Annotated in this window: 438 protein-coding genes, 18 tRNA genes and 6 pseudogenes (1 of these 462 cut by a window edge); 280 read left to right on the top strand and 182 right to left on the bottom strand. The window is 35.9% G+C overall.

The genetic code is table 11. The features are described from left to right. Positions 1-138 precede the first annotated feature (138 nt). Entirely contained in the window at positions 139-615 is a 477-nt protein-coding gene (gene ruvC / locus CDOMC_RS09870) for a crossover junction endodeoxyribonuclease RuvC (RefSeq protein ID WP_172129602.1), read from the top strand. Between the two features lie 16 nt (positions 616-631). Then, entirely contained in the window at positions 632-1,225 is a 594-nt protein-coding gene (locus tag CDOMC_RS09865; RefSeq protein ID WP_170019573.1) for a hypothetical protein, read from the top strand. A 35-nt stretch (positions 1,226-1,260) separates the two neighbouring features. Here CDOMC_RS09865 and thyX read toward each other — a convergent pair whose 3' ends face one another. The 3 genes from thyX to CDOMC_RS09850 form a co-directional block, all read right to left on the bottom strand. Continuing rightward, positions 1,261-1,887 carry an FAD-dependent thymidylate synthase gene (gene thyX, locus CDOMC_RS09860; RefSeq protein WP_172129601.1) on the bottom strand — a complete coding sequence of 209 codons (627 nt, stop codon included), beginning with the start codon at positions 1,885-1,887 and terminating at the stop codon, positions 1,261-1,263. 104 nt (positions 1,888-1,991) lie between these two features. Continuing rightward, positions 1,992-4,376 carry a flagellar hook protein FlgE gene (gene flgE, locus CDOMC_RS09855; protein WP_172129600.1) on the bottom strand — a complete coding sequence of 795 codons (2,385 nt, stop codon included), beginning with the start codon at positions 4,374-4,376 and terminating at the stop codon, positions 1,992-1,994. A 131-nt stretch (positions 4,377-4,507) separates the two neighbouring features. Beyond that, positions 4,508-5,848 carry a Na+/H+ antiporter NhaC family protein gene (locus CDOMC_RS09850; RefSeq protein WP_172129599.1) on the bottom strand — a complete coding sequence of 447 codons (1,341 nt, stop codon included), beginning with the start codon at positions 5,846-5,848 and terminating at the stop codon, positions 4,508-4,510. A 200-nt stretch (positions 5,849-6,048) separates the two neighbouring features. Here CDOMC_RS09850 and ilvD point away from each other — a divergent pair, with 200 nt between their 5' ends. Next, positions 6,049-7,722: a dihydroxy-acid dehydratase gene (gene ilvD / locus CDOMC_RS09845; protein ID WP_172129598.1), complete on the top strand. Its 1,674-nt coding sequence runs from the start codon at positions 6,049-6,051 to the stop codon at positions 7,720-7,722. A gap of 15 nt (positions 7,723-7,737) precedes the next feature. Next, a complete protein-coding gene (locus tag CDOMC_RS09840) occupies positions 7,738-8,553 on the top strand; it encodes a tetratricopeptide repeat protein (protein WP_172129597.1) in 816 nt (271 codons plus the stop codon). 69 nt (positions 8,554-8,622) lie between these two features. Here the strand turns inward: CDOMC_RS09840 and CDOMC_RS09835 are convergent, their stop codons facing one another. The 4 genes from CDOMC_RS09835 to CDOMC_RS09820 are packed head-to-tail and all read right to left on the bottom strand — an operon-like array spanning position 8,623 to position 11,639. Beyond that, positions 8,623-8,766 carry a hypothetical protein gene (locus CDOMC_RS09835; protein WP_169975185.1) on the bottom strand — a complete coding sequence of 48 codons (144 nt, stop codon included), beginning with the start codon at positions 8,764-8,766 and terminating at the stop codon, positions 8,623-8,625. Between the two features lie 9 nt (positions 8,767-8,775). Continuing rightward, entirely contained in the window at positions 8,776-9,900 is a 1,125-nt protein-coding gene (locus CDOMC_RS09830; protein WP_172129596.1) for a cytochrome d ubiquinol oxidase subunit II, read from the bottom strand. Then, on the bottom strand, positions 9,893-11,422 hold the full coding sequence (locus CDOMC_RS09825; protein WP_172129595.1) for a cytochrome ubiquinol oxidase subunit I: 1,530 nt from the start codon (positions 11,420-11,422) through the stop codon (positions 9,893-9,895). The genes CDOMC_RS09830 and CDOMC_RS09825 overlap by 8 nt, the downstream gene beginning before the upstream one ends. Position 11,423: 1 nt before the next feature. Further along, entirely contained in the window at positions 11,424-11,639 is a 216-nt protein-coding gene (locus CDOMC_RS09820) for a DUF4492 domain-containing protein (RefSeq protein ID WP_172129594.1), read from the bottom strand. A 137-nt stretch (positions 11,640-11,776) separates the two neighbouring features. On the opposite strand from CDOMC_RS09820, the gene CDOMC_RS09815 reads away from it, so the two are divergent. The 3 genes from CDOMC_RS09815 to CDOMC_RS09805 all read left to right on the top strand — a co-directional run bounded on the left by CDOMC_RS09815 (position 11,777) and on the right by CDOMC_RS09805 (position 15,423). After that, positions 11,777-13,435 carry a CTP synthase gene (locus CDOMC_RS09815; RefSeq protein ID WP_172129593.1) on the top strand — a complete coding sequence of 553 codons (1,659 nt, stop codon included), beginning with the start codon at positions 11,777-11,779 and terminating at the stop codon, positions 13,433-13,435. After that, entirely contained in the window at positions 13,425-14,996 is a 1,572-nt protein-coding gene (gene recJ, locus CDOMC_RS09810) for a single-stranded-DNA-specific exonuclease RecJ (RefSeq protein ID WP_172129592.1), read from the top strand. Before CDOMC_RS09815 ends, recJ begins: the two co-directional genes overlap by 11 nt. Before the next feature lie 106 nt (positions 14,997-15,102). Then, positions 15,103-15,423, top strand: a complete 321-nt coding sequence (locus tag CDOMC_RS09805; protein ID WP_172129591.1) for a hypothetical protein — start codon at positions 15,103-15,105, stop codon at positions 15,421-15,423. A 140-nt stretch (positions 15,424-15,563) separates the two neighbouring features. Here CDOMC_RS09805 and CDOMC_RS09800 read toward each other — a convergent pair whose 3' ends face one another. From CDOMC_RS09800 to fliK, 7 genes are all read right to left on the bottom strand, one after another. After that, positions 15,564-16,376 carry an LLM class flavin-dependent oxidoreductase gene (locus CDOMC_RS09800; RefSeq protein ID WP_236861384.1) on the bottom strand — a complete coding sequence of 271 codons (813 nt, stop codon included), beginning with the start codon at positions 16,374-16,376 and terminating at the stop codon, positions 15,564-15,566. Positions 16,377-16,474: 98 nt separating this feature from the next. Next, a complete protein-coding gene (locus tag CDOMC_RS09795; RefSeq protein WP_172129590.1) occupies positions 16,475-17,107 on the bottom strand; it encodes a protein-L-isoaspartate(D-aspartate) O-methyltransferase in 633 nt (210 codons plus the stop codon). A gap of 3 nt (positions 17,108-17,110) precedes the next feature. Next, complete coding sequence (locus tag CDOMC_RS09790; RefSeq protein WP_236861320.1) at positions 17,111-17,827, bottom strand: carbon-nitrogen hydrolase family protein; 717 nt, start codon at positions 17,825-17,827, stop codon at positions 17,111-17,113. Continuing rightward, on the bottom strand, positions 17,814-18,836 hold the full coding sequence (locus CDOMC_RS09785; RefSeq protein WP_172129589.1) for a ribonucleotide-diphosphate reductase subunit beta: 1,023 nt from the start codon (positions 18,834-18,836) through the stop codon (positions 17,814-17,816). Before CDOMC_RS09785 ends, CDOMC_RS09790 begins: the two co-directional genes overlap by 14 nt. 82 nt (positions 18,837-18,918) lie before the next feature. Then, entirely contained in the window at positions 18,919-20,544 is a 1,626-nt protein-coding gene (locus CDOMC_RS09780; RefSeq protein ID WP_172129588.1) for a flagellar hook protein FlgE, read from the bottom strand. A 3-nt stretch (positions 20,545-20,547) separates the two neighbouring features. Next, positions 20,548-21,273, bottom strand: coding sequence for a flagellar basal body rod modification protein (locus CDOMC_RS09775; RefSeq protein WP_172129587.1), 726 nt, complete (start codon positions 21,271-21,273; stop codon positions 20,548-20,550). Positions 21,274-21,283: 10 nt separating this feature from the next. Then, positions 21,284-22,678 carry a flagellar hook-length control protein FliK gene (fliK, locus tag CDOMC_RS09770; protein ID WP_172129586.1) on the bottom strand — a complete coding sequence of 465 codons (1,395 nt, stop codon included), beginning with the start codon at positions 22,676-22,678 and terminating at the stop codon, positions 21,284-21,286. A gap of 221 nt (positions 22,679-22,899) precedes the next feature. On the opposite strand from fliK, the gene typA reads away from it, so the two are divergent. After that, positions 22,900-24,708, top strand: a complete 1,809-nt coding sequence (gene typA, locus CDOMC_RS09765; protein ID WP_172129585.1) for a translational GTPase TypA — start codon at positions 22,900-22,902, stop codon at positions 24,706-24,708. Between the two features lie 190 nt (positions 24,709-24,898). After that, positions 24,899-25,465 (top strand): LemA family protein, encoded by a 567-nt coding sequence (locus CDOMC_RS09760; RefSeq protein WP_172129584.1) that lies wholly within the window; start codon positions 24,899-24,901, stop codon positions 25,463-25,465. A gap of 82 nt (positions 25,466-25,547) precedes the next feature. Here CDOMC_RS09760 and CDOMC_RS09755 read toward each other — a convergent pair whose 3' ends face one another. From CDOMC_RS09755 to moaC, 3 genes are read right to left on the bottom strand one after another with little or no spacing between them, the layout of a single operon-like run. Continuing rightward, a complete protein-coding gene (locus CDOMC_RS09755; protein ID WP_172129583.1) occupies positions 25,548-26,834 on the bottom strand; it encodes a hypothetical protein in 1,287 nt (428 codons plus the stop codon). An 8-nt stretch (positions 26,835-26,842) separates the two neighbouring features. Continuing rightward, the gene (locus tag CDOMC_RS09750; RefSeq protein WP_169975143.1) at positions 26,843-27,106 is read right to left on the bottom strand and encodes an HP0495 family protein; all 264 of its coding nucleotides are present in this window, start codon (positions 27,104-27,106) and stop codon (positions 26,843-26,845) included. Then, positions 27,081-27,554, bottom strand: coding sequence for a cyclic pyranopterin monophosphate synthase MoaC (moaC, locus tag CDOMC_RS09745; RefSeq protein ID WP_170001002.1), 474 nt, complete (start codon positions 27,552-27,554; stop codon positions 27,081-27,083). The genes CDOMC_RS09750 and moaC overlap by 26 nt, the downstream gene beginning before the upstream one ends. Before the next feature lie 229 nt (positions 27,555-27,783). On the opposite strand from moaC, the gene CDOMC_RS09740 reads away from it, so the two are divergent. From CDOMC_RS09740 to cas1, 9 genes are all read left to right on the top strand, one after another. Beyond that, a complete protein-coding gene (locus CDOMC_RS09740; protein ID WP_172129582.1) occupies positions 27,784-28,476 on the top strand; it encodes a CRISPR-associated endoribonuclease Cas6 in 693 nt (230 codons plus the stop codon). A gap of 169 nt (positions 28,477-28,645) precedes the next feature. Beyond that, on the top strand, positions 28,646-30,067 hold the full coding sequence (locus CDOMC_RS09735) for a TM1802 family CRISPR-associated protein (protein ID WP_172129581.1): 1,422 nt from the start codon (positions 28,646-28,648) through the stop codon (positions 30,065-30,067). Further along, complete coding sequence (locus tag CDOMC_RS09730) at positions 30,051-30,464, top strand: hypothetical protein (protein WP_172129580.1); 414 nt, start codon at positions 30,051-30,053, stop codon at positions 30,462-30,464. Before CDOMC_RS09735 ends, CDOMC_RS09730 begins: the two co-directional genes overlap by 17 nt. 1 nt (position 30,465) lies before the next feature. After that, positions 30,466-31,341 carry a type I-B CRISPR-associated protein Cas7/Csh2 gene (gene cas7b, locus CDOMC_RS09725; protein WP_172129579.1) on the top strand — a complete coding sequence of 292 codons (876 nt, stop codon included), beginning with the start codon at positions 30,466-30,468 and terminating at the stop codon, positions 31,339-31,341. Then, positions 31,341-32,081, top strand: coding sequence for a CRISPR-associated protein Cas5 (cas5, locus tag CDOMC_RS09720; RefSeq protein ID WP_172129578.1), 741 nt, complete (start codon positions 31,341-31,343; stop codon positions 32,079-32,081). Before cas7b ends, cas5 begins: the two co-directional genes overlap by 1 nt. After that, a complete protein-coding gene (gene cas3 / locus CDOMC_RS09715; RefSeq protein ID WP_172129577.1) occupies positions 32,081-34,336 on the top strand; it encodes a CRISPR-associated helicase Cas3' in 2,256 nt (751 codons plus the stop codon). Before cas5 ends, cas3 begins: the two co-directional genes overlap by 1 nt. Further along, positions 34,336-34,833: a CRISPR-associated protein Cas4 gene (gene cas4 / locus CDOMC_RS09710; protein WP_172129576.1), complete on the top strand. Its 498-nt coding sequence runs from the start codon at positions 34,336-34,338 to the stop codon at positions 34,831-34,833. The genes cas3 and cas4 overlap by 1 nt, the downstream gene beginning before the upstream one ends. Before the next feature lie 8 nt (positions 34,834-34,841). Next, positions 34,842-35,120, top strand: coding sequence for a CRISPR-associated endonuclease Cas2 (gene cas2, locus CDOMC_RS09705; protein WP_170019628.1), 279 nt, complete (start codon positions 34,842-34,844; stop codon positions 35,118-35,120). A gap of 8 nt (positions 35,121-35,128) precedes the next feature. Then, positions 35,129-36,127: a CRISPR-associated endonuclease Cas1 gene (gene cas1, locus CDOMC_RS09700; protein ID WP_172129575.1), complete on the top strand. Its 999-nt coding sequence runs from the start codon at positions 35,129-35,131 to the stop codon at positions 36,125-36,127. Between the two features lie 490 nt (positions 36,128-36,617). Here cas1 and CDOMC_RS09695 read toward each other — a convergent pair whose 3' ends face one another. The 6 genes from CDOMC_RS09695 to CDOMC_RS09670 all read right to left on the bottom strand — a co-directional run bounded on the left by CDOMC_RS09695 (position 36,618) and on the right by CDOMC_RS09670 (position 38,885). Beyond that, positions 36,618-37,256 carry a hypothetical protein gene (locus CDOMC_RS09695; RefSeq protein ID WP_172129574.1) on the bottom strand — a complete coding sequence of 213 codons (639 nt, stop codon included), beginning with the start codon at positions 37,254-37,256 and terminating at the stop codon, positions 36,618-36,620. 1,051 nt (positions 37,257-38,307) lie between these two features. Continuing rightward, positions 38,308-38,397 (bottom strand) — tRNA-Ser (locus CDOMC_RS09690). 45 nt (positions 38,398-38,442) lie between these two features. Further along, positions 38,443-38,598, bottom strand: coding sequence for a hypothetical protein (locus CDOMC_RS09685; protein ID WP_172129573.1), 156 nt, complete (start codon positions 38,596-38,598; stop codon positions 38,443-38,445). A 21-nt stretch (positions 38,599-38,619) separates the two neighbouring features. Continuing rightward, positions 38,620-38,693, bottom strand: a tRNA-Cys gene (locus tag CDOMC_RS09680). Between the two features lie 10 nt (positions 38,694-38,703). Then, positions 38,704-38,790: transfer RNA gene (locus tag CDOMC_RS09675), tRNA-Leu, on the bottom strand. 20 nt (positions 38,791-38,810) lie between these two features. Then, positions 38,811-38,885, bottom strand: a tRNA-Gly gene (locus CDOMC_RS09670). Between the two features lie 111 nt (positions 38,886-38,996). Between CDOMC_RS09670 and CDOMC_RS09665 the strand changes: the two genes are divergently transcribed. From CDOMC_RS09665 to CDOMC_RS09590, 16 genes are all read left to right on the top strand, one after another. Further along, a tRNA-Ala gene (locus tag CDOMC_RS09665) sits at positions 38,997-39,072 on the top strand. Between the two features lie 181 nt (positions 39,073-39,253). Continuing rightward, the gene (locus CDOMC_RS09660) at positions 39,254-40,477 is read left to right on the top strand and encodes a tyrosine-type recombinase/integrase (protein ID WP_172129572.1); all 1,224 of its coding nucleotides are present in this window, start codon (positions 39,254-39,256) and stop codon (positions 40,475-40,477) included. Positions 40,478-40,479: 2 nt separating this feature from the next. After that, on the top strand, positions 40,480-41,181 hold the full coding sequence (locus CDOMC_RS09655) for a hypothetical protein (protein WP_172129571.1): 702 nt from the start codon (positions 40,480-40,482) through the stop codon (positions 41,179-41,181). A gap of 217 nt (positions 41,182-41,398) precedes the next feature. After that, positions 41,399-41,596, top strand: coding sequence for a helix-turn-helix transcriptional regulator (locus tag CDOMC_RS09650; protein WP_172129570.1), 198 nt, complete (start codon positions 41,399-41,401; stop codon positions 41,594-41,596). Then, a complete protein-coding gene (locus CDOMC_RS09645) occupies positions 41,597-41,833 on the top strand; it encodes a hypothetical protein (RefSeq protein WP_172129569.1) in 237 nt (78 codons plus the stop codon). A 96-nt stretch (positions 41,834-41,929) separates the two neighbouring features. After that, on the top strand, positions 41,930-42,163 hold the full coding sequence (locus CDOMC_RS09640; RefSeq protein ID WP_172129568.1) for a hypothetical protein: 234 nt from the start codon (positions 41,930-41,932) through the stop codon (positions 42,161-42,163). Beyond that, entirely contained in the window at positions 42,160-42,312 is a 153-nt protein-coding gene (locus tag CDOMC_RS09635) for a hypothetical protein (RefSeq protein WP_172129567.1), read from the top strand. The genes CDOMC_RS09640 and CDOMC_RS09635 overlap by 4 nt, the downstream gene beginning before the upstream one ends. Then, on the top strand, positions 42,309-42,575 hold the full coding sequence (locus tag CDOMC_RS09630; RefSeq protein ID WP_172129566.1) for a hypothetical protein: 267 nt from the start codon (positions 42,309-42,311) through the stop codon (positions 42,573-42,575). Before CDOMC_RS09635 ends, CDOMC_RS09630 begins: the two co-directional genes overlap by 4 nt. Further along, positions 42,575-43,381 carry a hypothetical protein gene (locus tag CDOMC_RS09625; RefSeq protein ID WP_172129565.1) on the top strand — a complete coding sequence of 269 codons (807 nt, stop codon included), beginning with the start codon at positions 42,575-42,577 and terminating at the stop codon, positions 43,379-43,381. The genes CDOMC_RS09630 and CDOMC_RS09625 overlap by 1 nt, the downstream gene beginning before the upstream one ends. 2 nt (positions 43,382-43,383) lie before the next feature. Further along, the gene (locus CDOMC_RS09620; protein ID WP_172129564.1) at positions 43,384-43,665 is read left to right on the top strand and encodes a hypothetical protein; all 282 of its coding nucleotides are present in this window, start codon (positions 43,384-43,386) and stop codon (positions 43,663-43,665) included. 42 nt (positions 43,666-43,707) lie between these two features. Then, positions 43,708-44,676, top strand: a complete 969-nt coding sequence (locus tag CDOMC_RS09615) for an AAA family ATPase (RefSeq protein WP_172129563.1) — start codon at positions 43,708-43,710, stop codon at positions 44,674-44,676. 643 nt (positions 44,677-45,319) lie between these two features. Next, positions 45,320-45,649, top strand: coding sequence for a hypothetical protein (locus CDOMC_RS10220; RefSeq protein WP_236861319.1), 330 nt, complete (start codon positions 45,320-45,322; stop codon positions 45,647-45,649). A gap of 258 nt (positions 45,650-45,907) precedes the next feature. Then, positions 45,908-46,132: a hypothetical protein gene (locus CDOMC_RS09605; protein WP_169975333.1), complete on the top strand. Its 225-nt coding sequence runs from the start codon at positions 45,908-45,910 to the stop codon at positions 46,130-46,132. Beyond that, positions 46,126-46,392: a type II toxin-antitoxin system RelE/ParE family toxin gene (locus CDOMC_RS09600; RefSeq protein WP_172129562.1), complete on the top strand. Its 267-nt coding sequence runs from the start codon at positions 46,126-46,128 to the stop codon at positions 46,390-46,392. Before CDOMC_RS09605 ends, CDOMC_RS09600 begins: the two co-directional genes overlap by 7 nt. Continuing rightward, positions 46,389-46,892: a hypothetical protein gene (locus tag CDOMC_RS09595; RefSeq protein WP_172129561.1), complete on the top strand. Its 504-nt coding sequence runs from the start codon at positions 46,389-46,391 to the stop codon at positions 46,890-46,892. Before CDOMC_RS09600 ends, CDOMC_RS09595 begins: the two co-directional genes overlap by 4 nt. Positions 46,893-47,415: 523 nt before the next feature. After that, entirely contained in the window at positions 47,416-47,940 is a 525-nt protein-coding gene (locus CDOMC_RS09590) for an ATPase (RefSeq protein WP_172129560.1), read from the top strand. 638 nt (positions 47,941-48,578) lie between these two features. Here the strand turns inward: CDOMC_RS09590 and CDOMC_RS09585 are convergent. Further along, the gene (locus CDOMC_RS09585; RefSeq protein WP_172127348.1) at positions 48,579-48,782 is read right to left on the bottom strand and encodes an XRE family transcriptional regulator; all 204 of its coding nucleotides are present in this window, start codon (positions 48,780-48,782) and stop codon (positions 48,579-48,581) included. Positions 48,783-48,922: 140 nt separating this feature from the next. On the opposite strand from CDOMC_RS09585, the gene CDOMC_RS09580 reads away from it, so the two are divergent. The 5 genes from CDOMC_RS09580 to CDOMC_RS09560 all read left to right on the top strand — a co-directional run bounded on the left by CDOMC_RS09580 (position 48,923) and on the right by CDOMC_RS09560 (position 52,236). After that, complete coding sequence (locus CDOMC_RS09580) at positions 48,923-49,096, top strand: hypothetical protein (protein WP_172127347.1); 174 nt, start codon at positions 48,923-48,925, stop codon at positions 49,094-49,096. A gap of 29 nt (positions 49,097-49,125) precedes the next feature. Further along, entirely contained in the window at positions 49,126-49,362 is a 237-nt protein-coding gene (locus CDOMC_RS09575) for a hypothetical protein (protein WP_172127346.1), read from the top strand. A gap of 148 nt (positions 49,363-49,510) precedes the next feature. After that, complete coding sequence (locus tag CDOMC_RS09570; protein WP_172127343.1) at positions 49,511-49,891, top strand: hypothetical protein; 381 nt, start codon at positions 49,511-49,513, stop codon at positions 49,889-49,891. Then, a complete protein-coding gene (locus CDOMC_RS09565; protein ID WP_172127342.1) occupies positions 49,866-50,147 on the top strand; it encodes a DNA/RNA nuclease SfsA in 282 nt (93 codons plus the stop codon). Before CDOMC_RS09570 ends, CDOMC_RS09565 begins: the two co-directional genes overlap by 26 nt. 967 nt (positions 50,148-51,114) lie before the next feature. Beyond that, positions 51,115-52,236, top strand: coding sequence for a Fic family protein (locus CDOMC_RS09560; protein ID WP_236861318.1), 1,122 nt, complete (start codon positions 51,115-51,117; stop codon positions 52,234-52,236). A 371-nt stretch (positions 52,237-52,607) separates the two neighbouring features. On the opposite strand, the gene CDOMC_RS09555 is transcribed toward CDOMC_RS09560, so the two are convergent. The 7 genes from CDOMC_RS09555 to rsmA all read right to left on the bottom strand — a co-directional run bounded on the left by CDOMC_RS09555 (position 52,608) and on the right by rsmA (position 60,525). Beyond that, positions 52,608-54,725: a heavy metal translocating P-type ATPase gene (locus CDOMC_RS09555; protein ID WP_172129559.1), complete on the bottom strand. Its 2,118-nt coding sequence runs from the start codon at positions 54,723-54,725 to the stop codon at positions 52,608-52,610. A 1-nt stretch (position 54,726) separates the two neighbouring features. Beyond that, positions 54,727-55,104, bottom strand: coding sequence for an ArsR/SmtB family transcription factor (locus CDOMC_RS09550; protein ID WP_169941681.1), 378 nt, complete (start codon positions 55,102-55,104; stop codon positions 54,727-54,729). A gap of 154 nt (positions 55,105-55,258) precedes the next feature. Continuing rightward, positions 55,259-55,702, bottom strand: coding sequence for a DUF417 family protein (locus CDOMC_RS09545; RefSeq protein ID WP_172129558.1), 444 nt, complete (start codon positions 55,700-55,702; stop codon positions 55,259-55,261). A gap of 93 nt (positions 55,703-55,795) precedes the next feature. Next, complete coding sequence (locus CDOMC_RS09540) at positions 55,796-56,560, bottom strand: pseudouridine synthase (RefSeq protein WP_172129698.1); 765 nt, start codon at positions 56,558-56,560, stop codon at positions 55,796-55,798. Positions 56,561-56,574: 14 nt separating this feature from the next. Then, positions 56,575-57,537, bottom strand: a complete 963-nt coding sequence (locus CDOMC_RS09535; RefSeq protein WP_172129557.1) for a KpsF/GutQ family sugar-phosphate isomerase — start codon at positions 57,535-57,537, stop codon at positions 56,575-56,577. 8 nt (positions 57,538-57,545) lie between these two features. Beyond that, positions 57,546-59,717: a ribonuclease J gene (locus tag CDOMC_RS09530; RefSeq protein ID WP_172129556.1), complete on the bottom strand. Its 2,172-nt coding sequence runs from the start codon at positions 59,715-59,717 to the stop codon at positions 57,546-57,548. Beyond that, entirely contained in the window at positions 59,674-60,525 is an 852-nt protein-coding gene (gene rsmA / locus CDOMC_RS09525; RefSeq protein WP_172129555.1) for a 16S rRNA (adenine(1518)-N(6)/adenine(1519)-N(6))-dimethyltransferase RsmA, read from the bottom strand. Before rsmA ends, CDOMC_RS09530 begins: the two co-directional genes overlap by 44 nt. Positions 60,526-60,719: 194 nt before the next feature. On the opposite strand from rsmA, the gene CDOMC_RS09520 reads away from it, so the two are divergent. The 5 genes from CDOMC_RS09520 (at position 60,720) to rlmN (ending at position 65,749) form a co-directional block, all read left to right on the top strand. Further along, a complete protein-coding gene (locus CDOMC_RS09520) occupies positions 60,720-61,553 on the top strand; it encodes an ABC transporter ATP-binding protein (protein WP_172129554.1) in 834 nt (277 codons plus the stop codon). A 10-nt stretch (positions 61,554-61,563) separates the two neighbouring features. Continuing rightward, positions 61,564-63,159, top strand: a complete 1,596-nt coding sequence (locus CDOMC_RS09515) for a DUF4857 domain-containing protein (protein ID WP_172129553.1) — start codon at positions 61,564-61,566, stop codon at positions 63,157-63,159. 130 nt (positions 63,160-63,289) lie between these two features. Further along, positions 63,290-64,045: an imidazole glycerol phosphate synthase subunit HisF gene (gene hisF, locus CDOMC_RS09510; protein WP_172129552.1), complete on the top strand. Its 756-nt coding sequence runs from the start codon at positions 63,290-63,292 to the stop codon at positions 64,043-64,045. 79 nt (positions 64,046-64,124) lie between these two features. Beyond that, positions 64,125-64,691 carry a phosphorylase family protein gene (locus CDOMC_RS09505; protein WP_172129551.1) on the top strand — a complete coding sequence of 189 codons (567 nt, stop codon included), beginning with the start codon at positions 64,125-64,127 and terminating at the stop codon, positions 64,689-64,691. Then, positions 64,688-65,749, top strand: a complete 1,062-nt coding sequence (gene rlmN / locus CDOMC_RS09500; RefSeq protein WP_172129550.1) for a 23S rRNA (adenine(2503)-C(2))-methyltransferase RlmN — start codon at positions 64,688-64,690, stop codon at positions 65,747-65,749. Before CDOMC_RS09505 ends, rlmN begins: the two co-directional genes overlap by 4 nt. Before the next feature lie 128 nt (positions 65,750-65,877). On the opposite strand, the gene CDOMC_RS09495 is transcribed toward rlmN, so the two are convergent. Continuing rightward, entirely contained in the window at positions 65,878-66,798 is a 921-nt protein-coding gene (locus tag CDOMC_RS09495) for a pseudouridine synthase family protein (protein ID WP_172129549.1), read from the bottom strand. Between the two features lie 147 nt (positions 66,799-66,945). Between CDOMC_RS09495 and purB the strand changes: the two genes are divergently transcribed. Both purB and CDOMC_RS09485 read left to right on the top strand, forming a co-directional pair. After that, positions 66,946-68,277, top strand: coding sequence for an adenylosuccinate lyase (purB, locus tag CDOMC_RS09490; protein WP_172129548.1), 1,332 nt, complete (start codon positions 66,946-66,948; stop codon positions 68,275-68,277). Positions 68,278-68,307: 30 nt separating this feature from the next. Next, positions 68,308-70,680 (top strand): ribonucleoside-diphosphate reductase subunit alpha, encoded by a 2,373-nt coding sequence (locus tag CDOMC_RS09485; RefSeq protein ID WP_172129547.1) that lies wholly within the window; start codon positions 68,308-68,310, stop codon positions 70,678-70,680. A gap of 71 nt (positions 70,681-70,751) precedes the next feature. Here CDOMC_RS09485 and CDOMC_RS09480 read toward each other — a convergent pair whose 3' ends face one another. The 6 genes from CDOMC_RS09480 to CDOMC_RS09455 form a co-directional block, all read right to left on the bottom strand. Next, positions 70,752-71,201, bottom strand: a complete 450-nt coding sequence (locus CDOMC_RS09480; protein ID WP_172129546.1) for a hypothetical protein — start codon at positions 71,199-71,201, stop codon at positions 70,752-70,754. Beyond that, complete coding sequence (locus tag CDOMC_RS09475; RefSeq protein WP_172129545.1) at positions 71,185-71,409, bottom strand: hypothetical protein; 225 nt, start codon at positions 71,407-71,409, stop codon at positions 71,185-71,187. The genes CDOMC_RS09480 and CDOMC_RS09475 overlap by 17 nt, the downstream gene beginning before the upstream one ends. Before the next feature lie 393 nt (positions 71,410-71,802). Next, positions 71,803-72,876, bottom strand: coding sequence for a chorismate synthase (gene aroC / locus CDOMC_RS09470; protein WP_172129544.1), 1,074 nt, complete (start codon positions 72,874-72,876; stop codon positions 71,803-71,805). Further along, positions 72,873-73,550 (bottom strand): ribonuclease III, encoded by a 678-nt coding sequence (rnc, locus tag CDOMC_RS09465; RefSeq protein WP_172129543.1) that lies wholly within the window; start codon positions 73,548-73,550, stop codon positions 72,873-72,875. The genes aroC and rnc overlap by 4 nt, the downstream gene beginning before the upstream one ends. Positions 73,551-73,552: 2 nt before the next feature. Continuing rightward, positions 73,553-73,987: a ribonuclease HI gene (gene rnhA, locus CDOMC_RS09460; RefSeq protein ID WP_172129542.1), complete on the bottom strand. Its 435-nt coding sequence runs from the start codon at positions 73,985-73,987 to the stop codon at positions 73,553-73,555. Then, positions 73,965-74,990, bottom strand: a complete 1,026-nt coding sequence (locus CDOMC_RS09455) for a CDC27 family protein (protein WP_236861317.1) — start codon at positions 74,988-74,990, stop codon at positions 73,965-73,967. Before CDOMC_RS09455 ends, rnhA begins: the two co-directional genes overlap by 23 nt. A gap of 172 nt (positions 74,991-75,162) precedes the next feature. Between CDOMC_RS09455 and dnaG the strand changes: the two genes are divergently transcribed. Genes dnaG through CDOMC_RS10210 form a run of 4 tightly spaced genes read left to right on the top strand, consistent with a single transcriptional unit; the run spans position 75,163 to position 78,709 of the window. Continuing rightward, the gene (dnaG, locus tag CDOMC_RS09450) at positions 75,163-76,806 is read left to right on the top strand and encodes a DNA primase (RefSeq protein ID WP_172129541.1); all 1,644 of its coding nucleotides are present in this window, start codon (positions 75,163-75,165) and stop codon (positions 76,804-76,806) included. After that, the gene (locus CDOMC_RS09445; RefSeq protein ID WP_172129540.1) at positions 76,803-77,789 is read left to right on the top strand and encodes an argininosuccinate synthase domain-containing protein; all 987 of its coding nucleotides are present in this window, start codon (positions 76,803-76,805) and stop codon (positions 77,787-77,789) included. Before dnaG ends, CDOMC_RS09445 begins: the two co-directional genes overlap by 4 nt. Before the next feature lie 12 nt (positions 77,790-77,801). Then, entirely contained in the window at positions 77,802-78,251 is a 450-nt protein-coding gene (locus CDOMC_RS10215) for a winged helix-turn-helix domain-containing protein (RefSeq protein WP_236861316.1), read from the top strand. 56 nt (positions 78,252-78,307) lie between these two features. Beyond that, positions 78,308-78,709: a restriction endonuclease gene (locus CDOMC_RS10210; RefSeq protein ID WP_236861315.1), complete on the top strand. Its 402-nt coding sequence runs from the start codon at positions 78,308-78,310 to the stop codon at positions 78,707-78,709. Here the strand turns inward: CDOMC_RS10210 and CDOMC_RS09435 are convergent, their stop codons facing one another. From CDOMC_RS09435 to CDOMC_RS09425, 3 genes are all read right to left on the bottom strand, one after another. Next, positions 78,710-79,264: a flavin reductase family protein gene (locus CDOMC_RS09435; protein ID WP_172129539.1), complete on the bottom strand. Its 555-nt coding sequence runs from the start codon at positions 79,262-79,264 to the stop codon at positions 78,710-78,712. Between the two features lie 44 nt (positions 79,265-79,308). Next, entirely contained in the window at positions 79,309-80,454 is a 1,146-nt protein-coding gene (locus CDOMC_RS09430) for an iron-containing alcohol dehydrogenase (protein WP_172129538.1), read from the bottom strand. A gap of 70 nt (positions 80,455-80,524) precedes the next feature. Beyond that, positions 80,525-81,082, bottom strand: a complete 558-nt coding sequence (locus CDOMC_RS09425) for a YbaK/EbsC family protein (protein WP_172129537.1) — start codon at positions 81,080-81,082, stop codon at positions 80,525-80,527. 120 nt (positions 81,083-81,202) lie between these two features. Between CDOMC_RS09425 and ung the strand changes: the two genes are divergently transcribed. The 5 genes and pseudogenes from ung to CDOMC_RS09400 all read left to right on the top strand — a co-directional run bounded on the left by ung (position 81,203) and on the right by CDOMC_RS09400 (position 86,777). Further along, on the top strand, positions 81,203-81,916 hold the full coding sequence (gene ung, locus CDOMC_RS09420) for a uracil-DNA glycosylase (RefSeq protein WP_172129536.1): 714 nt from the start codon (positions 81,203-81,205) through the stop codon (positions 81,914-81,916). After that, positions 81,909-83,405, top strand: a complete 1,497-nt coding sequence (locus CDOMC_RS09415) for a hypothetical protein (protein WP_172129535.1) — start codon at positions 81,909-81,911, stop codon at positions 83,403-83,405. The genes ung and CDOMC_RS09415 overlap by 8 nt, the downstream gene beginning before the upstream one ends. Beyond that, positions 83,402-83,913: pseudogene (locus CDOMC_RS09410) on the top strand (pyridoxamine 5'-phosphate oxidase family protein). The gene CDOMC_RS09415 and the pseudogene CDOMC_RS09410 overlap by 4 nt, the downstream one beginning before the upstream one ends. Before the next feature lie 143 nt (positions 83,914-84,056). Further along, a complete protein-coding gene (locus CDOMC_RS09405; protein ID WP_172129534.1) occupies positions 84,057-85,244 on the top strand; it encodes a replication-associated recombination protein A in 1,188 nt (395 codons plus the stop codon). A 129-nt stretch (positions 85,245-85,373) separates the two neighbouring features. Beyond that, positions 85,374-86,777, top strand: coding sequence for an alanine/glycine:cation symporter family protein (locus tag CDOMC_RS09400; protein WP_172129533.1), 1,404 nt, complete (start codon positions 85,374-85,376; stop codon positions 86,775-86,777). 28 nt (positions 86,778-86,805) lie between these two features. Here CDOMC_RS09400 and purM read toward each other — a convergent pair whose 3' ends face one another. After that, entirely contained in the window at positions 86,806-87,789 is a 984-nt protein-coding gene (gene purM / locus CDOMC_RS09395) for a phosphoribosylformylglycinamidine cyclo-ligase (protein ID WP_172129532.1), read from the bottom strand. Positions 87,790-87,862: 73 nt separating this feature from the next. Here purM and coaE point away from each other — a divergent pair, with 73 nt between their 5' ends. Next, positions 87,863-88,474, top strand: coding sequence for a dephospho-CoA kinase (gene coaE / locus CDOMC_RS09390; protein ID WP_172129531.1), 612 nt, complete (start codon positions 87,863-87,865; stop codon positions 88,472-88,474). Next, on the top strand, positions 88,455-89,198 hold the full coding sequence (gene dapF / locus CDOMC_RS09385; protein WP_172129530.1) for a diaminopimelate epimerase: 744 nt from the start codon (positions 88,455-88,457) through the stop codon (positions 89,196-89,198). The genes coaE and dapF overlap by 20 nt, the downstream gene beginning before the upstream one ends. A gap of 340 nt (positions 89,199-89,538) precedes the next feature. On the opposite strand, the gene rplT is transcribed toward dapF, so the two are convergent. Together rplT and rpmI are read right to left on the bottom strand one after the other, a co-directional pair. After that, positions 89,539-89,895 carry a 50S ribosomal protein L20 gene (gene rplT, locus CDOMC_RS09380; protein ID WP_169975410.1) on the bottom strand — a complete coding sequence of 119 codons (357 nt, stop codon included), beginning with the start codon at positions 89,893-89,895 and terminating at the stop codon, positions 89,539-89,541. Between the two features lie 91 nt (positions 89,896-89,986). Beyond that, positions 89,987-90,178 carry a 50S ribosomal protein L35 gene (gene rpmI / locus CDOMC_RS09375; protein ID WP_169975412.1) on the bottom strand — a complete coding sequence of 64 codons (192 nt, stop codon included), beginning with the start codon at positions 90,176-90,178 and terminating at the stop codon, positions 89,987-89,989. Positions 90,179-90,368: 190 nt separating this feature from the next. On the opposite strand from rpmI, the gene CDOMC_RS09370 reads away from it, so the two are divergent. After that, on the top strand, positions 90,369-90,899 hold the full coding sequence (locus tag CDOMC_RS09370) for an isoprenylcysteine carboxyl methyltransferase family protein (protein WP_172129529.1): 531 nt from the start codon (positions 90,369-90,371) through the stop codon (positions 90,897-90,899). A gap of 92 nt (positions 90,900-90,991) precedes the next feature. Here CDOMC_RS09370 and infC read toward each other — a convergent pair whose 3' ends face one another. From infC to nhaA, 8 genes are all read right to left on the bottom strand, one after another. After that, a complete protein-coding gene (gene infC, locus CDOMC_RS09365; RefSeq protein ID WP_172129528.1) occupies positions 90,992-91,507 on the bottom strand; it encodes a translation initiation factor IF-3 in 516 nt (171 codons plus the stop codon). Then, a complete protein-coding gene (gene thrS / locus CDOMC_RS09360) occupies positions 91,504-93,324 on the bottom strand; it encodes a threonine--tRNA ligase (protein WP_172129527.1) in 1,821 nt (606 codons plus the stop codon). Before thrS ends, infC begins: the two co-directional genes overlap by 4 nt. A gap of 471 nt (positions 93,325-93,795) precedes the next feature. Further along, a tRNA-Val gene (locus CDOMC_RS09355) sits at positions 93,796-93,871 on the bottom strand. Between the two features lie 198 nt (positions 93,872-94,069). Continuing rightward, positions 94,070-94,531 carry a DUF523 domain-containing protein gene (locus tag CDOMC_RS09350; protein WP_172129526.1) on the bottom strand — a complete coding sequence of 154 codons (462 nt, stop codon included), beginning with the start codon at positions 94,529-94,531 and terminating at the stop codon, positions 94,070-94,072. Positions 94,532-94,579: 48 nt separating this feature from the next. Continuing rightward, positions 94,580-95,353: an ABC transporter ATP-binding protein gene (locus CDOMC_RS09345; protein WP_172129525.1), complete on the bottom strand. Its 774-nt coding sequence runs from the start codon at positions 95,351-95,353 to the stop codon at positions 94,580-94,582. After that, a complete protein-coding gene (locus CDOMC_RS09340; RefSeq protein WP_172129524.1) occupies positions 95,350-96,390 on the bottom strand; it encodes a FecCD family ABC transporter permease in 1,041 nt (346 codons plus the stop codon). The genes CDOMC_RS09345 and CDOMC_RS09340 overlap by 4 nt, the downstream gene beginning before the upstream one ends. Further along, positions 96,380-97,534, bottom strand: a complete 1,155-nt coding sequence (locus CDOMC_RS09335; protein WP_172129523.1) for an ABC transporter substrate-binding protein — start codon at positions 97,532-97,534, stop codon at positions 96,380-96,382. Before CDOMC_RS09335 ends, CDOMC_RS09340 begins: the two co-directional genes overlap by 11 nt. A 148-nt stretch (positions 97,535-97,682) precedes the next feature. Further along, positions 97,683-98,873, bottom strand: coding sequence for a Na+/H+ antiporter NhaA (gene nhaA, locus CDOMC_RS09330; protein WP_172129522.1), 1,191 nt, complete (start codon positions 98,871-98,873; stop codon positions 97,683-97,685). A gap of 95 nt (positions 98,874-98,968) precedes the next feature. Here nhaA and proB point away from each other — a divergent pair, with 95 nt between their 5' ends. Genes proB through proC form a run of 3 tightly spaced genes read left to right on the top strand, consistent with a single transcriptional unit; the run spans position 98,969 to position 102,167 of the window. Next, positions 98,969-100,087 carry a glutamate 5-kinase gene (proB, locus tag CDOMC_RS09325; protein ID WP_172129521.1) on the top strand — a complete coding sequence of 373 codons (1,119 nt, stop codon included), beginning with the start codon at positions 98,969-98,971 and terminating at the stop codon, positions 100,085-100,087. A gap of 9 nt (positions 100,088-100,096) precedes the next feature. Then, entirely contained in the window at positions 100,097-101,344 is a 1,248-nt protein-coding gene (locus CDOMC_RS09320) for a glutamate-5-semialdehyde dehydrogenase (protein WP_172129520.1), read from the top strand. Positions 101,345-101,384: 40 nt separating this feature from the next. Continuing rightward, complete coding sequence (gene proC, locus CDOMC_RS09315) at positions 101,385-102,167, top strand: pyrroline-5-carboxylate reductase (RefSeq protein ID WP_172129519.1); 783 nt, start codon at positions 101,385-101,387, stop codon at positions 102,165-102,167. Between the two features lie 34 nt (positions 102,168-102,201). Here proC and CDOMC_RS09310 read toward each other — a convergent pair whose 3' ends face one another. From CDOMC_RS09310 to glmM, 4 genes are read right to left on the bottom strand one after another with little or no spacing between them, the layout of a single operon-like run. Then, on the bottom strand, positions 102,202-102,636 hold the full coding sequence (locus CDOMC_RS09310; RefSeq protein WP_172129518.1) for a CopD family protein: 435 nt from the start codon (positions 102,634-102,636) through the stop codon (positions 102,202-102,204). Positions 102,637-102,645: 9 nt separating this feature from the next. Continuing rightward, positions 102,646-103,008 (bottom strand): NINE protein, encoded by a 363-nt coding sequence (locus tag CDOMC_RS09305; protein WP_172129517.1) that lies wholly within the window; start codon positions 103,006-103,008, stop codon positions 102,646-102,648. 48 nt (positions 103,009-103,056) lie between these two features. Continuing rightward, entirely contained in the window at positions 103,057-103,524 is a 468-nt protein-coding gene (lspA, locus tag CDOMC_RS09300) for a signal peptidase II (RefSeq protein ID WP_172129516.1), read from the bottom strand. Continuing rightward, complete coding sequence (gene glmM, locus CDOMC_RS09295; RefSeq protein ID WP_172129515.1) at positions 103,517-104,860, bottom strand: phosphoglucosamine mutase; 1,344 nt, start codon at positions 104,858-104,860, stop codon at positions 103,517-103,519. The genes lspA and glmM overlap by 8 nt, the downstream gene beginning before the upstream one ends. Positions 104,861-105,041: 181 nt before the next feature. On the opposite strand from glmM, the gene rpsT reads away from it, so the two are divergent. Both rpsT and prfA read left to right on the top strand, forming a co-directional pair. Next, on the top strand, positions 105,042-105,314 hold the full coding sequence (rpsT, locus tag CDOMC_RS09290) for a 30S ribosomal protein S20 (protein WP_172129514.1): 273 nt from the start codon (positions 105,042-105,044) through the stop codon (positions 105,312-105,314). A gap of 14 nt (positions 105,315-105,328) precedes the next feature. Continuing rightward, entirely contained in the window at positions 105,329-106,396 is a 1,068-nt protein-coding gene (gene prfA, locus CDOMC_RS09285; protein WP_172129513.1) for a peptide chain release factor 1, read from the top strand. A 212-nt stretch (positions 106,397-106,608) separates the two neighbouring features. On the opposite strand, the gene CDOMC_RS09280 is transcribed toward prfA, so the two are convergent. After that, positions 106,609-106,860, bottom strand: coding sequence for a replication/maintenance protein RepL (locus CDOMC_RS09280; protein ID WP_172129512.1), 252 nt, complete (start codon positions 106,858-106,860; stop codon positions 106,609-106,611). Further along, complete coding sequence (locus tag CDOMC_RS09275; protein ID WP_169976463.1) at positions 106,857-107,216, bottom strand: diacylglycerol kinase; 360 nt, start codon at positions 107,214-107,216, stop codon at positions 106,857-106,859. Before CDOMC_RS09275 ends, CDOMC_RS09280 begins: the two co-directional genes overlap by 4 nt. Positions 107,217-107,306: 90 nt before the next feature. On the opposite strand from CDOMC_RS09275, the gene CDOMC_RS09270 reads away from it, so the two are divergent. Beyond that, positions 107,307-108,065 (top strand): exodeoxyribonuclease III, encoded by a 759-nt coding sequence (locus tag CDOMC_RS09270; RefSeq protein ID WP_172129511.1) that lies wholly within the window; start codon positions 107,307-107,309, stop codon positions 108,063-108,065. 753 nt (positions 108,066-108,818) lie between these two features. Then, a complete protein-coding gene (locus CDOMC_RS09265; RefSeq protein WP_172129510.1) occupies positions 108,819-109,691 on the top strand; it encodes a pirin family protein in 873 nt (290 codons plus the stop codon). 43 nt (positions 109,692-109,734) lie between these two features. Here CDOMC_RS09265 and CDOMC_RS09260 read toward each other — a convergent pair whose 3' ends face one another. Next, on the bottom strand, positions 109,735-110,313 hold the full coding sequence (locus CDOMC_RS09260; protein WP_172129509.1) for a manganese efflux pump MntP: 579 nt from the start codon (positions 110,311-110,313) through the stop codon (positions 109,735-109,737). A 215-nt stretch (positions 110,314-110,528) separates the two neighbouring features. Between CDOMC_RS09260 and CDOMC_RS09255 the strand changes: the two genes are divergently transcribed. Further along, positions 110,529-111,275: a DUF4197 domain-containing protein gene (locus tag CDOMC_RS09255; RefSeq protein WP_172129508.1), complete on the top strand. Its 747-nt coding sequence runs from the start codon at positions 110,529-110,531 to the stop codon at positions 111,273-111,275. 26 nt (positions 111,276-111,301) lie between these two features. Further along, on the top strand, positions 111,302-112,183 hold the full coding sequence (locus CDOMC_RS09250) for a DMT family transporter (RefSeq protein ID WP_172129507.1): 882 nt from the start codon (positions 111,302-111,304) through the stop codon (positions 112,181-112,183). Positions 112,184-112,185: 2 nt separating this feature from the next. Here CDOMC_RS09250 and CDOMC_RS09245 read toward each other — a convergent pair whose 3' ends face one another. Genes CDOMC_RS09245 through CDOMC_RS09230 form a run of 4 tightly spaced genes read right to left on the bottom strand, consistent with a single transcriptional unit; the run spans position 112,186 to position 116,085 of the window. Continuing rightward, positions 112,186-112,983: a metal ABC transporter permease gene (locus CDOMC_RS09245; protein ID WP_172129695.1), complete on the bottom strand. Its 798-nt coding sequence runs from the start codon at positions 112,981-112,983 to the stop codon at positions 112,186-112,188. Further along, positions 112,977-113,753, bottom strand: a complete 777-nt coding sequence (locus tag CDOMC_RS09240; protein ID WP_172129506.1) for a metal ABC transporter ATP-binding protein — start codon at positions 113,751-113,753, stop codon at positions 112,977-112,979. The genes CDOMC_RS09245 and CDOMC_RS09240 overlap by 7 nt, the downstream gene beginning before the upstream one ends. Continuing rightward, positions 113,750-115,192, bottom strand: a complete 1,443-nt coding sequence (locus tag CDOMC_RS09235) for a HoxN/HupN/NixA family nickel/cobalt transporter (RefSeq protein WP_218975677.1) — start codon at positions 115,190-115,192, stop codon at positions 113,750-113,752. Before CDOMC_RS09235 ends, CDOMC_RS09240 begins: the two co-directional genes overlap by 4 nt. A gap of 2 nt (positions 115,193-115,194) precedes the next feature. Then, a complete protein-coding gene (locus CDOMC_RS09230; RefSeq protein ID WP_172129504.1) occupies positions 115,195-116,085 on the bottom strand; it encodes a metal ABC transporter solute-binding protein, Zn/Mn family in 891 nt (296 codons plus the stop codon). Between the two features lie 116 nt (positions 116,086-116,201). On the opposite strand from CDOMC_RS09230, the gene CDOMC_RS09225 reads away from it, so the two are divergent. Then, on the top strand, positions 116,202-116,552 hold the full coding sequence (locus CDOMC_RS09225) for a Fur family transcriptional regulator (RefSeq protein ID WP_172129694.1): 351 nt from the start codon (positions 116,202-116,204) through the stop codon (positions 116,550-116,552). On the opposite strand, the gene CDOMC_RS09220 is transcribed toward CDOMC_RS09225, so the two are convergent. Beyond that, complete coding sequence (locus CDOMC_RS09220; protein ID WP_172129503.1) at positions 116,549-116,956, bottom strand: acyl-CoA thioesterase; 408 nt, start codon at positions 116,954-116,956, stop codon at positions 116,549-116,551. The two genes, CDOMC_RS09225 and CDOMC_RS09220, sit on opposite strands and share 4 nt — an antisense overlap. A gap of 54 nt (positions 116,957-117,010) precedes the next feature. Here CDOMC_RS09220 and CDOMC_RS09215 point away from each other — a divergent pair, with 54 nt between their 5' ends. From CDOMC_RS09215 to CDOMC_RS09205, 3 genes are all read left to right on the top strand, one after another. Then, positions 117,011-117,730, top strand: coding sequence for a class I SAM-dependent methyltransferase (locus CDOMC_RS09215; protein ID WP_172129502.1), 720 nt, complete (start codon positions 117,011-117,013; stop codon positions 117,728-117,730). A 76-nt stretch (positions 117,731-117,806) separates the two neighbouring features. Then, positions 117,807-118,649: a cytochrome-c peroxidase gene (locus CDOMC_RS09210; protein ID WP_236861313.1), complete on the top strand. Its 843-nt coding sequence runs from the start codon at positions 117,807-117,809 to the stop codon at positions 118,647-118,649. Between the two features lie 50 nt (positions 118,650-118,699). Then, a complete protein-coding gene (locus tag CDOMC_RS09205) occupies positions 118,700-121,099 on the top strand; it encodes a bifunctional diguanylate cyclase/phosphodiesterase (protein WP_218975676.1) in 2,400 nt (799 codons plus the stop codon). Here CDOMC_RS09205 and CDOMC_RS09200 read toward each other — a convergent pair. Further along, the gene (locus tag CDOMC_RS09200; protein ID WP_172129499.1) at positions 121,094-121,645 is read right to left on the bottom strand and encodes a DUF1523 family protein; all 552 of its coding nucleotides are present in this window, start codon (positions 121,643-121,645) and stop codon (positions 121,094-121,096) included. The genes CDOMC_RS09205 and CDOMC_RS09200 overlap by 6 nt on opposite strands. 133 nt (positions 121,646-121,778) lie before the next feature. Here CDOMC_RS09200 and CDOMC_RS09195 point away from each other — a divergent pair, with 133 nt between their 5' ends. The 4 genes from CDOMC_RS09195 (at position 121,779) to CDOMC_RS09180 (ending at position 123,989) form a co-directional block, all read left to right on the top strand. Beyond that, positions 121,779-122,510: a hypothetical protein gene (locus CDOMC_RS09195; protein WP_172129498.1), complete on the top strand. Its 732-nt coding sequence runs from the start codon at positions 121,779-121,781 to the stop codon at positions 122,508-122,510. Continuing rightward, positions 122,510-122,719, top strand: coding sequence for a molybdopterin biosynthesis protein MoeB (locus CDOMC_RS09190; RefSeq protein ID WP_172129497.1), 210 nt, complete (start codon positions 122,510-122,512; stop codon positions 122,717-122,719). The genes CDOMC_RS09195 and CDOMC_RS09190 overlap by 1 nt, the downstream gene beginning before the upstream one ends. Further along, positions 122,701-123,201: a chemotaxis protein gene (locus CDOMC_RS09185; RefSeq protein WP_172129496.1), complete on the top strand. Its 501-nt coding sequence runs from the start codon at positions 122,701-122,703 to the stop codon at positions 123,199-123,201. The genes CDOMC_RS09190 and CDOMC_RS09185 overlap by 19 nt, the downstream gene beginning before the upstream one ends. Before the next feature lie 167 nt (positions 123,202-123,368). Then, positions 123,369-123,989 carry a TonB-dependent receptor plug domain-containing protein gene (locus CDOMC_RS09180; RefSeq protein ID WP_172129495.1) on the top strand — a complete coding sequence of 207 codons (621 nt, stop codon included), beginning with the start codon at positions 123,369-123,371 and terminating at the stop codon, positions 123,987-123,989. A 3-nt stretch (positions 123,990-123,992) separates the two neighbouring features. Here the strand turns inward: CDOMC_RS09180 and CDOMC_RS09175 are convergent, their stop codons facing one another. From CDOMC_RS09175 to folE, 5 genes are all read right to left on the bottom strand, one after another. After that, complete coding sequence (locus CDOMC_RS09175; RefSeq protein ID WP_172129494.1) at positions 123,993-124,415, bottom strand: TOBE domain-containing protein; 423 nt, start codon at positions 124,413-124,415, stop codon at positions 123,993-123,995. Positions 124,416-124,776: 361 nt separating this feature from the next. Next, the gene (locus tag CDOMC_RS09170; RefSeq protein ID WP_172129493.1) at positions 124,777-125,769 is read right to left on the bottom strand and encodes an iron-sulfur cluster assembly scaffold protein; all 993 of its coding nucleotides are present in this window, start codon (positions 125,767-125,769) and stop codon (positions 124,777-124,779) included. A 72-nt stretch (positions 125,770-125,841) separates the two neighbouring features. Then, positions 125,842-127,032 (bottom strand): NifS family cysteine desulfurase, encoded by a 1,191-nt coding sequence (locus CDOMC_RS09165; protein ID WP_172129492.1) that lies wholly within the window; start codon positions 127,030-127,032, stop codon positions 125,842-125,844. 329 nt (positions 127,033-127,361) lie between these two features. Then, positions 127,362-128,666: a flagellar protein export ATPase FliI gene (gene fliI / locus CDOMC_RS09160; protein WP_172129491.1), complete on the bottom strand. Its 1,305-nt coding sequence runs from the start codon at positions 128,664-128,666 to the stop codon at positions 127,362-127,364. After that, on the bottom strand, positions 128,666-129,253 hold the full coding sequence (folE, locus tag CDOMC_RS09155) for a GTP cyclohydrolase I FolE (protein WP_172129490.1): 588 nt from the start codon (positions 129,251-129,253) through the stop codon (positions 128,666-128,668). Before folE ends, fliI begins: the two co-directional genes overlap by 1 nt. 133 nt (positions 129,254-129,386) lie before the next feature. On the opposite strand from folE, the gene tig reads away from it, so the two are divergent. From tig to purN, 7 genes are read left to right on the top strand one after another with little or no spacing between them, the layout of a single operon-like run. Continuing rightward, the gene (gene tig, locus CDOMC_RS09150) at positions 129,387-130,766 is read left to right on the top strand and encodes a trigger factor (RefSeq protein WP_172129489.1); all 1,380 of its coding nucleotides are present in this window, start codon (positions 129,387-129,389) and stop codon (positions 130,764-130,766) included. Next, positions 130,763-131,353 carry an ATP-dependent Clp endopeptidase proteolytic subunit ClpP gene (gene clpP / locus CDOMC_RS09145; protein WP_172129488.1) on the top strand — a complete coding sequence of 197 codons (591 nt, stop codon included), beginning with the start codon at positions 130,763-130,765 and terminating at the stop codon, positions 131,351-131,353. Before tig ends, clpP begins: the two co-directional genes overlap by 4 nt. Before the next feature lie 13 nt (positions 131,354-131,366). After that, positions 131,367-132,386: a GGDEF domain-containing protein gene (locus CDOMC_RS09140; RefSeq protein ID WP_172129487.1), complete on the top strand. Its 1,020-nt coding sequence runs from the start codon at positions 131,367-131,369 to the stop codon at positions 132,384-132,386. Positions 132,387-132,393: 7 nt separating this feature from the next. Continuing rightward, on the top strand, positions 132,394-132,912 hold the full coding sequence (def, locus tag CDOMC_RS09135; protein ID WP_172129486.1) for a peptide deformylase: 519 nt from the start codon (positions 132,394-132,396) through the stop codon (positions 132,910-132,912). Beyond that, the gene (locus CDOMC_RS09130; RefSeq protein WP_172129485.1) at positions 132,909-134,435 is read left to right on the top strand and encodes a YifB family Mg chelatase-like AAA ATPase; all 1,527 of its coding nucleotides are present in this window, start codon (positions 132,909-132,911) and stop codon (positions 134,433-134,435) included. The genes def and CDOMC_RS09130 overlap by 4 nt, the downstream gene beginning before the upstream one ends. Beyond that, positions 134,432-135,841, top strand: coding sequence for an NAD(P)H-hydrate dehydratase (locus CDOMC_RS09125; protein WP_172129484.1), 1,410 nt, complete (start codon positions 134,432-134,434; stop codon positions 135,839-135,841). Before CDOMC_RS09130 ends, CDOMC_RS09125 begins: the two co-directional genes overlap by 4 nt. Beyond that, positions 135,823-136,398 carry a phosphoribosylglycinamide formyltransferase gene (gene purN / locus CDOMC_RS09120; protein ID WP_172129483.1) on the top strand — a complete coding sequence of 192 codons (576 nt, stop codon included), beginning with the start codon at positions 135,823-135,825 and terminating at the stop codon, positions 136,396-136,398. The genes CDOMC_RS09125 and purN overlap by 19 nt, the downstream gene beginning before the upstream one ends. A 43-nt stretch (positions 136,399-136,441) precedes the next feature. On the opposite strand, the gene CDOMC_RS09115 is transcribed toward purN, so the two are convergent. The 5 genes from CDOMC_RS09115 to ccoG all read right to left on the bottom strand — a co-directional run bounded on the left by CDOMC_RS09115 (position 136,442) and on the right by ccoG (position 144,272). Further along, complete coding sequence (locus CDOMC_RS09115; RefSeq protein ID WP_172129482.1) at positions 136,442-137,827, bottom strand: efflux transporter outer membrane subunit; 1,386 nt, start codon at positions 137,825-137,827, stop codon at positions 136,442-136,444. Continuing rightward, entirely contained in the window at positions 137,820-140,954 is a 3,135-nt protein-coding gene (locus CDOMC_RS09110) for an efflux RND transporter permease subunit (RefSeq protein WP_172129481.1), read from the bottom strand. Before CDOMC_RS09110 ends, CDOMC_RS09115 begins: the two co-directional genes overlap by 8 nt. Then, positions 140,955-142,076: an efflux RND transporter periplasmic adaptor subunit gene (locus CDOMC_RS09105; protein WP_172129480.1), complete on the bottom strand. Its 1,122-nt coding sequence runs from the start codon at positions 142,074-142,076 to the stop codon at positions 140,955-140,957. Between the two features lie 103 nt (positions 142,077-142,179). Further along, on the bottom strand, positions 142,180-142,809 hold the full coding sequence (locus CDOMC_RS09100; protein WP_172129479.1) for a TetR/AcrR family transcriptional regulator: 630 nt from the start codon (positions 142,807-142,809) through the stop codon (positions 142,180-142,182). 119 nt (positions 142,810-142,928) lie between these two features. Next, a complete protein-coding gene (gene ccoG, locus CDOMC_RS09095; protein WP_172129478.1) occupies positions 142,929-144,272 on the bottom strand; it encodes a cytochrome c oxidase accessory protein CcoG in 1,344 nt (447 codons plus the stop codon). 158 nt (positions 144,273-144,430) lie between these two features. On the opposite strand from ccoG, the gene rpsU reads away from it, so the two are divergent. The 7 genes from rpsU (at position 144,431) to CDOMC_RS09060 (ending at position 150,106) form a co-directional block, all read left to right on the top strand. Further along, complete coding sequence (gene rpsU, locus CDOMC_RS09090) at positions 144,431-144,643, top strand: 30S ribosomal protein S21 (RefSeq protein ID WP_169976385.1); 213 nt, start codon at positions 144,431-144,433, stop codon at positions 144,641-144,643. Positions 144,644-144,739: 96 nt separating this feature from the next. Then, positions 144,740-145,468: a DNA-binding protein gene (locus CDOMC_RS09085; protein WP_172129477.1), complete on the top strand. Its 729-nt coding sequence runs from the start codon at positions 144,740-144,742 to the stop codon at positions 145,466-145,468. Continuing rightward, positions 145,465-146,067 carry a UPF0323 family lipoprotein gene (locus CDOMC_RS09080; protein ID WP_169976381.1) on the top strand — a complete coding sequence of 201 codons (603 nt, stop codon included), beginning with the start codon at positions 145,465-145,467 and terminating at the stop codon, positions 146,065-146,067. The genes CDOMC_RS09085 and CDOMC_RS09080 overlap by 4 nt, the downstream gene beginning before the upstream one ends. Beyond that, on the top strand, positions 146,067-147,248 hold the full coding sequence (locus CDOMC_RS09075; protein ID WP_172129476.1) for a glutathionylspermidine synthase family protein: 1,182 nt from the start codon (positions 146,067-146,069) through the stop codon (positions 147,246-147,248). Before CDOMC_RS09080 ends, CDOMC_RS09075 begins: the two co-directional genes overlap by 1 nt. Positions 147,249-147,250: 2 nt before the next feature. Further along, positions 147,251-148,183, top strand: coding sequence for a D-2-hydroxyacid dehydrogenase (locus CDOMC_RS09070; protein ID WP_172129475.1), 933 nt, complete (start codon positions 147,251-147,253; stop codon positions 148,181-148,183). Then, positions 148,184-148,681: a YajQ family cyclic di-GMP-binding protein gene (locus CDOMC_RS09065; RefSeq protein ID WP_172129474.1), complete on the top strand. Its 498-nt coding sequence runs from the start codon at positions 148,184-148,186 to the stop codon at positions 148,679-148,681. A 69-nt stretch (positions 148,682-148,750) separates the two neighbouring features. Further along, entirely contained in the window at positions 148,751-150,106 is a 1,356-nt protein-coding gene (locus tag CDOMC_RS09060) for a coproporphyrinogen III oxidase family protein (protein WP_172129473.1), read from the top strand. 65 nt (positions 150,107-150,171) lie between these two features. Here the strand turns inward: CDOMC_RS09060 and CDOMC_RS09055 are convergent, their stop codons facing one another. The 5 genes from CDOMC_RS09055 to CDOMC_RS09035 are packed head-to-tail and all read right to left on the bottom strand — an operon-like array spanning position 150,172 to position 155,955. Further along, positions 150,172-151,896 (bottom strand): ATP-binding protein, encoded by a 1,725-nt coding sequence (locus CDOMC_RS09055; RefSeq protein ID WP_172129472.1) that lies wholly within the window; start codon positions 151,894-151,896, stop codon positions 150,172-150,174. Continuing rightward, a complete protein-coding gene (locus CDOMC_RS09050; protein ID WP_172129471.1) occupies positions 151,893-153,440 on the bottom strand; it encodes a fatty acid--CoA ligase in 1,548 nt (515 codons plus the stop codon). Before CDOMC_RS09050 ends, CDOMC_RS09055 begins: the two co-directional genes overlap by 4 nt. 8 nt (positions 153,441-153,448) lie before the next feature. Beyond that, a complete protein-coding gene (locus CDOMC_RS09045; RefSeq protein WP_172129470.1) occupies positions 153,449-154,699 on the bottom strand; it encodes an OmpP1/FadL family transporter in 1,251 nt (416 codons plus the stop codon). A gap of 9 nt (positions 154,700-154,708) precedes the next feature. Then, positions 154,709-155,545: a deoxyribonuclease IV gene (nfo, locus tag CDOMC_RS09040; RefSeq protein WP_172129469.1), complete on the bottom strand. Its 837-nt coding sequence runs from the start codon at positions 155,543-155,545 to the stop codon at positions 154,709-154,711. Continuing rightward, positions 155,542-155,955, bottom strand: coding sequence for a hypothetical protein (locus tag CDOMC_RS09035; protein WP_236861312.1), 414 nt, complete (start codon positions 155,953-155,955; stop codon positions 155,542-155,544). Before CDOMC_RS09035 ends, nfo begins: the two co-directional genes overlap by 4 nt. A 133-nt stretch (positions 155,956-156,088) precedes the next feature. Between CDOMC_RS09035 and CDOMC_RS09030 the strand changes: the two genes are divergently transcribed. The 4 genes and pseudogenes from CDOMC_RS09030 to CDOMC_RS09015 form a co-directional block, all read left to right on the top strand. After that, a tRNA-Glu gene (locus tag CDOMC_RS09030) sits at positions 156,089-156,163 on the top strand. 359 nt (positions 156,164-156,522) lie between these two features. Next, complete coding sequence (locus tag CDOMC_RS09025) at positions 156,523-156,876, top strand: hypothetical protein (protein WP_172127824.1); 354 nt, start codon at positions 156,523-156,525, stop codon at positions 156,874-156,876. A 255-nt stretch (positions 156,877-157,131) separates the two neighbouring features. After that, complete coding sequence (locus CDOMC_RS09020; protein ID WP_185768463.1) at positions 157,132-157,290, top strand: hypothetical protein; 159 nt, start codon at positions 157,132-157,134, stop codon at positions 157,288-157,290. 5 nt (positions 157,291-157,295) lie between these two features. Next, a pseudogene (locus CDOMC_RS09015) lies at positions 157,296-157,434 on the top strand (IS1595 family transposase); the annotation flags it as partial. Positions 157,435-157,530: 96 nt separating this feature from the next. Here CDOMC_RS09015 and CDOMC_RS09010 read toward each other — a convergent pair. Genes CDOMC_RS09010 through CDOMC_RS09000 form a run of 3 tightly spaced genes read right to left on the bottom strand, consistent with a single transcriptional unit; the run spans position 157,531 to position 160,368 of the window. Then, positions 157,531-158,154 (bottom strand): restriction endonuclease, encoded by a 624-nt coding sequence (locus tag CDOMC_RS09010; RefSeq protein WP_172129466.1) that lies wholly within the window; start codon positions 158,152-158,154, stop codon positions 157,531-157,533. Next, complete coding sequence (locus tag CDOMC_RS09005) at positions 158,126-159,331, bottom strand: Eco57I restriction-modification methylase domain-containing protein (RefSeq protein WP_172129465.1); 1,206 nt, start codon at positions 159,329-159,331, stop codon at positions 158,126-158,128. Before CDOMC_RS09005 ends, CDOMC_RS09010 begins: the two co-directional genes overlap by 29 nt. Before the next feature lie 14 nt (positions 159,332-159,345). Beyond that, positions 159,346-160,368, bottom strand: a complete 1,023-nt coding sequence (locus tag CDOMC_RS09000; RefSeq protein WP_172129464.1) for an IS1595 family transposase — start codon at positions 160,366-160,368, stop codon at positions 159,346-159,348. 448 nt (positions 160,369-160,816) lie between these two features. Between CDOMC_RS09000 and CDOMC_RS08995 the strand changes: the two genes are divergently transcribed. From CDOMC_RS08995 to CDOMC_RS08930, 14 genes are all read left to right on the top strand, one after another. Next, complete coding sequence (locus CDOMC_RS08995; protein ID WP_172129463.1) at positions 160,817-161,881, top strand: glycosyltransferase; 1,065 nt, start codon at positions 160,817-160,819, stop codon at positions 161,879-161,881. Beyond that, positions 161,856-162,236 carry a hypothetical protein gene (locus CDOMC_RS08990; RefSeq protein ID WP_172129462.1) on the top strand — a complete coding sequence of 127 codons (381 nt, stop codon included), beginning with the start codon at positions 161,856-161,858 and terminating at the stop codon, positions 162,234-162,236. Before CDOMC_RS08995 ends, CDOMC_RS08990 begins: the two co-directional genes overlap by 26 nt. A gap of 238 nt (positions 162,237-162,474) precedes the next feature. Beyond that, entirely contained in the window at positions 162,475-162,927 is a 453-nt protein-coding gene (locus CDOMC_RS10365) for a glycosyltransferase family protein (protein ID WP_442861623.1), read from the top strand. Next, positions 162,917-163,945 (top strand): glycosyltransferase family 2 protein, encoded by a 1,029-nt coding sequence (locus CDOMC_RS08980; RefSeq protein WP_172129460.1) that lies wholly within the window; start codon positions 162,917-162,919, stop codon positions 163,943-163,945. The genes CDOMC_RS10365 and CDOMC_RS08980 overlap by 11 nt, the downstream gene beginning before the upstream one ends. 265 nt (positions 163,946-164,210) lie before the next feature. Next, a complete protein-coding gene (locus CDOMC_RS08975) occupies positions 164,211-164,816 on the top strand; it encodes a transposase (protein WP_172129459.1) in 606 nt (201 codons plus the stop codon). Positions 164,817-165,578: 762 nt separating this feature from the next. Continuing rightward, positions 165,579-166,613: a threonine aldolase family protein gene (locus CDOMC_RS08970; RefSeq protein WP_172129458.1), complete on the top strand. Its 1,035-nt coding sequence runs from the start codon at positions 165,579-165,581 to the stop codon at positions 166,611-166,613. Positions 166,614-166,680: 67 nt separating this feature from the next. After that, complete coding sequence (locus CDOMC_RS08965) at positions 166,681-167,403, top strand: TerC family protein (protein WP_172129457.1); 723 nt, start codon at positions 166,681-166,683, stop codon at positions 167,401-167,403. 102 nt (positions 167,404-167,505) lie between these two features. After that, positions 167,506-168,846: an MATE family efflux transporter gene (locus CDOMC_RS08960; RefSeq protein ID WP_172129456.1), complete on the top strand. Its 1,341-nt coding sequence runs from the start codon at positions 167,506-167,508 to the stop codon at positions 168,844-168,846. Further along, complete coding sequence (locus CDOMC_RS08955; protein WP_172129455.1) at positions 168,836-169,504, top strand: DNA alkylation repair protein; 669 nt, start codon at positions 168,836-168,838, stop codon at positions 169,502-169,504. The genes CDOMC_RS08960 and CDOMC_RS08955 overlap by 11 nt, the downstream gene beginning before the upstream one ends. A gap of 143 nt (positions 169,505-169,647) precedes the next feature. Next, positions 169,648-169,725: transfer RNA gene (locus CDOMC_RS08950), tRNA-Pro, on the top strand. 8 nt (positions 169,726-169,733) lie between these two features. Next, positions 169,734-169,810: transfer RNA gene (locus tag CDOMC_RS08945), tRNA-His, on the top strand. A gap of 5 nt (positions 169,811-169,815) precedes the next feature. Beyond that, positions 169,816-169,892 (top strand) — tRNA-Arg (locus CDOMC_RS08940). 11 nt (positions 169,893-169,903) lie between these two features. Then, positions 169,904-169,980: transfer RNA gene (locus tag CDOMC_RS08935), tRNA-Arg, on the top strand. Between the two features lie 49 nt (positions 169,981-170,029). Continuing rightward, positions 170,030-170,114: transfer RNA gene (locus CDOMC_RS08930), tRNA-Leu, on the top strand. A gap of 293 nt (positions 170,115-170,407) precedes the next feature. Here the strand turns inward: CDOMC_RS08930 and CDOMC_RS08925 are convergent. The 4 genes from CDOMC_RS08925 to CDOMC_RS08910 all read right to left on the bottom strand — a co-directional run bounded on the left by CDOMC_RS08925 (position 170,408) and on the right by CDOMC_RS08910 (position 172,017). Continuing rightward, positions 170,408-170,542 (bottom strand): hypothetical protein, encoded by a 135-nt coding sequence (locus tag CDOMC_RS08925; protein ID WP_218975675.1) that lies wholly within the window; start codon positions 170,540-170,542, stop codon positions 170,408-170,410. Further along, complete coding sequence (locus CDOMC_RS08920; RefSeq protein WP_236861311.1) at positions 170,539-170,976, bottom strand: 4Fe-4S binding protein; 438 nt, start codon at positions 170,974-170,976, stop codon at positions 170,539-170,541. The genes CDOMC_RS08925 and CDOMC_RS08920 overlap by 4 nt, the downstream gene beginning before the upstream one ends. A 313-nt stretch (positions 170,977-171,289) precedes the next feature. After that, positions 171,290-171,820, bottom strand: a complete 531-nt coding sequence (bcp, locus tag CDOMC_RS08915; protein ID WP_172129454.1) for a thioredoxin-dependent thiol peroxidase — start codon at positions 171,818-171,820, stop codon at positions 171,290-171,292. After that, a complete protein-coding gene (locus tag CDOMC_RS08910) occupies positions 171,817-172,017 on the bottom strand; it encodes a tautomerase family protein (protein WP_172129453.1) in 201 nt (66 codons plus the stop codon). Before CDOMC_RS08910 ends, bcp begins: the two co-directional genes overlap by 4 nt. Before the next feature lie 247 nt (positions 172,018-172,264). Between CDOMC_RS08910 and CDOMC_RS08905 the strand changes: the two genes are divergently transcribed. The 10 genes from CDOMC_RS08905 (at position 172,265) to CDOMC_RS08860 (ending at position 182,305) form a co-directional block, all read left to right on the top strand. Further along, positions 172,265-174,043 carry an aryl-sulfate sulfotransferase gene (locus CDOMC_RS08905; protein WP_172129452.1) on the top strand — a complete coding sequence of 593 codons (1,779 nt, stop codon included), beginning with the start codon at positions 172,265-172,267 and terminating at the stop codon, positions 174,041-174,043. Positions 174,044-174,129: 86 nt separating this feature from the next. Next, entirely contained in the window at positions 174,130-175,068 is a 939-nt protein-coding gene (locus CDOMC_RS08900; RefSeq protein ID WP_172129451.1) for a DUF3137 domain-containing protein, read from the top strand. 102 nt (positions 175,069-175,170) lie between these two features. After that, positions 175,171-175,815: a DsbA family protein gene (locus tag CDOMC_RS08895; RefSeq protein ID WP_172129450.1), complete on the top strand. Its 645-nt coding sequence runs from the start codon at positions 175,171-175,173 to the stop codon at positions 175,813-175,815. 3 nt (positions 175,816-175,818) lie between these two features. Beyond that, positions 175,819-176,319, top strand: a complete 501-nt coding sequence (locus CDOMC_RS08890; RefSeq protein ID WP_172129449.1) for a disulfide bond formation protein B — start codon at positions 175,819-175,821, stop codon at positions 176,317-176,319. A 374-nt stretch (positions 176,320-176,693) separates the two neighbouring features. Beyond that, positions 176,694-178,391 carry a phosphoethanolamine transferase gene (locus CDOMC_RS08885; RefSeq protein WP_172129448.1) on the top strand — a complete coding sequence of 566 codons (1,698 nt, stop codon included), beginning with the start codon at positions 176,694-176,696 and terminating at the stop codon, positions 178,389-178,391. An 89-nt stretch (positions 178,392-178,480) separates the two neighbouring features. Further along, positions 178,481-179,395, top strand: a complete 915-nt coding sequence (locus CDOMC_RS08880) for a branched-chain amino acid transaminase (protein WP_172129447.1) — start codon at positions 178,481-178,483, stop codon at positions 179,393-179,395. Positions 179,396-179,415: 20 nt separating this feature from the next. Then, the gene (locus CDOMC_RS08875; protein WP_169976321.1) at positions 179,416-180,504 is read left to right on the top strand and encodes a prohibitin family protein; all 1,089 of its coding nucleotides are present in this window, start codon (positions 179,416-179,418) and stop codon (positions 180,502-180,504) included. A 22-nt stretch (positions 180,505-180,526) separates the two neighbouring features. Continuing rightward, positions 180,527-181,240 (top strand): bifunctional phosphoribosyl-AMP cyclohydrolase/phosphoribosyl-ATP diphosphatase HisIE, encoded by a 714-nt coding sequence (gene hisIE / locus CDOMC_RS08870; protein ID WP_172129446.1) that lies wholly within the window; start codon positions 180,527-180,529, stop codon positions 181,238-181,240. Further along, positions 181,230-181,757, top strand: a complete 528-nt coding sequence (locus tag CDOMC_RS08865; RefSeq protein WP_185768461.1) for a DUF2393 family protein — start codon at positions 181,230-181,232, stop codon at positions 181,755-181,757. The genes hisIE and CDOMC_RS08865 overlap by 11 nt, the downstream gene beginning before the upstream one ends. Beyond that, entirely contained in the window at positions 181,757-182,305 is a 549-nt protein-coding gene (locus tag CDOMC_RS08860) for a DUF2393 family protein (protein ID WP_236861310.1), read from the top strand. Before CDOMC_RS08865 ends, CDOMC_RS08860 begins: the two co-directional genes overlap by 1 nt. Here the strand turns inward: CDOMC_RS08860 and purF are convergent, their stop codons facing one another. The 22 genes from purF to mqnP all read right to left on the bottom strand — a co-directional run bounded on the left by purF (position 182,306) and on the right by mqnP (position 198,509). Continuing rightward, positions 182,306-183,643, bottom strand: a complete 1,338-nt coding sequence (gene purF, locus CDOMC_RS08855; protein WP_172129443.1) for an amidophosphoribosyltransferase — start codon at positions 183,641-183,643, stop codon at positions 182,306-182,308. It lies immediately after the preceding gene. Between the two features lie 104 nt (positions 183,644-183,747). Continuing rightward, positions 183,748-184,509 carry a 4-hydroxy-tetrahydrodipicolinate reductase gene (gene dapB, locus CDOMC_RS08850; RefSeq protein ID WP_172129442.1) on the bottom strand — a complete coding sequence of 254 codons (762 nt, stop codon included), beginning with the start codon at positions 184,507-184,509 and terminating at the stop codon, positions 183,748-183,750. A gap of 142 nt (positions 184,510-184,651) precedes the next feature. Then, positions 184,652-185,590 (bottom strand): thioredoxin-disulfide reductase, encoded by a 939-nt coding sequence (gene trxB, locus CDOMC_RS08845; RefSeq protein WP_172129441.1) that lies wholly within the window; start codon positions 185,588-185,590, stop codon positions 184,652-184,654. A 12-nt stretch (positions 185,591-185,602) separates the two neighbouring features. Then, entirely contained in the window at positions 185,603-186,052 is a 450-nt protein-coding gene (locus CDOMC_RS08840; protein ID WP_172129440.1) for a hypothetical protein, read from the bottom strand. Continuing rightward, positions 186,052-186,366 carry a thioredoxin gene (gene trxA, locus CDOMC_RS08835; RefSeq protein WP_169976305.1) on the bottom strand — a complete coding sequence of 105 codons (315 nt, stop codon included), beginning with the start codon at positions 186,364-186,366 and terminating at the stop codon, positions 186,052-186,054. Before trxA ends, CDOMC_RS08840 begins: the two co-directional genes overlap by 1 nt. Before the next feature lie 70 nt (positions 186,367-186,436). Continuing rightward, positions 186,437-186,775, bottom strand: coding sequence for a YraN family protein (locus tag CDOMC_RS08830; protein WP_172129439.1), 339 nt, complete (start codon positions 186,773-186,775; stop codon positions 186,437-186,439). Further along, on the bottom strand, positions 186,776-188,050 hold the full coding sequence (locus CDOMC_RS08825) for a homoserine dehydrogenase (protein WP_172129438.1): 1,275 nt from the start codon (positions 188,048-188,050) through the stop codon (positions 186,776-186,778). Beyond that, entirely contained in the window at positions 188,050-189,255 is a 1,206-nt protein-coding gene (locus CDOMC_RS08820) for an LL-diaminopimelate aminotransferase (RefSeq protein WP_172129437.1), read from the bottom strand. The genes CDOMC_RS08825 and CDOMC_RS08820 overlap by 1 nt, the downstream gene beginning before the upstream one ends. A gap of 13 nt (positions 189,256-189,268) precedes the next feature. Continuing rightward, complete coding sequence (locus CDOMC_RS08815) at positions 189,269-190,066, bottom strand: hypothetical protein (protein WP_172129436.1); 798 nt, start codon at positions 190,064-190,066, stop codon at positions 189,269-189,271. Further along, positions 190,060-191,064, bottom strand: a complete 1,005-nt coding sequence (locus tag CDOMC_RS08810; protein WP_172129435.1) for a phosphatidylglycerophosphate synthase — start codon at positions 191,062-191,064, stop codon at positions 190,060-190,062. The genes CDOMC_RS08815 and CDOMC_RS08810 overlap by 7 nt, the downstream gene beginning before the upstream one ends. After that, positions 191,057-191,737 (bottom strand): 23S rRNA (guanosine(2251)-2'-O)-methyltransferase RlmB, encoded by a 681-nt coding sequence (gene rlmB / locus CDOMC_RS08805; RefSeq protein ID WP_172129434.1) that lies wholly within the window; start codon positions 191,735-191,737, stop codon positions 191,057-191,059. The genes CDOMC_RS08810 and rlmB overlap by 8 nt, the downstream gene beginning before the upstream one ends. Before the next feature lie 35 nt (positions 191,738-191,772). Continuing rightward, the gene (gene rsmI, locus CDOMC_RS08800; RefSeq protein ID WP_172129433.1) at positions 191,773-192,585 is read right to left on the bottom strand and encodes a 16S rRNA (cytidine(1402)-2'-O)-methyltransferase; all 813 of its coding nucleotides are present in this window, start codon (positions 192,583-192,585) and stop codon (positions 191,773-191,775) included. A 4-nt stretch (positions 192,586-192,589) separates the two neighbouring features. Beyond that, the gene (gene rpmE / locus CDOMC_RS08795) at positions 192,590-192,790 is read right to left on the bottom strand and encodes a 50S ribosomal protein L31 (protein ID WP_172129432.1); all 201 of its coding nucleotides are present in this window, start codon (positions 192,788-192,790) and stop codon (positions 192,590-192,592) included. An 88-nt stretch (positions 192,791-192,878) separates the two neighbouring features. Beyond that, the gene (locus CDOMC_RS08790) at positions 192,879-193,535 is read right to left on the bottom strand and encodes a 16S rRNA (uracil(1498)-N(3))-methyltransferase (RefSeq protein ID WP_172129431.1); all 657 of its coding nucleotides are present in this window, start codon (positions 193,533-193,535) and stop codon (positions 192,879-192,881) included. Then, positions 193,532-193,945, bottom strand: a complete 414-nt coding sequence (locus CDOMC_RS08785; RefSeq protein ID WP_172129430.1) for a hypothetical protein — start codon at positions 193,943-193,945, stop codon at positions 193,532-193,534. Before CDOMC_RS08785 ends, CDOMC_RS08790 begins: the two co-directional genes overlap by 4 nt. After that, entirely contained in the window at positions 193,945-194,133 is a 189-nt protein-coding gene (locus CDOMC_RS08780) for a hypothetical protein (RefSeq protein ID WP_172129428.1), read from the bottom strand. Before CDOMC_RS08780 ends, CDOMC_RS08785 begins: the two co-directional genes overlap by 1 nt. After that, on the bottom strand, positions 194,133-194,714 hold the full coding sequence (locus tag CDOMC_RS08775; protein ID WP_172129426.1) for a 6-pyruvoyl trahydropterin synthase family protein: 582 nt from the start codon (positions 194,712-194,714) through the stop codon (positions 194,133-194,135). The genes CDOMC_RS08780 and CDOMC_RS08775 overlap by 1 nt, the downstream gene beginning before the upstream one ends. After that, the gene (locus CDOMC_RS08770; protein WP_172129424.1) at positions 194,715-195,476 is read right to left on the bottom strand and encodes a 7-carboxy-7-deazaguanine synthase QueE; all 762 of its coding nucleotides are present in this window, start codon (positions 195,474-195,476) and stop codon (positions 194,715-194,717) included. Between the two features lie 37 nt (positions 195,477-195,513). Further along, positions 195,514-196,482 (bottom strand): GTP 3',8-cyclase MoaA, encoded by a 969-nt coding sequence (moaA, locus tag CDOMC_RS08765; RefSeq protein ID WP_172129422.1) that lies wholly within the window; start codon positions 196,480-196,482, stop codon positions 195,514-195,516. Between the two features lie 143 nt (positions 196,483-196,625). After that, a complete protein-coding gene (locus CDOMC_RS08760; RefSeq protein ID WP_172129421.1) occupies positions 196,626-197,138 on the bottom strand; it encodes a DUF6115 domain-containing protein in 513 nt (170 codons plus the stop codon). Continuing rightward, a complete protein-coding gene (locus tag CDOMC_RS08755; protein WP_172129419.1) occupies positions 197,128-197,646 on the bottom strand; it encodes a hypothetical protein in 519 nt (172 codons plus the stop codon). The genes CDOMC_RS08760 and CDOMC_RS08755 overlap by 11 nt, the downstream gene beginning before the upstream one ends. After that, positions 197,643-198,509 carry a menaquinone biosynthesis prenyltransferase MqnP gene (mqnP, locus tag CDOMC_RS08750; RefSeq protein ID WP_172129417.1) on the bottom strand — a complete coding sequence of 289 codons (867 nt, stop codon included), beginning with the start codon at positions 198,507-198,509 and terminating at the stop codon, positions 197,643-197,645. Before mqnP ends, CDOMC_RS08755 begins: the two co-directional genes overlap by 4 nt. 97 nt (positions 198,510-198,606) lie before the next feature. Between mqnP and CDOMC_RS08745 the strand changes: the two genes are divergently transcribed. From CDOMC_RS08745 to CDOMC_RS08735, 3 genes are read left to right on the top strand one after another with little or no spacing between them, the layout of a single operon-like run. After that, positions 198,607-199,812, top strand: coding sequence for an NAD(P)/FAD-dependent oxidoreductase (locus CDOMC_RS08745; RefSeq protein WP_172129415.1), 1,206 nt, complete (start codon positions 198,607-198,609; stop codon positions 199,810-199,812). Next, entirely contained in the window at positions 199,809-200,765 is a 957-nt protein-coding gene (locus CDOMC_RS08740) for a tRNA (adenosine(37)-N6)-dimethylallyltransferase (RefSeq protein ID WP_172129413.1), read from the top strand. The genes CDOMC_RS08745 and CDOMC_RS08740 overlap by 4 nt, the downstream gene beginning before the upstream one ends. A gap of 52 nt (positions 200,766-200,817) precedes the next feature. Further along, the gene (locus CDOMC_RS08735; RefSeq protein ID WP_172129411.1) at positions 200,818-201,894 is read left to right on the top strand and encodes an epoxyqueuosine reductase QueH; all 1,077 of its coding nucleotides are present in this window, start codon (positions 200,818-200,820) and stop codon (positions 201,892-201,894) included. Between the two features lie 315 nt (positions 201,895-202,209). On the opposite strand, the gene CDOMC_RS08730 is transcribed toward CDOMC_RS08735, so the two are convergent. The 3 genes from CDOMC_RS08730 to rfaQ are packed head-to-tail and all read right to left on the bottom strand — an operon-like array spanning position 202,210 to position 205,161. After that, positions 202,210-203,007 (bottom strand): polysaccharide deacetylase family protein, encoded by a 798-nt coding sequence (locus CDOMC_RS08730; RefSeq protein WP_172129410.1) that lies wholly within the window; start codon positions 203,005-203,007, stop codon positions 202,210-202,212. Continuing rightward, positions 203,004-204,080, bottom strand: coding sequence for a glycosyltransferase family 4 protein (locus CDOMC_RS08725; RefSeq protein WP_172129408.1), 1,077 nt, complete (start codon positions 204,078-204,080; stop codon positions 203,004-203,006). The genes CDOMC_RS08730 and CDOMC_RS08725 overlap by 4 nt, the downstream gene beginning before the upstream one ends. Continuing rightward, entirely contained in the window at positions 204,049-205,161 is a 1,113-nt protein-coding gene (gene rfaQ, locus CDOMC_RS08720; protein ID WP_172129406.1) for a putative lipopolysaccharide heptosyltransferase III, read from the bottom strand. The genes CDOMC_RS08725 and rfaQ overlap by 32 nt, the downstream gene beginning before the upstream one ends. A 551-nt stretch (positions 205,162-205,712) precedes the next feature. On the opposite strand from rfaQ, the gene fabZ reads away from it, so the two are divergent. From fabZ to CDOMC_RS10205, 9 genes are read left to right on the top strand one after another with little or no spacing between them, the layout of a single operon-like run. Continuing rightward, a complete protein-coding gene (gene fabZ, locus CDOMC_RS08715) occupies positions 205,713-206,159 on the top strand; it encodes a 3-hydroxyacyl-ACP dehydratase FabZ (protein WP_172129404.1) in 447 nt (148 codons plus the stop codon). 27 nt (positions 206,160-206,186) lie between these two features. Continuing rightward, a complete protein-coding gene (gene lpxA, locus CDOMC_RS08710) occupies positions 206,187-206,975 on the top strand; it encodes an acyl-ACP--UDP-N-acetylglucosamine O-acyltransferase (RefSeq protein ID WP_172129402.1) in 789 nt (262 codons plus the stop codon). After that, positions 206,975-208,207: an ATP-dependent Clp protease ATP-binding subunit ClpX gene (clpX, locus tag CDOMC_RS08705; protein ID WP_172129400.1), complete on the top strand. Its 1,233-nt coding sequence runs from the start codon at positions 206,975-206,977 to the stop codon at positions 208,205-208,207. The genes lpxA and clpX overlap by 1 nt, the downstream gene beginning before the upstream one ends. 15 nt (positions 208,208-208,222) lie before the next feature. Next, complete coding sequence (locus CDOMC_RS08700; RefSeq protein WP_172129398.1) at positions 208,223-209,260, top strand: rod shape-determining protein; 1,038 nt, start codon at positions 208,223-208,225, stop codon at positions 209,258-209,260. Beyond that, on the top strand, positions 209,250-210,005 hold the full coding sequence (mreC, locus tag CDOMC_RS08695; protein WP_172129396.1) for a rod shape-determining protein MreC: 756 nt from the start codon (positions 209,250-209,252) through the stop codon (positions 210,003-210,005). Before CDOMC_RS08700 ends, mreC begins: the two co-directional genes overlap by 11 nt. Next, positions 210,005-213,262, top strand: coding sequence for a carbamoyl-phosphate synthase large subunit (carB, locus tag CDOMC_RS08690; protein WP_172129394.1), 3,258 nt, complete (start codon positions 210,005-210,007; stop codon positions 213,260-213,262). Before mreC ends, carB begins: the two co-directional genes overlap by 1 nt. Positions 213,263-213,267: 5 nt before the next feature. After that, positions 213,268-213,972, top strand: a complete 705-nt coding sequence (locus CDOMC_RS08685) for a hypothetical protein (protein ID WP_172129391.1) — start codon at positions 213,268-213,270, stop codon at positions 213,970-213,972. After that, positions 213,962-214,144 (top strand): DpnD/PcfM family protein, encoded by a 183-nt coding sequence (locus tag CDOMC_RS08680; protein ID WP_172129389.1) that lies wholly within the window; start codon positions 213,962-213,964, stop codon positions 214,142-214,144. Before CDOMC_RS08685 ends, CDOMC_RS08680 begins: the two co-directional genes overlap by 11 nt. A 14-nt stretch (positions 214,145-214,158) precedes the next feature. After that, positions 214,159-214,353 (top strand): DpnII family type II restriction endonuclease, encoded by a 195-nt coding sequence (locus CDOMC_RS10205; protein WP_172129387.1) that lies wholly within the window; start codon positions 214,159-214,161, stop codon positions 214,351-214,353. Here the strand turns inward: CDOMC_RS10205 and CDOMC_RS10200 are convergent. Then, positions 214,330-214,654 (bottom strand): annotated as a pseudogene (locus CDOMC_RS10200) (DpnII family type II restriction endonuclease); the annotation flags it as partial. The gene CDOMC_RS10205 and the pseudogene CDOMC_RS10200 sit on opposite strands and share 24 nt — an antisense overlap. On the opposite strand from CDOMC_RS10200, the gene CDOMC_RS08670 reads away from it, so the two are divergent. The 6 genes from CDOMC_RS08670 (at position 214,604) to CDOMC_RS08645 (ending at position 219,291) form a co-directional block, all read left to right on the top strand. Next, positions 214,604-214,978, top strand: coding sequence for a DpnII family type II restriction endonuclease (locus CDOMC_RS08670; RefSeq protein WP_336244381.1), 375 nt, complete (start codon positions 214,604-214,606; stop codon positions 214,976-214,978). The pseudogene CDOMC_RS10200 and the gene CDOMC_RS08670 overlap by 51 nt on opposite strands. Continuing rightward, positions 214,971-215,789, top strand: a complete 819-nt coding sequence (locus tag CDOMC_RS08665; RefSeq protein WP_172129385.1) for a DNA-methyltransferase — start codon at positions 214,971-214,973, stop codon at positions 215,787-215,789. Before CDOMC_RS08670 ends, CDOMC_RS08665 begins: the two co-directional genes overlap by 8 nt. An 84-nt stretch (positions 215,790-215,873) precedes the next feature. Then, the gene (locus CDOMC_RS08660; protein WP_172129383.1) at positions 215,874-216,776 is read left to right on the top strand and encodes a DMT family transporter; all 903 of its coding nucleotides are present in this window, start codon (positions 215,874-215,876) and stop codon (positions 216,774-216,776) included. Continuing rightward, positions 216,773-217,195 (top strand): Sua5/YciO/YrdC/YwlC family protein, encoded by a 423-nt coding sequence (locus CDOMC_RS08655; RefSeq protein WP_172129381.1) that lies wholly within the window; start codon positions 216,773-216,775, stop codon positions 217,193-217,195. The genes CDOMC_RS08660 and CDOMC_RS08655 overlap by 4 nt, the downstream gene beginning before the upstream one ends. 218 nt (positions 217,196-217,413) lie before the next feature. Further along, complete coding sequence (gdhA, locus tag CDOMC_RS08650; protein ID WP_172129379.1) at positions 217,414-218,772, top strand: NADP-specific glutamate dehydrogenase; 1,359 nt, start codon at positions 217,414-217,416, stop codon at positions 218,770-218,772. Positions 218,773-218,853: 81 nt separating this feature from the next. After that, positions 218,854-219,291: an isoleucyl-tRNA synthetase gene (locus CDOMC_RS08645; RefSeq protein WP_172129377.1), complete on the top strand. Its 438-nt coding sequence runs from the start codon at positions 218,854-218,856 to the stop codon at positions 219,289-219,291. Here CDOMC_RS08645 and CDOMC_RS08640 read toward each other — a convergent pair. Then, the gene (locus CDOMC_RS08640) at positions 219,288-219,938 is read right to left on the bottom strand and encodes a tRNA threonylcarbamoyladenosine dehydratase (protein ID WP_172129375.1); all 651 of its coding nucleotides are present in this window, start codon (positions 219,936-219,938) and stop codon (positions 219,288-219,290) included. The genes CDOMC_RS08645 and CDOMC_RS08640 overlap by 4 nt on opposite strands. After that, entirely contained in the window at positions 219,935-220,705 is a 771-nt protein-coding gene (surE, locus tag CDOMC_RS08635; RefSeq protein ID WP_172129373.1) for a 5'/3'-nucleotidase SurE, read from the bottom strand. Before surE ends, CDOMC_RS08640 begins: the two co-directional genes overlap by 4 nt. A gap of 131 nt (positions 220,706-220,836) precedes the next feature. On the opposite strand from surE, the gene lpxB reads away from it, so the two are divergent. The 22 genes from lpxB to CDOMC_RS08525 all read left to right on the top strand — a co-directional run bounded on the left by lpxB (position 220,837) and on the right by CDOMC_RS08525 (position 243,067). Next, a complete protein-coding gene (gene lpxB, locus CDOMC_RS08630; protein WP_172129371.1) occupies positions 220,837-221,868 on the top strand; it encodes a lipid-A-disaccharide synthase in 1,032 nt (343 codons plus the stop codon). Between the two features lies 1 nt (position 221,869). Next, the gene (gene greA, locus CDOMC_RS08625; protein WP_169973506.1) at positions 221,870-222,358 is read left to right on the top strand and encodes a transcription elongation factor GreA; all 489 of its coding nucleotides are present in this window, start codon (positions 221,870-221,872) and stop codon (positions 222,356-222,358) included. Positions 222,359-222,360: 2 nt separating this feature from the next. Then, positions 222,361-223,362, top strand: coding sequence for an N-acetyl-gamma-glutamyl-phosphate reductase (gene argC / locus CDOMC_RS08620; RefSeq protein WP_172129369.1), 1,002 nt, complete (start codon positions 222,361-222,363; stop codon positions 223,360-223,362). Between the two features lies 1 nt (position 223,363). After that, positions 223,364-224,092: a UDP-2,3-diacylglucosamine diphosphatase gene (locus tag CDOMC_RS08615; protein WP_172129367.1), complete on the top strand. Its 729-nt coding sequence runs from the start codon at positions 223,364-223,366 to the stop codon at positions 224,090-224,092. Then, positions 224,085-225,032 carry a chemotaxis protein gene (locus tag CDOMC_RS08610; RefSeq protein WP_169973501.1) on the top strand — a complete coding sequence of 316 codons (948 nt, stop codon included), beginning with the start codon at positions 224,085-224,087 and terminating at the stop codon, positions 225,030-225,032. The genes CDOMC_RS08615 and CDOMC_RS08610 overlap by 8 nt, the downstream gene beginning before the upstream one ends. A gap of 9 nt (positions 225,033-225,041) precedes the next feature. Further along, positions 225,042-227,387, top strand: coding sequence for a hybrid sensor histidine kinase/response regulator (locus CDOMC_RS08605; protein ID WP_172129365.1), 2,346 nt, complete (start codon positions 225,042-225,044; stop codon positions 227,385-227,387). A gap of 3 nt (positions 227,388-227,390) precedes the next feature. Then, positions 227,391-227,888 carry a chemotaxis protein CheW gene (locus CDOMC_RS08600; RefSeq protein ID WP_172129364.1) on the top strand — a complete coding sequence of 166 codons (498 nt, stop codon included), beginning with the start codon at positions 227,391-227,393 and terminating at the stop codon, positions 227,886-227,888. A gap of 11 nt (positions 227,889-227,899) precedes the next feature. Further along, positions 227,900-228,523, top strand: a complete 624-nt coding sequence (serB, locus tag CDOMC_RS08595) for a phosphoserine phosphatase SerB (protein WP_172129362.1) — start codon at positions 227,900-227,902, stop codon at positions 228,521-228,523. 9 nt (positions 228,524-228,532) lie between these two features. Then, complete coding sequence (locus CDOMC_RS08590; RefSeq protein ID WP_172129360.1) at positions 228,533-229,537, top strand: transaldolase; 1,005 nt, start codon at positions 228,533-228,535, stop codon at positions 229,535-229,537. Between the two features lie 15 nt (positions 229,538-229,552). Then, entirely contained in the window at positions 229,553-230,746 is a 1,194-nt protein-coding gene (locus CDOMC_RS08585) for a type IV pilus twitching motility protein PilT (RefSeq protein WP_172129358.1), read from the top strand. Positions 230,747-230,836: 90 nt separating this feature from the next. Next, entirely contained in the window at positions 230,837-231,373 is a 537-nt protein-coding gene (locus tag CDOMC_RS08580; protein WP_172129356.1) for a 50S ribosomal protein L25/general stress protein Ctc, read from the top strand. Positions 231,374-231,386: 13 nt separating this feature from the next. Continuing rightward, positions 231,387-231,941 carry an aminoacyl-tRNA hydrolase gene (gene pth / locus CDOMC_RS08575; protein ID WP_172129354.1) on the top strand — a complete coding sequence of 185 codons (555 nt, stop codon included), beginning with the start codon at positions 231,387-231,389 and terminating at the stop codon, positions 231,939-231,941. Then, positions 231,938-232,999 (top strand): LptF/LptG family permease, encoded by a 1,062-nt coding sequence (locus CDOMC_RS08570; RefSeq protein WP_172129352.1) that lies wholly within the window; start codon positions 231,938-231,940, stop codon positions 232,997-232,999. The genes pth and CDOMC_RS08570 overlap by 4 nt, the downstream gene beginning before the upstream one ends. 56 nt (positions 233,000-233,055) lie before the next feature. After that, the gene (gene lysA, locus CDOMC_RS08565) at positions 233,056-234,255 is read left to right on the top strand and encodes a diaminopimelate decarboxylase (protein WP_172129350.1); all 1,200 of its coding nucleotides are present in this window, start codon (positions 233,056-233,058) and stop codon (positions 234,253-234,255) included. Further along, complete coding sequence (locus CDOMC_RS08560) at positions 234,252-235,037, top strand: HAD-IIA family hydrolase (protein ID WP_172129348.1); 786 nt, start codon at positions 234,252-234,254, stop codon at positions 235,035-235,037. Before lysA ends, CDOMC_RS08560 begins: the two co-directional genes overlap by 4 nt. Then, positions 235,021-236,100, top strand: coding sequence for a prephenate dehydratase (gene pheA / locus CDOMC_RS08555; protein WP_172129346.1), 1,080 nt, complete (start codon positions 235,021-235,023; stop codon positions 236,098-236,100). The genes CDOMC_RS08560 and pheA overlap by 17 nt, the downstream gene beginning before the upstream one ends. Continuing rightward, entirely contained in the window at positions 236,097-237,197 is a 1,101-nt protein-coding gene (hisC, locus tag CDOMC_RS08550) for a histidinol-phosphate transaminase (protein WP_172129344.1), read from the top strand. The genes pheA and hisC overlap by 4 nt, the downstream gene beginning before the upstream one ends. Before the next feature lie 3 nt (positions 237,198-237,200). Beyond that, positions 237,201-238,895 carry a flagellar basal-body MS-ring/collar protein FliF gene (fliF, locus tag CDOMC_RS08545; RefSeq protein WP_172129342.1) on the top strand — a complete coding sequence of 565 codons (1,695 nt, stop codon included), beginning with the start codon at positions 237,201-237,203 and terminating at the stop codon, positions 238,893-238,895. Further along, positions 238,895-239,926, top strand: a complete 1,032-nt coding sequence (gene fliG / locus CDOMC_RS08540; protein ID WP_172129340.1) for a flagellar motor switch protein FliG — start codon at positions 238,895-238,897, stop codon at positions 239,924-239,926. Before fliF ends, fliG begins: the two co-directional genes overlap by 1 nt. Then, positions 239,923-240,747, top strand: a complete 825-nt coding sequence (gene fliH, locus CDOMC_RS08535) for a flagellar assembly protein FliH (protein WP_172129338.1) — start codon at positions 239,923-239,925, stop codon at positions 240,745-240,747. Before fliG ends, fliH begins: the two co-directional genes overlap by 4 nt. A 12-nt stretch (positions 240,748-240,759) precedes the next feature. Then, on the top strand, positions 240,760-242,589 hold the full coding sequence (dxs, locus tag CDOMC_RS08530) for a 1-deoxy-D-xylulose-5-phosphate synthase (protein WP_172129691.1): 1,830 nt from the start codon (positions 240,760-240,762) through the stop codon (positions 242,587-242,589). Between the two features lie 64 nt (positions 242,590-242,653). Further along, entirely contained in the window at positions 242,654-243,067 is a 414-nt protein-coding gene (locus CDOMC_RS08525) for a Fur family transcriptional regulator (protein ID WP_172129336.1), read from the top strand. An 83-nt stretch (positions 243,068-243,150) separates the two neighbouring features. Here the strand turns inward: CDOMC_RS08525 and xseA are convergent, their stop codons facing one another. Genes xseA through CDOMC_RS08510 form a run of 3 tightly spaced genes read right to left on the bottom strand, consistent with a single transcriptional unit; the run spans position 243,151 to position 246,461 of the window. After that, positions 243,151-244,314: an exodeoxyribonuclease VII large subunit gene (xseA, locus tag CDOMC_RS08520; protein WP_172129335.1), complete on the bottom strand. Its 1,164-nt coding sequence runs from the start codon at positions 244,312-244,314 to the stop codon at positions 243,151-243,153. Further along, the gene (gene ubiE, locus CDOMC_RS08515; RefSeq protein WP_172129333.1) at positions 244,308-245,024 is read right to left on the bottom strand and encodes a bifunctional demethylmenaquinone methyltransferase/2-methoxy-6-polyprenyl-1,4-benzoquinol methylase UbiE; all 717 of its coding nucleotides are present in this window, start codon (positions 245,022-245,024) and stop codon (positions 244,308-244,310) included. Before ubiE ends, xseA begins: the two co-directional genes overlap by 7 nt. 9 nt (positions 245,025-245,033) lie before the next feature. After that, positions 245,034-246,461 (bottom strand): CYTH and CHAD domain-containing protein, encoded by a 1,428-nt coding sequence (locus CDOMC_RS08510; RefSeq protein ID WP_172129331.1) that lies wholly within the window; start codon positions 246,459-246,461, stop codon positions 245,034-245,036. A 130-nt stretch (positions 246,462-246,591) separates the two neighbouring features. Between CDOMC_RS08510 and serC the strand changes: the two genes are divergently transcribed. Both serC and CDOMC_RS08500 read left to right on the top strand, forming a co-directional pair. After that, positions 246,592-247,674 (top strand): phosphoserine transaminase, encoded by a 1,083-nt coding sequence (gene serC, locus CDOMC_RS08505; RefSeq protein WP_172129329.1) that lies wholly within the window; start codon positions 246,592-246,594, stop codon positions 247,672-247,674. Between the two features lie 113 nt (positions 247,675-247,787). Continuing rightward, positions 247,788-248,426: a Crp/Fnr family transcriptional regulator gene (locus CDOMC_RS08500; RefSeq protein ID WP_172129327.1), complete on the top strand. Its 639-nt coding sequence runs from the start codon at positions 247,788-247,790 to the stop codon at positions 248,424-248,426. Positions 248,427-248,460: 34 nt separating this feature from the next. Here CDOMC_RS08500 and CDOMC_RS08495 read toward each other — a convergent pair whose 3' ends face one another. From CDOMC_RS08495 to CDOMC_RS08470, 6 genes are all read right to left on the bottom strand, one after another. Then, complete coding sequence (locus tag CDOMC_RS08495) at positions 248,461-249,447, bottom strand: beta-ketoacyl-ACP synthase III (RefSeq protein ID WP_172129325.1); 987 nt, start codon at positions 249,445-249,447, stop codon at positions 248,461-248,463. Positions 249,448-249,450: 3 nt separating this feature from the next. Further along, positions 249,451-250,440: a phosphate acyltransferase PlsX gene (plsX, locus tag CDOMC_RS08490; protein ID WP_172129324.1), complete on the bottom strand. Its 990-nt coding sequence runs from the start codon at positions 250,438-250,440 to the stop codon at positions 249,451-249,453. 5 nt (positions 250,441-250,445) lie between these two features. Beyond that, the gene (gene rpmF / locus CDOMC_RS08485) at positions 250,446-250,592 is read right to left on the bottom strand and encodes a 50S ribosomal protein L32 (RefSeq protein ID WP_172129322.1); all 147 of its coding nucleotides are present in this window, start codon (positions 250,590-250,592) and stop codon (positions 250,446-250,448) included. 11 nt (positions 250,593-250,603) lie between these two features. Then, positions 250,604-250,960, bottom strand: a complete 357-nt coding sequence (locus CDOMC_RS08480; protein WP_172129320.1) for a hypothetical protein — start codon at positions 250,958-250,960, stop codon at positions 250,604-250,606. 8 nt (positions 250,961-250,968) lie between these two features. Next, positions 250,969-251,382 carry a nucleoside-diphosphate kinase gene (gene ndk, locus CDOMC_RS08475; protein ID WP_172129318.1) on the bottom strand — a complete coding sequence of 138 codons (414 nt, stop codon included), beginning with the start codon at positions 251,380-251,382 and terminating at the stop codon, positions 250,969-250,971. A gap of 102 nt (positions 251,383-251,484) precedes the next feature. After that, entirely contained in the window at positions 251,485-251,769 is a 285-nt protein-coding gene (locus tag CDOMC_RS08470) for a DUF362 domain-containing protein (protein WP_172129316.1), read from the bottom strand. A 175-nt stretch (positions 251,770-251,944) separates the two neighbouring features. On the opposite strand from CDOMC_RS08470, the gene CDOMC_RS08465 reads away from it, so the two are divergent. The 9 genes from CDOMC_RS08465 to CDOMC_RS08425 all read left to right on the top strand — a co-directional run bounded on the left by CDOMC_RS08465 (position 251,945) and on the right by CDOMC_RS08425 (position 261,056). Next, positions 251,945-252,544, top strand: coding sequence for a peroxiredoxin (locus tag CDOMC_RS08465; protein WP_169973459.1), 600 nt, complete (start codon positions 251,945-251,947; stop codon positions 252,542-252,544). Between the two features lie 203 nt (positions 252,545-252,747). Further along, the gene (locus CDOMC_RS08460; RefSeq protein WP_172129314.1) at positions 252,748-253,473 is read left to right on the top strand and encodes a PilZ domain-containing protein; all 726 of its coding nucleotides are present in this window, start codon (positions 252,748-252,750) and stop codon (positions 253,471-253,473) included. A gap of 3 nt (positions 253,474-253,476) precedes the next feature. Continuing rightward, positions 253,477-255,765 (top strand): helicase HerA domain-containing protein, encoded by a 2,289-nt coding sequence (locus CDOMC_RS08455; RefSeq protein WP_172129312.1) that lies wholly within the window; start codon positions 253,477-253,479, stop codon positions 255,763-255,765. Between the two features lie 82 nt (positions 255,766-255,847). Beyond that, positions 255,848-256,528, top strand: a complete 681-nt coding sequence (locus tag CDOMC_RS08450) for a hypothetical protein (protein WP_172129310.1) — start codon at positions 255,848-255,850, stop codon at positions 256,526-256,528. Positions 256,529-256,637: 109 nt separating this feature from the next. After that, positions 256,638-257,252 (top strand): glycerol-3-phosphate 1-O-acyltransferase PlsY, encoded by a 615-nt coding sequence (plsY, locus tag CDOMC_RS08445; RefSeq protein ID WP_172129308.1) that lies wholly within the window; start codon positions 256,638-256,640, stop codon positions 257,250-257,252. Continuing rightward, positions 257,249-257,566, top strand: a complete 318-nt coding sequence (locus CDOMC_RS08440) for a dihydroneopterin aldolase (protein WP_236861308.1) — start codon at positions 257,249-257,251, stop codon at positions 257,564-257,566. Before plsY ends, CDOMC_RS08440 begins: the two co-directional genes overlap by 4 nt. An 80-nt stretch (positions 257,567-257,646) precedes the next feature. Beyond that, on the top strand, positions 257,647-258,318 hold the full coding sequence (gene hsrA, locus CDOMC_RS08435; protein ID WP_169973454.1) for a homeostatic response regulator transcription factor HsrA: 672 nt from the start codon (positions 257,647-257,649) through the stop codon (positions 258,316-258,318). A gap of 38 nt (positions 258,319-258,356) precedes the next feature. Next, complete coding sequence (locus CDOMC_RS08430; protein WP_172129306.1) at positions 258,357-259,589, top strand: HAMP domain-containing sensor histidine kinase; 1,233 nt, start codon at positions 258,357-258,359, stop codon at positions 259,587-259,589. A gap of 15 nt (positions 259,590-259,604) precedes the next feature. Further along, on the top strand, positions 259,605-261,056 hold the full coding sequence (locus CDOMC_RS08425) for a Ppx/GppA phosphatase family protein (RefSeq protein ID WP_172129304.1): 1,452 nt from the start codon (positions 259,605-259,607) through the stop codon (positions 261,054-261,056). Here CDOMC_RS08425 and CDOMC_RS08420 read toward each other — a convergent pair. The 8 genes from CDOMC_RS08420 to CDOMC_RS08385 form a co-directional block, all read right to left on the bottom strand. Then, positions 261,049-261,903, bottom strand: coding sequence for an excinuclease ABC subunit A (locus CDOMC_RS08420; RefSeq protein ID WP_169973450.1), 855 nt, complete (start codon positions 261,901-261,903; stop codon positions 261,049-261,051). The two genes, CDOMC_RS08425 and CDOMC_RS08420, sit on opposite strands and share 8 nt — an antisense overlap. Continuing rightward, a complete protein-coding gene (gene fliN / locus CDOMC_RS08415) occupies positions 261,900-262,151 on the bottom strand; it encodes a flagellar motor switch protein FliN (RefSeq protein WP_442861622.1) in 252 nt (83 codons plus the stop codon). The genes CDOMC_RS08420 and fliN overlap by 4 nt, the downstream gene beginning before the upstream one ends. Positions 262,152-262,210: 59 nt before the next feature. Next, positions 262,211-262,630 (bottom strand): restriction endonuclease, encoded by a 420-nt coding sequence (locus tag CDOMC_RS08410; protein ID WP_172129300.1) that lies wholly within the window; start codon positions 262,628-262,630, stop codon positions 262,211-262,213. A 62-nt stretch (positions 262,631-262,692) separates the two neighbouring features. Beyond that, a complete protein-coding gene (trpA, locus tag CDOMC_RS08405; RefSeq protein WP_172129298.1) occupies positions 262,693-263,442 on the bottom strand; it encodes a tryptophan synthase subunit alpha in 750 nt (249 codons plus the stop codon). Further along, a complete protein-coding gene (gene trpB / locus CDOMC_RS08400; protein WP_172129296.1) occupies positions 263,435-264,616 on the bottom strand; it encodes a tryptophan synthase subunit beta in 1,182 nt (393 codons plus the stop codon). The genes trpA and trpB overlap by 8 nt, the downstream gene beginning before the upstream one ends. Continuing rightward, complete coding sequence (locus CDOMC_RS08395) at positions 264,606-265,259, bottom strand: phosphoribosylanthranilate isomerase (RefSeq protein ID WP_172129295.1); 654 nt, start codon at positions 265,257-265,259, stop codon at positions 264,606-264,608. Before CDOMC_RS08395 ends, trpB begins: the two co-directional genes overlap by 11 nt. Then, a complete protein-coding gene (trpD, locus tag CDOMC_RS08390; RefSeq protein WP_172129293.1) occupies positions 265,256-266,860 on the bottom strand; it encodes an anthranilate phosphoribosyltransferase in 1,605 nt (534 codons plus the stop codon). The genes CDOMC_RS08395 and trpD overlap by 4 nt, the downstream gene beginning before the upstream one ends. Further along, a complete protein-coding gene (locus CDOMC_RS08385) occupies positions 266,857-268,125 on the bottom strand; it encodes an anthranilate synthase component I family protein (RefSeq protein ID WP_172129291.1) in 1,269 nt (422 codons plus the stop codon). Before CDOMC_RS08385 ends, trpD begins: the two co-directional genes overlap by 4 nt. A gap of 131 nt (positions 268,126-268,256) precedes the next feature. Between CDOMC_RS08385 and CDOMC_RS08380 the strand changes: the two genes are divergently transcribed. Further along, positions 268,257-268,994, top strand: a complete 738-nt coding sequence (locus tag CDOMC_RS08380; protein ID WP_172129289.1) for a sulfite exporter TauE/SafE family protein — start codon at positions 268,257-268,259, stop codon at positions 268,992-268,994. Here CDOMC_RS08380 and CDOMC_RS08375 read toward each other — a convergent pair. Then, a complete protein-coding gene (locus tag CDOMC_RS08375) occupies positions 268,991-270,586 on the bottom strand; it encodes a class I SAM-dependent methyltransferase (RefSeq protein ID WP_172129287.1) in 1,596 nt (531 codons plus the stop codon). The two genes, CDOMC_RS08380 and CDOMC_RS08375, sit on opposite strands and share 4 nt — an antisense overlap. A gap of 109 nt (positions 270,587-270,695) precedes the next feature. Between CDOMC_RS08375 and uvrA the strand changes: the two genes are divergently transcribed. From uvrA to CDOMC_RS08355, 4 genes are read left to right on the top strand one after another with little or no spacing between them, the layout of a single operon-like run. After that, positions 270,696-273,563 carry an excinuclease ABC subunit UvrA gene (uvrA, locus tag CDOMC_RS08370; protein WP_172129285.1) on the top strand — a complete coding sequence of 956 codons (2,868 nt, stop codon included), beginning with the start codon at positions 270,696-270,698 and terminating at the stop codon, positions 273,561-273,563. Continuing rightward, the gene (locus CDOMC_RS08365; RefSeq protein ID WP_172129283.1) at positions 273,523-274,461 is read left to right on the top strand and encodes a hypothetical protein; all 939 of its coding nucleotides are present in this window, start codon (positions 273,523-273,525) and stop codon (positions 274,459-274,461) included. Before uvrA ends, CDOMC_RS08365 begins: the two co-directional genes overlap by 41 nt. Beyond that, positions 274,458-274,898: a pyrimidine dimer DNA glycosylase/endonuclease V gene (locus CDOMC_RS08360; protein ID WP_172129281.1), complete on the top strand. Its 441-nt coding sequence runs from the start codon at positions 274,458-274,460 to the stop codon at positions 274,896-274,898. The genes CDOMC_RS08365 and CDOMC_RS08360 overlap by 4 nt, the downstream gene beginning before the upstream one ends. Continuing rightward, positions 274,877-275,449 (top strand): hypothetical protein, encoded by a 573-nt coding sequence (locus CDOMC_RS08355; protein WP_218975674.1) that lies wholly within the window; start codon positions 274,877-274,879, stop codon positions 275,447-275,449. The genes CDOMC_RS08360 and CDOMC_RS08355 overlap by 22 nt, the downstream gene beginning before the upstream one ends. A gap of 315 nt (positions 275,450-275,764) precedes the next feature. Here CDOMC_RS08355 and CDOMC_RS08350 read toward each other — a convergent pair. Further along, positions 275,765-277,379: pseudogene (locus CDOMC_RS08350) on the bottom strand (formate--tetrahydrofolate ligase). Positions 277,380-277,485: 106 nt separating this feature from the next. Here CDOMC_RS08350 and CDOMC_RS08345 point away from each other — a divergent pair. The 4 genes from CDOMC_RS08345 (at position 277,486) to CDOMC_RS08330 (ending at position 283,114) form a co-directional block, all read left to right on the top strand. After that, a complete protein-coding gene (locus CDOMC_RS08345) occupies positions 277,486-278,073 on the top strand; it encodes a DJ-1/PfpI family protein (protein ID WP_172129280.1) in 588 nt (195 codons plus the stop codon). 70 nt (positions 278,074-278,143) lie between these two features. Next, positions 278,144-280,792, top strand: a complete 2,649-nt coding sequence (gene polA, locus CDOMC_RS08340) for a DNA polymerase I (RefSeq protein ID WP_172129279.1) — start codon at positions 278,144-278,146, stop codon at positions 280,790-280,792. Between the two features lie 226 nt (positions 280,793-281,018). Beyond that, positions 281,019-282,689 (top strand): anaerobic C4-dicarboxylate transporter, encoded by a 1,671-nt coding sequence (locus CDOMC_RS08335; RefSeq protein WP_172129278.1) that lies wholly within the window; start codon positions 281,019-281,021, stop codon positions 282,687-282,689. Between the two features lie 206 nt (positions 282,690-282,895). Continuing rightward, positions 282,896-283,114: a hypothetical protein gene (locus tag CDOMC_RS08330; RefSeq protein WP_172129277.1), complete on the top strand. Its 219-nt coding sequence runs from the start codon at positions 282,896-282,898 to the stop codon at positions 283,112-283,114. 10 nt (positions 283,115-283,124) lie between these two features. Here CDOMC_RS08330 and flhB read toward each other — a convergent pair whose 3' ends face one another. Continuing rightward, on the bottom strand, positions 283,125-284,207 hold the full coding sequence (gene flhB / locus CDOMC_RS08325) for a flagellar biosynthesis protein FlhB (protein ID WP_172129276.1): 1,083 nt from the start codon (positions 284,205-284,207) through the stop codon (positions 283,125-283,127). 282 nt (positions 284,208-284,489) lie between these two features. Between flhB and CDOMC_RS08320 the strand changes: the two genes are divergently transcribed. The 25 genes from CDOMC_RS08320 to CDOMC_RS08200 all read left to right on the top strand — a co-directional run bounded on the left by CDOMC_RS08320 (position 284,490) and on the right by CDOMC_RS08200 (position 304,149). After that, on the top strand, positions 284,490-285,524 hold the full coding sequence (locus CDOMC_RS08320) for a cytochrome-c peroxidase (RefSeq protein ID WP_172129275.1): 1,035 nt from the start codon (positions 284,490-284,492) through the stop codon (positions 285,522-285,524). 147 nt (positions 285,525-285,671) lie between these two features. Continuing rightward, positions 285,672-285,986 carry a 50S ribosomal protein L21 gene (gene rplU, locus CDOMC_RS08315; RefSeq protein WP_172129274.1) on the top strand — a complete coding sequence of 105 codons (315 nt, stop codon included), beginning with the start codon at positions 285,672-285,674 and terminating at the stop codon, positions 285,984-285,986. A 12-nt stretch (positions 285,987-285,998) separates the two neighbouring features. Next, complete coding sequence (gene rpmA, locus CDOMC_RS08310) at positions 285,999-286,256, top strand: 50S ribosomal protein L27 (protein WP_172129273.1); 258 nt, start codon at positions 285,999-286,001, stop codon at positions 286,254-286,256. A 191-nt stretch (positions 286,257-286,447) separates the two neighbouring features. Then, entirely contained in the window at positions 286,448-287,494 is a 1,047-nt protein-coding gene (gene obgE / locus CDOMC_RS08305) for a GTPase ObgE (protein ID WP_172129271.1), read from the top strand. Positions 287,495-287,519: 25 nt separating this feature from the next. Further along, the gene (fmt, locus tag CDOMC_RS08300) at positions 287,520-288,440 is read left to right on the top strand and encodes a methionyl-tRNA formyltransferase (RefSeq protein ID WP_442861610.1); all 921 of its coding nucleotides are present in this window, start codon (positions 287,520-287,522) and stop codon (positions 288,438-288,440) included. Between the two features lie 6 nt (positions 288,441-288,446). Further along, on the top strand, positions 288,447-289,088 hold the full coding sequence (locus tag CDOMC_RS08295) for a biotin--[acetyl-CoA-carboxylase] ligase (protein WP_172129268.1): 642 nt from the start codon (positions 288,447-288,449) through the stop codon (positions 289,086-289,088). Continuing rightward, positions 289,085-289,867: a ParA family protein gene (locus CDOMC_RS08290; protein ID WP_172129267.1), complete on the top strand. Its 783-nt coding sequence runs from the start codon at positions 289,085-289,087 to the stop codon at positions 289,865-289,867. Before CDOMC_RS08295 ends, CDOMC_RS08290 begins: the two co-directional genes overlap by 4 nt. A 3-nt stretch (positions 289,868-289,870) precedes the next feature. After that, complete coding sequence (locus tag CDOMC_RS08285) at positions 289,871-290,731, top strand: ParB/RepB/Spo0J family partition protein (protein WP_172129266.1); 861 nt, start codon at positions 289,871-289,873, stop codon at positions 290,729-290,731. Positions 290,732-290,830: 99 nt separating this feature from the next. Next, entirely contained in the window at positions 290,831-291,253 is a 423-nt protein-coding gene (locus tag CDOMC_RS08280) for a FoF1 ATP synthase subunit B' (RefSeq protein WP_172129265.1), read from the top strand. Between the two features lie 9 nt (positions 291,254-291,262). Beyond that, complete coding sequence (locus CDOMC_RS08275) at positions 291,263-291,772, top strand: F0F1 ATP synthase subunit B (protein WP_172129264.1); 510 nt, start codon at positions 291,263-291,265, stop codon at positions 291,770-291,772. After that, entirely contained in the window at positions 291,772-292,302 is a 531-nt protein-coding gene (locus CDOMC_RS08270; RefSeq protein ID WP_170018900.1) for a F0F1 ATP synthase subunit delta, read from the top strand. Before CDOMC_RS08275 ends, CDOMC_RS08270 begins: the two co-directional genes overlap by 1 nt. 13 nt (positions 292,303-292,315) lie before the next feature. Further along, complete coding sequence (gene atpA, locus CDOMC_RS08265) at positions 292,316-293,836, top strand: F0F1 ATP synthase subunit alpha (protein ID WP_442861609.1); 1,521 nt, start codon at positions 292,316-292,318, stop codon at positions 293,834-293,836. A gap of 9 nt (positions 293,837-293,845) precedes the next feature. Continuing rightward, on the top strand, positions 293,846-294,733 hold the full coding sequence (gene atpG, locus CDOMC_RS08260; RefSeq protein WP_172129263.1) for an ATP synthase F1 subunit gamma: 888 nt from the start codon (positions 293,846-293,848) through the stop codon (positions 294,731-294,733). 12 nt (positions 294,734-294,745) lie between these two features. After that, a complete protein-coding gene (gene atpD / locus CDOMC_RS08255; RefSeq protein ID WP_172129262.1) occupies positions 294,746-296,143 on the top strand; it encodes a F0F1 ATP synthase subunit beta in 1,398 nt (465 codons plus the stop codon). A gap of 19 nt (positions 296,144-296,162) precedes the next feature. Beyond that, positions 296,163-296,552, top strand: a complete 390-nt coding sequence (atpC, locus tag CDOMC_RS08250) for an ATP synthase F1 subunit epsilon (protein ID WP_172129260.1) — start codon at positions 296,163-296,165, stop codon at positions 296,550-296,552. Then, positions 296,552-297,127, top strand: a complete 576-nt coding sequence (locus CDOMC_RS08245; protein WP_172129257.1) for a MotA/TolQ/ExbB proton channel family protein — start codon at positions 296,552-296,554, stop codon at positions 297,125-297,127. Before atpC ends, CDOMC_RS08245 begins: the two co-directional genes overlap by 1 nt. A 4-nt stretch (positions 297,128-297,131) precedes the next feature. Continuing rightward, entirely contained in the window at positions 297,132-297,524 is a 393-nt protein-coding gene (locus CDOMC_RS08240) for a biopolymer transporter ExbD (protein ID WP_172129256.1), read from the top strand. Between the two features lie 67 nt (positions 297,525-297,591). Next, positions 297,592-298,341, top strand: coding sequence for a TonB C-terminal domain-containing protein (locus CDOMC_RS08235; protein ID WP_236861307.1), 750 nt, complete (start codon positions 297,592-297,594; stop codon positions 298,339-298,341). 10 nt (positions 298,342-298,351) lie between these two features. Next, on the top strand, positions 298,352-299,626 hold the full coding sequence (tolB, locus tag CDOMC_RS08230) for a Tol-Pal system protein TolB (RefSeq protein WP_172129254.1): 1,275 nt from the start codon (positions 298,352-298,354) through the stop codon (positions 299,624-299,626). 51 nt (positions 299,627-299,677) lie between these two features. After that, positions 299,678-300,199 carry an OmpA family protein gene (locus CDOMC_RS08225; RefSeq protein WP_172129253.1) on the top strand — a complete coding sequence of 174 codons (522 nt, stop codon included), beginning with the start codon at positions 299,678-299,680 and terminating at the stop codon, positions 300,197-300,199. Positions 300,200-300,205: 6 nt separating this feature from the next. After that, positions 300,206-301,078 carry a tetratricopeptide repeat protein gene (locus CDOMC_RS08220; protein ID WP_172129252.1) on the top strand — a complete coding sequence of 291 codons (873 nt, stop codon included), beginning with the start codon at positions 300,206-300,208 and terminating at the stop codon, positions 301,076-301,078. Between the two features lie 79 nt (positions 301,079-301,157). After that, positions 301,158-301,787, top strand: a complete 630-nt coding sequence (locus CDOMC_RS08215; protein ID WP_172129687.1) for an FKBP-type peptidyl-prolyl cis-trans isomerase — start codon at positions 301,158-301,160, stop codon at positions 301,785-301,787. A 9-nt stretch (positions 301,788-301,796) separates the two neighbouring features. Then, the gene (fabD, locus tag CDOMC_RS08210; protein WP_172129251.1) at positions 301,797-302,723 is read left to right on the top strand and encodes an ACP S-malonyltransferase; all 927 of its coding nucleotides are present in this window, start codon (positions 301,797-301,799) and stop codon (positions 302,721-302,723) included. Further along, a complete protein-coding gene (locus CDOMC_RS08205) occupies positions 302,720-303,403 on the top strand; it encodes a 5'-methylthioadenosine/adenosylhomocysteine nucleosidase (RefSeq protein ID WP_172129250.1) in 684 nt (227 codons plus the stop codon). The genes fabD and CDOMC_RS08205 overlap by 4 nt, the downstream gene beginning before the upstream one ends. Continuing rightward, the gene (locus tag CDOMC_RS08200) at positions 303,400-304,149 is read left to right on the top strand and encodes a tRNA 2-thiocytidine biosynthesis TtcA family protein (RefSeq protein ID WP_172129248.1); all 750 of its coding nucleotides are present in this window, start codon (positions 303,400-303,402) and stop codon (positions 304,147-304,149) included. Before CDOMC_RS08205 ends, CDOMC_RS08200 begins: the two co-directional genes overlap by 4 nt. On the opposite strand, the gene recO is transcribed toward CDOMC_RS08200, so the two are convergent. The 15 genes from recO to CDOMC_RS08125 form a co-directional block, all read right to left on the bottom strand. Next, a complete protein-coding gene (gene recO, locus CDOMC_RS08195; RefSeq protein ID WP_172129246.1) occupies positions 304,150-304,764 on the bottom strand; it encodes a recombination protein RecO in 615 nt (204 codons plus the stop codon). Continuing rightward, positions 304,765-305,691 (bottom strand): tRNA dihydrouridine synthase, encoded by a 927-nt coding sequence (locus tag CDOMC_RS08190; RefSeq protein ID WP_172129244.1) that lies wholly within the window; start codon positions 305,689-305,691, stop codon positions 304,765-304,767. It lies immediately after the preceding gene. Then, positions 305,688-306,689, bottom strand: a complete 1,002-nt coding sequence (locus CDOMC_RS08185; protein ID WP_172129242.1) for a LapA family protein — start codon at positions 306,687-306,689, stop codon at positions 305,688-305,690. The genes CDOMC_RS08190 and CDOMC_RS08185 overlap by 4 nt, the downstream gene beginning before the upstream one ends. A 9-nt stretch (positions 306,690-306,698) precedes the next feature. Next, positions 306,699-307,055 carry an RNA polymerase-binding protein DksA gene (dksA, locus tag CDOMC_RS08180; protein ID WP_169973360.1) on the bottom strand — a complete coding sequence of 119 codons (357 nt, stop codon included), beginning with the start codon at positions 307,053-307,055 and terminating at the stop codon, positions 306,699-306,701. A gap of 9 nt (positions 307,056-307,064) precedes the next feature. Further along, positions 307,065-307,520 carry a 23S rRNA (pseudouridine(1915)-N(3))-methyltransferase RlmH gene (locus CDOMC_RS08175; RefSeq protein ID WP_172129240.1) on the bottom strand — a complete coding sequence of 152 codons (456 nt, stop codon included), beginning with the start codon at positions 307,518-307,520 and terminating at the stop codon, positions 307,065-307,067. Positions 307,521-307,523: 3 nt separating this feature from the next. Continuing rightward, a complete protein-coding gene (gene accD, locus CDOMC_RS08170; RefSeq protein ID WP_172129238.1) occupies positions 307,524-308,429 on the bottom strand; it encodes an acetyl-CoA carboxylase, carboxyltransferase subunit beta in 906 nt (301 codons plus the stop codon). A gap of 127 nt (positions 308,430-308,556) precedes the next feature. Then, complete coding sequence (rimP, locus tag CDOMC_RS08165; protein ID WP_172129237.1) at positions 308,557-308,985, bottom strand: ribosome maturation factor RimP; 429 nt, start codon at positions 308,983-308,985, stop codon at positions 308,557-308,559. Continuing rightward, positions 308,972-309,343, bottom strand: a complete 372-nt coding sequence (rbfA, locus tag CDOMC_RS08160) for a 30S ribosome-binding factor RbfA (protein ID WP_169973353.1) — start codon at positions 309,341-309,343, stop codon at positions 308,972-308,974. The genes rimP and rbfA overlap by 14 nt, the downstream gene beginning before the upstream one ends. Then, the gene (gene infB / locus CDOMC_RS08155; protein ID WP_172129236.1) at positions 309,340-312,042 is read right to left on the bottom strand and encodes a translation initiation factor IF-2; all 2,703 of its coding nucleotides are present in this window, start codon (positions 312,040-312,042) and stop codon (positions 309,340-309,342) included. The genes rbfA and infB overlap by 4 nt, the downstream gene beginning before the upstream one ends. After that, positions 312,008-312,265 carry a DUF448 domain-containing protein gene (locus CDOMC_RS08150; protein WP_236861380.1) on the bottom strand — a complete coding sequence of 86 codons (258 nt, stop codon included), beginning with the start codon at positions 312,263-312,265 and terminating at the stop codon, positions 312,008-312,010. The genes infB and CDOMC_RS08150 overlap by 35 nt, the downstream gene beginning before the upstream one ends. Positions 312,266-312,318: 53 nt before the next feature. Continuing rightward, a complete protein-coding gene (gene thrB / locus CDOMC_RS08145; RefSeq protein ID WP_172129234.1) occupies positions 312,319-313,203 on the bottom strand; it encodes a homoserine kinase in 885 nt (294 codons plus the stop codon). A gap of 8 nt (positions 313,204-313,211) precedes the next feature. Continuing rightward, positions 313,212-313,529 (bottom strand): glycoprotease, encoded by a 318-nt coding sequence (locus CDOMC_RS08140; RefSeq protein WP_236861379.1) that lies wholly within the window; start codon positions 313,527-313,529, stop codon positions 313,212-313,214. Positions 313,530-313,663: 134 nt separating this feature from the next. Further along, positions 313,664-314,548, bottom strand: a complete 885-nt coding sequence (lpxC, locus tag CDOMC_RS08135) for a UDP-3-O-acyl-N-acetylglucosamine deacetylase (RefSeq protein WP_172129233.1) — start codon at positions 314,546-314,548, stop codon at positions 313,664-313,666. A gap of 64 nt (positions 314,549-314,612) precedes the next feature. Continuing rightward, complete coding sequence (locus CDOMC_RS08130; RefSeq protein WP_172129232.1) at positions 314,613-315,983, bottom strand: M23 family metallopeptidase; 1,371 nt, start codon at positions 315,981-315,983, stop codon at positions 314,613-314,615. 65 nt (positions 315,984-316,048) lie between these two features. Next, the gene (locus tag CDOMC_RS08125) at positions 316,049-316,879 is read right to left on the bottom strand and encodes a prephenate dehydrogenase (protein ID WP_172129231.1); all 831 of its coding nucleotides are present in this window, start codon (positions 316,877-316,879) and stop codon (positions 316,049-316,051) included. An 81-nt stretch (positions 316,880-316,960) separates the two neighbouring features. Here CDOMC_RS08125 and bamA point away from each other — a divergent pair, with 81 nt between their 5' ends. Further along, positions 316,961-319,183 (top strand): outer membrane protein assembly factor BamA, encoded by a 2,223-nt coding sequence (gene bamA, locus CDOMC_RS08120; RefSeq protein WP_172129230.1) that lies wholly within the window; start codon positions 316,961-316,963, stop codon positions 319,181-319,183. A 77-nt stretch (positions 319,184-319,260) separates the two neighbouring features. Further along, positions 319,261-320,262 carry a bifunctional diaminohydroxyphosphoribosylaminopyrimidine deaminase/5-amino-6-(5-phosphoribosylamino)uracil reductase RibD gene (ribD, locus tag CDOMC_RS08115; protein WP_442861608.1) on the top strand — a complete coding sequence of 334 codons (1,002 nt, stop codon included), beginning with the start codon at positions 319,261-319,263 and terminating at the stop codon, positions 320,260-320,262. 2 nt (positions 320,263-320,264) lie between these two features. Here ribD and sppA read toward each other — a convergent pair whose 3' ends face one another. Beyond that, the gene (gene sppA / locus CDOMC_RS08110) at positions 320,265-321,134 is read right to left on the bottom strand and encodes a signal peptide peptidase SppA (RefSeq protein WP_172129228.1); all 870 of its coding nucleotides are present in this window, start codon (positions 321,132-321,134) and stop codon (positions 320,265-320,267) included. A 12-nt stretch (positions 321,135-321,146) separates the two neighbouring features. Continuing rightward, a complete protein-coding gene (gene mqnF, locus CDOMC_RS08105; protein WP_172129226.1) occupies positions 321,147-322,370 on the bottom strand; it encodes an aminofutalosine deaminase family hydrolase in 1,224 nt (407 codons plus the stop codon). 179 nt (positions 322,371-322,549) lie between these two features. Between mqnF and aroQ the strand changes: the two genes are divergently transcribed. The 18 genes from aroQ (at position 322,550) to CDOMC_RS08015 (ending at position 336,500) form a co-directional block, all read left to right on the top strand. Next, the gene (gene aroQ, locus CDOMC_RS08100; protein ID WP_172129225.1) at positions 322,550-323,032 is read left to right on the top strand and encodes a type II 3-dehydroquinate dehydratase; all 483 of its coding nucleotides are present in this window, start codon (positions 322,550-322,552) and stop codon (positions 323,030-323,032) included. Positions 323,033-323,042: 10 nt separating this feature from the next. Next, positions 323,043-324,068, top strand: coding sequence for a M24 family metallopeptidase (locus CDOMC_RS08095; RefSeq protein ID WP_172129223.1), 1,026 nt, complete (start codon positions 323,043-323,045; stop codon positions 324,066-324,068). After that, positions 324,065-324,568 (top strand): 2-amino-4-hydroxy-6-hydroxymethyldihydropteridine diphosphokinase, encoded by a 504-nt coding sequence (gene folK, locus CDOMC_RS08090; protein ID WP_172129221.1) that lies wholly within the window; start codon positions 324,065-324,067, stop codon positions 324,566-324,568. Before CDOMC_RS08095 ends, folK begins: the two co-directional genes overlap by 4 nt. After that, positions 324,558-325,913, top strand: a complete 1,356-nt coding sequence (flhF, locus tag CDOMC_RS08085; RefSeq protein ID WP_172129219.1) for a flagellar biosynthesis protein FlhF — start codon at positions 324,558-324,560, stop codon at positions 325,911-325,913. Before folK ends, flhF begins: the two co-directional genes overlap by 11 nt. Further along, positions 325,906-326,772, top strand: coding sequence for a P-loop NTPase (locus CDOMC_RS08080; protein ID WP_172129217.1), 867 nt, complete (start codon positions 325,906-325,908; stop codon positions 326,770-326,772). The genes flhF and CDOMC_RS08080 overlap by 8 nt, the downstream gene beginning before the upstream one ends. Positions 326,773-326,786: 14 nt before the next feature. Continuing rightward, on the top strand, positions 326,787-327,143 hold the full coding sequence (locus CDOMC_RS08075; RefSeq protein ID WP_172129215.1) for a hypothetical protein: 357 nt from the start codon (positions 326,787-326,789) through the stop codon (positions 327,141-327,143). Further along, positions 327,115-327,822: an RNA polymerase sigma factor FliA gene (locus CDOMC_RS08070; RefSeq protein WP_172129213.1), complete on the top strand. Its 708-nt coding sequence runs from the start codon at positions 327,115-327,117 to the stop codon at positions 327,820-327,822. Before CDOMC_RS08075 ends, CDOMC_RS08070 begins: the two co-directional genes overlap by 29 nt. Further along, entirely contained in the window at positions 327,822-328,934 is a 1,113-nt protein-coding gene (gene fliM, locus CDOMC_RS08065; RefSeq protein ID WP_172129212.1) for a flagellar motor switch protein FliM, read from the top strand. The genes CDOMC_RS08070 and fliM overlap by 1 nt, the downstream gene beginning before the upstream one ends. Further along, positions 328,924-329,769, top strand: coding sequence for a flagellar motor switch protein FliY (fliY, locus tag CDOMC_RS08060; RefSeq protein ID WP_172129684.1), 846 nt, complete (start codon positions 328,924-328,926; stop codon positions 329,767-329,769). Before fliM ends, fliY begins: the two co-directional genes overlap by 11 nt. A 47-nt stretch (positions 329,770-329,816) precedes the next feature. Beyond that, positions 329,817-330,407, top strand: a complete 591-nt coding sequence (locus CDOMC_RS08055; RefSeq protein ID WP_172129210.1) for a TIGR00730 family Rossman fold protein — start codon at positions 329,817-329,819, stop codon at positions 330,405-330,407. Between the two features lie 52 nt (positions 330,408-330,459). Then, positions 330,460-331,473, top strand: coding sequence for a tRNA 2-thiouridine(34) synthase MnmA (gene mnmA / locus CDOMC_RS08050; protein WP_172129208.1), 1,014 nt, complete (start codon positions 330,460-330,462; stop codon positions 331,471-331,473). 78 nt (positions 331,474-331,551) lie between these two features. Continuing rightward, positions 331,552-332,346, top strand: coding sequence for an energy transducer TonB (locus tag CDOMC_RS08045; protein WP_172129206.1), 795 nt, complete (start codon positions 331,552-331,554; stop codon positions 332,344-332,346). A 65-nt stretch (positions 332,347-332,411) separates the two neighbouring features. Beyond that, entirely contained in the window at positions 332,412-333,341 is a 930-nt protein-coding gene (locus tag CDOMC_RS08040) for a ribose-phosphate pyrophosphokinase (protein WP_172129204.1), read from the top strand. Positions 333,342-333,500: 159 nt separating this feature from the next. Next, positions 333,501-334,217, top strand: a complete 717-nt coding sequence (locus CDOMC_RS08035; RefSeq protein WP_172129202.1) for a DUF4198 domain-containing protein — start codon at positions 333,501-333,503, stop codon at positions 334,215-334,217. Beyond that, on the top strand, positions 334,217-334,639 hold the full coding sequence (locus tag CDOMC_RS08030; RefSeq protein WP_172129200.1) for a hypothetical protein: 423 nt from the start codon (positions 334,217-334,219) through the stop codon (positions 334,637-334,639). The genes CDOMC_RS08035 and CDOMC_RS08030 overlap by 1 nt, the downstream gene beginning before the upstream one ends. Before the next feature lie 3 nt (positions 334,640-334,642). Then, a complete protein-coding gene (gene cbiM / locus CDOMC_RS08025; RefSeq protein WP_172129198.1) occupies positions 334,643-335,224 on the top strand; it encodes a cobalt transporter CbiM in 582 nt (193 codons plus the stop codon). Further along, entirely contained in the window at positions 335,221-335,874 is a 654-nt protein-coding gene (locus tag CDOMC_RS08020; protein ID WP_218975673.1) for an energy-coupling factor transporter transmembrane component T, read from the top strand. The genes cbiM and CDOMC_RS08020 overlap by 4 nt, the downstream gene beginning before the upstream one ends. 2 nt (positions 335,875-335,876) lie before the next feature. Continuing rightward, complete coding sequence (locus CDOMC_RS08015) at positions 335,877-336,500, top strand: energy-coupling factor ABC transporter ATP-binding protein (RefSeq protein WP_172129194.1); 624 nt, start codon at positions 335,877-335,879, stop codon at positions 336,498-336,500. Positions 336,501-336,512: 12 nt separating this feature from the next. Here CDOMC_RS08015 and CDOMC_RS08010 read toward each other — a convergent pair whose 3' ends face one another. The 10 genes from CDOMC_RS08010 to lepA form a co-directional block, all read right to left on the bottom strand. Continuing rightward, a complete protein-coding gene (locus CDOMC_RS08010; RefSeq protein WP_169973317.1) occupies positions 336,513-337,019 on the bottom strand; it encodes a YqhA family protein in 507 nt (168 codons plus the stop codon). A gap of 135 nt (positions 337,020-337,154) precedes the next feature. Then, positions 337,155-338,180: an aspartate-semialdehyde dehydrogenase gene (locus CDOMC_RS08005; RefSeq protein ID WP_172129192.1), complete on the bottom strand. Its 1,026-nt coding sequence runs from the start codon at positions 338,178-338,180 to the stop codon at positions 337,155-337,157. After that, entirely contained in the window at positions 338,177-339,481 is a 1,305-nt protein-coding gene (locus CDOMC_RS08000) for a sigma-54-dependent transcriptional regulator (RefSeq protein ID WP_172129191.1), read from the bottom strand. Before CDOMC_RS08000 ends, CDOMC_RS08005 begins: the two co-directional genes overlap by 4 nt. 2 nt (positions 339,482-339,483) lie before the next feature. Beyond that, on the bottom strand, positions 339,484-339,897 hold the full coding sequence (locus CDOMC_RS07995) for a hypothetical protein (protein WP_172129189.1): 414 nt from the start codon (positions 339,895-339,897) through the stop codon (positions 339,484-339,486). After that, a complete protein-coding gene (locus tag CDOMC_RS07990; protein WP_172129187.1) occupies positions 339,873-340,367 on the bottom strand; it encodes an LPP20 family lipoprotein in 495 nt (164 codons plus the stop codon). The genes CDOMC_RS07995 and CDOMC_RS07990 overlap by 25 nt, the downstream gene beginning before the upstream one ends. Positions 340,368-340,412: 45 nt before the next feature. Continuing rightward, the gene (gene gyrA / locus CDOMC_RS07985; protein WP_172129185.1) at positions 340,413-343,040 is read right to left on the bottom strand and encodes a DNA gyrase subunit A; all 2,628 of its coding nucleotides are present in this window, start codon (positions 343,038-343,040) and stop codon (positions 340,413-340,415) included. A gap of 60 nt (positions 343,041-343,100) precedes the next feature. Continuing rightward, complete coding sequence (locus CDOMC_RS07980; RefSeq protein ID WP_172129183.1) at positions 343,101-343,673, bottom strand: ComF family protein; 573 nt, start codon at positions 343,671-343,673, stop codon at positions 343,101-343,103. After that, positions 343,674-344,225, bottom strand: coding sequence for a YajG family lipoprotein (locus CDOMC_RS07975; RefSeq protein ID WP_172129182.1), 552 nt, complete (start codon positions 344,223-344,225; stop codon positions 343,674-343,676). It abuts the gene before it with no gap. A 9-nt stretch (positions 344,226-344,234) separates the two neighbouring features. After that, entirely contained in the window at positions 344,235-344,951 is a 717-nt protein-coding gene (locus CDOMC_RS07970) for a hypothetical protein (protein WP_172129181.1), read from the bottom strand. 74 nt (positions 344,952-345,025) lie between these two features. Continuing rightward, positions 345,026-346,816: a translation elongation factor 4 gene (gene lepA / locus CDOMC_RS07965; RefSeq protein ID WP_172129180.1), complete on the bottom strand. Its 1,791-nt coding sequence runs from the start codon at positions 346,814-346,816 to the stop codon at positions 345,026-345,028. 183 nt (positions 346,817-346,999) lie between these two features. Between lepA and CDOMC_RS07960 the strand changes: the two genes are divergently transcribed. The 6 genes and pseudogenes from CDOMC_RS07960 (at position 347,000) to CDOMC_RS07940 (ending at position 351,661) form a co-directional block, all read left to right on the top strand. Beyond that, positions 347,000-347,311, top strand: coding sequence for a monooxygenase (locus CDOMC_RS07960; RefSeq protein WP_172129179.1), 312 nt, complete (start codon positions 347,000-347,002; stop codon positions 347,309-347,311). 177 nt (positions 347,312-347,488) lie between these two features. Next, a complete protein-coding gene (gene hemE, locus CDOMC_RS07955; protein WP_172129178.1) occupies positions 347,489-348,511 on the top strand; it encodes a uroporphyrinogen decarboxylase in 1,023 nt (340 codons plus the stop codon). A gap of 29 nt (positions 348,512-348,540) precedes the next feature. After that, positions 348,541-349,311 (top strand): annotated as a pseudogene (locus CDOMC_RS10360) (cache domain-containing protein); the annotation flags it as partial. 819 nt (positions 349,312-350,130) lie between these two features. After that, a pseudogene (locus tag CDOMC_RS10355) lies at positions 350,131-350,532 on the top strand (methyl-accepting chemotaxis protein); the annotation flags it as partial. After that, on the top strand, positions 350,532-351,446 hold the full coding sequence (locus CDOMC_RS07945) for a radical SAM protein (RefSeq protein WP_172129176.1): 915 nt from the start codon (positions 350,532-350,534) through the stop codon (positions 351,444-351,446). The pseudogene CDOMC_RS10355 and the gene CDOMC_RS07945, both read left to right, overlap by 1 nt. 140 nt (positions 351,447-351,586) lie before the next feature. Beyond that, a tRNA-Asn gene (locus tag CDOMC_RS07940) sits at positions 351,587-351,661 on the top strand. Positions 351,662-352,108: 447 nt separating this feature from the next. Here the strand turns inward: CDOMC_RS07940 and CDOMC_RS10095 are convergent. Continuing rightward, positions 352,109-352,606 (bottom strand): CPCC family cysteine-rich protein, encoded by a 498-nt coding sequence (locus CDOMC_RS10095; RefSeq protein WP_218975672.1) that lies wholly within the window; start codon positions 352,604-352,606, stop codon positions 352,109-352,111. A 679-nt stretch (positions 352,607-353,285) separates the two neighbouring features. Here CDOMC_RS10095 and CDOMC_RS07930 point away from each other — a divergent pair. The 3 genes from CDOMC_RS07930 to CDOMC_RS07925 all read left to right on the top strand — a co-directional run bounded on the left by CDOMC_RS07930 (position 353,286) and on the right by CDOMC_RS07925 (position 354,272). Further along, positions 353,286-353,648 (top strand): Cj0814 family flagellar-dependent secreted protein, encoded by a 363-nt coding sequence (locus CDOMC_RS07930; protein WP_172129174.1) that lies wholly within the window; start codon positions 353,286-353,288, stop codon positions 353,646-353,648. Between the two features lie 233 nt (positions 353,649-353,881). Beyond that, a complete protein-coding gene (locus tag CDOMC_RS10270) occupies positions 353,882-354,016 on the top strand; it encodes a hypothetical protein (protein ID WP_257793001.1) in 135 nt (44 codons plus the stop codon). After that, on the top strand, positions 353,967-354,272 hold the full coding sequence (locus CDOMC_RS07925; protein ID WP_172129172.1) for a hypothetical protein: 306 nt from the start codon (positions 353,967-353,969) through the stop codon (positions 354,270-354,272). The genes CDOMC_RS10270 and CDOMC_RS07925 overlap by 50 nt, the downstream gene beginning before the upstream one ends. Before the next feature lie 80 nt (positions 354,273-354,352). Here CDOMC_RS07925 and CDOMC_RS07920 read toward each other — a convergent pair whose 3' ends face one another. Then, the gene (locus tag CDOMC_RS07920; protein WP_172129171.1) at positions 354,353-355,195 is read right to left on the bottom strand and encodes a hypothetical protein; all 843 of its coding nucleotides are present in this window, start codon (positions 355,193-355,195) and stop codon (positions 354,353-354,355) included. A gap of 182 nt (positions 355,196-355,377) precedes the next feature. Between CDOMC_RS07920 and CDOMC_RS07915 the strand changes: the two genes are divergently transcribed. The 6 genes from CDOMC_RS07915 to CDOMC_RS07890 all read left to right on the top strand — a co-directional run bounded on the left by CDOMC_RS07915 (position 355,378) and on the right by CDOMC_RS07890 (position 360,705). Next, positions 355,378-357,222 (top strand): response regulator, encoded by a 1,845-nt coding sequence (locus tag CDOMC_RS07915; RefSeq protein ID WP_236861305.1) that lies wholly within the window; start codon positions 355,378-355,380, stop codon positions 357,220-357,222. Between the two features lie 156 nt (positions 357,223-357,378). Then, positions 357,379-357,609 (top strand): type II toxin-antitoxin system RelB family antitoxin, encoded by a 231-nt coding sequence (gene relB / locus CDOMC_RS07910; protein WP_169943208.1) that lies wholly within the window; start codon positions 357,379-357,381, stop codon positions 357,607-357,609. Further along, complete coding sequence (locus CDOMC_RS07905) at positions 357,606-357,881, top strand: type II toxin-antitoxin system RelE family toxin (RefSeq protein WP_172129169.1); 276 nt, start codon at positions 357,606-357,608, stop codon at positions 357,879-357,881. The genes relB and CDOMC_RS07905 overlap by 4 nt, the downstream gene beginning before the upstream one ends. A gap of 911 nt (positions 357,882-358,792) precedes the next feature. Then, complete coding sequence (locus CDOMC_RS07900) at positions 358,793-359,062, top strand: helix-turn-helix transcriptional regulator (RefSeq protein ID WP_172129167.1); 270 nt, start codon at positions 358,793-358,795, stop codon at positions 359,060-359,062. A 6-nt stretch (positions 359,063-359,068) separates the two neighbouring features. Then, the gene (locus CDOMC_RS07895) at positions 359,069-360,430 is read left to right on the top strand and encodes a hypothetical protein (RefSeq protein WP_172129165.1); all 1,362 of its coding nucleotides are present in this window, start codon (positions 359,069-359,071) and stop codon (positions 360,428-360,430) included. 80 nt (positions 360,431-360,510) lie between these two features. Then, positions 360,511-360,705: a hypothetical protein gene (locus CDOMC_RS07890; RefSeq protein WP_172129163.1), complete on the top strand. Its 195-nt coding sequence runs from the start codon at positions 360,511-360,513 to the stop codon at positions 360,703-360,705. A gap of 584 nt (positions 360,706-361,289) precedes the next feature. Here CDOMC_RS07890 and CDOMC_RS07885 read toward each other — a convergent pair. Next, complete coding sequence (locus CDOMC_RS07885; protein ID WP_172129161.1) at positions 361,290-362,180, bottom strand: calcineurin phosphoesterase; 891 nt, start codon at positions 362,178-362,180, stop codon at positions 361,290-361,292. Positions 362,181-362,369: 189 nt separating this feature from the next. On the opposite strand from CDOMC_RS07885, the gene CDOMC_RS07880 reads away from it, so the two are divergent. The 12 genes from CDOMC_RS07880 to CDOMC_RS07825 all read left to right on the top strand — a co-directional run bounded on the left by CDOMC_RS07880 (position 362,370) and on the right by CDOMC_RS07825 (position 373,766). After that, a complete protein-coding gene (locus tag CDOMC_RS07880) occupies positions 362,370-363,080 on the top strand; it encodes a rhodanese-like domain-containing protein (protein WP_169943202.1) in 711 nt (236 codons plus the stop codon). Positions 363,081-363,132: 52 nt separating this feature from the next. Beyond that, positions 363,133-364,032 (top strand): arsenosugar biosynthesis radical SAM (seleno)protein ArsS, encoded by a 900-nt coding sequence (gene arsS, locus CDOMC_RS07875; RefSeq protein ID WP_169943201.1) that lies wholly within the window; start codon positions 363,133-363,135, stop codon positions 364,030-364,032. Between the two features lie 244 nt (positions 364,033-364,276). Beyond that, the gene (locus tag CDOMC_RS07870; protein ID WP_236861304.1) at positions 364,277-364,813 is read left to right on the top strand and encodes a YdjY domain-containing protein; all 537 of its coding nucleotides are present in this window, start codon (positions 364,277-364,279) and stop codon (positions 364,811-364,813) included. Beyond that, positions 364,813-365,187, top strand: a complete 375-nt coding sequence (locus CDOMC_RS07865) for a hypothetical protein (RefSeq protein WP_169943199.1) — start codon at positions 364,813-364,815, stop codon at positions 365,185-365,187. Before CDOMC_RS07870 ends, CDOMC_RS07865 begins: the two co-directional genes overlap by 1 nt. Further along, positions 365,184-366,704 carry a TIGR04282 family arsenosugar biosynthesis glycosyltransferase gene (locus CDOMC_RS07860; RefSeq protein WP_172129159.1) on the top strand — a complete coding sequence of 507 codons (1,521 nt, stop codon included), beginning with the start codon at positions 365,184-365,186 and terminating at the stop codon, positions 366,702-366,704. Before CDOMC_RS07865 ends, CDOMC_RS07860 begins: the two co-directional genes overlap by 4 nt. Further along, positions 366,701-367,408 (top strand): TVP38/TMEM64 family protein, encoded by a 708-nt coding sequence (locus CDOMC_RS07855; protein ID WP_172129157.1) that lies wholly within the window; start codon positions 366,701-366,703, stop codon positions 367,406-367,408. Before CDOMC_RS07860 ends, CDOMC_RS07855 begins: the two co-directional genes overlap by 4 nt. Further along, the gene (locus CDOMC_RS07850) at positions 367,389-368,051 is read left to right on the top strand and encodes a TVP38/TMEM64 family protein (protein ID WP_169943196.1); all 663 of its coding nucleotides are present in this window, start codon (positions 367,389-367,391) and stop codon (positions 368,049-368,051) included. Before CDOMC_RS07855 ends, CDOMC_RS07850 begins: the two co-directional genes overlap by 20 nt. Beyond that, complete coding sequence (locus tag CDOMC_RS07845) at positions 368,023-368,676, top strand: TIGR04283 family arsenosugar biosynthesis glycosyltransferase (protein WP_169943195.1); 654 nt, start codon at positions 368,023-368,025, stop codon at positions 368,674-368,676. The genes CDOMC_RS07850 and CDOMC_RS07845 overlap by 29 nt, the downstream gene beginning before the upstream one ends. After that, the gene (locus CDOMC_RS07840; RefSeq protein WP_172129156.1) at positions 368,654-369,616 is read left to right on the top strand and encodes a heterodisulfide reductase-related iron-sulfur binding cluster; all 963 of its coding nucleotides are present in this window, start codon (positions 368,654-368,656) and stop codon (positions 369,614-369,616) included. The genes CDOMC_RS07845 and CDOMC_RS07840 overlap by 23 nt, the downstream gene beginning before the upstream one ends. Continuing rightward, positions 369,613-370,038, top strand: a complete 426-nt coding sequence (locus CDOMC_RS07835) for a C-GCAxxG-C-C family protein (protein ID WP_172129154.1) — start codon at positions 369,613-369,615, stop codon at positions 370,036-370,038. Before CDOMC_RS07840 ends, CDOMC_RS07835 begins: the two co-directional genes overlap by 4 nt. A 20-nt stretch (positions 370,039-370,058) precedes the next feature. Continuing rightward, a complete protein-coding gene (locus CDOMC_RS07830; protein ID WP_172129152.1) occupies positions 370,059-371,441 on the top strand; it encodes a sodium:solute symporter in 1,383 nt (460 codons plus the stop codon). A 741-nt stretch (positions 371,442-372,182) separates the two neighbouring features. After that, positions 372,183-373,766 (top strand): type II toxin-antitoxin system HipA family toxin, encoded by a 1,584-nt coding sequence (locus CDOMC_RS07825; RefSeq protein ID WP_172129150.1) that lies wholly within the window; start codon positions 372,183-372,185, stop codon positions 373,764-373,766. Positions 373,767-373,930: 164 nt separating this feature from the next. Here the strand turns inward: CDOMC_RS07825 and CDOMC_RS07820 are convergent, their stop codons facing one another. From CDOMC_RS07820 to CDOMC_RS07765, 12 genes are all read right to left on the bottom strand, one after another. Continuing rightward, positions 373,931-374,203, bottom strand: coding sequence for a helix-turn-helix domain-containing protein (locus CDOMC_RS07820; protein ID WP_172129148.1), 273 nt, complete (start codon positions 374,201-374,203; stop codon positions 373,931-373,933). Beyond that, positions 374,190-374,519, bottom strand: coding sequence for a type II toxin-antitoxin system RelE/ParE family toxin (locus CDOMC_RS07815; RefSeq protein ID WP_172129146.1), 330 nt, complete (start codon positions 374,517-374,519; stop codon positions 374,190-374,192). Before CDOMC_RS07815 ends, CDOMC_RS07820 begins: the two co-directional genes overlap by 14 nt. Before the next feature lie 101 nt (positions 374,520-374,620). Further along, positions 374,621-375,778 carry a tyrosine-type recombinase/integrase gene (locus tag CDOMC_RS07810; RefSeq protein WP_172129144.1) on the bottom strand — a complete coding sequence of 386 codons (1,158 nt, stop codon included), beginning with the start codon at positions 375,776-375,778 and terminating at the stop codon, positions 374,621-374,623. 655 nt (positions 375,779-376,433) lie between these two features. Further along, positions 376,434-376,610 (bottom strand): hypothetical protein, encoded by a 177-nt coding sequence (locus tag CDOMC_RS07805; RefSeq protein ID WP_172129142.1) that lies wholly within the window; start codon positions 376,608-376,610, stop codon positions 376,434-376,436. Positions 376,611-376,835: 225 nt separating this feature from the next. Next, a complete protein-coding gene (locus CDOMC_RS07800) occupies positions 376,836-377,780 on the bottom strand; it encodes a GGDEF domain-containing protein (protein WP_218975671.1) in 945 nt (314 codons plus the stop codon). Positions 377,781-378,151: 371 nt separating this feature from the next. After that, entirely contained in the window at positions 378,152-378,616 is a 465-nt protein-coding gene (locus CDOMC_RS07795) for a YjiG family protein (RefSeq protein ID WP_172129138.1), read from the bottom strand. Next, entirely contained in the window at positions 378,613-379,251 is a 639-nt protein-coding gene (locus tag CDOMC_RS07790; protein ID WP_172129136.1) for a hypothetical protein, read from the bottom strand. The genes CDOMC_RS07795 and CDOMC_RS07790 overlap by 4 nt, the downstream gene beginning before the upstream one ends. Positions 379,252-379,354: 103 nt before the next feature. Next, positions 379,355-381,109 (bottom strand): M3 family metallopeptidase, encoded by a 1,755-nt coding sequence (locus tag CDOMC_RS07785; protein WP_172129134.1) that lies wholly within the window; start codon positions 381,107-381,109, stop codon positions 379,355-379,357. Positions 381,110-381,118: 9 nt separating this feature from the next. Continuing rightward, a complete protein-coding gene (dcuC, locus tag CDOMC_RS07780; RefSeq protein ID WP_172129132.1) occupies positions 381,119-382,507 on the bottom strand; it encodes a C4-dicarboxylate transporter DcuC in 1,389 nt (462 codons plus the stop codon). Between the two features lie 499 nt (positions 382,508-383,006). Then, a complete protein-coding gene (locus CDOMC_RS07775; protein ID WP_172129130.1) occupies positions 383,007-383,543 on the bottom strand; it encodes an SCO family protein in 537 nt (178 codons plus the stop codon). A 9-nt stretch (positions 383,544-383,552) separates the two neighbouring features. Next, the gene (locus CDOMC_RS07770; protein ID WP_172129128.1) at positions 383,553-383,918 is read right to left on the bottom strand and encodes a hypothetical protein; all 366 of its coding nucleotides are present in this window, start codon (positions 383,916-383,918) and stop codon (positions 383,553-383,555) included. Positions 383,919-384,025: 107 nt separating this feature from the next. Then, positions 384,026-384,472: a copper chaperone PCu(A)C gene (locus tag CDOMC_RS07765; RefSeq protein ID WP_172129126.1), complete on the bottom strand. Its 447-nt coding sequence runs from the start codon at positions 384,470-384,472 to the stop codon at positions 384,026-384,028. A gap of 118 nt (positions 384,473-384,590) precedes the next feature. Between CDOMC_RS07765 and CDOMC_RS07760 the strand changes: the two genes are divergently transcribed. From CDOMC_RS07760 to CDOMC_RS07745, 4 genes are all read left to right on the top strand, one after another. Continuing rightward, complete coding sequence (locus tag CDOMC_RS07760; RefSeq protein WP_172129124.1) at positions 384,591-385,499, top strand: L,D-transpeptidase family protein; 909 nt, start codon at positions 384,591-384,593, stop codon at positions 385,497-385,499. A gap of 1 nt (position 385,500) precedes the next feature. Beyond that, on the top strand, positions 385,501-385,743 hold the full coding sequence (gene cmeU, locus CDOMC_RS07755; protein ID WP_172129122.1) for a CmeU family protein: 243 nt from the start codon (positions 385,501-385,503) through the stop codon (positions 385,741-385,743). After that, a complete protein-coding gene (locus CDOMC_RS07750) occupies positions 385,736-386,746 on the top strand; it encodes an alanine racemase (RefSeq protein ID WP_172129120.1) in 1,011 nt (336 codons plus the stop codon). The genes cmeU and CDOMC_RS07750 overlap by 8 nt, the downstream gene beginning before the upstream one ends. 115 nt (positions 386,747-386,861) lie before the next feature. Further along, positions 386,862-387,284: a hypothetical protein gene (locus CDOMC_RS07745; protein ID WP_172129119.1), complete on the top strand. Its 423-nt coding sequence runs from the start codon at positions 386,862-386,864 to the stop codon at positions 387,282-387,284. Between the two features lie 26 nt (positions 387,285-387,310). On the opposite strand, the gene htpX is transcribed toward CDOMC_RS07745, so the two are convergent. From htpX to ribA, 5 genes are read right to left on the bottom strand one after another with little or no spacing between them, the layout of a single operon-like run. Continuing rightward, positions 387,311-388,162 (bottom strand): zinc metalloprotease HtpX, encoded by an 852-nt coding sequence (htpX, locus tag CDOMC_RS07740; protein WP_172129118.1) that lies wholly within the window; start codon positions 388,160-388,162, stop codon positions 387,311-387,313. Next, positions 388,149-388,523: a hypothetical protein gene (locus CDOMC_RS07735; protein ID WP_172129117.1), complete on the bottom strand. Its 375-nt coding sequence runs from the start codon at positions 388,521-388,523 to the stop codon at positions 388,149-388,151. Before CDOMC_RS07735 ends, htpX begins: the two co-directional genes overlap by 14 nt. Further along, on the bottom strand, positions 388,520-388,729 hold the full coding sequence (locus CDOMC_RS07730) for a PP0621 family protein (protein ID WP_172129116.1): 210 nt from the start codon (positions 388,727-388,729) through the stop codon (positions 388,520-388,522). Before CDOMC_RS07730 ends, CDOMC_RS07735 begins: the two co-directional genes overlap by 4 nt. Then, complete coding sequence (rsmG, locus tag CDOMC_RS07725) at positions 388,722-389,270, bottom strand: 16S rRNA (guanine(527)-N(7))-methyltransferase RsmG (RefSeq protein WP_172129115.1); 549 nt, start codon at positions 389,268-389,270, stop codon at positions 388,722-388,724. The genes CDOMC_RS07730 and rsmG overlap by 8 nt, the downstream gene beginning before the upstream one ends. Next, positions 389,260-389,832 carry a GTP cyclohydrolase II gene (ribA, locus tag CDOMC_RS07720; protein ID WP_172129114.1) on the bottom strand — a complete coding sequence of 191 codons (573 nt, stop codon included), beginning with the start codon at positions 389,830-389,832 and terminating at the stop codon, positions 389,260-389,262. Before ribA ends, rsmG begins: the two co-directional genes overlap by 11 nt. Before the next feature lie 64 nt (positions 389,833-389,896). Between ribA and hemB the strand changes: the two genes are divergently transcribed. The 27 genes from hemB to rpoC form a co-directional block, all read left to right on the top strand. Next, positions 389,897-390,874, top strand: a complete 978-nt coding sequence (gene hemB / locus CDOMC_RS07715; protein WP_172129113.1) for a porphobilinogen synthase — start codon at positions 389,897-389,899, stop codon at positions 390,872-390,874. Further along, positions 390,875-391,795, top strand: a complete 921-nt coding sequence (argF, locus tag CDOMC_RS07710) for an ornithine carbamoyltransferase (RefSeq protein WP_172129111.1) — start codon at positions 390,875-390,877, stop codon at positions 391,793-391,795. Further along, the gene (locus CDOMC_RS07705; protein ID WP_169974428.1) at positions 391,795-392,292 is read left to right on the top strand and encodes a DUF2603 domain-containing protein; all 498 of its coding nucleotides are present in this window, start codon (positions 391,795-391,797) and stop codon (positions 392,290-392,292) included. The genes argF and CDOMC_RS07705 overlap by 1 nt, the downstream gene beginning before the upstream one ends. Next, positions 392,285-393,646: an oxygen-independent coproporphyrinogen III oxidase gene (gene hemN, locus CDOMC_RS07700; protein WP_172129109.1), complete on the top strand. Its 1,362-nt coding sequence runs from the start codon at positions 392,285-392,287 to the stop codon at positions 393,644-393,646. Before CDOMC_RS07705 ends, hemN begins: the two co-directional genes overlap by 8 nt. Then, positions 393,646-394,896 (top strand): (Fe-S)-binding protein, encoded by a 1,251-nt coding sequence (locus CDOMC_RS07695; RefSeq protein ID WP_172129107.1) that lies wholly within the window; start codon positions 393,646-393,648, stop codon positions 394,894-394,896. The genes hemN and CDOMC_RS07695 overlap by 1 nt, the downstream gene beginning before the upstream one ends. A gap of 122 nt (positions 394,897-395,018) precedes the next feature. Next, positions 395,019-396,812 carry a TolC family protein gene (locus CDOMC_RS07690; protein ID WP_172129105.1) on the top strand — a complete coding sequence of 598 codons (1,794 nt, stop codon included), beginning with the start codon at positions 395,019-395,021 and terminating at the stop codon, positions 396,810-396,812. An 8-nt stretch (positions 396,813-396,820) separates the two neighbouring features. After that, positions 396,821-397,489: a transglutaminase-like cysteine peptidase gene (locus CDOMC_RS07685; RefSeq protein WP_236861303.1), complete on the top strand. Its 669-nt coding sequence runs from the start codon at positions 396,821-396,823 to the stop codon at positions 397,487-397,489. Further along, complete coding sequence (locus CDOMC_RS07680; RefSeq protein WP_172129103.1) at positions 397,489-399,420, top strand: bifunctional diguanylate cyclase/phosphodiesterase; 1,932 nt, start codon at positions 397,489-397,491, stop codon at positions 399,418-399,420. Before CDOMC_RS07685 ends, CDOMC_RS07680 begins: the two co-directional genes overlap by 1 nt. Positions 399,421-399,424: 4 nt before the next feature. Next, entirely contained in the window at positions 399,425-401,557 is a 2,133-nt protein-coding gene (locus tag CDOMC_RS07675; protein WP_172129101.1) for a type I secretion system permease/ATPase, read from the top strand. An 8-nt stretch (positions 401,558-401,565) separates the two neighbouring features. After that, positions 401,566-402,984: an HlyD family type I secretion periplasmic adaptor subunit gene (locus CDOMC_RS07670; protein WP_172129099.1), complete on the top strand. Its 1,419-nt coding sequence runs from the start codon at positions 401,566-401,568 to the stop codon at positions 402,982-402,984. Continuing rightward, entirely contained in the window at positions 402,984-403,652 is a 669-nt protein-coding gene (locus tag CDOMC_RS07665) for a DUF5416 family protein (RefSeq protein WP_172129097.1), read from the top strand. Before CDOMC_RS07670 ends, CDOMC_RS07665 begins: the two co-directional genes overlap by 1 nt. 12 nt (positions 403,653-403,664) lie before the next feature. Continuing rightward, the gene (locus CDOMC_RS07660) at positions 403,665-404,276 is read left to right on the top strand and encodes a transcriptional regulator (RefSeq protein WP_172129095.1); all 612 of its coding nucleotides are present in this window, start codon (positions 403,665-403,667) and stop codon (positions 404,274-404,276) included. Between the two features lie 82 nt (positions 404,277-404,358). Continuing rightward, positions 404,359-404,434: transfer RNA gene (locus tag CDOMC_RS07655), tRNA-Thr, on the top strand. Between the two features lie 55 nt (positions 404,435-404,489). Next, positions 404,490-404,574: transfer RNA gene (locus CDOMC_RS07650), tRNA-Tyr, on the top strand. A gap of 8 nt (positions 404,575-404,582) precedes the next feature. Continuing rightward, positions 404,583-404,659: transfer RNA gene (locus tag CDOMC_RS07645), tRNA-Gly, on the top strand. A 135-nt stretch (positions 404,660-404,794) separates the two neighbouring features. Continuing rightward, positions 404,795-404,869: transfer RNA gene (locus tag CDOMC_RS07640), tRNA-Thr, on the top strand. A gap of 85 nt (positions 404,870-404,954) precedes the next feature. Then, positions 404,955-406,154 carry an elongation factor Tu gene (gene tuf, locus CDOMC_RS07635; protein WP_169974409.1) on the top strand — a complete coding sequence of 400 codons (1,200 nt, stop codon included), beginning with the start codon at positions 404,955-404,957 and terminating at the stop codon, positions 406,152-406,154. Between the two features lie 53 nt (positions 406,155-406,207). After that, positions 406,208-406,381 carry a 50S ribosomal protein L33 gene (gene rpmG / locus CDOMC_RS07630; RefSeq protein WP_169974407.1) on the top strand — a complete coding sequence of 58 codons (174 nt, stop codon included), beginning with the start codon at positions 406,208-406,210 and terminating at the stop codon, positions 406,379-406,381. Between the two features lie 18 nt (positions 406,382-406,399). After that, a tRNA-Trp gene (locus tag CDOMC_RS07625) sits at positions 406,400-406,475 on the top strand. 13 nt (positions 406,476-406,488) lie between these two features. Next, entirely contained in the window at positions 406,489-406,668 is a 180-nt protein-coding gene (gene secE / locus CDOMC_RS07620) for a preprotein translocase subunit SecE (RefSeq protein ID WP_169974405.1), read from the top strand. Positions 406,669-406,683: 15 nt separating this feature from the next. After that, entirely contained in the window at positions 406,684-407,214 is a 531-nt protein-coding gene (gene nusG / locus CDOMC_RS07615) for a transcription termination/antitermination protein NusG (RefSeq protein ID WP_172129094.1), read from the top strand. Positions 407,215-407,224: 10 nt separating this feature from the next. Continuing rightward, the gene (gene rplK, locus CDOMC_RS07610; protein WP_172129092.1) at positions 407,225-407,650 is read left to right on the top strand and encodes a 50S ribosomal protein L11; all 426 of its coding nucleotides are present in this window, start codon (positions 407,225-407,227) and stop codon (positions 407,648-407,650) included. A 62-nt stretch (positions 407,651-407,712) separates the two neighbouring features. Beyond that, positions 407,713-408,417 carry a 50S ribosomal protein L1 gene (gene rplA / locus CDOMC_RS07605; RefSeq protein WP_172129090.1) on the top strand — a complete coding sequence of 235 codons (705 nt, stop codon included), beginning with the start codon at positions 407,713-407,715 and terminating at the stop codon, positions 408,415-408,417. A 104-nt stretch (positions 408,418-408,521) separates the two neighbouring features. Next, positions 408,522-409,004, top strand: a complete 483-nt coding sequence (rplJ, locus tag CDOMC_RS07600) for a 50S ribosomal protein L10 (protein WP_172129088.1) — start codon at positions 408,522-408,524, stop codon at positions 409,002-409,004. Between the two features lie 20 nt (positions 409,005-409,024). Further along, positions 409,025-409,399, top strand: coding sequence for a 50S ribosomal protein L7/L12 (gene rplL, locus CDOMC_RS07595; RefSeq protein WP_172129086.1), 375 nt, complete (start codon positions 409,025-409,027; stop codon positions 409,397-409,399). A 103-nt stretch (positions 409,400-409,502) separates the two neighbouring features. Beyond that, complete coding sequence (gene rpoB / locus CDOMC_RS07590) at positions 409,503-413,642, top strand: DNA-directed RNA polymerase subunit beta (RefSeq protein WP_172129084.1); 4,140 nt, start codon at positions 409,503-409,505, stop codon at positions 413,640-413,642. Continuing rightward, positions 413,635-417,734, top strand: partial view of a DNA-directed RNA polymerase subunit beta' gene (gene rpoC / locus CDOMC_RS07585; RefSeq protein ID WP_172129082.1) — the 5' portion only. 409 nt of this gene lie beyond the right edge of the window; 4,100 of the gene's 4,509 nt are visible here — the first part of the coding sequence; the start codon lies at positions 413,635-413,637; its stop codon lies beyond the right edge, outside the window. Before rpoB ends, rpoC begins: the two co-directional genes overlap by 8 nt.

Below are 417,734 nucleotides of genomic sequence, written 5' to 3'. Positions count from 1 at the left end.
ATTTATCCCTTTTTATTATAGTAGTTTATCATTTTATCTTAAATTTCATAAAATCTTTGTTAAAATGCCTCTAATAGATGTTTTTCACAGCGTGAAAAAAACGTGAAAAACTTTTTTATTTGGCAAATTAAGGATGTGATGAAAATTTTAGGAATTGATCCCGGAAGTAGGAATTGCGGTTATGCAATCATCGAAAAAACTGCGTTAAAAACGAGTTTGATAGAAGCCGGACTTATAAAAATTAAGCCCGATTTACTTCAGTATCAGATAACGCAGCTTTGCGAGGGACTTGATCTTATCTTTAAAAATCATAAATTCGATGAAGTTGCGATTGAGGATATATTTTTTGCGTATAATCCAAAAACGGTTTTAAAGATGGCTCAGTTTCGCGGTGCGTTAAGTCTTAAAATTCTTCAAATTCACGGAGAATTCGCAGAATACACCCCGCTTCAGGTGAAAAAAGCGGTAACAGGCAAGGCAAAAGCGGATAAGGAGCAAGTTGCCTTTATGGTGAAGAAAATTTTAGGAATTACTAAAGATATAAAACCGCTTGATATAACCGATGCTATTGCGGTTGCATTAACACATGCAAATAATTTGCGGATAAAAAAATAAATTTAAAGGATATAAAATGAGGAAAATTTTAGTTGTTTTAGCTGTTTTTGCATCGATAAATTTATTTGCAAATGAAGTTTCAAAAGATAATGAAATCATCTGTAATTACTCAAATTTAGGCATAGAAACAAAGAAAACTACAAAAGCAAAACAGATTATGGTTAAAGATGTATTGTTTAGCGGTTCAAATTCGCAAAATTTTGGAGTTAAAAAGGACTTAAGACAAACTTGTGAAGTTTTAAACTGCGTGATGGATGATAGCGTAGAAAATAAGCAAGCATTTTTCAAAAATGCAACACTTACGATATTAAATGGCGATGATGAGATATCCAATATGGCGGTTGATTATTTTAGTTCTCGTGAATTTGATTTTGCTAAAAAATTAAGACATGATGCTTTACTTTTAAAATTTGGTTGCGACTATGAACTTATACCTATTGAAACAAGAAATGGCGTGAATAAAGTATTTGTAAAAGCTATCGTCATGTCAAGAGGAAAAGAGATTGGTAAAATAGAAATAAACGGCAGAGTCCTTGCTATAAGAGGTAAATTTGGCATGGTGCAAGACATGCAGGTTTATAATCTAAAATTAAAAGAGATAAAAGAGTAAAATTTAGTCGCGTGACATCAAAACCACGCGAATTTTTAATGTTCACTGTTTGCGATGTGATTTTCAAAAATAAATCTATGCTCATCGGGCAATGCGCCGTAAATTTTATGAGCGAGATCTCGGATCTCCCAAAGAGCGGATTTTGAGCTTCTAAGCGAGAGGAAATTTTGAAGGCTTCTAGCGTTTACGCTCCAAGTAAGTTCGGTTTTATAGCACTCAGGCAGGCAGTATTTAACTATATCAAGGCTCGTTGTAGTCGTAGCTAAAATTTCGCGCAGATTATCAAGCGCTTTTATGCTTGTGTTATCAATTAGCTCGTTACCCGTTAGTATGATGTATCTGCTTGCGTTTTCAAAGTCGCCTAACTCAAATTTCGCCTCGTTTCTAAGCTCTTTTAGTGTGTAACGGGTTGATTTTACGCTTAAGCTTGCTATGCGGTGACGAGCTAGTTCTTGAAGCAGTGCGCGCGAAATTCCTTGGATGTAAAAGTTATAATAAAGATGCTCAAGCGTGCTTGCGTGCTTGTATTTGTTGCCCACTCGATCAATCAGCTCGATATCTTTTTCACCTCCATTATCACCCTTGTCAAAGCTTTGCCAACACGTGCGAATCGCGTGCGAGCAGATATTAAGAGGAGTGAAATTTAGAAGTGTTACTTGCATTTTAGCTCTTTATTTATGAAATTTAATCTCGTAAATTTAGCTAAAATTTTTATGAAATTCAAGTCAGATCAGGGGCGTTGTATAGCCCCTATAATAGTAGATAATTAATTTTTAAGTTGCAAGAGTGTATTTAGCATCTCGTTGCTTGTAGTTATTGTCTTTGAGTTAGCTTGAAATCCGCGTTGAACGACGATTAGCTGAGTTAGCGAGCGACTTAGATCGACGTTACTCATCTCTAGGCTTGAGGCTGAAATTTTACCGCGTCCAGAGGTATTAGCAGCACCTATTATCGGATCTCCAGAGTTTGCAGTCATTGCAAATAAGTTACCGCCTTCGCTTGTTAGACCTTCATTGTTTGTAAATTTAGCTACCGCAACTTGCGCAAGTCCCAAGCTTCTACCGTTTGTAAAAGTGCCTACAAGCGTGCCTGACTCATCTATTCTAAGTCCGTTTAGTTCGCCACCTGTATAACCGTCTTGGCTGATATTTGCAGTTGCTGAGTCGTTATCATAGCTTGTCATTCCGGTAAAGCCCATTGTATCGCCTAAATTTAGCTCTATATGCTGACCTGCTGAAGAGCCGTTAGCCGCACCAAATGTAATGCTAGCAGGGCTATATGTGCCAAGCGAACCGTCAGCGTTAAATCTAATGTATCCTGTTATTACATTTTCAGGTTTGCCGTCGAAATTTATCTTATTTGGCTCTGCAACTTGGATTATCATCGTCCATTCTGTTCCGTTATTTTCAGTGTAAGCACGTTTCGTAAAATCAATCTTTACGTTGTGTTTAGCACCTAAACTATCGAATACATCTATGCTTGAGCTGTGGCTTGCCATATGCAGGCTATCTGTTACACGCTTTGATTCACCTGTGCTTAGTGAGCCTGCCAAAACGGCCATAGAGGCTTTAAATTTAACGTTTTCAGTTATATTATTCTTAGCATTGCTTAAGCCTGTAATAGTTAGATACATATGGTGGTCGTTGTCGGCATTATCATTATTTGCAGCAACTGCTGGCGGAACTGGTGGTGCAGGTGGTGCTGGCTGAGGTGGAGTGGTTGTGTCCACAGTATCTCCGTCATCACTATTAAAAGCATCGCCTTTTGGATTTTTTATCTGAAATTGACCGTATTCGTTTACGGTTACTTCTACACCGTCATTTTTATTTTGAGCTCTTGCGGCCAAAAATGCGGCTTCATTCGGCACTCCTGCAGCGCCGTTTCCTACGACTGTTCCGGTGTAGTTTATCCAAAGTCTTGCATCTTTTTGCATAGCTTCGCGCAGATCTTCAGTGCTTGTTACTTTTCTTTCGGTAGCGTCATTATAAGTGTGTGCCGCACTTGTTCTAGTCTTGCTATATGTGTATTGATAGGCTGTAATGATATTCGTTGTAACAAAATCATTTCCTATTGTGTTCCCACCATTTACAGTCATTTTTATATTTTTATTATCTGCTGACGTACCAAGATTATTTCTATTGGTTAATACAAGTTGGTTTCCGTTGGTTACACTTGCCTCTACGCCTGTTTTATTATATTTTTCATTGATTGCAGCTGCAAGTTGGCTTATGTTTAAAATATTTCCCAGTCTAATGTTTTCACCATTTAGCTTAATATCTAAGGTTCTAGCCGCAGGAAAATTGCCAAGCGGGTCAGCACCTACATTTAAAGCCTTTGTTTTGGCGTCTGCATAGCTTACCCAAACTCCTTGACCTTCTCTTAAATTATAAGCATCACCATCATTATTAAATAAAACTCCAAGATCAGCTCCACGCTCTTTTAATCTTTGTTCTCCATTTTTAGTCGTAAAAAACTGATTTTCGCCGATGTTATTTTCATCATGAATTTCATCGTCTGTTTTAGTTCCGTTAAACGGAGCTTTTTCAACCCAGCGACTGTATTGATCAAGTTGGTAGATAGGAATTTTTTTCGTCCCTACGTCATCGCCGCTATCAAGGTTAGCTTTTAATGCTATTTCGGTAGTAGCGCGAGCAGGAGTAGTAAGTCCCGGTGGAATGATTATATTTTCTATAGGTCTTGTTGGATCTATCTCCCCTGTTGTTTCATCTCTCATCCAGCCTTGAACTATGTGTCCGCCGTTATCTACGAAATTTCCTACACTATCACGAGAAAAATCGCCGTTTCTAGTATAAAGACGAGTTTTTCCACTATCTGGGCTAACTATAAAAAATCCATCGCCTTGAAGGGCAATATCGGTCTGTTTATCTGTAGTTTGAAGCGAGCCTTGCTTGAAAATTTTTGTAGTAGTATTAACCTGTGTTCCAAGGCCTACTTGCATAGAGTTTAAGCCACCGTGTTTATTTTGAGGAGCGGTAGATACGCGAGAAGTTTGATATATAAGATCATCAAAATTTGCTCTACTATATTTAAAACCTATGGTGTTTACGTTTGCTATGTTATTACCTTCGACATCCATTGCTATTTGGTGAGCCTGAAGTCCCGTAACTCCAGACCAAAGAGATCTCATCATAATCTTATCCTTTTATGCAATTTTTAAAAGATAAAAGCAAAAGATGTTCCAAAATATATAAATCAAGTAGAGAATAGTAATTAAATTTATAGCCTACCAGTCAAGTATAGCAGGCTATAAAATTATAGGGATTATAATATCATTGCTCCTATAATACCACCTATTATAAGTGGAATATTAAAGAAAATAAATGTCGGCACGCAAGTATCGTAGATATGGTTGTGCTGTCCGTCGGCATTTAGACCTGCTGTTGGTCCGAGTGTGCTATCACTTGCAGGGCTTCCAGCATCCCCAAGTGCCGCAGCAATACCAACTAAAAGAATAATAGCCGGAAATGAAAATCCTAAAGATATAGAAAGCGGAACATAGATCGCAGCTATAATAGGTATGGTGCCAAAGCTAGTTCCTATGCCCATAGTTACAAGTAGTCCTATGGTTAGCATCATTATAGCTCCTCCGATTTTACCGCCTGCGATACTGCTAGCAAAATTTACAAGCTGTTCGATACCGCCACTCTCTCTTAAAACAGATCCAAAACCAGCCGCAACAAGCATAATAAATGCGATAAAGCCCATCATAGCTAAACCACTATCCATAACTTTGTCTATCTTGTTATACTCTATGCCACCAAAAGCCACCATAACAAGAAGTCCCAAAAGTGCTCCAAGAGGCATACTTGATGTGTAAATTTGCACTATAAATGCCACTACAGCGCCTCCTAAGACAGCCCACTCTTTCTTTGTCATTTTTAGGCTTTTAGCTAATTCCGCTTCTTGCATCTCTAAATTTTCAAAGTTTGTATGCTTATATTCTCTTTTTTTAGAATAAAAGATAGAGATTGCCAAAAATAGGCCTACTAACATTGAAAATCCGCCTATCCACATTACACTTTGAATATCTGAAATTTCTACATTTACGCCATTATTTGCAAGTTCTTTTTTTATAATACCGTGAAAAATAAGTCCAAAACCTACGCTAAGACTTACATAAGGTGCTTTTAAACCAAATGTCAGAGCTGTTGCTATAGCGCGTCTATCTATATTTAATTTATTCATAAGAGGTAAAAGTGGTGGAATAAGTATAGGTATAAATGCTATGTGAACCGGGATTAAATTTTGAGAAAAACACGCTATTGCAGCAATTATTAATGAAAAATATGCACGAGTGCTGCTTAAAATTTTAGTTATACTGTTTATTAAAATTGCCGTTAAATTCGTATTTGCGATAGCAGCTGCAAGAGCTCCTAGTAAAATATAGCTAAGAGAAGTTTCCAAATTTCCTTTCATGCCGGTAATGAGAGTAGAGGTAGTAGCCGTAAGGGCATCAAAAAATGCACTAAAGCTAGCAAATCCATTATGATACATTAAACCTGCGACAAGCGCTGAAACCAGAATTGATAATAATACATTAAAACGAAGTAAACAAAGCACAGTCATAATAATGATGCTTATAACAACGGGATTAGAAAGCATAAAATTTCCTTATTATTGATGGATAATCAGGTATTATACCTCTATTTATCTTAAATTTATAAATTATTAAGCTTGATTTTGAAATAAATTTGAACAATAATTTATGTAAAAAAACATATTTCAAGCAAGGCAATATTATTTTATACCTAATATAATAAAATAATTGATAAAATCTCTAAAATTTTATTAAAAGGAAAGACATGAGAAGCGATATCATAAAAAAGGGATACACAAGAGCGCCTCATCGCTCGCTTTTACGCGCTACAGGGCTTAAAGACGAGGACTTTGATAAGCCGTTTATCGGCATCGCAAACAGCTTTATCGAGATAATTCCCGGGCATTTTTTCCTAAATCGCTACTCTGAAATTTTAAAAGACGAAATTCGTAAAAACGGCTGTGTGCCGTTTGAATTTAACTGCATAGGCGTAGATGACGGTATCGCGATGGGGCATGGCGGTATGCTTTATAGCTTGCCAAGCCGCGAGATCATAGCAAATTCGGTTGAAACGGTTATGAATGCGCACGCACTTGACGCACTTGTTTGTATGCCAAACTGCGACAAGATCGTGCCGGGGATGGTTATGGGCGCACTTAGAGTAAATGTGCCGACCGTCTTTGTAAGCGGCGGTCCGATGAAAAAGGGCTATACAAAAGACGGTAGGCCGATTGATCTTGCTACGGCGTTTGAAGCTGTAGGTAAATTTGAAACCAAAGAGATAAGCGAAGCCGAGCTAAAAGATATCGAGTGCAACGCCTGTCCAAGCGGGGGAAGTTGCTCGGGAATGTTTACTGCAAATTCGATGAATACGCTTTGCGAGGCGATGGGCATAGCTCTAAGCGGCAACGGCACGATACTAGCACTTACACCTGAACGTGAGGAACTTGTGAGAAAAGCGGCGCGTAGAATTTGCGAGATCGCGCTTGATGAGAGATTTAAGATACGCAATATCCTAAACGCAAAGGCCGTTAGAAACGCACTTGTAGTTGATATGGCGATGGGCGGAAGCAGCAATACCGTGCTTCATATGCTAGCTATCGCGCGTGAGGCGGGAGTGGATCTGCAAATTTCAGAGTTAAATGAAATAAGCTCAAACATCGCTCACATAGCCAAGATAAGCCCAAGTTTGCCAAACGTGCACATGGAAGATATCGGGCGAGCGGGCGGAATGAACGCGGTTATAAAAGAAATTTCACGCCGCGATAACGGAATGCTTCATTTAGAAAATTTAACCGTTTCGGGTGAAACTCTGGGCGAACGAGTCGGTGCTAGCGAGATAAAAGATGAAAGCGTGATCCATAAAGTCGAAAATGCTTATTCGCAGGTTGGCGGACTGGCGATTTTGTTTGGAAATTTAGCCGAGCAAGGATGTGTCATCAAGACTGCAGGCATCGTGGGAGAGCGTAAATTTAGCGGTAAAGCGGTCTGCTTTAACTCTCAAGATGAGGCGATAGAGGGAATTTCAAGCGGCAAGGTAAACAAGGGCGACGTGGTAGTTATCCGCTATGAAGGTCCGCGCGGAGGTCCCGGAATGCAAGAGATGCTAAGCCCTACTAGCCTAATCATGGGTCGCGGACTTGGTGCGGATGTGGCGCTGATAACTGACGGACGCTTTAGCGGTGCGACAAGAGGATTAAGTATCGGACACGTAAGCCCCGAAGCGGCTGAAGGCGGTATGATAGGACTGCTTGAAGATGGCGACATAATCGATATAGATGTCGATACTTATAGTATAAATGTGCGCTTAGATGAGGCTGAAATTTCAGCTCGCAAGGCGAAATTTACGCCGCTTGAAAAGGAGCTAAATTCTCGCTGGCTAAGACAATATCGCAAGCTTGTGACAAATGCGAGCAGTGGCGCGATTTTGGAAGCTTAAATTTCGGAGTTATATATGAAAAAAATCATAGTATTTTTAAGCTTTTTAGCAGTTCTTTTAGCAGATGAATGTATTGATGCAAATAGTTGTTTTGAAGAGGGTAGCAAGGCGGCATTTACCGGAGATTATATGCTGTCTAATAAATTTTATAAAAAAGCTTGCGAAATGGGGCATCAGGGTGCTTGCGAAAGAATGAAAGAGTATGATGACAAAAAAGAGGCGATAAATATGCAAGTCTCTGCTGAGCAGTTTAATATAGTTAAAAAATCCTGTGAAGGCGGAGATGTAAAACAGTGTGAGAGTCTGGCTACATTTTATATGTCTGGGAAAGGAACAAAACAAGATTATAAATCTGCTTACGAGATAGCTAAGAGTTGGTGCGATAAGGGAGAGACGAAATTTTGTACTCTTGCAGGAATGCTTAATGATGATGGAGTTCTTGGTGAGGCTAATTATCAAGAGGCTATGAAGTATTATGAAAAGGCTTGTGAAAAGCTAGATGCTCAAGCTTGTACAAATTTAGGTCTTATTTATATCTCTGGGCGTGGTGTGAGCGCCGATATGAATCTTGGAGTATCTTATGTCAACAAAGGCTGCGAGAATGGCGATGTAAATGGCTGTGTGGTGCTTGGGGAATTTTACTTCAAAAATAAAGATTATGAAAAAGCCAAGCCGTATCTAAAGGCTACTTGCGAGAATGGAAACGGCGTTTCTTGCATGTATATGGGCATAGCCTTGATGCCAAAGGATTTTAGGGGTCAAATAAGCGTAGAGGCCGCTGCATACTTCGATAGAGCTTGTAAGCTAGGTATTAAAGAGGGGTGTTTGTAAATTAGCATTTGTTAGTTAAAATTTATAGGCGAAACTTAACGCCTATAAATTTGATTATAAGATATTATTTTAATTGCTCTTCTTTTCTTCTTCTAAATTTTCAAAGTATCTTTCAGGGTATTTTTCAACCTGATTTACATTTAAAAGTACGAATTTGTAGCTCAAAAAAAGAGCAAGTATCCAAAGAAAAAAGAAAATAATTGCAGTTGTCATATTTGTTCCTTAGTATGCGTGGTGATCGTTTTTGATCTCATCTTGAGTGATTTTGCGACTATCTATAGCTCTCCAAACCACAAAGATATATGCCAATACAAATGGCACAATAAGACTTACGTAAGCCATCACTCCAAGAGTGTAGTGGCTAGAGCTTGCATTCTTTATAGTTAGCGAGCTTTGCAAATTTGAAAAAGACGGATAAAAGGCCGTATTATTTAACCCCGCTATCAAAAATAGCCCCATTACTACAAAAACGACTCCGACTCCGTAAGGAACTACTCCGTAAGTGCTTTTAGTAAATGCACCTTTGTAAATTCCATACAGCACAAGTCCAAGCCCGACTAATATTATAAGAGTAACGATTGGCATTTTTACTAAATTTAGCGCATATTTAAAGCCTACCAAACTTACTACTCCCTCTGCATCATATTCAAAGCCTGTTTTTGTAAATATCCAGATTATAAACATTAAGAAAAATGGTAGGAACAAAATAGTATTTTTTAGAACAGCTTTTCTGGCTTTTGCTCTAAAATTTTCATCCGAGATATTATTGATTAGATATAAAGCCCCGCCTACGCGAGATAGGAAAAACATCGCAATTCCAAGGGGATAGAGTAGGGGATTGGCAAGTGCCTCAAGACCTCTATATGGAGTTTTCCACTCCACGAAGTTATGCTCGCCTAGTGCAAAGTCGCTTCCTGAAAAAAATGTACTAACGGCCATTCCTATTAAAATAACTCCAAGCGAGCCGTTTATATAAAGAAAAATTTCATAAGTTTTTTGACCTAAAAAATTGTCCGGTTTTTTTCTATACTCGTAACTAACGGCTTGCAAAATAAAGCAAAATAAAATTGCCAGCCACACCCAATACGCCCCACCAAAGCTAGTAGCATAAAAAAGTGGAAATGCAGCAAAGCATGCTCCTCCGAACATGACAAGGGTAGTAAATGTAAGCTCCCATTTGCGACCCACGGAATTTATTATCATGTCTTTTTCTATTTCGCTCTTTGGTAATCCAAATATAAGTGTTTGCCCGCCCTGAACAAACATCATAAACACCAAAAGCCCGCCTAGCAAGCTAACTATAACCCACCAATAAATTTGAAGTATTTCGTGTGATAAACTAAGCATGGCTTTCAAATCCTATCTTTATTTGTTTTAACATTATTTTTATCTCGGCTATCAATAGTGCCGTGAAAAGTATCGCAAATAGCGTAAATGAGATTTTGACATTTACACTACCTAAATTTGTAGCACCTACGCCTACCGTCATCAGATCTTGTATAGCCCACGGTTGACGCCCGACTTCGGCTACTATCCATCCAGCTTCTGCTGCGATATACCCAAGAGGAATAGTCCACACGCATATCCAAAGGAGCTTTTTAAAGCTTTCGATATTATTTGCCATGCATAGATACATAACTACGAAAAATAGAGCTATGAAATATGTTCCAAGCATAACCATAATTCTAAAGCTGTAAAAGGTCAATGCCACAGGAGGCACAGCGTCTGTCGGTTTTTCTAGATATCCGTAACCTAAGAAATTCATATTGGTTTCAAGAAGATTTTGCGCTTTCGCCATAGCTTCTTTATCACCTGTCTTTTTAGCCTCTTGATATGTTCTTAGTGCGTCTACGGCGATCTTACCCTTTGCCATCTTGCTACTTACGCTCTCTATATTACGCTTTTCATTTCCAAAAACTAAGTCGTCAATACCGGGAATAAAAGCGTTTATATCTCTTTTCCCTATAAGTGAGAGCAGATAAGGTATCTCTATATCAAACATAAAAGAACCTTGTCCATCTCCATGCTTTTTATCCGGTTTAAGTACGCCAAACATCACAAGTCCTTGTCTGCTATCTCCCTCGTAAAGTCCTTCCATGGCCGCAAGCTTCATCGGTTGAGTTCTGGTTACTTGAAATCCGCTCTCGTCACCGCTAAATAGCAAGAATAAAGAAGTTACAAGGCCAAAGCTCGCTGCTACTATCATGCTTTTTTTAGCCATTATAATATGTCTTCCTTTTAGGATAAACCAGGCTGAAATTCCTATCACAAATAGAGCCGAGATAACATATCCGCTTGTTACTGTGTGTAAAAATTTAATAATTCCAACAGGACTTAATGCCACTTCAAAGAAGTTTTGCATCTCCATTCTTGCGGTGTCCGGATTAAATTTCATACCTATTGGATACTGCATCCAGCCGTTTGCTATCAAAATCCAAAGTGCGCTTAAATTTGATCCTATAGCCACAAGCCATGTTGAGATTAGGTGAAATTTTTTGCTAACTTTATCCCAGCCAAAGAACATAACCGCAAAAAATGTACTTTCAAGGAAGAATGCCAAAAGTCCTTCTATAGCAAGCGGTGCACCGAATATATCGCCTACGAACCAGCTATAGTTCGCCCAGTTTGTACCGAATTCAAACTCCATGATGATACCAGTCGCAACACCTATTGCAAAATTTATTGCAAAAAGTTTAAGCCAAAATTTAGTTATATGTTTCCACTGCTCATTTCCGGTTTTGACATAAATACTCTCCATAATAGCTATGATAAAGCTAAGTCCTAATGTCAGAGGAACGAACAGGAAGTGATAGATAGCGGTTAATGCAAACTGCGCTCTAGACCAATCGACAGATGCTAATTCGGACATTTTATTCCTTTGTTAAATTTAATATAACGAAGTCAGCCTTTTCTTCGTTTGTATTAAATTTTGTATTTAAATTTTCATCAAAGATAAAGACTTTAAGTATCCCAAACATTATTACAAGTTTTATCGCTATAAGAAGCCATAAACTCTTGCCAAGCCTCATATTCCTAAAGCCTTCTATATATAGTTCGGATATGTTTTTAAGGTATTTTTTAATCATAATATTAGATTCTATAATAAATTAACTTAAAAAATAATTTTAAATTTTAATTCAAAATCAAATTATAAGCTCTCAACCAATTATAAATTTTAAAAAGCTATAATTTGTCATTAAAATAAAAATTTAGAGGAAATTTAATGGATGAGGTAAATAAAAAAGCTCAAGATTCTCAAACCAAGTATATTTTTATAACTGGTGGCGTTTTGAGTTCTCTTGGAAAGGGTATTGCGGCGGCAAGTATTGCAACCTTGCTTAAAAATACGGGATTAAAAGTAAGTATGCTCAAAGCGGATCCTTATATCAACGTAGATCCCGGCACTATGAGCCCTCTTGAGCATGGAGAGGTTTTCGTAACTGATGACGGTGCAGAGACCGATCTTGATCTGGGCCATTATGAGAGATTTTTGGATAAGAGTCTTAGTCAGGATAATAGCTTTACTACCGGTAGAGTATATAGCTCGGTTATCGAAAAAGAGCGCAGAGGCGATTATAAGGGCAAAACTATTCAAGTCATCCCTCATATCGTGGGTGAAATTGTAGAACGTATCAAAAAGGCTGGCAGAGGACAAGATATCTTAATAGTAGAGATCGGCGGAACCGTAGGAGATATAGAAGGACTACCTTTTTTAGAGGCGATTCGAGCTCTACGTATAGAAGCGGGCAGAAAGAATGCGATGAATATTCATCTAACTCTTGTGCCTTTTATTAAAGTTGCGGGAGAGCTTAAAACCAAACCTACTCAGCATAGCGTAGGAGAGCTAAGGCGTATAGGAATAAGTCCTGATATGATAATTTGCAGAAGCGAGCAGCCTTTAAATCGTGATCTTAAAGACAAAATTGCTTCAAGCTGCGGGGTCGAGAGAAATTGTGTCATAGAAAGTCTTGATGCGCTTAGTATATATCAGGTACCATTAGCGTTTTTAAAGCAAGATATTTTAACTCCGATTGCCGAACTTTTAGAGCTTGGAGACCTAAGAGTCAATATGGAGACATGGGATAGTTTGGTAAAGCGAATAATAGCACCTACCAAAGAGACTACTATAGCCTTTGTGGGCAAATATGTAGATCTTAAAGAGAGTTATAAGAGTCTTACCGAGAGCATTATCCATGCGGGTGCAAATTTAGACACTAGAGTAAATTTAAAATGGATAGATAGCGAAAAAATAGAGTCTGAAAATGTCGATGAGCTATTAAGGGATGTCGATGGAGTATTGGTTGCCGGAGGATTTGGCGAACGCGGTATAAGCGGCAAGATAGAGGCTATTAAATTTGCTCGCGAGCATAAAATTCCATACCTTGGAATTTGCCTTGGCATGCAGCTTGCAATGATAGAATTTGCTAAAAACGTGCTTCATTTAGAAGATGCAAATTCGGTCGAATTTAATCAAGAGTGTACAAATCCTATAATCTACCTTATCGATAGCTTTATCGATGCAAATGGAGAAAAGCAGATTAGGACCTATCAGACCCCAATAGGCGGCACTATGAGGCTTGGGGCTTATACTTGCGATATTAAGCCAAATTCGCTTTTGAGTAAAATTTATTCAGGCTCAAAACAAGTAAAAGAGCGTCATCGACATCGCTACGAGGCAAATCCTAAATATAGGGCGGAGTTTGAAGGTGCTGGAATGATAGTAAGTGGTGAGAGCGAGGGGCTAATAGAGGCTATAGAACTAAACTCGCATCCATGGTTTTTAGGCGTACAGTTTCACCCGGAGTTTACATCTCGCCTTGTAAAACCAAATCCCGTGATTTTAAGTTTTATTGATGCGTCAATAAAAAATCATGTTGAGTAAGAGTGATATTAGGGAATTACTGAATCAAAGATTTAGCAAGGATTTGCACAAAAGGCTTTCAGAAATTCCCATGCCCTGCATGCTTAAAGATATTTACAAGGGCGCAAATCGCATAAAAGAGGCGATTGAAAATAGAGAGAAAATTGTCATAGTGGGTGACTATGATGTGGATGGTGTAGTTTCTAGTGTAATAATGGCCGAGTTTTTCGATGATTTAGGAGTAAGCGATTATTTTGTGCGTATTCCAAATCGATTTAGCGACGGATATGGATTAAACGGTCAAATTGTCGAAGAACTAAAAGACGTAAATCTTATTATTACAGTAGATAACGGAATATCGGCAAATGAAGCTGCTGAAATTTGTAAAAAACGTGGAATCGATCTTATTATAACAGATCATCATATGCCGCCTGAGGTTTTACCTGAGGCTTATGCGATAATTAATCCAAAGCAGAAGGATTGCACCTTCCCTAATATAGAAATTTGCGGTGCGCAAGTGGCTTGGTATATGGTAGGTGCGCTAAAAGATGTGTTAAAAATAGAGTATGATATGGCCAAATTTTTAGATCTTTTAGCTATCGCGATAATTGCTGATATGATGGAGCTTAGGGATATGAACCGTATGCTTGTGCGTCTTGGAGTTAATAAATTAAATAGCTCTGATCGTGCCGCATTTACCGCTATTAAGCAATTTTACGGGAAAGAGAAATTTGAGTGCGATGATATAAGTTTTTTAATAGCTCCGCTTATAAATGCATCAGGTAGAATGGATGATGCGATAAATTCTTTTAATTTTTTGCATACAAAAAACATAGATAAGGCAAATGATTATCTTGACATGATAGTTGAATTTAATAATTCTAGAAAAGAGGAGGAGCGCACACTCTATGAGAGTTCTCTAAAGGATGTTAGCCATGAGGACCGCATCATAGTAACATGGGGTAAGGATTGGCATGAGGGTGTTATAGGTATCGTCGCAAGTCGTCTTGCTAAGCACTTTAAAAGACCTGCTATAGTATTTAGCATAGATGAAAATCGTGCAAAGGGTAGTGCAAGAAGTGTCGGAAAGCTCGATATTTTATCTTTAATAGCTCAGCACGAGAACTTGCTTGACGGATATGGCGGTCACAAAGGTGCAGCAGGTATCGTTATAGATCCAAATAATCTAGAAGCTTTTAAAATGGCTATAAATCAAACTTGTTTTTTGATGGATATACATGAATTTATAAATTCTGATGAACTTTTAGGTGAGATAGATGCAAACGAGATTGATTTCGAGTTGCTTGAAATTTTAGAGTATTTTGAGCCTTACGGACAAAAAAATCCTCGTCCTTTATTTAGACTAAATGGAGTTTTAGTAAAAAATCATAAGCTAATAGGTAGAGAGCAAAATCACCTTAAGCTTATATTGCAAAAAGATAACAAATGTCTTGAGGCATTGTTTTTTAACTTTACCAGACACCCCCATATAGGTGATAATATCGATATAGTGGTATCCATATCCAAAAATTCTTTTAGAGGGCTTGTGACACCTCAGCTTTTAGTAAAAGAGATTGTTTAGATTAAGTAAATTTAATAAAGGATAAGAGATTAAAAAATATATTTTTGTTTTATCTGCTATATTTTTGAGTATTTCCAATTTATTTGCATCTTGCGAAAGTGGACAGATGAAAGAGCTTATAAAGATATTAAATAAAAATACTCCTCAAAAAATAGATCATCTAACCACTTTTACTCGCGCTATTTGCGAGAGCGGGAATATTGTTTTTATTAATGAATTAAACAATACAGAGGGAATTAAGTTTGATAAATTTGATAAAACCCAAATTCCTATTTTTAAAAATATTCAACATAGAGTGCTTAAGAGTCTTTATTGTGATTCATTAGCGGAGCTTCATGAGCTTACAAGCAGTATAATTTGGAGATATAATTTAGCCGATAAAAAATTCACAGAATTTGAGTTTAAGAAATCTGATTGTAAAAGGTAAAATTTAAAAATTTTACCTTTTTGTTTATATATTTTCGTTATCTACTTGAGCGCGTATTTTATTTACAAATTCATCTGGTTGTCTTATATTTTCGGCCTCACTTGCTCCTAGCGGTTTAAGTGCTATATGGACATTTTTTATTATTTTTTAATCTCAAGAGATTTTTTTATGCAGGTTTGCGGATCTCCTATTATCCCATTTTTAAAGAATTTTTCTCCGTCAAAGAAGTAATCTCTCTCCTTGATAACATCTTCGTATTTTGATCTGTCGAAATTAGGGGATTTATTAAAAGAAGATGCTGCACGCATAGATTTTACAAAATGATCTATCGCAGGAATCGCTCTTTTATTAGCTTCCTCGTCGGTGTCAGCTGTATAAAATGTCCTAAGTAACACAACCTCAGGATCAAATCCTGCAATCTCTTTATATCTATTCACTACGCTTTGACACTCATCAAGATCTATTCCTTGAGATAGCATTAGTCCCCATCCTCTATTAGCTGCAAAATAAATTGTTTCTTTTGAGGCAAAAGTAGCTATATAGGTTGGAATTTTATTTTGTAATGGTTTTGGCTCTATATCCACCTCCGAAAAATTTATGAAATCACCGTTAAAGCTAGCCGGACCCTTTGAATTTAAAAGCAAATTTACAGCCTCGGCACACTCTATTAGTTTTGGTCTTAGATTTTCAGTGATTGTTTTAAAATGCTTAGAATCAGGTGCAAAAGCTCCTTTGGCAAGACCTAAATTTATCCGACCCTCGCTTAAAATATCTAGAGTTGCCACCTCCTCGCTAAGCCTTATGGTATCATAAAATGGTGCCAAGAAACCAGCCATGCCCAGGCGAATTTTAGTTGTCTGAGCAATAGCGTTAGCAAGCAGTAGTGATGGTGAAGGGCATAGACTAAAGTCATTAAAATGATGCTCTGCGAACCAAGCCTCATCTAGACCTATTTTTTCAGCATGTTTGACTAAATTTATCTGCTCTGAAATTGCCTTTTGATAGTTTTTTCAAAATTTTCAAATAGACAAAATATTCCCCATTTCATATCTTACTCCCTACCGCTTAAAAGCGGAACAAATAGACACTCGTCAAATACGCTCTCTTTGATATTTCCGTTTGTATCTTTTTGAAATTTTACTATATACTGTTTGCCGTTTTTCTTTACCGGCGCTACCAAAATACCACCATTTTTTAGCTGATTAAATAAATTTTGTGGCACCTCGTCGGTTGCTGCCGAGAGCATTATCCTATCATATGGCGCGTAACTCTTCCAGCCGTTATTTCCGTCATCATATCTGACATGGATATTGCGAATTTTAATCTTTTCAAAGCGTGCCTTTGCCTCCAGTGCAAGCTTTTCTATGCGCTCTACGCTAAAAACTCTATGGGCTAGATGGGCCAATATGGCTGCTTGATATCCGCTTCCACAACCTACCTCTAGTACATTATCGGCATTTTCTACTTCAAGCGCTAGAGTCATTTTAGCTACCGTAAGCGGAGAGCTTATCCATTGATTACCGCTTATTGGTTGTGCATCCAGCCTGTATGCGTGCGTTCTAACAGGAGCAAATATCTCGCGCGGAGTTTCGCAAATAGCCTTGTATAGTTTTGGAGAAAGATTGACATTATCGGCAATTTCGTCTGCCATATTAGTACATTTTGATTTTTCTAAAGGTGTCATTTTCTATAAAATTCCTAAATTTTCTTTTATTTTTACGATTAAATTTCTATCAAATTTTGCTTTGCTTTTTAATTTTCCATTTGGCATAAAAACGCCAGCAAATTTAAGATCAAGCGAGCTTGAGGCTACCACAAAGCAGTTATTTGCAATAGCAAGTGCTTTGCAAAGGCTTATGTAAGCATCTTTGCGCTCTTTGCCCCACATTGCTGGCACGAATATTATCTCGCACCCTTTTAGCTTAGCCCATAATTCGCTAAATCTAAGTTCAAAGCATATTAATGCGCCAAATTTTATGCCCTGAAAATTAAAAGACTCTATAGTCCTTTCATTTCCTTTGTCAAATTTTTTATCCTCTAAATTTGGTTTAAAAAGCTTGCACTTAGGCTGAGTATAAATAATTTCATCTTGGCTTAAAAAAGTAAATTGATTGTATAGTTTTTGATTTAAATCGCCTGAAATTTTGTCTTCGTTGGCTAGATATGTAAAAGTAAGAAATTTATTTTTCCCAAGTGCTTTTTGCAAATCTTTGATCAAATTTTCATTAAAATTTTTATCAAGTTCTTTAACATCATAGCCACTTATACAAAGTTCACTTGATGATATTACCGAGTTATCAGGAGCGTCTTTTATAAAATTTAGCAGTTCTTCTATGCGCTCCTTGATATTTTTTGTTTGTAGAGATACCGGAAGTAAATTTAAGCCTTCGTTAGAAATCGTCAAAGCTTAAGCTTCCTTTTGAGTAGTTTGTGACTTTACTTTCGAAGAAATTCGCCTTTTGATCATTAAATTGAGCAAAGTCATCGACCCATTTTATAGGGTGTTTGGCATTGTATATTCTATTTAGACCTATAGCCACAAGGCGCTGGTCTATAAGATAGTGGATATATTCTTCAATGATATCGTCTGTAAAGCCCATGATCTGATTTTGAGTGATGTATTTTCCCCATTTTATCTCAAGCTCGCCGGCCTTTTTGAACATTTCATAAATTTTAGTTTCTATTTCAGCAGTAAATAGATCGGGCCTCTCTTTTCTAACAGAATTTATCATATTTTGAAATAGTAAAAGGTGAGTTATCTCATCTCTTTGAATGAAGCGTATCATCTGAGCAGAGCCTAGCATCTTACCCGCTCTTGCTAGAGCATAGATTGCCGTAAATCCGCTATAAAAATAAATTCCCTCTAAAATTTGATTTGCCACCATTGCAAGTAGAAGTTTTTCATCTGTAACTTCTCCTGCAAGCTCTTCATAAACGCTTGAGATATAGTCGTTTTTCTCGCGTAAAACGTCGTCATATTTTTCCATTTCGTAGATGAGATCCGTGTTATCGCAAATTGCCTCTACCATAACCGCATAACTTTTAGAGTGATTCGCCTCCTCGTAAGCTTGGCGAGCTAAGCAAGCGTTAATTTCAGGTGCTGTTATATACGGGTTTATATTATCGGCTAAGTTATTTGTCTGAAAGCTGTCCATAGAGATGAGCTGACTCCATACTAGATCATACATTCTCTTTTCAGCCTGCGTTAGATTGTGTGCATAGTCGCGTACATCGTCTGTCGTATCGACTTCTTTTGGAAACCATGTGTTCGCTTCCATCAGATCCCAAAGCTTAAGCGCCCATTGGTATTTTGCCTTTGTAAAGTTTAAAATACCGTGCGGATTTCCGTTAAATACGCGTCTATCTGTCAATGTTTCATTGGAATTTGGATTATAAATTCTTTTTCTATTCATAAATTTTGCCTTAAATATATAATAATTGAGTATAAATGAATTTTATCTAAAAGTTTTTAAAACCTACTTTATTAATATTATATTATCGTTTTAAATTTATCGCAGTTTTTATTAACTCATCGCTTGTGGTTATGCTTTTTGCGTTTGCATCATAGGCTTTTTGTATGGCTATTATCTCTGTTAGGGCTTGACCTAGATTGACATTTGACATTTCAAGCATGTTGCTTGCTATTTTTGAGCCGTAAGTTGTCTTTCCTTCAGCATCTTTATAAAATATAGCATCTCCAGAGTTCGCGCTTTTTGCATAGACATTATCTCCTAGTTTAGTAAGCCCTTGATCGTTTTGGAAGTGATATAAGGCTAGTTTGGCTACTGAAAATGCTTTACCATTGTTAAAGTTTGCTAGAATATTTCCACTGCTATTTGTGTAATACTCTTTTATAATTCCCTCCATTGTGCCATCTTTTGTTACTGATATGGTTTTTGGGTTTGGAGTGCTTGTGAATCCTAAATATCCCGCAGGAGTTTGTGAGCCAAAGTCTATTTTTAGAGGTGTTTGTCCATTTTGTATTTCACCCAGTGTATTTTCTATTAAAGTTCCTTTGTCGCCAAAGGTTAATTTGCCTTTAGAGCTTGAAATCACACTCTTATCAGGCGCTGTTACTGTAGCTACTGCATCCCATATAGTTGAATTCCCGGTTACTGGAAGTCGTTTTGTAAAATCTATCGTAAGGATATTTTTATCTCCATTTTCAGCATATAGTTCTGTTACAAATTTCTCTTTATTTGCCTTTTCTTGTATTGTAGTAAGAGTGGCCGATATGTTAAGTGGTTTAGTTAGATCAAAAGTTGATGGCAAAAGCTCATCTATCTTCCAGTTTCCGTCTTTGTCAATCGCGCTTATTAGCGTTGTTTTAACTCCGTTTGCATCAGTTAAATTTACTCTTACCATATTTCCTTCTTTTGGTTCAAATATGGTTTCATTTGGAGTTATTTGTCCGCTTAAATTTATTCTTTTATTAGCTTCATCTAAATTGCTTGTATAGCTTTTTTCATCTATTGCGACCTCTACTTGCTCTTTTATACTTTCTGAATTCAGATTTCCTTTATAGGATACGCTTGTAGTGGCTTTAGCTGGCAGGTATAAGAAGTCAGGAAGCTTTATCCTGCCTTGAGAGCTTACATCTCCTAAATCAAGATCTCCAAGTTCACTTAAGGTGTAGGCGTCAAGATATGGTGTTACTGAATTTGTCTTACCGAAAATTTGTAGAGCGTTTTTGCTTGGAGTGGCTTTTGAGAGGGTATTTTGAGTACCCATTACATATCTTCCCTCGTTATCTACCAAATATCCCTCTTTGTCTACGCCGAACGAACCGGCTCTTGTGTAGTATGTCTCTCCATTGCTATCCAAAACCCCGAAAAATCCTTCACCTTGTATAGCCATATCAAGTTTATTATCCGTAGGCATCATTGAGCCTTGTTTGTAAAAGCTAAGAGCCGTCGTAGCGCCTGTAGAACCAAGTCCCACCTGATCTGTTGTTGGATTATTTCCTGCATTGGCGACACTTTGATAAAATATGCTTTTAAACTCCGGAATAGAAGCAGTAAAACCTACGTTATTTATATTAGAGATATTGGTTGCCCATACGTCCATGCCAAAGCTATGAGTTTTAACTCCGCTTACCCCGTTATAAAAACCTCTTATCATGACTTATCCCTCTTTTTTAGTTGGCTCTGTAAATTCTCTAATCTTATCCATTGCTACATATAGGCCGCCGACCTTTATCTGAGCCTCTCCGTTCACAAATTTTATTCCCTCTACAGGATACTTTCCTATGCTAGAATTGTGTTCTTTGCCATTTTTATCCTGATAACTTATCTCCACTCCATAAACTCCGGCTTTTACTTCGTTGCCGGATTGATCCTTACCGTCCCATTCAAACTCCATAATACCAGCTTTGGCATTGCCAAATTCTATCTTTCTGATGATTTGTCCGTCTGTGTTTTTTATTTTTATAGTTCCTGTTTTTCCGTCTGCTTCTAAAAAAGCCATTGAAGTTATAGTAGACATGCCATCTTCTTTGATGATAGAGCTTTCTCCTAAAGTAGCCATCTTGCCAAGAGCTGAAACCGCATACATACTGGTGCTAGCCTTTAGCTGCTCGGCTAGCTTTTTCATCATCTGGTTTGTATTCTCTTGTGTTTCAAGAGTGGCAAGTTGCGATGTTTGAGTTAGCATCTTTTCACTATCCATTGGACTTGTAGGGTCTTGGTATTGAAGTTCGGTTAATAAAAGTTTCATAAAAGCATCCTTATCAAGCTGTGCTCCAGGATTTGTGCCATCAGCTTTGGCTAGAGCCTCAGCCTCTTTTTTCGCCTTTAGTTTATCAACGGTAAATTCGTTTGTAGGTATCTTATTATTTGTGTTTATAGCCATTTTCTATCCTTTATATATATCTTGGCAATACGATTTCAAGCAAAGGCTGTTCCGATATTTCCATATCTTCGTTGCTGTCAAAATTTGACCCTTTGTATGCTCTATTGCCTTGCTCTTTTTTATGGTTTTGATCGCTGAAATTCATCTCAAGCTCCGTAAAGCCCATATTAACTAGACTAGCTTTAAATTCCGCCTGATTTTGCAAAAATAGATTCATAGTCTGGGTTGTAGAGTTAAAGTTTATATGCAGATTGTTTCCGCGATTTACCATCGTTATCTCAACCTCGCCTAAATTTAGTGGATTAAGTGTGATATTAAACCTCATAAACGGTGATTTATAGGCCTCTACCTGCTCTTTTAGAGTGGTATTAAAGTTATCAAAGGTCTGCCTTACAAGCTGTAGATTTTTACTCTGACTTCTGGCATTTTGCATGATCTCGCGCACCATGGAATTTAGCTCGCTTTCGCTATTTGAGCTGCCTTGCTCGCCGCTAGTATCACTCTGCTCTTTTTCAGGATAGAGCAGGGTTTGTAAATTTATCTTGCTTGAGTTTAAATTTTTCTCATCTACTTTTAAATTTTCATTTTTAATAAAATCTGTTTTTACAAGCTCTTTTTGGACATTTTGAGAGACCGCCTCTTTTATAGTTTCATTTGAGGCTACGTTTTTAGCCAAATTTTCATTTGAAGTTTGATTTTGTGGCTGAACACTTTTGTTTATATCTTTAGAAATATCTTGCAACAATTTATTTAGTTTTATCGGTTCATCAATATTTTTTGTAAGCTCAATTGTATCCTCTACTTTTGCTTTTAGCTCCGCATTGAATAGTTGCTTTTGAGGAATTATCGGAGTAAAAAAGCTGTTTTTTGCCAAATTTGGAAATTTTGCATTTAATTCGTTAACCTGTTCTTTTGTGACAGTTATCTTTTCAAGCCCTAAATTTAGCTTTTTGGCTATATGTATAAGCTCTTTTATATTTTTAGCGTTTTTTAGCTCATTTATATTGCTTTCGACAGATAAAACCTTTGCAAGCTGAGTGCTAAAATTTGGAAATTTACTTATTTTTTCTCCACCATTTAACATCTCAAGTATTTGCAAAAGTTGCATAAAAGTAGCGTTTTCAAAAAGCTCTGAAGCCGTATCTTCTCCTAAAATTTCTTTTGCGTTTATAATCTCTTTATTCTGTTTGGTTTGAGTCTTTTTTTGAACGGACATATTTACAGAATTTGCTATATCCTTTAGGTCTTTTTCGCTTAAATTTTCGCCCTTATTGGCCGCAGCCTCAAGAACCATAGATAAAAATTCACCATTGTCTTCGCTATTTTGGCTAGCGTTTGTTTGTTGCTTGATGCCTCCCTTTATACTAGCGTCAAAGGATAGGATATTATTTCCTGCTGCTTGCATAATTATTCCCTTTAGATTTTAACTTCTAAAACATATGCAAAATTTATTCCAAAATTGATTTTAGTATTGTAAAGAATAGTCATAGCGTATGTTTTTATGCTATAAGTTTGGTCTAGCCTTGTATCAATTTAGAATTGATATCTAAGGCAATAAAACAAAATTTTAGTATTTTTTAGATAAAATTGACTCTTATTAGATGAAAACAGATTGGAGATTAGGCTTTGGAAAATATACGAAATATCGCTGTTATAGCTCACGTTGATCACGGCAAAACAACTATGGTGGATGAGCTTTTAAAGCAGTCTGGTACGTTTGGTGAGCATCAAAGTGTAGGCGAGCGTGTGATGGATAGTAATGATATTGAAAGAGAGCGTGGAATTACAATACTTTCAAAAAATACAGCCATAAGATATAAAGGCTCTAAGATAAATATTATCGACACTCCGGGTCACGCTGACTTTGGAGGAGAAGTTGAGCGTGTACTAAAGATGGTTGATGGTGTGCTTTTGCTCGTAGATGCGCAAGAAGGCGTTATGCCTCAGACTAAATTTGTGGTAAAAAAGGCCTTGTCTCTAGGGCTTAGACCGATAGTTGTAGTAAATAAGATAGATAAGCCTGCAGGCGATCCAGACCGCGTAGTAAATGAAATTTTTGATCTTTTTGTAGCGCTTGAAGCAAATGATGAGCAGCTTGAATTTCCTGTAGTGTATGCTGCTGCTAGAAGCGGATATGCAAAGTTAAATTTAAGCGATGAAAATATTAATATGGAGCCGCTTTTTGAAACTATTTTATCTCACGTTCCAGCCCCGACAGGCGATATAAAAAATCCTCTTCAACTCCAAGTTTTTACACTTGATTACGACAACTATGTCGGCAAAATAGGCATTGCGCGTATATTTAACGGCAAAATTTCTAAAAATCAAAATGTTATGCTGGTTAAGGCTGACGGCACAAAATCTACCGGCAGGATTTCAAAGTTAATAGGATTTTTAGGACTTGAAAGACGCGATACAGACGAGGCTCAAGTGGGCGATATCGTAGCTATCGCAGGATTTGACGCTCTTGACGTGGGAGATAGTGTAGTGGATCCAAATTCTCCTATGCCACTTGATCCGCTTCGCATAGAAGAGCCTACTTTAAGCGTGGTATTTAGCGTAAACGATAGTCCTCTAGCAGGCACTGAGGGCAAACACGTAACTTCTAATAAGATTGACGAGAGACTATCTAGCGAGATGAAAACAAATATCGCAATGAAATACGAAAATCAAGGCGAGGGTAAATTCAAAGTTAGTGGACGTGGCGAGCTTCAGATAACGATTTTGGCTGAAAATATGCGTCGTGAAGGATTTGAATTTTGTCTTGGCAGACCCGAAGTTATCGTAAAAGAAATTAACGGCATAAGATGTGAGCCGTTTGAGCTACTTGTGATAGATGTGCCTGATGAATTTAGTGGAACAGTTATCGAAAAACTCGGACGCAGAAAGGCCGAGATGGTCTCTATGCACCCAACGGGCGACGGACAAACCAGAATCGAATTTGAAATCCCTGCACGTGGACTAATCGGCTTTAGAAGTCAATTTTTGACTGACACTAAAGGCGAAGGCATTATGAATCATAGCTTTTTGGAATTCCGTCCGCTAAGTGGAAGTGTGGAGCAAAGAAGCAATGGCGCACTAGTTTCTATGGAAAATGGAGTAACATTGGCTTACAGTCTTTGGAATTTACAAGATAGGGGCGTGATGTTTGTAGATCCTCAAACAAAGGTTTATGTTGGAATGATAATTGGAGAGCACAGTCGTCCAAACGATCTTGATGTAAACCCTATCAAAGGCAAAAATTTAACTAACGTGCGTGCAAGCGGAAGCGATGATGCCATAAAGCTTGTGCCTCCTAGAAAACTAAGCCTTGAGCGTGCGCTTGAGTGGATTGAAGAGGATGAGCTTGTTGAGGTAACTCCTATTAATATCCGTGTACGCAAACGCTATCTTGATCCGACTGTAAGGCGAAGAATGGCAAAATCCAAAGAGTAAAAATTGAAATTTATGCGTCTTAGATTGTGTTTTTAGCCTTTCTTTGACGCATGTTTTTGGCTTTTAAAATAAAACATATTAAAATTCAAAGATTAGAATATATTAAATATATTTTTATTATTTTTTATTACTTTATGAAATATAAGTATTTTTTGTTATAATTTAAATTAGATATTCTAAAGGATGTATAATGGAAATTGTCATAGGGTTCTTAATACTTATCGCACTTTTGGTATTTTATGTAATAAGTATTTACAACTCATTGGTTGCTAAACGAAATCAAGTAGCAAATATCGAAGCCGGTGTTGATACTCAGCTAAAGCGTAGATATGATCTACTTCCAAATTTAGTAGCCGCTGCAAATCAATATTTGATTCATGAAAGAGAGCTTCTGGAAAAGATTACCGAGCTTAGATCTAGGGCTAAAAATGCCACGACACAAAAAGAAAAATTTGATTTAAACGCTAAAATTTCAAATTTACTGCCAAGCGTTAAGCTTATGTTTGAAGCATATCCTGAGCTAAAAGCAAATGAAAATGTGCTCTATTTACAAGAGAGTTTAAATGATGTAGAAGAGCAAATTTCAGCTGCTAGACGTGCGTATAATTCGGCAGTTGAGATATATAATAATGCAGTTGAGATGTTTCCTTCGAATTTAATTGCAAATTCTATGAGCTTTCAAAAAGCTAAATTTTTTGATATTCCTCAGATTGAATCCAAAAATCACAATGTAAGTGAACTGTTTAAACACAGTTAGTAGCCAAACGACTTCGTAATACCATAAATTTTGTTTTTTACTTTGCTTCCGCAGAATTATAATATCTAAAGACATGGGCTAATTAATTTAGCCCATTCTTGTCATCATCTTTAATGCCTATTTTTTCTTTTGTATTTTTTATGAAATTTTCAGCAGCTTTATAGAATTTCTCTCCAAGTTCTTTTGACTTGCTTTTTAAATTTTCTCCTAAATCGCTACTTAAATTTTCCATCTTTTCGCCAGCCTTTTTCTCAAATTCATCTATCTCTTTTTTAAGTGATTCAAGCTTTTTGTTGGCATCAAAATTCTCTTTTAATTTCTCGCTTTTTTCATCAAGCTCGCGTTTTAGCTCTTCAAATTTCATAGTCGCTGTTTTGACAAATTTATTGATATTTTCATTTGTCTTAAGCTCTTCCAGTCTAATATTTAGCTGTTCACTTAGCTCATTTTGAACACGTTTAAATTTCGCATAGTAGCTATCAAGAGAGTCTTCTAAAATATCGTTTATTATGCTTGCTGACGGCTCTTGCGTCTGCGCCATGAGGTCTTTTAGCATCTGGATAAAGTCCTCTTCTATTCCTATTAAATCCTTAACTGAATTTACTAAATTTTGGCTATCCGGAGCAAATTTCATATCGTCTTTAAATTTTTCAATAGATTTTGTAATTCCGTCTTTTGAACCAACTATAGCCCCATATATCAGATCTTTGGCAAACAGATGATCCTCGTTTGCTATTACTGTTGCCGTCTCTATAACGCTTCCTGAAATTTCCAAAAATCTTTGTTTAGTAAAATTTCCCTCATTAATTGCACCGTAAACGATATTTTTAGCTATCTCTGTGCTCGTATCTCTTACATCTTCGCCTTTTTCTATTGTTGTTAAAAAGGCTGTTTCTGTGGTTTCTTTAAGTATTTCAAGCATTTGAAAATCAAGAAACATCGCATCATTTATCTTGTCTATTATTTCGTTTTTGTTTTCAAAATCGCTGTCTTGGATATAGTCCTCGACTGCTTCAAGAGAGCTTTTTATACTATCTTTAATGTCATTTTTTTGATTTAAAATTTGTTTTTCTACCTGCTCTTTTTCGTAAATAAGCCTATATAAAAATTGCTCTTTTGATTCGGTAGAAGCGTCTATGAGTCCATCTATAAGGTTTGATATGCTTTTTGGATTTAGTAAATTTTCACTTTTTAATATTTGGCACATATCTGAAAATGTATGCAAAAGCTCTTGATTTAGCTCCTTTTGACATTTGATATCTTTGAATTTTTTCTTGCCAAGATCGAAAGCAAGCTCTCTAATTAAAACTAAAATTTGAGGATTGTCTTTGTTTTCCGCAATTGTATGTAAAAAAATTTTATTTTGCATAATATCTCCTATAATACGTATTTTGAAACATGCCTTAAGGCCGAAAATAGCTCCAAGCGCTCCTCGTTGGAATTGACCATAACACTTAGATTGTAGCTTTTATATTTGCCCTCTTTGCTTGATTTTGAGACAACCAGCTTATGCTCTCTGTCACCTACAATATCAAGCACGATTTTATGCGCATTTTGATCTTTTTCAAAAATTACTTTATACTCCCAAAAATTTGGATATTCTATCTTTGGCTCTTTATTTAGCTCGCAAATATTCGCCACTTTTACCTCCGCTTTTACTTTCAAGCATTATGTCTGTTATCTGCATGGTTTTATCTATAGCCTTTATCATGTCGTAAATAGTTAAAAGGCCTATGCTAACTCCGGTTAGCGCTTCCATCTCCACGCCTGTTTTGCCGTCTATCTTGACGCTTACTATGAGTTTGAATGCGGTAATTTCCGGGATTTCTACTATATCGCAATCTATACCGCTGATTAGTAGAGGATGGCACATCGGGATTAGTTCGCTTGTCTTTTTTGCTCCTGTTATTGCCGCTACTACTGCTGTTTGCAATACAGGACCCTTTTTGCCGGTATTTTCTTTGATAGCATTGAATGCAGCTTCGCTCATTTTGATTATTCCACTTGCTACAGCTATTCTCGTAGTTATCGATTTTTCACTTACATCTACCATTTTTGGACGATTTTTTTCATCTATATGTGTTAGCATTTATTTCCTTTAATGTTTTAAAAGATTATATCAGAAAAAGTTTAAGGAGAAAAAATACGCTCCTTATTTTAGGGGCGTATTTGAGTTGTTACAAAAAGGAGGTTTTTCTTGTCGGACAATGAAATGATATCTAAGGGGGTTAAATTTTAACTCAACTTAAAGTTAATGATTTAAAAATTTATCTAATATAATCTATAATTTATAGCGTTAAAAATTTAAAAGGCCAAGCATGCTTATTATAAATTCTAAACTTTCCACTACAAATATTAAAGTTGCAAAAATTTTGCCAGAGCTTATACAAGGCTTCATATATCACAACTTGCCAGAAAGCGAGCATATCGGATATAGACATAAAAAGACAGGCAAAATATTTAAGAAAACAAATTTTGATTTTAGTTTGAGAGGTTTAAATTTGCAGATAAGATTTACTTCGCATGAGCCAAAATTTGAAGAGCTTATTGCCATGGAAATTTTAAAAAACGGTCTTAAGCTAGGTGAAATTTATCTGCTGGACACTAACATATCAATATCATCTCATAGAGTTAATGAGCTAGAAAGTAATAGTGTTTTGTTAAAAGGTTATGTAGCTTGCGCTATACAAGGGCTTTTGGGATATAAAATCTATCTTGAGCCTCAGGATTCAAGGCATCTTGAAATGATGAAAACTAATGCATCGCAGAGATTTGATACTATAAAAGGATATGAATATGACGGCGAATTTGAGCTTAATTTAAAATGGCAAAACCTTTCTAAGCCTGTTTTATTTTATTATGGTAATAATAATGCGCCAATGCGTGCATGGCAGGCTATATGGGAAATAAAGGCTGGTAGCGAGATGATAAATTTGATACTTGATACAGGTGTCGGAAGCGGATGCATGAGCGTGGGAACGGGATTTTTGGAGGTTGTAAAAGAAAATTAATTCAGCAAATTATATATTAATAGTTTCAAACTCTAAAAGAGTAAATTTTCTTTTACATTCGTAATAATATCATATTTTATAATATCTTTTGAAATTATATATTAATATAAGATATTTTTAATATATAAAGATGTAAAATTATTTTAAAATATTTCAGGATAATGAATTTATGGGACTGGCGCATAAACTTTATAAAATCGGTATTTTAATAGATGATGACAAAACCAAGGATATGGTTGAAAATCATAATTTTAAAGAGAGCGAATATACAACCTTGGTTGTTGATTTTAAAATACAAGATGATAAATTAATAGACAAACCGATTATTTCTAAGTCATCTTTAGATAATCTAAAAACATTTTTTACTAAAAAAATCGGAGGTACTAGTAATTCATATTATCTATATCCAAATTACGAGTATCAGAAAGAAAGCGACTTATATAAAAAATTTCAAGCTATCTCTCATACTATAAAAAATTCTATTATGGTTTATGCGAATGATAAAAATATTTCTTTAGCAAAAATTGTATTTGACTATATAGATAACTACAAAGTTGATGAGCTTAATTTAAAGTCATATCAAAAAAATGATTATTTTCTTGTTTTATTAATAAATGGCAAGACTTTTTATGAGCTTATGCCTGAGGTTTTAAAAAACTATATAGATGAGTTTGTAGAGCCTCACATAAAAGATAAAAATGATAAACCTTTTTTAAAAGAGCAGATAGATATTATCAGTGGGAAAAAAGAACTATGCGGGTACAGCCCAAATATAAAATTTTTTACTATGGATAATTATGATGATATTTTTAAAGTGCAAATGATAGACAAAATGCCTATGTCAAAAGATACTGCAAAAGCCATAAAAAAAGGTTGGATGTTTGCTGTAAATAATCTCAAATTTTACTATAAAGGGCTGGAGTATATAATAATTCCATCAATGTTAAATTTTGACGAAGAAGTTTTCAATGATATGTTATATTCTTTGAAAGAATCTAAAAATAACTTAGAAAGCTTTGCTTCTAGAGAAGAGAGTTTTATCTGGTCACTTGAAGATCAAGTAGAAAAAGTGATAAATATAGATAGCCTAACACTTGATATACTGTTTACTAAAGTTAATACTACAAATTTATCTGTTCAGATATTTTCTACACTAGAAGACATAATACCTAGCAGAATAAGACAAGTGGCAAATTTAATGAAAGATAATTATATAAGTGATAGTTTATACGTAGTGAAAAATGAAGATCAAAATATAAAATACACATATTTGAGAGATTATTTTAGAAATATTGAGCAGTTTAAAAACAGTAATGGCTTAAAGGGATTGGAAAATAAAATTTTTCAGGAAAGAATTTATTTGGCAAAGCTGCTTTTGGGCTATTTAAAGATAGATTATTTAGAGCTTTTAAAGAGATTTGAGCACTTTAGAGAATTTGATGCAGCAAATAAAAAAAGAATGAATTCTGAAAAAAAAGATGTGAAAGACTGGATAGTATATCCAAGAAAATATGTTGAAAATGAGGATAAAATTTTAGAGTTTTTAAAAAAAATAGATGCGATAAAGGATAAAAATGGAACTTTTTTCTGAATATTTTGAAAATTTATTGGAATTACATCCAGATTATTTTGATAATGGATTAATTAAAGGAGCTTATTTAATAGGTGCTTACTCTAAAAGTATAATTAATAACTCTTTGTATTCGGAAGTTTCTGGTGGAAATAAGACTTTTGAAAAATGGCTTTCCAATCAAAAAATAATAGAGGTTAATTTAAAGAAAATTTTTAATAAAGCAAATGAATTTGAAAGAAAGTTAAGACTTGGTAACTTTAAAGATAGTAATTTGTCCCAGCTTGTTACTACACATTTCAATTATGATAAAAATACTAAAATATCTCAACAAGAGATTTCATATGCCTTTATTAGAGGCTTTAATGATTACGCAAAATTTAAAAGAGAAGCTAAAGAAATAAAAAAAGGAGAATAGTATGAGTGAGTTAGCAAAACATAGTGAAATTTTATTTTTGTGGGATGCGAAAATGACAAATCCCAATGGTGATATGCTAAATGATAACGCGCCAAGATATGATGAAAGCGATAGAAAGGCTGTAGTAAGTGATGTCAGGGTCAAAAGAACAATCAGAGATGATCTCCAAAATAGAAAAGAAAGAACTATTTTTGTAAATAATGCAGAGCAGGTACAATCTGCGGAGACTAGATTTGCAGAACTTAAAAATGCACTAAAGCTAAAAGATGATAAAGAAGTTTTTCTAAGCTGTATAGATAATAGACTTTTTGGTGGAGTTGCGCCCAAAAGCAATATCCAAATCATCGGAGCGGTGCAGTTTTCGTGGGCAAAGTCTTTAAATGAAACCGAGACTATTTTATCCCAAGGAACAGGCGCTTTTGGAAAGGACAATAGCCAAAATAAGACTTTTAGAACAGACAACTATATACCTTATGGGCTTTTCGCTATGTATGGCACAATAAACTCTATAAATGCTAAAAAATCAAATGCTAGCGAAGATGATGTTGCCGATATGCTTGATTCTATGTGGCAAGGAACAAAGTTGCTAAATACCAGAAGTAAGGTCGGTCAAAAACCTAGAATGCTTATTAGAGTAATTTATAAAGATACTTATATGATAGGATTACTTGATGAGCTTGTAAGAATTGATAATGAAAATTCGCAACAGCTTCGTAGTTTTAATGAGTGTGAATTAAATTTTACAAATTTAATAAACTCTCTAAGAAATATGAGTGAAAAGATAGAAAAAGTTGTGATTTTTTATGATGAAACAGCAAGACAATATATTGATAATTTTAAAAATATAAGCATCAATTTAGAGGTTAAAGAATTATAATGTTTGCTTTTAAAGTTTGGGGAAAATTTGCTTGCTTTAAAGATCCTTTAGGTATTAGTCAAAATATTACTTTGCCTATTCCGCCGAAGACAGCCGTTTCAGGAATGCTCGCGGCTTTGCTTGGAGTAGAAGATTATTTAAATGATAGTAAGTTTTCAGGTTTTAAATACAGTGTAGTTTTAGGAAATTCAATCATAAAAAAGACTTTTTCGCAAAATTATATAAACGATTACACTAAAAATACAAAAACTCATATTAATAATTTGCTTAAATTTAATATAGAAAAAATAGCAAATGGACTTAGGGATATAAAAGCTCCTCAAAAGCCGATCAACAGAGAGCTATTGATTAACCCTAAGTATATAATCTTTATTGATGAATTTGAGCTTGAGGCTGAAGCGATTCATAATCTTAAAAATAGAATTTGTAAATTTTCATTTTATCTTGGCAATAGTGAATTTGCCGGTAATTTTGAGTTCTTAGAAATAAATAAATTTGAAAATTTATATTTTGATGAGGTCGGGATAGACTCATTTTTATTGGAATGCGATATAAAAAATATAGACTTTGAAGATAGTGTTTTATATTCGCCTTTAAGTTTTGCTACTGCTTTAGATGCCGACAGATCGCCCATCGCAAGTAAAAATTTGATTTTATCTAACAATAAAATAAGAGCTAAAAATATTGAGGCTTTTAAAATAACTTGTGGCGATAAAATTTATCATTGCAGATTTGTATAATGGAGATTTCCGATCAATTTAATTCTCATCCAAAAAAACCATATAATTCGCATATCGGCAATATAAATAATAGTTTTGGCGATGATTTAGATCATATCGAGACAAGTTCTTATCACGACATAGCTAAACTTGCTGATAAATTTCAAACATACATTAGTCTTGAGACAAAAGATTTTGAATCTAAAGAAGAATTTAAAAAGGCAAGAGAGAAGCTAAAGACAACACATACGCTAGAAAGCGCTTTTATATATTTTTTTGCTAAAGAAAACAAGAATATAAATTTCTTAGCTAATTTTTTTAGTATTTTAAAGCATCACTCCGACCTACCTGATATTCTAGAATTTATAAAAGGCTATCTGTCTGTAATTAATTTTAAAGATAGCATCAATCAAAAAGTTCAGACATCTCAAGATATTTGTAAAATTGCTAAAATAGATGCAAATATTAATATTCGTAGTTTTATGAAATATTTTTTAGCGTTAGAAAGAAATTTTAAGCAATTTCAAAATTTAGACAACTTTTTTATTTTTAAAAAGCGATATTCACGATTAATTTTAGCAGATAAATTTGAAGCTATATTTTCTAAGCCATATAGTAATGTGGATATTTTAAGTAAAGAAAAAATTGATTTTTATTTGTATAAAATAAGTCAAATAATAAATGAAAAGCAGAAAAAAGATGCGAATAATTACAAAACAAAAGCCAGAGAAGTAATCTTTAAAAATTTTAAAAACAATACTGAAAAAGACAAATTTTTAATCAAAGCCCCAACCGGTATCGGCAAGACATTTTTAGCTCTTAGTTTGGCTTTAGAAATTTCTAAAATAAAAGGTAATAAAAGGCGCATAATAACGGCTATTCCATTTACTTCTATAATAGACCAGACACATGATGTATATGAAAATGTGATAGGTAAAGATAGTGTTTTAAAATATCATCATCTGACAAAATATACACAAAAATCCATAAATTGCAGCGAGGAAGATGAAAAAGAACAGTTTTCGCAAAAAATATTTTTAGCAGATATTTGGCAAGAAAATTTTATCGTGACTACTTTTAATCAATTATTTTATATATTTTTTTCGAATCACAATAGGGATAATTTAAAGCTTGAAACTCTTAGAGATAGCGTTATAATAATAGACGAGATACAAAATATACCTAGAGTATTATTAAAGCCGATTTCTATTGCATTTAATGAGTTTGCAAAGAGATACAACATTCATTTTATTATTATGTCGGCTACTATGCCGCATATTCAAGCTGAACTTGAAAATTTTACCGAGCTTTCTGTGCCAGAATTTTATAGCCAAAAGCAAGATAGATATAAACTTATTTATAAGTCAAATTTGAGTGATTTTGAAAATTTAAAAGATGAAATTTTAAAGAATAAAAATAGAAATGTTCTTTGTGTTGTTAATACTATTTTTAAAGCTAAAAAACTATACGAAATGATAAAAAAAGAAATTGAAAATAAGGCAAATATTTATCTTTTGACTACTCACCAAATTCCGCTTCATAGAATTGAGTTGATTAATGAGATTAGATTGAAGTTGCGCAATGATAAAGATAAGATTATTTTGATTTCAACACAACTTATAGAGGCTGGAGTTGATCTTGGCTTTGATGTTGGATTTCGTGAATTTGCACCTTTTGGTGCTATTATTCAGACTGCAGGCAGGGTAAATCGAGAGGGGGTTAATAAAATCTCGGACGTTATTGTTTTTGATTATTTAGATAATAGTTCACTTCCGTATCACAATACGGATTTGCAAGAGAAAAAAATGAAAGAAATTTTATCTAACAATATAAAAGAGAGTCAAATTTACGATGTTTTAGAAGGATATTTTAATGATACGAAATATGAAACTACTAGTATAAATTTGCTAGATTATGCTAAAAATTTGGATTTTCAAACATTATTTACAAAATTTAACTGTAATTTTATGCCAAATCAGCCTTGGAAGGTATCACTTTTTATAGAACAAGAAGAAGGGCAATTTAATAAATTTTTAGAAAATAGAGAGACTATCCTGCAAGCATATGATGATAAATTTGAAGCTATCGCACGTATTAAAGATCTGGAAAAGGATTTGGGATTATATACTATATCGGTTAGTGAAAAATTAATTTCGCAAATAAAATGCAATATAAGAGAGATGTTCGGACGATATATTTTACCTCCGAGTGATTTTTATAACAAAAAAGATGGATTTTTGCCTGAATTAACTATTATCGAAGAGGCTTTTATGTAATGTTTAGCAAGGATCAAATAGCCGGTACTCTCGTCAATTATTATATTACCTGCAAGCGTGAAGCTTGGCTTTACGCACACCATATATATCCAGATCAAGAAGATGAAAATATGGCTTTAGGCAGAGTGATGGCAGAGATAAAGGAGCAGAATTTACAAGATTTTGCCTTTGCAAATCTAAAATTTGATAAACTTTCAAAGGAGCGCGGACACTATTTGGTGACCGAATATAAAAAGAGTTTAAAAAATCCGGAAGCAGGCAAGATGCAGTTGTTGTTTTATCTCTATCTTTTAAAAATCGGATTAAGGCTAAAAGATGTAAAAGGCAGGCTGATAAGCGGCAAAAGCGTGTTCTTAGTAGATGCAAGTGAAGAAAATTTAAATATGATAAAAGAGATTTTAATCGATATAGAAAAACTTGTAAATATGCCAACAGCCCCAAAATTTGAGTATAAAAAGATATGCGATAATTGTGCATATAGAAATTATTGTATGTGAGATAAGCTTTGTATGTAATACTATTTTATGACATTGTGGGCGCAGAGTTTAAAGAGAAAAACAATGCAAATCGCATAAGAAAAGCAGTGGAAAAATATCTGCCGCGCGTGCAGTTTTCTGTTTTTGAGGGCGAGATAAGGCAGAGTGATTTTAAGAAGTTAGCCGCAATCTTGCAAAAAGAGTGCATAAAAGAGCTTGATTCCATCATCATATACACATTTAACTCGCTTAAATATTCAGATAGAATAGTAATCGGGCAGGATAAAAATCAATCACTTTTTAGCTAGGATAAAATATGCAAAAAAATGATAGAACACACTTTATTTTAAATCCTGGGCGATTAAGACGGCAGGATAATAATATATATTTTGATAAATATGACGATGAAATGTCGGTTGTAGCGACTAAAATTTTGCCTATTAATGCCGTAGATGAAATTTATATACTGGCAAAAGTTGATATGGATAGCTATACTATGGCATTTTTGGCTGATAATAATGTGCTTTTGCATATATTTAGTCCTTATCAGAGCTTTCGTGGTAATTTTTTCCCAAATACTTCAAATTCAGTAAATAAAAGCGGATTTGTGCTTTTGCAGCAATTAAGATCTTTTGACGATGAAATTAAGAGAAGCTACATAGCTAGAGAGATAACAAGAGTTCATATTTTAAATGATGCACTTAACTGCAAGAAGTATGGCGTAAAATTTGATACCGCCCCTCATATATCGGCGCTTGAAGCTGCTAAAACAATACCGGAAATAATGGCCGTAGAGGGCTCTTTTCAAAAGCTATATTATGAAAAATGGAATGAAATAATAACCGACCAAAAGAGCTTTAAATTTACCGTTCGCTCCAAGCGTCCTCCGGCTGATAAGATAAATAGCTTTATAAGTTATGTAAATACGCGTATCTATAATGTATGCTTGAGTGAAATTTATAAGACCGAGCTTGATCCTAGAATCGGCTTTTTACACGAGCCAAATTATCGTTCTTTAAGCTTGCATTTGGATTTGGCTGAGATTTTTAAACCTATTTTAGGTGATACTCTAATATTTTCGATGTTGAATAAAAAAGAGATTACTGCAAAAGATTTTGAGACTAATGCCGGAAGGATAAAATTTACAAATGAAGCAGTGCAAAAAATAGAGATGAAAATGATATCTAAATTAACGGATCAGATAGAAGCAGGAGGACAAAAGCTTACATGGAGACAGATTATTCGCAGAGAAGCAAACCGGCTTAAAAAATGTATATGCGAAAATGCACCATACGAAGGTTTTGTATATCAATAAAGCTTTGCTTAAGATTTTTAAATACTCGTAATTTTGGGCTTTGCGTATTTTAGTAATATTAATTTTAATTTATTTATAAGGTAAATGTATATAGACTTTTATCTACAAACTGCCTTGTAGTTTTATATTTGAGTGCTGTTAGAATTTGCCTTTTAGGCTTTGAAACATTAGCTTTGTAGAAAAAAAGGCTGAGATTGATTCTAGTTAGAATTTGCCTTTTAGGCTTTGAAACGGACAAAAAACATACTCCTCAAAATGCGGAACTATTGTTAGAATTTGCCTTTTAGGCTTTGAAATAAAGAAGTATAGGATTGGCTAAAATGACACTCAAAGAAGTAAGCGAAATAACAGGAATACCATACATAACCCTATCACAATGGAATAGAGGTAAGGGATATAGAAAATCCCTCGCAAGGTTTTTGAAAAATAGTGATAGGTCAGTTCTTATCAAATATTTTCAAAGCAAGACAATTGAGCCAAGAAAAAAATCCTAGCTCAATTCTTTCTTGATTTGTTTGCCGATCTCTGTCTTTCTTTTCCAAGAAGTCTTTGGATTTAAAAGCTCTTTTTTTAGTTTTTCAACCCTTTGAGTTTTTAGTTTATTCTTTAAAAAGCTTTCTTTGACATTTGGATAGGCTTTGATAAATTTCTTGTCAAGATCAGTTAGGTTTATTATCTCGCCTCTTGGTACATCAAGAGTATGAAGTGGATGAGGCATTTGGCTATCTATAAGCCTTGCATTATCCACATTAAGCTTTGGGTTTTCAAATTTCATAGGGTTCTTAAAGTTTCTATCAGAATAAAAGGTTATGATTTCATCAATAAGTGGTCCTAGGCGGTGAAAATCCGTAGGGTTAAAAAAAAGGGGGGGGGTAGCTAATGCACCACCACTTGTTTTATTTGTTGCCACTAAAGTAAATTTCACCCCTTCTTTATCAACCCACTCATAAATCCTAGCGTTTCTTTTGTTTATAAAAGGCTCTTTATGCATAACTAAAAACTTACGCATATTAACGCCCAAGTTCATGAGCTCATCGTCTGTTACATAGCCCTCTTTGGTTGGATCGCTAAGATGCCTAATCTCTATATGCTTAGCTCTTTTTACCCTGTTGCCATTCCTATACTGCAAAGCATCTTCTACATTATCTATGTCCTGAGTGTAATAAGTTTTGATATATTCATTTTTTCTTAACCATTTGTGTTGATTGGATTGGATAGTATTTCAAATCCTTTTGTCTCATCTATTTTATTCTTTGGCTATTGATTTATATATGTTTTTAGGAATAAATTTATTTTAACAATATGACCACCATTTTCCATAACAGATAAGGAGCTCATATCTATATTTTGATCTAATTGAATAACTTGATCATCAACTTTTTATATCCTATGTAGTAAGTCCTATAGCTTTTAATATCTTCTTTATAATCAAAATTTGGAATATTTCATATATTTTTTCTGGAAATCTCTACATGTTAGCAAGGACTTCACAATACAATTTTGCTGCTCAAAATTTCTAGTTTTTTAATCTATTGCGTGTATTTTGCTTTAGTTTTTTCTTTTATAGATTTTGCTATTTTCTATTAATGTATATCATGTCTTTTATTATGTTTTTATTTTTGCCGTCATTATATTTTATATAATGTATCTATAGTGTTTATAATCTTAATATATTATCGAAAAAATTATATAATATTGCTTTTAAAATATCAAGACCTAGTGATAGCATTTTTTGCTCCTAATGATACATCTTCGATATAAATTCTATAGCTAAATAATTATGATATTTTCAAGTGCGTGTAGCTCTTGATAAGTATTGTAAATTGCCCACGAAGTCGATTAAGGCTCATATTTGTATACAGGGCTATTCTTGGATACACCTCTTTAATCTCTTTTCAAAATAATTGTAGTTTTATCTTTTTAAGCTAATTTAAATCAAATAGATGGTCTATATTTTTCTATAATAAGATTGTTATATACTTTACTGAACTACATTTTGCTTGAGAGTGTTTACTTTCATATATGATATCTTAGATTCCATCTTATATCTTGACACTATTGCTATCTAGGCTCCAATCTGTATCTGTAAATCTGCACAAAAATTAATAAAATTTGATAAAAATAAAAAGCTATTTTTAGCACATATTATGGCCATTTGAAATGTTTTTAATTAAGAATAATGGCCGGGAGATAGGGATTCGAACCCCAGGAGGCTTTCACACCTCAACGGTTTTCAAGACCGCCGCTTTCGACCGCTCAGCCATCTCCCGAAATTAGATTGTGATTATAGCGAATTTTTCTTAAAATCGCTATAACTATTCAGTTTTTTCTTTGACGTAAGTAGCACCTTCGTTTACTTTTTCTTTTGACCACTCTACTGCATTACTTGTGTCTTTTTTAACGCCACTCCATGTGTTTGAGCAGCCAGCCATCAGAAATACTATAGATAAAAGAACAAAAATATAACGCATATTTTCTCCCTATGTCGTTTTTGGAGGCGACACCCGGATTCGAACCGGGGGTAAAAGCTTTGCAGGCTTCTGCCTTACCACTTGGCCATGTCGCCCCTTAGCTTATGGTGCCCGGGACCGGACTTGAACCGGTACAGTAAAAATTACCGAGGGATTTTAAGTCCCTTGCGTCTACCATTCCGCCACCCGGGCATAAATTTTTAAAAAACTGATGGAGCGGGAAACGAGATTCGAACTCGCGACCCCAACCTTGGCAAGGTTGTGCTCTGCCCCTGAGCTATTCCCGCATTTATTTAAAATTGTGATTTTAGCTCATTTTTGCTTAAAAAAATATTTTATTTTGTTAAAAAATTAAATTTATTGTAAGTGAAATATGTATATAATCTTCAAATACTTTTGGGGTTATAGCTCAGCTGGGAGAGCACTTGAATGGCATTCAAGAGGTCGGCGGTTCGATCCCGCTTAACTCCACCATTTATCATTTTTACTCGTTATCATAAAGCTTCAAAAAGCCCCTAAAATACGGGGTTTTGAGATAGTTTAAGCAATCATACGTTATCATTCAATTTCACTCAATTTCAATGTTTTGAGTATGTAAATGAGTATGCAAAATATGCTCGCTCAATTTTACATACTCAGAATAGCAAGGCACGATATGGCAGTATTTACGAAAGAAATAGAGCTAAAGCACTACAAATTACCCAATGATAAAAATAGAGAGTGGATAAAAGATATTTCAACTCCTTACTTATATGTATATGCAAATCAAACCAAAAAAGGCGTAACTAAGACTTTTTATTATCGTTATGCAGACAATGGCGACCCAAGACGCAAAACAAATCAAATCTCTATCGGAAAATATCCAAGCATAAGCCTAGCCGAAGCAAGAACCAAAGCGAACGAGCTAACCACCATGAGAGAGCGAGGCGAGGATATAAACCCTGAAAAAAATCAAGCTATCACATTTAAAGACCTAGCCGAACAATGGATAAAAAAAGAGCAAAGCAAGGAGCTGACAAGCTTTGATAAACAGATAGGGCGCATTAATAATCATCTCTATCCGCTATTAAAGGATAAGAATATCAAGACACTCACACGACTAGACCTATCAAATGCGATAGAAAAAATACAAGACAAAGAAGCTAAAAGGGGCTTAAGCCACGATACGTCAAAGCGAGCTTTTTACCTTATGCGTAAAATTATGGATTATGCAGTGAGTAAAGGCTACATAGATAATAACCCCGCAAGAAATATCATATTTGCCGATACTTTTAAACTATCAAAGACAAATAATTTCAAAGCTATTACAGATACGGACAAGCTAAAAGAGCTTTTAAAAGCTTTTGATGATTATCAAGGCTCAAACAGCACAAAGCAGGCTTTAATATTCGGCATTCATACATTTTTACGCAGTGCAAATGTTAGAAGGCTTAAATGGCAGTATGTGGATTTTGATAAAGACCTCATCATATTCCCGGCTAAAGAGATGAAGTTAAGAAATGAATTTATTATGCCGATAAGTAAGCAAGTAAAAAAGATTTTGCATACTCAAAAAGAGCTTTTGGGCTTAAAAAGTGAGTATGTTTTTCCGAGCGATGTAACAAACACCAAGCCTTTAAGCGAAAACACGCTCAATTATGCAATTAAACGTTTAGGTTTTGGTGATGATATGGTATTTCACGGCTTACGAACGACAGCCAGCACGCTATTAAATGAAAATATCAAGGCTCACGGGCTAGACAGCGAAGTAATAGAGCTATGTTTAGACCATAGAGAGCGCAACACGGTTAAGGCAATTTATGACAGAAGCCAAAGGCTAGAGGATAGGGCTAAGCTTATGCAATGGTGGAGTAATTATTTAGATGAGGCAAAGGGGTAAATATGGCAAAACTAAGCGAAACAAGAGATACACAAGATAACAAAGACAATAAAAGTAACATAACAAAAGAGGCGATAGAGTTAGTTATAACAGACATTCAAAAGGTATTAGCAGGCAATAGACACGACAAAAAAGATTATATTAACGCTTTTAACGATATGCTAGGGTATCGGGTAAATGATAGCTTTGAGGCTGAATTTGGCAATTATGATATTTTTTGGGAGCTTGAAATTTTAACGAAGTTTTATCAGATAGACGAAGCAAAAGACGAAATAATAACAGCCTTTGCGGAGTTTTTTAAAAACATCATAGATACAAAGCAAAGCAAAACCGCCATAGTCATAAGATACGAGAACTATTTAAAAGCTATTCAACTTTTAGAACACTCTTTTTATTTTCAATATGATTATTTTGATAACGAAAACTGGATAATTGATAAATTCGACGGATACGCAGACCACACAGAACTAACAAAAACATATACACAATTTAAATCAATGGCAGACGAGTATTTTAAACCCTTTAAAGAGCAAAAAGAACGATACGATTTATTAAATAACACACAAGCAATAAGAACAAAATTTACCGACACCCTAGTATTAAAAGCCGATATGTATCAAATTGTCGGAGTTGATAAAAACAAAAAAGCGACACTAGCGAACAAAATTTATAAATATTTTAATCCTAACGACAAAAACGCATAAATAACCTAAAAATATTTTTAGCTATCTATAAAGCCCTAAATAATGGGCTTTTACTTTTTTAAAACTCACTAAAAACACACTAACTTTACAAAAAACACCTCAACACATGCTACAAGCCTAAAAATATTCTTCGTTGCTTAGCATTCTAAAATCCTGCATAATTCACTCATATTTACCAGCTAGCTTAAAATATTAAATGACATCATAAAGGATTACTATGAAAGCTAAAAAAATATGCTTTGACAAACCAAATTTGGCACCAAAAGAGGCGGCAGCATATCTTAACATCTCAATATCTACGCTTTGGCGATTTACTAAAAAAGACGAATTCCCAAAGCCTAAAAGGCTATCGGATAGAACAATACTTTTTAACAAAAGCGAGTTAGATGACTACTTGCAAAGAATGGGAGCTTAAATGCCAAAACTAACCTTTAACGTAAGCCCTGAATGTTTTAGCGCAAATGATGAAGTTATGCTAAAGGCTTTTAAACAGCACTTGCATAATTACAAGGTTAAAAGTATGGGCGAAGCTCCGCAAGAGCTTATCGATTGTGCTTTTGACTTGTTTCATATCACACGCACGCAATCAGAAAGTATAAAACAGCTTGAAGTAAAGTTAGGTATTAGACCGGAGGAAAGAAAACCCGCTTAACTTCTTATAGGATAAACGGGTGTAATTCAACGTCAGAAATTGAATTATATCTACTAGCCTTTAAAAGTCAAGCATAACTATTTAAAGGATACACAAGTGAAAACAGCTAGAACAAATATGAAAAAAATAGTAAAAATAATGCTAGAGCAAGGCGAGGTTACGGCTTCGGACATAGCACACATAAGTAACTCAAATCAGTATTTTGTAGCTTTGGAACGCTTAGGAATAATCGGCAGTAGGTGGCATACAAGAGCTAACGGCACTAAATGCAAGATGAGGTTTATCAAAGACAGGGCAAAGGCTATTAAATTTATAGGGGTTATCCAATGAATAAACAGAGTTTAGAAAAGAAACGGCAAGAACTAATCAAAAAAGTTAAGCTACTTGAAAATATCATAATCGCAAATGCGATAAGCGATTATATGGACGACTTTAATAAGACGAGAGATACGAAAGACAAAAAGAGGGACAAAAAATGAGTGAATACGAACGCTTAAAGCCTCTTATCAATCGTGATGTAGTGGCAAGCATTATTATAAGTTGCGGCTACTGCGTAGATAGAAGCTACAAGTTTAAAATAAGAGATGAAAGAACACCTAGTGCAAGTATAGATCGCAACGGCTACGTTAAAGACTTTGGCGGAAGCTTTGGCGGCGACATATTCGCCTTTTTAAATGAGGTTGCAGGCTACACGAAACAAGAAGCCCTGCAAATAGTTAAATATTCTTTAGGGGTAGAGTGATGAAATCAATAGAGAGTTTTAAAGGAGTGGCATTAAACGCTCCACGGCTAACGACAAGCGAACAGATACAAGACAATAGAATAATCAACCTAAGCGAATTTACTAATAAGCTAAAAGAAGCTTTTAAAAAGAGATACTGCGATATTCAAAATTTAGCCACACAAGAGCAGACGGCCGAGCTTTATAGCCTTTATCCTTGCAACTTCCTAATGGCTTGCAGTGCAAAGCTAAATAAGCTTGATTTCTTAGGATATAACGCCAAACATCAAAGTTTATCCATAACGCTAAAAGACGACACGGGCGAAGTGCAAGCCATAGCCACTAGACATATAAGAGATGAAGCAGGCGAGATTATTAAGGGCAAGAAATGGATAAGGGCAACAGGCTCAAATAATAGCTTTATACCTCATCACATAGACAAAAACGATGATATGGTATTTATCGCAGAGGGTATGGGCGAAGCTGGACTATTTAAGATACTAAATTCATCTTATATCTGTTTTCAAAACGCAGACGAGCTTAACAAATTTGAATATAACCCTCTAAAGGATGAAATCCTATCAAAGCTCAAGGATAAAGCCGTGATCTGCTTTGTAGATAATGACGAAGTAGGACAAAACGGCTTTAATGCTATCTATCCTTTTATAGGCGAAGTTACAAAAGAGCTTTATCAGATACGATTTAAAGACAAGCCCAAAGGCTATGACCTAAGAGATTTTATTATTGATTTATCAAAGGACCATAGCCATAAGGATATTTTAAAAGCACTTGCTAAAGAGATAAGAGAAAGACAAGGGAGGGTATAAAAATGCTTAGAAACGGATTATTAGAGTTTGATGACGACTTTGGCAAAGACGCACCAAGATACATACCGGGCGACGAATACAATCTTAATCCCGCTAAAAACGAACGAGATATAAACGCTCAAACAGCGACAGAAACGCAACTATCGGGGCAAATAGAGAATAAAACGAACACCGAAAAAAGCCAAAAAGACCGGGCGGAAGCTTTAAAGAGCGATGAGGTAAAAAAAGCCAAACAAAAAATTAGCTTTGATACTTTGTCAAGATTTATTATAACAGCAGACTAAATAAGAAACTTTAATCCCGTTTGGCTAATAGATGACTTTTTAATGGAGCAAAGCATTACAACGATATACGCAACAGGCGGAAGCGGTAAAAGCTTTTTAGCTTTAATTTTGGGCGTAGAACTCTTAAAAAAAGGACAGATACAAAGATTTATCTATTTAGACGGCGACAACGGACGCACAACTCTTAAAAATAGGCGAGTTGATAAGATAGTCGAGCGATACAAAGTTGAATACATACCGCTATTTAAAGAGAGCGACACGGGCGAAACCCTGAACCGCTACACCGTATTATCCGAACTTGCCGAAACCACAGGCAAAGACAAGCTAAAAGGCACTTTGATACTGATTGACAGCATAAGAGACTTTATAAAAGGCGATTTGGGTAGCGATAACGTAGTAATGCCGTTTCTAAACCACTTAAAAACATTCAGGGACTGCGGGGCTACAGTTATATTTTTGCACCACCAACCAAAACAGAGCAAAGACCCTGACGAAAATAACGAAGCCTACAAAGGAGCGACCGCCTTTATCGATAGCGTTGATACCGCTTATTTTTTGGCTAATAAATCGACAAGCAAAGACAAAGCCGACAATAAACTCATTTTAACGTTAAAGCCTACAAAGGCAAGAAACGGAGCCGAGCCGACGGCATTTATCATAGATAGCGAGGTTTTTACCGCCACAAAGGACGATTATTATAAGCACGCTCTGACCGCTAAAGAGCGATATACGCTTGATTATGCTATACAAGCAATAAACGATAGTAGAGTAGGCATAAATCAAAGCGAACTAGCCAAAAAGATAAAGGAGCAGGCAAAAGAGGATACCGTAACAGTCATCGGCGATAATGCCCTATGGGACTTCTTAAAGCGGTATGATGAAAAAGAATATCACATAATAAAAGGCTTTAGAAACGCAAGCATATACAAACCACTAACCACTACTAAAAGCAACAATCAAATAGACGCTACACAATACGGAGCTATTGAAGCCGTAGAGTTTCAAGAGTAACCGACAAAGAGGCTTAACCGATAAAAGGTAAAAGCCTCTATTCTACACAAAAAATACACCTACAAAAACAATCAAAAATCATTAACAAAAAGTAAATAATGATATAAATAGATAAATAAATTTATATGTATATTTATATTTTTATATGTATTTATATCCATATTTCAGTTTTTTAGTTTTTTAGAGTTTTTTAGAGTTTTTTACGACTATTAAAAAACTGAACTAATATCGTATTTTAGGGGCTTATCGTTATGTCTTTTTTTCAGTTTTTTAATTTTTCTACGAATTAGCTTTTTTGCTCTTTTTCGGATGATTTTTTAGTTTTTTACAGGCTTTTTTATATACGTTAAAAAACTAAAAAACTGAAATTAAAACAGCGTTAAAACATCGTAGTATCAAGGGGTTTAAGTTTTTTAATACCTTTAAAAAACTGTAAAAAACTGAATATGCTCGTAAAAAACTGAAATCGATAAAAGAGCAGTTAAGTCTTGCTAGATTCTAGATCAAATCCCAACTCTTTGAATGCTTTTACCTCATCACTTTATCGGCAAAAAGAAAAAACAGTCAGATTAATAAAACCCCACAACAAGAAAAGCGAATACAAAAACACTCTAAAATTTCATAAAAAACAAAAAGGCTTATATTGGAACTAATCCCTCTTGACCTAAAACCTCTTAGCAAGCTTTATGATGTCTTAGATAAGTTTTATCCAAATTGGGAGGCTAGACAAGACGACTACTATCTCACAGAGTTAGCCTTTATGATCCTAAAAGTCTTTAAATGCTCTTACACGGACGAAACCATCATAAATAATCTAAGAACCTGCAAAGTGGATAAATACCAAGACGAGCTAAGCAAAATTTACGAAATGCCATTAGAGGCTTATACGTGGATATGTGATAACAGAATGGCAAAAGATAGAGCAAAGGCATCTAAAAAGAGATATTTAAAAAGGGAACACCTTCCGCAATAAAAAAGCACCATAAAAACATATTTTTTAAAGAGTAGCGGTTAAAAAATGACCGCAATAATGACCACTAAATAGCATACAAAGAAATGAACACTAAAATGAGCAATCACAAGCAAAGCAAAGCACGATAATATCGAAGCTAAGATAATGTGACAGAAACAAAATGAGCAGCAAAATGAACGCCATTTTTGAACGCTAGAGAGCTAATATTTTTCTAAGTGCGGAGTGGTTAGAATATGACAAACGACAAAGGGGCTAATTATGAAAACCATCACACTAAGAGCAGATGAGGCATTAATTAACCAGATATTAGCCATAAGCAAGGCATTGGCAGAGGCTACAAACAAGAAGCTAGAGAGTATAACGGATGAAGCCGAATACCAATCAAGATTTAGCGAATATGAAGCAGATATTGAGGCGATAAAAAGCGGAAAGCTTGACACCTACCCTTTAAAAGGGATAAGGGATGAGGTTGCCAAATGGTAGTTAGGCGCACCGAACGATTTAATGATGAACTTAAGGCGGTATTTGATTTTATCGCAAAGGATAGCAAAAATAGGGCTATTGAGTTTATTAACAAAATGCTTGACAAAGTGGAGCTATTAGAAGCAAACCCGCTAATGGGTAGAACCATAACCCAAAACAAAAGAGAACTTATATTTAAAGGCTACATAATCCCTTATATGATAGATGATGAGGTTATTTATCTTTTAGGGGTTTATAAAGCCAATGAGTGGAAGTCGTGAAACTAAGAAATGATGAGGTTTCACATTTTTACACCAAATTAAGAGCAATCGCCGACTTAGGGGCGATATGCTGGATAAACACTCACAATAAAAAGGGCGAGGACATTTTTACGGGCTCACAAATGATTGAGAGCTTAAGCGATGTGATGTGGAATTTGACAGCCGATAAAAAGGAAACCGAGATTATATTTGCCTTTGAAGTTAAAAAGGCTAGAGACCTACACCAAAATCAAGCCTTTAGCCTAGATTTAAAAGTAAATGCAATATTTCCGCAAGACTTTGACAGCGTAAGAGAGCCAAGCGCAAGAAATAAGCTAATAGTAGAATTTAAATCAATCCTAGCCCAAAACCCAAATGGCATAACTCAAGGCGAGTTAATAGAGCAAGCGGGCAGAGCCAAAACAGACAGATTGGCAAGAGAGATATTAACCGAACTTGATGGCGAACTTTGGGAAGTTAAAAAAATAGGCAGAGAAAATCTAATAAAGCCTATAAAATAAAAAGTATTATAGTATTACATAGTATTACTTATATGTAATACTTTTTTAAGCCCTATTTTAGGGCTTTTCTCTTTGATAGTATTACAGTATTACCACACTATTAAGCTTTTTATCTTTTATAGGTTTTTCTTTTATCGGTGGACATTATCCCCTTAAAGTAATACTGTAATACTATTAGCAAAGATGACACATTAAAGCCCCTAAAATACGGTATTTTAAAGCAAAAAATAGTATTACTTGCTTGTAATACTATTGATAACTATAATACTTTTAAGCAATGATTAAGTTTATCGGTAAAATGAAAAAACAGCCCAACCCAAAATAAAAGCTACAATCAAATTAAAAGTAGTAAAAACCAGTCCCTACAATCAATAAAAAGACATCAAACAATACCAAAGTATTAAAAAAGGCTAAAAGCTCTCTACGGGCTTTATTTTGTGTTTAAAAGGTATACTAAGCTAAGAAGCATTGTATTAAAGCATAAATTTTATATAATTCAAATCAAAAAATAATCAAGGTTTTTATGAACTCGGCAGAACTATTTTCAAATAAGAGATTGAGCAATTACACAAGCGAAACGGAACATAGGGATAATTTTTTATTAATGCAAAAACTAGCCCCAAAGCTTGGTATTTTAGAGATTGTTACTCGCAATAAAGTAGCTAAGATTTTAAATATTGATGATGACACATTCATATCTAGGCAAACTTTTGGATATTGGGTAAAAGTAATTGATGATAAAAAAATACATAATAGCTTGGTGGATTTAAAAGTTATCGATTTTCGTAAATATTCAAAGTTTAATATACATGGTAAGTCATCAATGCCAAATTTTCAAAAAGTTCAAATATGCTACTCTTTGCTTTTGACTATACGCAATCGAGCTTTCCATTTTGAAAACCTTTACAAGCTTAATGAAGCTAAAGCACCAAGAATATCAACCAGGCTAAATAATAAAATAGTAGGAATAATGCCTGATATGCTAGAAACATTTATTGATGATGTTTTGGATTGTTTTGATGAGGGATTAAAAGATTACTTCAAATAAGTGGTGGCGATAAGTGCCACCTCGAATTGCTATGAAATTATAGCAATTCAATATAAATAACTGCTTATGTTTTAAAACTACATTGACATTTTTTGAAGTCTAATGACATCAAAACCACAAGATCAAATAAGCACAAATTTACCCTATTTTTAAAGGCAAATATCGCTTTTATGATAGTTTGGTAGTCAGATCAAAGAATAAGCCAAAAGATACAAAGCTACCTAACTTTAACTTAGACGGCTAGACGAGCAAAAGAGAGCCGATATTTAACGAATAATAATCAAGACGATAGATTATGCCTTTAAAGGTTAAAAGGGATTAGAGGGCTTGATTATGCTATTTGATACGAGGTAGTGTTATTTTTGCTATGGGGTAACGACAAAAAGGCAAGTATTAAAGATTTATTAAAGAGTAGGATTTAAAGGCGGTAGCTACTACCGACACCCTTACGATTATATGTCTTTGCTTTAAAGTAGAGGCAATAAGTGGTAGGGGCGCCTCACCCTACACTCCAACGTGCCGACAATAGTCGGGTCGGACTGACGGCTGGTGCAGATGCACGTTCACTTATTGCTAAGGAGCTATTTTATCAATCTTTAGGGGAAAATACAAGAGAGGTTAAAAAGTAAGTGATGAGGTTAAATATCTTTAGTAAGCTCTTTTATTTTTTCATATCGGTTTGATTTTTCGTAGTTTAATAACCAAGTTTCTACCCAATATGGAATATTTTGAGATGAACCCCAATTATTAACTGAAGTAGGCAAAACCCCCACAAGCTCCGCAAATTCCTTTTTTGTTAAATTAACCCTTTTTAGCAATTCATTAAATTCTTGTTTATCCATATGTTAGCCTTTTATACTTATTTAATTATCGTATTATATCAAAACATATTTAAATAAGTATAGTATTGCTTGACAAAATATTTATATAAGTATATAATTTATAATAAATAAACTTAAATAAGTAGCTTAAAGGAACTAAAATGACTTCATACGACTACGAGGAAACGGCATTGAGAGTTAGCGGATTAAGAGTTATGCTTAATAGCCTTATCGGTTTTGACCTTAGAAACGGCAATTTAACCGATGACAACCTAGACGGCATAGCTCTTTTAGTAAATGAAACCTTGCTATCAATAGAGCAAGACATTAAATAAATTGTGAAATCAACATCAAAGGAGACCAAATGAAACTAACGTTTGAAATAGAGAACGAAGTAGATTTAGTTGATGAGATAATACCTGCACTTAATGCAATATCCCATATTACCCACGCTTTGCCGTATCATACAAAAGGAGTAGGCATTAATCACAACAGAGACTGCGAAACACATTATTTTTTAAGTTGCTTAATAGATGACATAGCAGACGAAATAAAAGCTTATGCAGACAGAAAAACCAAAGAAGCAAAGGAGATTAAATGAAAATCACAACATCAGGACTACAACATATTAAGAAGGATAAAAAATGACCTATCAAGAGTTTAAATTTTATCAATCCATTATCGGTTGCCGTGAGGGCTTAACAATCAAAGACTTTATTATCTTTGTAAGATCATTTAAAGGGTAAGCGATGAGTAAAGAGCATTTTTATCAAGCAAGCAAGGAAGTTTTAAAAGCTAACAATAAGGCTTTTAACGTTAGAGGGCTACTAAAGACGGATAAAGAAAAGGCAAAGCTAACAGCCGGAGCAATGGCAAAAGAGTTTGAAGCCAAAAAAGACTACAACGAAGCACCAAGAGAGCTTATTATTAAAACGAGTGAATATCTGCAAGAGCTAGAAACCCAAAAGGAATTTATGCGGATAGTAAATCAAAATATTGAAGTTGAGAACTTGAAAATATTTACCAAAATATTTATTCTGGAAGTTGAACGCATACAAGACGAAATAATAGGCTTTATTGACAGATACGTATTAGGGGAAGACAATGACAAAACAAGCGAAATACATTAACGCTATGCTAGAGGATAAGAGCGCAAAGGCTAAATTTGCCTACGAGATAGCAAAGCGAGAGGCAAAAGGGTTAAACAAACTAGAAGCCACATACCAAGCAGGCTATCAGGCTTATTGTGCTTTTAACTACTATGCTAAAGAGTGCCAATACCTGGATAAGCAAAACGAACATTTAAAAGAGCTAATCGACAAGCTCGAGCAAGCAAAGCCTAAAGGCTCATATCGGTGGCACGGCGGATCAAGTCAAGCTAGATAGTTTTAACAAGGGGGGGCAGCAGTAAAGACCCCATCGATTAAGCCTGTTGTACCTTTAAAGGGTGAAAGACCTGAACGGCTTTTAAAAGGTAGATAAGGGAAGCGCCAGCATAAGGGCGATAATCTTATGCTTGGTATCAGCCGAGCATTTAGCATTTCAGGCGGTTTTTAATAAAGCTAAAATGCAATAAATAAGTTTGCAGACTTTGAAGTATAAATAATGACGCAACTTGACAAAAATACACGCTTTGAGTAAAATTGCGACTAGTCGCAAACCTTGCCAAAGTGTGGAAAAATTTCTAGATTTTGACGGAGAATTTTCTTTCGGGGCTCTGCCGACCCCTACAAACCCTACTAACTACAAAGGACCCGAAAGGCTAAAATGATTGAGCTAACAACCTTGATTATCTTTAATCACTACATTAAAAATAACTAACTACAAAAAGCTTTAAAAATACAAAGAAAATATAATCAAAGACTGAGAGATAGAATAGGCAAAAAATAAATTCACAAGCTTTGAAAAGTGTAGAGTAAATATAAAAACGGGCTTATATTTGCCTGCTTGAACTAAAAAAATCCTATTATCTGAACAATTGCAATAAATATTATTATGTAAAATATTGACTCTATAATCTCCATTGCAAGTCCTTTATTTTTTCTAGATATTGAAGCATTACTGCTTTGTGGTAATTATATCTAAGCATAAATTAACTTGTCAAAATTCCCTATAAGATGACAGAAAATCAGGCTAATAATTTCATAAGCCTTTAGCGGTTAAGATACAAAATATTCAATTTGTGTATACAAATAATTCAAATTTTAATACACAAATAGTTTTGTCTATTCAAATTTATACACAAAATAGTTTGTGTATACAAAAAAGCTTAATTTTAATACACAAAAGGCATTGACTATTGAAATTTAATACAAAAACATATACAATTCAAAAAAAATGATGAGGTTGTAGAGTGAATAATAGAAATTTAGATACAAGCGAAGCGGTAAAATATCATTATGGTAAATTTCCGCCTCAAAATATTGACTACAAAAAGATAATGCCCTACTTGGTAAAAGCCACTGACCTTTTAGCTAGATACGACCAAATGATTTTAACTATACATAATAGTGAGCTGTTTTTGGCTCCTTTAAGAAATAAAGAAGCCGTATTATCGTCAAGAATGGAAGGTACTATTAGTACTCTTGATGAAGTATTGCAATATCAAGCTGACTTGGGAGAGCAAAATAATAATTTACGCTTAAGGTCCGATGTTATTGAAACTTTCTTGTATAGTATTGCTTTATCTGATGCTCAAAACTCAATAAATGACGGATACAAGCTCGATGAATTTTTAATTAGAGCTACACATCAAAAACTATTAAGTGTTGGACGTGGAGCTTCAAAAACACCAGGAGAATATAAAACAGAACAGAATTATTTAGCACATCAGAACAAAATACTTTTTATACCAATAAGTCCAGAAAAAATTCAAGAGGGTATGCAAAATTTATTTAGTTATATTGTCAACAGTGATGAATTGCCACTTATCAAAGTAGCTTTGGCTCATATTGAATTTGAAGCATTACACCCATTTAAAGACGGAAATGGCAGAATTGGCAGAATGCTAATAACTCTTATGCTTTGGCAGTATAAAATTTTAAGCGAGCCACATTTTTACATAAGCGAATATTTTGAGGAGCATAAAGATTTATACATAAATGCTATGAGAAATGTTTCAGAATATGACAACTGGACTGATTGGGTTATCTTCTTTCTTGAAGCAGTAAGTCAACAGGCTAAAAAAAATTTAGACACAGCATTAAAAATAAAAGAACTTTATGAAGCAATGAAGCTAGAGTTTGGCAAAATTTTAAATCATAAATTTGTTATCAACACATTGGATTTTATTTTTACAAATCCTGTTTTTAGAAACAGTAATTTTATTAATCAAAGTTTAGCTCCGAAGCAAACTGCAAATAAAATTACAAAAGAACTTGTAAAAAATGGACTTTTGCGTATACTGGAAGAACAATCAGGCAGGCGCTCAGCTATGTATAGTTTTGAGCCGTTATTAAATATTGTAAGAGTGTAACCTTAATTAAGTTTCGAGCTAAAAAAGTTGTGAAACATATCAAATCTTAAACCAAAACACCTACTTTAAGCTAACGAAACTTAAAAACAGATATTTAACTAAATAAAGATAGCGTATTTTAGGGTATTACTTAACTATTGTATTGAAAACTAAACTTTTCATAACTCATTTTTTTACATTTATTTTCTTAAAAAAATAATTAATATTTTTGTAAATATGTGTCTTATTTCTTGAGTATGTTATCGAATATGTAAGGGTATTTAGTGCTTTAAAAGTTCGATAAATACGTTATTTAAGTGGTATATTATGGTATCGCTTAACTCCACCATTTTTTATTTATTCAATTTCAAAATTCACAAATAACCCAAAATTTACCTCATCGCCCTAACGGAATTCAGTATCGCTATAAGTGCCACACCTACATCGCCAAACACAGCTCCCCACATCGTTGCGTATCCTAAGGCTCCCATTATCATGATGGCGGCTTTTATGCCGAGTGCGAAAATGATGTTTTGCCAAACGATCGCGCGCGTTTTTTTGGCGATTTTAAGCGCGGTTGCTATCTTTGAAGGCTCATCGTTCATTATGACGATATCGGCTGCCTCTATCGCCGCGTCGCTTCCAACTCCACCCATAGCCACGCCCACATCGGCTCTTGCAAGCACCGGTGCGTCATTTATACCGTCTCCTACGAACATCACTTTGCCCTGCCCTGCTTTTTTGGCCAAAATTTCTTCTAGTTTTTCGACTTTTTGTGTCGGCAAAAGCTCTGAAAAAACTTGCGCAATGCCGAGTTTGTCCGCGACATCTTGCGCGATCTCTTTGCTATCTCCTGTTAGCATTACGGTGTCTTTTATACCCTCTTTTTTGATCTTTAAAATCGCCTCTTTGGTGTCTATTTTTAGCTCATCCGTTATTATAAATTTGCCTGCAAATTCGCCGTTTATCGCTATGTAAACCACTGTACCAAGCTCGTTTGAAACTTCAAATTTAACTCCTTGAAGAGTCATAAATTTAGCATTGCCCGCAGCTATATCCTTGCCGTTTATGCTTGCTTTTATGCCTTGCCCTGCTATCTCTTCAAATTTCAAGATGTCTTGTTCGTTAATTTTGCCTCCTCTGCTTTCGTATGCCTTTACGATGGAATTTGCGATCGGATGGGTTGAGAAAAACTCCGCATGGGCTGCTAGCCTTAGCAACTCTTCTTCGCTTTTTATTTGCGAATTTTTGCTGTCCAGTTTGATCTCGCTTACTTTAAAAACTCCTTTTGTAAGCGTTCCTGTCTTATCAAAGACGACTGTATCAACGCTGTTTAATGCTTCTAGATAGTTTGCGCCCTTAATGAGTATGCCGTGCTTTGAAGCGCCACCGATACCGCCAAAAAACCCAAGCGGGATAGAGACAACCAGCGCGCAAGGGCATGAGATAACTAAAAATACAAGCGCTTTATAGACCCAAACCGAGAACTCTTCATTAAAAATAATCGGCGGAATAAATGCAAGCATGAACGCGACGAGAACGACTGCAGGAGTGTAATACCTTGCAAATTTTGTGATGAAATTTTCTGTTTTTGACTTTTTGGAGCTTGCATTTTGCACGAGATCAAGTATCTTTGAGACTGTTGATTCGGCAAAAATTTTGCTTACTTTTATCGTTACCAGAGCGCTTTTGTTTATATAGCCGCTTAGCGCACTTTCTCCTATGCCGATCTCTTTTGGAAGCGATTCTCCTGTAAGAGCCGAGGTGTCAAAAGTAGAAAATCCCTCTATGATCTCTCCGTCAAGCGGCACCTTTTCGCCTGGTTTTACGATGATGAGATCGCCCACTTTAACGCTTTCAGGCGAGACTTTTTGTATCTGTGTTCCAAGCTTTAAATTTGCAAAATCAGGTCTTATATCCATAAGTGAGGCGATTGATTTGCGCGATTTGTTTACTGCCATCTCCTGAAAGAGCTCGCCTACTTGATAAAAGAGCATGACAGCAACGGCTTCTGGATACTCTTTGATGGCAAAGGCTCCAAGTGTGGCTATGCCCATGAGGAAATTTTCATCAAACACTCGTCCCTTTACAATGTTTTTAGCAGCGCTTGCAAGCACACTCCAGCCGATGATCAAGTAGCTTGCTAAAAATAGCACAAATTTAAGCGTTTCGCTAGCAGGAGCCATAAGCGCGATAGCAAAGAGCACTCCGCCTACGACAATTTTTGTAATTATATTTTTTACATTGTTATTTTCGTGATCATGCGAAGCATTTTTTTGCTTGTATTGAGTGACGATAACGCCGTCTTCTATGCTGTCAACAAGGGCTTGAATTTCTTTGATAAACTCATTTGTCTTTATTTTTTTGTCGCTTGTTATTGAAATTTTTTGCCCCAAAAAGTCTAAATTAGCCTCTTTGATACCGTGCATTTTTGCTATTTTCGCTTCGATCTTCGTAGCGCAATTAGCGCAAGTTAAATTTTCAAGCGATAGAGTTATCTTGGTGCTCATTTTATCTCTCCATGATGTGTGTAAGCCCTTGTTCGATGATACTTTTTACGTGTTCGTCATCAAGTGAATAATAAACCACCTTGCCCTGCTTTTTGTGTTTAACCAATCTTCCTTGCTTGAGCACTCTAAGTTGATGCGAGATGGCCGAGTGGCTCATGCCAAAAAGTGCCGCGATATCGCAGACACACATTTGCGATTTGGATAGTGCGCTTAAAATTTTTATCCTCGTCGTGTCGCCTAAAATTTTAAAAAAATCGCCAAGATCGTATAAGATTTCTTCGCTTTTCAGCTCGCTTTTTACTTTTTCTATCACATCTTGATGTATGATCGTGCTTTCACAAACTGCTTCTAAATCGCTATTTTGTATGTTTTCTTGCATTTTTTGCCTTTATATATGAACAATTATTCATTTGAGCAAGTATATAACTTTAAAAATATTTTGTCAAGTATGAAATTTGCTGAAATTAAAAGCCAAATTTGGTTTATTAACCCGCACGGCTTTTATTTATCGTGCGAGTTTGAAAGCGTAAAATTTAGACTAGCGAGGCTTGATTACTAGCTTTTTGTATTCTGATTAGATCGTATTTTAGGATTATAAAGCCAATTGCAACCATGAAAATATCTTTTAGTATGAAGCCATCTGGCTTGCCAAGCTGAGGAATTAGACTAAGTGTGACAAGACCTGTCATGATAACGATAAGTGAACCCAAAACTCCGGCTTTTGGCTTTTTATATCCAACTGCAAGTGCGATATATCCGATACTTTCAACAACGCCTAAAAAATAGCTAGCTCCGTGAAAACCAAAAATGGTGTAGAGAAAATTTAGCCAAGTGCCCGAGATGATCGGCTTTAAAAGCTCCACTTTAAACTCAAACCATTTGTAGTTGCCAAATAAAAACAGCACTAAGATGAGCGCAAATCTTGCGAATTTGATCTCGAATTCCGAACTGATAAATTTATGAATTAGATTTTGCATTTTTGTCCTATTTTTTAAAATTTGCAAAATTGTAATAAAAGAAGTGTTATCTAGTGTGAAATTTAAGAATTTAGCCGAAGAGGTCGGCTAAATTTAGTAGCGAATTTTGTTGGTTTTTAAAAAATCCCTTAGATCTTCGTATTCGCTATTTTCAAAGTAGCGCCATTTGCCGGGCTTTAGCATGCCAAGATCAACTCGGCCGAAACTCACTCGCTTCAGATCCATAACTTCAAGATCAAAATATCCAAAAAACCTTCTTAACTCTCGGTTTTTACCTTCGTTTATGATGACTTTTAGCTTTGTGTATCCTCCGCTTGAGCCAAAAATTTTATACGCTAAAAAGGGCTTAAATTCCATTGATTTGATCTCGGTTTTAGCATGCGCGCCTTTGGTTGCGTCTGCGGCGAAAAAGCCCTCTTGCATCGCGGTTATCACCTCCTGCCCTACTTCGCCTTTCACTTTTAGATAGTACATTCTTTCTATGTCGCTTTCCATGAGCGCAGTTGCGATTGCAGGCGCGTCAGTTAGCAGCAAAAGCCCTTCGCTCGCATAATCAAGCCTGCCAACGCTTACAAATTTAGCAAAATTTCGCGGCAAGCTATCATATATCGTCTTTCGTCCGCGATCATCTTTTTTGCTAACGAGCTCGCCCTTTTGTTTGTGATAGACGATCACTGTAAAATCCTTTTTAAGCTTGACCAAGCGACTGTTTATCTTAACTTTATCTTCATCGCTAACGCTTGTGGCAAGCTCGCTAACAACTCGGTTATTTACGCTAACTTTGCCGTTTTTGATTAATTCGTCAGCCTCTCGGCGTGAGTAGCTTGTGTTGTGCGAGATAAATTTGTTTAGTCTCATTTTTGAATTTTCCATCATAGCCCCAAGCTCGATAAATCGTGTATGTGTAGCACTCCGATCGGTCTTTCGCCCTCGTCAAGCACTACTAAAATTTGGATCTTATACTCTTCAATCAGCCTTAGCGAATCTATCGCTAACATCTCTTTGTTTGTTAGTGTTTTTGGCGTTTTAGTTGCGTAAGTTATCGCTTTTTCGTTGATGTCAAAGCTCTCGCTCATGAGCGCTCTACGCAAGTCCCCGTCGCTTAAAACGGCTTTTAATTTGCCCTCGCCATCAACCAGCAGTACATTGCCAAGCTTGCCGTGAGTCATCGCATCAATCGCGGTTTTTAAACTAACGTTATCTTTTATGATCGGTAAATTTTGCGTTTTCATCACGTCTTTGACCTTAACAAATAGCCTTTTGCCAAGACTTCCGCCCGGGTGGAAATTTGCAAAATCTTCTTGCTTAAATTCTCTTTTTCTCATCAGGCAAACTGCAAGCGCATCGCCAAGTGCTAAGGTTAGCGTGGTTGATGTTGTAGGAGCGATATTTAGCGGGCAGGCCTCTTTGATGATGTCTAAATTTAAAAGCGCATCGCTAAATTTGCCAAGGCTACTTTCCTTGCTCTTTGCCATGCCGATTATCTTGATGCCAAATCTCTTAATATGCGGCAAAATTCGCACGAGCTCATCGCTCTCGCCGCTAAAGCTTATCGCCAAAACAACGTCATTTTCATCTATCATGCCAAGGTCGCCGTGCATCGCTTCGGTCGGGTGTATAAAAAAGCTTGGCGTGCCCGTGCTTGCAAGCGTGGCAGCTATCTTAGCGCCGATATGACCGCTTTTGCCGACTCCCGTTACGATAACCTTGCCTTTGGCGTTATACATCAAATTTACCGCCTCATCTATCTCGCTTCCAAGCTTGTTAGCCTGACGAATGAGCTCGGCGGCCTCTTCTTTCAGCACTTCGCTTGCGATTTGTATCATATCTTGCATTTTAAACCTTACATCAAATAAATTATCGGAACGATAGTCGGGTATTTTTTCACTTTTCTAAATATATGCTTTCTTATCACTTGGCGCACTTGGCTTTCAAGCATGCGGCTGTCTTTGAGAAGCTCCTCTTTTACGTTGCTTAAAAACTGCACGAGCACCTCTTCCATCTCTTTGCTAAATTCCCCGTCTTGCTTGTCTGCAACAAGACCGTAGCTAATTACACGCGGTTTGTTTATGAGCTTTTGGCTGTGACGTGAAATTTGAGCGATGATCATTACTACGCCCGCTTCTGCCAAATTTTGGCGGTCGATAACGACATCGTCTGAAATTTGCTTGTTGATTTGATTATCTATAAAGACTTTACCGGTCTTAACGGTTTTTGCTCTTTTCATATATTTTTGGCAAATTTCAACCTGATCGCCGTCGCTCATAAGATATATGTTTCGCTCGTCCACTCCGCAGCTTATGGCTGTCTCTTTGTGTTTTGCGATGTGGTTATATTCGCCGTGAACTGGAAGGAAAAATTTCGGCTTCGTTAGGCGGATCATGAGCTTTTGTTCCTCTTGCGCGGCGTGTCCGCTTACGTGAATTTCGCTAAAATCCTGATACGCTACGCTTGCGCCTGATTTTATTAAGAAATTTAGCACCGTCGATACGCTTCCTTCATTTCCCGGGATTGCTTTAGAGCTTATTATGATCTGATCGGTCGGCTTGATTTTTATATATTTATGCTCATCGGTCGCCATGCGATATAGCGCGCTCATCGTTTCGCCTTGGCTGCCGGTGGTTACGATTAGCACCTCGTTGTCTTTGTATTTGCCTACTTCATTTGCATCTATGAAAATTTTCTTATCAAGCTTTACGTAGCCTAGCTCCATTGCCGTGTATAAGTTGCGTTCCATACTTCTGCCGATGACGCAGACTTTGCGGTTATATTTAAGCCCCCACTCGATAGCCTGATATACGCGGTGGATGTTTGAGCTAAATGTGCTCATTATCACGCGCCCTTTGGATTTGGCAAATATCGCGTCAAAGGTCTTTCCTACGCTGCTTTCGCTCTTTGTGATACCTTCTCTGTAGCTGTTTGTGCTATCACTCATCAAGCACAGCACACCTCGCTCTCCGTAGTATGCGATACGTCCTAAGTCGGTCGTATAGCCGTCTATAGGCGTGTGATCTATCTTAAAGTCACCCGTGTGCAAGATCGTACCCGCCTTTGTCGTGATGGCAAGTGCTGATGAATCGATAATCGAGTGAGTTATATGTATCCACTCCACTTCAAAATCACCGATTAGATAAGGCTTGCGCTTTTCAACCGAGCGAAATAGCGAACGCTCCTGCTTTAGCCCATGCTCTTCAAATTTATTATTTATCATTCCAAGCGGAAGAGGCGTGGCGTAGATCGGGAACTTAAACTCTTTGTAAAAATACGGCACCGCACCGATGTGATCTTCGTGAGCATGAGTTATGATAACGCCTTTTATCTTGTCTTTTATCTTTCGCACGTAGTCAAAGTCAGGTATGAGTATATCAACTCCGTGCATGCTCTCGCTTGGAAAGCTCATGCCGATATCTACGATTATCGCGCTTGTTTCGGTCTCAAACACTGTCATGTTTCCGCCGATCTCGCCAAGCCCGCCAAGTGGAGTTACGCGGATCTTATGCTCGCTTGAATTTAGGTATTTAAGCGGCTCAAGACGAAGCTCTTGAGTAGCTTTGTTCGCCTCTATCGCGCTTGCGATGTCTTGTTGCCATTGCTCGTTACCGTTTAGTTTGGCCGGCAAATTTTTTTTCGGCTTTTTACTCTTTTTTGGTTTTTGAGCATCATCGTTTGAGCCGTTTTGGCTGTTTTGCTGAGTGCCGGTATTTTTATTTTCAGCGTTTTGCTTGGCATTTTTTGAATTGTTTTGAGAATTTTGTCCGCCATTTTGAGAATTTTGTTTTTTGTGCTGCTTTGAGTTGGCTTTTTTGCCGTTTTGTTTAGCGGAGCTTTCGTGGCTTTTATTTTGCGTTTCGCCGTCAAAAGAGGTCGCAAAAAAATTATCTATAACGTTATTGCTCGCTTTTTGTTCGGCACTTATTTCTGCATTGTTTTCGCCTTGATTATTTTTGTTTTTTGGGCGAAATCTTCGCTTTTTATTGCTCTTTCCTTTGGAGACTACAACTTTGTCTTCGTTCATCTTTTACCTTTAATTTTTCAAATATTTTTAGATAAAGATTGACATCGATCTCGTGAGGACGTAAATTTTGGCTCAAATTTAGCTCGCCGTAAATTTCAGCTAGCAAGCATTTATCGAAATTTGCCGATAAATTTTTACTAAGCGTCTTTCTTGGTGTGCCAAAAGCGGTTTTTAGAAATTTTTTAAATTTTTCATACTCGAATTCGGTATTAAAAACAGCATTTTCGCCTATCAAATTTTTGCTTTTTTCGATCTTTATAACAGATGAGGTTATCTTTGGAGGCGGGTTAAAACACTCGCTTGGCACGTCAAAAAGTAGCTCGCAGCCACCTTGAAGCGATGCTAAAATCGACAGCGCGCTAAATTCGCTCTCACCGCCTTTGGCGCTAAATTTGACCGCGACCTCTTTTTGTATCATCACAACAAGTCCGCGACATCTCTCATCTTCGATAGCGTTTAAAATCATCTTGGTGGCGACGTAGTAGGGCAAATTTGCCGTTAAAAAGTAGTCTGTCTCACTCAAACCGCTTTCGTCCCACCGACTTAACGCATCTACGCAAAAAAGTCTTAATCGTCCGTCTTTGATTTCTTTTGCAAACTTTTTTTCAAGCAGTTGGTAAAGCTCGCCGTCTATCTCGTAGCTCGTAACCGAATCTGAAATTTGCAAAATTTTTGACGTCAAATCACCTAAGCCAGGCCCAATTTCTACTATGTTTTGCATATCTTTGGGAATCGATTGGATGATTTTGTTCAGCACATTTTGATCGTGTAAAAAATTTTGTCCAAAATGTTTCTTTGCCTTGATCATTTGGCAAATTTATCCAAACTTTGCTTATAAAAAGTTTATTTTGAAAAATAAATATCATTACGGCTTTGTTTTTTATCGAAATTTGGACGAAATTTTAGCCTTGAATTTTTGGCATATTTATGATAATAACTCTTAAGATTCTCCTTATTAATAATGTAATAGAATTTTCAATAATATTTTATATAAGGCTTTTTATGAACGCTATCGAAGTAAAGGACGTCACGCATTTTTACGGCAAAAAGCTGATTTACGAAAATTTGAGTTTTAACGTAAAGCAGGGCAGCGTGTTTGGGATTTTGGGCAGAAACGGCGTGGGTAAGAGCACGCTTATAAATATCCTAATGGGCTATATTCGTCCAAAAAGCGGCGAGTGCAGGGTTCTTGGCAAAAATAGCTTCAGCCTTGACAGCGAAGCCAAGCGCGATATCGCCTTGCTATTTGAGGGATTTACGAGCTTTGATCATCTAAGTATCGCACAGTATGAGGAGTTTTTATCCGCGTTTTATCCGCGCTGGGACAGCAAAATTTATAACGATTTGGCAAAGCTTTTAAAACTCAGCAAGGATCAAAAGCTAAATTCCATGTCCTTTGGGCAAAAGTCCCAAGTTATCCTTGCTTCGCTGTTTGCGCAAGATGCCAAAGTGCTTATATTTGATGATTATTCCATGGGTCTTGATGCTGGATATAGGCGGCTTTTTGGCGATTATCTCAAGGACTATCTTGACGGCAAGGATAAGACAGTGATCGTCACAAGTCACGTAATGAGCGATCTTGAAAATTTGATCGATGAGTTTTTGATTGTCGAGCGAGGAGGGCGAATTTTTCAAAGCAAGATGAGTGAATTTATGCAGGATTTTAAGGTTTATAAACTACCGAAAGAATTTGATGCAAGCGGAAAAAATTTCAAAAATATAGATGAATTTAAACATCACAAAATGGCTTACGGATTTGTAGATATAGACGGTTTTGAGGCGCAAAATGCAAGTTTTGAGGATAAATTTTTAGGCTTTGTAGGCAGATACGAGTAGGGAGGGTGAAATGAGGTCGATATTTTTAAAAGAAATTACAAGACTTGGGCTGTTTTTTGGATTTTTGATTTTGGTTTTAGCTCTGTTTTTTGCTTGGTTTAGCTTTGATCTTAGTTACAAATTCGGAGCCATTCACCCAGAATCAGTCATCTGGTACGGCTATGTGTTTTTTGATAACGAGCCCGAATTTGTAACTTTTGCGGCTATTTCGGCAAGCTTTTTCTGTGTAGCTTTGGCGCAATTTTTGCCGCAACGAAACCGTATAAAGTGCCTGCTTCATCTGCCTGTGTCAAGCTTTCAAATTTTGATTTGGCACTATATTTTTGCCGCCTTGTTTTTTGTGGTTATTTGGGCTGTTTTTGGCACTTGGCTTGTGTTTTTGGCAAACAAATTTTATCCTATCGTCATCACAAAAGAGATTTTTATAAATTGGTGTTATTTTTGCTTAAGTTCGGCAGTTTTTTATATATTTACAAGTTCGGCGTTAATTGATAAAAAAAGCCTTAGAGCGGCTATCTCAAGCGTTATTTTTGTCATAATTTGCTTTGCGGTTACGTTTTATTTTAAAAGTTTTATCCTTATTTTTATTTTACTTTTGCTGTCCGTTTTGCTTGGGTTTAACGCTCTCATATCTCACAAGGAAACCTCGATAAATTTAGCCTTTTTGTCGTTAATTTACGCAGGAATTTTAGCCATAGCGGGATTTGGCGGATATAAATTTTACGAGCAGAAATTCGCAAACAAATCCGAAAGGTATTATATATTTTACTCGCCGAGCCTGAAAGAATTTGTATTTCAAGAGAATTTGGGCGGGCATTATTTCGCCTACAGAAGCGCTAGTGGAAAGGTTTTTAAAAACGAAACGGAGTATAAAAACGAGCTTGCCTTTAACTACTATATGGACTTAAAACAGCAAGGCAAAATGCCCGTTAAAATCGGCGATGAGGTATTTAGCGAGGCTGATATAAGGCAGGCTAGGATGTCGATGACTTACGCACCAAAGGACGCGGTGCCGATTGAAATTCCGCTCTATCCGCTCTTTAACCCCGATCCTAAAATTTCAGCCATACCTTTTAGCGATGATATGATTTATTTTGATAAGGATAAATTTCGCATTTTTCATCATGACGGTGACGAGGAGAGCGAATTTAGCCAAATTTTAAATAAAGATGCTAAAAATTTGGGCGTGAAATTTCCGATTAAGGCTGTTTTTGGAAGATTTACAAATTTAAAGCCGTTTGATGCGGGACTGTTTTTTAAAGATAGTGCCGGCGAGTTTTTTAATGTGAGAATTTATGATGATAAAGTGAGTTTTGAAGCGGTTAAGAGTCTTAAAAATTTTCATTATCTACATATAAATGAGAGCAAAAATAGCGAGTTTTTAGGACTTGGCTTTAATGAAGGCAAAATTTATCTATTTAGTAAAAATTACGAGCTAAAAGAGCTTGAGACGGCGAAATTTGACCCCGCTACTATGCGTCTTAGAGTTAGCTTTGATCCTAAGTATTTGCAAGTTAGGTTTGATGATGGCAAGGACTATAGGGCTTATGTTTTTGATAAAAATAGCTTTGAGAAAATCGGTGAAATCAAACTAACAGAGCGTTAATTTAATTTTTTGACAATGGTTTAAGCTCGAATTTCTTGTCTTGTTTTTCTTGAGAGAACTATAAATTCACTGCGAGCAGTTATTAAGTGAATTTTTGATAAAATCACCGAAAATCACTTAAAGGTATGCCGTGAATAAATTTGCCAAACGTATAATCCCGTGCCTTGATGTTAAAGATGGTCGCGTCGTAAAGGGCGTAAATTTTGTAGGTCTTGTCGATGCCGGAGATCCTGTAGAGATCGCCAAAAGATACAATGAAGAGGGCGCTGATGAGCTTACTTTCCTTGATATCACGGCGACTCATCTTGGGCGAGATACGATTGTAGATGTCGTGGAGAAGGTGGCTCGCGAGCTATTTATCCCGCTAACTGTGGGCGGTGGCATCAAAACGCTTGATGATATTTCACGGCTTTTAAACGTAGGATGCGATAAAATAAGCTTAAACTCAGCAGCCATTCACAATCCAAATTTGATAGACGAAGCTACAAATAAATTTGGCTCACAGTGCGTCGTAGTGGCGATTGACGCTAAGAGTTTTGAAGGTGGCTATCACGTATTTATAAACGGTGGCAGGATAGATACGGGCAAAGATGCGTTTGCTTGGGCGAAAGAAGTTCAGGAGCGCGGTGCTGGCGAGATACTGTTAACTTCGATGGATAGAGACGGCACTAAGAACGGTTACGATCTTGATATTACGCGAATGTTTAGCAAGCTTAACATCCCCGTCATCGCAAGTGGAGGTGCGGGAAATATGGAGCACATAAAAGACGCATTTTTGGCAGGTGCTGATGCTTGTTTAGCTGCTTCTATCTTTCACTTTAGAGAAGTTGAGATCAAAAAACTTAAAGAGTATCTGCGTGAAAATGGCATAGAGGTTAGACTTTGAGAATTAAATTTATGCTTTGCTTTGAGCTTGATTTTCTAAAATTTAAATTTGATTATTGTGAATTTATAGGGACTAGAGCGTGATAATCTCTGCTGGTCGTAATGAAATTTTTGATTTTGCTCTTCCGATGGGGGTAGGGCTTGTGGATATGAGTATAAATTTGACTAAATTTTTATGTGAAAATAGAGCAGATTTGCCTGATGAGATTATATTTATAGGTTCGGTAGGGCTTTACAAAAGCGGAGAAATTTTTGATATTTATGAGAGCCAAATAGCTGCAAATATCGAAATTTCAAGCTTAGAAAATAAAAGCTATACTCCGTGCGAAACTCAAATTTTATCAGTACAAATTTATGACAAAAATTTAAATGCCAAAGTTCCACGTGAAACTATCCGAGTAAATTCGTCAAATTTTATCACGACCGATGAAAATTTAGCATACAAGCTTGCAGAGCTTGGTTATGCTTTGGAAAATATGGAATTTTTTGCAGTATTAAAAGTGGCTGAAAAATTTAAAATCTCAGCTCGAGGGATATTTGTCGCAACAAATTTTTGCAACCAAAACGCACATGAAGACTTTATAAAAAATCACCAGAAAGCCAAAGAAAAACTTATAAATTCACTTAAAGAGAGAAAATTGATATGAGAAATTTGCTTGATTATACGCTTGAGGAGCTTGAGAGCGAGCTGAGCCCAAAATTCCGTGCCAAGCAAGTTTATGAGTGGGTTTATAAGAAAGGCGCAGATAGCTTTGATGAGATGCTAAATTTGCCAAAGGCTATGCGAGAACAGCTTGCACAGGAGTTTTACTTCGATCCGTTAAGCTGTGTGAAAGCCGAGCAGAGCAGTGATGGCTCGATCAAGTATCTTTTTGAGCTTAAAGACGGTTCGCGTATAGAGAGTGTTTTGCTACCGATGAAAGAAGAGCAGACACACGAAGATGGTAAAATTTCCCGCCATGCGCGATATACTATCTGTGTAAGTTCGCAGGTAGGTTGTCGTATGGGCTGTTCGTTCTGTCTTACTGCCAAAGGAGGGCTAAAGCGAAATTTAACTCCGGGTGAGATTGTAGGGCAAATTTTATGGATAAAAAAAGATAATAATATCCCTTACGAGAGACGTATAAATATCGTTTATATGGGGATGGGCGAACCACTTGATAACCTAAATAATGTCTCAAAAGCGATCAAAATTCTTATGGAAAACGACGGGCTTGCTATCGGTGCCAGAAGGCAGACTGTGTCCACTAGTGGGCTTGGTTCGCAGATAAAAAAGCTTGGAGAGATGGATCTAGGAGTGCTGCTTGCGATTTCGCTACATGCCGTAACAGACGAGCTTCGCACAAAACTCATGCCGATAAATAAGGCTTACAATATCGAATCCGTAATGCAAGCTGTCAGAGAATTTCCTATCGATATGAGGAAGCGAGTGATGTTTGAGTATCTTGTCATCAAAGATATGAATGACAGTATAAAAGATGCGAAGAAGCTTGTGAAGCTGCTTCACGGCATTAAGGCAAAAGTAAATCTTATCTATTTTAACCCTCACGAAGGTAGCGAATACAGACGCCCCGAGCTTGAAGATATGCTTAAATTTCAAGAGTATCTTAGGGATCATGGCGTAACTTGTACTATTCGCCAAAGCAAAGGGCTTGATATCTCGGCTGCTTGCGGACAGCTCAAGCAAAGAAATGAGAGCAAATGAGCCTTCTTGATGTCTCACAAATCATCTTTATATCTATTGTGGTGATCGCCGGACTAGCGTTAGTTATAAAAGTCGCGATTTTTGATAAGGATGAAAGATAAGGCTAACTCTTTTGTCTTGTTAGTTCATTAAGTTAGTTCAAATTTCTCTTTTGCAAATTTATAAAATTCAGTTTTTGCGTCAAATTTTGATTTGATATGATAGCTTTTGTAGTCTAATTCAAATGAAATTTCATCTGAATGAAGCAGAAGTCTGCTTGCGCCAATTAAATTTATCCTGTCTATTTTGCTCATTTCCTTATCTAAAATTTTGATTATCTGCTCGCGATCTAATCCATAAAGTGGTTCGCCTAAAATTTTGTGTTCTACGTGAAACAAATGCAAACGAATTTGATGCTGCCTTCCTGTAAGTGGAACGGCTCGAACAAAAGTTGCATCTATGTCGGCAAAATACTCTATCGGAGAAATTTTAGTAACTGCATCCTTGCCATCTTCACAAATTTGCATACGCATTTTTACATCGTCGTAGTTATTTGCAAGATCCATTTTGGCTTCTATTATCATATCGTTTTTGATCTCGCCACTTGCCATTGCGACGTAGCTTTTTTCAACTTCTCTGCTTTCAAAAAGCTTTTTTAGTTTTATTTGCGAGACTCTGTTTCGCGCAACTACAATTAAACCACTCGTCTCAAAATCCAAGCGATGTGCCACGCTTGCTTCTCGACCGTATAAGTGCCAAATTTCATCATTTAGTGAGTATTCGCAGTTTCTACCGTTTGGATGGCTTAAAACTCCGCTTGGTTTATCAAATACGGCAAACTCCTCGCATTCAAATATTGGCTCAAGTCCGCGCGGGTTCGTTTCGTAGTCAATCAGACAAATTTCACCGTTTAAAACAGCGTTTTTTTCATTTACCATAACACCATCGCAAAGAAGCCTTCCTCTATCTATAAGTCGCTGCGCTTCTCTCATCTTAAAGCCTGCATTTATCAGCACTTCATAAGCTTTTTGAGAATCGGCAATGGCAATAAATTTATTGATATATGGCAAATTTAACTCTTTGAATATAATATTTATAAAACAATTAAAGACGAAATTTAAGTTTTATTTTATACATTTCTAACCGCTATTTCAGGGCAGTTTTTGTATAATTTTTCTCTTAAAAATTATACAAAAATTCTCATAAAAGGCTAATAAATGGTAGAGAGATACTCGCGCAAAGAGATGGCTAAAAAATGGAGCATGCAAGCAAAGTATGACGCATGGCTTAAGGTCGAGATCGCTGCGGTTAAAGCGTGGAATAAACTTGGGTTTATCAGTGATGAGGACTGCAAAAAGATAGCAAATAACGCCAAATTTGACATCACTCGCATCGACGAGATAGAAAAGACGACCAAGCATGACGTGATCGCGTTTTTAACTAGCGTGAGCGAAAGCCTTGGTAAGGAGAGCCGCTTCGTGCATTTTGGTATGACAAGCTCCGATTGTATCGATACTGCCGTTGCTTTGCAGGTTAAAGAGAGCCTTGAACTTATCATAAAAGATGTTGAGAATTTGATGAGTGCGATTAAAAAACGCGCTTACGAGCACAAAGATACGCTTATGGTTGGTCGCAGCCACGGAATTCACGGCGAGCCGATAACTTTTGGGCTTGTGCTTGCGATCTGGTATGATGAGATAAATCGCGCCTTAGAGCTCATTAAGAGTGCTAAAAAAGTGATAAGCTACGGCAAAATTTCGGGCGCCATGGGAAATTTTGCGCATGCGCCGCTTGAGCTAGAAGAGCTAACTTGCGCTGAGCTGGGGCTTACTCCTGCACCTGCGTCAAATCAAGTGATCCAGCGCGACCGCTACGCACACGTGATAAACGCCATAGCCATACTTGCTGCAAGTTGCGAGAAGATAGCTGTAGCAGTCCGCCACTATCAGCGCACCGAAGTTTATGAGTGCGAGGAGTATTTCAGTGCTGGACAAAAAGGCTCAAGTGCGATGCCACATAAGCGAAATCCGGTTCTAAGCGAAAATATCACAGGTCTTTGCCGTGTGCTTCGTTCGTATGTGACGCCTATGCTTGAAAACGTAGCGCTTTGGCATGAGCGCGATATCAGCCATAGTTCGGTCGAGAGGTTTGTGCTGCCAGATGCCTTTGTAACGGCTGATTTTATGCTGGTTCGTCTTAGTAATTTGATAGAAAATTTGGTCGTTTATCCTGAAAATATGATGAAAAATTTAAACCTTACAGGTGGGCTTGTATTTTCCCAGCGTGTGCTTTTAGAGCTTCCAAAACGTGGAATTTCTCGTGAGGATGCGTATAAGATCGTGCAAAGAAACGCGATGAAGGTTTGGGCTGATCTGCAAGAGGGCAAGCAGGCTATAAATGAAAAAGGCGAGAGCTTGTATCTGCAAAATTTACTAAACGATGAGGATCTAAGCAAAGCGCTTAGCGAAAAAGAGATAAGAGAGTGTTTTGAGTACAGCTACTACACGAAAAATGTGGATGGAATTTTTAAAAGAGTATTTGATAAGTAAGATTTGATAAGTAGAAATTTAAGGAATTAAGTGAAAGTCATAAAGCGTAACGGAAGAACGGAAGAGCTTGATATAAGTAAGATCAAGAAATATACAGGTGCCGCAGTTGAGGGGCTAGAAAACGTAAATTTAAGCGAGCTTGAGGTTGATGCGAAGATCCAGTTTCGCGATATGATAACGACCGAAGAGATCCAGCAGACGCTCATCAAAACAGCGGTTGATAAGATCGACATAGATCGTCCGAATTGGACATTTGTCGCGGCAAGACTGTTTCTTTACGACCTATACCACAAGGTAACAGGCTATAACGGCTACAACCATCTGCGTGAATATTTTGAAAAGGGCGAGAAAGCAGGGCGCATCATCCCGGGGCTTAAGGACAAATACGACCTTGATGACCTAAACAACTACATAAAGCCTGAGCGCGACTTGCAGTTTGCCTATCTTGGTATCAAAACGCTTTATGATCGCTATCTTATCAAGGATAGCAAGGGTAAGCCTATCGAGCTTCCACAGCAGATGTTTATGGCTATCGCGATGTTTCTTGCGCAAAATGAGCTTGATAGCCAAGGCTGGGCGAAGAAATTTTATGACCTCATCAGCAAATTTGAGGTCATGCTTGCAACCCCGACACTTTCAAACGCTCGCACAACTCGCCATCAGCTAAGCAGCTGTTACATCGGCAGCACGCCTGATAATATCGAAGGAATTTTTGACAGCTACAAAGAGATGGCGCTGCTTTCTAAATTTGGCGGCGGTATCGGCTGGGACTGGTGTAAGGTACGAGCTATGGGCGGAAGTATCGACGGACATAAAAACGCAGCAGGCGGTATAATCCCGTTTTTAAAAGTAACCAACGACATAGCCGTAGCGGTCGATCAGCTAGGCACCAGAAAGGGCGCGATAGCCGTATATATCGAGCCTTGGCATATGGACGTGGGCGATTTCTTGGATCTTCGCAAGAACTCAGGCGAGGAGCGAAGACGTGCGCATGAGCTGTTCCCGTCACTTTGGATAAATGACTTCTTTATGAAGCGCATTAAGGAAAACGGTCGCTGGACTCTCTTTGATCCTGCGCAGGTAGCGGATCTATGCGACCTATATGGCGAAGAATTTGAAAAGCGTTATGTAGAGTATGAAAACGACGAAAGTATCCAGAAAAACACTATTTTAGCTAAAGAGCTTTGGAAGAAAATTCTAACCAGCTACTTTGAGACGGGCATGCCGTTTTTGTGCTTTAAGGATAATGCAAACAGAGCCAATCCAAACGATCACGACGGGCTTATCAGAAGCTCAAATTTATGCACCGAAATTTTCCAAAATACCGAGCCTAATTATTACAAGATCAAAATAACTTTTGATAATGGCGAAGAGATGGTGTTTGATGAGGAAGATGACGTTACTATTGATAGCGGCATAACTAAAAAAGCCAAAAAACTAAGCGCGCTTGACAGCATAGACAAAAAGCAAATTTTCATCGTTGAGAAAGAAAACGTAGAGGGTAAAACAGCGGTTTGCAACCTGGCAAGCATAAATTTAAGCAAGATAAATTCCAAAGAGGATATCAAGCGAGTAGTGCCGATCGCCGTTAGGATGCTTGATAACGTAATCGATCTAAATTTCTATCCGCACAAAAAAGTAAAACATACGAATTTATCCTCTCGCTCGATCGGACTTGGCGTGATGGGCGAAGCTCAAATGCTCGCGCTTAAAGGCATCAAATGGGGTAGCTACGACCACCTAGCCTTGATAGATAGCATAATGGAAAATATCAGCTACCAAGCTATCTACTCAAGTTCAAATTTAGCCGTTGAAAAGGGTAAATACCCGACTTTTGAAGGCTCAAAATGGAGCAAAGGAATTTTCCCGATAGATGTAGCAAACGAAAACGCAAAAGCTCTCGTAAATCGCGGAGGGCTGTTTGATGAGGATACTTGCGATTGGGATTGGTTGAGGCAGAAGGTTAAAACCGACGGCATGAGAAACGGCTACTTAATGGCTATCGCGCCGACTAGCTCGATATCTATCCTTGTGGGCACCACACAGACGATTGAGCCTGTGTACAAACGCAAGTGGTTTGAGCAGAATTTAAGCGGCATGATACCGACTGTCGTGCCTGATTTAAGCCCTGATACATGGCAGTTTTACACGCCTGCATATGAGCTTGATCAAAGAGTCTTGGTAAAAGCCGGCGCTATACGCCAAAAGTGGATAGATCAAGGACAAAGCCTAAATATATTCATGAGCCTTGATAAGGCAAGTGGCGGCTATCTGAACGAAATTTACACGCTTGCTTGGGAGCTTGGACTTAAATCAACCTACTATCTGCGCTCTGAAAGCCCTGATAGCAACAAGGTAAATAATGTAGCCGATCGTTCTATCGAGTGCGAGGGGTGTCAATAGTAGTTTTTATACAGTAGGTTTTTGTTATTTTATACAAGCCTACTGTTTTTGTGTGCGCTATATTATATAAATTATTCTGTGGATCTAGTATTTATTATTTCTTTCTTACATTTTTCTAAATCAACTTGTTTTAAATGTGGTCTTCCTATAAAAAAACCTATACCAACTTCGCCTTTTACACAATAAGTTTCGTTTGCTTTTGTTTCTATAGTAACTGATGATTTTGATTCAGTTTTTGCCCAAATTTCAATTTCTTCGTTTGCTTCAAGATCTGCTTTGATATATCCACCATTTCTAAGTTCTCCTAAAACTATTGTAGGACTGCTTGGAATTGTTGCTTTTACATCATAAAAAACACCTCCTCCTGTAAATGCACTTGGACGATAAACATAAAGCAATGCTTTATTTTCTTTTGGTTTTTCAAAAACACTAAATTTTGCACCTTTTGCACCACATCCACTTATTGAAAATACTACAGTAATTAAAAGACAAACTTGAAAAACTTTATTTTTTAAACACATCAAAACTTCCTTTTTCAAATATTTCATTAATTTGATTTTGTAGATTAATTTTTATTTTTTCTATACATTTATTTCTGAGATTTGTCATATTTGTATTATTAAATAAATTTCTTGAAACATTGCTAACACAAACAGCACTCAAATTTATAGTATGAGAATTATTAAAAAAACGTAAATTACCAGCCATTTTAAATACATCACTGCTCATTGGAAAACCAACTAGAATCAATGGATTAAATAATAGATTTACTGTATCAAACTCTATTGATGTTTTTTGATCTAAATATGTAAATGAGTAAGTAAAACTAATATTGCTATTAGAAACTATTATATTATTTGGTAAGTACTTAAACATGTATTTTTGAGTGTCGCTAGGAGTAGCTATGATCTGGTGTGATTTAAAACTATTGGTTGTTTGTGGAATTATGTCTATTCTATGACCACAACCGCCTAAAATTATTGCAATAATAACAATTAAATTAAACTTATTGATTTAACATACTTTATTAAAAATAATTAATTAAACTGTATCATATTAAAAATAAGTTTAAAATACATTTAAAATTATTTATTCCAATAATCAATTTTTATTTTTAATAAATTATTGTATTTTATATATTGTTTTTAACTTCTCTAAATTACAAGCCAAATTCAAAAGCATAAAATCAGCTATCACAAGCCTTGCCATCGCGGTTGCAACGACGCTTCCACGGATACCGATACACGGATCGTGTCTGCCGCGAAGCTCGCAGATTGCATTTTCGCCGTGGATATTTTGTGTTTGTTGAGCCAGAAATATCGAAGGAGTCGGCTTAAAATGCGTAGTTATCAAAATTTCAGCTCCCGTGCTCATGCCTCCAAGTATTCCGCCTGCGTGATTTGAGAGAAAGCCCGCTTCATTCATGCAGTCGTTATTCTCGCTTCCTAGCATTGCGCTTGCTTCTACACCCTCGCCGATTTCTACGGCTTTTACTCCGTTTATACCCATCATCGCAGCGGCAAGCCTTGCGTCAAGCTTGTCGTATAATCCTTCGCCAAGCCCCGCAGGAGCGTTTAAAATTCTCGTTACGACGCTAGCTCCCACGCTGTCGTGAGCTTGTTTAGCTTTTAAAATCTCATCCATCATCAAATTTTCTTTATCAAGTGCGAAAATTTCAGAATTCCCCGCTACGTCAAAGTCAAATTTTTGCGCTTTTACGGTTCCTACTCCGCTTACACCGCTCTCTACTTTCACACCAAATTCATTTAATAAAATTTGAGCAAACGCCCCGCCCGCCACTCGCACGGCAGTTTCTCTTGCAGAGCTTCGCCCGCCGCCTCTATGGTCGCGAATTGCGTATTTTTTAAAGTATGTGTAGTCGGCGTGTCCCGGGCGAAAAATTTCACGCAAATTCTCATAATCTTTTGATTTTTGATTTTCGTTGTAGATGACAAATCCGATCGGTGTGCCTGTGCTAACGCCTTCAAAAATCCCGCTTAAAATTTCGATTTTGTCGCCTTCTTTTCTTGCGGTGGCGAATTTCGACTGCCCCGGCTTTCGCTTATCAAGCTCGCCTTGTAAGAACTCCTCATATATCTTAACTCCCGCAGGAAATCCGTCAAGTACGCCGCCGATCGCCGCTCCGTGACTCTCGCCGAAGGTTGTTAAAATAAGCTTTCGTCCGAATGAATTCATGATTTGTCCTTGATCTTTTCTATCGCCGTTTTTGCCGCAAGTTGCTGGGCTTCTTTTTTGCTTTTGCCGATAGCTCGAGAAATTTCAACATCTTTTAGCAAAAGCGCGATCTCAAATTCCTTCTTGTGATCGGGTCCAAATGAGCGCACGAGCTTGTATTCGGGTGTTACGCCAAGCTTGGCTTGAGTGATTTCTTGCAAAGTCGTTTTATAATCCTTGGTCAAATTTTTAAGATCGATATCAGGATAGCAGATCTCAAAGAGCCTTATGGCTACGCTATTAACCTCCTCAAAGCCGCTTTCTATGTAAATAGCGCCCATAACCGCCTCAAAAGCGTCTGATAGTATCGAAATTTTCTCTCGTCCGCCGTTGTTTTCTTCGGCTGCGGATATAAATATATGCTCGCCTAAATTCAGATAGCTTGCCAAATTTGCAAAGCTTTTTTCATTGACAAGTGCGGCGCGAAGCTTGCTCATATCGCCTTCGTCAGTGTTTTTAAATTTGCGAAATAAGTAATCAGCGATCACCAGATCCATCACTGCATCGCCTAAAAATTCAAGCCGTTCGTTGTTTTTACCTTTTTTGCAGCTTTTGTGCGTAAGCGCGTTTTTTAGGTTATTTATTTCTTTAAATTTGTATCCCAGCTTTTCTTCAAGTGCTTTTAAATTTTGCATTTTTATAGGTTGCCTTCATCTTTTATCTTAGTTGCTGCCTGCCTTGCCAGCGTGTCGCAACGCTCATTTTGCGGATGTCCGTTGTGAGCTTTAACCCATGTGGCACGGATGTCATGAGGTTTTGAAATTTCTAAAAACTCCTGCCACATTGGGACGTTTTTTACATTTTTAAATGCCTTTTTTGCCCAGCCCTCAAGCCACTCGTTTATCGCGTTTGCCACGTATGAGCTATCGGTGTAAAGCTTAACGACGCAAGGCTCTTTTAGAGCTTTTAGCCCTTCGATAACAGCCCTAAGTTCCATTTGATTGTTAGTTGTCATGGCTTCGGCTCCGCTTGCTTCTTTTGTGTGTTTGCCGTATTCTAGGATATATGCCCAACCGCCTGCGCCCGGGTTATTTAGGCATGAGCCGTCGCTAAAAAGGCATACTGTTTTCATTGGATTTTTCCGTGATATGAGGCAAAATTTGAGCGCTTCCTAGCTCGTGGCAGATCGGACAGCGGTAAAAATGAAGCGGAAAGGAGTTTTTACAATTTTTGCAGATGTAATTAAAGCTAAGATCGGCTTTGTTAAAGCCCGCTTTTTTTAAATTCGTCATCACTTCAAGCTCAAATCCAAGCTCTTTTGTCGGCTCGTCGCTTAAATTTTTAGCGTAAAATAGCGATTTATACTCTTCATCGCTTAAATTTACTGCACGCTCTTGTCTGTAGATGATATCAAAAACGTCTTTTAATGGCGGAAAATCAGGGAAATTTACGATATCCGCTCCTTTTTGCAGCCAGTTTTCAAGAGCCATGCGATTGGCAAGAGTAAATTTGTCTTTAAGCTTTAAAATTTTATCGGTTTTTTCTTCCAGACTCATCTGCCTATCTATCAAAATTTTCATGATATCTATATAGGCTTTTTGGGATTTGACGTCAAGTCCAAGCTCTTCAAGCGCATCAAGAGCGTTTAGCGCTTCGTCATACTCTTTTAATTTTTCATAAACGACTGTTAGAAATTTAAGCGCGGTTTGGTTGCGCGGAGATAGCTTTAACGCTTCTAAAAATATATCTCTAGCCTTTTGCAAAAAACCCGCTTTGAAAAAGACCTGCCCCAAATCCGTAAAAATAGGCTCTTTTTCGCTTTTGCTCTTTGCTTTGCTAAGTGCGATCGAGTAGATGTTTATCGCCTTTTCGAAGTAACCGCTCTTTGCAAACGTGTTTGCTAGAAAACAAAGAGAGGCACTATCTACGTCAAATTTGACAAGCATATCTTTATGCTCGCTGCTAAGCCCTTCGGTTTTGTCAAATTTCTTTAAAAATTTCTCCAACTCCTGCTTTTCGTCTTTGTTTCTAAAAACACCCCAGATGTAGCTTAAAACGGCTATCATAAGGACAAGCGAAACAAACACGACAAGCCCGAAAATCGGATCTCTAAACTCTATAAAAAATATATCCAATGTAAATTCCAACGCTAAATTTTAAGCTTATTATAGCAAAAATGTCGTTTGGTTTTATTCCCGCTTGTCTTTGGTGCTTGGTTTAGCTTTATAAATTTTAGCAAAGATTGCCCCATGGCTTTTAGGTAGCGGTTCAGTGTGAAATCAAACAAGTGATTGTATAATCTCGCTTATGATAGATCCAAAATCCATTGAAAAACTCAAAGAACAAGCCGATATAATCGACATCGTAGGACACTATATCCCGCTTAAAAAATCAGGCTCAAACTACGTCTGCGTATGTCCGTTTCACGACGATAAAAACCCGAGCATGAGCGTGAGCCCAAGCCGCGGGATATTTCACTGCTTTTCATGCAAGGCGGGCGGAGACGTCATAAAATTCGTGATGGATTACGAGAAGCTTACATATCCGGAAGCTATCGAAAAGATAGCGATGCTTTCAAATTTCACGCTTAATTACGTAAAAAACGAGCGTGAAAATGTGAAAGAAAATAAACACGTCCTTGAAAAAGCAAACGCCTACTATCGCAGTTTGCTTTATAAGACTCCTGCAGCGATAGAGTATCTATACTCGCGGGGTGTTACGGATGCGCTTTGTGAGAAATTTGAACTTGGCTTTGCGCCTGATAGCATTCAGACGATAAGACTGCTTGAAAACGAGCAAATTTTGCCAAACGAAGCGCTTGAATCAGGCATCGTCAAGCAAAATGAAAGCGGAATTTACGCAAGTTTTATCCAGCGTATCACTTTTCCAATCTACACGCACACGGGCAAGCTTGTTGGCTTTGGAGGACGCACACTTTCGGGGCATCAGGCTAAATACGTAAATTCGCCTCAGAGTGAAATTTTTGATAAATCAACGCTTTTTTACGGCTATCACTTGGCAAAACGCGACATTCACGCCAAAAATCAAATCATCATCACCGAGGGCTATCTTGACGTGATTATGCTTCATCATGCCGGATTTACGAACGCAGTTGCAGTACTTGGAACGGCTCTTACGCAAAAGCACTTGCCGCTTTTAAAACGAGGTGAGCTAACCGTGGTGCTTTGCTTTGACGGTGATAGTGCGGGCATAAACGCGGCTGTTAAATCCGCTCACCTGCTTGCGCAAAACGAGATAGACGGAAGTGTCGTTATCCTTGAAGGTGGAGCCGATCCTGCCGATATGGTCGTAGCAGGCAAGATAAAAGAGCTTGGCGATATGTTTGAAAGCGGAGTTGAGATCGGAGAGTTTTATATAAGAAATTTAGTGGCTAAATTTGACCTAACTCGCCCGATACAAAAGCAAAAGGCTCTTGAAGAGGTGCGCGAATTTACTATGAGTTTAAAGCCGATAATTGCAAATTCTTATGCGCCGCTTGTGGCAAATTTGCTTAAGATAGATATGAATTCCTTTGCGCTTACGAACGGACGCGTGCGGGTTAATGCACCTGGGCAACAGGCTATACAAGCTATGCCTAGCAAAATTTATCAAAAGGACAAGCTTGAGCTTGAGCTTTTAAAGACGCTTGCGGAGGCAAACGGGTTAAGTGATATGATTTTGGATTTGGTGAAAAAAGAGTATTTTACTCATCACGGCGAAATTTTTGAAGCTATTTTACGCAGATCGCCTGAGGATGAGGCCATCTTGCGTGAAATTTCGCTTGAAGATGTAGATATCATGCAAAGCGAGGAGCAAATTTTAGAAGCGGTAAAGATACTCAAGATAAGATTTTACGAAAATATGCGAAGAGAGTATTTGTCCTCAAATCGCAGTGACAAAATAGAAATTTTAAAAAAGATAGGGATGATTTTGGAGAAACTCAAACGATGAAGGCATTGGTTTTGTTTAGCGGCGGGCTTGATAGTATGCTTGCTATCAGGCTTTTAAAAGAGCAAGGCATCGAAGTAACAGCGGTGCATATAGATATAGGATTTGGCGCGGGTGAGGGCAAATTTGACGTGCTTGAAAAGCGTGCGGCGATGGCGGGCGCGAAGCTAAAGATAGTAGATATCAGAAGTGAATACTTGCAAAACGTGCTTTTTAACCCGAAATTTGGCTACGGCAAGCACTTTAACCCCTGTATTGATTGTCACGCGTACATGTTTAAAACCGCTTTAAGTATGCTTGAGGATGAGGGCGCTAGCTTCATCGCTACGGGTGAGGTTCTAGGGCAGCGTCCGATGAGTCAAAAACGCGATGCGATGGTGCATGTAAAGACTTTGGCTAGAGATGAAGACGATCTTATCTTGCGTCCTATGTCGGCACTTCTTATGAAACCTACAAAGCCCGAGCGCGATGGCTGGGTCGATAGAGAGCATCTGCTTGGACTTAGCGGCAGAGATAGAAAGCCTCAGATAAAGCTAGCTAAAGAATTTGGATTTAGCGACTTTGAAAGCCCAGCCGGTGGGTGCTTGCTCACAGTTGAAGGCTTTGCAAACAAGATAAAGGACTTTTTAAAATTTGATAAGGATATGAGCCTAAAAGATATGCAGCTTCTTAGGATCGGGCGGCATTTACGGCTTAAAAACGGCTCAAAGATGGTGATCGGACGCGACGAAAGCGATAACGAAAAACTACTCGCGCTTCAAAATCCGAAATTTGCTCAAATAGAGTTTGATGATAGCGTTGTGGGCGCGGTTAGTTTTATAAATTTAAATGCTGATGAAGAGGATCTTAAATTTGCCGTGCGTCTTGCACTTGCCTACACGAGAGCTGATAAAGAGCGCGAGTATAGCGCTAAAATTGGCGAAAAAACTATCATCGCAAAACCGTTTGAGGATAAAAGCCCTGCCCAGGAGTGGTTTATAACTTAAAGCAGAGTATTGGTGGCAAGTCACAAAGAGATGATGCTGCCGATACTCGGATTTCTTAGCACTAAAAGCGAAGCGGATAGAAAAGAAATTTATGAATTTGCGGCGAAACATTTTAAACTTAGCGATGATGAAAAGGAGCTTAAGATACCAAGCGGCAAAGTGCTTTTACACGTAAGTAGGGCTAGTTGGGCGTTAAGCTATCTTGCCTCTATACAAGAGATTATGAATTTGCCGAAAAACAAAAGACCTGCTCAAAAAATAGGGCGAGGCACTTTTAAAATAACAGAATTTGGTAGAAAAATTTGCGCCGATAAGAACTCTGAGGCTAAATTTATCTCTTGGTATGATGAAGTTTACAATAAGAATAAAAGTAGCAAACATGATAAGCCGTTATCCGCAACCGATCAAAATTCTAAAGATATAACCCCGATAGTGCTGATATCGCGCTCAAAGAGCTTCTAAAGACTCAAATTTTAGATGAGATAAATGCAAAGAGCCCTAAGTTTTTTGAAGACTTGGTGAAAAATCTTTTGGTTAAGATGGGTTACGCAGAAGGCACACTCACAAAGGACGGAGCCGATGGCGGCATAGATGGGATTATAAACGAAGACGAGCTTAGAATTTCTAAAATTTATATTCAAGCAAAGCATTGGCAAGGAAACATCACTCGCCCCGAACTTAACAAATTTGCAGGAGCTATTTTAGATAAGCAGACGAAAAAGGGCGTTTTCATCACTACTTCAAAATTTACTAAAGATGCCGAGCATTACGCGAAAAACTTGCAGGATCATTCTATCGCGCTTATTGACGGTGAGCGACTTGCTGAATTGATGATAAAGTATAAAGTAGGCGTTCAGGTCAGACAAAATATCGAAATTTGCGAAGTTGATAAGGACTTTTTCGATGAGTTTATGGAGTGATTAAATCTTTACGTTTATACTTTTGCCAAGCGTGTAAAACTCTCCGCCTGCCACGTAGTGAAGGCTTCTTAACTCCTCTTCGCACTCGTCAAATTTCCATCTACCTTCTTCAAATACTCTAGTATCAGCCCATGCGCCCACAACTTCTCCCATAAACAGATCAAATTCGCTCTGGTTAGCTTTGTTTGTTAGTACCTTGCATACTAACCAAGCTATGCAGTCGCTAACTAACGGCACATTAAAGCCGTCTTTATAAAAGAGCCTTACATATTGCATTTTAGCGGCATTTTGATGTCTTGAGATTAAGCCCAGCTTCATAATTAAATTTGCTTGTTTCTCGCACGGAATACTAACGGCAAAGTATCCGCTCTTTTCTATGAGCGAGCGCGTAAATGCCGAAGAATCAATAACTACGCTTATCTTATCGTAATCAAGCGCGCAAACCCAAGATGCGCTCATAGCATTTTCTATGTTATCAAATTTCGCGCTTATCAGGCAGGTTGGACCTGTATTTACCAGCCTATAGGCTTTTGAGAGTTCTACTTTTTTTATCATTTTTGCTCCTGTTTTTGGCTAACACGCGGTATTGTTAGTTGGCGTTAGTATGCCAAATTTAAAATTTCCTCTATCGTCTTTTTGGTGTAAATTTTATCCATTCTCCAAGCTACGGCATTTTGTGCGGCGACATCAATAATCTCTTCTAGCGTGCTTTTATCTATGTTGAGTTGTTTAAGGCTTGTCGGCGTGCCTATCTTATCAAACCACGATTTAAGCGCTTGTATGCCTTCGTCTGCCGAATTTACGCCAAAAATTTCTCGCCCAAACCTCTCAAACTGCGCTAAATTTTTATCTTTATACCACTTCATCCATGCAGGCATCACCACGCTAAGCCCCGCACCGTGCGCACAGTCCGTTACCGCGCTCATAGCGTGCTCTATCATGTGATTTGGAAAGCTTATGTCCTTCGTGCCTGCTCTGGTTATGTGGTTTAAAGCCATTGTCGCAGCCCACGCAAACTCGCCTCTTGCGTCGTATTCATCGGGATTTTGAAGTAAAATTTCAGTTGTTTTTATTATCGTTTTGATGTTAGCTTCAACTTGCAAATTTATGATTTCAGGATGAATACTTGCCGTGAAATACCCCTCGATAGAATGCGCTATCACATCGCTTGCGGAGTAGGCTAGATACTCGCTTGTTACGGTTGATTGAAGCTTTGGATTTATCACGGAAACTTTAGGGAATAGAGCTTCGCCGCTTATAGCGTACTTTTCTTTTGTTTCTTCTTTGGTTATGATGGCTCCGTTATTCATCTCGCTTGCTGTTGCGGCTAGAGTTATGATATCAAAAATTTTAAGAGCGGTCTTTGGAGTTTTACCTGTGAAAAAATCCCACACATCGCCTTCATAACAAGCTCCTGCGGCGATAGTTTTGGCGCTGTCAAGTACCGAGCCGCCTCCAACCGCGAGCACACTATCTGCGCCAAATTCTCGTGCGATTTTGATCGCTTCATTTACCTTACTTAGCACGGGATTGCTCTTAACTCCGCCAAGAGCGGTAAATTCTATCTGCTCTTGCTTTAGGCTTTTTGCCACTACGTCAAATAACCCGGTCTGCTTGATTCGCTCGCTTCCATAGAGCAAAAGCGTCTTTTTAGCGCCGAATTTTTTCATATAAGCTCCGATATGCTGCTCTTTGCCTTCGCCAAATTCTATCCTAACAGGGTTATAAAAGCTAAAATGATACATTTTCACTCCTTTTGGGTATTAAGTAGATTGATTATAACAAATTTGCAATTTACCGCATTTATGTTTTTATTTAAATAGTGGCAAAATTCACGATTCGTGGCTTTACTATTCGCTTATAGTCTTTTGTGTTTAAGATGATGGAGCGATCAAGCAAGCCCGCGTTAAAGGCTATCTCGTCAAACCTCTCAAACAGCTTGCTATCAACGATCAGCTCAAGTCTTTCATGAAAACTAAAGGGAGGAACCGAGCCGATAACGCAATCTGTAAGTTCGCTAACTTCCGCAGGACTTGCCAAAGAGGTTTTAGTGCCGTCAAATTCGCAAGTAATAGCCTCTAAATTCGCTTTATAATCCGCAGGAAGAACTGCTAAAACATAATGTTTTGAGTTTTTAAGAGAACTACTTAGACGTGTTTGATCCGCTTCAGAGCTTTCTTTGATTGTGGTTGAAATTTGCGGACTGACTCCTTTTATCACGCACACAATAGCCTTTGCTCCCTGTCCTATGAGCGTGCCGCGTGCTTTAGCTGAGGCCTCTGAGGTAGCTGCAGGCTCGTGATTTACGACTCTAAAATCAGCTTTGTTTTCGTTTAAAAGAGTGATGATTTTATTCAAAATTCGCTCTGACATAAATTTCCTTTTTAAATCTTAAACTTACGCTAAATTTTAAATTTGAGTTTAGAAATTTTAGCTTAATTTGGTTATGATTTTAAGAAAACTAGAGCGGATAAAGCTTAAAACGAGGATTGTATGCAGATAGATATCAATAACGTTCAGATTGAAGCGGGTTGGAAAGAGGCTCTTAAGGAGGAGTTTTTAAGTCCGTACTTCGCTCAGATAAAACAAAATTTGATAAGTGCTTTGAGATTAGGCAGGGTCTATCCGCCAAATTCGCTTATATTTAACGCTTTTAATCTAACGCCTTTTGATAAAGTGAAAGTCGTAATTCTCGGGCAAGATCCATATCATGGTGCAGGTCAGGCTATGGGGCTTAGTTTTAGCGTGCCAAACGGAGTGCGAGTGCCGCCGAGTCTGGTTAATATCTATAAAGAAATTTACGATGATCTTGGGATCAGCGAGCCGAATTCGGGCGATCTTACTTACTGGGCGAAGCAAGGGGTGTTGCTTCTTAATGCGACTTTGACGGTTGGGGCAGGGCAAGCAAATTCGCATGCAAATTTTGGCTGGCAGGAATTTACCGATGCTGCTATAAGAGTCGTTAGCGATAAAAAAGAAAATGTAGTATTTATGCTTTGGGGAAATCCCGCAAAGGCGAAAATGCCGCTTATAGATGCTAACAAACACCTTGTACTAACGGCCGCTCATCCGAGTCCGTTAGCTCGTGGCGCGTTCTTTGGTTCGCGTCATTTTTCAAAGTGTAACGACTATCTTGTTAGCAAAGGCATGAGCGCGATTGATTGGGATTTGAATAATTATAATATTATAAGGAAAAATAATGCTTAAAATAAGTTCGTTTGAAGTAGCAAAAAGCCATTATAAAAAAGAGTTGCAATTTGGTAATAAAATTTTATCTATTTTAGATATTGAATTACAAGCTACAAAGTTAACAAAATCAGAAATCATAGCTCCTTTAAAAGAGATTTTAATCAAATCTTTGGATGGTTTGACAAGAAAAATAGCTGGTGATTTTTGGACCACTTGTGATTTTTTAAATGATTTTTGCGATTTTGAAGATGTTATGGTTTTCATCAAAACTAAAATTTTAGAGATTGATTTTAAAAATATAAAGTCGTTTGAGAGTGCCTTAAATAAATGCTGTAATTTTCAAGATCTATTAATGCTTAGAGATGAGATTTTTATGGGCTGTAATTCTAAAGAAAATAAAGATATAACTTTCTCAGATTATAAAATTTTAATTTTTGATTGTAACTTTTTGAGTAGCGATTTGGCTAAAATTTTGAAAATAGTAAATGATGCTATAGCATATAACAATAGCTTAATACTACAGACGCTTAAAAAAAGAGATATAAATATCTTAAAATATTATAAATTTTTAAATTCATACATATATGACATTAAATCAAATATTGATTCTGCTAATAATGATGAAGTGGATAAAATTTTATGTGATAATTATCAATCTATATTTTATACATTGTTGTCTGATAATATTTTTGATATAGAAAATATGTTTGATTTAGAGATGGCATATTTAAGAGTCATAGCTTTAAAATCTATGTATTATATTGAGTCAGGATGGGATACTCAGTACGACTTTGCTATCGGATGGCATATGTGTTTAGAAGAATTTTGTCAAAAATTACCACAATATAGAGCTAGCCTTAACATATCGTGGGAAAATAACACACTTTGCTTTAAAAATGAAAAATCAAAAGCTATATTAAAAGATATTCTAAGTATATGTTATGACTTTACTGATTATATTTACAGAGTAAGCAATGAAGATAGAGTAAAAATTTTTAAATTAGAAAGAAGAAAAAGTTGCGAATTTTTATTTATATCTAAAAATTTTTTAAACAAAAAAGATATTTGGGATGAAATAGAACTAGTAGAAAATAAAAGAGGGAGTATTAGAAAATCATTAGTAAGGTGTATAGGTGGCTTGATGGTTTTACGAGTGTTTTTGTTTTCATTGTTTGTTATAGTTTTTTTTGGTGCTACTGGATTTTTTATATCTCAAAATAAAATTCTTGCAAATTTTAATAGCAGTATTATTACTTTAGTTAGTGTAATTTCTGGCTGTTTTATAGGGGTATTTTTTTGTATTGTTTATTTTAAGACAAACGATCTTGAGAGCCTTGACAAAGAGTCAATGCTTTTAAAATTAAATTCAATTAACCAACTTTTAATAAAAATATTAAATGTAAATGAAGATAGAAGAATTATTAAGCAAGAAAAGACACTAAAATCTATAATGCAATCTTTGAAAAATATATATGAGACAAGCGGTATAAAGCCAAGGGAAACATGAGAAGAAAAGATAGAATTTATGCGACGAAGAGGCACTTGAGATAATCGATAACAGTGAGTATGCCGTCATAAGCTGCGTAGATGAGAGTGGTGGAGCATTTTCTATACCTATCTCTATAGCAAGAGAAGGCATGAGTGTCTATATACACGGCGCGATTGCAGGCTCAAAGGCTAGGCTTTTTAAAGACGGCAAAGATGTTAAGATGGTGTGCGTGTCTTATAATAAAGTCCCAAAACATACCGAAGCTGAATTTGAGGCGATGAAGGATGATGGAGCAAAGCTTGCAAGCAGGGTTTTTACTACCGAATACAAAAGCGCGATAGCCGAGACTAAGGCTTATCTTGTCGCTGATGATACTAAGAAAATCAAAGCCTTACGGCTACTTTGTGAAAAATATACGCCTGAATATATGAGTGCGTTTGAAACTGCGGCGTATCACGGGCTAAATCATCTTTATATTTACGAACTTAAAATAAAATCTATAAGCGCAAAGGCTAAAATTTTGTAGATTATTGATTTACGAAATTTTAGCTCAAATTTGAAGGCATAAATTTGCCTTCAAATCTTTTTTGCAGCTTCACTTCAAAACCTGCTTTAATCAAAATTCTAATATAATGAGTAAAAATAACTGTCGCTTGATAAAGGAAAGCCATGTTTGCTTTAAAATTTCGCCCAAAAACCCTTGATGAAATTTGCGGACAGGCTGAGATCGTAGAGGTTTTTAAAAAATTTATCCAAAATCAAAAGATACCTCACAGTATATTTTACGGTCCTGCGGGTTGTGGTAAGACGAGCTTTGCTAGGGCTGTGGCTGGGGCGATGAGCTATGATTTTTACGAATTTGACGGCGGAAATTTAAAGATAGATGAGTTTAGAAGGATACTTAAAAACTATGAAAATGCGCTTAATAAGCCGCTTTTTTTTATCGATGAGATTCACCGTCTAAGCAAGACTCAGCAAGAAGCACTTTTGGTTCCGATGGAAAATTATAACGCCATAATCATCGGAGCAAGCACGGAAAACCCATACTTTACATTAAGTTCTGGTATCAGAAGCCGCTCGATGCTATTTGAATTTGCTCCGCTTAAAAGAGCTGATTTTGAGAAGTTGCTTAGCCGCGTTAGAAATGAAGTTGAGTTTGAAATCGATGATGAGGCGTGCGAGTATCTATTTAAAAGTAGCGGTGGTGACGCACGCGGGCTTTTAAATTTACTTGAATTTGCGTTAAATTTAAGCCCTAGCATAACTCTTGAAAATTTAAAAATACTTCGTGCTAACGCAGTTAGTGAAGGAGTTAGTGAAGATGATACGCACTACCACTTGGCAAGTGCTTTTATAAAAAGCATACGAGGAAGCGATGAAAACGCCTCCATATATTATCTTGCAAGGCTTATTGACGCTGGCGAAAGCGCTGACTTTATAGCTAGAAGGATGGTGATATTTGCAAGTGAAGATGTGGGTAACGCTAACCCAAATGCGCTAAATTTGGCTACTAACACGCTATTAGCAGTTAGTAAAATTGGCTACCCTGAAGCCAGAATCATCCTAAGCCAATGCGCTATCTATCTAGCTTGTTCACCGAAGTCAAATTCAAGCTATAAAGCGATAAATTCGGCTTTGAAATATGTAAAGACCGAAGCTACTTTGAAAATCCCTCTATATCTTATAAATACCGCTCCTGAAGCCAGAGACTATCTTTATCCGCATAGTTTTGGCGGTTGGGTCGAGCAAAAATACCTAGAAGAACCGCTTAAATTTTATAAAAGTAACGGCATAGGATTTGAAAAAACTCTTGAAGAATGGCTTGAGAAATTAAAGCATAAAATTAACTCGAAATAAGTATAAATTAATAATAAATGCCACTATATCATTAATATAGAAATAATATTTACTATTATTTATAAAAATTTAATATATTTTTAACTATACTCACTGACTCTAACTTAAACTTTAAACAATGGATTGATAATGGAAATTTTAACAGATATTATAAGTAAACTTAACTCATTTCTTTGGGGTCCTTATTTTTTGATCGCCTTGCTTTGCGGAACTGGATTTTATTTTACGATTAAGCTTAAATTTATTCAAATTTTTAAATTTAAAATGGGCATGAAAAATCTCTTTTGTAATTTTTCTTTGCATGGTGATGCCGCAGGAAAAGATGGTATGAGTTCATTTCAGGCGGTTGCTACTGCCATAGCGGCTCAGGTTGGTACGGGAAATTTAGTCGGCGCTACCACTGCACTTGTTATGGGCGGTCCCGGGGCTATATTTTGGATGTGGTGTGCGGCATTTTTAGGTATGGCGACAAATTTTGCCGAGATCTGTCTGGCTCAAATTTATAAAACCAAAGATGAAAGCGGTCACACCATAGGAGGTCCTGCTTTTTATATATCAAAAGGACTTGGCGGTAAATTAGGTAAGTTTTTAGCTATGTTCTTTTCTTTGGCTATCATTCTGGCACTTGGATTTATGGGAAATATGGTGCAAGCTAATTCTATATCTGACGGTTTTTTCGGAGCTTTTGGGATACCAAAATGGATTAGCGGACTCTTTTTGGCTATTATTTGTGCTCTTATTTTCATAGGTGGCATCAAAGCCATAGCAAGAGTTGCCGAAAAGATCGTTCCTGTAATGGCGATAATGTATGTTATAATAGGACTTGTAATAATATTTTTTAATATTAGCGAGATTCCTGGGGTAATATCTCTTATTTTTAGAGCCGCTTTTGATCCTTCTGCGGCTTGGGGCGGGGCTACTGGAGCTACTATCGCTATGGCTATGAGGTATGGAATAGCTAGAGGATTGTTTAGTAATGAGGCTGGTATGGGCTCAACTCCGCACGCACATGCCGTAGCTAACGTTAAGCACCCGATAGACCAAGCAGTATTAGGCATAATGTCGGTATTTGTGGACACATTTATAGTATTAAATATCACGGTTTTTGTTGTGCTTAGTTCAAATGTTATCGAATTTGAAAATGGTAAAGCTGTAATAACTGGAATCGCACTTGTTCAAGAGGCGTTTTCTTCTCATATTTTGGGTCGCGCCGGTGGATATGGATTTGTCGCTATTTGTCTATTTTTCTTTGCTTTTACAACGATAATTGGGTGGTATTATTTCGCAGAGATAAATGTCAGGTATCTGTTTGGTCCTAAATTTGTAAGAGTTTCTCAAATTTTTGTCGTTGGATTTGTATTTATAGGCAGTGTTCTTAAGATAAATTTAGTTTGGGAGCTTGCGGACTTTTTTAACGGGCTTATGGTTTTACCTAACCTGATTGCATTGTTGGTTCTTAGTCCTATAGTTGTTAAGCTCGTAAAAGATTATGACAATAAAAAAGAATATGTAAAAGAGGATTATATCAAGTAAATTTTGGTGCGAGTTTGCACCAAAATTTTTAAACTAACTCTACACCTTTACCTTTAACAACTTCTCCGATTATGTAGCCATCAGAATCAGCCAGTACGCTATCAACCTTATCTTTGCTAACTACAAGCACCAAGCCAACGCCCATATTAAAAGTTCTCATCATCTCTTCTTCGTTTACTTTTTGAGCGATGATTTTAAAAATTTCAGGCGTTTTGATGGCTGATTTTTCTATCTTTGCACCAAGTCCTTCAGGAAATACACGAGGTAAATTCTCGACCAGTCCGCCACCTGTAATGTGAGCAAGAGCATTTATCTTGTCTTTTAGGCGTAAAAAGTCGCTCACATAAATTCTGGTTGGCTCAAGCAACACATCTATAAGCGCTTTGCCTTCTATCTTGTCGTCAAATTTAAGCCCCAGTTCGCTTACCACTCTTCGCGCCAAAGAAAATCCGTTAGAGTGAAGCCCGCTGCTTGGAAGCGCTATTAGCACGTTGCCTTCTTTTACGAATTTGCTTCTATCTATCTCATCTATCTCCGCCATGCCTACCGCAAAGCCGGCTAGATCAAAGTCTTTGCCTTCATACATGGATGGCATCTCGGCAGTTTCGCCCCCGATAAGTGCGCACTGAGCTAACTTGCAGCCTTCAGCGATGCCTTTAACTACGGTTACTGCGCTATTTATATCAAGTTTTGCCGTTGCGTAGTAGTCTAGGAAAAAAAGCGGAGTAGCGAAGTTGCAGATAAGGTCGTTTACGCACATTGCCACGAGATCTTGACCAACTGTATCAAATTTGTTTGCGTCTATTGCGAGGCGAAGCTTGGTTCCAACTCCATCGGTTGCGCCTAAAATGGCAGGATTTTTATATCCACTTGGTAGTTTTATAGCGCCTGAAAATGACCCGATACCGCCTAAGACTAGCGGAGTAAAGGTTGATTTTACGTATGGTTTGATCTCCTCAACAAAGCTGTTTCCAGCATCTATATCCACTCCAGCGTCTTTGTAGCTTATCATTTTATCCCTTTTTGAAATTTGCCTAATTTTAGCTAAAACTTGCTAAAATCGAATTAAAAACCCAAGGCAAAATTTGATGAAATTTAGCAATGCTTTTGTCATTACCGGCACAATCGGAAGCGGTAAAAGCACGTTTTTAAACCTTCTTAGGATGCACGGCTTTGAGGTGATCGATGCTGATACTATATCTCACGATGAGCTTGAAGCGTGCAAAGATGAGGTTATCGGGAAATTTGGCGAGGAAATTTTATATCAAGGCAAGATAGATCGAAAAAAGCTCGGCGCAATCGTATTTAATGATAAAGAGGCGCTTAAATGGCTTGAAAATTTGCTTCATCCAAGGATAAATGCAAAAATTTATGAGCTTTGCACGAAGCTTGAAGCTAAAAATTTGCCTTATTTTGTTGATATTCCGCTTTATTTTGAAGGGCTTGGTAAGGCTGAATTTAAGCAAATTATAGTTGTCTATGCGCCTACAAAAACACTTATAGAGCGTGTGATGAAGCGAAATAGCTTAAGCTATGAAGAGGCTAAAAAGCGAGTAGAGCTTCAAATGGATATAGAAATAAAGCGCGAAATGGCTGACTTTGTTATAGATAATAGCGGAAATTTAAGAGATTTACAGGCGCAAACTGAGGAGTTTTTAAGAAATTTGAAAGGCAGATATGAGAGTATCAAAGTATAACGCAAGCGGCAATGATTTTGTTATATTTCACACTTTTGTTAGTGAGGATCGAAGCGAGTTAGCTAAAAGACTTTGCGATAGATTTAACGGCATAGGAGCTGATGGGTTTATCGTGCTACTTCCTTTTGAAAACGGCATAAAATGGGAGTTTTATAACAACGATGGAAGTTATGCGGCAATGTGTGGTAACGGCTCTCGTGTGGCGCTTTTATATGCCGTTACTAACAAACTAACTAACGCAAATAATATAACGCTAGCCACAGGCGCAGGAAGCGTTAGAGGTAGCGTAAGCGGCGATATGGTGGAGGTTGAACTAACAAGTCCGGTTAAGTTAGCGGATAAATTTAGTGAGGAAGGGCGAGAGTGGTACTTTTATGATACGGGTGTGCCGCATCTTGTTAGTTTTTGTGAGGATTTGAGTGAATTTGATCTAAATTTAGCTCGTAAAATGCGTCAAAACCGTAATGCAAACGTAAATTTTGCCAAAGTTGAGGGCGGAAATTTACTTGTTAGAACCTATGAGCGCGGAGTTGAGGCTGAGACAAATGCTTGCGGAACCGGTATGGCAGCATGCTTTTATGCCGGAGTTAAAAATTTGGGTTTAAAAGAGCAAATTTCTGTCTTTCCAAAGAGTGGTGAAGAGCTTGGTTTAAGACTTAATGATGAAAAGATATTTTTTAAAGGCAAGGTAAGACACTGCTTTGATGCGAATTTTATGGAGTAAAATTTGGCCTAGTTTGCTTCTTGCCGTTAGCCTGCATGTGATAGCTTGATTTGACAAAGTATGATTATTGATTTTGGTTTCTGTTTTTAGTGTGGTGATAGTACTGGATAAAATAAAAACATGTTTATGCTGTAGTCTTTAAAAGTGTCAGTAGTTAAAAATTAATGTTGTTCATGTAGAGGGTAGAGAGCTATTCAAACCAGCTTTGCACTTTTGAGAAATAGAGAATTTAGCAGTTTTTCCATTTTATTAATATTCATTTTTATTAATATTCATTGCAATGATGTATAAAAGTTGGAGTTAGAAGAATTTCTCGCCCAAGCGAGCGAGAAATTTGAAATTATTTTAAAGCAGCCTTTGCTTGTGAAGCAATTTGTGCAAAAGCTTTTGGGTCATTCATAGCCATATCGGCTAAAATTTTTCTATCTAATTCGATATTTGCTTTCTTAAGACCGTTTATAAAGCGTGAATAGCTGATATCATTTAGTCTGCAAGCAGCGTTGATTCTAACTATCCAAAGACGTCTAAAGTCGCGTTTTTTCGCGCGTCTGTCTCTGTAAGCATATACTAAACTTCTTTCTAACTGCTCTTTAGCTTTTCTAAAGTGTTTGCGTCTACCGCTGTAAAAGCCACGAGCTAGCTTCAATACCTTTTTATGGCGTCTTCTTCTAACTACGCCTGTTTTTACTCTTGCCATATTTATCCTTTTTTAGAAATTGGCGTTCGCTAAGCGAATCTTGCCCCTAAATTTGGGGGAGTTTGAATGACCTTGTGTCAAAAACTTAAACTTACATGCAAAGCATTGATCTAACGCTTGCAACATTCGTGCTATCAACGTATTGAGGGCTTCTTAAATCTCTTTTTCTGTTGCGAGATTTTTTAGTTAAAATGTGGCTTCTAAATGCTGAGCCTCTTTTAATCTTATTTTTACCCACTTTAAAACGTTTAGCAGCACCACGAACTGACTTCATTTTAGGCATACTAATCCTTTTAAAATTTTTCTTACTCTTAAGGTAAGAGATGGATTATACCTAAAATTTCTTTAAAGAATTTAAATTTTATAAAATTGTATTTACAAAATTGATCTTATTTAATTCTTAGATAATCTAAAAATTTAAGGGTAAATTTGCTATCTTTTGCGCTTTGATTTTATTTTTAAAGGCAAAATTTATGGATTATAGTGTTGTTATTATCGTTGTCGTGATATTTATCATAAGGCTCGCGTTTCTTAAAGTTTCAAAGCAAAACGAGCAGGCGATACTTGCAAATGGCGGCAGAGAGTATGGAGTGCAAAACTCAAAAAGACTTACAATCTTGCATATATTATTTTATTTTTCATGCCTTGTTGAAGCTGTTTTAAGGCGAGCTGAGCTTGATATACAAGGGCTTTTAGGATGTGTGCTTGTGGCGTTTGCTTTAGTTATGTTATATGTAGTTACGCAGCTTTTAAAAGGAATTTGGACAGTTAAGCTCATGATAGCAAACGAGCATAAATTTAACGACCACTGGCTTTTTAGAGTTGTTAAACATCCAAATTATTTCTTAAATATCGTGCCTGAGCTTATCGGACTTGCTCTGCTTTGTCATGCACTTTATTCGGCTGTGTTTATCTTGCCGTTTTATGCGTTTGTACTTTATAAGAGGATAGAGGAAGAAAATCGCCTGATAGCCGAAGTTATCATTCCAAATAGTAAAATTTAGTGGATAAATTTACATAGGAATATTGCTTAAAATTTAAGAAGCAAATTTGAATATGACATAAGCCCTAATTAAAGGGCTTATGTCATATTTGATTAACCTTTTTTTGGTGTTACAAGCATATTGACATAGCGGCCCTCTATCATCGGCTCTTTATCTCTATTACCTGCTTCTTTAATCATCTCCCAAACTTTTTCAAGCATGACGACACCGGCTTCTGGAGTTGCCATCTCGCGACCTTTTAGAAACACTCTAAATTTCACGTGCTTGCCCTCTTCAAGGAACTCAAGCGCATGTTTTACTTTGTAGTTTATGTCATTTTGAGCTATTTTTACCGATAGTTTTATCTCCTTAACATCGATAACTTTTTGCTTTTTCTTAGCCTCTTTTTGCTTTTTTTCTTGTTGGTAACGGAATTTTCCGTAGTCCATGATTTTGCAAACAGGTGGCTTTGCATCAGGCGCGATCAAAACTAGATCAAGCCCTTGTTTTTCAGCGATTTTTAAAGCCTCATCTCTTGAGATAACGCCATAGCTTGTGCCGTCATCACCGACACATCTTACTTCACTCGCTCTTATATCTTCGTTGAGCAATACTTCTTCTTTACTCAAAAATGTACCTCACTCAGTTTCTCCTTTAATAAATTGGTAAATTCGTCTAGTTTCATATCTTTTTGCTCTCTACTTCTGCGATCTCTTAGCGCTACCGTGCGGTTTACCACTTCGTTGTCGCCAAGTACTATGATCATAGGTACGCGTTGTTTTTCAGCACTTCTAATGCGTTTGTTTAGGCTTTCGTTTTTGCCTGAAATTTCGCTATCAACGCCTATTCTTCTAAGCTCTTGTGCTATCTCTTTTGCGTAGTCTAAGTGTGCGTCGCTAATTGGCACGACCACAACCTGCGTAGGCGCTACGAAAAACGGCAACTCTCCGCTTGTATGCTCTATCAAAATTCCTATAAATCTCTCAAAGCTTCCAAGTAGTGCGCGGTGAAGCATTACAGGGCGTTGGCGCTCGTTGTTGCTGTCGATGTAGCCAAGTTCAAACCTCTCAGGTAGGTTAAAATCAACCTGAATCGTTCCGCACTGCCATTTGCGTTTAAGCGCGTCTGTTATCTTGATGTCTATCTTTGGTCCATAAAACGCTCCGCCGCCTTCGTCGATACCGTATTTAAATCCGTTTTCATCAAGAGCGTCTTTAAGCGCTTGAGTTGCGACCTCCCAGATGGCGTCATCGCCGATCGCTTTAGCTGGCTTTGTTGAAATTTCCATTTCGTATTCAAAGCCGAAATTTTGCATGATGTTATCTACAAAGCTTAAAATTTCAAGGATATTTTCTTTTATCTGGCTTGGCATACAAAATATATGTGCATCATCTTGCGTAAATTCGCGAACTCTGAAAAGTCCGTGCAAAACGCCGCTTTTTTCATGGCGATGCACTACGCCGTATTCAAAAAACTTAAGTGGCAAGTCGCGGTAAGAGCGAATTTCGTCTTGATATACTTTGATGTGTCCGACGCAGTTCATCGGCTTTATGCCGTATTCTTGCTCGTCGATAACTGTAAAATACATATTTTCTTTGTAGTTTACGTAGTGTCCGCTCTTTTTCCAAGCGTCTGCTTTTAAAATTTCAGGACCTCGCACAGGCTCATATCCGCGCTCTCTGTGAGCTCTGAATAAAATTTGCTCTAGCTTGCTTCTTAATCTTCCGCCGTTTGGTAGCCATAGCGGAAGTCCGCCTCCGATCTCATCATCAAACGTAAAGAGTTTCATCTCGGTTCCAAGCTTGCGGTGATCGCGCTTTTTAGCCTCTTCAATAACTCTTATATGCTCTTTTAAGCTCTCTTTTTCAGCGTATGCCGTGCCGTAAATTCTGTTTAGCATTTCGCGTGTTTCATCGCCGCCAAGATAGGCTCCTGCTACGCGAGTAAGTTTGAAAAATCTTAAAAATTTAGTATTTGGCACGTGTGGTCCGCGGCAGATATCTTCAAAAATTCCTTGCGAATACATGCTTACAGGCCCGTCAGGAATGCGCTTTAAAACCTCTTGTTTGAGATCATCATCCTTAAATCTCTCGCTTATCTCTTTTTTTGAAAAACAGGTTTTAACTATATCTTTTTTTGCCTCAACCAGCTCTTTCATCTTAGCTTCGACAGCCTCCAAATCAGCTTCGCCAAGCTTGGTTCCAGTCTCATCAACTCTAAAATCGTAGTAAAATCCATCCTCTATCGCAGGCCCTACGAAAAATTTTGCTTGAGGGTAAATGCTCTTGATCGCCTCTGCCATAAGGTGTGCGCAGCTGTGGCGAATGACATTTAGAGCATCTTTTGAATTATCAAAATACACAGGCTCGGCTGAATTTACATTATCTCCAATACTTTGTGTATCAACTATCTCTCCGTTTAGTTTGTATGCGATTATATCGCTCATGTCTTTCCTTTTTTACCGAATATTCTTTTAAACAACAAAAGAATGATGTAAGATTTTATCTAAAATGAATTTAAGCTTTACTTAATATTTTGTTTGCCGATGGTTTATCTATGTTGAAATTTTATGCCTAAATTTTGAATTTTTGAGCTTTTGTAACATACTTGCTTAAGCCTCATTGTTATTAATATACTTAATTATACTTTAAGAAATTTGATGTTAGTATTTGGCTTGTAAATGGATCGTGCAATATCTCGTCTTTGCATTGTTTTGATTCATTTTTCTCCCGATTTTTGCGGAAAGGGGTGGTTGCCTTTCCGCAAGCCTAATTTTTAAATTTCAAAAATTTATTATCTATATTAAAAAATAATTTTACTTTAATTTTTAGTATTTGAAATATGAAAAATAGAATTTAAATTTAATGTTTTATAGATTTGAACTAAATGTTATCTTGTGATTTTATTTTGATGAAGATGGTGGCCACGAGAGGACTTGAACCTCCGACCACTACCATGTCAAGGTAGTGCTCTACCAGCTGAGCTACGCGACCATCAAATAGGTGTGTATTGTAGCAAGTTAAAGTTAAATTTATTTTAAATTTATTTATCAGAAGTTAAATTTAAATTTCAAAGGCAGATTTATGTTATTAAAATTTATCTTGCTTAGTAATTTTTTGACTGTGCTTGGCGATTTTTTATTTGATTCAACTACCAAAAAGCATTACTGGCTTTAAAATTTAAATAATGTGCTAGATGATTAAATTTATTTCATCATCTAAACTGAAATTTTCATCTAAAATTTTTACACCGAGTTGCTTTAGAGCTCTTGCCGTAAAGCCATCGCCTGTTTTAAGAGTTTTGCTAAATGTCCCGTCGTATATAAATTCGCTTCCGCAACTTGGGCTTTTAGATTTTAAAACGGCGAATTTGCAGCCATTTTTTAAGGCTAGATCGGCACAAATTTTAGCCCCTTTTGAAAACTGCTCGGTTACGTCTTTGCCGCTTTTTGTAAAGACTTTTTCTCCATTTATCTCAGCTACCTCTCTTGGAGTTGCAAGCCCGCCAAGCTCTTCGGGGCAGACGGATAAAATTTCATAGTTCAAAGCAAGATGTTTAAATTTGCGCTCAAGCTCTTTTGTTTGGTTGCTTGAGCCGTTGTATTTGCAGTTTATGCCAAGCAGGCACGCACTTACTAAAATTTTCTCTTTCACTTTAAATTCCTAAATTTAAAGCCAATTGTATCTGTTTAGAAGTTAAAATTATAAATTCGGAAATATGATATCGCGCTCTTTGAGGCTTTTAAATTTGCAAGTATCGCCGTAAATTCGCTTTAAAAACTCATTGTTTATGATATCTTTTACCTTGCCTCTAGCTACTACTTCGCCCTTGTCAAACGCCACGACCTCATCGCAAAACCATAATATATGGTTTGGCTCATGCGTGCATATCATGATCGTTTTGCCTTCGCTTGCGATCTTTTGCAAAATTTTCCAAAGCAAAATTTGGTTTTTAAAATCAAGCGCGGATGTGGGCTCATCAAGCAGCATCAAAGGTGTCTCTTGCGCCAAAGCACGCGCGATAAATACAAGCTGGCGCTGCCCGCCGCTAAGTTCGCTCATGCGCTTATCGGCAAGCTCTGATATACCGATAAATTCCATCGCCTCGCGCACTATCTGCTTATCCTTTTTGCTTGGACCAAATATGCTTTTTATGTGAGGAGAGCGCCCCATGAGCACGATATCTTTTGCGTAAAATGGGAAATTTAGCTCCAAATTTTGAGCTACGTAAGCGATATTTTTAGCCAGCCAAGATGAGTCCTTGCGGTTTGAGCTTTGCGAATTGATGAGGATCTCCCCCTCTTTAAGCTCTAAGAAATTCATGCAGCAGTTAAAAAATGTGCTCTTGCCGCTTCCGTTTGCTCCAAGCAGTCCGCAGATCGTGCCTCTTTTAACGCTTAAATTTATGTTTTTAAGCGCAAAATTCCCATAACTAAACGATAAATTTTTAGCTTCAAGCATATTTGAAAAACTCATTTTAAAAGCTCCTTTGCCTTGCTTCTTAAAAGCACTATCAAAAACGGCGCGCCCACAAGCGAAGTGATGATACCAACGGGAATTTCAGCCATCGTTATCGTGCGCGCTAAGGTGTCGCATATAAGCAGATAAATCGCGCCCAAAAGCCCCGCTATCGGTAGCACCCAGCGATTATCAGGCCCAATTAAAAGCCTTGCCACATGCGGCATGATAAGCCCTATCCATGCGATTATGCCGACGTTTGCCACGCAGGTTGCAGTCATGAGCGTAGCTATGACGATAAAGATAAATTTGTATTTTTCGGGATTTATACCGAGGCTTTTTGCTTGATTATCCCCTAAAGAGAGCAAATTTAGCTTCCAAGAAAGCGCGCTTAAAACCGCAAAACACATCGCAACGACTGCTAAAATTTCGCCAAGCGCGTCCCATTTGGAGTAGTATAGCCCACCCATCATCCAAAACGTTATCTCTCGAAGTTGCGCATCCTCGCTTACATACTTGATGATAGAAACACCTGCCGAAAATATCGAGCCTACGATCACGCCTGAAAGTATAAGCCCCACCACAGGCACTATGCCGCCGTTTCGCGCTAATGTGTATGATAAAAATACCGCCAAAAGTGAAAACACAAAAGCGCTTGCCGTTATGCTTAGGAAAAATCCAGCAAATATAATCCCAAATGCCGCTCCAAGCGCAGCTCCCGAGCTGGCTCCTAGGATAAACGGCTCGACAAGCGGATTTCTAAAACAGGCTTGATACACGGCGCCTGCATTTGATAAGGCAAAGCCGATAATCGCTGCGGTTAAAATTCGAGGCATCCTGATGTCAAAAACTACGATCTGATCCATCCTGCTGATACCTGAAGCCTCTAAATCAAAAAGCTTAAGTCCAAGCACGCCGATTATCTTGCTGACGGAAATTTTATAATCCCCAAGCATGAGTGCTGCTACCATGCAAACGGCAAGCATCGCGACAAGAAATATTAAAAATACATATTTTGATTTAAATTTTGACTTAGCACGCTCGCTAGAAGTCATCTTCCACGGTCCAGTCTAAAATTTGCTCGCTTCTTAGCGCCTTAGCCGTAGCCTCATCTACGCCATAAACGTCCTTATAAAATTTAAGCACGAACTCATGAACCTTGATGTCGCTAAATAGCTTTGGATACGCAGCTTTTGCGATGATTAGCATGTCGATAGGGTATTCGACGCGTCTAGCGCAGTTCATCGGCGACCAAGGCATCGCATATACGCGCTTGTTTTGCACCGCTTTTAGCTCGCCAAGCTTTTCAAAGTCAGGAGAGTCCAGAAGCTCGCTTGCAGGATGATAGCCGTTTGAGGTAGGAAGCACTATCGCATCAGGATTTATTGCATAAAGTTGCTCAGTGCTTAAGATAATGTTAGTTCCATCGCCCCTAAATGCGTTTTTGGCATTTGCTATACCTTCTATAATAAATGATTCCGGGGTATTGACTCCAAACGCAGTGGCTACGCCGCCATTTTTGCGTACATTTGGGTTAAGTCCCATGTATAGCATTGTTACTTTTTCGCTATCTTTTAAATTTTTAGTTCTCTCTTCTATTAAAATTTGAGTTTTATTTAGGTAGTCAAAGAGCTTTAAAGCCTTTTCTTTTTGTCCGAAAATTTCGCCCAACACTCTCATCTCATCTTTCATTGTTGCAATTTCGGTACCTTTTGGAGCGTAAATTACTACAAGCGGTAATCCAAGAGCCTCTATAGTAGAGATAGTTTTATCAACGGCATCTTTATTTGAGCCTCTTAGGGTGCAGTCTCCAACTCTTAGTATTACAAGCTGCGGATTTGTATTTGCAAGCTCTTCGAAATTTATAACATTCCCTTGAGGAGAGTTTATACAAGGTAGGTCATTAAGCCAAGGATGAAGATATTTCATCGTATTCCAGCCACGAAGAGTATATGTTTCACCTGAAATTTTAGTAAAGCTATACTTATAATCTCTCTTCATAGACCATGAGCCTATTACCTTGACCTTATCTATAACTCCAAGGTGTGTCATTACTCCCTCTACAAAGCCATCGTCTATAGTAGCTATTTTTGTAAGAGAGTCAGAAATTTTGACATCTACTCCACGCATGTCTTTTACTAAAAAATCTTTAGCAAATGCCAGATTGAAAATCATTAAAATATAAATGAAAAACTTCATCAAAAGCGCTCCTTTATTTTGAAATATCAAAATAGTAGCCAAAGTATGATAAAAAAATATTTAATATTATTTAAGAATATTGATTTATTATTTGTGTTATTTATAAAGTGGTCAAACCTGCCAAAAATGGCAGGTTTGGATTTTTAGATTAGTCGTTATTGCTTGCATTTGGGCTAGTTGTGAACCTAAGCATTATATAGCCTATAACACCTGATATAAATGATCCTAATAAGATAGCTAGCTTATCGGTATGTGCGAAAGCGTCTGAGTCGTGATATGCGAGTCCGTTTACAAATAGACTCATTGTAAAGCCGACCCCACAAAGTATCGCTACTCCATATAGTTGTTTGTAGGTTGCTTTATCTGGTAGTCCTGCAAACCCAAATTTTATAGCCAAGAAGCTAAAGCTGAATACTCCGATTTGCTTACCTATAAATAGTCCAAGGATAGTACCAAGAGGCACAGGCGATAGGATATGCGCTATATCTATGCCTTTAAGTGAAACACCTGCGTTTACGAAAGCAAATATAGGCAAGATAGCAAATGCTACCCAGCCGTGAAGATCATGTTCTATATTTTTTAGCATAGATTTGTTTGGCTCGTCTTTAAAACTAAGAGGTATAAAAAATGCAGCCACAACGCCTGCGATAGTTGCGTGAACGCCTGATTTTAGAACACTTACCCAAAGTATTAGACCGACAACCAAAAAGGCTATTTTACTCTTAACCCCCAGTCTATTTAATGCAAAAAGCACTACTAGACAGCTTCCCGAGATAAGTAGTGAAGCCAAGCTTAGTTTGCTTGTGTAAAATAAGGCTATGATAACGATTGCACAGAGGTCGTCTATAATGGCTAGGGTCATCAAAAAGACCTTAAGACTAGTTGGCACTCTTGAGCCAAGCAGACTTAAAATCCCAAGAGCGAATGCTATATCTGTAGCTGTAGGTATAGCCCATCCTCTAAGAGCAAAACTGTCATCTTTTGTAAACATCCAAAATATTATAGCCGGCAATATAACTCCACCAACAGCGCCTATTATAGGAAGTCCTATTTGAGCTGGATCTCTTAACTCTCCCTCTATAACCTCACGCTTAAGCTCAAGTCCTATAAGGAAGAAAAATACTGCCATAAGACCATCATTAACCCAAAGAATTAATGGTTTATTTAGACCGTATTCGCCAAAGCTTACACTAAAAGGAGTACGTAAAAACTCATTATAAAAATGACTTAAAAAAGTATTTTGACAGATTAGTGCAAGTACTGTAGCGATCATCAATATAATGCCGGAACTGGCTTGATGTTGTAGAAATTTCTTTATTCCACCCTTTATTCCACTCATTATTACCTCCTGGTTTTTTTAATCTTTTATATTAACATTAAAAAATTAAAATAAGGCTTTTTTAGATATAATTTTTTTAAAATTTAAGGTAAAAAATGAGTAGAGAAGCGTTAAAAGATATAAAAAGAGTTGTAATAAAAGTAGGCACATCTACTCTTACTAAATCTAGCGGCAAACTAAACGAAGAGAAGATTAAGCGCATAGTAGCAAGCATAGCCAGCCTTGCGGATGAGGGCTTTGAGGTGGCTCTTGTGACCTCCGGGGCCGTTGGTGCAGGAATGGGAGAGCTTAATATAAATGAGCGCCCAAAGACACTAAATGAGAAGCAGGCTTTGGCATCGGTAGGACAGGTTGCCTTAATACATTTGTATCAAATTTTATTTTGGGCGCATGGCAAGACTATAGCTCAGCTGCTTCTAACTCGCGGAGATTTTAGCGATAGAAATAGATATCTAAATGCTAGAAACGTATGCGGCACACTTTTATCTAAAAACATAATTCCTATTATAAATGAAAACGACCCTGTCGTAAGCGATGAATTAAAAGTTGGTGATAATGATACCTTAAGCGCTCTTGTATCTGGACTTATAGATGCTGATTTGTTAATAATTTTAAGCGATATAGACGGACTATACGATAAAAATCCAAATGTTCATAAGGATGCTAAATTTATAAAATTAGTTGAAGATATTAATGAAGATATTAAGAGTATGGCTCAGGGTGAGGGGAGTAAATTTGGTACAGGCGGCATGAAAACGAAGATAATAGCCGCCCAGATGGCAACCAAAATAGGCACAAATTTAATTATCGTAAATGGCGAAAATCCTGAGAATATAATAAGAGCCGTTAAAGGCGAGGAGATAGGAACTCTGTTTTTAAGGCAGGACAAGAAGATTAGTTCGCGTAAGTATTGGCTGGGATATGGCACAAGCAAAAAAGGCACAATAATTATCGATGAGGGTGCAGCTAAAGCGCTAAAAAACGGTAAGAGTCTATTAAGTGTAGGCATAAAAGGAATTAGCGGAGAATTTGAGCGCGGTCAGATAGTCGAAATTTTAAACAGTAAAGACGAGCTTATAGCAAAGGGTATTAGCAACTACTCTTCAAGTGAAATTATGTTAATAAAGGGCAGAAAGAGCGAGGAGATAGAGGAAATTTTAGGGCATAAATATGACGATGATATCGTGCATATTGATAATTTGCTGCTAGTTTAGGAGGGTGGTATGGATGAAATTTTAAAAATTGCTAAAAACTCAAAAGCTGCCAGCAGAGAGCTTTTGAGCCTTAAAAGCGAAGATAAAAATCGGATGTTAAGAGCTGTTGCAAATGAAATTTTATTGAAAAAAGATGAGATAAAAAAGGCTAATTTGCTTGATATCGAAAGCGGAAAAAAGGCCAGCTTAACTCCTGTTTTGCTTGATCGCTTAACATTAAGTGATGCTAGGATAGAGGCTATGGCTCAAGGTGTGATAGAGCTGGCTAATTTTACAGATCCTATCGGCGAGATTTTAGATGGATGGAGGCATAAAAACGGCATGCAAATTTCTAAAATCCGCGTGCCTTTGGGTGTCGTAGGTATCATTTATGAGTCTAGGCCAAATGTAACCATAGACGCAGCTGCCTTAGCTCTTAAAAGCTCAAATTCTGTCATCTTAAGAGGCTCTGCAAATGCGATAAACTCAAATAAATTTTTGGTAAATTTATTTAATGAGGTTGGATCAAAGTTTAAGCTTCCAAAATTCTCTGTACAATTAATTGAATCAACTGATCGTGAAGTGGTAAATCAGATGATAAAGATGCACGAATTTATAGATGTTTTGATACCAAGAGGCGGCAAAAATCTCAAAGAATTTATCATACAAAACTCAACTATCCCTGTTGTTGAAACGGGTGCGGGAGTATGCCATATATATGTGGATGAGAGTGCAAATTTAGATATTGCCGTAAAGATAATCAAAAATGCCAAAACTCAGCGTCCAAGTGTTTGTAATGCCGTAGAGTGCGTATTGCTTCATAATAGTGTGGTGGATAAAATTTTGCCAAATTTAATTAGTGAGCTTGATAATGTTCAAATCCGTTTGCAAGATTTGCTTTTTGAAAATTATGATGGATTTGATAATGTAAAGCTTGCTAGCGATGATGATTTTGGAGCGGAGTTTTTAGATCTTATCTTGACCGTAAAGATGGTAAGCGGAGTAGATGAGGCGATAGAGTATATAAATTCTCATTCAAGCGGACATTCAGATAGTATTTTAAGCGAGAATTACGAAAATATAGAGAAGTTTTTAAACGAGATAGATAGCGCGGTCGTCTATGCAAATGCATCCACTAGATTTAGCGACGGCGGGGAATTTGGCTTTGGTGGAGAGATAGGAATCTCTACTCAAAAGCTACATGCAAGAGGACCGATGGGGGTTAGAGAGCTAACAACTACGAAATATATTGTGCGAGGAAGCGGACAAATTCGTTAGTTTAGTATGCGCAATTTTTAGCATAATTGAAAGGATTGATATGAAATTAGGATTTATCGGCGGAGGAAATATGGCATCAGCGATGATAGCCGCCATTACAAACTCTAAAATTTGCAGTTTAAGTGAAATTTTTGCCTATGATAGAAGTAAAAATGAGAATTTAAAGTTTAAATTTGGCATCACTCCACTTGAAAATGAGCGTAAAATAGTTCAGAATTCAGACATTATCGTGCTTGCCATTAAACCAAACGGCTATGAGAGTGTGCTAAATTTAATAAAAAAAGATGTTAAAAATCAGATTATAGTTACTGTTGCTCCAAATTTTACTATAGAGATGGTTGCTGAGATTTTAGGAGCCGATAAAAAGATAGTGCGAACCATGCCAAATACGCCCGCAGCTATAGGTAAAGGTGTAACTGCGGTTTGTTTTAATGAAAATTTAAATGAAAATGAGCGCATGAGTGTGCTTAAAGTTTTACAAAGCTTTGGAGTTACTCACGAGATAGAGGAGAGGCTTATACCTACATTTACTGCCATTGCAGGAAGTCTGCCGGCTTATGTTTTTATGTTTATAGAGGCGCTTGCCGATGGTGGAGTATTAGAAGGGATGCCTAGGGCTAAGGCTTATGAAATAATAGCTTCTAGTGTCGCGGGAAGTGCGGATATGGTGCTAAAAAGCGGTAAACATCCTGCACAACTAAAAGATGAGGTTTGCTCGCCGTCAGGAACTACTATAGAGGCATTGAGGTTGCTTGAAGAGCGTGGATTTCGCTCTGCTTTGATAGATGCTGTTAGAACTGCGGTCAGGAAGTCTAGGTCGTAATAGGTTAAATTTGACTCGAAAATCGAGTCAAATTTTAAAACGGTTTATATACCATCATCCAAATTATGATTACCATCGCGATAGTTGGAACTTCGTTGTATGCCCTAAAAAACATTCCTGATTTGTTACAGCGTTTTTCCCGAAGTAGCTTCATGTATCTGCCAAGGTCAAGGTGATAAATTCCAAGTAAGACTATAACCAAAAGTTTTACGTGCATATATCCGCTTTTTAAAAGGTCAGGCATTGCAACTAGTATTAAAATACCTGTCAAGTACGTTCCTATTATAGATACCCAGCCTACGTAGTGATACATCTTGTATTCTTGTACCTCTACTACCTTTATGAAGTCTGGTTTATCCATATGCTCCGCATGATATACATAAAGTCTTGGCTGATAAAACAGCACCGCCATCCACGATATAAACGCCAAGTAGTGAAAATACTTGATCAGATTATAATATTCCTCCATCAATTCTCCTTATCTAAATAAAATTTCTTTTCTAGCTTCAAATTCTGCTTTGCTTATCTTGCCTGCTTCGTAAAGTTCATAAAGTCTTTTAAGCTCGCCCTCTAAGCCTTGCTTTTTAAGCTCATCTTTGAGCTTTTCTTTTTGTAAATTCTTATCCACATAAGCTCCAGTCAAATATACGTCAAATAGCCACCAGATGCCCCAAATTGTAAGGATTAAATAACCTATTAATATTATTTGCAAATACGATCCTATGAAAAATAGAGCCATCATAAAAAATCCGCTTACAAATTTCCCAAGATAAAATCTGTGCCCGCCAAACCATCCTGTAAAAAACCAGAGCGCGTAGGCGATGTATATATTATTTCCCAAATTTATCTCCTTTTTGAATATCTGTTTTTAGAGATCTGGCTTCAAATTTCACGAAATTTGTGCACTTTTTTCTTTTTTGGACTTTGCTAAAAAACTCTGCCATAAAATAATACAAACCGCAATATCAATCATAACATCTGCAAGATTAAAAATAGCAAAACTGAACCACTTATGCCAATATACATAATCCACAACGCCGCCGTGAACGAATCTATCAAGCAAATTTGAGCTGCCAGCCCCTAATAAAATTCCTATCGGCAAGGTATGATCTTTTAAAATTTCGTTTTGCCATATCAGGTAGATTAAGACTGCTGATATTAGTAGTAGCTGGATAAATTTAAGCCATTCGCCTAAAAATTCAAGCATCGAAAATGCTACGCCTTTATTGAATGCAAGCACTAGCGAAAAATACTCTCCCTGCCAGGTAAAACCGCTTAAAAGTATCTGTTTAACCAGTTGATCTAAGATAAAAACAGCAGAAAAGGCGATGAAAAATTTTGTTAAAACCCTAGTCATTTAGAGCTTTTTTAAAGAATTTTTCGACCTCTTCAATGCGTTTTTGTAAGATATCGTTATTTTTACCTTCTAGTAAAAGTCTGATCAAATTTTCAGTTCCGGAGTATCTAAATAAAGGGCGAATATTCTCTTTTTTCAAACTATCTTCGAGCTCTTTTAGCCCCTTGATATCCTCTAGTGGTTTTTTATTTGTGATCTTTAAATTTAGTAAAATTTGCGGATATGGTTTTATTTGGGCTAAAATTTCACTTGCCTTTTTGCCTTTTGTAAGCACTATTGCTGCAAATTGTAAAGCGGCTACAAGTCCATCTCCTGTCTTGGAATAATCGGTAAATATAATATGACCGCTCTGCTCGCCGCCAAAATTTATCCCGTTTTCTTTCATCATCTCAAGCACATATTTATCGCCTACGTTTGAGCGAAGAAGCTTGATTTTATGAGTTTTTAAATAATCCTCTAAAGCCGCGTTACTCATAACAGTAGTGACCACTCCACCGCCTTTTAAGGCTTTGTTTTCATTAAGATATACGGCCATCACTCCAAGTAAGCTATCACCATTTGCTACTTCGCCTTTATCATCAACAACTACTAGTCTATCGGCATCTCCATCAAAAGCAAAACCCATATCTGCTCTAAGTCTAACTACTTCGCTAGCCAACTCTTGAGGAAAAAGAGCGCCACAATTTAGGTTTATATTGCTTCCGTTTGGTTCATCATTTATCACAACTACCTCTGCGCCAAGCTCGCTAAATATGGTCGGAACTACTTTATATGCGGCTCCATTTGCCACATCTAATACTATTCTAAGTCCGTGAAGGGTCAAATTTTTAGGAAATGAGTTTTTAATCTTTACTATGTATCTACCTATTACGTCATCTATACGCTTTGCAGTGCCGATTTCAAGCATATTTTTTTGATTTTGTGCTATAAGTTCATCGTTATAAAAGATATTTTCTATCTTTGCTTCAGCCTCTTCATTGAGCTTATTGCCATGATTGTCAAAAAATTTTATTCCATTATCATAATATGGGTTATGTGAGGCGCTTATCATTATGCCGGCATCACAGCGCATATCTTCGGTAAGAAATGCAATCGCAGGTGTTGGCATAGGACCGATCTGGCGCACGTTATAGCCAACTGCGGTAAGTCCAGCCACAATCGCTGTCTCTATCATGTAGCCACTTCTTCTTGTATCTTTACCTAATAAAATTGTATTTGTATGAGATGCAAACTGTCTAAAGTATATTCCTGCAGCCATTGCAAGACGCATTGATGTTTGAGCCGATAGTTTTTCACCCGCTTTTCCTCGCACACCATCTGTACCGAATAGTTTCATATTTATCCTTCATAACTTAAAGGCTGTTTTGCCTTATCTATGATAAAATTTGTTGTATTCTATCAAAATTTCACAAATTTAAATACGCAAATTTTAACTGCTTTAAATTTCACTTAAATTAAGCGCTATTTAAAACTAAATTTTATATAATCACGGACTAAAATTATGAAAAAGGTATATTATGGCAAACCATAAATCTGCTGAAAAAAGAGCTAGACAGACTATAAAAAGAACAGAGAGAAACAGATTTTATCGCACAAGACTTAAAAACATAACAAAAGCTGTGCGTGTAGCTGTTGAAGCTGGCGATAAAGAAGCTGCACTAAATGCATTAAAAGATGCAAATAAAAGCCTACACAGCTTTGTAAGCAAAGGATTTTTGAAAAAACAAACAGCTTCACGCCGCGTTGGACGCTTGGCGAAGCTTGTAAACACTCTAAACACAGCCGCTTAATCACTAAATTTTAAATGTTAGCTGACAAACTGCAACCGTTTTTGGATCGCTACGACGAGCTCTCTCGTCTACTGAGCGATCCATCTATCACCCAAGACATCGCAAATATGACCAAACTCTCTAAGGAGCAATCAAGCATAGAAGATATCAGAAATGCTTCTAAGGAGTATTTGCAAATTTTAGCTGACATTGAGGAAAACAAACTTTTGCTTGACGATGCCGAACTTGGCGAACTTGCTAAAGATGAGCTAAAGAGCCTTGAAATTCGTAAAACTGAGCTTGAAGAAGAGATAAAAATTTTGCTTCTTCCAAAAGATCCAAACGACGATAAAAACATCTTTCTTGAAATTCGCGCAGGAACAGGCGGGGACGAAGCGGCACTATTTGTAGGCGATCTTTTTAACGCCTATGTGCGCTATACCGAGCTTCGCGGATACAAATTTGAAGTAGTAAGCCAAAGTGAAGGCAACACAGGCGGCTTTAAAGAGATCATCTTGCTCGTAAAAGGAAACGGCGCGTATTCAAGACTAAAATATGAAGGCGGAACTCACAGGGTTCAGCGCGTGCCTGAGACTGAAAGTCAAGGCAGAGTGCACACTTCAGCCGTAACTGTTGCGATCATGCCTGAAGTTGAAGATAGCGAGATAGAGATAAATCCAAACGATCTAAGAATCGACGTTATGCGAAGCTCCGGCCACGGCGGTCAAAGCGTAAATACAACCGATAGCGCCGTGCGTATAACTCACATCCCAACAGGGCTTGTCGTAACAAACCAAGACGGAAAAAGCCAGCACAAAAACAAAGAAGCTGCGATGAAAGTGCTTAAAGCTCGCCTTTATGAGATGCAAGAGGCAGAACGTCTTGCAAAAGAGACTAGTGAGCGCAAGAGCCAAGTTGGTACAGGCGATAGAAGCGGGCGAATTCGCACTTACAACTTCCCTCAAAATCGTATAAGTGATCACCGTATAAACTTAACTCTTTATCGCTTGGATGCGATCATGGCGGGCGGGCTGTTTGACGAGATTATTGAGCCACTTATCGCGCATCATCAAGCCGAAGCTATCGCTGCCGCCGGTTTATAATATCAAATTCATACTATTATCCTTTTAAACTTATATATCTTTGCATCATTATGATAAAAAATCATAAATTAAGTTTGTTTCTCATCCCTTTTTGAGGCAATTAGTTAAATTTTTATTAGATTAAAAAGCAAAGAGAAAATTGTGCCTATTAAGTTCAGGCTAGTTACATTTATTTAATATAAGTAAATTTTAATCTCAGGCAAATCAAAAAATCAATAATCATTAAATTTTAAATTCTTAAACGCATAAACTCCGTTTTTTACTCGCTTAAAAATTTTTCTATTTTCAAGCAGTTTTATTGTTTCTATGACAGTCGGTTTGCTTGAATTTGTAGCATTGCAAATTTCTGCAATTGTGAAATTTATAAGTCCGTTTTCATCTAAATTTTGGATAAAAAACTCAATTATCTCAAATTTCTTTTCGCCGATTAAAGTGCCAAAAATTTCTCTTTCAAGCGAGTTCAAAATTTATCCCAAATCGCATATATCCACACTCCCGCACAAAGCGTGTTGCATATCATTACCGCAGCGCTTCCCGCGTCTTTTGCCGCACCTGCTAGAGGATGAATTTCAGGGCTTGCAAGATCTACTATACGCTCAATAGCAGAGTTTATGCACTCGCAAACCAGAACCAAAACCATACTAAAAATCAAAAATAAATTTAAGACCGCGCCGAAATTCCAAAACAAAAGAGAGATAAAAGCGGGCAAAAATATATAAATTTCAAGCCTAAAACTGCTTTCGTTTTTAAAAATTTCCTTTAGTCCTGCGATCGCGTAACTCCAATTTTTAAAGAATTTGTATTTTGGCTGATTTCTCAATTTTAGACCTTAAATTTTTGAATAATTATATCAAAATAGACTCTTAAATTTAGGTTGAGTGCGTATAATTGCAATTAAAAAGGACTGAATTTGAAACTGATTTCATGGAACGTAAACGGACTTCGCGCGGTCGCAAGCAAAGACGGATTTGGTTGGCTTGATGAGGTTAAGCCCGATTTCTTAGGGCTTCAAGAGATAAAAGTAAAAGAAGTTGATGTACCTAGCGAGATTTACAAGCTCGGATTTAGTGATGTGAGCGTAAATTCGGCCGTCAGAGCAGGGTATTCGGGTGTGATGAGCCTTAGTAAGTTTCCGGTAGCTACTCTAAAATCGCAGTTTTTTAACGATGATGAGGGGCGGGTTTTGGAGCATAGATTTGGTAATATCGTACTTTTTAATATCTACTTTCCAAACGGGCAAAAGGATGATGAAAGACTTGCTTATAAGATGGATTTTTATGCGAAATTTCTAGCCTACTGCAACGAGCTTGTGCGTGAAGGTAAGGACGTGATATTTTGTGGAGACGTTAATACCGCTCACCGCGAGATAGATCTTAAAAATCCAAAGGCGAATTCTAAGACTTCAGGCTTCTTGCCGATTGAGCGAGCGTGGATAGATGAGGTTATAAAGCACGGATTTATCGATACTTTTAGGCAAATTCACGGCGATAAAGAGGATGCTTATTCGTGGTGGAGCTATAGATTTAACGCTAGAGCTAAAAATGTCGGCTGGAGGATTGATTATTTTTTCATTTCGGCAAGCCTTAAAGATCGCCTTAAAGACGCATTTATACTTAGTGATATAACGGGAAGCGATCATTGTCCCGTGGGAATTGAGATAGAAATTTAATCGTTTTTCGTTTTTATAAATTCGCATTGCCAAACTTTGTTTAATGAAATTTACTTCCTTTTTAGCTATGAGTTTGGTTGGTACAAATTTTGGCGTTAGACCTCATGTTTTTTGCAATAAAGATGAGCTTGAATTTTGTCTAAGATAAAACGCTTGCGTAAAATCTGCATTGCTTTTATGTTATTTGGTAAGGATTAAAACTCCTAGTTTGGCTAACTAGTCGGCTAAATTTAATCGGACGAGTTAAATTTAGCTCTAAACGCAAAGAGCTTGAAAATTCATATCAAATTTTAAATTTGTATCCAAATATATGGCTTTTAAAAAAGACGCTTTGAGATCAACTAGTTGCTTGAGGATCTGATGGTTTTAAAAAGTATCACCCAAATCGCAAGTAGCAGGTATATGGCAATGCCCATTACCATAGCCATAGTTAGTATCTTAAACACCTATATCGTTTCATTGTGAGCGCCTGCCGCGTCAAGGTATGGCACGGCGAAATACCCGCCGACTCCTATTATCAAAAGTAAGAAATAGCACTTCCAAGAGAATATAAAATTAAACATTTCGAGCCTTTTCGCGCTTAAATTTTTACAATTATATTCAAATTTGAGTGAAATTTTATAGATATACGTTAATAAATAGAGTTGTTTAAGTTTGGATTAATAATCTTAATTTTTATTTACCGATTTTAAATAATATATTAACAAGACTGCATTAAAATACCGCAATTTTAAATAAAATAAAGGATAAAAAATGAGAAAAGTTAATAAAATTTACAAATCAAATAGTGCACATTGGGTCGGAGACGGATTTTTAGTTCAGCCACTTTTTAGTCACATGGGCGAAGATCGCGGCACTGATCCGTTTTTGATGCTTGATTACGCTGCGCCTCAGGTTTTTAAACCGAATTTAACGGACTTTCCAAGAGGAGTCGGACATCATCCGCATAAAGGATTTGAGACCGTAACGATAGCTTATAGCGGAGAGGTCGCACATAAGGATTCAAGCGGTGGCGGCGGAGTTATAAAATCGGGCGACGTGCAATGGATGACGGCTGGTGCGGGCATAGTGCACGAGGAGTTTCACTCTTTAGATTTTAGCCGTTCGGGCGGACTTTTTGAGATGGTTCAGCTCTGGGTAAATTTACCTAAAAAGCATAAAAACACTCCCGCAAAATACCAGCACTTATCGCGCCAAGCAATTCCTGTGATCAAATTTGCAGACGGTGCGGGACAAGCAAGGATCATAGCGGGAGAATTTGATGGAGTAAGCGGAGCGGCAAGCACATTTACGCCGATGAATGTTTGGGACGTTATGATAAATTCCGGCAAAGAAGCAGTTATAAACGTACCTGCTTCACATTCGCTTTCTATGGTTGTTTTGCGCGGAGAAGCTGTTTTTAACGGCAATGAAAGAGCGGGCGAGGCTCAGCTGGTAAATTTTGAAAAAGGCGACGGTGAAGTGAGAGTAAAGGCAGTCGGACAAGATGTAAAAATCCTTCTTCTTTCGGGCGAGCCTATAGATGAGCCGATTGTCGGATATGGACCGTTTGTGATGAATACAAAAGATGAAATTCGCCAAGCTATTGATGATTATAATAGCGGAAAATTCGGTAGCATAGGCTAAATTTGACCTGTTAGTGCGGAGTTATAAAATAGTAAGCGTAAAATCAAAACGGCTTTAAATGAGCCAAGAACCCATGGTCTAAAAGATGGGTGATGAGAATTTTTACGCTTATGCCTATGAGTATAACTCCGCCTAAAATAAGAGCCTTTTTTTCTAAAACTATACCTAAAAATTTCCCCGCATAACACGACAAAACGCATAGTATAAAGCAGATAGATCCTATCAAAATACTAGTATAAATGATATCTATATTCTCAAAGCTAAACGTCACTCCGACAGCCAGCGCATCGATGCTTGTGGCTATTGCGCCTATGGTTAGGACTTTTAGTCCTAAGTCATTTAAACAGGCTTCGTCTTTATGCTCTCTTGCTTCAAGTATCATTTTGATACCCAAAAATGAAAGTATGCCAAATGCTACAAAATGATCTATGGAAGCTATGAAGCTTACGAAGGTTAGCCCTAAAAAATATCCCAAAAATGGCATAAGAGCTTGAAAAAAGCCAAATATAAAAGAGACTTTAATGACCCCTGAAACGGTTAATGCGCGGCATTTTGCACCGCTTGCGATACTGAGCGCTACGCTATCCATAGCAAGGGCGAAAGCTAATAATAAAAGCTCCATAAATTCTCCTGAAAAAGGCTAATTTTACATTAAAACTAATTTTTTTAAGATTAAAATTCGGCTTTATTTGACGGAATTAAAATTTGATATTTTATGAGCGCAAATTTAGCGTATAAAGATAAATTTCAAGTGATGAAAAGCCAAAATTTAATATCATTTTATCTGCTTGCCAAGCCGAATTTATGCTTGCAGGGTTAAATTTAAAGGATATTATTATGAAAAAAATCGTGATTTTAGCGCTATTTTTTACTTTAAGCGCTTTTGGTACTGATTGGGGTAAGATGGTTGGAGACGGGCTTAAAGCCGTAAATCAAGCCTCTACAAAGAGCGATTATAAAAGCATGGTAAGCTCGGCTCTTGAGTATGCCGTAAAAGAGCTTTCAAATGACGGATTTATCAAAAATGCCTCGGCTAAAATTCCGCTTCCGCCAAGCTTACAAACGGCTGCAAATTTGGCAAAGAAAGTTGGCGGCGACAAGTGGGCAAACGAGCTAGTTACTTCCATAAACAAAGCCGCAAGTAGCGCAGTTCCCGGGGCTGCCGATGTCTTTTCAAAAACTATAAAAAACATGAGTGAAAGCGATGTCAAAAAGATCATGAACGGCGGAAATGATAGTTTTAGTAAATTTTTGCAACAAAATTCAAGCAAGGAGCTTGAAAAGATATTTAAGCCGATCATCGAAAAGATGATGAGTCAAAACAGCTTCGCGACAGCCTATAACGGGCTAAATTCTTTTGTCAAAAACTCGCTTGGTAACTCCCAAAGTATGAAGTCGGTTAAGTCGGTAGCTTCAAGCCTTGGCATGGGCGAATATGTAACAAACGATGGCGAGGATCTAAACGGATACATCACGAGAAAGACGCTTGATGGGCTATTTAAAGTGATGAGCGAAAATGAAAAGTCGCTTAGAAGCGATCCTGTGGGTTACGGCAAAAAAGCTATTGAAAATATTTTTAAATAATTTTAGTTCAAATTTAAGCTCATAAGATGACGAAAAAGATAAAGGAATTTGGCACTGATCTTGCTCTTGTAGTCGTTGCTGTCGTGTGGGGAGTGACGTTTTTACCGATGGCTGAAGCGCTTAAGAGCAACGGCGTTTTTGTCATTTTGTTTTGGAGATTTTTAATCTCAACTCTGTTAATGGGTTTGATTTCGATTAAATTTGTTAAGAAATTTGACCCAAATTCTCTTAAATTCGGCTCTTTGCTAGGCGTGTTTTTGTTTGCGGGCTTTGCGCTTCAAACCTTTGCCCTTAAATACACTTTTAGTTCGACGGTTGCCTTTATCACGGGATTAAATGTAGTTTTTGTGCCTTTTATAGTATTTTTATTTTTTAGGCAAAAAGTCTATGTTTATTCGTTTATAGGAGCCTTTTTATCGGCTTTTGGGCTGTATTTGCTAAGCGATAGCGAGCTTGGGTTTGGCAGAGGTGAAATTCTCTCCGTGCTTTGTGCCGTTGCTTATTCTGTTCATATCATATTTACGGGCGTTTTTGTGCGCAAATGCGAGCTTTATCAGATGGTTTGCATGCAGTTTTTAGTAGTAACCGCTCTATGTCTTTTTGCGGCTCTTGTTTTTGATACGCATAGCGTTTTGCCTGTGGCTAACTATGCATTTTTTAAAGCCGTTATCATAACTTCGGTGTTTGCGACCGTCTTTGCATTTTTTGTTCAGTCGGCGATGCAGCGATATACAACGCCTATGAAAACTGCGCTTATATTTACTTTTGAGCCTGTAAGCGCAGGACTTTTTGGATACTTTGTAGGCGGAGAAATTTTAAGCTCGTGGCAAATTTTAGGAGCGCTGCTTATACTTATTGGCATCGTTATAAGCGAGGTTGGAAGCTATTACAAGAGCCAAAAAGCTTAAATTTAGCGCCTGTTTATGGCTGCAAATATAAAAAAGCAGATCGAAGCTATAAGTATGATACTAGCTCCGCTGGTTAAATTCGCTTCAAAGCTAAGCCAAAGCCCCGATATGCAAAACGCAGCCGAGATAGCAGTAGCGTTTAGCATCATTGCGCCAAGGCGTTTAGAGAAATTTTGCGCGATATATGGTGGTATGGTAAGAAGCGCGATGACTAGGATAAGCCCCACTGCGCGTATCGTCATAACTACGCTTAGCGCCATCATACAAACCAAAACATAGTATAAAAGCGTGGTTTTTACTCCGCGAAGCTTGGCAAATTCCGCATCAAAACTAAGAGCTTCAAACTGCCTGTAAAGCAGCGTCACGATAAGCAAAATGACACAATCAACCGCCGCCATAAAGGCTAAATCGCTATCAGGCACCGCTAAAATCGAGCCAAAAAGATAGCTCATGAGATCTACGTTGTATCCGGGCGTTAGATCGATTAAGATAATGCCAAACGCCATCCCAAACGCCCAAAGTGCGCCGATGACCGAGTCCATTTTGCTCTTATCGTTTAGCGTGATGGTAGCTATCAGGAGTGCTAGAAATATCGCAAATCCGCTAGCACCCAAAAGCGGCTCAAGCGAGAAGTAAAACGCTAGCCCAAGTCCGCCGTAAGCTCCGTGTGCTATGCCTCCTGCGATGAAAACCATGCGATTTATCACCACAAGCGAGCCGATAACTCCGCACGCGATACTTACTAAAAGCCCTGCCATAAGGGCGTTTTGCATGAATTCCAAATTTAGCGCTTCTAGCATTTTTGCCCTTTGTCTAAGCTCTTGCAACCGCACTCCTTAAGCGCGATCTCGACATCGCAAAAGTGATTATGCTCGTGTGCAAGATGAGCGATGAATTCCTGTTTTGAACGATCGGGCGCGATGTCGTGCATGTGAATTTTGTGATTTACGTAAGCAACTTTCGTAGCGAAGCTAAGTGCGATATTTACGTCATGGCTTATCAAGATGACACCGATTCCTTCTTTGTTTATCTCGCTAAGCAGGCTGTAAATCGCGGCTTGCCCTTTGGTGTCGATGCTTGCTGTCGGCTCATCAAGCATGAGAATTTTAGCCTTTGCGCAAAGCGCTCTTGCGATATAAACTCTTTGCCTTTGACCGCCTGAAAGCTCGCCTATGCGAGAGTTTGCAAACTCGCTCATGCCGACTTTTTCAAGCGCTTTCATCGCTTCTGATTTATCGTCTTTGGTGTAAAAGCCGAAAATTTTCCTATCGATTCGCCCCATAAGCACCACTTCTAAAACCCTCATCGGAAAATTTGCGTTTATGAATATGTTTTGAGGCACGTATCCTATGGTTTTGCTAACCTCGCTAGGGTTTTTATCAAATATCTTTATCTCGCCGCTTTTAGGTCTTAAAAGCCCTAGCATAAGGCGAAGCAGGGTTGATTTGCCCCCGCCGTTTGGACCTATGATAGCTAGAAAATCCTTGATATCATAGTTTAAATTTATATTTTCAAATATCAAATTCTCATCGTATCCAAACGATAAATTCTCTATCTTAACTCCGTTCATAAAACCGATATCCTACCCGCGATAAAAAACATAAAAGCTCCCAAGCCAAACATCACTAAAAGGGCCAAAAATTCGCAGTAAATTTTTAAATTTTTATATTTTGAGAGCGCATTTACCTTTGTGCCAAAGACCGCTGCGATAAATATAACTACGCTCATGCCAAGCGCCATAAAAACACCGCTCATCACGCCTATAAACCAGCTATTTAAGCTAAACGCAAGTATAAAGACGATGATAGTGCCAGGACACGGCACAAGCGAGGCTGCAAGCGCTACAAACCACTCGTTTAGGCTCTTTGGCTTAACTTCCATTGCTTTACAAGCCGCACATCCGCAGTCTGCTTTGTGAGGGCTAAATTTGTAGTTATGAACTTTTGGCTTGAGCGATTTTAGCTTCGTAAATATCATATAAGCAGAGATCGCCATGATGATTAGGGCTGAAATTTTAGTCGTCAAATTTGCAGCGGAATTTGCTACGTTTGCCGCAAAACTTTCAAGCAAACTCATAGTAATCCAAACCAGCATGAGCGCGCCAAGCACGTGCAAAACTCCGATCTTAAGCGAGAAACCAAAAGCTTTTAAGTAGCTGCCTCCGCTTGCGGCAAAATATGAAGTCGTAAGCAGTTTGCCATGCCCAGGACCCGCAGCGTGTAAAAAGCCGTAGACGAAGCTAAAAAGCATGATAAGAGCAAATTTCGAAGCTTCAAATGCGGTTGAGTTTTCTTTGATGAGCTCTTTTAGTCTGTCTAAAAATCCTATCGTGGTTCTGGCAAGAGAGTTAAATTTCGCTTCGTCTATCGCGTCAATCTCTTCTAAAATTTTGTTTTTTACAAGCGAGCTAAGCTCAGGCTTGTCTTTGTTTGAAATTTTAGGTTTTTGCTCGCTCATCTCAAAAAACACGGTGTTTAAATTTGAATTTGGCACTATGAAAATGGATTCGGTTATCCTGTAAGGCTCGTCGTTTGCGATTTTGAAGTTAAAAAATCCTTCGCGATCGATTATCTCAAACACAACCACACGGCGAGGCAAAATTTCTAAATTTAGCTCCAAAACATACTCGAAATTTAGCCTGTTTTCTTCGATATAAACGCGCTGGCTCTTTGTTTTGACGAATAAATTTTCGCTCGCGCCCTCGCCGTCATAAAAGCTAACCGTAGTAAGATACCCGCGCGGCACGATGTAGTCAAGCAAGGACTTTTGGACGTTCCAAGCTTCTTTTTCGTTTAGCTTTTTATCGGCATCCTCATCGTATCCTTGCATGGTTAGCTCGGTGAAATTTTCTGAAAACGTCCATGTTATAGTAGCTGTTTTAAGCGTGTCGCTCCATGCGTCAAATTTGATCTGCGCATGAGCTGTGGGTGTGTAAAGTGCACAAAGCGCACACGAGTAGGCAATGGACGCAAAAAGCGTCAGTGCGGCCAGTATGCGCCCAAATTTCATCATTAAAGACTCTTAGCGAAAATTTCGGCTGTCTTTTTAAGCTCAGCCTCCCAATCAAGCGGGAGCTGATCTATCTCAACTACCTTTGCACCCGTTTCTTTTGCGATTAAATTTGCCGATTTTTTAGAAAACTGAGGCGCTACGAAGATGACTTTTACGCCGTGATCTTTTGCCTCCTTGATGAGGTTTGCAAGCTCTGCGGGCTTTGGCTCTTTGCCCTCGACTTCGATTGAAATTTGCTCTAAATCATAGCGCTTTGCAAAGTATCCCCAAGACGGATGATACACGATAAATTCGCGGTTTTTAAGATTTGCAAGCTTATCTTTGATGAATTTGTCAAGTTCGTCTAGCTTAACGAGAAATTTCTCGTAATTTGCGTTATAAAGCTCTTTATGCTCGGGAAAAACTCTAACAAGTCCGTTTAGGATGTTTTTAGCCTGAGTTTTTACAAGCACCGGATCAAGCCAGATGTGTGGATCAAGCCCGTCGTGGCTATGACAATGCACTTTTCCGTTGTACTCGTGGCAATGCTCTTTTTTATCGTGCGTGTGCCCCTCATGCTCATGCTCTTGCATGGCGACTCTTTCTACTCCTTTTTGAGTAAAAATAAATTTTAGCTTTGGAAACGACTGCTGAAATTTCGGCAACCAAACCTCTTCAAATTCAATGCCTATGGCAAAATAAAGTTTGCTGTTTTCAAGAGATTTCATCTGCTTTGGTTTTGGCTCGTAAGTGTGAGGATCAGCTCCTAAAGATACCATGGTATTTACTTCAACCGTGTCGCCTGCGATTTGTTTTACGAAAAATTCCTGAGGTAATATACTTACGCTAACGACGGGTTTTGCAAAGCATACAAGCGCGCCAAAACATAAAAAAGCTAAAATTTTCTTCATCTTAAACCTTTTTTTAAATTTTTAGGGAAGTATAGCAAAAGCAACTTAGTTGCGAATTAATGCTTTTTTATATAAATTTTAGTATGATAGCTTTTGAGATTAAACGAAAGGATGAGATGTCGCCTCAAGAGCTCTTAAGGATAAACGATATAAAGGCAACTCCGCTTCGGTTGCAAATTTTAGAAATTTTATCTCGCGCCGATACTCCGCTTGGGTATGATGAAATTCTAAGCAAAATTAAGGCCAATAAAACGACATTTTACCGCTCGATGGAGATTTTTGAAGCTAAAGGCATTATCGTAAAAAGCGAAAACAACCACAAAAATTTCTACGAGCTTGCAGGCGAGGCAAAGGCGTATTTTGTGTGTGATGTTTGCAGAAAGATGACAAATATCGATATGCCCAATTTAAGCCAAAGCCACGTTAAAAGCGTAGTCGTAAAGGGAATTTGCGACGATTGCTTTTAAATTTCCTCATTTTCGCCGTAAAGCTCCGCAAGATGACCCGGGATCGCCTTTGGACGCTTTTTGTCAAGGTCAAAATATACGTAAGTGGTTATGGCTTTAGCTATGATCTTGCCGTCTTTTATAAATTCGTAAAATCTGTTTGAACTAACTTTTCTAGCCTGCTTTGTCCATGTTTTTATCTCGATCTCGTCGCCTAAATAAATTTGCTCTAAATAGTCGATTTCGTTGCGTTTTATAACCCAAGTCGAGTTGTTTTTAAGCTGCTCTTCAAACGTATCTCCTACGAAATTTGAGTGCGCAAAAGCCGCTTCTTGCATCCAAACAAGATAGTATGCGTTGTTTGCGTGGTTGTTTATGTCTATGGCCTCTTTGCCTACTTTAAATTTGTAGCTAAAAATTCTCATATTTGTCCTTTTGTTTGATACAATTGTAACTCAAATTTTTAAAAAGGCGGTTTTATGAAGAGCTCTTGGGATAAAAAAGCGGCTAATTACTCAAGATATGAGGGTGAACTTAGCGAATTTCAGCGAGGATTTTTTAATAAACTTGATGAGTTTGGTATAGATTTTAATGATAAAACACTTATAGATGTAGGGTGCGGAACAGGTGTTTATACTCTGTATCTATCAAATTTGTGTAGAAACGTAACAGGACTCGATCTCTCGACTAAGATGCTTGAGTGTATGAGAGAGGATGCTGATAAATTTGGTGTGTCAAATTTAAGAGTAGTTGAGAGCAGTTGGGATGACTTTAATGAGGATAATGTTTACGATATCGCTTTTAGCACGATGAGTCCGGCGATAAACAGCATAGAAGGGCTTGATAAATTTATTCGCACCGGCAAAAAGCGAGTTTTTATGTGGTGGAATAAGCAAAGACATTCAAACGTGCTTGAGAGATTTTATAAAATTTACGGAGAGCGTCAGTGGAGCGAGAGGTTGCCTCATTTTGAATACCATTTGGATATGTTAAAAATTCCGGTTAAATCGCATATTTTTAATGAGGTAAGAACAAGGGATATAAGTGTTGAAAAAATGTATGAAGATATGATCTGGCATTTAGAGATAGGAAATCTAAAATTTGATGAAAAAGAGGTAAAAGACGAGCTTTTAAGCATCTGTAAAGATGGAAAAGTAACGGAAACAGTAACATCTTCAATGAAGCTTTTGGTATTTTAGGCTATAATCTAGTCGAAATTTATTCACTGAGGTCTAATTCAGAATGTTACGGCTTGTTTTGTTGTTTTTTGTTTTGATGGAATTTTGCCTAGCTTCTCAGGTTGCGCCTATTAAACCATTGGATTATGATAGGCAAAAAGCGTTACTAGGCAAAAGCTTATTTCATGATACTAGACTTAGTCCAAGCGGAACAGATTCTTGCGAGAAGTGTCATAATCTATATTGGAGCCCAAGCGGCACTAGCTTAAAAAATATAAAAATATCATTTAAGCAGACATTAAATTCTCCTACTGTTTTAAATTCTGCTTTGAATTATTTATTTTTTAAAGACGGAAGAGTTAAAAATATCAGAGAACAAGTGATTGAAAGCATAGTCGACATAAATCAGCTGGGTAGCAGTGAAAAGCTTGTTGTAGAAAAGGTAAGTTTAAATCCTCATTATAAACATAAATTTAAAACTCTTTATAAGGATGGGGTTACTTTCAATAATATAGTTGATGCTATAGTAAATTTTCAAAAAGCCTTATTAACTCCAAACTCCAAATTTGATAAATTTATAAGTGGTGATAATACTGTTTTGTCTGAAGATGAAAAAAAAGGATTTGAGCTATTTAAGAAAGCAGGTTGTATTAATTGCCATAATGGAGTAAATTTAGGCTCCAATGTATATTACGATATGCAGCTTGATTGTAATTTAGATCAAAATTCAACCGGTATTGCAAAATATAAAGTTCCTGGCTTGAGAAATATATCAAAGACTGGTCCATATCTTTATGATGGTAGCGAACGCGATCTAAAAGATGTTATAGAACACATTGCCAATTTAAGAATGCAAAATGAAATTAATAAAGAGCAAATAGAGTTAATATATAAATTTTTACTCACTTTAGATGGTGATAATCCGGAAATTTTAAAATGAGAAGTAAAATTATTTTATATAAAGCACTATTTTTATTAATGTTTTTAAATATGTTTATTGGAGGAATGATAGTATATAAGGCGAACGAAAACGTAACTTCTAGTTATAGCTTAAAAGACTCAGTTATAAATTTGATAGATATTAATAGAGACATAGACTTTATGCTCGGTAAGACATTCTTATACTCTGATTATGATAGGCTTATGGAACTTCTTGCGAATTTTGACTACGGATTAAGAGATATACTAAAACTTAAAAATTTACATGCGTTTAGAGAAATTTCTTCTGGTATGAAATTTTTTCAAGATATTAAGTACACGTTTAAAAAGAAAGTCGAACTTATAGATAAATTTAATTCAACCGCTATATTTGCAAATTTGATCTATGATGACATACTTTTTAGTTCATTTGAGGAGTTAAAACAGAGCAGGTATTTTAATACTATAATGGCCAATATATTGCTATTTAAATATGACATCAATACCGATTTGACCAAAACAAAAAATCTTCTGAATCAACATTTTACAGAAGAAAATCTAAGCGAAAATGATGTTAAATTTATAACAAATGCCAATAGGCTTATTGAATACTATGAGAGCGCCCAAAGTATATTTAAAAGAATACAAGAGCTTTATATGCAAAAAGAACTTGATATATTGCTGGATGGCAATAAAGTTTATATGAATATAGCTGCTACAAATTTAAAAAATATGACTATTTTATTTTTTGCTCTTATGGTTATATCAATACTTTTAATTTATTTGACATACAGGAAAACAAAAAATATATTAAAGTATCTTAATGATTTACAACAGGCTACGGATAATAGCTTTGGTTCAATAGTTTTTACAGACTTGAATACCAAGATAAAGTATGTAAATAAGATATTTGAACAAACTACGGGTTATAAACTTGAAGAAGTTGTTGGTAAAGACGCTAATATTTTAAAATCTTATCAGCATAGTAATGAATTTTATAGAAGCATTACAAATTCTTTAAAAAATAATCAGGTTTGGGAGTGTGATGAGTTAATAAGTTTAACCAAAGATAAAGAATTTTTAATAGAAAAAGTAATGTTCTTGCCGCTATTTGATTCTGATGGTAATAAGGATGGATACCTATCGGTAAAACTTGATAAGACAAAAGAAGTCATGATAGAAAAAGAGCTTAAGGAAAAAGAAGAAAAGCTAAGGGATATGGCATTCTTTGATAGCCTTACCGGTTTTGGAAGCTATTTTGCCCTTACTCAAAAATTAAATGAGTATCCAAGCGGAATGCTTATTTATATAAATATAAATCACTTCGTGGATTTTAGATTTTTTTATAAAACAAAAACAGTCGATCTTATTATAGAATCCTTTGCCAAAACTATAAAACTTTGCATAGATACTTATAATATGCCTGCTTTTATATATAGAGTTCAATTAGATGAGTTTTGTATTTGGTACGAGGGAGTGTCTGTTGAAAAGGATATAAGACATTTAAGAGATTATTTTAAATCAAATGATCTATCTATTATGGTGGATGGCAGGAAAGAGCTTATACCTAATATTAAGATGACTATAGGCGTTAGTCTTGATAGAGACACCATTCAAACCAACCGCCTTACTCAAGCTATGCTTGCTCATTATGAGGCTACCAATAAGGGCGAGCCTGTAATATACTACAACGAAAATAGCCCGGTAGAGCAGCAATATTATCAAAACCAGATAATGTCAAGGATCATAGAATACGCCATATATAATGATACTGTCATAGTGGAATGCCAGGGTATATATGATATATCTTCTGATTTAGACGATGAGCCAAAGGCAAACTATTATGAAGTTTTAGTTCGTATTGTGGATGAAAACGGCAAAATTCGTTATCCTGGCGAATTTTTGGATATTGCTAAGAAAATTTCTTTATATAATGATATAACCAAAAAAGTAATAGGTCACGTATTTAGACTTGTTGAGAAATTCCCTAAAGTTAAATTTTCGATGAACCTTTCAAATAGCGATATAGAAAATGTCCAAATTAGAGATATGATAGAGCAAAAGCTTAAAATTTGCTCCTATCCAGAAAATGTATATTTTGAAATTTTAGAGTCAGAGGGTGTTGATGACTATGAAGCGGTGAATTTGTTTATAAACAAAATTCATAGCTACAACTCCAAAATTTCAATTGATGATTTTGGAAGCGGATATTCTAATTATTATAGGATTTTAGAGCTTGATATAGACACTATCAAGATAGATGGCTCTATTATCAAAAAGCTTCCATTCGATAAAAACGCAAGATATCTGGTTCAGACCATTGTAGATTTTGCCAATAGGCAAAAGTACAATGTGGTTGCCGAGTTTGTAAGCTCTCCTGAAATTTTAGACGAAGTTAAAAAATTTGGCATTAAATATGCTCAGGGATATCTTCTTGGCAAGCCTGTTTCGCCAAATAATATCAAGCTATAATTTAATACGTTTATCAAATATCTTTCTTATTAATATTACGAAAAATAAAAAAGATATAAAGATTAGAGCGTAGAATATATAGCTCATGATAGGATTTGATCCGGTTTCGCCATTTTTAAGCTCTTTTACTGAAACCGCATTTCTAAATTTATCCAGTATAGTTATTCTCCATCCATAGTATTTTATCTGTACTTTCTTTTGGCTTATCGCAAAACTTTGCGCCATTGCTTGAAGATCAGCCGAATTAAATTTAAAATAAAACGGAAAGCCAAATCCTGTATCTTCGTTTCTATAAGTCATTACTTTTGTGCCATTTATCTCTTGGGTGTATATGAAATAGACATCTCTAGTTGGCCCGTCGGCAGGATTTTCTCCGTTTATTAGACCGTCTTTATCTACTCTTTTTACCTCTCCTCCGGTTATTAAAGCCGTTTCATAATGAGGAAACGAGTAATTTACTACTACCGCCAATGCTATATGGACTATTAAAGCGATAGTTATTAGAAGTTTTTTAGTAGATTTTTGTAAGATTTCTTGAAAAGACATATTTTCCCTTTTTTGATTTTTTAGTATTTTACAATATAAGTATGAATTTGATATTTTTTCAAATTAAATTCAGCCAAAATCTACTAAACAAATTTTAAAATATAAATATTATTTTTATGCAGGTTTAAATTTTATGAGAAGAGTTATTTATATAAGCATAGATGATACCGACGAGATAGGATATCTTAAATCTACCGGAATGCTAACTGAGATGATGGCTGAGTTTATAGATAGCAATTTTGCGCCATGCTCTTTTGTGAGTCGTCATCAGCTTTTTATAGATGAGCGAATAAATTATACCTCACATAATAGCTCCATGTGCTTTACGACACATTTAGATGAAAATGAGTTCGTTAAAGTAATTAAATTTGTAGAAAAACTACTAATAGACGAGAGTGCTCCTAGCTCTGAGCCGGGATTCGCGATAGCTTTTGAAGATGAAATTTTAAACATAAATGAGTTTATAAAATTTGGCAAGAGAGCAAAATGCGAATATATAACAAAAGATGAAGCTTATAGCGAGGCAGCTAAACAAAATATCTACCTAAAAGAGCTTAAAAATGCAGGACATAGTATAATAGGCACGCTTAGCGGTATAGCTTTAAGGCTTGATGGCAACGACGGCAGAGTCAAAGGCAAAACTAAGATGCCAAAAGACGAGATGAGTGTAAAAGAGCTTTTGGATTTAGGCTTTTGTGATGAGGTTTTGGATGAAAATTTTAATCTCGTTGATAAAAAAGAAAAGATAATTACAAAATCGAAATTAAAGTTGATAGTTAAAAATTTCAAAGCAGTTTTGCTTGTAAAATCTGATAAGAATGGAAAATTTATTCCATACGATATAGAAGAACTTAGAGAATTTTAATGGATAAATTTCAAAATTTTAGCTTAGACGGAGTTTTTTTATTTGGTAAATTTTCTTATGAAAATGCTAGGAAAACGGCAGTAAAGTGTGAGTTTTTTACAACTGATAGCGATGAGGATGAGCTTGTAGATAGTTATCTAAAGAGTTGCTATAACTGTCTTTTTAGAAGATGGAGTAAGGAGAGCTTTGAGTGTTTAAAGTTAAAATAGTTTATAAATTTTTACTTATTGTATTTTTGTTTTTAGGAATTTCTATTTTGACATATTCAGGATTTAAATTTGCAAATGGGGACTACACGGAATTTTTTATGAGTTTGCATAAAATTTGTGGTTTTAGTATCCCTGTAATCGCTGTTTTGCATATAATTATAAAAAGAAGAAAGCTAGTAAAGCTTGCAAATGAATTTTTAGATGTGGTTTTGAAACGAAAAAATCCATCTTATTGCAATATGGATAGGCTTATTATGGCTCTTGAAGACCACACTATAAGTAGCGTTGCAAATACTCTAAATTTAGATGCCGATGAGTTGGTTGGCATCTTAAGAGATGGCGGGGTAAAGCTAAATAACAAAGATCAAACCTTAAGACAAATTACCAAGCTAAATGATGAGAAGATTTTTTATGCTCTTGTTTTGATTATAGAGAGAAAATTTGCAGGAAAGAGCCTGGATTTAAAAAGTTGCAACATATAATTTATCTTTAAAATTTATACAAAATATATCTATAAATGAATTCAAATCACATATTTTATCTACTTTTAAATATTTATAAAATAAAATTATTTTTTAATATTTTATATTTTTAAAGCTAGTATTAATCGTATTTTTAAAAATATAAAAAATATATAGTAGGAGTTTAAATGAAAAAAACAGCTTTGATTGCTTGTAGTGTCGCCTTGGCACTTCATGCTGAAGTTTTTGAGCTTGGTCAGGTAGAATTTGTATCTAAGCTTGCTGGCGGTAGCCAAAAAAGTGATGCCAACGTAGTTGTGGTAGATAGTGAGCAGATGCAAAAAAATCAAGTTAAGAGACTATCTGAAGTAGCTTATATGACGCCTGGTGTTTATGTAAACAAAAAGGGACCAAGAGCAGAGCAGAATTTTTATGTTCGCTGCTTTGACGCTCGTAGAGTTCCACTTTTTATAGATGGAATTCCTGTTTATATACCTTATGATGGGACTGCTGACTTTGGACGCTTTACCACTTTTGATTTAAGTCAGATAAATATATCAAAAGGCTCAAGTAGCGTACTTTATGGTGCAAATACTATGGGCGGAGCGATAAATTTAGTATCTAAAAAACCGACCAAAGAGCTTGAGGGTAGCCTGGGATATGGATTTGAGACCGGAAAAAGTAGTAAAACTTACGGAAATAACTTTGACTTTAATATAGGCTCAAGGCAAGAGTTGTTTTATGTCCAGGCAGGCGGAAGCTTCATGGAGGATAATGGTCAACAGCTTTCAAATGATAGAATAATATAATTATTAAGCACCAATGATGATTTGGCTTGCTTTAATAACAGCAACTACTTCATCACCTGCTTTAAGAGCTAGATTCTTAGCAGATTCGTTTGTAATAATAGCGCTTAGCTTATCTCCACCAGCTATCTCGATATCTATTTCTGCATTTACTGCGCCTAGTTTAACCTCTGCAACTTTACCTTTGATTTGGTTTGTTGCACTTAGTTTTAATTTATTATCACCCTTAGCAACTATAATGCTAGAAGCTTTAAATATATAAACTACCTCTTTACCTACTTTAAGATCTAGTTCGTTTTGAGAATCTACTGTAACAGTAGCCTTTACAATCTCTCCACCTTTTAGACTAGCAACTACTAATGAGTTTACTGCACCTGTTTTAAGCTCTGTGATTTTAGCTTGAAGCTGATTTCTTGCACTTAATGACATGTTATTTCCTTTTAAAGTTTATTGGATTTTTTAAATCTCATGCAGAATCTTACATGTATAATTTTAAATGAAACTTAAAAGATGCTTATATAAAAATATAACTTAATATTCACTATATAGAATATTTCTCAAGCCCTAAATTTATGGTATATTTTAATGTAAAATAAAAAGTTAGAATAATAGAAATTATAATTTTAGTGTCTTGAAATTTGTGTAGTGAAGTTAAAAATCAGAGAATAGATTTTGTAAAATTTGAATAAAAGTTATTTTATTTGGTATTTTTTAAAGAAATAGTGTGTGTTTAATGATTGATTTTGTTAGATTTCTAAGAAGTCAAATTTGACCTCTTAGAAAAATATTATTATATAGGTAAGACTCTAATATTTGGACTCAAATTTTGCTGCAAAACAGCTTCTATCGCATATAGCGTTCCGCCTGCTCCGCTTGCGCATCCCGAGCATGCTCCAAGATAGCGGATGTAGATATCGATGATGCCTTTGTCGTTTTTCTTGATGTCAAGGATCTCCATATTGCCCCCATCCATCATAAGCATAGGGCGAATTTCGGCATCTATAACCGCTTCAACCGCTTTAAGCTGACCAACTACCGTAAGCTCTTCAAATGCTAGATCAGAATCATTGCCTGAAATTTTAGCATCCGCGATAGCTTTTAGCTTTTCAGCTTCCATCTGCGCTCTGGTTTCCGCTAGGATATCGACTAGATAATACTCTCTTTTTTCATGTCCGCCCGGCTTAATGCAAGATTTACAAAATGCACCCGCTTTGGTATATTGAGTTATCTCTTCGACCGTTTTTAAGTCATTCATTCTGATTACATCGCGAATCGTGCCAAGGCTTATGCGGGCGCACTCACATACGATGATCTCATCTTCAAAATGATCAGGATCCACGCCTTTGTAACTTGCCGCAGCTGCCTTGATAACGTCGTAAGCCATAACCGAGCAGTGCATCTTTTGAGGCGGAACCGCAGGAGTGTAAGGGTCATCTCTCATCGCTTTTTCTACGTCTATGTTTGTGATCTTAACTGCCTCATCAACTGTTTTTCCTATACAAAGCTCAGCCATAGTGTCCGAGCTTGCTATCGCCGTGCCACAGCCAAAGCTTTTAAATTTCGCATCCATGATGATGTCGGTCTTTTCGTCTACCAGCCAGTATAATCTCACCGCATCGCCGCAGCTCTCAGCGCCAAAATCAGCTACTATCAGCTTACCGGCACGCTCTTTTGCCTCTTCTTCCGTGATTTGTCCCATATTGCGAGGGCTGTTCATCAGGTCTTGAACTTTTTGTGAGTACTCATCCCAAATCGAGCCGCCTATTAAATCGTGTTTTGCCATTTTATTCCTTTTTAGGTCTGTTAGCTACTTAGCTAAACTACCTCTCTCTTTCTTTTAAATTTCTAAATTTTATTAAAGCCCGCTTACGTGACCTTGCGGCGTATAAGCAAATGTGCTTGAAATAGCTCTTAGTCTCTCAACCGCTTTTTTGATATGCACTATCGCGTAGTCGATCTCTTCTTCTGTGGTGAACCTAGAAAGCGATAAGCGCAAAGCGGTGTGTGCTAGCTCCTTATCGGCTCCGATAGCTTCCATGATAGGGTTGCTCTCAAGCGTTTCGCTTGCACATGCCGAGCCTGTTGAAGCTGCAATTCCTGCTTGGTTTAGATCCCAAAGCATAGCTTCGCCTTCTACACCTTTAACTGCTGCTAATATCGTGTTTGGAAGGCGGTGAGCCCTATCTCCAACAACTGAAATTTCAGGTATCTCAAGTAGTGCGTCTTCAAGCTTATCTCTTAGTCTTCTAACGTGTAGGTTTTCAAATTCTATTAGCTTATTACTGTTTTCCAGCGCTTGCGCCATACCGACGATGCCTGCTACATCAAGCGTTCCGCTTCGTCTGCCGCCCATGTGCTCGCCTCCGTGAAGCAGGCTTGTAAGCGGTTGAGAATTTTTGATGTAAAGCCCTCCGATGCCCTTTGGGCCGTGAAATTTATGCGCCGAAAAGCTCATAAAATCAACATTTACATCTTGAACGTCTATCTTTATCTTACCTACCGTTTGAGTGGCATCGGTGTGAAATAGCGCTCCGTTTTCGTGCGCGATAGCGGCAAGCTCTTTTATAGGAAATATTGTTCCGGTTTCGTTATTTGCCCACATTACGCTAACAAGAGCAGTCTTATCATCTATCAAATTTCTTAAATCTTCCGGATTTAAAAGCCCGTTTTCATCTACCGGGATATGGCTTACCCTTATGCCAAATTGCTTTAAAAATTCGCATGCAGCGCCTGTTGCAGGGTGCTCGACTGCACTGATGATGATATGATCTTTTTCTTTATTTAACATATGATCAAAAAACAGACCTTTTATGACCCAGTTGTTGCTCTCAGTCGCGCAACTTGTCACTATAATATCGTCTTTATCGCGAGCATTTAATGCAGTGTAGAGCTGATCCATGGCACGGCGAAGAGCTGGATGCGTCTCGCTTCCAAATCTATGAAGGGAGTTTGGATTGCCGTATTTTTCGCAATAAAACGGTTTCATCAGCTCAAAAGCTTCAGGATCAACCATCGTAGTTGCGTTATTATCTAAATAAACTCTCAAAATTTTGCCCTTTAATTAGGATAGATTTTATCCTTTTTTATTTTTTCAGGATATTATAACAAATTGCATAAAATTTAGTTTAAAATTTGGGCTTAATTTTTTCAATTTTGGTGTGATTTTGATATTGAATTTATATTGAAATTCTTTATCAATTTATGAATTATCCGTATTCCGATCTTGTATGCTATTAAAGTGATAAAAAATAATCAAAAATTAATTAATTTTTTTAAGGATTTGGATACAAGTTTTAGATATTTGATTTTCATAATATACAAACAATGTTTTCGTGTAAATTTGTAGAAATTTTGTTTATGTTATTCTAAGTAAATTTAGTTTATCTCACTAAGCATATGTTTCGTTTGCTCAAAACTAAAGCCAGCATCCTCGTCTTGTTTTAAAAATTTATCTATAAATTCACGTTTTGAGATTGCTGTATCAAGCTCTTTATCGTTGCCTTTTTGATAGGCTCCTATGCGAAGAAGAACCTCGTTTTCTTTTATTAGAGAGTAGAAGCGCTTAAATTTGGCTATATTTGCTTTGTGCTCAGGCGTGATTAGATCGTTCATCACGCGCGAAGCCGAGTTTAGGATATTTATCGGAGGATAAATTCCAAAGTCTGTTAATTCCCTACTTAGCACGATGTGACCGTCTAGTATCGAGCGGCTTTGATCTGCTATCGGATCGCTCATATCATCGCCGTCAACCAAAACCGTAAAAAACGCTGTTATACTGCCTTTTCCTTCCTCTTTGCCCGCCCGCTCCATAAGCTGAGGAAGCAACGTAAGCACAGAAGGTGGATAGCCTTTAGACGTAGGCGGCTCGCCAAGCGCTAGTCCTATCTCGCGCTGAGCCATGGCAAATCTTGTTACGCTATCCATGATAAACAGCACATCTTTGCCTTGGTTTTTGAAGTATTCTGCTACGCTCATAGCGCAAAATGCGCCGTATTTTCGCATAAGAGGGCTATCATCGCTTGTCGCTACGACTAAGACGGTTCCACTTAGATCTCCGTGTAAGTTCTTTTGGATAAATTCCGGAACTTCGCGCCCACGCTCACCTATAAGGGCAACTACTTTAATAGGAGCTTCGGAGTTTTTTACTATCATTCCCATTAGGGTGCTTTTACCAACCCCGCTTCCTGCGAAAATTCCAAGTTTTTGGCCTTTACCGCAAGTTAAAAGTCCATCTATGCTCTTGACTCCTACGCTAAATACCTCATCTATTAGCCCCCTTTTCATCGCGTCAATTGGAGCTTTCATGATAGGCACAAATTTATCTGCATATATTGCGCCTTTGCCGTCTTTTGGATTCATAAACGGATCGACAACGCGTCCAAGAAGAGCATCTCCGACTGGAATTTTCATCCCTTGATCGCTAAGATATACAAGATCTCCTATCTTATAGCCCTCGACAAAGCCAAATGGCGATATAAAGGCTCCATCCTGCTTGATTTCAGTTACCATTCCAAGACCTCTTTTGCTCTTATCGCGAGCCACGATCTGCACTATATCGCCTATGCTTGGTCTAAGTCCTGAAATTTCAATGGTAGTTGATGAAATTTTATTTATCACTCCAAATACGTTTGAAAGGGATAAATTTGAGTTAAGCTTAGATTTTAAGCGCTCTAAACTCACTAGAATCTTACCTCTTTAGGAGAATTTATGAGCGAGAAAAACTCTTTGCGAGTATCGGTATCTTTTATAAAACACCCTCTAAGTGCCGAAGTTGTCGTAGTTGAGTTTATCTTTTCAACGCCTCTCATCTCAACACACATATGCCTTGCTTCAATGACTACTCCTACTCCTTTAGGTTTTATCACATCTTGAATAGCGCTTGCGATCTGCTCGGTCATTTGCTCTTGAATTTGAAGTCTTCTAGCAAAAATATTTACCATGCGCGGAATTTTACTAAGTCCCACAACCCTGCCGTTTGGGATATATGCGACATGAACTCGCCCGATAATAGGCAATAAATGATGCTCGCAAAGGCTATAAAACTCAATATCTCTCATCATGACCATTTCATTGTTTGAGCTTTCAAAAAGCGCATCGTTTAATACAGTTTTTGGATCTTGCTCATATCCTTGAGTTAGAAATTTAAAGGCTTTAAAAACCCTCTCAGGAGTCTTTATAAGCCCTTCACGATTTACATCTTCTCCGATTATTTCAAGCATGTTTTTTACTGAACTTTCAAAGCGAGCTTGATTATTGTTTTCTTGCATTTTTACTTTCCTTGAAATTTAGTAACATTTTACATCAAAGCGCCTTTTGCATTGATAAATTTCAAATTTATACAACTAATAAGGAAAATTTTGATATATTCGTTAGAAAATTTTTACTTTTAAAAGGAAATAGATGGAAATCAAAACCAAAGTTATAGATACTGCTAACGCTTCAGTAACGGCAAAAATTACAAGCGACGAGGTAAAATCAAAGCTTGAAAATCTTGCAAAAAAAGCAGCTAAAAATATGAAAATCGATGGCTTTAGAGCCGGAAAAGTACCTGTTAATGTTGTTTTAAAACGCTATGAAAAAGAGCTAACTCAAGATGCAGAGCAAGACGCTTTAAAAGATGTGTTTGATGTGGCTTTAAAAGAGCTAAAAAGATCTAACGATGAAGTTATCGGCGAGCCTATGTTCGTAAAATTCGAGAGAGAAAATGGCGGTATTGATGCCGAGATTGAAATTTCATTTAAGCCTGTTGTAAATTTAGACGGTTATGAAGAGCTTATACCTGAATTTTCAACTCCTCGCGTAATGAAAAAAGAGATTGATGATAAAAAAGATGAGCTTTTAAAGATGGTAGCTCCACTTGAAAAAGTTGATAAAAAAGAACTAGAAAAAGGTGACTTCGCTAAATTTGACTTTGAGGGCTTTGTGGATGGCGTTGCGTTTGACGGCGGTAAGGCTGAAGGCTATGTGCTTGAGATTGGTTCAGGCCAGTTTATACCTGGATTTGAAGATGGTATGATCGGTCTAAAAATTGGCGAAGAAAAAGATGTGCAAGTAACGTTCCCGGCTGAATATGGTGCGCCAAATTTAGCAGGTAAAGCGGCTGTATTTAAAGTAAAATTACACGAAATTCAAGGCAAAAATGTGCCAAATGAGATTAGTGAAGAGTTGCTAAAACAACTTATGCCAAGTGAAGAGAATGCAAGTGTTGAGTTACTTGAAGAGAGAATCAAAGATCAGATCAGAGCTGATAAACAATTTAAACTTGTAAATGAAGAGCTTAAACCAAAATTTGCTGAAGCTATAGTAGAGAAGTATAAATTTGATATACCTAAAAATATAGTTGAGCAAGAGATTGATATGCAGTTTAGAAATGCATGGGCAAGCTTTAGCGAAGATGATATGAAAAAATTTAGAGAGGATAAGGATGCTCTTACAAATAAACGTGAAGAGTATAGAGAAGATGCTATAAAGAGCGTTAAACTAACGTTTGTTATAGATGAACTTGCACGCAAAAGAGGCGTTACTGTAAGCGATCAGGAACTTATCCAAGCAATTTATTTTGAAGCGTATCGTTCAGGACTTGATCCAAAACAACACCTTGAAAACTATAAAAATCAAGGAATTTTACCAGCTATTAAGATGTCGATGATAGAAGAGAAGCTCTTTAACGAAATGTTTGATAAAAAAGATGAGACAAAAGAGGCTAAAAAACCTGTAAAAGAGAAGAGTGAAAAATCCGATAAAGAGCCTAAGAAAACTACAAAAAAGGCAGATAAATGAGCTATTACGTCCCATACGTAATCGAGCGAACAAGCAAAGGCGAGCGAAGCTATGATATCTACTCTCGCCTATTAAAAGATCGCATCGTAATGCTAAGCGGGGAGATAGAAGACGGTATAGCCTCTTCTATCGTGGCTCAAATGCTGTTTTTAGAAGCTGAAGATCCAGATAAAGATATCTACTTATACATAAATAGTCCTGGTGGAGTTATCACGAGTGGCTTTAGTATATATGATACGATGAATTACATCAAGCCAGATGTGTGCACGATCTGCATAGGTCAAGCAGCATCAATGGGGGCATTTTTGCTAAGTTGCGGAACACATGGCAAGAGATATGCGCTTCCAAATTCTCGCATCATGATACACCAACCGCTTGGCGGCGCTAGAGGACAAGCGACTGATATAGAGATACAAGCAAAAGAAATTTTGCGTATGAAAGAGATTTTAAACTCTATTTTGGCTAAAAATACAGGCCAAAAACTAAGTAAAATCGCCAAAGATACTGATCGTGATTTTTTCATGAGTTCGTTTGAAGCCAGAGAGTATGGACTTATAGATAAGGTTTTGGAGAAGAGCTTTAAATAAGCGAGGTTAGAATTTGATTAAGGTTAATAAAAAAAAGACAGGCAATACCGTAACTATAAAAGATAAAGAGCCTGCAGAGTTTAATATATATGGGTTTTCTGAGGATGTTATAAAAGAGCTTATAGAGGAAAATATCCCGTCTATTCCTAAAAATTACTCTATTTTCTTTGAAAAGATGCTTGATAAAAAGCCTGATGATTTTAAGAAAAAAATTACTGAGATTATAGAGATTGAAGATGAGATAGGCAGAATAGAAGACTATAGGCAAATTTATATAGAGCGCGAGATTAAGCAGAGTTTTGCTCAAATAAAAAGCATGTTGCAAGCGGTTGCGCTTATATATAAAAACCTTGGAATTATGAAAACTATTATAAAAAAACGCTCAGATAGCCTTGAGGCAAATTCGAATTTACTTACAGTTCAAAGCGTGTTTAACGCATTTAATGATGACTTGGATAAGCTTAATGCTTTAATCAATAAGCATATTGATGTTATTAAATTAAACTATGAAGAGATCAGCAGAGTTTTTAAAGTCGTGGAGGAGCAATCAATATACGATCCTAAATTTGATCTTTATAATAAAAAGTTTTTCCTAAAAACTTTGGAATCAGAGCTTCAATATGTAAAAAAATATGGATATAAATCATCTTTTATGCTTGTAAAGCCAAAAGATGAAATGATGAATCTTTTAGGCGTTAGAGATAGGCAGGCGATACTTAAAAACATCTCAAGATTTCTTCTTAGAACATCAAGAAGGAGTGATATTTTAGCCCATTATGGAGATGGAATTTTTGCTATGCTTATGAAGCACACTGATATAGAGGGTGCAAAAAAAGCTTGCGAAAGAATTGCTGATATGTTTTATACAGCGACATTTTTGACATCTGAAACTGATCTTGAAATAGATATGGAAATAGCGGTTTGTGATCTAGATACTACAAAGACTATTGAAGAAGTTTTTTCGCATACTCTAGATATGCTTGCAAAAAGTGGACGGCATAAGTCAAAATACGTGATAGTAGAGGATAAGTAGTTTAATCATGATATTGGCAGTTTTAACCTATCCTGATAAAAGGCTATATCAAAAATCATCACATGTTGATATTTTTGATCAAAATTTGCATACCTTATTGGATAATATGTACGATACAATGATAGCCAAAAATGGCATCGGATTAGCAGCTATCCAGGTTGGAAACCCTATCAGAGCATTGATTATAAATTTAGTAAACGAAGAGAGCGAAATTCAAGAAAGAGCCGATTTGTTTGAGATAATCAACCCAAAAATAGTTTGCAAAGAGGGCGAGCAAATTTTCCAAGAAGGTTGCCTTAGCGTGCCAGGATTTTACGAAGATGTTAAACGTGCCGAAAAGATCACTCTAAACTATCACGATAGATACGGCAAAGAGTGCGAGCTTGAAGCGGACGGGCTTTTAGCTGTTGCGATACAACATGAGATGGATCACCTTGACGGACATCTTTTTATAGAAAAAATCGGCTACAACAAACGCAAAAAATTTGATAAAGAGTATAGGAAGTTAAAGAATAAAACTTTATGAAATCGCTAAAATGCGCTACTTACACAGATGGTTTAAAGATTGTTGATGTAGAAGCAACATTTAATAGAGGGTTGCCAGCAATTAGCATCGTAGGGCTTGCAAGCACAAGTATCAAAGAGAGCGAAGCAAGGGTAAAGTCAGCTCTTCTAGCTCAAAATTTCTCCTTTCCCGCTCAAAAAATCATCATAAATCTCTCTCCTTCAGACATGCCAAAGACGGGCAGTTATTTTGACCTTCCTATCGCGCTTTTGATCGCTTTACAAAAAGAGGTTAGGAGCAACTCTTTTAGCGAATTTTTCGTCTTTGGCGAGCTTGGACTTGACGGAAGCATCAAGAGCACGGCAAGCATGTTTTCTATACTTTTGTTTTTAAGCACAAGCGTTACAAAGGCTAAGGTTTTAGTGCCAAAAGAGATAGCTAAAAATGCTGCGATGATACCGAATTTAGAAATTTATGCTGTAAATAAGCTTGATGAGGCGATAAAATTTTTTCTTGATGATGAGTTTAAGCAGCAATGTTTAGCCAAAGAGACTCATCCTCTATTTTCAAATTTGACTCAAATTTGTGGCAAAAGTTATGTCGCAAACTCAAAATTTGAGCTTGATTTTAAGGATATCAAAGGTCAAGCTAGAGCCAAAAGAGCCTGCCTCATAGCTGCTTGTGGTATGCATAACATCATCTTTGAAGGAAGCCCTGGGTGTGGCAAAAGCATGAGCGCAAAGCGCTTAAGATATATCCTTCCGCCTCAAAATTTAGATGAAATTTTACTAAGCGCGGCATACGCGTCGCTAAATTTGCAAGATCACGAATTTAGCGCACTTAGAGCTTTTAGAAGTCCGCATCATACATCGACAAAAAGCTCGATATTTGGAGGCGGAACGGCAAGCGCAAGGATAGGTGAAGTCGCACTTGCAAACGGCGGGATACTGTTTTTTGACGAGCTTCCGCATTTTGGCAAGCAAATTTTAGAAAGCTTGCGCGAACCGCTTGAGGATAACCAAATCCACATCTCAAGGGTAAATTCTAAGATAACTTACAAGACAAAATTTATGTTTGTTGGAGCGATGAATCCTTGCCCGTGCGGAAATTTGTTCTCAAAGCAGCTAAATTGCAGATGTTTAGAAACCGATATCAAGCGATACAAGGCTAAAATTTCGGAGCCTCTATTAGACAGGATCGACCTGCACGTGCCTATGGATGAGGTTGCAAGTAGCGACAAAAGCGATATAACGAGTACCGATATGCAGCGTGAAGTTTTGCGTGTTTTTGAAGCGCAAATGAAGCGAGGACAAAGCGAGCTAAACGGCAAGCTAAGTGACGAAGAGATAGCTAAATTTTGCATTTGCGATAGTGAAGCTAAAAGCGTGCTAGATATGTCGGTTGGGCGATTTGTACTAACTCAGCGCGGTATAAATAAGACTTTAAAAGTAGCTCGTACGATCGCCGATCTTGACGGCTCGCAAATCATCAAAAAACCTCATATCTTAGAGGCTTTAAGCTTTCGAGTAAGGAGCGAAACATGAAAAAACTGTTTTTAAACACTTCTAAGCTTGATGAGCTTGCCTGCTTAAAATTTGGGCTAAGCAACGAAATTTTGATGGAAAATGCTGCAAATGCACTTGCAAAAGAGGTACATAAAAAAGTTAAAAAGGGCGTAAAAATTTTAGGTGTTTGCGGTAGTGGAAATAACGGTGCGGACGTAGCCGCTACTCTCAGGATGTTAAGCGGCGAGTATGAGTGCGAGCTCTTTTTGGCGTTTGAAAAGCAAAACGATATGCTAAAAATTCAGCTTGATAGAGCCTTTAAACTTGGAGTCAAGCAAGTTAAAAAAATCGGCAAATACAGGTGCGTTATAGATGGAATTTTTGGCTCCGGGCTAAATAGAAATTTAGATAAAAAGACGGTAGATCTCATAAGTTCTATAAATGAAATGAAAGCCTACAAGATAGCTTGCGATATACCAAGCGGGCTTAACGAGCTTGGAAATAGCTGTGGTGCCGTTTTTAAGGCGGACACAACTATAACTATGGGAGCTAGGAAGATCGGGCTTTATTCTGATTTTGCCAAGGATTTTACAGGTAAGATTAGACTTGTTAATTTGGGGCTTACTGATGTTAAATTTGAAGGCGAAACCGATACTTTTAAACTTCAAAAAAACGATATGAATTTGCCTTTTAGAAATAAAGCTAACACTAACAAGAGTGATTTCGGACATGTTTTTATAGTTAGCGGAGAGCTTAGCGGAGCAGTTCAAATAGCTGGGAAAGCGGCTTTAGCGATGGGTGCAGGGCTTGTTAGTATCGTTAGTAAATCTAAAAATTTGATAACAGATCCGATTTTAATGAATGCAAAAGAGATAACCCAAAAGATGGCTTACGGAGCTCTTGGAATGGGGCTTGGAAAGCTTGATGAGGCTAAAAAAACAGAGCTTTTTAAAGCGCTTAATAGCAAAAAAGCGTTAGTGCTTGATGCCGATATGTGTTACGAAAAGCTTACGATAGAGCTTTTAAAATCTAAAAAAGATATCGTTATAACCCCTCATCCAAAGGAGTTTAGTTCGCTTTTAGAGCTTGGTGGATTTGGGGAATTTAGCGTGCAAGAAATTCAAGAAAATCGCTTTGAGCTTGCTATAGCGTGGAGCAAAAAATTTCCAAATGTGCTAGTGCTAAAAGGCGCTAACACGATCATAGCTTACGGCGGAAAAATTTACGTTATGCCCTACGGAAGTGTTGCACTTTCAAAAGCAGGAAGCGGTGACGCACTAAGTGGCATAATCATCTCTTTACTTGCTCAAGGCTACACTGCGCTTGATGCGGCGATAAGCGGCACTTTAGCTCACGCGTTAAGCGTGCGAAAATCAAAGCAAAATAACTACTCAATAACTCCAAAAGATATCATAAAAGGGCTTAAATGGTTACGAAAAAAATAGCGGTTTTATTTAGCGGAAGCGGCTCAAATTTAGAGGCAATCCTTCAAAAAGTTCATAATAAAATTTTTAATAACGTTAAAATCGAAGTAGTGCTAACACTAACAAACAAAGCTAACGCTTACGGCATAGAGCGAGCGCGCAGATACGGGCTTGAAAGCGTGATTATAGAGCATACGAATTTTGCTTCAAGGCAGGAGTTTGATCAAGCGTTAGTTGACGAGATAAAAAAACATAATGTCGATCTAACCGTGTTTGCTGGCTTTATGAGAATTCTAACTCCCGTTTTTACAAATCAGATAAAAGCTATCAACCTTCATCCGTCACTTCTGCCACTTTTTAAGGGTGCTCACGCCATAAAAGAGAGTTTTGAAAGCGAGATGTTAGTAGGCGGCGTTAGTGTGCACTATGTTAGCGAAGAACTTGACGGCGGTAAGCTTATCATGCAGCGAGCCTTTGAAAAAAGTGATGATATGAGCCTAGAAGAGTTTGAAGAGAAAATTCACGCCATAGAGCATGAAATTTTGCCTGAAAGTATCGTAAAAATTCTTTGCAAATAAGAAAGTTTATAGAAGCTAGAATTTTCTAGCTTCCGCTTTAGTGTTATTTTAATTCGCTCTCAAGTTTAAACCCTCCGCCAAATGCCTTATAAACTCCTACAACTGAATTTAATACGTTTAAATTTGCATTTATATTTTGAAGCTCTGTGGCAAGCAGATTTCTTTGTGCGTCAAGTAGTTCAAGGTGGCTGCTGTAGCCCTCGTCAAATCTACTTTTAGCAATGCTGTAAATTTTGTGTTGTGAGTTTAAAAGCTCTTTGATGCTTTGCTCTGAAAGCTTTGCGTTTTGCCTTGAAGTAAGTGCATTTTTAACTTCGCTAAGGGCTGTTTTTACAGTTTTTTCGTAGTTTAGAGCCGCTATTTGCTCGTTGGTTTCGGCTATTTTTACTTGATTTTTGATGCGTCCATGGTCAAATATCTTTTGGGTTAAAGAGCCTCCTAGACTCCAACTGTTAGCATTTACCACAAATAGCCTAGATAAATCTTCGCTAACAAATCCAAAAAGCCCGGTTAAGGAGATGGATGGATAGTAAGCGGCTTTAGATACGCCAACTAGGGCGTTTGTGCTTTTTAGTGTTTCATAAGCACTGGCGACATCGCTTCTTCTAAGTAATATATCTGCACTTATGCCGGCTTTTACTTCTGGTTCTTTTGGTAATTTTTTGGAGCTTTTTACGGCACCTTTTAAAATTTTATTGTTGCTATTGCCGCTCATTATGCTAAGTGAATTTAACGCTAGGCTGATTGAATTTTTTATATCCACAAGGCTTGCTTTGGCGCTATCTACTTGAGCTTTGCTTTGCAAAAAGGTGATGTTATCGACACTTCCAAACTCAAGCTGAGTTTTTCTAAATTTCATTATCTCTTCATAGTTTTTGAGAGTATCGCTTAGCACCTTTTCTCGCATGTTTAAAGCAACCAAAGTGAAGTAGCTTTTGGCGATATTTGATGCTATGGTAAGTCTTGCGCTGTCGTAGTCAAATTTGCTCGCTTTTAAGCTTGACTTGGAAGCTTCTATGCTGTTTTTGACCCTGCCCCAAAGATCTATCTCGTAGTTTAGCCCGAAATTTAGAGAGTGGTTTGTGTATTTTACATTGTCTTGCTTTGTATAGGTTTCGCCGCTTGTTCTAGCTCTTGTGGCACCTGCGTTTAAATTTACGCTAGGAAAAAGATCAGCACTTGCTATTCCAAGGCTTGCTTCTGCCTTTTGCAAATTTAAAAAGGCTATCTTAAGATCAATATTGTTGTTAAGCGCATCTTCAACGATAGTGTTTAAATTTTCATCGCCAAATTCTTCCCACCATTTATCTTTGATATCGGTTGTTAGCTGATATGTCGCCTCAAAATTTGTATCGACATTTGGTAAATCAGGTCTAAACGAGCAGCCTGCAAAAAATATCGCAACAGCGATTATGAGTATATTACGCATGGGCGCTCTCCTTTATTTTTGGCTTTTTATCCCAAAATTTGTTGTTTAAATTTTCAAGCAGATAGTAAAACATCGGCACGAAAAATATCGCTATCGTGGTTGCTGCTATCATGCCACCGATAACTCCGGTACCAAGCGCATGACGAGACGCAGCTCCTGCACCGGTGCTTATAACCATCGGGAAAACTCCTAGCGTAAATGCGATAGAGGTCATTACAATTGGGCGAAACCTTAATTTTGCCGCATTAACAGCCGCTTCAAAGGCACTCTTTCCGCTTTCGCGCTCTTGCATCGCAAATTCCACGATCAAGATCGCATTTTTAGCGGATAGTCCGATAAGAAGCAAAAGCCCTATCTGAAAATATATATCGTTAGTTAGTCCTCTAGCCCAAACTGCCACAAGCGAGCCAAACACCGCAAACGGTACCGCCGTGATAACCGCAAGCGGGATGAGCCATCTTTCGTATTGCGCAGCAAGAATCAAAAACACAAACACCATACCAAATATAAATGCCGTAGTGCCTGTTCCTTGCGAGCTAACCTCTTGATAGGCGCTTCCTGACCAGCTTATGGAGTATTCATCGCTTGAGAGTTGCTCTGCCACCACTTCGCTTATCGCTTTTATCGCGTCTCCTGAAGTGTAGCCAGGTTTTGGATCGCCCATGATTTTAGCGGCAGGAAAGAGGTTAAATCTATCCACGATATCAGGTCCCACTCCTCGCTTTAGTGTGACAAGCGAATTTAGCGGTATCATCTCGCCGCTGTTTGACTTAACGAAGATATTTCTAAAGTCCTCAGGCGAATTTCTATAGGTATCAACAGCTCTTACATAGACGTTATATGACTTGCCAAGCATGTTGAAGTCATTTACGTAGTATGAGCCGATGGTTGCCGCTATGGTGCTAAATATATCAGGCTCGCTTACTCCTAAGAGCTTTGCCTTTTGCTTATCTACTGTTAGATTATACTGCGGATAGGTTGTCTCAAGCGTGGTTCTTACACTTGTAAGCTCCGGGCGAGCATTTGCTGCGGCAACTACTTTTAAAGCGTCTTTTTCGATCTCGTTATATGTTTTGCCGGTTTTATTAAGCAGGTACATATCAAAGCCACCTGTTATGCTAAGCCCTGTTATCGGTGGGACGTTTACGACGAAAGTCATTGACTCTTTTGAGCCCCAAAAGATCTTATTAAAATGACCTACCAAGGCGCTAGCTGAGCTATCTGCGCTCTTTCTTTCACTCCAATCTTTAAGTCTTATAAATGCAACTGCCGAGTTTTCTTTAAGCGCACCGGCAAACATATCATATCCAACAAGGCCTGTTGCAAATTCTACGTTTGGATTTTTAGTAAATGCTTCGCTTATATCTTTCATCTCTTTTTTTGTGCGCTCCATGACAGAAGCAGGCGGAAGCGAGGTTATGGCGATTATTGAGCCTTTATCTTCAGCTGGCACTAGGCTGCCAGGGATTGAGTTAAACAACACAAATATAGCATAGCCCATAATGCCTATGGCGATGAAGCTTGGAATGATATGTCTTAGTACTTTTGCGACACCTGCTGTAAATACGCTCGTGCTCCAGTCAAAAAATTCGTTAAATTTGCGCACGAACCAAAACGGCTGCGACTCTTGCTTTTTGAGCATGACCACACAAAGTGCCGGCGTTAAAGTAAGAGCGACAAATCCTGAAATACAAACCGAAACCACTAAAGTAAGCGCAAATTGACGCTGTATGACGCCCACAAATCCTTCCATAAATGCAACCGGGATAAATACCGCAGAAAGAACAAGCACGATAGAAACTACCGGTGCAGAAACCTCTTGCATCGCTTTTATAGCCGCGTCTCTTACGCTGATGTCTTCTTCATGCAAAATTCTCTCTATATTTTCTATAACGATAATGGCGTCATCAACAACTATGCCGATAGCAAGCACTAGGGCAAAGAGTGTTATCAAATTTATCGTAAAGCCCATCGCATAAAGCCCTGCAAAAGTGCCTATGATAGATACAGGCACCGCAAGCATAGGTATGATGGTCGCGCGAAAACTCTTTAAAAACATATATATAACGACCATTACAAGCACCATCGCTTCTAAAAATGTCTTCATAACCTCATTTATGGATACTTGTATAAAATCGGTAGGGTTATAAGCGACCGTGTGCTTAAATCCTGTCGGAAAATTTTTTGATAGCTCGTCAAGCTTTTTGTTTACGGCATTTGCTGTCGCAAGAGCATTTGCGCCGTTTTGCAAGAAAATGAGCATAGGCACCATCTTTTGCCCGTTTAGCATACCTTCAAACACATAGCTTCTTGCTCCAAGCTCGACTTTTGCTACGTCTTTTAGCTTTAGCATAGTGCCTTCTTTTGAAGTTCTTAAGACTATATTTTCAAATTCTTGCACGCTTTTTAGACGCCCTTCTGGTCTAATAGAAAAAACATAAGGATTATCCGTAGTGTTTGGCTGCTCTCCTATCTTACCTGTGGCGTATTGTTTGTTTTGCTGATTGATTTGAGTTATAACTTCACTTGTTGAGATGTTAAATTTAGCAAGCAGATCAGGCTTAAGCCAAATTCTCATGGCATAGTCTTTGGTGCCGATAACTGCGGTATCTCCGACTCCATCGACTCTTTTGATCTCATCCTCGATGTTTGCCAGCACGTAGTTGTGCATCTTGATGATGTCCATATCTTCAGAAGTAAATGATATAACTTCAAGGATGCTTGAGCTTCTTTCTCTTACCGTTACGCCTCTTTGCTGAACCTCGCTAGGAAGCTTTGCAAGAGCTGCTTGAACGCGGTTATTTACATCGATAGCCGCTTGCTTTGAGTCTGCACCTATCTTAAAATATACGTTTATGCCCATGGTACCGCTTGAGCTTGAGGTGCTTTGCATATAAAGCATATTTTCAACACCGTTTATCTGATCTTCAATCACCGTTGCCACCGAGTCGGCGATAGTCTGCGCATCGGCTCCCGTATATGAGGCGCTTACTGAAATTTGAGGCGGAGTAAGCTGCGGATACTCTTCGACAGGAAGGCCTTTGATCGCCATTGAGCCTGCTATTACGATGATTATAGATACTACCGTCGCGAAGATAGGTCTATCTATAAAAAATTTAGAAAACATCTATTTTATCTCCTTATCAGCTTGCGCGCCGGCTCCAACTCTAATCTTTTTAAAGTTATTTATGATGATGAGATCGCCCTCTTCAAGTCCGCTGCTAACTACGGCGTAGTCCTCTTTCTGATATGAAATTTCTACATTTTTTTGCGTGACTTTTTGATCTTTTAGCACAAGTACAAAGGTATTCATGGCATCTTGCTGGATGGCAACTTGAGGAATTTTAAAGCCGTCTTTTTGATAAAAACCATCCATAACCACACTTGCAAACGCTCCTGGAAGCAGCTTTAGCTCGCTATTTGCAAATTCAGCTTTAGCTAAAACGCTGCCCACATTTACATCCACAACGCTATCTATAAAGGTTACTTTGCCTTTAAAAATTTGATTTCCTACTTTTAGCGTTGCTTGCGCGCCGTTTTGAGCCCAAGAGCCGGCTTCTACATTTTTAATTCTATTTAGATTATCAACGTCTGCGATATAAAATTTCACGCTTATAGGGTCTATCTGAGTAAGCCTTACAAGCTCGGTTGCGCTAGCTGATACAAATGAACCCACATCTACTAAATTTTCGCCCAAAATTCCGTCAAACGGTGCAACTACAGTCGTGTAGCCAAGGTCTATCTTTGCGTTTTTAGAATTTGCTTTTACGCTTAGTAAGGTTGCATTTGCTATATCAAGAGCGCTTTTTGCCGAGTCAAATTCCTTTTGGCTTACGGCTTTTTTCTCGTATAGTTTTTTTACTCTGTTAAATTCGGTTTGAGCGTTTTTAAGTGTTGCGCTTGCGACTCCAACGCTTGCTTCAAGAGCGTCATAGCTTGCTTGATACTTTTCAGGATCGATTAAAAATAGCTTATCTCCGGCTTTTACCTTGTCTCCAGCTTTAAAATACTGCTTTATAAGAGTGCCTGAAACCTTTGGTCTAAGCGTCACATCTTGGTTGCTTACGATTTTGCCTGGGTATTCAAAGGTGATCGGGATATCTTCTTTTTTGGCTTTTATGATGTCAACTTTTGCAGGCGGCATCTGCCTTACAGCTTGAGCTTTTGACTTTGAATTCTCTTCTTTAAAGCATCCCGTAAAAAGAAGAGAAATCATTATTAGAGTGAAAATATTCTTAAAACTATTCATCAAAATAACCTTATTGTTGTAGTTTTAATATTGTAATATATGTTACAATAAAAACGATATTTTACTCTTATTTAAAATTTTTGTCAATCTTTATGTTGAAAAATTATTTTGTAATACCTTTTAGAAAAATTTTAACACATGTTTTAATATGATCTTCTCGCTCTTGCTCACTTAATACTATATCGCTATTTAATAAGATCGCGTGATAATGATAAGGGTTTCTTAATAATGCGCGGAATAAGTATGCTGCTTTTTTAGGATCTACGGACTCATCAAGTTGAGATCTTATCTCCTCTCTTTCCATAAAATCTACTAAAATTTGATTTACTCTGTTTATAATTTGCTCTAAGAACATATTTCCTAACGAGGCGTTATTTTTGTAGCCTTCAATAAGAATAATTCGTGTTATTAAAGTAGTTTTTCTATCACATATAATATCAAAAAATATATTTGCAAATTTAGTTAAGAAGTCCTCTATCTTGTGAGAAATTTTTAAATTTATCTTTTCTTCTATTTCGGCACAGAAATTGTCTAAGCTACGCTCAACAATAGCAGTGAATAAGCCCTCTTTGTTGTTAAAAAATTTATATACACTTGCTAATGACCCGCCGCTTTTTTCTATAATATCACTTAAGCTAGTATTCTCATATCCGTTGTTTAAAAAAGACTCGAGAGCTACTTCCATAATCTTTTCGTACCGCTCTTGGCCGCGTTTAGACATTTTGATTGACATACTAAATCCTTCGTTAAATTTATTCAAAAAAGTGAATCAGATGTTATTGTAGCTCTAATAACATTAAACTTTCTTTATAAATATATAAAATATAAAATTTAATTTTAGAATTTTATATTTTATTTCTCAGGATATACAAATATAGTCTCTCTTTTTATATTAATCCTCTCTTTATCGTCTTTTGCGTAAGCGGCTATGCTTATAGATACAGGTTTATTGCCATTTTTATCGATACTTATTGCCTCAGATGATAATACTACTACAACTTTCTTTTTAGCTCCAGCTTTTAATACTATTTCATCTTTTGGACGTTCTATTTTAATATTTGTATTGTTGACGTCAAAATAGTAAGCATGTTCTTTGTTATCTGTGTTTTGAAATAAAAATGTATATGCATTTTCAACTTTGTTACTTTTTGTAATTTTATATAGTTCGCTCGTGCGATTTATGTTTAGCAGCATGTACTCTTTTTTTGTGCTCATAAACGCTAAAATAACCGCAGCTATAGCGATAACCACCATATAAGCGATAGTTCTAAATCTAAGATAATTAACCTTCTTGCCCGATTTTAGCGAGTTATCACTCGTCCAGTCTATGAGTGTCTTTTTGCCAAGCTTGCCCATCACCTTACTGCACGCATCCACGCACTCAAGGCAGTTTATACAGTCAAGCTGCATGCCTTTTCTTATGTCTATATGAGTTGGACAAATTTTAACACAGGCTTCACATCCGGTGCACTCATTTTCAGGCTCAGGCGGCTTTTTCCAAAGCTTGATGTTCTTATCATAAATTTTACCGCCACGCTTATCGTCATAAATAACTTGAACTGTATCATCATCAAACATTACCGATTGAATTCTCGCATAAGGACAGACATATACGCAAAATTTCTCAGCCAGCCAAACCACATCAAAGATAATAAAAGCAGTTATAAAAAACCAAATTCCCATTAAAAATTTATGCTCGCCGGCGTTTTTAACGTAGCTTATAAAATCCTCAGGCGGTACAAAAAACCACAAGAAATTTGCCGCAGCCAAACAGGCTAAGACAGACCAGATCGCTACGCCTATAAATTTCTTGAAATTTTGACCATCTATAGGCTTTTGTTTGTTATTTATGTTTTTGTGAAGTTTTAAAATTTTAGTCTGGATAAGATCGCGATAAATCACTCGAAATATCGTCTGCGGACAGCTCCAACCGCACCAAACCCTTCCGCCAAGTGTCGTAAGAAAAAATATAGTAAGAAAAAATATGATAAGCACAAACGGCATCAGATAAAGCTCTTGCGTATCAAAGCTGTTAAAGAGCAGGTGAAGCTGCTTTTTGTCAAAACGAAGTAGGAAGAAGTGATTGCCACCGATGCGGATAAACGGCAGTATCAGCGCGATACAGGTCAAAATCGAATAAAAAATATAGCGCTTTTTGGCGTAATTAGACTGGGGATTATCTATTAAATTTGACATCAAAATTCCTGTTTTAAAAATGTAATATTTTAAATTTTAATTATAGAACTTTTGTAGTTAAAGCAATCTTATAATAAGTAGAAAACTAAATAAATTTTGAAATTTAAGAAAATTTAAGTATAATCGCACTCTATTTTAATCGAAAGGTGGTGAGGGTCGTGCCAGGAATTAAGGTACATCCTAATGAGTCTTTTGACGAAGCATATAGGAAATTTAAAAAGCAAGTCGATAGAAACCTTGTTGTAACTGAAGTTAGAGCAAGAAGATTTTTCGAGCCTATGACTGAAATTCGCAAAAAGCAAAAAATTTCAGCTCGTAAAAAAATGCTTAAACGTCTTTATATGCTTAGACGCTACGAGTCAAAACTCTAACCAAATTAAACTAACTAACTTCGCGTTAGTTAGTTTAACTTCTTTATTAGCCTAAATCTGCCATAATATCTGCATTTTTTAAAGAAAAGGAAATTTATGCGTAAGTTATCCGTTAGTGAAGCCGCCGAAGTTCTAGGCATAACAAAAGAGGCGATCTATAACAGGATAAGACGAAAAAGCTTAAAATCAATCGATGAAAAAGGCATTAAATACGTGCTAATCGAAGACGATGAAGCAACTAACGAGCCACAAACAAAAGCTAAAACAACCAAAACAAACACTAAAAAAATCGTTAGTAACAATTCAAGCGAAACTACTGAAGAGCAAAGTGAATTTATCAAATTTTTGCTAACACAGCTTGAAGAGCTAAAAGAGCAAAATAGAAATTTGCAAGATGATAAAGAGCGTTTGCACGCACAAAAAGAGCAAATTTTAATCGCTAACAAGGATGAAATCGCTGAAATTTACAAAGAGCGCGACGAGAAATTTAGATATTTTTTACAGATGCTTGAACGTCCGCTTTTAGCAAGACAAAATGGCGAATATATCCGTCCGATAGATGTCGAATTTGACGAAGGTTATGAGACAACCCAGAGTGAAGAAAAAGCTAAATTTGATAGCGAAGTAAAAGATGAGCCAAAGGTCAAAAAATGGCTTAGCTTAAGCGAGTTTTTAAAAGGCTTAAATTTAAAAAATAAAAAGATAAAAAAGATACAAAAACTGATCATTAAAAATATCGGCAAGTCAAAATTTATCAAATTTAAAGACGGCGTGATATGGGTAAGAAACGAAAAATCAATAAAACAGATAGTAGGTGAAGTATGAAAAGAATCAAAAAAATTGCAACTTATGCCGCTGTAGGCGGATTTGGCGCGGTAGTTATGGCAGGTCTTGCGGGATGTAGCGGAGGTGGAGAGGATCAAAGCGTAGTGCAAGAAGCAGCGCAAGCTCAAGGAGCTTTCGTCATCATAGAAGAGACTGCGCCTGGCTCTTACAAAGTGCTTGAAGAGTATCCAAGCAGCGAAACCAGAGTCGTGCTAAAGCAGCTTGACGGCAAGGAGCGCGTGCTAACAAAAGAGGAGATGGATAAGCTAATCGCCGAAGAAAACGCTAAGATAGATAACGGCACTTCAAATTTGACAAAACCTGATGCACAGCTTAGTAGCGGCGGGCTTAGTCTTGGCGAGACATTGCTAGCTTCGGCTGCGGGCGCTATTTTAGGAAGCTGGATAGGTAGCAAGCTGTTTAATAATCAAGGTTTCCAAAGCCATCGTCAAACAGCTTATAAAAATCCTTCGACTTACTCAAGAAGCGTTGATAGCTTTAATAAAGCTAAAGCTACAAGCTCTGCAGGCAAGCCTGCTGGCGGTAAGAGCGGATTTTTCGGTAGCGGAAGCAAAACTAATCAATCGGTAGGTGGATGATGTTAAATTTAAAAAAAGTCAAGCCTTTAGATAAGGCGTTTTTAGAAAATATCGGCTTTGCTTGGCACACAGATAGTGACGATAGCTCATATATCGCAGATGAGCTTGTGGAGGTTAGCGAGCAAGAGGCCGAAGCATACTACGAGGCGGCAAATGAACTATACGATATGTTTGTAACCGCAGGGCAGCATATAATAGATAATAACCTCTATCACGAGGTTGGCATACCTTTTAATCTTGTTGATATGGTAAAAGAGAGCTGGGAAAACGAAGTTCACTGGCATCTTTATGGGCGATTTGACTTGGCGGGCGGACTTGGTGGCAAGCCGATAAAACTAATCGAATTTAACGCCGATACACCGACTGCGATCTTTGAAACCGCGATCATTCAGTGGGCGATTTTGAAATTTAACGGCATGGATAAGAGCTCGCAGTTTAACGATCTTTATGAAGCTTTAAAGGAAAATTTCAAGCGTCTTATAACGCTTAGCGAGGATACAAGCGAGTTTAACAAGCTTTATGAGGGGTGGAAAATTCTGTTTAGCTCTATTGCTGGCAGCATCGAGGATGAACAGAGTGTAAAACTGCTTGAGTATATCGCTAAAGAGGCGGGATTTCATGCGGATTTTGCCTATGTCGATGAGGTTGAGTTTAACGATGAAGAGGGCATCTTCAAAGGCGGTGAAAATTATGAATACTGGTTTAAGCTTGTTCCTTGGGAGGATATTGCCGTGCAGGAGGGTGAGCTTGCATTAATTCTTAAAAATATAATGGCAAATCAAAGAGCTATTATCTTAAATCCTGCTTATACGCTTATGTTTCAAAGCAAGGGCATTTTAAAAATTCTTTGGGATCTTTACCCAGATCATCCCCTTTTGCTTGAGGCTTCAGACAAACCGTTAGTAAGTAAAAAATGTGTTAAAAAGCCTATATTTGGGCGTGAAGGAGCAAATGTTAGCATTATAGAAGCTGACGGAAGTGTTAGTGTTAGCAGTGATGGCGAATACGAGAAAAACAGAGCCGTGTATCAAGAATTTTACGAATTTAACAAAGACGAAAGAGGTGATAGTTATCAAGCTGGAGTCTTTTTTGCCTATGAGGCTTGCGCGCTCGGGTATAGAAAAGGCGGAGAAATTTTAAACAACGCTTCTAAATTCGTGGGACACTACATAAAGGGTTAAACATGAAAATAGTCTGCCTTGACGCTTCAACTTTAGGAAGTGACGTTAGCCTTGATGTTTTTGCTAAATTTGGCGAGTTTGTAAGTTATGATAAGACTGATAAAAGCGAGACCATAGAGCGTTTAAAGGGTGCTGATGTCGTGATAACTAACAAGGTTATTATTGGCCGCGATGTTATGGATGCGACAAATTTAAAGCTGATTTGTATAAGCGCAACAGGCATGAATAATGTCGATCTAGACTATGCAAAGGCTAAAAATATAGCCGTTAAAAACGTCGCAGGCTACTCGACTAACAGCGTTGCGCAGCACACTTTTGCTTGTTTGTTAGCGTTAGTAAATCGCATTAAATTTTACGATGATTATGTGCAAAGCGGCGAGTGGGTAAAGAGCGAAATTTTTACGAATTTAGATAGATCTATCGGCGAGATAAGCGGTAAGAATTTCGGCATCATCGGACTTGGTGAGATAGGAAGAAGCGTAGCTAGGATAGCTGCGGCCTTTGGCGCAAACGTTAGTTACTACTCAACAAGCGGAGCAAATGATAACGCCGAGTTTAAAAGGCAAAATTTAGACGAGCTTTTAAATAGCTGCGATATCGCAAGTATACACGCTCCCCTTAATGAAAAAACACGAAATTTAATCTCTTCTAAAGAGCTAAATTTGATGAAAGAGGGCGCAGTGCTTATGAATTTCGGGCGCGGCGGGATAGTTGATGAAAGCGCACTTGCTAAGGCAATTGATGAGCGAAATTTGATGGCTTGCGTAGATGTGCTTGAAAGCGAGCCGATGAGAGAAAATCACCCGCTTTTAAATATCAAAAACAAAGAAAATTTGATAATCACGCCACATGTCGCCTGGGCGAGCAAAGAGGCGCGTGAAAAGCTCATAAATTTGATAGTAAAAAATATAGAAAATTTTATAAAGGAGAGTTAAATGGCTACCGAACATAGCTTTGATATAAGTGCGCAAGTTGATCTGATGGAGGTTAAAAACGCTCTTGAAACAGCGAAAAAAGAGGTTGCCGCAAGGTATGACTTTAAAGGTATCGCTGCTGAGATCGAGCTAAATGAAAAGGATAAATTTATCACTCTTCTTAGCACAAGCGATAATAAAATCGACGCGTTAAAAGATATCGTCATCTCAAAGCTTATCAAGCGCAATATACCGCCTGTGGCAGTTAGCGAAACCAAACGAGAAAGCGCAAGCGGAGGAAATATAAAAGCTACGCTTAAATTAAATGATACACTTGATAGCGATAACGCAAAAAAGATCACAAAAGCTATAAAAGACGCCAAACTAAAAGTAAGCGCCGCAATAAGAGGCGAAGAGGTAAGAGTAGCCGGCAAGTCGATTGACGATCTGCAAGAGTGTATAAGGATAGTTAAGGGCTTAAACTTAGAGCTTCCAATTAGTTTTAAAAATTTAAAATAATTATAATACTTTTTTTGGTAAATTTACGACTATTATATATAAAGATTGTTTTATAAAAAGGAATTAATTATGGGTTTTAAGAATGTTATAGAAAAATTTGCAGTTAATTACGCTCATAATTCTATGCAAAAGTCCCTTTATAATGGGCTAAATATAAATATATTAGATAATAAGATTAATAAAATTCCAAAGCCTGACACCGAGTATATGCTGTACGCGCACGTGCCGTTTTGCCACACTTTTTGCCCTTACTGCTCATTTCATAAGTATCATTACGAACAAGAGCTTGCGGTGCATTATTTTGCAAATTTGCGCGAAGAGATGAGGCAGGTTAAGGAGGCCGGATTTAACTTTACATCGATGTATGTAGGTGGCGGAACCACGCTTATAAACGAGCCTGAGCTTGAAAAGACGCTTGTGCTTGCAAAAGAGCTCTTTGATATCAAAGATATATCGTGTGAGAGCGATCCAAACCACATCGATCCAGAAAATTTAAAGAGATTTCAAGGGCTCATCGACCGCTTAAGCGTCGGTGTGCAAAGCTTTAGCGATGACATCTTAAAAAAAGTTGCCAGATATGATCGCTTCGGTTCAAGCGAGCAGCTTCAAGAAAAGCTAAGAAAAGCTATGGGCGTGCTGCCTACGATAAGTCTTGATCTTATTTTTAACCTGCCAAATCAGACTAGAGAGCAGCTTTTACATGATGTAAAAATCGCAAAATCAATCGCTCCTGAGCAGATAACTTTCTATCCGCTTATGAAGTCTCCGCTTACGCGTGACGCGATAGCTCGCTCACTTGGCGTGGATGATAGCGATAACGAGCGCGAGTTTTATGAGCTCATTTGCGAAAATTTCAGCGACTACCACCAAAGTAACGCCTGGGCGTTTGGTCGCGATAACGCAAATTTGCGCGATGAATACGTAGGAAGCCACCACGAGTATCTTGGAATCGGAAGCGGTGCATTTAGCTTCTTAAACGGAGAGCTTCTCATAAATGCATTTAACCTGCTTGACTATGGAAGGATGGTGAAAAACCACGAGAGTCCGGTCATCGCAAAATGCAGTTTTACTAAAAAAGATCGCCTGAAATATATCTTTTTAACCGAGCTTTTTGATGGCGGAGTTGATATAGCCAAATACAACGAATTTAACCGCGCAAACATCCACAAAGAGCTGTTTGTCGAGCTAAATTTGCTTAAACTTGTAAATGCGATCTACGAAGAAAACGGCATGATCAAGCCGACGTTTTTTGGTAAGTATATCTGCCTTGTTTTGATGCGTGATTTTTATGCAGGCATGGATAAGGTAAGAGCGATATTTAAAGATGATGCAAAGATAAAACGAAGCAAAAAACTACGTATAATGGAAGAAAACACTGAGCCAAATTTCGATAACTCTGTTATCTCGCCAAAGGCTGCAGTTTAATAAACTACATAAATTCAAGCAAATTTGCTTGAATTTATCTTCTTATGTGCATTTGGAAATTTAGTTTAAAAGCCTACTTTTTTCTCTTCGTCAAAGGCGCTTGAAATTTCGCGTTTAATCTCGTTTTCAAAGTCTTTGAGAGTAAAAATTCCATCGTCTCTAATGGCAACTTTAAGAGCTGTATTTTTAAGCACAAGCATGATTTGCGCACCGCTTAGATCAAATTTTGCAAGCTCTTTGATGTCAAATCCATCTTCAAAACTTGCATTTTCAGGCATAACTTTACGCCAAATCGCAAGACGTGCTGCAAAATCCGGCTTTTTAAACTCTATTTTATAGTCAAATCTTCTTGAAAACGCACTATCAAGGCTTTGCAAGAAATTTGTCGTGGCTATCAAAACGCCTTCAAATTTCTCAATCTGCTCTAAAAAGATATTTTGCATCTGGTTATGCATCTTATCAGCCCCGCTTGAACTCTCCGTCCTTGTGCTTAGAAACTGATCGGCCTCATTTAGTAGTAATACGGGCTCACTCTTGCTTTTAGCGCAAATTTCTTTATACGTATCAAAAATTTTGCGCACGTTTTGTTCGCTCTCTCCAACATATTTGCTTAAAATTTTAGAGCAGTCAAAGCTTAAAACCATCTTTTTAAGGCTCTTTGCAAGCCCTATAGCGCTCATCGTTTTGCCCGTTCCCGCAGCTCCGTAAAAGATGATCTTAACGTCTATAGCTCGGCGCGACTTGATGCCCCAGCTTGAAAGGCGAGCCAACACTTTCTTGTCAACTTGCTTTAAAATGGCGTCCAAAAGCTCTTTTGTCTTATCGTTTAGCACCACATCATCGATACTTGTCGCAGGCTCGATCAGCTCGAAAATTTCTTGCTCTTTAACTATGCTTGCGAGTTCAAGCTTCTTGCTTTTTTTCTCGTTTTTTGGATGCATTATGCGCTGTAAAACGTCATCGTTTATAAAAAAGCTTCGCGTTATGTTCCCTAGCGTGCTTAGAACCTCGTCGTAATCAATCAGCCCGCTTTCAATAAGCCTTGATCCGTCATCTAAAAGTGAGCGGTTTTTAGCCCTTTGAAACTCATCGCCGCCCAAAATGCTAGTAAGCGCATTTAGATCGCGAGAGCCGTCAAATTCGCCCGCGTACTCCTCTTTTAAAAGAGCTAAAAATATAATTTGCTCCTTTTCATCAAGCGAATTTTCTTTAAAAATTTGCTCAACGACAAGGATGATTTTTGTTAAATTTAGGCGTTTTTTTATCGTTTCGTTAAGAGTTTGGATCTCTTTTTCGAGTCTATTTTTAGCCTCGTTTGAGCTGTTTGGATCAAAAAGAGCAAATCTCGCATAAAGTTCAATGCGCAAAAACTGATCTCTAAGATACTCCAAATGATCCTCATACGCCGTAATCTCAGGCATTTTAATGCTAACATCGCCGTTTTCTAAAATTTTTAAAAACGCCGCAGAGAGTGAAATTTCCGTGTGAAGTAAAGTGAGTAAATTCGATTGATTTGGCTTGCTTTCGGTTGTTTTAAATAGATTAAAATTTTGTGTAAGCCAGCCATTATCTATCAGCGATCTTATATCTTTTAGATGTGATAAAAATTTATAATCCTCTTCTCCAAATATAGCCCTTAGAACTTCATATACGCTATTTTGGGCATTGCCGTCAATATAGCTTTTGCTTAAAAAACGTAAAATTTCAGCTTCATTAGGGCTACAATTTATTAGAGATATCAAATTTAAATTTTCACTCTTTGAGTTTATAAAATCGAGAAGATATTTCACTTAGCTTCACTCCTCAATCTCTCTTTGAGTACTCTTTTTAAGACTTTTCCTGTGGCATTTTTAGGAAGCTCTTTCTCAAAATGTATATGTTTTGGGATTTTAAAGTTCGCAAGGTGTTTTTTAAGGTGCATACGGATATCTTTCTCGTCTATTTGCATATCTTCTTTTAGCTGTATAAAGGCCACTACCTCTTCGTCCGCATGCTGATCTCTTATTCCGACAACTGCGGCTGCCTCTATAGCTTCTATTTTGTAAAGCACCTCTTCGATCTCTCTAGGGTAGATGTTTATGCCTTTTGAGATGATTAGATCTTTTTTACGGTCAACGATAAATACAAATCCATCTTCATCGACCTTGCCAAGATCTCCGGTTTTCAGCCATCCATTCATTATAGTATCATCTGTAGCATCTGGCATATTTAGGTATCCTTGCATTACGCAATCGCCTTTTACTATAAGCTCTCCTACTTCTCCAGTTGCAACTTCCATCATTTCGTCATTTACGATTTTTACCTCATATCCTGGAAGCGGAAGACCCACGCTTGCAACCTTTTGCATGTCTATAGGATTTATCGCAACTGCAGGAGAGCATTCGCTAAGACCGTATCCTTCAAGCAGTTTAGCACGTGGAAATTTGGCTTTAAAGTCTAGTATGGTTTGCTCTGCAAGTGGAGCCGCACCGCTGATAAAGAGCCTTACGCAGTTAAACCATTTAAAATACCATGGAATTTTTGCCTTGCCGATAGCCGTGTATATCGCAGGAACCCCTAAAAATACTGTAACTCTTTTTAAAAGAGCTTGTTTTAAAACATTCGAGAATGGAAAAACAGACTTTATCAGTACAAGCGAACTTGCCGTAAATACAGGTAAAAGAACCATAACGGTGAGAGTAAAACTATGAAACATAGGTAAAAAGACTATAAATCTATCTTTTTTGTTGATATCAAAGCACTTTGTGGCCCCGATTATATTTGAAAATACGTTTTTATAGCTTAGCATTGCACCCTTTGGCTTACCTGTTGTGCCTGAAGTGTAAATTATATGTGCTAAGTCATTTAATACAGGTTGTTTTATCAGGACTAGATCTATTTTACAGCTAAGAGCGGTTAGAAAGCTTATGTTTGACTCATTGTATTTGCCAAATTCGCCTATCCATATGATTTTTTCTAAATTTGTCCTGCTTTCAAGCCCCTTAACCTCTTTTGAGAGATTTGAGGAGGCGAACAATACTTTCGCCCCACAATCATTTAGTATATATTCAAATTCCTCATGCTTTAAAAATGTATTTATAGGTACTGCTATAGCTCCTATTGCAGATATTGCAAAGTAGCTTATTAGAAATTCTTCTGAATTTGAGACTACCATTGCTACTTTATCGCCAAATTTTACTCCGATACTTTGTAGATATGCTGCGACTCTGTCGATGCTAAATTTAAGTTGAATATAGGTAGTTTTGTATCCTTCACCATAAATTACTACACCTTTTGGATTCTTCTTGCAAGATTCATTAAGCATCTCGTAAAAATTTTGATAAATATAACTCATTTTATACCTTAAAATTTATATTTTATACCCAAATTTATAGCTTGAGCGTTTCCTTTTTCAAAGGCTCCATTTGGATAGTTAGGTTTGTCACTATAGTATTTTACGTCACGTTTTTTTCTGTCTTGATAGAAATAACTCATGCCAAGTTCAAGATCTTCGCTAAATTTATAGTTAAATCCAGCTCCGTATGTAGTTGCCTTTGTATCAGGTAGATCAAAGCTTGTTGTGCTACTTAAAGAGGCTGCTTCATCAAATACTACAGAGCCCATAACTCTTAGCTTACTAGTAGCATTATGAGCTATACCAAAACGATAAGCGTTTGTGTTTTTCCAATTTCTAACTTTTGGTTCATCAAAAGCTTTAAAAAACGGGTTAAGCGAGTGTGTTGCAGTAGCATCAGGATAATCGAAATTTAGCTCTTTCCATGCTGACCAGTAAGTTTTTTCGTAAGCAAACATAAGGGTTGTATCTTTTATCTCATATGAAATTGCCAGATTTAAAGATGCTGGAAGCGGAACGTTTAATTTAGCTTTGCCGCTATAAGAGCCATCAGGAAAATCTCCTGAAGGATGAGCCGGTGCTTTTATATCAGTATCTCCTTTTAATTTCATATCTACTTTTGAGCGATATGTGGCTGCTAGGCTTAATTTTTCAATAGGTTTATATGTCAAAGCTACGTTATATCCGAAATTTACTCCATCGCCTTTTATATCTTGATAAGCTTTAAGAGGTGAAGTTACGTCCTGAATAGCCTCTCCTCTAGTATATACGGCTCTTAAGCCAAAGCCTATGGCTAGGTTGTCGGTGATTCTGTAAGCTGCGCTAGGATTTAGCTCCATTACTTTTAGATCAAATTTCTTTGAAGTTGCTTTAGGTAGATCCTCATTCCATCTCATTGACATTCCGGCAGGCACTACTAAAGATATACCAAATCTCCAGTCTGCGATATATTCAGGTGATACAAAATGAAAGGTTGGAATAAGGGCTTTTGATTTTCTTGATTTATATTTTTTACCGTTATAGTGAGTATATTTGACATTGTCTAACTGAAAATATGTAAATGAGCTTTCAAATTGATGTCTAGGATCATCTAAAAATAGCATATTTGCAGGGTTAAGATAGGCCGCATCTGGACCAAAGTTAGTTGCAATATTTGAGTTTAAAAGCGCTACGCTGTCGCTACTTTGTTCAGGAACCTTAAATCCAGCACCATTTAAAAGGCTACAAGCCACCAAAGAAACCAGTAAGTATTTTTTCATATAGCTCTCCTATTTTATAAAATTTCTTAAAATTTTTATCTCATCCGCCCAAATACTCTCATCAATAGTTTCAAGTATAAGCGGGATGTCGTCTGTTCGTTTGTCTTTTATAATGTTTTCAAATGTTTCAAGTCCCAAAAATCCCTTTCCAAGGCTTTCGTGTCTATCTTTTTTAGATGATAGACCAAATTTTGTATCGTTTAAATGCATTGCGCTTAGATATTTTATGCCTATTATTTGATCAAATTCGCTCATGACATTTTCGTAATTATCTTTTATATCATATCCTGCGGAAAAAGTGTGACAGGTATCAATGCAGACCCCGATTCTACTCTTATCTACGCATTTTTTAATCAAATATGCGACGTGCTCGAATTCAAAACCTAGATTACTTCCTTGACCTGCTGTGTTTTCTATGACAAGTTTTACATTTTGGCTATTTTCAAGCAAAAAATTTATAGACTCGGCTATATTATCTAGACATTGTTCAGTTGAAATTTCCTTTAGATGTGAACCAGGATGAAAATTTATCATTTTTAAACCAAGTTCTTCTACTCTTGAAATTTCGTCTAAAAACGCATCTATTGAAATTTGACGTTTTTCATTATCAAAATGACCTAAATTTATCAAATAACTATTATGAGGCAAGACATGATCCGGTGAAATTTTAGATAACTTTAGATTTTCTTTAAATTTTGAGATATTTTCATCCGTCAAAGGCTTCGCGCTCCATTGACGTTGATTCTTAACAAATAACGCAAAGGCGTTTGCGCCTATTTGCATTGCATTTAACGGAGCATTTTCTACTCCGCCACTCGCACTTACATGTGCACCGATATATTTCATTCAAGCTCTTTTATTATTATTTTTATTCTATTTTTTGCATCGTTAAAACTAATATTATTATTGCAAACTTCATATTGTATTGAATATTTACTTAGATTTTGACTAAACCCGCACTCGTTTGTTACTAAATTTTGTCCATCGTATATAGGTTTTCTCTCTAAAATCTCTTTAAAAAACTCATCATAGTGCTCATTTAGTAAAAATATTTTATTAAACTCCTTTTTTTCGTAACAAACCGCACTGACGCAAATTCGATCAGAAATTTTTATATTTGCCAAATTTACTGCAGAGCTGTAGATTTGTAAATTTAGAGAATTTGAGGTTTTATGAAGAAAGCCTACATCATTTATTTTTATAATTGGAGATAGAATTGTTATAGCAAACGTGTTTGAAACTCTTTTTGTTTGCAAGCCCGCACAGCCTGTGAGTATAAATATTATAAAAAATATATTCGTTATTTTTAAAAATTTATTCATTAAATACTTTCTATTAAGCTAATTTTAAATATTTATTAGATAAAATTGCACTTCCGCTTAATTTAGTGGCCCATTCGTCTAGCGGTTAGGACATCGCCCTTTCACGGCGGTAACACGAGTTCGAGTCTCGTATGGGTCACCATTTGTTACTTTTTTAAAGTAACGTTATTAATACTATATATAAATAGTCCCAATTTGTCGGACTTTAGAAAAAATTATATCATAAAGACTTATCTACTTCGGTAGGATAAGTGTAATAATTTATGTAATAATTTTTTCGCTCGTAAAACATTATTACATTTTACGAGTTTGCATTAACATAACAAACCTAAATTTAATTTTTTAAATTAAATACAAAGGTAATGTTATGAAACATAATTCTAACACAAAAAGACCGTTAAACAAAGATCCTGAGGCTTTTTTGAACAATCTGGAATACTACGGTAATGGTAAAGCCGTTAGAGTCGTATTCCTAATAGTACAAATGGACTTTTGGTTGAGGTGCTACCTAGTGGCCGAAAAACTATAAAGTATAGATATACTTCTATAGGTGGCTACAATGTAATTCGTAGCATAGGAGAATGGGGTGTAATTACTCTTGCAGAAGCCGAAGAGAAATGTAGAACCCTAATTAATTCCCATAAGCGTGGCGAATTTGTCTCAAAAGCCCCTGATATATCATTCGCACAAGCTTGTGAAAAAGCATTGACGTGGTACTCATCGGTTAATAATGTCAAGCCTAAAACAGTTGAAACTCATAGAAAAAGACTTCGTGAAAACTCTATATCTCAATTAGGCAATAAAAAGCTATCCGAAATTAACGAAAAAGACATACATAATATATGTAAATCTTGAACATCAAAGAAAGCTAGCCACACTTAAGAGAATTCATCAGCTATTTCGCATGATCTTTGATTATGCCATCAAACACGAACTAATAGAAAATTCTCCTATGGATAAAGTTAGATATGATGACTTTAACACTATGGCAAAAAATATATCAAGCATCATGAAAAATTAGTTGAGGATGTAGAGATATCTGATTTTTTAGAACAACTTGCAAATTATTCCGAAAAATCAATTAATACAACTATAGCTATATATTTTCTGATGGAAACAGGTATGCGTATAGGCTCTCTAGAAAATCTGCAATGGAGTTATTTTTCTTCAAATTTTGAAACAATGACATATCCAAAACAGTATTTAAAAGGTGCGGCATCTACTATGTATCAGCGCGAAGATCTAATTTTACCATTGTCTAAGATGTAGAGTGCCATTCTAAAAATGAATTCGCCAATAATAAAAACCATATAAACTGGATTGAGATTTTTTTTGGAGGTACGCTATAGATTATCTAAATTTAAAAAGATAAAGAAAGGAAATTTCTTGTTCCATATTAAAGAATATGAATTTATATAATAAAAGTAAAAGGCTCTGTTGTAATAAAGCGTTGATTTATTGACAAATAAAAAGTGTCAAAATCGCACTTTAATTTAATAAAATTGCTTTTCATTCGCTATCAAAAATCTTATTATTTACTAGCATTTCCTTTAATATAAAAGGGTAGCCCTTTGCCTTTTTATCCCAACTCTCAATATATGTTTTTAAGATATATCGTGTAGCTTCAATTTCGCTACGACTACTAAAATCACGATTTTGCGACCAATCGCATTGAAATGGTAAATTATTGCCATTTGAAGTTAGCGTTTTTATACGCTTTAACGAAGTCCAAAAACAATCACTCGTGTTATTTTTATTAACTACTAAAAAATAATAATCGTAACCTGTTTTTAGTTCATTAGCTAATATTTGATGAAATTTTTCCCAGTGTATAGGTAAATTTTCAATACCACAAAGTGCATACCCCATACCAAGTTTAGAGCTACAATTATCAGCTGAGTTATTTGATAAATCCGATATCTTCACATTTACAAAAAGTTTGTTCTGCAATGGCATTACAAAATCATACCAACACCTTACTTGTGGTATATTTATATCAAATTTAGTGGATAATTTATCCAAAACAATATTTTCATTTGTAGCAGAATTTATTCTACCGTCATCATTGTCATTTATTAATCTTACTGGATTTTCTCGTAAAAAATCAACCATATCTTGTAAATATATTATCATCTATCATCGCTTCCTTTAATGATTTTTGAGCAAAAATATATCTACCGCCAGTCACAAAGCCCATTTGTTTCCAATCTAGCGAATTTAATTGCTCTACTGTTTTTTTCAAATTTAATGGCACTTTTGGGAATAATGCTAAAACAGAGCCGTCCCATTTTTTACAATCACTTACAAAAAACGGATTTTTATTGCGAGTTTTACAATTTACATAAATTCTAACCTCATTTTCTCTAAAATTTACAGCTCTACCCCAGCCCCACCAATTATTTTCATTGAAATTTTTAATCTTGCGATTTATCAAAATATCTTTAAAATTTTCAAGCTCTTTATCATATCTTTCATAAATCATCTTTTTTAGTTTGCCAGTTTTAGCAGTCTGCGAATAAACAAACTCATCGCCATTTTCGTTGACAAACAGCTCATCTTTACCACTGACAGCACCTACTTTAATATCAAAAAAATCGCCCAAAGAACGCACATTTAAAGTATCACTAAAACAGATTATTCCGTCATTTATAAGTAGAAATTTCTCACCATTAAAAGTCTTTGTTTTGTATGAAAAATTTCCTTTTTCATATCTAAAAATACAAACATTAGGACAAGCTTCGCTAAATAATCTCTCATCACCATAATCATAAAAATGCGTGATAGTTCCATATTTTAAAAGCAGATTATTTGTGTATCTTGCCGAAGTAAGCTTTATAAAATCTCGTGGCACGATAAAAATAAGTTCTCCATTGTCTTTTAAATGATGAAAGCATTTTTCTATAAAATAAAGGTATAAATTTGCTTCAACTTTAATGTCTGTTTTATGAGTAATAGTTAAAAATTTATTATCCACATAGGGTGGATTGCCAATAATCGTGTCAAATTTTTCGCTTTGTGGATAATTAAAAAAATCAATATTTAAAACTCTTTTATCTTTAACTAGACTTTTATCAATCTCAATAAAAACCGCATTTTCATTAAGACATTTTTTAAATGCCAAATCACCACAACTAGGCTCTAAAATTCTGCCATTTTTATTTTTTATCAAAGAAATACACTTATCAACTAAAATTTTAGGGCTAAAAAATTGCCCCAAATTACGATTTAGTCCTAAATTTGTATATTGACTTTTTGCAATGTGTGTATCAAAATTGTAGTTTTCTATGGTATTTGAAGCTTTACTTATCATTTTAACCCTTGTTTCTATGCCACCAACAACGGCACAGCAGGTCTATCTACTATATTCGCACTCTTTACTAAACAATTAGTTTCAAGTATATGCTTGAATAAAATTTGTTCTTTTTCCAAATTTGTTTCCTTTGTAAAATTTACAAAATTATGATAGACAAGATAGTTGTTAAGATACTTTGTAGATACTCCTTTAAAATTATACACTAGCATTGATTTAAGACAGCTGTGATAATTATTTACTACTTGGATATTAAAACTTCCATTAGAGTGTTTATTGCGTGGTATTCTTATGTGATTTAAACTCATTTCGTTTGATAGTTTTAAATAGCTTCTTAAACTATCTGTTACAAATATACTCTCACGTTCAATCCTACCTTGTATTACTCTGGATAAACTAACAATATTTGGTTTGCCTAAATTTGATATTTTTGCTATAGACTTTCCATCTAAATTTACAACACAAGGTATGCAAACTAACTCTTTTGATAAACCACGCTTCGTGTTTGCCGTGCCACGATGTTTTGCCGAACGTGGAAAATTAAAATCCTTGTGATGACCTTTATACGAGATAGGCATAAAAGTTTCATCGGCTTCAATAATGCCGTCAAGTTTTACGTTCTCTTGCATTTCTTGTAGTGCGTCAAGAATTTTATGTCGCCAGTTAAAAGCTGTATGAGTGTTTATGTTGCAAATTTTAGCAGTTTTTCTAATTGAATATTTTTCAACTAAGCAATGAATAAATAATTTCCAAGTTGTCATATCTTTTTTAGTGGCAAATAATATTGTGTTATTGCTAGTTGTAAAAGTTTTACAACAATCCTTACAAATAAATCTTTGAGAATTGCCATTTTTACCATTTTTAGTAAAATGGGCCGATTTACAATGCGGACACTCTTTTATATCTTTTGTAAAGGCAAAATTTGACCCTGATTTTTCTTTTGATTTGATAGATTTTAGAAATGATTTTTTATCATCAGCACTTAGAGTGCTAAAAAGTTGTTTTACAATTTCAAGCTCTGCGTTTGAAGTTGCCATTTTGCCACCTTTATTGATACTTTTAATATGGATATTTTAGCGAGATAAAGCTTAAAATTCAATATTTAATTACAACAGAGCCAAGTAAAAATACAAGAGAGCTATATTATGTTTTATTAAAGGTGTTAAGAGATAATCTGCTTAAGTTTTGTTGGTCTAAAAAATAATAAAATTTATATTAGAAATAAAAGTGAAAAAGAGCAACTTTAAGCTCACTTTTATTCTAATTGTAAATTTACTCTGGTCCGAAAAGCAATTTTTTTACACTTCTCTTATTAATGTTAAAGCTACAATTTTTGATTTTGCATAATATTCGTTTATGTTTGGCACATAGCCTTTTATTTCCAAGTTTATATTATTTTATTTTTTCAATTCTTGTTTTAAGCAATTTTAAATATTTAAATTTTTAGCTAAAATAATAGAAAATAATATGGAGGCAATCTGACTAATGAAAGTTGCTTTATTTGTTAGGCATAATAGTTTTGGAGGAAGTATTAAGGTATCACGTTTTTTATATGATATTTTGAAACAAAATGGATACGAGGTAGAGGTAGTACTGATAAGAAATGATGAAAATAATGGTTTTTTTAATGATATCAAAACTATTAATTTTACAAATCAAAATTTCAAAAAAGATTGGTTTTATGTCAGACGTTTTTTATTTTTTAAAAAGTTAATAAAAAACATTAACCCAGATATTGTAATAAGCACTGTAAATTTAAATATGCCGTATATATCTATTTTTTCAAAATTTCTTGGTAAAAAAGTTATTATTTCAGAGCATGGAAATCATCAAAATATAAAAAAAATTAAGAAAAAAATACTCAGATTTTTATCTTACAAGCTTTCTAATATAGTTGTACTTTTAACAAAATTTGATTTGGGCTATTTTAAAAATTTTAAAAATTGCATACAAATTTACAATCCATTTTACGTTGAGAAAATTCAATCTAAAAAACAAAATATAATCCTATTTCCTAATAGAATTGACAAAAACAAAAGATTACTGTTTTTATTGAAAGCTTTTTTAAAAACAGATAAAAATTTACAAAAAAAATACAAAATTATAGTATGTGGAGATGGGGAAGAACGACAAAAATGCGAAGAATTTGCAAAAAATAATAATATAAACTTGGAAATAAAAGGCTATGTGCCAAACATAAACGAATATTATGCAAAATCAAAAATTGTAGCTTTAACATCAATAAGTGAAGGTTTGCCAAATACTCTCATCGAAAGCATATTTTTTGAGTGTGCCAGAATCAGTGCAGATTGTGTATCAGGACCAAGTGAGCTTATAGATAATAATTTTGATGGTTTTTTAATTCATGTAAATGACATTAATGATTTTAGTCAAAAGCTTGAAATTTTAATGTCAGATAACGAAAAAATACAATATTTTTGCAAAAATGCCAGACTTAGAGAAGATGATTTTAATCCGGACAAAATATCAAAAATTTGGTTAGAAAATTTAAAAAGGGTTGCAAATGAAAACATTGCTTTTTATAAGTGACAAGGATGAAAATTTTAATGAAAGTTTTATAGAAAATGTTATAAATGGTTTTTTAAAACAATATTTTGAAATTTATTGTGTATATTTTGGTGATAAAATTTATAAAAATAACAATAAAATTATTCTGTTAAAAAGCCAAAGAAGTAGAGCGTTAAAAGTAATAAATGATAATTTCTTAAGTTTAAAAAGCGTTGATTTTTTAATAGTTAGAAATTTTTTAGACATATTAAAAAGCGCAGTTAAAATAAAAAAGATTTATAAATTTAAACTGTTTTTTCAACTTAGTTTTCCGCATTTTTACAGAAGTTATAACGAAGCTAAGATTACAAAAAAAATGTTATTTTTAAATTTATAAAATATCAAATTAACTTATTTTTATATAGAAATTTGATAAATCAATGCGACGGATTCCTTCCAATATCATCATTAATGCAAAATGAATTCTTCAAAAATTTAAAAATAAAAGTTTTACCTCTACAAATGGGTATAAATCTAGCAAATATAAGAGAAAACATCTCAGAAAATAAAACAAAAAAATTAATCTATATAGGAGCCATTGATATAAATCGCAATTTGGAGTTTTTTTTGATAAAATTTCCAACTCTAAAGCTGATTTTGTATTAGATGTTTATACAAAAGATATAAAATACGCAAAGAAAATTTTACCAAAAGACAAAAGATTTACGCTACATGAAGCTGTTGAAGAACAAATATTATTTGATATTATGAGCAGATATGATGTAGGCTTATTCTATGTGCCAATTAATAAACTTTATAACCTTTGCTCGCCAACAAAGATCATGGATTACTATTGCTGTGGGTTGGTTGGATTTAGTTCGGCAGTCGATGAATGTAAAAAACTTTTTGATGATGATTCAATGTTCTTTATTGAAGATAATACGATAACATCACAAATAGATCAGATTTGCAATACTACAAATCAAAAACTAAAAGATATGGCAAAAAATGGACTTGAGAGCCTAGTAAAAAATAGGGACTATGAAAAGATGGCAAAAAAACTAAAGGAGTTTATAAATGATTGTTAAAGTAAGCTTTGTTGTTCCTGCTTATAATGTATCAAAATATATAAAAGACTGTGTGCAAAGTATCATAGATCAAAGTTTAAAAGAAATTGAAATCATAGTAGTAAACGACGGGAGCACTGATAACACTCTTGAAATTTTAAATTCTTTTCAAGATGAAAGACTAAAGATAGTCACAAAGCCAAACGGTGGATTAACCTCTGCCAGAAATGCTGGAATAAAATTGGCAAAAGGTGAATATATTATAAATGTAGACGGTGATGATTTTGTACATTTAAATTATGCAAAAATTGCTTATGAAAAGGCAAAAGATACAATGGCCGATATTGTTGTGGTTGATTTTTACAAGCAATACAAAGACAGAAATGAAGAGTTGCATGATTTATCTTTTATCAAAAACGAGATAGTAGATAAGGATCTTTACTTAAATGCCTTGGTAAGCAATTTCGCATTTAATGCGATTTGGAACAAGCTAATCAAAGCTGAGATTTTAAAACAAACTCTATTTTTAGAAAGTATTTTTTATGCCGAAGATTTAAATGCCCTAGCAAAAATTATATTTAATTCAAAAAAAATTGTAAAAATAAATAAATGTTTATATTTTTATAGGTGGGGTGAAAATAATGGATCTGAAATCAATAGATTTAAATATATCATAGACTACGATCTTGCAATAAAAGATTTAATTGATTTTTTTAGAAAAAATATGCCAAACAATGATGATATTATTAAAAAATTACAAAAAATGGCTTTTGATAGAACGTATATGCATACTATTTTTAGTTTTCTTCATGCAGATTATGAAAAAAAAGTATACCAAGATGCAATTATTCTTTTAAGAAATGGTTGCGATAATGCTAGTTTAAATTCTAATATTTTTAAAACTAAATTTAAATATAAATTTTGTTTTTGGCTTATAAAAAATATAAAAAGTGATAAGAATTTATGTTCTGCACTACATATTTTTATGAAAATTAACAACTTCTTTTCAAGAAAAAAAATTAAAGAATTAAAACAATAAAATATAACTTTCTGAACAATTATAAAATCTACCTCTTGTTTATAAAGCTATATTATAAATTCTACTTACAGCTTTGTATAAATATATACTAAGATATAAGTAGATCCCCATTCTATTCTTTTATCTTAAAGTTGCATTATGGTTGAGTATATATTTGTGAATGGCTGATTTTATATCTAAAATCAGCCAAAAATTCTACTAAATCTTTTAAATACACAAGAATAAAAACTATGGTCAAATCTCAGATGCTATCAGATCCTGTATCTTGGAACATAAATCTAATGAGAAATTTAAAGGCGTAGTTGAAATGGATGGAGTCTATGTCGGAAACTATATAAGACCAGCCAATAATATAAATGATAGAATAGATAGACGTAAAGCCTTTAAACCTAACAAAAGAGTAATTATTTATTTAAGAGAAAGAAATTTATTAGGCAAAGGTGCAAATAAAACAAAGACCTTTATATTAAAAAGCGAAAACAATAGTGATATAAACAAGATAGCAAAGGCAAACATTGCCTTAAACTCTCAAATTCATACTGACGAAAACTCAGCTTATGATGATTTATTAGCCTATTACGATCTAAAAAGAGTAAATCATCAAATAGAGTATAGCGGATTAAACGGAGAGAATAATAATCAATCAGAAAGCTTTAACTCAAGATTTAGACGTATGCAGTATGGACAGCTTCATAGAATAGGCGTTCTTTATCTTTCAAACTATGCTAATGAGATAGCATACAGAGAAGATACCAGAAGGCTAGATAATAGATCCATAATGGATGATATTTTATCAAGATGTTTGGCGAACAATAGCGTATCTAATGAATTCTGTGGATATTGGCAGGTGATATTAACCATGACACTATAAGAAACAATAACGATATGATGAACATAGTTATGAATGGATGGAATGGGTAGAAACTAGGCTTGATTTGCATTTAAATATCAATGGATACTATATAGTTTCCATTGATATTGCAAATTTGCGTTTTTATAATAAAATACCGATATTCATTTATTTTGCTTAAATAATCCTAACTTTTCTATCATTAATCTGATTACTCCCAGCCATTGCCTACTGCCAATTTAAAAACATTTACAATCATATTATCCACTGTTTCTAGTCCAATTGATAATTTCAAAGAGCTATATATTTGTTCATGCCTATTATAACCCTAACTTATATGAAATCAAACAATATCCTGAATATCTAATGTGGAGTAGAAGTCCTTTTTGGCTCATGAATAATAAAGGTGTTCTTTTTTGTATATTTTTATAGCTAAAAACATTGTTATTTAAAATCATGGTATAATTTTAGTTTTTCAAGATGAAGTAATTTTTATTTGCTATATTATAGTAAATAAAAAACGAATATATTAATATTTTATGATATAATTTCAGAGCAAGTTTGTTATTTATATGCTATAAATGAAGATTCATGGGTTTATACTTTTTATATCGTATGGGTCACCACTTCTAATCTCTATCTTTAGAAAAACAAAATTGTATCTTTAAACTGCTTAATAGATAATTATTTTTATAAGCTGGATTGATAGTAATATTTATTATACAAATTTTAATTTAATTTTATTGTATAATCTTGTTTTTAAAAAATTATCAAAGAGAGTAAATGACATATTTTCAATGTGATTATGCGAGTGGAGCTCATCCTAAAATTATCGAAAATTTAGTTGCGACAAATAACGATCAATGTCTAGGATATGGCAGTGATAAATATTGTGAAAGCGCAATAAAAAAGATCAAAGACGCTTGTAAAAAACCTGCTGCAGATGTACATTTTTTGGTTGGAGGTACTCAGACAAACTCTATAGTTATAGCCTCTATTTTACGTCCTCATCAGGGCGTAATTTCAGCAGATAGCGGTCATATAGCAGTCCATGAAGCTGGAGCCATAGAGGCTGGTGGACATAAGGTTTTGATTTTACCCTCAATTGATGGGAAAATAACAGCTGATCAGGTAAAAGAGTGTTATGAGCTTCATCAAAAAGATCCTGTAAGGCATCATACAGTCCAGCCTGGAATGGTATATATCTCTTTTCCTACAGAGATTGGTACGCTTTATTCAAGGCAAGAGCTTAAAGATCTTAGCGAGGCTTGCAGAAGCTTGAATTTACCGCTTTTTATAGACGGAGCTAGGCTAGGATATGGGATAATGAGCGAATTTTGTGATCTAAATTTGGCAGATATTGCTGAGTTTTGCGATATTTTTTATATCGGAGGCACTAAATGCGGAACCCTTTTTGGAGAAGCTGTTGTTATCACAAATGAAACTCTTAAAAAAGATTTTAGATATATAATGAAGCAAAGAGGTGCGCTTTTGGCCAAGGGAAGGATGCTTGGAATTCAGTTTGATACGCTATTTACCGATAATCTTTACTTTGAAATTTGTAAAAATGCCGTTTCTTACGCGCTTAAAATCAGAAAAGCCTTTGAGGATAAAGGCGTAGAGGTTATGGCGAATTCTCAAACCAATCAGCAATTTTTTGCACTTAGTGACGAGTGGCTTGAGAAGTTAAGCAAAAAATATGTGTTTCAGTTTATTTATAAGATGGCTGATGGGCGTAATTTTATTAGGGTTTGTACTAGTTGGTCTAGCAAAGAAGAGGATATAAATAGCCTAATAGAGGATATTTCCGCTTTATAAAGCTAGAATTTTATAAATTCTTATATAATCTGTTTTTTAAAATTTTACAAAAAAGGACTTAAAAAGTATGTTTGAATGGATGAGCTCCCCTGAGGCGTGGCTATCGCTTGTTACGCTTACTGGACTTGAGATAGTTTTAGGAATTGACAATATTATATTTATAGCGATTTTAGTCGGTAAGCTTCCGGCTCATCAGCGCGATAAAGCCCGCATTATGGGGCTTGCGTTTGCGATGATCACGCGTATATTGCTACTGCTTTCGTTATTTTGGATTATGAAGCTTACAAAGCCTCTTTTTAGCGTGTTTGATTTCACGATTACTGGGCGTGACTTGGTGCTGATTTTGGGAGGACTTTTTCTTATCGCAAAATCCACTCTTGAGATCCACTCGAACGTAACTGGTGAACATGGCGAAGAGCATAGAGAGACTTCAAAAAAGGCGAATTTCTTAGTCATTATCACTGAAATCGCTATCCTTGATATAGTCTTTTCACTTGATAGCGTTATAACGGCGGTTGGTATGGCAGATCACATCGAGATTATGATTTTAGCGGTTATCATCGCGGTTGGCGTGATGATGTTTGCTTCAAAATCGATATCAAATTTCGTGGACAACAACCCTACGATCAAAATTCTCGCTCTTGCTTTTCTAATTCTTATCGGTTTTGCACTTGTAGGCGAAGGTCTTGGCCTGCATGTTCCTAAGGCTTATATCTACTTTGCTATGGGCTTTTCTCTTGCTGTTGAGATGCTTAATATCTATTCTAGAAAGAAAGCTCGTAAAGGATAAACTCAATCATAAATGCGGCTCTTTTAGCTTTTTGAGGCTAAAAGGGTCAAATTTTCTTATCTGGCTAAATTCTTAGCTTAAATTTATGATAAAATCTAACCCATGAATTTAACCAAAGATCCCATATATCCTCTTATTATCACTTTAGCTACGCCTGCAGGTCTAGCTATGATGTTTAACACGCTTTATAACGTCACGGGCACCTATTTTGCCTCAACCATATCAACCACTGCGGTTGCGGGCATGTCGATGAGTTTTTTACTCTACTTAAGTGTGGTTGGTATTGGGCTTGGCTTTGGTTCCGCACTTACCGCCTTGATTGGAAATTCACTTGGGCAAAGAAGGGAATTTCTAGCCAAAATTTACTCTCAAAAAGGGGTCGCTTTTGTGCTTCTTTTTGCTATAACGATGGGAATTTTAGGATATATTATCACCCCAAAACTACTCGTTTTTTTAGGTGCAAACGATGAGTTTTTAAGCGAAGCGCTTGAGTATATAAGAGTGATTTTTCTGGCTTCGCCGTTTTTCTTGGCTATCAAGGGATTAAACGGCGTTTTGGTCGCGCTTGGAGATACAAAAACGCTTAGAAATTGGCTGTTTGTGGGGCTTTTTATCAACGCTCTTTTTTGCTATGTCTATGTATATATTTTTGATCTTGGAGTGGGCGGGATAGCCTTTGCAACGGCAAGCGTGCAGTTTTTAGGCACTCTTTATCTATCTAAAAAAGTTCGCGAAACGGGCATGATTGATTTTCAAAATCCGGCTATGTTTTTGCCTGATTGGCGAATTTACTCTAAGATTTTAAGGCAAGCCGTTCCTGCATGCTTAAACTATCTTTCCATGTCGCTTGGCGGACTGATACTGCTAAAATTTATAAGCCATTACGGCACAAACGCGGTTGCCGGATACGGTATTGCGCTTAGGATAGAGCAGATCGTCGCCCTGCCTACTATCGGTATAGCCGCCGCCGTTCTTAGCATCATATCTCGAAATTTCGGCGCTAAAGAGTATGAGCGTGTGATAGAGTGCTATAAATGCGCGCTTAAAATTTTACTTTATTTTTGTTTATTCGCCTGCACTTTTTGCGTGTTTTGCGGCACTTATATCATCTTGCTTTTTGATACAAATGCCGAGGTTTTAAGTGCGGGACAAAGCTACCTTCTTATAAATTCTTTCGCATTTTTCGGGTATGGAGTCATAAATATCTCAGGCAGCGCCCTGCAAGCGATAAAAAAACCTACAATGGCGTTTGTGCTAAACGCTATGCGACTGATCGTGCTTCAAATTTGCATATTTTCATTTGTGGTTTACGTGCTAAAAGGAGTGCTTGTAGATATTTGGATCGGCATGTTTTTCAACGTCTATTTTACGGCGGGATGTTTTTTAGTTTATATGTATTTTAAGCTTAAAAAATTACTCAAAAAGGATAGCGGTGGAGTTTAAGGATAGTTTATTTGAAATTTTACAAACTCATAAGGAAGAAAAAATTAGGATTTTTTCGCAAAAATTAATATCTCAGCCTCAAATTTTGGGTGTGAGAACGCCTATGCTTAAAAAGATAGCCAAAGATTTTTCGCTCAAGTTAGACGTAGAAGAAATTCGTCTTTTTAAGCCTGTTTTTCATGAGGAATTTGCGATAAAAGCGTTTTTAATCATCAATCTAAAAGATGACGAGAGTAAATTTGCTCTTGCAAGCGAATTTGTAAAAACTATGCTAAATTGGGCGATCTGCGATCAGTTTGACGCGATAAAATTTAAGGATAGTAGATTTGTAAATTTGCTTCTTTCACAGTGTCTTGACTCAAATTTGGAGTATGAAAAGCGCTTTTTCTATGTTTATTATATGAGAAATTTGGCGGCATTTGAACTTAATAAATTTTTTGAAATTTGTATAAACGAAAAAGACGAGAGATACTATGTCAAAATGGCTATGTCGTGGGCTTTAGCTGAAATTTTTATCAAATTTAAAGAGCCTGTTTTAAATTTGCTTGAGAGTAAAAGGCTTGACAAATTTGTACAAAACAAGACGATTTCAAAAATAAGAGATAGCTTTCGCGTTGAAAAAAGCATAAAAGATGAGCTCGTAAAATTTAGAATTTAGTAATTATGTAATCTTTTTTGGTTAGTAAAAAATATCAAAATTTTTTATTTAAATAAAAATGCAAATTTAATCTAAATTTTATTGACATTAGTTTAATTTTTAGTTAAAATGCGCTTTTTCAATGAAGTAGGTACACATTACTTCGGGGTGTAGCGCAGTCTGGTTAGCGCACTTGGTTTGGGACCAAGGGGCCGAAGGTTCGAATCCTTTCACCCCGACCATCTATGTGGTGAGTGTAGCTCAGTTGGTTAGAGCATCAGATTGTGGTCCTGAGGGTCGTGGGTTCAATTCCCATCACTCACCCCACTTTGGCGCTCGTAGCTCAATTGGATAGAGCGACAGACTTCGGATCTGTAGGTTATGGGTTCGACTCCTATCGGGCGCACCACTTGTTTTCATGCGCTCATAGCTCAGCTGGATAGAGCAACGGCCTTCTAAGCCGTAGGTCAGAGGTTCGAATCCTCTTGGGCGTACCATTTGGTTTATTTAAGATTTTTTAGATAAACTTTCATTCTTTATACACGTGCGGATGTGGTGAAATTGGCAGACACGCCAGACTTAGGATCTGGTGCCTCACGGCGTGAAGGTTCAAGTCCTTTCATCCGCACCATTTAAAATACAAGATCTTGTTTTTAAACTTTTAAAAACAACATTTTAGGTAATATTAAATCATCTGCTATAATCTTAACAATGAAAAGTATTAATTTCACGTTCTTATCTTTTATTTTACATTTTTCGAAAAATAAAAAAGTTAGAATAATAGAAATTATAATTTTAGTGTCTTGAAATTTGTGTAGTGAAGTTAGAAAATAAAGAGGCATATTGACAGATTGTTTTGTACAAACTAGTCTTTAATTTTTAACTTCGTTTTTTTGACTTATATACAAATAGTTTAATCGTATATTATTTTTTAAAAATTTCAGCCACTCTATTCAGCACGCCCTGACAAAGTGAGATGATGATGCCGTAGTTTGTTATGGGCACTATGGCGTGTGAGGCTTTTTGCATGCGGTTTTTCATCATGGTTTTATTTATCAAAAGCCCGCTTTTTCAAAGGCGTTATACATCTTATTTATCGTTAGCTCTCCTGGTTTGCCTCCAAATTCTTCAGCCAAAGAGACACGCACTGCAGGAGAAGGGTGGGCTACGACAAAGGTCTTTTTATCCTCAAGCTTAGCCATAACTTCATCGACAAAGCTCATTTGCTCGATAACCGCAAATGGGCAGTTGATAAGACACTGACCACAGGCTACACATAAATTTTGATCTATTTTGTGAGCAACTCCAAGAGAGCCGTCTATGGCATCTGTAGGACAAAAGGAGCGACAGGTATCGCATCCGACGCAATTGTCTTGGTCTATTTTGATAATACCGCGTAATTCGCCCTTTCTATAAGTACCTTCAAATTCAGCTTCCCCACCTCTTGAATCTGGTGCCGGAGGGAAAGTTTTGATCTTATAGACACTAAGCATACAAACCTCCTGATATTTATTTATTAGTACTATTATTAAATTAGTATTACCATAATAATATTAATTTAACTTTCGTGATATTGTATAGGTAGTTTTATTAAAAAAGCTAAAATATAAGAATTAATGTATGAAATGTATTTTACTACAAAAATACTTTTATGAAATTTAAATATATAGCAAAAATTTCTATATTTAAGTAAAATATTTTAAATTTTTACAATAAATTATATTTTATATATTAATTTAATTTTAAGATGTTATGAAATAGTTTCTGCAAAGGAGTCGATATGAATTTGACTCCTTTGAATTTATTTTACTTAGTTAGGTCAGCAAGCACTTTTGCGGCGTGTTCTTTGGCTTTTACGCTTTTATAAACTTTAGCGATTTTGCCTTTTTTGTCTATCACAAAAGTTGTGCGAACTATGCCAAGATACTCTTTGCCGTAGTTTTTGCGCACTTGCCAAACTCCGTAAAGTTTTGCCACCTCTTTATTCGCATCGCTTAGTAAAATGTGCTTTAAATTTTGCTTTTCTATAAAGCCTGAGTGACTTTTTACACTATCAGGGCTTACGCCGATTATAACAGTGTCTTGAGCGATAAAATCATCATAAATCGCGCTAAATTCGCAAGCCTCGGTAGTGCATCCCGGAGTGTTATCTTTAGGATAAAAATAAAGCACGACATTTTTGCCGATGAAATCTTTTAAATTCACACTTACTCCATCTTGATTTTCAAGGCTGAAATTTGGCGCTTTATCGCCTGTTGCAAGCGTTACTTTGCGCTCTATATCCTCTTTGCTAAATTCACTCTTTACTTCGCAAGCTTCTTTTTTCTTGCAACTCATTTTTTACTCCTTAAATCTTCTAAACTAAGTCCGCTTTTGCCGATACTTTCTGCTTCAAGTGTTTCTATCATCACAAGCACCGCAGCAGGGTCTTTACCTAGCGTTCTTACTAGAGTGTCCGTAACTTCGGCGATAATTTGCTTTTTTTGCTCTTTGGTAGGCTCGGGCGCTGAAACTTTTATGTTTACAAAGGGCATTTTTTCTCCTTTTAAATTTAAATGATTATAGCTAAAATTAATAATGAATTTAGCTTAAATAATAGTGCGTATAGCATAGATAAATTTAATTTCATAAACTTAAGACAATCCAGTAAATCTTTATTTGACAAATAATCTTAAATTTAGTGTAAAATACTTAAAATATGATATTAGTAGTATATAAAATTTAAGTTTATCTATAAATTAGATTATATTTTGCTTTGAATTTATTACAGAAAGGATAGATATGAAAAAAATCTCATTAGTTTCTGCTGCGCTTGCATTAGGCTTATCTTCGTCTATGTTTTTTATTATTCCTACGCCTGCAAATTCGGGAGTTCTAGCCCATCAGATCAAAAAGCAAGGCGAGCTCGGACAAGTCTTCATAAACCCTTATGATGTAGCACCGCTTACTGCTATAGTAGATCGTGCAGGTAAAGATATAACCGATATCCACGTGCGTGTACTTGGCAAGCCAAACGGAGGAGTTGATATCAACTACAACGTCTCGCAAAACGCTCTTTTAAACCACGACGGCGTGCCTATCTGGGGGCTATATCCTGACTACCTAAACCAAGTTGAGGTGAGCTATACATTTAAAGGCGAAAAGAAAAAGGAGATGTATAAAATTTACGCTCAACCAATCGTAACCTTAAGCCGCGATTTTAGATTTGAGCATATGCAAAAGAGAGTTCCAAAGAAAGTTGATCCTGAATTTAAAGACAGACTCTATCTTATCAACAACACAATTACCGGAATTTATAAGCCGTTTGATTGGCGAAGCGGATACGGCGGTGCTGCTAGCTGGAATGACTACACAGAAAACTATATCGTTGATACCACAGGCGAGGTTAGATGGTATCTTGACTACGCTAAATTTTACGATCGCCGAGAGAGAAATGTCGAAAATACAGGCATGATGATGGGCTTTCATCAGCTGCCAAACGGTGATCTAAGTTTTGGTATGTCGCAAAAATATATGCGATATGACCTTATGGGCAAGCAAGTCTATGAGAGAATTTTACCGCGCGGATATATCGATCTAAGCCACGAGGTATTGCCGATTAAGGGCGATCACTTGCTTCTTCGCGTCGGTAAATATAACTATCATCACAAAGACGGTCAAATTTCACACACAGTTCGCGATCATATCATCGAGCTTGACGGCACAGGCAAGGTAGTAAACGAGTGGGATCTAAACGAAATTTTTGGCAACAACATCTATAGAAGCAACCTTATCAAAGCGCTTGATCCTCGTGCTGTTTGTCTAAACATCGACATGAACGCAAAAGAGATCGACGCTAGCTCGGATGCTCCGTTTGGAGATAAGATCGGCACCGGCACAGGACACAACTGGGCTCACGTAAATTCCATCTCGTATGATCCAACCGATGAGGGCATCATCCTTTCACTTCGCCACCAAGGCATCGTAAAAATCGGCAAAGATAAAAAGGTCAAATGGATACTTGCAAGCCCTGAAGGCTGGAGCGATGACTTTAAGGCTAAAGTTTTGGTTCCGGTTGATAAAAACGGCAAAAAGATCAAATGCGAAAATTCTAAATGCGAAGGCGAGTTTGACTGGTCTTGGACGCAGCACACCGCTTGGCTAACCGGCAGATACGAAAACAAGGGCAACATCAAGTATTTAAGCGTATTTGATAACGGTGATGGTCGCGGTATGGAGCAGCCTGCATTTAAAGAGGATAAATACTCCCGCGCAGTTGAATACAAAATAGATGAGAAAAATTTGACCGTTGAGCAAACTTGGGAATTTGGCAAAGAGCGCGGATTTGAGTTTTATAGCGCGGTTACCAGCAACACCGAGTGGCAAAAAGATAAAAAGACTTACTACATCTCAAGCTCAAACGTAAATTTGCTTCGCCCTGATAAGACTATCAAAATGGTTCTAATCGAGATCGATCCAAAGACAAATGAGATCAAATTTGAAATGGACGTTGAGTCTGCGTCAAGGGACGACGTGGCTTATCGCTCGCTTGTAATAAATCCAAATATATTTGAATACTAACATCTTTTAACGCGGCTAAATTTGGCCGCGTTAATCCTCTTTGAGAGCTTAAATTTGATATAATGACTCAAATTTAAAGGTTGCGTTTGAAGACACTACTTGAGCTTGAAAAAGAGCGAAAACTGATACTTTCTAAATTTTTCTCGTATCGCATATTTGTAACTTTCATAATATTTGTATTTATTTTTTACTTTTTGTATGAAATTTTTACCGAGGTTCCATTAAATACTCAATTTGGTTTCATAAAAGGCAAAAATTTAGGTCAAATTTTAGCTCTCATGCTCTCTTTGATCATTGCTTATATCTTTTATCATAATCTTTTCTTTTATTTTGCAAAAAAGGAAAAAAGTGAATTTGCGAAAAAATATAAAAAATTCTATCTTGAAATCTATTTTAACTCGCTTGGGTTTAAATATGAGATGAATAATCATATAAATTTATTTTATATTATGCAAAGTAGATTGTTCTTTAGCATAACCGAACAGTTTGGAAATGATCTTGTAAGCGGAGAGATAGACGGAGTCAAATTTAGCTTTAGCGATTTAAATTTAATCGGTAAAGATAGTTTCTTTAATCCCGTAACTATGGAGCAAGAGAGTGTTGAGATAAGGTTTTTTAAGGGAATATTTTTTATGGCTGATTTTAATAAAAAGATAGAGTCAAAAACCTTTGTGCTAGCAAAAGGCAAGCCGCATGATCCCGTAGCTAAACAATTTATCGTTGATAATGCTGAATTTAACGAACTTTTTAGAGTTTATACCACAGATATCCAAAATGCGATGTATATACTAAGTCCGGCTTTAATGGAGGCTATTATAAAGCTTGCTAAGTATATGAGAGTACCTATCGGATTAAGCTTTGTTGACGGGCGAATTTATATAAAGATTAATAGAGGCATTGATAGCTTTGAGCCTGATATTCATAAGAACATTGTAAGTAAAAAATTAGACAAAAAGATAAAAGCCGATTTAGATGGCATGTTTGACATTATTAGGATATTAAAATTAACTAAAATTTATAGTTGATTTATACGGATTATTTGCGAATTTGGCAGATAATGTTTTAACCTCAAATTTATCATTTCTTTTATAGTATTTCATAAAATATCAGGACTAATAAGGAGTTGTATGAAAATTTTTACTAAATTTATAAAGGTTTTGGCTACACTTGGGCTTTTTAGCTCCTGCGCTTTTGCTCTAACCGACGGGATAGAATATAAGGTGCTCGAAAGACCGCTTTCGGTAGGCGATAATACTCTTACTAAAGTATTTAGCTACGCTTGCTCGCACTGCTATAAATTTGATAAAGGCGTAACTCAAAAAGTAATGTCTAAACTTGATGGAGTTAAATTTATACCTTATCATCTAAAGTCAAAAGGTGAATTTGGCGAGACTGTTAGCGGAATTTTAGCCTCTATGATCTCACTTGATGAGGAGAAAAATATAGGCTATTTTGATGATAAATCTCTGTTTAAAAGAGCAAAATTTGCCATTTATAGATCATATCACGACAAAAACGAACAATTTAGTGACAAAAACGAGTATATAAATAAAATTTTAAAAGATACCAAGGTAAACAGAAGCGACTATGAAAAGGCTTTAAGCACAACAAGAGCGCAAGAAATTTTATCTAGTTGGGACGATAGCTATTCGGTTGCTGTTTTAAGTGGAGTACCCGCCTTTGTCGTAAATGGAAAATATCTAATTAATCTAGATGCGGCTTATTCGATAGATAAATTAATTGAAATTATAAAAGAACTTTTGGGAAAGTAGATTATGGATTATAATAAAGATAATAAAGGTTTTGTCTGCTGGATATATAACTTTCAGCGCACAAGGAAGCCTTGGATGGCTCTGTTTTTAGTATGTATCGGTTTGCTTGTCGGATCATTTTTTTGTGGCGCCTCAGATCCTCTTAGTATGATTATTAGATCTATTTTGGCGATTATTTTACTTGGTGCTATTATTGCCATGATAGAGCCTAAATCTTTCGCGGTAAAATTAATAGCCTATATTTTTATATTTTTAGGTGTTATTTTCGGACTTAGTTATACAAATGAGAGCAAGACACTATCTTTGGAAAATTTCTCATTCCCATTTGGACTACCTCTTAATGAGTGGATGCCAGCTATTTTTTTGCCTAAAAGTGCCGAGATTAGTAGTTCTTTGTCAGTAGTAGGCTTTATCGGTTTTGCTTTTATAGGTGCCATATTTTTAGTTATGATTTTAAGCTGGTTTGTCTATAACGCGAGAAGTTCAGAAATTAATAGCATCTAGTTTTATTTTTTTAGAATAAGTTTTATTGGTTTATTATGTTTTTTCATACACAATATTTTATTGGCTATTTGAAGTAAAAACATAATGTTTTTTAAATATTCATTATTATTAAGATTCTTTTAAACAGTTCAAAAATTTTAAAATAATGAGTTTGAATGACAATGTACTAATTCTATAGAAAGATTTTGATACAATAAACTTATTAGACAATTACTATCATAATTAAAGAATATGAAAAGGTTGGTATAACAAATAAAATTTGTAAATATTGTAATTAAAATATATAGTTAGAAGTTAAAAACTTTATGCTTAATATTATATATTTTTACATCATTAATAAAGTAATATAATGTTTCTTTGTAAAAGGTGTATTGATGAAAAATTTTTATAAACAGCTAATATTATCGCCTATATTAAATATATTTATAGCCATTTTTATATTTAATACATTAATACTTATTTGGATTAACTATATAGAGTATGATTTTAAATTAAGACTTGTTGAATATATTTTTATTGAGTTATTCTATATTATTGGTGTTGAAAATTTATTGTTTTTTTTGTTATGGATTTTTTTTAGAAAATTTTTAAAAAAAATTTCTTATTTTTTGTTAGCTATTTTTTCTTTATTTTTTATATTTGAATCTTTTTTACTTTTAAAATTTTATACAGAATTTAATGTATTTATTTTAGATGCAATAGTTCATACAAATTTAAATGAAATATCAGAATTTGGAAATTCTTTTATTGATATAAAATCATTTTTAATTATATTAGCTACTATTTTAATTTTATTTTTCTCTTTTAAAGTAAAACCTTTAGAATTTAATAAAAAAAATTATATAATTTTTTTAATCATATTTTTTGTATCTATATGTTTTTCTATTGGCAAAACATTTTTAAAATACAAAGAAGGAGATGATTATTTTAATAGAATAAATAAAAGTGCAATTTTTAGAATCTTTTATGTGAACATTAGTTATTTTTCTAATAAGAGTAATACAATTAATTTAGATGAAGTTATTAACTTTTATGAAAAGCATTATAGTAAAAATTTGAAATTAAATTTGTATTTGGAAGATAAAAACCTACCAAAAAATATAGTTTTTATTATAGGCGAAAGCTCGCAAAGAAATTATATGTCAATCTATTCTTATCCTATCAATACAACACCAAATTTAAAAAATTTGCAGGCAAGCTCAAATCTAATAGCTTTTAATAATACTGTTTGTCCGTTTACTAGTACAAATCCATCTTTACAAAGAGTATTAAATTTTTCAAGTTACGATCAAGAAAAACTATGGTTTGATAGTTTAAATATGGTTGATATGTTTAAAATTCGCGGGTATAAAACTGCTTGGTTTAGCAACCAAGAAAAATTTGGAGTTTTTTCTGGTGCCGCAACAAGTGTATCTATGAGAGCTGATATTAGTAAATTTTCTAGTTATTTACAGAGAAATATTTCTGTTTATGATGAAATTTTGTTAGATTTGTTTAATAATTTTAATAGTGACAAAAATTTTTATGTTTTTCATTTGATGGGTTCTCATTTAAAATATGAATTTAGATACCCAAATAATTTTGATAAATTTGGAAAAATTGATTTAAATTTGCCACTTAACAATAAAGAAAAAAAGATACTTAGATATTACCTAAATACAATTTACTATAATGATTTTATAGTAAATGAAATTTATGAATTATTTAAAGATGAAGATAGTTTAATAATATATTTAAGCGATCATGGAGAGAGTATTTTTGAGCAAAATGGACTTGTTGGTCATGGCGGTATTTTTAATAGATTTGTTTGTGAAATACCGCTTATTTTTATAGGTTCAAATGAATTTATATCAAAACATTCAGATATTTGGCATGCCTTAGAAAAAGCCAGAGATAAACCTTTTATGAGTGATGACATAATTCATACAATGGCTGATATTATTAAATTTTATCCAGAAGAGTTTATGGCTACAAAAAGTTTATTGAGAGATGAATTCGATACCACAAGAAAAAGAATTGTGGATGGCAAAGATTATGAAGGCGTAAGACATCAAATTCCATATAGAGATTAATTTTTCTAAAATTTTAGAATGGCGAATTAATTTTTAAACATATTTTTGCTAGACTATCTAAATTTAATTAAGTTGTAGAAAGGTTATCGATGAATACTTCTGAATTTATTTGGATGGATGGAAAATTGGTTAAATGGGAAGATGCTAAAGTGCATGTTTTAACCCACTCGCTTCACTATGCAAATGCTGTATTTGAAGGCACAAGGGCTTATAAAACCGATAAAGGTTTGGCGATTTTTAGGCTGCAAGATCACACAAACAGGCTTTTAAAGTCTGCAAAAATGACAATTTTAAACTGTACTTATACTCAAAAAGAGCTTGAGAACGCACAAATAGAGCTTTTAAGAGCAAATAAATTTAACGGCAACGTATATATTCGCCCGATTATATTTTTAGGTTATGGTATTATGGGACTAGCTCACACAAAAGCTCCCGTAAATACCGCAATCGCCGCTTGGGAGTGGGGCGCTTATCTTGGTGATGAGGGGCTTGAAAAGGGCATTAGAGTTAAAATTTCAAGCTTTGCCAAGCTAAATCCGGCCGGTCAAATGAATAGGGCAAAAGCAAGCTCAAACTACTTAAGCTCGCAAATGGCAAATTACGAAGCAAAAGATGCCGGCTACGATGAGGCGCTGCTTTTAGACGGTGAAGGCTTCGTGGCTGAGGGCCCTGGCGAATGTTTTTTCATAGTTGAAAACGGTACTATCGTAACACCTCCAAATGATAATAGCCTAGCAAGCATTACTCAAGACACCGTTATCAAGATCGCAAAAGATTTAGGTTATGAAGTTCGCCGTGAGCGCATCACTAGAGATCAGGCTTATGTGGCTGATGAGGCTTTCTTCACGGGTACGGCGGCTGAAGTAACTCCGATAAGCAGCATCGACGCTAGAGTTATCGGAAGCGGAAAACGCGGCGAAGTAACTAAAAAGCTGCAAGATGCTTATTTTGACGTAGTTTACGGACGAAATCCAAAATATGCTTCAATGCTAACCTATATTTAAAATTCTAAACAAGGATATGAATGCCAGCAGATTTAAATGATTATTTTAATAAAAAGAACAATAGTAGCGGCGGAAGCAATAACGGTCCAAAGCTGAATTTTAAAGCGCCAAATTTACCAAAGAATTTTGGAAAAATGTCAGGACTTGCTTACGCTATCATAGTTATCATAGCTATTTTAGCTATTACTCAGCCTTTTGTGGTTATAAACTCGGGCGAAGTAGGCATTAAGGCTACAGCAGGTAAATATGATCCAAACCCTATGCAGCCGGGTTTTCACTTCTTTATACCAGGAATTCAAAGAGTTATAATCGTAGATACCAGAGTTCGCCTTATAAACTATACTTCAGGTGAGGATATGGGTGAGACACAAAAATTTTCAACCCAATCTCAAGCGGGAATTATTCGCAAAAACTCAATTTCGGTTTTGGACGCTAGAAACCTTCCTGTAAGCATAGATATCACCGTTCAATACCGCTTAAATCCGGAAAATGCACCTCAAACAATCGCTGCTTGGGGTCTTAGCTGGGAAAGCAAAATAGTAGATCCTGTAGTGCGAGATGTGGTAAGAAGTGTAACTGGTAAATATACAGCCGAAGAGCTTCCTACTAAGAGAAATGAGATAGCTGCTCAAATAGATGAGGGAATTCGCAAAGATATCGACTCTCAGCCAAATAGACCAGTGGAGCTACTCACTGTTCAACTTAGAGAGATAATCTTACCTGAAAAGGTAAAAGAGCAAATTGAGCGCGTTCAAATCGCTAAACAAGAGGCGGAGAGAACCAAATACGAAGTAGAGCGTGCAAACCAAGAAGCGCTTAAAAAGGCTGCTCTTGCAGAAGGAACCGCAAAGGCAGCTATCATAGAGGCTAAAGGTAAGGCTGATGCGGTTAAGATAGAAGCCGATGCTCAAGCGTATGCAAATAAAGAGGTTGCCAAGAGTTTGGATCAAAATTTGCTAGAGTTAAAACAAATAGAGATTCAGGGTAAATTTAACGAAGCTTTGCGTGAAAATAGCGATGCTAAAATTTTCTTAACACCTGGAGGATCGGTGCCAAATATTTGGGTTGATACAAAAGACAAGGCAAGACAATCGGCTATTGAGCGTTAGAAATAAATTTTAAGAGAGTGCGATGAAGATAGATTGGGATAAAGTCGGAGGGATGATACCTGTGGTAGTGCAAGAGAGCACTACAAATGATGTTTTAATGCTTGCTTTTATGAACAAAGAGGCTTTAAATTTAAGCGTTCAAACCGGCTTTGCCCACTATTTTTCACGCACAAAAAATAGAATTTGGAAAAAAGGCGAAGAGAGTGGCAATGTCCAAAAAATCGATGAGATATTTTTGGACTGCGATAATGACACTATCTTAATAAAAGTAGAGCAGATTGGTGGCGCGGCTTGTCATACCGGTGAGAAATCTTGCTTTTTTAGGAAATTTGAGCTTAATTCAGGTAACAAGAATTTAAATTTAGATAGTAAATTGCCAGATAAAAAGACAAATTACCAGATAATTGACAAAGTATATCACGAAATTTTAGATAGAAAACTCAACGCAGACCCCCAAAAGTCGTATGTGGCAAGTCTGTTTAAAAAGGGCGAAAACGCAATACTTAAAAAGATCGGCGAAGAAGCGACTGAGTTTGTAATGGCGTGTAAAGATGCTTCCAATACCAAAGATGAAAAAAGTAAAAATGATTTGGTGTATGAGGCGGCCGATTTGTGCTTTCACTCTATGGTAGCACTTGCCGCTCATAATATTCACCCTGATCGAATCAAAGATGAGCTTGCTAGAAGGTTTGGAGCAAGTGGAATCGAGGAGAAAAAATCAAGAGATGTTAGATAAGCTAAAAGATGGACTAAGCTTCTATCTCGAGCATTTAGGCTGGATAGATATAGCGGCCTATATATGGCTTGTCTTGATGTTTTTTATCCTTTTTGTAGCCTGTATTTATTTGATAACAAGATTTCACATTTTGGGTTTTTTACTTATGCTATTAAATTTAGTAGCTTTTGGTTTCGGGCTTTTTTATATAAATCGTTTTTTGGATGAGAATTTGAGAACTAGAAATTTAGAGCTAATATCACAAAAACAGCTTTCATACTCAAATACTCTTTTGGTCGATTTAAAGCTTACAAATTTATCAAAAAATCCATTTAAGTATTGCAGGATTGATCTTAAATTTTATAAGCCTTCCGGAAATAAGCTTAGAAATCAAATAAATATGTTAAGACCAATCATGAAAGATAAGATATTTATTAAAGAGATATTGGATATCAATGAGACAAAGCGCGTGCAAGGCGTAATAAATAATTTTAAATTGAGTGATTATAATATAACGGCTAGTTCGGAGTGTTTTTAATGCTAGAGTATTTTAACATTTTTCATATTCTAATAATTGTTATATTGCTGTTTCTTTCAGGACTATTGGCGTATCTGTCAAAATATGAAGAAAACAAAAAAATATTTACTTCTTTAATAGTTATAAATTTTACAGTTACTCTTATAATAGGAGTTTTTTTAATGTTTGTTGTAGATAAATATACTAAAAAAGCTGTTTTAGAAAGCATTACGAAAAGTAGAGTTTTAATGAATGAGACCGTAGTAATTAAAGGTGTCATAAGAAATGTAGGTTCATTTGATATATCTAATTGCAATATTATAGTAAAGCTGATAAATGACCCTATAAGCAAGGATAGTTTAAAAGGTGATGCGATATTTAAACCAAGCGGATTGTCACTATTTTCATGGCTTAATAATGATAAAGATGCTCGCCCAAATACAATCGAGCAAAAGGTGAGTATTGCTAAAAATTTAAAGATAAGAGAGGCTAGAAATTTTAGTATTTCTATGCCATATCCTCCATATTTTAAAAATACTATGTTTATAACTAAGTTGGATTGCTACTAGTTATTTTATAAAATAATCCCCGTCAAAGCTTACAAGCGAGTATTTTCTCTCATTTCCTATACTGCTTACAAGATCATCTAGATTTAAAAACTCAAGAGTATCGGCTCCTATAAATTTACATACCTCATCTTTATTCATCTTATAGCTGATAAGCTCTTCAAAGCTTGGTGTATCGATACCGTAACGTTCAGGGAATTTAAGCTCTGGGCAAGCTACTCTAAAGTGTATCTCTTTGGCTCCTGCAGAGCGAAGTAGCTCTACTATCTTTTTACTCGTAGTGCCTCTAACTATACTATCATCTACTACCACTATGCTTTTGCCTTTTAGTATGCTTGACATAGGATTTAGCTTTAGCTTAACTTTAAGATTTCTCATTGCTTGAGTAGGCTCAATGAAAGTGCGCCCTACATAGTGGTTTCTTACTATGGCAAGTTCAAAAGGTATCTTGCTCTCATTTGCATATCCAAGAGCAGCAGGCACTCCGCTATCAGGCACAGGCACTACGAAATCAGCCTTTATAGCGCTTTGTTTGGCTAAAGCGGCACCCATCTTTTTACGCACATCATATACGCTCTTGCCCTCTATGACGCTATCCGGGCGCGCGAAATATATGTATTCAAATGCACAAATTCTAGGATCTGGTTTAAATAGTTCTATGCTTTGAAACTCGTCTTTGCAATTTTCAAATATTATCATCTCTCCTGGTTTTACATCTCTTATAAATTTAGCTCCCACGAGATCAAAGGCGCAGGTCTCGCTTGCTATTATGTATCCTCCATCTTTTAGCTTACCTATAGATAGAGGCCTTACTCCGTATTTGTCGCGAACGGCAAAAATTTTATGTCTGGATTGAATTATAAGGCAGTATGCGCCTACGATCTTTTTCAAAGCCTCTGTTATACGATCTTTTAGATGCTTTTTCTTGCTTCTAGCTATTAGATGGATGATGTTTTCGGTATCCATATTTGACTGGAATATAGCTCCTTCATCTATAAGAGCTTGGCGAATTTCATCTTTGTTTATTAAATTTCCATTATGAACCAGTGAGATTGAGCCTAAGTTGTAGTTGGCGGATATCGGTTGTGCATCGTCTATAGAACCACTTCCTGCAGTCGAGTAGCGGTTGTGCCCTATTGCCATATCACCTTTTAAAATTTCAAAGCTTTTCTCGTCAAAAACATCAGTAACAAGTCCTGTGGCTTTTATGGTTCTAATATAGCCGTTATCGCTGGTGCTTATTCCGCTTGCCTCTTGACCCCTATGTTGCATTGCAAACAAGGCATAATAAGCTGTTTTTGCCGCATTTTTTGAATTAACCACTCCTACTACAGCACACATTTTTAGACCTTTTGTTTTATTTTAAAATTTATTTTAGCCAAACTTATCTAAAATTTTTAAAAATTTTAGATATAAAATAATATAAAATTTATAAAAATAGCTCCTTAAAACCCTAGGCAATCATCAATACCGTATAATCCATTTTTTTGAGATGCTAGCCAGATGGCGGCTTTAATCGCCCCTTTGGCGAATGTCGCACGACTAGTTGCGGTATGATTTAACTCTATAAATTCTCCATCGTTATAAAATCCAACAGTATGTCGCCCCACAACGTCTCCTCCACGCACCGCTAAAACTGCGATTTCATCTTTACTTCTTGCTCCTATTAGACCTTCTCTGCCTGTTACCATAACCTCTTTTATATTTAAATCTCTGGCGTTTGCCACATGTTCGGCAAGAGTTAGCGCAGTACCGCTTGGGGAGTCTTTTTTGTGCCTATGGTGCTGCTCGACTATCTCTATATCAAATTCTTTTAGTGTCTTCGAAGCTATTGCTGCAAGGCGGTTTAACACGGCTACACCCAAACTCATATTTGTAGCTTGCAGTATAGGCATTGTATTTGAGGCTTGAGCTATTAGCTGGGCTCCATCCTCTCCAAGTCCTGTTGTGCCTATGACTAGTGGTTTTGGATTGGTTCTTGCATAATTTATTAGATTTAATGCCCCATCTTTTATAGTAAAATCAATTACTACATCGCAATTTTCAAATAGCTCTTCAAGACTATTTGTTACCACTGCATTAAGGGCAAAATCAAGAGGCTCTATCGTATAAGCGGCAGTTAAAACAGCCTCTTTGCTATCTTTTAAACACTCTATTATCATTCTACCCATTTTGCCACTTGCGCCGTGAATTCCGATTTTTATCATGACTAATCCTTTTTAATTTAAGATTTGTAATTTAACATATTTTTGATAAAAATAGCGATAAATGGATGGGGTTAGTATAAAACGAGGATTAATAAATTTTACTAGAAGGTAAATTTAGCCGAAATCTCGGCTAAATTTTGAATTAGTTTAGACTTTCTACGTAGCTTAGCGCAGAAAGAGCTGCTACAGCACCATCGCCTGCTGCTACTACGACCTGCTTTGGAGCATCTTTTCTAATGTCTCCTGCGGCAAATAGTCCAGGTACGTTTGTCTGCATTTTTAGATTTACATCTACTTGACCTTCACTTGTCATTTCGCATAGAAATTCGCCATTTTCTTGTTTTAAAATTTCATTATTTACATTTAGTCCCACGAATGTGAAAATTCCAGGCACTTTTAGATCGCGCTCCCCATCTTTTGTATTTAATATAAGTCCGTTAAGACCCATTTTATCGCCATAAGCCTCTTTTATGGTAGCGCTTGTGATAAATTCTATCTTCTCATTTTTGCGAGCCTTTTCCAAAGTCGTTGGAGCCGCGCGAAAACCCTCTCGTCTATGTATGATATAGACTTTAGAACAGATATTGGCAAGATAAATCGCCTCTTCTATAGCAGTATCGCCGCCACCAAGAACGGCAACTTCTTTATTTTTATAAAAAAATCCGTCGCATGTAGCGCAGGTGCTTACTCCTCTTCCGAAGAACTCATCTTCGCCCTTAAAGCCTGCACGACGAGGAGTTGAGCCGGTGGCTATGATTACAGATTTTGCACTTTCCTCTTTTCCTCCGTCAAATATAATCTTGAAGGTTTTATCTGCATTTTGGCTAACTCTTACGATATTTACCATCTCGTGTTTTAGTCCAAATTTCATACACTGAGGAGCCCAAGTACTCATAAAGTCCATTCCGCTTTCGCCCGGATTTTTTTGTCCAGGATAGTTTTCTATCTCAGAACTTCCTGTGATTTGTCCGCCAGGTTCGCCCTTTTCAAACATAACAACATTTTTAAGTCCGCCACGAGTCGCGTAAAGTCCGGCGCTTAGACCGGCAGGACCACCTCCAATGATAGCTAAATCCAACATATTGTATTCCTTTTAAATTTTATTTATTTTTGAATCTTGTTTGTAAATTTTTTCGTCCTGATGGATCATCTCAACACTACTTGGCAGTGTAGTAATATTCAGAAGATTCATAAGCTTTAAAATCGTATTTATATCGGATGTGATATAAGATATATTATCTTTTGGTTCGAATCGTTTTTGAAACATATCAATCGCTATAATAGGCAAATTTTTATTTGAAATTTCTAAAATTTTGTCTAAATCATTCATGTTTGAGCTAAAGACAACAAGTAGAAATTTGTTATTTTTTGGTACAAAAATTTCATTTTTCTCATAAAAAGTTAAAGAGCCAAAGTCTATAAATTTGTATTTTGAGAATCTATAATTATTGTAAGCAAAAACCGAAGCAATTAAAGCGGCGCCAATAAATGAAGCAAAAACTGAAGTCAGGGGGAGTAAAGTCCCCCGTCTTTTTATGCTCATTAAAGAAGCGAATTTATCTTATCTGCTATTGCTTGTTTTGATTGAGCTCCTACCATTTGCTCAACAACTTCGCCATTTTTAAAGAATAGCAATGTAGGAATTGATCTTATGCCAAACTCAACCGCCAGATCTTGAACCTCATCTGTATTTACCTTGCAAATTTTGGCTTTGCCGTCAAATTCTTCCGCAAGCTCATCAATAACCGGAGCAAGCATTCTGCAAGGTCCGCACCAAGGCGCCCAGAAATCAACAAGTGCAACACCCTCTTTAGCTACGTCGAAGTTAGCCGATGTAAGCTCAATGTATTTTCCCATAATTTTCTCCTAATTGAATTTTGGATTGTATTATACATAAACAAGTTTAAAAAATAATAAATAATAAAAATTATAAACTAATATTTTTTATCCACTTTATATTATCATTTTCTATTGTTATCAAATCCACTTGAAAATCGGAGTTTAATCCATTTTTAAGCAGATAAAAATCAATAGTTTTTAAAATTTTCTTAAATTTAGCAGGAGTTAGTCTATATATCGCTTCATACTCTCCTTTGGTTGCTTTGACTTCTATGAAGTGTAAAATTTCATCTTTTTTTGCGATAATATCTATCTCGCCAAATTTTGAGCTAAAATTTCTATCTAAAATTTCATATCCCTCGTTTTTAACATGCCTAGAGGCTATATCCTCTGAGCTTATTCCAAAGAGATATTCATTTAAGCCCACTTACTGTTCAATCCTTATCATAAATGGCTTTTCTCTTATAAATTCTTGCTCTTCTAGTATTCTTATAACTCGTTTGACATCAGCCTCTCTACTTGTATGAGTTGTAAAAAATAGAGTCGCTTTTTTGTCATTTTCTTTATTTTTAATGTGTGGTTTTTGTAAAAAACTATCGATTGAAAGATTATTTTCGCTCATTAAATTTGTAATTCTAGCCAAAACACCGACTTTATCATCAACCTTTAGTCTGAAATAGTATTTGGTTCTAATCTCATCTTGGGCAAGTAGCTCTAGGGATTTTATCTCAAGAGGTGATTTGTATCCCATCATCGGGAAATTTGTGCCTCTGGCAATATCGATTAGATCGCTTATAACAGCACTTGCGGTAGCGCTTCCACCTGCTCCTGGACCATAAAACATGGTTTCTCCGACAGCATCTCCTGCTACACTTACTGCGTTAATGACTCCATCTACTTTGGCTATCATCTTATCTTTCGCTACAAGTGCAGGATGTACTCTTAGCTCTACTTTATCTCCTACTTTTTTAGCTATCGCAAGAAGTTTGATGACATATTCAAAGTCTTGAGCGAAGAAAATATCGTCTTTTGTAATGCCTTCTATACCCTCTATCAGTATGTCTTCAGGATCTCCGTGAACACCGTATGCGATACTTGCTAGTATTAGCAGCTTATGAGCCGTATCAAATCCGCCTATGTCAAAGGTAGGATCAGCCTCTGCGTATCCAAGTTCTTGAGCTTTTTTAAGAGCGTCTTCAAATTTGACTCCGCTATTCATCATAGAGGTTAGTATATAGTTGCTGGTTCCATTCATTATGCCGTTTATAGAGAGAATCTGATTAGCGCTTAGACCTTCTCTAAGAGCTTTTATAATAGGGATTCCGCCAGCCACGCTAGCTTCAAAACCAAAAGGAGTGTCTCCTGTTAGATTTTGAAGTTTAAATCTATGGTAAGCTAAAAGTGCTTTGTTTGCTGTAACAACAGCTTTTTTTCTATGTAGAATCTCACTTACGACTCTATAAGGTTCATCAACTCCGCCCATCAATTCTACGTAAATATCGATATCGTCTCTATTGATAACGCTATTTATATCATTTGTAAGCGGTAAATTTACATCACGTTTTTTGTCTAAATTTCTTACAACACCAATAACCGGCTTTATATCCTTGCCGGCTCTTGCGCTGATTATCTTTTGATTTTGAATCAAAATTTTAGCCACCTGTTCGCCGACTGTGCCAACTCCTAAAATTGCTACATTCATTAGAACTCTTTTAGATATTTTTTGATATTTCTTGCCGCTTGCCTAATGCGGTTTTCATTCTCTATAAGTGCGATTCTTACATAATCGTTGCCGCCTTCTCCAAAGCCTATTCCGGGACTTACGGCCACACAAGCTTTAGTTAAAAGCTGCTTGGAAAACTCTAAGCTTCCTAAATTGCCCACTTGAGGAGGTATTTTTGCCCATACGAACATACTCGCACTTGGTTTTTCTATTTGCCAGCCTGCGTTATCGAATGCTTCTATTAGGACATCTCTGCGCTTTTCATAAATTTGGCGAATTCCTTCTACACAGTCTTGAGGACCGTCTAATGCCACTGTTGCACCCACTTGAATTGGGGTAAACATTCCGTAGTCAAACCATGATTTTATCTTTTTAAGAGCCGCACAAAGCCTTTTGTTTCCGCATACAAAACCAACTCTCCAGCCAGCCATATTATAGCTTTTTGATAGAGTATAGCACTCTACTGCTACGTCCTTTGCTCCTTCGACTTCAAAAATACTAGGAGTTTTGTATCCGTCAAAAGTAAGGTCAGCATAGGCGATATCTGAAATAATGTAAAATCTCTCTTTTTTTGACATTGCCACAAGTCGCTCGTAAAAGCTCTTTTGAACCGTTACGGTGGTAGGATTGTGGGGGAAATTTACAACTACATATTTTGGCTTTGGTGAACTTGAGTAGATGGTATTTTGCAAATTTTCAAAGAATTTATTCTCGTCAAGCTCATATTTTTCATTATAAACTAGAGGCATTTTTGCGACATTTCCACCCGCAATGATAAACGCTTGAGTGTGAATAGGATATGCAGGATCAGGCACGACCGCAATGTCTCCCGGATTGATAATAGCCTGAGTAAGATGTACAAAGCCCTCTTTTGATCCCATTACCGCTACAGCCTCCGTTTCCGGATCTAAATTTACGTCATATTTGCGTTTATACCAGTTGCAGATAGCAAGGCGGAGTTTATAGATCCCTGCTGACGCGGAGTATCCGTGAGTCTTATCTTTTTGTGCGCTCTCACAGAGTTTATCGACTATATGTTGAGGAGTCCTGCCCTCTGGGTTTCCCATAGAAAAATCTATAATATCTTCTCCCGCACGTCGTGCGGCCATTTTTATAGCATTTACCTCTGCAAATACGTAGTTGGGTAGTCTCTCAATCGTATTAAAGCGAATTTCATCAAACATAGCTATCTCCTAGTTATTGTATATGGATTTTTAAGCCTCTTTTGATATTTTCGAGGCTATTTGCATCATCTATTGTAATATATTTTGCATTTGAAGGGAGTATAAAATTAATTTTATTTGTCTTTTTATTTTTTCTTTGTTCTTCTATTAAATTTAAATTGTTATCTAAAATTCTAACAAGTGCAAACCAACTATCACCGTTTTTTGCCGTTATTTCGACTTTACTCGCATCGTTTACATCTATAAAATATGGCTCAAGTGGTTTTGATAACTCTATCTCTTTGCCTATTTCTAATGGAGTTAAATTTAATATGGATTTTGAAGTGTCTAGTATGTATTTGTAGCTAAAGTCACCTGTTTTTTCAATAGCGCTTATAATTGTATTAGTGTTTTTTAAAGCAGTGTATAGCGAGCCTGGATCAAGCATAAATTTAGTATTTAGCCTAATTCCCCAAATCGTAGCTTTGGTATTTGCAAATTCGGTTGTTAAAATTTCATTAAATCCAAGGCTGTTTAGCGCTTCTTTTACAATCTTTATCAAAAGTAGCGGATTGGCTTGATTTGATATAAATTGGATATCTAAATTGACTTTTTCTTTGTATGAAGTTGGAAATAGCGAATTTGATTTTAATGTATTTGAAATTTTAGCTATATCCGGCCTTCCGCTTCCATCTAGGTAATCTAATCCATCACTAAATAATGCAGTTGTTTTGGCACTGCTTTGCCCAAGTATCCCATCTGCTATCTCTAAAACGTTGGCTCCAAAGGCAAAAGACGCCGTTAAAACAAAAACAATAATGTTTTTTACCAAGATTTGCCTTTATTTAAAGACACAAATTCATCATAGCTTATTAGTGTTATCTTATCTTTCTCTACTAAAAATCTTTTGGGATTAAGGTTGTCAAATTTTATGATATCTCCGTCAATATCTAAATTTATATTTCCATGTCCAGTTACTATAATTTGTTTTTGATTTAAGTTTATACTTAAAGGCTTATCTGTGTCAATATATCTTTTTTTGTTATTCTCAAGATTTATAATCCCTATCCAAACTTTTCTTCTGGGATTAATTTGAACTTCATTTAACCCGGTTGTGATATATTTGCTTCCTAGCACAGTAGATTTATTTTGATTTATTTTTGTAGTAATTTTTTGTGGTATTGTTTCAATTTCTATTTTTTCTACCTCTTCTTTAGGTTGTTCTTTTGATTTATTTTCATCTATTTTTTCTGCTTTTGGTATATCTGCTTGAATTATAGTCGAATTTATTATCTGCTCAGGCTGTTGTTTTACTTTTTCTTTTGTTATAGAATCTTGTAAATTTACAGTTGCATTTGAACTTTTTATTATATTTATATTTCTCTCAGCTTCTTCTACTGCTGCGGTATTTGTATAGCTTACACTTCTATTTTTATCTTCAAAAATAATAGATATATTACTTATACTTTTATGCCCTTCAAAAAACCATATAAAAAATACTACTATTATTAAAATAGTGGCTAGTATTAATAATTTCCATGTGGATATTTTATGACCAGATGTATATGCTATAATTTTGGGAAAAATATTGATACTTTTTTGTGGAATTTCATCCTTATATTTAGACATAAATTGCTCATACTCTTCTAACCATTCTTTAAAATTAATATTATATTCGCGCTCTAAAATTTTAATAAAGCCTTTAGCATTTAATCTTGCAAGCTTTTTGTAATTTCTATCGATAATATAACCTACATATTCAGCCTCTATATGCGTTTTTCTTGCAATTTCATTTAGACCAATTTCTTGTAAGCTACTAATTTCATTCATTTATAATCCTGTCACAAATTATGGCGAAAGCCGCACTTACATTTAGCGAATCCCAGCCGTTTTTCATCTTTATACCGACGCACTCGTCGCATTTTAAGATCGCTTTTTTCGGCATTCCTTCGCCTTCACTTCCCATAACAAGAGCTGTTTTAGGACCAAATTTCATCTCATTTACGTTTTTACCGCCGCTTGCTGTTGCATAGAGCTTAAATCCGCATTGCTTCAACTCATTTAGCGCGCTAAGCCCGTCTTCTATAAGAGCGATATCTATCTCGTATGCCGCACCGCTGCTTGCTCTTATGACGCCTTCCATGGCAAGACTTTTAGCCACTACGACTATGCCCTCACATCCCAAAGCATGAGCGGTTCTGATGATAGCACCTATATTTCCAACATCACTGAGTCCATAAATCACGGTTATAAAATTTCGCTTTTTTAGCTCGTCAAACTGTTTAAAGCCAAACTCTTCAACTTCGGCTAAAAAGCCTTGGTGGTTGCCTCCGCGCGCAAGAGCTTGCGCTTTTTGATTATCCACTCGCTTTATGGGCGCTCCAACGGAAGCGATTTGCGAAAATGTAGCTTTATCGCACTCTTTTGCAAGGTAGATAGTTTTAACGCTTTTTTTATAGTGCTTTATAATGTGTAAAAATAGCTGTTTTCCATATATAATCATCGGCTCATAATAGCTAAAAATCAGTAAAATTTAGCTTATTTTGTTAGATTTTCGTATATTTTCTTTACGTTTTCGCCTGTGATTTTGGCAATCAGTTTGGCTTTGGTTTTTGGAGGTATATCAAGAGAGGCGATGTCGTCTATCGTGATTTTTTCAATGCTTTGATGCAGGCTTTTATCTATCACGATACACCATTCGCCCTTTAAATTTGCATTTTGAAGTTGCTCTTTTAACTCTTTTGCGGTTGTGCTGAATTTGGTTTCAAATTTTTTAGTCGCCTCTTTTATGGCAAAAATTTTTCTATCAGGCTCCAAATTTGCTATCTGCTCTACCAGCCCAAGCACTCTTTTTGTACTTTCATATATGACTACAGGATATGGCGAATTTAGTGCGTTTTGCATGGCTATCATTCGCTCTTTGCCAGTGTTTGGTAAAAAACCTAAAAAAGTAAATTCTTTATCGCAAAGTCCGCTTGCAACGACTGCTAAAAGTATTGCGCTTGAGCCGCTTAAGACTTCATAATCGATTTCATTTTTGATAGCAAATCTTACTAGCTCAACTCCAGGATCGCTAATCGCGGGCATTCCTGCATCACTTACATAAGCAACTGTTTTTTTGAAAATTTCCGTGTCTAAATTTGAAAGAATTTGAGCTTCGTTATGAGAGTGAAGCGAGATAAATTTTTCTATCTTTATATCTGAGTCAAAGCGAGAATTTAAGAGATTTATTAGAGATTTGGTAACTCTTGTATCTTCACAAAAGATCACTTCACATTCACGCAAAATATTTAATGCGTGAAGTGAAATGTCCTCTAAATTTCCTATCGGAGTAGGAACGAAATAGAGCAAAGTATTATTTCAAGTTATATTTTTTCTTAAATTTATCAACTCTACCGGCAGAGTCAACGATCTTTTCGCTTCCTGTGAAGAACGGGTGGCACTCGCTGCAGATATCCACTTTAATCTCATTTTTGTTTGATTTAGTTGTAAAAGTGTTACCGCAAGCACAAGTTACTTGGCACTCAACAAATTCCGGATGAATCTCTTTTTTCATTTTTTATCCTTTTATAGCCTGTTTTTATTATTTATTTCGTTCATAGAGTAAGGCGTGATTATACAAAAAAACTTTTTAAAAATCAAATTTAAACCAAAACTTTAGAAGCAACGATTAAAATCGCAGTTTGCGAGCGAAGTATGTTTTTTGAATTTAGGCTGTATTTTTTGCTTACTTTTTCGCGTTCAGTTTGACTAAAGCCGCCTTCTGGGCCTATGATTAAGACTTCGTTTTGTGCATAATTTTCAAAATTTACTCCGCCAAAATCAATTAACGCTACATCTTTATAAGCTTTGATAACATCATCTAAATTTTTATAAATTTCAATTTGCATAATAGAATTTCGGCCGCACTGCTCGCATGAGCTGATTAAAATTCTCTCAAGTCTATCTTTATCAATTTTAAAGTTTTTTTGAGAAAAATCGGAGTAGAAAAATATAAGCTTGCCAACTCCAATCTCATTTAAGCTAGGCAGAGTTTTTTCTATCACTTTGGTATCTATGATAGCCCAACCAAGGTTGAAATTTAGCTCTTCGCTCTCTACACTATGTTTAAAAACAAGAGATAGATTAGCGCCTTTTTTATCTAAATTTGTAATTTCATAAATATAATTTTGCCCATCTTTTAAATTTCTAACATCAATTCGCTCGCCAAGCTTGGCTCGCCTTACTTTAAGGTGCAAAAACTGCTCGTTTTGCAGGCAAATTTGCTCATCTCCTGCCTGTTTTGAATAAAGAAATTTCATCGCACACCGCTTGCGATAAGAACCAGTGCAAGATCAAGTAAAATTTTAAATCTCATTTTTTTTCTAAAATCTATAAAATTTTTACTCTTTATAGCTACTTTTAGCTTCTTAAACTCCATCGCCCCAAGTCCGATGAGAAACACCCAAACTACTATCATTACAACCGCTCTAAAACTCAGATGAAAGTAAAAAACACTCATTAGCAAAAGCCCAGTCATTAGCATAGCTGCTAAAAAGCTGTAGTAGGTAGGCAAGAAAAATCTAATTCGTTTTGCGTAAGATGGCGAACTCACGCCAAATTCTATGAGGCAAAAGTGAATGATGATAAGCGCTATTAAGATAATTGCAAGCCCTAAATGCAGGCTAAGCGCCATCTCGTAAAGCTCTTTTAAACTCTCGTTAAATTCCATTATTTCCCTTCAACTACCGGCTCAGGCGGTAAATTTTCATCTATAGTTACGTTCGCATCAGGTGCGGCTATGGGCACATCGCTCGGCGGAATTTCGTTTAGATCAAGCAAAACCTGCTTCTTTTCGTCCTCACAGCCTGCAAAAAACAGTGCCAAAATCAAAGCCAAAATCCCAAAAATTTGCCTCATTAGACCTCCTTTGGGTTTATGATTTTTTGTCCCAGTTTTATCTTTTCAAAGAGCTCTTTATCATCCCATTCGCTTATGATTTCAGGCGAAAATATAATATCTTTTAAATTTATCTCGCCCATTTTAGCGTTATATGAATCATCCCTAAAGCACTGCGCATAGCCTGTGTCGGTCTCATGCACGATAACGCTATGAATTTTTACTTCGCGCTCGCCGTTTTGCATGACAGTTGATTTTAAAAGCCTGTCAATTAGCACGAAAAATATCCTGCAAAACTGCTCGGCGGATGGATTTACTGGTATTTCTATCCAGCGTTTTGAGTGTTTTTTCATGTCATCTAAGTACTCTTCGTCATCGCCACTAAAAAGCGTAGTCGTGTGATCAAAGCTGTCGATTAGACACTTGATGTTTTGCTTCATTAAACCAAAATCATAAACCATGCCCGCGTTATCTAAGAAATTTGACTCAAGCAGGATTTCAGCTCTATAAGAGTGTCCGTGGATGCTCGTTTTGCATCTTTTTGAGCTGCAAAATCTCACGATGTGAGCGTTTTCAAATTTAAAAAGTTTTCTAATAATCATTTAAACTCCGTCCTTATCGCCCCAAAGCCTTATGTGCACGCGATCGGTGTAGTTAAAGCCAAAATTTATGCAAAATTCAGCCACGCTCCTTGCGTTTTTTTCAAGACTTATTTTATCATAACCTTGAGGCATGCAAAAAACATCATTTTCGCAAATTTCAAGGATTTCAAAAATCTCATCCGCTGCTTGTCGGCTTTGGATCAACTCATCATTTATCACAAATTTATAAAAGCTCTGTTTCGCGCTGTTTTTTATAGCCTTTAGAGCCGCTTTATTTATGCGTTTAGCCTTCGTTTCACCGCTTGCGCTTAACTTAACGCTAATAGCAAAAGTGCAATTTTTATAAAGTTCAAATTTACTAAAATTAACTTCGATCGTGCCGTTTGTCTCAAAATGCACTTCGTAATTTTCATTAAGCAAATTTTGAACCAAATTTATAAAATCTTCGTTTTTATAGTGCAAAAGCGGCTCGCCACCGGTTATTACAACGATGGGTTTTTGATGTAAATTTTTATCGTATTTTTTGATGATAGATAAAATTTCTTGAGAGGTTAAATTTTGGTATTTAAAGTGGCTTGTGTAAACGGCTCTTATGGTATCGCAACCTGTTAGCGCCTCGCCTGTTTTTGGCGAAATTTTACTTACGCCAAAGCCTTTGCAAGTTAGGTTACACCCAGCAAAGCGTAAAAATATGGCGAGTTTGCCACTGCTTGCGCCCTCGCCTTGTATACTTAAAAAGCTCTCGACCAAATTTAAACCCAAATTTTACCTTTCAAATTTGGCGAGATTATATCAAAATTTAGCCGCCTGTTTGGTAAAAGGCTCTGCTTGAAGTTTCGTTTCTAGCCCCAACTTCCCACTTGTTTTTCTCAGGTTTGTTTTGAAGCACTTTACGTAAAACTTCGCTCGCGCCCTTGACGTCACCCGCTTTTACCGCGTCTTTTATGCTCATCGCATCTTCAAAATATAAGCATGGTATCAAAAATCCTTCGGCTGTCAGGCGAATTCTGTTGCAACTCTCGCAGAAATCATGCTTATGCGGATCTATAATGCCAAATTTGTATCCGTCTTCAAGCATGTAGATACTAGCAGGGCTTGTAGGTAGTTTGCCGTCACTTGTGACTTTGTATTTTTGCCCGATCACGTCTAAAATTTCAGCCGTTTTCATGCCTTTAAGCTCGTCGTCTGCGTGCATGTTTTCCATATATTCGATAAAGCGAATTTGACAATCTCTACTCTTTGCAAACTCAAGCAAGCTTACCAGCTCATCATCGTTTACGCCTTTTAGTGCGACCGTATTTATCTTTACTTTAAGTCCTGCATCAAGTGCAGCCTCAAAGCCCGTTAAAACCTCGTGCAAGACGCTTTTTTGCGCGATAAATTTGGCTTTTTCTATCTTTAGGCTATCAAGTGACATGTTTAGTCTTTTAAGTCCTGCGTCTTTAAGTGCTCTTGCATAGTGCTTTAGCATATAGCCGTTGGTTGTAAGGGCTAAGTCTATATCGCTTTTGTAGTCGTGTATCATTCTTATAAAGCTGTCAAGATCTTTTCTTAAAAGCGGCTCGCCGCCTGTTATACGGATCTTTTTTACACCCTCGTCAATTGCAACTTTAACAAATAAAAATAGCTCTTCAAAGCTTAGTAAATTCTCTTTTGGTGTCCATTCAAAAGGGGTTTTTGGCATACAGTACTTGCATCTAAAATTACAGCGTTGCGTTACTGAAATGCGCAGATAATCAACAACTCGTCCATGCCCGTCTATCAACATCTTTCTACCCTTAGTTAATTTAGATTTTTATCTAAACAAATTTATAAGCATTATATGGAGCTTAGCTTTAAAATTTTTTAAATTTTGGATATTTTGGTGATGTTTATTTTTTATATTTTATAAGTTTAATTAGTTTTATTTATCTAAATGAGTTTATTAAACTTGAGGACAAATTCGACTTTGCCTATTCCCAGTCTAAGATCTTTGGCTATTGTTTCTATGTTTTTACCATCTTTATACATATCTATAATTCGTTTTTCGTCAGTTTCTTCGCTATTTGATGTTATTTTTCCTATGGTTTTGGTTCGTTCTTCAAGTGTGTAGATTCTGTTTTGTTGCTCTTCTTGAAAGCTGTCTATGGAGGTTTCTATCCCTTTAAGAGTATTTACTATGGGGATGATTTTTGAGTTTATTTGTTCGTTTAATCTTTGTTCTAATCGTGATTCTATCGCTTCTGCGTCGATATTTGCACTTCCTGCTATCTCTATATTGTTAAGCTGTTTTTTTAAGAGATGATTTTCTTGGATAATACCTTCTAATACTTTTTCATATCTTGCAAATTTTTTGCCAGCCTCCATATCTTTTAGCACCACTAACAAAAAAAGTATTACTAAAATAAGTCCAAATCCTATAAAAATTATAAAATCACTGTCCATTTGTACTCCTTAGCTCTCTTATCATCACTCTTTCTCTTGCTGTAACGTAGCCATTATAATCGCTTTCGTCACTCTCGTTCATTCTGGTTATCTTGGCCCTTTTTTCATCAACTGCCTCAAAAAATATAGCGACATCACGTTTGGGAAATATAGGCATCGAAATTCTAGCATAATAGCTTGCGCCGGTGCTCAATTTTGCCTCTTTAATGCTAAAATTTTCAAATCCTATGCCGTCTATTATACAGCTTTGACTTAGTTCTAATTTAATTGTTTTTTCATTTTTTATAAAGGCGTTTAGTTCGTCAAATTTACGGTGAAGCTCTATAAGTAATGTTAAAAGTACTTGATCACTATCTCTTGTTTCGCCTTTAGCCTTGGCGCGTTTTATCCATTGACCTAGAGGATCTTCTTCGCTTCCACTTAATTTGTCAAATTCGAGTAAAAATTCTCTTTGTCTGCCATCAATCTTTTCAAAAAATATCTCTAAATTCGCGGGAACAAGCCTCATAGATCTATCCATATAAATATAAAAAATAAAATTCCAAGATAGCCGTTTAATGTGAAAAATGCTCTGTCTATCTTGCTAAAATCTTTTCTTACTATTTTATGCTCAAAAAATAAAATAACTCCGCTTGTTATTATTCCCAAAAACGCCCATACTCCAAGCTTTGCCGCCCAAGCAAAAAGTAGCCATAGTAATACTGCGTTGGCATGAAAAATAGCGGAGATAAACATTGTCGCCTTTTCGCCATATATCGAAGGTATGCTAAAAAGCCCCTTTTCTCTATCAAATTCCATATCCTGAAGCGAATAAAGCAGGTCAAATCCCGCCACCCAAAACATCACCCCAAGGCACAGTAGCGCGCTCCAAAGCGGTATGCTGGCACTTATCGCCACCGCTCCTGCGATCGGAGCTAAACCAAGCGATAAACCAAGCACCAAGTGTGCAAGCTCGCTAAAACGCTTAAACAGCGAATAGCCGCCAAGGATAGCTAAAATCGGAAATGACAGCCAAAACGCAAGATCGTTGATAAACCAAGCCACTATTACAAAAATCGCGGCGTTTGCGATGATGAAGATAAGCAAATTCGAGCGCCCTATGCGCCCATCCACGCTTGGGCGATTTGCAGTTCTTGGATTTAATTTGTCTATATCTTCATCACTGTATCTATTAAAAGCCATTGCAAAATTTCTTGCACTTACTGCGCAGATAACGCCTAAAATAAGCAGTTTCCAGCCAAACCAAGCCGAGTTATTTACGTGCTTGCTCGCAACTATCATCGCCGTAAATATAAATGGTAAAGCAAAAACTGAGTGCTTAAAAACTATTAAATCACCTATATCTTTAAGTGTCTTTATAAATTTTTGCATTAAATTTTCCGTAAATTTTAAGTTTTGGGTATATTTTATCTTAAATTACGAAAATTTGCTAAAATTAGAACATCCGCAAAGCAAAAGGAAAATAATTATGAGAGATATGATAATCGTAGGCGAGGGGCTTAGTGGGCTTTTTAGCGCATATTGGTGCGTTAAAAATTCTCTAAGTGTTGCCGTTGTGTCAAAAAATGAGAGATTAAACGCAAGCAGCAGTGAAGCTTTAAATATTTTTAGCGAGATAAATCATGGCATTTTGCAATCTTTTTTAAATTTTGCAACCGGAAAAACAAGATTTTCTCTTACAAATTTATTTGAAAAATCTGCATTAAGTAAACTTGTAAAATTTGGGTTAAATAGTGAAAATTTTAGTAAAAAACTTCAAATTTTAACCAAAAAATATGGCCTTAGAAGCTATGAGATTTATGAAAATTTAAAGTTAGATATCGGAGATTTTGACTTCAAAAGAGAAGATTCGACTGTTTTATTTTTTGAAAATCAAGGCTATAAAAAGGCGCTTGAGAGGATAAAATTTGGCGATAAAGATTATGAGATTTTAAACGTAGATGAGTCTAGAAAAGATTTTGGATTTGTTAATCAAAATTTAAAAGGTGCTATAAATTTAAATCAAAACGCCAAAATTAATACGCAAAAGCTCTATGAAAATTTGAAAAATTACCTAAAGCAAAATAGAGTAGAGTTCATAGAAGATGAGATAATGGATTATGAAGTAGGTGGAGGCTCAATAATCGCTGCAAAGGGATTAAAGGCTAGATATGAGGCTAAAAATTTTATCCAAGCTATTGGATCAAATGTCGAGTTGGCTAAAAAATTTGGTATAAATTTTGAAATTTTGCCTGCTAAAATTTACGATATTACATTTGACGCTAGTAATGATTTAAAGCCTCAAAACGCTCTTTTGATAGATGATCTATCTATGAGAGTTTTGGCTAATGGTTCAAAAGTGAACATATCTACAAAACCTAAGCTAGGAGCTGTAGATAGCGAGATTAATATGGAGGATATCAACGCTTCTCTTTCCAAACTTAAGCCTTTTTGCTCTTTTTTTGAGCTTAAAAATCCTATTTTTAGAGCTTACAACGTAGCCATGACTCCAAATTCTCTCCCTATTTTTGGACGAGATGAAAGCTATGAAAATTTAGCTTATATCGCTGGCTTTGGATTAAATGAAGCTCTTTTCGCTCCTTGTGTATCTAAAATCTTAATAAATTTGATAAAAAACGATACTTCAAACCAAAATAGTGATGATGTATTGCTTTTTTCAGGACTTTACCATTGAAAGAGCTTGCTATAATCGGTGCTACGGCAAGCGGCAAGACCGATCTTGTACTTAAGCTTGCAAGCGAATTTAACGGCGTTATCTTAAGTCTTGATTCGCTTTGCGTCTATAAAGAGATCAATATCGCAAGTGCCAAGCCAAGCGAAGTGGAGCTTGCCAGCGTGAGACATTTTGGGATAAATTTAATATATCCAAATGAGCATTTTGACGTGGGAATGTTTTTTAAAATTTATAAACAAGCTCGCGAATTTGCTTTAGAAAGCGGCAAAAATTTATTTATAACAGGTGGAAGCGGATTTTATCTAAAATCCTTAATCTCAGGGCTTTCTCCAAAATTTGAGCGACTTGAAAGCGGACTTAGTAACGCTGAAATCCATGAATTTGCAAGCAAAATAGATCCCGTTTTTGCTTCTAAATTTAGCCAAAATGACACATATAGGCTAAATAAATGGCTTGAAATTTACGTTCATATTTTAAAGACCGAAAATCCCGTCCAAGAGCTTGGGCTTGAAAATTTGATTAAAATCGTGCAGTGTAAGGCGGTGCAAAACTTGCAAATTTCAACCGCTCCAAGTGTTTATTTGCAAGAAAATACTTATGAGCCTATCATCTCAAATTTAAAGATTTTCGAGATAGTTTGGGATAGGGAAATTTTGCGTGAGCGCATAAAAATTCGCACCGAAAATATGCTTGAAAAAGGGCTTTTGGCTGAGGCTAAATTTTTGTTTGAGAAGTATCCCGATGAGCCAAAACCGCTTAAGTCAATAGGTCTTAAAGAGTGCGGCGAGTTTTTAAGAGGCAAGATCGATGAAAGCGAGCTTTTTGAGCTGATTTCAACACATACGGCTCAGCTTGCTAAGCGTCAGCGCACTTTTAACTGCTCGCAATTTGAGGAGAAATTTAGCGGCTCTATCAGTGAATGCGAAGTTAAGATCAGAGAGTTTTTGAGCTGATTTAAAATTTGCAGCTAAAATTGCTATAAAACAACAATAAAAAAGGAGAAATTTGCTAGTTCATATCTGCTGTTCGGTTGATAGTCACTACTTTTTACGTCGTTTGCGCGAGGATTTTCCGGACGAGGAGCTGATCGGCTATTTTTACGATCCAAACATCCATCCGTATAGCGAATTTTTGATGCGCTACGAGGACGTTAAGCGTTCGTGCGACGCGATGGGTATTAAGCTTCTATGCGGCGAATACGACTATGAAAGCTGGCTTGCGGGAACTAAAGGGCTTGAAGATGAGCCTGAAAAGGGCAAGCGCTGCAAATACTGCTTTGATTTTCGCGTTGGAAACTCGGCTGCTAAGGCGATTGAGCTTGGACAAAAGTCGGTTACAACGACACTTTTAATGAGTCCAAAGAAGGATTTTAGCCAGCTTGAAGCTTCGCTTAAAGAGGCAGTAGAGGGCTATAATCTTGAAGCTGTGGCGGTTGATTACCGAAAAAATGGCGGCACAAACGAGCAGTTTGAACTGGCTAAAAAAGACAAACTCTATCATCAAAATTACTGCGGGTGCATCTTTGGGCTTAGCAAGCAGCGAGAAGCGCAAAATTTGCCGTTAAGCGAGCTTGCAAGCGAGATAAATGGGCGTGTTTTGCCGGGCAGTATCGAAGAGCGGCTTGAGCTTTATAAAAAAGTGCGAGAGTGCGAAGAAAAGGGCGTGAAATTTCATCTTTCGCGCAAGTATTTTTTAAACTACCGCCTACTTAGAGCAAATGTGAAATTTGATAAATTAGTTGTGCCTAGCTACTTTTTGCTCTACTCAAATTTTAAGCGTGCGAGCGTGAAATTTAGCGTAAATGAGGCAAAAAATTTGCTTGATGAGCTTAGAGACGGTGTAACGATGATGAGTTTAGCTAAATTTAACGAACTTACGGGGTGTAAATTCGCAAGCGTTAGCGAGCTTTGCAAAAATCCGCTAAGCGTGGAAGCTGAGCTAAATTTAAGACGAGAAATTTGTGGGGATTTTAGCCAGAATCCTATAATCGTGCTTGATCAAATTTTAGCAGGCAGATATGAAATTTATGGCAAAAGCGTAACCTATAACGACAGCAGGGAGGTTTTGGTTTTTCAAAAGTAACTATATAGTCTTAAAAATTATAATATAAAATGTAAAGTTAAAATATATTTTGGATTTTTAATATATTTATTTGATTACTCGATCAATTTTTCTTTATACATATATAGTATTTATAAAAAATATAAAAATAAGATTGATAAAAACATCAGCTAGAATTCTTGATAATAGTATAGAGTTCATTTAATTTATTAATTTTATTTTAGATTGTGTTTTTGTAGAGTTTAATGATTAAAATGTATATTTTTTATTATTAGATTTGAATTTTTCAAAGTAATATTTTTGGTGTTTATTTATTTGTAAACAGACAAATAAGTTCTATGTAAATTTCTTGTTTCTAAAAATTGAATATAAATTTCCAATAATTGGAGTGCTGTAAATTATTAGTTTTTTCTTTATTCTAAAGAGATACTCATTCTCGTTTTTAAAACTTGAGATATCTATTCGACGTATTTTAAATTTATCATCTCCAGTACAGTATCCTCCATCAAGTACGCTAAAAGCAAATTCATATTTAGACTCTTTGATTAGCTTCATAGATATATTATTAAAATGCCCTTTTGGCCAGCAAAAACCAAACTCTTTTTTATCTGGAAATATTTTTTTGATCTTCTCATACGATTTGTTAAGTTCATTTTTTAATCTCTCTTCATTATTGCTTTTGCAGGAAAAATGAGTAGCTGTATGACTGTCAAATTCAAAAATTCCGCTCTCTTTCATCTCATAAATTTCATCTAAATTTAAAAAATGTTCTATATCTTTTTCATAATCTATATCCTTATGCGGTTTTAATCTAAAGTTATAATCTTCACGTTTAAAATCACTTATATTATCAGTTACTAGAAAACAAACCGCAGGTATTTTAAGTTTTTTTAACACTGGAAATGCATATTTATAATTATCAAAATATCCATCATCAAAGGTTAGTAAAATACTTTTTTGCTTTGATTGGTTTCTATTGAATAAGATATCTTTGAAATTTTGGTAATTTATAAATATAAAACCCATATTCAAAATTTGCTTTAATGTTTTCTCTAAAGTGTCTGGCGAAATAGTTAGCTCATCTTTTATAGGTGAGCAATGATGCATGGTTAGTATGCAAAGAGGTCTTGTCATAGTCGCTCCAGGAAAATCTTTGTGTTGTTTTTTGCTATTTGTGTGTCATAATTTTGTGATACAAATTCTGCTGCGTTCTTTCCATCTGTATCTCTTTTATGTTTATCTTTTATATATAAAATTATTGCTTCTGCAAGTTTTTGTATATCTAAAAAATCTACACAAATTCCCCTTTCTCTTAGTAATAAATTCATAGGTTTTATATCAAATGCTACTACGGGTCTAGATAGTGCCATAGCTTCAAGAAGCGCAGTAGGTAAACCTTCTGTGTGTGATGGGAAAACAAAAATATCAATACCTTTAATAACATTTGCAATATCTTTTCTAAAACCAGTAAAAATAATTCTATTTTTTAAACTGTTATCAAAAATAGAATAAATTTCTTCTTTAATATCACTTCTGATATCTCCACCAAAAATTCCCCAAACATTTTTGTTTTCATTTATTACTTTTTTAAGTGAATTAGCAAATTCGTAAACCCCTTTTTTTCTATAAAGTGCAGAAAACATCCCAACAGTTATCGCTTCTTTTGGTATATTAAATTCTTGTTTAAAAGTAGAATTTGAATTATTTAAATTTTTAAAATCAACAGTTGTAGGCATATAAAAAATCTTATCTTCTGCTACGCCTATATCTTTTAGGTATTCACTTACAGATGGACTTACTGATATTATTTTATCAAATAATTTTTTATGCATAAATTTACTAGCTACTCCTCTAATTGGGAATTGATTATGCCTTTCTCTAGCAAATTTAACTCCTTTATTGCGATAAAACACTCCTGCCATAGCTCCTACCCAGCTGTCTGTTGAGCCATTTGTTATAACTAAATTTATGTTTTTTTCTTTTATTATCTTACACAATCTTGGTACACTTTTATGATAATTTGTTTTGCTCATCTTAAATTCTAAAACTTCAAATCCTTTTTCTTTGGCAACTTCTGAAATTTGTGAATTTGGATTGCAAAATAGCATTACATTATGTCCAAGTTCGCGAGCAAAAATCATCTCGTTTATCACTTTATTTTGTTGCCCACCCCAATTATAAAGTGTTTCTGTGTATAGTATATTCATCTATCTTTTCTCTTATCTTATCTTTTATTTCTAATATTTCTTCTTTGCTAAATTCAATTAAACATCTACTTATCCTTGAGTCCTGACAGCCTGCTTTTTGGCATGATATACATTCCCAATCTTTTTGAAATACAAAATGTTTACCTATACCTTGATTTCCTCTGTGGTTTAAATAGTTTTGGCAAATATCGTTATCCCAAGGTCCCCAAATTTGTGCGTTGCTTGGACCAAAAAGAGCTATGCAAGGTGTATTGTTTGCAGCTGCCATATGCATAATAGCAGTGTCTACACCAATATAAAGAGCAGAAATTTTGCTGAGTGCTGCAACTTGCTTAAGGTTAATTTGACCACCTAAATTTATAGGTTTGGTTTTACAGAGGTTAACTACTTCATCAAGCTTTTTTAATTCTATTTCATTTTTATCGCTTGTTATTACTACTTTTACTTTAAGCTCATCTTGACAAAAATCTATAATTTCTGCCATAAGCTCATCTTTAGCACATTTAAACATCCATCTGCTGGTTAGATGCATATGTGCAAAGGTCTTTGGTAGTTGAAGATGGGATATTGGATCTTTATTTGAGTATAGCATAACTTTTTTACATATTGGTTCTATTCCAATAGTCCTCAATGAGTCTAAATTCGTTTCGACCATATGTTTCGGATTTTTTGACATGGGAACTATATCTGTTATTAGCCTGTTTAATATCTTATTTTTTCCTTCATATCCAACTATTCTTTTTATTTTGGCATATTTGGCTATTATTATACCGCGGTCACCTTCGGTTGTTTGAATTGCAATGTCGTAATTTTCTTTTTTTATAGTATTTGCATATCTTAGTTCAGTTATTATTTTTTTTAGAAAGCTTGAATTTTGAACTTTCTGTCTGTCATAAATATGTATTTTTCTAATATTGGGATTGCCTTCTATCATAGCTTCACAACCTTTGTTCAGCGCAAAATCTATAATGGCATCTGGAAAATAATGTCTTAAATTTGTTAAAATAGGAGTAGTTAATAAAACATCACCTATGTGTCTAAATTTCATAATTAAAATTTTAAGTTGCTTTTTATTATCCATTGATTATTTCCGATGATCAAATAAAATTTTACTATAACTTTAAAAACTCATATCTTGGAAATATAATGTATATATTTTCTTAGATGTTATGAATTTTAGCATTTTAAATCAAGTAACATATTTTATTAAGTGTAAACTCACAATAAATTTTTAAATATCAAGTTATTTTTTTGACAATTTTTTGATATTTTAGAGTTTGATTATTATACTATAATACAAATGAATTATTAATATCTGATATTATTTTGTAATAATATTTAAATTATTTATTGACCCATTTACTGCTTTGTTTTAATTTTTATTTTAATTTTACAAGTTTTTTGCTAAAAAAATTTAAATATAGTATAAAAAATTATTCTTTGAAAAAATGCTATAAGTTGCAATAAGGTTTTGTAGTTAAAATAGCTTAGTAAAATTAATTCTTCTTATTATATTTTTATAGTCAAAAAAATGATTTTTATCAAAGTCTTAATTAAATTTTAAATAATAATCTTTCTCTTAGCAAAAATTAGCTAAAATCGGGTCTATATTTTAATAATTAAGGCTTAGCAGTGATAGATATAATGCAAATTCAAAAAATCCTCCCGCACAGATATCCTTTTTTGCTCATCGATAGAGTCGTAGAGATCGAGCCGGCAAAGCACATCGTAGCTTACAAAAACGTAACCATCGGCGAACCGGTCTTTCAAGGACATTTTCCAGATCATCCGATATATCCGGGCGTTATGATTATCGAGGGTATGGCTCAAGCCGGCGGAGTGCTCGCATTTAAGAGCATGAGTGATGAACATCAGGCGGGCATTGAAAATAAAGTTGTCTATTTTATGAGCATAGATAGGGCTAAATTTCGCCATCCGATCCGCCCTGGCGACAGGCTAGAGTACCGCCTTGAAGTGCTAAAACACAAAGGAAATATCTGGGTTCTTGACGGCAAGGCTTATGTGGATGGAGTGCTTGCTTGCGAAGCCGAGCTAAAAGCGATGATAGTTGATAAGTAAGAAAAGTTGATAAATAGGCAAAATTTGATGAAAAATATCCATAAAACAGCAGTCGTAGAAGACGGCGCTAAGATCGGCAAAGACGCGATAATCGAAGCCTATGCCTATGTCGGAAAAGACGTGGTGCTTGGTAACGGCGTGCTTGTTAAGCAAGGAGCTAGGATCGTTGGTGATACGCATATAGGCGATTTTAGTAAAATTTATAGCTACGCGATCGTGGGCGATATACCTCAAGATATCAGCTATAAGCCTGAAAGCGATACCGGTGTGCGAATAGGTAAAAACGCTACAATCCGCGAATTTTGCACCATAAATTCAGGCACGCATAAGGGCGATGGGCTAACTAGAATCGGCGACAGTGCCTTTATCATGGCGTATTGTCACATAGCGCATGACTGTATAATCGGCAATAACGTAATTTTAGCAAACAACGCAACATTGGCAGGACACGTTGAGATGGGAGATTTCGCCGTGGTTGGCGGACTAACTCCGGTGCATCAGTTCGTGCGAATCGGCGAAAGTTGCATGATAGCAGGTGCAAGCGCGCTTAGCCAAGATGTGGTGCCGTTTTGCTTGGCCGAGGGCAACAGAGCCTATATAAGAGGGCTAAATTTGGTTGGAATTCGCAGAAGATTTGATAAAGAAAATGTTGAAGAGATAAACAGAGCGTATAAATTTTTATTTAGACACGAAGGCGGGTTAAAAGAGGCTGCGGGCGAGCTTTTGAAAACTCAAAATAACGAAAATGTAAAAAAAATGTGCGAATTTATACTAAGCACGACGCGGGGAATTCCGCTTGCAAAAGGAAGAGAATAATGGCAAAAAAGTGTAATTTTTGCGGCGAAGTCGAGTCAAGCGACAGAAGGCTGCTATCTGATATAGACGGGCATGCTTTCATATGCGAATACTGCATAAATGCCGCTTACAATATGATTTACGGTGATACCAGCCTTGAAAAAAACGAAGAAATTTTAAAGCATGATTATAAAAATTTGACTCCAAAAGAGCTAAAAGAGGTACTTGATAACTACGTTGTTGGTCAAGATACCGCAAAAAAGGTATTTAGCGTAGGAGTTTATAACCACTACAAGAGAATTTTTAAGCAAAGCGAGATCGAAGATGATACCGAAATTTCAAAGTCAAATATCTTGCTTGTAGGACCTACTGGAAGCGGTAAAACGCTAATGGCTCAAACTTTGTCTAGGTTTCTTGATGTGCCTATAGCCATTTGTGACGCGACAAGTCTAACTGAGGCTGGATACGTAGGCGAAGACGTGGAAAACATCCTAACTCGCTTGCTTCAGGCGGCTGATGGCGATGTGAAAAGAGCCGAACAGGGCATTGTATTTGTAGATGAGATCGATAAGATAGCAAGGATGAGTGAAAACCGCTCGATAACGCGCGATGTTTCAGGCGAGGGCGTACAGCAAGCGCTTCTTAAGATAATCGAAGGAAGTGTCGTAAATATCCCTCCAAAAGGCGGAAGAAAGCATCCAAACCAAGACTTTATCCAGATAGATACTTCAAACATTTTGTTTGTTTGTGGCGGGGCGTTTGACGGACTTAGCGATATCGTGGAAAGACGCATCGGTAAAAACGTGCTTGGATTTAACCAAGACAAGCGCAGTAAAGATGAGAGGTCAAATTTACTTCAGCTACTTGAGCCTGATGATCTGGTGCATTTTGGACTTATACCTGAGCTTATCGGAAGGCTTCACGTCGTAGCTACGCTAAATGAGATTACCGAAGATGATATGGTGAGAATTCTTACCGAGCCGAAAAACGCGATCTTAAAGCAGTATCAAAAGCTATTTGCGATAGATAAAGCGACGCTTAAATTTGACGATGAGGCGCTAAGAGAGGTTGCTAGACTTGCGATCGAGCGAAAGACGGGCGCAAGAGGGCTTAGAAGCATAATGGAAGAGGTAATGATAGATATTATGTATGAGCTACCGGAGCTTGGCGGATATGAGGTAGTGATCACAAAAGATGTTGTAAGCGGCGGCGCTAAGCCAATTTTAGTAAAGCAAAACAAACTAAGCGCATAATATAAAAGGTAAAAGATGATTTTAGATCAAATTATTGGATTTTTCTCAAGTGATATGGGTATAGATTTGGGCACGGCAAACACTCTTGTGTTAGTAAAAGATAAAGGCATTATAATAAATGAGCCTTCAGTAGTTGCCGTGCAACGTGAAAAATACGGTAAGCAAAAAATTCTAGCAGTAGGACATGAAGCCAAGGAGATGGTAGGTAAGACTCCCGGCGATATAGAGGCTATAAGACCGATGAGAGACGGCGTTATAGCTGACTTTGATATGACTGAAAAGATGATTAGATACTTCATAGAAAAGACACATAAACGTAAAAGCTTCATTCGTCCGCGTATTATTATTTCGGTGCCTTATGGATTAACTCAGGTTGAGAGAAAAGCCGTTCGAGAAAGTGCACTTAGTGCGGGCGCTAGAGAGGTGTTTTTGATAGAAGAGCCTATGGCTGCGGCAATTGGAGCAAATTTGCCGGTTCGTGAGCCGCAAGGAAATTTGGTTGTAGATATCGGCGGAGGAACTACTGAGATAGGAGTTGTCTCCTTAGGAGGTCTGGTTATCAGTAAATCAATTCGAACTGCTGGCGATAAGATTGATATGAGCATAGTAAACTACATAAAAGAAAAATACAACCTTTTAATAGGCGAAAGAGCTGGAGAGGATATAAAGATCCAAGTAGGCTCTGCTATACAGCTTCCTCAAGAGCTTACTATCGTAGTCAAAGGGCGCGATCAAGTAAGCGGACTTTTAAGCAGGATAGAACTAACTAGTGAAGATGTGCGAGAGGCGATGAGAGAGCCTCTTAAAGAGATAGCTGACGCCTTAAAAACAGTGCTTGAAATGATGCCGCCAGATCTTGCCGGAGATATTGTAGAAAATGGAGTGGTTTTAACAGGTGGTGGAGCTCTGATAAGAGGACTTGATAAATATCTATCTGATATAGTGAAGCTTCCTGTGTTCGTGGCCGATGAGCCGCTAATGGCTGTTGCAAGAGGAACTGGTAAGGCCTTAGAAGAGATAGGACTTTTGCAACAACTAACAAATGAAGAGTAAAATTTTATTTGTTATTTTAATCGGAGCCTTGGTGCTTGGCTCTCTTTACAAGGGTGAGATATTTAGCAAAGAGGTTGTAAATTTAAATAGTTCTATTGTCAAAATGTATGATGATGGCATTAAATTTATAGTCAACAAGGTAAATGAGCATTTTAGACAAAAAGAGGAGATAATATCTCTTAGAGCTCAAAATGTTGAGCTTGAAAAGTCTGCCGTTCTTTTAGCCTCATTTGCTAAAGAGCTAAATGAAATTTTGATAGATAAAAATTCAAGCATATATGAGCCCAAAATTCAGCTCGTTAGAGCATTAAGCTATGTAAATATAAGCGATTATAATAAAATTTGGCTTGATAAATTTGATGATTTTAATAGCTCTAAAATTTATGGGCTTATCTATCAGGGTAAGAGTGCCGGTATAGTAGTATCTAAAGACGATCGCCCAATGGCCATCTTGCAAAATGATCCTAAAAATATATTTGCGGTTTTTGTGGGAAATGAAAAGATCCCAGGTGTAGCACATGGCAATAAGAACGGACTTTTGATAAAATTTATTCCTCAATGGCTTCATCCAAAAGAGGGCGATGAGGTCTATACAAGTGGGCTTGACGGGATATTTTTTAGCGGAGTTCCTGTAGGAAAAGTTACAAAAGTTATTGAAGAGAGTTTATATAAGAGCGTATTGGTAGAACCATACGTAAAAGTTGATATTCCATCATATCTATATGCAGTTACAAAGGAAAAATAATGCCAAAAAGAGAAGATATAAAAACAGTTTTATTGATAGGCTCAGGACCTATTGTTATCGGTCAAGCTTGCGAATTTGATTATAGTGGCACGCAGGCGGCTAAGACTCTAAAGAGTTTAGGCTATAAGGTCGTGCTTATTAACTCAAACCCAGCTACCATCATGACCGATCCTGATTTTGCCGATGCTACTTATGTAGAGCCTATTACAAAAGAGAGTATAAAACGTATAATCGATAAAGAAAATGTAGATGCCATTTTGCCTACTATGGGTGGACAAGTGGCTTTAAACGTGGCTATGCAGCTACATGAATCAGGAATGCTTGAAGGCGTGAAATTCTTAGGCGCTAGACCTGAGGCGATCAAAAAGGGTGAGGATAGACAGGAATTTAAAGCTGCTATGCAAAGAATAGGTATGGATCTGCCAAAGAGTAGATACGCTTATAACCTCGAAGAAGCTATGTCAGCTGCTAATGAGATAGGATTTCCTCTTATTATTAGAGCGTCTTTTACTCTAGGTGGCGCAGGAAGCGGAGTTGCATATAATATTGATGAGTTTAGAGAGCTTGCGCAAGCTGGCATAGATGCAAGCCCGATACATGAAATTTTAATAGAGGAGAGTTTGCTTGGCTGGAAAGAGTATGAGATGGAGGTTATTAGAGATAGCAAAGACAGTTGCATTATAGTATGTTCTATCGAAAACCTCGATCCAATGGGTGTGCATACGGGAGATTCTATCACTATAGCCCCAGCGCTTACTCTAACAGATAAAGAGTATCAAAAGATGCGCGAAGCAAGCTTTGCGATTATCAGGGAGATAGGTGTAGATACCGGTGGAAGCAATATGCAGTTTGCTATAAATCCGAAAAATGGTAGAATGGTAGTTATAGAAATGAACCCGCGTGTTAGCCGTAGTTCTGCGCTTGCCAGTAAGGCTACAGGTTATCCTATAGCAAAGGTTGCTACTCTTCTTGCCGTTGGCTTTAGCCTAGACGAGATAAAAAACGATATAGCCGATACTCCTGCATCAAGAGAGCCCGCAATTGATTATATAGTGACTAAAATTCCTCGCTTTACTTTTGAAAAATTTCCAGGTGCGAATCCGTATTTAGGCACGGCGATGAAGTCTGTGGGTGAAGTAATGGCTATAGGAAGGACGTTTAAAGAGAGTATTCAAAAGGCACTTTGCTCGATGGAAAAGGATTTTTATGGATTTAACTTTTTAAATTTAGATAAAAACGCTTTGATTTACGGACTTAGAAACGCTAATGAAAATCGTCTTTTGATGATCGCTCAAGCATTTAGAGACGGACTTAGTATAGATGAAATTAGCGAATATAGCAAGATAGATCCTTGGTTTTTGGATCAAATTCGCCAAATAGTTGAATTTGAAGATAGAATTGATATGGATATATTAAATGATGAAAATTTGCTTCGCGAAGCCAAATCAATGGGCTTTAGCGATAAGATGATAGCTCATCTTATAAATTTAAAAGACAATCTTGAACTTAGTCAAAATGATATCTATTTTGCTAGAAATAAGCTTGGTATTAATCTTGAATACAATGAGGTAGATACTTGCGCAGGAGAGTTAAAAGCGCTTACTTCGTATCTGTATTCTACGACAAATATCACTAAAATTCCACAAAATTTATTAGCCGATGATTCTAAAAAAGTGATGATAATAGGCGGTGGACCAAACCGAATAGGTCAAGGCATAGAATTTGATTATTGCTGCGTACATGCAAGCTACGCTCTTCGCGATCTTGGCGTAAAGACTATAATGTATAACTGTAATCCAGAGACTGTATCAACAGATTACGACACGAGCGATGTGCTTTATTTTGAGCCGATTGATTTTGAGCATGTACGCTCAGTCATCGAACGCGAAAAGCCAGATGGAGTGATAGTGCATTTCGGAGGACAAACTCCTCTTAAATTTGCTAAGCGCTTAACTATAGCCGGTGCTAAGATTATCGGAACTACTGCTCGCGTTATTGATATCGCAGAAGATAGAAAGAAATTTAGCGAATTTATAAATAAAATCGGAGTAAAGCAACCCGTTAACGATACCGCTACAAGCGAAAGCGAGGCTATTAGAAAGGCTAATACCATAGGTTATCCGGTGCTTGTGCGTCCTAGCTATGTACTTGGCGGACGTGCTATGAGAAGAGTTCATAGTGAGGCTGAACTAAAAGAGTATATGAGCGAAGCTGTGAATGTAAGCAACAATTCTCCTGTATTGCTTGATAAATTCTTGCAAGATGCTATTGAGCTTGATGTCGATGCAATAAGCGACGGCAAGGATGTATATATCGGTGCTATTATGCAGCATATCGAGGAGGCGGGTATCCACTCAGGCGATAGCGCGTGCATACTGCCACCAATGAGTTTAAGTAGCGAGATGATAAAAAAAGTCGAGAGCCAAACTCGCGATATAGCACTAAATTTGGGCGTTGTGGGACTTATGAATATCCAGTTTGCTATCTATCAAAACGAGCTATATATGATAGAAGTAAACCCTCGCGCAAGTCGCACCGTGCCTTTTGTAAGTAAGGCTACGGGCGTTCCTATGGCAAAGGTTGCAACCCGCGTTATGTGGCAAGGAAATTTGCGTGAAGCGCTTAAATTTTACGACGCTTACGGAGTCGTCTTTGAAGAGGAGGGCATCCTAAAACCGCGCGTTAAAAATCACGTTTGCGTTAAAGAAGCGGTATTTCCGTTTAATAAACTAAGCGGCGCAGACTTAATCCTTGGCCCTGAGATGAAATCAACGGGCGAAGTTATGGGTATCAGCAGTGATTTTGCAAGAAGCTTTGCCAAGTCGCAAATTGCAGCCAACAACTCGCTTCCGACAGTGGGACTTGTCTTCTTAACTCTTGCGGATAATGACAAGACATATGCTGTTAATCTTGCAAAAGAGTTTATAAAATTAGGGTTTAAGATAATAGCAACAGGTGGAACGCATAAAATTTTAAAATATAGCAATGTAGATGCGGAATTTGTGTATAAGATCAGCGAAGGTCGTCCAAACGTGGAAGATATGCTCAAAAACGGCGATATCTCGCTTGTTATAAACACAAGCGACAGCAAATCAAACGCCGAGGATGGCAAGAAAATTCGCCAAAATATATTGCGATTTAAAATTCCTTATTTTACGACTATCGCTGCTGCGCTTGCCGCTGCAAAGTCGATTAGAAGCGTTCAAGATGGTTCAGCTTTGGAAGTAAAAAGTTTACAGGATTATTTAACGAAATAGTTTAAATGAAGCAAAAAGATTTTGTCATAAAAGCTATGGTTGAAAACGGAAATTTGGCTACGTTTTCACAGCTTTATAGACTAACCGATGTTAGTTCGTGGCAGACTAAAACTCCGTTTGCCACGATACGCAGGATAGTTCAGACAAATAAAGAATTTTTTAAAATTCAGCCCGGACTTTGGGGTCTTAGCGAATTTAAAAGCGAAATTTTATCAAAGCTTAATATAAAAGAGATTACACGAGAGAATGAGTTTACCCACTCTTATTTTCAAGGAATTATCGCACAAATCGGGAATTTAAGAAATTTTTATACTTATATACCTCCACAAGATAAAAATAGATTTTTCATCGATAAAAAACTACATGAAGTAGCTACGACTAGTGAAATTTATGAATTTTCTTATCCAAAAATCATAAAAATTGCTAAAACTATCGATGCGATATGGTTTAACGAACGCAAGCTGCCTCATTCGTTTTTTGAAGTAGAGCACTCAACTGATTTTAAAAATTCTCTTAATAAATTTTATGAACTTCAAGACTTTAACGCTACGATGTTTATAGTTGCAGATAAAAATAGACGCGCTCAATTTGATAGCGTAATTAACGCATCCATATATGAAAGTATTGCTAATAGCGTGCGTTTTGTTGATTATGATAGCATAGTAAAACTATATGAAAAAGAAAATTTAAAGGTTCAAGTTGGAATTTGAAGTTCAAATAACCGAGACACTTGTAAAAAAGCTTGTTATTAAAGCAAAAAATAAAGAAGAAGCGTGTAAGATCGCAAAATCAGCTTATAATAAATGTGAAGTGATTTTAAGCGCAGATGATTTTTGCTGTGTGGAATTTGAAGCCAAAGAACAAATTAAGTCTGAAATTTAAAATTTAGGTTTTTAATGGAGCAAAATTTAACAAATTTTTATGATTTTTTAGGGATGCTTAGGAAAACTAATGCAAATTTAGGTTATTTTACCGATTTTAAAAAGTGTGATGAAAATTTGCAAATTGTTTCGATAAAGCTTCATGCGCTTAATTTTTTGCTTGGTAAAGATGATTTGAAAACAAATATTTTCACTATTAAAATATTCTGAAATAATTCGCGCAAAATTGCTTCCACCGCGATTTTTACGAGCATTTGTATCAAGCCCCACTTCTACTCCAAATACATAATCATAAATTTTTAATTTTCCCACTTATAAAAACTTTATCAAGTCCTGTTTCACAAAAAAATTCATAGATTTTTTCTGGGTCGTTAAAATATGTCTTAATCTTAGTTAAAACCCTGTTATTATCAATTACATCTGTATTTTTATCACGAACCGCAATAAGCAAATTTAAGACATCAAAGCACTCTTTATCATACTTAAAAAGTCTGTTAATATTTGTTTTCAAACTGAAGTTAGCAACCTAAGCCTTGGCTTAGATTTAGGAAGCGATCAAAAGAGATTTGATTTTGTTATCAAAGCTGGTGAGCTAACATATTTGATAGAGACAAATTTTTATAATACGGGCGGTTCAAAACTAAATGAAGTAGCCAGATCCTATATAGAAATTTCGCACAAAGTTTCACTTTATGACAGATTTAAATTCGTTTGGATAACAGACGGACAAGGCTGGTTAAGTGCTAAAAATAAGCTTGAAGAAGCTTATAAAAGTGTGAAGATTTACAACTTATCTACGCTTCATCTTTTTACTAGTGAGCTAAAACATGGCTGATAAAGTAGAAAGCAACTTCACTCTTCTTCAAGGCGATTGCTTTGAAATTTTGCCGAAATTTACAAAAGAATTTGATCTAATCTTTGCCGATCCGCCATATTTTTTATCAAATAACGGCTTAAGTATCCAAAGCGGACGCATAGTAAGCGTCAATAAAGGCGAGTGGGATAAGAGCTATGGCATAGATGAGATAGATAAATTTAACCTCTCTTGGCTTAGCCTAGCCAAAAATGCGCTAACCGACAACGGAAGTGTAATGATAAGCGGAACCTATCATAATATCTTTTCTATCGGGCGAGCTTTGCAAAAGCTGGATTATAAAATTTTAAATATCATAACATGGCAAAAGACAAATCCGCCTCCAAATTTTAGCTGTAGATACCTAACTCACAGCACAGAGCAGATTATCTGGGCAAGAAAGAGTGAAAAGCATAAGCATATATTTAACTACGAACTTATGAAAAAACTAAACGGCGATAAACAGATGAAAGATGTTTGGAGTTTTCCGGCTATTGCTCCTTGGGAGAAAAGCTGCGGCAAGCATCCGACGCAAAAGCCGCTTTCTCTTTTAGTGCGTATAATTTTGATGGCAAGCAGTGCAAATAGCCTTATCTGCGATCCTTTTAGCGGTTCAAGCACGACGGGAATAGCTGCAAATTTATTAGGACGAAAATTTGTAGGTATAGAAAAAGAGGATGAATTTATTAAAATTTCTCAAAAAAGAAAACAGGAGTTAGATGCAAATTTTGTCAATTTTAAACGTAAATTTTCAGACATTCGACTACTTGAACAATATAGCTTAGATTTTTAAGAAATAGTATTTAAAATAAAGTAATATTTTATTTGTGATTAAGATTAAATTTATATACTTATTTTTTAATCTTAAGGTTGATCTATGCAAAAAAATATAAGCGAATTCTTGGGCATACTCTCTACACTTTTTGGCGGTATTTTATGGGGTTTTAGTGGGGTTTGCGGACAATATCTATTCGAACAAAAAAATATAAGCCCAGATTGGCTTGTTCCTTACAGGCTATTTTTGGCTGGAACGGTTTTGGTAATATATTTTATGATTTCAAATCCAAAGCTAGCTTTTAAACCGATAAGAGATACTAAGTTGCTTTTAGAGCTTATGATATATGCTTTTTTCGGTCTTTTGATGACGCAATATACATATTTTTGTGCTATAGAGCTATCAAATGCCGCAGTTGCAACGGTCATACAATACTCTGCGCCTGCAATGATACTAGCTGTTGTATGTTTAATGGAGAGAAGATTTCCAAAGCAAAATGAACTAATCGCTTTAATACTTGCTATTTTAGGTGTCTTTTTATTGGCAACTCATGGAAATTTCAATACTCTTGCCATCGGAGGAAAAGCTTTAGTTTATGCTCTAATAAGCGCAACAGGCATCGTCATTTATAGCCTTGTACCGACAAGACTTAATAAAAAATATCCTGTCGCCTTAAACCTGGGCTGGGGTATGGTGATAGCTGGAGCTGCTTTGGCACTTATAACAAGACCTTGGAGTTTAGATGGTGTAAGTGATACTGATGGCTTTTTAGCGTTTTTGTCTGTCGTCACCTTAGGCACTATTTTTGCCTTTAGTTTTTATATGGTAGGCGTTAAGACAATAGGTGCAAGCAAGGCTAGCATGATAGCTTGCATAGAGCCTGTTAGTGCCGCTATTTTTGGATATTTTTGGCTTAAGACCGAGTTTGTTTTATTAGATTTTATCGGGTTTGTATTTATAATATCTTGTATTTTAATACTTTCTAAAAAGGAGAAGGCGAGATGATATATCTTGCCCAAACCGATACTACAGCTGGATTTTTAAGCAAAGATTATCGTGAACTAAACCGAATTAAAGGGCGAGACGAAGATAAGCCATGTCTTATCACAACATCAAAATTTAGCGAGCTAAAAACACTCGTGCGAGTTCCAGATAAATTTAAAAATTTAGTTCGCCGAGCAAGAAAAACTACATTTTTATATCCAAATTTAAAGGCCGTGCGAATTGTTAAAGAGTGCGAGCATGCTCAATTTCTTGATATTCACGGCTGGCTTTACTCAACTAGTGCAAATTTAAGCGGAGAGAAATTTGATGAAATTTGGGCAAAAAGCGTAGCGGATAATATAGTGGATAGCGAGTTTAAAGAGAGTGCAAGCTCAAGGATATATAAAATTTCAAACAAAAGAATAAAAAAGCTTAGATAGGTCTTTTTGTAACAATACTTTCTTGAAATTTCAATCTTATCTTTTAAATTTTACATTTAAAACATTATAGAATATACATTAATATTAAACCAGAATAAATTTAGTTTCAATCTGTAACATCAAATGCCTAAAATAAAAATATAAAAATAACTTTAAACAAAATTTTTTTACTACAGTGTTAATATTTCACCATAAAAATCTATCAAAAAGGATCCAAAATGAGCGAATATATTAACCAGACTTTGGAGTGGATAAAGAGGACAAACCCAGGTCAGGCAGTATTCGTCCAAGCCGCTACAGAGGTGCTTTATAATTTAGAGCCTTTAATAAAAAAAGAGAGCAAATACCAAAAACACGCCATATTAGAGCGCATAGTAATCCCTGAAAGAACGGTTATTTTTAGAGTGACATATACCGATGATAATGGAAGACCCCAGGTTCATAATGGCTATAGAATCCAATTCAATTCAGCAGTTGGTCCATATAAGGGCGGGCTTAGATTTCATCCTAGTGTTGATCTTGGTGTGCTGAAATTTTTAGCATTTGAGCAGATTTTTAAAAACTCTCTTACAGGCGTTAGAATGGGTGGTGCAAAAGGCGGAAGCAGTTTTGATCCAAAGGGTAAAAGCGATAATGAGATAATGCGTTTTTGCCAAGCTTTTATAAACGAACTATACCGCCATATAGGTAACACCGTAGATGTGCCAGCAGGCGATATAGGTGTGGGCGCTAGAGAGATTGGATATATGTTTGGACAGTATAAAAAACTAACCGGTAGATTTGATGGGATTTTAACAGGCAAAGGCTTAAATTGGGGCGGAAGCCTTGCTAGAACAGAGGCTACAGGATATGGAGTTGTGTATTTTACTCAAAATATGCTTCAAAAAGCCGGTCTTGATCTTGATGGCAAAAGATGCTCCGTAAGCGGAAGCGGAAATGTCGCCATATATACCATAGAAAAGCTTTATCAGGTGGGGGCATTGCCTATTACGGCTTCTGATTCAAGTGGTTACGTATATGATAGCGAAGGTATAGATGTATCTTTACTAAAGGAGATAAAAGAGGTTAGGCGTGAAAGACTTAGCGAATATGTGAAATTTAGACCAAATGCAAAATATGTAAGCGTGAGCGAATATAAAGAGGGCAGAAATGGAGTCTGGGATGTGCCTTGTGACGGAGCTTTTCCTTGTGCTACTCAAAACGAGATCCATTTAACAGATATAAAAGTGCTTTACGCAAACGGTTGTCGCTTTGTCGCAGAGGGTGCAAACATGCCAAGCACATTAGATGCGATAAATTTTATGCTAGCTCAAAAAGATTTTTATTTCGCTCCTGCAAAAGCTGCAAATGCGGGAGGAGTCGGCACTAGCGGAATAGAGATGATGCAAAATGCCGGTATGACATCTTGGAGTTTTGAAAAAGTAGATAGAATGCTTCACGGTATCATGAATCATATTTTTGAACTCTCTTACGAGACGAGCAAGGAATTTGGAGACGAAGGCAACTTGGTTTTAGGCTCAAACATCGCAGGTTTTAGAAAAGTTGCTGATGCGATGATAGATCAGGGGTATGTCTGATAAATTAATAAGCATATATTTTAAGCCCAAACTTTACATTAAGAGTGTAAATTTACATAAATACTATTAAAAGGAGCCGATATGAAGTTTATAAACGCTTTTTTTATAGGAATTTTATTCGTTTTAGCAGTTATTTTTACTCTTTTTGTCGGGCTTAAAACAAGCTATTTTGACTATTATAAAGTATCTGAATATTTTAATATAATTTTTGTAGATAGTGTGCCTTGGCTTTGGATTTTACCGACCTCTTTTGTATTCGGATATCTTATTTTCTATACACCTTTTAGAAAATTTATACGAATTTTTTACGCCATTATTTTATTAGTCTGCGCTCTATCGTGGCAAGATGAGTTAGGCAGAAAGATCGGTGAATTTATTTTTAAAGGTGAATTAACCACCATTAAGCCTTCGCCTGATTTAAATATAACAATCAAAGGAAATGTTATATACACCGGGCGCAAACAAATTTACTTTCTTAGAAGTGATACCGGCAAGGTTGTAGAGATCAAAAGATTTTAGGCTAAAATTTTCTTTACTGTAAGACTTGCTAAATTTAGTCCAAAGACAGCCGTCACTCCCATAAAGCTTCCAAGCTCTTTACACTGTGGTAACTCCGTAGAAAATACCACTTCAAAGTCGCCTTGAAATCCTGATCTTTTAAGCTCGCTTCTATATTTTCTGGCAAGAGGATCATTGTAGGTTTGCCATACAGAGGCTACTTTTACCTGTGAGGCGTCTATGCGTTTTGCTCCCCCCATCGAGGCTATTATTTTTTTAGGCGCAGCATTAGCAAGAGCGATTTTTGCCGCCATATCATCTATGGCATCTACTACGACATCAAATTTGCTAAAGTCAAAATTTTCTATAAATTTAGGCGTGATAAGCTCTTTTAAAGCCTTGATATTTGGATAAATTTTAGCAAATTCGTCTACTTTCACAGCCCCTACCGCTTCGCTGTAAATTTGGCGATTTTGGTTTGTAATGTCGAAAGTGTCTTTGTCTATTATTACGATTTCACCGATTCCGCTTCGAGCTAGAGCGTCTACGCATACTCCTCCGACTCCTCCAACTCCGCATACTAGCACTTTGGCCTTTTGAAGTTTTTCAAAGCCGTCACCCCCCACAAGCCATCTTATGCGAGTAAATCTATCTATTATCTCGCTCATTTTATGCTCTTTTTTAAAATTTCTAGGCTTGAGTGAGCCGTCATATCAAGCATAATAGGAGTAAGGCTCGCGTAGCCTTCGTTTACAACGCTTATATCGCTTGGTTCGCCTTGTTCATAATCAAGCGCAGCTACTCCTAACCAATAATACTCTATCCCTCTTGGATTACGGTTAAGTGTAGCGTGAGTAGCATAGCTTCGCCTGCCTACCGGCACAACTTGATAACCTTTAAACTCTTTTGGAGTAACCGCTGGGATGTTTACGTTTAAAAATTGTCTATCAGGCAAATTTATCTGATTGTCAAGTACTTTTGGCACTATAAATTTTACTATCTCTCTTGCTAGAGAAAAGCCAAGCATCTCTATGCTGTCATTTTTATAAAATTGCGAAAATGCGATTGATTTAATTCCTTGCAATACTCCTTCCATCGCTGCTCCACACGTTCCAGAATAGGTTATATCCTCGCCCAAATTTGCACCGTGATTTATGCCAGATATTACTAAATCAGGTTTTTTTTGATATAAGGCGTGAAGCGCTAAGTATACGCAATCGCTTGGGGTAGCGTCGTCAAGCTTGAAAAAATTATCATCTATTTTTATAAATCTAAGCGGTTTTGTAAGTGTCAAAGAGTGTGCACAAGCTGATTTTTCAGAGCTTGGAGCTACTATGGTTACATTTGTGTTTGGTATCTCCATTAAGGCTCTAGCTAGTTCGTGAAGTCCTTTTGCCTCAAATCCGTCATCATTTGTGATTAGAATCTCTCTCAAAATTTTCCTTTGAAATTTTATTGAGCTAATTATATCCTTTTTTATAAATTTGGTTTTAAGGCTTGTATCTTTTAATAATCTTAACTTTCAGCCTAAATCGGCTATAATGAAGCTAAAAAATTTGGATAAAAATGAGTAAAAAACTATTAGTTTCATGCCTTGAGCCTTCTGCAAATTTGCATTTGGGTGAGGTTTTAGAATTTTTGCCTAAATATGAAATTTTAGGGATTTTTGACGAGAAATTCGGTAAGCCTTATATGAGGAGTTCTGAATTTTCGGCAATGGGATTTGTAGAAGTATTGCCGCTTTATTTTAAAGCTAAGCGCGCTATAAAAGAGATGGTAAAGCTAGCAAAAGAGTCTGATCATATCTTGCTAATAGATTCTCCTGCATTTAATCTTCCTCTTGCAAAAGCGATAAAAGAGGCAGGCGTTAAGGCTCCTATTACTTATTATATATTGCCGCAGGTTTGGGCTTGGAAGCCAAAAAGAGTAGCAAAGGTAGAAAAGTATTGCGATAACTTGGCTTCTATTTTGCCGTTTGATGCCAAATTTTATAATCGCTGCATTTATGTCGGACACCCATTGCTTGATGAGCTTAAAGTGCGTAAAAATACTCTTATAGATAGTAAGAAATTTGCTTTTATGCCGGGCTCTAGAAAGGCCGAGATAGCTCGTCTGATGCCGATTTTTAGAGAAGTTGCAAAAAAGATAGATGGAGTAAAGCAGCTGGTGGTTCCTCCTCATTTGATGAATGAGCTGGAAATTTACGGAGATATAGGTGAATTTGAAGTTGTAAATAACGCTCCAAGAGCCCTTTTGCAAAGTGAATTTGCGTTTATCTGCTCGGGAACCGCCACTCTTCAGGCGGCATTGATTGCGACTCCGTTTGTTTTAGCCTATAAGGCTAAAGCCATTGATATATTTATAGCTAGGATTTTTGTTAAGCTAAAATTTATAGGTCTTGCTAATATAATGCTTGATTTTATGGGAGAGAACAAGCTTCATATTGAGCTCTTGCAAGATGAGGTAACGGCTGAAAATTTACTAAAAGCATATGAAAATTGTGATAAAAATAAATTTATAGAAGGTTGTATAAAGCTACGCAACTATTTAAAGCACGGCTCTGCCGAAAATGTAGCTAATATAATAAAAAAGGATTAAAATGACTGAATTAATGACGGTTTTTGGGTATGAAAAGATAACGAACGAACTTAAAAATTTAAAGAGCGTAGAGCGTCCTAAGATAGTCGAGGAGATCGATATAGCAAGGAGTCACGGCGATCTTAAGGAGAATGCCGAGTATCATGCGGCACGTGAGAAGCAGGCCTTTATCGAGAGTAGAATAGCTGAGCTTAGCGATATAGTAAGCCGTGCAAAAGTTATCGATCCGACCGAATATGAGCACGAAAAGGTTAAATTCGGCTCTACGGTTGTAATTATGGACGTTGAAACCGAGATGGAAAGAACATATACCCTAGTCGGCACTCCTGAAAGTAATTTAGAACGCGGTCTAATATCGATAAATTCGCCTCTTGCCAAGCAGCTAATAGGTAAATTTGAAGGCGATGAAGTGACTTTAAATTTACCAAACGGTAGAAGCGACGTGGAGATAGTTTCGGTAGATTATAGGCCTATTAAATTTGGAGACTAATTATGAATGTAGGAATAATAGGGGTTAGCGGATATACTGGATTTGAGCTAATAAAACTGCTTTTAAATCATCCTAAATTTAAGATTAACTACCTAGCTGCAAGCTCTGAGAGTAGAATAGAAGAGATTTTCCCATCTTTAAAGAGTGTTTTCGAGTTTGACGTAAAAGTAGCGGACGCTAAAGAAGCTGCTAAAAAGTGTGAACTTGTATTTTTGGCTCTTCCCCATCAAGAGGCGATGAAGTATGCCAAAGAGCTTTTAAGCTTAGGTGTAAAGGTTGTGGATTTTTCTGCTGATTATAGGCTAAGTCAAGCCCTTTATGAGAAAAATTACTGCGAACATCTGGATCCAAAAAATTTGGCAAATGCCGTTTATGGACTGGTAGAGCTAAATAGAGATAGGATAAAATCGGCAAATTTAATAGCAAATCCTGGTTGTTATCCTACTGCCTCTATTTTAGATATAGCTGCGTTTTTGCCATATATCGATAGAGATTTTGGTGTTATAATCGATGCAAAAAGCGGTGTCAGCGGTGCTGGCAAAAAAGCAAGTACAACAACTCATTTTGTAAGCGTAAATGAAAATGCAAACGCTTATAATCCTATAAAACACCGCCATAGTGACGAGATAAAAGAGCAAATTTCTCTTCTTGCCGGCACTCAAATCCCAACTCTCTTTGTGCCTCACCTGCTTCCTATAACCCGTGGAATGCTAGTAAGCGTATATGCTAAACTAAATAGCCAGATAGAGCCCTTGGAAATTTTGCGTAAATTTTATAAAAATGAGAAATTTATTCGTATCATTGATAAGCCTTCAAATATAAAAGACGTTGCGGGAACGCACTTTTGCGATATCACAGCCTATATAAGCGAAGATAAAATTTTTATAAATTCAGCCATTGATAATCTTTTAAGAGGAGCTAGCTCGCAAGCCTTAGCTAATGCGAATTTGATGAGTGGATTTGAAGAGAGCTTGGCTTTACCAACTTTAACCGTAATGCCTTAAAATGAGTCAAACTATTATAAAAAACGGAGCGATTTTTATTGCCGATGCTCACGAAAATGAAAATCGTCGCCATTTTTTAAAATTTTTAAAATCCCTAAAAGAGGGCGAGATAAAGACCTCGCAACTTTTTATAATGGGCGATATGTTTGATTTCTTATCCGATTTTTGCGACTATTCGCTTGAATTTGCGAGTGAATATATAAAACTTCTTGACGAGCTTGGAGAAAGGATGGAGATTCATTATTTTGAAGGAAATCACGACTTTAATCTTAGTAAAATTTTCAAAAATATCAATGTCTATCCTATTGAAAAACAGCCTGCAAATTTCTTAACTCAAAATCAAGAGAGCGTTCAGATAGCGCATGGAGATATATTTTTGCCTTTTGTTGATAAATATGCTTTGAGATTTTTAAGGCTAAAGCTATTTTTAAAATCTATTAACTTCATTGATAATATTTTAAATTTTAAAATTTCAAAAGCGATTTTTACAAAACTTAGAGATAAAAATTTAAGCTATAAAATTTTAAATTTTAGAGAGATTATAGCTAGACACTTAGTAAATTTTGACGCTAAATTCGTCATTGAGGGACACTTTCATCAAGGAGAGATTATAAAATTTGAAAATTATGAGTATATAAATATTCCTTGTTTTGCATACGATCAAAGTTATTTTGTAGTAGAATATGACAAAAATATTAAGTTTGCCAATACAAGGGGCCAAAATGTTTGATGATAAAGTTTTAAAAACCGGTTCAAACGAAATGGAACTTGTTGATTTTCGCATCTTTAAGCAGACGGGAGACAAAGTATATGAGGGTATATACGGAGTAAATGTTGCTAAAGTGCGTGAAATCATTAAGATGCCTAATTTGACCGAATTACCCGGTGTTCCTGAATATATAGAGGGAATTTTTGATCTGCGCGGAGTTGTTATACCTGTTATAAATTTGGCCAAATGGATGCAGATAAAAGAGCCTACCGGAGTAGCTATAAAGCCTCGAGTGATAATATCAGAATTTAGTGAAATTTTAATAGGTTTTATAGTTCATGAGGCTAAAAGAATCAGACGTATAAGCTGGTCTGATATAGAGGCTACGAGTTTTTCCGCAAATTCAGGCGCTCTGGATAAAGGTAAAATCACAGGCGTTACTCGTATAGAAAACGATGAAGTATTACTGATACTTGATCTTGAAAGCATAGTTGAAGAGCTTGGAATTTATAGCCCTAAGATAGAGGTTGAGATAGATAAGACCAAAGCTTTAACCGGACTGGCTTTAGTGCTTGACGATAGCTCTACCGCAAGAAAACTTGTAAAAGATACTCTTGAAAAGATGGGTTTAAAAGTGGTTGAGGCAAAAGACGGAGTGGAAGGACTTGCTAAGATGCAAGATCTATATGATATGTATGGGGATAAGTTGCATGATTATTTAAGAGTAATTTTAAGCGATATTGAGATGCCTCAGATGGACGGATACCGCTTTGCAGCTACTTTAAAAGATGATAGTAGATACTCTAGTATTCCGATAATATTCAACTCTTCATTAAATAATATGTATAGTGAGGCTCAAAGTAAAGAGGCCGGCGGTGCAGCATACCTAACTAAATTTGATGCCACTTTGCTTTATAATGAGGTGCTTCGCGTAGTCGAAGTACACAAATCTGCTAAATAGGGGTATAAGATGGATGATATGAAAGAGATACTTGAAGACTTTTTAGTAGAGGCCTTCGAACTTGTTGAGCAGATTGACCATGATCTTATTGAGCTTGAGTCAAATCCTGAGGATTTGGAGCTTTTAAATAGAATTTTCCGTGTAGCGCATACTGTTAAGGGTTCATCATCGTTTCTAAATTTTGATATCTTGACTAAACTTACTCATCATATGGAAGATGTTTTAAATAAAGCTAGAAAAGATGAGTTAAAAATAACCCCAGATATCATGGACGTAGTTTTAGAATCTATAGACATGATGAAGGAGCTTTTACATGGCATAAGGGACAATGGTAACGATACTGATGTAGGTATAGAAATTTCTGATATTTGTGCAAGACTTACAGCTATTTCAGAGGGAGAAGCGGCTCCTGCGGCTGAGCAAAAGCCTGCACAAAAAGTTCCTGAGACAAAACCAGAGCCAGAGCCAGAAGTTGAACCTGAACCTGAAATAAGCGATGAAAATTTATCAAATTTAACAGATGATGAGGTTGAGGCTGAAATAGAGAGATTGTTAAAGGTAAGAAAGGCTGAAGATCATGCTAGACGTAGTCAAAAGGCAGCATCCGCAGCAGCATCTACTCCTGCCAACAAGCAGCCAGCTCCTGAGCCAGCATCGCCTAAACCAGCACCCGCTTCTAAGGCAAATGAAGCCGACAAGGATAAGAAGGTTCCGGCAGCATCTAGCGGATCTGATGCCGAGCAGACAATCCGCGTAGAGGTAAAAAGACTAGATCACCTTATGAATCTAATAGGTGAACTCGTCCTTGGTAAGAATAGGCTTATAAAAATTTATGACGATGTCGAAGAGAGGTACGAGGGTGAAAAATTCCTTGAAGAGCTAAATCAAGTAGTATCCGGTTTAAGCTTAGTTACTACCGATATCCAGCTTGCAGTTATGAAAACCAGAATGCTTCCTGTGGCTAAGGTATTTAATAAATTTCCTAGAATGATTAGAGATTTAAGTAGAGAGCTTAATAAACAGATAGATCTTGAAATAACAGGAGAAGAGACAGAGCTTGATAAGTCTATAGTAGAACAGATCGGCGATCCTCTTGTGCATATGATTAGAAATTCTTGCGATCACGGCATAGAAAATGCGGCAACTAGAATTGCTGCAGGCAAAAGTGAAAAAGGAACCATCGAGCTAAAAGCCTATAATGAAGGAAATCATATCGTAATAGAGATAGCTGATGACGGTAAGGGTCTTGACGCTGATATGCTAAAAGCTCGCTCTGTAGAAAAAGGAATCATTACCGAGCGAGAAGCGGATACAATGAGTAATAAAGAGGCGTTCGGACTTATATTTAAGCCTGGATTCTCGACAGCAGCAAAAGTTACCAACGTAAGTGGACGTGGCGTGGGAATGGATGTCGTTAAGACAAATATAGAAAAATTAAACGGAATTATAGATATAGAGAGTGAGCTCGGCAAAGGCACGGTAATGAAGCTTAAGATACCTCTTACTCTAGCTATTATGCAATCGCTTTTAGTAGGAGTTCAGGAGGAATTTTACGCTATTCCGCTTGCAAGCGTTCTTGAGACTGTGCGAGTGCCTGTAGATGATATATATACAATAGATGGAAAAAATGTGCTTAGACTTAGAGACGAAGTTCTATCTCTTGTAAAACTTTCAGATATTTTCGGTGTAAAGCAGGTATTTGACAACGGAGATCAGACTTATGTTGTCATAATAGGCGTAGCCGAAACAAAACTTGGAATTATAGTAGATAGTCTTGTAGGGCAAGAAGAAGTTGTTATAAAATCTATGGGAGAATATTTGCAAAATATCCCTGGAATAGCTGGTGCTACGATAAGAGGAGACGGAAGAGTAACTCTAATAGTAGATGTGGGAACCATGATGGAGATGGCAAAAGATATCAAAGTAGATATAAAAGCCAGTATGGAATCATCAAAGGCGGTTAAAGAAAAGCCAAGCGATTATAAGGTCTTGATTGTAGATGACTCTAAAATGGATAGAACTATCATGCAAAAATCCCTTGAGCCACTTGGAGTAACTGTTCTGGAGGCTACTAATGGAGTAGAGGCTCTTGCTATTGTAAAATCAGGCGAGCATGCACTTGATGCAATTTTAATAGATATTGAGATGCCTAGAATGGATGGATATACACTAGCCGGAGAAATTCGTAAGTATTCAAAATATAGAAATTTACCGCTAATTGCCGTTACTTCTAGAACTTCAAAGACTGATAGACTAAGAGGTGTTGAGGTAGGAATGACTGAATACATAACCAAGCCGTATTCGTCAGAATATCTTGAAAACGTAGTTAGAAAAAATATTAAATTGATAGGATAGAACATGAATGACAAACTAAATCAGGTTCTAAAAAGACAAAAAAAACAGATGGCTGATCCTGCCGAAAAGGATAGAGACGAGGTAATCCAGCTTGTCGGATTTATCGTAGGTGAAGAAGAGTATGCTATACCTATTTTAAATATAAAAGAGATTATTAAGCCTATTGAGTATACTCGCGTGCCAAGTGTTCCGGATTATGTCCTGGGTGTATTTAATCTAAGAGGAAGCGTTATCCCTCTTATAGATTTAAGAAAGAAATTCGCTCTTGGCTCGGTTAAGCCCGGTCCAAGCACTAGGTATATAGTAATGAAAGATGAGGAAAATGTGGCAGGCTTTGTCATAGACAGGCTAACGGAAGCCATTAGGATAAAAAGAAATAGGATAGATCCGCCGCCTGAGACTTTGATTAAAGACAAGGGTATGATATACGGCATAGGCAAAAGAGATCAAAATATACTTACGATTTTAAAAGTCGAAGCTCTTTTAAAGCGTGATTTTTAAAAGGTTACAAATTGATAAAGCTTTGTGTATTTGATTTTGACTCCACGCTTATGGATGGAGAGACTATAGATTTTTTGGCTCAGGCTTGTAAAGTAGGAGATGAGGTAAGCAAGATAACTAGGATGGCCATGGCTGGAGAGCTTGATTTTTTTGAGAGTCTTACTAGAAGAGTTGCTTATTTAAAGGGTCTTGAGCTTTCTATTGTTGATGAAATTTGTGAAAAATTACCGCTTATGAACGGTGCTTTTGATCTTATAGATCATTTAAAAAGTAAAGGCGTCAAAGTTGTAGTTTTTAGTGGCGGATTTCATTCTGGCACGGATAGGGCGCAAAAGAAGCTTAAATTTGACGCATCTTTTGCCAATATTTTACACCATAAAGACGGTAGGCTTACCGGGCTTGTTGGTGGCGAGATGATGTTTGGCTTTTCCAAAGGAATTATGATGCAAAGCCTGCAAAGCCTGCTTGGTATTAGCAAAGAAGAAACTATGAGCGTAGGAGATGGAGCTAACGATCTATCGATGTTTGAGCATTCGAATATAAAAATAGCCTTTTGCGCAAAAGAGATTTTAAGAGCCAAAGCCACTCATTGTGTGGATACAAAAGATCTAAGAGAGATTATAAAAATAGTATAGGGAGAGAATATGTTTAATAACGATGTTAAATTTTCACTTTGGTGTGATTTTATAGAGCGAGATTTTTTAGATAATGAATTTATAAAGCTTATAAATTCTAATACTATCAATGGAGCAACCTCAAATCCCGCTATATTTAAATCAGCCTTCTTGACTTCTCCTGCATATAAGAGTACGATTAAAGAGAATGAAAGAAGGCATGAAAAGCAAATTTATGAAATTTTAGCCGTGCAAGATATTAAAATTGCTGCAGATAGGCTTATCAAAAACTATGCCGATGACGATGATGGATTTGTTAGTATCGAAGTAGATCCAAACTTATGCAACGATACGCAAGGCACTATTGAAGAGGGGGTTAGGCTGTTTAATACAGTTATGATGCCAAATGTTATGATCAAAATTCCGGCTACGAATGCAGGGTTTGACGCTATGAGCGCTTTGATGGCTAGAGGAATTCCTGTAAATGCTACTTTGATATTTTCTCCAGATCAGGCTATTAAATGTCTTGATGCTTTTGAAAGTGGCGCTAAAGAGTATCAGAAAAAATTCCCGAATACAAAAACACCAAAGGGCGTAATCAGTATATTTGTAAGCAGATTTGATAGGCTTCTTGATGGAGTGATGCGAGAAAAATCTCTTCCTACTGGGCAGATAGGCATAATGAATGCTACTAAAATTTATACAATCATACAAAATAGAAAGTTAGATAATGTTAGAGCGCTTTTTGCAAGTACAGGAGTAAAAGGAGATGATTTAAGAAAAGATTACTACATAAGAGAGCTTATGTATGAAAACTCTATAAATACAGCTCCGCTTGATACCATTAAAGCATTTCTCGAGCAAAAGAGTGAGCCTAAAAAGGCGGTTAGCGAGGATAGTATAGAGAAGTTTTTTGAGGTTGTCTCTAGAGCCGGTATAGATATGAATAGAGTCTATAAAGAGCTTTTAAGTGATGGTCTTAAACAGTTTTTACAGGCTTATGACGACATAATGAAGGCGTTAAAGCAAGAATAAAATTTGGAACTTGAAATGGAAAATTTACAACAACAATCAGAATTAGATTTTGGATATTTGCAAAGAAAAAAGTTAGATGCTTATCTTTCAGAACTTGTTTCAAAGGGTGGAAGCGATTTACACATAAGGGCAAATGGGGTTATTAGAGGTAGGTACAACGGTGAAATTCAAAAAATGAGCGATGATATTTTGAGTTATGAAGATGCTATGGCTCTTACTAAAGAGATTTTAAGAACAAATTTTGATAATTTAGTTGTCAAAAAAAGTGTAGATTTTACATACAAACTAAATGAAGATTATCGTTTTCGTGCTAATGCTTTTTTCCAAATAGATGGTGTTTCTATGGTATTTAGAACGATACCAACTAAAATTCCAAATATGCAAGATCTGTTTTTACCACCTGTTCTTGAGAAGCTTTGTAATAATGTAAACCGTGGATTTATACTTGTAACAGGACCTACGGGAAGTGGCAAGACAACTACTTTATCAAGTATGATTAATTATATCAATAAAAATAAAAATAGACATATTATTACAATTGAGGATCCTATAGAATTTATCTTTTCAGAAGAAAAGAGCATTATAAATCAAAGAGGTATAGGTCAAGATGTACATAACTTTTCTGATGCATTGCGAGCAGCCCTTCGTGAGGACCCTGATGTGATACTTGTTGGAGAGATGAGAGACTTAGAGACTATTAGAACAGCCATGGCTGCTGCTGAAACAGGACACTTGGTTTTAGCTACTCTGCACACCCTTGATGCAAAAGAGACTGTGGGTCGTGTTATAAATATGTTTCCAAAAGAGGAGCAAAATCGTATTAAGATGACATTTTCTTCGGTTGTAGAAGCTATCATATGCCAAAGATTTGTTAGGACGGTAGATGACAAAAGGCGCGTAGCCGTTGAAGTACTTGTAAAAAATACCAGAATCAAAGATATGATACTAGATGGTAGAGAGGATGAAATTTATGATGCCATAGAGCAGAGTAGGAATACTTATGGTATGCAAACTTTCGAGCAACATCTTCTTGAGCTTTATAATGAAGGCATAATAGACAAACATGAAGCTTTAGAAAAATCAAGCAGAAGAAGCGATCTTGAATTAAGAATTAAAAATGCAGATCTCGCTAAGCGTAAGATGTTATTAGAAAATTCTGATAATGAAACCAGGGACAACGAGGGCATAATAGCTCTTAAAGAGATATAAACTATATACTTTTACTATGAGCAACTATTAAAGTATAAATTTATAAATATTTTGGTATCATCAGCACTTATTTTTCATGAAAGGAATACGATGTTAGAAGGTATCGTTAGAGAGAGTATCGGTAAAAAAGCTGCTAAAGCTTTAAGAAGAGATGGTTATCTAATCGCGAACATTTACGGCAAGGGATTAGAGAATATCGAAGCGGCATTTAAGGTAAATGAATTTATCAAAGAGGCTCGCAAAAAAGAGAACCTTGCGTTTGATGTAAAAGTTGGCGACAAGACCTTAAAAGTCGTTATAGTTGAGTATCAAAAAGATCCTATTACAAATGCGCTTAAGCATGTTGATCTAAAAGTAGCCCTTCCAGGAGTTATCTCAAAATACATGATCCCTGTTAAGCCTTTTGGAACTCCAATTGGTCTTAAAAATAAAGGTGTTTTAGTTCAATCTAAAAAAAGGCTCGCAGTAAAATGTGCAGCTGAAAATTTACCAAACGCATTTGATCTTGACGTAAGCAAACTTGATGTCGAAGATACTATCTTAGTAAGAGATATTTCAGTTCCAGCAGGCGTTACAATGGTTGATGCAGGCCATGTCGCCGTAGTTGGAGTTGTCAAAGCTAAATAATTAAGGCAAGGCTTTGAACCTTATAGTTGGGCTGGGAAATCCCGGTCCACAATATGAAAAAACAAGACACAATATCGGGTTTATGCTTATAGACCTGCTTAAAAATGAAAAATTTACAGATGTAACATCTTCAAAATTTCAAGGTGAACTTTTTAAATTTTCAAATTTACTCCTGCTAAAACCTCAAACTTTTATGAACTTATCCGGAAATAGTGTAAAAGCAGTAAATGACTTTTATAAGCCTGAACGCATAATTGTCATTCATGATGATTTGGATCTAAAACTTGGAGTAGTTAAATTTAAGATAGGTGGCAGCAGTGGAGGTCATAACGGTATAAAGTCCATCGATTCCTTAATAGGAAGCGATTATGAGCGAGTTAGAGTAGGCATAGGAAGGTCTCAAAATTCAAGTGTTACCGGGCATGTTTTAGGAGATTTTAGCCAAGATGAGAGTGAGTGTCTTAAAAAAGTTTTAAATTATACAAAAGAGGCTGTAACGGAGCTTATTAAAAGCGATATTAATACTATTTCACAAAAATATTCTAGTAAAAAAGGCATATGCGCGTGAATTTGTATGCAAAATATGTTGGCTGGAACTATTTTAAATCATTTCTGATTATATTTTTTTCATTAGTTTTGTTTTATACCGGCATTGATATTTTGACAAATTTAAAAGATATGCCTTCAAGTGCGAATCTAAAATTGCTATATTTTACGCTTACTTCAATGGCTGCGATCGGCTATGTTTTGCCACTTTCTTTGATTTTTGCTTTGATTATTACCAAATTTAACATGATTAGGAGCAATGAGCTTGTTAGCTTTTACGCCCTTGGAGTAAGTAAAAACGCTCTTATCAAACCACCTTTTTTTATATCAATTTTTATAACTTTAATTTATATAGGGCTTAATTTTACACCATTTGCATACTCTTATGAATTTCAAAGAAATTTGATAAAAACATCACAAATTTCAGGCATTAGCTCTGATATTTTTTTAAAATTCGGAGGCAAATTTGTATATATAGACGAGCTAAATCCTGTAAGTGCAAATATACGCGATGTGAGAATTTTTGATGTGATGGACGGCAAGTTGTTAAGTGCTACTTTTAGTAGCGAGGCAAAATTTAATGAGAATAAATGGACTTTAAAAGATGCGAATGTCACGACCATGCCTAAAGTTATAGAACTTGGCAAAGATGGTCTTGATATCAAACACCATGAAAATCTTATTGCGCTTGATGGGTTTAAGCCAAAGACGATAGAGAGTGCATATCAGTCAAATTCATCGCTATCAATTCCTGATGCTTTTGATTTTATTACTGCTTTTGAAAAAGAGGGAGTTGGACTAAATTCTGCTAAAACAACTCTTTATAGCCTCTTATTTTCGCCATTTTTTGCTCCCATTACGGTTCTTATCATATACTACTTTTTGCCCGTTACAGGACGTTTTTTTAATTTAGCACTCACGAGTTTTGTGTTTATTATAGTTACGCTTTGTAGCTGGGGAACTTTTTTTGTACTGATGAAATTTGCACATAACTCTATAATTTTGCCAGAAATTGGAGTTATATTGCCACTATTTTGTCTATCGGGCTTTGCCCTATATCTTTACTTTCGTAACCGTTAAGAGAGTTTTAGGCAAAATTCAAGTAAAATCTACCTATTTTTATTAAGGTTAGATCGATGAATTTTGAAAATTTGGCTCAAGTTTATGGGACTCCTCTTTATGTATATGACTTTAATCATATAGCTTCACGCTATGAAACTCTAAAAAAAGCATTTCATGCACGAAAATCTTTGGTTTGTTATGCTGTAAAAGCAAATTCAAATTTAAGCATTTTGAAACTTTTAGCCTCTCTTGGAGCTGGGTTTGACTGTGTAAGTATAGGAGAGGTAAGACGCGCCTTAACTGCCGGAGCAAAAAGATATCAGATCATTTTAAGTGGAGTTGGCAAAAGGGATGACGAGCTAAAATTTGTACTCGAGAATGAAATTTTGATGATAAATTTAGAGAGTGAAGCCGAGATGTATAGGCTAGAAAAAATTGCTCAAGATCTTGGCAAAATCGCTCGTATAAGCATTAGAGTAAATCCTGATATAGATGCCAAAACTCATCCTTATATCTCAACCGGACTAAATGAGAATAAATTCGGTGTAGATATAACAACTGCAAAAAAAATGTATCTGCATGCTAAAAATTCGCCTTTTCTCGAACCTATTGGCATACATTCACATATAGGCTCTCAACTTACTGACATAACCCCGATAATAGAGGCTTCAAGAGTGGTTTCAAACCTGCTTAGAGAGCTAAAGGCTATAGAGATAGATATTAAATTTTTTGATGTCGGAGGCGGAGTTGGCATAGTATATGATGGCGAGGAAGAGCCTAATTTATACGATTATGCTCAAGGGATTTTAAGTACTCTTAGCGGACTTGATGTCACTATAGTCTGCGAGCCAGGACGATTTATAGTGGGCAATTGCGGATATTTTTTAACTAGAGTTTTATATGAGAAATTTAATAAACAAAAGCGTTTTGTAGTGGTTGACGGGGCTATGAATGATCTAATTCGCCCAAGCCTTTACGGAGCGTATCATAAAATTTCAATAGTTGGTAAAGAGGGTAGCGAGAGCGAGTGTGACGTAGTCGGACCAATATGCGAGAGTGGGGATTTCTTGGCTAAAAATATAAATTTACCACCTTGTGATAGTGATGATTTGCTCGTGATAAGATCTGCTGGTGCATACGGTTTTACGATGAGTAGCAATTATAACTCTCGTCCAAGAGCCGCTGAAGTCGGCATAAAAGACGGGAAAGATTTTTTAATTAGAAAGCGTGAGAGTTTTGAAGATCTAATAGCGCTTGAAAAGGATCTGATTTGATCTTTATCGATGTTCAAGGAACCCTGATAAGCGATAGCGATAAAAGCCTTATAAATGGGGCAAAAGAGCTTATAGATTTTTTAAATTTTAAAAAAATTCCATACGTAGTGATTACGAATAATACAAAATTTAGTAGTTTGGATTTTTTAAAAGAGTTGCGAGACAAGGGGCTTGATATCAAAGATAAGGCGTACATAGATCCTTTTTATGTTTTAAAAGATATTTTGCCCACTTGCCAGGTAGTCGCCTTTGGTTCTGATAAATTCAAAAAAGTATTGCAAAATTTAGGATATGAGTTAGAGTTTTCAAATTTAGCTAAGGCTGTTTTGGTAGCGAGCGGGGATGATTTTAAATTTGATGAATTTAGCAATATGATAGAGATTTTACAAAGCGGCGCAAAACTAATTGCTATGAGTGAAACCAGCATATATAAAAAAAATTCTAAAAGTTACCCTGGTGTGGGAGCCATAGCTAAGATGCTAAACTACGCCACAGGACAAGAATACAAAGTAGTAGGTAAGCCAAGCAAGGAGTTTTATAGAGCCGCTTTAAGGTTATTAAATTCGCAAGGCTTTAATGCAAATTTTAAAGATGTTTTGATAATAAGCGACGATGCAAAGGGTGATTTGGTAGGTGCTAAAGAGCTTGGAATGAGGACTGCTCTGGTTTTAAGCGGTAAGGTTGATAGTGCCTTAAAGGCTGGAGTGGAGCCAAAATTTATAGATAAAATTTACAAAGATGTAAGCTTATTTTTAAAGGAACTAGATGCAGAATATAAATGATTTGCGAGAAGAAATCGACAAGATAGACGACGATATCTTAAAAAAACTAAATGAGAGAATGAGCTTTGTCAAAAAAATAGGCGAGTTAAAGCAAACTAGCGGTACTTCGATATATCGTCCTGAACGTGAGAGAGCGATATTAAACCGTCTTGAGAGCTTAAGCTCAAATATTTTAAATAAATCTGCAATCGAGGCTATTTATCTTGAAATTTTTGCCGTAAGTAGAAATCTTGAAATGCCAGAAAAAGTCGCTTATCTAGGGCCTGAGGGCACATATACTCATCAAGCTGCCGAGAGTAGATTTGGTGCGATGAGTGCGTATTTACCGCTTGCCAGCATTGAGGCTGTTTTTACAAAGCTAAAACACAAAGAGGCTAAATACGGAGTAGTGCCTATAGAAAACAATACCGAAGGTGCTGTAGGAGCGACGCTAGATTGTCTTGGAAGATTTGAAAATATCAAGGTTGTGGCTGAGCTTTATATGGATATTCATCACTCTTTTGCAAGTGTTTGCGAGAATTTAAAGGATATCAAAAAGATATATTCGCATCCTCAAGGATACAATCAGTGCCGTAAATTTTTAGACGATCACTTGCTTTTAAATGCTGAGTTTATACCTACGAAATCCACTGCAGAGGCGGCTAAATTTGCAAGTGAGGATCAAAATTCTGCGGCAATTTGCTCCAAGATAGCGGCTAAACTTTATAATGTTCCTATTTTGTTTGAGACAATTGAGGATAATATGGCGAATAGAACGAGATTTTTTATTTTAAGTGATTTTAAAAACGAACGCTCGACAAAGAACAAAACCTCTATTTTGGCAAAGACTGACCACAGGCCAGGAGGGCTTGCGGATCTGCTTACGGCATTTAGAGATGAGGGGATAAATCTAACTAGGTTGGAGAGTCGTCCTATAAAAGAGCGTGAATTTAAGACCGTCTTTTATATCGATTTTGAGGGGCATATCGATGATGAAAATGTCCAAAGAGCTATAGATAAAGCCAATAGTTTTGGAGACGAGATAGTTTGGTTGGGAAGCTACATACCAGGAGATCAAAGATGAAATTTAACGATAAATTAGCAAATTTAATAAATTATGAGGCTGGCAAGCCAATAGAGCTTGTGGTGCGTGAATTTGGTATAGCGCCAAAGGATGTAATTAAGCTAGCGAGTAACGAAAATCCTTTCGGAACAAGTCCAAGAGTTATTGAGGCGATAAAAAATTGTGCGCAAAATATGTATCTTTATCCTGATGATAGCTATTATGAGCTAAAAGAAGCCTTGTCGGCTAAATTTAACGTGAATACGAAAAATATAATAATAGGCTCCGGAAGCGATCAGGTGATAGAATTTGCGGTTCATGCCAAAGCAAATTCGAAAAATGCCGTATTGATGGCAGGAGTAACCTTTGCTATGTATGAAATTTACGCCAAGCATACCGGAGCAAAAATTTATAGAACTCAGGCTAAAGGGCATAATCTGGAGGATTTTTTAAAAGTTTATAATGATAAAAAAGATGAAATTTCTATGATCTTTTTATGCTTGCCAAATAATCCTTTAGGAGAGTGTCTAAATAGAGATGATGTGTATAAATTTTTAGAGCAGATTGATAAAGATGTGATGATTGTAATAGATGGCGCTTATAATGAATTTGCGAGATTTAAAGACAAAAATAAAGAAATTTGTCCTAAAGATTTGATAACTAAATTTAAAAATACTATTTTTCTTGGTACTTTTTCTAAAGCTTACGGACTTGGAGGAATGCGCGTAGGATACGGAATAGCCGATGAATTTATAATAAATGAACTTGGCAAACTAAGAGCCCCTTTTAATATAACTACCCTTAGTCTAAAAGCGGCCATAGAAGCTCTTAAGGATCAGGAATTTGTAGATAAGACCGTAGAGGCTAACTTTCAAGAGATGAAAAAATATGAAAAATTTGCAAAAGAGCATAATATAGAGTTTATTGATAGTTATACTAACTTTATAACTTATAACTTTGAGCGTGAAAATGCAACCGAGATTGCCAAAAATCTGCTAAAAAAAGGTATAATTTTACGTGATTTGAAAAGTTACGGTATGAATTCAATTAGAATTACCATAGGTTTGCCAGAGCAAAATGATAGAGTTTTAGATGAATTAAGGAAAGCTATAAAATAAAATATGGATTTTAAAACCGCATTTCAACAAATCGGACACATTTATCAGAGCCTCTCTATAAGACAGCGCATAGTTGCGGCAAGTTCTGTCGTGCTTGTGGTTGGATTTTTAGTCTTTTTAAGCATTTATAAAAGCTCTCAGACAAACTATGACGGATATAGCGTTCTTTTTGAGAGTGTTAATCCTAGCGACTCGGCACTTATTATTCAGCAGCTTGAAAAAGACGGGGTTAAATATAAAATTTACAATGAAGGCACTATTTTAGTCCCAAATCAAGATGTTTACAAAGAGAGAATTTCGATAGCATCCTTGGGTATTTTAAAGGATAATAAAGTAGGCTTTGAAATCTTTGACAAACAAGAATTCGGAGCTACCGACTCTGAACAAAAGGTAAAATTTCAAAGAGCTTTAGAGGGTGAGCTTGCTAGGACAATAGAGAGCCTAGCACCTATAGAAAAGGCTATGGTGCGCATAGCCATACCAAAAGAGACTCTATTTACAGAAAGAACTACTCCGCCTTCGGCTTCAATAGTATTAAATTTAAAAACCGGAAATAGCTTAAATTTAAAGCAGATTTCAGGTATTAAAAATTTAGTTTCGGCTGCGGTTGCAAATTTAAGCACTCAAAATGTAAAGATAGTAAATCAAGATGGAATTCCTCTTGGCGAAGAGGATGGCGAATACGATAGCGATCAGATAAATCAGCAGATAAAATATAAAAGAGAGTCGGAAAACGCACTTGAGCAAAAGATTATAAATGTCCTTTCGCCTATAGTTGGAGGCACTCATAAAGTAGTAGCCAAGGTAACTATAGACTTTGATTTTGCCAGAAAAGATAGTGAGAGCGAGACCTTTGATCCAAATTCTGTAGCAAGAAGCGAACAGAGCGTAGAAGAGAAGCGACAAGGCTCTAAAGAGCGCGAAGTCCAAGGTGTTCCTGGTGCTGTTAGCAATATAGGTCCGGTTGAAGGGATAGATGATAAAAAGCTTGAGGAGCAGTATTCTAAGAGCTCATCTACTACAAACTATGAAATTTCAAAAAAAGTTATGCGTATCAAAGATCAATTCGCCACTATTAAGCGCTTAAGCGCCGCTGTAGTGGTTGACGGCAGGTATGAGAATAAAAAAGATGAAAATGGAAATTTAACTAAAGAGATCGTATATACACCTCTTACAAATGAGCAACTAGACAAGATTAGTGCGCTTATAAAGCAATCGGTGGGATTTGATACAAATAGAGGCGATGAGGTAACTGTAAGTAACTTTGAATTTCAAAGACCTGGCACAGATACTCCTGTAAATAAGGTAAATTCGTTTTTTGATGCTTACATAAATCCTTTTATGCCTATATTTAAATATATATTTGTCGGAATTTTATTATTTATATTTTACAAAAAAGTTATCGTTCCGTTTATGGAAAAAATGCTTCAAAATATCAAAGAAGAGGAGCCCGATATACAAGATGACATAGTAGATCTTGAGGATAGCGAGGATGCCTTGGAGAAATTTAAAGCAGCTAAGAAAAAGGTCGAAGAGCAGCTTGGAATCGGAAGTGATTTTAATGAGGATGAGCTTAGGTATGATGTGCTACTTGAAAAAATGAAGCTCATCGTGCAAGAGCGAAGCGAAGAGGTTTCGGTATTGCTTCAAGATATGGTTAAAAACGACTCTGACTTTAGTAATCGCAAGGACTTTTAATGGCTACTAATCTAAATGAACAACAAAAGATGATGTATGACGATCTTTCTATGCCTGAAAAAGTTGCGATACTGCTTATACAGCTTGGCGAGGACGCCACTACGCTTTTGTTTTCTCATATGGAAGTTGATGTTATCACTGAAATTTCAAGGTATATAGCGACTGCAAAGAGTGTTGATAAGCAGGTAGCGGCGGCTGTTTTAGAGGAATTTTATGCTCTAATGCAGTCAAATCAATATATGAGAAGCGGTGGCTTAGAATACGCCAAAGAGATTCTTTACCGAACTTTTGGACCTGAGACCGCACAAAAAATCCTTGATAAGCTTGCAAAAAGCATGGAGAGTTCAAAGAGTTTTGGATATTTAACTAAAATCAAACCTCAACAGCTTGCCGATTTTATTATGAAAGAGCACCCTCAAACTATCGCTTTAATTTTAGCTCATATGGATCCAACCAGTGCTGCAGAGACGCTTTCGTTTTTATCAGATGAACTTAGAAGCGAGGTTGTGATTAGAATGGCGAATTTGGGTGATATTAGCCCATCTGTTATTAAACGTGTATCAACAGTGCTTGAAGGAAAGCTTGAAAGCCTTACTTCGTATAAGGTTGAAGTTGGCGGTCCAAGAGCCGTTGCAGAAGTGCTTAACCGCCTTGGTCAAAAGGCCTCAAAATCCACTATCGAATATATTGAAGATGTCGATGATAGGCTTGCTACTACAATTAAAGAGCTTATGTTTACGTTTGAAGATATCAACACGCTTAATCAAATAGCTATTAGAGAAATTCTCAAAAATGTCGACAAAAAGGATCTAATGATAGCTCTTAAAGGTTCTGGCGATGCGCTTAAAGAGAAATTTATGGGTAGTATGTCTCAGCGTGCAAGCGAAGCGTTTAAAGAAGAGATGCAATACCTTGGAGCTGTTCGCGTAAAAGACGTGGAAGAGGCTCAGCGCCGCATAGTAGAGCAAGTGCAAGCCCTAGCTGATCAAGGAGTCTTCCAAGTCGGTGAAGCAGAAGAGATGATAGAATGAGAAGCAGCGTAATAACTAACGAAGATACTAAAAGCCATTTTGTAGAGAGCTATAGATTTAAGGTTTTAGGTCAAGAAAAAAAGGCGAATGATAGCCACGAAAATGAGCATGCGGGTAAAAATAGTATCAATAGCGAAAATTCAAATATAGCTAATTTTGCTACAAATTTTGATCACTCCATAAAAAATAATCAGCAAATACCAATATCTCAAGATCCAAAAATAGAGTCAAATTTCGTAGAAGAACTTTTAAAGCGCACAGATGAGCTTTCTGGAAATATCATAAAGCTTCAAATGAAGATAGAAAATCAAGAGAGTGAATTTGCAAAACGCCTAGAAAATGAAACTATAAGAGCTAAAGAAGAGGGTCTTAGGCAAGGTTTTGAAGATGCCAAGGCTAAATTTGAGAGTGAATTAAAATCACTTGAGTCAAGATATCTAAATTCGGTAGCGAAGCTAGATAGTGAAGTTGCTAAATTTGAGAATTTTCTAAGCTCAAGCGAAAACGAGCTCTCAAGCACAGCAATCGATATTGCAAAAGAGATTGTCAAAAAAGAAATTTCATCAAATTCTTCAAGTGTTGCTTATGCACTTGCAAAATCTTTAATAAAAGAGCTGAATGAGGCTAAAAAGCTACAAATTAGAGTTAATATTAAAGATTTTGAGTTCTTAAAAGAGCATTTTGGCACCAGTGAAAATATACAAATTTTAGCCGATGAAGCTATAAACGTAGGTGGTGTTATATTGATGAGCGATGCTGGAAATCTTGATGGAACTATTGAGGCTAGGTTTGAAAAGATAAAAAGGATAGTTGGCGAATAGTATATGAATGATATAAATTTAAAATCTATGAATACAGAAGAGCTTGGAGAGCTTTGTAATAAGATAAGAGGCAAAATTTTAGAGACAGTTAGTAAAAATGGAGGGCATCTTAGCTCAAATATTGGTGCGGTTGAGCTTATAGTGGCTATGCACTATGTATTTGACAAAGAAAAAGACCCGTTTATCTTTGATGTTAGTCATCAAAGCTATGCTCATAAGCTTCTAACAAATCGCTGGGATAACTTTGATAGTTTGCGTAAATTTAGCGGTATAAGCGGATATACTAAACCAAATGAGAGTAAATATGACTATTTTATAGCAGGTCATAGCTCCACTTCAATATCTTTGGCCGTAGGTGCCGCAAAGGCTATAAGGCTTAAAAATGAAGATCGTTTGCCAGTAGTTTTAATAGGCGATGGCTCTATGAGTGCCGGAATGGCTTATGAGGCTTTAAATGAGCTTGGCGATAGAAAATATCCCTGTGTGATAATCTTAAACGATAACGAGATGAGTATAAGTAAGCCTATAGGCGCGCTTAGTAAGTATTTAAGCCAGATGATGGCAGGTCAACCATATCAGAAATTTAAAAGCAGAGTTGAGAAATTTCTAAGCTATATGCCAGATGGTGCTGCGTACATGGCGCGCAGGATGGAAGAGGGCATACGACTTATAACTCCAGGGATGTTTTTTGAGGAGCTTGGGCTTGAGTATATAGGTCCCGTAGATGGTCATGATATAAAGGCTGTAATAGATGCTTTTGAAGTGGCAAAGATGATGAAAAAGCCTGTTATCGTCCATGCACAAACCTTAAAAGGCAAGGGATACGAGAAGGCTGAGGGTCACTATGCCAACTGGCATGGGGTTGGACCATTTGATCTAAAAAGTGGGGAGAGTATTAAAAAAAGTGCTCCAAAATCTGCTACTGCACTCTTTGCGGAAAATTTGCTAAAACTTGCCCAAAAATATGAAAATGTTGTTGGAGTAACTGCGGCAATGCCTACCGGAACGGGCATGGATCTGCTTATTGAGAAATTTCCTGAGCGTTTTTGGGATGTAGCGATAGCGGAGCAACATGCAGTAACTTCGATGGCCGCTATGGCAAAAGAGGGATTTAAGCCTTTTATCGCCATATATTCGACATTTCTTCAGCGCGCCTTTGATCAGGTGATACACGATGCTTGCATTATGAATCTAAACGTTGTTTTTGCTATGGATAGAGCCGGAGTCGTGGGAGAAGATGGAGAGACTCATCAGGGCGCCTTTGATGTTGGCTATCTTCATGTTATACCAAATATGACTATTTTTGCTCCGAGGTCTGCGGAAAATTTTAAACTTATAATGGAATATGCTTATAGGCATGTCGGACCTTGTGCATTCAGATATCCTAGAGGTAGCTTCTTATTGGACGATGGAGAATTTGAGTCAAAAGAGATTAAATTTGGAAAAAGTGAAATTTTATCTAAAACAGATTCAAAAGTGGCATTTATAGGGTATGGAAATGGAGTAGGGCGTGCAAATTTGGTCAAAAAGGCCTTAAGGGATAAATTTGAACCGACTCTTGTGGATTTACTATTCGTAAAACCGCTTGATAGAGAGCTTTTGTTGGATTTAGCCAAGGATAAAAAAGTTTGGTATATTTTCTCAGATAGCGCCAAAAAAGGCGGGGTAGCTGAAATTTTAAGCGCATTTTTACAAGATGAAGCCATATATGATGTAAGAGTTATTAGTCTTGAGTATAATGATAAATTTATAGAACATGGCAGTACGAGTGAGGTTGAGAAGGGATTGGGGCTTGATCCGCAGAGTATTTCTGAAAAAATACTAAAAGATAATTTATATTAATAAGTATAAAGAACTTTTAAATAATTTTTTTGTATAGTTTAGAAAAAATTAAAAAGGGAGTTATATGAATTATATAAATTTACTAAAAGAACGAGGTTTGAAAGCCACTCCGCAAAGAATCAGCGTATTAAAAATCTTAGATCGCCATATGCATCCTACTATAGACGAGCTTTATGAGGAAATTTTGGCTGAAAATCCGTCTGTATCGTTAGCCACTGTGTATAAAAACCTAAATACACTAAAAGATGAGGGGCTAGTCGTAGAGGTTAATATGCCAAATCAAAAGGCTAAATATGATATCTTTGAGCATCCTCATATCCACGTTGTATGTGAAGGGTGTGGCGAAGTAAGCGATATGAGCTACAATGATGCATTGCTTGACGAATATAAGGAAAATTTAGAGAAAAAGCTCGGAAATTTCGTTGAAAAACTAAATGTGCTAGTAACCGTAAAAAGTTGCAAACACTGTAATAAATAATTCTACTTCCTCTTAATCGGGTGAGTATCTCTCGCCCAACTACTTTATTTCTTTCTTATTTTTATTATTGTTTTTTGTCAGGATTATAAAATTTTTGCTTTTTTAGTTGTTGTAACCGAGCTTAAAACAACTTCATCATCTGTTTTTAACTTGTTTAAATTGGCTATTTTGCCATCTTTTAAAACTCTTACAAATGATGAAATTTGATCAAAAAACCTCTCTTGTTGCATAAAGCTTTTATTTAGAATCGATATTTGATTCTCAAATTTTAGTATTTTTAGATTTAGAGCATTTTTTAGTTTTAAATTTAAATTATTTAAAATTTGATATTTGTGATCTATTTTTTGTTCTAAAATTTGCTTTGATAGACGGTTTTTAAGCATATTTAAACTGCTTTCTTTGCACTCAAACACTCTCTTAATCGCTATATCAATTGCATCTAAGTATCTATCTATCATCTGCATAAATTCATTCATATCCGGAAGTAGTGAAGTCATGGCGGCACTTGGAGTGGGCGCTCTAAAATCAGCCACAAAATCTGTGATAACATAGTCTATCTCGTGTCCTATCGCGCTTATTATAGGTGTTTTAGATATATAAATTTCACGCGCCAAACATTCATCGTTAAAGCACCATAGATCCTCTCTGCTTCCGCCTCCTCTAGCCAATACTATTACGTCAAGTCCGTAGCTATCAGCCTTTTTAAGAGCTTTTATAAGAGCCTTTGGGGCGTTTTCACCTTGAGTTAATGAATCAAATATGAAAATTTCACTAAGTATCCATCTTTGATTGATAATTTTTAGCATATCTTGTAGAGCTGCTGAGGTTTTAGAGGTTATGATGCCTATTTTTTTAGGAAATTTAGGCAGACTTTTTTTATTTGAAATTTTAAAAAGCCCTTCTTTTTCAAGACTCTCTTTAAGCTGCTTAAATGCGAGCTCAAGCTCTCCATCTCCGCTCGGTCTAATAGAAGTGGCTATAAGCTGATAGCTACCACTCGGGGAGTAGAGGGAAATTTTGCCGTAAATTATAACTTTCATTCCATCTTTTATGTCAAATTTCAGCTTTTCATTGTTAAATTTATAAATTACTGCAGAAATTGAGGCTTTGGCATCTTTTAGCGTAAAATACCAATGTCCTGAGGCATGTTTGGTAAGCCTGGAGATTTCGCCTTCTGCTTCAACATATGAAAATGTCGTTTCAAGTAAGGTTTTAGCCTGCTCGTTTAATTCGCTTACGCTTAGCAATTTTTAAATTTCCTAGCTACAAAAAGTGTAGAAATATCCATCGAAAAACTTTTACAAACTTCGATTTCAAATCCCGCTTTTCGCAACTCATCCACAAAGCTTTCTGTATCTAAGAAATTTTCTATAGAGCTTGGTAGATATTCATATGCCTCTTGGTTTTTAGATATAAATCCACCTATTTTAGGCAGAATTTTACTTAGATAGAAGTCTCTTATTTTTGTTAAAAAGCCAGATTTTTTTCTTTTTGTGAACTCTAGAACGACGATATATCCACCATCTTTTAATATTCTATTAAATTCTTTTAGTGCGGCCTCTCTTTCGACCACATTTCTAATTCCGTAACTTATGCTTAATACATTTGTGCTTGCATCATCTAATGATGTATTAGTCGCTAAAGCCTCTATAAATTTAAACTCTGGAAATTTTTGCTTAGCAACTTCAAGCATGCCACTTGATGGGTCTATGCCTGTTAAAGAGTTGATTTTCACATTAAATTTGCTTGCCATATTCTTCCAAAAGCCCATCATATCGCCAGTACCGCATGCGACATCTACTATGTTTATACTTTGGTTTTTGAATTTTTCAAGCACTATCTTGCAGGCTATTTTGCGCCACCTAATATCAACTCCCATACTCAAAACCCTATTGGCAAGGTCGTAAGTCGGGGCAATCTCATTAAACATCTGAACTATTTTTTCTTGTTTTTGCATTCTCTTTCTTTAGTTGTAATAAATTTTTAAATTTTTGGAAACTTTGCTTAAAATTTTAATAAATTTTGTCTTTTTATCTAAAATCTCATCTCTTATCTGAAAAATTTGTTTGTAAATTTTACTTTTTAATTTTGCTATTGCCTGATCATCGCCATCTTGCTTAGTTTCAATGTCATCTAAGATAAGTAGCCATATATCCCTATCTTGCAGCTCTCCAAATAGCTCTTGAATATCTTTGACCCTATTTTTGCATTTTTCAAGAGATCTTATAGCAAATAGATCAATGAAGTTTTCAAATAGATATCTAAGTCTCTTGAACTCTATTCTTGTTTCGTGGAAAATAGCGTTTTCTCTCTCACTATTAAGTAATAAAAGACCTTTTTTTAGCCTTAAAATTTGAGCTCTGATTGCCTTTGCTACGATTTTTTTAATAGGCTTATCATAGTCTTCGCCTTTGTAAAAATCACTATCCTCTCTTAAAAATATCTCCCAATCTCTAAAAATCTCACTACGTTGCGGGCTGCTTAACATAGCTTTTATTTCATCATTTTGGCTATTTTTTATTATTTCTAAAATTTGGATTATTGATTTAGCCTTTTTTTGTTTATTTAAAAATTCCAAAAATACGTCTATGTCGCGCTTTATATTTGTTGAATTTGCTAGGATTTTAAAATTTTTACTAAAATGAACCGTTAGTTTCTCATCAAAAATTTTATTTAGCAGTCTAAGCAGAGAGCGTGTTTTGCGTAGATTTACCCTAATTTGATGAAGCGCCTCTTCATCGCTTGTTTTTATGTACTCATCTTTATAAAACTCTATAAATTTATAAATTTGAAAAAACAGCACTCTTGCAGCATCTATCGAGCGCATTGAGCTTGGAAACGAGAGCTTTATATCTTTATTTGTGTCTAAAATTTCCAATGCCTTTTTAACGTCAAATTTCATATCAGGTATCCCAAATAGGGCTAAATTTTTATTTTTATATCGTTCGTCTTCGGTGATTTCAGATATGATGTGATTGGCTAAAAAATCAGGCATTATAAAATTATTTGCGTCTTCAACTTTTAAAAATTCTATTTCAAGTGTAACGAGTCCTTCTAATACGCCTTTATAAATATCAATATTTGCAGGGAGATTATTTATCTTAAACTCAAATCTATCTTTTTCTATTGGCATTGCTATAGAGTTTTTAAAAGCTTTTTTGTATGATTTTTCATCGCAAATCTCTTCAAATTCTTGCCTTACCATTCCTTTTCCGATTTTTTTGGTCATGGTAAGATTATTTTCTGATTTACGAAATCTAATCTCTTCAAGGGGTGTGATTTTGGTATAAAATTGCATTACACTTTTGCTAGCTAGTAAAATACCATCTCTTTTAAGAGCATCAATAGCTAAAATACCGTCTAATACAAATTTACGTTCTATTTCTAAGACCAAATACAGCTCCTTAAACTATTTTTAATTGTATCAAAAGCTAGCTTAAATTGTAAATTTGCGATTTTAGTCTTATGAAATTAATTTTTAACTCAAATTGTGATAAATTATAGAAAATTTTAAAGGAGTTTTCGTGAATAGAAAGATAAATTTTAGCGCAGGACCAAGCGGACTACCTCTAAGTGTATTGGAACATGCTCAAAAAGAGCTTATAAGCTACCAAAACAAGGGCTTTTCTATAATGGAGATAAGCCATAGGAGTAAAACATTTGAAGAGGTTCATTTTGGGGCGATGGACAAGATAAGGAAGCTTTATGGCTTTGGCTATGAGTATGAAATTTTATTTTTGCAAGGCGGAGCGCATTTGCAGTTTGCGATGGTGCCTTTAAATTTATCTATGGGCGGAACAGCAGAGTATGTAAATACCGGAGTATGGACCAATAAAGCCATAAAAGAAGCCAAACTTCTTGGTATAAATCATAAAGTTGTTGCAAGCTCTGAAGATACGAAATTTGACCGCATCCCAGAGAATATAAAATTTAGCGATGATGCAGATTATGCTTATATTTGCACAAACAATACAATTTACGGCACTCAGTATAAAAGCCTTCCAAAGAGCAAAGTACCACTTGTCATAGATGCTAGTAGTGACTTTTTTTCAGAACCTCTTGATTTTACAGATATTGGCTTATTGTATGGAGGGGCACAAAAAAATGCCGGCCCAAGCGGTGTGACGGTAGTGATAATTCGCAAAGATCTTGCAGAGCGTCTTAATAACGATAGAGTGCCTACCATGCTTAGATATAAAACTCATACAGACGCAAAGTCGCTATATAATACTCCTCCGACATTTGGCATTTATCTTCTTGATCTTACTATGGGATGGCTGCTTGAGCAGGGAGGTCTTGTCGCTGCAAAAGAGAGAAATGCGGCAAAGGCGGCTTTACTATACGATGCTATTGATAATTCTAAAGGATTTTATAAAGTGCATGCAAGGAAGGCTGATCGCTCGGTTATGAACGTAAGCTATAATATTGCCGCAAATGCCGAGCTTGAGCCTATTTTTGTTGCCGAGGCGGAAAAGGCGGGAATGCTAGGGCTTAAAGGACATCGTCATTTGGGCGGAATTCGTGCTTCAATTTATAACGTAGTGAGCCTAAATGATGTGAAAACTTTGGTTGAGTTTATGAACGAATTTACTAGAAAGAATGGATAATTTTAAGTCTATTTGTGATTATTTTTATAAATTTGTCATTTTTATATAATTTAACAATTAAATATTGAAAATTAATTTTAGATTTTATAAAATGCCAAATAAAGGGGTTGGTTATGCTAAAAGATATTGAGATTTTTAAGACGCTGACAGATGAACAGCTTGATAGGCTTGAGAGTATAAGCATAATAAGACGCTATAATAAGGATGAATTCTTATTTATGGAAGGAGAGATTCCTAAGTGGTTTTATGTGCTTCTTAAGGGTAGAATTAAGATATATAAGACCTCTCCAAAAGGTAAAGAGGTGTTTGTCCACGAATTTTTGCCTGTCTCTCCTGTAGCAAAATTTGCAAATTTTGGAGATACACCTTTTAACGGATCTGCGGTTTTTGTTGAAGATTCTGAAGTTTTAATGATAGATTTTGATAAATTTAAGAAAAATTTTATGAGCGATGCAAATTTATGCATGGAGATTATTAAATCCTTATCTGAAAATTTTAGACTCGTACAAGGCATGCTTCATCGTGAAATTGCTCTTGGAGTAGAGGGTAAGATAGCGCTTTTTATAAGTGAATATCAAGATGGTCTTCCTTCTAAAAAATATGCTCAAATAGCTCAAATGTTAAATACCACTCCTGAGACCTTTTCAAGGGTAATTACAAAATTTAAGAAAAATGGATATATATCTATCGATGCAAATAAGAATATCAAGATACTAAATCATGATAAGCTTAAAGAGTTGTATGAGACTTAAAAATTTTTAAAGAAGCGAAAAATTTTAGTAGATTCTATCTGCCGCCAAATTTTAGCAGTGCACTTCCCCATGTAAATCCACCTCCAAAAGCATCAAGAAGTATAAGATCTCCATTTTTAAGCCTTCCTTCTTCGTAAGCATCATTTATAGCCATTGGTATTGATGCTGCGCTTGTATTTCCGTATTTTCCTACAGTGACTACACATTGACTATCTGTAAAATTTAGTCTTTGTTTGACAGCTTCTATGATACGTAAATTTGCCTGATGAGGTATAAAAAGGTCTACTTTATCACTTGTAATGCCATTTTTATTAAGTATATCTATAACACTTTTTGTAAGTGTTTGTACTGCGATTTTAAAGACCTCATTTCCAGCCATATGGATAAAATTTAGTTTATTTTCGAGCATTGCTTGCGAGGCTGGATTGGCGCTACCTCCGCCTGGAGTTATAAGTAGATCAGCAAAATTTCCATCGCTCGCTGTATGAACATCCAAGATCTCATTATTGTCTCTAGCGCTTATTATAGCCGCTCCGCCACCATCTCCAAAAAGTATGCAGGTGCTGCGGTCGCTGTAATCAACTATTGAACTCAGTTTTTCCGCTCCTATAATTAGGACATTTTTTTTAGCACCGCTTTCTACAAGAGATTTTGCAAGCTCAAGAAGGTAGATAAAGCCTGTGCAAGCAGCACTTATATCAAATGCTGTTATTTCTTCTAATCCTAAATTTTTAGCTATTTTACAAGCTGTTGACGGCATGCAAAAGTGATCCGGGCTAATCGTGGCGCATATGATAGCATCTATCTCTTTAATATCAATATCCGCTCTTTGAATTGCTACTAAAGCAGCCTTTGTGGCTATTTCACTCGTAATTTCACCTGTTGCAATGTGTCTAGTATGAATTCCTGTGCGTTTCACAATCCACTCATCGCTTGTTTCGACCATTTTTTCAAGGTCAAAATTTGTAAGAGTGTCCTTTGGAACATAAGCGCCGATTGAGATAAGAGAGGATTTTTTCATCAGTTACCTTACAAAGCTTAAAAGCTCGTCTTTGATAACTTTATTTATATCTGAATCTGCAAAGTTTAGAGCCTGAAATATAGCATTTTTTATAGCTTTTGCATTGCTTTTGCCATGGCTTATGATTACGCAACCATCTACACCAAGTAGCGGAGCTCCTCCGTATTCATCATAATCGACTTGTTGTTTTAAAGTTTTAAAAACCTTTTTCATTAGAAGTGAGCCGGCTATTGCTATAGGGGATTTTTTAACATGTTTTTTTATTATTTTTGTTATAGCGTCAGCTACACCCTCGCTTGTTTTAAGCAAAATATTTCCTACAAAGCCATCGCATATTACTACATCTACGCTTCCGTCAAAAATTTGATTGCCTTCGACATTGCCTACAAAGCAATCTAATTTAGACATTAGGCTAAAGGCTTCTTTTGTAACCTCATTACCCTTACTTTCTTCCTCGCCGTTTGAAAGAAGTCCTATTTTTGGGTTTTTTATTTTAAGAATTTCTTTTACGTAAGCTTCGCCCATGATTGCAAACTGAAAAAGATGTTCCGCTTTACAATCTACGTTGGCTCCGACATCCATTACAAGAGTTTTTTTGCCCAAAACATTTGGCATAAGCGTAGCAATCGCAGGGCGCAATACGTTTTGAATTCTGCCTACTCTAAGAGTAGCTAGACTCATTGTGGCACCGCTATGACCTGCCGAAACTACGGCTTTAACTTCTTTGTTTTTTAGGAGTTCTATAGCCTTATATATTGTGCTATCTTTTTTCTTTAGTGCATTTGTGGCACCATCAGACATTGATATTGTTTCGGTTGCTTCTATGTAGCTTATGTATTTTTGTAGATGAGATGGTACTAGAGGTTTTAAAACTTCTTCTTTTCCTGCCAAAACAGCACTAAATTTAACAGTTTCTAAAGCCTCTACAACACCCTCTATTATTGGTTTAGGACCAAAGTCTCCACCCATTGCATCAATGCAAATGCTTGTCATATTTTTTAGTACTCACCAGTGGTTTTGTTTGCACGATGAGGCATTTTCCATGAACCGTCTTTATCTTTAACAGGTATAGGAAGTGTTACTTTATAGTGTGTTCTACGTTTTGCTGCACGTGTATGACTCACTCTTCTCTTAGGTACTGCCATGTTATTCTCCTTTATAAATTTTCACAATCTTTACAGTAAAAATAGTCACTCTTAAAAGCTTCTATTTCACTTGATAATATCTCTTCTAGATCTATATATCCATCGAAAAATTCGATAACATCTTCAAGTTTTTCTTCGCTATCTTTATAAATCCCATCACTTATAAGTAGATTTAAATTCTCTTTTGGACTTAGTATTATATCTTCGCCACATCTATCGCAGTTGTGGCTCATATTGCCACTTATTAGAGCTTTACACTCTACTAGATCGGAATTTACTCTTTTTAAATTTCCGCTAAAGCTAAGATTTTCTCTTTTTATATCAAACGGAATTTGATTGTTTGCAATTTTTGCAAATGCTATTTTCAAAATTTTCCTTAGCAGATATCTCTGGATGCAAAGAAAAATTCAATTTCTATTTTTGCATTTTCTAGACTGTCGCTTCCATGGACCGCATTTGCATCAATATTTTCTGCAAAATCGGCTCTAATAGTTCCAGGAGCGGCTTCTTTAGGATTTGTTGCGCCCATTAGCTCTCTATTTTTAGCTACCGCATTTTCTCCCTCAAGAACCATAACAACAACTGGTCCGCTAGTCATAAATTCAACCAAATCATTGAAAAATGGTCTCTCTGAATGAACTGCATAAAATTTCTTAGCATCGCATTTGCTCAGTCTAATTTTTTTCATAGCAGCTATTCTAAGTCCGTTGCTTTCAAATCTATCTACTATTTTACCGATTACGCCTTTTTTTACAGCATCAGGCTTTATGATAGAAAGTGTTCTTTGCATAAAATTTCCTTGTATTGTTTATTTTGTTTTAAGAGAGGGGATTATATCAAAAAAATTATTAAAAACAAAATAAGCCCTTTTTTGGGCTTATTTTTTAAAATTTTAAGCTATAACAGCAGTTTCGCCCTTTCTCATGTCTGCACTAATCTCACTGCGTGACGGCTGGCCTTCGTAAGGCATATCCCATACGATACAGCCGTCGGTTGGACAGGCTGATGCACAGGCCGGCTCATCATTATGTCCTACGCACTCTACGCATTTATCTGCATATACATAGTATATATCTTCTCCTGTTGGATTATCGCTATCATCTACTATGGCTTCTACTGGACATTCGTCTATGCACGATCCGCAACTGATACAAATATCTGTAATTTTTACTGACATTTTTTCTCCTTAAATTAAAATTTTCGTAACAATATCAAAATATTTTTAAATTTGATATAAAAAAATAAATTTTATTTTTTGGATTTAAATTTGTATTTTTACAAATTTATCTATTATTAAACTTTAGACGATATAATTTCGCTAATAATAAAAATTATTTATTAAGGAGACATTAATGATAGTAACAAAAAAAGCACCTGATTTTACAGCTGCGGCAGTTTTAGGTAATAATCAAATCGTAAACGATTTCAACCTATATAAAAATATTGGCGAAAAAGGCGCTGTAGTATTTTTCTATCCAATGGATTTTACCTTTGTTTGCCCAAGTGAGATAATAGCATTTGATAAGAGATATGATGAGTTTAAGTCTCGTGGTATAGAGGTTATAGCTGTATCTTGCGATAATCAATTCTCCCATTTTGCATGGAAAGAGACTCCAGTAAGCAAAGGCGGAATAGGTCAAGTTCGCTTCCCTATAGTAGCTGATATGACAAAAGAGATTGCACGCGGATTTGACGTGTTAATTGATGAGGCCGGTGTTGCACTGCGCGGATCTTTCTTATTGGATAAAGACGGCACGGTTCGCCATGCAGTAGTAAATGACCTGCCTCTTGGAAGAAATATAGACGAGATGATAAGAATGGTTGATACTATGATATTTACAAACGAGCATGGCGAGGTTTGCCCAGCAGGATGGAATAGGGGTGATAAGGGTATGAAAGCTGATACGGCTGGAGTAGCTGACTATCTAGCACATAACGCAGATAAACTATAATTTCATAAATATTTTTATATCTTAAAAATCAAGAGACGGTGCATCCGTCTCTTTTATAATCTTACATCGAATACATCAAACTTTAAATTTTATATATTTTTTAAAACTCAAATTATTTTTTAACGATTAATAAAAAAAATAAGAAATTTTTACTATAATTAGTAATTTTTTACTTTATTGTAAAATTATGTAGGAGGTAGTATATGAATAAAGACCTGCATTTTAGTTTTAATGGCGGAAAAGCAACAATACTTGAAGGCGCTATTGATGTTTTTAAAAAAATTATAGAAAAAGTGCATTCTGTACATTTTCTAAATTTATATAATGGTGTAAAAGTAGAGTGTTTTGGTAAAGTTTTGTCTGTTGAAAATGAGTATGTTGTATGCGAAGTTAATCTTATGCAGATTTTGGCTATGAAAGAGGAGAGAAATGCTTATATAGTACAAGATGAATATTTTGCAAAAAACATAGTGGCGGATATAGTATCTGTAGATATAGCAAGCTCAACTGTAACTTTGAAAAATTTCACATATGCAAATAATCTCCATGCAAATTTAAGAAAATTCCAAAGAGTGTATCCTAATCGTTACACTAAAGTTATATTAAGTGATGAAAATGGAGAAATTCAAGGAAATTTATACGATATTTCAGAGGGTGGAATAGGTGTAGTTAGTACAAACTGTGGCACATTTAGAAGTGGTGGTACTATAAAAGCCAAATTTTCTTTAGAAATTCCTACAACCAAAGAGATAAAAGATATAGAAGTTAATTTAAAATTGATAGTAGAGCTAGTTTATAGAGGAGCTGTGAGGTACTGTTGCCAAATTATAGATGGGCAAGATGTACAAGAGGTTATAAATCAATTCACAAAAGAGCGTGTAATAGAGACTATCAAAGAATTAAAAGAGCAGCTCAATTTATATCAATAATTTATGAAAACTATACAAGAAAATTTAAAGTTATTTTACGTAGGACTTAAAGATAAAGAGCCGTTTTTATATAAAAACAAGGATCTAACCACTCACGCGGCTATCATAGGCATGACGGGAAGTGGTAAAACCGGTCTTGGTATAACGATTTTAGAAGAGGCTTGTATAGATAATATCCCATCTATCATCATCGATCCAAAGGGCGATATGATGAATTTAGCGCTTGCTTTTGAGGATATGAAGGCCGAGGATTTCTTGCCTTATATCGAAGAAAGTGAGGCTCAAAACAAGGGCTTAAGTGTAGAAGAGCTTGCCAAAAACGAGAGCGAAACATGGAAAAAGGGGATAGAAAATTCGTTCCAAAACTTAGAGCGTGTAAAAACCTTTAAAGAGAGTGTAGAGCTTAAAATTTACACTCCAAAGAGCTCTTCTGGCGTTGGAGTGGCTTTGCTTGGCGATTTTGCTTGCCCGCATATAGAAAATGAAGAGGAATTTAGCGAGTATGTAAGCTCGATTGCAAGCTCGATTTTATCGCTTATCGGTGTTGATAATGACGTAAATTCCAAAGAGCATTTGCTTATCTCAAACATATTCACGCATAAATTTAAAGAAGGCGCAGATGTAACGCTTGAAGAGCTCATAGGCTTTATCGCGACTCCACCATTTGCGAAAATAGGCGTGTTTGATGTAGAGAAATTTTATCCTTCAAGCGACCGCATGAAACTTGCCATCAAGATAAATACACTTCTTGCAAGTCCTGATTTTAAGGCTTGGCTAAGCGGCGAGCGGCTAAATATAGGTAAAATGCTCTTTGATAAAAACGGCAAAGCGCGTTGTAATATCTTTACGATCTCGCACCTCAAAGACAGCGAGCGGATGTTTTTCGTGACACTTTTGCTTAATGAGATCATCGCTTGGATGAGAAAGACTGAGGGAACTAGCTCTCTTAGAGCGATTTTATATATGGATGAAATTTTTGGATTTTTCCCGCCAAACAGCAATCCGCCTTCAAAAACTCCTATGTTAACGCTTTTAAAGCAAGCTCGCGCGCATGGACTCGGTGTCATCCTAAGCACGCAAAACCCGGTTGATCTTGACTATAAAGGACTTAGCAACATTGGAACTTGGTTTATCGGTAGGCTTCAAACCGCGCAAGATAAAGCGCGCGTTATAGATGGTATGACCGGAATTTCAGGCTCGGACATGGATAAATCCGAGATAGAAAATCTCATCTCAAATTTAGCTAAGCGAAATTTCTTGCTTAAAAATATCCACGAAGACGGCCTTAGCGTCATCTCTACTCGATGGGCGTTAAGCTATCTAAAAGGACCTTTAAGCCGCGAACAAATTTCAAATTTAATGAAAGATAAAAAGCAAGAAAATGCTGAAATAAGCGAGAAAAAACAGAGCGTAAAAAGTAGCGCAAAGCCTATCATCTCGCCACAAATCGAGCAAATTTATGCTTCAAGCAGCGATGAACTTGAGGGTTATCTTTACGCAAAGGCGAAAGTTAGATTTTATGACGCTAAAAAAGGGCTTGATCACACTAAAGACGTGAGTTTTCTTTATAGGCTTGATGAGGAACAAAACGAAATTGACTGGAACGAGGCTAGCGAGGATGTGCGTATAAGTGCTTCTGGCGAGCCAAACGGCAAGGTCTCTTTCGGCGCGCTTCCTTCGATGATAACAAACGCAAAAGATTTTAAAGCTGTGGCTAAAAATTTTAAAGATTACGTTTATAGAAATGTAAAACTTAGCCTTTTTAGTGTACTTGGATTAAATTCCTACCCAAGTGAGAGCAAGGAAGAATTTTATCTAAGATTAAGCGATAAATGTAATGAAATTTTAGAGGCTGAGACCGCCAAGCTGACTGAAAAATTTGAAAAAGAAAAAGCAAAACTTGAAGACAAATTAAATAAAGCTTTGATAAAGCTGGAAAAAGAGCAAAAAGAGGTCAAATCAAAAGGACTTGAAGCAGCTATCAGTGTTGGCACAAGCATACTTGGCGCGATTTTTGGTAGAAATTTGCTAACTCGTTCAAATTTAGGCAAGGTAGCAAGCTCGGCAAAGAGTGCAAATAAGATCCTAAAAGAGCGTGATGATGTAAAGCTTAGCGAACAAGTAGTAGCTGATATAGAGGCACAAATTGAAGAGCTTATGAGTAATTTTGAAAATGAAGCAAGTGAGCTAAGATCAAAAAATGATATACAAAATATTACTATAAAAGAAATTGAAATATCTCCTAAAAATAGTGATATATACGGTGAAAAGGTCTATCTTCTCTGGAGATAATTAGTCTAATTGTACCAAAGTACAATATACAAACCAAATATTTTCTAATACAATTACACAAAAATATAAAAAGAGGAGAATCATGAGTAATTCGGGTTTCGTAAAAGAGATAATAGGAAAAGCTATTGTCGTAGATGTCCGAAGTCAAGAAAGAGAGCTTAATGAAGGTGATATTTTAAACGTAAGTGACACTGTATTTACAAGCTCAGAAAATGATAGTATTGTATTGTCTTTTGGAACAGAAGATATAGCCCTGATAGGGATAGATAGTCTAAAAATAGATCAAAGTATAATTAGCTCAGAGAGTTTTGGAGATGAATCAAATTTACGAGAAGTATCGCTAGAGAAAGCAATTCTAGAAATTCAAAGTTTTGAAGCCATAGATCATATGACTACTGAAAGTTTTTTGGCTGACTTAAATAATGGTTTAGATTCTAAATCTATTGATAATGCTAATAATATAGAGCATGTAAGCATCTCAAGCGGACATACTCTTGACTTAAGTAATATTTCTAATATTGGTAATTCTATCAAGCAAGAAGATCAGAGTAAATTTGTGCAAAATAACGATATGGAAAAAATATCAGCTAAAGATATGCTTGATATGAGCAATAAAGATTACGCCTTAGAAAATAGCTTGAACTCTAATAAAGACACATTGGCTTCTTGCGAAATTGAATACAAAGATAGTGATGTTTCATCACAATCAGCAAATACTACTATATCTATTAAAATAGAAAGTGAAATTCAAATAGATATTTAATAATTTTGGCAGAGGATATGCTCTGCCAAAATTTCATTTCTCATAAATTTATAAGAAAATCAGACAAATTTAACTACTATAATATTTTTAAACAAAATTAGGAAAAAAGATGAACGAAAATATTATAGCTTACATCCTTGCTTATGCACTTGGCGGAATCCCATTCGGGCTTATTCTTGCTAAAATTTTTGGCAATGTAAATATACAAAATGAAGGCAGCAAGAGTATTGGAGCTACCAATGTGCTTCGCGTTTTAAAACAAAAAGATCCAAAGCTTGCTAAGAAGATCGCTATTTTAACAGTTGTGCTAGATATCTTAAAAGGTGTTGTGCCTATACTTATAGCTAAATTTATAGGGCTTAGTCCTGCTACGTTTTGGGCGATGGCTGTTTTTTCAGTTATCGGTCACTGCTATTCTCCATTTTTGAAATTTGAAGGTGGTAAAGGAGTTGCCACAGGAGCGGGTGTTTTGATGGTGTTTTTACCTATCGAAATTCTTATAGCTCTTGTTGTTTGGTTTTTAATTGGAAGAGTATTGAAAATTAGCTCTTTAGCCTCTTTGGCGGCACTTCTTGCATTTATTATTTCATCTCTTATAATTCATCCACAAATCCCTGATATCAACTCTCATGCACCAATTTTTATAATAGCCTTTGTTGTGTTTTATAAGCATATTCCGAATATCAAAAGACTATTTAGCGGACAAGAAAGCAAGGTTATATGATAACTACGCTCATTAAAGATTATGAGTTTGAAACTATTATAGGTCTACTTGAATTTGAACGTACAAACTCGCAGAAGGTGCGCATCAGTGTAGAATTTCAAAGTAGTGATTTTATAGACTATGTCGAAGTTATAAATTATATAGAGTTTATATATAATGAGTATAAATTTAAAACAGTTGAAAATTCACTTGAAGTATGCGCCAAAAGTCTCAAAGATAAATTTAGTTCACTCACTTCACTGAAAATGGAAATTTTAAAAACAGAAATTCTTAATAATGCCTTGGTTGGAGCCAGGTTTGAGGACAAATATTAAATTTTTTTTAAAGTATCTTGAAATTATCCTTAATTTATGATACAATCCGCCTATAATTTACACCCTCAAGGATTAATAAAATGAGAATTTTAATAGTTGAAGACGAAGTAACGTTAAATAAAACGATTGCTGAAGGCTTACAAGAATTTGGATATCAGACTGACAGTTCTGAAAATTTTAAAGATGCAGAATACTATATAGGCATCAGAAATTACGATCTTGTACTGACAGACTGGATGTTGCCTGATGGAGATGGCGTAGATCTAATTAGTGTTATAAAGAATAAATCTCCAAGAACAGCTGTTGTAGTTTTATCTGCAAAAGATGATAAGGATAGCGAAGTTAAGGCATTTAGAGTAGGTGCGGACGATTATATTAAAAAACCTTTTGATTTTGATGTATTGGTAGCAAGAATAGAAGCAAGATTAAGATTTGGCGGAACAAATGTTATTAAAATCGATGATCTGATAATAGATCCGGACGAGGAGAAAATAACATATCTTGGTCAAGATATTGAGCTAAAAGGAAAACCTTTTGAGGTATTAACTCACCTTGCTCGCCATTCTGATCAAATCGTATCTAAAGAGCAGCTGTTAGATGCTATTTGGGAGGAGCCTGAGCTTGTCACTCCAAATGTAATAGAGGTGGCAATCAATCAAATTCGCCAAAAAATGGATAAACCACTAAATATATCTACAATCGAAACCGTTAGAAGACGCGGATATAGATTTTGCTTTCCAAAAAAAGCTTAAGGGCCAGATTTATAATTCAATTAGCATCCGCTTCGGCGATGCTAATTGTCATCATTTCAGTAATGTTGTATTACTACATCAAAGCAACTATCTATGAGGGTATCTCTCAGTCTTTGATGTATGAGGCCAAAATTCTATCTACAAGTTCAAATTTAAGCCAAAAAAGAGGTAGTTTAGAATACGGAACTCTTGACGGAAGTATAACTACAGTAAATATAATAACAAAAGATTCAAAAACTAAAAATCCGTATTTCGTAAATGAAAAAGTTGGAAATAAAACTTATCTAAAACTCTATTTTCCGTATCTAGAAAATTCATACATAACTCTTACTAAAGAGACATCTATGCAAAACAAACTTATAGATCAAATTTTAGTAGATATTATGATAGTAAATGCAACGGCTATATTTTTAGTGCTTTTTTATGCTCTCTTTTTATCAAGAATGTTGCTTGTTCCTATTAAAATTTTAAGTTCAAAGCTTAGTAAATTGAATGAAAGATTTTTAAAAGAGGTAAGTATAGATGAGTTGCCTGATGAATTTACTCCGCTTGGCAAGAGCATTAATCGTCTAATAGGTAGAATACAGACTTTTGTATTGTATCAAAAGGAGCTTTTTGTCGGTGTTGCGCATGAGCTAAAAACCCCTCTTGCCGTGATGAAAACTAAAAATGAAGTGACTTTGTTAAAACCTAGAGATAGCGAAAAGTATATAGAGGCTCTTAAAAACAATAATGAAGAGATAAATAGTATGAATAAGATGATAGGATCTATCCTTGAAATCGGGCGTCAGGAGGGAGCTCAGTTTGAGGAGGCGGTTCAGATAGATATCATAGAATTTTTGGATAAAATGGCTAATAATTTTAAAATTTTAGCCCGTGGCGATGACAAGGATGTTATGATAAATTTATCCCCGAAAACTCTTAAAATGACTCTGCAGCCTACATTACTAACTCATATTATTCAAAATTTTTTTCAAAATGCAATCAAATTTTCCCCTCAAAAATCTACAATCACGATAGTTTCAAGATTAAAAGATGAAGAATTTGTTGTAGAAGTAATTGATGAAGGTATAGGTATAGATGAGAGCAAAGATCTTTTTGCTCCGTTTAAACGATTCGGAAATAAAAGCGGTGCGGGTCTCGGGCTATTTTTAGCCAAAGGTGCGGCTCAAGCTCTAGGCGGAAGCGTTAGTATAAAAAATAGAGCTGACGGAGCAAAAGGAGCGGTTTCTTCGCTTGTTTTACCAATATTAAGAAATATAAAAAAATAAATCAAAGAGCGGTATATGGCAAAACGAACAGCTGTTATAGATCTTGGGTCAAATTCTATGAGAATGGCCATATTTGAGAGAACCTCAAGATATGCGTTTTATATACTGGGCGAATTTAAGATGAAGGTTAGGCTCGGTGAAAGTGCCTATGAAAATGGCGGTGCAATAAGTGAAAAATCGATGCAAAAAGCTTATGAGGCATTTTGTGAATTTAAAAGCATAGCTAAAGCGTATAAGTGTAATAAAATATTTTGTATGGGTACTTCAGCCCTTAGAGACGCTCCCAATTCAAATGAACTAATAAGCCTGATTAGACGAAATTTGGGACTTAATTTAAAAGTTGTAAAAGGGATTGATGAGGCTAGCTTGGGCGGGATTGCGGCTTTAAATTTGCTTGAGCCTATGAGCGAGTTTATTACGATTGATATAGGTGGAGGCTCGACTGAACTTGCTATGATTAAAGACGCAAAAATAGTAGATGCCGTTTCTCTTGATGTAGGCACGGTAAGACTAAAAGAGCTATTTTTCGATAAGAAAAATTTAAAAGGTCTTAATGATTTTATGAAAGAAATTTTAAAAGATCTGCCAAAAAACTTTAAAAGCAAAAATATAGTGACAATAGGTGGAAGCTTAAGAGCTATATCAAGCGCTATTATGCAAGCGCAAAACTATCCTTTAAGATCGGTTCATAACTTTAGCTATAAATTTGAATCGCAAAAGGAATTTATACAAAATTTAACCAAAGCAAGCGTGCTTGATCTCGATAAATTTTATATTAAAAAAGATCGTTTTGATACCATTAGGGAGGGTGCTTATATATTTTTAAGTGTGGTAAATAGCTTAAAATGTGAGCATGTGTATACAAGTGGTGTAGGATTTAGAGAGGGTGTCTACCTAAGCGATATATTGCGCCCTAGTAAGAAATTTCCGCCAAATTTCAATACTAGCGTAAGAAGTTTGCAAGATAGATTTTTGCTAAATAACAACAAAATGGTCGTAAAATATGCAAAAGATGCTTTTGTAACGCTTAAACCGCTTCACGGAATCGATGATAAGTTTATATATGAACTTGAGACCGCCGCTAGACTTCATAATCTAGGACAATGTTTAGGATTTTACGGAGAGCATATAAATTCTGCAAATTTTGTTATAAACGCTTTAAATTATGGCTTTTCACATAGACAAAAAGCACTTATAGCAACCATTATAGGATTAAATGGTAAAAAAACTCTAGGAGAATTTGAGAAATTCAGAGATCTTTTGCCCGAAGAAGATATTGTAAAATGGCTGAGTTTTATTCTAAATTTTGCTAAGATATTGGATATAAACTGCACGCATAAGAAGCTAAAATTTGAGCTTAAAAGCCAAATGCTTGAAATTAGCGGGGCAAAAGAGCAATTTATGACAAAAGAGAATATTAAAAAGATCGCTAAGCCTGCGACATTTGCAATAAGCTTCGTTAGTTGAGGCTAGCTTTGTCCTTGTATGCGCTCAAGGCATTTTGCCTATCTTCAAGATACTGTCCTATTCTCTTACGATTTTCTTCAAAAAATGCCTCAAAGTCATTTTCGCTATTAATAGTGTCTTCACCAAATTTATCTAGTAGCACATTTGAACTGCCCACCAAGACAAGGTATTTTTTGTTTTGATGGTTTAATAGCATAACCTTGTTTGTTCTATCAAGCGGTTTTTCATATAAAATTTTTACATCCTGACTTTTATCGCTATTTAGCCATCCGGCAAGATTTAGTTTTCTGCTGCCTCCTGTTTTTTTGACTATAAAGTTTTTAAGCAGCCAAAGAGCTATGGCAAAGGCTATAAGAACACCTATTACCATATAATATCTTGCGTCAAAGATATTTTGTATATCAGGCTGAGTATTTATAGTTGTAGACGTTTTGGGCTGGATTATCTGTTCGCTTTGTGAAATAGGTTGCTCGTTTTTAGTTGAGGCGGCAGCTGTGCTTACGACTCTGATTCTGAGTCCAAATCCGTCAGAGGTTTTAGAAGCCATTACTCCTATTGAAGAACTGCTTTTTATGCTTAAAACTACGCTATTTTGCTTGGGTTCTATGTATAGTTCTTGAAGTATTTTTGAGTTTAAGTTTTTTTCAACAGCCTGATCGAAATTTAGCCCGTTAAATATAAGCATTGTCATATCGTTTTCACGCTTTTGGAATATATTTCCCTCGTAAGGTGCGTCAAATGAAAGCATTACATCGACCCTATCGCTTCTTTCATATATATTATATGTGAGTAGGTTTGAGGCAAATAATGAGACGGTAAAAGCAAAAATAGCAAGCAAATTTCTCATAATTGCTCTCTTTTGAAGTATTGAATTACTGATTTTGAGTCTAAAATTTCATTTATGCGGATAGCTAAATTTTTCTCATACACCATTACTTCGCCCTTGCCAAAAATTCGGTTGTTGATGAAGAGTTCCACACTTTCGCCGGCAGGCTTTTCAAGATCTATAACTGAGCCGTTTTCAAGCTTTAAAAGCTCTCTTACGCTAATTGTTGTCGTGCCAAGTTCGGAGATAAAATCTACGCTTATATCCATTAACTCGTCATAGCTTTTAAAAAGTCCGTTTTTTTCTAAAATTTGTTCTAGCTCCTGATTCATGCCTTTTTGTACCCTATTTGAAATGTTCTATTTTTTATTTTGTAAATTCTCTTTTCTTCAAGCTTTACAGGAAATCCTTGCATGCGTCCAAGATATTCTGGAGTACCCATTTTATAGGCGTTATTTTCACGTTCATTAAGTAGATTTTTAGCATATCCTATTGCTAAATTTGCACTTTCTTTGCAGATGTCGCTTAGCTCATCTTCTGCCAATTCGTCTATTCCTAATAAAATTTTAGCAAACTGATTTAAAGTCTCTTTTTTAAAATATAGATAGAATTGATATTCGTCTTTGCCTTTATAAATAGGTAAGCTAGAGCCATAAAATTCACCATTTAACGTTTTTGCATCACTTATTTTATATCCCAAGGTATCTTCGCAAAGGTGCTTTACACCAAGCTCAATTATATCCATCATTTTAATTTCCTTGACTTCAAATAGCTCTAATTATACTTTAAATTTATATAAATTAGCCTAAATCAAAAAAGCTTTTCTATCTCGCGCATAAGCTCTTCGCCCTTAAATTTAGCCGTTAGCTTGACGATTTCGGTGCCGATTATCGCTCCGTCTGCAAAGCTTTTGACTTCGCTAACGTCAGAACTGTTTTTCACGCCAAAGCCTACGGCTACGGGCAAATCGCTCTTTTGCTTTAAATCCGAGACTAAATTTTTAAGCCTATCTATGCTGGCCCGCTGCGATCCGCTTACTCCTACCGCGCCAAGAGCGTAGATAAATCCTGAGCCAATGCTTAAAATTTTATCCGTTCTGTGAGCCGAGGTAACACTTATTAATGGCACCAGATCAAGCCCGAATTTAGAGCATAGCCCGCTTACCTCTTCGCACTCTTCATACGGCAGATCAGGGATGATAAACCCGCTTATACCGACCTCACTTGAGCGCGCGATGAATTTTTCCACTCCGTAAGCGAAGATGATATTGTAATAAACCAAAAAGACAAGCGGCTTATTTACGCTTTGCTTGCACTCTTCAAGAAGGCTAAAAATTCTCTCTGTATTTACGCCGTTTGTTACCGCTTCAAAGCTTGCTTCGGCTATAAGCTTGCCGTCTGCCAGCGGGTCTGAGTAAGGAATTCCAAGCTCAAGCAGATCAAGCGAGCTAGTGTCTAAATTTAGTAAAAATTCGCGCGTGTGCTCAATGCTCGGATAGCCCGCTACTATGTAGCCGATGTTTGCTTTTTTGCCCTCAAAGGCTTTGGATATCTTAGCCATAAATTTTTCCTTTCTCATAGCTCATTACCGTGTTCATATCTTTATCGCCTCTGCCCGATACGTTTACTACGATAACGCTTTTTTTATCTAAATTCGGACATAGTTTTTCTAAATACGCAAGCGCATGCGAGCTCTCTATCGCAGGGATTATGCCTTCAAGGCGGCTTGTAAGACGAAGCGCGTTTATGCACTCATCATCGCTTACGGCTTGATATTTTACGCGCTTTATATCGTGCAGGTGCGCATGCTCAGGTCCCACTCCCGGGTAGTCAAGACCCGCCGAGATACTATGTACGGGCGCTATCATGCCGAAGTCATCTTGTAACACGATAGTCTTCATGCCGTGTATGATGCCTTCGCGCCCTTTGGTAAGCGTGGCTGCGTGATATGGAGTATCCGCTCCAAGTCCGGCTGCTTCTATGCCCACTAAATTTACGCTAATATCTTCTAAAAATCCGCTAAAAATTCCTATCGCATTGCTTCCGCCGCCTACGCAAGCTATGATGTAGTCGGCCTTTACTCCGTATTCTTTTAGCTGCTCTTTTGTCTCGCTACCGATGACGCTTTGAAGTTCTCGCACGATTTTTGGGTATGGATGAGGACCCACGGCAGAGCCTATGACGTAAAAGCTGCTTTCTATCTCATTTACCCATGCTTGAATCGCTGCTGTTGTAGCCTCTTTAAGCGTTTTTAAGCCGTCGTGAATGCTTACAACTTTTGCGCCGAGCAGATCCATTCTAAAGGCATTTAGTTGCTGGCGCGCCACATCGGTTGCGCCCATATACACATCGCACTCTAGCCCAAGAAGTGCCGCAGCAGTCGCAGTCGCCACTCCGTGCTGTCCCGCTCCCGTTTCGGCTAAGAGCTTTTTTTTGCCCATTTTTTTAGCTAATAGGGCTTGACCGAGGGCGTTATTTATCTTGTGAGCGCCGGTGTGGTTTAGATCTTCGCGTTTTAGATAAATTTCATGCCCATAATGCTCGCTTAGTCGCTTTGCGTGATAAAGCGGGCTAGGGCGACCCACATAGTGCTTTAGCAGATCGTTAAGCTCGTCTTTAAACTCCTGCGTGCCGGCTATCTTTTCGTAAGCTTCTTCAAGCTCTTCAAGCGCGAACATAACCGTTTCAGGCACGAACTGCCCGCCAAATTTACCAAAATATGCTTTAGTGTTCATTGCCTTTTTCCTTATTTACGATGTCTAAAATTTCTTTTATCTTGCTTGGAATTTTTATCATATTTTCATCTTCGACTCGTGAGTTTATATCCAAAATTTTAGGCTTAAATTTAAGCGCTTCAAACGCGTTTGTTTCGTCTATACCGCCTGCTAATGCGAAACTAAAAGGCTTTAAATCTTTTAAAATTTGCCAGTTAAAACTTACTCCGTTTCCGCCTAAATTTTCGCCTTTGTAGTCATAAAGAACTAGATCGTGCGGTTCGTTTGTGCTGACAAGCTCATCTTTTACGCTTAAAACTTTCCAGACGCTAACTCCAAGATCTTTTAAATTTGCGTACAAATTTTGGCTTATCTCTCCGTAAATTTGAGCTATGTCAAGCCCTGCAAACTCGCAAATTTCCATTATCTCGCAGCTGCTCTGCTCGCCTCGTGATGACAAAGCGCACTCACTTGCACCCACAAAGACGCCTACGCATTTCGCACCGAATTTATGGACTAAATTCGCTATCTGCCGAGTGGTTTTGATATCTACTTGCCTTGGGCTTTTTGCAAGGATTACGCCGATAAATTTTACTCCGAGTTCAAGCACGCTTTTAGCCTCGGACTCGCTTTTGATACCGCAAATTTTAAGCTCTGTTTTCATGATTTTGCCCCGATATAATCTTTAAAGTATTTATAAACTTGCCCGCTATCAATCGCCTTGACTATAACGTCCTTTGCGTCCATCGGGTTTGCGACAAAATTTGCCGTATAAAGCGCAAACATCGCGTTTAGCACGACTATATCAAATTTCGCTCCTCTTTCCTTGCCTTTTAAAATTTTAACCAAAGTTTGTGCGTTTTCTTCGGGAGTTCCGCCCTCTATCTCGCTGTGAAATGCTCGTTTAAAGCCAAACTGCTCCGGAGTTACGGAGTATTCGTAAATTTCGCCGTTTTTAAGCTCGATTATCTTTGTCTCATCGCATAAACTTATCTCATCAAGACCGTCCTCACCGCGTACCACCAGCGCATGCTCGCGCCCAAGTAGCTTTAAAGTCTGCGCATAAAGCTTCAAAACAGGCTTGTGATATACGCCTACAAGTTGGTTCTTAAGGCTTAAATTTGGATTTAGCATAGGCCCAAGCACGTTAAACACCGTCCTTATGCCAAGGCGTGCTCGCACTTCTTTGACCTCGGCAACTAGCGGATGAAAAAACGGCGCATGGAAAAAGGCTAAATTTTTCTCATCAAGCAGCTCTCTTAGAGTGCTTAGTGAATTTGACATGGTTAAATTTATGCCTTCAAGCACATCCGAGCTGCCCGATCTGCTTGAAATCGCCTTGTTGCCGTGCTTTGCGACTTTAACGCCAAGGCTTGCAAGGATAAACGAAACCGCAGTTGAGATATTTATCGTCTTAAGCCCATCGCCACCCGTTCCGCACAGATCTATCATCGGCGAAGCGTCGCGGTAGGTTTGGGAGTATTTTAAGATGTTTTTAACGAGGCTTGCAAGACTCTTTGGATAAAGACTCTTTTCGCTAATTAGCACCAAAAGCGCTGCAAGCTGCGTTATCTCGTAATCCTTTGAAGCTATCAGCGCGCAAATTTGCTCAAAATCCCTATCGTCAAGCCCGACGTTATCTTGAAGCTTGATTAAAAACCTCTTGAAATTCGCAGGTTCGCTCTCTTGTATTTTGGCTTCGCTTTTAAAGTTTAGGAAATTTTCGATTATCTTTTTACCGTATTGCGTGAAGTAGCTTTCAGGGTGAAACTGTATGCCAAAAATAGGTCGGTTCACATCGCAAAGCGCCATTATGACGCCATCTTCGCTTACCGCAAGGGCTTTTAAATTCGCAGGCAGCTCATCCACATAAAGCGAGTGATATCGCATAACCTCAAATTTGCTAGGTAGCCCCTCAAAAAGCGGGCTTTCCTCAAGCGCATCGATGAATGAAGTCTTGCCGTGAAATGGCTTTTCAAGGCGCTTTATGACCGCGCCGCCAACTAGCCCGATCGCCTGATGTCCAAGGCAAATTCCTAAAATCGGCACATTTAAATCGCTTTTTAAAATTTCAAGGCAAACTCCGCTATCTTTTGGATGTTTTGGCCCGGGACTTAGCACGATCTTGCTTGGATTTAGCCTGCGAATCTCTTCAAGCGTGATCTTGTCATTTCGTACGCTTATGACCTCTTCGTCGGTTAGCTCTTTGATGTATTGCTCGACGTTAAATACGAAGCTGTCGTAGTTATCTATCAGAAGTATCATTTATGAATTTCCCTTGCGTTGTTTTTAAAGACGTTTAGCACTGAAGCACGTTTTTTGCAAATTTCTTTGTATTCGTTTTGAGCAACGCTATCTATGACGATACCTGCACCAGCTTGGATAAATACTTCGCTAGAGCCGTTTTTGGGCACAAAAACCGCGCTTCTTATGAGGATAGCTTGCTGCACGTTGCTGTTAAAATGGAAAAATCCTATTCCGCCTCCGTATGCGTTTCGCTTGTAGGTTTCAAGCTCCGAGATGATCTCCATAGCGCGAATTTTTGGTGTTCCGCTAAGTGTACCGGCAGGAAAAACGCTGGAAACAACCTCAAAAGAGCTTGCATCATCGCGCTTAATGCCGTAAACGTCGCTAGCCATGTGCATTACACTCTCATAAAAGACTACGTGCATCGGGTTTTTCACGCTTACGCTTGAGCTTTTCGCCACGCGTCCGATGTCGTTTCTGGCTAAGTCGATTAGCATTTTATGCTCGGCGAGCTCTTTTTCATCGTTTATAAGCTCGTTTTTTAGCCTCTCATCTTCTATGGCGTCTTTGCCGCGACCCCTTGTGCCTGCAATGGGAGCTACGAAAATTTGAGAGTTTCTTATCTCGCAGACTAGCTCCGGGCTTGAGCCCACGATATCGCCGTGCAGAGTGGGGAAATGAAACATATAAGGGCTTGGATTTGCCTTGCTTAAGAGCTTATAAAACTCAAGGCTGTCCATGTCGCTAACTAGCTTTAGCTGCTCGCTTAGCACGACTTGAAATATATCTCCGCTGTATAGATACTCCTTGGCTTTTTGAGTCATATCTAAAAAGTGCTTGCGCTCTTTGTCTAAGTCAGTGCAAATTTGATAAAAGCTCTCTTTGGTGGTTAAATTTGGCTCTTTAATCTCTTTTAAAAAGTCGTAGTATTTGGCTTTATCACCGTAAAACGTATAAATTTTGCTTGTTTTATCAAAGTGCAGATAGGCTCTTGCATTTGCGTAGAAAAAATTTGGAAATTCATACTGCGAGCTTTGAAATTCTGGAATTTTCTCAAAATATCTAACGCTTTCATATCCTAAAACACCAAAAAGTCCCGCAAAAGGTGCGCTGTGTTTTTGAGCTAAAAAATAGCTCTGAAGCCCTGTAAAATCAACCTCATCGCTGCTTATGTATTCGCAGTCTATGCCGATGATAGCTTGAGTGGAGTCTTCTGCTAAAAAGCTGTTTGCAAATTTATTTTTGATGGCTTCGTAATAAACCAAAGGCTCTAATAAAAGCATGTCAAATCCTAAAAAATAAGTGAAATATTATATTTAAAAAGAGCTTTTATACGCATAAAGGGCTCAAGTAGGCTTGTCGGGCTATGTTAAATTTCAAAACTATGTGCTAGAATTCGGCTTAAAGGGTTAAAATGTTTATCGGATATATGCTTTTAGGGATTTTTGTAGGTTTTGTTTCGGGATTTTTCGGTATTGGAGGCGGCGCGGTAGTCGTGCCTGCGATGATACTTTTGGGATACGATATCAAATACGCAATCGGTGTTAGCATAATGCAGATGGTATTTAGCTCCATCTTTGGTTCATTTGTAAATTTACGCTCCAAGATGCTTGATTTAAAGCCTGCTTTGGTGCTTGGGCTCGGGGGATTTTGCGGTGCGCTTAGCAGCGGATTTATAGTCTCTCACTTTTCGTCTAAATTTCTACTTGGCGCGCTTATTACCGCTCAGATGATAAATTTAACCAAGCTTTTAACTAGCCCGCTTGAGCCAAAAGGAGAGCAAAACAGCTCGCAAATTTTACTGTTTGCCATAGGGCTTATCACGGGAGCTGTCGCTATTAGCGTGGGTATCGGTGGATCGGTTTTTGTTATGCCCGCACTTATCGGCTTTTTAAACTATGATATCAAAAAAGCAGTCAGCACCGGGCTCTTTTTCGTCGTATTTAGCTCAACTGCGGGCTTTATCAGCCTTGCTTCACATGGGCTGGTTCATTACGATATAGGCGTTGCTATCGGAATTGGCTCTTTGTTTGGGGTGTATTTTGGCGTAAAGACATCACACGCCATAGATAAAAAGAAACAAAAATACTGGATGATCGCTCTTATAACGACCATCCTTGTAATTACGATTAGAAAATTTTTAATGGCTTAAAATATTTCAAACATGTGAGCTTGAGTTAACTTTCTTTCAAGATCTTTAACGTAATCACTCACAGCTTTATCAAACTCTTTTTTAGTTTGTGTTTTTACAACTGAATTATCGCTTGTAAGAGTAAAATTTAGCCCTCGCTCTTGCGCAAATTTGGCGGTTTGCTTGATGATATCTTCGGTGCTATTTTTGCCGTTAAATTTAAGAGCTATAAAAGCATCAAAATTTGATAAATTAAGAGCTCCGTTAAATGCATCTGCAGGCATTATAACAGGCTCGTTTGTCATGCTAAAGTATTCAAAATAGCCTACAACCCTTTCTTTTAGCCTGCTTTTACCTGCTTTATAAACTACCTTTTGCTTTTCATAAGTACTAAGTAGCGCGCAACTAGCCGCTAAAATTTCCATAAAGCCCATATAGGCAGACTTTATAGCATTTTCATCATCACCAAGCAAGGCTGCGACCTGAGCGAAATTAATGCTTGCAGGGTAAACATCGCTAAACACCTGATATAGCCAGTTGTAGTTTGGTTTCATCTGCTGATTTTTTGAATTTACATAGTGCCCATCTTTATCCTTGCTAAAGCCCGCAGCCAGATATATCCTACTTAGCTCTTCTACGCCGATATCTACGTGAAAATCCTCATCTATCAGCTCTTTATGCGTTATAAGGCTTTGTCTAAAAACCCGGTTTGTGAAAAAATCAATAGCCTGCTCTTTATCTATCCTGTTTGTAAAATTTGCATTAATATACTCATCAAAGCCTTCCAACCCAAGATCAGCCTTAAACACATCATCAAGATTGACATCACTTAGATACGCAAGCCCTTCGTCATCAAGCCTCTTTGCAAAGTCCTTGAAGTAGATCGGGTCGTTAAAAATTTCCAAATATTCATGCACGATATAAGAGTCTGATTTTATTTTTTCAATACCTTCGATGTGTTCAAGTAGCAACTTAGCGTTCATGAAATCAGCCTTTATGCCGTCTTTTGTGCAAAATTTCATATACTCTTTAAAGACGCTAAGAAGCTCTTTTGCTTTGTTTGCTCTTATTATTTCGCCTTCGTTTTCAAGCTCTTTGGTGCCAAACATCAAAAAATCCCTGATGATATCTTTTATCTTCCAGCCGGGATATACGTTGTAGCTTATGTATGCTATGCCGTTTGGACTAAGCAATTTTTTGATAGTTTTTAGTATCGCCTCTTTTACAAAATCAGGAACCCAACTATACACTCCGTGACAGATTATGTAGTCAAATTTGCCAAATTCTTTCACATCCTCATCATTTAGCTCGCAGATATCCTTTTGGATAAATTTTATATTATCCACGCGCATCTGTTTTGCAAGCTCTTTTGCTTTATTTATCTGAACTTCGCTTAGATCTATGCCGACAACTTTAGCGTCCGGATTTGCTATCGCAAAAGGAAATAAATTTCCGCCGTAACTGCATCCTATCTCCAAGACTTTAGCCTCTTTGCTACTTGGAGGATTAAAGGATAAAAAAGATGCGATAGCCTCGATTCGAGTCGGTGAGCATTCCGGAAAAGCCATAGAAAAATAGGGGAGATTGTCGTATGAATCTTGAATTTCTTTCATTAAAACCACCTTAAAATATTTTTATTGATTATATCTTAAATTTTCAAAATTAATTAGATATTTATACCGCTTTGATTAAAATAAATAACTTAAAATTTAGGCGATAATCATGAACGATACAATAAAAATCACAGGTGCGCGCGAGCACAACTTAAAAAATATAAATTTAGAAATTCCAAAGAACAAATTAGTAGTTTTTACGGGGCTTTCAGGCTCGGGCAAGAGCACTCTAGCCTTTGATACGCTTTATGCCGAGGGGCAAAGGCGTTATATCGAGAGTCTTTCTGCTTATGCAAGGCAGTTTTTGGATAAGGTCGGAAAGCCTGATGTGGATAAGATCGAAGGGCTAACGCCGGCAATCGCAATCGATCAAAAGACCACAAGTAAAAACCCTCGCTCTACAGTCGGCACAATAACCGAAATTTACGACTATCTGAGGTTGCTTTATGCGCGCGTTGGCATTCAGCATTGTCATCAGTGCGGTAAGCCGATCTCAAAGATGAGTGCAAGCGATATCATAAACGAAATTTCAAAGCTTCCTAAGGGCGCTAAAGTAGTGATTTACGCTCCGCTTGTGCGAGAAAAAAAGGGAACTTGGGCGGACTTAATCGAAAATTTGCGCGCAAAAGGCTTCGTAAGAGCCCAAATAGACGGTGTGATGGTAAGGCTTGATGAAGAAATCGAGCTAGCTAAAACTAAAAAGCACACCATAAAAGTCATAGTCGATCGCTTGGTTATCGATGATGAAAACCTTCAGCGTCTGGCTCAAGACGTAGAGAAGGCTTTGAGTGAGAGTTACGGCGAAGTCGAGATTGAGATAACTAATGCCGACGAGTTAAATTTAAAAGAGAAATTTATACATTACAGCGAGCATATGGCGTGCTTTGATTGCAAGATTTCATTTACTCCGCTTGAGCCGCTTAGCTTTAGTTTCAACTCTCCAAAAGGAGCTTGCGAGCATTGCGACGGACTTGGAATTCGCTACAGCCTTGATATGAATAAGATAATAGACGAGGAAAAAAGCGTAGAAACCGGCGCTATCAAGCTACTTTACGGCTACAATATGAGCTATTATTATAAATTTCTGCTTGCATTTTGCGAACAAAACGGCATCGACGTGAAAAAGCCATATTTTGAGCTAAGTGAAGATGAAAAGCGACTTGTGCTTTACGGCAACGCAAAAGAGGTTGAGTTTTTTTGGAAAAGACACAAGATAGCGCGTAAATTTGAAGGTGCGGTAAAGATCAGCTACGATTTGCTTAAAGACTCCAAGGATTTTGGCGAGTATATGAGCGAAAGAGGCTGCTCAAACTGCGGCGGACACAGGCTTAGACCGCAATCTTTAGCCGTGCGCGTAGCAGGGCTTGGGATCGGTGAAATTTTGGATATGAGTATAGAAAATTGCGTTGCGTTTTTCTCAGACTCTAGCAAATTTGACTATCTAAGCGAGCAAGATGGCATGATAGCTTCGCCTATATTAAAAGAGATAAACGAGCGACTTTATTTTCTTTATGACGTGGGGCTTGGCTATCTCTCGCTCGGGCGGGACGCGCGCACTATAAGCGGCGGAGAAGCGCAAAGAATTCGCATCGCAAGCCAGATAGGAAGTGGGCTAAGCGGCGTTATGTACGTGCTTGATGAGCCAAGCATCGGACTTCATGAAAGAGATACATTAAAGCTTATTAAAACTCTTAGAAATTTGCAGTCAAAAGGCAACTCCGTAATTGTAGTGGAGCATGATAAAAAGACGATAGAGGAGGCTGATTTTGTAGTTGATATCGGTCCAGCAGCGGGTAAATTTGGAGGCGAGATTATATTTAGCGGCGATGTAAAAAGCCTTATGCAGACCAACACCTCAACCGCTTTATATCTAAGCGGTGAGAAAAACATCAACTATCAAAAAAACAGAAAGCAAGAGAAGTGGATAGAAATTTCAAACGTAAATATCAACAATATCTCAAATTTAAGCGCTAAATTTCCGCTTAGAAATTTAGTCGGTATTACGGGTGTTTCGGGTTCGGGTAAAAGCTCGCTCATACTTCAAACCCTGCTTCCTGAAGCGCAAGAGCAGCTAAATAGAGCTAGAAAAGTTAAAAAGATAGCGGGCGTGAATTTAAGCGGACTTGAAAATTTAGATAAAGTTATCTACCTTGACCAAAGCCCGATAGGCCGCACGCCACGCTCAAATCCTGCGACATATACGGGCGTGATGGACGAGATAAGAAATCTCTTTGCGCAGACCAAGGAAGCAAAGCTTAGAGGCTACAAGATCGGGCGCTTTAGCTTTAATGTCAAGGGCGGCAGATGCGAGAAGTGCCAAGGTGAGGGCGAGATAAAGATAGAGATGCACTTTTTGCCCGATGTGATGGTGGTTTGTGATGCTTGTAATGGCTCCAGATATAATGCTCAGACGCTAGAAATTTTATACAAAGGCAAGAGTATTGCAGATGTGCTAAATATGAGTATCGATGAGGCGATAGAGTTTTTTAAAGCGGTTCCTAAAATTTACGCTAAGCTTAAAACCCTGCAAGACGTCGGGCTTGGCTACATCACGCTTGGGCAAAACGCAACCACGCTAAGCGGCGGCGAAGCTCAGCGCGTGAAGCTCTCAAAGGAGCTTGGTAGAAGCGATACTGGAAATACGCTTTATATACTCGATGAGCCTACTACGGGACTTCACTTTGCCGATGTCGATCGCCTTACGCAAGTGCTTCATCATCTAGTCGAGCTTGGAAATTCGGTATTTGTGATCGAGCATAATATGGACGTGATTAAAAATTGCGATTATATCGTTGATATGGGACCTGAAGGCGGCTCAAAAGGCGGCAAGATAATAGCCGTAGGAAGCGTTAAAGAGGTGGCTAAAAATCACAAAAAAACAGGCTCTTACACGGGTAAATTTTTAGCCGAGGAGCTTGAAGAGATGAAGGCTAAAAATGTCAAAAAAGATGCAAAGAGCGCTTGTCAAGTATCTTGAAATTTGCAAGCGCATACTAAGTGTAGCAAGCAGGCATACTAATAAAGAGGATTTTATCGCCGAAATCATAAATCAGATCTCGTTTAGGCATACAAAAGAGCTTTATGAAATTTGGTTTAAAGAGTGCCTTGAAAAGCGCGACTGGCAAGGCGTAAACAGCCTGATATTTCAGCAAAACCGCTTGGAGCTCATACCGGGTAGTGCAAGCGGATATGATCACTGCATTAGGTTTTCTAAGTTGCTAAATAGCGTTGCGTGCGGTGATTTTGAAGCTGTTAATAAAATTATCCCGCCCGATATCGTAGCTAGCAAAAACGGCTACACGCTGCTGGTTGTTGGCATAAATTTGTTCTTTGCGATGTGGTATAAAGATGAGGTTAAGCTTGAGGTGGCATTAAAGGTGGCTAGGAAATTTATAAGCTCAAAAAAGCCTGCCAATGAGCGAGCTCAAATTGCCTCTATAGTAGGAATTTGTGATAAGGACGCGGAATCGATAAGCGAAAATTTGCAAGCCTTTTGCGCGGGATATAATAAAACAGACGTTTTGCCTTACAAAAAGCTGCTTTGCATGCCTGCGCACGGCATTTACTGCCTTGCGAAAATTTTGCTTGACGAGGAAATTTTTAGTCAAATAAAAATGCCAAAACATCAAAATTTCTCCCGCGAATTTGCCGCTTGGCGAAATGAAAATCAAAAGCCTGAGCTAAATTTATACTTTACTTATCCAAAAGAGCTTGAAATTTTTAACCAAATTTTTATGCATCCGCCCGTAAAAAGCATGCTTCATCAGCCATATAAAGATCACGAGCGAGTGCCGTACTGGTATATTGATGAAAAAGCGATGGTAAGGGCTTTTGCAAAGCAGATCGCAGATAAATTAAGGAGTGAAATAAAATGAGACTTTGGACGATCAGTCCTGTTTATCTGGACGCAAAAGGTTTGGTAGCGCTATGGAGGGAGGCGCTTTTAGCAAAGCATGTTTTAAAGGGACTTACAAAGGGATATAAAAATCATCCGCAGCTTGATAGATTTTACGCGCACAAACGCCCAATAGATCTTATAAATGCATATTTGCAAGAGGTTTATGAGGAAGCCTCAAAAAGAGGATATAAATTTGATAAAAGCAAGATAGACGCCTTTAATAGCCAAAATTTATCGCCGGTGCAAGTTACCAGCGGTCAGATAGAGTATGAATTTGCGTTTTTGCAAGATAAGTTAAGGGTGCGAGACGCCCTGATGTATGAGCGAAATTTACGCGTGAGCGAAGTTGGGATAATGAGTATTTTTAAAGCTGTAAATGGAGATGTTGAGCCGTGGGAAAAGATAAAGAGCTAAAAGAAATTCCGCGCAAAGGTGCAAGATCGATAAGCGAAATTCCAAGCGAGATATTAGAAAAGCTAAATTCAGGTGAGATCCAAACGGCAAATTTGAACGAATGGCTCGCGGTTAATCAAGAAATTTTGCTTGCAAACGTGCTTGTGCAAATAAACAAAAGCGAATTTTTAGAGCAAACTTTAGCTCATATTAAAAGCCTTGAAAACAAAAGCGCAAATTCCGTTAGCAAAACGATCGGCGCCGAGCTTTTTAAGCTTGCAAGCGTGGATAAAAGCGGACAAATTTTAAAAGCTCTTAGCACTCACGGATCAGACACCGTGCGATGCTGGGCGGCTTATATGACGGCTTGCGATGAGAGTCTTGATATAAGAGCTACTCTTAACGCCGTAAGAGCATTTGCCGCAGACTCTCACTTTGGCGTTAGAGAGATCGCTTGGCTTTGCGTGCGAGGTAAAGTCATCTCAAATTTGGACGAAAGCATAGAAATTCTCTCAAAATTCGCACTTGATGAAGACGCTAATATCAGGCGATTTGCAAGCGAGGCTACATGACCGCGCGGAGTTTGGTGCGAGCATATATCGGCACTAAAAGCCGAGCCTTGGCGCGCACTAGCCATACTTGAGCCGCTTAAAAGCGATAGCTCAAAATATGTGCAAGATAGCGTGGCAAACTGGCTAAATGACGCGAGCAAAACACAAGCTGAATTTGTGTGTGAAATTTGCTCTCGGTGGAGCGAGCAAAGCAAAAGTAAGCAGACTGCCTATATCATAAAAAGAGCGCTTAGAACGCTAAATAAAAACTTTTTCAAAAACAAGGACGAGCAAAGACACTCATCCTTGCTAGGATATTATCAATATAGCTTAGTCCTAAATTCTTATATCCATCGCATGCGGACGTTTGTTAAGCCCTGGCATCAGCATAACTCCGCCGCTTATAACCACGATAAATCCCGCTCCCGCGCGAAGCTCAAGGCGATCAACTTCAAAGCTAAAGTCTCTAGCCCTGCCTAGAAGTTTTGGATCCGAGCTAAAGCTGTATTGCGTTTTTGCGATACAAACTGGCAAATTTGCTTTGCCTAAAGCCCTTATATCCTCCATATCTTCAAGCGCTTTTTGGCTAAATTTCACATCTTTTGCGCCGTAAATTTTAAGAGCTATCTTTTCTATTTTAGTTTGCACGTCATCATCTTTTTCGTAGGTGAAATTTATCTTTGGTGCGCTTTTAAACTCTACTATTTTTTGCGCTAGATCAAGAGCTCCCTCGCCACCCTTGGCAAAGCACTCGCAAATACTAAATTTCACCCTTTGCGCCTTGCAAATTTTGCTTATCAAGGCTACTTCGTCTTTGGTATCAAATGCAAAAAGATTAAGTGCAACTACGATATTTTGGTTAAAATTTTTTAAATTTTCGATGTGTCCTTTTAGATTTTCAGCTCCCTTTTCTAAGGCTTTTAAATTTTCGCTTGTGATGCTTTCTTTGCTTGCGCCGCCGTTATATTTAAGCGAGCGGATAGTAGTTACTAGTACCACAGCGGTGGGCGCTATGCCGGTTAGTGCGCATTTGATGTCAAGAAATTTTTGCGCTCCAAGCTCCGCGCCAAATCCCGCTTCAGTCACAACAAAATCAGCCAAATTTAAAGCGGTCTTAGTAGCTATCACACTGTTGCAGCCGTGAGCTATGTTTGCAAACGGGCCTGCGTGCATGAGCACCGGCGTGCCTTCAAGGGTTTGGACTAAATTTGGCTTCATCGCGTCTTTAAGCAGCAAGCAAACCGCGTCCACACACTCAAGATCCGCGCAAGTTACAGGGTTGCCATCTTCGTCGTAAGCTACTATCATGCGCCCAACACGCTCTTTTAAGTCGCTTATATCACTTGCAAGGCAGACTATCGCCATGATCTCGCTTGCGGCAGTTATGATAAATCCATCTTCCCTGCTTGCTTTGCTCGTTTTATCAATCCCTACGGTTATGCGCCTTAAGGCTCGGTCGTTCATGTCAAGGCAGCGTTTGTGCGTGATCTTGCTTGGATTTATGCGAAGCGGATTTTCGTGCTGAAGGCTGTTATCTATCATGGCTGAGATGAGGTTGTTTGCCGAAGTTATCGCATGAAAGTCGCCCGTAAAGTGCAAATTTATATCACCGCTTGGCGCAACTTGAGCGTATCCTCCGCCTGTCGCTCCACCTTTGATGCCAAACACAGGACCAAGGCTTGGCTCTCTAAGTGCGGCGCAGACTCTTTTATCAAGCCTACTTAAAGCGTCGCTAAGTCCTATGGTTACAGTTGTCTTGCCCTCTCCAAAGGGAGTTGGGTTTGTAGCCGTTACAAGGATCAAATTTGAGTCGCTAGCAGCCAAATTCGCAGCCACTTTAGCCTTAAATTTGCCAAAAAGCTCTAAATTTTCTTCATTTAAATTTAGCTTTTTAGCCACCTCTTTGATGTTTTTTAAATTTGCATTTTTCTATCTCGTGATCGCTTAGCACAAATTTCCTTAAAATTTTAGATTAGTTCAAAGATTAAAATTTATCAAAAAGATATGAAAAATTTGATTAAATTTGTCTGCAAATTTAAATTTCACAAGGAAAAGCCATGCAGCAGATAAATGTCTTGCTTTTTGATGACTACACCAGCCTTGATGCGCTTGGACCGCTTGAAGTGCTTTCAAGGCTTAAGCAGCACTATATGATAGATTATTTTTCGCTTGATGGAGAGGCGGTTAAAAGCTCCATAAACACGCAAATTTTAACTCGCAAAATAAGCGAGATAAAAAGCCACGATATCCTGCTGGTACCTGGTGGATTTGCGACAAGAGCACTTATAAATGATGAGCGGGTTTTAAGCGAATTAAGCAATTTGGCTAACGCCAGCAAGATAGTTTTAAGCGTCTGCACGGGCTCGGTTTTGCTCGCTTGCACAGGATGTTTAAAAGGCAAAAGAGCCACCAGTAACAAGTCATCTTGGGAATTTGTAACTGCATCAAGCAAGGACGTGGAGTGGATAAAGCCCGCTAGATGGCTAAAGGACGGCAAATTTTACACCTCAAGCGGAGTTGCGTCCGGCATTGATATGGCGCTTGGTTTTGTGGCTGAAATTCACGGAATAAAAACTGCGCGAGATATCGCAAAATCCATGGAATACATCTGGAATGAAGATATAAATTTCGATCCGTTTGCGTGAAAAATTTTAGGACATTAAAAGTAAAATTTGTAAAATAAAGATAGAATATATAAAAAATCAAGGAAAAATAATGAACGGCAAAAAAACTCTCACTATCATCGATACTTTCGGCTTTTTTTTCAGGCTTTATTATGCGATGCCAAACCTTAAAAACAAAGAGGGCAAGCCAAGCGGGATGGTGAGCGGATTTGCAAATTTCATTATGAATTTAAGGGATGAATTTCCAAGCGATTATATCATCTTTGCGCTAGATAGCAAGGGCAAGACACTTCGTCACGAGATGGCCGGCGAATACAAAGCCAACCGCGACGAGCCACCGGCACCGCTTAAAGAGCAGCTTCCAGTGTGTATAGAGATGATACGCCAGATGGGGCTTTGCGCTATGTCAAAAGAGGGTTATGAGGCTGATGACATCATCGCAACAGCTGTAAAAACGGCAAAAGAGCAAGACATCTTCGTGCGAATTGTAACGCACGATAAAGACCTTTATCAGCTTATCGAAGACGGCAAAGTAAGCATATATAGCCCGCAAAGCAAGATCGATCACGATAGTGCAAGCTGTGTGGAAAAGTATGGCGTGCTGCCTTCTCAAATTCGCGATTTTCTAGCCCTTACAGGAGATAGCTCAGATAATATCCCTGGCGTAAAAGGTATCGGTGCAAAGGGTGCCAAAAAACTGCTTGATGAGTTTGGAAACTTAGAAAATATCTATGAAAATTTAAGCTTTATAAGAAACGATCGCACAAGGCAGATGCTCGTTGATGATAGGGAAAATGCCTTTTTAAGCAAGCGGCTAACTTCGCTTTTTTACGATGCAGTTGAGATAACAAGCTTTGAAAATGCGCTATTTCCTACGCAAAATCCACTTTTAAAGGTTGCTGATCTCCTTCGCGAATACGACTTAAATCGCATACTAAAATCGCTTCAAAATAGCGAAGAAAACGCCGAATTTAAGCTTGGATTTAACGCGCATTTGCTAACTGAGGAAAGCGAGATAGAACGCTTGCTAGAAGACATCACGGATGAGACGATCGTGGCTTTTGATACCGAAACTACGGGCATTGACGCAAATAACGCTAAGATCGTGGGCTTTAGCTTTTGCTTTAACGACACCGATAGTTACTACGTGCCTATCGCTCATAACTATCTTGGAGTAGGCAAGCAAGTAAGTCCGAAATTTGCGGCTTGGGCTGTAGCGCAAATTTACAAAGGCTGCGTCATAGGGCAAAATTTAAAGTATGATTTTAAGGTCATAAAGCAAAATTTAAACCTAAATCCACCTAAAAATTTTAAAGATACGATGATCATGGCGTGGCTTATGGAGCCTTCGCAGGCTGTGGGTATGGACGCACTTGCAAAGAGGCTTTATGGCTATGATACAATCAAATTTGAGGATGTGGTTAAGCGTGGCGAAACGTTTGCCAGTGTTAGCCTTGAAAATGCCGCAAAATACGCGAGCGAAGACGCTTGGATAACGCTTAAATTTTATAATAGCTTTTTAAATCTGCTTGAGCCAAATTTGTTTAAGCTGGCAAATGAGCATGAATTCCCTTTTCTCATCACGCTTTTTGATATGGAAAATCGCGGCATCAAGCTAAACATACAAAAAATGCAAAATTTGATAATCCAAAATGACGCCACCATCAAGCGTCTCACTGCTGAAATTTATGAGCTAAGCGGCGAGAGCTTTAATATCAACTCCGTTAAACAACTTGGCGAAGTTCTCTTTGAGAGGCTAAATTTGCCTGCTAAGAAAAAGACTAAAACAGGCTACAGCACCGATGAAGCCGTGCTTACCGAGCTGCTTGAGGCTCATCCGGTTATAGCTAAACTGCTTGAGTACCGCGAAATTTACAAGCTTCAAAGCACATACTGCGAACCGCTTTTAAATTTGGCTAAAAACGATGAAAACAGCCGAATTTATACAAATTTTATGCAAACTGGCACCAGTACAGGTAGGCTTTCAAGCAAAAATCCAAATCTACAAAACATCCCTGCGCGTGGAAGCCTAGCTTATGAGGTGCGTGAAACATTTGAGGCAAAGGATGGATATAGCCTTGTGGGGCTTGATTACTCGCAAATCGAGCTTAGGTTGCTTGCGCATTTTAGCAAGGATAACGCGCTTCTTAAGGCATTTGCAAATGATGAGGATATACACGCAAGAACGGCGATTAGCATATTTGGAGAGAGTAATACGCAAAATAGAGCCGTAGCAAAGAGCATAAATTTCGGACTTATTTATGGAATGGGCTCAAGCAAGCTTGCAGCTCAAGTGGGCATCTCGCGCGCTGAGGCAAAAGAGTATATCGAGCGTTATTTTAAGGCTTTTCCGAGCATTAAGGGCTTTTTAGAAAGCATTAAAACTGAAGCTAAAAACAACGGATTTGTAACTACTTTGCTTGGTCGCAAAAGATTTTTTGACTTTAGCACGGCAACTCCTATGCAGCTTGCTATGTATGAACGTGAGGCGGTAAATACGATATTTCAAGGCTCGGCCGCAGATATTATCAAGCTTGCGATGGTAAAAATTAGCAAAATTTTAAACGAGCGCGCAAATATGCTGCTTCAAATTCACGATGAGCTTATATTTGAAGTTGAAGATAGCTTTGCGCAGGAATTCGGAGAGCAGGCAAAGGCTATAATGCAAGATATTTACAAGCTTAATGTGCCACTTAAAACATCGCTAAATATCGCGAAAAATTGGGGCGATTTGAAGTAATATTATATGACAATACTTATCTTAAATTTATATCAGCTTTAAGATAAGTATTATTAATTTTTTATTCTAGTGTCTTTATAGTGATATTTTTATCAAAAAAATAATCTGAAATTATTCTATTAAAGTATAATTTTAATTTAAAAAAGTAAATTTTAAGCTAATTTACTCTTAATAATTGGTAAAATTGCAACATAACTCTTAAATAGAACATTCCAAAGGAGGATTGATGGAGTTTTTGACTAGTTTAAGCGAAGGCACGCAGTTTGCCATTCAGCTTTTAGTTGTTCTTATCTGCTTATTTTACGGAGCTAAAAAGGGCGGTATAGCGCTTGGTTTGCTAGGCGGTATAGGACTTATTGTTTTGGTATTCGGCTTTCACATTCAGCCTGGCAAGCCCGCAATAGCAGTTATGCTTACTATCCTTGCGGTAGTTGTTGCGAGTGCGACATTACAGGCAAGCGGCGGACTTGATGTTATGCTTCAAATTGCGGAGAGAATTTTAAGGAAAAATCCAAAATACGTAAGTATTCTAGCACCTTTTGTAACGTGCTTTTTAACTATACTTTGCGGAACTGGACACGTTGTATATACGATTTTGCCTATTGTTTATGATATAGCTATTAAAAACGGAATTCGTCCTGAGCGTCCAATGGCTGCAAGTTCTATTTGCGCACAAATGGGTATCATAGCAAGCCCGGTTTCAGTTGCAGTTGTAACCTTAACCGCATTTTTGGTAAGCTCAAAAACTCAACTTGCCGGTTTTGATGGATATTTAGATCTTCTTAAAATCACTATACCTTCGACATTTTGTGGTGTATTAGCTGTTGGAATTTTCAGCTGGTTTAGAGGTAAAGATCTTGATAAAGACGAAGAATTTCAAGAGAAGATCAAAGATCCTGAGTTTAAAAGATATGTTTATGGAGAGAATGCGTCTTTACTTGGACAAAAACTTCCTCAATCAAGTTGGAATGCAATGTGGATATTTTTAGGCGCTATTGCCGTTGTTGCATTACTTGGATACTTCAAAGAGTACCGCCCGGCATGGCCAAAATCAAACCCTGCAAAGATAGTTGAAGTAGTTGCTGATAGTAAAACTGTTAAGAGCTTTAATGTAAAAGACGGCAAGATAGTTGCTGTATTAAAAGATGGCAAGATAGAAGAGACTGTCGCATCCAGCAAAGCAAAAAGCTCTATGAGTTATGATAGCATTGAAATTTATAGTAAAGATGGCAAGCTAACTCAAAGCTTAAAATCTGAAAATGGTGGAGTAGTATTAACAGTAGGTGATAAGAGCGAGACTCTGGCTTCAGCTAAAATAGTCGTTAAAGATAGTTTGAAAAAACCTGCTCCTATGGGCATGGTAGATGTTATTCAAATTTTTATGTTACTTGCTGGAGCTTTAATAGTAATATTTACTAAAACCGATGCAAACAAAATTAGTAAAAATGAAATTTTCCGCTCAGGTATGATAGCTCTTGTTGCGGTATTTGGAATTTCATGGATGGCTGAAACTATGTTTGCTGTTCATACTCCGATGATGAAAGAAGCTCTTGGGGATATTGTTAAAGAGCATCCTTGGACATATGCAGTTATGCTACTTTTAGTGTCAAAATTTGTTAACTCTCAAGCTGCTGCATTGGTTGCCTTTGTGCCTCTAGCTCTTGGTATAGGTGTTAGTCCTGCGGTAATACTTGCCTTTGCGCCTGCTTGCTATGGATACTATATACTTCCAACCTATCCAAGTGACCTTGCTGCTATTCAGTTCGATCGCTCTGGAACAACAAAAATTGGCAAGTATGTTATAAATCATAGTTTCATTATTCCTGGACTTATTGGTGTATTCTCGTCATGCTTATTTGGCTGGATATTCGCAAGTCTGTATGGATATATGGGCTAAATTTAGAGTTTTAATTTGCTTAAGTCTCTTAAAGAGACTTAAGCAATATTTATTATGGTTGTAAGTGTTACCAAATAATATATTGTTAAGCTATATTGTGAACTAAAACAGATAATCTTGCGATATTTTTACAATATTTTATAGTTTTGGTGGTATACTTGAACAACCATAAATATTTTTTAAATATATTAAAGAATGGATAAATATTGAAAAGACCGAATAGCTATTGGAATCATCAGATAGAATCCCAAGAGGGAAGTATTGAACGAATGATGAAAGATGAGCTTATGAGAAAGAAAGCAAATGAAAAAAACCAAAAAAATATTACTAGAACATTTGAAGAAAGGATGGATTTTTATATAACATCTAGCATTGCTATAATGAGTTTTATTTTAGTTGGTTTTGTATTAAAATATATGATTTGATTTAATACAATTACTTATTTTTTAATCTATCTCCAAATTTTTCTCTATCGCTCATATAAACAAAGCTCAGCACCTCCGCAACAGCTCTAAATAATTCGGTAGGAATCATTTCATTTACATCGCACATTTTATAAAGCTCTCTTGCAAGCGGTGGATTTTCGACTATCTTAACTCCATTATTTATACCGATTTCCTTTATGCGAAGTGCTAGAAAATCAACTCCTTTTGCCAAAATTACTGGAGCTTTTTCTTTGGTTTTATCGTATCTTAGTGCGATTGCATAATGTGTAGGGTTAGTTATTATTACATCGGCATCAGGAATATTTTGCATCATTCTTTTGCGACTTGCTTCCATTTGAAGGCGACGAATTCGGCTTTTAACTTGTGGATCTCCCTCCATTTGCTTGTATTCGTCTTTGACTTCTTGCTTTGTCATTCTTAAGTCTTTAAAGTATTGAAATCTGACTATCATTAAATCGGCTATGCCTATTACAAACAATACTATCAGCATAACAAAAGCTAGGATAATCATCTTTTCTTTAAGCCATTCAAGCTGTGCTATCATAGGTAAAAATATAGTGTGTGGAAGCTCTTTGATAAAGCTTAAAAACATATAAAATCCAACTCCAAAAACTATAGTAACCTTTGTAATCATTTTTATAGCTTCTATAATTTTTTTCATTGAAAATAGATTTTTAAGACCTTTTATGGGATTTATTTTATTTAAATTTGGCTCAAGCGGTTTTGTTGTGAATATGAAACCAAATTGCATAGTATTGGCTAAAATTCCTGCTATTATGACACAAAATGTTATAGGCAATACCATTAAAAGCACCCTTAGCATTGAAACTAAAACTATGTCATACAATAGCTTGGCATCAATTTCTTGCCCTATTAGCCCTTGATAATAGATATATAAAGCAAAGAATTGATCTCCCAAAAAACCAAGGAGTAAAATTACTGCAAAAATCGCCACAAAAAGTATAATAAAACCTGCAAAATCTTGACTTTTAGGGACGTTACCGTCCTTTTTGGCATCTTCTATCTTTTTGGAGGTGGCTTCTTCGGTTTTCTCTTGATCGCTATCGGCCATTACTTGTTCTTAATTATTGATTTTTAAATTTTAGTTTTGATGATATTTTTGGGATAAATTTTAAGATATTTTACTCCTATATTAAATTTAGCAATTATAACAATTAAAAATTTTTTTAAATTTAAAAAAATTAAAATATTATTTTAAATAAGAGATATTTTATCCTAAATACTTATAATTATTGAAAAATAAATTTTTATAACTAATAAAATTTATTAGAAATTAATTTAAAACATTTTATAATTGCCACACTTTTTTAAATTTAATTCAAGGAGAAAAGTTATGAAAAATAAAATTTTCTTGTTAGGTTCAGTTGTTTTAGCAAATTCTCTTTTTGCAAATGACTTGATTAAAGAAGCACTTGATGCAGGTCTTGTGGCAATTCCAAGTAATCCAAAAGCACTTACAAAGATGATAAATGATGCTTCACCTGATTCAAAAGAGTTTCCTACAACAATGGCTGCTTATGAGCTTGGTAAAAGGCTTTATTTTGATCCGCGCCTTTCAAAATCAGGCATCATCAGCTGTAACACCTGTCACAATTTAGGACTTGGCGGAGTTGATGGAATTCCTGCTTCAACAGGTCACAAATGGATGCCAAACCCACATCACGTAAACGCACCTACAGTTTATAATTCGGTATTTAACTCAGTTCAGTTTTGGGATGGACGCGCAGCTCACCTTGCAGCTCAAGCGGCTGGTCCTATGACGGCTCTTCCTGAAATGGCTTCAACTCCTGAACTTGTAGTGGATAGACTTAAGTCGATTCCTGCTTATGTAGCTGAGTTTAAAAAAGCATTTAATAGCGAAATAAATTTTGACCTTGTAACAACTGCGATTGGAATTTTTGAAAGAACGCTTGTAACTCCTTCAAGATTTGACAAATTCCTAGAAGGTGACAAGAGTGCACTAAATGAAGCTGAGAAAAAAGGCTTAAAAGTGTTTTTGGATAAGGGTTGCGCATCTTGCCATAATGGCATAAATTTAGGCGGAACTCTTCAGCCATTTGAGGTTGCAGGCAAGTATGAATTCGCAAACGTTGGCGATTTTAAAGGTGATGCAAATGGAATGGTTAAAGCTCCTACACTTCGCAACGTAAAGCTAACTGCGCCATACTATCACAACGGAGCTATATGGTCGCTAAATGACGCTGTTAAAGCGATGGGAAGCATACAGCTTGGAATAAATATTAATGATGTTGAAGCTGCTAGCATAGTGACATTTTTAAATTCGCTTACAGGAACCATGCCAAAGGTTGAATACCCAATGTTCCCTGCTTCAACAGATAAAACTTCAAAACCTGAGCTAGACTACTAAAATTTATGATCGGGAGGTTCTCCTCCTGATTAAATTCAACTTAAATTTATAAAAAAAGTATATAATTCACTCCTTATAACCAACAAAGCTCCACAAATCTTTTAAATCAAAAGTGCTTTTTGGTAACTTACCAAAGAAGGGATAGCAATGTCAAAATATGCTATTATAAAACACAGCGGCAAGCAGTACAGAGTGAGCGAGGGCGAGTACCTTAAACTCGATCGCTTTGAAGCCGAAGCAAAATCTAGCGTCGAAATTACAGATGTTCTAGCTGTAAATGACGGCGAGATAAAGGTAGGTGCGCCGTTTGTTAAGGGTGCAAAAGTTGTCTTAGAGGTCGTAAATTTAGGTAAAGACAAAAAAGTCGTAATCTACAAAAAACGCAGAAGAAAAGACTCAAAACTTAAACGCGGTTTTAGAAGACAGTATACACGCGTTAAAGTAGTAAGTATCACAGCCTAAGGAGATTAAGATATGGCACACAAAAAAGGTCAAGGTTCTACCCAGAATAACCGAGATTCCATCGGTCGCCGCTTAGGCGTTAAGAAATTTGGCGGCGAATTCGTTCGCGCTGGAAATATCATCATCCGCCAAAGAGGCACAGCGACTCACGCTGGCGAAAACGTTGGTCTTGGTAAAGATCATACGATATTCGCACTTATTGACGGATATGTAAAATTCGAGAGAAAAGATAAAACAAGAAAAAAAGTTTCTGTTTATCCAGCTGCTTAAATTTTTAGGAGGGCCTAGCTCTCCTTTTCTTCATTAAATTTTTACAAAAATATTTTACTCTTGCTGCTAAATCAAATTAAATACCGTTATGTTATAAATTTATGTTAGGCAGATTTATAATTGTGAGAATTTTAAAATCAAATTTTAATCAACAAAAAGGTATAATGAAAAGAAAATTTTAAGGTAAATTTATGTTTATAGATAGTGTAAGTTTGACATTAAGCTCAGGTCACGGCGGAGCTGGTGCGGTTAGCTTTAGACGTGAAAAGCACGTTATACTAGGCGGACCTGATGGTGGAGATGGTGGAGATGGTGGAGATGTGTATTTTATCGTTGATAACAACACCCACACACTAGCTGCATATAAAGGAAAACGTGCACTAAAGGCTCAAGACGGAGAGCCTGGCATGGGTCGCAGAATGACCGGTAAAAAAGGCGAAAATTTAGAGCTTATAGTCCCTCCAGGAACTGCCGTATATGATGCTGATAGCGGAGAGCTTTTGCTTGATTTAACGCAGCAAGGCGAGCGCAAGATGTTTTTAAAAGGCGGCAAAGGCGGACTTGGCAACGTACATTTTAAAAGCTCTACTAACCAAGCTCCTGAATACGCTCAAAAGGGCACTCCTGAAGAAATTTGCAATGTGCGTCTTGAGTTAAAACTGATCGCTGATGTGGGACTTGTAGGCTTTCCAAATGTAGGTAAATCAACGCTTATATCAACCGTTTCAAACGCAAAACCACAGATAGCAAACTATGAATTTACAACACTTACACCAAAGCTAGGCCTTGTGGAAGTTGATGAGTTTAACGGCTTTGTTATGGCTGATATTCCCGGTATTATCGAGGGGGCAAGCGACGGACGCGGGCTTGGAATTCAGTTTTTAAAGCACATCGAGCGAACTAAAATTTTACTTTATATGCTTGATCTTGCAAACTACCGCACTCTTGAAGAGCAGTTTAACACGCTTAAAGCCGAGGTTAGCAAATTTTCAAGCGAGCTTGCAAGCAGAAAATACGCCGTTGCACTAACCAGAATGGATGCCTGCAAAGAGATAGATAAAATTTCAGCTTTCATCGAAAATTTGGGACTTGGCAACGAGCTTTTAAGCTATAAACAAGATATTTATGAGTTTGATGCAAACAAGCCGTTTTTCATCATGCCTATATCTTCTGCAAGCGGTGAAAATATAAATGAGCTTAAATTTGCACTTTTAGAGCTTTTAAAAGCCGAAAAATAATCTGTTTAAGCTAGTAGGCGAAATGATGCAAAAACAAACAAATATCGTTTTTATGGGAACACCGGAGTATGCTACTAAAATTTTAAGAGCACTTGTTGAGGCTAAATTTAGCGTCTTAGCGGTTTTTACTCAGCCTGATAAACCTGTCGGAAGGAAGCAAATTTTAACTCCAAGTAGTGTTAAGGTTTATAGTGAGGCAAATTTGCCTAATGTGCCTATCTGTCAGCCAAAAACTCTGCGCGATGAAGCATTGGTTGCGCAAATTTCAAGCTTGAAACCTGATTTTATAGTGGTTGCGGCTTACGGCAAAATTTTGCCAAAAGCCATTCTTGATATCGCTCCTTGTATAAATTTGCACGCTTCGATTTTGCCGAAATACCGCGGCGCAAGTCCGATTCAAAGCGCGATTTTAGAAGGCGAAAAACAAACTGGAGTAACGGCTATGCTTATGAACGAAGGGCTTGATACAGGCGATATGCTTGATTTTGTCTATACGAACTGCGAAAACAAAATGGCGCAAGAACTTTTTAGCGAACTTGGCGATATGGCAGGCGAACTAATAGTAAAAACGCTCTTAAATTTTCAAAATTTAACCCCTATCAAGCAAGATGACAACCTCGCAACCGAATGTAAAAAGATACAAAAAACGGACGGGCTTTTTAGCTTTAACGAAGATGCACATGAAATTTATAATAAATTTAGAGCGCTTACTCCTTGGCCGGGAATTTATCTTGAGAGCGGACTTAAAATTTTATCTTTGGAGCTATTTGAAGGCTCAAGCGGTGAAGCAGGAGAGATTTTAAGCATTTATAAAGATAGTTTTGTGGTGGGTTGCAATAGCGGAGCCGTTAAAATTTACTCCCTGCAAGAGCCCGCTAAAAAGGCCGTCGATGCAAATTCTTATATAAACGGCAAACGCCTTAGAGCGGGCGATAAAATTTTATGATAAGAGATGATTTTGGTAATTGAATTTGTTGATTCAATCCCGTCAACACAGGAATTTGTCTGCGAAGGCGTGCGTGCAGAAGCGATAAAGCCGCCTTTTATGATCGTTGCAAACGAGCAAACCAAAGGCATAGGCAGCAGAAATAACGAGTGGCAAGGATTTAGAGGGAATTTGTTTTTTTCTTTTTGTGTGGATAAGAGCTTTTTGCCAAATGATTTGCATGAGGCCTCCATATCTATTTATTTTTCGATGATTATGCGTGAATTCTTAGCTTCGCAAGGTTCTGAAATTTGGATTAAGTGGCCCAATGATTTTTATATAGAAGATAAAAAAATCGGCGGAACAATTACTTCAAAGATAAGCGAAAATTATATTTGCGGCATGGGCTTAAATCTCGTCGGTGCACCAAAAAATGCGGGTATTTTGGATATACAAATTAGTCAAAATGAAGCAGTTTGGGGATTTTGTGAATTATTAGAAAAAAAGATTTTATGGAAGCAGATTTTTAGCAAATTTAGGTTAGACTTTCAGAAATCAAAAAAATTCATCACGCATATAGACGGGCAAGAGATATCGCTGCAAGATGCAGAAATTTGCGATGATGGAGCTATTTTAGTAAATGAAAAAAAGGTGTATTCTTTAAGATGAGCGAGATAATAACCATAGCAAACCAAAAAGGCGGTGTGGGCAAAACGACAACAGCGGTAAATTTGGCGGCTTCTTTGGCGGTTGCGGAAAAGAGAGTTTTACTCATAGATATCGATCCTCAGGCAAATGCGACTACGGGAATGGGCTTTAGCAGAAATGACTATGAATACAATATCTATCACGTTTTAACAGGGCGCAAGAAGCTTTCTCAGATAGTTCTAAAAACTGAAATTCCTACACTTTTTCTAGCTCCTTCAAACATCGGTTTAGTGGGTATCGAGCAGGAATTTAACGATCAGAGTAAGGATTATAAGCTAATCCTTAAAAATAAAATCGCCGAAGTTTCGCACGAGTATGATTTTATCATTATTGATAGCCCACCGGCTCTTGGAAGCATAACCGTAAACGCACTAAGTGCGAGCGATAGCGTGATCATACCTATACAATGCGAATTTTACGCACTTGAAGGCTTGGCGCAAATTTTAAATACGGTTAAGATAATCAAAAAAACGATAAATCCAAAGCTTAATATAAAGGGCTTTTTGCCTACGATGTATAGCTCGCAAAATAATCTTGCAAAAGAGACTGTAGCTAATCTAAGACAGCATTTTGAAAATAAGCTTTTTAGAAGTAAGGATGGAAGCGGAGAGTTTGTAATAGTCCCTAGAAATGTAAAGCTTGCGGAGTCTCCAAGCTTTGGCAAGCCTGTAATACTCTATGATATAAAATCTCCTGGCTCTCAAGCCTATCAAAATTTAGCCTATGCAATCTTAGGATAAAAGATGGCTAAAAAGAGTAGTTTAGGACGCGGCTTAGGTGCTATTTTAGAAGATGTAGAGCTTGCTTATACAGCTGAACTTACTGGAGGTAATCGCGATATAATTAAAGAGATTGATGTTGATTTAATTGTAGAAAATCCATATCAGCCTCGTAAGCATTTTGATGAAACTGCTTTAAAAGAGCTTAGTGAATCTATTAAAAGGCATGGCCTTATTCAGCCTGTAATCGTCATACAAAAAGATGATGGATACATGCTAATAGCTGGTGAGCGAAGATTTCGTGCCACTAAGATGCTTGGTGAAAGCAAAATCAAAGCCATCATCGCAGATATTGAGAGCAAAAATTTAAGAGAGCTTGCACTTATTGAGAATATTCAAAGGGAGGATTTAAATCCTATCGAGCTTGCAAATTCTTATAAAGAACTAATTGATGAGTATAAGATCACTCAAGAAGGGCTTGCTGGAATAATCCACAAAAGTAGAGCTCAGATAACAAACACAATGAGGCTTTTAAGTCTTAGTAAAGAGACGCAAGAACTTATAAAAGATGGCAAAATCACTCAGGGGCATGCAAAGGTAATAGTTGGACTTGATAGCAGTGATGAAAAAATGGCTGTGAATACTATCATAGGACAGAAGTTAAGCGTAAGAGATACTGAGAATTTGGTTAAAAATTTAAAAGAAAAGAGTAAAAATCCAGATAAAATAACTTCAAAAATAGATGAAAATTATCTAAAAAAACTTGAAGATTTACAAAGCCTTCTTCAAAATTATCATATAAAATCAAAAATAAAAAATCAAAATTTAGTGCTTGAATTCAAAGATATTTCCGATATTGAGCAATTTATATATAAAATAAGATAGAATTTTACTAGTAAATTTAGCTTATTTTTTCTTTTAATATTGTAGAATAAACCGATTTTTTGTTTTAACGCAAAATATACAGAGTCATAAGGAGATTTAATGTTACAAGTCGATTTGCCATTGGTAATTCTAACGGCAGCAGTTTTTATAGGACTTATCATTATTTTAAATTCAATCCTCTATCAACCTCTTATTAATTTTATTGATTCGAGAAATGAGGCCATTAAAAATGATGAAGAGAGTGCCGTTAGAAATACAAGCGATCTTAGTGTTCATGAGGCTGAGATTGAACAGATAATTATGTCTGCTAGAAACGAAGCCGGAAAAATCAAACAAGAGGCTTTAAATGCGGCAAAAGAGAGTGCAGCCAAAATAATAGAGCAAAAGCGCGCTACTTTAGAAGCTGATTATGAGGCATTTATTCAAAATTTGCAGACTCAAAAAAGTGAGTTTAAGTCTGATTTGATTACTAGATTGCCTAATCTTAAGAATGTTCTTAAAACAAAATTGGCAAAAATTTAAGGAGAGTGTATGAAGAAATTTTATCTTATTTTACTTGTTCCGTTTTTTGCTTTAGCTAGTGAATCTAGCGGACACAGCTATGATATAGTGGCAAGAATTCTAAACTTTTTAATGTTTTTTGGAATCTTGTATTACTTTATAGCCACTCCTGTTAAAAATGCTTATAAAGCTAGAATTGAAAGTATAGCGATTAGACTTGATAATATTCAAAAGAAGTTAAGAGAGTCAAAGGCTAAAAAGAACGATGCGCTTAGAAGAGTTGAAGAGGCTAAAAGTAATGCCGTAAGCCTTATAGAGACTTCTAGAAAAGAGGCTTTGTTGTTATGTGAAAAGATAAAAGCAGAGACTAATCAAGAACTTTTAAGCCTTGAAAAGAGCTTCCAAGAACAAAAGGAATTTGAAAGAAGACGTGCCGTAAAAAGCGTTGTAGTTGAAATTTTAAATGAAGTTTTTGAAAGCGATAGCGTTAAAATCGATAAAAACGAACTTGTTAATATTGTTCTTAAAAAGGTTGGCTAATGAAAGAGTTGATAGCAAAAAAATATGTAAAAGCTTTAATGGCTGATCTTAACAGAGATGATCTTGAGAAATTTATAAGCGATCTAGATGTTGTTGTAAGTGCATTTAATATTAATAAATTTAGAAACATTATAACTTCTCCTAGTGTAAAAAATGATAAGAAAATCGATCTTGTATTATCTTTTTTAAGTAGTAATAATTCTAAAATTATAAATTTTATCAAGCTTTTAGGCGAGAATAAAAGGCTTGATATCTTGCCTGATATACTTAATGAGCTTGCAGTGCAAAAAGCTCAAATGGATAATATTTTCCGTGGCACAATCTATGGAAATTTTGAGATTGATCAATCTCAAATTACTGAGCTTGAAAAAAGCTTTTCTAAAAGATTTAATGCAAAAATCATGTTAGAAGCTGTAAAAAGCGATTATAACGGTATAAAAATAGAGTTGGACGATTTGGGTGTGGAGGCTAGTCTTTCGATAGATAGACTTAAATCTCAAATGACTGAATATATATTAAAAGCAATTTAAAAGGAGAAAAAGCGTGGTTGCAACTAAAATAAAAGCAGATGAAATTAGCGCTATCATCAAGGAAAGAATCGAAAATTTCGATCTTAGTGTTGATGTTGAAGAGACAGGTAAAGTTATCTCGGTAGCAGATGGAGTTGCGAATGTTTATGGCCTAAAAAATGTTATGGCCGGCGAGATGGTTGAGTTCGAAACAGGTGAAAAAGGTATGGCTCTTAACTTGGAAGAGAGCAGTGTTGGTATAGTTATCCTTGGTAAAACTGATAACATTAAAGAGGGGAGTTCAGTAAAACGTTTAGCTAGACTTCTTCGTGTCCCTGTGGGAGATGCTCTTATTGGACGCGTTGTAAACTCTCTTGGCGAGCCAATAGATGCAAAAGGTTCAATCGATGCGACTGAAACAAGATTCGTCGAAGAAAAAGCAAAAGGTATCATGGCTAGAAAATCAGTGCATGAGCCACTTCAAACAGGTATTAAAGCTATTGACGCACTTGTTCCGATCGGACGTGGACAACGCGAGCTTATCATTGGTGACCGCCAAACAGGTAAAACCACCGTAGCAATCGATACTATCATCAATCAAAAAGGTCAAGATGTAATTTGTATATACGTTGCTATTGGACAAAAACAATCAACCGTTGCTCAAGTTGTTAAAAAACTCGAAGAGTATGGCGCTATGGACTATACTATAGTTGTAAATGCAGGCGCATCAGATGCTGCGGCACTTCAATACCTCGCTCCGTATGCAGGAGTAACTATGGGCGAGTATTTTAGAGATAATTCACGCCATGCATTGATAATTTATGATGATCTTTCAAAACACGCTGTTGCATACCGTGAAATGTCTCTTATCCTTCGCAGACCTCCAGGTCGTGAAGCATATCCTGGTGACGTTTTTTACCTTCACTCAAGACTTCTTGAGCGCGCAAGTAAGCTAAATGATAAATTAGGTGGCGGTTCACTTACTGCGCTTCCTATAATCGAGACTCAAGCGGGTGACGTTTCTGCTTATATTCCAACAAACGTTATTTCTATTACGGACGGTCAAATTTTCCTTGAGTCAGATCTATTTAACTCAGGTATTCGCCCTGCGATTAACGTTGGTCTATCTGTTTCTCGTGTTGGTGGTGCCGCTCAGATTAAAGCTATTAAGCAAGTTTCTGGTAACTTGAGACTTGACCTTGCGCAATACCGTGAACTTCAAGCGTTTGCTCAGTTTGCGAGCGATCTTGACGAGAGTTCAAGAAGACAGCTTGAGCGTGGACAAAGAATGGTTGAGATCTTAAAACAACCTCCATACAGTCCTCTTCCTGTAGAAAATCAAGTAGTTCTTATTTTTGCCGGTGCTAAGGGTTATTTAGATGATATTTCTGTAGGCGCAATCAATAAGTTTGAATCAGAACTATATCCTTATATAGAGGCGAAATATCCTGAAATTTTTGATCAGATTAGAACAAAAAAAGTACTTGATAAAGAGATTGAAGAGCTTTTACATAAGGCACTAAAAGACTTTAAAGCGACATTTGCTGCTAACTAAGGTTAAGATATGTCAAATTTAAAAGATATAAAACGAAAGATCAAAAGCGTTCAGAATACTCAAAAGACGACGCGTGCGATGAAGCTTGTATCTACTGCTAAACTTAGAAAAGCAGAAGATGTGGCTCGTCACTCTAGAGTATATGCGCTTAAGATAAATGAGGTTTTATCAGAGATTGCATATAAGATTAATCAATACGGCTCTGTTGATTCAGAGAGTAAATTCTTTAACACTAAAAATAGTGTAGAGAAGGTTGATATTATCTTTGTAACAGCTGATAAAGGGCTTTGCGGAGGCTTTAATATCCAGACTATTAAAACCGTTAGAAATATGATAAATGAATTTAAGGCCAAAAAAGTTAAGATCAGGCTAAGAGCTATTGGTAAAAAAGGAATAGAATTCTTTAACTTCCAAGGCATAGAACTTCTTAAAACTTATGTCGGATATAGCTCATCTCCTACTTACGAGAAGGCTCAAGAAGTCATAAAAGAGGCTATTGATGATTTTATAAACGGAGTTACCGATAAGGTTATTTTAGTTCATAACGGTTATAATAATATGATATCTCAGCAAATTCGCATAAATGATATTGTACCTGTTGAGCCGCCTAAAATAGTTGAGGTTGAGACCAACTCTTTAATGGAATTTGAGCCTAGCGATGATGATGGTAAAATTTTAGACGAACTACTTAAAAAATATTTTGAGTATAGTATGTATTATGCGCTTGTTGATAGCCTTGCTGCAGAGCATAGTGCTAGAATGCAGGCGATGGATAACGCAACAAATAACGCAAAAGAGCGTGTTAGAGAGCTGAATCTGGCTTATAATAAAGCTAGACAACAGTCTATTACCACTGAGCTTATCGAGATCATCAGTGGCGTTGAATCAATGAAATAAAAAGGAGTATTAATGAAAGGTATTATTTCTCAAGTAATGGGACCTGTCGTTGATGTCGATTTTAGCGAGTATTTGCCAAAAATCAACGAGGCCATTGAGGTAAATTTTGAAGTGGAAGGTAAAAAGAACAAGCTTGTTCTTGAAGTTGCCGCTCACCTTGGAGATAACCGCGTAAGAACCATTGCTATGGATATGAGTGAAGGTCTTACTAGAGGTTTGGAAGCTACTGCTCTTGGAGCGCCTATTACTGTTCCTGTTGGTGAGAAAGTTTTGGGAAGAATTTTTAACGTTATCGGCGACTTGATTGACGAAGGTGAAGAATTAAATTTTGATAAGAGATGGTCTATTCACCGTGATCCTCCTCCATTTGAAGAGCAAAGCACAAAGAGTGAAATTTTTGAAACAGGTATCAAAGTAGTTGACCTTCTTGCTCCTTATGCAAAAGGTGGTAAAGTTGGACTATTTGGTGGTGCAGGTGTTGGTAAGACAGTTATTATTATGGAGCTTATCCACAACGTTGCGTTTAAACACAGCGGTTATTCTGTATTTGCTGGTGTTGGCGAAAGAACTCGTGAAGGAAACGACCTTTATCACGAAATGAAAGAATCCAACGTTTTGGATAAAGTTGCCTTATGTTATGGCCAGATGAACGAGCCACCAGGGGCAAGAAACAGAATCGCGTTAACAGGTCTTACTATGGCTGAGTATTTTAGAGATGAGATGGGTCTTGACGTTCTTATGTTTATTGATAACATCTTTAGATTCTCTCAATCAGGTTCAGAGATGTCAGCGCTTCTTGGACGTATTCCTTCAGCGGTTGGTTATCAGCCTACACTTGCAAGTGAAATGGGTAAATTCCAAGAGAGAATTACATCAACTAAAAAGGGCTCAATTACATCCGTTCAGGCTGTTTATGTTCCGGCAGACGACCTTACAGACCCTGCTCCTGCGACAGTTTTTGCCCACCTTGATGCTACAACGGTTCTTAACCGTGCTATTGCAGAGAAGGGAATTTATCCTGCGGTTGACCCGCTTGATTCAACATCACGTATGCTTGATCCGCAAATTTTAGGTGGAGAACACTATAAAGTTGCACGCGGTGTTCAGGCTGTTTTGCAAAAATATAAAGATTTGCAAGATATTATTGCGATTCTTGGTATGGATGAGCTTAGCGAAGAGGATAAGGTTACAGTTGATAGAGCAAGAAAGATAGAGAGATTCTTGTCTCAGCCATTCTTCGTAGCTGAAGTCTTTACAGGAAGTCCTGGAAAATATGTAAGCCTAGAAGAGAGCATTGCTGGCTTTAAGGGAATCTTAGATGGAAAATATGACGATCTTCCTGAAGCGGCGTTTTATATGGTTGGAAATATAGACGAGGTAATGCAAAAAGCTGAAAAACTTAAAGGCTAAAATTTAATAAGGAAGCGTAATGAATAAATTACATTTAGAGATTGTGACGCCTGAAGGACTTGTATTTTCAAATGATGTTAAAAGTGTGGTTTTGCCTGGAAGTGAAGGAGAATTTGGTGTTTTACCAGGGCACGCATCTTTGATATCTTTGCTAAAAGCCGGTCTTATAGATATAGAAAACGAAGATAAAAATCACGATATTGTAGCTATAAATTGGGGATATGTGAAAATTGATGAAGGCAAGGCGGTTGTCCTTGCCGATGGCGCAGTGTATGTATCAGGAAGCTCTGAGAGTGAGTTAGCTCACTCCCTTGAAAAGGCAAAAGATCTTATTCAAAGCATGAGTAGTGAGACAAATGCATTTGCGGCAACAGTTGCAAAACTTGATAGTATGGTGAGAGCTAAATAGTGGCAGGTCTTGATATATTTTTAAATTATTATTCAAGAAGTAGCTTTATAACTATTTTTGTTCTTGCTTGGCTATCTCTATATTTTATTATAAGTTCTACCATACTTTTTTCTCGTATGGTAGAACTTGCCTTATGGAAAAAAAGAGAGCAAAATGCTTTAGAATCACTGTTTATGGGTTCTAAAGTAATTGCAAACGATTCTTGTTTAAAAAGATGTGCCTCCGGTAAAATTTGTAAAGAAAAACTTGGTATTTGTATAAGTATGGCAGAAAAAAATGCCACAAGCGGTGTTACTTGGCTTGGGATTATTGCATCTACATCGCCTTTTATTGGACTTTTTGGCACAGTTGTGGCAATACTTGAGACATTTTCAAAACTTGGCCAAGGAGGAAATTCGTCCCTTGGAGTAATAGCGCCCGCTATATCCGAAGCTCTTGTGGCTACAGGAGCAGGTATTTTTGTCGCAATTCCTGCATATACCTTTAGTTTGCTTCTTAAAAGAAAGGCGTATGAGCTTATGAGTATTATTAGAAGAGAAGCTGATATGCTAATCGCAAATAAAGAAGAGAGCTAAATTTATGATAAATCTTGAAGAGACCCCAGAGCTTAATATAACTCCTTTGGTTGATATTATGCTTGTTTTGCTCGCTATACTTATGGTGACTACCCCGACTCTTGTGTATGAAGAGCAGATAGTATTGCCTGACGGATCTAAGACGAAAACACTCTCGGCTGAGCAAAAGGATTTGACTGTTATAGTGGATGCTCAAAGAAAAGTTAGAATAGATCAAAGCACTATGAGTCTTCAAGAGTTGCCTGATAATATAGCTCTTTTAAGTGCGAAATATAATAAAAATTCAGCTGTTTATATAAAGGCTGATAAAAATTTACTATATGACGATGTTATGTTTGTATTAAAAAGTATCAAAAATGCCGGATTCTCAAAGGTAGCACTCCAAACGAATGGATAAAATTTTAGAGCAAAAATTTAATACTTTTAGCTACTTTATACTCTCTTTTATTCTGTATATTTCTATTGTGAGCGGTATTTTTATAAAACTTACATATTTTAGAAGTGAAGAACCTAAAAAATATACTGATACAAAAGATGCCTTTATGGATATTATGATAGTTGAGCGTGAGCAAGATATAGTACCAAAGGCCCCTGAAAAAAAAGAAGAAGTAGTAAAAGTAGAAGAGCCTGAAAAAAAGATTGAAGAAGTTAAAGAGGAGCCAAAGCCAGATACTACAAACAAACCTTTGGAGCCAGAAGTAAAACCAGAGCCTGAAATTGTCCAAAAAACAGAAGAGCCGAGCCTAAAGGATCTTTTTAAAGATATAAACATATCTAAGCTTAAAGAGGATAAGGTTGTAAAAAAGACTGAGCCTTTAAAAGAGCAGAGCAGAAAAAAGCCTGAAAAAAATCAATCTCAAAGCTCTCAAAAAAAGGCAAGCGATGTTATAAATGCATTAAAGCTTGATAAAGTCGCTAAAACTCCTGAGTTGCAAATGACTGGAGAAGACCATCCTTATATAGGGCAGATTAAAAGAATTTTAGCTACAAAATGGAATGCTTATAAAGCTGATTCAAACGATAATGCTGAGGTTGAAATTAGTATAGATTTAAGTGGAAATTTTAGTTATAACATTAAAAAATTATCATATAATAGTGAATTTAATGACAAGGTCAGGGAATTTTTACAAAGTATGACCTTTGAAAAATTTCCACCTTCCGAGCTAGGAAGGACAGTGACTCTTAAAACCACTTTAGTAGATAAAATAGAATAATGGAGGAAAAATGAAAAAAATTATTTTAATACTGAGTTTTGCTTTAGGCTTATTTGCCGCAGATGCTACAATATCTATTATAAATAAAGGTATGGTTTTGCCTAAAATAGTGCTTCAAGATGCTACGACTATGGTTTCTGATCAGGCATTTAAAAACAGATTCCATAAGATTATGTTAGGCGATTTAAAGGTAAGCTCTGATTTTGAAGTAGTAGATGAGTATATAACTAGTAGCTATGAGGGAGATTCTGATACGAATGTTATGAGTCACAAAAACGCTCAGTTGATTTTTAGGTATGCTCTTGAGGGGCTGCCAAACACATCTCTTGTCTTAAGAGTTAAACTAATAAATGCTAAAACCGCGACCACTCAATATGAGAGAATTTACACTATGAATGACGGTGCTAAATTTCCATTTTTAGCACATAAAGCAATAGTCGAGCTTGTAAATGAGCTTAATATGCCTCCTGTAAATTGGATGGAAAAATTTATAGTTTTTTCCAAATCTACAGGATCTAAACAGAGTGAAATCGTAGTAGCTGACTATACTTTAACCTATCAAAAGGTGCTTGTTAGGGGAGGACTTAATATATTCCCTAAATGGGCGGGAGCCGATCAGAAAGCATTTTATTATTCAGACTACAGCGGCTCTAAAATAATTTTATATAAATTTGATATAGCAACAGGTCAAAAAACTAAAATTTTAGATACTAAAGGCGGTATGCTTGTGGCTTCTGACGTTAGCCAAAGTGGCGATAAGATGCTTCTTACTATGGCGCCTCAAGATCAGCCAGATATATATCTATATGATTTAAATTCTAAAAGACTTTCTCAGGTTACAAACTATATCGGCATAGATGTAAATGGAAATTTTGTGGATAATGATACTAGAGTAGTTTTTGTATCAGACAGATTAGGTTATCCTAATATTTTTTCACAAAATATAGCAGGAGGTGCTGTTGAACAGATGGTATATCACGGTAAAAACAACAACTCTGTAAGTACATATCAAAACTATATAGTTTATTCAAGTAGAGAGAATGAAAAGAGTGATTTTGGAACTAGAGATTTTAATATCTATATGATTTCAACCAAAACAGACTATATAAGACAGCTTACCGCAAGCGGAAAGAATTTATATCCTAGATTTTCTAGCGACGGACAAAGTGTAGTGTTTATTAAGGAGCTTGGAGGTCAGAGCTCACTAGGAATAATACGCATAAATGAAAATAGGAGCTTTCAATTTCCTCTAAAGATAGGTAGAATACAGTCTATTGATTGGTAATCTTATTAAAAAAATATGATATAATCACTAAAATTTTTGCAAAGGATTAAAATGAAAAAAGTAGCTTTAGCTTCTGCTGTTGTCGCAGCTTTACTAATGAGTGGTTGTAGCTCAAAAGCCCCTGAGGTTGATATGAGTGCTGATTCTAAACAAGGTAGCGCATCTACTATGGGTTCTAGCGATAGCATGATGAGTGCTAGCGATAAATTACAACAACTAATATCTATGGTTGAAGGACATGTTAAAAACGTATATTTTGATTTTGATAAATTTAATATCAAAAGCGATATGCAATCAGTTGTAAACATGAATGCTAGCGTATTTAACCATGCAGATGCGAAAAATTTAACTATTAAAGTTGAAGGAAACTGCGACGAGTGGGGAAGTGATGAGTATAACTATGCTCTTGGTCTAAAAAGAGCGAAGGCTACAAAAGACGCTCTTGTAAAACAAGGTATTGCTGCTGATAGAATTACTGTTGTTAGTTATGGAGAGAGCAATCCTGTTTGTACAGATAAAACAAAAGCTTGCGATGCACAAAATAGACGTGCCGAATTCAAAGTTCTTCCATAATAACATATGATAAATTTAAAAAAATTAGCGACTCTATCTTTTGGAGTCGCTTTTTTATACTCTGCTGAAATTTCAGTATTTGATGCCGGTAATTTAGATAGTAAAAACCCTTACGGTTTAACTGATAGTGAAAAAGTTCTGCTTAAAAATAAGCAGAATGTAGAAAATTTAAGCAGAAACATGGGCGATGTAGAATCTAGTTTAAGTGGGGCACAAGAGAGAATTGAAGGTCTGCAAAGTATTATGGATGGCATTAATGAGCGAATATCTAGGCTAGAAAAACGTATAAACGATCTTGAAGCACAAGCATTAAATAAAGAAGATAGTCTAAAAAACAAGCTTGAAACTCTAAAAAAATACTCTGAAGAGACTAGGGCGATTCAAGAAATAAATAATAAAAAAATTACAAAAACTCTTAAAGACCTCGGCACACTTATAGATAAATCAAATGCAGCTAAAGAGGAGTTAAAATCTACTAAAAACAAGTCTGAAGAGTCAAATAAACAAGTTTCAGCAGATTTTACTAGGCAAAAAATTCAAGATGTCGCAGCTGACGCTAAGAAGCTTTTTGATGAAGGAAAGCTGGATAAGGCTAAAGATAGATATGAATTTTTGATAACAAAAGGTCACAAGCCAGCCGCAGCAAATTTTTATCTTGGTGAAATTTCATATAAGCAAAAAGCATACAATAACGCTATAAAATATTATCAACAAAGCATAACTCTTTACGATAAAGCCGATTATATACCAAAATTACTATATCATACTGCGATTAGTTTTGATAAGATTAATGATACTCAAAGCGCAAATCGATTTTATAAAGCATTGAAATTAGGCTATCCTGAAAGTAAAGAAGCCAAAGCATCTCCTGATAGATAAGTCAATTTACATTAATAAATTTACGATATAATCATACTTATTTTAATTTTTAGGAGAAAGTGTGAATCAAGTTATATCTATGTTTTATGAGCTAAAAGACGCTAAGACAGGCGAAATTTTAGAATCTAACATGCAAGAAGGCGGTCAAATTTCATTTTTGACAGGTAGAGGACACATAATACAAAAGCTAGAAGATGAGGTTATCTCACTAAAAGCCGGAGATACAAAGAGAGTTGTTATTGAGGCAGCTGATGCTTGCGGACTTTATGATGAGACAGCTCTTCAAAAACTACCAAAAGAGCAATTTGCAGGAATTGAACTCAAAGAAGGAATGGAGCTGTTTGGCCAGGGAGAGGATGGTTCAAACGTTCGTGTTACTGTAGCAAAAATAGACGAAAATGAAGTAACTGTTGACTTTAATCACCCTTATGCTGGTAAAGACCTAGAGTTTAACGTTCAAATAACAGAAGTTAGAGAGGCTACCGAAGATGAGATAGCGACTGGTGTTGTAGCTCATGCACATGCTTGCGGATGCGGTAGTGGACACGGACACAAAGAGGGTGGCTGCTGCGGAGGTCATGGTCATGATCATGAAGAAGGCGGATGCTGCGGTGGCGGACACCATCACCACGATGATGAAGATGGATGTTGTGGCGGAGAACACCACCATAATGATGGTGGCGGATGCTGCGGAAAACATCATCACTAAGAAACTATAATGAAATTTTCTTTTATATTCCCTGGTCAGGGGTCTCAAGCCATTGGAATGGGCAAAGAAATTTATGAAAATTTCAATGAGGCTAAAGAGCTTTTGCATAATGCAAGTGATGCTCTTAGCGTAGATTTCAAGAAGCTTCTTTTTGAAGAGAACGAGCTGATTAATCAGAGTGAGTTTACTCAGCCTGCAATAGTTTTAAATTCTTTAATGTGCTATTTGGCTCTAAAATCAAAATTAAATTTAGAGCCAAATTTCAGCCTCGGACACTCTCTTGGAGAGTTTAGTGCCTTGGCTGTAAATAGCGGATTTGACTTTGTAGATGCACTTAAGGTGGTAAATATCAGAGGCAAGCTTATGCAAGAGGCTTGCAATGGTAAAGATGTGTCTATGATGGTTGTTTTAGGACTAAATGATCAAATTGTCGAAGAAATTTGCGTAGGCACTCAAAAAGATGGTTTGCAAATTTACGCAGCAAATTACAACTGTGATGGACAGATAGTCGTAGCCGGAGTTAGAGAGCATTTGGCTAAATTTGAATCAGTATTTAAAGAGGCTGGGGCAAAGAGGGCTATGCTTTTAAATATGTCTGTTGCCAGCCATTGCCCTATTCTTAGTAGTGCAAGCATAGGTCTTGTTAGCCATCTTGAGGCGACATTAAAAGATAAATTTAAAAGTGTTATATCTAACGCAACTGCTAAACCATATAGTAGCAAGAATGAGGCTTTAAATTTATTAAAAGATCAGCTTGTAAAACCTGTTTTATATAAACAAAGTATTCAAAATTCACAAAGTGAAATTGATATTTTTGTAGAATTTGGTTCAAGCGTGCTAAAAGGGATCAATAAAAAGATCACTGATAAACCGACCTATTCTATAACGGATATTAAGAGCTTGGATGAATTTTTAGTATTTTTGGAGGGTAAATGATAGCGATTTTAGGTGCGATGCCTGAAGAGATCACTCCGCTTTTGGACGCTTTAAAAGATTATGAAGAGATACGTTATGCGAATAATGTCTTTTATTTGGCGAAATTTAAAGATAAAGAGCTTGTAATAGCATATTCAAAAATAGGTAAAGTAAATGCCGCCCTGACGGCTACAATAATGATTGAAAAATTTAAGGCTCAAAAACTACTTTTTACAGGTGTTGCCGGCGCTTTAAATGAAAATTTAAAAATTAAAGACATGTTGTATGCCGAATCATTGGTGCAGCATGATCTTGACATTACAGCGTTTGGTCATCCGCATGGATTTGTGCCAGGTACAAGTATATTTATGAAAAGCGATGGAAATTTAAATGTCCTGGCTACTAAAATTGCTAAACAAAAGGGAATAAATTTAAAAAGCGGAATTATAGCTACCGGAGATCAGTTTATTTGTGAACAAAGTAAAAAAGATTGGATAAAAAATACATTCAAAGCCGATGCTACAGAGATGGAAGGTGCCAGTGTAGCCCTAGTATGTGAGAGCTTAAATGTGCCATTTTTTATTTTAAGAGCCATAAGTGATGAGGCTGGAGGTGGAGCGGAGTTTGATTTTGACGAATTTTTACAAAGCTCTGCTAATATAAGTGCTGATTTCATCCTCTCTATGATTGAGGAGTTATGATAGAGCTTAGCAAAAAGCTCCTTCGCATAGTCGGTCAGACGAATGCGAAATACAAGATGTTTGAAGAGGGCGATAAAATTTTACTCGCCCTAAGCGGTGGCAAGGATAGCATGACACTTGCCCACTTGCTTAAGCATTTTTGCTCGGTAAGTCCGCTTAATTGGCAGTTTGAAGCAGTTACTGTGACTTACGGTATAGGTGAAAATCTTGAACCTATAAAAGAGCATTTTAAACTACACGAAATTCCTTACAAAATTATTGACACTCAAATTTTTGAATTCGGTAGAGAGAAAATTCGTGAAAATACGACATTTTGCAGCTTTTGCAGTCGTATGCGTAGGGGCTATCTCTACACTTATGCTCTTGAAAACGGCTTTAATAAAATTGCGATCGCTCATCATCTTGACGATGCGGCAGAGAGTTTTTTCATGAATTTTACCTATAATGGTGCGCTTAGGACTTTGGCTCCAAGATATAAAGCCCAAAACGGTCTTGATATCATTAGGCCTCTTATACTTGTGCGAGAGCGCCAAATTCGCGATTGTGCGATCAAAAATGAGCTTCCCTTGATGAATGAAGAAGAGAGCTGCCCTGCTAAACAATACGGCGGCAAATCGCCTCGCGCAAGAGCTGAAACCAAAGCGATGCTAGCAAATTTGGAGAGTGAAAATCCTAAATTTTTTGTATCTTTAAAGGCTGCGTTTGAAAATGTTCATTTAGATACATTTTTTAGCGCTGATGAATAACTAAAAACCTTGTAAAACTATGCTGTAAAGCTCGTTTACCTCTCTATCATCTAATAAAATCGTAGATTTTTTCTTGAGTAGATGTTGAATTTTTTCAAAATTTAGATTTAAATTACCAAAACAATTTGGGTGAGATGGTAAAAATCCTCTTGTTAGGGATATAGAGCCTTCTATTTTTTCATCGCAAACAAAGCAGGTTGGCTCATCGTGAAGCCTTCCTTCATGCTCTAAAATTCGCACATAAGCCTCGATAATAAGGCGCTTTGGATTTTGCTTTAAGAGTCTTTGAGCACAAATTTCAGCCTGGTTAAAATATACTTCGTCCATCTGCTCGACATCCTTTAAATGGGCGTAAAATAGTCTCATGAACTGCTGCCATATCATAAGTCGCTCGCGCACGACAAGCCAGTTAAAGCCAAGATGCAGTACACTTCTAAGATGAGGGAGAAAATTTGCGCTTTCGTTTAGCTCAAAGTCGATCTTAAAGCCCTGCATAACGCTTGGATGACGCGCACCGTAGAAGCGGTAGCACTTGATGAGCGACTCTTGCGTGAGGATGTAGACGATCAGGTCTTCTTCTTTGACCTTTTGCGTGTGGACGATGTAGCCTTGCATCTAAATTTTAAAGAAATTTCCTATCTTTTCGCGCATGATGGATGCGTCATCTATGCGGTTGATCTCGTCTCTAAATGTGCTTGCGCCTTCGATGCCTTTAGAGTATTGGTGAAGGTGCTTGCGAAATATAGCCACTCCATGCTCGCTGTAGTGCGAAAGCATAGCGTCAAAGTGAGCCAATATGATCTCGCGTTTTAGCTCGCCGCTTACGCTTTTGCCGCTTTTTATTTCGTGAAATATCCACGGCTTGCCGATGCAGGCTCTTCCGATCATTATGGCGTCGCAGTTTGTGAGCTCAAATACTTGTGCGGCGTTTTTCTCGCTGATATCTCCGTTTGCGATTAACGGAATTTTAACTGCGCTTTTAGCTCTTGCGATAGCTTCGTAATCAACTTTCGCCGTATATCCGCCAACTCTCGTTCGTCCGTGAAAGGCTATGTAATCAGCTCCAGCATCTTGTGCGGCGAGAGCTAAAATTTCAGGTATCTTCTCGTCAAATCCAAGGCGCATTTTTACGCTTAGCATGCTTTTGTTTGATGTTTTTTTTATCGTTTCTATTATCTTTTTTAGATTGTCTATATCTTTTAGAAGTGCCGAGCCTGCATATTGCTTAACTACTTTTGGAACAGGACAGCCACAATTTAGATCTATGCCGTCTATACCGTCAAATTTGTTTATGATCTCGACTGCTTTTTTGATAATTTCGCTATCGCTTCCTGCGATTTGAACGATATACGGAGTCTCTTCCGGGGATTTTTTAAGCATTTCAAGCGTTTTATCAGAGCCTTCATAGACAAGTGCGTTTGCGCTTATCATCTCGCTAACCGTCACATCGCATCCAAAACGCTTGACTACGCTTCTTAGAGGTAGATCCGAAAAACCGGCTAAAGGTGCAAGAAAAATAGGTTTTTTGCTAAAATCTATCATCTAAAAAGCATATTTGCAGGTACCATTCTGCCATTTTCTCTAAGGTAGAGTAAAATTCTAAAATTTTGATACTCATAAGGATCTGAATTTTCTAAAATTTCACGAACACGCTCTATCATTTGAAGCTCAAATAGCACATACAAATATGCCTCTTCCGCATCTTGATGAGAGCTCTTTAATCTTTCAAATATTCCCATAAGAGTATCTGGAGTTAATTTATCTTTTAAAACTATAGCACTGTGGTTATACTGCTCTTTTGTGATTTGGTGATGGTTTAGAATCTCAAAAATTTCTTCACTATTCATATCTATTTCATCGTTTACAAAACGATCTATCATGATTATGACCTCTTCACCACTCTTTTCAAATCCAAATCTTTTAATATCTGTAAAAGAGCCAAGTCTAATTAGTTTTTCGTTGGCTTTTTTTGAAATTTCATCATTTAACTCTTGGTAGCTTTTTACTACTTCAACGAAGTAGTTTGGTATCTTTTCTAGTTTGTTTAGCTCATTTTGTATAAATAGCTTATTGTCTTTTGGTAGTTTAAATTTCTTCAGATCCATAACTTCGCCATTTTGCACGCTTTTTACAATTTTGACAACATTGTCTAGCTCATCGTTACTAACTGCAATTTCGTTATATTTTTTCCAAGGTGATAAAATTTTAGTTATCTGCGAAGGTGTTTTATAAAGTTCGGTTCTAAATTCTTTGTTTGTATCAAGACCTAAAAAAACTTCTTTTGCTAACTCATTGTATAGATGTTCGTCTTTTTTGATTGATCGTTTAAATACATATATTTCAAATCCGTGATACGCGATATGGGCAATAGCAAGCACTGCAAATATGGCGATTGGAATTACTATCCATGCCGCAAGCGGAAGAGTGAGCGAATACTCAAGAAAGTTAAAAGTATGCTCTGAGGCATCTAGTGAATATACAAAAATGCCGACTAATACTATATAAATTAAACTATAAACTATAAAACGTCTAGTTTTCATAACAATCCCCTATTTTTTAGATGTTTTTTCGACTATCTCTCTACAAACTATACAATATCTTGCATGAGGTTTTACTTTAAGTCTTGGTATTCCAATATCTTCTTCACACATTTCACAAATTCCGTAAGTCTTGTTGGTTATCTTGCTAAGGGCTACGTCTATAGCGGCCAATTCGTATCTTTGTTGTGCACTTATTGATTGTTCTATTAGCTGATCGGCATTTACAGTTGCTATATCAAATTCATCGCTTATACCGCTATCTCTAAGAGCTGCCAACTCGTTACTTGCATCAAGTATATTTTTCTTGATTTGGATTTTTCTCTCTTCCAAAATAGATTTAAAAAGTTCTAGATCGCTTTTGCGCATCTGTTTCCTTTACTTATGATATGGGTGATTTGCATTTATACAAAGAGCCCTAAAAATTTGTTCAAAAAGTATTAGTTTGGCTATTTTATGAGCCATTGTAAGAGAGCTTAGACTTATAATTTTATCCACTTTTTGTTTGAAATTTTGACTAAGCCCATAAGCTCCGCCTATAAAAAATGAAATTTGCGAATTGCTTTCTAAAATTTTAGCAAATTGAATACTATCAAGCTTTTCACCCTTTTCGTCAAGCGCTATACAAAAACCCTTTAAATTTGGCTCATAAATATCATCATAGCGTTTTAATGCCGATTCGCTTCCGGCACTTTGAGCTTTGGCAATTTTTTCGTTGAATATGGTTATGTCAGAAATTTTAGCAAATTTTGATGACATTTTTATATACTCTTTTATCTCGTTTTCGAAGTTGTCGGCTTTGGATTTTTGTATCGAGAAGACAGAAATTTCCAATACCTACTCTTCCTCTTCATCATTATCATTGTTTTGCAAAATAAGCTCGGTACTCTCTTCTTTTACAAGCTTAGAATTCGATAGAAGCCTTATCATATCACTTACAAATTTTTTATGATCTTTTCTTTCAACTATAGCGTCTATCAGTCCGTGTTCAAGCAAAAATTCCGATCTTTGAAATCCTTCAGGAAGATCTGAGCCTATGGTTTGTTTGATAACTCTTTGTCCGGCAAATCCTATAAGTGCACCAGGTTCTGCTATGATAATATCTCCAAGCCAAGCAAAACTAGCACTAACTCCACCCATTGTAGGATCTGTTAGTATCGATATATAGGGTACCTTAGCCTCATCAAGCAGTTTTAACGCTGCGGAAGTCTTTGACATCTGCATTAAAGAAAATGTGCTTTCTTGCATTCTTGCTCCGCCTGATGCCGAGATTATTATAAGCGGGTGTTTTTTGTCTATGGATCTTTTGATAGCTCTAACTATCTTTTCACCTTCTACTGAGCCTAGGCTTCCACCCATGAAACTAAAGTCAAAGACCACAAGCTGTACGTCCATATTGTCTATTTTTGCTTCGCCACATATTACGGCACTGCTTCTTCCAGTTTTCTCTTCGCTCTCACTGATACGCTTTTTGTATGATTTTTTATCCACAAATTTAAGCGGATCTACAGGTTTTAAGTTTTTATCAAATTCTACAAAGGTTTCAGGGTCGCATAAAAGCTCTATTCTTCTTTGAGGTTTGAGTCTCATATGGTATCCGCATTTCGGGCATACGTTAAAGCAGGCTTCTACCTCTTTATAATACATTAATGAGTGGCAGCTTTCGCACTTTACCCAGTGCGCAGGAGCTTCACTCGGAGATGATTGATTTCTTGTTTTTGAAAAAATATCTAAAAAGCCCATTTTCTACCTACTTAAATATAAAAATTATGCGATTATATCTAATTTTAGCATTGTATTTGCTTATATTTGATTGTTAAATTAGTTAAATTTAAATTTTATATATTTAAAGTTTGTAGTAAAATTTATTTTACCACTCTATGTATGTTTTTGCTTTTTTGATGTCTGAAATTTTTATTTTGATAGATTTATTGTCTACTTCAAGATCTATTTCGTAGTCATTTACGGCTAAAATTTTACCTTTTAGTTTTTGATTTCCTCCATCGATTGAGGCTGTAATTTTTACAAGCTCTCCTATGCTTGAGCTAAAATGAGCGATTGTTTCGAGCTTTCTTTCAAGTCCGGGACTGCTAACTTCAAGAGTATAGTCACCATTAACGGGTGGTTCTACATCAAAGATAGGTGAAAGTAATCTCGATACTTTTTCACAGTCGTCTAAATTTACTCCATCTTTTTTAGTAATATAAATTCTGTAAATAGTTTTGCCGTTTTCATTGGCTAGTTCGGTATCATAAAGCTCTACCCCACACTCTTTAATTAGTTTTTCAAGATTTTGCATTTTTATCTAAATCCTTTGAAATTTTATCAAACAAACTATCCATATGATTTTGATACTCTAGCCTATCATCAAATTTGAAGTGAAAATTCGGGCATCTATACCAACCTTCAGCTTCCATGCAGTGGTTTTGTAGATATTTTGATATGCGTTTTAAGTGACTTAATACATAGGCTTGTTCTTTGTCGTCAAACGCCATCTTATCAAGATATACAAAGGCGTCATATCTACCTTTTTTGCACTCTACATCAGTTACGCAAAGACCTCTTAAAAACTCATCCTCTAAAGTCGCAAGAGCTTCAGGAATAAGCTCTTTCAACACACTTTCGGTTCTTAGTCTTTTAATTTCGGCTGAATTCATAGAGTCGCTTGCTCCTCAATCTCTTTAAAGCTTTCTATATAATCACCCTCTCTTATATCATTATATCCGTCTATTCCTACGCCACACTCATAGCCTTTTGCCACCTCGCGAACGTCGTCTTTAAAGCGTTTTAGTGAGCTTACCGTACCTTCATGAACTACTATACCATTTCTAATGAGCCTTATTTTTGCTCCTCTGTTTATACTGCCTTCTGTTACCATACATCCAGCTATAGCACCTATTTTTGGCACATTTATTACTTGGCGAACTTGAGCTTGTCCTAAGTGCTCTTCTCGTAATATAGGTGACATTAATCCGCTCAGTAGCACTTTAACATCATCTAGAAGGTTATAGATTACATTATATGTTTTAATCTCTATTCCGCTTTCTTTCGCTTTTTCTTTTATCTCTCCGGTTGGGCGTATGTTAAATCCTAAGATTACACTATTTTCACTGGCTTTTGCTAAAGCTACGTCGCTTTGAGTTATTCCGCCTACTCCAGAGTGTATAATATTTACCTTAATCTCATCATTTCTTAGTTTTTCAAGACTTGATTTTATGGCTTCTAATGATCCGCCAACATCTGCTTTTACAATAACAGGCAGTGATTTTAGCTCACCTTCCGCAATCTTTTCACTAAGCTCTTCAAGGCTTACTTTTGTAGTTTTACTAAGTTCTTTTTGACGTAGGTATTCTGCCTTTTTCTGAGCATATTCGCGAGCCTCTTTGTCTGTTTTAACACTTATTAGAGTCTCTCCCGCCTCAGGAATTTCACTTAAACCCATTATTACGCCACATTCACCGGGCTTTATCTCTTTTAAAACATTGGCTTTATCGTCTGTTATGCTTCTTATTTTACCGTAGGCCACTCCTGCCACTACAGTATCTCCAACTTTTAAAGTACCGTTTTCTACGATTATGGTTGCAACAGGTCCCCTGCCTTTTTGTTGCGAGCTTTCTATTATGGTAGCTTTCGCATTTGCTTTCGCATTTGCCTTAAGTTCCAGAATGTCTGCTTGTAAAAGTACTATCTCCAATAGGTCTTCTATACCCATTCCTGTTTTTGCTGAAATAGGAACAAATTCATATGCTCCGCCCCATTCGGTAGATAGTATGTCAAGATCTGCGAGTTCGCTTTTTACTTTGTCCGGATTTGCTGCCTCTTTATCCATCTTATTGATAGCTATTATAATAGGTACATTTGCAGCCTTAGCATGACTAATGGCCTCTTTTGTCTGTGGTTTTACTCCATCGTCGGCAGCAACGACTATTATAACTATATCGGTTACTCCAGCTCCTCTTGCTCTCATGGCGGTGAAAGCTTCGTGACCAGGAGTGTCTATAAATGTTATATTTCTATTATTTTTATTGACCATATATGCACCAACGTGCTGGGTTATACCGCCAGCTTCCCCAGATGCTACGCGTGAGTTTCTTATATAGTCAAGTAAAGATGTTTTGCCGTGATCAACGTGACCCATTATTGTTATAACAGGGGCTCTTTGAGTTAAATTTTCTTCGTTGTTTTGCTCGTCGTATGCTTTTACATAGTCGAAAGCCTCTTGTGTGTCTACTATATTTATCTCAACTCCAAATTCATCTGCTAAAATTTCTATAGCATCTTCATCTAAAAAGTCGTTTTTAGTTGTCATCATTCCTAGCATAAATAGCTTGCCAATAATTTCGCTAGGCTGTTTATTTAACTTCTCTGCAAATTCATATACGCGGATCTCTTTTGGAATTTCAATCGACGTGATTGCTTCGCCACTATTTGCATCTTTCGAAACTTTTTTATGTTTTTTTCTAGAACGCCTACTTATGCCTTGTTCTAAAAAAGATCCTATAGAATTATTTAAAGACGGTTTATATATATTTGTTTGTTTAGTATTTTGAGTTGGTTGAGGAGTAGGCGTTCTTACTGAAAAATCAGGGAGTACTACTACATCTTCATCTTCTAAAATTATATCAGCAAGATCTCTATCTCCTAATAGATCTACTTTTTGCGCTCCGTTTTTTTTGGTTGCAATTACTGGTTTTTTATCTTTCTTTTTCTTTTTAAGTACGGATTCTGAATTGTTAAACGAGAACATACTCTCTAAATTTCTAATCGGCTCGCTCTCTATTTTTTCAGCTTGTTTTGCCGTGCTTGTAGTAACTACAGGCTCTTCTTTCTTTTTCTTAACTATCATAAGCCCTCGTCTTTTTTGAAGACTTACGTCAGCTAGACTCTCTTTTACTTCAGGTTTCTTTTCGGTTACAATAGGTTTTTCCTCTTGTTTATCTGTTTTTTGATTTATATCTTCTTTTGTTTCTTTTTCAGGATTTATGCCAGGAATTTCTACTTTTTCTTTAGTCTGTTTTGTTGCGGTCTGCTCTGCTTTTACAGGTTTTTCTATCGCTCTATTATCTTTTTTTGTAGTTTTAGAAGACTCTTTTTTTGTATCTTTGCTCTCTTTTTGTTCTTTTGTCTGTTTTGTGGCTGATTTTTTAGGTTCAGATTTTTTCTTTTCAGGCTTTTTCTTAAAACTTTCAGGAATTTCTCCTGTTTGCACATAAGTATAGAGTGCTTCGGCTTCCTCTGGTGTAACTCCGCTTGAGTGTGTTTTTACTTTTAATCCTAACTCATTAGCCTTTTCTACAATTTCTTTACTAGGATAACCTAGCTCATTTGCTATCTCTGAAATACGAACAGTCCCCATTTAAGAGTATCTCCTTTAAATTTTGCTCATTTTTTAAAGTTGAGATAAAATTTCTCGCAACTTTGTTGAGCGATTTTTTCAAATTTTTTTCATCTTTTTTTAGACATTCTTCACATATATAAAAACTTCTCCCATCTCCGCTACCAAAAAAAAGTGAAGAATTTATGATACGAAATCTGTATAAGTCATGCTGTTTTAAGCGTTTCTTACACACTACGCACATTCTAATAGGAATATAATTTTTAACCATATATTATAACTTTTGTTTGCTTTTTTTTAGCTTTGTGAGATGATAAACCCGTCATTATCAAATGATAAAATTTCAACTCTAAAATTTTTAAATTTATCTTTTAGCTTGTCTTGTAGATTATTTGCATCTGATTTATAGGCTATGTTTAAAAATGTTGAACCACTTCCTGATAGTGTGCTCATTAGTGCCCCATTTTCATAAGCTGTTTTACGAACTTCAAAAAGTTCCGGAAGAGTTCGCATCCTAAGCTCTTCATGCATCATGTCCTTTGATGCTATTTTTAAAAGATCGTACTTTTCTTCCAAGAAACAGGCTGTTAAAAATGCCGAATGAGATAGATTGCTGACACATTCGCTCATTGAGTAGTGTTTAGGTAGTTTTGTGCGAGATTCTTTTGTGCTCATCGGTTTGTCTGGAATAACCACTACAGCCTTAATATCATCTCCTATATTTTTTTTAATAGAATTTACTTGATTATTATGTACTACAGAGGTTACAAAGCCTCCAAGAACAGCAGGGGAGATATTATCGGGATGGTTTTCATATACTAAAGATCTATTTAACACGATGTTTTTATCAACCTTAAACTCAGCCATAGCATAAGCCGAAGCAATTGCAGAGGTAATAACTGCAGATGAGCTTCCAAGGCCACGAGAGAATGGAATTTTATTATTAAAAACTATTCTAAAACTGTCTTTTTTGCCTGTTAACTCATAGTAAATTTCGTTAAAAATAGATAGAAAAAGATTGTTTTTTTTGAGCTTTATATTATCTGAGCCTTCGCCCATTATAGAGATTGATGAAAAATTTGCTCTTTTTATTTCAATTTCGTTATATAAACTCAAAGCAAGCCCCAAAGCATCAAAACCGGGACCTAAATTTGCACTTGTTGCAGGGACAGTGATGGTCAAAACAACTCCTAAACCGCTTGGATAATATAGTTCGGTAGAGTATCAAAATTTAAATTTAAAACATCTAAATTGAGTGGTAGCTTGAAATTTCCAGCTTCAGCTTTTTCCAGCTTGATCTCATCTTGGAATTTAACAAAACTTAGAGCTTTGTTTGCACGTATTGGTGCATTGCCATTTAGCTCAAAACCTCTTACTGCGTAAAACTCACACTCTTTGATGATGCTTAAAGTCTTTAAAATTACATATGAGACCTTTATTCCCATGAAGCTTCCGGGACCATTTGCATAGATTATTTTTGAAATTTTATAGTTATTTTTATTTAAAATTTCATCTATTATTTCTATTAAAGCCTCATCAGATTTTTTATCACTTTGTATCTCTTGTATAAATTCGCCTTTTTCATTATATATGCCAAATAAAAGTGGCGAAGTGAGCGCTATGACTAAAATTTGGATATTTTTTATGCAAATACCTTTTGGTATTCAAGCGATAGTTGATCTTTTAAAGTTACAACTTCATAGTTTTTAGCATCACTTAAAATAGCTAGTGTAAGTTCATGATTTAGCTCGTGGCTTCCGGCAAAAGATGTATAATCAGCCATCAAAGGAGCTCCCATAAGGCTAAGATCTCCTATCGCATCTAGAATTTTATGTCTTACAAATTCGTTTTCAAACCTAAGTCCTTCCGGGTTTAAAATCCTTGTATCATCGATTACTACGGCATTATCAAGGCTTCCACCAAGTGCTAGATTATTAGCTCTTAGCATCTGGACATCTTTTAAAAATCCGAAAGTTCTAGCTCTGGCAATCTCTTCTATAAATGAGCTTTTGCTAAATTCAAATATATATCTTTGCTCACCTATTATAGGGTGATCGAATTTGATTGTAAAATCGAATTTTGGATTTTTTGATGGAGTGACTCTAGCGAATTTGCCATTTTTACTAACTTCAACTTCCTTTTTAATCACAATAACTCTCTTGTGATCATCAAGTTTGGTGATGCCGGCTTCATCAAGCATCATGCAGTAGCTTATTGCGCTTCCATCCATTACCGGAACTTCATTTGCATCAAGAGCTATGCGTATATTATCTATTCCGTATCCACTAATTGCACCTAATAGGTGTTCTATTGTTGATATATAGCCCTCTTTAGAGCCTATTACAGTTGCCATTTGAGTATTTATCACATTTTTTGGCTCGGCTTTAAAGCTTATGCCAAGATCTTTTCTATAAAAAACTATACCCGTATTTGCACTCATTGGCTCTAAGGTAATTTTTATAGGTTCGCCCTTGTGAAGACCTATTCCAACACCTTCTACAGCCTTTTTTATAGTTGTTTGTTGCAAAATTTTCCTTTTAAATTTTTAAATTGATGCTATTATACAATTTTTTAGTATCAAATAATAAATTTTATTGACCATCAATCATTTTTTTTGACGAATTTAAAATATTTACGACATTATCTTTCATCCAATTGTTATCCATCCATTCTTCAGGTCTTACTTCAATGCCTTGCACTATCATTCCAAAGTGTAGGTGATCTCCCATTGCAAGTCCGCTTACTCCGGTAGCTCCGATATGATCTCCGGCATTTATCTGATCTCCTGTTTTTACTGCCATAGAGTTGCAGTGCCCATATAATGAAAAGACTCCAAAGCCATGATTTATAATGATGGTTTGTCCATAAATTCCATTTTCTCCTGCAAAATCTACTTTGCCATCATTGCTTGTTACGATGCTAGCATTTTTAGTAGAAGCAAGATCTAGTCCCATATGCCAAGACTCGCTAATGTTTTGTCCGTCAAAAGTATAATATCTGTGATCTCCAAAGCTTGCAACAGCCTTTGCATTTTTAAGAGGGTAGAATTTTTTTAGGCTAAATTCACTTATAATATCTTCAGATATTTTTGATGTGATATCCGAGATTAGCTTCTCGTTAGCTCCGCGCAAATTTTCATTTACGAATTTCATTTTTTCCAGATTGGACATTGACTCATGATTTTGAGCGTATTGCGCGGCTAATTCAGGTATTTTTTCGTTCAAAAATCTATTTTGGTTATCAAGTTTTATTTTTGAGCTTTTATAGTTTCTGTTTTGATAAAAAAATCTTATCTTGCTTTTTGTCATATTTCCTGCATAATCTATAGCAACTACATCCGCGCTAAAAGAGCTTTGTGTCGCAGGCCAAGCTACTAAAGAGGCGTAATAATCATCTTTATAAAATTTAGAAGGTGTAAATTTTTTACCAAAATTTGTCTCTATGTATAGCTCTTTTAATCTCTCGTCCGTTGCTTTGAATACTACTGTAGCGCTTCCGCCTTTATTTATTGCGTACGAGTGATTTAAGATATTTATTTCGGGTCTTTTGCTATCAACTATGACTTCAACATTTTTTGTCTCTTTATTTCCCATAAAAAAGCCCCATTTGCTGGCATCTACGGCTTCAATGCTCATGGTATAACCTTTCTTTTGGGACTGAAATCCTGTCTTTGGAAAGGATAAATTTATGTCCAAAACTTCCATTGGAGCTTCAAAATTTTGGTTAGTTAAAATTATTTGATGTTCCGCATCAACCATGCTTATTTTTAAGGATTTTATACCGCTTTCATCGGTGATTTTTACAAGCAGAGGCGATGTTAAATTCCAATAAATTTTATCTTCTATGGATATTAGTGGTTTCTCTCTCTCGAATGATTTTGAGCTAAACAGCATAAAAATTCCAGCAACTATTAAAACAAAAAGTACACTATAAGCTATAAAATTTGATCTATTTTTTCTCATTAAATAATCCTTAAACCTATATATTTTGGAAGATTTTACTAAAAAGCTATAAATTTGGAGTAAATTTATAAAATTTCACGTATCTTTCTTGCTTCACTCATCCAGTTTTTAAGTTCGTCCCATTTTTCGTTTTTAACCAAATTTTCACAATCCTCTAGCTCTTTTTTGAACATATCTATTGCATTTATTAAGTTGTCTTTGTTTTGTTTAAAAATATCGCTCCACATTACTGGTGAGCTTTTTGCTATTCTTATCATATCCTTAAAGCTTGTTCCACCAAGTGCGATAATGTCTTTTTTATTTTCTTTTTTTAATACGCTTGATGCAAGTGAAAAACTGATGACGTGAGGTAGATGAGATATTACACTTGTGCGATGATCGTGTTCTTTTGCGCTCATAAACACAATTTTCATGCCAATATGAGAAAATAGCTCTACACAGCGTTTTACATGTTTTTCGCTACTTTCTTTAAAGTCACAAATTATTACAACGGCATCTTTAAATAAACCAGGAAAAGCTGCTTGTGGGCCTGAGTATTCCGTACCTGCCATAGGGTGAGCTGGGATAAAATTTTGTCTTATTTTTTCAGGAACTGCCTCTATAATCTTCTCTTTTGTGCTTCCAAGATCAATTATTGTAGTATTTTCATCTATGTCTTCAAGGTCTTTTACTATTTTTATTATCGCTTCAACAGGAATAGCTAGAAATATCATATCGCACTTTTTTTTCATCTCGTCAAGGGTTAAAATTTCATGTACCAAGCCAAGCTCCAGTGCTTTTTGTTCATGCTCTTTATTTAAATCAAGTCCGCTTACGCAAGAGATTAATTTTTCATTTTTTAAGCTAAGTCCTAAAGAGCCACCGATTAGCCCTAATCCGATGATGCCTATTTTCATAAAAAGCCTTTGTAAATTTATATTGTTTAAAATTAAAATGTGTTATTATACCGCCTAATACACATTTTTAGGTTAAAATCAATGAAAAAAAGCGTTTTTTTACTACTTGCTGTGGCATGTTTAGGTAGTGCTGTAGAGATAAAATCTATAAATTTCAAAGGTCTTTTACGTCTATCTCCTGAGGTTGCAAAGGATATTATGGGACTAAAAGCAGGAGATCAATTAACTGGTGAAAATAGCGATACTGCAATTTCAAATTTGTTTAGACAAAATTATTTTGATGATGTCTATATTGAAGAAAGCGATGGTGATATTTTAGTTGTTGTAAAAGAAAAGCCTAGTATCTCTAGACTTGACATAAAAGGTGTTGTTACTAATGATAAGACCGCAATAGATCAATTAATTGGAATTAAGCAAGGAAATATGTATGACGAACTTGCTATCAGTAGAGCAAAAGAGCGAATTAGACAGTACTATGAGTCAAAGGGCTATTTTGATACCGTTGTGGATGTAACCAAAGAGAGTGTAGCCGTCAATGACAGTAGTTTATTTGTAACCTTGAATGTAAATCGTGGTGAAAATATCATAATAGAAAAAGTAAATTTAGTAGGTGCAAAAGTTTTTGATTATGGTGATATAGAGCCTCTTGTGGCCAATAAAGAGCGTGAATTTATGGGTTGGTTATGGGGTAGAAACGACGGAAAAGTAAAACTTTTTGAACTACCAAACGATCCGGGACGAATTCAAGATAAATATTTTCAAAAAGGGTATCTTGACGCTACGGTTTCTACGCCATATCTAAATGCATATATGGATAATTATACTGCTGAACTTACTTATTATATCAATGAGGGTGAGCCATATACCGTATCTAGCGTTGATATAGATGCACCTGAGTTTTTGGAGCTTGATAAGGAAAAAATTTTAAAAGACTTTAAGCTAGAGGTCGGTGATAGGATGAATTCGGCAAGGCTTAGAAGAGATATGCAAAAGCTTGATGATATGGTTGCCGATAGAGGATATGCCTTTGTGAAAGTTTTGCCAAGAACAGATAAAAATAGCCAAGATAGAAACGTTAGTATAGTTTATGAAATTATTCCTGGAGATAAAGCATATATAAGAAACGTTCAAATTTCAGGCAATGACAGAACCGTAGATAGAGTTGTTAGAAGAGAGCTTTATTTAACAGAGGGAAATTTATACAGCAGAACAGATCTTGAGGATAGTAAAACCGCACTTAAAAGGACCGGATATTTTGAAGATGTAGAGATAAAAGAAGAAAGAGTCGGTACTAATGAGGTTGATCTTTTAGTAAATGTCAAAGAAGCGTCAACTGGAACAATAAGTGGTGGTATAGGATATGGAAGCTCTGATGGACTGTTGCTTAACGCTAGTATATCTGACACAAACGTATTTGGTAGTGGCATGAAAGGCGTGTTTAGCATAGATAGAAGTGATAATGAACTTTCAGGACAGATTGGACTTACAAATCCTAGAATATTTGACTCTGAGTATAGCTTGGGAGGAACTATATATGCCAATGATTATGATTGGGATAACTATGATGAGAGATCATACGGTTTTAATGCTGTTGTGGGACGAAAACTAACTAGAAATTTAAGTGCTTCAATTGGGTATGTTATAGAGCAAAGTGATATTAAAAAGCTAAGTGAGACTTTAATTAGAACAGGATACAAAGAAGGTAAAAGTCTAAAAAGTGCACTTATCCCGTCTATTACATATAATAATACGGATGATTATTATCTACCAAGAACAGGTATAATAGCCACAACTAGCCTTGAATATGCGGGCGTGGGTGGAGATGAGAAATTTATAAAGAGTAGAACAGGATTTAACTGGTATCTTGGACTTAGAGAGTGGATTGATTATGATTTAATCTTAAGATATAAGGCAAATTTTGCCAAAATTTGGGATAGGGGATATGTGCCTATTAACGAGAAGTTATATTTAGGTGGCATTAGAAATTTAAGAGGATATGATTCAAGAACCGTCTCTCCTAAAAATAAATATGGAGACGAAACAGGAGGAACTATATCTTTTAACAACTCATTTGAGCTAAGCTTCCCTATCATAGATCGTGTAAAAATGCGCGGCGTGTTATTTTTTGACTACGGAAAGATCGGTCAAAGTAGCATTAATGAAAATACCAGATATTCAACAGGCGCAGGCATAGAATGGATCACTCCTATAGGTCCATTGCAACTAATTTTTGCTAAACCGCTTAATGATAAGCCAGGAGATGAAACTAGTTCGTTTGAATTTACAATCGGACAGCGCTTCTAGAGGTTTATTTAGATATTTTGGATATAGGGCTTTCCTATATCCTTTTTATAGCTAATCTATTTATTTTTGGTTTTTAGATGATAAATGATGAATTTTATATGAATTTGGCTTTACAAAAGGCTTGGGAATTTCAGATTTTAACATATCCAAATCCTGCTGTTGGCTGTGTAATCTTAGATAAAAATGGCGCTCTTCTTGCATGCGAAGCTCATGAAAGAGCCGGAGAGGCTCATGCTGAACTCAATACGGTAAAATCGGCTCTTTTAAAAATTAATCCCAGTTTTAAATTTCCAAATGGCTCAAATGAGCTTTATGAGTTTATTTTGGCTAATCATAACGGACTTTTAAAAGGTTCAAAGGCCTATGTAACGCTTGAGCCATGTTCTCACTATGGTAAAACTCCACCTTGTGCTAATTTGCTTAAAATTTTAGGCTTTGCAGAAGTAATAATAGCTAGACGAGACGAAAATAAAAAGGCAAGCGGTGGGGCTGAAATTTTAAGAGATGGCGATATTAAGCTTAAATTTGATGTTTTAAAAGATAGAGCTGATGAGCTTATAGAGCCTTTTTTATCTTGGCAAAATGGAAATTTCAGCTTTTTTAAAATCGCCCTTTGTGCAAACGGAGTAGCCACCGGTGGAGTGATATCAAACGAACAAAGCCGCACTCATATGCATAGACTAAGAAGCGTATCAGATCTGCTTGTAATAGGCGGCAATACGGTGCGAACAGACCGTCCGACTCTTGATACTAGACTTATAAAAAATGGTAAAAATCCGGATATTCTTATATACTCTAAGGTGCAAAATTTTGATAAAACAATTCCGCTTTTTGATGTGAATGGCAGAAGCGTTGAGATGTCAAATAGTCTTGAAAAGGCTTTTAAAGCTCCTCTTGTGATGTTTGAAGGCGGGGAGAGGTTTTTAAACTCGCTTGATGAAAGAGTAAGATGGGTGTTAATCTATCAATCAAGCGAATTTAAAAATTTACAAAATTTAAGAGCAAATTTAAGTCTAAAAAGGCTATTTGGATCAAATTTTGGCAGTGATAACTATGGCTGGTATAAGATAATAAGATAAACTTACCTGATCCAGTTTATAAAAACAGAGTTTATCACGCTATTTACACCATCTTTTAAAATTCCGTCCAGAGCTCTTTCGTAGGCGTGCTTCTCTTTCCACACTGGCATAGCCACACCGCTTAGATTTTCTATCTCTTTTCTTGCCGAGTAATAATCGCTTACATCGTCTATAAGCCCGACTCTTTTAGCATCCGAGGCTAAAAATACTCTAGCGTTTGCCCATTCTAGGCTTTTATTGACATCTAAATTTCTTGCTGTGGCAACATCTTTTACAAACATATCGTAAGATTTTTTGACCAGTTTTTCAAGCTCATTTCGCTCAATACTGCTCCACTTTCTGGCAAATGTTCCTACCTCTTTAAACTCTCCTGCCTTTACAACTTGCTGAGATATTCCGATTTTATTGGCTAGTTCGCTTATATTCGGAGCTTGAATTATGACCCCTATTGAGCCTATGAACGAGCCCGGATTTGCCAAAATTTTATTTGAATTTACTCCGGAGTAGTAGCTTCCACTAGTCATTGCCCCGCCGGCATAAGCTATCACGGGTTTTTTGGCTCTTAATTTTTTTACTGCCATAGCTATCTCTGTGCTTGGTGCAAGAGCGCCTCCGGGACTATCTATGAATAGCAAAACTCCTTTGATATGATCATGCTTGGTTGCTTCATGTATCTCTTTTAGCGTCTTTTGGCTATCTAAAATCATACCGCTTATATCTATTTGAACTAAATTTGGGTTGTTTATTGATTTTGAATCCGGGTAGATGAATATAAAAAACAAGATTAAGAGAAAAATCATGGTTTTAAAGTATTCATTTATAAATTTAAATATCGCAACTATAGGCGAAAAAAGTAGTTTTAAAAAATTCAATTTCTTTCCTTGTTAGTCTAAATTTAAAGATTTGCCTTGGATATATAGCTTTTTGCACTCTTTTGCGTGTAACAAAAACATCAAAGCAAGCTCATCTTGCTCTGTGTTACCAAATCCATCATACAATGCCATATCCGCCAGTTTTCCCTCTTTAATCTCTCCAAGATCTAAATTTAGGGACTTTGCACACCATGAAGTGGATGCAAGGAGCAAAATTTTAGCTAAATTTTTTAAATCAAATTCACTATGAATTAATAAATTAGCCCTCAATTCGTCTAAAAAATTTAGACTGATATTTGAGCTAAGCCCGTCTGTGCCTATATTAAAATAGATATTTTGATCTAATAAATTTTGTAAATTCAAAGTCTTTTTACTAAGTAATCTATTTGAGAAAGCACAGTGCGTAACACTGTGAATATAGTTATCAAATTTGCCAAAATCACTCATATAAACGCAGTGCGTAAAGAGAGTTCTAGCACCAGCAAACATTTTAATAAAACTATCGACGCTATAAAAAGGTTTTGGAAATTTACTAAATTTACCAAGCCACTCTTTAAATCCGCCTACGCCGCTTTCTAGCCAGTCCCTTTCGTGATTTGACTCCATTAGGTGCGTGGATACTAGTAAATTTTGCTCTTTTGCGAGATTTATAGCGGCTTTAGCCAAATTTGGGTGCGTAGAATATGGTGAGTGAACGGATATAGCGGGAGTGAAAAATTCGCTTTTAAATTTCACGCTCTCATCGAAACGCTTTTTAAAGCTCTGCCAATTTACATCTAAAAATTCCTCATTGGAGCCTAAAATCTCGTTAAAGTATATTACTCTAGCAGAGCTTTTAACACAGGCTTTGAGGTCTGTTCCGAAGCTAGAAACCGTACCTATAGTGCCTACTCCACTTTTTTGCATAGTTTTTATAGCGGATTTTATAACTTCTTCATTGGCTTGCTGCGAAAGCGTGGAACGAGAGTTTATTACGCTACTTAGCCACTCCAAAAAATCCCCATAAACAAGGCTAGTTTTATTAGCGCTAAACTCTAAATGAACATGTGGATTTATAAATGCCGGAGCCAGGATTGTTTCTTTTTCTTCTATAAATTCGGCATCCTTGAATTCTTTTTTTAGCTCGCTCGCTTCGCCTATTTTTATGATCCTGTCGTCAAAAGCGACCGCTTTATTTTGTAAAATAGTGAATTTTTCATCGCATAATATTATCAATTTTGGCTTTAAAATAGTCATTTTGAACCTTTTTGTTGTGATTTTAACAAATTTTTCTTATTTAAAGGCTTCAAATTTTATCTATTTTGCCCAAAAAGCCTTAGAATAATCGCATAAGGCTAAGATGAATAAAAACAAAAATTTAGAAATAAAAATGTATAATTAAAGCTAAATTTAAAATTTATTTAAAAGGAAATACGATGGATAAAAAATTTAAAGTTATGGTTATTCAAGGGCCAAATATCAATATGCTAGGCACTAGAGAGACTTCTATTTACGGTGTTATGAAAATGGAAGACATTCATAATCAAATGAAACTTTTTGCAGAGCAAAACGATGTAGATATAGAGTTTTTTCAAAGCAATTTAGAAGGTGAGCTTGTAGATAAAATTCAAGAGTGCTATGGCGATGCTGACGGTATTATAATAAATCCTGCAGCCTACACACATAACTCTATTGCCATAAGAGACGCATTAAGTGCTGTTAGCTTGCCTGCAATAGAAGTTCATATCAGTAATATTCACCGCAGAGAAGAATTTCGTCAAAAGAGCATGATATCTCCGGTGACTGCTGGACAAATAGTTGGTTTTGGACCTGTTGGATATCATCTGGCAATGATTGCAATGCTTCAAATTTTCGAGCAAATCAAAGCGGTAAGGCAGGCTCAAAACACACAAGAATAATTAAGAAATCATGAGAAATTTTATTCTAAAAAATGAAAATGCCATCTATCATGAGTGCGGATATAGCTGTGATAACGCACTATTTATTGATATTGGCGGCATAAGATTTTTTTTAACAGACGCTAGATACGGGATAGAGGCTAAAGAGCTAGCTAAAAACTGTCAAGTATTACAAGTTCAAAGAGGCTTGATAAAAGATGCCAGAGAATTTTTACGAGATAAAAGAGTTAAAAATTTGACCTTTGATCCTTGTGATTTTAGTGTGGCAGAGTTTGAAGAGCTAAATAAAAATTCAAAAATCAATTTTAAACCAAAGCCTAATTTTTCGCAAATTTCACGCATTTTAAAGAGTGAAGATGAGATTAAAATTTTAAAAGAGGCCGCAAGATTAGGAGCTAAATGCTTTGATGAATTTGCAAAATTTGTAAGAGAAAAAGGCGAAGGAATGAGCGAAGAGGAGTTGTTTTTTAACGCTGAGTTCATATTTAAGCAAAAAGGATCACTCGAACTTAGCTTCTCTCCCATTGTGGCGATAAATGAAAATGCGGCCAAAGCGCACGCGCTACCAAGCAAAAAGAGACTAAAAGAGGATGACTTGCTCTTGCTTGACGCCGGAGTAAAATTTAAAAGATATTGCTCTGATAGAACAAGAACGGCTTGTTTTACAGCCGATTTCAGCTTCTCTAAAGAGCAAAAATTTAAGAATCAAAAGCAGCAAGAAGTTTATGAGATTGTAAAAGAGGCTCAAAGTTTAGCCATAAAAGCTATTGAAATAGGCAAAAAAACTAAAGAGATAGATGATGTGGCACGCAAATTTATATCCAAACATGGCTTTGGAAAAGAGTTTTTCCACTCTACAGGACATGGTGTGGGCGTAGATATACACGAGCTTCCAAGAATATCGATGAAAGATAAGACACTATTAAAAGCCGGGATGGTATTTAGCGTGGAGCCTGGAATATACATAGAGAACGAATTTGGCGTTAGAATCGAGGACGTAGTGGTTGTTCGAGAAAACGGAGCCGAAATTTTATGAGATTAAATGGAATGAGACGCTTTGTTAGAAGCGTTTTTTTTCCAAAAGTTTTAAATTTTAAATCCGGTTTTAAATATAGCGTTCTTTTAGGCATAGGTGGAAATATAGGGGACTCTAAGAGACGTTTTGATAGGCTTTTTAGACTTTTACAAGATGATAAGCGGATAAATTTAGTAGAGAGTTCTCAAATTTTGGTAAATGAGGCATTTGGTTTTAGAGAACAGGCGGATTTTTACAACGCTGTGATTTTGATTCAAACTAGCCTTAGTGCGAGAGCCTTGTTGAAAGTAACTTTAAATTTAGAGAGGCGATTTAGGCGTGTAAGAAGTTTTAAAAATGCGCCAAGAACGCTTGATGTAGATATATTGTATTTTAGTGGGCGAAATAGAAATGACTCTAGGCTTACTCTTCCACATAAAGGAGCAGAAGAGAGACTAAGTGTAATTTTACCGCTTGGTGTGATGAAAATGGGTTTTAAAAGGAGTAGATTTGGCAACTAAATTTCATACATTTACAGGTGAAAGCAGTATAGAAGCGCTAAAAAAAGCTAGAGCTCAGTGTGGTGAAAAAGCGATTTTGGTAACTACTAAGCAGATTCAGCCAAAGACCATAAATAAAAAACCTTTATATGAAATTTTAGTTAGTGTTGAAGAGGATGAGCCGCAAAAGCAGCCTTTAAAGCCGGTAAGTTTAAAGGGCTACGATCGATTTCAAAATTTAAACCAAACTCCAAAATTTGAGATTATAGAAGAGCCTAAAAATAGCGATTTTGTGCCTGATGATGAGCTGTTTGGAAATAAAAAAAATACAAACAAAGATAACGATATACTAATAAATATATCAAAGGCTGCAAAAGAGATAAGTGAAATAACAAAGATGAGTATGGAAACCAGCCCAAATGAAGGACAAAATCCATCTTATAATAAAAAAATAGATGATGTGGCAAAGCAGATGAACGCCATCGGAGATAAGGTAAATCTGATGATGGATATGCTCTGGGAGGATAGGGCTTCTAGCAGAAATAACCTTATTATACCGCCTGAGTTTGCGAGCATATATAAAGCTGCTAAAAAAAGTGGTATGAAAGATGAGCATTTAAACTCAATTATGCAGATTACGATTGAAAATATGCCTACTTCTATGAAAACCAATCCAAATGCGGTAAAAAGATATTTTTACTCCTTGCTTCGTAAAATGCTTCCTTGCAGAAACGAGCAAAAAAATAGAAAACAACGTATTATGATGCTAGTAGGACCTACCGGAGTTGGCAAGACAACGACTCTAGCAAAGCTTGCGGCACGCTTTGCCTATGGTAAGGATATAAGGTATAAAACCGGAATAATCACTCTTGATACATATAGAATCGGAGCTGTGGAGCAATTGTTTCAATATGCCAAGATGATGAAGTTGCCGATACTTGACGTAATTGAAGTAGATGATTTTAAAGATGCTCTTAAACAGCTAAATCACTGTGATGTGATCTTGATAGATACTACCGGGAATTCTCAGTATGATAAAGAAAAATTAGCTAGGCTTGAAAAGTTTTTAAAGAGTGCTGACGCTCAAATAGATGTAAATTTAGTGCTTTCTGCAGGATCAAAAGTAGAGGATCTATTGGAAATTTATAATGGTTTTAGCTTCCTTGACATAGATACTTTGATAATTACTAAATTTGATGAAACTAAAATTTTTGGAAATGTGTTCTCTCTTATTTACGAGACAAATACGCCTGTGAGCTACTTTTGTGTAGGGCAAGAGGTTCCTGATGATCTTATGGAAGCTAAGGGTGAATTTTTAGTAGAGTGTATATTGGACGGATACAGCAAGGAGAGTAAAGATGAATAATCAAGCTAATAAGCTAAAGACTCTTGTCTCTTCAAGCACGGTTCCTAGAAGTACTCACTTTATCGCTGTTACAAGCGGTAAGGGTGGAGTCGGTAAGAGTACTATAAGTGCAAATTTAGCAAATGTTTTGGCTAATAACGGCTACAAAGTAGCATTATTTGATGCTGATATCGGACTTGCAAATTTAGACGTGATTTTAAATGTAAGAGTTAATAAAAACTTGCTTCACGTCTTAAAAGGAGAGTGTTCTTTAAATGATATTTTGGTTCAAATCAAGCCAAATTTAATCCTGATTCCCGGAGAGAGTGGGGATGAAATTTTAAAATTTAATAATCAATTTTTATACGAGAGATTTTTGGATGAGGCTAGCGCTTTAAATGATCTTGACTTTTTAATAATAGACACAGGGGCCGGAATAGGAGGCAATACGCATCTATTTTTAGAGGCTGCTGATGAGGTTATTGTGGTTACTGTGCCAGATCCGGCCGCAATAACCGATGCCTATGCTGTTATAAAGGTAACTTCAAGAGTCAAAAATAATATCTTTATGCTTTTTAATATGGTAAAAAACGAAAAAGAGGCTGTTAAAATATTTGAAAATATCCGAAAAGTTGCAAAAGCCAATATTACCAATGATCTAAATCTAGAGCTAATAGGATATCTTAGTGAAAATAAGAATGTATCAAATAGTATCAAACAAAGAACCTTATTTACAGATGATGCCGAATTTTCAACAAGTAGTGGGGAGCTAAAGGAGATAGCGTCAAAACTGCTTTATAGGTTGGAACGAAAAGTGCTTGATACAAGCGAAAATAGAAGCTTTGGCGGCTTTTTTAAGCGGTTGATTGAGCAATTTTAAAATAGGATGTTATTTTGCGAGCGGAAAATTTTATAGCTTTTTTTACTGTATGCGGCTTTTTTGTAGGGCTTATGTTTGTAACTTTAAAGATTGATGAGCCTATAGAAATGATGATATATACCTTTTTGATAACGTTTTTTTTCTACCTTTTAATACATATTGTAATCATGAACTATATCGATGTAAAAAATATTTTTAAAGGACATTTTAATAAGCAAGAGCATGAAGAAACTGCTGATTATCTCATCTCCGAGCTTAGTTTAAGAGAGAAAAGAATAGAGAGCGTACTTGCTAAACTTGCTGTAGAAAATGCGCTTATAAAACAGACATTAAGTAATAATAATGGACAATCTAAAGCAAAAGCAGCTTAATGCCTATGCAGCAACTATAAAAAAAGAGCAAGATGATATAGTTTTGCAGTATATGCCTGCACTTAGGGCTATGGCTTTTAGGCTTAAAGAGCGTTTGCCTGCTACCGTAGATGTAAACGACCTTATAAGCATAGGTGTAGAGGAGATGATAAAACTCTCCAGAAAATACGATAAAGAGCAGAATGATTCTTTTTGGGGGTATGCTAAAAAGCGTGTTTATGGTTCTATGCTTGATTTTTTAAGAGGGCTTGATGTGGTAAGCCGAGCTAGTAGAACTCTTATAAAATCAATAGATACTCTTGTGGATCAGTATTTTAATAAGTATGAGTGCGAGCCCGATGATGAGTATTTAGCGGATGCTCTTGGCGAAGATATAGAAAAAATTCGCGATGCAAGAAATGTAAGCTCAGTAATAGTTACTCTTGGAATAGATGATCAAATGGATATAATGAACGAAGAAAACACTCTTGATAGGATAGAAAAAGAGAATTTAATAGAGAAAATAGAAGAAATTTTATCTACTTTTGATAAGCGTGATCAGCTCGTCGTTCAGTTATATTATTACGAGGAGCTAAGCTTAAAGGAGATAAGCGAGGTTTTGCAAATTAGCGAAGGAAGAATTTCACAAATTCATAAAAGATTGATGAATAAACTAAGAGAGAGACTTGAGGGTAAATAATGGCGGATATTTTAAGTCAAGAAGAGATAGATGCACTGCTTGAAGTCGTAGATGAGGACGCAGAGGGTGCCGATATAGGCATAGGCGGTTCGTCTTACGAAGATCAAAGACAGATTATAATCTATGACTTTAAAAGACCAAATCGTGTCTCTAAAGAGCAGTTGCGCGCTATCAAAGGCATACACGATAAACTTGCGAGAAATTTGGCTTCTCAAATTTCAAGCGTAATGAGAAGTATTGTAGAGATTAGACTTCATAGCGTAGATCAGATGACATATGGCGAGTTTTTGATGAGTTTGCCAAGTCCAACTAGCTTTAACGTATTTTCAATCAAACCTCTTGATGGCAACTGCGTACTTGAGATAAATCCAAGCATAGCCTTTCCTATGATAGATAGGCTTTTGGGTGGTAATGGTGAAGGGTTTGAGACAAGTAGAGAGCTAACCGATATAGAGGTAAATTTGCTTGATGCTATACTTAGAATGATGATGCAAAGGCTAAAAGATAGCTGGAGTATTATAACCGATATGTATCCAAATGTTGAGGCTAAAGAGAGTAGCCCTAATGTCGTTCAAATAGTATCTCAAAACGAAATCGTAATAATGGTTGTCATGGAGATCATAGTCGGCAACTCAAGCGGAATGATAAATATATGCTACCCTGTTATCTATCTTGAGCCGATTTTGTCGCGTCTTGCAAACCGAGATATAATGCTTGGAGAAACAAGCGCTAAAAAGAGTAGAAACAAAGAGCTAAAAACGCTAATAGGGCGTGCTGAGGTATTATATGAAGCGATACTGGGTAAGGCTGTAATAAGCGTAAATGAGTTTTTAAATTTAAAAGAGGGTGATATACTGCGTCTTGATCGCTCCGCTGATAATAAGGCTATTGTTACTATAGATAAAAAAGAGGTCTTTTTAGCCGAAGTCGGGCTTCATAGATTTAGAAAATCAATAAAGATAGAAGAGCTTATCAGAACCGATAAGGACGAGATCAAGCATATTTTAGAGCAATATGAAGAGGAGCGAAAGGCCAAACTCATGAGCTATGAACAAGAAGAAAACGAGTATGATGAAAATATGATGGAAGAGAGCGATGAATATAATGAATGATTTTTTTGAAATTTTTGTAAATGAGTGCAAGGCTACCATTGAAGGACTTACTGGTAAAACTCCTGAATTTGGCACCAAGGCAGAATTTGACGCTCCGAGTCAAGAGGGCATGAAGCCGCCTCTTGCGGTGGCAAATGTAAATGTTAGCGGTGATATAACGGCTAAAATCATGCTTGTAGCAACTCCTGTGCTTATGAGTGCCTTAGGCGAGTGGATGATGGGAGAAGAGGAAATTTCTCGAAATGAGAGCTTAAGTGAAGATGATCTGGATGCGACCAAAGAGGTTTTTTCAAATATCTTAGGAGCTTTTGCCACATCTCTTGGCGCTCAAAAAACTATGCCAAAGCTAAATTTTGAAATTTCAAAGGTAAATTTTATAGATGAAGATTCAAATTTTGATATAAGCAGCTTTGAAAAAATTTATATTTATAATGTAAATATCGAAGATATTAGCGAGCAAATCGGTGTAGTCATAGATTTTTCATTTTTTAATTTTTTTAATAAAGATCACAAAAAAGGCTCTGATGCAGGCGAAAAAGCCGGTCAATATAAGATGGAGTTAAGTCCAACCGAACTTCAAAATATCAATCTGATTATGGATGTTAGGTTGCCTATCAGGGTTAGAATCGGCTCCAAAAAAATGCTTTTAAAAGATGTTTTAAGTATGGATATAGGCTCTGTTATAGAGTTAAATCAGCTTGCAAACGATCCTCTTGAAATATTGATCAACGATAAAGTCATCGCACTTGGCGAAGTTGTAATCGTGGACGGAAATTTTGGTATCCAGATAACTGAAATTGGAAGCAAGAAAGAGCGTTTAGAGCAGCTTCGATAAATTTGATATACTTGCCGTTTTTAAAACAAGAAAATTAAAGAGATTTGATGGAAGAAATTTTAAATGATTTAAGCAAATTTAGAGATTTTTTGGCATATAAAAATCCTAGTGTTACCTTTTTTGGCTCTGCTAGATTTGAGCCTGATAATAAATATTGCAAAATGGCATACGAGCTGGCTTTTATGCTGGCTAATGAGGGCTTTGCTGTAATAAGCGGAGGTGGGGGTGGCATAATGGAAGCTGCGAATAAAGGCGCTTATGATAGCGGCAAAAGTCCTTCTATAGGGCTAAATATTGTGCTTCCTTTTGAACAAGTTACAAATTCATACGCTACTGATAAATTTGTATTTTCAAATTTAAATGCACGCAAATTTGCTCTTATAGAGCGCTCAAAGGCATTTTTGGTATTTCCGGGAGGCTTTGGAACCTTAGATGAGCTGTTTGAAATTTTAGTATTAGCTCAAATTGGTAGAAAAAAATCTAAAATTTATCTCATAGGAAGTGAATTTTGGAGTAAATTGGATGACTTTATAAAAACCACTTTAATAAATGAAAAATCTATCAGCAAAGAGGATCTAAACATCTATGAAATATCCGATGATCTTAAAAAAATTTCGGAAGAGATTTTAAAAATTTAATGATATTTTATTAAATTAGATAAATTATCCAAAGTATTTCAAAAAGGAAGATATGAAAATTTTAATAGCTATGAGTGGCGGAGTGGATTCTACGATGAGTGCTAAGATGTTAAAAGAGCAGGGGCATGAGATCGTGGGTTGCTATATGAAACTGCACAAAAAACCCGGATATCACGAAAAAAACATAGAAAAAGTAGAGAAAGTATGTGATTTCTTGGGTATTAAGATGCATATTTTAGACCTTGAAGAAAAATTTAATAAATATGTATATTCGCCTTTTATAGATACTTACAAAGAGGGTAAAACTCCAAATCCTTGCGCTTTGTGTAATAAATTTATAAAATTTGGTGAGCTTTTGAAATTTGCTAAAAGTATAGGATGTCAAAAGCTAGCTACGGGACACTATGTACAAATTGAAAACGGATTAATAAAGACAGCAAGGGATCTGAATAAGGATCAGAGCTACTTTATTGCACAAGTTCCAAAAGAAGTTTTAGCCGATATGATATTTCCTCTTGGAGACAAGATGAAGAGCGATATCAAAGAGATGGCTAAAAATTTACCTGACTTTAAAGAATTTGGCGAGCAGGCTGAAAGTAGCGAAATTTGCTTTGTAGATACCACATACATCGACATTCTAAAAAAGCATTATGATACAAATTTGCCAGGAGACGTGGTAGATGCCTCAGGTAAAGTCATAGGCAAACATAGCGGATATATGCACTATACCATAGGTAAAAGACGAGGTTTTGAAGTATTTGGTGCACACGAACCGCATTTTGTTTTATCTATTGATGCTGCAAAAAACCAGATAGTTGTGGGTACTAAAAGCGAGCTTGAAAAGAGCGAAGTCCTAGTAAAAGAATTAAACATGTTTGTGGATGAGAGTGAATTTGATTGTGAAGTCAAAGTAAGATACCGAAGCATATCACTTAAAGCTCATTTCGCCATAGAAGGCGATAGCGCCAAGATAAGCTTAAAGCAGAGCGCTTATGGAGTTGCCAGCGGACAACTCGCAGTTTTTTACAGGGGCGATTTTGTTATAGGAAGCGGATTTATAGTTTAATTAATAAATATAAATTTATATATTTTAAGTAAATAAATCCTAAAATTCATCCGAAACTACGAAGGATTGTGAATTTGGATGGATAAGATTTTTTCTCACTCTACTGTCATTGCATTTTTTGTTGCACTTTCCATCTATATTTCAGGCGGATACGCTTTAATAAATTTACTTAAAAATTTTGATACGACTCCTGAAAAGTCTATAAAAATTGATCTAAATTTAATAAATATCTCTTTAAAAGCAGATTCAAGTCCTGATGCCAAGCTGGCAAATCAAGAAAATTTAATACCCGCAACTAACGAAATCGAGCCTATATCAGAAGAAATAATTAAGCCAGAACCTATAATTGAAGAGCCAAAGCCTATAATAAAAGAGATTAATCCAAAAATAAAAGAGAAGCCTAAAAAACCTAAGCCAAAAAGACAGCCTAAGCCCAAAAAAGAGGTTAAGAAAAAAAGTATTGAAAACATAGTCACAAGCCATACAAATTTAGAGTCAAATTTGACAACTTCCGCATCATCTACTGCTCAAAATTTAAATACGAATTTAAATGCAGGCGGTATATCTGGTTTAAATTTAGGAAAGCCAAATAAAAATGATATTGCCAAAAAACTTACTTTGATAAAATCGGCTATAGAAAAGCATAAGCGCTATCCAGAAAAAGCACGCAAGCTAAGACAACAAGGCGTCAGTGAGATAGAATTCAGGCTTATAAAAGATGGAGAAGTAAGAGATCTCAAAATATCAAAAAGCTCATCAAGAGTATCATTAGACGAGGCTGCGTTAAAGGCTGTAAGGGATGCTAGAAGCGAGTTTGTAAGGCTTGATGAAGATATGAACATAAAACTAAGCCTTAAATTTATACTAAAATAGGATATTTAAATTTAGGTTCGTTTTGGTAAAATGACTCATCCTAAAAAACACAAAGGCAAAATCTTATGAGAGGTTATAAAATTTTTTCCGGTACGGCAAATGTTGAATTCTCTAAAAAAATATCGCAATATCTTTCTCTTCCGCTAAGCGAGGCTTCGATAAAACGTTTTAGCGATGGCGAAATAAGCGTGCAAATAGGTGAAAGCGTGCGTGGCAAGGATATATTTGTGATCCAGCCTACTTGCGCTCCAGCTAATGTAAATTTGATGGAGCTTTTAATACTAACTGATGCCTTAAAAAGAAGTTCCGCAAGCTCCATAACGGCTGTAATTCCATATTTTGGATATGCAAGGCAAGACAGAAAGGCGGCTCCTAGAGTGCCAATTACAGCGAAACTTGTAGCAAATATGATTCAAGTTGCAGGTATAGATCGTGTTGTTACAATTGACCTTCATGCCGGGCAAATTCAAGGATTTTTCGATATTCCAGTGGATAATCTTTATGGTTCGATAATATTTAATGAGTACATAAAAAATAAAAATTTGAAAAATCCAATCATCGCAAGCCCTGATATAGGCGGAGTAGCGCGTGCCAGAAGCGTGGCTAAAACACTTGGTCTTGATATAGTAATCGTAGACAAACGCCGTGAAAAAGCAAATGAGAGCGAAGTAATGAATGTAATAGGCGATGTTGCCGGCAAAGATGTAATCTTGGTAGATGATATGATAGATACCGCTGGCACTATAATAAAGGCTGCAGAGGTATTTAAAGAAAAGGGCGCTACAAGCGTAATGGCATGTTGTACTCATGCGGTTTTAAGCGGGCCCGCATACGATAGATTAAAAAGCGACGCATTAGATGAGCTTGTGGTAACCGATACCATACCTTTAAAAGAGCAGCATGAAAAGATAAAAGTGCTAAGCGTAGCTCCTATTTTCGGTGAAGTAATAAGACGCGTATACCACAACGAAAGTGTAAATTCTCTATTTTTATAAAATTTTAGTTGGCGAATTATAAATTCGTCAACTAAACTTACAATATTTCTATATTACTCAAAATAATCTGTTGTTTTAAAATAATATATTTTTTTATATAGATTTAAATATCCTAATTATATAATACTAAATATAGAAATTTATTACTAAAGGAATACTATGTTTAAGAAAATATTATTTAGCACCGCCGTTTTTATTATCGGACTTACGATGTCCGCTCAGGCTCATCAGGTTATTGCCAATAGCGTAGGTAAAAATAAATTTGAGGTAAAATTTTGGGCTCATGACAAATTTGAATCCTATTCTTCAGAACAACTTTTGGGAGCAAAGGCTTATGATGAGAATTTAAATCGTATCAAAACCGGCATAGCTTATAATTATAATGATGTTAAAAAAGCTCCTGAAGTATTGACAGAAAAAGCTCCGGCAATAATAACTATGTTTTTTGATGCAAACTACTGGGTGCAGACTGACGATGGCTATATAGTAGGAGATAAAGTAAAGACTAAAGGCATCGTGTTTGACGCTATTAAGAGCATAAAAATTGGTAAAACATATTTTTCTTGGAATGAGAAATTTTTAAATCCTATAGGACTAAAACTAGAAGTTATAGCGTTAAAAAATCCTTTAGAAGTAAAAGTCGGAGAGTCTTTGCCTGTTTTGGTTTTAAAAGATGGCAAACCTCTTGAGGGTGCTGGATTTGAAACCGCGAAAGATGATCTTAAAACAGTCACTAATAAATTTGGCATTGCACTAATTCCTATTAAAGAGAAGGGTCTAAATATTATTGCAGCAAAGAGTGCAGAGCCTATATTTACAGACCCAAAAGCCGAAAGGCTACTTATCCAAAGCTCAATATCATTTGAGGTTAAATAGTGAGAATCCCACTCCTTCTTTCACTATTTCTCTCGGCCTTGTTCTCTCATGGACTCTTTTATAGCGTTCACGAGGACAAAGCCGTAATAATAAACGCAAATTTTACAGAAAAAATTCCGGCCGCTTACGCAAGTATAGTTATATATGAGAGTGAGTCGGCTATACCTCTTTTGACATCTAAACTTGATAGCGGTGGCAATTTCGCATTTTTACCGCCTAGAAGCGGAGAATACAGAGTAAAAATCAGTGCAAGTAGCGATCATGGAAGCCACGATAAAGAATTTAGTTTAAATGTAGATGAAGGTAGCCTAAGCGGATACAAAGAGCCTGTTTATCAAAAATATCTTGGAATTTTAAGCGCGATAGGCATAATCTTTGGGATTTTTGGTATCATTGCGATTATTAAATCAAGAAAAGTATGAAATTTGCACATATCAGAAGGAATTTTAAATAGCGAAATTTTGGTAGCTGGCTGGGTTGTATCTGGCGCAATCAGCGCATATGCTCTATACAAAATGAATTCTCAAGAGATACCAAAAGTCGCCATGCTTACATCTTTATTCTTCATAGGCTCTTTTGTCCATATTCCGGTGGGTCCAACTAGTGTTCATCTACTTTTTAGTGGTCTTATAGGCGCCATAGGTGGCGTGAGCGGATTTTTAGCCATATTTATAGCTCTTTTTTTTCAGGCCTTACTTTATGGATTTGGCGGTATAGGAGTGCTTGGCGTAAATACTCTTATAATAGCTGGTCCGGCGGTTTTACTGTGGTATTTTTTAAAACCTAAGATAACAACCAATCTAAATTTTGTCTCTTTTGTTGGCGGATTTTTGCCTGTGTTTTTTAGTGTTTTACTATTGGTTGGAGTTTTGATTTTAAATAGTGTGCATCTTGATTACGCGGTATATATGATATTTTTATTTAATCTGCCACTTATGATAATAGAGGGCTTAATTTCTCTTATGGCACTTAAATTTATTATGAGATATAGACCAAACTTCTTATGAATAAGCCGGTTTGCTATCTTTTTATAGTTTTAATTTATGATATTTTTTTGCTTTCGGCTAGCGAATTCTATCCTCTTGATTTTTTAATTCCATTGTTTGCGTTTTTGTTGTTTGCGGAGAGAAAATTTAAAGTTTTAACCTGGCTTTTAACGCTTAATGTTTTTTTGTTTTTTATTGTTCTTTCATATATTTTAAATGAAGATTTTTTTAGTGCAAAGGTAGTTTTTATAAGGACAAATTTAATACTTTTTCTAGTTCTTAGTCTATTTTTATGCAGGAATCAATACTTCTTAATTAAAGCTCTTTATTCTATAAAAATTCCGCAAAAATTACTAGCGGTGATGATTATAAACAGCAAACTATTTGAAGAGCTTTTAAATCAAATTTCTAAAATACCAAATACTCTAAAAGTGCGCGGAGTAAAGGTAAATTTTTCTATTTTTACATATAGGGCCTATGCTAATTTGATTGGAAAGATTATAGTTAATGGATTTGATAGGTCTTTTGAAATCTACTCTGCTATGAGAGTTAGGGGATATAACGGATATATAAGTTTTTTGGATATGCAAAGAGCAAATTTAAGCGAAATTTCGCTTTTGATTTTGACCTTGATCGCGGCTAGTTTTAGGATTTATAAATTTGTAGGATAGAGATGGAAAATATAATAGAAGTGCAAAATTTATCCTTTGGATTTGATGGAAAAACTGTTTTTGAAAATATAAATTTAGATATCAAAAAGAATTCTAAAATTTTAATTTATGGTGCAAATGGAGTTGGCAAAAGCACATTTTTATCTATTTTGGCATCTCTTAATAGTGCTACAAGCGGGCAGATCATAGTAAAAGAAAATTTAAAAATTTCATATCTTTTTCAAAATAGCAACGATCAATTTATAGCCCCAAGCGTAATTGAAGATGTAGCTTTTTCGCTTTTAGTTGAAGGAGTGAATGCTAAAATAGCTCAAAATCATGCTACTGAAATTTTAGAAAAATTTGAAATTTCACACCTTAAGGATCGCTCTATCTACAATCTCTCGGGCGGCGAAAAGAGACTTGTGGCAATAGCCGGAGCTTTAGTAAGAGATGCCGATGTATATCTTTTTGATGAGCCATTTAATGAGCTTGATAGTTATAAAAGTGAGCTTGTTTTAAAAACTTTAAAGGAAAAAAATAGAGCATTTGTGATTATAACTCATCACAAAAGAGATATTTTTGATAAAGATACGATTAGCTATGAGTTATTTAAAAATGGATTGGTAAGTGATTTAAAGAGCTAAGAGCCCTTTAAATCAATGTTCGCCTTTATGTAGGAAATAAAGCCCCAAACAAAGAGCTAGAATAGACACTGCTAGATACGCCATTTCAAGAGGTGTGTTGAAATTTGCATGCAAGACTCTTTGGAAAAAATTTACGATTAAAACCATTACTATTACTTTTGCCAGCTTATCTTTTAGCTGATCTAGCGAATGCACTTCAAGCACGCTAGAGTGTCTTGAGTCTTTCATATGTTCGATTTCACCGATAAAAAGCTCGTAAATTCCAAAGCTAAATATAAAAAGCACTAACGCCATCAAATAAAGATCTATCGCTCCTACTATGACTCCTACGACATCCGAGTGAAAGCTCTCAGGATGATGCCCTTTAAAAAAGTAGGCGTAAATATCTCCAAAGATAACAAAAATATCGTAACTTGCAATAATAAACAGCACTATAGCCCCAAGCAGACAAAATATCACAGGCAATATGGCAAAAATTCTGCTTGACCACATTAGCCTTCCAAATATACTCTTTAGCATAAAATCTCCTTAAAATTTAAGAGCCGACATTCTATAATATTTTGGCTGAATTTGCAAAAAATAATTAGAAAAATAAATCATAATATTAAGTAGTAGCCGTAAAATTTATATATGATTTTACGGCTAAATTTATAGTTAGTCTTGTAGTTCAATCCACTTTTGCGCTATTCTTACCGCATTTGTCGCTGCACCTACGCGGATTTGATCGGCAGAACACCACAAATGAAGCACGTTGTTTCTATATGTGTCTTTGCGAATTCTGCCTACATATGTTTCGTTCGTATCGCTTGAGATAGACGGCATAGGATATTTTTTCTCGCTAGGCTCATCTATCACGACTATGCTTGGGGCCTTACGTAAAATTTCACGAGCCGCAGCTGCATCTATATCTTTATCAAAGTGAATTGTTATAGCTTCAGAATGGCTTCTAAGCACAGGCACACGCACACAGGTTGCGCTTACTTCCATCTTTTTATGAAGAATTTTTTGAGTCTCGTTGACCATCTTCATCTCTTCTTTTGTGTAATCGTTGTCTAAAAATACGTCAATATGAGGGATTACGTTAAATGCAAGTTGATGTGCAAATATCTTTGGCTCACACTCATCAAGCTTAAATTCAAAGAATTTTTGAAGCTGATAGACAAGCTCTTCCATGCCTTCTTTACCGGCACCGCTTGCAGCCTGATAAGTGCTTACGTCCACACGGTTTATTCCGTATGCGTCGTCAAGAGGTTTTAAAATTTGCACCATTTGTATGGTTGAACAGTTTGGATTAGCGATGATTCCGCGCTTTTGCCATAGATTAATATCCTCTGGATTGCATTCTGGAACTACCAATGGGATATCTAGCTCCATTCTAAAGTGGCTTGTGTTATCTATAACTACAGCTCCGCTTTCTGCCGCAAAGTGTGCAAATTTGGCCGATACAGAACCTCCGGCACTAAAAAAAGCGATATCTATGTCGCGCTCTTCAAAAACTTTTTCAGTTAGCTCTACTACTTTATGCTCTTTGCCTTTAAATTCTATTTTTGTGCCCGCACTTTTCGCACTTGCTAGCGGCAAAAGCTCATTTACTGGGAAGTCAAACTCCTCCATTATTCGAAACAATTCCTCTCCCACAGCGCCTGTTGCACCAACTACAGCTACATTAAATTTTCTCATATTCCAACCTTTATGTTGTATTTTTGTAGTTTTGTTTTTAACTTATCTTCGCTTATATCCAAAATTTCACATGCCTCTTTTAGATTTCCGTTAACACTTTTAATAATATCTTGCAAAATTTCCTTTTGAATTTCGCTCGTATCCTTTTTCTTTCTGGCTTCTAAAAATAAATCTTGCGCAGAAATTTTAGCACCTTCGCTCATAATAGCCGCTCGCTGAACTACTGATATTAGCTCTCTTATATTTCCCGGGAATTCATATTCTTCAAGCTCTGTTTCAGCTTCTTTTGAAAATTGTTTGCTTTCAAAACCAAATTCAAGGCAGGAGTTTTCAAGCACTCTTTTTGCAATCGGTAAAATTTCTTCTTTTCGATCTCTTAGAGGCGGGATTAAAATAGGAATTGTATTTAGTCTATAAAAAAGATCCTCTCTAAATTTTCCATCTTTTATCGAATTTTGTAAATTTGCATTTGTGGCACATAATATTCTGACATCTATTTTAGTGCTTTTTGTAGCTCCAAGTCTCGTTATTTCACGCTCTTGAATTACTCTTAAAAGTTTTGGCTGCAAATTTACTGGCATCTCTCCTATCTCGTCTAAAAACAAAGTGCCGCCGTCAGCTATCTCGAACTGACCCTTTTTTTGAGCTTGTGCATCGGTAAAAGCCCCTTTTTCAAAGCCAAATAGTTCACTCTCTATCAAATTTTCTGGAATTGCCGCCATATTTAGAGCCACAAATGGCTTGTCTTTGCGAGGAGAATTTTTATGAATGAAATTTGCAAATAGCTCTTTGCCAACTCCACTTTCTCCAGTTAACATTATGCTTACATCTGTCATTGCGGCTTTTTTTGCCATATCAAGGGATTTTTGAAGGGCTGGCGATGTGGCAAAAAAATCATTTTTTGTTTCTAAATTTTTATTGTTTTGTTTTTTGAAATTAGCAGGTATCTTTTCTTTTAAAATTTTAACTCTTTTAATTGCTTCATAAAGCGTCTCAACATCAAAAGGCTTGGTTAAAAAGTCCTTTACTCCTAACCTGACACTCTCTATAGCCTTATTTAAAGTAGCGTTTCCTGTCATTATAATGATGTCAAATTTACCATCAAGAGTCTTAATGAACTCAAGTCCATCCATGCCGGGCATATTGATATCTGTTATAATTAAATCCGTATCGTCACTCATTTTTTTTAGAGCTTCGATTGCGCTTTTATAGCTTTTGATTTTTAGCTCTTCATATTCACCAAGTGCGATTTCAAGGGATTTTCTCATATTGATATCGTCTTCGACGATGACTATGTTCATCACTACTCTTTCTTGTCGTTAAATACGCCGATAATAGCAGAATTTGGCTTAAATTTAATTGTAAATCGAATCGGAAGCAAGGTTAGATCGGTTGTTGTGTGTATGTTTATGCCTTTTGGCGTTTGATATATTTTTTGATGATCTTGTACCTTAAATTTATGAGAAATAAAGCATTCAAACAGCTTTTCTCTATGCAAATTTAAGTAGCCAAGAGCATCTTGTGATTTATCTTTGATCTCTTCTATTTCGCATAAAAATTCATCTTCAAGTCCGGTTAATACAATAGCTTTTGAGATGTAAAAATTTTCATAACTTATTTTATGATTTTGTGTAGAAAATTTAGCCCAGAGAATAAATTCTTCTGAGCTAAAAAGATTAATGACAAATAGTATTAATATGCAAAAATTTCTTGCCACTTGTTTTGATCTAGTCTAAGTTCCATTCTAACGCGGTATAAGCCGTCTTTGAAATCTTGCTCAACTATGGAAGCGTTTTTGATAAGGCCGCTTACTTGGGCTGTTATAGTTGAATCTTTTAGCATCGCATCTCTTACAGTGTCTCTTGAATTGATTTTAACTCCATAAAGCTTTTCTGCAAGCTGTCTGTGCGCGTCCGCAATAGCTGCACGTTTAGCAAGCGCAAGAGATTGAGCGTGTGATACGGTATTAAGAGGGGCTATGCCTTCGCCTACGGCACTAAATGTGGCTTCTGCAGGTTCTGCATCGTATATCATTTTCTCTTGTTTCATAACGTATCTAATATCGTCTTTATCTACTTTTTGGACAACAATATTTTGACTAGCCGCACTTATATCGTTGTTTTTACTGGAGCATCCGCTCATGATAATAATAGATAAACCAAGCAATGCAACATACAAACTCTTCATTTTACAACCTTTTAAAATCTAAATTTTATATATAATAAGCAACATTTATTCCAAAATACTAGCACTATCATCTCCGCCATCGGTGTTTAGATCCTGATCTGTGCCATCTTCTTCTGCTTTAGGGCATCTTGCTACACTTACAACCTCGTCCCCATCTACATTTACTACTATAACACCGCTTGTGTTGCGTCCGGCTTTTCTGATAGTTTGCATATCGACTCTTATCATCTTTCCGCTTGATGTAAGAGCCATTAGATCCATCTCTTCATCAACCATCACTACGCCTATTAGATCGCCTGTTCTATTTGTAAGCTTCATGCATATTACGCCCTTGCCTCCACGGTTTGTTAATCGATACTCATCAGCAGTTGTACGCTTACCGATACCCTTTTGAGATATGCTAAGTACCTCTTGTTCGTTATGCTCGATTACCGCTGCGCCTACGACTTCATCTGCTGGTTCTTTAAATTTAATACCAGTTACGCCGCGAGCGGTTCTTCCCATCTGGCGAACTTTAGATACATTAAATTTAAGGCACATTCCTTTCTTGGTAACTATAAATAACATCTTGCCTTGAGCTGTGCTATCTGTCTCTTCTTCTAAAGCTTCGCTACCGTCAATTTCATCTTGAATTTCAATTGGCTCTACTGCCTCAAAATTTGAATCATCGTCTAGAACCGGAGGTATTATTTCGTTTTCATCACTTTCTACTATCAGTGCAGTTACTAGCTCGTCATTTTCATCCAGGCTTATAGCTTTAACTCCTATTGAACGTATGTTTTTAAATTCACTTAAATTTGTGCGTTTTACGATACCATTTTTAGTAAAGAAGGCAAGTGATTTATTCTCTGCGAAGTCTGTTGTGGGAATGATCGCTTTGATTTTCTCGTCAGGCTGAAGTTGGATTAGATTTACTACAGCTTTGCCTTTGGCTGTGCGACTTCCCTCAGGAATTTTATAAACTTTTAGCCAGTATAGCTGTCCACGATCAGTCACAAACATCAGCGTATCATGAGTATTTGAAGTAAAGAAGCTCTCGATAAAGTCATCATCGTAAGTCGTTACGGCCACTTTGCCCTTGCCACCGCGTTTTTGTTTCTCATACTGCTTGCTTGGCACGCGTTTTATGTATCCTCTGTGAGTGATGGTTACGACCATGTTTTCATTAGGGATTAGATCTTCGATATCGATATCATCGTAGTCATCTACTATCTCTGTAACTCTTGGAACCTTGAATTTATTCTTAAGATCTAAAAGCTCATCTTTGATAAGTTTTTCAAGAAGTGTTTCGCTTTTTAAAATTTCATCCAGTCTTGCTATCTCTGCAATTAGCTCTTTTAGCTCATTATCCAGTTTCTCACGCTCTAGCCCTGTAAGCTTGCTTAGCCTCATATCCAAAATCGCATTTGATTGAAGTTCTGAAAGGCCAAATTGAGACATTAGCCCATCTCTTGCCGTAGCTGTATCGGCACTATTTTTAATAAGCTCTATAACCTCATCAATATTATCGAGAGCTATTTTTAAGCCCTCTAAAATATGAGCTCTTGCTCGAGCCTTTTGTAGTTCAAATATTGTGCGTCTAATTATGACTGTTTTTCTGTGGTTTAGAAATAGCTTTAAAAGCTCGATCAGGCTAAATACCTTAGGCTCTTTGTTGTTTATCGCAAGCATTATAACGCCAAAGGTGCTTTCCATCGTTGTGGATTTAAATAGATTGTTTAGCACTATATCGCTCATTGCGTCACGTTTGAGCTCGATTACTACTCGGATTCCTTCTCTATCACTCTCATCTCTAACTTCGCTAATACCTTCTATCTGCTTATCTTTCACAAGGTCTGCGATCTGCTCTATTAGACGTGCTTTATTTGCTTGATAAGGAAGCTCGTCTATGACTATTACATCTTTATTTGGTTTTTTTTCTATATGGGTTTTAGCCCTTATTTTTACGCGTCCTCTGCCTGTTTTATAAGCTTCTATTATGCCTTTTTTGCCAAATATTATACCGCCAGTAGGGAAATCTGGACCTTTTATATACTGCATCACCTCTTCAAGAGTGGCATTTTTATTATCAAGAACAAGCAGTAGTCCATCTATAAGTTCATCAAGGCTATGCGGAGGGATGTTTGTGGCCATACCTACGGCTATACCGCTTGAGCCGTTTAAAAGTAAATTTGGAACACGGCTAGGTAAAACATCAGGCTCTGTAGTGCTGTCATCGTAGTTGGGAATAAAATCAACTGTGTCTTTATCGATATCTCTTAAAAGCTCTTCGGCTAAAGTGGTCATCCTGGCTTCTGTATAACGCATCGCAGCAGCGCCATCTCCGTCAACTGAGCCAAAGTTTCCTTGTCCGTCGACAGTCGGATAACGCATAGAGAAGCTTTGAGCCATTCTAACAAGCGCATCATATACTGCCGTATCTCCATGCGGGTGGTACTTACCTATTACGTCACCGACTATACGAGCCGATTTCTTATAGGGACTTCTTGATCCTACTCCAAGATCGTTCATAGCGTATAAAATTCTTCTGTGAACAGGCTTTAACCCGTCTCTTGCATCTGGCAATGCACGTCCGATAATAACGCTCATAGAGTAGTCAAGATAGCTAGTCTTTATCGAATCTTCAATATCAACTACTTCGATATCTTGATTTGCTTCAAATATATTTTCCATTTTTATCCTTAAAAATAACTGCTAGATTCTAACTAAAATTTGATAAAAACTTGCTAAATACTAATACTTTGCATCGGCTAATACTAGTGCGAATAGTACTTGAACTCCAGCTTTTTCAAGTGTGTTTTTGGCTTCTAAAATTGTTGTGCCTGTGGTTATTATGTCATCTACTAGGATAACTGGAAATTCGGGCTTTTTGTTGATTTTTAAATTTCTTGGATTTTTTAGGCGATAGGCTAAATCTTTTCCTGCATAAGTTATATTTGAGGTTGCATGTAGGCTGGCATAAAGTGGCTTTATCTCATTATTTTTAAGAGCTTTTGCTAAAATTGCCGTGTGAGAATAGTCAGATTTAACTCTATCATCTATTGCAACTGCATTTATAAAAGAGCCAAATTTAAACTCTTTAGCAAACTGTTTAAAGCTTAAATTTGCTAAAAATTTATAGATGAAATTTCCGTGAAATTTATGTTTTGAAGAGAGCAAATTTTTAATTTCAGAATAATCAAAAAAACTGTAAATTTTAAACCCGTCTTCTAAAATTCTAGTTCTTAAAGATGAGTTTTTAAGATGATTAGCACAAGTTTTGCAGACTATTTTTAGGCTAAAATTTCCACAATTAACGCAACGCATCTAGCTTTTTAGAATTTGAATAGCAGCTCTTTTTACAATATCGTTTAAAAGCTCATTTAAAAATTTATCAAAAGCTCCGCTTGTATGAATAGGTGCGAATTTTGTCTGGCTTTGAGCTACGTTTTTTGTAATGGTAGTCTCTCCTTTTTTTATTGTAAGAGTGAGTTTGGCGGTACCTTTTAGATTATCACTGCTATATCCGCTTAAATTGGCCTTGAGTTCAACTATTTCTATATCTACTATTAAATCGTTTGAAAAATTACTCACATTTCCGCCAAGCCTTACTAGCTCGTTTGTGATGCCGTCTTGTAGCCAAGCTTTAATATCGTTTTGAAGTGTGATATACTCGCTGACGCTTCCCTTTGAATCGGTAATTGTAGCTATTACGCTTTTGTTTTGGCGCATATCTGTTACGCTATTTATATGGATCTGTCTATTGAGTCTTAGGTTGTTTGAATTTGATTGATATGGGCTTAAATTTAGTACATCACTTCTTTGAGAACAGCCTAAAAAAGCAAAGGCGATCAAGATGGATAGGATATATTTTTTCATAAATTTACCTTACAGTTTTGAAATTTCTTCCGCGACCTTGTTGGCTGCTTGTTTTACCAGCAAGGATACGTAGATGTCAAACTGTCCTGTCCTGCTTACTGCAAGCTTTCTTACGTCTTGGTTTGTTGATATATTTTTGATTCTATTATAGTTGATATTTTTTATTTTTAGCACGCCAAATAGTTGTGATTTTAGTTGTTCGTTATTTCTGCTATACACACCTTTTAGTTCATTAAAAGAAAAATCGAGTCTATATGTATATGGCGAAGTTTGATCGTCAGTTACAACAATTCCTCTTGATAGAAGCTCTTGCTTTAAAAACATATAAAAAAGCACTTCCAATCTAGGGTTTGAATTAAAAAATACTATGCTACCATCTCTTCTTATGTATTTTATGGCTTCTGGACCATTTCTTTCATCGGTAATTCTGTGTATATATACTTTTTTAAGTCCTACTTTAGTGTCTATCATATTTTTTTTCAAACAGCAGTTTATTGCTACATCACTTTTATATCTTGTGCCATTTATCGCAATTTCTTTGCCTGATCCACTGCAAGAACTGCAATCCGCTGGTATCTTCATAACCTCTTCGAAGTGAAATTTAGCATCGCTTGAAGATGAGCTAGAGATGTTACTGGTTAAAACAGGTCCGTCGCTTGTCTTGGAAGAGCAACCTAAAAATAAAAAAGCCGCCGCTATCATCAAAAAAATCGTCTTAAATTTCATCCTATATCCTTAAAATTTTATATTAATCAAAGCAAATTTTATTCCGCCTGCGAAATTTTGCCCGAATTTAAGCCTTAATCTATCTTAAGCACGCTTAAAAACGCCTCTTGCGGTAAATTTACCTTGCCTATAGCCTTCATCCTCTTTTTACCCTCTTTTTGCTTTTCAAGCAACTTTCTTTTACGCGTTATATCGCCGCCGTAGCACTTGGCTGTGACGTTTTTGCCCATTGATTTAACCGTCTCGCGCGCTATGATTTTATTTCCGATACTTGCTTGGATAGCCACTTCAAAGAGCTGCATTGGCACTATCTCCTTCATCGCTTTTACGAAGTCGCGACCCTTGCTTTGCGCCTTGCTTTCAGGCACGATGATAGAGAGCGCATCAACCGTTTCGCCGGCAACCTTGATATCAAGCTTTACCAGATCTCCTTCGCGGTACTCGCTAGGCTCATAATCAAAGCTCGCGTAGCCTTTTGTGCTTGATTTTAGCTTATCGTAAAAGTCCATCACGATCTCATTCATCGGTATGTCGTATTCAAGCAGCACGCGCTCTGGAGTGATGTAGTCCATCTTGGTCTGGATCGCTCTGCGGTTATTTAGAAGCGTGATAATGTTGCCTAAAAATTCAGTCGGTGTGATGATAGTTGAGCGCACATATGGCTCTTTTATCACTTCGATTTTATTTACAGGCGGAAGCTGACTTGGGTTTTGGATAGCTAAAATTTGCCCGTCCGTTTGGATGACTTCGTATGTCACGGTTGGCGCGGTTGCGATTAAGTCAAGATCAAATTCACGCTCTAAGCGCTCTTTGATAACTTCCATGTGAAGCAGTCCCAAAAATCCAACGCGAAAGCCAAATCCAAGAGCGACTGAAGTCTCAGGCTCATAGCTTATCGAGCTATCGTTTAGCTTGAGTTTATCAAGCGCATCGCGCAGATCTTCAAATTTGTCCGTTTCTATCGGATAAAGCCCCGCAAATACAAATGGCTTTGCCCTTTCAAAGCCACCAACCGGCTCTTTGAGCGGATTTTTAGCAAGCGTTATCGTGTCGCCAACTTGCACGTCGCTTACGTTTTTAAGTCCAAGAACTACGATACCTACTTCGCCAGCACTTAGCTTGCTTGTCTTAATCGGTGCTATCGGGTTTGGATACATGAGATCAAGCACGATATGCTTCTTGCCTGTGCCCATAACCAAAATTTCGTCGTTTTTCGCTAACTCGCCGTCATACACGCGCACAAGAGCCAGCGCACCAAGGTAGTTGTCAAACCAGCTATCATAAATCAGCGTCTTAAGCGGACTTTTTAGCTCTCCGTGAGGTGGTGGAACACGCGTGATGATCGCTTCAACAAGCTCTTTTATACCTATGCCGCTCTTTGCGCTTACTTCGATAGCATTTGAGCAGTCAAGCCCGATAACGTGCTCTATCTCGTTTTTTACACGCTCTGGATCGGCTGCGGGAAGGTCGATTTTATTTATCACGGGGATGATTTCAAGGTTGTTTTCAAGTGCGATGTAGACGTTTGCTATCGTTTGAGCCTCGACTCCTTGGCTTGCATCAACCACAAGCAGCGCTCCTTCGCAACTTGCAAGGCTTCTGCTTACTTCGTAGCTAAAGTCGACGTGGCCCGGAGTGTCGATTAGGTTTAGGATAAATTTTTCGCCGTTTAAGCTATACTCAAGCCTTACGCTTTGAGCTTTTATCGTGATACCACGCTCTTTTTCGATATCCATCGTGTCCATTATCTGGCTGCTCATCTCGCGGTCGCTTACTGCTCCGCACTCTTGGATCAAGCGGTCTGCAAGGGTGCTTTTGCCGTGGTCGATGTGGGCGATGATGCTAAAATTTCTGATATTTTTCATAAAATTCCTAACTAAAATTTAGCCGATTATATAAAAATTTTCGTTAAATTATTGTAAAAAGCTACCGATACTCTTTTGATGGCTATGTAAGAATTAGAATTTAACATTTAGTTTTTATAAGATATAATTTCCTGCGATAAAGTTTTTTAGGCTTTGTTAGATTAATATTTTAAAGGATATAAAATGGCAGTAATATTGCAGGTAGATTTTCCGCAGTTAAATGGACCTTTTGGAGATCAGATGTCTGAACAGTTTAAAGGATTGGCTGAGAGTATAGCCAAAGAACCTGGTATGATTTGGAAAATTTGGACCGAAAATGAAGAGACAAAAGAGGCTGGCGGAGTTTATTGTTTTGATAACGCTACAAATGCACAAAAATATCTAAAGATGCATACAGAGCGTTTAGAGAAATTTGGATTTACTAATATTAGAGGTAAAATTTTTAACATCAATTTACCTCTTTCGCTAATTGACAAAGCTGATTTTTTAAAGTAACTAGCTTTTGCATAGTCTTATTTAAGGCTATGCTTTCTTCTTTATAAAAATAGTATTTACAAGCAAATTTAATATATCTATTTCTTATTTATGTCGTAATAATCTTTATTTTACCGTCTAATTTAAATATTTTAAATAATAAATTCGCTAGAATTGCCAAAAATTTAAAGGAACAATATGATATTTGTAGATGCATGTTTTAAGAAGCCGACCCCTTACACTCCTGTTTGGATGATGCGTCAAGCAGGGCGCTATCTGCCTGAATACATGGCTGTTCGCAAGTCGGCCGGGGATTTTTTGTCGCTTTGTAAAGACTATAAAAAAGCAAGCGAAGTTACGATTCAGCCTGTTGAAATTTTAGGCGTGGATGCAGCTATACTATTTAGCGACATCTTGGTTGTGCCGCTTGAAATGGGCATGGATCTTAAATTTGTGCAAGGCGAGGGGCCTGTGTTTAGCGATCCGATCAAGATAAAAGAGGATTTAGACAGGCTTGATATCCAAAAATCTATCAAAAATTTAGACTATGTATATGATACGATCAAGCTAACGCGCGAAAATTTAGCGCAGGATAAAGCGTTAATCGGCTTTTGCGGTGCTCCTTGGACGATAGCTACCTATATGATAGAAGGTGGCGGGACTAAAACTTATGCGGTTAGTAAGAAACTACTTTATTCAAATCCAGAATTTATGCATCAAATTTTAGCCAAGGTTACGGCCGCTCTCATAGGATATATTAAAGAGCAGATCAAAGCCGGCGTAAATGCGGTGCAAATTTTTGATAGCTGGGCTGCTGCGCTTGAGATGAGTGCGTATTTTGAGTTTGGCTGGAAGTATATCATGGATATAGTAGATGCACTTAAGGCTGAATTTCCGCAAATTCCAGTGATCGTATTTCCAAAAGGTATAAGCGGATATCTTGATAAGATAGATGGAAATTTTGAGGTTTTTGGCGTGGATTGGAGCACTCCAATCGAGCTTGCTAAGGCAAAACTAAGCCCGAAATTTGTACTTCAAGGAAATATGGAGCCAACTAGACTTTACTCAAAATCAGCAATTGATGAGGGTCTAGACAAAATTTTAAGCGTTATGAAAGGCGCGCCTCATATATTTAATTTGGGGCATGGAATTCTGCCTGATATTCCTGTTGAAAATGCAAAATATTTCATAAAGCAGGTGCAACAAAAGAGTTCAAAATAAAATTAATAATGAAAGGAGAATTTTTATAGATGAAAAAGGTCGCTAATAAGATAGCTTTTATAATTTTTATACTACTTACATTTTCGTTTGTAGTGTTTGCGATGATAAATTACAACAAAACAAAAGATACGGTTATAAATATATCAAAGAGTTCTAAAGAGGCTTCTACGCGCTCTATATCGCTTTTTGTGCAGGAATTTTTTAAAGCGCGTACTAAAGAAGTTGAAAATTTTGTAAATTATATAGAGAAAAACCCACATCTTTTACAAGATAAAAATACTTTAAAACATGTTATGCTTGATAAAAGCAGTGTAGTGGATCTTAGTGAATTTTATGTAGGATTTGAAGATAGTGGAGAGCTATATGATTTGATTTTTGCAAAAGATGGCAAAGTAGCCGAATTTTTAAATTTGACAAAAGAAAAGGATAGCTATGACGTAAGGACAAGGTCTTGGTATAAAAATGCCATAGCCATAAAAAATATTTATTTCTCCGATCCATATATTATTCAATCAAATGGTAAATATGCCATAACTGTTGCTAAGCCTATTATAGTAAATGGTAAAGTCGCAGGAGCTGTAGGAACAGACGTATTGCTAGACAACCTTGAGAGTTTTATTTCTCAGATGAAAGAGAGCAAGACAAGCAGTGTGGCAATCATAAATTTAGAGTCTAGATTATTGATGTATCATATGAATAAAGATTTTATAATGTCAAAAGAGCCTGGCTTAAAAACTGCTATAAATTTAGCTGTAGATAATTATTTTGAAAATAAGGGTCAAGCTTATACGCATGTACTTGGAGGCGATAATAGACTATTTGCTTGCCAAATCTATGATACTGCCAATTGGCTAATTTGCTCCGATAATTCACTAAGCGATTATGATCACATATTAAATGATATTTTAAAAGATCAATCTATTATTTCTTTAATTTTTATTGCAATAATAATTGCAATGCTTATAGTTGTTACAGGGCGTTTTTTAAGGCCTTTAAATTTCATTTCAACAGGACTTGTTTCATTTTTTAAATTTTTAAATCATGAGATAAAAGAGCCTGCTAAATTAGATGTAAGAACCAAAGATGAGTTTGGGGTAATGGCGTCTTTAATAAATGAAAATATTAGCAAAATACAATCAGCCAAGATATCTGAAGATGAGTTTATAAGAAAGGCAAATATCTTTGTCGATAATATAGAATCAGGTAAATTTACGGCTACTCTTGATGCAGATGTGCAAAATCCTGCTCTAATGAATCTCAAAGAAGCCTTTGTAAAGTTGTCTTTAAGTCTTCAAACGGGAGTAGCTACAAATAGCAATATAATATTTGATACATTAAATAGATTTAAATCTCAAGATTTTAGCGCAAGAACTAATGATAATGGTTCAATAGCTTCAGGAATTGATCTTCTTGGGCAGGAGGTTTCAGGAATGCTAAGACAAAGCCTAGAGCAAGCTAAAATTCTAGAAGAAAAGGCTGAAGCGCTCAAGGGATTAATGAAACAACTCACCAACGGAACCAACATCCAAGCAAATTCTCTTCAAGAAAGTGCTGCGGCAGTAGAACAGATGTCAAGCTCAATGGATGCTATAAGTCAAAAAGCAGAAGATGTAACAAGACAATCAGAAGAGATAAAAAACATAATAGTAATAATAAGAGATATAGCAGATCAAACAAATTTACTAGCACTTAACGCAGCAATAGAAGCAGCCAGAGCTGGAGAACACGGAAGAGGCTTTGCAGTAGTTGCCGATGAAGTTAGAAAACTAGCAGAAAGAACTCAAAAATCATTAAGTGAAATAGAAGCTAATGCAAATGTCCTAGCTCAAAGTATAAATGAGATGAGTGAGAGTATTAGAGAAGAGAGTGAGGCTGTGCATATGATAAATCAAGCCGTAAATCAGATAGATGATCTCACCAGACAAAATGTTCAAGTAGCTAATAGCACAAACGAAGTTACGGCTGAAGTTGACAATATGGCTAAAGTTATAGCAGAGGATGTAAGAAAGAAGAAGTTTTAATGTCCATTGTTTTTGGACCGGTTAGCTCCAGGCGGTTTGGTATATCGCTTGGAATTGACCTGTCTCCTGACAAAAAATCTTGCAATTTTGATTGTGTCTATTGCGAATTAACCGCTTCAAAAACTGTTGATAAAATTTCAAATCCTATTAGTGTAGATGAAATTCTTAAAGAAGTTTCAGCTGTGCTAAAAATACATAAAGATATCGATGTGATCACGCTTACTGCAAACGGCGAGCCAACTTTGTATCCAAATTTAAAAGAGCTTATTTATAGATTAAATTTAATAAAAGATAGTACAAAGTTATTGATTTTGTCAAATGGAACGGGCGTGCTAAATTCTAAAATTTATGATGCGATTTTGGCGCTTGATATAGTTAAATTTAGCCTTGATAGCGCTATTCAAAAGACATTTCGTAAAATAGATCGCGGAGATAAAAACTTTATAGTATCTGATCTAATAGAAAAGATGTCTGAATTTAGAAAGGAATTTAGAGGCGAGCTTGTGCTTGAAATTCTTGTTGTAAAAGGGCTTAATGACACTAAAGATGAATTTGAAGCTCTAAATTTCGCTATAAATAAAATTTCACCATCAAGAGTAGATATAAGCACTATTGACCGCCCTCCAGCCTATCCTGTAAAAGGTGTTAGTAGGGATACCCTAGAAGAGCTGGCTAACTGTATTATAAATACACCTTGTGTCATAGCTAGTGCCAAATACGGGGGCACAATGCTTGATTTTACTAAAGAAGAATTACTAGAACTCTCTTGTCGTCGTCCTCAAAGTGAGATAGATGTAAAAAATAGCTTTTCTGAAAGCTCAAAGCGCAATTTAAATGAGCTTATAAAAGAAGGCAAGATATATGAAGCAAATGTAGGTGGAGTTAAATTTTATAAAATATCTCGATTTGAATAGCGTAATTTTTTATTATTTGCTCTAAATATAAGCTATTTTTCTGAATATTTAATATAATTTTTAAAATTTATATATTTTAAGCTAAATTTTATTGACAAAAGGCATATTTTTTTCTATAATACGGCTTCTTTTATCAATGTTCCGGATTAGCTCAGCGGTAGAGTAGTCGGCTGTTAACCGATTGGTCGCTGGTTCGAATCCAGCATCCGGAGCCATTTCCTTTCAGTTCCATTTTTTTTATTTTTCCAATTTATTCTTTTTTTCCAAAAAGTTATTAAAAAGCCTTGAGTACGAGCTTATAATCAACTATTTTTCTTTGATTTTTGATCTGTTTTAGCTTAAATTTTTCTTATCTTTTCCTTAAAATTCTTATCAATTCTATTCTGAAAAAAAGTGAGACAAAAGTGAGACAGTAAGTATAAAATTTTTTACTGTCTCACTTTTTAATAAAGTACTATTTTAAAAGCTCATATGATTATACGCTATTATAAAAATAACAGTTTACTTTTTAGTTGTTGGTTCGAATACTATAGTAAGGATTTTTTATATTAGTATTTTTATTGTTTGATAATTCAGTATATAGTGTATTCTTTTATAAAGCCTTTATTTTATAATATGAGCTTTATATCCTTACAACATAATTATAATACAACAAAAGCTTTTTAAAGCAACTCATCATCCATAGGCTCTCTCGCATTTATAGAGCCTAGCTTACTTGAAGCTTTATACTCTTTATAGTTTTGTCTAGCCTCATTTAAAGATACTATATTTGGCTCTATTATTTTACTCGGGTTATTTATAGCTTCTGTATTATATTGCCAAAAACAAACAGGACAAACATCTTGTATTAAATTCTTATCCTCTTTATCTACTATGGTTAGATATCCGCAGCAAGGACATTTTATCCGTTTATCCGCAAATTCCTCTTTAGTAGGAGGACGGACATATTGCAAGAGTCTTTCTTCTTTCGCTCCTATCTTTTTATAATTTTCTTTGGCTTGATTTAAGGATACTGAATTTGGACCTACTGATATATTAGGACGAGAATTTGAAATATTATCAAATTGCCAATGACAAACAGGACATATATCAACACAAAAGCCGTCATTTGCATTTATATATTTCATAGTTAAGTATCCGCAGCAAGGACATCTAATCATATTTAAGCTCCTCTTTTATTATGGTACATATTTTTTTACTTGATCTAGTCAATAATTTATTCTTTGATCAAGCTTTTATTGTTAATGAATTTGCTCATGTTTTTGAAGTTCGTTTAATAAAAGTATTGTTCTTACAATATTTATAAAAAATAATATAGACACTCTTGACACCATTTGCCTTATTTATATTTAAATAATGAAATTATATATTAATATCAAGAATAGTCAATACTACTAAATAAAATAATATAACACATTTTTATTCATTTTTATCGTTATTATGTAGCAAATGCACAAAACAGCATCAAACGCTATAATTCTTTAAATTTAAGATATTTTATTTATAAAAACTTCCACTTTAGTTTTTAATGTAGTTTATCTGTCTTTTGAATAATTAAATTTTGATAGGAGTGATTTAAATTTGAAGATATCATAGCTTAAACTTTCTAATTAGCTTAAAAAGATTTAAGCAAAGAATATTCCTTTGGAGTAGGTGTTTATATTTCATAAAGGAATAATTCTTGCTTGTTCTTTTGCAGTAATTTTATAAAAGAGGTAAGCAATGAATAACATCTCTAATCAATATAGTGCAGGACATCAATACGAATCTGTTACCAATACGGCAAAAGAGCTGAAAGCTAAAAAATAAGCCGGAGGAACAGCTTTTGGAGCTCAGGTTTTGGCACAAAGCCTAAACTTAGAAATGGTTCAGCAGGCTACTCAAATTTTACAAGTAAGTACACAAAACTTTTCTGGTGCTACACCCTTAAATTCAAATTTGCAAACAAATATAAATCAAGTTAAATTTACACCAAATACTTATGGGTATAGCATAGATAGCGAAAGTTTTATGGGAAGCGACTTCAATAAGGCTGCCGGGCTTCCTGAAAACTTTAAAATTCATAAATCAACTCTTGATGAAATTTATGACTACAATGAAAGAAGTTATATACATAAACCTACATACAATACTAAAACCTTTGAAAATATAGATATGGCAGATACCGTAAAACAAAATACTATAAGCTTTTTCAAAACGTAGTAGGTTCAGACGATAAACAAATTTATACAAGAGATGATCTAAGCAAACTACCTAAAGGATTTAGCTTTAATAGCACAAAACTAACGGATAACGGCAACTATCTTCCTGATGTAGATAGTTATAAAGTTACTAATATCTATAGGAATTCGCAGCAGATTGAAAATGCAAAAGATTTAGCTAAAGAGCTTAGTTCTTTACAGGTTAATTTTAATGCTTATCAACTGGATTTCAGCATGAGAGGTCTAGCTAAGGATAACGGCGGAGGACTTAAATTTAATCCTAATATGTCTATGTATAAAACCCAAGACGGCTATACAAATGCAGGGGTTTTTTATCGGATTTTTAAAGAGCTTTGCTCCAAAGGCTAGCGATAGCGGCGAAACAAAACTTACAGATCAAGTAGCAACATACTCCATATGGAACATGGAGCAAGGACGAAAAGACATAGAATTTATAAAAAGAAACAAAGGTGGTGCAAGTGATATTCATCTGGAGAGAATGATGCAAGAAGAGATAACTATAGCAGAACTTTTAAGAAACCCTTCGGATGATTCTTCAAAAAGCATAGATATGAAAACTATTAAAGAAAGAGTAAAAGCTCTTTTAGCACAAACTGCAGTTTAAAGTTATTCTAGCCTAAATAAGGCTAGAATAAACAAAAGAGTGATGTAAAATTTAGGAGATCCAATAAAGCCTATATCCTTTTATACACTAACGTTAATTTTATTAAAGCTGCTAAAAAGCTCCAATATTTCTCTTCCTAATATATCAACTCCAAGCTCTTTTTGAGCTTTTACGAAATTAGTAAAAAACTCTTTGCTGATTTCATCTTTGTATGTTTGGCTTTTTCTTACTACCTTTTCAGGGGTATATTTTTTTATTTTACTTTCATCCGGGTTGTTTGTTTGTTCTGCTTGATTATATCCGAGAGATTTTTCGGTATCCTCTTTAAATTTTAGCCATTTTGTTTTAAATTCCTCTATACTTAGATCCGATCTGTCAAGAAGCTCGCTATCAAACATTGGAAGTCCTGCGATTTCAGTATCTTGTAGAAACTGCATTAGCTTTTTAGACTCTGCTTGCGATATGCTTTTGTCATATCCTAATGCTTTACCCCAAATAGTTACTTTACCCTCTTTATCCCAACCGCTCATATGCCAACCCCATAGCTTAACTTCTATTTTTCCTTCGGGTGTAATATTTGCTAAGTCTATAAAGGATTCTTTCATACTGTTTTTAATTTTTTTCACAGCTTTATCAGCATCGCTATCGGTTTCATAAATTTCTATAGGACTAGTGGATTTTATAAAATCCACTAAATCCTTTTGCGAGACATTGCCATTGTTTTTCTTAAGTTTCATCTTTTCAACAACATTCTGCGTATGTTCTTTGTTTAAATTTGTTACTTCTGCAATGCCTGCTGCTTTGTCATCTTGTATCTGCGTTTCTTCTTTGTGAGCTTTTTTATCAGACATTACTATAATGTTGTTGCTATCGGTATGATTTATAAAACTATTAACATTGATAAAATCCATTTTACCTATCATTTGAGTTCCTTTGAAATTTATAAAACACTCTGTATTCATATCGGCTAATGTTAAATTTTCTTAAGTCTTTTAAGCTGTAATAACCGGTAGTATTGATTTAAAATATCTATTAAATATGAAATCATCATAAACAAATCTTAAATTTTGTCGATATATCCTGAATGTCTTTTAAAAGGATTTAAATGGATATTCTACTAAAAAACAGCTATGACATTAATGTTATGTTTTTGAAACACAAACAAGAACAAATTTCAACCTCTAAACTTACCAATAATGAGCTTATAAAAGTAGGTAACGAAACACTAAGCAAAGATGAATATATAGCCAGACAAAACGATCTTTTAAAATCTGCTACCGATATACTAATGCAAAACTCTCAAGCCTATTTATATAAAGGTGGCTTGGATATGGTAGGCGATATGGGCGTAGGATATGGCGGTCAAAGTAGTTATTATAACAATATGCCTGCATGGGCGAAAGTTTTAAATTCAAATAGAATCACTAGAGAAGAATATAATAAGCTCGGTATGAGCCATGAGAGTTACGGATACGGCTTTTCTATCGGTTTATCAGAGTCATCAACTCGTTTAGAGCAATTTACCGATAGTGGATATTTTAAAGGAAACAAATCAGATAATATCTTAGAATACAAGCAAAATTTAAATCGATACGCAAAAGAAAAAACTATAAAAACCCAATACGGTGACGTAGAGGTATTTTTAGACTTATATGGAGATAATGATAAACTAGGTATAGGTAATTTTAGCTCAAATGCTTTACTTTTTAACTTTGATAGTAACGCAGACGGAATATTAAATTCAAGCGATAAGCTGTTTAGTAAGCTTAAGGTAAGAGGATACGATAAAGATGGAAATGAAAAGATAGCGAATTTAAGCGATGTTACTAAAGGTATAGATTTAGCTCAGTTTATTAAAAAAGAGATAAATGCCGACATAACAAGATCATGGGTAGATGATATAAATGCTTCTTTAAGAAAATTAGGCAGAAACGAAGTTGATACTTCAAAAATAGATAATCGTATGTTTTATTATCAAGATAACCCCTACACAACCTTTTCAGCCGAATCCAGATACCAAAAAATAGATAGATCTGATACTAAAAAGTTCTTTGATACTTATGTAAATAAAGACGGATGGGTAGATCTAAGAAACAATAACATATTTAACAAAGATAGCGGATTTAATAACTTCGCTTATGAAAAGGTTGGATTTGACGGAAAGCTAAAGCTGAGCGAGTTTAATCCTATATTAGAATCAGACACTCCTAAAGATAAAAACTTCTCATATACAGGATATCAAAGAAGTAGCTTTATGAAGTTTTATAACGATTACAATAAAGAGCTTGACGCTCACACTAAAGATATAGAGTGGCTAAGTAAGAATTTAAAAGATTACGATGTAGAAAACGCAGATGAGTATATATCTAAGCTAAAAGATAGTAAGTCATCTTATATGCTTGCTATGGAAAATGAGTTTAAAAAAGCTACGGGATTAGAATTTAGCTTATCAAATTTAGAGAAAGTAAAAAGAGCCTTTGAATCAGATAGTAATAAAGCTGCACTATCATTAAACGATAGCGATAGTGTAATAGCTATGAGAATGAATAGTAACGGAACTATAACTTTAAAATTTGATAGCGGTAGAGAGATAGACGTAAGAGATCTATATACCGATACGGGCAGATTAAATACTTCAGGAGATAAAAGAGCAAGCATAAACCTTGAAGCTAAGAATATGAGTAAAGAAGAACTAAACAGCCTTGACTTTGAAACCATAGCTATTAAACAAGATGATAAATTTGTAAGTCTAAAAGAGCTTGGAGCGACAGCGATAAGTAAGATAATGAAAAACAATGAATTAAGGTTTTTAATACATCTAGCTAATAACAATATAATAAGCTCAAATGAGCTATACAATATCTCATATCTTAACCATACTCTAAATAGTAACGATAAACAGATACAAGATAAGGATAGGTTTTATAAGAGAGTGGATGTGAGGGTGTGAATTAGTGACATCAAAGAAAAATGAAAGAGTGAATTTAAGGCTTATGGTTATTAAGCAATATAATTAATCTATACTTCATATCTTAACACATCGACTTTAATTGCTTTATAAAATATGCTATAATACTTGTAATGCAAATAATACAAAGGACTAAATATGCAAATTTCAGTTAGACTAGATAAAGATATAGGAACTAAGCTTGAGAGATTAGCAAAAGATACCAAACGAACAAAAAGCTTTTACGTTCAAGAAGCTATAAAAAGATTCTTAGAAGATATGAATGATTATATAGATGCCATGGAAGAGTTAAAAAAGATAGAGAGTGATCCTAATCCTCAGTTTTATACTCTTGATGAAGTAGCTAAAGAGCTTGGCGTAAAAATATGAAAGTAAATTTCAGTAAAAATGCGTTAAAAGAGCTTAAGAAGTTAGATAATAGTGTTGGCATTAAAATACTTAAAAAACTAAAAGAGATAGAAGGCTTAGATAATCCTCGTGATGAAGGTAAACCACTTATAGGAAATCTATCCGGTCTTTGGAGATATAGAGTCGGAGGATACAGAATAATATGCAAGATAAAAGATTATAAGCTTATAGTACTTGTACTTGGTGTTAGAAATAGAAGCGATGCTTATGATGGTGAGTTTGATAGTTGTTGATTTTATTGAGACAGTTTCTTGGGTTTGCATTAATGAATTTATTGAAAAAAGAAATAAGTTTTCATTTTTGTCGGCAGAGGAAATTATCAACAACATTATTCATTGTTACGATAAAATGAAAGTAGAATTAAAAAACAACAATCGCAGAACTAGTATCTTGCTAGACTAATAAAAATAAAATAGTAATATCAAAAAAATACATATGAAAAATTTTTAAGCATTATAATTAAATCTAAAAACATATAGCCAACTAATCTAAGATATTAAAAGATATTTTAGTTAAATTTTTAAAATACAAAAGTGCCTAAAATACGGCATTTTATAAAACATAAAAAACTTATTATTTTTTTAATATCATTTAAAACCCTAAACTTAGGGATTTAACCTATTTTTGTAATTTTACTTTTTGAAAACCGATTGAAAAATTTGTGAATTTTAACAAAAACTTTTCCTATTTTTTCCATTTTATTTCTAAAGATTTCAAATTTTATGTCATTTTATTCCGAAAAAAAGTGAGTCAAAAGTGAGTCACTAGCATTTTTTTAGTAAGCTTAAAGTGGCTAAAATACAGTGTTTAATGCAAGCCGGTTCTGATTCAGCATCCGGAGCCATTTCGATATTTATTAAGCTTTAAGATTTCTTGGTTTTTCAAATTTGTTCCCTATTTGTTCCCGAAAATTTTTAAGATTCTAAATTGCCTTAATTTATTCCTATGCGTTTTAGCATCCTTTAATGTTTTTAAAAATCTACTTTATTGCAAAAATAAGTTTAAAAATTTTTCTTCATATCACTATAAATTACCCTAAACTGTTGCAAAGTATTAAAAATTTTTTAAAAAACAGTACTTTTTAAAAATAAACTAGCATGATCACTATAATTACTTATTGATATATCAAAAAATGAGGTGTTGTATGTTAAATAGTTTTTATGAAAATCAAGATTATAAACAGCTTCTTGAGTGTATAAAGTCCCAATTTGCTGGTAGGGTGATGCTAAATAGAGAGCAGACTGTAAAGCTACTTGGTATTGGGGTTTCAACGCTTGATCTACGTATTGCAGAAGGTAGGGATATACCACGCTATATCAAGATAGGCGATGCAAAAAATTCTCGTATAGCTTTTTCGATAACAGATATAGCTGCTTATATATTTCAAAAAAGAATTAAGATCAGCGGACAGTAGCTCTAGATGAGTCCTATAAAAATTAATGGATACGAGATAGTGGTATCTGCCCTCTCAGAGAATTTAACTCCGGATAAAGCTATAGATAGGCTAGCTCATAATCTACGAGAGCTAGAACAGACTAAACGTATTAAATATTTGCGCAGAAAGTCAGGGTCTAATAAATATTTTATTCAAAATCCATATGGCTCTTTGTTTGATGCTTCCAGTCATAGTTTTCAAAGTAGCGAGATAAGGGATATGATCAATAAAAAGATGAATTCCTTTAAAAAAGATTATGAGATCCAAACAACAACAGACAAGAATGGTAAAGTTAAGAAAAAGTCATGGCAGAAAAAAATGACTCCTTTTACTGAAATTTTAATCACTTTCGGAACAACTAGGCCAAAGAATTCCAAGGAAGGATTAAACGATCAAGAGGTTAATTTGATAAATAGTCTTGATCTAAGAAGTCAAGCTCAAAGATTTGTTAATGCGTACTGTCTAAAATATGGAGTTGAGTGTATTTCTATAGCCGAACATAATGATGAGAAAGTCAAGCATTATCAAATCTTATTCGAAAATTACGATTATTCAAGACATGCTTGCATAAGACGCAGCAGAAGAGAGATACAACAGTTTGGCTCATCGCTTCAAGACATGGCTGCTGATGCTTTTAGTCAGATAGCAGTCAGGGGTGTTAAGGGCAGCAAGGGTGTTCATAAAAACCTTAAGCAGATGCATCAGGTTGAATTCGAGTTCAAAAGCGAACAAGAATTGAACAAAAAAATATCAAATTTAATTAATCAAACTATCTCTAAATTTGTTACAAAGAGCAAGCATATCTTTGTGGATGAGTATTACGAACTAGATCCGAGCGAATATGGCAAGTTAATCGGCTCTTTAAGAAAACAAGTATTACAAATTTTTCAAGACAGAATCTATATTGTTTCAGAAGTCGAGTTAAAAGAGCAGATAAATGAATTAACTACCCAACTTTTAAAAAATAGTGAAATACTTCAAGAAAATAAAGATTTGTTAGAAATTAATGACAAGCTAAAAGCTACAAACGAAAAACTTACTCAAGAAAATGCAAATTTACTTAATCAAGATAACTTAATTAATGAGCAAAAGCAAAAAATAGAAAATTTAGAGAGCATAATAAAAACAAATGAGGAGGAATTTGGTAGTGCAGATGAGATTAGGGAAAAATTCAAACAAATAGACGTTTTAACAAAAGAAAATAAGGAAATTAAAGGCGAAACTGCAATGGCTAGAGCAGAAGCAATGTGTTTCAAGCAAGAATCAGAGCAAAATGAACAAGAAATAAAAAACTTTCAAGAACAAATAAAGCCACTAGAGGAAAAGCAATACAAGCAGATAGTTTAGAGTGTGAGCTTGTAGTCTACAAGGATAGGAATTTAGAACTTTCTCAACAAAAAAAGAAATTAGAAGATGAGAAAAAAGATTTGAATCAAATTATTATCTCTCAAAGCAAAGAATTAAGCACTTTAAGGTATTTTAAAGCCAAGGTAATAAATTTCTTTTCAAGCATCATAAAAAAGATACCTGTTATAAAAGACTTTTTACAGAATGAATTGCCTGAAGTTGCTAGTGAAGTACAGACAAAGATTACAAATAGGCAATATGAAATGAGTTTATAAGATTCAATAACAAAAAATATATAGGAATATTTATGAATAGATATATAAATTAAGTAAATCTCAAGAAGGCATGATTAATGTTTTTTATATTCAAATATGATAAATAGTTTTTAGATGAAAAATATAGAGTTTCAAACAATCTCTGTAAAACATATATATCCATGCAATCACTTAAACTGAATTTTTCTTATCTTTCTCTAAAATTTTGTAATATTAGGAATATGATAAGCTTTAAAATTATTTAGATTTTTAGCTTTTTGACATCAACTTTGTTATATATTAGCTCATATTGCCAGATTTTTCTACAACGTCTTTTAAAATGAGCTTCTTAAAGAGAGTGCTAGTGTAACAAACTAGTAAAATATGCTTTAGAAGGTCATCATTTTACTATTGGCAAATCTTTTAACCAACTCTTGTCTGTCAAGCAGTGTTTATTATAAATTTTAACCAATGCAAGTTTCAAAAGGCATTTGCACAGCCAGATTCATGCTTTCTAAAAAATAGTCACAAAATATTGTATTTATAAAATAATGACGAATTTTATGGTGATAATTGCCAGTATCAGATAAAATCTATTTTTGCAACTAAGCTTCCTTAAAGCCGCCAAAATTTATATCTTTATAGCTTAAAGGACAGCCGTATCCTAAAATTCTAGCCTTGTAGCTAATACTGGCTGCCGAGTCTTCGCTCCAAAGTTCCTCAAAATATCTTAAAAATTCTTTTTTATTGTATTTAAGCAGTATAAGCTCCGCAAACACATCGCCAATTTTCGATCTAAATAGTGCTTTTTCGTTTGGAGTAGAAGCTATTCTAGTTACTAGGCCTGATACAAATTCACTAAAATTAGGCATGCCGGCTGAACCGTTGTTTAATATTACTTTGTTTGAGAAATTTAAAACAGCCGCTTTGCAGGTATGGCTAGTGGCTATAATGTCAAATTTTGTTTTTTGAAACCAATTAAATATCTCATCTTGCCTTGTTTTTGTTTTCAAAACCTCATGATCAAATCCCCAGCCATTAAGACTCTTTTCGTCACCATGAGTTATAGCTACCTTTACGCCAGCAACATTTACATGCATAGTTGTTTTTCTGTCTTCAAATATAGAAAAATCAGAACCTATGCTTTTAAGCCTAGCATGGATTAGTTCGGCGTTTTTTACTATGACTTCTTGTTCGTAAGATGGATAGTTGCACCCGCAACCTAAATTTTCAACTCTTTTCAACTCTACTTCCACATTTCCATTTAGTTTAATACTATCCTTGCTTAACTCCTCAACTTTATCAAAGGATTCTTTACTAGCATCAAACCAATGCAAATCTCCATTATAAACTATTGTTTTACCAAGTGCTACTTCGTTCAATTTCTCTATAGCATAAATGTTGCCATACATACCACCAGCTATCCAAAGTTCATCTGTTTGAAGTTCTGGCTGATCGTTAAATTCTATGATATAGTCATTTGTGCAACCTGTCATAATTAATCCTAAATAGTAAAAATTGAATTATAGCTTAATTTGCATTTAATATTAATTCATATATAATCACTCATTTATAAGTTGGCAGTTGCCAAATAACATTCGCGCGATTTTATATTCTTTGTACCCACAAGCGTGAAATTTAACCAAATTTTTATTATAGAAATTTATTTATCGTAAGGAGATAGTATGAATGTTGCTTTTGGCAAAATTTTGAAGGTTGTCGTTGCGCTTTTTGCGGTTGGACTTTTAACTGCTTGCTCGGATAACAAAGTAAGCAGTGAAGGCAAAATGAGTGGTGCTGATTTAGCTAAAATTCAAGCTGATAACAAAGAGAAAGAAAAATATCTAGTTATCGATGTTAGAAGTGCTGATGAATATAAAGCGGGACATTTAAAGCATGCAATTAATATCCCTTTTGACCAAGTTGCAAATAGATTAAGCGAGTTAGACGGTTATCAAAACAAAGATATAGTAGTTTATTGCAACACTGGAAATAAAAGTGGAAAAGTAGAGAAGCAATTAAAAGAAAAAGGCTTTACTAAAGTAATTAATGCCGAGGGAGTTAAGCAGTATAACTATGATCTTTATAAATTTGGAAGCATTAACGCTAATCAATTTAATCAAATATCATCAAATCCTAATTTATTAGTTATTGATGTAAGAGCGAAGAAAGATTATGATGAAGGACATATACAAGGAGCTATCAACATACCTGATGGAGAGCCACTAGAAAACTACAAAGCAATTTTAGAGGCCAATAAAGATAAAAAGATAGTAGCCCACTGCTATACAGGAAATAGAAGTGCCAAACTTGTTGAGACTTTAACAGCCCAAGGATACGATGCATCAAATTTACTTGATGGAACAAAAGAGTATAAATACAATTTAGTAAAATAATTAAGATAATATGAGGGTCTGCTCTAGACCCTTTTAAAAATCAAGTCATAATATGAATGAAATGCAGATAGAATTTGACTTCCCAAAAACTATGCAGTTAAATATAACCAAAAAGTGTAATATGAGCTGTTACCACTGTCATGTAGAGGCACATCCAAAGCGAACTGAGATGATGGAAAAAGATATTATAGATAAATCTTTGATGGTGTTCAAAAAATTTGGTTTTAGCGAGCTTGACATTACCGGTGGTGCACCTGAGATGAATGAAAATTTAGAGTATATACTCTTTAAATTCACTCCCTTTGCTAAAGAGATTTTTGTTCGCACAAATTTAACTATACTTTTGGATCCACAATATCAAAAATTTATAGAAATTTATAAAAAATTTAACGTTACTATTATGGCATCTGTTCCTTTTTATGAAAAGGATTTTAATGATGCTATGCGCGGTAAAGGAAGCTTTGAAAAGCAGATTTTAGCATTAAATTTGATAAATAAGGCTGGTATTAGTAATATAAATTTGATATATAATCCTAATGGAGCTTATCTGCCGCCAAACCAAATTGATCTTGAGGCAAAATATAAAGAGGAGCTAAAAAAATACAACGTTAGTTTCAATAAGCTATTGTGTATTTGCAACCTACCTATAGGAAATTTTGCTAAGATGCTTAAAAGGTTTGATGAGTATGATGAGTACATTGATCTTTTGGTCGAAAATTTTAAAGAGCAAAATTTGCAGAGTGTAATGTGCAGAACTCTTATTAACGTGGCTTTTGACGGAACAATTTATGATTGTGATTTTAATGCCGCACTTAATCTTGAATCCAAAATACGTTCTTTGGACGATGCTTTAAAAGCTACTAATTTAAATAGAACGATTAAAACCGCCGAACATTGTCTTGCTTGTGTAAGCGGAGACGGATTCGGTTGTTTTGGCACAAAAACTACTTGATAAAAGCTAATTTTAAGTTTTATTTAAAATATCCACTGATATAATTTTTTTAATAATTTAGAGCGCGTGTCGCTTATTACATTTGCAAAAATCTATATTTACTGCTTGATTTTTACAAATTTTATTTTACTTACCACATAAGGGGTGTCCAATGTTTAAGAAAGTAGTTTTTATGGCTATTTTGGGTTTATTTTGCTTGGCCAATGGCGAAGTAAAATTTGGTGATTTAAGTGAAAAGAATCCCATGATTGTTGACGAGGCAAGTAAGACCATTACTATTCTGGCAAAAGTAAATGGTAAATATCTTGAAGAAAGCACTCGTCATGCGGTCGTTTTCGGACAAGGAAAGTTTGGAGAGAAGTCCGTATTTACATCACTGGCTAATCAAAATGATTTTTATAAGGCAATGATAAAAATAGGTGCAAAACCTGGCAATAATATGACTTTAAAAAATGGGCCTGAGACTCATGTGGAAGGTGATAAGATAGCTATTAGTGTTACATGGGAAGGGGCATCAAAGAACCATGATATCAATGAAGTCATAAAAGACAGTAACGGTAAATTGATTGATATGCGATTTGGTGGCAATGAGGCTACTGCAATGAGTTTTAATACCGGTTGTATCGCTTGCTTAGACAGTTGTCCTGTAGGTATAATTTCAAATCACTCATATACTTATGGGGCGGTTGAAAATAAAAAAGAGGTAGAGTTTAGAGGAATAAAAAACGTTCTTCCAAAAGATGGTACACCTGTATCCATTAGCTTTAAAGTTGCCAATTAGTGAAAGTTTATAAAATTTCATATTATGCGTTTTGCGGTTTGCTTTTAGGGCTTACCGCAACACTACTCATCTCAATGTCGATATGGCTTGAAATGAGAGTGCATAATCGATATGTAGTTGTTGGATTTGCTTTAATGGGTCTAATTTACGGAGTTTTTGCAAAACGTTTAAATATTTCTGCCATTATATTTAGTGAAGTTTTATTGTTTTTGCTCATATTTTGGCTGAACAAGCCAAATCTAATATTTTTTAATATCAAAGAGAGTTATTTAGATTTTTTAAGTATAGGGCAGATTAGATATGGATTTTTAACTATTTTGACTATAGTAAATATAATAGTGTTATTTGTAAGTTTTGGTAAATATAAGCCATGAATACCGAAAAAGCACTAATATTTTTTACTAGAGTTCCATTACCAAAACGCACTAAAACTAGACTACTTGACTTTTTAACTCCAAGCCAAACCGTAAAACTTCATAAAAAACTAATATTAGATATAAACGAAGAGTTAAAAAAGCTAAAAAATACTCAAATATTCGTATTTTACACACCTGAAGATAAAAAAGAAATTTTATATAACTTGCTAAAAAGCGAGTATGAATTTTATCCTCAAAGCGGCGATGATTTAGCCCAAAAAATGTTAAATGCTTTTAAGCAAATAAGATCGTTGGGATTTAAAAAAATTTTACTTATCGGAAGTGACATTGTAGATATTAGTGCTAAGCATATAAGTAGATGTTTTGATTTGCTTGCTCAAAACAATGCTGTAATTACACCAACCTTTGACGGAGGGTATTGCTTGCTTGGGCTACAAGATGTAAATATTAAAAATATGTATGATATTTTTAGCTCCAACTATAGTGTTAGAAACACTGTTTATTATGGAATATGCAGTAAATTTGTAGAGCTTGGAATTAAAACTTGCAAAACGAAAGCTTTGCGAGACATAGACACCAAAGAGGATATTTTTGCATATATTTTAGGAGTTAAAACAGTAAAGCATTTGGCAAGCGGCGAATACAATATAAACTATAAATTTAAAAAATCAGGTGAAAATTTTGTATTTCGTATAAATACTAAATCGCAAATTGGTTTAAAAAACCAGATTAAGTACGAATATGATGCTCTTAAAATTTTAGAAATTTCAGATGTAACGCCAAAGCCTATTAGATATTTTCCGCCAAATCTGTTTTTGCCGCGAGGGGCGATGAGTATGCAGTTTTTGCCGGGTCGTCCTTTAAGATATGATAGTGATTTGGATATCGCATCTAGTATGCTAGCTAAAATTCACTCTGTTAAAATTCCGCCCAAGCATAGCTTTATAATCGCACAAAGACCTTTACAAGTAATGATGGATGAGTGCGAAAAGATGTCTAGCATTTATCTTAACTCAAATTTTAAAAAACAAAATGTAAGCGAATTTTTGCAAGCATTAATTAAAGTATTAAAATGGTTTAATCTAGATCGTGAGATAAAAGATCCTTGTATAATAAACACTGAGCTAAATTCAGGAAATTTCTTAATAAACGAAGGCAAAAAATCCTATATCATAGACTGGGAAAAACCTATAATTGGAGAAAAAGAGCAGGATTTGGCCCACTTTCTAGCCCCAACCACTACATTTTGGAAGACTGATGTCATACTTGATTTGGAGGAAATGCAAAATTTTCTAGATAAGTATGAGCGTATTTTGCCTGTTGATAGAGCTAAATTTAACGAGTATCTAGGTATGACTTTCTTGCGAGGTCTTAGTTGGTGTGCAATGGCCTATGTTGAATATCAAGGTAGCCGAGCTATCAAAAATCAAACTACTTATAAAAAGATCAATGAATATCTTAGCGACAAGTTTTTGTCGATTTTACATTCGAAGTTTTTAAAGGATATCCTATGAAAAGATCGCAGATTATACTCTTGTTAGTTGCATTTGTGATTGCAATTGCGTATTTGTTTATTCCCGCGGTAAATAAACAAATTACCGATTCTGTAGTGATGCTCAGTAAATTTGACCTAAACGAAGTTTTTCACTACTTGCAAAGCTTTGATAAAACTACTGCTGCTTGCGTAAGTTTCTTTTTAATGGTGCTTCAAAGTATTATGGCGCCAGTCCCTGCCTTTCTTATTACTCTTTCAAATGCTATGATATTTGGATGGGTTTGGGGTGCTGTGCTTTCATGGAGTTCGGCTATGGCTGGTGCGGTTCTTTGTTTTTATATCGCACGTATTCTAGGCAGAGATGTTGTAGAGAAGATTACAGGCAAAAAAGCACTTGAAGCAACAGATGAGTTTTTTATCAAATATGGAAAACACACAATCATGGTGTGTCGACTACTACCTTTTGTAAGCTTTGATCTGGTCAGTTACGCAGCAGGTCTTACTTCGATTAGATTTTGGAGCTTCTTTTGGGCTACAGGTATCGGGCAGCTACCGGCAACTATTGTTTACTCATATTTTGGTGGAAGTTTAATGGGTGGAGGTAAAATTTTGTTTATAGGACTTACTTTACTGTTTGCTTTTTCTATTGTAGTTTATGTTGTTAAAAAAATTATGACAGAACGAAAAGCAAAAAAGGAAGAGGTTGCTGCTAAAATTTCTTAAGCCTATTTTGTTTGTAACTATAATTTCTGGCACTTTATATTTTATAGATCGTATAGGAATAAGCGAACTTAAGATATTCATAGGCGAGCATAAAATTTTTGCCCCATTGCTTTATATATTATGTTTTGCAATCTTGCCTATATTTTTCTTCCCTGTACCTATATTGGCAGTAGTTGCAGGAGCCGCATTTGGGTTATTGATGGGTAGTCTGTATACTATCTTAGGAGCAATGATCAACTCTATTTTGATGTTTTATATTGCACGAATTTTAGGGTTTAATGCTGTAAAGAATCTTTTTGAATATTCACAAAGCAAAGCTTTAAAAGCCCTTGCCAGACAATCAAGTAAATTTAGTTTGATTTTAATTTTGCGACTTATGCCATTGGTGCCTTATAATGCCTTAAACTATGCATGTGGTCTTATGAATGTAGAGCTAAAAGAGTATATGTTGGCTACATTTGTGGGCATTGTGCCTGCTACATTTATAATGGTTAATTTGGGCGAGAAGATGCTTGATGTGCATTCAAATGAATTTACCATAGCACTAATTCTAATGGTTATTTTAGTATTTGTTTCAAGCTTTGGAGCAAGGTGGATAAAAAGGATTAAGAGCAATGATTTCGGTAATAGTGCCGATTTATAATGAGAGCATTGAAAATATAAAGAGATTCGAGCAGGAGCTAAACAAACAAGAGGGTGAATTTGAGGTTATATTTGTAGATGCTAGTAAATTTATTTATAAAAGCAAGATGTTTAAAGTTATTCCATCTTTGAAAGGACGCGGCATTCAGCAAAATTTAGGCGTTAGAGAATCTAAATTTGAAAAAATTTTGTTTTTACATGTTGATAGTAGCTTTGAGGATAGCGATGCTATTATTAAAGCCGCAAAAGCCTTGGACCATTGTAAGCTGGGTTGTTTTAAGATGAAATTTGATGATAGTGGTATTATATTATCTATTATCTCGTTCTTTTCAAATTTACGAGTAAAATTTAAAAATATAGCCTTTGGAGATCAAGGTATTTTTATTAGTAAGTCCTTATTTGACGAGCTTGGCGGATTTAAGGAGATAGCCTTAATGGAAGATTTAGAATTTAGTATTAGGGCTAGAAAACAGGGTTTAAGCTTCTACCAGCTTTCAAAATTCATTACAACAAGTGCTAGAAAGTTTAAAAAGGAAGGTATTTTAAAAACTATAATAAAAATGCAAATTTTACAGTACCAATTTAAAAAAGGAATTAGCATAGATGAGATCGCAAAAAAATACTAAAAATCCGCCTGAGCTTTGCATAGACTGCTCAGCTTGCACTAAACACTGCGAATTTTTAGAAAAATATGATATAAATTTGCTAGATTTTTCAAAACGTGATGATTTGGCATATAATTGCTTTTTGTGTGATAAATGCTATGCAGTATGCCCAAAAGACATTAGCGGCAACGAGATAGCACTAAATTTGCGTGCTAAAAATCCCAAGCCTTTTAAGTATCTTAAATTTTTAAAATCACCATATATTTATGCAAACAATTCACTAAAAAAGAGTCGTGAGCTTATGTTTTTTGGATGTAATTTCCCCGCTTTTTTACCAAGAACAACTCGTAAAATTATTGAAATTTTTGAGCCTTTAGGGATTGATTTTAGTATTGATTGTTGTGGAAAGCCTCTCTTTGAGACAACTACAAAGTTTGAAGATACAAAAGATCATTTAAACAAGCTTTTTGAGCAAAAAGAGGTTGAAACGCTGATACTTGCCTGTCCAAATTGTTACCACTTCTTAAAGGATAAAGTTGATATAAAACTTAAAACTATTTATGAGAAATTTGAAGAACTTGGGTTAAACCGCACGATAGAAGAAGAAGCGCATATGTTCTATCCTTGCCCTGAACGCATTGAAAAGCCTATCTTTGAAAGTTTTAAAAAATACTTGCCAAATGTTAAAAATAGTTTTAAGAATGTAAATTGTTGCGGGCTTGGAGGATTGGCAAAGTCAAATGAAAAAAGCATAGCAAACGGGTATTGCCAGATGATAAAAGATGAGCAAACTCCAAATGTTTATACTTATTGTGCAACTTGTTCCGGGAATTTTCAGCGTAACGGCATAAAAAATATAAAGCATATTGCAACCGTAATGGCTGGTGTAAATGAGACGCCAAGCACTAATTATGTAGCAAATGCTTTAAGTCTTAAATTTTACAAAAGGGGAAGAAAATGAAAAATAGAGCAAAACTTGAAGTTACAGAAATAGCAAATAAGTTTAGCCAAATAAACTGTGCTCAGATATTATTTGAAAGATACGCGCAAGATATAAATATGGATCCAAAAGCGGCTGTAAATTTAGGATCCGGTCTTGGTGGTGGATTAAGAGAGGCTTTGACCTGTGATGCATACCTTGCTAGTGTATTGATTTTGGGTGCAAAATTTGGCGGGGATAAAGAGAAATTTGAAGCCAAGTTATCGGAATTTAAAGAAAAATTTCAGCATAAATGGAATTCAAAAATTTGTAAGGAAATTTTAGGTTACGATTTAAGCAAACCAGAAGAGATGAAAACAATTCAAGAAAAAGGGCTTTTTGGAACAATTTGCCCCTGTGTTGTAAAAGATTGTATTGAAATATTAGATGAAATAATAGAATAAAATTGTAAAAAGGAGATTTTATGGAGCAATATACAGGAGCCTTTTTTTGGGGGTTCTTAATCGTTTATGGTGTAGTGATGTATATTTTTTCACCAAAAGCTAGGAGCGTAGGTTCGTTTTTTAGAGGCGAGAGTGTGGATGGGGCTAAGGTCTCACCGTTTTTGCTGACAACTAGTATTTTTATAAGCTGGATTTTTGCAAAATCAGTGACAAATGCTGCGAATTTAGGAGCTAGTTACGGTATTGTTGGTGGTGTTGCGTATGCTACATATTGGCTTTGTATACCAATAGCAGGTTTTGTAATCTTTAGACTTAGACGAAAATTTGGTGCAACAGGCTTAGTGCAGTTTTTAACTAGTAATTACGGTATTGCTGCTAGCCTTGCTTTTTGTATAGCAATACTGATTAGGCTTTTTAATGAAGTATGGAGCAATACCGCGGTAGTTGGAGGATACTATGGTGATAGTGGCAGTACACCATTTATACTTGCGGCATCAATATTTACATTATTTACGCTTATTTATTCAGTTAGGGGAGGACTAAGAGGATCGATTGTAACCGATATAATTCAAGCATTGGTATTTACAGTTGCTACTCTTTGGGTTATTATGACTATATTGCCAAAACACGGTATAGTGGAGCTGGCAAATACTGGAAAATGGGCATTAAATGGTGGTGTGGATCTACTATTAGTTGCTATTTTGCAGTTAGTTAGCTACCCATTTCATGATCCGGTACTTACTGATAGAGGTTTTATTAGTGAAGAAAAAACTATGTTTAAAAGCTTTATAATATCAGGTATTTTGGGTTTCTTGGCTATTTTGATATTTAGCTTTATAGGTATTTACGGGACACTTGAGGGGATTGCTGCAAAAGGAAATATACCTGCCGAACTTGCTAAGACTATGGGATTTGGTTCGATGTTTTTAATGACCGCTGTTATGATAGCTGCTGCAGGCTCTACACTAGATTCTACATTTTCTAGTCTTTCAAAGCTTGTAGGATATGATATACCATCTATGGCAAATAAAACTATTACAAATACTTCTATCAAAGTGGGCATTATTTCTATGATACTTTTTGCAGTTTTTGGAAATTTACCTATGATAGTTGGCACGGACATACTTAAGGCAACAACAATCAGTGGTACAATGGTAATAGGACTTGCGCCAGTATTTTTACTGCACGGAGTCGTAAAACCTACTAAGCTTGGATTTCATATTAGTTTTTGGCTAGGAATAGGACTAGGTGTAGCATATGCTTTTAATGCGAAATTTTTTCCTGATTTTATAGCAATAGGCTATGGAAAGTATGCAATGCTACTAGGTATAAACTTGTACGGACTCATACTTTGTACGCTAGGATATATTTTGCCAGGACTTGCTTGCAAATGTGGTAAATAAATTTACACAACCTGTCTTTATTAGTGCGTATAAAAAGACAGGTTTCTCCTAATCAATTTAATTTACATAATTTAATCAAAATCGCATTAAAGAATTATCTTAATAATTTATTGATTTTTAAATTTGACTTTTCAGATAAAAAGCATCATCGCGTTAAATTTATACAAGCCTATTTATTTACATAACTACTACTGTAAGCTACTATGTAGCTTGGTTTTTTAGAGAAATTGTATCCAAAGAGTGATAAAAGTTCGGGCTTTACGAGAGGATAATCGTAAAAGACTTTAATCTAATTACCGGTTTAAGTTTATTCATTTTTATATCCTGTGTAATAATTATAACAATGTGGTTTATTGAAATAAATATTGTAAGGTTATTATATATTCATAAAAACAAATTTCGCATTTTATAAAAACCGCCTAGTTATTTTTAATAAAAATAAAGGCGGTTTTTATCATATTTTTCTTTGATTATCAAAGAAAAATATTGCCCGTCTGGCAAGACCTTACAGCACTATCAATTAGATAGTGCTAAGTAAGTTTTAGCACCATGGTGCTAAAACTATATTTATGAGGTAAAATTTTATGCTTATTTAACTGTGCAGATTTCGTTTTTTAAAGCTAGTTTGTTGATTGCTATATCGTGCAAATAGTGCATATGCTTAAGAATATATTAATAATAGTTACCCTATACTTATCGTGCAGCTTGTGCATATATATAAGATTATATTAAGGATATAAGATGAATCAAGTATCTTTAGAAATATTAAGAATTCTAAAAAATAGTAATACATTACTTACAAGAACACAGATAGAAAAATATATCCAGAGAGTATCAAAAAGAACTATCCAAAACGAGCTAAAAAAACTAAGCGAGCTAAAGCGAATAAGAGTAGTAGGTCAGGCTTCAAGTACGGCTTATGAAATTTCAGACGAGTATTCTAATTTTGAGTATCGTCTATTTATCTATCAAAACCAAATTTTAATAGGCTATTTAGGCTATGACTATGAGAACTACTACTTTGTGTATGATACGGATTTTTTGCTTGGCGGTAGATATGGCGTTAAATTTGAGATGCCGATTGATTTTAAAATTTATATGAGCAAGAGTTGTTTTGTAGATTTTGAAGAGTCTCTGCCTGAAGGGATAGATAGAAAGATATTAATAGATAAAGCCGGTAACGCTACAGAGTTTTTCTTGCTACTGCATAATGACTATAGCAAGAACGATCTTGTATTTTCACCAAGTGCCTTGGAATTTAGTCGCGAGGTAAAGCCTCAAAGTTATCTTTCCGGGAAGGATAAAATTTTAGGTACTAATACTTTTCCTAATATCCTAAAATACGATGTGGATATAGATGATGTATCGCTTTTCCCAAGTAAATTTATGAGCGATAGCGAAGAGATAAAGCATGTAAGAACTATGAGTTTATCAGGCTATCAGCATAAACTTCAAGTAGTAGTAAAGGATAATACAATACGAGTGGCTAAAAATGAAGATAATGCGAAGTTTTTTATCAAGCCATACGATACACTAAAAGCCGATGAAAACAGCGAATATTACTTCCCACATATTGCTATAAACGAGCATTTACATATGAGCTTTGCAAAAAACGAGTTAGGCTTTGATGTGCCTATGAGCGGAGTGTTTAAAAGAGAGCAGGATAAAGAGTATCACTACTTTATCAAGTATTTTGATAGGATCGGCGCTTATAAATTTCAACGAAAAGAGTTTTCTACTTTTATGGGGTTAAGTAGTGAGAGTAAATATAAAGCCTCATCCGAGAAGCTATTTGATATGACGGCTAAGATACTGCCAAACAGTGATGATAGACTTAGAATGATTGAGTATTATTTTTACTCGTTTCTTATTAGACACGAGGATATGCATACGAAAAACATATCGGTTATTTACGATAATGGCAAAATTTTGCTAGCCCCTCTTTATGATATTGCTTGTACTGGCTTTTACGAGGGTATCAAAAATTACGAGTCGCATTTAAGTATAAATGGCAAGCAGACAAATATAAGATATAACGACTTTATGGAAATAGTAAAAAGAGCCAAGGTTGATAGAGCTAAGTTTAATAAGTCGGCTAAAAATATAGTAGAAATCTACATAAAAAAGATGCCCAAGTATATCAAAAAACTAGAAGAGCTTGACGGGTTGGATTTTTACAAAAAAGATAGAGCTAATGCTGAGGACAAAAGGATAAATATAAAGGCTAAAACTACGCTTTCAGAAGTGATGATGAGGCACTTTGAGCAAAGATGTGAGACTCTAAAAAGAAATGGGTGGTTTGAGAAGTTAGGTATTAATGATTAATTATGTCATGCAAATTTTCAAACCATTCAAATTATTCTAATTAAGATAAAATAATCATAATTTTATTAAAAAGCTTATTTAAGAGCTACTATAGTACGTTTTGAGTAGTAGCTAAATTTATTGACTAGTTTTTAGAGTTAGTTTGACTGACTGTAAATATTTACTCACAATATAGCCACTCTTTTACCGCAAGCTTTTATGTAGTTAAAGAATGTTTTATACTTGATATTATACGCTCCGCTTTCTATTCTAGCTACGGCAGACTGGGTTATGCCCATCCTTTTAGCTACCTCGCTTTGAGTTAGTCCAGCCTCGTTTCTAGCGTCTATCAAAGCTTCTATGGCTTTATATTCGTCCTCCAGCGCATCGTATTGCGCTTTAAATTCCGGATTTTTTATCTCCTCTTTTAAAACTTCTCTAAAATTAACGGTTCTCATCTTTAAACTCCTTTAATCTTTGTTCTGCCAAATTTAGTATACTTTTAGGCGTCTTTTGTGTTTTTTTAACAAAAGTTAGTAGGATTATTATTCTTTTGCCGATTTCATAACAATATATGCTTCTAGCTATTCCTTCATCAGACTTTATACGTATCTCAAATAGTCCGTCCTTTAGGCTTTTGGTGTACGGCTCCCCCATAGTATTGCCTCTGGCCTCTAGAAGCTCGAACATTTTATAGCCTCTTTGTCTGAGCCCAGTCGGCAGTTCTAAGAACTCATCTTTTATAGCTTCGCTTGCAAACTCTATGCTCCACATCGCAACCCTTTTTCGTATAACTAAACTATATTATACCATATATGATATAAAATGCAGTTTGTTTTATATGCTTATTGCTGAATAAACAACTTGATATAAAATTACTCATACAACATCTCCACCATCTCTCGTCCGCTATCTGGCATTAGTTTCGCGTATCTTAGAGTATGATTGATATCCGAGTGGTTCATTAGCTTTTTTATCGTTAGTATCGGAGTGCCTTTTATAGCAAGATGCGAAGCGAACGTATGCCTAAGGGTATGAATAACTACTCTATTGGTTGCGTCGCTTATATCTAAATTTTGATTAAAAAGCTTATTTAAAAGTGGTTGTAAAACATTTTGAATAGTGGCTTTGGGTTTATTTACTAAAAAGTCGTTAGGAGATATGGTGGTATAAATTTGATTTATCATTTCTAATGCTCTTTTGATTAAAAATCCAGTATATGTGCTCTTTGTTTTAAAATCGCTAATAGTAACTGACTTAGTCGAAAGTGACAAATCCTTTTTCTTGATGTTTAAAATTCCCTCCAACCTAGCTCCTGTGCATAAAGCCAGCTCCACGAATAGCTCTAACGCAAAGTCTTCTTTACTTGCTACTTCTTTGCGCAAAAGCTCTATCTCTATAAGCTCTAAAAATCTCTCTCGTTTGTTATTCGGTTTTTTTAGTTCTATCTTGTATGGGCTAATGTGATTAATGAGGCCTACTTTTATGGCGTGATTAAAAATCGTCCTAACTATACCCATTATGGCATTGATGCGAGATTGCGATAATTTACGTTTGGTTTTAGGGGAGATGATTTGAGAAATGTCTTTATGATGCTCATTTATCATCTCGGGTGTTATCTGCGTCGTAGTTAGACCCCCTAACTTATCCTTATGGTAAATTTCGTAATCTCGCCTTTGCTCTTTTATGTTGACGGCGTTGCTCGGTTCTTTTTCTAGTTTATAGCTGAAAAAGGCATCTGCGATCTCATCAAATTTAAGCGAGTTTTTGTTGTTTTTGGCTACTATTTTTTTAGATATGCTATCGGGAAGCTCTCCGTTTATTTGTTTGGCGTCGAATTCTTTCTTTTTGTTATACGCGTAGGTTATATTTACGCCTTCGGATTTCGATCCGATTTTGACGTTTGCCTTTTTACCCTCAAATGTAACTCTCATATAAAAAACCACGTCGCCGTTAGCTAGATTATTAAAGAAAATTCCGGGGTATTTATTTACCCCGAACGACGAGTTGTAATTTTTAAGTTTTCCTGCCATAATACCCCCTAAATTTGTTCCCTATTTGTTCCCAAAATTTGTAAAAATGCATGATATTCTAGTGTAACTTAGAATATGCTTAAGCTATTAAATAGCGTATTTTATGGATTTATAGAGTATTTTGGGGTATTTAAGAATTATATATTTTTGAATCCAGCATTCGGAGCCATTTCCTTTCAGTTCCATTTTTTTCTTTATTTTTCCATTTTATTCTTTTTCTTTCTAAAAAGTTCCTAAAAAGCCTTAAATACGAGCTTATAATCAACTATTTTTCTTTGATTTTTGATCTATTTTTGCTTAAATTTTTCTTATTTTTTCTTTAAATTTCTTATTGATTCTACTCTATTCCGAAAAAAAGTGTGTCGAATTTGTGTCGCTACGCTTTATACTCTTAGCGACACACTTTTATATTAAATCTATTATAAGACAGTTGTAATGAAATATTTTAACAGAGCCAAATTTTTATATCGATGAACTTTAACGCGATATATATGCGAAACAAAATGCCTATCATTTGAAAAGCTATTTTATAGTTATAATGGCTTAAATTACTGTTATCTAAATTTTTAAAAACATAAATTCCAAAGAGCGCTATTAAAAAATAAACACATCAATGGAATTTTTAATCGAAAATATATTGTGGATATTGTTTGTCTTATTTATGAGAGAGGATTGGTGAGTGAAATTTATTCTCTTCAATTTCCTTAAGGGTATTTGATGCTTCTTCTTTTGCTTCATTCTCTTCATAAATTTTAACGTCTTTATTGAAGGCTAAAAAAGCTTTGATAGCATTCAACGTATCATAATTAACATTTTTTAAAGTGATGGTCATTTGTTACTCCGTTTAATTTTAATAATACTTATTATAAAACAAAATATTTAAATAATAATTTAAAAAATACTTAATTTTATATTTTTGGATGAAATTTTTATTTATCAAATTAATTAGAATAAAATATTTAAAATTTTAAAGGTAAAAAAGTTTATAAACATTTTATTGCAATATTAATAATTGCTTAAGAATTTAAATTTTTAACTATTGCAATGATGCTCTTTATTATTTTATTACAACTTGATTTCTTCCGTTTTTTTTGCCTATATACATTTGCTTGTCAGCTGCTTGGATCATATTTGGTATATTGCTAAAATTCGCAGAACAAACACCACCAAAAGTAATAGTTACGGAAAATTTTATATCATTATATTCTATAACTTTCTCTTCCACTTTTTTTCGAATGCGATTTAAAATTTTTTCAACTTTATTTTTGTTTAGCTTCTCTCCAACTCTATTGCTTTGAAGAAGGATCAAAAATTCTTCTCCTCCCCAGCGAGAAACTATATCGTTGCTTCTGCATTCATTTTTTAATATTGCAGAAATTTCAGCTAAAGCTACATCTCCGCATTTGTGCCCATAAGTATCATTTACGACTTTAAAATGATCAATATCTCCAAAAATCAAGTAAAAATTACCACTGTCCTTTTTAAGCGACATATCTATCTTGTTTAAAATGTCATTCATTTGACGTCTGGTTATAAGTCCAGTCAGTTCGTCTATGTTGGCAATATTTTCTATCTCATGAATTTCTTTTTGCAGGAAAATTACTTCCATCGCCTTTGAAATTTGAAGTACTCGTTCTATAAAAAATATAAGCATAAATGCGACAATTATATTAAATCTTGTTAGGAAATCATCGATTGAATTTATTTGAAATATTGAAATTTTTAGATTAGTTGAAAAATATAGATATATGTATATTATTGATTGAATAATTCCTAGAGCATAAAATATGCCGCGTTTTTTAAATGGAACTGTTATAGAAAGAAAGATAAATGGAACAAACCATGCTTGAAAGCCTGCGGACCAGCCAAGGTTTATAGTAGCAATTGTTAAAAATATAGTCGCTTCTATGCAGCAAGCGAGCAGGGCTATCTTCTGATGTTTGTGTAAAAATTTTAAAGCCCCACCAAAAACAGTTATACTTACTATATTATAAAACATCATCAGCTTATTTCCACTGTATATGAAAATAAATTCAAATGTTACATGTACAACAAAACCTGCCAGAATTAACCAGAAATAAAATGAAGCTTTTATATATTGTGATAAATCTTTAATTTCACTATAACTTTTCACTAAATAGTTCCGAAAAAAATAAATTTAATTTAAACTTCTTTATTTTATATATAATATATTAAAATATTATAGGTATATTATACATATTGTATTATTAATTATTAATAATTTTTGATAGCTGCAATCGTTAATTTATATTAATTTGAGCGATAAGAACTGTAGTAAAAGAGCCTTTCTATCACTAGACTCTTTTACTAATATTTTAAACTAAGTTTTATTTAATAAAAACCAATTCAAATTTATACAATCATGCTCATTACAAGCATTGCTAGATATGCGTTGATTATACAAATTCCAAAAAGCACTCCGTAATGTCTTCCCGGTATTCCAAGCACTCCTAAAACTCTACCCATATATTGGACAGTAGAGCCTATAAGGGCCATTCCAGGAAGCAATACTACTATGTCGTTTGCATTTAGTGTGCCATTTTGAACAAGCGCCACAAGCACACCAGCAGATCCTCCCCAGCTTAAAAATGCCGCCATAAATACGGCTATCGATTCTCCTGGTAAGCCAAGAGGAACCATAATAAATCCAAGATAGTTTCCTATGATTTTAAGTGCTCCTGATACGTTTAATACGTATATGATGACAAATGCCATTAATACATTTGGAATAGTATTGTGAATAGCTATATCCCAACCTTTTCTGGCTCCGTCAACAAATACATCTGTTATTAGTTTATTGTTGGTCTTGTCACTCATACTTCAACCTCATCATCTTTTACGAATTTCTTTACATAAAGTCTCATTAAATTTGCACCAAAAATCTTAAAAACAAAGATTATTCCCAAGCATAGAGCTATAGAGGCAGGTGCTAAAGCCCCTGTTTTATCGGGAATTACAAGTAGTGGTGCAAATGATGCTAAGAAATTCGTTATCATGGCTCCGGCACTAAACTGAAAAGCCGCAAATATCAAAAGCTCTTTATGCGTCATTTTGCCCTCTTGACGCAACAATTTAGCTGTCGAGCTACCGGCATCTGTGCTTTGGGTGCTTGCCATTAAGGATATGGAGCAACATCCAGGGATTCCTATCATAGGCTTTAATATCGGAGTAAGCCAAGCAGAAGCTGCATAAAGTGCGTAGTATCTTTCAAATATAGCAACAAATCCAAGTGCTAGCATAATAGCTGGAACAAGACTTAATGCAAATAAAAATCCGCCTTTTGCGCTAGTTCCTCCTGAGGTTTTAAACCACTCTGGAAATTGACCGGTTAACTTGCCGAAATCAAAAATTCCGCCTGCAATATCTTTGGTAAAGCCACCAAAGAAAACTATAGCCAAAATCAAAGCAATAGTGCCTATGACTAGCTTTTTGGTATCTTTTGCTTCTTGCATCAGACCTCCTTAGAATTTAATAGTAAAGCCAGCTTAAATATACATTTATAAAACTTACAAATCAGTTAAAATTTGTTTAACTTAGCCAATTGATACTATGTATTTAAATTCTTGCTTGAATTTTGCTAAGTTTTTTAAATTCTTCCACATAACCAAGCGCACCGTCGATACACTCAAGCCAAAATTCACTTTTTTTGATATCTTTTCCAAAGTGCTTTTTGATGATATCATCGACACTCATTGAGCCTGTATCTCTTAAAAATGCTTTGTAAATTTCAAAGAAATTTGGCTCTTTGGCCCTAAATTTTTCTATCAAAAACTGTGATAACAGGTAGCCCACTGTGTAAGGGTAGTTGTAGATGTATTGATCGGTTTTGTAAAAATGCAGTTTAAAGTATGGCAAAAACTCTTCCATATCTTGCGTGCTGTCGCCATACCATTTTTGCCAAGCGTTTTTCATCATCTCTTTTGCCTCTTTTGGCGTTACCAAGCCTTTGCTTCTAGCCTTTATAAAGTCGGTCTCAAAGCTATATCTAACCGAAATATGAAGCATGAAATTTGCAGCCGATTTAAGCTCTTGCCAAAGGATATCAAATAGCAAATTTTCGTCTGCATTTTTCTTTATGTATTCTCTCAGTACAGCCTCGTTAAACGTGCTTGCGATTTCGGCTAAACTCATAGGAAATTCCGTCTGGATGCTTGGCATATCACGCATTATCCAGTAGTGCCACGCATGCCCAAGCTCATGGGCTTGCTGTATCATATGAGCTTGTGTGCCCATGTAACTAGAAAAAATTCTAGCCTGCTTAAGTTCGTTAAACCTCGTATAAAAGGCGCCCGCGGCTTTGTTTTCTTTTAGGCTTGCTTCTATCCAGCGATTTTTAAGCATCAAATTTATAAATTGTGAAATTTCTTCGCCTAAAGCCGATTTTATAGTATCTATTGTCTCAATATAAGGAATTTGCGACTTACCGGAAAACGGTGAAGGCGCAAGCAGGTCGCACGCACTCATACGCTCTTTGCCAAGATAGCTTGCTCTTAGCGTTACAGCCTCTCTTATCTTGCCAGCTCTTTTTTCAAGCGCGCAATACATAGCATTTACGGCTTGTGGGCTTATTTTGTTTTGCTCAAAACTCGGCAGGAAAATATCGCATTTAGCATTTTTAAATTTAGCCTGCCTGAATCCGTGCAGCATATTTAAAGCATCGATATAAACAGGCGCATGCTTTTGATAATGCTTGCTAAGTTCGTTAAATATGTTTTGGCGAAGGACGCCGTCTGGCGAACCTTTTAAAATTCCCGCGCACTTTGCAAAGCTATAGTTTTTTACTTCGCCAAGGCTATCTTGTGCCTTAATATCGATGAGGTTGTTTAAATGCGTAAAAATAGCATAAATCGGAGTAAAGCTACTCTGTTCAAGCTCAGCAAAAATTTCTTTGTTTTTTAAATTTTTACTCCAGCTGTTTTTTTGCTCTTCGTAGTAAAATTTCCAGTGCGAAAGCCCAAATTTCTCCCACTCGCTCTCGCCTAACTCTTCAAATTTGGCTAGCATCGCTTGCTTTATAAGCTCTAGCTTTGAGAGCTGGCTTTGAATTTTTGCTTCTACGACGGCTGCTCGCTCATCTTTTGTGTTTTCGCTCATCTTGCAGCGACAAAACGCCTTTAAGGATGAGAGCTTATCAAAGCCCTCTTCATAAAGCGCGGCAAGCTCTTTGGCCGAAAATTTGCCGGTTTCAATTAAATTTGAAGCCTTATTTAGCACATCTTCAGCTCTTTTTAACGAGCCGGTAAAATTCTCATGCTCAAAATCAACATAAGCGTCATCAAAGCTCCATTGCGGCAGAGTTTGCGCCTCCATGATCACTCCTTAAAGCACAAGTAAAAATACAAATATATGATGGCTGATAAGTCCTAGTATCGCCGGAACCGAGCAGCGTTTCACGAGGCTTAGCGGGTTGCACTTAAGCATACCTGCGATGGCTACGACCACACCGGAAACAGGCGATAGCGGACGCGCGATGGTTGAGGCTTGATGCATAGGAAGAACAAGCATCACCGAGCTTACGTTTAGTTTGGTTGCGATCTGCGGTGCAAGCTCGACAAGCGGATAAAAGCTAGCACCATTTGAGCCCGCGATGATGGCGACCACAGTCGTGATAAGCACAAACACGACCGACATACCAAAGCCTCCCAGTCCAAGCGTATTTGCAAGGCTTACGATACTATCAAGCATGCCTAATGACTTAAAGCCTTGAGCAAAGACTCCTGCTGCGATGATGAGAGCAACCACTCCGCTTAAACTGCGTCCCATGGCTTGCAAAAAGACCTTCAGTCCCTCCGCTAACGGCTCAAATTTGAATCCATGCCTGATCGTCTCAAAGCACATCGCGATGATGACTGAGAGCAGGATGATGGCTGAGATGTTTAGTTTGATTGATTTGAGGCAGTATTCGGAAAAGACAACTACCAAAATCATCGGTAAAAACGGCAAAATCGCATAAATTTTAGGTGCACTCGCAGTAGGAGGCTTGATAGCATCGTCAAATTCTATGCTCTCTCCGACGTGCTCGCTGCATACCCAGCCCTCTTTTTTATCTAAGTATCTATTCCAAAAAACTAGCGCTATGCCGATAACGATAGAGGTTGGAAGCGCGGCTGGAATTTTGTATAAAAAGACATAATCAAGCAGCGAAAGCGAAGTGGCTTTAGCCGAAGCGGCGGTTGAAGCGCCTATGAGCACCATCGAAGCGGCACCTGACATGCAGCAGATAGAGCCTACTGTGAGTTTGTTTAATCCAAGTGAGATGAGGATAGGCCCAAGAAGCGCAAGGCAGAGCACGCCAAGTCCGGCGGCACTCGTGATAACCATGCTTATGAGCTTTGCTATGGCAAATGCGACAAATATCATAAAATAGGGGCTTTTTATCTTTGCAAGCCGTCCTGTGGTAAGCGAGACGAAAGCGCTGTTTGCTCCGATATGCGTCATGTAAGTGGCAAAACCGACCATAAACATGATAAGAAGCCCAAGATCAGCCATGCGGTCTGAAAACATATAGCGGATGTACTCTACGATGTCTAGGTACTCGTTGCCCGTAGGCGTGGCCTTTTTAGGCATAAATTTGCCCGTTTGAAGAACGATTGAGCAAATAAGCATAAATACGCCCGATAAAAACAGCGTAAGCGGTGCGTATTTACCCTTGATAATCGCCCAGCCTACGATAAATAGCACTACCGAACCGATGATGACGCCAAGCATTTAATCTCCTTTTTGTGTGAATTTATTTTAAGTTTTGAATTGTAAAAATAGTGAATATTTCTTAAGTTTATGTAGTCAGATAAAGATATGCCTGATATGGCTTTTAGTATCTCAAATCTCATTGTCTTTCTTATTTTTTAATTCTACATATATTATTTAATAGTTATTAATATAGAATTTTTAATATTGAAATTTTATCTTGCTTTTGTTTTAAATTTAATTAAATTTAAAAAATTAAAATTAATATACTATTTTTATTAAAAGAAATTTGATTATTTTGGTTTTAAACTTATAAAAATACTGCAAATAAAATAACAAAACCTAGTTGTATTTAGAGTATCTCGACAAATTTATTAGAATTTATAACTTGGTTTTGTATAATTAAAAGATTAATCTTAAGGATTTATATTTTGACATCAATTATCTTGGCTACTTTTCTTGTCGTGCTAGCTATCGGGCTTATTTATGTTATTACGCATGAAATGCACGACAAAGACTACTAATTTTTTATAAGCTCTTCTATGCTATCTTTTATATTTTTGGGTGTTAGGTTCGAGACCTCGCTTACAAATTTTCCATTTTTATCAAGCAGATATAAAGATGAACTATGCGCTACAGAGTATTCTAAAGCTGATTTTTCAAGTCTTACTTTTTGATATTTGGCACCATAGTTTTTTGTTACTTTGTCTAGATCGTTTACTACTAATCCGTAAGAGTTTGGATAGAAATATTTAGCATACTCATCAACCGATTCGACAGAGTCTCTGTCTGGATCAAGAGTGATAAATAGCACTACGGTATCGTCTGTCTTAATCTCGTTTAGTGCGTTTGAAACAAGAACTAATGTAGCAGGGCATATATCAGGACAAGTTCCGTATCCAAAATATACTATTTTATTTTTGCCATCAAAGTTTTTTAATGTTACATCCCCATTTATGCTCTTGGCTTTGAAATCATGAGGGTTTTGTTTTAAAAACACGCAGGCTCCGCCAGCAAAAATCATTACAAAAACTACTATAGACCAAAATACTTTCATTTTTATCCTTTATTGTTTTAAATCAAGATCTATAAAAAGCCCGGTTTTCTTACCTTCATCCATGACCTCAAATCGATATCTCATTAGACTTATTACACATGCGCTTAAAACTATGTCAGCCTTGTATTCATTTTCTCTTTTTTCAAGCTTTGCCCTTATTACGCCCATTTCCATATTTACGCCATGAATTTCAAGGCTTGGATCTTTTAAATTTAGCTCATTTAGTCCCTCTATCCACATTGAAACTGGCTGCATCACAAAAGCCGGTCTTGGAGATAGGCTAAAATTTATCTTTTTGCCTTTGAAAGTTACTGGACATGAGAAATTTGTATTCATATCGCACGCTAACGATTCTAAATTTGTTACTACATCCACTATCTCATTTGAATTGTTTTTTGAGGATGAGGAGGAAGTAAAAAAGTATACGCCTCCTGCAATAGCAAACAGTAAAAAGAGAAAAATAATTATATTTTTATTCATAATTAGTGCTTATGTGCTTGTTTCATTACGTGTTTTGCCAGAATATTTGATAAATTTATTGTCATTGAGTTATCAAATTTCAGCGTAGCGTCAACTATTCCTCCATCTTTTATAGGATGGCTTACATTTATTAGCATTAAATGAAGTCCACCAGGTTTTAGGGTTACTTCGGCTCCTGCTGGTATCTCAATATGATCTATCTGGATCATTTTCATCATTCCATCGACACGCTCATGAGTATGTATTTCAGCTACTTGTGAAGCGCTAGATTCTACTCCTACAAGCTTTATTGCTTTGTTTGTATTATTTTTAATATTCATAAAAATGGCGCTATTTTTTACATTTGGTGGAGTTGCTTTGGCATAAGCATTGGAAATTTCGATATCTTTCATATCTGCAAGGCAAAAAGAGCCAACTAGTGATAATGTAAGTAATACTTTTTTAAACATGAATAAACCTTCCATAATAAGCAATTTGGACAAAATTATATCTTAACTAATATTTCTTTCACATTAAAAAACCCTATGTTATAATAACGGCTTTAAAATTTGTTATATAAGGGTTGATTTGAAGGGTCTTTTGATATGCTGTTTCGTTTTTACATCTATGTTTGCGAATGTAGAGATGAAATTTGATAGTTTTGAATATTGGCAGAATAGATTAAAGAATAAAGATCTAAGATATGGCTATTATACTGACAAAACTATGCTAATAATTGTAAATAAGCAACAAAAAGATATGCGAGTATTTTCCTATGAAGCAGGAGAGCTTGTTAAAAAATTCTCTCAAGTTGTGATAACAGGTAAAAATGGCGATAAAATGAGAGAGGGTGATCTAAAAACTCCTGTTGGGGTTTATGACATTACAAAAAGATTTGTGCCAAAAGATCAGTTTTATGGACCTTTGGCGTTTTCTCTTTCTTATCCTAATTTACTTGATAGGGTTGCTCGAAAAACCGGTGGCGGAATTTGGATACACGGCTATCCTATCGATGGTAAGCGAGATAATGATCTTACAACTAGAGGATGCGTTGCTATTAAAAATACTCTTTTATTAGAATTTGGAAGTGTTGTGGATAATCAAGCGGTTGTGCTTATAAGCGAACAAATCGATACCGAATCTACAAATGATGAGATAGCGCTAATTTTTTCCTCTATATTTAAGTGGCAAAACGCATGGCAGAGTAATGATATAAAAGAGTATTTGGAGTTCTATTCAATTGATTTTGTAAGTTACAACGGAGAAAATTTTCAAAAATTTAAGACGACTAAAGAGAGAATTTTTAGTAAAAATGAGAAAAAAGAGATAAAATTTTCTAATTTTAGTGTTACCCCATATCCAAATGTAAAGGATTTAAAGATTTTTAGAGTTATTTTTGACGAAGAATATAGTGCTCCATCTCATAAATTCAAAGGCAAAAAAGAACTCTATGTCAGGCTTGATAGTGGCAAATTTAAAATAATAGCGGAGAATTAATATGCAGGAAAAAAGAGATATAGTGTCAAAACAGATCGAGGATATTTTGAAGGCTAGGAGCGAATTTTTTGCAGAACTTGATCACCAAGTTCCAAAAATTAAAGGTACCGATGTATTTGATTTTAAAAGCGTAGATAGCGCAAATTTAAAGGAAATTTACGCGAAATTTTATGCCTACGATTACAATGTTAGAAAACTTTTGCCTAATGTATATGAGGCATTTGGTGTGAAATTTAATGTCTGAGTTAATACTTAAACGTTCTGCCTATATTCATAACCTGTCTAAAATTTGTGAAAAAGCCGGTGGTAAAGATCGCGTTATTTTGGTTCTTAAAGATAATGCTTATGGGCATGGAGCAAAATTTGTAGCAAAAGAGGCTAGTAAATTTGGAATAAAATTTACAGCTGTTAAAGATGAGCGCGAGGCTAATGAGCTAGATGGCTTTTTTGACCAAATTTTAATACTTTCTCATTTGCCAAATGGAAACGAGAGTGATAAATTTATCTACGGGGTTAATGAACTTTCGAATTTGCAAGCATTTAAAAGCGGCACTAAAATTCATTTAGCCATAGACACTTTGATGCATAGAAATGGCATAATTCTTGATGAGATCGAGGCTGCTTGCAGGATTGCCAAGCAAAAATCACTTAAAATTTTAGGCGCATATACCCATTTTCGTTCAGCCGATGAGTTGAATAGTGATTATTTTGTGCAAAGAGAGAACTTTAAAATCGCAAAAGAAAAAATTCTAAAATTTGGCGGACTTAATCAAGATGATCTGATTTTTCATTCACATAATTCAGCAGGTCTTGAGAGGTTTGGAGAGCTTAAAAACGAGTATGTAAGAGTTGGTATAGCACAATACGGATATGCTCAGTTTGACGATAGCTTGCAGCTTAAGAGAGTAATGGAGCTTTGGGCTAATAGAGTAAGCAGAAGAGAGCTTAAAGCAGGTCAATGCATAGGATATGGGGCTAAATTTTGTGCAAATCAGGATATGATAGTGGCAACTTATGATCTAGGTTATGCGGACGGACTTTTGCGATATAACGGAGAAAGAGAGCTAATCTTGCCAAATGGTAAAAAAATGCTTGGTAAGATGTCTATGGATAGCTTTAGCTGTGAAGACTCTGGAGATAGGATTTGTGTTTTTGAAGATGCGAGAGAATTTGCTAAGTTTTTTAATACTATAGAATATGATATATTAGCTAGACTATCACCAAATTTAAAGAGAAGATGGGTTTAGACATATACGTAATAATATTTTTGTCAAAAGTATTGCAAAACAACAGAAAATTAATTAAATTTTTTAAATTTTAAAGTTAAAATACTATGATTATTTTTAACTTAAGGAATTGAAAATGAGAAAATTTTTAGGTTCAGTATTATGTGCAATCTCTTTAATGGCGATGCCTCAAGATGCAGAGCATACTCCAGAGCAGATAGCAAAAAATATAGAGATTGAAATTTCAGCCCATCTTCCTAAAAAAATAGATGAGCATATAACATTTAAAAACATTAAAGCGTTCGGAAGCAAAATAACATACAGCTACGAGATTCACGATACATCAAGCGTTAAATTTTCTCAGTTTTCATGGCAAAAGATTGACGATATGAAAAAAACATATCACGAAAAAGTGTTAAAATCCGCATGTGAGAAAGAAGACACAAGGGCAATACTAAATACCGGTGTTTTTATGGAGTATAGATACACTCTTGATAATGGTAAATTTTTCTTTCAATTTAGTCTAAGTAAGGATGAGTGCGAGAAATCAGGACTTTAAGAATAATTTAGTAGAGGATTGCTCTACTAAATTATTCTTTTTAGCTCTTCAAGCCTAGCTATGCGATCCTCTGTTCTTGGATGTGTTCTAAATAATGTATTAATCGTATTTTTCACACTTCCAAATGGATTTATTATAAACATATGAGCGCTTTGAGGATCCGCATTTCTCATAGTATAGTTTTTTGCGTAGTTATCAAGCTTTCTTAGTGCACTTGCCAGCCACTCCGGACGCCCTGTAAGTAGTGCTGCGCCTTTATCTGCCTTGTATTCCCTCTCTCTTGATATAGCCATTTGTATTACTGTGGCAGCTATTGGCATAATTATAGCTAATAGCAGCATCAAAATTCCATTTGAGCGACTTTGGTTACTATTGTTTCCACTAAGTGCACCAAATTGGGCAAAATTTGCAAGTATTGCTATAGCTCCTGCAATCACTGCAGCTATTGAGCCTGTTAGTATGTCATAATGCCTAACATGGCAAAGTTCGTGAGCAAGCACTCCTTCTATTTCGTCTTTATTTAATAGATTTAAAAGCCCTTCTGTTACCGCAACGGCTGCATTTTTAGGATTTCTGCCTGTTGCAAAGGCGTTTGGAACCTGCTCTGGTATTATATAAACCTTTGGCATTGGCAGATTGGCTTTTTTTGTTAGGCGACTGACTATTTCAAAAAGCCCTTTTGCATCGTTTTCATGAACTTCAATTGCTTTATAATGTCTTAATACGAGCTTGTCGCTAAAAAAATATGAGAAAAAATTCATCCCAAGTGCGATTAAAAAAGCCATTACCATACCTTCTTGACCGCCAATCATTCCGCCTACGGTTACAAAAAGCAACATCAGCCCTGTCATTAAAAATACGGTTTTAAAAATTTCCATCTTTGATCCCTTTTGCAAAAATAGCCGCATCTACACCCAGTTCATAAAGCTCTTTAATTTCGGCCTGACTCTCTATGATAACGCAAATTTGAGAGTCAAAAAGATAGTTTTGTGCGACTTTGGCGGCCTCTTTGGCAAGCTCTTTTGGCGTGATTATATATTTTGCTCCGCAAGCGTTTGCCATTACGACCTGCACTATATCATCTGTTTTTAAACTAAAATTCGCACCTATTTTAATGGCTCGAGCTATCATAGATTCTTGATAGTAAAATAAATTTTGTCTATCACTTCTTATATCGCTTTCTTTATGACAATAAAATAGCGGTTCATACGGCACAATTGAGTGCCCTATAATTTTCATTTAGGATTCCTTACGCAATCTTTGCATACATATTTTGTATTGCTTAAAATCGCCTCTTTAACCTCTACAAAAGTGCCACATTTACTGCATTCTACGAAGTTTTCTATCTCTTTTACGTCTTTGCTTTTTGTATGCTTTTTTCTACTTTTGAAAAAAACTATATAAATTACAATTAGAACTACTATAAAAACTAAAAATTTAGCCACAATACCCACCTATTAATACATAATTTCTATTTTTAAAATTATAAATTTTTGCATCTATACCTACTATTTCGTCTTTTACTCCACTGCCTTTGTATAGTAAAATTTGTGTCTTTTCATCATAAAAACCTTTACAAATTTTTAAAAGATCCTTTGTTTTCATGAGGGCTCTAGAAGTAATAAGATCAGCTATAAAAGGCGAAGAGAGTTCAATTTTTTCGCTCTTTACGTTTAAATTTTCTAAATTCATCTCAGCCTTTACATAGCTTAAAAATGATGATTTTTTTAAATTTGGCTCAAATAGAGTCCAGCTGCAATCTTTTAAAATAAAGGCTAAAAATATAGCCGGAAATCCTGCTCCGCTACCTACATCTATCGCAGTTTTTGGATAATATTCTAGAAATTCCAAAGGACTTATACTATCATCCACTATTTCACTTATGTTTTTATAATTTGTTAGATTATGCACTCTGTTAAATTTTCTTAAAATTTCGCTAAATTTCTCTACTTTTTCATTAAAATCTGAGGGCTTATCAATTTTCATCAAGCATATGTCCCATTTGCTCTTTTTTTATCTTTAGATACTCCTCGTTAAATTTATTCGCGTGTATTATGATAGGTACGCGTGCTACGACTTCCACGCATTTTAAGCCCATTAGCTTTTGAGGATTATTTGTAAGCAAATTTATCTTGGCTATTCCAAAATCTTTTAGGATAAAATCAACTATCTCATAAGTCCTCTCATCAGCCTTAAATCCCAGCTGGTGATTTGCTTCGATAGTATCAAGCCCCTTGTCTTGCAAATTATATGCGTTTACTTTGTTTAAAAGACCAATATTTCGCCCTTCTTGACGTAGATAGATGACCATGCCAGTATGCTCTTCGATATATTTTAAGCTCGCCTCAAGTTGATCGCGACAATCGCACTTTAGACTTCCTACCGCATCACCTGTTAGACATTCTGAGTGAATTCTTACATTAACTACATCTCCAAAAGGCTTTTTAAATATCGCCAAATGCTCTTTTTCACCTTCTTTAAAAGCTTTTATCTCAAACATCCCGAAACGTGACGGCAAATTTGCCACGTTAGATAACTTTATATTCATAAATTTTTAACTCCTAATATGCTACACTTATAAGTTAGCATTGTATCAAAGTAAAAGGAAAAATATGTTTAAACGCTTTAGAAGACTAAGGATAAACCCTTATATTAGGGATTTGGTACGCGAAAATCAGTTGAGTGTAAATGATTTTATCTATCCTCTTTTTGTAGTTGAAGGAAAAGGGATAAAAAAAGACACAAGTTCGATGCCAGGTGTATTTCAGATGAGTTTGGATGAAATTTTAAAAGAGTGTTCGGAAGTTGTAAATTTAGGCATAAAATCGATTATTTTATTTGGAATCCCAAGCATAAAAGATAGCATAGGAAGCGATGCTTTATCGGATAACGGCATCATAGCAACTTCTCTTAGAGCCATAAAGGATAAATTTCCAAATTTAGTCGTAGTCACTGATCTTTGCTTTTGCGAATATACTGATCACGGACACTGCGGAATTTTAGATCACGTTCATGAAACTATAGATAACGACGCTACACTTGAAATCTCAGCAAAACAAGCGATAATACATGCTAAAAATGGAGCCGATATCATAGCTCCAAGTGGCATGATGGACGGTATCATCACAACTCTTCGCAGTGCGCTTGATGAGAGTGGATTTGAAAATTTGCCTATCATGGCGTACTCGACCAAATTTGCTTCGGCTTACTATGGACCGTTTCGCGATGTAGCCGAGAGCACTCCAAGTTTTGGCGATAGAAGAAGCTATCAAATGGATCCTGCAAATCGTTTGGAAGCTATAAACGAGAGTTTAGAGGATGAGGTGCAGGGCGCTGATATTTTGATGGTAAAACCGGCGCTTGCCTATCTTGATATTATAAGAGAGTTAAGAAATTCGACAATGCTTCCTGTATGCGCTTATAACGTTAGTGGCGAGTATGCACTATTAAAAGCAGGTGCTAAAGCCGGAGTAATTGACTATGATCGTGTGATGATGGAAACTCTTGTAGGATTTAAAAGAGCCGGGGCAAATCTCATCATAAGTTACCATGCGAAGGAAGCGGCTGAAATTTTAAGAAAAGAGAGATAAATGAGACATTTTTTGACACTTAATGATTTTAGCAAGGATGAAATTTTAAATATCATTAAGTTGGCTCGCGAGATAAAAAAAGAGGCTAAGCAAAAAGATTATAAGCCATATCTTAAAGAGCAGACACTAGCCATGATATTTGAAAAAAGCTCCACTAGGACTAGGGTAAGCTTTGAAGTAGGGATGCATCAACTTGGAGGTAAGGCTTTGTTTTTAAGCTCAAATGACCTTCAAATAGGAAGAGGTGAGCCTATAAAGGATACTGCAAGGGTCATAAGCAGAATGGTTGATATGGCTATGCTTAGAGTAAATCGTCACGAGACACTGGAGGAATTTGCCAAATTTAGCCTTGTGCCTGTTATAAACGGACTTAGCGATAAATTTCATCCTGTTCAACTAATGGCTGATTATTTGACAATGCTTGAGTTTGCAAGCGGAGATAAGATAGCTTATGTCGGCGATGGAAACAATATGGCTCACTCTTGGCTGATGCTTACTAGCAAACTAGGACTAGAGCTTCGTATAGCCACTCCAAATGGATATGAGGTCGATGAGCAAATTTTAAAGCAAGCGTTTCAAAATGCAGAAATTTCTGGAGCCAAAATTTATATTACAAATGATATTAAAGAAGCCATGTCAAATGTCGATGTAGTTACGACAGATACGTGGGTTTCAATGGGTCAAGAGGCGGAAAAAGAAAAGCGCTTAAAAGAGTTTGATGGATATTGCGTGGATGAGAATTTGATGAAGTTAGCCAAAAAAGATGCGATTTTCCTTCATTGCCTGCCTGCTTATAGAGGGTATGAAGTAAGCGAGGCGGTATTTGAAGCGCATGCGGATGAAATTTTTGTTGAAGCCGAAAATAGACTACATGCGCAAAAGGGTGTTATGGTCTGGCTTGACAAAAACAAAGGAAATTAATGAGCGAAAAGAAAAATTTGCAAGATACTTATAAAAAAATAGATGAGATAAGCGATGAGCTCGGTATAAAAGATGACGAAAAGACTATTTTTGAAATAGTTCCCACAAGCGATCCAAATCAGATGAGCCTAAGCCTAAAAAGCGGTTCTTGGGGTGGTGTTGAACCCTGGTTTGGGATAGATGAAAATCAAAATTTACATACGATGGTCTCTATAAAATCACTTTCTGAGCTTATATCGGCTTACCGTAGAGTGCAAAAGGAAAATTTCGAGCTTAAGCTTGAAAAGACCATTTGGCAAAATATACCTGTAGATTTCAGCGATGTATGGGTTGTAGCTATGGATGAAATTCGTAAAATTGCGCTTAGAGAGCACGGCAAGAAAAATATAAATGTAAATTTAGAAAATTTAGTAAAAAATATAAAAAAAGAGCATCCTAATTTGTTTATAGAGATGGAGGATTTAATGGAGAGTAGAGGGCATAAGGCAAATGATTGATTTTGATGCATATGTGAAATATTCACGTCCCGGACCAAGGTATACAAGTTATCCTACTGCGCCTGAATTTAGTGCGAAATTTAGCTATGAAGATTATTTAAATGAGCTTAAAAATCGCGATTTCTCACGTCCGCTTTCGATTTACGTCCACTTGCCGTTTTGCAGAAGCGCATGTTATTTTTGTGGCTGTAACGTAATTTATACAAGTAAAGAGGATAAAAAAGAGCGATACATCGAGTATCTTAAAAAAGAGCTTGATATTTTAGCGTCAAATTTAGATACTAAAGCCGAAGTCTTGCAGATGCATTTTGGAGGTGGTACGCCTACTTTTTACAATGCAGAGCAACTTAATAGAATAATCTGTGCCATAAAGGCTAAATTTCCAAATTTTTCAAAGCTTGCAGAAGTTAGCTGTGAGATAGATCCTAGATTTTTAACTGAGGAGCAGCTTGACGTGCTGGTTTCTCATGGATTTAACCGCATTAGCTATGGCGTGCAAGATTTTGATGAGAAAGTGCAGAAAGAAATTCATCGTATTCAACCCTACGATATCACTAAAAATGCCGTAGATATGGCGCGTGCAAAAGGCATAAATTCAATTAACATGGATTTGATTTACGGGCTTCCTTATCAGAGTTTGGAGAGTTTTAAAGAGACTTTAAATAAGGCTTTGACGCTTAGTCCAGACCGTCTTGCAGTATTTAATTATGCGCATGTTCCATGGATTAAAAAATCTATGCGTAAATTTGATGAGGCTACACTTCCAAGTCCAAAGGTAAAGCTTGAAATTTTAAAATATACGGCTGAATTTTTTGTAAATAACGGCTATAAAATGATCGGTATGGATCACTTTGCAAAGCCAAATGACGAGCTTTTTACAGCTCTTGCAAATGGAACTTTGCATAGAAATTTCCAAGGCTATACGACTAAGGGTGGAGCCGATCTGATAGGAATAGGGGTTACAAGCATAGGCGAAGGAAGACGTCATTACGCGCAAAATCATAAGGATATGGACGAGTATGAAAAAGCGCTTGATGAAGGTATTTTGCCATATGTAAAGGGAATTTATCTAAGCGATGATGATCTACTTAGAAAGGCTGTAATAATGAGCCTGATGAGTAATTTTGCTCTTGATATTAAAGCTATAGAATCCGAATTTAATGTAAATTTCTTTGAGTATTTTAAAGATGATTTGGCAGAGCTTGATAACCTTAGTGAATTTGTATCTGTAGCTCCTGAAAAAATAACCGTAAATGAAACAGGAACGCTTATAATTCGTAACATAGCCATGTGTTTTGATGCCTATTTAAAGAAAATTCCTGAAAATTTAAGACGTTTTTCAAAGACCGTATGATGTATAAGTTTAGTGAAATTGCAGATAAGTGCGTAAAGTGCGGCAAGTGTATTCAAGTATGCACAATACACAATATAAATAGTGATGAGGTTACATCTCCGCGCGGATTTTTGGATCTGCTTGGAGCTTATGAAAGAGGTGAGCTGGAGCTTGATAGAAACGCTAAAAATATCTTTGAAAGCTGCTTTTTGTGCACAAATTGCGTTGATGTCTGCCCAAATTCGCTTAGGGTAGATACCGCTATAGAAAATGTGCGCAGAAATTTGGCGCAGAAATTTGGCATAGCTTGGTACAAAAAGATGTTTTTCTGGCTGCTTAGACATCGCTTTATCATGGATGTTTGCGCTAGACTTGGTTATGTGTTTCAAAGTTGTGCGTTTAAGATAAAAGAAAACACCATGACGCCGCGTTTTAGCCTTCCTATGGTAAAAAAAGAGAGACTTTTCCCTACCGCTTCAAATAAGAGCTTTTTAAACTCGCATCCTGAATTTATAGATAACGGCGGAGAAAAAACGATAGGAATTTTTATCGGTTGTATGGGGAATTACGCTTATACAAGTATCGGCGAGAGTTTGTTAAAGATAGCTCGCGAGCTAAAACTAAATGTAAATTTGATGAAAAAGCAAGCCTGTTGCGGTGCGCCTGCATATTTTACGGGTGATTTTGATACGGTTGAGGTGCTTGCAAAAAGAAATATTGAGTATTTTGAGAGTTTAAGTGATAAGCTCGATGCTATAATTATCCCAGAAGCAACTTGTTCTGCGATGGTGAAAGTTGATTACGAGCATTTTTTCCATAATGATGAGCATTGGAGAGATAGGGCTAAAAAAATTAGCGAAAAAATTTTTCTAGCTACAGAATATCTTGAAAAATATACAAATTTGGCTGAAATTTTAGCCACTAAAGGAAAAAAACTAGAGTCAATTACCTATCATGACGCCTGTCACGCAAGAAAAATGCAAGGAGTTTATAAAGAGCCCCGTAAACTTTTGGCGCAAAATTACGATATGGTAGAAATGAGTGATCCAAATGAGTGTTGTGGGTTTGGCGGAGTAACAATGCAAGCTGAAAAATATCATCTAAGTCGTTCAGCGGGACAGAGGAAGGCCGCAATGGTTGATGCTGTGAATGTAAAATTTGTAAGCGCTGAATGTAGTGCATGCAAGATGCAAATTTCAAATGCGCTTCACATACATGGATCAAATGTAAAATTTGAAAATCCTATAGATTTGATAGCTGCAAATTTGTAGGATTTGAGACCAAGTTAAAATTTAATTATTGTAGATGATTACAATAATATATTAATTTTTGTTTTTTTATTGTATAATGATTAGCTATTCAAGAAAAAGAATTTTTATGAAAGGATTTTATCATGAAAAACATAGTTGTTGTTAGCATGCTGGCTGCTACTAGTATATTGTTCGCACAAGATATGTCTTATAGAATATATATGAGTACTGTTAGTGAAGCTATGGGTGAGAAGCAGATAAATCGAGCTTTAGAAAAGGTAAGAAGTGAAATTTCAAGCGACTCTAGGCTTAATGCTGATATTTATGTAGTAAAGGGCTATAAAGTTTTGTATGTAGATACTACACCTGTTTCAAAAAAAGAAGCTAGTGAGATATTTGCTCAAATTAAGAAAATTCCTGGCTATGAAGGTTCTTTAATGAGAAAAAGAGTTACAAAAGAAAGTGATTCTTTAATTGTTAAACATACACCAGATGGTTTTGTGTCAGAAACTGTAGAAAAATTAGAAGTTAAAACTGGCAAAGATGATTTTGTTCCCATAAATATGCTAGAAAAAAAATTAAAATTGGATATTATTGAATATGATGACAACATAAGTAATTCAATAGAAAAAAAAGAACCAAATATTGTTACTGACGGATCTATAACTTTAAGTCAGGTTATAAAAACTATTTTAGAGGAGAATCCTGGTTTTAAAGAGACAGAATTTGCTTATATGAAAGTTGGTAAAGATCTTAAAATCGCAAATAATGCCTATTATCCAACTCTTGATTTTCATGGAACTTATGGTTACGTGAAAGACAAAACTGACGATGGGATAAATGCTCAAACAGGCAAAGGTAATAAAGCTACGGCTGGATTAACTTTTGTAGAAAATATATATAATGGTGGTGCAGATAAAAATAGAATAATATCTCAAAATCATAGACTGAATGCTGCTGCCTATAGTGTGGTACAAAAAGCTGATAGGCTTTCTTTGCAAGTTATTAGTGCATATCTTGAGGTAATTAGAAATAAAGAATTGCTTAATATTTCTAAAGCAAATGTAAAAACTCACGAAGAAATTTATGAACAGATAAAAGATAGAACAGATTCCGGTTTTGCTAGAAGTTCGGAGGAGAGGCAAGCTGGTTCTCGCTTGACACTTGCTCAAGCTAATTTAGTAGCTCAAGAGAATAATTATTACGATTCATTAAGTACATTTGAAAAGCTTTATGGTAAAAGAGTTGAGGCAGAAAATTTAACTATACCTAGTTTTGATATGTCACTCCCAGTAGCTGAATATATTGTATATGAAAAGGCTATGAGATGTAACCCTACTCTTCTTTTGGAAATGTCTAATATAAAGATGAATGAGTCTGTGGTAAATGAAAAGAAAGCTCCTTTTAGACCTAGACTTGATTTTGAAGCATCTGCTTCTTATGAGAAAAATGGTGTATTTTATGATGATTATAAAAAAGAGCAGTATGATGTATTGTTAAGATTAAGATACAACATTTTCAATAAAAATATTGATAAATTAGAACAAGAAAAAAGCAAGTTAGCTGTTACAGAGTCGATGCATAGTATGGAAAACGTAAAAAGGGATCTTTCTGAGAGCCTAAAATTCTCATGGCAGACATATATTTTAAATGAAAAGAAGATTGAATATCTTGAAAGGCATGTTGAATATTCTAAGGATACTCTTGATTCTTATAGAGATGAATTTAGAATAGGTAGAAGAGATCTAATAAATTTACTTGATGCAGAGAGCGAGTATAATAATGCTCTTACAGAGATAATAAATACTAAAAATGCTCTTTTATATTCTAAATATAGACTTCTTGATAATATGGGTATGTTAACTGATAGCTTTGAACCAGGTTTTTCCAAGAAGTATATTCAAGGCGCTTGCAGTATAGATAGCGACCTTAAATAAGTATTAAAATGATCGCCCGTATCAATACGGACAAAACTATACTCATGGCACTCTTCTTGAGTGCCTTTTTTTTATTTTTTCTTTTTGCAGAAAATGAATTTATAAAAGCTTCTACGTATGAAAAAATTGCTAAAATTTATGGCGAAAATGCTAAAAAAAGAGTAGTTGGATTAAATAAACTAATGGTTAGTTTAAAGAATTCTACTGAACAAGAGAAACTTTTAAAAATTAATGACTATTTTAATCTTCTTACATGGAAGGAAGATCAAGATGTATGGGGTAAGAAAGACTATTGGGCTACAAGAATGGAATTTTTAGGTAAAGGCGCTGGAGATTGCGAAGATTTTGTTACTGCTAAATATTTTACACTAAAACAACTCGGCATCTCTACTAAAAAACTATATTTTACATATGTAAAAGCGATTAAATATAATCAAGCTCATATGGTTTTATCATATTATGATACTCCAAAATCTATACCGCTTATTTTAGATAACATAAATCCCAAGATACGAGTAGCTACCCAAAGAAAAGATTTAGTCCCTGTTTATAGCTTTAATGGTGATTCTTTGTTTTTATCTAAGCAGGAAGGCTTGGGTCAAGCAATTCCAGGAGGAAATAAAAAACAAAATCCTAAATGGTTGAATTTAGTAGATAGAATGAAAGAGGATGGATAATGACACTTTTTAAACAGATTATGGTTGCAATTATGTCTTTTGGATTGGTTATATTTATAGCTGTTGGCATATTAAATTTTACTACTATAAATAATTATATATCATCCCAGCTTAGCGCAAATGCAAGACATACTGCAAATTCACTAGGTCTTGCAATTAAAACAGCAGCCGATTTAAACGATGTTTCAACTATAGAAGCCATGGTGAATTCAATGTTTGACAGTGGTTATTACTCTATGATAAAACTTGTAGATGTTGATGGTAGGATTGTTGTTGAAAATTCTCAAGAAACTATGGTGGAAGGCGTTCCAGATTGGTTTTTGAAAAATATAAAGCTAAGTGCTCCTATAGAGAGTAGTGAGATAATGGATGGTTGGTCGAAATTTGGTACTCTTTACATTCAAAGCAATACCGGTATTGCATATTATGAGTTATATACAATACTAAAAAATGTATTTTATATATTAACTATTATATCCTTAATAGCTCTTTCAATAAGTTATTTTGGCTTAAAATTTATTTTCATACCTCTTAAAAAAGTTCAAATTCAAGCTGAGGCCATTTTGGGAAATCGTTTTATAATTCAAGATAAAATTCCGTTTACAGTCGATATTAGGCGTATGGTTTTGGCAATGAATAGTATGGTAAGTAAAGTTAAAGACATATTTGAACAGAGTGCAAAAACTCTTAGTAAATATGAGGATTTGCTTTATAAAGACGATCAGACAGGGCTGTTTAACAGGAGATATTTTCAGAATCAATTTGTAGATTATTTGTCAAGTGAAGAGTATTCAAGTGGTTCTGTAATGATGATATCATGTAAAGAATTGGATAATTTGAAGAAAGGTATAGGTTTTGAAAAATGGCAAAGCTTGGTTATTTCTATAGCAAATGTTATCAGGAACAATACTCAAAATATGCTATGCTCAAGATTAAATGAAAATGATTTTATAGTTGTTGCCCCAAGTATTCCGCCATCAAGGTTGTTGTCTACTGGAGAAAATATTTTATTTTATATACAAGATATATTTGAAAAATATTGTTTAGATATTGATATTTGTTTTGTAAATTCTGCTATAGTGGACTATTCCCATGATGCTAAGCTAAAAAATATAATGATTATAGCAGATATGACTATCCTAAGAGCAAAGGAAAGTGGTAATTTTAAAATAAAAGTTTACAATGAAGGCTCTGAAATATTGCTTGGTAAAGAACAATATAGAGAGCTTATATTGAGTTCAATTGAAAATAATATGTTTAGATTTGCTGGACAAAGAGTAGTATCCAACGATAAAGAAATTGAGCATTGTGAATTGTTTTTGAGACTAGTTGACAAAAATGGCATATGGCAGATGGCAAGTTATTTTATGCCTATGGTAAATGAGTTAAATTTTGCAGCAAAGATAGATTTGTATGTACTAAATAAAGTTGTAAGTATGCTTAAGGACAAAACATTGCCTCAGGGGGCTATATCTATAAATTTAGGAAAAGAAGTATTAACATCCACTTATTATTTTTCAGAGATTGAAGCAGCCTTTAGGCAGATTAAACATAATGCGTCAAATAAAATTTATATAGAAATACCAAATAAAGACGATCTGGATATTCCTATACTTATAAACTTGCATCAAAAGCTTCGTGATTTTGGTATTGGTCTTGGATTCGATCATTTTGGTTTTGATACAAAAAGCATAGATAGACTTAGGGAAATTAGTCCTGATTATGTTAAAATTACTGCCAGAGATCTTATAGATTTTTTTGGTGAAAGTAGCTCTGAGCAAAAACATTCTTTTGATGCGATGATGCGAAGTAAAGGCATTACTATAGTAGCCATAAGTGTTGAAAACAAATTGCAGATGGATAAACTTCAATCTCTTGGTATTTCTTCAATGCAGGGAATGTTTATAGAAGAGACAAAAAATATTGGATAAAAAAATGCAAGAAAAAATTAAAACAGATGAACTTTTAGATTGTTTGGTTATTTTTACTAAGTTGCATAATAACCCATACACAGCAGATGCCCTTGTTAAAGGATTGCCTGTAAATGAAAATGAAAGTGTAGAACTTTTTTCATTAAACGGTTCAAAATCATTATTTACAAGAGCTGCTAAAAGAGCCGGGTTCATATCTACTCTAGTTAATAAAGAAATAGATGAAATTTCACCTCTCGTACTTCCTTGTATTTTAATTTTGAAAGGCAAAAAAGCTTGTATTTTAGAGAGTTTTGAAAATGTAACTCAGGCAAAAATAATAACTCCAGACACTCCTAATGGATCAACTATAGTGGATATCAGCAAACTTAGAAATGAATATCTTGGTTATGCGTATTTTTTAAAACGTGAATTTGCCCCAGAGGATAATGGTAATTACCTTATAGATAGTAAATCTGAACACTGGTTTTGGGGCACTTTAAAGCGTTCTAAAAAAATTTATATAGATGTGTTAATTGCTAGTATCGTTGTAAATTTATTTGTTTTGGCAAGTCCTCTTTTTACTATGAATGTTTATGATAGAGTGGTGCCAAATAATGCTGTAGAAACTTTATGGGTACTTGCTTTTGGTGTTAGCTTTGTGTATATAGTTGATCTATTTTTAAAATTTATAAGAACTTATTTTCTAGATATTGCCGGGAAAAAGAGCGATATTATTATGAGTTCTTTATTGTTTGAGAGAGTTATGGATATTAAGCTATCTGTCAAGCCTAAATCAGTAGGCTCATTTGCTAATAATCTTAGAGAATTTGATACTGTTAGAAACTTTTTTACATCCAGCACTCTAGTTGTTTTGGTTGATCTTCCATTCTCTATTCTGTTTCTTTTGGTTATATATTTCTTATCTGGAGTAATGGTGCTTGTTCCTATAATATTTATAGCACTTATTATGATATATACTTTTTTGATAAAAGATCCTCTTCAAAATAGCATTAAAAGTACTTTTGAGGCAAGCTCAAAGAAAAATGGAATACTTATTGAGACTTTAAATGGACTCGAAACAATTAAAACAATGGGGGCCACAGGCTATGCTCAATGGAATTGGGAGGAAGCTACAGGCGAGATAGCCAATAAGAGTATAAAATCAAAATTAATATCTGCTTCTATTGGTACAGTTACCTCTTTTTTGGTTCAGTTAAATACCGTAGCAGTAATCGTGCTTGGAGTCTATATGATACAAGATACTAAACTTACTATGGGCGGTCTTATAGCGGCTGTTATGTTATCATCTCGTGCAATAGCACCTATGGGTCAAGTGGCTTCACTTTTAGCTAATTTTGAGCAAACAAAGACAGCGTATGGAAGTTTAAAAAATATCATGAATTTGCCTGTCGAGCGTCCTGATGGTAAGAAATTTGTTAGAAGAAATACATTTGATGGCAAAATTGAATTTAAAAATGTTAGTTTTTCTTACCCTGAGAGTGCAAAAAGCTCCCTTGATAGAGTTAATTTTGTAATTAATCCAGGAGAAAAAGTAGGAATAATAGGTAAAAATGGTTCTGGAAAAACTACTATACAAAAAATTATTCTGGGTCTTTATTCTCCAACAGAGGGTTCAGTTCTTATAGATGGCATTGATATAAACCAGATAGATCCAGCTGATTTACGGCGAAATATTGGATACGTACCTCAAGACGTAATGCTTTTTAAAGGAACCGTTAGAGCAAATATAGTTTATAAGGCTCCTCATGTTGATGATATGCAAATAATAAGAGCGGCGAAAGTCAGCGGAGTTGATGAATATGTAGATTCCCATCCTCTTGGATTTGATATGCCAGTGCTTGAAAGAGGAGAAGGTATTAGCGGTGGTCAACGACAGGCTATAGCTGTAGCTAGAGCATTTTTACTGGATAGCCCAATCATACTCCTTGATGAACCCACAAATTCTCTTGATAGTGGTGTTGAATATAAACTGAAGAATAACTTAAAATATAATACTGAGAACAAAACTGTGGTGCTAATAACCCATAAAACATCACTCCTTGATCTTGTGGATAGACTTATAGTAGTTGATGGTGGTAAAATTTTACTTGACGGCAAAAAAGAAGATGTTTTGGCAAAGCTTAATGGGAAGTAGGTGGTATGATGAGTAAAGATTTACAAGAACATTTAAAGCGACAAGAGAATATTAGTCAAAATTTAAATAATTCTGTAGATAAAATTAAAAACATTATTCAGTCCAAAGAGTATGATGCTTATGATTTGAGATTTATGTCTAGTCTTTCTGAAGCAGTTTTGGCAAAGGCGCCGTCAGCTTCAAGAAAAATTTTATATCTTATCTTTATAACTTTTGTTTTTCTTGTTGGCTGGGCATCATTTGCTGAGATTGATGAGATTACAAGAGGCACTGGCAAGATTATTCCATCTGGAAAAAACCAGATCGTTCAAAATTTAGAGGGTGGCATTATAGAAGAAATTTTTGTTCATATGGGAGATGAGGTTAAAAAAGGGCAAGTTATACTAAAAATAGACAACAAAACTTTCTCAAGTAGCTATAGTGAATCCAAGTTAAGACTTGATGAGCTTCAAGCAAAGTATTTAAGGTTGTATGCAGAGGCTAACGATAAAGAATTTGATTACAATATGACGACGGATGATCAGATGAAGAGATCTGTATCCTTTGAAAAGAGCCTTTTCTCGACGAACAAGGCTAGATTAAGAGAGCAGATTAGTATCTTTGAAGAACAGATAAAACAACGCCAAAGCGAACTTGCGGAGCTTAGGAATAAAATTTCTCAAACACAAAATAGCTATAACCTAATGATTAAAGAGAAACAGATCACCGAACCTCTTTTTAAAAAAGGTCTTGTAAGTGAAGTTGAATATTTACAACTGCAAAGAAGGGTAAATGATTTACAAGGAGATCTAAAAGCAGCTACACTATCTGTGCCTAGAATAGAATCAACAATAAAAGAAGTTGAAAATAAGATAATGGAAGCAAGGCTTGCTTTTAAAAATAACGCAAAAAGAGAGTTAAATGAAGTCTCTGCTGAAATTTCAAGACTAAATGAAAGCCAGATAAATTTAAGTGATAAAGTTGATAGAACTCTTGTTAGATCCCCTGTTGACGGTATAGTTAGTAAGCTAATGGTAAATACAGTTTCGGGCGTTATAAGACCTGGTATGGATATAGCAGAAATTGTACCTAATGAAGATACATTGATAGCAGAAGTTAAAGTAAGACCAGCTGATGTTGCATTTTTAAGGCCTGGTCTTGAGTCTATGGTGAAACTTACGGCTTATGATTTTTCTATATATGGTGGTCTTAAAGGCGAAGTAACACAGATAAGTGCCGATACAGAGACTAATGAAAAAAGCGGAGAAAGTTATTATTTGGTTAGAATAAAAACGCAAAAAAACTATCTTGGAAGTGAAGAAAAACCTCTTCGTATTAAAGTAGGTATGGTAGCAAGTGCGGATATTATAACAGGTAAAAAGACTGTACTTGACTATATCTTAAAGCCTATTTTAAAAGCTAAGCAAAACGCTTTAAGAGAGAGATAATGCTAGAAAAAATCGCTTTTTTAGTAGAAGAGGGCGATAATTCATCTAGTATTATAGATAAAACTGATGTAGATAAGGCTATCTATAGAGGTAAATTTAGAGAATATATAGTAACAAAATCTAGGCTACTAAAAAATAGCTTGGTTATAACAGATATGCTAAGCAATAGAGATGGAGTTGATATTATAGATTCGTCTATTAGAGAACTTGTTTTTAGCGATTGTATTAAAAATTTTAATGAAATTTACTCAAATTTTATAGAAATTAAAGAGGCTGATGGATTAAATTTTAGTAAGCAATTCAAATTTGCTGTCACTGAAGAAGCTAATAGTATTGATAGTGAAAATTTAATATATAGTTTTAAAGAAGATATAGAAGTACCTTTTGATTCAGTGAGAAGTATAAAGATTTTTATTAATGGCTATAACGAAATTTCAGAAAGTGTAAATTTTAATCTAGAACTCTTGCAAGATGGAAGCGAGTATAAGTATAAGATCACAAGCGATACTATTGAAATTACTATATTAACTAATTTGACTCCAAATTTAACAAAGGAGTTTTTAAAGACTTTTGCTTATAAAAATGTGGATTCAAATTTTGGCGATCTAAAAGAGATTTATGTAATCATTAATAATATTTTAATTTATAAGACAGAGATTAAAAATTAAAAAAGAGTTTCAGTGAAAATTCTAATCTATACTTCAAATAATACGCTTACTAACGAGTTGAAGAGTAAATTAAAAGAGCATGAAATTTCACTTATTTCATCAAATTCTAGAATTTTAGAAAATATAATAAAGGGCGAATTTGATCTGATACTTTTTGATGCTTATAGTAATTCCAAAGAGACAATTCATGATATTTTGGCACTTAATCCTGATACAAAGATATTAGTTTTGTCCCGCGATCCAAATTTTACAGAAGGCAGAGATTATCTGACTCTTGGTGTAAAAGGCTATGCGAACGCTCATATGCAAGGAGTTCACTTTAATGATGCTATAAATAGTATCAAAAGCGGAAATATTTGGCTATATCCTGAATTTATTCAAAGCATGATAGTTATGATGACTAAAGAGAGTTCTTCTGCAAAAAGTGTTGATGTTCTTGAAAAACTAACCGCAAAAGAGCGAGACATAGCAAATTTTATATATAACGGTCTTACTAACCAAGAGATAGCCGATATTTCAGGCATTACACTAAGGACTGTAAAGGCTCATATATCTTCTATTTTTGAAAAAACTGGCGTAAAAGATAGGATAAATTTGGTGCTTTTAATGGGAAGTAACCAATAATTTAAATTTGATGACTATATTTTTATAAAATCCTTGACTTTAGAAAAAAAATGAGCTATAATTCAGGCTTCACAAATCAGATGCTGGTGTAGCTCAGTTGGTAGAGCAACTGCCTTGTAAGCAGTAGGTCGGCGGTTCAAATCCGTTCACCAGCTCCATTTTGTAACAGTGTTTGACCAGAAATACCAAGTGCATTTATTAATGTTTAAATAGGGTGAGATACTCAAGCGGCCAACGAGGGCAGACTGTAAATCTGCTGACTATGTCTTCCGTGGTTCGAATCCACGTCTCACCACCATGCTACGTGCGGGAGTAGCTCAGTTGGCTAGAGCATCAGCCTTCCAAGCTGAGGGTCGCGGGTTCGAGTCCCGTTTCCCGCTCCATGATTTGGGTAAGGATTTGGAGTGAAACTGGGAGCTGTAAAATTTTTATACATTTATACAGTCTGCCAAATTTATTCCATATAGTTGTTTATGTTTGTTTTATTGAAAAATTCTCTATTGCCAAGCGTTTGTAACGCTCATATGGCTCAGAGGTAGAGCACTTCCTTGGTAAGGAAGAGGTCGCGGGTTCAAGTCCCGCTATGAGCTCCACGGATTTTACTAAAATATAGAGAAAATTATAAAACAAGCATGAATTTTTGATTTTAAAGTAACAAATATCATTACGGAGGAAGATATGGCAAAAGAAAAATTTTCACGTAACAAGCCACACGTAAATATAGGTACTATCGGTCACGTTGACCATGGTAAAACAACTTTGACAGCTGCGATTTCTGCTGTTCTTTCAAGAAAAGGTCTTGCTGAGCTTAAAGATTATGATAATATCGATAATGCTCCAGAAGAGAAAGAGCGCGGTATTACTATTGCAACTTCACACATTGAGTATGAGACAGAAAATCGCCACTATGCTCACGTAGACTGCCCAGGCCACGCCGACTATGTTAAAAACATGATTACAGGTGCCGCACAAATGGACGGTGCGATTCTAGTTGTTTCTGCGGCTGATGGCCCAATGCCACAAACAAGAGAGCACATTCTTCTATCACGCCAAGTTGGTGTTCCATACATTGTTGTTTTCATGAACAAAGCTGACATGGTTGATGATGCTGAGCTTCTTGAGCTAGTTGAAATGGAAATCAGAGAGCTTCTAAACGAATATAACTTCCCTGGTGATGATACTCCTATTATAGCTGGATCTGCTCTTCAAGCTCTTAACGAGGCTAAAGCAGGTACAGAGGGTGAGTGGTCAGCAAAAGTTATGGAGCTTATGGCTGCAGTTGATAGCTATATCCCAACTCCAACTCGTGCAACAGATAAAGACTTCTTAATGCCAATCGAGGACGTGTTCTCAATTTCTGGTCGTGGAACAGTTGTTACAGGTAGAATTGAAAAAGGTCTTGTAAAAGTTGGTGATACAATCGAGATTGTTGGTATCAGAGATACTCAAACAACAACGGTTACCGGTGTTGAGATGTTTAGAAAAGAGATGGATCAAGGTGAAGCTGGAGACAACGTTGGTGTCCTTCTAAGAGGTACTAAAAAAGAAGACGTTGAGCGTGGTATGGTTCTATGCAAGCCAAAATCAATCACTCCACATACAAAATTTGAGGGTGAAGTTTATATCCTTACAAAAGAGGAAGGTGGTCGCCATACTCCATTCTTTAATAACTATAGACCACAATTTTATGTAAGAACAACTGACGTTACAGGCTCTATAGCTCTTCCTGAAGGAACAGAGATGGTTATGCCTGGTGACAACCTAAAAATTACAGTTGAGCTTATAGCACCTGTTGCTCTTGAAGAGGGAACACGTTTTGCGATCCGTGAGGGTGGTAGAACAGTTGGTTCAGGTGTTGTTTCTAAAATATTAGCTTAATTTAATATTTTGATTTTTAGCGGAGAATTTTCTCCGCTTTTTAAAGGAAATTTATGGCAAAAAATAATAGTAGAGTAAAAGTAGGTCTTAAATGTTCTGAGTCTGGTGATATAAATTACACTACGACAAAAAATAGCAAGACAACCACTGAAAAGCTAGAGATTAAAAAATATTGTCCAAGATTAAAAAAACATACAGTTCATAAAGAAGTAAAGTTAAAGAGCTAAATTAAAGGCTAACGCATTAGGGCAATAGCTCCAACGGTAGAGCGCTGGATTCCAAATCCAATGGTTGGGGGTTCGAATCCCTCTTGCCCTGCCATCAAAGGTTGAAAATGGAAAAACTAATAAACTATTTTAAACTCTCTCGAGCAGAGATAATGAAAGTTATTTACCCTACGAAAGAGCAAGTTAGAAATGCATTTATAACAGTTTTTGCTGTTGTGGCTGTTATTTCACTTTTTCTAGCAATTGTTGATGTAGTAATGTCTTACTCTCTTTCAAAGTTAATTTAAATTAAGGTATAAGCAATGGCACATAAATGGTATGCGATTCAAACTTATGCCGGCAGCGAGATGAGCGTTAAGAGAGCTATTGAAAATTTAGTCAAAGATCACAACATTGAAGAGCAATTAAAAGAGGTTGTTGTCCCGACTGAAGACGTTATAGAGATTAAAAACGGCAAGAAAAAAATAAACGAGAGAAGTCTTTATCCCGGATATGCTTTTGCACACCTTGATCTAGATACCGCTCTTTGGCATAAGATTCAATCTCTGCCAAAAGTTGGAAGATTTATAGGTGAGTCTAAAAAGCCGACACCGTTAAGCGATAAAGATATAAATTTGATTTTGGAAAAAGTCCAAAAACGTGGAGCGCCTAAACCTAAAATTTCATTTGAAAACGGTGAAAGCGTTCGTATAACAGAAGGACCTTTTGCAAATTTTACCGGCATAGTCGAAGAGTACGATATGATACATGGAAAATTAAGATTAAATGTTTCTATTTTCGGTAGAAGCACGCCGGTTGAAATTTTATATTCACAAGTTGAGAAGATAGTATAAGGAGAGGTTTATGGCTAAAAAAGTTATAGGCGAAATTAAATTACAAATTGCAGCAGCTAAAGCAAATCCAAGCCCGCCGGTTGGTCCTGCTCTTGGTCAGCAAGGTGTAAATATTATGGAATTTTGTAAAGCATTTAACGAAAGAACAAAAGATATGGCAGGTTATAACATTCCTGTTGTTATCACAGTTTATGCCGATAGAAGCTTTACATTTATTACAAAACAACCACCTGCAACAGACCTTATAAAAAAGGCTGCAAATATTACAAAAGGTGCGGACAATCCGCTAAAAAATAAAGTAGGAAAGCTTACAAAAGCTCAAATCCTAGAGATTGTAGAGAAAAAAATCGTTGATATGAATACTAAAGATAAAGAGCAAGCAGCTAAGATTATATCCGGTTCAGCTCGTTCTATGGGTATTGAAGTAATCGACTAATCCTTAAACCGCCGAGGATTTAAAATTTATGGGCGGAAGCACTTTTAAATGCGGAGAAATTAATGTCAAAGAAAAATACTAAAAGATTTAGCGAATTACTAAAAAAAGTAGACGCTAATAAAATATATACTTTAATTGAGGCGATTGATACTGTAAAAACTCTTGCTTCTGCAAAATTCGACGAAACAGTTGAGATAGCACTTAAACTTAATGTTGATCCAAGACACGCTGATCAAATGGTTAGAGGCTCTGTCGTTCTTCCTGCAGGTACAGGCAAAACTGTTCGTGTAGCTGTTATTGCCAAAGATGCTAAAGCTGATGAGGCTAAGGCAGCTGGTGCAGATATTGTAGGAAGCGACGATCTAATTGAAGATATACAAAAAGGCATAATGAATTTTGATGTTTTGATAGCTACGCCAAATTTAATGGGTCTAGTTGGTAAAGTTGGTAGAATTTTAGGACCAAAAGGTCTTATGCCAAACCCAAAAACAGGCACAGTTACAATGGATGTTGCGCAAGCTGTCAATAATGCGAAGAGTGGTCAGGTGAATTTCCGTGTCGATAAGCAAGGAAATATTCACGCAGGTCTTGGTAAAGTAAGCTTCTCAAAAGAGCAGCTAAATGATAATATCTCAACTTTCATTAAGGCTATAAACAAACATAAACCAGTAGCTGCAAAAGGTAGATATATTAAAACTGCAGCACTATCGCTAACTATGAGTCCATCTGTTTCACTTGAGACTCAAGAGTTAATAGATTTACGTTAATTAAATTTTTATAAATTTATATCTTAGATTGGAGATAGCCGAGGTCAATAGACTTAATTGGACGACCCGCTCTGCTTGAAATCACCGGTCGGAAAGGAGAATGAATGACAAGAAGCGAAAAATCTGAAATCATAGCTAAACTTGAAACTGAATTTAAAGATAATGAAGCGATTATAGTATGTGACTATCGCGGACTTAACGTTAAAAAACTTGAAGTATTAAGAAATGCTGCAAGAGAGCAAAACGTAAAGGTTCAAGTTATAAAAAATACTCTTGCAAATATCGCTCTTAAGAATGCCGATAAAGATGGCATGGCTCTTAAGGATACAAATATATTCATTTGGGGCGATCAGCTTTCAGCTACTAAAGTTGCGGCTAAATTTGAAGAGACTAACAGTGAGCTATTTAAGATTAAAACAGCACACATTGATGGCGAAGTTGCTAGTGTTGAGAAGGTTAAAGCACTATCTAAAATGCCAAGTCGTGATGAGCTTATTGCAATGTTATTGCAAGTTTGGAATGCGCCTATCCAAAATTTCACAATTGGACTAAATGCGCTTAAAGAGAAAAAAGAACAATCAGCATAAAAAATTAGGAGAATTTAAAAATGGCAATTACTAAAGAAGATGTATTAGAATTTATCTCTAATCTTTCAGTACTAGAACTAAGTGAATTAGTAAAAGAATTCGAAGAAAAATTTGGAGTAAGCGCAGCTCCAGTTATGGTAGCAGGCGCAGCAGGTGGCGCAGCAGCAGCGGAAGTTGAAGAGAAAACTGAATTTAACGTAGTTTTACTTGACGGTGGCGAGAAAAAGATCAACGTTATTAAGGTTGTTCGCGCTCTTACAGGTCTTGGTCTTAAAGAGGCTAAAGATGCAGTTGAACAAACACCTTCAGTACTTAAAGAGGGAATTAGCAAAGCTGAAGCTGAAGCAGCTAAAAAAGAGCTTGAAGAAGCTGGCGCTAAAGTCGAACTTAAATAATTATTTATTTCTGGAAAGGGGATTTGCTCCCCTTTAAATTTAAAGATGCCACAGACGTGTGGTTCATTTACTTTCTTTCAAACTTATACCACGAGGTAGACGCATGCTAAACAGTTTATACTCAGGAAATCGTCTTAGAGTTGATTTTTCAAATGTTGCTAAAGAGATTGATGTTCCTAACCTATTACAATTACAAAAAAAGAGTTTTGATTATTTTCTAAATTTGGGCGAAAATCAGGGCGAAAGCGGTATCGAAAAAGTTTTTAAATCAATATTTCCTATACATGATCCGCAAAATAGACTTTCGCTTGAATATGTAAGCTCAGAGATTGGCAAGCCTAAATACACTATTAGAGAGTGTATGGAAAGAGGTCTTACTTACTCTGTAAATTTAAAGATGAAAATTCGCCTTATAGTCCATGAAAAAGATGAGAAAACAGGTGAAAAGATCGGTGTAAAAGATATAAAAGAACAAGAAATTTTTATACGTGAAATTCCTCTTATGACAGATAGAATTTCATTTATCATAAACGGTGTCGAAAGAGTTGTGGTAAATCAACTTCATAGAAGCCCTGGTGTTATATTTAAAGAAGAAGAGAGCCCAACTGTCGTAAATAAGCTAATTTACACAGCCCAGATTATTCCTGACCGCGGTTCTTGGCTATACTTTGAATACGATACAAAAGACGTTTTATACGTTCGTATTAATAAACGCAGAAAAGTTCCTGTAACTATACTATTTAGAGCGCTTGGATATAAAAAACAAGATATTATAAAACTATTTTATCCTATCCAAACTCTAACTATTAAAAACAATAAATTTTTAACTGAATTTAACCCTGAAGATTATGTAGGCAGAATAGAGTATGATATAAAAGACGAAGATGGTAATGTGCTTCACCAAGCCGGAAAAAGACTTACCAAGAAGAAAGCTGATGAGATTATTAAAAGTGGCATTAAGTGGGTAGAGTATCCTACTGAAATTTTGGTCAATAGATTTTTAGCTACTCCAGTAATTGATAAAGAGAGCGGGGAAGTTATATATGATACTCTTGCGCAGCTTGATGAGAATAAATTGGCTAAAATTTTAGCAGATCAGGATACTATAGAGATAGCAAATGACCTTGCAGCAGGTGTTGACGATGCGATTATCAACTCGTTTATCGCAGATGGCGAAACTCTAAAACTTCTTAGACAAACTGAAAACGTAGAGGATGAAAACGACCTTGCGGCGATTAGAATTTACAAGGTTATGCGTCCTGGAGAGCCTGTCGTAAAAGACGCTGCAAAGACATTTGTAAATGATCTGTTCTTCAATCCTGAAAGATATGATCTAACTCAAGTTGGTCGTATGAAGATGAATCACAAGCTTGGACTTGATGTTCCTGAATATGTAACCGTTCTAACAAATGAAGATATCATAAAAACAGCAAAATATCTTATAAAAGTTAAAAACGGACAAGGCCATATAGACGATAGAGACCACCTTGGAAACAGACGTATCCGCTCTATCGGTGAGCTTTTGGCAAACGAACTTCATCTTGGTTTTGTTAAGATGCAAAAGGCTATCCGCGATAAATTTACAAGCTTAAGCAGTAGCATTGAAGAGATTATGCCTTATGATCTTGTAAATCCAAAGATGATTACTACGACTATAACAGAATTTTTTACGGGCGGACAGCTAAGCCAGTTTATGGATCAGACAAACCCTCTAAGTGAAGTTACACACAAGCGCCGCTTGTCGGCACTTGGTGAGGGTGGACTTGTAAAAGAGCGTGCCGGATTTGAGGTGCGTGACGTTCACCCTACACACTACGGCAGAATTTGCCCTGTAGAGACCCCGGAAGGTCAAAACATCGGTCTTATAAACACACTTTCAACTTATGCAAAAGTAAATAACCTAGGTTTTGTTGAAGCGCCTTATAAGAGAGTTGTTGACGGCAAAGTAACTGAGGAGATTGTCTATCTAACTGCAACTCAAGAGGAAAATATAGTAATAGCTCCGGCTTCAACACTTATAGACGATCATGGCTATATAGTAGAGGATCTTATAGAGGCTAGACAAGACGGAGAGATGATACTTGCTAAGCGTGAGGATGTTAAGCTTATAGACCTTTGTTCTGGTATGATAGCGGGTGTTGCGGCTTCTCTTATTCCGTTTTTGGAACATGACGATGCTAACCGTGCATTGATGGGTTCAAACATGCAACGTCAAGCAGTTCCGCTTCTTCGCTCATCAGCTCCTATTGTAGGAACCGGAATGGAAAGAATCGTAGCGCGCGATGCTTGGGAAGCAATTAAAGCAAGACGTCCAGGTGTTGTTGAAAAGGTTGATAATAAAAATATATTTATTTTGGGTGAAGATGAGGCGGGTCCTTATATAGACCATTACTCTATGGAGAAAAATTTAAGAACCAACCAAAACACAACATTTTGTCAGCATCCTATTGTAAGAAAAGGTGATAACGTAGAGGCTGGTCAAGTTATAGCTGATGGCCCCAGCATGGAGCGTGGCGAGCTTGCCATAGGTAAAAATGCACTTATAGCATTTATGCCTTGGAATGGTTATAACTATGAGGATGCGATCGTAATCAGCGAAAAGATGATACGTGAAGACGCTTTTACAAGTGTGCATATCTATGAAAAAGAGATAGAAGCTAGAGAGCTAAAAGACGGTGTCGAAGAGATCACAAAAGATATTCCAAACATCAAAGAAGAAGATCTTATGCACCTTGATGAAAACGGAATTATAAAAATAGGTACACATGTAAAACCTGGAATGATTCTAGTAGGTAAAGTATCTCCAAAGGGAGAGGTTAAACCAACTCCTGAAGAGAGACTTCTAAGGGCTATCTTTGGTGAAAAAGCAGGACACGTTGTCAATAAATCTCTATATGCGACAGCTTCTATGGAAGGTGTTGTAGTAGATGTTAAAATCTTTACAAAAAAAGGCTATGAGAAAGACAATAGAACAAATAAGGCCTATGAAGAAGAGAAGCTAAATTTGGAAAAAGAGCATCATGATCGCCTACTTATGATGGATAGAGAGGAGATGCTAAAAGTAACTTCTTTATTATCCAAAAATGCTCTTTCTGATAGTTTAACTATCGGTAAAAAAGAGTATAAAAAAGGAAGCAAGATAGACAAAGCAGATCTTGAGAATATCAACCGCTTTACACTAAATAGTATTGTAAAAAGCTATGCAAAAGATGTTCAGAAAAAATATGATGAGCTTAAAAACTACTTCCAAAATGAAAAGAAAAAATTAAAAGAAGAGCATGACGCTAAGATAGAAATTTTAGAAAAAGATGATATCTTGCCAAGCGGAGTTGTTAAACTTGTAAAAGTATATATAGCTACAAAACGCAAACTTAAAGTAGGCGATAAGATGGCTGGACGTCACGGTAACAAGGGTATTGTTTCAAATATAGTTCCAGAAGTTGATATGCCATATCTTCCGAGCGGACAGGCTGTAGATATTGTATTAAATCCGCTAGGTGTTCCAAGCCGTATGAATATAGGTCAAATTTTAGAAAGCCATCTCGGTCTTGTGGGCTACCGCTTAGGTGAGCAGATAAATCAAATTTTCGAAGAGAAAAAGGGCGAGTGGATCAAAACGCTTCGTGCTAAGATGATTGAGATAGCTGATGTTTCTAAATTTACAGATGCTAAAAAAGCAATATCTAGCATAAGCGATGAGGATTTAATCGACTATGCAAGAGATTGGTCAAATGGTGTAAAATTTGCTACTCCTATTTTTGAAGGTGTTAAAGTAGAGGAATTTGCAAAGCTATTTGAGATGGCTAAAATCGATATGGATGGTAAGAGCGAGCTTTACGACGGGCGAACTGGCTCAAAAATAAAAGAGAGAGTAAACGTAGGCTGCATGTATATGCTTAAGCTTCACCACTTGGTTGATGAGAAAGTTCACGCAAGAAGTACCGGACCATACAGCCTTGTTACACAACAACCTGTTGGCGGTAAGGCTCTATTTGGTGGTCAAAGATTTGGAGAGATGGAGGTTTGGGCACTTGAGGCTTACGGTGCAGCACATACTCTAAGAGAGATGTTAACTGTAAAATCAGACGATGTTGAAGGTCGTTTGATGGCTTATAAAGCACTAACAAGAGGCGAAAATGTACCAGAAACAGGAATTCCTGAGACGTTTTTTGTTTTAACAAACGAGCTTAAATCTCTAGCGCTTGACGTTGAGATATACGATGAGGAAGATAACAATGAGTGAATTAAAACCTATTGAGATAAAAGAAGAGCACCGCCCTCGTGATTTTGAGGCATTTCAACTTCGTTTGGCAAGCCCTGAGAAGATTAAATCATGGAGTTACGGAGAGGTTAAAAAACCAGAAACTATAAATTATCGCACACTAAAACCTGAGCGTGACGGTCTATTTTGTGCCAAAATTTTTGGTCCGATCAGAGACTATGAGTGTCTTTGCGGTAAATATAAAAAGATGCGCTACAAGGGCATCAAATGCGAAAAATGTGGTGTTGAGGTAACTAGTTCAAAGGTTCGTCGTTCACGCATGGGTCATATCGAGCTTGTAACTCCTGTGGCTCACATCTGGTATGTAAACTCACTTCCAAGCCGTATAGGAACGCTTCTTGGTATCAAGATGAAAGATCTTGAGCGAGTGCTTTACTATGAAGCATATATAGTTGAGTCTGTCGGTGATGCGTTTTACGATAATGAAAATAGCAAAAAAGTAGAAATTTATGACGTTTTAAACGACGAGCAATATCAATCTCTTTCTCAACGTTTTGAGGATACCGGATTTAGAGCTAGAATGGGTGGAGAAGTTATCAGGGATATGCTTGCAAATTTAGATTTGATAGAGCTTTTAAATACTCTAAAAGATGAGGTTAGTTCTACAAATTCAGAGGCTAAGAAAAAAACTATTGTAAAGAGATTAAAGGTTGTTGAATCATTTTTAAATTCAGGCAATCGCCCTGAGTGGATGATGATTACAAATTTGCCTGTGCTTCCGCCTGATTTGCGTCCACTTGTTAGCCTTGATGGAGGCAAATTTGCCGTTTCTGACGTGAACGATCTTTATCGCCGTGTTATAAATAGAAATGCACGTTTAAAGAGACTTATGGAGCTTGACGCGCCTGAAATCATTATAAGAAACGAAAAAAGAATGCTTCAAGAGGCGGTTGATGCTCTATTTGATAACGGAAGAAGAGCAAATGCCGTAAAAGGTGCAAACAAACGCCCACTTAAATCACTTTCTGAGATTATTAAAGGTAAGCAAGGTCGCTTTAGACAAAATTTGCTTGGTAAGCGTGTTGACTTCTCTGGTCGTTCTGTTATCGTTGTAGGTCCAAAGCTTAGAATGGATCAGTGCGGACTTCCAAAGAGAATGGCTCTTGAGTTGTTTAAGCCGCACCTTTTAGCGCGTCTTGAAGAAAAGGGCTATGCAACGACTGTTAAGCAAGCCAAGAAGATGATAGAGGATAAGACGAACGAAGTTTGGGAGTGCTTAGAGGAGGTTGTTAAGGATCATCCTGTTATGCTAAACCGTGCTCCGACACTACATAAGCTTTCTATTCAGGCGTTTCACCCTGTACTGGTTGAGGGTAAGGCGATACAGCTTCATCCGCTCGTTTGTTCAGCGTTTAACGCTGACTTTGACGGTGACCAAATGGCTGTTCACGTTCCACTATCACAAGAGGCTATTGCAGAGTGCAAAATTTTAATGCTTAGCTCGATGAACATCTTGCTTCCTGCAAGTGGTAAAGCTATAACCGTTCCTAGCCAAGATATGGTGTTAGGAATTTATTATCTAAGTCTTGAGAAAACAGATAGTAAGGGTGCAAACAAAATTTTTGCAAGCGTCGATGAGGTTATGATCGCTGAAGAGGCGCACTGCCTTGAGGTTCACTCAAAAATTAAAACTATGATAGACGGCAAGACTCTATTTACGACTGCCGGACGTTTGATCATCCGCTCTATATTACCTGATTTTGTTCCTGAAAATATGTGGAACAGAGTTATGAAAAAGAAAGATATAGCAAATTTAGTTGATTACGTTTACAAAACAGGCGGACTTGAAGTAACGGCTGGATTTTTGGACAGACTTAAAAATTTAGGCTTCCGCTATGCTACAAAAGCAGGAGTTTCTATATCTATCGCAGATATTATTGTACCTGAGCACAAACAAAAACATATTGATGAAGCTAAGAAAAAAGTACGCGAAATTCAAAACCAATATGGTGCCGGTCTTTTAACCGATTCGGAAAGATATAATAAGATTGTTGATATCTGGACCGATACAAACAACGTAGTTGCGGGCGAGATGATGAAGCTTATCCAAAACGATAAGGGCGGATTTAACTCGATTTATATGATGGCGGATTCAGGAGCTAGAGGTTCTGCTGCGCAAATTCGTCAGCTTGCCGGTATGCGTGGTCTTATGGCTAAGCCTGACGGCTCGATCATCGAGACGCCTATTACATCAAATTTCCGTGAAGGACTAAACGTACTTGAGTACTTTATCTCAACTCACGGTGCTAGAAAGGGACTTGCCGATACCGCTATTAAAACGGCAAACGCTGGATATCTAACTAGAAAGCTAATCGACGTTGCACAAAACGTTAAAGTTACAATTGAAGATTGCGGTACTCACGAAGGTGTTGAGATTACCGAGATTACCGAAAACGGTGAGTTGGTAGAAAGTCTTGAAGAGAGAATTTTAGGACGTGTTTTAGCGGATGATATTATAGATCCGATAGCAAATGAAATTTTATTCTCTGAAGGTACTTTAATAGACGAAGAGAAGGCAAAAGCCATAATTGAAGCCGGAATAAAATCTGTAAGTATTAGAACTCCTATTACTTGCAAGGCTGCAAAGGGAGTTTGCGCTAAGTGCTATGGTCTTAACCTTGGAGAGGGCAAGCTCGTAAAACCAGGAGAGGCAGTAGGTATCATCTCTGCTCAATCAATCGGTGAGCCTGGAACTCAGCTTACTCTTAGAACATTCCACATAGGTGGAACTGCTTCAACAGAGCAGCAAGATCGCCAGGTGGTAGCACAAAAAGAGGGCTTTATAAGATATTACAATCTTAATACTTATGAGAATAACGGCAAGAGAATTGTAGCTAATCGTCGTAATGCTGCCGTTTTATTGGTTGAGCCAAAGATAAAGGCTCCTTTTGCAGGTAAAATTGAGATAGAAATAGCTCACGAAGATGTCAATATTACTATAAAAGGTAAGAATGAAGAGGCTAAATACACTCTTAGAAGAAATGATCTTGCTAAACCAAACGAATTAGCCGGAGTTAGCGGTAAAGTAGAGGGTAAAATTCATATATCTTATGAGCATGGAGATAATGTTCAAGAAAACGAGAGTATAGCCGAGATTATCAAAGAAGGTTGGAACATTCCTAATCGTATTCCTTTTGCAAGTGAAATTAAGATGGCTGACGGTGATCCTGTAGCTAGAAAGATAGTTTCTGGAGCAAATGGAGTACTTAAATTTTATATTCTAAAAGGCGATTATTTAGAGCGCATAAGAAATATTAAAAAGGGCTATACTGTAGCCGAAAAAGGGCTATTTGTCGTAGTTGCCGATGAAGATGATAGAGAGGCGGTTCGCTACTATATACCAAGAAATTCAGTTATTAAAGTAAATGATAGCGATATAGTAGGCTCAAAAGATATTATAGCTGAACCTGTAAATGAGGAGCAGTTAATAGTAGCAGAATGGGATCCATACTCTACTCCTGTTATTGCCGAAGAAGCCGGAGTGGTATCTTATGAAGATATAGAGCCTAATTATAGTGCGTCAGAACAATATGACGAGGCTACAGGACAGACTCGTCTTGTGATCAATGAATATCTGCCTTCCGGTATAAAACCTACCATCGTAATTAGTACTAAGGATGGAAGGATTATTCGCTATCAACTTGAGCCAAAAACAGCGATATTTGTAAATGATGGTGCAAGTGTAGAACAGGCTGATATTTTAGCTAGAACACCAAAAGCCGTAGCAAAATCAAAGGATATTACAGGAGGTCTTCCTAGAGTATCTGAGCTATTTGAAGCAAGAAGACCTAAGAATACTGCTATTATTGCCGAAATAGACGGTATTGTAAGATTTGAAAAACCACTTCGCTCAAAAGAGAGAATTATTATCGAAGCAGAAGATGGAACTACTTCTGAATACTTGATAGACAAAACTAGACAAATTCAAGTTAGAAGCGGAGAGTTTATACATGCTGGTGAGAAGCTAACTGATGGACTTATATCAAGCCATGATGTGTTAAGAATTTTAGGTGAAAAAGCACTTCACTACTATTTGATAAGTGAAATTCAGCA

The organism is Campylobacter sp. RM16192 (assembly GCF_004803855.2).
Taxonomy (GTDB): domain Bacteria; phylum Campylobacterota; class Campylobacteria; order Campylobacterales; family Campylobacteraceae; genus Campylobacter_A.
The sequence above is the reverse complement of the archived record's forward strand: the minus strand, read 5'-3'. Positions and strand labels throughout refer to the sequence as shown.

Excerpts from the sequence above, each read along its gene's own strand:
- CDOMC_RS07750 (WP_172129120.1), top strand. The coding sequence starts at position 385,736 with ATGTCTGAGTTAATACTTAAACGTTCTGCCTATATTCATAACCTGTCT.
- bcp (WP_172129454.1), bottom strand. The coding sequence starts at position 171,820 with ATGAGTTGCAAGAAAAAAGAAGCTTGCGAAGTAAAGAGTGAATTTAGC.
- cas4 (WP_172129576.1), top strand. The coding sequence starts at position 34,336 with ATGTTTAGCAAGGATCAAATAGCCGGTACTCTCGTCAATTATTATATT.
- hsrA (WP_169973454.1), top strand. The coding sequence starts at position 257,647 with ATGAGAATTTTAATAGTTGAAGACGAAGTAACGTTAAATAAAACGATT.
- fmt (WP_442861610.1), top strand. The coding sequence starts at position 287,520 with ATGCAAAAACAAACAAATATCGTTTTTATGGGAACACCGGAGTATGCT.
- purF (WP_172129443.1), bottom strand. The coding sequence starts at position 183,643 with ATGTGTGCTGTAGTAGGAGTGGTTAATTCAAAAAATGCGGCAAAAACA.
- CDOMC_RS08780 (WP_172129428.1), bottom strand. The coding sequence starts at position 194,133 with ATGAGGCAAATTTTTGGGATTTTGGCTTTGATTTTGGCACTGTTTTTT.
- CDOMC_RS09190 (WP_172129497.1), top strand. The coding sequence starts at position 122,510 with ATGGATAAATTTCAAAATTTTAGCTTAGACGGAGTTTTTTTATTTGGT.
- CDOMC_RS09215 (WP_172129502.1), top strand. The coding sequence starts at position 117,011 with ATGAAGAGCTCTTGGGATAAAAAAGCGGCTAATTACTCAAGATATGAG.
- CDOMC_RS08380 (WP_172129289.1), top strand. The coding sequence starts at position 268,257 with ATGTTTATCGGATATATGCTTTTAGGGATTTTTGTAGGTTTTGTTTCG.
- CDOMC_RS09755 (WP_172129583.1), bottom strand. The coding sequence starts at position 26,834 with ATGCAAAATAAAATTTTTTTACATACAATTGCGGAAAACAAAGACAAT.
- CDOMC_RS09815 (WP_172129593.1), top strand. The coding sequence starts at position 11,777 with ATGGATGAGGTAAATAAAAAAGCTCAAGATTCTCAAACCAAGTATATT.
- aroC (WP_172129544.1), bottom strand. The coding sequence starts at position 72,876 with ATGAATTCATTCGGACGAAAGCTTATTTTAACAACCTTCGGCGAGAGT.
- CDOMC_RS08410 (WP_172129300.1), bottom strand. The coding sequence starts at position 262,630 with ATGATGGATATAATTGAGCTTGGTGTAAAGCACCTTTGCGAAGATACC.
- CDOMC_RS09605 (WP_169975333.1), top strand. The coding sequence starts at position 45,908 with ATGAAAACCATCACACTAAGAGCAGATGAGGCATTAATTAACCAGATA.
- CDOMC_RS08450 (WP_172129310.1), top strand. The coding sequence starts at position 255,848 with ATGAGTAATTCGGGTTTCGTAAAAGAGATAATAGGAAAAGCTATTGTC.
- CDOMC_RS07895 (WP_172129165.1), top strand. The coding sequence starts at position 359,069 with ATGAGTCCTATAAAAATTAATGGATACGAGATAGTGGTATCTGCCCTC.
- CDOMC_RS08215 (WP_172129687.1), top strand. The coding sequence starts at position 301,158 with ATGTTTTATGAGCTAAAAGACGCTAAGACAGGCGAAATTTTAGAATCT.
- rpmF (WP_172129322.1), bottom strand. The coding sequence starts at position 250,592 with ATGGCAGTACCTAAGAGAAGAGTGAGTCATACACGTGCAGCAAAACGT.
- CDOMC_RS07920 (WP_172129171.1), bottom strand. The coding sequence starts at position 355,195 with ATGATAGGTAAAATGGATTTTATCAATGTTAATAGTTTTATAAATCAT.
- fliM (WP_172129212.1), top strand. The coding sequence starts at position 327,822 with ATGGCGGATATTTTAAGTCAAGAAGAGATAGATGCACTGCTTGAAGTC.
- CDOMC_RS08660 (WP_172129383.1), top strand. The coding sequence starts at position 215,874 with ATGCAAAAAAATATAAGCGAATTCTTGGGCATACTCTCTACACTTTTT.
- bamA (WP_172129230.1), top strand. The coding sequence starts at position 316,961 with ATGAAAAAAAGCGTTTTTTTACTACTTGCTGTGGCATGTTTAGGTAGT.
- mqnP (WP_172129417.1), bottom strand. The coding sequence starts at position 198,509 with ATGCAAAAATTTATAAAGACACTTAAAGATATAGGTGATTTAATAGTT.
- CDOMC_RS08270 (WP_170018900.1), top strand. The coding sequence starts at position 291,772 with ATGAAAGAGTTGATAGCAAAAAAATATGTAAAAGCTTTAATGGCTGAT.
- CDOMC_RS08980 (WP_172129460.1), top strand. The coding sequence starts at position 162,917 with ATGATTGTTAAAGTAAGCTTTGTTGTTCCTGCTTATAATGTATCAAAA.
- moaC (WP_170001002.1), bottom strand. The coding sequence starts at position 27,554 with ATGCTAACACATATAGATGAAAAAAATCGTCCAAAAATGGTAGATGTA.
- ubiE (WP_172129333.1), bottom strand. The coding sequence starts at position 245,024 with ATGCAAAAACAAGAAAAAATAGTTCAGATGTTTAATGAGATTGCCCCG.
- CDOMC_RS09735 (WP_172129581.1), top strand. The coding sequence starts at position 28,646 with ATGGGACTGGCGCATAAACTTTATAAAATCGGTATTTTAATAGATGAT.
- recJ (WP_172129592.1), top strand. The coding sequence starts at position 13,425 with ATGTTGAGTAAGAGTGATATTAGGGAATTACTGAATCAAAGATTTAGC.
- CDOMC_RS09480 (WP_172129546.1), bottom strand. The coding sequence starts at position 71,201 with ATGTGTTTAAAAAATAAAGTTTTTCAAGTTTGTCTTTTAATTACTGTA.
- CDOMC_RS08590 (WP_172129360.1), top strand. The coding sequence starts at position 228,533 with ATGTTTAATAACGATGTTAAATTTTCACTTTGGTGTGATTTTATAGAG.
- CDOMC_RS08895 (WP_172129450.1), top strand. The coding sequence starts at position 175,171 with ATGAAAATTTTTACTAAATTTATAAAGGTTTTGGCTACACTTGGGCTT.
- CDOMC_RS08280 (WP_172129265.1), top strand. The coding sequence starts at position 290,831 with ATGTTACAAGTCGATTTGCCATTGGTAATTCTAACGGCAGCAGTTTTT.
- fliN (WP_442861622.1), bottom strand. The coding sequence starts at position 262,151 with ATGGATATAAGCGTAGATTTTATCTCCGAACTTGGCACGACAACAATT.
- CDOMC_RS09565 (WP_172127342.1), top strand. The coding sequence starts at position 49,866 with ATGACAAAACAAGCGAAATACATTAACGCTATGCTAGAGGATAAGAGC.
- CDOMC_RS08220 (WP_172129252.1), top strand. The coding sequence starts at position 300,206 with ATGATAAATTTAAAAAAATTAGCGACTCTATCTTTTGGAGTCGCTTTT.
- CDOMC_RS07815 (WP_172129146.1), bottom strand. The coding sequence starts at position 374,519 with ATGTGGAGCATAGAGTTTGCAAGCGAAGCTATAAAAGATGAGTTCTTA.
- hisIE (WP_172129446.1), top strand. The coding sequence starts at position 180,527 with ATGAAGATAGATTGGGATAAAGTCGGAGGGATGATACCTGTGGTAGTG.
- trpA (WP_172129298.1), bottom strand. The coding sequence starts at position 263,442 with ATGGCTAAGATATCCAAAGCCTTTGAGGGCAAAAAAGCAAACATCGGC.
- CDOMC_RS09050 (WP_172129471.1), bottom strand. The coding sequence starts at position 153,440 with ATGAGTTATATTTATCAAAATTTTTACGAGATGCTTAATGAATCTTGC.
- CDOMC_RS08360 (WP_172129281.1), top strand. The coding sequence starts at position 274,458 with ATGAGACTTTGGACGATCAGTCCTGTTTATCTGGACGCAAAAGGTTTG.
- argF (WP_172129111.1), top strand. The coding sequence starts at position 390,875 with ATGAGACATTTTTTGACACTTAATGATTTTAGCAAGGATGAAATTTTA.
- CDOMC_RS07790 (WP_172129136.1), bottom strand. The coding sequence starts at position 379,251 with ATGCAAGAAGCAAAAGATACCAAAAAGCTAGTCATAGGCACTATTGCT.
- CDOMC_RS08785 (WP_172129430.1), bottom strand. The coding sequence starts at position 193,945 with ATGGAATTTAACGAGAGTTTAAAAGAGCTTTACGAGATGGCGCTTAGC.
- CDOMC_RS08460 (WP_172129314.1), top strand. The coding sequence starts at position 252,748 with ATGAATAAAGACCTGCATTTTAGTTTTAATGGCGGAAAAGCAACAATA.
- CDOMC_RS09170 (WP_172129493.1), bottom strand. The coding sequence starts at position 125,769 with ATGGCAAAACACGATTTAATAGGCGGCTCGATTTGGGATGAGTACTCA.
- CDOMC_RS09105 (WP_172129480.1), bottom strand. The coding sequence starts at position 142,076 with ATGAATAGTTTTAAGAATATTTTCACTCTAATAATGATTTCTCTTCTT.
- dapF (WP_172129530.1), top strand. The coding sequence starts at position 88,455 with ATGAGAGTATCAAAGTATAACGCAAGCGGCAATGATTTTGTTATATTT.
- CDOMC_RS07830 (WP_172129152.1), top strand. The coding sequence starts at position 370,059 with ATGGAGCAATATACAGGAGCCTTTTTTTGGGGGTTCTTAATCGTTTAT.
- rplJ (WP_172129088.1), top strand. The coding sequence starts at position 408,522 with ATGACAAGAAGCGAAAAATCTGAAATCATAGCTAAACTTGAAACTGAA.
- CDOMC_RS09195 (WP_172129498.1), top strand. The coding sequence starts at position 121,779 with ATGAGAAGAGTTATTTATATAAGCATAGATGATACCGACGAGATAGGA.
- CDOMC_RS09445 (WP_172129540.1), top strand. The coding sequence starts at position 76,803 with ATGAAGGCATTGGTTTTGTTTAGCGGCGGGCTTGATAGTATGCTTGCT.
- CDOMC_RS09760 (WP_172129584.1), top strand. The coding sequence starts at position 24,899 with ATGGAAATTGTCATAGGGTTCTTAATACTTATCGCACTTTTGGTATTT.
- CDOMC_RS07880 (WP_169943202.1), top strand. The coding sequence starts at position 362,370 with ATGAATGTTGCTTTTGGCAAAATTTTGAAGGTTGTCGTTGCGCTTTTT.
- CDOMC_RS09265 (WP_172129510.1), top strand. The coding sequence starts at position 108,819 with ATGAGAAAAGTTAATAAAATTTACAAATCAAATAGTGCACATTGGGTC.
- CDOMC_RS07670 (WP_172129099.1), top strand. The coding sequence starts at position 401,566 with ATGAGTAAAGATTTACAAGAACATTTAAAGCGACAAGAGAATATTAGT.
- rpmE (WP_172129432.1), bottom strand. The coding sequence starts at position 192,790 with ATGAAAAAAGAGATTCATCCGGAATTTGTTGAGTGCCAAGTAACTTGT.
- ribD (WP_442861608.1), top strand. The coding sequence starts at position 319,261 with ATGATAAATGATGAATTTTATATGAATTTGGCTTTACAAAAGGCTTGG.
- CDOMC_RS09060 (WP_172129473.1), top strand. The coding sequence starts at position 148,751 with ATGGGTTTTAAGAATGTTATAGAAAAATTTGCAGTTAATTACGCTCAT.
- CDOMC_RS08725 (WP_172129408.1), bottom strand. The coding sequence starts at position 204,080 with ATGAATATACTATACACAGAAACACTTTATAATTGGGGTGGGCAACAA.
- hisC (WP_172129344.1), top strand. The coding sequence starts at position 236,097 with ATGAAATTTAACGATAAATTAGCAAATTTAATAAATTATGAGGCTGGC.
- purM (WP_172129532.1), bottom strand. The coding sequence starts at position 87,789 with ATGATAAGCTACAAAGACGCTGGAGTGGATATAGATGCTGGAAACAGC.
- CDOMC_RS09100 (WP_172129479.1), bottom strand. The coding sequence starts at position 142,809 with ATGTCAATCAAAATGTCTAAACGCGGCCAAGAGCGGTACGAAAAGATT.
- CDOMC_RS09340 (WP_172129524.1), bottom strand. The coding sequence starts at position 96,390 with ATGACTTCTAGCGAGCGTGCTAAGTCAAAATTTAAATCAAAATATGTA.
- CDOMC_RS09660 (WP_172129572.1), top strand. The coding sequence starts at position 39,254 with ATGGCAGTATTTACGAAAGAAATAGAGCTAAAGCACTACAAATTACCC.
- CDOMC_RS07925 (WP_172129172.1), top strand. The coding sequence starts at position 353,967 with ATGCAGGGGTTTTTTATCGGATTTTTAAAGAGCTTTGCTCCAAAGGCT.
- CDOMC_RS07745 (WP_172129119.1), top strand. The coding sequence starts at position 386,862 with ATGAGAAAATTTTTAGGTTCAGTATTATGTGCAATCTCTTTAATGGCG.
- CDOMC_RS09730 (WP_172129580.1), top strand. The coding sequence starts at position 30,051 with ATGGAACTTTTTTCTGAATATTTTGAAAATTTATTGGAATTACATCCA.
- thyX (WP_172129601.1), bottom strand. The coding sequence starts at position 1,887 with ATGCAAGTAACACTTCTAAATTTCACTCCTCTTAATATCTGCTCGCAC.
- CDOMC_RS08495 (WP_172129325.1), bottom strand. The coding sequence starts at position 249,447 with ATGAAAAAATCCTCTCTTATCTCAATCGGCGCTTATGTTCCAAAGGAC.
- CDOMC_RS07855 (WP_172129157.1), top strand. The coding sequence starts at position 366,701 with ATGAAAAGATCGCAGATTATACTCTTGTTAGTTGCATTTGTGATTGCA.
- CDOMC_RS10095 (WP_218975672.1), bottom strand. The coding sequence starts at position 352,606 with ATGATTAGATGTCCTTGCTGCGGATACTTAACTATGAAATATATAAAT.
- CDOMC_RS08375 (WP_172129287.1), bottom strand. The coding sequence starts at position 270,586 with ATGAAAGAAATTCAAGATTCATACGACAATCTCCCCTATTTTTCTATG.
- folE (WP_172129490.1), bottom strand. The coding sequence starts at position 129,253 with ATGCAAGAAAACAATAATCAAGCTCGCTTTGAAAGTTCAGTAAAAAAC.
- CDOMC_RS09435 (WP_172129539.1), bottom strand. The coding sequence starts at position 79,264 with ATGATAAAAAAAGTAGAACTCTCAAAAGCCTATAGGCTGGTAAATACA.
- rlmB (WP_172129434.1), bottom strand. The coding sequence starts at position 191,737 with ATGATTATATATGGAAAACAGCTATTTTTACACATTATAAAGCACTAT.
- clpP (WP_172129488.1), top strand. The coding sequence starts at position 130,763 with ATGAGCTATTACGTCCCATACGTAATCGAGCGAACAAGCAAAGGCGAG.
- CDOMC_RS09260 (WP_172129509.1), bottom strand. The coding sequence starts at position 110,313 with ATGGAGCTTTTATTATTAGCTTTCGCCCTTGCTATGGATAGCGTAGCG.
- CDOMC_RS09830 (WP_172129596.1), bottom strand. The coding sequence starts at position 9,900 with ATGCTTAGTTTATCACACGAAATACTTCAAATTTATTGGTGGGTTATA.
- atpD (WP_172129262.1), top strand. The coding sequence starts at position 294,746 with ATGAAAGGTATTATTTCTCAAGTAATGGGACCTGTCGTTGATGTCGAT.
- CDOMC_RS09575 (WP_172127346.1), top strand. The coding sequence starts at position 49,126 with ATGAAACTAACGTTTGAAATAGAGAACGAAGTAGATTTAGTTGATGAG.
- rplL (WP_172129086.1), top strand. The coding sequence starts at position 409,025 with ATGGCAATTACTAAAGAAGATGTATTAGAATTTATCTCTAATCTTTCA.
- tig (WP_172129489.1), top strand. The coding sequence starts at position 129,387 with ATGGAAATCAAAACCAAAGTTATAGATACTGCTAACGCTTCAGTAACG.
- tolB (WP_172129254.1), top strand. The coding sequence starts at position 298,352 with ATGAAAAAAATTATTTTAATACTGAGTTTTGCTTTAGGCTTATTTGCC.
- pheA (WP_172129346.1), top strand. The coding sequence starts at position 235,021 with ATGCAGAATATAAATGATTTGCGAGAAGAAATCGACAAGATAGACGAC.
- mqnF (WP_172129226.1), bottom strand. The coding sequence starts at position 322,370 with ATGACTATTTTAAAGCCAAAATTGATAATATTATGCGATGAAAAATTC.
- fabD (WP_172129251.1), top strand. The coding sequence starts at position 301,797 with ATGAAATTTTCTTTTATATTCCCTGGTCAGGGGTCTCAAGCCATTGGA.
- CDOMC_RS09110 (WP_172129481.1), bottom strand. The coding sequence starts at position 140,954 with ATGTTTTCTAAATTTTTTATAGATAGACCTATCTTCGCGACGGTAGTA.
- CDOMC_RS07840 (WP_172129156.1), top strand. The coding sequence starts at position 368,654 with ATGAGATCGCAAAAAAATACTAAAAATCCGCCTGAGCTTTGCATAGAC.
- CDOMC_RS09335 (WP_172129523.1), bottom strand. The coding sequence starts at position 97,534 with ATGAAGTTTTTCATTTATATTTTAATGATTTTCAATCTGGCATTTGCT.
- dapB (WP_172129442.1), bottom strand. The coding sequence starts at position 184,509 with ATGATAAAAATCGGAATTCACGGCGCAAGTGGCAAAATGGGTAGAATG.
- CDOMC_RS08425 (WP_172129304.1), top strand. The coding sequence starts at position 259,605 with ATGGCAAAACGAACAGCTGTTATAGATCTTGGGTCAAATTCTATGAGA.
- CDOMC_RS09125 (WP_172129484.1), top strand. The coding sequence starts at position 134,432 with ATGAAAAAACTGTTTTTAAACACTTCTAAGCTTGATGAGCTTGCCTGC.
- CDOMC_RS08525 (WP_172129336.1), top strand. The coding sequence starts at position 242,654 with ATGAATTATATAAATTTACTAAAAGAACGAGGTTTGAAAGCCACTCCG.
- CDOMC_RS09210 (WP_236861313.1), top strand. The coding sequence starts at position 117,807 with ATGGAATTTTGCCTAGCTTCTCAGGTTGCGCCTATTAAACCATTGGAT.
- proC (WP_172129519.1), top strand. The coding sequence starts at position 101,385 with ATGAAATTAGGATTTATCGGCGGAGGAAATATGGCATCAGCGATGATA.
- CDOMC_RS09425 (WP_172129537.1), bottom strand. The coding sequence starts at position 81,082 with ATGTCAGAGCGAATTTTGAATAAAATCATCACTCTTTTAAACGAAAAC.
- CDOMC_RS07870 (WP_236861304.1), top strand. The coding sequence starts at position 364,277 with ATGATTGTTGACGAGGCAAGTAAGACCATTACTATTCTGGCAAAAGTA.
- uvrA (WP_172129285.1), top strand. The coding sequence starts at position 270,696 with ATGAACGATACAATAAAAATCACAGGTGCGCGCGAGCACAACTTAAAA.
- CDOMC_RS08920 (WP_236861311.1), bottom strand. The coding sequence starts at position 170,976 with ATGCTTAGTGTCTATAAGATCAAAACTTTCCCTCCGGCACCAGATTCA.
- CDOMC_RS08825 (WP_172129438.1), bottom strand. The coding sequence starts at position 188,050 with ATGAATGTAGCAATTTTAGGAGTTGGCACAGTCGGCGAACAGGTGGCT.
- CDOMC_RS08745 (WP_172129415.1), top strand. The coding sequence starts at position 198,607 with ATGAGAGATATGATAATCGTAGGCGAGGGGCTTAGTGGGCTTTTTAGC.
- fliK (WP_172129586.1), bottom strand. The coding sequence starts at position 22,678 with ATGCAAGCAGCAGGAAATAATATCCTATCCTTTGACGCTAGTATAAAG.
- lspA (WP_172129516.1), bottom strand. The coding sequence starts at position 103,524 with ATGACTAGGGTTTTAACAAAATTTTTCATCGCCTTTTCTGCTGTTTTT.
- CDOMC_RS07675 (WP_172129101.1), top strand. The coding sequence starts at position 399,425 with ATGCAAGAAAAAATTAAAACAGATGAACTTTTAGATTGTTTGGTTATT.
- CDOMC_RS07975 (WP_172129182.1), bottom strand. The coding sequence starts at position 344,225 with ATGAAAAAATATATCCTATCCATCTTGATCGCCTTTGCTTTTTTAGGC.
- CDOMC_RS08875 (WP_169976321.1), top strand. The coding sequence starts at position 179,416 with ATGCCAGCAGATTTAAATGATTATTTTAATAAAAAGAACAATAGTAGC.
- CDOMC_RS07775 (WP_172129130.1), bottom strand. The coding sequence starts at position 383,543 with ATGAAAGTATTTTGGTCTATAGTAGTTTTTGTAATGATTTTTGCTGGC.
- thrS (WP_172129527.1), bottom strand. The coding sequence starts at position 93,324 with ATGAGCGATATAATCGCATACAAACTAAACGGAGAGATAGTTGATACA.
- CDOMC_RS08990 (WP_172129462.1), top strand. The coding sequence starts at position 161,856 with ATGAAAACATTGCTTTTTATAAGTGACAAGGATGAAAATTTTAATGAA.
- greA (WP_169973506.1), top strand. The coding sequence starts at position 221,870 with ATGACTGAATTAATGACGGTTTTTGGGTATGAAAAGATAACGAACGAA.
- CDOMC_RS09225 (WP_172129694.1), top strand. The coding sequence starts at position 116,202 with ATGTCGCCTCAAGAGCTCTTAAGGATAAACGATATAAAGGCAACTCCG.
- CDOMC_RS09655 (WP_172129571.1), top strand. The coding sequence starts at position 40,480 with ATGGCAAAACTAAGCGAAACAAGAGATACACAAGATAACAAAGACAAT.
- CDOMC_RS09650 (WP_172129570.1), top strand. The coding sequence starts at position 41,399 with ATGAAAGCTAAAAAAATATGCTTTGACAAACCAAATTTGGCACCAAAA.
- CDOMC_RS08275 (WP_172129264.1), top strand. The coding sequence starts at position 291,263 with ATGAAGAAATTTTATCTTATTTTACTTGTTCCGTTTTTTGCTTTAGCT.
- CDOMC_RS08200 (WP_172129248.1), top strand. The coding sequence starts at position 303,400 with ATGATAGAGCTTAGCAAAAAGCTCCTTCGCATAGTCGGTCAGACGAAT.
- CDOMC_RS09475 (WP_172129545.1), bottom strand. The coding sequence starts at position 71,409 with ATGAGCAGTGATGTATTTAAAATGGCTGGTAATTTACGTTTTTTTAAT.
- CDOMC_RS07765 (WP_172129126.1), bottom strand. The coding sequence starts at position 384,472 with ATGTTTAAAAAAGTATTACTTACATTATCACTAGTTGGCTCTTTTTGC.
- CDOMC_RS09780 (WP_172129588.1), bottom strand. The coding sequence starts at position 20,544 with ATGATAAGAGGTTTTTATAACGGGGTAAGCGGAGTTAAAACTCATAGC.
- CDOMC_RS09840 (WP_172129597.1), top strand. The coding sequence starts at position 7,738 with ATGAAAAAAATCATAGTATTTTTAAGCTTTTTAGCAGTTCTTTTAGCA.
- CDOMC_RS09310 (WP_172129518.1), bottom strand. The coding sequence starts at position 102,636 with ATGGAGGAATATTATAATCTGATCAAGTATTTTCACTACTTGGCGTTT.
- CDOMC_RS08775 (WP_172129426.1), bottom strand. The coding sequence starts at position 194,714 with ATGATTATTAGAAAACTTTTTAAATTTGAAAACGCTCACATCGTGAGA.
- nfo (WP_172129469.1), bottom strand. The coding sequence starts at position 155,545 with ATGAAATATATCGGTGCACATGTAAGTGCGAGTGGCGGAGTAGAAAAT.
- CDOMC_RS09585 (WP_172127348.1), bottom strand. The coding sequence starts at position 48,782 with ATGGATAAACAAGAATTTAATGAATTGCTAAAAAGGGTTAATTTAACA.
- gdhA (WP_172129379.1), top strand. The coding sequence starts at position 217,414 with ATGAGCGAATATATTAACCAGACTTTGGAGTGGATAAAGAGGACAAAC.
- CDOMC_RS07900 (WP_172129167.1), top strand. The coding sequence starts at position 358,793 with ATGTTAAATAGTTTTTATGAAAATCAAGATTATAAACAGCTTCTTGAG.
- CDOMC_RS09020 (WP_185768463.1), top strand. The coding sequence starts at position 157,132 with ATGGAAACAGGTATGCGTATAGGCTCTCTAGAAAATCTGCAATGGAGT.
- rsmA (WP_172129555.1), bottom strand. The coding sequence starts at position 60,525 with ATGATCAAGGCAAAGAAACATTTTGGACAAAATTTTTTACACGATCAA.
- CDOMC_RS08760 (WP_172129421.1), bottom strand. The coding sequence starts at position 197,138 with ATGGACAGTGATTTTATAATTTTTATAGGATTTGGACTTATTTTAGTA.
- mnmA (WP_172129208.1), top strand. The coding sequence starts at position 330,460 with ATGAAAATTTTAATAGCTATGAGTGGCGGAGTGGATTCTACGATGAGT.
- CDOMC_RS08860 (WP_236861310.1), top strand. The coding sequence starts at position 181,757 with ATGCTAGAGTATTTTAACATTTTTCATATTCTAATAATTGTTATATTG.
- CDOMC_RS08000 (WP_172129191.1), bottom strand. The coding sequence starts at position 339,481 with ATGAACATAGTCATCGTCGAAGACGATATCAATATGAGAAAATCCCTT.
- CDOMC_RS08440 (WP_236861308.1), top strand. The coding sequence starts at position 257,249 with ATGATAACTACGCTCATTAAAGATTATGAGTTTGAAACTATTATAGGT.
- CDOMC_RS08905 (WP_172129452.1), top strand. The coding sequence starts at position 172,265 with ATGAAAAAAATCTCATTAGTTTCTGCTGCGCTTGCATTAGGCTTATCT.
- clpX (WP_172129400.1), top strand. The coding sequence starts at position 206,975 with ATGGCAAAAAAGTGTAATTTTTGCGGCGAAGTCGAGTCAAGCGACAGA.
- CDOMC_RS08820 (WP_172129437.1), bottom strand. The coding sequence starts at position 189,255 with ATGTTTGATGAAATTCGCTTTAATACGATTGAGAGACTACCCAACTAC.
- CDOMC_RS08240 (WP_172129256.1), top strand. The coding sequence starts at position 297,132 with ATGATAAATCTTGAAGAGACCCCAGAGCTTAATATAACTCCTTTGGTT.
- cas5 (WP_172129578.1), top strand. The coding sequence starts at position 31,341 with ATGTTTGCTTTTAAAGTTTGGGGAAAATTTGCTTGCTTTAAAGATCCT.
- dksA (WP_169973360.1), bottom strand. The coding sequence starts at position 307,055 with ATGCGCAAAAGCGATCTAGAACTTTTTAAATCTATTTTGGAAGAGAGA.
- rimP (WP_172129237.1), bottom strand. The coding sequence starts at position 308,985 with ATGCAAAATCTTGAAAAACTAATTAAAGAGTGTGGGGTAGAGCTTTAT.
- CDOMC_RS09405 (WP_172129534.1), top strand. The coding sequence starts at position 84,057 with ATGTTTGCTTTAAAATTTCGCCCAAAAACCCTTGATGAAATTTGCGGA.
- CDOMC_RS07990 (WP_172129187.1), bottom strand. The coding sequence starts at position 340,367 with ATGAAGAGTTTGTATGTTGCATTGCTTGGTTTATCTATTATTATCATG.
- CDOMC_RS09600 (WP_172129562.1), top strand. The coding sequence starts at position 46,126 with ATGGTAGTTAGGCGCACCGAACGATTTAATGATGAACTTAAGGCGGTA.
- flhB (WP_172129276.1), bottom strand. The coding sequence starts at position 284,207 with ATGGCCGATAGCGATCAAGAGAAAACCGAAGAAGCCACCTCCAAAAAG.
- CDOMC_RS07960 (WP_172129179.1), top strand. The coding sequence starts at position 347,000 with ATGGCAGTAATATTGCAGGTAGATTTTCCGCAGTTAAATGGACCTTTT.
- CDOMC_RS09645 (WP_172129569.1), top strand. The coding sequence starts at position 41,597 with ATGCCAAAACTAACCTTTAACGTAAGCCCTGAATGTTTTAGCGCAAAT.
- hemE (WP_172129178.1), top strand. The coding sequence starts at position 347,489 with ATGATATTTGTAGATGCATGTTTTAAGAAGCCGACCCCTTACACTCCT.
- rpmG (WP_169974407.1), top strand. The coding sequence starts at position 406,208 with ATGGCAAAAAATAATAGTAGAGTAAAAGTAGGTCTTAAATGTTCTGAG.
- CDOMC_RS07695 (WP_172129107.1), top strand. The coding sequence starts at position 393,646 with ATGTATAAGTTTAGTGAAATTGCAGATAAGTGCGTAAAGTGCGGCAAG.
- CDOMC_RS09085 (WP_172129477.1), top strand. The coding sequence starts at position 144,740 with ATGCGTAAGTTATCCGTTAGTGAAGCCGCCGAAGTTCTAGGCATAACA.
- CDOMC_RS08010 (WP_169973317.1), bottom strand. The coding sequence starts at position 337,019 with ATGCTAAAGAGTATATTTGGAAGGCTAATGTGGTCAAGCAGAATTTTT.
- CDOMC_RS08865 (WP_185768461.1), top strand. The coding sequence starts at position 181,230 with ATGTTAGATAAGCTAAAAGATGGACTAAGCTTCTATCTCGAGCATTTA.
- dcuC (WP_172129132.1), bottom strand. The coding sequence starts at position 382,507 with ATGCTTGGCGTCATCATCGGTTCGGTAGTGCTATTTATCGTAGGCTGG.
- secE (WP_169974405.1), top strand. The coding sequence starts at position 406,489 with ATGGAAAAACTAATAAACTATTTTAAACTCTCTCGAGCAGAGATAATG.
- mreC (WP_172129396.1), top strand. The coding sequence starts at position 209,250 with ATGAAGAGTAAAATTTTATTTGTTATTTTAATCGGAGCCTTGGTGCTT.
- nhaA (WP_172129522.1), bottom strand. The coding sequence starts at position 98,873 with ATGAGTGGAATAAAGGGTGGAATAAAGAAATTTCTACAACATCAAGCC.
- CDOMC_RS07680 (WP_172129103.1), top strand. The coding sequence starts at position 397,489 with ATGACACTTTTTAAACAGATTATGGTTGCAATTATGTCTTTTGGATTG.
- rsmG (WP_172129115.1), bottom strand. The coding sequence starts at position 389,270 with ATGAAAATTGATAAGCCCTCAGATTTTAATGAAAAAGTAGAGAAATTT.
- rpsT (WP_172129514.1), top strand. The coding sequence starts at position 105,042 with ATGGCAAACCATAAATCTGCTGAAAAAAGAGCTAGACAGACTATAAAA.
- CDOMC_RS08035 (WP_172129202.1), top strand. The coding sequence starts at position 333,501 with ATGTTTAAGAAAATATTATTTAGCACCGCCGTTTTTATTATCGGACTT.
- CDOMC_RS08880 (WP_172129447.1), top strand. The coding sequence starts at position 178,481 with ATGAATACTTCTGAATTTATTTGGATGGATGGAAAATTGGTTAAATGG.
- purN (WP_172129483.1), top strand. The coding sequence starts at position 135,823 with ATGGTTACGAAAAAAATAGCGGTTTTATTTAGCGGAAGCGGCTCAAAT.
- CDOMC_RS08700 (WP_172129398.1), top strand. The coding sequence starts at position 208,223 with ATGATTTTAGATCAAATTATTGGATTTTTCTCAAGTGATATGGGTATA.
- CDOMC_RS09590 (WP_172129560.1), top strand. The coding sequence starts at position 47,416 with ATGAACTCGGCAGAACTATTTTCAAATAAGAGATTGAGCAATTACACA.
- gyrA (WP_172129185.1), bottom strand. The coding sequence starts at position 343,040 with ATGGAAAATATATTTGAAGCAAATCAAGATATCGAAGTAGTTGATATT.
- CDOMC_RS09180 (WP_172129495.1), top strand. The coding sequence starts at position 123,369 with ATGAAAAAAACAGCTTTGATTGCTTGTAGTGTCGCCTTGGCACTTCAT.
- CDOMC_RS09625 (WP_172129565.1), top strand. The coding sequence starts at position 42,575 with ATGAAATCAATAGAGAGTTTTAAAGGAGTGGCATTAAACGCTCCACGG.
- CDOMC_RS07735 (WP_172129117.1), bottom strand. The coding sequence starts at position 388,523 with ATGAAAATTATAGGGCACTCAATTGTGCCGTATGAACCGCTATTTTAT.
- CDOMC_RS08150 (WP_236861380.1), bottom strand. The coding sequence starts at position 312,265 with ATGTGCGTAGTGTGTAAGAAACGCTTAAAACAGCATGACTTATACAGA.
- CDOMC_RS07945 (WP_172129176.1), top strand. The coding sequence starts at position 350,532 with ATGTCCATTGTTTTTGGACCGGTTAGCTCCAGGCGGTTTGGTATATCG.
- CDOMC_RS09635 (WP_172129567.1), top strand. The coding sequence starts at position 42,160 with ATGAATAAACAGAGTTTAGAAAAGAAACGGCAAGAACTAATCAAAAAA.
- CDOMC_RS08005 (WP_172129192.1), bottom strand. The coding sequence starts at position 338,180 with ATGAGAAAATTTAATGTAGCTGTAGTTGGTGCAACAGGCGCTGTGGGA.
- CDOMC_RS08585 (WP_172129358.1), top strand. The coding sequence starts at position 229,553 with ATGGAAAATTTACAACAACAATCAGAATTAGATTTTGGATATTTGCAA.
- CDOMC_RS08810 (WP_172129435.1), bottom strand. The coding sequence starts at position 191,064 with ATGAATGAAATTAGTAGCTTACAAGAAATTGGTCTAAATGAAATTGCA.
- CDOMC_RS07690 (WP_172129105.1), top strand. The coding sequence starts at position 395,019 with ATGAAAAACATAGTTGTTGTTAGCATGCTGGCTGCTACTAGTATATTG.
- CDOMC_RS08020 (WP_218975673.1), top strand. The coding sequence starts at position 335,221 with ATGAATAAGCCGGTTTGCTATCTTTTTATAGTTTTAATTTATGATATT.
- trxA (WP_169976305.1), bottom strand. The coding sequence starts at position 186,366 with ATGGGAAAATACATTGAGCTTACATCGGCTAACTTCGACGTAGCTAAA.
- CDOMC_RS08965 (WP_172129457.1), top strand. The coding sequence starts at position 166,681 with ATGTTTGAATGGATGAGCTCCCCTGAGGCGTGGCTATCGCTTGTTACG.
- CDOMC_RS08840 (WP_172129440.1), bottom strand. The coding sequence starts at position 186,052 with ATGAGCATAAAAAGACGGGGGACTTTACTCCCCCTGACTTCAGTTTTT.
- CDOMC_RS09515 (WP_172129553.1), top strand. The coding sequence starts at position 61,564 with ATGAGGTCGATATTTTTAAAAGAAATTACAAGACTTGGGCTGTTTTTT.
- rnhA (WP_172129542.1), bottom strand. The coding sequence starts at position 73,987 with ATGAAAACAGTATGCCTTTTTAGCGACGGCTCATGCCTAAATAACCCG.
- CDOMC_RS08790 (WP_172129431.1), bottom strand. The coding sequence starts at position 193,535 with ATGAAATTTCTTTATTCAAAACAGGCAGGAGATGAGCAAATTTGCCTG.
- CDOMC_RS09250 (WP_172129507.1), top strand. The coding sequence starts at position 111,302 with ATGACGAAAAAGATAAAGGAATTTGGCACTGATCTTGCTCTTGTAGTC.
- CDOMC_RS09740 (WP_172129582.1), top strand. The coding sequence starts at position 27,784 with ATGCTTATTATAAATTCTAAACTTTCCACTACAAATATTAAAGTTGCA.
- CDOMC_RS09580 (WP_172127347.1), top strand. The coding sequence starts at position 48,923 with ATGACTTCATACGACTACGAGGAAACGGCATTGAGAGTTAGCGGATTA.
- dnaG (WP_172129541.1), top strand. The coding sequence starts at position 75,163 with ATGATAGATCCAAAATCCATTGAAAAACTCAAAGAACAAGCCGATATA.
- moaA (WP_172129422.1), bottom strand. The coding sequence starts at position 196,482 with ATGTTGATAGACGGGCATGGACGAGTTGTTGATTATCTGCGCATTTCA.
- CDOMC_RS07805 (WP_172129142.1), bottom strand. The coding sequence starts at position 376,610 with ATGACCATCACTTTAAAAAATGTTAATTATGATACGTTGAATGCTATC.
- CDOMC_RS08995 (WP_172129463.1), top strand. The coding sequence starts at position 160,817 with ATGAAAGTTGCTTTATTTGTTAGGCATAATAGTTTTGGAGGAAGTATT.
- CDOMC_RS09230 (WP_172129504.1), bottom strand. The coding sequence starts at position 116,085 with ATGAAGAAAATTTTAGCTTTTTTATGTTTTGGCGCGCTTGTATGCTTT.
- hemB (WP_172129113.1), top strand. The coding sequence starts at position 389,897 with ATGTTTAAACGCTTTAGAAGACTAAGGATAAACCCTTATATTAGGGAT.
- CDOMC_RS08655 (WP_172129381.1), top strand. The coding sequence starts at position 216,773 with ATGATATATCTTGCCCAAACCGATACTACAGCTGGATTTTTAAGCAAA.
- CDOMC_RS09785 (WP_172129589.1), bottom strand. The coding sequence starts at position 18,836 with ATGAATAGAAAAAGAATTTATAATCCAAATTCCAATGAAACATTGACA.
- CDOMC_RS07905 (WP_172129169.1), top strand. The coding sequence starts at position 357,606 with ATGAAAGTAAATTTCAGTAAAAATGCGTTAAAAGAGCTTAAGAAGTTA.
- CDOMC_RS07970 (WP_172129181.1), bottom strand. The coding sequence starts at position 344,951 with ATGAAATTTAAGACGATTTTTTTGATGATAGCGGCGGCTTTTTTATTT.
- CDOMC_RS07885 (WP_172129161.1), bottom strand. The coding sequence starts at position 362,180 with ATGACAGGTTGCACAAATGACTATATCATAGAATTTAACGATCAGCCA.
- CDOMC_RS08640 (WP_172129375.1), bottom strand. The coding sequence starts at position 219,938 with ATGAGCGAGATAATAGATAGATTTACTCGCATAAGATGGCTTGTGGGG.
- CDOMC_RS09235 (WP_218975677.1), bottom strand. The coding sequence starts at position 115,192 with ATGAAATTTGGGCGCATACTGGCCGCACTGACGCTTTTTGCGTCCATT.
- CDOMC_RS08185 (WP_172129242.1), bottom strand. The coding sequence starts at position 306,689 with ATGAAAACTAGACGTTTTATAGTTTATAGTTTAATTTATATAGTATTA.
- proB (WP_172129521.1), top strand. The coding sequence starts at position 98,969 with ATGAGTAGAGAAGCGTTAAAAGATATAAAAAGAGTTGTAATAAAAGTA.
- CDOMC_RS09175 (WP_172129494.1), bottom strand. The coding sequence starts at position 124,415 with ATGTCATTAAGTGCAAGAAATCAGCTTCAAGCTAAAATCACAGAGCTT.
- recO (WP_172129246.1), bottom strand. The coding sequence starts at position 304,764 with ATGCAAGGCTACATCGTCCACACGCAAAAGGTCAAAGAAGAAGACCTG.
- CDOMC_RS08910 (WP_172129453.1), bottom strand. The coding sequence starts at position 172,017 with ATGCCCTTTGTAAACATAAAAGTTTCAGCGCCCGAGCCTACCAAAGAG.
- CDOMC_RS08685 (WP_172129391.1), top strand. The coding sequence starts at position 213,268 with ATGAAGCAAAAAGATTTTGTCATAAAAGCTATGGTTGAAAACGGAAAT.
- glmM (WP_172129515.1), bottom strand. The coding sequence starts at position 104,860 with ATGAAACTATTCGGTACAGATGGTGTGCGAGGAAAAGCGGGTGAAAAA.
- CDOMC_RS07705 (WP_169974428.1), top strand. The coding sequence starts at position 391,795 with ATGAGCGAAAAGAAAAATTTGCAAGATACTTATAAAAAAATAGATGAG.
- ung (WP_172129536.1), top strand. The coding sequence starts at position 81,203 with ATGCAGATAGATATCAATAACGTTCAGATTGAAGCGGGTTGGAAAGAG.
- relB (WP_169943208.1), top strand. The coding sequence starts at position 357,379 with ATGCAAATTTCAGTTAGACTAGATAAAGATATAGGAACTAAGCTTGAG.
- CDOMC_RS07800 (WP_218975671.1), bottom strand. The coding sequence starts at position 377,780 with ATGATGTTTTATAATATAGTAAGTATAACTGTTTTTGGTGGGGCTTTA.
- CDOMC_RS08730 (WP_172129410.1), bottom strand. The coding sequence starts at position 203,007 with ATGACAAGACCTCTTTGCATACTAACCATGCATCATTGCTCACCTATA.
- CDOMC_RS09065 (WP_172129474.1), top strand. The coding sequence starts at position 148,184 with ATGGCTACCGAACATAGCTTTGATATAAGTGCGCAAGTTGATCTGATG.
- htpX (WP_172129118.1), bottom strand. The coding sequence starts at position 388,162 with ATGGAAATTTTTAAAACCGTATTTTTAATGACAGGGCTGATGTTGCTT.
- CDOMC_RS09795 (WP_172129590.1), bottom strand. The coding sequence starts at position 17,107 with ATGACACCTTTAGAAAAATCAAAATGTACTAATATGGCAGACGAAATT.
- rplK (WP_172129092.1), top strand. The coding sequence starts at position 407,225 with ATGGCTAAAAAAGTTATAGGCGAAATTAAATTACAAATTGCAGCAGCT.
- CDOMC_RS08470 (WP_172129316.1), bottom strand. The coding sequence starts at position 251,769 with ATGTCAGTAAAAATTACAGATATTTGTATCAGTTGCGGATCGTGCATA.
- CDOMC_RS07825 (WP_172129150.1), top strand. The coding sequence starts at position 372,183 with ATGAATCAAGTATCTTTAGAAATATTAAGAATTCTAAAAAATAGTAAT.
- argC (WP_172129369.1), top strand. The coding sequence starts at position 222,361 with ATGAATGTAGGAATAATAGGGGTTAGCGGATATACTGGATTTGAGCTA.
- CDOMC_RS09005 (WP_172129465.1), bottom strand. The coding sequence starts at position 159,331 with ATGATAAGTAAAGCTTCAAATACCATAGAAAACTACAATTTTGATACA.
- CDOMC_RS08500 (WP_172129327.1), top strand. The coding sequence starts at position 247,788 with ATGCTAAAAGATATTGAGATTTTTAAGACGCTGACAGATGAACAGCTT.
- polA (WP_172129279.1), top strand. The coding sequence starts at position 278,144 with ATGAACGGCAAAAAAACTCTCACTATCATCGATACTTTCGGCTTTTTT.
- CDOMC_RS09865 (WP_170019573.1), top strand. The coding sequence starts at position 632 with ATGAGGAAAATTTTAGTTGTTTTAGCTGTTTTTGCATCGATAAATTTA.
- CDOMC_RS07915 (WP_236861305.1), top strand. The coding sequence starts at position 355,378 with ATGGATATTCTACTAAAAAACAGCTATGACATTAATGTTATGTTTTTG.
- rpoB (WP_172129084.1), top strand. The coding sequence starts at position 409,503 with ATGCTAAACAGTTTATACTCAGGAAATCGTCTTAGAGTTGATTTTTCA.
- CDOMC_RS09075 (WP_172129476.1), top strand. The coding sequence starts at position 146,067 with ATGTTAAATTTAAAAAAAGTCAAGCCTTTAGATAAGGCGTTTTTAGAA.
- CDOMC_RS08970 (WP_172129458.1), top strand. The coding sequence starts at position 165,579 with ATGACATATTTTCAATGTGATTATGCGAGTGGAGCTCATCCTAAAATT.
- CDOMC_RS09080 (WP_169976381.1), top strand. The coding sequence starts at position 145,465 with ATGAAAAGAATCAAAAAAATTGCAACTTATGCCGCTGTAGGCGGATTT.
- rplU (WP_172129274.1), top strand. The coding sequence starts at position 285,672 with ATGTCAAAATATGCTATTATAAAACACAGCGGCAAGCAGTACAGAGTG.
- CDOMC_RS07835 (WP_172129154.1), top strand. The coding sequence starts at position 369,613 with ATGAAAAATAGAGCAAAACTTGAAGTTACAGAAATAGCAAATAAGTTT.
- CDOMC_RS08125 (WP_172129231.1), bottom strand. The coding sequence starts at position 316,879 with ATGAAAATAGGCATCATCGGATTAGGGCTAATCGGTGGCTCTTTAGGA.
- CDOMC_RS08290 (WP_172129267.1), top strand. The coding sequence starts at position 289,085 with ATGAGCGAGATAATAACCATAGCAAACCAAAAAGGCGGTGTGGGCAAA.
- CDOMC_RS08960 (WP_172129456.1), top strand. The coding sequence starts at position 167,506 with ATGAATTTAACCAAAGATCCCATATATCCTCTTATTATCACTTTAGCT.
- CDOMC_RS08190 (WP_172129244.1), bottom strand. The coding sequence starts at position 305,691 with ATGATAGATTTTAGCAAAAAACCTATTTTTCTTGCACCTTTAGCCGGT.
- CDOMC_RS09240 (WP_172129506.1), bottom strand. The coding sequence starts at position 113,753 with ATGAACGGAGTTAAGATAGAGAATTTATCGTTTGGATACGATGAGAAT.
- CDOMC_RS09520 (WP_172129554.1), top strand. The coding sequence starts at position 60,720 with ATGAACGCTATCGAAGTAAAGGACGTCACGCATTTTTACGGCAAAAAG.
- CDOMC_RS08015 (WP_172129194.1), top strand. The coding sequence starts at position 335,877 with ATGGAAAATATAATAGAAGTGCAAAATTTATCCTTTGGATTTGATGGA.
- CDOMC_RS08755 (WP_172129419.1), bottom strand. The coding sequence starts at position 197,646 with ATGAGGCTTGTTCCCGCGAATTTAGAGATATTTTTTGAAAAGATTGAT.
- CDOMC_RS08885 (WP_172129448.1), top strand. The coding sequence starts at position 176,694 with ATGAAAAATTTTTATAAACAGCTAATATTATCGCCTATATTAAATATA.
- nusG (WP_172129094.1), top strand. The coding sequence starts at position 406,684 with ATGGCACATAAATGGTATGCGATTCAAACTTATGCCGGCAGCGAGATG.
- CDOMC_RS08095 (WP_172129223.1), top strand. The coding sequence starts at position 323,043 with ATGAGAAATTTTATTCTAAAAAATGAAAATGCCATCTATCATGAGTGC.
- aroQ (WP_172129225.1), top strand. The coding sequence starts at position 322,550 with ATGGATAAAAAATTTAAAGTTATGGTTATTCAAGGGCCAAATATCAAT.
- CDOMC_RS08455 (WP_172129312.1), top strand. The coding sequence starts at position 253,477 with ATGAAAACTATACAAGAAAATTTAAAGTTATTTTACGTAGGACTTAAA.
- CDOMC_RS08055 (WP_172129210.1), top strand. The coding sequence starts at position 329,817 with ATGGAAGAAATTTTAAATGATTTAAGCAAATTTAGAGATTTTTTGGCA.
- CDOMC_RS07980 (WP_172129183.1), bottom strand. The coding sequence starts at position 343,673 with ATGCGTTGCGTTAATTGTGGAAATTTTAGCCTAAAAATAGTCTGCAAA.
- CDOMC_RS09370 (WP_172129529.1), top strand. The coding sequence starts at position 90,369 with ATGGATTATAGTGTTGTTATTATCGTTGTCGTGATATTTATCATAAGG.
- CDOMC_RS09245 (WP_172129695.1), bottom strand. The coding sequence starts at position 112,983 with ATGCTAGAAGCGCTAAATTTGGAATTCATGCAAAACGCCCTTATGGCA.
- ndk (WP_172129318.1), bottom strand. The coding sequence starts at position 251,382 with ATGCAAAGAACACTTTCTATCATAAAGCCTGATGCTGTAAAAAAAGGC.
- CDOMC_RS08130 (WP_172129232.1), bottom strand. The coding sequence starts at position 315,983 with ATGAGAAAAAATAGATCAAATTTTATAGCTTATAGTGTACTTTTTGTT.
- CDOMC_RS09045 (WP_172129470.1), bottom strand. The coding sequence starts at position 154,699 with ATGAAAAAATACTTACTGGTTTCTTTGGTGGCTTGTAGCCTTTTAAAT.
- CDOMC_RS09685 (WP_172129573.1), bottom strand. The coding sequence starts at position 38,598 with ATGCGTTATATTTTTGTTCTTTTATCTATAGTATTTCTGATGGCTGGC.
- rnc (WP_172129543.1), bottom strand. The coding sequence starts at position 73,550 with ATGCAAAATTTAAAAGCACTTGAAGAAAAGCTGGGATACAAATTTAAA.
- CDOMC_RS10205 (WP_172129387.1), top strand. The coding sequence starts at position 214,159 with ATGGAGCAAAATTTAACAAATTTTTATGATTTTTTAGGGATGCTTAGG.
- CDOMC_RS08465 (WP_169973459.1), top strand. The coding sequence starts at position 251,945 with ATGATAGTAACAAAAAAAGCACCTGATTTTACAGCTGCGGCAGTTTTA.
- trxB (WP_172129441.1), bottom strand. The coding sequence starts at position 185,590 with ATGTTGGATTTAGCTATCATTGGAGGTGGTCCTGCCGGTCTAAGCGCC.
- CDOMC_RS09835 (WP_169975185.1), bottom strand. The coding sequence starts at position 8,766 with ATGACAACTGCAATTATTTTCTTTTTTCTTTGGATACTTGCTCTTTTT.
- CDOMC_RS08335 (WP_172129278.1), top strand. The coding sequence starts at position 281,019 with ATGGAGTTTTTGACTAGTTTAAGCGAAGGCACGCAGTTTGCCATTCAG.
- CDOMC_RS08580 (WP_172129356.1), top strand. The coding sequence starts at position 230,837 with ATGTTAGAAGGTATCGTTAGAGAGAGTATCGGTAAAAAAGCTGCTAAA.
- CDOMC_RS09805 (WP_172129591.1), top strand. The coding sequence starts at position 15,103 with ATGAAAGAGCTTATAAAGATATTAAATAAAAATACTCCTCAAAAAATA.
- atpG (WP_172129263.1), top strand. The coding sequence starts at position 293,846 with ATGTCAAATTTAAAAGATATAAAACGAAAGATCAAAAGCGTTCAGAAT.
- CDOMC_RS08385 (WP_172129291.1), bottom strand. The coding sequence starts at position 268,125 with ATGCTTTTATTAGAGCCTTTGGTTTATTACGAAGCCATCAAAAATAAA.
- lysA (WP_172129350.1), top strand. The coding sequence starts at position 233,056 with ATGAATTTTGAAAATTTGGCTCAAGTTTATGGGACTCCTCTTTATGTA.
- CDOMC_RS09850 (WP_172129599.1), bottom strand. The coding sequence starts at position 5,848 with ATGCTTTCTAATCCCGTTGTTATAAGCATCATTATTATGACTGTGCTT.
- CDOMC_RS08615 (WP_172129367.1), top strand. The coding sequence starts at position 223,364 with ATGAGTCAAACTATTATAAAAAACGGAGCGATTTTTATTGCCGATGCT.
- CDOMC_RS08225 (WP_172129253.1), top strand. The coding sequence starts at position 299,678 with ATGAAAAAAGTAGCTTTAGCTTCTGCTGTTGTCGCAGCTTTACTAATG.
- CDOMC_RS09130 (WP_172129485.1), top strand. The coding sequence starts at position 132,909 with ATGAAATCGCTAAAATGCGCTACTTACACAGATGGTTTAAAGATTGTT.
- CDOMC_RS09820 (WP_172129594.1), bottom strand. The coding sequence starts at position 11,639 with ATGATTAAAAAATACCTTAAAAACATATCCGAACTATATATAGAAGGC.
- CDOMC_RS09545 (WP_172129558.1), bottom strand. The coding sequence starts at position 55,702 with ATGCAAAATCTAATTCATAAATTTATCAGTTCGGAATTCGAGATCAAA.
- CDOMC_RS08420 (WP_169973450.1), bottom strand. The coding sequence starts at position 261,903 with ATGAGAAATTTGCTTGCTATTTTTGCTTTTACCGTCTCATTATTTGCC.
- CDOMC_RS08045 (WP_172129206.1), top strand. The coding sequence starts at position 331,552 with ATGGATAAGATTTTTTCTCACTCTACTGTCATTGCATTTTTTGTTGCA.
- plsY (WP_172129308.1), top strand. The coding sequence starts at position 256,638 with ATGAACGAAAATATTATAGCTTACATCCTTGCTTATGCACTTGGCGGA.
- CDOMC_RS09615 (WP_172129563.1), top strand. The coding sequence starts at position 43,708 with ATGGAGCAAAGCATTACAACGATATACGCAACAGGCGGAAGCGGTAAA.
- CDOMC_RS09570 (WP_172127343.1), top strand. The coding sequence starts at position 49,511 with ATGAGTAAAGAGCATTTTTATCAAGCAAGCAAGGAAGTTTTAAAAGCT.
- CDOMC_RS07785 (WP_172129134.1), bottom strand. The coding sequence starts at position 381,109 with ATGGAGGCGCAAACTCTGCCGCAATGGAGCTTTGATGACGCTTATGTT.
- CDOMC_RS09000 (WP_172129464.1), bottom strand. The coding sequence starts at position 160,368 with ATGGCAACTTCAAACGCAGAGCTTGAAATTGTAAAACAACTTTTTAGC.
- obgE (WP_172129271.1), top strand. The coding sequence starts at position 286,448 with ATGTTTATAGATAGTGTAAGTTTGACATTAAGCTCAGGTCACGGCGGA.
- cas3 (WP_172129577.1), top strand. The coding sequence starts at position 32,081 with ATGGAGATTTCCGATCAATTTAATTCTCATCCAAAAAAACCATATAAT.
- CDOMC_RS08645 (WP_172129377.1), top strand. The coding sequence starts at position 218,854 with ATGAAGTTTATAAACGCTTTTTTTATAGGAATTTTATTCGTTTTAGCA.
- CDOMC_RS09320 (WP_172129520.1), top strand. The coding sequence starts at position 100,097 with ATGGATGAAATTTTAAAAATTGCTAAAAACTCAAAAGCTGCCAGCAGA.
- CDOMC_RS08665 (WP_172129385.1), top strand. The coding sequence starts at position 214,971 with ATGGCTGATAAAGTAGAAAGCAACTTCACTCTTCTTCAAGGCGATTGC.
- ribA (WP_172129114.1), bottom strand. The coding sequence starts at position 389,832 with ATGAATATAAAGTTATCTAACGTGGCAAATTTGCCGTCACGTTTCGGG.
- fliG (WP_172129340.1), top strand. The coding sequence starts at position 238,895 with ATGGCTACTAATCTAAATGAACAACAAAAGATGATGTATGACGATCTT.
- trpB (WP_172129296.1), bottom strand. The coding sequence starts at position 264,616 with ATGAACACTAAAGCATATTTTGGTAAATTTGGCGGGCAGTTCGTGCCT.
- CDOMC_RS09200 (WP_172129499.1), bottom strand. The coding sequence starts at position 121,645 with ATGTCTTTTCAAGAAATCTTACAAAAATCTACTAAAAAACTTCTAATA.
- CDOMC_RS09535 (WP_172129557.1), bottom strand. The coding sequence starts at position 57,537 with ATGCAAGATATGATACAAATCGCAAGCGAAGTGCTGAAAGAAGAGGCC.
- CDOMC_RS07810 (WP_172129144.1), bottom strand. The coding sequence starts at position 375,778 with ATGGCAGGAAAACTTAAAAATTACAACTCGTCGTTCGGGGTAAATAAA.
- CDOMC_RS08205 (WP_172129250.1), top strand. The coding sequence starts at position 302,720 with ATGATAGCGATTTTAGGTGCGATGCCTGAAGAGATCACTCCGCTTTTG.
- CDOMC_RS08070 (WP_172129213.1), top strand. The coding sequence starts at position 327,115 with ATGGACAATCTAAAGCAAAAGCAGCTTAATGCCTATGCAGCAACTATA.
- CDOMC_RS07860 (WP_172129159.1), top strand. The coding sequence starts at position 365,184 with ATGAATACCGAAAAAGCACTAATATTTTTTACTAGAGTTCCATTACCA.
- CDOMC_RS08890 (WP_172129449.1), top strand. The coding sequence starts at position 175,819 with ATGGATTATAATAAAGATAATAAAGGTTTTGTCTGCTGGATATATAAC.
- CDOMC_RS09010 (WP_172129466.1), bottom strand. The coding sequence starts at position 158,154 with ATGATAATATATTTACAAGATATGGTTGATTTTTTACGAGAAAATCCA.
- trpD (WP_172129293.1), bottom strand. The coding sequence starts at position 266,860 with ATGATACTTCTGATAGATAACTACGACAGCTTCGTATTTAACGTCGAG.
- CDOMC_RS09400 (WP_172129533.1), top strand. The coding sequence starts at position 85,374 with ATGGAAATTTTAACAGATATTATAAGTAAACTTAACTCATTTCTTTGG.
- atpC (WP_172129260.1), top strand. The coding sequence starts at position 296,163 with ATGAATAAATTACATTTAGAGATTGTGACGCCTGAAGGACTTGTATTT.
- CDOMC_RS09220 (WP_172129503.1), bottom strand. The coding sequence starts at position 116,956 with ATGAGAATTTTTAGCTACAAATTTAAAGTAGGCAAAGAGGCCATAGAC.
- CDOMC_RS08040 (WP_172129204.1), top strand. The coding sequence starts at position 332,412 with ATGAGAGGTTATAAAATTTTTTCCGGTACGGCAAATGTTGAATTCTCT.
- CDOMC_RS08345 (WP_172129280.1), top strand. The coding sequence starts at position 277,486 with ATGCAGCAGATAAATGTCTTGCTTTTTGATGACTACACCAGCCTTGAT.
- def (WP_172129486.1), top strand. The coding sequence starts at position 132,394 with ATGATATTGGCAGTTTTAACCTATCCTGATAAAAGGCTATATCAAAAA.
- CDOMC_RS09415 (WP_172129535.1), top strand. The coding sequence starts at position 81,909 with ATGCTTAAAATAAGTTCGTTTGAAGTAGCAAAAAGCCATTATAAAAAA.
- CDOMC_RS07845 (WP_169943195.1), top strand. The coding sequence starts at position 368,023 with ATGATTTCGGTAATAGTGCCGATTTATAATGAGAGCATTGAAAATATA.
- CDOMC_RS09620 (WP_172129564.1), top strand. The coding sequence starts at position 43,384 with ATGCTTAGAAACGGATTATTAGAGTTTGATGACGACTTTGGCAAAGAC.
- prfA (WP_172129513.1), top strand. The coding sequence starts at position 105,329 with ATGTTAGCTGACAAACTGCAACCGTTTTTGGATCGCTACGACGAGCTC.
- fliH (WP_172129338.1), top strand. The coding sequence starts at position 239,923 with ATGAGAAGCAGCGTAATAACTAACGAAGATACTAAAAGCCATTTTGTA.
- plsX (WP_172129324.1), bottom strand. The coding sequence starts at position 250,440 with ATGACAAGCATTTGCATTGATGCAATGGGTGGAGACTTTGGTCCTAAA.
- cmeU (WP_172129122.1), top strand. The coding sequence starts at position 385,501 with ATGCAGGAAAAAAGAGATATAGTGTCAAAACAGATCGAGGATATTTTG.
- rplA (WP_172129090.1), top strand. The coding sequence starts at position 407,713 with ATGTCAAAGAAAAATACTAAAAGATTTAGCGAATTACTAAAAAAAGTA.
- CDOMC_RS08365 (WP_172129283.1), top strand. The coding sequence starts at position 273,523 with ATGTCAAAAAAGATGCAAAGAGCGCTTGTCAAGTATCTTGAAATTTGC.
- rpmA (WP_172129273.1), top strand. The coding sequence starts at position 285,999 with ATGGCACACAAAAAAGGTCAAGGTTCTACCCAGAATAACCGAGATTCC.
- CDOMC_RS08285 (WP_172129266.1), top strand. The coding sequence starts at position 289,871 with ATGGCTAAAAAGAGTAGTTTAGGACGCGGCTTAGGTGCTATTTTAGAA.
- cas7b (WP_172129579.1), top strand. The coding sequence starts at position 30,466 with ATGAGTGAGTTAGCAAAACATAGTGAAATTTTATTTTTGTGGGATGCG.
- hemN (WP_172129109.1), top strand. The coding sequence starts at position 392,285 with ATGATTGATTTTGATGCATATGTGAAATATTCACGTCCCGGACCAAGG.
- ilvD (WP_172129598.1), top strand. The coding sequence starts at position 6,049 with ATGAGAAGCGATATCATAAAAAAGGGATACACAAGAGCGCCTCATCGC.
- CDOMC_RS09550 (WP_169941681.1), bottom strand. The coding sequence starts at position 55,104 with ATGCAAGAAAACATACAAAATAGCGATTTAGAAGCAGTTTGTGAAAGC.
- purB (WP_172129548.1), top strand. The coding sequence starts at position 66,946 with ATGGTAGAGAGATACTCGCGCAAAGAGATGGCTAAAAAATGGAGCATG.
- CDOMC_RS09430 (WP_172129538.1), bottom strand. The coding sequence starts at position 80,454 with ATGTATCATTTTAGCTTTTATAACCCTGTTAGGATAGAATTTGGCGAA.
- CDOMC_RS09555 (WP_172129559.1), bottom strand. The coding sequence starts at position 54,725 with ATGAGCACCAAGATAACTCTATCGCTTGAAAATTTAACTTGCGCTAAT.
- CDOMC_RS09825 (WP_172129595.1), bottom strand. The coding sequence starts at position 11,422 with ATGTCCGAATTAGCATCTGTCGATTGGTCTAGAGCGCAGTTTGCATTA.
- CDOMC_RS08605 (WP_172129365.1), top strand. The coding sequence starts at position 225,042 with ATGGATGATATGAAAGAGATACTTGAAGACTTTTTAGTAGAGGCCTTC.
- CDOMC_RS09345 (WP_172129525.1), bottom strand. The coding sequence starts at position 95,353 with ATGAGTTTTTCAAATATGCTTGAAGCTAAAAATTTATCGTTTAGTTAT.
- CDOMC_RS07685 (WP_236861303.1), top strand. The coding sequence starts at position 396,821 with ATGATCGCCCGTATCAATACGGACAAAACTATACTCATGGCACTCTTC.
- CDOMC_RS09255 (WP_172129508.1), top strand. The coding sequence starts at position 110,529 with ATGAAAAAAATCGTGATTTTAGCGCTATTTTTTACTTTAAGCGCTTTT.
- CDOMC_RS07665 (WP_172129097.1), top strand. The coding sequence starts at position 402,984 with ATGCTAGAAAAAATCGCTTTTTTAGTAGAAGAGGGCGATAATTCATCT.
- CDOMC_RS07795 (WP_172129138.1), bottom strand. The coding sequence starts at position 378,616 with ATGAGTGACAAGACCAACAATAAACTAATAACAGATGTATTTGTTGAC.
- CDOMC_RS08320 (WP_172129275.1), top strand. The coding sequence starts at position 284,490 with ATGAAAAATAAAATTTTCTTGTTAGGTTCAGTTGTTTTAGCAAATTCT.
- CDOMC_RS08395 (WP_172129295.1), bottom strand. The coding sequence starts at position 265,259 with ATGAAAACAGAGCTTAAAATTTGCGGTATCAAAAGCGAGTCCGAGGCT.
- CDOMC_RS09630 (WP_172129566.1), top strand. The coding sequence starts at position 42,309 with ATGAGTGAATACGAACGCTTAAAGCCTCTTATCAATCGTGATGTAGTG.
- rfaQ (WP_172129406.1), bottom strand. The coding sequence starts at position 205,161 with ATGGATAATAAAAAGCAACTTAAAATTTTAATTATGAAATTTAGACAC.
- CDOMC_RS08080 (WP_172129217.1), top strand. The coding sequence starts at position 325,906 with ATGAATAATCAAGCTAATAAGCTAAAGACTCTTGTCTCTTCAAGCACG.
- CDOMC_RS10270 (WP_257793001.1), top strand. The coding sequence starts at position 353,882 with ATGAGAGGTCTAGCTAAGGATAACGGCGGAGGACTTAAATTTAATCCT.
- CDOMC_RS08295 (WP_172129268.1), top strand. The coding sequence starts at position 288,447 with ATGATTTTGGTAATTGAATTTGTTGATTCAATCCCGTCAACACAGGAA.
- folK (WP_172129221.1), top strand. The coding sequence starts at position 324,065 with ATGAGATTAAATGGAATGAGACGCTTTGTTAGAAGCGTTTTTTTTCCA.
- flgE (WP_172129600.1), bottom strand. The coding sequence starts at position 4,376 with ATGATGAGATCTCTTTGGTCTGGAGTTACGGGACTTCAGGCTCACCAA.
- infB (WP_172129236.1), bottom strand. The coding sequence starts at position 312,042 with ATGGGGACTGTTCGTATTTCAGAGATAGCAAATGAGCTAGGTTATCCT.
- ruvC (WP_172129602.1), top strand. The coding sequence starts at position 139 with ATGAAAATTTTAGGAATTGATCCCGGAAGTAGGAATTGCGGTTATGCA.
- CDOMC_RS09530 (WP_172129556.1), bottom strand. The coding sequence starts at position 59,717 with ATGAACGAAGACAAAGTTGTAGTCTCCAAAGGAAAGAGCAATAAAAAG.
- CDOMC_RS09540 (WP_172129698.1), bottom strand. The coding sequence starts at position 56,560 with ATGAGACTAAACAAATTTATCTCGCACAACACAAGCTACTCACGCCGA.
- rlmN (WP_172129550.1), top strand. The coding sequence starts at position 64,688 with ATGAGAAATTTGCTTGATTATACGCTTGAGGAGCTTGAGAGCGAGCTG.
- CDOMC_RS09775 (WP_172129587.1), bottom strand. The coding sequence starts at position 21,273 with ATGGCTATAAACACAAATAATAAGATACCTACAAACGAATTTACCGTT.
- CDOMC_RS09115 (WP_172129482.1), bottom strand. The coding sequence starts at position 137,827 with ATGCGTAATATACTCATAATCGCTGTTGCGATATTTTTTGCAGGCTGC.
- CDOMC_RS08430 (WP_172129306.1), top strand. The coding sequence starts at position 258,357 with ATGCTAATTGTCATCATTTCAGTAATGTTGTATTACTACATCAAAGCA.
- CDOMC_RS07820 (WP_172129148.1), bottom strand. The coding sequence starts at position 374,203 with ATGAGAACCGTTAATTTTAGAGAAGTTTTAAAAGAGGAGATAAAAAAT.
- CDOMC_RS09070 (WP_172129475.1), top strand. The coding sequence starts at position 147,251 with ATGAAAATAGTCTGCCTTGACGCTTCAACTTTAGGAAGTGACGTTAGC.
- CDOMC_RS08610 (WP_169973501.1), top strand. The coding sequence starts at position 224,085 with ATGTTTGATGATAAAGTTTTAAAAACCGGTTCAAACGAAATGGAACTT.
- CDOMC_RS08600 (WP_172129364.1), top strand. The coding sequence starts at position 227,391 with ATGAATGACAAACTAAATCAGGTTCTAAAAAGACAAAAAAAACAGATG.
- fliF (WP_172129342.1), top strand. The coding sequence starts at position 237,201 with ATGGATTTTAAAACCGCATTTCAACAAATCGGACACATTTATCAGAGC.
- rplT (WP_169975410.1), bottom strand. The coding sequence starts at position 89,895 with ATGGCAAGAGTAAAAACAGGCGTAGTTAGAAGAAGACGCCATAAAAAG.
- CDOMC_RS09205 (WP_218975676.1), top strand. The coding sequence starts at position 118,700 with ATGTTTATTGGAGGAATGATAGTATATAAGGCGAACGAAAACGTAACT.
- rpmI (WP_169975412.1), bottom strand. The coding sequence starts at position 90,178 with ATGCCTAAAATGAAGTCAGTTCGTGGTGCTGCTAAACGTTTTAAAGTG.
- arsS (WP_169943201.1), top strand. The coding sequence starts at position 363,133 with ATGAATGAAATGCAGATAGAATTTGACTTCCCAAAAACTATGCAGTTA.
- rbfA (WP_169973353.1), bottom strand. The coding sequence starts at position 309,343 with ATGAATTCAGCCGAAATTAAAAGACTAAGAACCGAAAGTGTGTTGAAA.
- tuf (WP_169974409.1), top strand. The coding sequence starts at position 404,955 with ATGGCAAAAGAAAAATTTTCACGTAACAAGCCACACGTAAATATAGGT.
- ccoG (WP_172129478.1), bottom strand. The coding sequence starts at position 144,272 with ATGTCAAATTTAATAGATAATCCCCAGTCTAATTACGCCAAAAAGCGC.
- accD (WP_172129238.1), bottom strand. The coding sequence starts at position 308,429 with ATGGGCTTTTTAGATATTTTTTCAAAAACAAGAAATCAATCATCTCCG.
- cas1 (WP_172129575.1), top strand. The coding sequence starts at position 35,129 with ATGCAAAAAAATGATAGAACACACTTTATTTTAAATCCTGGGCGATTA.
- lpxB (WP_172129371.1), top strand. The coding sequence starts at position 220,837 with ATGAGTAAAAAACTATTAGTTTCATGCCTTGAGCCTTCTGCAAATTTG.
- carB (WP_172129394.1), top strand. The coding sequence starts at position 210,005 with ATGCCAAAAAGAGAAGATATAAAAACAGTTTTATTGATAGGCTCAGGA.
- lpxA (WP_172129402.1), top strand. The coding sequence starts at position 206,187 with ATGAAAAATATCCATAAAACAGCAGTCGTAGAAGACGGCGCTAAGATC.
- lepA (WP_172129180.1), bottom strand. The coding sequence starts at position 346,816 with ATGAAAAATATCAGAAATTTTAGCATCATCGCCCACATCGACCACGGC.